Source organism: Xanthobacter nonsaccharivorans (assembly GCF_043194755.2).
In the GTDB taxonomy this organism is placed as follows: Bacteria; Pseudomonadota; Alphaproteobacteria; order Rhizobiales; family Xanthobacteraceae; genus Xanthobacter; species Xanthobacter autotrophicus_G.
In genome coordinates, this window is the sequence record NZ_CM195526.1 from 1,488,348 (window position 1) to 1,944,704 (window position 456,357).

General features: G+C 68.9%; 403 protein-coding genes, 3 tRNA genes and 2 pseudogenes (2 of these 408 running past the window's edge). 206 read left to right on the forward strand and 202 right to left on the reverse strand.

What is annotated here, in order from left to right; genetic code table 11:
- The 8 genes from hisD to V5F59_RS06860 all read left to right on the forward strand — a co-directional run.
- Positions 1-1,049 carry the 3' portion of a histidinol dehydrogenase gene (gene hisD / locus V5F59_RS06825; RefSeq protein WP_393982402.1) on the forward strand. It extends 256 nt beyond the left edge of the window, so only the last 1,049 of its 1,305 coding nucleotides appear in the window; its start codon lies beyond the left edge, outside the window; it ends in the stop codon at positions 1,047-1,049.
- 4 nt (positions 1,050-1,053) lie between these two features.
- The gene (locus V5F59_RS06830; protein ID WP_393982403.1) at positions 1,054-1,536 is read left to right on the forward strand and encodes a UPF0262 family protein; all 483 of its coding nucleotides are present in this window, start codon (positions 1,054-1,056) and stop codon (positions 1,534-1,536) included.
- Positions 1,537-1,542: 6 nt separating this feature from the next.
- Complete coding sequence (locus V5F59_RS06835; RefSeq protein WP_393982404.1) at positions 1,543-2,004, forward strand: arsenate-mycothiol transferase ArsC; 462 nt, start codon at positions 1,543-1,545, stop codon at positions 2,002-2,004.
- An 82-nt stretch (positions 2,005-2,086) separates the two neighbouring features.
- Entirely contained in the window at positions 2,087-3,259 is a 1,173-nt protein-coding gene (locus tag V5F59_RS06840; RefSeq protein WP_393982405.1) for an ABC transporter substrate-binding protein, read from the forward strand.
- Positions 3,260-3,546: 287 nt separating this feature from the next.
- Complete coding sequence (locus tag V5F59_RS06845; protein WP_393982406.1) at positions 3,547-4,467, forward strand: branched-chain amino acid ABC transporter permease; 921 nt, start codon at positions 3,547-3,549, stop codon at positions 4,465-4,467.
- Complete coding sequence (locus V5F59_RS06850) at positions 4,464-5,405, forward strand: branched-chain amino acid ABC transporter permease (protein WP_393982407.1); 942 nt, start codon at positions 4,464-4,466, stop codon at positions 5,403-5,405. The genes V5F59_RS06845 and V5F59_RS06850 overlap by 4 nt, the downstream gene beginning before the upstream one ends.
- On the forward strand, positions 5,398-6,147 hold the full coding sequence (locus V5F59_RS06855; RefSeq protein WP_393982408.1) for an ABC transporter ATP-binding protein: 750 nt from the start codon (positions 5,398-5,400) through the stop codon (positions 6,145-6,147). Before V5F59_RS06850 ends, V5F59_RS06855 begins: the two co-directional genes overlap by 8 nt.
- Positions 6,144-6,857, forward strand: a complete 714-nt coding sequence (locus V5F59_RS06860) for an ABC transporter ATP-binding protein (RefSeq protein ID WP_393982409.1) — start codon at positions 6,144-6,146, stop codon at positions 6,855-6,857. Before V5F59_RS06855 ends, V5F59_RS06860 begins: the two co-directional genes overlap by 4 nt.
- A 60-nt stretch (positions 6,858-6,917) precedes the next feature.
- Here the strand turns inward: V5F59_RS06860 and V5F59_RS06865 are convergent, their stop codons facing one another.
- The 6 genes from V5F59_RS06865 to V5F59_RS06890 all read right to left on the reverse strand — a co-directional run bounded on the left by V5F59_RS06865 (position 6,918) and on the right by V5F59_RS06890 (position 13,529).
- On the reverse strand, positions 6,918-7,391 hold the full coding sequence (locus V5F59_RS06865; RefSeq protein WP_393982410.1) for an SRPBCC family protein: 474 nt from the start codon (positions 7,389-7,391) through the stop codon (positions 6,918-6,920).
- Entirely contained in the window at positions 7,378-7,719 is a 342-nt protein-coding gene (locus V5F59_RS06870; protein WP_393982411.1) for an ArsR/SmtB family transcription factor, read from the reverse strand. The genes V5F59_RS06865 and V5F59_RS06870 overlap by 14 nt, the downstream gene beginning before the upstream one ends.
- A gap of 318 nt (positions 7,720-8,037) precedes the next feature.
- Positions 8,038-10,038, reverse strand: coding sequence for an RNA polymerase sigma factor RpoD (gene rpoD / locus V5F59_RS06875; RefSeq protein WP_393982412.1), 2,001 nt, complete (start codon positions 10,036-10,038; stop codon positions 8,038-8,040).
- A gap of 378 nt (positions 10,039-10,416) precedes the next feature.
- Positions 10,417-12,324: a DNA primase gene (dnaG, locus tag V5F59_RS06880; protein WP_393982413.1), complete on the reverse strand. Its 1,908-nt coding sequence runs from the start codon at positions 12,322-12,324 to the stop codon at positions 10,417-10,419.
- Between the two features lie 27 nt (positions 12,325-12,351).
- Complete coding sequence (locus V5F59_RS06885; RefSeq protein ID WP_393982414.1) at positions 12,352-12,969, reverse strand: GNAT family N-acetyltransferase; 618 nt, start codon at positions 12,967-12,969, stop codon at positions 12,352-12,354.
- A 98-nt stretch (positions 12,970-13,067) separates the two neighbouring features.
- Positions 13,068-13,529 (reverse strand): GatB/YqeY domain-containing protein, encoded by a 462-nt coding sequence (locus tag V5F59_RS06890; RefSeq protein WP_393982415.1) that lies wholly within the window; start codon positions 13,527-13,529, stop codon positions 13,068-13,070.
- Positions 13,530-13,808: 279 nt separating this feature from the next.
- Between V5F59_RS06890 and carA the strand changes: the two genes are divergently transcribed.
- On the forward strand, positions 13,809-15,044 hold the full coding sequence (gene carA, locus V5F59_RS06895) for a glutamine-hydrolyzing carbamoyl-phosphate synthase small subunit (protein WP_393982416.1): 1,236 nt from the start codon (positions 13,809-13,811) through the stop codon (positions 15,042-15,044).
- Between the two features lie 92 nt (positions 15,045-15,136).
- Here carA and V5F59_RS06900 read toward each other — a convergent pair whose 3' ends face one another.
- Positions 15,137-15,883 (reverse strand): FkbM family methyltransferase, encoded by a 747-nt coding sequence (locus tag V5F59_RS06900; RefSeq protein ID WP_393982417.1) that lies wholly within the window; start codon positions 15,881-15,883, stop codon positions 15,137-15,139.
- Between the two features lie 93 nt (positions 15,884-15,976).
- Positions 15,977-16,666 carry a GntR family transcriptional regulator gene (locus V5F59_RS06905; protein ID WP_393982418.1) on the reverse strand — a complete coding sequence of 230 codons (690 nt, stop codon included), beginning with the start codon at positions 16,664-16,666 and terminating at the stop codon, positions 15,977-15,979.
- A gap of 303 nt (positions 16,667-16,969) precedes the next feature.
- On the opposite strand from V5F59_RS06905, the gene V5F59_RS06910 reads away from it, so the two are divergent.
- The 4 genes from V5F59_RS06910 to oxlT (V5F59_RS06925) all read left to right on the forward strand — a co-directional run bounded on the left by V5F59_RS06910 (position 16,970) and on the right by oxlT (V5F59_RS06925) (position 22,194).
- Positions 16,970-17,440 carry a CBS domain-containing protein gene (locus V5F59_RS06910; RefSeq protein WP_393982419.1) on the forward strand — a complete coding sequence of 157 codons (471 nt, stop codon included), beginning with the start codon at positions 16,970-16,972 and terminating at the stop codon, positions 17,438-17,440.
- A 217-nt stretch (positions 17,441-17,657) separates the two neighbouring features.
- Complete coding sequence (gene frc / locus V5F59_RS06915) at positions 17,658-18,887, forward strand: formyl-CoA transferase (RefSeq protein ID WP_393982420.1); 1,230 nt, start codon at positions 17,658-17,660, stop codon at positions 18,885-18,887.
- 109 nt (positions 18,888-18,996) lie between these two features.
- Complete coding sequence (gene oxlT, locus V5F59_RS06920; protein ID WP_393982421.1) at positions 18,997-20,292, forward strand: oxalate/formate MFS antiporter; 1,296 nt, start codon at positions 18,997-18,999, stop codon at positions 20,290-20,292.
- Between the two features lie 588 nt (positions 20,293-20,880).
- On the forward strand, positions 20,881-22,194 hold the full coding sequence (oxlT, locus tag V5F59_RS06925) for an oxalate/formate MFS antiporter (RefSeq protein WP_393982422.1): 1,314 nt from the start codon (positions 20,881-20,883) through the stop codon (positions 22,192-22,194).
- A 93-nt stretch (positions 22,195-22,287) separates the two neighbouring features.
- On the opposite strand, the gene V5F59_RS06930 is transcribed toward oxlT (V5F59_RS06925), so the two are convergent.
- The 17 genes from V5F59_RS06930 to ypfJ form a co-directional block, all read right to left on the reverse strand.
- Positions 22,288-22,509, reverse strand: coding sequence for a hypothetical protein (locus V5F59_RS06930; RefSeq protein ID WP_393982423.1), 222 nt, complete (start codon positions 22,507-22,509; stop codon positions 22,288-22,290).
- 200 nt (positions 22,510-22,709) lie between these two features.
- Entirely contained in the window at positions 22,710-24,353 is a 1,644-nt protein-coding gene (gene pgi, locus V5F59_RS06935; protein ID WP_393982424.1) for a glucose-6-phosphate isomerase, read from the reverse strand.
- Between the two features lie 15 nt (positions 24,354-24,368).
- On the reverse strand, positions 24,369-25,094 hold the full coding sequence (pgl, locus tag V5F59_RS06940) for a 6-phosphogluconolactonase (RefSeq protein ID WP_393982425.1): 726 nt from the start codon (positions 25,092-25,094) through the stop codon (positions 24,369-24,371).
- Between the two features lie 10 nt (positions 25,095-25,104).
- Positions 25,105-26,580 (reverse strand): glucose-6-phosphate dehydrogenase, encoded by a 1,476-nt coding sequence (zwf, locus tag V5F59_RS06945; protein ID WP_393982426.1) that lies wholly within the window; start codon positions 26,578-26,580, stop codon positions 25,105-25,107.
- A gap of 531 nt (positions 26,581-27,111) precedes the next feature.
- A complete protein-coding gene (gene rpsU, locus V5F59_RS06950; RefSeq protein WP_012113273.1) occupies positions 27,112-27,342 on the reverse strand; it encodes a 30S ribosomal protein S21 in 231 nt (76 codons plus the stop codon).
- A gap of 214 nt (positions 27,343-27,556) precedes the next feature.
- On the reverse strand, positions 27,557-27,826 hold the full coding sequence (locus tag V5F59_RS06955) for a hypothetical protein (protein WP_393982427.1): 270 nt from the start codon (positions 27,824-27,826) through the stop codon (positions 27,557-27,559).
- A gap of 205 nt (positions 27,827-28,031) precedes the next feature.
- A complete protein-coding gene (locus V5F59_RS06960) occupies positions 28,032-29,141 on the reverse strand; it encodes a 5-(carboxyamino)imidazole ribonucleotide synthase (RefSeq protein ID WP_393982428.1) in 1,110 nt (369 codons plus the stop codon).
- 5 nt (positions 29,142-29,146) lie between these two features.
- Complete coding sequence (gene purE, locus V5F59_RS06965) at positions 29,147-29,629, reverse strand: 5-(carboxyamino)imidazole ribonucleotide mutase (RefSeq protein ID WP_393982429.1); 483 nt, start codon at positions 29,627-29,629, stop codon at positions 29,147-29,149.
- Positions 29,630-29,715: 86 nt separating this feature from the next.
- Entirely contained in the window at positions 29,716-30,651 is a 936-nt protein-coding gene (locus V5F59_RS06970; RefSeq protein ID WP_393982430.1) for a lipid A biosynthesis lauroyl acyltransferase, read from the reverse strand.
- 23 nt (positions 30,652-30,674) lie between these two features.
- The gene (locus tag V5F59_RS06975; RefSeq protein ID WP_393982431.1) at positions 30,675-31,697 is read right to left on the reverse strand and encodes a zinc-binding dehydrogenase; all 1,023 of its coding nucleotides are present in this window, start codon (positions 31,695-31,697) and stop codon (positions 30,675-30,677) included.
- A 22-nt stretch (positions 31,698-31,719) separates the two neighbouring features.
- The gene (locus tag V5F59_RS06980) at positions 31,720-32,481 is read right to left on the reverse strand and encodes an SDR family NAD(P)-dependent oxidoreductase (protein ID WP_393982432.1); all 762 of its coding nucleotides are present in this window, start codon (positions 32,479-32,481) and stop codon (positions 31,720-31,722) included.
- Between the two features lie 181 nt (positions 32,482-32,662).
- A complete protein-coding gene (locus tag V5F59_RS06985) occupies positions 32,663-33,946 on the reverse strand; it encodes a beta-ketoacyl-ACP synthase (RefSeq protein WP_393982433.1) in 1,284 nt (427 codons plus the stop codon).
- A gap of 205 nt (positions 33,947-34,151) precedes the next feature.
- Positions 34,152-35,351, reverse strand: a complete 1,200-nt coding sequence (locus tag V5F59_RS06990; RefSeq protein ID WP_393982434.1) for a beta-ketoacyl-ACP synthase — start codon at positions 35,349-35,351, stop codon at positions 34,152-34,154.
- On the reverse strand, positions 35,344-35,817 hold the full coding sequence (locus tag V5F59_RS06995; RefSeq protein ID WP_393982435.1) for a 3-hydroxyacyl-ACP dehydratase FabZ family protein: 474 nt from the start codon (positions 35,815-35,817) through the stop codon (positions 35,344-35,346). The genes V5F59_RS06990 and V5F59_RS06995 overlap by 8 nt, the downstream gene beginning before the upstream one ends.
- A gap of 11 nt (positions 35,818-35,828) precedes the next feature.
- Positions 35,829-36,110, reverse strand: a complete 282-nt coding sequence (locus V5F59_RS07000) for an acyl carrier protein (protein WP_012113283.1) — start codon at positions 36,108-36,110, stop codon at positions 35,829-35,831.
- 291 nt (positions 36,111-36,401) lie between these two features.
- Positions 36,402-38,036: an acyl-CoA dehydrogenase family protein gene (locus tag V5F59_RS07005; protein WP_393982436.1), complete on the reverse strand. Its 1,635-nt coding sequence runs from the start codon at positions 38,034-38,036 to the stop codon at positions 36,402-36,404.
- Positions 38,037-38,184: 148 nt separating this feature from the next.
- Entirely contained in the window at positions 38,185-39,093 is a 909-nt protein-coding gene (gene ypfJ / locus V5F59_RS07010; RefSeq protein WP_393982437.1) for a KPN_02809 family neutral zinc metallopeptidase, read from the reverse strand.
- A gap of 181 nt (positions 39,094-39,274) precedes the next feature.
- Here ypfJ and rnhB point away from each other — a divergent pair, with 181 nt between their 5' ends.
- Entirely contained in the window at positions 39,275-40,015 is a 741-nt protein-coding gene (gene rnhB / locus V5F59_RS07015) for a ribonuclease HII (protein WP_393982438.1), read from the forward strand.
- 35 nt (positions 40,016-40,050) lie between these two features.
- Here the strand turns inward: rnhB and cydB are convergent, their stop codons facing one another.
- Positions 40,051-41,055, reverse strand: coding sequence for a cytochrome d ubiquinol oxidase subunit II (gene cydB / locus V5F59_RS07020; protein ID WP_393982439.1), 1,005 nt, complete (start codon positions 41,053-41,055; stop codon positions 40,051-40,053).
- Between the two features lie 150 nt (positions 41,056-41,205).
- The gene (locus V5F59_RS07025; protein ID WP_393982440.1) at positions 41,206-42,600 is read right to left on the reverse strand and encodes a cytochrome ubiquinol oxidase subunit I; all 1,395 of its coding nucleotides are present in this window, start codon (positions 42,598-42,600) and stop codon (positions 41,206-41,208) included.
- A 286-nt stretch (positions 42,601-42,886) separates the two neighbouring features.
- Here V5F59_RS07025 and V5F59_RS07030 point away from each other — a divergent pair, with 286 nt between their 5' ends.
- The 4 genes from V5F59_RS07030 to V5F59_RS07045 all read left to right on the forward strand — a co-directional run bounded on the left by V5F59_RS07030 (position 42,887) and on the right by V5F59_RS07045 (position 47,317).
- Entirely contained in the window at positions 42,887-44,134 is a 1,248-nt protein-coding gene (locus tag V5F59_RS07030) for an Hsp70 family protein (protein ID WP_393982441.1), read from the forward strand.
- Positions 44,135-44,399: 265 nt separating this feature from the next.
- The gene (locus tag V5F59_RS07035) at positions 44,400-45,446 is read left to right on the forward strand and encodes an ABC transporter substrate-binding protein (RefSeq protein WP_393982442.1); all 1,047 of its coding nucleotides are present in this window, start codon (positions 44,400-44,402) and stop codon (positions 45,444-45,446) included.
- A 146-nt stretch (positions 45,447-45,592) separates the two neighbouring features.
- On the forward strand, positions 45,593-46,411 hold the full coding sequence (locus tag V5F59_RS07040; RefSeq protein WP_393982452.1) for an ABC transporter ATP-binding protein: 819 nt from the start codon (positions 45,593-45,595) through the stop codon (positions 46,409-46,411).
- Positions 46,412-46,435: 24 nt separating this feature from the next.
- The gene (locus V5F59_RS07045; protein WP_393982453.1) at positions 46,436-47,317 is read left to right on the forward strand and encodes an ABC transporter permease; all 882 of its coding nucleotides are present in this window, start codon (positions 46,436-46,438) and stop codon (positions 47,315-47,317) included.
- Positions 47,318-47,352: 35 nt separating this feature from the next.
- Here V5F59_RS07045 and V5F59_RS07050 read toward each other — a convergent pair whose 3' ends face one another.
- The 6 genes from V5F59_RS07050 to V5F59_RS07075 form a co-directional block, all read right to left on the reverse strand.
- On the reverse strand, positions 47,353-48,765 hold the full coding sequence (locus tag V5F59_RS07050; RefSeq protein WP_393982443.1) for a sensor histidine kinase: 1,413 nt from the start codon (positions 48,763-48,765) through the stop codon (positions 47,353-47,355).
- Positions 48,755-49,423 carry a response regulator gene (locus V5F59_RS07055; protein ID WP_393982444.1) on the reverse strand — a complete coding sequence of 223 codons (669 nt, stop codon included), beginning with the start codon at positions 49,421-49,423 and terminating at the stop codon, positions 48,755-48,757. Before V5F59_RS07055 ends, V5F59_RS07050 begins: the two co-directional genes overlap by 11 nt.
- 227 nt (positions 49,424-49,650) lie before the next feature.
- On the reverse strand, positions 49,651-51,699 hold the full coding sequence (locus tag V5F59_RS07060; protein ID WP_393982454.1) for a sensor histidine kinase: 2,049 nt from the start codon (positions 51,697-51,699) through the stop codon (positions 49,651-49,653).
- Between the two features lie 519 nt (positions 51,700-52,218).
- Positions 52,219-53,616, reverse strand: a complete 1,398-nt coding sequence (locus V5F59_RS07065) for a sigma-54-dependent transcriptional regulator (RefSeq protein WP_393982445.1) — start codon at positions 53,614-53,616, stop codon at positions 52,219-52,221.
- A gap of 370 nt (positions 53,617-53,986) precedes the next feature.
- Entirely contained in the window at positions 53,987-55,687 is a 1,701-nt protein-coding gene (locus tag V5F59_RS07070; protein ID WP_393982446.1) for an OFA family MFS transporter, read from the reverse strand.
- Positions 55,688-56,269: 582 nt separating this feature from the next.
- Positions 56,270-61,120 carry an NAD-glutamate dehydrogenase gene (locus tag V5F59_RS07075; RefSeq protein ID WP_393982447.1) on the reverse strand — a complete coding sequence of 1,617 codons (4,851 nt, stop codon included), beginning with the start codon at positions 61,118-61,120 and terminating at the stop codon, positions 56,270-56,272.
- Between the two features lie 296 nt (positions 61,121-61,416).
- Between V5F59_RS07075 and V5F59_RS07080 the strand changes: the two genes are divergently transcribed.
- The 7 genes from V5F59_RS07080 (at position 61,417) to V5F59_RS07110 (ending at position 67,732) form a co-directional block, all read left to right on the forward strand.
- The gene (locus V5F59_RS07080; protein ID WP_393982455.1) at positions 61,417-61,998 is read left to right on the forward strand and encodes a peroxidase-related enzyme; all 582 of its coding nucleotides are present in this window, start codon (positions 61,417-61,419) and stop codon (positions 61,996-61,998) included.
- 221 nt (positions 61,999-62,219) lie between these two features.
- Positions 62,220-62,753: a hypothetical protein gene (locus tag V5F59_RS07085; protein ID WP_393982448.1), complete on the forward strand. Its 534-nt coding sequence runs from the start codon at positions 62,220-62,222 to the stop codon at positions 62,751-62,753.
- A gap of 269 nt (positions 62,754-63,022) precedes the next feature.
- The gene (locus V5F59_RS07090; RefSeq protein WP_509211196.1) at positions 63,023-63,796 is read left to right on the forward strand and encodes an ATP-binding cassette domain-containing protein; all 774 of its coding nucleotides are present in this window, start codon (positions 63,023-63,025) and stop codon (positions 63,794-63,796) included.
- A gap of 2 nt (positions 63,797-63,798) precedes the next feature.
- A complete protein-coding gene (locus V5F59_RS07095) occupies positions 63,799-64,512 on the forward strand; it encodes an ABC transporter ATP-binding protein (protein WP_393981769.1) in 714 nt (237 codons plus the stop codon).
- 51 nt (positions 64,513-64,563) lie between these two features.
- Positions 64,564-65,769, forward strand: a complete 1,206-nt coding sequence (locus V5F59_RS07100) for an ABC transporter substrate-binding protein (RefSeq protein WP_509211197.1) — start codon at positions 64,564-64,566, stop codon at positions 65,767-65,769.
- Between the two features lie 67 nt (positions 65,770-65,836).
- The gene (locus V5F59_RS07105; RefSeq protein ID WP_509211198.1) at positions 65,837-66,718 is read left to right on the forward strand and encodes an ABC transporter permease subunit; all 882 of its coding nucleotides are present in this window, start codon (positions 65,837-65,839) and stop codon (positions 66,716-66,718) included.
- A 21-nt stretch (positions 66,719-66,739) separates the two neighbouring features.
- A complete protein-coding gene (locus tag V5F59_RS07110; RefSeq protein ID WP_509211199.1) occupies positions 66,740-67,732 on the forward strand; it encodes an ABC transporter permease subunit in 993 nt (330 codons plus the stop codon).
- A gap of 111 nt (positions 67,733-67,843) precedes the next feature.
- Here V5F59_RS07110 and V5F59_RS07115 read toward each other — a convergent pair whose 3' ends face one another.
- From V5F59_RS07115 to V5F59_RS07130, 4 genes are all read right to left on the reverse strand, one after another.
- Positions 67,844-68,989, reverse strand: coding sequence for a benzoate/H(+) symporter BenE family transporter (locus V5F59_RS07115; protein ID WP_393982457.1), 1,146 nt, complete (start codon positions 68,987-68,989; stop codon positions 67,844-67,846).
- Positions 68,990-69,511: 522 nt separating this feature from the next.
- Positions 69,512-70,414: a penicillin-binding transpeptidase domain-containing protein gene (locus tag V5F59_RS07120; protein ID WP_393982458.1), complete on the reverse strand. Its 903-nt coding sequence runs from the start codon at positions 70,412-70,414 to the stop codon at positions 69,512-69,514.
- Positions 70,414-71,256, reverse strand: a complete 843-nt coding sequence (gene panB / locus V5F59_RS07125) for a 3-methyl-2-oxobutanoate hydroxymethyltransferase (RefSeq protein WP_393982459.1) — start codon at positions 71,254-71,256, stop codon at positions 70,414-70,416. The genes V5F59_RS07120 and panB overlap by 1 nt, the downstream gene beginning before the upstream one ends.
- A 76-nt stretch (positions 71,257-71,332) precedes the next feature.
- A complete protein-coding gene (locus V5F59_RS07130) occupies positions 71,333-71,899 on the reverse strand; it encodes an NnrU family protein (protein ID WP_393982460.1) in 567 nt (188 codons plus the stop codon).
- 301 nt (positions 71,900-72,200) lie between these two features.
- On the opposite strand from V5F59_RS07130, the gene V5F59_RS07135 reads away from it, so the two are divergent.
- The 3 genes from V5F59_RS07135 (at position 72,201) to V5F59_RS07145 (ending at position 75,518) form a co-directional block, all read left to right on the forward strand.
- Complete coding sequence (locus tag V5F59_RS07135) at positions 72,201-72,746, forward strand: L,D-transpeptidase (protein ID WP_393982461.1); 546 nt, start codon at positions 72,201-72,203, stop codon at positions 72,744-72,746.
- A gap of 190 nt (positions 72,747-72,936) precedes the next feature.
- Positions 72,937-74,469 (forward strand): IMP dehydrogenase, encoded by a 1,533-nt coding sequence (gene guaB, locus V5F59_RS07140; protein ID WP_393982462.1) that lies wholly within the window; start codon positions 72,937-72,939, stop codon positions 74,467-74,469.
- A 182-nt stretch (positions 74,470-74,651) separates the two neighbouring features.
- Entirely contained in the window at positions 74,652-75,518 is an 867-nt protein-coding gene (locus V5F59_RS07145; RefSeq protein ID WP_393982463.1) for a sulfotransferase family protein, read from the forward strand.
- 135 nt (positions 75,519-75,653) lie between these two features.
- Here the strand turns inward: V5F59_RS07145 and V5F59_RS07150 are convergent, their stop codons facing one another.
- From V5F59_RS07150 to V5F59_RS07190, 9 genes are all read right to left on the reverse strand, one after another.
- Positions 75,654-76,103: an ion channel gene (locus tag V5F59_RS07150; protein ID WP_393982464.1), complete on the reverse strand. Its 450-nt coding sequence runs from the start codon at positions 76,101-76,103 to the stop codon at positions 75,654-75,656.
- A 173-nt stretch (positions 76,104-76,276) separates the two neighbouring features.
- Positions 76,277-76,591, reverse strand: a complete 315-nt coding sequence (locus tag V5F59_RS07155) for a hypothetical protein (protein ID WP_393982465.1) — start codon at positions 76,589-76,591, stop codon at positions 76,277-76,279.
- Positions 76,592-76,704: 113 nt separating this feature from the next.
- Entirely contained in the window at positions 76,705-78,177 is a 1,473-nt protein-coding gene (locus V5F59_RS07160; RefSeq protein ID WP_393982466.1) for a Ppx/GppA family phosphatase, read from the reverse strand.
- Between the two features lie 52 nt (positions 78,178-78,229).
- A complete protein-coding gene (locus tag V5F59_RS07165) occupies positions 78,230-80,416 on the reverse strand; it encodes an RNA degradosome polyphosphate kinase (protein ID WP_393982467.1) in 2,187 nt (728 codons plus the stop codon).
- 68 nt (positions 80,417-80,484) lie between these two features.
- A complete protein-coding gene (locus V5F59_RS07170) occupies positions 80,485-81,195 on the reverse strand; it encodes an HdaA/DnaA family protein (protein WP_393982468.1) in 711 nt (236 codons plus the stop codon).
- 2 nt (positions 81,196-81,197) lie between these two features.
- Positions 81,198-82,316: an AI-2E family transporter gene (locus V5F59_RS07175; protein ID WP_393982469.1), complete on the reverse strand. Its 1,119-nt coding sequence runs from the start codon at positions 82,314-82,316 to the stop codon at positions 81,198-81,200.
- 119 nt (positions 82,317-82,435) lie between these two features.
- Positions 82,436-82,966, reverse strand: a complete 531-nt coding sequence (locus V5F59_RS07180) for a CDP-alcohol phosphatidyltransferase family protein (protein WP_393982470.1) — start codon at positions 82,964-82,966, stop codon at positions 82,436-82,438.
- A gap of 232 nt (positions 82,967-83,198) precedes the next feature.
- Positions 83,199-84,488, reverse strand: coding sequence for a UDP-N-acetylglucosamine 1-carboxyvinyltransferase (murA, locus tag V5F59_RS07185; RefSeq protein ID WP_393982471.1), 1,290 nt, complete (start codon positions 84,486-84,488; stop codon positions 83,199-83,201).
- A gap of 67 nt (positions 84,489-84,555) precedes the next feature.
- Positions 84,556-84,768, reverse strand: coding sequence for a hypothetical protein (locus V5F59_RS07190; RefSeq protein ID WP_393982472.1), 213 nt, complete (start codon positions 84,766-84,768; stop codon positions 84,556-84,558).
- A 277-nt stretch (positions 84,769-85,045) separates the two neighbouring features.
- Between V5F59_RS07190 and V5F59_RS07195 the strand changes: the two genes are divergently transcribed.
- From V5F59_RS07195 to gmk, 5 genes are all read left to right on the forward strand, one after another.
- Positions 85,046-85,282, forward strand: coding sequence for an acyl carrier protein (locus V5F59_RS07195; protein WP_393982473.1), 237 nt, complete (start codon positions 85,046-85,048; stop codon positions 85,280-85,282).
- 124 nt (positions 85,283-85,406) lie between these two features.
- Positions 85,407-86,669, forward strand: coding sequence for a beta-ketoacyl-ACP synthase II (gene fabF, locus V5F59_RS07200; protein WP_393982474.1), 1,263 nt, complete (start codon positions 85,407-85,409; stop codon positions 86,667-86,669).
- Between the two features lie 235 nt (positions 86,670-86,904).
- Positions 86,905-88,215, forward strand: a complete 1,311-nt coding sequence (gene mltG / locus V5F59_RS07205; protein WP_393982475.1) for an endolytic transglycosylase MltG — start codon at positions 86,905-86,907, stop codon at positions 88,213-88,215.
- A 49-nt stretch (positions 88,216-88,264) separates the two neighbouring features.
- Positions 88,265-89,194, forward strand: coding sequence for a YicC/YloC family endoribonuclease (locus V5F59_RS07210; RefSeq protein WP_393982476.1), 930 nt, complete (start codon positions 88,265-88,267; stop codon positions 89,192-89,194).
- 11 nt (positions 89,195-89,205) lie between these two features.
- Positions 89,206-89,901 carry a guanylate kinase gene (gmk, locus tag V5F59_RS07215; protein ID WP_393982477.1) on the forward strand — a complete coding sequence of 232 codons (696 nt, stop codon included), beginning with the start codon at positions 89,206-89,208 and terminating at the stop codon, positions 89,899-89,901.
- Positions 89,902-89,970: 69 nt separating this feature from the next.
- Here gmk and V5F59_RS07220 read toward each other — a convergent pair whose 3' ends face one another.
- The 3 genes from V5F59_RS07220 to V5F59_RS07230 all read right to left on the reverse strand — a co-directional run bounded on the left by V5F59_RS07220 (position 89,971) and on the right by V5F59_RS07230 (position 94,235).
- Positions 89,971-90,354, reverse strand: a complete 384-nt coding sequence (locus V5F59_RS07220; protein WP_393982478.1) for a GFA family protein — start codon at positions 90,352-90,354, stop codon at positions 89,971-89,973.
- Between the two features lie 52 nt (positions 90,355-90,406).
- Positions 90,407-91,555, reverse strand: a complete 1,149-nt coding sequence (gene rnd / locus V5F59_RS07225; protein ID WP_393982479.1) for a ribonuclease D — start codon at positions 91,553-91,555, stop codon at positions 90,407-90,409.
- 376 nt (positions 91,556-91,931) lie between these two features.
- Positions 91,932-94,235, reverse strand: coding sequence for a bifunctional diguanylate cyclase/phosphodiesterase (locus tag V5F59_RS07230; protein WP_393982480.1), 2,304 nt, complete (start codon positions 94,233-94,235; stop codon positions 91,932-91,934).
- A gap of 454 nt (positions 94,236-94,689) precedes the next feature.
- On the opposite strand from V5F59_RS07230, the gene aspS reads away from it, so the two are divergent.
- From aspS to V5F59_RS07245, 3 genes are all read left to right on the forward strand, one after another.
- A complete protein-coding gene (aspS, locus tag V5F59_RS07235; RefSeq protein ID WP_393982481.1) occupies positions 94,690-96,462 on the forward strand; it encodes an aspartate--tRNA ligase in 1,773 nt (590 codons plus the stop codon).
- Positions 96,463-96,547: 85 nt separating this feature from the next.
- On the forward strand, positions 96,548-97,189 hold the full coding sequence (locus tag V5F59_RS07240; protein WP_393982482.1) for a COG3904 family protein: 642 nt from the start codon (positions 96,548-96,550) through the stop codon (positions 97,187-97,189).
- Positions 97,190-97,294: 105 nt separating this feature from the next.
- Entirely contained in the window at positions 97,295-97,726 is a 432-nt protein-coding gene (locus V5F59_RS07245) for a DUF2059 domain-containing protein (protein ID WP_393982483.1), read from the forward strand.
- 64 nt (positions 97,727-97,790) lie between these two features.
- Here V5F59_RS07245 and V5F59_RS07250 read toward each other — a convergent pair whose 3' ends face one another.
- Complete coding sequence (locus V5F59_RS07250) at positions 97,791-99,881, reverse strand: aq_1923 C-terminal domain (protein WP_393982484.1); 2,091 nt, start codon at positions 99,879-99,881, stop codon at positions 97,791-97,793.
- A 153-nt stretch (positions 99,882-100,034) separates the two neighbouring features.
- Between V5F59_RS07250 and V5F59_RS07255 the strand changes: the two genes are divergently transcribed.
- Positions 100,035-102,314, forward strand: a complete 2,280-nt coding sequence (locus V5F59_RS07255) for an NADP-dependent malic enzyme (protein WP_393982485.1) — start codon at positions 100,035-100,037, stop codon at positions 102,312-102,314.
- A 2,293-nt stretch (positions 102,315-104,607) separates the two neighbouring features.
- Here V5F59_RS07255 and V5F59_RS07260 read toward each other — a convergent pair.
- Positions 104,608-105,261 carry a hypothetical protein gene (locus tag V5F59_RS07260; protein WP_393982486.1) on the reverse strand — a complete coding sequence of 218 codons (654 nt, stop codon included), beginning with the start codon at positions 105,259-105,261 and terminating at the stop codon, positions 104,608-104,610.
- Between the two features lie 878 nt (positions 105,262-106,139).
- On the opposite strand from V5F59_RS07260, the gene V5F59_RS07265 reads away from it, so the two are divergent.
- The 3 genes from V5F59_RS07265 (at position 106,140) to V5F59_RS07275 (ending at position 109,157) form a co-directional block, all read left to right on the forward strand.
- Positions 106,140-107,078, forward strand: a complete 939-nt coding sequence (locus V5F59_RS07265) for a sensor domain-containing diguanylate cyclase (protein ID WP_393982487.1) — start codon at positions 106,140-106,142, stop codon at positions 107,076-107,078.
- 254 nt (positions 107,079-107,332) lie between these two features.
- Positions 107,333-107,884 (forward strand): terminase gpP N-terminus-related DNA-binding protein, encoded by a 552-nt coding sequence (locus tag V5F59_RS07270; protein ID WP_393982488.1) that lies wholly within the window; start codon positions 107,333-107,335, stop codon positions 107,882-107,884.
- On the forward strand, positions 107,808-109,157 hold the full coding sequence (locus V5F59_RS07275) for a DNA-packaging protein (protein WP_393982489.1): 1,350 nt from the start codon (positions 107,808-107,810) through the stop codon (positions 109,155-109,157). Before V5F59_RS07270 ends, V5F59_RS07275 begins: the two co-directional genes overlap by 77 nt.
- Positions 109,158-109,669: 512 nt before the next feature.
- On the opposite strand, the gene V5F59_RS07280 is transcribed toward V5F59_RS07275, so the two are convergent.
- Positions 109,670-109,948: a hypothetical protein gene (locus tag V5F59_RS07280; protein ID WP_393982490.1), complete on the reverse strand. Its 279-nt coding sequence runs from the start codon at positions 109,946-109,948 to the stop codon at positions 109,670-109,672.
- A gap of 309 nt (positions 109,949-110,257) precedes the next feature.
- Between V5F59_RS07280 and V5F59_RS07285 the strand changes: the two genes are divergently transcribed.
- The 7 genes from V5F59_RS07285 (at position 110,258) to V5F59_RS07315 (ending at position 114,955) form a co-directional block, all read left to right on the forward strand.
- Entirely contained in the window at positions 110,258-110,767 is a 510-nt protein-coding gene (locus V5F59_RS07285; RefSeq protein ID WP_393982491.1) for an HPP family protein, read from the forward strand.
- A gap of 217 nt (positions 110,768-110,984) precedes the next feature.
- Positions 110,985-112,169, forward strand: a complete 1,185-nt coding sequence (locus V5F59_RS07290; protein ID WP_393982492.1) for a phage portal protein — start codon at positions 110,985-110,987, stop codon at positions 112,167-112,169.
- 67 nt (positions 112,170-112,236) lie between these two features.
- Positions 112,237-112,629 (forward strand): VOC family protein, encoded by a 393-nt coding sequence (locus V5F59_RS07295; protein ID WP_393982592.1) that lies wholly within the window; start codon positions 112,237-112,239, stop codon positions 112,627-112,629.
- Positions 112,630-112,695: 66 nt separating this feature from the next.
- Positions 112,696-112,884, forward strand: a complete 189-nt coding sequence (locus V5F59_RS07300) for a hypothetical protein (RefSeq protein WP_393982493.1) — start codon at positions 112,696-112,698, stop codon at positions 112,882-112,884.
- 25 nt (positions 112,885-112,909) lie between these two features.
- The gene (locus tag V5F59_RS07305; protein WP_393982494.1) at positions 112,910-113,134 is read left to right on the forward strand and encodes a hypothetical protein; all 225 of its coding nucleotides are present in this window, start codon (positions 112,910-112,912) and stop codon (positions 113,132-113,134) included.
- A 4-nt stretch (positions 113,135-113,138) separates the two neighbouring features.
- Positions 113,139-113,630: an HK97 family phage prohead protease gene (locus tag V5F59_RS07310; protein ID WP_393982495.1), complete on the forward strand. Its 492-nt coding sequence runs from the start codon at positions 113,139-113,141 to the stop codon at positions 113,628-113,630.
- A 74-nt stretch (positions 113,631-113,704) separates the two neighbouring features.
- A complete protein-coding gene (locus tag V5F59_RS07315) occupies positions 113,705-114,955 on the forward strand; it encodes a phage major capsid protein (protein ID WP_393982593.1) in 1,251 nt (416 codons plus the stop codon).
- Between the two features lie 426 nt (positions 114,956-115,381).
- Here the strand turns inward: V5F59_RS07315 and V5F59_RS07320 are convergent, their stop codons facing one another.
- The gene (locus V5F59_RS07320; protein WP_393982496.1) at positions 115,382-116,245 is read right to left on the reverse strand and encodes a lytic transglycosylase domain-containing protein; all 864 of its coding nucleotides are present in this window, start codon (positions 116,243-116,245) and stop codon (positions 115,382-115,384) included.
- A gap of 65 nt (positions 116,246-116,310) precedes the next feature.
- Complete coding sequence (locus V5F59_RS07325; protein ID WP_393982497.1) at positions 116,311-117,063, reverse strand: S1 family peptidase; 753 nt, start codon at positions 117,061-117,063, stop codon at positions 116,311-116,313.
- A gap of 189 nt (positions 117,064-117,252) precedes the next feature.
- Here V5F59_RS07325 and V5F59_RS07330 point away from each other — a divergent pair, with 189 nt between their 5' ends.
- Genes V5F59_RS07330 through V5F59_RS07365 form a run of 8 tightly spaced genes read left to right on the forward strand, consistent with a single transcriptional unit; the run spans position 117,253 to position 120,469 of the window.
- Positions 117,253-117,816 carry a head-tail connector protein gene (locus V5F59_RS07330; protein WP_393982498.1) on the forward strand — a complete coding sequence of 188 codons (564 nt, stop codon included), beginning with the start codon at positions 117,253-117,255 and terminating at the stop codon, positions 117,814-117,816.
- On the forward strand, positions 117,813-118,136 hold the full coding sequence (locus tag V5F59_RS07335; RefSeq protein WP_393982499.1) for a head-tail adaptor protein: 324 nt from the start codon (positions 117,813-117,815) through the stop codon (positions 118,134-118,136). Before V5F59_RS07330 ends, V5F59_RS07335 begins: the two co-directional genes overlap by 4 nt.
- Positions 118,133-118,429 (forward strand): hypothetical protein, encoded by a 297-nt coding sequence (locus tag V5F59_RS07340; RefSeq protein WP_393982500.1) that lies wholly within the window; start codon positions 118,133-118,135, stop codon positions 118,427-118,429. Before V5F59_RS07335 ends, V5F59_RS07340 begins: the two co-directional genes overlap by 4 nt.
- On the forward strand, positions 118,426-118,845 hold the full coding sequence (locus V5F59_RS07345) for a DUF3168 domain-containing protein (RefSeq protein WP_393982501.1): 420 nt from the start codon (positions 118,426-118,428) through the stop codon (positions 118,843-118,845). Before V5F59_RS07340 ends, V5F59_RS07345 begins: the two co-directional genes overlap by 4 nt.
- A gap of 15 nt (positions 118,846-118,860) precedes the next feature.
- Positions 118,861-119,268 (forward strand): phage major tail protein, TP901-1 family, encoded by a 408-nt coding sequence (locus V5F59_RS07350; RefSeq protein ID WP_393982502.1) that lies wholly within the window; start codon positions 118,861-118,863, stop codon positions 119,266-119,268.
- Positions 119,269-119,317: 49 nt separating this feature from the next.
- On the forward strand, positions 119,318-119,674 hold the full coding sequence (locus V5F59_RS07355; RefSeq protein ID WP_393982503.1) for a gene transfer agent family protein: 357 nt from the start codon (positions 119,318-119,320) through the stop codon (positions 119,672-119,674).
- Positions 119,675-119,718: 44 nt separating this feature from the next.
- On the forward strand, positions 119,719-119,886 hold the full coding sequence (locus V5F59_RS07360) for a rcc01693 family protein (RefSeq protein WP_509211200.1): 168 nt from the start codon (positions 119,719-119,721) through the stop codon (positions 119,884-119,886).
- A 10-nt stretch (positions 119,887-119,896) separates the two neighbouring features.
- Positions 119,897-120,469 carry a phage tail tape measure protein gene (locus tag V5F59_RS07365; protein WP_393982504.1) on the forward strand — a complete coding sequence of 191 codons (573 nt, stop codon included), beginning with the start codon at positions 119,897-119,899 and terminating at the stop codon, positions 120,467-120,469.
- A 97-nt stretch (positions 120,470-120,566) separates the two neighbouring features.
- On the opposite strand, the gene V5F59_RS07370 is transcribed toward V5F59_RS07365, so the two are convergent.
- A complete protein-coding gene (locus V5F59_RS07370; RefSeq protein WP_393982505.1) occupies positions 120,567-120,872 on the reverse strand; it encodes a hypothetical protein in 306 nt (101 codons plus the stop codon).
- 853 nt (positions 120,873-121,725) lie between these two features.
- Positions 121,726-122,379 (reverse strand): hypothetical protein, encoded by a 654-nt coding sequence (locus V5F59_RS07375; protein WP_393982506.1) that lies wholly within the window; start codon positions 122,377-122,379, stop codon positions 121,726-121,728.
- A 109-nt stretch (positions 122,380-122,488) separates the two neighbouring features.
- On the opposite strand from V5F59_RS07375, the gene V5F59_RS07380 reads away from it, so the two are divergent.
- From V5F59_RS07380 to V5F59_RS07440, 13 genes are all read left to right on the forward strand, one after another.
- Entirely contained in the window at positions 122,489-123,130 is a 642-nt protein-coding gene (locus V5F59_RS07380; protein ID WP_393982507.1) for a phage distal tail protein, Rcc01695 family, read from the forward strand.
- Between the two features lie 4 nt (positions 123,131-123,134).
- Positions 123,135-124,025: a phage/gene transfer agent baseplate hub protein gene (locus tag V5F59_RS07385; RefSeq protein ID WP_393982508.1), complete on the forward strand. Its 891-nt coding sequence runs from the start codon at positions 123,135-123,137 to the stop codon at positions 124,023-124,025.
- Positions 124,022-124,507, forward strand: coding sequence for an NlpC/P60 family protein (locus tag V5F59_RS07390; protein WP_393982509.1), 486 nt, complete (start codon positions 124,022-124,024; stop codon positions 124,505-124,507). Before V5F59_RS07385 ends, V5F59_RS07390 begins: the two co-directional genes overlap by 4 nt.
- A gap of 3 nt (positions 124,508-124,510) precedes the next feature.
- Positions 124,511-128,422 (forward strand): baseplate multidomain protein megatron, encoded by a 3,912-nt coding sequence (locus tag V5F59_RS07395; protein WP_393982510.1) that lies wholly within the window; start codon positions 124,511-124,513, stop codon positions 128,420-128,422.
- A gap of 157 nt (positions 128,423-128,579) precedes the next feature.
- Positions 128,580-129,281 carry a DUF2793 domain-containing protein gene (locus V5F59_RS07400; protein WP_393982511.1) on the forward strand — a complete coding sequence of 234 codons (702 nt, stop codon included), beginning with the start codon at positions 128,580-128,582 and terminating at the stop codon, positions 129,279-129,281.
- A gap of 26 nt (positions 129,282-129,307) precedes the next feature.
- Positions 129,308-129,631, forward strand: a complete 324-nt coding sequence (locus V5F59_RS07405; RefSeq protein WP_393982512.1) for a spike base protein, RCAP_Rcc01079 family — start codon at positions 129,308-129,310, stop codon at positions 129,629-129,631.
- A gap of 111 nt (positions 129,632-129,742) precedes the next feature.
- The gene (locus V5F59_RS07410; RefSeq protein ID WP_393982513.1) at positions 129,743-129,898 is read left to right on the forward strand and encodes a hypothetical protein; all 156 of its coding nucleotides are present in this window, start codon (positions 129,743-129,745) and stop codon (positions 129,896-129,898) included.
- A 3-nt stretch (positions 129,899-129,901) separates the two neighbouring features.
- Entirely contained in the window at positions 129,902-131,599 is a 1,698-nt protein-coding gene (locus V5F59_RS07415; protein WP_393982514.1) for an SGNH/GDSL hydrolase family protein, read from the forward strand.
- Between the two features lie 150 nt (positions 131,600-131,749).
- The gene (locus V5F59_RS07420) at positions 131,750-132,634 is read left to right on the forward strand and encodes a glycoside hydrolase family 108 protein (RefSeq protein ID WP_393982515.1); all 885 of its coding nucleotides are present in this window, start codon (positions 131,750-131,752) and stop codon (positions 132,632-132,634) included.
- A gap of 3 nt (positions 132,635-132,637) precedes the next feature.
- Entirely contained in the window at positions 132,638-132,967 is a 330-nt protein-coding gene (locus V5F59_RS07425; protein ID WP_393982516.1) for a hypothetical protein, read from the forward strand.
- A 252-nt stretch (positions 132,968-133,219) separates the two neighbouring features.
- Positions 133,220-133,894, forward strand: a complete 675-nt coding sequence (locus V5F59_RS07430) for a response regulator transcription factor (RefSeq protein ID WP_393982517.1) — start codon at positions 133,220-133,222, stop codon at positions 133,892-133,894.
- 6 nt (positions 133,895-133,900) lie between these two features.
- Positions 133,901-135,337, forward strand: a complete 1,437-nt coding sequence (locus V5F59_RS07435) for an ATP-binding protein (protein WP_393982518.1) — start codon at positions 133,901-133,903, stop codon at positions 135,335-135,337.
- 170 nt (positions 135,338-135,507) lie between these two features.
- Positions 135,508-135,948, forward strand: coding sequence for an RT0821/Lpp0805 family surface protein (locus V5F59_RS07440; RefSeq protein WP_393982519.1), 441 nt, complete (start codon positions 135,508-135,510; stop codon positions 135,946-135,948).
- Positions 135,949-136,053: 105 nt separating this feature from the next.
- On the opposite strand, the gene V5F59_RS07445 is transcribed toward V5F59_RS07440, so the two are convergent.
- Positions 136,054-136,893 (reverse strand): universal stress protein, encoded by an 840-nt coding sequence (locus tag V5F59_RS07445; RefSeq protein WP_393982520.1) that lies wholly within the window; start codon positions 136,891-136,893, stop codon positions 136,054-136,056.
- A 161-nt stretch (positions 136,894-137,054) separates the two neighbouring features.
- Here V5F59_RS07445 and V5F59_RS07450 point away from each other — a divergent pair, with 161 nt between their 5' ends.
- Positions 137,055-137,690 carry a MarC family protein gene (locus V5F59_RS07450; protein ID WP_393982521.1) on the forward strand — a complete coding sequence of 212 codons (636 nt, stop codon included), beginning with the start codon at positions 137,055-137,057 and terminating at the stop codon, positions 137,688-137,690.
- Positions 137,691-137,842: 152 nt separating this feature from the next.
- On the opposite strand, the gene V5F59_RS07455 is transcribed toward V5F59_RS07450, so the two are convergent.
- From V5F59_RS07455 to V5F59_RS07485, 7 genes are all read right to left on the reverse strand, one after another.
- Positions 137,843-138,904: a heme-dependent oxidative N-demethylase family protein gene (locus V5F59_RS07455; RefSeq protein WP_393982522.1), complete on the reverse strand. Its 1,062-nt coding sequence runs from the start codon at positions 138,902-138,904 to the stop codon at positions 137,843-137,845.
- Positions 138,905-138,921: 17 nt separating this feature from the next.
- Positions 138,922-139,878 carry a PDR/VanB family oxidoreductase gene (locus V5F59_RS07460; RefSeq protein WP_393982523.1) on the reverse strand — a complete coding sequence of 319 codons (957 nt, stop codon included), beginning with the start codon at positions 139,876-139,878 and terminating at the stop codon, positions 138,922-138,924.
- Positions 139,875-140,462 (reverse strand): dimethylamine monooxygenase subunit DmmA family protein, encoded by a 588-nt coding sequence (locus V5F59_RS07465; RefSeq protein ID WP_393982524.1) that lies wholly within the window; start codon positions 140,460-140,462, stop codon positions 139,875-139,877. Before V5F59_RS07465 ends, V5F59_RS07460 begins: the two co-directional genes overlap by 4 nt.
- 11 nt (positions 140,463-140,473) lie before the next feature.
- A complete protein-coding gene (locus V5F59_RS07470) occupies positions 140,474-142,156 on the reverse strand; it encodes an APC family permease (protein ID WP_393982525.1) in 1,683 nt (560 codons plus the stop codon).
- A gap of 241 nt (positions 142,157-142,397) precedes the next feature.
- A complete protein-coding gene (locus tag V5F59_RS07475; protein WP_393982526.1) occupies positions 142,398-144,704 on the reverse strand; it encodes a trimethylamine N-oxide demethylase in 2,307 nt (768 codons plus the stop codon).
- A 12-nt stretch (positions 144,705-144,716) separates the two neighbouring features.
- On the reverse strand, positions 144,717-145,229 hold the full coding sequence (locus V5F59_RS07480; protein ID WP_393982527.1) for a flavin reductase family protein: 513 nt from the start codon (positions 145,227-145,229) through the stop codon (positions 144,717-144,719).
- A 152-nt stretch (positions 145,230-145,381) separates the two neighbouring features.
- Positions 145,382-146,785, reverse strand: a complete 1,404-nt coding sequence (locus tag V5F59_RS07485) for an acyl-CoA dehydrogenase family protein (protein ID WP_393982528.1) — start codon at positions 146,783-146,785, stop codon at positions 145,382-145,384.
- Between the two features lie 379 nt (positions 146,786-147,164).
- Between V5F59_RS07485 and V5F59_RS07490 the strand changes: the two genes are divergently transcribed.
- Entirely contained in the window at positions 147,165-148,295 is a 1,131-nt protein-coding gene (locus V5F59_RS07490; RefSeq protein ID WP_393982529.1) for an aminomethyl transferase family protein, read from the forward strand.
- Positions 148,296-148,382: 87 nt separating this feature from the next.
- On the opposite strand, the gene V5F59_RS07495 is transcribed toward V5F59_RS07490, so the two are convergent.
- Complete coding sequence (locus V5F59_RS07495; protein ID WP_393982530.1) at positions 148,383-149,324, reverse strand: ring-cleaving dioxygenase; 942 nt, start codon at positions 149,322-149,324, stop codon at positions 148,383-148,385.
- A 297-nt stretch (positions 149,325-149,621) separates the two neighbouring features.
- Here V5F59_RS07495 and V5F59_RS07500 point away from each other — a divergent pair, with 297 nt between their 5' ends.
- The 3 genes from V5F59_RS07500 to queD all read left to right on the forward strand — a co-directional run bounded on the left by V5F59_RS07500 (position 149,622) and on the right by queD (position 151,888).
- Positions 149,622-150,803, forward strand: coding sequence for an alpha/beta hydrolase (locus tag V5F59_RS07500; protein WP_393982531.1), 1,182 nt, complete (start codon positions 149,622-149,624; stop codon positions 150,801-150,803).
- 72 nt (positions 150,804-150,875) lie between these two features.
- Positions 150,876-151,511, forward strand: coding sequence for a 7-carboxy-7-deazaguanine synthase (queE, locus tag V5F59_RS07505; RefSeq protein WP_393982532.1), 636 nt, complete (start codon positions 150,876-150,878; stop codon positions 151,509-151,511).
- A gap of 20 nt (positions 151,512-151,531) precedes the next feature.
- Positions 151,532-151,888 (forward strand): 6-carboxytetrahydropterin synthase QueD, encoded by a 357-nt coding sequence (gene queD / locus V5F59_RS07510; RefSeq protein ID WP_393982595.1) that lies wholly within the window; start codon positions 151,532-151,534, stop codon positions 151,886-151,888.
- A 263-nt stretch (positions 151,889-152,151) separates the two neighbouring features.
- Here the strand turns inward: queD and V5F59_RS07515 are convergent, their stop codons facing one another.
- The 6 genes from V5F59_RS07515 to V5F59_RS07540 all read right to left on the reverse strand — a co-directional run bounded on the left by V5F59_RS07515 (position 152,152) and on the right by V5F59_RS07540 (position 159,134).
- On the reverse strand, positions 152,152-152,715 hold the full coding sequence (locus V5F59_RS07515; protein WP_393982533.1) for an NADPH-dependent FMN reductase: 564 nt from the start codon (positions 152,713-152,715) through the stop codon (positions 152,152-152,154).
- Between the two features lie 107 nt (positions 152,716-152,822).
- Entirely contained in the window at positions 152,823-153,968 is a 1,146-nt protein-coding gene (locus V5F59_RS07520) for a DUF1513 domain-containing protein (protein WP_393982534.1), read from the reverse strand.
- Positions 153,969-153,971: 3 nt separating this feature from the next.
- Positions 153,972-155,057, reverse strand: a complete 1,086-nt coding sequence (locus tag V5F59_RS07525; protein ID WP_393982535.1) for an imelysin family protein — start codon at positions 155,055-155,057, stop codon at positions 153,972-153,974.
- Positions 155,058-155,081: 24 nt separating this feature from the next.
- Positions 155,082-156,380: a di-heme oxidoredictase family protein gene (locus V5F59_RS07530; protein WP_393982536.1), complete on the reverse strand. Its 1,299-nt coding sequence runs from the start codon at positions 156,378-156,380 to the stop codon at positions 155,082-155,084.
- Complete coding sequence (locus V5F59_RS07535; RefSeq protein ID WP_393982537.1) at positions 156,380-157,849, reverse strand: multicopper oxidase family protein; 1,470 nt, start codon at positions 157,847-157,849, stop codon at positions 156,380-156,382. Before V5F59_RS07535 ends, V5F59_RS07530 begins: the two co-directional genes overlap by 1 nt.
- A 10-nt stretch (positions 157,850-157,859) precedes the next feature.
- Positions 157,860-159,134, reverse strand: coding sequence for an imelysin family protein (locus V5F59_RS07540; RefSeq protein ID WP_393982538.1), 1,275 nt, complete (start codon positions 159,132-159,134; stop codon positions 157,860-157,862).
- A gap of 550 nt (positions 159,135-159,684) precedes the next feature.
- On the opposite strand from V5F59_RS07540, the gene V5F59_RS07545 reads away from it, so the two are divergent.
- Together V5F59_RS07545 and V5F59_RS07550 are read left to right on the forward strand one after the other, a co-directional pair.
- Positions 159,685-160,548, forward strand: a complete 864-nt coding sequence (locus tag V5F59_RS07545; protein WP_393982539.1) for an FTR1 family iron permease — start codon at positions 159,685-159,687, stop codon at positions 160,546-160,548.
- 125 nt (positions 160,549-160,673) lie between these two features.
- Positions 160,674-161,123 carry a winged helix-turn-helix domain-containing protein gene (locus V5F59_RS07550; protein WP_393982540.1) on the forward strand — a complete coding sequence of 150 codons (450 nt, stop codon included), beginning with the start codon at positions 160,674-160,676 and terminating at the stop codon, positions 161,121-161,123.
- On the opposite strand, the gene modC is transcribed toward V5F59_RS07550, so the two are convergent.
- The 4 genes from modC to V5F59_RS07570 all read right to left on the reverse strand — a co-directional run bounded on the left by modC (position 161,026) and on the right by V5F59_RS07570 (position 164,703).
- Positions 161,026-162,231, reverse strand: a complete 1,206-nt coding sequence (gene modC / locus V5F59_RS07555) for a molybdenum ABC transporter ATP-binding protein (RefSeq protein ID WP_393982541.1) — start codon at positions 162,229-162,231, stop codon at positions 161,026-161,028. The genes V5F59_RS07550 and modC overlap by 98 nt on opposite strands.
- Positions 162,232-162,241: 10 nt before the next feature.
- Positions 162,242-162,931: a molybdate ABC transporter permease subunit gene (gene modB, locus V5F59_RS07560; RefSeq protein ID WP_393982542.1), complete on the reverse strand. Its 690-nt coding sequence runs from the start codon at positions 162,929-162,931 to the stop codon at positions 162,242-162,244.
- A gap of 249 nt (positions 162,932-163,180) precedes the next feature.
- The gene (gene modA / locus V5F59_RS07565) at positions 163,181-163,993 is read right to left on the reverse strand and encodes a molybdate ABC transporter substrate-binding protein (RefSeq protein ID WP_393982543.1); all 813 of its coding nucleotides are present in this window, start codon (positions 163,991-163,993) and stop codon (positions 163,181-163,183) included.
- Positions 163,994-164,178: 185 nt separating this feature from the next.
- Positions 164,179-164,703 carry a DedA family protein gene (locus tag V5F59_RS07570; protein WP_393982544.1) on the reverse strand — a complete coding sequence of 175 codons (525 nt, stop codon included), beginning with the start codon at positions 164,701-164,703 and terminating at the stop codon, positions 164,179-164,181.
- A 450-nt stretch (positions 164,704-165,153) separates the two neighbouring features.
- Between V5F59_RS07570 and V5F59_RS07575 the strand changes: the two genes are divergently transcribed.
- From V5F59_RS07575 to V5F59_RS07605, 7 genes are all read left to right on the forward strand, one after another.
- Positions 165,154-166,866, forward strand: a complete 1,713-nt coding sequence (locus V5F59_RS07575; protein WP_445329490.1) for a DEAD/DEAH box helicase — start codon at positions 165,154-165,156, stop codon at positions 166,864-166,866.
- 129 nt (positions 166,867-166,995) lie between these two features.
- Positions 166,996-167,271 carry a translation initiation factor IF-1 gene (gene infA, locus V5F59_RS07580; protein WP_012115181.1) on the forward strand — a complete coding sequence of 92 codons (276 nt, stop codon included), beginning with the start codon at positions 166,996-166,998 and terminating at the stop codon, positions 167,269-167,271.
- 117 nt (positions 167,272-167,388) lie between these two features.
- Positions 167,389-167,889 carry a DUF2165 family protein gene (locus V5F59_RS07585; RefSeq protein ID WP_393982546.1) on the forward strand — a complete coding sequence of 167 codons (501 nt, stop codon included), beginning with the start codon at positions 167,389-167,391 and terminating at the stop codon, positions 167,887-167,889.
- Between the two features lie 130 nt (positions 167,890-168,019).
- Positions 168,020-168,868 (forward strand): ABC transporter ATP-binding protein, encoded by an 849-nt coding sequence (locus tag V5F59_RS07590; protein WP_393982547.1) that lies wholly within the window; start codon positions 168,020-168,022, stop codon positions 168,866-168,868.
- Between the two features lie 3 nt (positions 168,869-168,871).
- Complete coding sequence (locus tag V5F59_RS07595; RefSeq protein WP_393982548.1) at positions 168,872-169,681, forward strand: ABC transporter permease; 810 nt, start codon at positions 168,872-168,874, stop codon at positions 169,679-169,681.
- A 25-nt stretch (positions 169,682-169,706) separates the two neighbouring features.
- Entirely contained in the window at positions 169,707-170,729 is a 1,023-nt protein-coding gene (locus V5F59_RS07600; protein ID WP_393982549.1) for an ABC transporter substrate-binding protein, read from the forward strand.
- A 427-nt stretch (positions 170,730-171,156) separates the two neighbouring features.
- Positions 171,157-171,363, forward strand: a complete 207-nt coding sequence (locus V5F59_RS07605; protein WP_393982550.1) for a cold-shock protein — start codon at positions 171,157-171,159, stop codon at positions 171,361-171,363.
- Between the two features lie 181 nt (positions 171,364-171,544).
- Here the strand turns inward: V5F59_RS07605 and V5F59_RS07610 are convergent, their stop codons facing one another.
- Both V5F59_RS07610 and V5F59_RS07615 read right to left on the reverse strand, forming a co-directional pair.
- Positions 171,545-172,138 carry a L,D-transpeptidase gene (locus V5F59_RS07610; RefSeq protein ID WP_393982551.1) on the reverse strand — a complete coding sequence of 198 codons (594 nt, stop codon included), beginning with the start codon at positions 172,136-172,138 and terminating at the stop codon, positions 171,545-171,547.
- 175 nt (positions 172,139-172,313) lie between these two features.
- Positions 172,314-173,159, reverse strand: a complete 846-nt coding sequence (locus V5F59_RS07615; protein WP_393982552.1) for an alpha/beta fold hydrolase — start codon at positions 173,157-173,159, stop codon at positions 172,314-172,316.
- Between the two features lie 211 nt (positions 173,160-173,370).
- Between V5F59_RS07615 and V5F59_RS07620 the strand changes: the two genes are divergently transcribed.
- A complete protein-coding gene (locus tag V5F59_RS07620; RefSeq protein ID WP_393982553.1) occupies positions 173,371-174,678 on the forward strand; it encodes a hypothetical protein in 1,308 nt (435 codons plus the stop codon).
- A gap of 469 nt (positions 174,679-175,147) precedes the next feature.
- Here the strand turns inward: V5F59_RS07620 and V5F59_RS07625 are convergent.
- Positions 175,148-175,222: transfer RNA gene (locus V5F59_RS07625), tRNA-Val, on the reverse strand.
- A gap of 96 nt (positions 175,223-175,318) precedes the next feature.
- Entirely contained in the window at positions 175,319-176,011 is a 693-nt protein-coding gene (gene gph / locus V5F59_RS07630; RefSeq protein WP_393982554.1) for a phosphoglycolate phosphatase, read from the reverse strand.
- A gap of 157 nt (positions 176,012-176,168) precedes the next feature.
- On the opposite strand from gph, the gene V5F59_RS07635 reads away from it, so the two are divergent.
- The 3 genes from V5F59_RS07635 (at position 176,169) to V5F59_RS07645 (ending at position 178,063) form a co-directional block, all read left to right on the forward strand.
- The gene (locus tag V5F59_RS07635) at positions 176,169-176,630 is read left to right on the forward strand and encodes a hypothetical protein (RefSeq protein WP_393982555.1); all 462 of its coding nucleotides are present in this window, start codon (positions 176,169-176,171) and stop codon (positions 176,628-176,630) included.
- Positions 176,631-176,771: 141 nt separating this feature from the next.
- Positions 176,772-177,476 (forward strand): ribose-5-phosphate isomerase RpiA, encoded by a 705-nt coding sequence (rpiA, locus tag V5F59_RS07640; protein WP_393982556.1) that lies wholly within the window; start codon positions 176,772-176,774, stop codon positions 177,474-177,476.
- A gap of 26 nt (positions 177,477-177,502) precedes the next feature.
- Positions 177,503-178,063: a DUF2059 domain-containing protein gene (locus V5F59_RS07645; protein ID WP_393982557.1), complete on the forward strand. Its 561-nt coding sequence runs from the start codon at positions 177,503-177,505 to the stop codon at positions 178,061-178,063.
- Positions 178,064-178,110: 47 nt separating this feature from the next.
- Here V5F59_RS07645 and V5F59_RS07650 read toward each other — a convergent pair whose 3' ends face one another.
- Complete coding sequence (locus tag V5F59_RS07650) at positions 178,111-180,231, reverse strand: glycosyltransferase family 2 protein (RefSeq protein ID WP_393982558.1); 2,121 nt, start codon at positions 180,229-180,231, stop codon at positions 178,111-178,113.
- Positions 180,232-180,427: 196 nt separating this feature from the next.
- Between V5F59_RS07650 and gor the strand changes: the two genes are divergently transcribed.
- Entirely contained in the window at positions 180,428-181,789 is a 1,362-nt protein-coding gene (gene gor / locus V5F59_RS07655) for a glutathione-disulfide reductase (protein WP_393982559.1), read from the forward strand.
- A 39-nt stretch (positions 181,790-181,828) separates the two neighbouring features.
- Here the strand turns inward: gor and V5F59_RS07660 are convergent, their stop codons facing one another.
- Complete coding sequence (locus V5F59_RS07660; protein ID WP_393982560.1) at positions 181,829-183,109, reverse strand: multidrug effflux MFS transporter; 1,281 nt, start codon at positions 183,107-183,109, stop codon at positions 181,829-181,831.
- 280 nt (positions 183,110-183,389) lie between these two features.
- The gene (locus V5F59_RS07665; RefSeq protein WP_393982561.1) at positions 183,390-184,721 is read right to left on the reverse strand and encodes a sensor domain-containing diguanylate cyclase; all 1,332 of its coding nucleotides are present in this window, start codon (positions 184,719-184,721) and stop codon (positions 183,390-183,392) included.
- A 333-nt stretch (positions 184,722-185,054) separates the two neighbouring features.
- Here V5F59_RS07665 and V5F59_RS07670 point away from each other — a divergent pair, with 333 nt between their 5' ends.
- Positions 185,055-186,491, forward strand: coding sequence for a class II 3-deoxy-7-phosphoheptulonate synthase (locus V5F59_RS07670; RefSeq protein WP_393982562.1), 1,437 nt, complete (start codon positions 185,055-185,057; stop codon positions 186,489-186,491).
- A 175-nt stretch (positions 186,492-186,666) separates the two neighbouring features.
- Here V5F59_RS07670 and V5F59_RS07675 read toward each other — a convergent pair whose 3' ends face one another.
- The gene (locus tag V5F59_RS07675; RefSeq protein WP_393982563.1) at positions 186,667-187,887 is read right to left on the reverse strand and encodes an ABC transporter substrate-binding protein; all 1,221 of its coding nucleotides are present in this window, start codon (positions 187,885-187,887) and stop codon (positions 186,667-186,669) included.
- A gap of 252 nt (positions 187,888-188,139) precedes the next feature.
- Between V5F59_RS07675 and V5F59_RS07680 the strand changes: the two genes are divergently transcribed.
- On the forward strand, positions 188,140-188,598 hold the full coding sequence (locus tag V5F59_RS07680) for a DUF6790 family protein (RefSeq protein ID WP_393982564.1): 459 nt from the start codon (positions 188,140-188,142) through the stop codon (positions 188,596-188,598).
- Here V5F59_RS07680 and V5F59_RS07685 read toward each other — a convergent pair.
- The 3 genes from V5F59_RS07685 to V5F59_RS07695 form a co-directional block, all read right to left on the reverse strand.
- Entirely contained in the window at positions 188,595-189,107 is a 513-nt protein-coding gene (locus V5F59_RS07685; protein ID WP_393982565.1) for a GNAT family N-acetyltransferase, read from the reverse strand. The genes V5F59_RS07680 and V5F59_RS07685 overlap by 4 nt on opposite strands.
- 262 nt (positions 189,108-189,369) lie before the next feature.
- A complete protein-coding gene (locus tag V5F59_RS07690; protein ID WP_393982566.1) occupies positions 189,370-190,557 on the reverse strand; it encodes an FAD-dependent monooxygenase in 1,188 nt (395 codons plus the stop codon).
- Positions 190,558-190,603: 46 nt separating this feature from the next.
- Positions 190,604-190,864, reverse strand: a complete 261-nt coding sequence (locus tag V5F59_RS07695; RefSeq protein ID WP_393982567.1) for a zinc-finger domain-containing protein — start codon at positions 190,862-190,864, stop codon at positions 190,604-190,606.
- A gap of 180 nt (positions 190,865-191,044) precedes the next feature.
- Here V5F59_RS07695 and V5F59_RS07700 point away from each other — a divergent pair, with 180 nt between their 5' ends.
- Both V5F59_RS07700 and V5F59_RS07705 read left to right on the forward strand, forming a co-directional pair.
- Complete coding sequence (locus V5F59_RS07700) at positions 191,045-191,173, forward strand: hypothetical protein (protein ID WP_393982568.1); 129 nt, start codon at positions 191,045-191,047, stop codon at positions 191,171-191,173.
- A 174-nt stretch (positions 191,174-191,347) separates the two neighbouring features.
- Entirely contained in the window at positions 191,348-193,159 is a 1,812-nt protein-coding gene (locus tag V5F59_RS07705; protein ID WP_393982569.1) for an ABC transporter ATP-binding protein, read from the forward strand.
- Positions 193,160-193,201: 42 nt separating this feature from the next.
- Here the strand turns inward: V5F59_RS07705 and V5F59_RS07710 are convergent, their stop codons facing one another.
- The 4 genes from V5F59_RS07710 to V5F59_RS07725 form a co-directional block, all read right to left on the reverse strand.
- Complete coding sequence (locus tag V5F59_RS07710) at positions 193,202-193,588, reverse strand: DUF3126 family protein (RefSeq protein ID WP_393982570.1); 387 nt, start codon at positions 193,586-193,588, stop codon at positions 193,202-193,204.
- A gap of 80 nt (positions 193,589-193,668) precedes the next feature.
- Entirely contained in the window at positions 193,669-194,553 is an 885-nt protein-coding gene (gene cysE / locus V5F59_RS07715; protein ID WP_393982571.1) for a serine O-acetyltransferase, read from the reverse strand.
- Between the two features lie 89 nt (positions 194,554-194,642).
- Positions 194,643-195,395, reverse strand: coding sequence for an alpha/beta fold hydrolase (locus tag V5F59_RS07720; protein WP_393982572.1), 753 nt, complete (start codon positions 195,393-195,395; stop codon positions 194,643-194,645).
- Positions 195,396-195,524: 129 nt separating this feature from the next.
- On the reverse strand, positions 195,525-196,955 hold the full coding sequence (locus V5F59_RS07725) for a hypothetical protein (RefSeq protein ID WP_393982573.1): 1,431 nt from the start codon (positions 196,953-196,955) through the stop codon (positions 195,525-195,527).
- Between the two features lie 621 nt (positions 196,956-197,576).
- On the opposite strand from V5F59_RS07725, the gene V5F59_RS07730 reads away from it, so the two are divergent.
- The 3 genes from V5F59_RS07730 to V5F59_RS07740 all read left to right on the forward strand — a co-directional run bounded on the left by V5F59_RS07730 (position 197,577) and on the right by V5F59_RS07740 (position 201,043).
- Entirely contained in the window at positions 197,577-198,413 is an 837-nt protein-coding gene (locus V5F59_RS07730) for a DUF2189 domain-containing protein (protein ID WP_393982574.1), read from the forward strand.
- Positions 198,414-199,151: 738 nt separating this feature from the next.
- Entirely contained in the window at positions 199,152-199,928 is a 777-nt protein-coding gene (gene pcaD / locus V5F59_RS07735; protein ID WP_393982575.1) for a 3-oxoadipate enol-lactonase, read from the forward strand.
- Positions 199,929-200,002: 74 nt separating this feature from the next.
- On the forward strand, positions 200,003-201,043 hold the full coding sequence (locus V5F59_RS07740; protein ID WP_393982576.1) for a cation diffusion facilitator family transporter: 1,041 nt from the start codon (positions 200,003-200,005) through the stop codon (positions 201,041-201,043).
- A gap of 15 nt (positions 201,044-201,058) precedes the next feature.
- Here V5F59_RS07740 and V5F59_RS07745 read toward each other — a convergent pair whose 3' ends face one another.
- From V5F59_RS07745 to V5F59_RS07770, 6 genes are all read right to left on the reverse strand, one after another.
- A complete protein-coding gene (locus V5F59_RS07745) occupies positions 201,059-201,289 on the reverse strand; it encodes a formate dehydrogenase subunit delta (RefSeq protein ID WP_393982577.1) in 231 nt (76 codons plus the stop codon).
- Entirely contained in the window at positions 201,279-202,166 is an 888-nt protein-coding gene (fdhD, locus tag V5F59_RS07750) for a formate dehydrogenase accessory sulfurtransferase FdhD (RefSeq protein ID WP_393982578.1), read from the reverse strand. The genes V5F59_RS07745 and fdhD overlap by 11 nt, the downstream gene beginning before the upstream one ends.
- A gap of 400 nt (positions 202,167-202,566) precedes the next feature.
- Entirely contained in the window at positions 202,567-205,407 is a 2,841-nt protein-coding gene (fdhF, locus tag V5F59_RS07755) for a formate dehydrogenase subunit alpha (protein ID WP_393982579.1), read from the reverse strand.
- A gap of 17 nt (positions 205,408-205,424) precedes the next feature.
- On the reverse strand, positions 205,425-206,987 hold the full coding sequence (locus V5F59_RS07760; protein ID WP_393982580.1) for a formate dehydrogenase beta subunit: 1,563 nt from the start codon (positions 206,985-206,987) through the stop codon (positions 205,425-205,427).
- Position 206,988: 1 nt separating this feature from the next.
- Positions 206,989-207,483, reverse strand: coding sequence for a formate dehydrogenase subunit gamma (locus V5F59_RS07765; RefSeq protein WP_393982581.1), 495 nt, complete (start codon positions 207,481-207,483; stop codon positions 206,989-206,991).
- Between the two features lie 283 nt (positions 207,484-207,766).
- Positions 207,767-208,696, reverse strand: a complete 930-nt coding sequence (locus tag V5F59_RS07770; RefSeq protein WP_393982582.1) for a LysR family transcriptional regulator — start codon at positions 208,694-208,696, stop codon at positions 207,767-207,769.
- A 136-nt stretch (positions 208,697-208,832) separates the two neighbouring features.
- On the opposite strand from V5F59_RS07770, the gene V5F59_RS07775 reads away from it, so the two are divergent.
- The 3 genes from V5F59_RS07775 to V5F59_RS07785 all read left to right on the forward strand — a co-directional run bounded on the left by V5F59_RS07775 (position 208,833) and on the right by V5F59_RS07785 (position 210,405).
- Positions 208,833-209,129 (forward strand): hypothetical protein, encoded by a 297-nt coding sequence (locus V5F59_RS07775; RefSeq protein WP_393982583.1) that lies wholly within the window; start codon positions 208,833-208,835, stop codon positions 209,127-209,129.
- Between the two features lie 155 nt (positions 209,130-209,284).
- Complete coding sequence (locus tag V5F59_RS07780) at positions 209,285-209,464, forward strand: hypothetical protein (protein ID WP_393982584.1); 180 nt, start codon at positions 209,285-209,287, stop codon at positions 209,462-209,464.
- A gap of 200 nt (positions 209,465-209,664) precedes the next feature.
- Positions 209,665-210,405 (forward strand): DUF2865 domain-containing protein, encoded by a 741-nt coding sequence (locus tag V5F59_RS07785; protein ID WP_393982585.1) that lies wholly within the window; start codon positions 209,665-209,667, stop codon positions 210,403-210,405.
- A gap of 49 nt (positions 210,406-210,454) precedes the next feature.
- Here the strand turns inward: V5F59_RS07785 and V5F59_RS07790 are convergent, their stop codons facing one another.
- The 3 genes from V5F59_RS07790 to cysQ all read right to left on the reverse strand — a co-directional run bounded on the left by V5F59_RS07790 (position 210,455) and on the right by cysQ (position 213,788).
- Complete coding sequence (locus V5F59_RS07790) at positions 210,455-211,843, reverse strand: coiled-coil domain-containing protein (protein ID WP_393982586.1); 1,389 nt, start codon at positions 211,841-211,843, stop codon at positions 210,455-210,457.
- 206 nt (positions 211,844-212,049) lie between these two features.
- On the reverse strand, positions 212,050-212,598 hold the full coding sequence (locus V5F59_RS07795) for a DUF1134 domain-containing protein (protein WP_393982596.1): 549 nt from the start codon (positions 212,596-212,598) through the stop codon (positions 212,050-212,052).
- 347 nt (positions 212,599-212,945) lie between these two features.
- Positions 212,946-213,788 carry a 3'(2'),5'-bisphosphate nucleotidase CysQ gene (gene cysQ / locus V5F59_RS07800; RefSeq protein WP_393982587.1) on the reverse strand — a complete coding sequence of 281 codons (843 nt, stop codon included), beginning with the start codon at positions 213,786-213,788 and terminating at the stop codon, positions 212,946-212,948.
- Between the two features lie 234 nt (positions 213,789-214,022).
- On the opposite strand from cysQ, the gene chpT reads away from it, so the two are divergent.
- A complete protein-coding gene (gene chpT, locus V5F59_RS07805; RefSeq protein WP_393982588.1) occupies positions 214,023-214,694 on the forward strand; it encodes a histidine phosphotransferase ChpT in 672 nt (223 codons plus the stop codon).
- A 123-nt stretch (positions 214,695-214,817) separates the two neighbouring features.
- On the opposite strand, the gene ctrA is transcribed toward chpT, so the two are convergent.
- Positions 214,818-215,519: a response regulator transcription factor CtrA gene (gene ctrA / locus V5F59_RS07810; protein ID WP_393982589.1), complete on the reverse strand. Its 702-nt coding sequence runs from the start codon at positions 215,517-215,519 to the stop codon at positions 214,818-214,820.
- A 501-nt stretch (positions 215,520-216,020) separates the two neighbouring features.
- Between ctrA and V5F59_RS07815 the strand changes: the two genes are divergently transcribed.
- The 3 genes from V5F59_RS07815 (at position 216,021) to V5F59_RS07825 (ending at position 219,942) form a co-directional block, all read left to right on the forward strand.
- Positions 216,021-216,416 (forward strand): flagellar export protein FliJ, encoded by a 396-nt coding sequence (locus tag V5F59_RS07815; protein ID WP_393982590.1) that lies wholly within the window; start codon positions 216,021-216,023, stop codon positions 216,414-216,416.
- 230 nt (positions 216,417-216,646) lie between these two features.
- Positions 216,647-217,186: a sigma factor-like helix-turn-helix DNA-binding protein gene (locus V5F59_RS07820; protein WP_393982591.1), complete on the forward strand. Its 540-nt coding sequence runs from the start codon at positions 216,647-216,649 to the stop codon at positions 217,184-217,186.
- A complete protein-coding gene (locus V5F59_RS07825) occupies positions 217,183-219,942 on the forward strand; it encodes a hypothetical protein (RefSeq protein WP_509211201.1) in 2,760 nt (919 codons plus the stop codon). The genes V5F59_RS07820 and V5F59_RS07825 overlap by 4 nt, the downstream gene beginning before the upstream one ends.
- Before the next feature lie 4 nt (positions 219,943-219,946).
- On the opposite strand, the gene V5F59_RS07830 is transcribed toward V5F59_RS07825, so the two are convergent.
- Positions 219,947-221,146: a GGDEF domain-containing protein gene (locus V5F59_RS07830; protein ID WP_393982118.1), complete on the reverse strand. Its 1,200-nt coding sequence runs from the start codon at positions 221,144-221,146 to the stop codon at positions 219,947-219,949.
- Positions 221,147-221,361: 215 nt separating this feature from the next.
- Here V5F59_RS07830 and speB point away from each other — a divergent pair, with 215 nt between their 5' ends.
- The 4 genes from speB to V5F59_RS07850 all read left to right on the forward strand — a co-directional run bounded on the left by speB (position 221,362) and on the right by V5F59_RS07850 (position 224,898).
- Positions 221,362-222,354, forward strand: coding sequence for an agmatinase (gene speB / locus V5F59_RS07835; protein ID WP_393982117.1), 993 nt, complete (start codon positions 221,362-221,364; stop codon positions 222,352-222,354).
- 107 nt (positions 222,355-222,461) lie between these two features.
- A complete protein-coding gene (locus tag V5F59_RS07840) occupies positions 222,462-223,562 on the forward strand; it encodes a calcium:cation antiporter (RefSeq protein ID WP_393982116.1) in 1,101 nt (366 codons plus the stop codon).
- An 83-nt stretch (positions 223,563-223,645) separates the two neighbouring features.
- A complete protein-coding gene (locus V5F59_RS07845; RefSeq protein WP_393982115.1) occupies positions 223,646-224,056 on the forward strand; it encodes an NADH:ubiquinone oxidoreductase subunit NDUFA12 in 411 nt (136 codons plus the stop codon).
- Between the two features lie 164 nt (positions 224,057-224,220).
- Positions 224,221-224,898, forward strand: coding sequence for a DUF2155 domain-containing protein (locus V5F59_RS07850; protein WP_393982114.1), 678 nt, complete (start codon positions 224,221-224,223; stop codon positions 224,896-224,898).
- On the opposite strand, the gene aat is transcribed toward V5F59_RS07850, so the two are convergent.
- Complete coding sequence (aat, locus tag V5F59_RS07855) at positions 224,829-225,506, reverse strand: leucyl/phenylalanyl-tRNA--protein transferase (RefSeq protein ID WP_393982113.1); 678 nt, start codon at positions 225,504-225,506, stop codon at positions 224,829-224,831. The two genes, V5F59_RS07850 and aat, sit on opposite strands and share 70 nt — an antisense overlap.
- Positions 225,507-225,669: 163 nt before the next feature.
- Positions 225,670-226,851 (reverse strand): pyridoxal phosphate-dependent aminotransferase, encoded by a 1,182-nt coding sequence (locus tag V5F59_RS07860; RefSeq protein WP_393982112.1) that lies wholly within the window; start codon positions 226,849-226,851, stop codon positions 225,670-225,672.
- A gap of 412 nt (positions 226,852-227,263) precedes the next feature.
- Between V5F59_RS07860 and V5F59_RS07865 the strand changes: the two genes are divergently transcribed.
- The 3 genes from V5F59_RS07865 (at position 227,264) to dxs (ending at position 231,998) form a co-directional block, all read left to right on the forward strand.
- Positions 227,264-228,724, forward strand: a complete 1,461-nt coding sequence (locus V5F59_RS07865) for a M48 family metalloprotease (RefSeq protein WP_393982129.1) — start codon at positions 227,264-227,266, stop codon at positions 228,722-228,724.
- Positions 228,725-228,779: 55 nt separating this feature from the next.
- On the forward strand, positions 228,780-229,592 hold the full coding sequence (locus V5F59_RS07870) for a DsbA family protein (RefSeq protein ID WP_393982111.1): 813 nt from the start codon (positions 228,780-228,782) through the stop codon (positions 229,590-229,592).
- Between the two features lie 474 nt (positions 229,593-230,066).
- Complete coding sequence (gene dxs / locus V5F59_RS07875; RefSeq protein WP_393982110.1) at positions 230,067-231,998, forward strand: 1-deoxy-D-xylulose-5-phosphate synthase; 1,932 nt, start codon at positions 230,067-230,069, stop codon at positions 231,996-231,998.
- 49 nt (positions 231,999-232,047) lie between these two features.
- On the opposite strand, the gene V5F59_RS07880 is transcribed toward dxs, so the two are convergent.
- From V5F59_RS07880 to V5F59_RS07930, 11 genes are all read right to left on the reverse strand, one after another.
- Positions 232,048-232,815, reverse strand: coding sequence for a DUF4253 domain-containing protein (locus V5F59_RS07880; RefSeq protein ID WP_393982109.1), 768 nt, complete (start codon positions 232,813-232,815; stop codon positions 232,048-232,050).
- Between the two features lie 305 nt (positions 232,816-233,120).
- A complete protein-coding gene (locus V5F59_RS07885; protein WP_393982108.1) occupies positions 233,121-233,888 on the reverse strand; it encodes a DUF4253 domain-containing protein in 768 nt (255 codons plus the stop codon).
- A gap of 162 nt (positions 233,889-234,050) precedes the next feature.
- Entirely contained in the window at positions 234,051-234,956 is a 906-nt protein-coding gene (locus V5F59_RS07890; RefSeq protein ID WP_393982107.1) for an MBL fold metallo-hydrolase, read from the reverse strand.
- Entirely contained in the window at positions 234,953-237,121 is a 2,169-nt protein-coding gene (gene scpA, locus V5F59_RS07895; protein ID WP_393982106.1) for a methylmalonyl-CoA mutase, read from the reverse strand. The genes V5F59_RS07890 and scpA overlap by 4 nt, the downstream gene beginning before the upstream one ends.
- Before the next feature lie 117 nt (positions 237,122-237,238).
- The gene (locus tag V5F59_RS07900) at positions 237,239-237,667 is read right to left on the reverse strand and encodes a hypothetical protein (protein WP_393982105.1); all 429 of its coding nucleotides are present in this window, start codon (positions 237,665-237,667) and stop codon (positions 237,239-237,241) included.
- Between the two features lie 23 nt (positions 237,668-237,690).
- Complete coding sequence (locus V5F59_RS07905; RefSeq protein ID WP_393982104.1) at positions 237,691-238,056, reverse strand: hypothetical protein; 366 nt, start codon at positions 238,054-238,056, stop codon at positions 237,691-237,693.
- Positions 238,057-238,091: 35 nt separating this feature from the next.
- Entirely contained in the window at positions 238,092-239,930 is a 1,839-nt protein-coding gene (locus tag V5F59_RS07910; RefSeq protein WP_393982103.1) for a methylmalonyl-CoA mutase subunit beta, read from the reverse strand.
- A 222-nt stretch (positions 239,931-240,152) separates the two neighbouring features.
- Complete coding sequence (locus V5F59_RS07915; RefSeq protein WP_393982102.1) at positions 240,153-241,382, reverse strand: class I SAM-dependent methyltransferase; 1,230 nt, start codon at positions 241,380-241,382, stop codon at positions 240,153-240,155.
- Between the two features lie 7 nt (positions 241,383-241,389).
- Positions 241,390-241,938, reverse strand: a complete 549-nt coding sequence (locus tag V5F59_RS07920) for a hypothetical protein (protein WP_393982101.1) — start codon at positions 241,936-241,938, stop codon at positions 241,390-241,392.
- 92 nt (positions 241,939-242,030) lie between these two features.
- Complete coding sequence (locus V5F59_RS07925) at positions 242,031-244,058, reverse strand: acetyl-CoA carboxylase biotin carboxylase subunit (protein ID WP_393982100.1); 2,028 nt, start codon at positions 244,056-244,058, stop codon at positions 242,031-242,033.
- A gap of 169 nt (positions 244,059-244,227) precedes the next feature.
- On the reverse strand, positions 244,228-245,760 hold the full coding sequence (locus V5F59_RS07930; RefSeq protein WP_393982099.1) for an acyl-CoA carboxylase subunit beta: 1,533 nt from the start codon (positions 245,758-245,760) through the stop codon (positions 244,228-244,230).
- A 351-nt stretch (positions 245,761-246,111) separates the two neighbouring features.
- On the opposite strand from V5F59_RS07930, the gene V5F59_RS07935 reads away from it, so the two are divergent.
- From V5F59_RS07935 to V5F59_RS07955, 5 genes and pseudogenes are all read left to right on the forward strand, one after another.
- Entirely contained in the window at positions 246,112-247,536 is a 1,425-nt protein-coding gene (locus V5F59_RS07935; RefSeq protein WP_393982098.1) for a helix-turn-helix domain-containing protein, read from the forward strand.
- Between the two features lie 165 nt (positions 247,537-247,701).
- A pseudogene (locus V5F59_RS07940) lies at positions 247,702-247,836 on the forward strand (SH3 domain-containing protein); the annotation flags it as partial.
- Positions 247,837-248,230: 394 nt separating this feature from the next.
- The gene (locus tag V5F59_RS07945; protein ID WP_393982131.1) at positions 248,231-248,857 is read left to right on the forward strand and encodes a hypothetical protein; all 627 of its coding nucleotides are present in this window, start codon (positions 248,231-248,233) and stop codon (positions 248,855-248,857) included.
- 23 nt (positions 248,858-248,880) lie between these two features.
- Entirely contained in the window at positions 248,881-249,327 is a 447-nt protein-coding gene (locus V5F59_RS07950) for a hypothetical protein (RefSeq protein WP_393982130.1), read from the forward strand.
- Positions 249,328-249,448: 121 nt separating this feature from the next.
- Entirely contained in the window at positions 249,449-250,810 is a 1,362-nt protein-coding gene (locus V5F59_RS07955; RefSeq protein WP_393982097.1) for a glutamate--tRNA ligase, read from the forward strand.
- A gap of 1,354 nt (positions 250,811-252,164) precedes the next feature.
- On the opposite strand, the gene V5F59_RS07960 is transcribed toward V5F59_RS07955, so the two are convergent.
- Positions 252,165-253,256: a DUF2778 domain-containing protein gene (locus V5F59_RS07960; protein ID WP_393982096.1), complete on the reverse strand. Its 1,092-nt coding sequence runs from the start codon at positions 253,254-253,256 to the stop codon at positions 252,165-252,167.
- Between the two features lie 499 nt (positions 253,257-253,755).
- On the reverse strand, positions 253,756-255,255 hold the full coding sequence (locus V5F59_RS07965; protein WP_393982095.1) for a CoA-acylating methylmalonate-semialdehyde dehydrogenase: 1,500 nt from the start codon (positions 255,253-255,255) through the stop codon (positions 253,756-253,758).
- On the opposite strand from V5F59_RS07965, the gene V5F59_RS07970 reads away from it, so the two are divergent.
- Both V5F59_RS07970 and V5F59_RS07975 read left to right on the forward strand, forming a co-directional pair.
- Positions 255,254-255,376, forward strand: coding sequence for a hypothetical protein (locus tag V5F59_RS07970; RefSeq protein ID WP_393982094.1), 123 nt, complete (start codon positions 255,254-255,256; stop codon positions 255,374-255,376). The genes V5F59_RS07965 and V5F59_RS07970 overlap by 2 nt on opposite strands.
- A gap of 36 nt (positions 255,377-255,412) precedes the next feature.
- The gene (locus tag V5F59_RS07975) at positions 255,413-256,297 is read left to right on the forward strand and encodes a LysR family transcriptional regulator (RefSeq protein ID WP_393982093.1); all 885 of its coding nucleotides are present in this window, start codon (positions 255,413-255,415) and stop codon (positions 256,295-256,297) included.
- A 3-nt stretch (positions 256,298-256,300) separates the two neighbouring features.
- Here the strand turns inward: V5F59_RS07975 and V5F59_RS07980 are convergent, their stop codons facing one another.
- Positions 256,301-256,927, reverse strand: a complete 627-nt coding sequence (locus V5F59_RS07980) for a TetR/AcrR family transcriptional regulator (protein ID WP_393982092.1) — start codon at positions 256,925-256,927, stop codon at positions 256,301-256,303.
- A 365-nt stretch (positions 256,928-257,292) separates the two neighbouring features.
- Here V5F59_RS07980 and V5F59_RS07985 point away from each other — a divergent pair, with 365 nt between their 5' ends.
- Genes V5F59_RS07985 through V5F59_RS08025 form a run of 9 tightly spaced genes read left to right on the forward strand, consistent with a single transcriptional unit; the run spans position 257,293 to position 266,257 of the window.
- On the forward strand, positions 257,293-258,153 hold the full coding sequence (locus tag V5F59_RS07985) for an FAD binding domain-containing protein (protein WP_393982091.1): 861 nt from the start codon (positions 257,293-257,295) through the stop codon (positions 258,151-258,153).
- Positions 258,150-258,650 carry a (2Fe-2S)-binding protein gene (locus tag V5F59_RS07990; RefSeq protein ID WP_393982090.1) on the forward strand — a complete coding sequence of 167 codons (501 nt, stop codon included), beginning with the start codon at positions 258,150-258,152 and terminating at the stop codon, positions 258,648-258,650. The genes V5F59_RS07985 and V5F59_RS07990 overlap by 4 nt, the downstream gene beginning before the upstream one ends.
- Positions 258,651-258,709: 59 nt before the next feature.
- Complete coding sequence (locus V5F59_RS07995; RefSeq protein ID WP_393982128.1) at positions 258,710-261,049, forward strand: xanthine dehydrogenase family protein molybdopterin-binding subunit; 2,340 nt, start codon at positions 258,710-258,712, stop codon at positions 261,047-261,049.
- A gap of 55 nt (positions 261,050-261,104) precedes the next feature.
- Complete coding sequence (locus V5F59_RS08000) at positions 261,105-262,349, forward strand: ABC transporter substrate-binding protein (protein WP_393982089.1); 1,245 nt, start codon at positions 261,105-261,107, stop codon at positions 262,347-262,349.
- A 39-nt stretch (positions 262,350-262,388) separates the two neighbouring features.
- Entirely contained in the window at positions 262,389-263,264 is an 876-nt protein-coding gene (locus V5F59_RS08005; protein WP_393982088.1) for a branched-chain amino acid ABC transporter permease, read from the forward strand.
- 31 nt (positions 263,265-263,295) lie between these two features.
- Positions 263,296-264,309: a branched-chain amino acid ABC transporter permease gene (locus tag V5F59_RS08010; RefSeq protein WP_393982087.1), complete on the forward strand. Its 1,014-nt coding sequence runs from the start codon at positions 263,296-263,298 to the stop codon at positions 264,307-264,309.
- The gene (locus V5F59_RS08015; RefSeq protein ID WP_393982086.1) at positions 264,306-265,058 is read left to right on the forward strand and encodes an ABC transporter ATP-binding protein; all 753 of its coding nucleotides are present in this window, start codon (positions 264,306-264,308) and stop codon (positions 265,056-265,058) included. The genes V5F59_RS08010 and V5F59_RS08015 overlap by 4 nt, the downstream gene beginning before the upstream one ends.
- Positions 265,051-265,752: an ABC transporter ATP-binding protein gene (locus V5F59_RS08020; RefSeq protein WP_393982085.1), complete on the forward strand. Its 702-nt coding sequence runs from the start codon at positions 265,051-265,053 to the stop codon at positions 265,750-265,752. Before V5F59_RS08015 ends, V5F59_RS08020 begins: the two co-directional genes overlap by 8 nt.
- Before the next feature lie 40 nt (positions 265,753-265,792).
- The gene (locus tag V5F59_RS08025; RefSeq protein ID WP_393982084.1) at positions 265,793-266,257 is read left to right on the forward strand and encodes an SRPBCC family protein; all 465 of its coding nucleotides are present in this window, start codon (positions 265,793-265,795) and stop codon (positions 266,255-266,257) included.
- A 129-nt stretch (positions 266,258-266,386) separates the two neighbouring features.
- Here the strand turns inward: V5F59_RS08025 and V5F59_RS08030 are convergent, their stop codons facing one another.
- Positions 266,387-266,734, reverse strand: a complete 348-nt coding sequence (locus tag V5F59_RS08030; protein ID WP_393982083.1) for an ArsC family reductase — start codon at positions 266,732-266,734, stop codon at positions 266,387-266,389.
- A 145-nt stretch (positions 266,735-266,879) separates the two neighbouring features.
- On the opposite strand from V5F59_RS08030, the gene V5F59_RS08035 reads away from it, so the two are divergent.
- Positions 266,880-267,176 carry a DUF6166 domain-containing protein gene (locus V5F59_RS08035; protein ID WP_393982082.1) on the forward strand — a complete coding sequence of 99 codons (297 nt, stop codon included), beginning with the start codon at positions 266,880-266,882 and terminating at the stop codon, positions 267,174-267,176.
- Positions 267,177-267,273: 97 nt separating this feature from the next.
- Positions 267,274-268,104 carry a GntR family transcriptional regulator gene (locus tag V5F59_RS08040; RefSeq protein WP_393982081.1) on the forward strand — a complete coding sequence of 277 codons (831 nt, stop codon included), beginning with the start codon at positions 267,274-267,276 and terminating at the stop codon, positions 268,102-268,104.
- A 46-nt stretch (positions 268,105-268,150) separates the two neighbouring features.
- Here V5F59_RS08040 and V5F59_RS08045 read toward each other — a convergent pair whose 3' ends face one another.
- The 7 genes from V5F59_RS08045 to V5F59_RS08075 all read right to left on the reverse strand — a co-directional run bounded on the left by V5F59_RS08045 (position 268,151) and on the right by V5F59_RS08075 (position 274,397).
- Positions 268,151-269,260, reverse strand: coding sequence for a Zn-dependent alcohol dehydrogenase (locus V5F59_RS08045; RefSeq protein ID WP_393982080.1), 1,110 nt, complete (start codon positions 269,258-269,260; stop codon positions 268,151-268,153).
- A 3-nt stretch (positions 269,261-269,263) separates the two neighbouring features.
- Positions 269,264-269,986, reverse strand: coding sequence for an ABC transporter ATP-binding protein (locus tag V5F59_RS08050; protein ID WP_393982079.1), 723 nt, complete (start codon positions 269,984-269,986; stop codon positions 269,264-269,266).
- Entirely contained in the window at positions 269,980-270,789 is an 810-nt protein-coding gene (locus V5F59_RS08055; protein WP_393982078.1) for an ABC transporter ATP-binding protein, read from the reverse strand. Before V5F59_RS08055 ends, V5F59_RS08050 begins: the two co-directional genes overlap by 7 nt.
- Positions 270,790-270,792: 3 nt before the next feature.
- A complete protein-coding gene (locus V5F59_RS08060) occupies positions 270,793-271,809 on the reverse strand; it encodes a branched-chain amino acid ABC transporter permease (RefSeq protein WP_393982077.1) in 1,017 nt (338 codons plus the stop codon).
- Entirely contained in the window at positions 271,806-272,687 is an 882-nt protein-coding gene (locus tag V5F59_RS08065; protein WP_393982076.1) for a branched-chain amino acid ABC transporter permease, read from the reverse strand. Before V5F59_RS08065 ends, V5F59_RS08060 begins: the two co-directional genes overlap by 4 nt.
- A 12-nt stretch (positions 272,688-272,699) precedes the next feature.
- The gene (locus V5F59_RS08070) at positions 272,700-273,974 is read right to left on the reverse strand and encodes an ABC transporter substrate-binding protein (RefSeq protein ID WP_393982075.1); all 1,275 of its coding nucleotides are present in this window, start codon (positions 273,972-273,974) and stop codon (positions 272,700-272,702) included.
- Between the two features lie 72 nt (positions 273,975-274,046).
- Positions 274,047-274,397: a hypothetical protein gene (locus V5F59_RS08075; protein ID WP_509211202.1), complete on the reverse strand. Its 351-nt coding sequence runs from the start codon at positions 274,395-274,397 to the stop codon at positions 274,047-274,049.
- A 51-nt stretch (positions 274,398-274,448) separates the two neighbouring features.
- On the opposite strand from V5F59_RS08075, the gene V5F59_RS08080 reads away from it, so the two are divergent.
- From V5F59_RS08080 to V5F59_RS08095, 4 genes are read left to right on the forward strand one after another with little or no spacing between them, the layout of a single operon-like run.
- On the forward strand, positions 274,449-275,246 hold the full coding sequence (locus V5F59_RS08080) for a sterol desaturase family protein (protein WP_393982074.1): 798 nt from the start codon (positions 274,449-274,451) through the stop codon (positions 275,244-275,246).
- 19 nt (positions 275,247-275,265) lie between these two features.
- Entirely contained in the window at positions 275,266-275,667 is a 402-nt protein-coding gene (locus V5F59_RS08085; protein ID WP_393982073.1) for a hypothetical protein, read from the forward strand.
- Between the two features lie 29 nt (positions 275,668-275,696).
- Positions 275,697-275,882, forward strand: a complete 186-nt coding sequence (locus V5F59_RS08090) for a hypothetical protein (protein WP_393982072.1) — start codon at positions 275,697-275,699, stop codon at positions 275,880-275,882.
- 30 nt (positions 275,883-275,912) lie between these two features.
- A complete protein-coding gene (locus tag V5F59_RS08095; RefSeq protein WP_393982071.1) occupies positions 275,913-276,281 on the forward strand; it encodes an antibiotic biosynthesis monooxygenase family protein in 369 nt (122 codons plus the stop codon).
- Positions 276,282-276,339: 58 nt separating this feature from the next.
- Here the strand turns inward: V5F59_RS08095 and V5F59_RS08100 are convergent, their stop codons facing one another.
- The 4 genes from V5F59_RS08100 to V5F59_RS08115 form a co-directional block, all read right to left on the reverse strand.
- Positions 276,340-277,491: a CaiB/BaiF CoA transferase family protein gene (locus tag V5F59_RS08100; RefSeq protein ID WP_393982070.1), complete on the reverse strand. Its 1,152-nt coding sequence runs from the start codon at positions 277,489-277,491 to the stop codon at positions 276,340-276,342.
- Between the two features lie 2 nt (positions 277,492-277,493).
- Positions 277,494-278,621, reverse strand: coding sequence for an acyl-CoA dehydrogenase family protein (locus V5F59_RS08105; RefSeq protein ID WP_393982069.1), 1,128 nt, complete (start codon positions 278,619-278,621; stop codon positions 277,494-277,496).
- A gap of 198 nt (positions 278,622-278,819) precedes the next feature.
- Positions 278,820-280,010: an acetyl-CoA C-acyltransferase gene (locus tag V5F59_RS08110; protein WP_393982068.1), complete on the reverse strand. Its 1,191-nt coding sequence runs from the start codon at positions 280,008-280,010 to the stop codon at positions 278,820-278,822.
- 21 nt (positions 280,011-280,031) lie between these two features.
- Entirely contained in the window at positions 280,032-280,799 is a 768-nt protein-coding gene (locus V5F59_RS08115) for a 3-hydroxyacyl-CoA dehydrogenase (protein ID WP_393982067.1), read from the reverse strand.
- Positions 280,800-280,953: 154 nt separating this feature from the next.
- Here V5F59_RS08115 and V5F59_RS08120 point away from each other — a divergent pair, with 154 nt between their 5' ends.
- The 11 genes from V5F59_RS08120 (at position 280,954) to V5F59_RS08170 (ending at position 292,331) form a co-directional block, all read left to right on the forward strand.
- A complete protein-coding gene (locus tag V5F59_RS08120; RefSeq protein ID WP_393982066.1) occupies positions 280,954-281,943 on the forward strand; it encodes an AraC family transcriptional regulator in 990 nt (329 codons plus the stop codon).
- 126 nt (positions 281,944-282,069) lie between these two features.
- Entirely contained in the window at positions 282,070-282,771 is a 702-nt protein-coding gene (locus V5F59_RS08125; protein WP_393982065.1) for a phosphatidylserine decarboxylase, read from the forward strand.
- Positions 282,771-283,607 carry a CDP-diacylglycerol--serine O-phosphatidyltransferase gene (gene pssA / locus V5F59_RS08130; protein ID WP_393982064.1) on the forward strand — a complete coding sequence of 279 codons (837 nt, stop codon included), beginning with the start codon at positions 282,771-282,773 and terminating at the stop codon, positions 283,605-283,607. Before V5F59_RS08125 ends, pssA begins: the two co-directional genes overlap by 1 nt.
- A gap of 223 nt (positions 283,608-283,830) precedes the next feature.
- The gene (locus V5F59_RS08135) at positions 283,831-285,453 is read left to right on the forward strand and encodes an ABC transporter substrate-binding protein (protein WP_393982063.1); all 1,623 of its coding nucleotides are present in this window, start codon (positions 283,831-283,833) and stop codon (positions 285,451-285,453) included.
- A 258-nt stretch (positions 285,454-285,711) separates the two neighbouring features.
- Positions 285,712-286,725 (forward strand): ABC transporter permease, encoded by a 1,014-nt coding sequence (locus tag V5F59_RS08140; protein WP_393982127.1) that lies wholly within the window; start codon positions 285,712-285,714, stop codon positions 286,723-286,725.
- A complete protein-coding gene (locus V5F59_RS08145) occupies positions 286,722-287,606 on the forward strand; it encodes an ABC transporter permease (protein WP_393982062.1) in 885 nt (294 codons plus the stop codon). The genes V5F59_RS08140 and V5F59_RS08145 overlap by 4 nt, the downstream gene beginning before the upstream one ends.
- 11 nt (positions 287,607-287,617) lie before the next feature.
- A complete protein-coding gene (locus V5F59_RS08150; RefSeq protein WP_393982061.1) occupies positions 287,618-289,399 on the forward strand; it encodes a dipeptide ABC transporter ATP-binding protein in 1,782 nt (593 codons plus the stop codon).
- Positions 289,400-289,407: 8 nt separating this feature from the next.
- The gene (locus V5F59_RS08155; RefSeq protein ID WP_393982060.1) at positions 289,408-289,629 is read left to right on the forward strand and encodes an AtzG-like protein; all 222 of its coding nucleotides are present in this window, start codon (positions 289,408-289,410) and stop codon (positions 289,627-289,629) included.
- A 10-nt stretch (positions 289,630-289,639) separates the two neighbouring features.
- Positions 289,640-291,070 carry an AtzE family amidohydrolase gene (locus tag V5F59_RS08160; protein ID WP_393982059.1) on the forward strand — a complete coding sequence of 477 codons (1,431 nt, stop codon included), beginning with the start codon at positions 289,640-289,642 and terminating at the stop codon, positions 291,068-291,070.
- A gap of 13 nt (positions 291,071-291,083) precedes the next feature.
- The gene (gene hpxZ / locus V5F59_RS08165) at positions 291,084-291,479 is read left to right on the forward strand and encodes an oxalurate catabolism protein HpxZ (protein WP_393982058.1); all 396 of its coding nucleotides are present in this window, start codon (positions 291,084-291,086) and stop codon (positions 291,477-291,479) included.
- A gap of 135 nt (positions 291,480-291,614) precedes the next feature.
- On the forward strand, positions 291,615-292,331 hold the full coding sequence (locus tag V5F59_RS08170) for a GntR family transcriptional regulator (protein WP_393982057.1): 717 nt from the start codon (positions 291,615-291,617) through the stop codon (positions 292,329-292,331).
- A 118-nt stretch (positions 292,332-292,449) separates the two neighbouring features.
- On the opposite strand, the gene V5F59_RS08175 is transcribed toward V5F59_RS08170, so the two are convergent.
- Positions 292,450-293,331, reverse strand: a complete 882-nt coding sequence (locus V5F59_RS08175; protein WP_393982056.1) for a LysR substrate-binding domain-containing protein — start codon at positions 293,329-293,331, stop codon at positions 292,450-292,452.
- A gap of 197 nt (positions 293,332-293,528) precedes the next feature.
- Between V5F59_RS08175 and V5F59_RS08180 the strand changes: the two genes are divergently transcribed.
- Positions 293,529-293,855 carry a DUF1127 domain-containing protein gene (locus V5F59_RS08180; protein ID WP_393982055.1) on the forward strand — a complete coding sequence of 109 codons (327 nt, stop codon included), beginning with the start codon at positions 293,529-293,531 and terminating at the stop codon, positions 293,853-293,855.
- A gap of 136 nt (positions 293,856-293,991) precedes the next feature.
- On the opposite strand, the gene V5F59_RS08185 is transcribed toward V5F59_RS08180, so the two are convergent.
- The 3 genes from V5F59_RS08185 to V5F59_RS08195 form a co-directional block, all read right to left on the reverse strand.
- Positions 293,992-295,002 carry a DUF937 domain-containing protein gene (locus V5F59_RS08185; protein ID WP_393982054.1) on the reverse strand — a complete coding sequence of 337 codons (1,011 nt, stop codon included), beginning with the start codon at positions 295,000-295,002 and terminating at the stop codon, positions 293,992-293,994.
- 224 nt (positions 295,003-295,226) lie between these two features.
- The gene (locus tag V5F59_RS08190) at positions 295,227-297,077 is read right to left on the reverse strand and encodes a monovalent cation:proton antiporter-2 (CPA2) family protein (protein ID WP_393982053.1); all 1,851 of its coding nucleotides are present in this window, start codon (positions 297,075-297,077) and stop codon (positions 295,227-295,229) included.
- A gap of 109 nt (positions 297,078-297,186) precedes the next feature.
- Complete coding sequence (locus V5F59_RS08195; protein WP_393982052.1) at positions 297,187-297,747, reverse strand: invasion associated locus B family protein; 561 nt, start codon at positions 297,745-297,747, stop codon at positions 297,187-297,189.
- Between the two features lie 532 nt (positions 297,748-298,279).
- On the opposite strand from V5F59_RS08195, the gene coxB reads away from it, so the two are divergent.
- The 9 genes from coxB to V5F59_RS08240 all read left to right on the forward strand — a co-directional run bounded on the left by coxB (position 298,280) and on the right by V5F59_RS08240 (position 306,305).
- The gene (gene coxB / locus V5F59_RS08200; protein WP_393982051.1) at positions 298,280-299,128 is read left to right on the forward strand and encodes a cytochrome c oxidase subunit II; all 849 of its coding nucleotides are present in this window, start codon (positions 298,280-298,282) and stop codon (positions 299,126-299,128) included.
- 120 nt (positions 299,129-299,248) lie between these two features.
- Entirely contained in the window at positions 299,249-300,871 is a 1,623-nt protein-coding gene (ctaD, locus tag V5F59_RS08205; RefSeq protein WP_393982050.1) for a cytochrome c oxidase subunit I, read from the forward strand.
- Positions 300,872-301,135: 264 nt separating this feature from the next.
- Entirely contained in the window at positions 301,136-302,083 is a 948-nt protein-coding gene (locus V5F59_RS08210; RefSeq protein WP_393982049.1) for a heme o synthase, read from the forward strand.
- Positions 302,080-302,265 carry a cytochrome c oxidase system small membrane protein gene (locus tag V5F59_RS08215; RefSeq protein ID WP_393982048.1) on the forward strand — a complete coding sequence of 62 codons (186 nt, stop codon included), beginning with the start codon at positions 302,080-302,082 and terminating at the stop codon, positions 302,263-302,265. Before V5F59_RS08210 ends, V5F59_RS08215 begins: the two co-directional genes overlap by 4 nt.
- A gap of 67 nt (positions 302,266-302,332) precedes the next feature.
- Positions 302,333-302,959, forward strand: coding sequence for a cytochrome c oxidase assembly protein (locus tag V5F59_RS08220; RefSeq protein WP_393982047.1), 627 nt, complete (start codon positions 302,333-302,335; stop codon positions 302,957-302,959).
- 153 nt (positions 302,960-303,112) lie between these two features.
- Complete coding sequence (locus tag V5F59_RS08225) at positions 303,113-303,946, forward strand: cytochrome c oxidase subunit 3 (protein WP_393982046.1); 834 nt, start codon at positions 303,113-303,115, stop codon at positions 303,944-303,946.
- A gap of 135 nt (positions 303,947-304,081) precedes the next feature.
- Entirely contained in the window at positions 304,082-304,462 is a 381-nt protein-coding gene (locus V5F59_RS08230) for a DUF983 domain-containing protein (protein WP_393982045.1), read from the forward strand.
- Positions 304,459-305,259: an SURF1 family protein gene (locus V5F59_RS08235; RefSeq protein ID WP_393982044.1), complete on the forward strand. Its 801-nt coding sequence runs from the start codon at positions 304,459-304,461 to the stop codon at positions 305,257-305,259. Before V5F59_RS08230 ends, V5F59_RS08235 begins: the two co-directional genes overlap by 4 nt.
- Positions 305,260-305,450: 191 nt before the next feature.
- A complete protein-coding gene (locus V5F59_RS08240; RefSeq protein WP_393982043.1) occupies positions 305,451-306,305 on the forward strand; it encodes a MipA/OmpV family protein in 855 nt (284 codons plus the stop codon).
- 539 nt (positions 306,306-306,844) lie between these two features.
- Here V5F59_RS08240 and V5F59_RS08245 read toward each other — a convergent pair.
- Entirely contained in the window at positions 306,845-307,690 is an 846-nt protein-coding gene (locus V5F59_RS08245; protein WP_393982042.1) for an AAA family ATPase, read from the reverse strand.
- Positions 307,691-308,113: 423 nt separating this feature from the next.
- On the opposite strand from V5F59_RS08245, the gene dksA reads away from it, so the two are divergent.
- Positions 308,114-308,530 (forward strand): RNA polymerase-binding protein DksA, encoded by a 417-nt coding sequence (dksA, locus tag V5F59_RS08250; RefSeq protein WP_393982041.1) that lies wholly within the window; start codon positions 308,114-308,116, stop codon positions 308,528-308,530.
- Between the two features lie 107 nt (positions 308,531-308,637).
- Here dksA and V5F59_RS08255 read toward each other — a convergent pair whose 3' ends face one another.
- Complete coding sequence (locus V5F59_RS08255) at positions 308,638-310,224, reverse strand: flagellar biosynthetic protein FliO (RefSeq protein WP_393982040.1); 1,587 nt, start codon at positions 310,222-310,224, stop codon at positions 308,638-308,640.
- A gap of 327 nt (positions 310,225-310,551) precedes the next feature.
- Between V5F59_RS08255 and V5F59_RS08260 the strand changes: the two genes are divergently transcribed.
- The 20 genes from V5F59_RS08260 to V5F59_RS08355 all read left to right on the forward strand — a co-directional run bounded on the left by V5F59_RS08260 (position 310,552) and on the right by V5F59_RS08355 (position 333,268).
- Positions 310,552-313,002, forward strand: a complete 2,451-nt coding sequence (locus V5F59_RS08260; RefSeq protein WP_393982039.1) for a hybrid sensor histidine kinase/response regulator — start codon at positions 310,552-310,554, stop codon at positions 313,000-313,002.
- Between the two features lie 153 nt (positions 313,003-313,155).
- Positions 313,156-314,502, forward strand: a complete 1,347-nt coding sequence (locus V5F59_RS08265; protein WP_393982038.1) for a DUF3300 domain-containing protein — start codon at positions 313,156-313,158, stop codon at positions 314,500-314,502.
- A gap of 501 nt (positions 314,503-315,003) precedes the next feature.
- Entirely contained in the window at positions 315,004-315,369 is a 366-nt protein-coding gene (locus tag V5F59_RS08270; RefSeq protein WP_393982037.1) for an NADH-quinone oxidoreductase subunit A, read from the forward strand.
- Positions 315,360-315,944, forward strand: coding sequence for a NuoB/complex I 20 kDa subunit family protein (locus tag V5F59_RS08275; RefSeq protein ID WP_170218789.1), 585 nt, complete (start codon positions 315,360-315,362; stop codon positions 315,942-315,944). Before V5F59_RS08270 ends, V5F59_RS08275 begins: the two co-directional genes overlap by 10 nt.
- 15 nt (positions 315,945-315,959) lie before the next feature.
- Complete coding sequence (locus tag V5F59_RS08280) at positions 315,960-316,589, forward strand: NADH-quinone oxidoreductase subunit C (protein WP_393982036.1); 630 nt, start codon at positions 315,960-315,962, stop codon at positions 316,587-316,589.
- 32 nt (positions 316,590-316,621) lie between these two features.
- Positions 316,622-317,809: an NADH-quinone oxidoreductase subunit D gene (locus V5F59_RS08285; RefSeq protein ID WP_393982126.1), complete on the forward strand. Its 1,188-nt coding sequence runs from the start codon at positions 316,622-316,624 to the stop codon at positions 317,807-317,809.
- A 74-nt stretch (positions 317,810-317,883) separates the two neighbouring features.
- On the forward strand, positions 317,884-318,567 hold the full coding sequence (nuoE, locus tag V5F59_RS08290) for an NADH-quinone oxidoreductase subunit NuoE (RefSeq protein ID WP_393982035.1): 684 nt from the start codon (positions 317,884-317,886) through the stop codon (positions 318,565-318,567).
- 3 nt (positions 318,568-318,570) lie between these two features.
- Positions 318,571-319,875 (forward strand): NADH-quinone oxidoreductase subunit NuoF, encoded by a 1,305-nt coding sequence (gene nuoF, locus V5F59_RS08295; protein WP_393982034.1) that lies wholly within the window; start codon positions 318,571-318,573, stop codon positions 319,873-319,875.
- A 119-nt stretch (positions 319,876-319,994) separates the two neighbouring features.
- Positions 319,995-322,073, forward strand: coding sequence for an NADH-quinone oxidoreductase subunit NuoG (nuoG, locus tag V5F59_RS08300; RefSeq protein WP_393982033.1), 2,079 nt, complete (start codon positions 319,995-319,997; stop codon positions 322,071-322,073).
- A 66-nt stretch (positions 322,074-322,139) separates the two neighbouring features.
- Positions 322,140-323,159, forward strand: a complete 1,020-nt coding sequence (nuoH, locus tag V5F59_RS08305) for an NADH-quinone oxidoreductase subunit NuoH (protein ID WP_393982032.1) — start codon at positions 322,140-322,142, stop codon at positions 323,157-323,159.
- Between the two features lie 43 nt (positions 323,160-323,202).
- Entirely contained in the window at positions 323,203-323,691 is a 489-nt protein-coding gene (nuoI, locus tag V5F59_RS08310; protein WP_203192867.1) for an NADH-quinone oxidoreductase subunit NuoI, read from the forward strand.
- 174 nt (positions 323,692-323,865) lie between these two features.
- Positions 323,866-324,480 carry an NADH-quinone oxidoreductase subunit J gene (locus V5F59_RS08315; RefSeq protein WP_393982031.1) on the forward strand — a complete coding sequence of 205 codons (615 nt, stop codon included), beginning with the start codon at positions 323,866-323,868 and terminating at the stop codon, positions 324,478-324,480.
- An 11-nt stretch (positions 324,481-324,491) separates the two neighbouring features.
- Positions 324,492-324,800: an NADH-quinone oxidoreductase subunit NuoK gene (gene nuoK, locus V5F59_RS08320; protein ID WP_282889075.1), complete on the forward strand. Its 309-nt coding sequence runs from the start codon at positions 324,492-324,494 to the stop codon at positions 324,798-324,800.
- Between the two features lie 4 nt (positions 324,801-324,804).
- The gene (nuoL, locus tag V5F59_RS08325; protein WP_393982030.1) at positions 324,805-326,730 is read left to right on the forward strand and encodes an NADH-quinone oxidoreductase subunit L; all 1,926 of its coding nucleotides are present in this window, start codon (positions 324,805-324,807) and stop codon (positions 326,728-326,730) included.
- Between the two features lie 2 nt (positions 326,731-326,732).
- Positions 326,733-328,244 (forward strand): NADH-quinone oxidoreductase subunit M, encoded by a 1,512-nt coding sequence (locus V5F59_RS08330; protein WP_393982029.1) that lies wholly within the window; start codon positions 326,733-326,735, stop codon positions 328,242-328,244.
- A gap of 15 nt (positions 328,245-328,259) precedes the next feature.
- Positions 328,260-329,690 (forward strand): NADH-quinone oxidoreductase subunit NuoN, encoded by a 1,431-nt coding sequence (gene nuoN, locus V5F59_RS08335; RefSeq protein ID WP_393982028.1) that lies wholly within the window; start codon positions 328,260-328,262, stop codon positions 329,688-329,690.
- Positions 329,691-329,693: 3 nt separating this feature from the next.
- On the forward strand, positions 329,694-330,461 hold the full coding sequence (locus tag V5F59_RS08340; protein WP_393982027.1) for a biotin--[acetyl-CoA-carboxylase] ligase: 768 nt from the start codon (positions 329,694-329,696) through the stop codon (positions 330,459-330,461).
- Positions 330,462-330,675: 214 nt separating this feature from the next.
- A complete protein-coding gene (locus V5F59_RS08345) occupies positions 330,676-332,346 on the forward strand; it encodes a ribonuclease J (RefSeq protein WP_393982026.1) in 1,671 nt (556 codons plus the stop codon).
- Positions 332,347-332,460: 114 nt separating this feature from the next.
- Entirely contained in the window at positions 332,461-332,865 is a 405-nt protein-coding gene (gene mce / locus V5F59_RS08350) for a methylmalonyl-CoA epimerase (RefSeq protein ID WP_393982025.1), read from the forward strand.
- A gap of 130 nt (positions 332,866-332,995) precedes the next feature.
- On the forward strand, positions 332,996-333,268 hold the full coding sequence (locus V5F59_RS08355) for a DUF1467 family protein (protein ID WP_393982024.1): 273 nt from the start codon (positions 332,996-332,998) through the stop codon (positions 333,266-333,268).
- 27 nt (positions 333,269-333,295) lie between these two features.
- Here the strand turns inward: V5F59_RS08355 and V5F59_RS08360 are convergent, their stop codons facing one another.
- Positions 333,296-336,991, reverse strand: coding sequence for a sensor domain-containing protein (locus V5F59_RS08360; RefSeq protein ID WP_393982023.1), 3,696 nt, complete (start codon positions 336,989-336,991; stop codon positions 333,296-333,298).
- A 284-nt stretch (positions 336,992-337,275) separates the two neighbouring features.
- On the opposite strand from V5F59_RS08360, the gene V5F59_RS08365 reads away from it, so the two are divergent.
- The 3 genes from V5F59_RS08365 (at position 337,276) to V5F59_RS08375 (ending at position 338,994) form a co-directional block, all read left to right on the forward strand.
- Positions 337,276-337,689: a HesB/IscA family protein gene (locus tag V5F59_RS08365; protein WP_393982022.1), complete on the forward strand. Its 414-nt coding sequence runs from the start codon at positions 337,276-337,278 to the stop codon at positions 337,687-337,689.
- Positions 337,690-337,821: 132 nt separating this feature from the next.
- Positions 337,822-338,247 (forward strand): DoxX family protein, encoded by a 426-nt coding sequence (locus V5F59_RS08370; protein WP_393982021.1) that lies wholly within the window; start codon positions 337,822-337,824, stop codon positions 338,245-338,247.
- Between the two features lie 618 nt (positions 338,248-338,865).
- Positions 338,866-338,994 (forward strand): hypothetical protein, encoded by a 129-nt coding sequence (locus tag V5F59_RS08375; protein ID WP_393982020.1) that lies wholly within the window; start codon positions 338,866-338,868, stop codon positions 338,992-338,994.
- A gap of 66 nt (positions 338,995-339,060) precedes the next feature.
- Here V5F59_RS08375 and V5F59_RS08380 read toward each other — a convergent pair whose 3' ends face one another.
- Positions 339,061-339,423, reverse strand: coding sequence for a hypothetical protein (locus V5F59_RS08380; RefSeq protein ID WP_393982019.1), 363 nt, complete (start codon positions 339,421-339,423; stop codon positions 339,061-339,063).
- A 501-nt stretch (positions 339,424-339,924) separates the two neighbouring features.
- Between V5F59_RS08380 and V5F59_RS08385 the strand changes: the two genes are divergently transcribed.
- Entirely contained in the window at positions 339,925-340,299 is a 375-nt protein-coding gene (locus V5F59_RS08385) for a hypothetical protein (RefSeq protein WP_393982018.1), read from the forward strand.
- A 61-nt stretch (positions 340,300-340,360) separates the two neighbouring features.
- Here V5F59_RS08385 and V5F59_RS08390 read toward each other — a convergent pair whose 3' ends face one another.
- From V5F59_RS08390 to V5F59_RS08405, 4 genes are all read right to left on the reverse strand, one after another.
- Complete coding sequence (locus V5F59_RS08390) at positions 340,361-341,863, reverse strand: amino acid permease (protein ID WP_393982017.1); 1,503 nt, start codon at positions 341,861-341,863, stop codon at positions 340,361-340,363.
- A gap of 98 nt (positions 341,864-341,961) precedes the next feature.
- Entirely contained in the window at positions 341,962-342,738 is a 777-nt protein-coding gene (gene eutC / locus V5F59_RS08395) for an ethanolamine ammonia-lyase subunit EutC (protein WP_393982016.1), read from the reverse strand.
- Entirely contained in the window at positions 342,735-344,123 is a 1,389-nt protein-coding gene (locus V5F59_RS08400) for an ethanolamine ammonia-lyase subunit EutB (protein WP_393982015.1), read from the reverse strand. The genes eutC and V5F59_RS08400 overlap by 4 nt, the downstream gene beginning before the upstream one ends.
- 81 nt (positions 344,124-344,204) lie before the next feature.
- Complete coding sequence (locus V5F59_RS08405; RefSeq protein WP_393982014.1) at positions 344,205-345,047, reverse strand: amino acid ABC transporter substrate-binding protein; 843 nt, start codon at positions 345,045-345,047, stop codon at positions 344,205-344,207.
- A gap of 551 nt (positions 345,048-345,598) precedes the next feature.
- On the opposite strand from V5F59_RS08405, the gene V5F59_RS08410 reads away from it, so the two are divergent.
- The 4 genes from V5F59_RS08410 (at position 345,599) to V5F59_RS08425 (ending at position 349,287) form a co-directional block, all read left to right on the forward strand.
- Complete coding sequence (locus V5F59_RS08410; protein WP_393982013.1) at positions 345,599-346,612, forward strand: ABC transporter substrate-binding protein; 1,014 nt, start codon at positions 345,599-345,601, stop codon at positions 346,610-346,612.
- Between the two features lie 8 nt (positions 346,613-346,620).
- Positions 346,621-347,406 (forward strand): ABC transporter permease, encoded by a 786-nt coding sequence (locus tag V5F59_RS08415; protein ID WP_393982012.1) that lies wholly within the window; start codon positions 346,621-346,623, stop codon positions 347,404-347,406.
- 3 nt (positions 347,407-347,409) lie between these two features.
- On the forward strand, positions 347,410-348,210 hold the full coding sequence (locus V5F59_RS08420) for an ABC transporter ATP-binding protein (RefSeq protein WP_393982011.1): 801 nt from the start codon (positions 347,410-347,412) through the stop codon (positions 348,208-348,210).
- Positions 348,211-348,570: 360 nt separating this feature from the next.
- Positions 348,571-349,287, forward strand: a complete 717-nt coding sequence (locus V5F59_RS08425; RefSeq protein ID WP_509211227.1) for a 3-deoxy-manno-octulosonate cytidylyltransferase — start codon at positions 348,571-348,573, stop codon at positions 349,285-349,287.
- Between the two features lie 26 nt (positions 349,288-349,313).
- Here the strand turns inward: V5F59_RS08425 and V5F59_RS08430 are convergent, their stop codons facing one another.
- From V5F59_RS08430 to V5F59_RS08440, 3 genes are all read right to left on the reverse strand, one after another.
- On the reverse strand, positions 349,314-350,339 hold the full coding sequence (locus tag V5F59_RS08430; RefSeq protein WP_393982009.1) for an NAD-dependent epimerase/dehydratase family protein: 1,026 nt from the start codon (positions 350,337-350,339) through the stop codon (positions 349,314-349,316).
- A gap of 5 nt (positions 350,340-350,344) precedes the next feature.
- Entirely contained in the window at positions 350,345-351,667 is a 1,323-nt protein-coding gene (locus tag V5F59_RS08435) for a UDP-glucose dehydrogenase family protein (protein ID WP_393982008.1), read from the reverse strand.
- Positions 351,668-351,990: 323 nt separating this feature from the next.
- Complete coding sequence (locus V5F59_RS08440; RefSeq protein WP_393982007.1) at positions 351,991-352,953, reverse strand: NAD(P)/FAD-dependent oxidoreductase; 963 nt, start codon at positions 352,951-352,953, stop codon at positions 351,991-351,993.
- Positions 352,954-353,305: 352 nt separating this feature from the next.
- Here V5F59_RS08440 and V5F59_RS08445 point away from each other — a divergent pair, with 352 nt between their 5' ends.
- Positions 353,306-353,701, forward strand: a complete 396-nt coding sequence (locus V5F59_RS08445; protein ID WP_393982006.1) for a hypothetical protein — start codon at positions 353,306-353,308, stop codon at positions 353,699-353,701.
- Positions 353,702-353,879: 178 nt separating this feature from the next.
- Here the strand turns inward: V5F59_RS08445 and V5F59_RS08450 are convergent.
- The 3 genes from V5F59_RS08450 to V5F59_RS08460 all read right to left on the reverse strand — a co-directional run bounded on the left by V5F59_RS08450 (position 353,880) and on the right by V5F59_RS08460 (position 355,361).
- A tRNA-His gene (locus V5F59_RS08450) sits at positions 353,880-353,956 on the reverse strand.
- 174 nt (positions 353,957-354,130) lie between these two features.
- Positions 354,131-354,331 (reverse strand): hypothetical protein, encoded by a 201-nt coding sequence (locus V5F59_RS08455; RefSeq protein ID WP_393982005.1) that lies wholly within the window; start codon positions 354,329-354,331, stop codon positions 354,131-354,133.
- A gap of 70 nt (positions 354,332-354,401) precedes the next feature.
- The gene (locus V5F59_RS08460; protein ID WP_393982004.1) at positions 354,402-355,361 is read right to left on the reverse strand and encodes a PDR/VanB family oxidoreductase; all 960 of its coding nucleotides are present in this window, start codon (positions 355,359-355,361) and stop codon (positions 354,402-354,404) included.
- A gap of 588 nt (positions 355,362-355,949) precedes the next feature.
- Here V5F59_RS08460 and V5F59_RS08465 point away from each other — a divergent pair.
- From V5F59_RS08465 to V5F59_RS08475, 3 genes are all read left to right on the forward strand, one after another.
- Complete coding sequence (locus V5F59_RS08465; RefSeq protein ID WP_509211203.1) at positions 355,950-358,193, forward strand: Wzz/FepE/Etk N-terminal domain-containing protein; 2,244 nt, start codon at positions 355,950-355,952, stop codon at positions 358,191-358,193.
- Positions 358,194-358,239: 46 nt separating this feature from the next.
- Positions 358,240-359,052, forward strand: coding sequence for a hypothetical protein (locus V5F59_RS08470; RefSeq protein ID WP_393982002.1), 813 nt, complete (start codon positions 358,240-358,242; stop codon positions 359,050-359,052).
- A gap of 67 nt (positions 359,053-359,119) precedes the next feature.
- Positions 359,120-360,571, forward strand: a complete 1,452-nt coding sequence (locus tag V5F59_RS08475) for an O-antigen ligase family protein (RefSeq protein ID WP_393982001.1) — start codon at positions 359,120-359,122, stop codon at positions 360,569-360,571.
- Between the two features lie 437 nt (positions 360,572-361,008).
- Here the strand turns inward: V5F59_RS08475 and V5F59_RS08480 are convergent, their stop codons facing one another.
- The 12 genes from V5F59_RS08480 to gmd form a co-directional block, all read right to left on the reverse strand.
- Complete coding sequence (locus tag V5F59_RS08480; RefSeq protein ID WP_393982000.1) at positions 361,009-362,160, reverse strand: acyltransferase family protein; 1,152 nt, start codon at positions 362,158-362,160, stop codon at positions 361,009-361,011.
- A gap of 25 nt (positions 362,161-362,185) precedes the next feature.
- Positions 362,186-363,631: an O-antigen ligase family protein gene (locus V5F59_RS08485; protein ID WP_393981999.1), complete on the reverse strand. Its 1,446-nt coding sequence runs from the start codon at positions 363,629-363,631 to the stop codon at positions 362,186-362,188.
- Between the two features lie 3 nt (positions 363,632-363,634).
- Positions 363,635-365,380, reverse strand: a complete 1,746-nt coding sequence (locus tag V5F59_RS08490) for a hypothetical protein (RefSeq protein WP_393981998.1) — start codon at positions 365,378-365,380, stop codon at positions 363,635-363,637.
- Between the two features lie 47 nt (positions 365,381-365,427).
- Complete coding sequence (locus V5F59_RS08495) at positions 365,428-366,375, reverse strand: nitroreductase family protein (RefSeq protein WP_393981997.1); 948 nt, start codon at positions 366,373-366,375, stop codon at positions 365,428-365,430.
- Positions 366,376-366,490: 115 nt separating this feature from the next.
- Positions 366,491-367,771: a hypothetical protein gene (locus V5F59_RS08500; RefSeq protein WP_393981996.1), complete on the reverse strand. Its 1,281-nt coding sequence runs from the start codon at positions 367,769-367,771 to the stop codon at positions 366,491-366,493.
- 85 nt (positions 367,772-367,856) lie between these two features.
- A complete protein-coding gene (locus V5F59_RS08505; protein ID WP_393981995.1) occupies positions 367,857-368,966 on the reverse strand; it encodes a glycosyltransferase in 1,110 nt (369 codons plus the stop codon).
- Positions 368,967-369,184: 218 nt separating this feature from the next.
- A complete protein-coding gene (locus V5F59_RS08510; RefSeq protein ID WP_393981994.1) occupies positions 369,185-370,201 on the reverse strand; it encodes a glycosyltransferase family 4 protein in 1,017 nt (338 codons plus the stop codon).
- Entirely contained in the window at positions 370,198-371,421 is a 1,224-nt protein-coding gene (locus V5F59_RS08515) for a polysaccharide pyruvyl transferase family protein (RefSeq protein ID WP_393981993.1), read from the reverse strand. Before V5F59_RS08515 ends, V5F59_RS08510 begins: the two co-directional genes overlap by 4 nt.
- Positions 371,422-371,494: 73 nt before the next feature.
- Entirely contained in the window at positions 371,495-372,115 is a 621-nt protein-coding gene (locus tag V5F59_RS08520) for a putative colanic acid biosynthesis acetyltransferase (RefSeq protein ID WP_393981992.1), read from the reverse strand.
- Between the two features lie 117 nt (positions 372,116-372,232).
- On the reverse strand, positions 372,233-373,486 hold the full coding sequence (locus V5F59_RS08525) for a WcaI family glycosyltransferase (protein ID WP_393981991.1): 1,254 nt from the start codon (positions 373,484-373,486) through the stop codon (positions 372,233-372,235).
- 10 nt (positions 373,487-373,496) lie between these two features.
- Entirely contained in the window at positions 373,497-374,450 is a 954-nt protein-coding gene (gene fcl, locus V5F59_RS08530) for a GDP-L-fucose synthase (RefSeq protein WP_393981990.1), read from the reverse strand.
- Between the two features lies 1 nt (position 374,451).
- The gene (gene gmd / locus V5F59_RS08535) at positions 374,452-375,534 is read right to left on the reverse strand and encodes a GDP-mannose 4,6-dehydratase (protein ID WP_393981989.1); all 1,083 of its coding nucleotides are present in this window, start codon (positions 375,532-375,534) and stop codon (positions 374,452-374,454) included.
- Between the two features lie 1,179 nt (positions 375,535-376,713).
- On the opposite strand from gmd, the gene V5F59_RS08540 reads away from it, so the two are divergent.
- Positions 376,714-378,126, forward strand: coding sequence for a mannose-1-phosphate guanylyltransferase/mannose-6-phosphate isomerase (locus V5F59_RS08540; protein ID WP_393981988.1), 1,413 nt, complete (start codon positions 376,714-376,716; stop codon positions 378,124-378,126).
- Between the two features lie 59 nt (positions 378,127-378,185).
- Here the strand turns inward: V5F59_RS08540 and V5F59_RS08545 are convergent, their stop codons facing one another.
- Positions 378,186-379,265 (reverse strand): AGE family epimerase/isomerase, encoded by a 1,080-nt coding sequence (locus V5F59_RS08545; protein WP_393981987.1) that lies wholly within the window; start codon positions 379,263-379,265, stop codon positions 378,186-378,188.
- Here V5F59_RS08545 and V5F59_RS08550 point away from each other — a divergent pair.
- On the forward strand, positions 379,264-379,419 hold the full coding sequence (locus tag V5F59_RS08550) for a hypothetical protein (protein ID WP_393981986.1): 156 nt from the start codon (positions 379,264-379,266) through the stop codon (positions 379,417-379,419). The genes V5F59_RS08545 and V5F59_RS08550 overlap by 2 nt on opposite strands.
- 194 nt (positions 379,420-379,613) lie before the next feature.
- Here V5F59_RS08550 and sseA read toward each other — a convergent pair whose 3' ends face one another.
- The 4 genes from sseA to V5F59_RS08570 all read right to left on the reverse strand — a co-directional run bounded on the left by sseA (position 379,614) and on the right by V5F59_RS08570 (position 384,593).
- Positions 379,614-380,471 carry a 3-mercaptopyruvate sulfurtransferase gene (gene sseA, locus V5F59_RS08555; RefSeq protein ID WP_393981985.1) on the reverse strand — a complete coding sequence of 286 codons (858 nt, stop codon included), beginning with the start codon at positions 380,469-380,471 and terminating at the stop codon, positions 379,614-379,616.
- A 123-nt stretch (positions 380,472-380,594) separates the two neighbouring features.
- Positions 380,595-381,623, reverse strand: coding sequence for a cysteine synthase A (locus V5F59_RS08560; RefSeq protein WP_393981984.1), 1,029 nt, complete (start codon positions 381,621-381,623; stop codon positions 380,595-380,597).
- Between the two features lie 72 nt (positions 381,624-381,695).
- Positions 381,696-383,141 (reverse strand): cryptochrome/photolyase family protein, encoded by a 1,446-nt coding sequence (locus V5F59_RS08565; protein ID WP_393981983.1) that lies wholly within the window; start codon positions 383,139-383,141, stop codon positions 381,696-381,698.
- Positions 383,142-383,237: 96 nt separating this feature from the next.
- Positions 383,238-384,593: an MFS transporter gene (locus V5F59_RS08570; RefSeq protein ID WP_393981982.1), complete on the reverse strand. Its 1,356-nt coding sequence runs from the start codon at positions 384,591-384,593 to the stop codon at positions 383,238-383,240.
- 642 nt (positions 384,594-385,235) lie between these two features.
- Between V5F59_RS08570 and V5F59_RS08575 the strand changes: the two genes are divergently transcribed.
- The gene (locus V5F59_RS08575; RefSeq protein ID WP_393981981.1) at positions 385,236-388,958 is read left to right on the forward strand and encodes a vitamin B12-dependent ribonucleotide reductase; all 3,723 of its coding nucleotides are present in this window, start codon (positions 385,236-385,238) and stop codon (positions 388,956-388,958) included.
- Positions 388,959-389,073: 115 nt separating this feature from the next.
- On the opposite strand, the gene V5F59_RS08580 is transcribed toward V5F59_RS08575, so the two are convergent.
- From V5F59_RS08580 to prfB, 3 genes are all read right to left on the reverse strand, one after another.
- On the reverse strand, positions 389,074-389,502 hold the full coding sequence (locus tag V5F59_RS08580; protein ID WP_393981980.1) for a Rieske (2Fe-2S) protein: 429 nt from the start codon (positions 389,500-389,502) through the stop codon (positions 389,074-389,076).
- A gap of 119 nt (positions 389,503-389,621) precedes the next feature.
- Positions 389,622-389,972, reverse strand: coding sequence for a hypothetical protein (locus V5F59_RS08585; protein WP_393981979.1), 351 nt, complete (start codon positions 389,970-389,972; stop codon positions 389,622-389,624).
- A gap of 382 nt (positions 389,973-390,354) precedes the next feature.
- Positions 390,355-391,485: a peptide chain release factor 2 gene (gene prfB, locus V5F59_RS08590; protein ID WP_393981978.1), complete on the reverse strand. Its 1,131-nt coding sequence runs from the start codon at positions 391,483-391,485 to the stop codon at positions 390,355-390,357.
- Between the two features lie 400 nt (positions 391,486-391,885).
- Here prfB and recA point away from each other — a divergent pair, with 400 nt between their 5' ends.
- The 4 genes from recA to V5F59_RS08610 all read left to right on the forward strand — a co-directional run bounded on the left by recA (position 391,886) and on the right by V5F59_RS08610 (position 399,298).
- Entirely contained in the window at positions 391,886-392,971 is a 1,086-nt protein-coding gene (recA, locus tag V5F59_RS08595; RefSeq protein WP_393981977.1) for a recombinase RecA, read from the forward strand.
- Positions 392,972-393,194: 223 nt separating this feature from the next.
- Entirely contained in the window at positions 393,195-395,849 is a 2,655-nt protein-coding gene (gene alaS, locus V5F59_RS08600) for an alanine--tRNA ligase (protein ID WP_393981976.1), read from the forward strand.
- 559 nt (positions 395,850-396,408) lie between these two features.
- On the forward strand, positions 396,409-398,148 hold the full coding sequence (locus V5F59_RS08605; RefSeq protein WP_393981975.1) for a cation:proton antiporter domain-containing protein: 1,740 nt from the start codon (positions 396,409-396,411) through the stop codon (positions 398,146-398,148).
- Positions 398,149-398,152: 4 nt separating this feature from the next.
- Positions 398,153-399,298 (forward strand): cyclic nucleotide-gated ion channel, encoded by a 1,146-nt coding sequence (locus V5F59_RS08610; protein WP_393981974.1) that lies wholly within the window; start codon positions 398,153-398,155, stop codon positions 399,296-399,298.
- 159 nt (positions 399,299-399,457) lie between these two features.
- Here V5F59_RS08610 and V5F59_RS08615 read toward each other — a convergent pair whose 3' ends face one another.
- Positions 399,458-400,672, reverse strand: a complete 1,215-nt coding sequence (locus V5F59_RS08615; protein WP_393981973.1) for an NADP-dependent isocitrate dehydrogenase — start codon at positions 400,670-400,672, stop codon at positions 399,458-399,460.
- Positions 400,673-400,894: 222 nt separating this feature from the next.
- Between V5F59_RS08615 and V5F59_RS08620 the strand changes: the two genes are divergently transcribed.
- Both V5F59_RS08620 and V5F59_RS08625 read left to right on the forward strand, forming a co-directional pair.
- Positions 400,895-401,761 (forward strand): RNA methyltransferase, encoded by an 867-nt coding sequence (locus tag V5F59_RS08620; RefSeq protein WP_393981972.1) that lies wholly within the window; start codon positions 400,895-400,897, stop codon positions 401,759-401,761.
- Positions 401,762-401,962: 201 nt separating this feature from the next.
- A tRNA-Met gene (locus V5F59_RS08625) sits at positions 401,963-402,039 on the forward strand.
- A 494-nt stretch (positions 402,040-402,533) separates the two neighbouring features.
- Here V5F59_RS08625 and V5F59_RS08630 read toward each other — a convergent pair.
- The 7 genes and pseudogenes from V5F59_RS08630 to V5F59_RS08660 all read right to left on the reverse strand — a co-directional run.
- Positions 402,534-402,911, reverse strand: a pseudogene (locus V5F59_RS08630) (NAD(P)/FAD-dependent oxidoreductase); the annotation flags it as partial.
- A gap of 124 nt (positions 402,912-403,035) precedes the next feature.
- Positions 403,036-404,601 (reverse strand): fatty acyl-CoA synthetase, encoded by a 1,566-nt coding sequence (locus V5F59_RS08635; protein ID WP_509211204.1) that lies wholly within the window; start codon positions 404,599-404,601, stop codon positions 403,036-403,038.
- 75 nt (positions 404,602-404,676) lie between these two features.
- Complete coding sequence (locus V5F59_RS08640; protein WP_509211205.1) at positions 404,677-405,816, reverse strand: acyl-CoA dehydrogenase family protein; 1,140 nt, start codon at positions 405,814-405,816, stop codon at positions 404,677-404,679.
- An 11-nt stretch (positions 405,817-405,827) separates the two neighbouring features.
- Positions 405,828-406,652, reverse strand: coding sequence for an SDR family NAD(P)-dependent oxidoreductase (locus V5F59_RS08645; protein WP_509211206.1), 825 nt, complete (start codon positions 406,650-406,652; stop codon positions 405,828-405,830).
- 14 nt (positions 406,653-406,666) lie between these two features.
- Entirely contained in the window at positions 406,667-407,086 is a 420-nt protein-coding gene (locus V5F59_RS08650) for a MaoC/PaaZ C-terminal domain-containing protein (RefSeq protein ID WP_509211207.1), read from the reverse strand.
- On the reverse strand, positions 407,083-407,541 hold the full coding sequence (locus V5F59_RS08655) for an FAS1-like dehydratase domain-containing protein (protein ID WP_509211208.1): 459 nt from the start codon (positions 407,539-407,541) through the stop codon (positions 407,083-407,085). The genes V5F59_RS08650 and V5F59_RS08655 overlap by 4 nt, the downstream gene beginning before the upstream one ends.
- A gap of 8 nt (positions 407,542-407,549) precedes the next feature.
- Positions 407,550-408,728 carry a thiolase C-terminal domain-containing protein gene (locus V5F59_RS08660; protein ID WP_509211209.1) on the reverse strand — a complete coding sequence of 393 codons (1,179 nt, stop codon included), beginning with the start codon at positions 408,726-408,728 and terminating at the stop codon, positions 407,550-407,552.
- Positions 408,729-409,015: 287 nt separating this feature from the next.
- On the opposite strand from V5F59_RS08660, the gene V5F59_RS08665 reads away from it, so the two are divergent.
- Positions 409,016-409,717, forward strand: coding sequence for a TetR-type transcription factor C-terminal domain-containing protein (locus V5F59_RS08665; protein WP_509211210.1), 702 nt, complete (start codon positions 409,016-409,018; stop codon positions 409,715-409,717).
- Between the two features lie 32 nt (positions 409,718-409,749).
- Here the strand turns inward: V5F59_RS08665 and V5F59_RS08670 are convergent, their stop codons facing one another.
- The 9 genes from V5F59_RS08670 to V5F59_RS08710 form a co-directional block, all read right to left on the reverse strand.
- Positions 409,750-410,736: a nitronate monooxygenase gene (locus V5F59_RS08670; protein ID WP_509211211.1), complete on the reverse strand. Its 987-nt coding sequence runs from the start codon at positions 410,734-410,736 to the stop codon at positions 409,750-409,752.
- A 24-nt stretch (positions 410,737-410,760) separates the two neighbouring features.
- Positions 410,761-411,555 (reverse strand): enoyl-CoA hydratase-related protein, encoded by a 795-nt coding sequence (locus V5F59_RS08675; protein ID WP_509211212.1) that lies wholly within the window; start codon positions 411,553-411,555, stop codon positions 410,761-410,763.
- 99 nt (positions 411,556-411,654) lie between these two features.
- Positions 411,655-412,860, reverse strand: a complete 1,206-nt coding sequence (gene pcaF / locus V5F59_RS08680; RefSeq protein WP_393981765.1) for a 3-oxoadipyl-CoA thiolase — start codon at positions 412,858-412,860, stop codon at positions 411,655-411,657.
- Between the two features lie 72 nt (positions 412,861-412,932).
- Positions 412,933-414,399, reverse strand: a complete 1,467-nt coding sequence (gene paaH, locus V5F59_RS08685; protein WP_509211180.1) for a 3-hydroxyacyl-CoA dehydrogenase PaaH — start codon at positions 414,397-414,399, stop codon at positions 412,933-412,935.
- 47 nt (positions 414,400-414,446) lie between these two features.
- Complete coding sequence (locus V5F59_RS08690; protein WP_393981761.1) at positions 414,447-415,406, reverse strand: NADPH:quinone oxidoreductase family protein; 960 nt, start codon at positions 415,404-415,406, stop codon at positions 414,447-414,449.
- A 76-nt stretch (positions 415,407-415,482) separates the two neighbouring features.
- Positions 415,483-416,253 carry an enoyl-CoA hydratase/isomerase family protein gene (locus V5F59_RS08695; RefSeq protein WP_393981759.1) on the reverse strand — a complete coding sequence of 257 codons (771 nt, stop codon included), beginning with the start codon at positions 416,251-416,253 and terminating at the stop codon, positions 415,483-415,485.
- 23 nt (positions 416,254-416,276) lie between these two features.
- Positions 416,277-417,425, reverse strand: coding sequence for an acyl-CoA dehydrogenase family protein (locus tag V5F59_RS08700; protein ID WP_393981757.1), 1,149 nt, complete (start codon positions 417,423-417,425; stop codon positions 416,277-416,279).
- 30 nt (positions 417,426-417,455) lie between these two features.
- A complete protein-coding gene (locus V5F59_RS08705; RefSeq protein WP_393981755.1) occupies positions 417,456-418,622 on the reverse strand; it encodes an acyl-CoA dehydrogenase family protein in 1,167 nt (388 codons plus the stop codon).
- Between the two features lie 70 nt (positions 418,623-418,692).
- Positions 418,693-419,889 (reverse strand): ABC transporter substrate-binding protein, encoded by a 1,197-nt coding sequence (locus V5F59_RS08710; RefSeq protein WP_393981753.1) that lies wholly within the window; start codon positions 419,887-419,889, stop codon positions 418,693-418,695.
- Between the two features lie 308 nt (positions 419,890-420,197).
- On the opposite strand from V5F59_RS08710, the gene V5F59_RS08715 reads away from it, so the two are divergent.
- The 5 genes from V5F59_RS08715 to V5F59_RS08735 all read left to right on the forward strand — a co-directional run bounded on the left by V5F59_RS08715 (position 420,198) and on the right by V5F59_RS08735 (position 426,725).
- Complete coding sequence (locus tag V5F59_RS08715) at positions 420,198-422,195, forward strand: oxidoreductase (RefSeq protein ID WP_393981751.1); 1,998 nt, start codon at positions 420,198-420,200, stop codon at positions 422,193-422,195.
- A 94-nt stretch (positions 422,196-422,289) separates the two neighbouring features.
- Positions 422,290-423,933: an AMP-binding protein gene (locus tag V5F59_RS08720; protein ID WP_393981783.1), complete on the forward strand. Its 1,644-nt coding sequence runs from the start codon at positions 422,290-422,292 to the stop codon at positions 423,931-423,933.
- Positions 423,934-423,948: 15 nt separating this feature from the next.
- On the forward strand, positions 423,949-424,854 hold the full coding sequence (locus tag V5F59_RS08725) for a glucose 1-dehydrogenase (RefSeq protein WP_393981749.1): 906 nt from the start codon (positions 423,949-423,951) through the stop codon (positions 424,852-424,854).
- A 9-nt stretch (positions 424,855-424,863) separates the two neighbouring features.
- The gene (locus V5F59_RS08730) at positions 424,864-425,634 is read left to right on the forward strand and encodes an enoyl-CoA hydratase-related protein (protein WP_393981747.1); all 771 of its coding nucleotides are present in this window, start codon (positions 424,864-424,866) and stop codon (positions 425,632-425,634) included.
- Positions 425,635-426,074: 440 nt separating this feature from the next.
- Entirely contained in the window at positions 426,075-426,725 is a 651-nt protein-coding gene (locus V5F59_RS08735) for a MarR family transcriptional regulator (RefSeq protein ID WP_393981745.1), read from the forward strand.
- A 488-nt stretch (positions 426,726-427,213) separates the two neighbouring features.
- Here V5F59_RS08735 and V5F59_RS08740 read toward each other — a convergent pair whose 3' ends face one another.
- On the reverse strand, positions 427,214-428,104 hold the full coding sequence (locus tag V5F59_RS08740) for an alpha/beta hydrolase family protein (protein WP_393981743.1): 891 nt from the start codon (positions 428,102-428,104) through the stop codon (positions 427,214-427,216).
- Between the two features lie 74 nt (positions 428,105-428,178).
- Between V5F59_RS08740 and V5F59_RS08745 the strand changes: the two genes are divergently transcribed.
- Positions 428,179-428,733: a TetR/AcrR family transcriptional regulator gene (locus V5F59_RS08745; RefSeq protein WP_393981741.1), complete on the forward strand. Its 555-nt coding sequence runs from the start codon at positions 428,179-428,181 to the stop codon at positions 428,731-428,733.
- Positions 428,734-428,970: 237 nt separating this feature from the next.
- The gene (locus V5F59_RS08750) at positions 428,971-430,242 is read left to right on the forward strand and encodes an alpha/beta fold hydrolase (protein WP_393981739.1); all 1,272 of its coding nucleotides are present in this window, start codon (positions 428,971-428,973) and stop codon (positions 430,240-430,242) included.
- 532 nt (positions 430,243-430,774) lie between these two features.
- On the opposite strand, the gene V5F59_RS08755 is transcribed toward V5F59_RS08750, so the two are convergent.
- The 10 genes from V5F59_RS08755 to ssuD all read right to left on the reverse strand — a co-directional run bounded on the left by V5F59_RS08755 (position 430,775) and on the right by ssuD (position 440,614).
- Positions 430,775-431,191, reverse strand: coding sequence for a DUF2703 domain-containing protein (locus tag V5F59_RS08755; RefSeq protein WP_393981737.1), 417 nt, complete (start codon positions 431,189-431,191; stop codon positions 430,775-430,777).
- A gap of 3 nt (positions 431,192-431,194) precedes the next feature.
- Positions 431,195-431,434 (reverse strand): hypothetical protein, encoded by a 240-nt coding sequence (locus tag V5F59_RS08760; protein WP_393981735.1) that lies wholly within the window; start codon positions 431,432-431,434, stop codon positions 431,195-431,197.
- 414 nt (positions 431,435-431,848) lie between these two features.
- Entirely contained in the window at positions 431,849-433,096 is a 1,248-nt protein-coding gene (locus V5F59_RS08765; protein ID WP_393981733.1) for an SfnB family sulfur acquisition oxidoreductase, read from the reverse strand.
- A 29-nt stretch (positions 433,097-433,125) separates the two neighbouring features.
- The gene (locus tag V5F59_RS08770; protein WP_393981731.1) at positions 433,126-433,890 is read right to left on the reverse strand and encodes an ABC transporter ATP-binding protein; all 765 of its coding nucleotides are present in this window, start codon (positions 433,888-433,890) and stop codon (positions 433,126-433,128) included.
- 72 nt (positions 433,891-433,962) lie between these two features.
- Positions 433,963-435,312: an ABC transporter substrate-binding protein gene (locus V5F59_RS08775; RefSeq protein WP_393981729.1), complete on the reverse strand. Its 1,350-nt coding sequence runs from the start codon at positions 435,310-435,312 to the stop codon at positions 433,963-433,965.
- A gap of 54 nt (positions 435,313-435,366) precedes the next feature.
- Positions 435,367-436,398, reverse strand: coding sequence for a branched-chain amino acid ABC transporter permease (locus V5F59_RS08780; protein ID WP_393981727.1), 1,032 nt, complete (start codon positions 436,396-436,398; stop codon positions 435,367-435,369).
- 3 nt (positions 436,399-436,401) lie between these two features.
- Entirely contained in the window at positions 436,402-437,298 is an 897-nt protein-coding gene (locus tag V5F59_RS08785; protein ID WP_393981725.1) for a branched-chain amino acid ABC transporter permease, read from the reverse strand.
- Entirely contained in the window at positions 437,298-438,203 is a 906-nt protein-coding gene (locus tag V5F59_RS08790; RefSeq protein WP_393981723.1) for an ABC transporter ATP-binding protein, read from the reverse strand. Before V5F59_RS08790 ends, V5F59_RS08785 begins: the two co-directional genes overlap by 1 nt.
- Positions 438,204-438,257: 54 nt before the next feature.
- The gene (gene sfnG / locus V5F59_RS08795; RefSeq protein ID WP_393981721.1) at positions 438,258-439,370 is read right to left on the reverse strand and encodes a dimethylsulfone monooxygenase SfnG; all 1,113 of its coding nucleotides are present in this window, start codon (positions 439,368-439,370) and stop codon (positions 438,258-438,260) included.
- A 122-nt stretch (positions 439,371-439,492) separates the two neighbouring features.
- Entirely contained in the window at positions 439,493-440,614 is a 1,122-nt protein-coding gene (gene ssuD, locus V5F59_RS08800; RefSeq protein WP_393981719.1) for an FMNH2-dependent alkanesulfonate monooxygenase, read from the reverse strand.
- A gap of 106 nt (positions 440,615-440,720) precedes the next feature.
- On the opposite strand from ssuD, the gene V5F59_RS08805 reads away from it, so the two are divergent.
- Positions 440,721-441,926, forward strand: coding sequence for an acyl-CoA dehydrogenase family protein (locus V5F59_RS08805; protein WP_393981717.1), 1,206 nt, complete (start codon positions 440,721-440,723; stop codon positions 441,924-441,926).
- Between the two features lie 28 nt (positions 441,927-441,954).
- On the opposite strand, the gene V5F59_RS08810 is transcribed toward V5F59_RS08805, so the two are convergent.
- Positions 441,955-443,976, reverse strand: a complete 2,022-nt coding sequence (locus tag V5F59_RS08810; RefSeq protein ID WP_393981715.1) for an aliphatic sulfonate ABC transporter substrate-binding protein — start codon at positions 443,974-443,976, stop codon at positions 441,955-441,957.
- Positions 443,977-444,410: 434 nt separating this feature from the next.
- Between V5F59_RS08810 and V5F59_RS08815 the strand changes: the two genes are divergently transcribed.
- Positions 444,411-445,265 carry an amidohydrolase family protein gene (locus V5F59_RS08815; protein WP_393981713.1) on the forward strand — a complete coding sequence of 285 codons (855 nt, stop codon included), beginning with the start codon at positions 444,411-444,413 and terminating at the stop codon, positions 445,263-445,265.
- Between the two features lie 150 nt (positions 445,266-445,415).
- On the opposite strand, the gene V5F59_RS08820 is transcribed toward V5F59_RS08815, so the two are convergent.
- On the reverse strand, positions 445,416-446,327 hold the full coding sequence (locus V5F59_RS08820) for a LysR family transcriptional regulator (protein ID WP_393981711.1): 912 nt from the start codon (positions 446,325-446,327) through the stop codon (positions 445,416-445,418).
- A gap of 90 nt (positions 446,328-446,417) precedes the next feature.
- Between V5F59_RS08820 and V5F59_RS08825 the strand changes: the two genes are divergently transcribed.
- Positions 446,418-447,209 carry an MBL fold metallo-hydrolase gene (locus V5F59_RS08825; protein ID WP_393981709.1) on the forward strand — a complete coding sequence of 264 codons (792 nt, stop codon included), beginning with the start codon at positions 446,418-446,420 and terminating at the stop codon, positions 447,207-447,209.
- A 6-nt stretch (positions 447,210-447,215) separates the two neighbouring features.
- Here V5F59_RS08825 and V5F59_RS08830 read toward each other — a convergent pair whose 3' ends face one another.
- From V5F59_RS08830 to V5F59_RS08840, 3 genes are all read right to left on the reverse strand, one after another.
- Complete coding sequence (locus V5F59_RS08830; RefSeq protein WP_393981707.1) at positions 447,216-448,163, reverse strand: sigma-70 family RNA polymerase sigma factor; 948 nt, start codon at positions 448,161-448,163, stop codon at positions 447,216-447,218.
- Entirely contained in the window at positions 448,147-448,611 is a 465-nt protein-coding gene (locus tag V5F59_RS08835) for a carboxymuconolactone decarboxylase family protein (protein WP_393981705.1), read from the reverse strand. The genes V5F59_RS08830 and V5F59_RS08835 overlap by 17 nt, the downstream gene beginning before the upstream one ends.
- A gap of 96 nt (positions 448,612-448,707) precedes the next feature.
- Positions 448,708-450,021, reverse strand: a complete 1,314-nt coding sequence (locus tag V5F59_RS08840; RefSeq protein ID WP_393981703.1) for an N-acetylmuramoyl-L-alanine amidase — start codon at positions 450,019-450,021, stop codon at positions 448,708-448,710.
- 712 nt (positions 450,022-450,733) lie between these two features.
- On the opposite strand from V5F59_RS08840, the gene V5F59_RS08845 reads away from it, so the two are divergent.
- Positions 450,734-453,892 carry an Rne/Rng family ribonuclease gene (locus V5F59_RS08845; RefSeq protein WP_393981701.1) on the forward strand — a complete coding sequence of 1,053 codons (3,159 nt, stop codon included), beginning with the start codon at positions 450,734-450,736 and terminating at the stop codon, positions 453,890-453,892.
- 159 nt (positions 453,893-454,051) lie between these two features.
- Here the strand turns inward: V5F59_RS08845 and V5F59_RS08850 are convergent, their stop codons facing one another.
- Positions 454,052-454,423 carry a winged helix-turn-helix transcriptional regulator gene (locus V5F59_RS08850; protein WP_393981699.1) on the reverse strand — a complete coding sequence of 124 codons (372 nt, stop codon included), beginning with the start codon at positions 454,421-454,423 and terminating at the stop codon, positions 454,052-454,054.
- A 100-nt stretch (positions 454,424-454,523) separates the two neighbouring features.
- Between V5F59_RS08850 and V5F59_RS08855 the strand changes: the two genes are divergently transcribed.
- Positions 454,524-455,540: a zinc-binding alcohol dehydrogenase family protein gene (locus V5F59_RS08855; RefSeq protein WP_393981697.1), complete on the forward strand. Its 1,017-nt coding sequence runs from the start codon at positions 454,524-454,526 to the stop codon at positions 455,538-455,540.
- 214 nt (positions 455,541-455,754) lie between these two features.
- Here the strand turns inward: V5F59_RS08855 and V5F59_RS08860 are convergent, their stop codons facing one another.
- Positions 455,755-456,357, reverse strand: partial view of a (5-formylfuran-3-yl)methyl phosphate synthase gene (locus V5F59_RS08860; protein WP_393981695.1) — the 3' portion only. 129 nt of this gene lie beyond the right edge of the window; only the last 603 of its 732 coding nucleotides appear in the window; the start codon falls outside the window, past its right edge — the gene reads right to left on this strand; it ends in the stop codon at positions 455,755-455,757.

Consider the following 456,357-nt stretch of genomic DNA (forward strand, 5'->3'; position numbering starts at 1 on the left):
CGGCCCTCGCCTTCGCCAAGGCGCGGATCGAGAGCCACCACGCCCGCCAGAAGCCGGTGGACGACCAATATGTCGACGCCGCCGGCGTCACCCTGGGCCACCGCTGGACCAGCGTGGACGCCGTGGGCCTCTATGTGCCCGGCGGCACCGCGGCCTATCCCTCGTCCGTGCTGATGAACGCCGTGCCGGCGCAGGTCGCGGGCGTGCCGCGCATCGTCATGGTGGTGCCGGCACCCGATGGCGAGATCGCGCCCCTGGTGCTGGCGGCGGCCCGGCTTGCCGGCGTGCATGAGGTCTATCGCGTGGGTGGCGCCCAGGCGGTGGCGGCCCTCGCCTACGGAACCGAGACCATCCGGCCGGTGGACAAGATCGTCGGTCCCGGCAACGCCTATGTGGCGGCGGCCAAGCGGCAGGTGTTCGGCAAGGTGGGCATCGACATGGTGGCCGGCCCGTCCGAGGTGCTGATCCTCGCCGATGGGGAGGCCAGCGCCGACTGGATCGCCGCCGACCTCCTCGCCCAGGCGGAGCACGACACCGCAGCGCAGTCCATCCTCATCACCGATTCCCCGGCGCTCGCCGCCGACGTGGAGCAGGCGGTGGAGGGCATGCTGGCGACCCTGCCGCGCGCGGCCATCGCCTCCGCCTCGTGGCGCGACCATGGCGCCATCATCCTGGTGAAGGACCTCGCCTCCGCCATCCCGCTGGTGGACCGCATCGCCCCCGAGCACCTGGAGATCCATGCGGCGGCGGCGGACGACCTCGCCGGCCGCGTGCGGCATGCCGGGGCCATCTTCGTCGGGGCCTTTACGCCGGAGGCGATCGGCGATTATGTGGGCGGCACCAACCACGTGCTGCCCACTGCCCGCTCGGCGCGCTTCTCCTCCGGCCTCTCGGTGCTCGATTTCATGAAGCGCACCTCCATCCTCAAGCTCGACGCGGATGCCCTGGAGAAGCTGGGCCCCGCGGCCGTGACGCTCGCGGCCGTGGAACGGCTCGACGCCCATGGCCGCTCCGTCTCCATCCGCACCAACGCACGGCCGGGAGCCTGACGGGATGAGTGAGAAGCCGGCCGCGCGCCTCTGTTCAGTGACCCTCGACGAGGCCTCCATCGGCCACGCGAGCGCCGATATCGAGCACGAGCGCGCGACCGCCATCTGGGACCTGATCGAGGAGAATTCCTTCTTCCCGATGGGCGACCCGGGGCAGGGGCCCTATACCCTGCACATCTCGCTGATGGACAACCGCCTGGTGCTCGACATCAAGCGCGAGGGCGGCGAGCAGGTGGTGCAGCACCACCTGTCCCTCACCCCTTTCCGCAAGGTGGTGAAGGATTATTTCCTGGTCTGCGAGAGCTATTACAACGCCATCCGCTCTGCTTCCCCGAGCCAGATCGAGGCCATCGACATGGGCCGGCGCGGCCTGCACAACGAGGGCTCGACCCTGCTGCAGGAGCGGCTCGGCGGCAAGGTGGACGTGGATTTCGACACCGCCCGGCGCCTCTTCACCCTCATCTGCGCCCTGCACTGGAAAGGCTGAGCGGCCATGGAGCCCCCTGCGGCGCCGAAGCGCTCAGCGCGGCCGCAATCGGTTCTTTTCATCTGCGGGCAGAACGTGGTGCGCTCCGTGATGGCGGCGGCGCTCGCGCGGCACCTGTTCGGCAAGTCCATCTATGTGGGCTCGGCCGGGGTGATTGCCGGCGATCCGGACCCCTTCGTCACCGCGGTGATGGAGGAGATCGGCCTCGACGTGAAGAAGCACCGGCCGCAGAGCGTGGAGGACCTGGAGGAATATGAAGGCCTCAGCTTCGACCTCGCCATCTCCCTGTCGCCGGACGCCCACCACCGCGCGCTGGAGCTGACCCGCACCAACGCCCTCGCCGTGGAATACTGGCCCACCCCCGATCCCACCGGGGAGGGGGGCAACCGCGAGCAGCGCCTCGAAGCCTACCGCGCCGTGCGCGACGAACTGGAACAGCGCATCCGGGCCCGCTTTCGCCAGCCCTGACCCCTTCTTCCACCTTGTGCGGAGCGAGGCGCTCTGCAAGGGTGCCGGCACGTAAATGCCAGCCAGTGGGGACCATTCCGCCATGCACCTCAAGGGACTTCTCGCCTCGACCGCGCTTCTCGGCACGCTCGCTTTGTCGGGGGTCGCCGCGGCTGATCCGGTGAAGGTGGGGCTCGTTTCCACCCTGTCCGGTCCCTCCGCCGTCCTCGGCCAGCACATGCGCGACGGCTTCCTGCTGGCGGTGAAGGAGCTTGGCGGAAAGCTCGGCGGGCAGGAGACCGAGGTGGTCGTGGTGGACGACGAGCTGAAGCCCGATATCGCCGTGCAGAAGGTGAAGGGCCTGCTGGAGCGCGACAAGGTGGACTTCGTGGCCGGCGTGGTCTTCTCCAACGTCATGGGCGCGGTGGCGAAACCGGTGACGGCGAACGAGACCTTCCTCATCTCCGGCAATGCCGGCCCCTCCACCATCGCCGGCGCGGGCTGCAGCCCCTATTTCTTCTCCGCCTCCTACCAGAACGACCAGAACCACGAAGTACTGGGCCAGTATGCCCAGCAGAAAGGCTTCAAGAAGGTCGTGCTGATGGCCCCCAACTACCAGGCGGGCAAGGATTCTCTGGCCGGCTTCAAGCGCTATTTCAAGGGCGAGGTGGCGGACGAGATCTATACCCAGCTCGGCCAGCTCGACTTCTCCGCGGAGCTGGCGAAGATCGCCGCCCTGAAGCCGGATGCGGTGTTCACCTTCATGCCCGGCGGCATGGGCGTGAACCTGGTGAAGCAGTATCGGCAGGCGGGCCTCGCCGAGACCACGCCCTTCCTCTCTGCCTTCACCGTGGACGAGACGACCCTGCCCGCCACCGGCGAGGCGGCGCTGGGCTTCTATTCCGGCGCGGCCTGGGCGCCGGACCTCGACGTGCCGGCCAACAAGGCGTTCGTCGCGGCCTTCGAGAAGGAATACGGCTACATCCCCGCCCTCTATGCGGCGCAGGGCTATGACGCGGCGAAGCTCATCGACAGCGCCCTGAAGGCCACCGGCGGCAAGACCTCCGACAAGGCGGCCGTGCGCGCCGCCCTGAAGAAGGCGGACTTCGCCAGCGTGCGCGGCGACTTCAAGTTCAACACCAACCAGTTCCCCATCCAGAACTTCTATCTGGTGAAGGTGGGCAAGCGCGCCGACGGCAAGGTGGAGACGCAGGTCGCGGAGAAGGTATTCTCCAATTATGGCGACGCTTATGCGGGCAAGTGCGAGATGAAGTGAGGGGCGACCAGCGCCTTCGACCTTCGCGGCGTCGCGTGCTCGCGCCCCGGCCGACGGGAACGGAGCGCAGTGCAAGAGGTCGCCGAAGGCGTTTCCATTTTCAGGCCTCCCAGGAGGGTGCCTGCTGCGCAGGAGTCTCGCGCCGGGCCCCGGCTCGGCGCTCCAGCTGCGCTGTTGCTGGGCCGGTGAACCGGCGGTAGCAAACATAAACTCGGCCCACGGGAGAAGGGCGCCGTGGCAACCTTCTCCGCGAACGTCCTGATCACCCCTGTCCATTCCAGCGCCCCATGAGCCTCACCCTTCTCCTCGTCCAGATCCTCAACGGGCTGCAGCTCGGCATCCTGCTGTTCCTCGTGGCGGCGGGGCTGACGCTGGTGTTCGGGGTGATGGATGTCATCAACCTCGCCCACGGCGTGCAATACATGCTGGGGGCCTATCTGATGGTCACGGCCACGGCGCTCACCGGCAGCTTCTGGCTGGGCCTTCCGCTGGCGCTGGCGGGGGCGCTGCTGGCGGGGCTGGTGCTGGAGCGGCTGGTCATCCGCCCGCTGTACGGGCGGGACCATCTGGAGCAGGTGCTGGCCACCTTCGGCGTCATCCTCTTCGTCAACGAGGGGGTGAAGATGCTGTGGGGCTCCGCGCCCCTCGCCATTCCCATGCCTCAGGCGCTCGCCGGCTCCGTGAAGCTCATGGATGGCCTGAATTATCCGCTCTACCGGCTGGTGCTGATCGGCGCCGGGCTGGCGGTGGCGGGGCTGCTCTATGTGCTGGTCACCCGCACCCGCTCGGGCATGCTGCTGCGGGCTGGGGCCACCCATGCGCCCATGGTTTCGGCGCTGGGGGTGGACATCGCCGCCCTGTTCGCCCGCGTCTTCGCCTTCGGCGCCATGCTCGCCGCTTTTGCCGGGGCGCTCGCCGGGCCGATCCTCTCGGTGGAGCCGGGCATGGGCGACGGGCTGCTCATCCTCGCCTTCGTGGTCATCGTCATCGGCGGCATCGGCTCCATTCGTGGGGCGTTCGTGGCGGCGCTGCTGGTGGGGCTCATCGACACGCTGGGCCGTTCCTTCCTCACCGACGGGCTGAAGCTGGTGATGTCCGCCTCCGCCGCCAGCGCGGCGGGACCGGCGCTGGCCTCCATGAGCGTCTACCTGCTGATGGCGCTCATCTTGTTCTTCCGCCCGCGCGGCCTGTTCCCGGCGCCGGCATGAACCGCCTCCTCTTCGTCCTCGTCTTCGGCGCGCTCGCGCTGGCGCCCCTGGCGGTCGATGCCTACACGCTGTCGCTGGTGGCGCGAGGCATGATCTTCGCGCTGGCGGCGGCGAGCCTCGGCTTCATCCTGTGGCAGGGGGCGCTGGTCTCCTTCGGCCATGCGGCGGTCATGGGCATCGGCGCCTATGCGGTGGGCATCCTGATGGAGGAGGGGGTGCGCGACGCGCTCGTCGCCTTCCCCGTGGCCATGGCGGCGGCGGGCGCATTCGCGCTCGTCACCGGCGCCGTCTCGCTGAAGACGCGGGGCGTCTACTTCATCATGATCACGCTGGCCTTCGGGCAGATGGCCTTCTTCGTGGCGCAGAGCCTGTCGGCCTATGGCGGCGACGACGGCCTCACGCTGGCCGCCCGCTCCACGGTGGCGGGGCAGAAGCTGCTGAAGGACCCGAAGACCTTCCATTACACCACGCTCGGCCTGCTGCTCTTGACCGTCCTCCTCATCCGCATGCTCGCGGCCTCGCCTTTCGGCCGGGTGCTCGCGGCGGGCAAGGAGAACGAGCGGCGGCTGCGGGCGCTGGGGGTGGACCCCTATCCCTATCGGCTGGTGGCCTTCGCCATCGCCGGGGCGCTGGCGGGCCTGTCCGGCGCGCTTTATGCCAACCTCACCGAGTTCGTGAGCCCGGCCTATCTCTCCTGGCACCGCTCCGCCGAGATCATCGTGATGGTGGTGGCGGGCGGCGCCTCGCCGCTGGGGCCGGTGCTGGGAGCGCTGGGCGTGGTGGGGGTGGAGGAGGGGCTCTCCCACCTGACCGAGCATTGGCGCATCCTCTTCGGCCCGCTGCTGGTGCTGTTGGTGCTCTGGCGCGGCGGCTTTGCCTCGCCAGCGAAGAGCAGGCGAGGCCTCAGGGGTTTCCTCGGAGGGCGGCGCCATGGCTGAGCCGCTGCTCGAGATCGCCGGCCTCGCCAAATCCTACGGGGCGCTGGCGGTGACGGCGGGGGTGGACCTTGCGGTGCTGCCCGGCGAGATCCACGCTCTCATCGGCCCCAACGGCGCGGGCAAGACCACGCTGGTGGGAGAGATCGCCGGCGAGGTGATGCCGGACGCGGGCCACATCCGCTTCGGCGGGGCGGACATCACGCGTCTGCCGGTGCACGCCCGCGCCTGTCTCGGCCTCGCCCGCGCCTTCCAGATCACCTCCGTGTTTCCGGGCTTCACGGCCGCGGAAAACGTGGCGCTGGCGGTGATGGCTGCGCGGCGGCGCACCTTCCGCCTCTTGCGTCCCGCCGCCGCCGACCGGTCGGCGCGGGAGGACGCGCTGGCGCTTCTTCGCGAGGTGGGCCTCGCCGCCCGCGCCGATACGCCCGCCTCGGGCATCAGCCATGGGGAGCGGAGGGCGCTGGAGCTGGCCATGGCGCTGGCCCTGCGCCCGCGCCTGCTGCTGCTGGACGAGCCCATGGCCGGCACCGGCCCCGCCGAATCCGCCGCCATGGTGGCGCTGCTGGAGCGGCTGAAGGGGCGCTATGCCATCCTTCTGGTGGAGCACGACATGGAGGCCGTGTTCCGCCTCGCCGACCGCATCAGCGTGCTGGTGGCGGGCCGCGTCATCGCCTGCGGCACGCCGGATGCCGTGCGCGCCGACGCGGCCGTGAAGGCGGCCTATCTGGGGGAGGAGGCATGACGGCGCCGCTCCTCTCCATCCGCGCCCTTGAGGCGGGCTATGGCGGCGCGCCGGTGCTGTTCGGCGTGGACCTTGACGTGCCGGCGGGCGGGGCGCTGGCGCTGATGGGCCGCAACGGCATGGGCAAGACCACCACCGTGCGCGCGATCATGGGCCTGCTGCCGGCGAGCGGCGGGCGCATCGTCTTCGACGGCGAGGAACTGACCGGCCTGCCGCCCCACCGCATCGCGCGCCGCGGCATCGGCCTCGTGCCCGAGGGGCGGCTGATCTTTCCCACCCTCACGGTGGAGGAGAACCTTGTCGCCACCTCGGCCCCGCCCCGGGCGGGCCGGCCGGCCTGGACGCTGGAGCGCGTCTACGGCCTGTTCCCGCGCCTGGCCGAGCGGCGCGGCCATTATGGCAACCGCATCTCCGGCGGCGAGCAGCAGATGCTGGCCATCGGCCGGGCGCTGATGACCAACCCGCGCCTCCTCATCCTCGACGAAGCCACGGAAGGCCTCGCGCCTTTGATCCGCGCGGAGATCTGGTCCGTCATCTCGGCCCTGAAGGGGGAGGGGCTCTCCCTCATCGTCATCGACAAGCACGTCTCGGCGCTGGCGGGGGTATGTGAAGCCGTGGCGGTGATGGAGAAGGGGCGCGTGGTGCACGCCGGCCCGGCAGCGGATTTCGCGGCGGACAAGGAGATGGCGGCGCGCTATCTCGGGGTTTGAGAGGGCCTCCCTGCAGGCCACTCTCCCCCTGCGGATTCCAAGCTTCGCCGAGGCCCAGGCTCAAGCCCGGAGTTCCGCGGCAAGCTCCTCCAATTGGGTCAGGCATGTGCCCCACCCCTGGAAGAATCCCATTTCTTCATGCTTCGCCCGATCCTGATCGCTCTTGTGGCGAACCAGGGCGCGATAGCGCGTCCCGCCTGTCACCGGCTCCATGGTGATTTCCGCGGTCATGAAGGACTCGGCGTTGGGCCGGAACCGCGGACCGAGCCCATCCGTCCAGACCAGGCGGCGTTCCGGCTCAACGACAAGAATGCACCCGGGCCTTTCCGGAAAAGCCTGTCCTTCCGGTGAGCACATGACGATGTTGAACTCGCCGCCCGGTACAAGCTCGATCGATGCCGTTGCCACGCCATACGGCTTCGGTGCGAACCATTGCTTGAGAAGATCAGGCTCCGTCCAGGCGCGCCAGAGCTGGGCCGGAGTGGCCTTTACCGTGCGTTCGAGGACGAGATCGAGCTGGTTATTTATGTCCACGTGCATTTTCCTTTGCAGCCAATGTTTCGACGAAGGAATCCAACTGGTTAAGACGGGCTTCCCAAACTTGGCGCTCCTGTTCGAGCCAGCCTTGTGCCGCCGTGAGCGCGTCAGGACGCAGCTCGCACATGCGGACACGCCCCGTCTTGCGGGAAATGACGATCTCGCTCTCTTCAAGCACGCGGATATGCTTCATGAAGCTGGGCAGCGCCATGTGATGGCGCCGCGCAAGGTCGCCAACGCTGGCAGGCCCGTTCGCAAGCTGCGCAATTACCGCTCGGCGCGTGCCATCTGACAGGGAGTGAAAGACGCGATCAAGGTAAGCCATATAGCTAACTAATCGCGCGTCCGCCCTCCTGTCAAGATACTAATCTATTCAGCTAAGTGTTGGCTGCGCGTGGCGCTCGTCGACTCGTGGCGATGGGTCTCCCCATCACGGGGCTTCCATGTGCTGAAAAAAGAAAAGGCAGCCCGCAGGCTGCCTTTCCGGCGCGGGCATGCTTCCCCGCGAAGACGGTTTGGAAAAAGCGAGCCTGGAAGCCGCGGACCGCGCGCAGCACCCCCGCCATAATGGCCCGGATTCTCACGGCTTCGGATCCGGCGGTGACGAGCCGAAGACGCTCCGCCGGACCTTGCAGGCAGCCCTTTAGTTATCCAGGAACGACCTGAGCTTGCGGCTCCGCGAGGGGTGCTTGAGCTTCCTGAGCGCCTTCGCCTCGATCTGGCGGATACGCTCGCGGGTCACCGAGAACTGCTGGCCCACTTCCTCGAGGGTGTGGTCCGTGTTCATGCCGATGCCGAAGCGCATGCGCAGCACTCTTTCTTCGCGCGGGGTCAACGACGCGAGAACGCGCGTCGTTGTTTCGCGAAGATTGCTCTGGATCGCGGCGTCGATGGGGAGCACCGCGTTCTTGTCCTCGATGAAGTCGCCGAGGTGCGAATCCTCCTCGTCGCCGATGGGCGTTTCGAGGGAGATGGGCTCCTTGGCGATCTTCAGCACCTTGCGGACCTTCTCCAGAGGCATGCCGAGCTTCTCGGCCAGCTCCTCCGGGGTGGGCTCGCGGCCGATCTCGTGCAGCATCTGGCGCGAGGTGCGGACGATCTTGTTGATCGTCTCGATCATGTGCACCGGGATGCGGATGGTGCGCGCCTGATCGGCGATGGAGCGGGTGATGGCCTGCCGGATCCACCAGGTGGCATAGGTGGAGAACTTGTAGCCGCGCCGGTACTCGAACTTGTCCACCGCCTTCATCAGGCCGATGTTGCCCTCCTGGATCAGGTCCAGGAACTGCAGGCCGCGGTTCGTGTACTTCTTGGCGATGGAGATGACGAGGCGCAGGTTCGCCTCCACCATTTCCTTCTTGGCCTGGCGGGCTTCCTTCTCGCCCTTCTGCACCATCTGCACGATCTTGCGGAACTCGGCGATCTCCAGCCCGGTCTCGGTGGCGAGGCCGTGGATGTCGCCGCGGATGTCGTGGATGGTGTCCTTCTCGTGGGCGACGAAGCCCTTCCAGCCCCTGGTGCCGAGCTTGGACACGCGCAGCACCCACTTGGGGTCCAGCTCCGCGCCCACGTAATTCTTCAGGAAGTCGTCCCGCGTCACGCCGTAGCTGTCGGCGAGGCGCAGCAGGCGGCCTTCCAGGCCCACGAGGCGCTTGTTGATCTCGTAGAGCTGCTCCACCAGGGCATCGATGCGCGCCTGGTTGAGCGACAGGCTCTTCACGTCGGCGACCAGCTCTTCCTTCAGCTTCTTCGCCTTGCGCTCCTGCGCCGGCGAGAGCGTCTCGTTCTTGAGCTTGGATTCGACGTTCTGGTCCTGCAGCCGCCGGAGCTTGGTATAGGACGAGGCGATCCGGTCGAAGGTCTCCACGACCTTCGGCTTGATCTCCGCCTCCATGGCGGCCAGCGACATGGAATTCTCCATGTCGTCCTCTTCGCCCTCGGGGCCGGCGCCGTCGCCGAGCAGGCCGTCCTCGCCCGCCTCGGGGGCAAGCGCGGCTTCCTCGCCGAGCGCTGCGGGCGGGTTCTTGCCCTCGGGGCCGGCATAGGTGGCCTCGAGGTCGATGATGTCGCGCAGCAGCACGCGGCCTTCGGTGAGCTCGTCGCGCCAGATGATGATGGCCTGGAACGTCAGCGGGCTCTCGCACAGGCCGGCGATCATGGCCTCGCGGCCCGCCTCGATGCGCTTGGCGATGGCGATCTCGCCCTCGCGGGACAGCAGCTCTACCGAGCCCATCTCGCGCAGGTACATGCGCACCGGATCGTCGGTGCGCTCGGCCGGCTCGGACTTGGTCTCGGAGCGCGCGACCGCGCGCGGGGCGGCTTCGGTCAGCTCGCCACCCTCGCTCTCTTCCGCCTCGTCGGTGTTCTCGGCTTCCTCGCTGCCTTCTTCGGCCTCGGCTTCCTCGGCCTCGATGACGTTGATGCCCATGTCATTGAGCATCGCCAGGGTGTCCTCGATCTGCTCGGAGGTGACTTCCTCGGAAGGCATCACCTCGTTGAGCTGCTCGTAGGTCACGTAGCCGCGCCGCTTGGCATTCTTGATCATCTTCCGGACGGCGGCATCGGAGAGGTCGAGCAACGGCCCATCGGGCGCGTCGGTCTCCTTCTCGGGAGCCTCGGTCGCTTCGGAAGACTGCTTCGCCATAGACTTCTCCTGCGGATCCTGCTGGGTGCCAACAGCAGAACGGCGGCGCGGCCCCTCGGCCTCACCACCTTTTGCCCTAGTGCCCGGGAGCGGCTTTTTTGACGCCATCCCGTTAAACCAGCCTGAACGCGCTTCCAACCCCGATGGTGGTTGCGGTAGGCTCCCCTTCATTCCATGTCGCCGCCGCAGCGATGGCCGGGCGCCTCTTCGGGCTGCCCCATGCCACCGCGCTTTGGCGGAATTGTGCCCGTCGTCGCAGCTCCCTGGAACGCGATCCGAGCAGATGGATATAATCTGCTCCCTGAATCGCCTTCCTACTCCCTAGAGCGGGAATGCGTTGTCCGATCCGCTTGCCCCGCAAGCTGATCGGCGCGTGCCCTAGACGGAGCGCGCCGAAGCGCGGCCCGAAGATGCGCCAAATCCTTCCACCAGAGCCTCGGTCCCGTCGAGTGCCGAAAGGCGCTCCCGCACGTCCCGAAGCCAGGCAAAATTCGCCTCGCTGGGGTCATCCCCCAGGCTGCGCTCGGCTTCCTTCAGCTCTCTAGATAGCGTGTGAGCCTTGCGATGCAAGGCCACGCGCTGATGCCACCAGAGTTTGACATCCGCCGGTGCGGTATCAGGATAAGATGGCCAGTCGTGCCGGGGGTTGGCGAGGGCCTTCACCCGGCGGGTCAGCGCGTCCACGTCCGCCTGTCCGAGACGGTCGGAAAGCGCCTGCGGATCCAGCCCCTCCATGTGCGCCTCGAGCAGGAGGCGGCGCAGCCGGTCGGCCTCCGGATTGGCCAGGGGAAGGCTCGCAAGCTCTTCGCACGCCTCATCCAGCAGGAAGGGATGGTTGATCAGGCAGAACAGCAGCAGGGCCTCGTTGCGGGGCAGGGCGGCCATGGGGCCGCGCGCCAGCGCGCTCTTGGCGATCTCCCGCGCCGCCAGCGGAGGCGGTCCGGCGGGGGCCCGGCGGCCCGGCTGCCAGCCCTCCGTCCAGCCCTGCCTGCGGCCCTGCGGACGGGTACGGTCCTGCGGGTTCACGAGCGCGTTGAAGCGGCCGAGAAGATCCTGTCGGTAGTGCTTGCGTACCGTTTCATCGGCGATGAGATTCGCCACCTCGGTGAGTCGGCCCTCCAGCGCCGCGCGGCGCTCGGGGGTGTCGAGGGAGGCGGCCTCGCTTTCCCGCGCCCACAGTTCGGCGGCCAGGGGCCGGGCCTGGGTCAGCACCTCCGCCATGGCGTCGGGGCCGGAGCGGCGGATGAGGTCGTCGGGGTCCTGACCCTCCGGAAGGGCGGCGAAGGCGAGGCTACGTCCCGCCTTCAGGTGTGGCAGGGCAAGGTCGATGGCGCGGTGGGCGGCGCGGCGGCCGGCCTTGTCGCCGTCGAACAGCAGCAAGGGCTCGTCCGACATGCGCCAGAGCAATTGCAGCTGCTCTTCGGTCAGTGCCGTGCCGAGCGGCGCGACGGTGGCGCCGAACCCGGCTTCCGACATGGCGATCACGTCCACATAGCCTTCCACCGCGATCACGCGCGCGCCCTTCTGGGCGGCCGCGCGAGCGGAAAAGCCGTTGTAGAGCAGGGAGCCCTTGTGGAAGAGCGTGGTCTCCGGCGAGTTCAGGTACTTGGCCGGAACATCCTTTTCCAGCGCCCGGCCGCCGAAGGCGACGATGCGGCCCTTCATGTCGGTGATGGGGAACATTACCCGGTCGCGGAAGCGGTCGAACGGCACGGGAATGTCTTCGCCGGCGATGAGGAGGCCGGCCTCCACCATGTCCTCGACGCTCACCCCCTGCTTGCCGAGGGCCTCCTTCAAATGGAACCGCTCGCCCGCCGCATAGCCAAGGCCGAATCGCTTCTGGGTGGCGGCGCCGAGCTCCCGGTCCGCCAGATACCCCCGGGCGCGGGCGCCGAGGCGGGACTGGAGCGTGTCCTCGAAATGCTTCGCCGCCAGCGCCATCACTTCGAACAGGGTGCGCCGGCGCTGCTCCTTGGCGGCTGCCTCGGGGGTCTCCTGCGGCAGGGGCAGGCCGGCCATGGCGGCGAGCCGCTCCACCGCCTCGCCGAACGAGGCGCCCTCCGTCTCCATCAGGAAGTCGAACACGTCGCCGTGCTTGCCGGAGGAGAAGCAGTGGTAGAAGCCCTTCTGGTCGTTGACGAAGAAGGAGGGCGTCTTCTCCGCGTTGAACGGCGAGAGGCCGGCGAACTCGCGCCCCTGCTTCTTCAGCTTGACGCGACGGCCCACCACCTCCGACACCGGGAGGCGCGCGCGAATCTCATCGAGGAAGGCGGGCGGAAAGCGCATTCGGCTCACAGTCTGGGTGGCAGCCTTTCAGTCTACGAAACCGCGGCGCGCCGCGATAGGCGGACGGTCGGTCGTTTGGGAGCGCCGGAGGGGGACGAAAGGAGCCGATGGACCGGCCTTCCCCTTGTCCACGCTATCCACAGGGGCCATTCCCGTCAGATTGCGGCGTGATTGCGGCACGGCCGTGATGGACGGTACCGGGGGCTTGCTCCTGCGGCCGGGCCAGAGGGCTATGTGTCCGTCGCCAGGAAGGCGGGGTGGTTGCAGGCCGCGCCGCGCGGCGGGCGCGCCCGCGAGGACGATGCGCTGAAGATGGCGCATCGGAATGTCGCCATGGGAGATCCGGCCGTCGCTCTCGAAGCCGAAGCGGCCGTAACACCCGGGATCGCCCAACACCCCGCAGCCCGAGGCGCCGAGGTTCCCGAGCCGCCCGAGTCCTTCGCGGACCAGGGCCGTCCCGATGTCCTCGCCTTGCCGGTCCGGCGCCACGGCAAGTGGCCCGAGGCCGCACCATGTGCCTGTCCCGTGCTCGATCGAAACCCGCGAGAAGGCCACATGCCCCGCGATTCGCCCGTCCGCCACGGGCGCCCGCGAAAGGCCGAACACGTCGGCCGCCTGGAATGCGGCTACGATGGCGGCTTCCATCCCCGCGCCGCGCGGGGCGCCTGCGAGGGCGGAGCACCCGAGGGCGCCGATGGCGTCGGCGTTCCCTGGCCGTTCGGTACGGATCGCGATGGTGCCGGTCAGCCGGCGGAGGTGAGGGCGTCCTTCACCCAGGCCGAGGCCTTGCCGAAGTCGACGGCGCCGGCGTGGCGCTCCTTCAGCAGGGCCATGGTGCGTCCCATGTCCTTGATGCCCTTGGCCTCGATCTCGGCGATCACGGCGGCGATGGCGGCGCGGGTGTCGGCCTCGGAGAGCTGCTGCGGCAGGAAGGCCTGGATGTAGACGATCTCCTCCCGCTCCTGCTCGGCGAGCTCGGGGCGGCCGGCATCGTCATAGATCTTCGCGCTCTCCTCGCGCTGCTTCACCATCTTGGCGAGCAGGGCGCGCAGCTCGTCGTCGTTCAGCGGGTCCTTGCCCTGGCCTCGCTGCTCGATGTCGCGATCCTTCAGCGCCGCGTTGATGAGGCGGAGCGTGGCGGTGCGGCGCTTGTCCTGGGCCTTGAGGGACTCCTTCAGGGCCGCATTGATGTCGTCACGAAGCACGGAACGTGTCCTTGGGTTGAAGTGCCGGATCTTGATCCGGAATTGCGGATGAGGCGCGCGGGGCGGGGAGGGCTGCCCTGCATTTTCGGCAGCGTCGCGGCGGACGGCCCCTGTGGGCAAGTCCGTTGCACGCGGCGGCAAACCGGCACCTCGCCAGCCTCCCCGATGCCGACAGACCCGTCGCGGATCCCGCTTTCCCGCGTTATCGCGCATCGCGGCGCACAAATTCGCGCGCGGGGCGCTGGAAACGCGACGCGCGAGCCTCTATCTAGGCGATCCATGACCAACGAACAAGACCACCTCCGTCCCGCCCCGGCCGAAGGCCGGTTCGAGGGCACCTCCGCCGAAGGCTGGAGCGAACAGAAGCCCACCGCCGTGCTCGTCCTCGCCGACGGCACCGTCCTTGAGGGATTCGGCATCGGCGCCGAGGCATCCCTCGCCGGCGAGGTGTGCTTCAACACCGCCATCACCGGCTATGAGGAGATCCTGACCGACCCGTCCTATGCCGGCCAGATCATCACCTTCACCTTCCCGCACATCGGCAACGTGGGCACCAACGAGGAGGACATCGAGACGGTGTCCATGGCCCAGGCCTCCGGCGTGCGCGGCGTGGTGCTGCGCACCGCGGTGACCGAGCCCTCCAACTACCGCGCTACGCGCCACCTCGACGACTGGCTGAAGGCCCGCGGCATTCCCGGCATCAGCGGCATCGATACCCGGGCGCTCACCGCCCTCATCCGCGAGGCGGGCATGCCCAATGCGGTCATCGCCCATTCCCGCGACGGCGTGTTCGACCTGGAGGCGCTGAAGGCCGAGGCACGCAAGTGGCCGGGCCTCGTGGGCATGGACCTCGTGCCCGGCGTCACCTCCGCCCAGCGCTTCTCCTGGGACGAGACCACCTGGGCGTGGCCCGACGGCTACGGCCGCCAGGAGGCGCCCCGCCACCATGTGGTGGCCGTGGACTACGGGGTGAAGCGCAACATCCTGCGCCTGCTGGCCCGCGCCGGCTGCAAGGTCACCGTGGTGCCCGCCACCGCCTCGGCCGAGGACATCCTGGCGCTCGCGCCGGACGGCGTGTTCCTCTCGAACGGCCCGGGCGACCCGGCGGCGACGGGGGAATATGCGGTGCCGGTCATCCGCGAAGTGATCAGCAAGGGCGTGCCCACCTTCGGCATCTGCCTGGGGCACCAGATGATCGGCCTCGCGGTGGGTGGCCGCACGGTGAAGATGCACCAGGGCCACCACGGGGCGAACCATCCCGTGAAGGACCTCACCACCGGCAAGGTGGAGATCACTTCCATGAACCACGGCTTCGCGGTGGACCGCGACAGCCTGCCGGACAATGCCGTGGAGACCCACGTCTCCCTGTTCGACGGCTCCAACGCCGGCATCGCGCTGGCTGACAAGCCGGTGTTCTCGGTGCAGTACCATCCGGAGGCGAGCCCCGGCCCGCAGGACAGCCACTATCTGTTCGACCGGTTCGTGGAGATGATCGAGAAGCACAAGGCAGCCTGAGCGGACGCGGTGCCGGGCAAAGGGCGGTCGCATCCCCCGAGAGAACAAAAAGCCGGCGTCATGCGACGCCGGCTTTTTTGCAGGGCGCGGGATCAGTCCTCGCGCCAGGCCCAGAGCAGGTCGTGCATGCCATCCTTGAGGCGGAACCCCTTGGCGACGAGGTGGGCCTTGAGGTCGGCGCGGGTGCGCGGCGACTGGCGCTGGTCGTGCACCTCGATCACCATCTGGCGGATGCGCCGGAGCACGTCGTCGGGCGCGCTGTAGAGAATGGAATATTCAGCGCCTTCGCAGTCCATCTTCAGGAAGGCGCAGCTGTCGATGCCGAACCTGTCGAATGTGTCCAACAGGGTGGTGGTCTTCACCGTCACCTTCTGCCCCTTGGTGCTGAGCAGGGAGCCGGAGGTGGAGACCCCGCCGTCGTTGCCGCGGTGGAAGGTCATCTCCCCCTCGGCCTCGGCGATGGCGGACGTGAGGGGCAGGAGGCGCCCCGCCGGGGCGAGGGCGGCATTGGCCGAGAGGTGGGCGAAGTTCACCGGGTCCGGCTCGAAGGCGATCACCCGGCCGGCGGCCAGCTTGTGGATGGCGAACATGCTGAAGGCGCCGATGTTCGCGCCGATGTCGATCACCGTGCCGCCCGGGGGCACCGGTAGCGGCATGCCGTTCAGATAGGCCTCGTCGAAGAAGACTTCCTTGAACTCGTGCAGGACCTCGCGCGGCACCTTCACGTCAATGCCCGAGCGCAGATGGAAATGCGCCACCGGGGCATTGGTCAGCTTGTACTTGAATGCAAAGTACGTGGGCCAGTTGGAAATATGCTTGACGAGGTTCGCATAACGCATCGGTTCAGTCGGCCGCCCTTCCCGGACCCACGCCGCATGGATCCTCGTGGCCCCGTGGGGGCGGCCCCTGTTTAGTCCGAAAACGCGAAAAGGTCAGTCCAGGAAATGGCCGTGCTCCGCCACGTGCCGCGCCAGCCCCATGGTGTGCTCGCGCACCAGGCGTTCCGCGAGGTCCGCGTCCCGCTTCTCGATGGCCTCGACGATGCGGGTGTGATCGATGATGGAACGCTGCGCCCGGTGGTCCTGGCCGATGGTCACCTTGCGCACGCCGCGCATGTGCGGAAACAGGCTCTCCGTCGTCTCGCCGATGAGGCGGCAGCCGGACATGCGGATGATGAGCTTGTGGAAGGCGAGGTTCGCCTCGGAATATTCCGAGACGAACTCTTCCGGGTTGCGGTTGGCGAAGGCGCGCACATTCTCCCGCAGCTGCCGGATCTCCGCCTCGCTGGCATGCTCGCAGGCAAGCCGGGCCGCCATGCTCTCCAGCGCGGCCCAGACGGTGATCATCTCGATGATCTCCCGCTTGGTCTTGCGCACCACGAAGATGCCGCGGCGCGGCACCGAGCGCACGTAGCCTTCCTGCTCCAGCAGGGTCATGGCCTCGCGGATGGGGGTGCGCGACACGCCGAGCTTCTCGGACAGCTGGCGCTCCTCCAGGCGGATCTCCTCGGGGTGGCTGTAGATGTCCATCTCCATGATGGCCGCCTTCAGCGCCTTGTAGGCCTTCATCCGGAAGCTCGATTCCGTCTCGATCGGCTTCACGTTGATATCCTGGTACGTCATCGCACCCCTTTGCCTTAGGCTCTTTGACGCGCTGCGGATCCGGTCCCGGCGCCTTCTGAAGCGGGCCGTCGCGTGATTCTTTGCGCTGCCGACCAAATACATCATATCAGATGGCTGTTTATGCGCCATTGCTGGCGATGCCGCACCATCCCCAATGAATTCGCTGCGACGCAGCAGAATAACTGCGGCATTCCCCCCGCGTTGCGCGTTGACAGAATGTATTCTGAATACCAGCATCATTCCCGACGGGTCGCCAGAACGGTCCGCGCAACGCGGCGGAACCATCGCCGAGGGAGGACGCCAATGATTACCGTGGACGATATCCTGCGGGAAAAGCGTGACACCCGCATCATCACCATGCGCCTGCACGAGACGGTGGCCGACGCCGTGCTCGTGATGAAGCGGGAGAACATTTCCTCGGTCATCGTGACCGACGTGTGCCGCACCGAGGGCTCGACCGTCATGGGCGTGTTCTCCGAGCGCGACGTGACCCGTGCCCTGCTGGAGCACGGGGCCACCACCCCGAAGGTGGTGCTCGCCACCCTGCTGCGCCGCGAGGTGATTTCCTGCCGGCTCGAAGACAGCATCATCACCGTGCTGCGCCTTATGGACGAGCATCAGGTCCGCCACCTGCCGGTGATGGAGGACTATTCCCTGGTGGGCGTCATCAGCGCCACCGACCTGATGCGGCATTACCTTAGGGAGTCCGAGATCCCGAACCTTCTCGACCCTGCGGCCAGCACGCTGCACGTGCAATTGTCGGCCCTGCGCTAAGGGCCCTGCGCAAGCCAGCCGGAGGCCTGCCGACGGGCAGGTCTTCAGCTTCGTCTCTAAAGCGATTGCAGAGAGCGAACGACGGTGTTAGCTTTCTGTATCTGGCATACGTAATTTCGTACACAAATATGCCGCGGGCATGGACCCTCAGGGACCAGTCCAAGCCGGCGCAGACCGGCATCCAGCAAGCAGGGCAGGAACTTCCGGGAGTGGGTGCATGGGCAAGGCGCTCGATGGCGTGCGCGTCCTGGATATGACGCACGTTCAGTCCGGCCCTTCGGCGACGCAGCTTCTTGCGTGGCTGGGCGCGGACGTCATCAAGGTTGAGATGCCCCGGCGGGGGGACATCACCCGCTCGCAGCTCAGGGACAAGTCCAATGTGGACAGTCTCTATTTCACCATGCTGAACGCCAACAAGCGCAGCGTGACGCTGAACATCAAGACGCCGCAGGGGCAGGAGGCGCTCGGCCGCCTCGTGGAGACCTGCGACGTGCTGGTCGAGAATTTCGGCCCGGGCGTGCTGGAGCGGCAGGGCTTCGGCTACGAGGCCATGCGCGAGCGCAACCCGCGTCTCATCTATGCTTCCATCCGCGGCTTCGCCGAGGGCTCCGGCATCGATGCCAAGGCGTATGAGACCATCGCCCAGGCCATGGGCGGGGCCATGAGCACCACCGGCTGGCGATCCGGTCCGCCGACGGCGTCGAGCGCCCAGGTGGGCGATACGGGCACCGGCATCCACTGTGTCACCGGCATCCTCGCGGCGCTCTACCAGCGCACGGTGACCGGCGAGGGCCAGCGGGTGGACGTGGCCATGCAGGACTGCGTGATGAACCTGCTGCGGGTGAAGCTGCGCGACCAGCAGCGCCTCGATGCGGGCCCGCTGACGGAATATCCCGGCGCGCCGGAAGGCGATTGCGTGCCGCGGGCCGGCAATTGCTCCGGTGGCGGCCAGCCGGGCGCGGCCCTGCGCTGCGCTCCGGGCGGCGAGAACGACTATTGCTATGTCATCATCCAGCCGCAGGGCTGGGCGCCGCTGATGCGGTTGGTGGGGCGCAAGGACCTCATCGAGGATGCCAAGTTCGCCTCCCACGAGGCCCGCGCCCAGCGCCTCGACCAGTGCTTCGAGATCATCGAGCGCTGGACGCAAAAGCGCACCAAGTTCGAGGTAATGGCGGCGCTGAAGGCCATCGATGTGCCCTGCGGACCGGTGCTTTCCACCCGGGACATCCTGGAGGACCGCGCGCTCTACGATCGCGGCTTCCTCGTGGAGGTGCCCCATCCAGAGCGCGGCACCTACGTGACGCTCGGCTCGCCCATCAAGATGTCGGCGAGCGAGGTGCCGGTGGAGCGGGCGCCGCTCCTGGGTGAACATACCGATGAGGTGCTGGCCGCTCTCGGCTTCACCACCGAAGAAATCGCCGGCATGCGTGCCGTCGGTGCTGTCTGACGGGAGAACAAAAAGATCCCCGTCCGGAATCCGCCGCCTCATGAGGGAAAAAAGAGGGTGGGGCGGTTACTGACATCAAAATAAAAAATGTCATAGGGGTAGGAATAACATGGTAGAGGCAGTTGGAAAGGCGCCGGCGACCAATCGCTGGCTCCAGTTGATCGCCGGCGTCGTCTGCATGGTCGCAGCCGCCAACATTCAATATTCCTGGACACTGTTCGTCCCTGAAATCGTCAGCGCCCACGGCTGGACGCGTGCGTCGGTCCAGGTGGCCTTCACGGTCTTCGTGGTGGTGCAGACCTGGCTTACGCCCATCGAGGGGTATTTCATCGACAAGTACGGCCCGCGGGTCATGGTGCTCGTCGGCGGCTTCTTCACCGGCCTCAGCTGGGTGATGAACTCCTACGCCACCTCCCTGACCGGCCTTTATGTGGCCGCGGCCATCGGTGGCATCGGCGTCGGCTGCGTCTACGCCACCTGCGTGAACGCGGCGCTGAAGTGGTTCCCGGACCGTCGCGGCTTGGCGGTGGGCCTCACCGCCGCCGGCTATGGCTCGGGCACGGTGCTGACCATCCTGCCCATCGCCGCCATGATCAAGTCGAGCGGCTATCAGGACACCTTCTTCACCTTCGGCCTGGTGCAGGGCGCGGTGATCATGCTGGCGGCCGGCTTCCTGCGGGCGCCGTCCAAGAGCGAGGTCACCTTCTCCGCCGCCGTGGCCCAGTCCCGCCGCGACTATACGCTCGGCGAGGCGCTGCGCACGCCGGTGTTCTACGTGATGCTCACCATGTTCATCCTCACCGTGTCCGGCGGCCTCATGGCCGTGGCGCAGCTGGGAGTGATCGCCGAGGACCTCGGCGTGAAGCACATCGACGTCAACCTCTACTTCTTCACCATGGCGGCGCTGCCCTTTGCGCTGATGCTCGACCGCATCCTCAACGGCTTCTCGCGCCCGTTCTTCGGCTGGGTGTCGGACCACATCGGCCGCGAGAAGACCATGTTCTTCGCCTTCGCCATGGAAGGTCTCGGCATCGTCGCGCTGGGCACGTTCGGCACCAATCCCTGGGCCTTCGTGATCCTGTCCGGCGTCGTCTTCCTCGCCTGGGGTGAAGTCTATTCGCTCTTCTCGGCGACGGCGGCGGATACCTTCGGTTCCAAGCACATCGGCAAGATCTACGGCATGCTGTACACGGCGAAGGGCTTCGCCGCTTTGCTCGTGCCGCTGGCGAACCTGCTGATGGAGGCGACCGGAAGCTGGACGGTGGTGCTCTATACGGTGGCGGCCATGGACCTGACCGCCGCCTTCTGCGCCCTGTTCGTGCTGCGTCCGCTGCTGGCGCGTCACCATCGGCTCAATGCCGAGGCGGCGGCCGCCCAGTCGGCGGCGCGTGAGGTGCCGGCCTGATCCCTTCCTGTCCATTCACCCGGCAGTTCTGCCGGGCGAATGGAAAATCGTGGTGTCAGAATAGTTGCGGCCTGTGCCCGGGTGCTGGCGCCCACGGCAGGCAAGGCATGAAGCAATCCAACAGTCCCTCCACCGTCAAACTGACGGTTCCTCAAGCCCCGGCTCCGCCGGGGCTTTTTTTGTCTCCAGTGGGTGATGCGGCAGGCTGGGCGCAGGCCTTCGGGGGCGCGGGGCGCTGGCGGGTCAAGTAGAGAATGGCGCTAGGCCAAACGGTCGCAATTGTCGGACGTCATTTAATGGTATATTTGATGTGCGAAGTAAGAAGTGGAATCGAAGCATCGATAGAATGGCGCGGCTGCGCCCCAGAAATTCGGCTCGATTATTCAGATCCATCCCTCCGCGACATGGCATATACGCTGAAAGTAGCAGTTACATAGCTGTTACATGCATTCTGTATACGTTATTTCGAGTACACCTTTCTCCGTGGTACGCGAGCGGGCAACGCCACCAATGAGGCCCGCAACAAGAATGGCGACCGTCACGGGCCGTTCATCGCTTTCGATGATCCCCAGTGAGAAAGGGAAGGAAATGTCTCAGAACCTCGCCACGCCGGCGCGCGGGCCCCTCGGTGGCCGCTGGCTGCAGCTGCTCATCGGCGTGATCTGCATGTCGATGATCGCCAACCTTCAATATGGCTGGACGCTCTTCGTCGAACCCATGAACGAGAAGCACCAGTGGGGTCGCGCCTCGATCCAGGTCGCCTTCACCATCTTCGTGCTGTTCGAGACCTGGCTGGTCCCGGTCGAGGGCTGGTTCGTGGACAAGTTCGGCCCGCGCATCGTCGTCTTCATCGGCGCGATTCTCTGCGGCCTGTCGTGGGTCATGAACTCGCGCGCCGACAGCCTGATGATGCTCTACATCTCCGCGGCCCTCGGCGGCACCGGTGCGGGCGCGGTCTACGGCACCTGCGTCGGCTCGGCGCTGAAGTGGTTCCCGGATCGTCGCGGTCTTGCCGCGGGCATCACCGCCGCCGGCTTCGGCGCGGGCTCGGCGCTCACGATCGTGCCCATCGCCGCCATGATCAAGTCGCAGGGCTATGAGCACACCTTCCTCTTCTTCGGCCTCATGCAGGGTGCCGTGGTGCTGGTGCTGTCCCTGTTCCTGCAGGCGCCCAAGGAAGGCCAGCTTCCCGTGGTGGCTGCGTCGAGCGTGGCCCAGAGCCGCCGCAACTACGGCCCGGGCGAGATGGTGAAGGCCCCGGTGTTCTGGGTCATGTACCTGATGTTCGTGCTGGTGGCGTCCGGTGGCCTGATGGCGACGGCCCAGCTCGGCTCCATCGCCAAGGACTTCAAGATCGCCGACGTGCCGGTGTCGCTCCTCGGCCTCACCATGCCGGCGCTGACCTTCGCGCTCTCCATCGACCGCGTGCTGAACGGCCTGACCCGTCCCTTCTTCGGCTGGGTGTCGGACAACATCGGCCGCGAGAACACCATGTTCATCGCCTTCGGGCTTGAGGCGATCGGCGTGCTGGCGCTGGCGCACTTCGGTTCCAACCCGGTGCTGTTCGTGCTGCTGACCGGCCTCGTCTTCTTCGCCTGGGGCGAGATCTACTCTTTGTTCCCGGCGACCTGCGGCGACACGTTCGGCGGCCGCTACGCCACCACCAACGCCGGCCTGCTGTACACCGCCAAGGGCACGGCCTCGCTGGTGGTGCCGGTGGCCTCAGTGGCCGTGGCGAGCCTCGGCAACTGGGACCTGGTGTTCATGATCACCGCCGCGGTCAACGCCATCGCCGCGCTCATGGCCCTGTTCGTCCTGAAGCCCATGCGCGCCCGCTTCGTGGCCGGCGCCACGGTGCAGGACGTGGCTCAGCCCGCCAGCAGCCCCAAGATCGCGGGCTGAGGCCGGACGCCTTCCAAGTTCCTTTGGCCCTCCTACCCCGGGCCTGCCTTGAGGGAGCGGCGTGTCCGCTCCCTCTTTTTTGCTGGAAGAGAGTCAGTTGCCGCTCGGAGCCATGATGACGGGTGCCGCGGCATCGCCCGAGGCATGCTTCACATAAGCGAAGCGCGGCTCCGGCTTGGCGGTGAGGACGTCTTCCACCGGAATGCCCATGCCGCCGGCGACGGTCATGTAGGGCCTCATATTGGTCATGCCGTTCGCGGCGAGGGTGAGGACGATCCCGAAAAGTCCATAGGCAGTCAATTCAAGCGCGTTCATGGTCATCTCTCCCGGCACCTCAAGTGCCGAAACCGGGCGCGACGCACCCTCGAGCTGAGCTCTTCCTAAAACAGAAGGGCCGCTTCGTGGTATACAAAATACGCAAAGGTGGCCCGCGATGTTGCATGGCAGCATTGCGGAAGCGCGGGCGCCGCAGCAAGGCGGCACACGGTCGCCCGGTCGCGCGGACGGGGTGGGGATCAGGCTGCGGTGATCGCCTCGAAATGGGCGAGCAGCCCCCGTGTGGAGGGCGAAGCCTGGGCGGGGACCTCTCCGGCGGCCACCGCCGGCAGGAAGGCCGTGGCGAGCTCCTTGCCCAGCTCCACGCCCCACTGGTCGAATGCGTTGATGTTCCACACCGCGGCTTCCACGAACACGCGGTGCTCATACAGCGCGATGATGCGCCCGAGCGTGAACGGGTCGAGCCGCGCATAGGCGAGGGTGACGGACGGCCTGTCCCCGGGGAAGACGCGATGCGGGGCGATGCGCTCCACCGCCTCTCCCGCAAGTCCCTTCGCCCGAAGCTGGTCGGCGGCCTCCTCCAGCGTGCGGCCGCGCATCAGTGCCTCTGACTGGGCGAGGCAATTGGCCACCAGCAGGTCCTGGTGGTTCTTCAACTGCGGCTCGTGGCCCTCAGCCGCCACCAGGAAGTCGACGGGAATGATGTCCGTGCCCTGGTGGAGCAACTGGAAGAAGGCATGCTGCGCATTGGTGCCCGGCTCGCCCCACACGATGGGGCCGGTGGGGCGTGTCACGGCCTTGCCGTCGCGTGTCACGCTCTTGCCGTTGCTCTCCATGTCCAGCTGCTGGAGATAGGCCGGCAGGCGGGCGAGCCGCTGGTCGTAGGGAATGACGGCGCGGCTCGGGAAACCGCAGACATTGCGGTGCCACAGTCCCACCAGGGCGAGCAGCACCGGCAGGTTCTGGTCGAGCGGCGCGGAGCAAAAGTGCGCATCCATGGCGGCAGCGCCCGCAAGCAGCTCGCCGAAGCGGTCCGGCCCGATGGCGATCATCACCGGCAGCCCGACCGCCGACCAGACGGAATAGCGTCCGCCCACCCAGTCCCAGAAGCCGAAGATCCGGTCCGGCGCGATGCCGAAGGCCGCGACCTTGTCGAGGGCGGTGGAGACGGCGGCGAAATGCGCGCTTACCGCATCCTCGCCCAGCGCATCGACGATGAAGGCGCGGGCGGTGGCCGCGTTGCACATGGTCTCCACCGTGGTGAAGGTCTTGGAGGCCACGATGAACAAGGTGGTGGCCGGGTTCAGCGTCTTCATGAGGTCGGCGATGTGCGCGCCGTCCACGTTGGAGACGAAGTGGCAGCGCGGGCCGTCGTGATAGGGCGCGAGGGCGCCCGTTACCATCACCGGGCCGAGGTCCGAGCCGCCGATGCCGATATTGACCACATCCGTGAAGGCGTGGCCTCGCGCCCCGGCGATGCGCCCCTCGCGCACAGCGGCGGCGAAGGCGCGGAGCCGGGCGAGGGTGTCCGCCACCGCCGGCTTCACATCGATGCCGTCTACCGGAAGGGGCTCATCGGCTGCGGCGCGCAGGGCGGTGTGCAGAACGGCGCGGTCTTCAGTCAGGTTGATGTGGTCGCCCGCGAACATGGCGTCCCGCAGCGTCTCCACCCGCGCGGCGGCGGCGAGATCGAGGAGCAGGCCCAGCGTTTCGGCGGTCAGGGCGGTCTTGGAGAAATCAAGCAGCAGATCGCCATAGGCGCGGGAGAAATCCTCGAACCGGCCGGGCGTGGAAAACAGGTCGACGATACGCCCCGTGCGGTTCTTCCAGGCGGTGGCGAGGGCCTCGAAGGCAGCGTCGACGGTCGGGCGCGCGGCGGTCATCGGCAAGGAACTCCTTCAGGGGCACCACATGACATCGAGTGGGGCGCGGACGGCATTGAGGACGGCGCGGATGGGAAGCTCGGCAGCGTCGGTGCCGGCGCAGGCGCGCTCCAGGACCGATCGCTTCGTCCTGCCCTCGATATGCAGGAACAGCCGGTCGGCGGCGATGAGGGACGGCAGGGTGAAGGTGATGCGCGGCTCGCCGGCCCCTTCCGCCCGCGCAATGGCGAGCGGAGCCGTGCCGGCCGGGTCGATGGCTGCCGCAAGCCCTTCCGCTCCGGGGAAGAAGGAGGCGGTGTGCCCGTCGTCCCCCATGCCCAGCACCACGGCGGCGAAGGGGGAGGGCAGGGATGCCACCGTCGCGGTGGCGGCGGCCAGGCCCTCTTCCGGGGTCGCGTCACCGGTGAAGAGGGGAACGAAGCGCGCGTCGGCGGCCGGGCCCCGCAGCAGGTGGCGGCGCACCAGGGCGGCGTTGGAGCGGGGTGAGGTTTCCGGCACCCAGCGCTCGTCCACCAGCGTCACCGCGATACGGCCCCAGTCGAGGGGCGCGCCGGAGAGGGTCTCGAGGAAGGCGACCGGCGTGCGCCCGCCGGACACCGCAAGGCTCGCCGCGCCGTCGCGGGCAAGGCGGGCGCGCAGCGCCTCCGCCACATGGGCGGCGAGCGCCCGGGCGAGGGCCGGGCCATCCGCATAGGCGGCGATGGCCGGGGGAAAGGCGATGGGGGAGGAATGTGTGCTCACCGGGCCGGCCTCAGGTGTCGTCGGTCCAGGTGCGCCCGTCCCGCTCGATGAGCGCGATGGCAGCGGAGGGCCCCCAGGTGCCCGACGTATAGGGCTTGGGCGGCTCGCGCGAGGCGCGCCAGGCCTCGAGGATCGGGTCGATCCAGCGCCAGGCGGCCTCCACCTCGTCGCGTCGCATGAACAGGGTCTGGTTGCCGCGCACCACATCCATGATGAGCCGCTCGTAGGCATCCGGATTGCGCGCGCCGAACACGCTGGCGAAGCTCATGTCGAGTGGCACATGCTGCAGGCGCATGCCGCCGGGGCCGGGATCCTTGATCATCAGCCAGAGCTTCACGCCCTCGTCGGGCTGGAGCCGGATGACGAGGCGGTTCGGAGCGATGGGACCGGCGTGGCCGTCGAAAACCGAATGGGGAATGGGCCGGAAGGCCACCACGATCTCGGAAACGCGGCTGGCCAGGCGCTTGCCGGTGCGCAGGTAGAAGGGCACGCCGGACCAGCGCCAGTTGCCGATCTCGGCCTTCAGCGCCACGAAAGTCTCGGTGCTGCTCTCGCCGGAGCCGAGCTCCTCCAGATAGCCGGGCACCGCTCCGCCGGCAGACGCTCCGGCGCGATACTGGCCGCGCACGGTCACCTGGGCGGCGTTGGCCTCGTTGATGGGCTCCAGCGCCTTCAGCACCTTGAGCTTCTCGTCGCGCACCGCATCGGCCTCCAGCGAGACGGGCGGCTCCATGGCGACGAGGCAGAGGAGCTGGAGAATGTGATTCTGCACCATGTCCCGGAGCGCGCCGGCGGTGTCGTAATATCCGGCCCGTCCCGCGGTGCCGATGCTCTCGGCGACCGTGATCTGGACATGGTCGATATGGGCGTTGTTCCACACCGGCTCGAACAGCGCATTGGCAAAGCGCAGCGCCATCAGGTTCTGGACCGTCTCCTTGCCCAGATAGTGATCGATGCGGAAAACGGCCTCCTCCCGGAAGACCTTGCCCACGGCGGCATTCACCTCGAGCGCGGACGCGAGATCCTTGCCCACGGGCTTTTCCACCACCACCCGCGTCCGCTCGGTGACGAGGCCGAAGGCGCCGATGCGCGAGCAGATGGGATCGAACAGGTCGGGGCCCACGGCGAGGTAGAAGACGCGCACGCGATCGCCCCCCGCTCCCAGCAGCCGGGCGAGATTCGCCCAGCCCTCGTCGGAAAGGGCGTCCACCGCCACATAGTCGAGGCGGTTCAGAAAGGCCGCGAGCCGCGACTGGTCCACATCCTCCACGCCATCCGACAGGCCCACGGCTTCGCGGGCGAAGGACTGGAAGGCCTCGCGCGGCATGGGGCGGCGGGAGACGCCGATGATGCGGGCATCGTCAGGGACCTGACCGGCGACGTCACGCTCGAACAAGGCGGGCAGGAGCTTGCGATGGGCCAGATCTCCGGTGGCGCCGAAGACCACGATATCGAACGGCTCCACCGTGACGACGCGTGCAACCATGTGGGCTTCCCCCTGAAGGAGGCGCGGCGTGCCCCCAACTCAACGTCCCGAAAGGCGGATGCGTCCACCTCGATCGTGCGGCGCGTTCGGTTCTTTGCGCAGCGCAGCAGCCGCACTTTAAAGCAGCTTCCCTTCAGATTGCATCGCAATCGGACCGGTAAAGCGTCCTCTTCGTGTCGCTGAAGGCGGATTCACGGAACAAGCTGAATCAACCGGTGCGGTTCCCGCCGCCATGGGCCGCCTCGTGAGGAAACTCCCAGGCCATGACAGGGATAAAACGCTTCGGCCCGAAGCGGCCAGGGGATGCGCAAGGGGCAGGGGAACAAGGGGATTGTGCGGGACGCGCAGGGGCAGGTGCCCTGGTCGTGGACGGCGCCCGGATCAGCAGGCGTGTGGCGCGGGAGGCCTTCGACCGAACGCGGAAACGCAAAATCCGCGCGAAGGGCTCGCGCGGATGAAAGGCTCGAAACTCAGCATGAAGTCCCTCGGAGCCGCCCCTGCAAGGCGACGGCCCGTCGGCAAACGCGCGCCTCAGCGAGTGGGGCGCGGCTTGGAAGGGATGAGGCCTTCGCGCTGGGCGCGCTTGCGGGCGAGCTTGCGGGCGCGGCGGATGGCCTCGGCCTCCTCGCGGGCGCGCTTCTCGGACGGCTTCTCGTAGTGGCCACGCAGCTTCATCTCGCGGAAGATCCCCTCGCGCTGCATCTTCTTCTTGAGCGCCTTGAGGGCCTGATCAACGTTGTTGTCGCGGACGAGAACTTGCACGTGTCTACCTCTTCGAGCTGTTGCGCCGAGCCGGGCCGAAACCTGATCTGAGATACCGAACCGGGGAAGATCAGGCGGTCCGCCTTGCCTTCAGCATGTCCGGAAGAGCCGCTCTCTTATCAGAACGGCAGTGGCGTGTCCACATCCTGCTTGCATCGGATGCGGTAGCCGCACGTTGCGCCGGCTCACTTTCCCGCGTGCAGCCGGCCGAAGCTCAGCCGGCGCGGGCCAGCTGACCGCCGAGGGGCTCGGTGGCCGCGGCGACCGAGAGGGCGAAGGACGTGCGTCCCTTGCGCCTCAAGGCCTCGCGGCACAAGGTATCGAGCTCGGCGCGGATCTCCGCGTCGCCGAAGCACTGGCCCGCTTCCGGAATGCCACGCATGAAGCGCAGTTCGATCTGGATGAGGCGCCAGCTGCAATAGCGGCCGGAGCGCGCCATCTGCCGCGCGAGTTCGCGCAGGCGGTCGAGATACAGGTCGTCCATCGGCATCCCCCGAAGCCGTATGGTAAGATGGTATGGAAGCATAGCGCACGCGGCGAATCGCTTCCATGCGCCTTTTGTCGCCGTGCAGTACCGTCATGTGGATGACGTGTGGACGTCGCTGTCTTGCGCGTGAAGGTATCTTGCTGCGTATGCATGACGCTTCCAAGACGGAGGCGTCAAAAATCAGCAGGCCGCCGCGCGGGCGTCAGCACCCTTCGTCGGAAACGTTCGTGCAGGCTTCCGGGTCCCGGCGCACGCGCACCACGTGACCCATCTTGCGGCCGGCACGGGCCTCGTCCTTGCCATAGAGATGCACATGGGTGCCGGGCTCCGCGAGCAGGGCATGCCAGTCGTGCACGTCGGCGCCGATGAGATTGGTCATCTCCGCCCGGCCGATGCGCGCGACCTCGCCCAAGGGCCAGCCGGCGATGGCGCGCACATGCTGCTCGAACTGCGAGGTGACGGCGCCGTCCTGCGTCCAGTGCCCGCTGTTGTGTACGCGCGGAGCGATCTCGTTGACGATCACGCGCTCGGTGGATCCGCTGCACACCACAAATAATTCCACCGCGAACACGCCTTCGTAGTCGAGGGCATCGCCGATGGTGCGAGCGATGGCGCGCGCCTGGACGGCGGCCGATGCGGTCAGCGTCGCGGGCACCGTGGAGGTGTGGAGGATGTGCTCGCGATGCACATTCTCGGTCACGTCGAAAGCGGAGAAGGCCCCGTCCGCGCGGCGCGCCGCGACCACGGAGACCTCCCGCTTGAACGACACGAAACCTTCGAGGATCGCGCTCTGGCGTCCCAGGGCGTGCCAGGCGGCGGTGAGGTCGTCGCCGGGGCGGATCATCACCTGCCCCTTGCCGTCATAGCCGAAGCGGCGGGTCTTCAACACGGCGGGAAGTCCGAGGGCGGCAACCGCCGTCTCCAGGCTGGCGAGATCATCCACGCCGGCGAAGGGCGCGGTCTCGATGTCCTGCTCCTGGACGAAGGTCTTTTCGAGCAGCCGGTCCTGGGTGATGGCGAGGGCCTTGGCGCCCGGCTTCAGCGGCACGCGGGCGGCGAGGAACTCGGCGGTCGCCAGCGGGACGTTCTCGAATTCGTAGGTCACCACGTCCACGCCCGCCGCGAACCGCTCCAGCGCCTCGAAGTCGTCATAGGCGGCGCAGATGTGGTGAGCGCAAACGTGGAAGGCCGGGCTGTCCTTGTCCGGGCAGAGAACATGGGCCTTCAGGCCCAGCTCCGCGGCCGCGAGGGCGATCATGCGGCCGAGCTGGCCGCCGCCGAGAATGCCGATGACGGATCCGGGAGTGAGCATGGGTCTCAGGACGGGCGATCGGCGACCGCTTCGGTGCGCGCGGTCCGCCAGGCTTCGAGCCTGTCGGCGAGGGCAGGGTCCGAAATGGCAAGCACGGCGGCAGCGAGCAGAGCGGCATTGGTGGCGCCCGCAACGCCGATGGCGAGGGTGCCGACGGGGATGCCGGCGGGCATCTGCACGATGGAATAGAGACTGTCGAGGCCCGAAAGCGCCTTCGATTGCACGGGCACCCCGAACACCGGAAGCGTGGTGAGCGCCGCCACCATGCCCGGGAGGTGGGCTGCTCCGCCCGCACCGGCGATGATCACCTTGAAGCCTTCCGCCTTCGCGCTCCTGGCAAAAGCGTACATGCGATCCGGCGTGCGATGGGCGGAAACGATGCGGGCGTCGTGCGTGATCTTCAGCGCCTCCAGCGTTTCAGCTGCATGACGCATGGTGTCCCAATCGGACTGGCTGCCCATGATGACGGCAACGTCAGCCGTGCCCATTCCTCAAGACCCCGCAAAACGGAAAGCGCGGCTTTATAGGATCAGGGCGGCCGGGGCAAGGGGCCTCATGCCGCGCGCCGCCCGCTTCACCGCCAGCGGCGGTGCAGCCAAAGCCATTGGTCGGGATACTCGCGCACCCAGCCTTCGATCACGCCGGTCACCGCCTGCATGGCGCCCACCACGTCGATCCTGCCCTCCGCATCGCGGGGGAGGGGGATCTCCTGCGTGATTTCCACCCGGAAGCGGGCGTTCGGCAGGCGAATGACCCGCATGCCGTGCACCGGGCAGTCGAACTGGCGGGCGAGGCGGGCAAGCGTCGGGTTGGTGGCGCAGCGGCGGCCGAAGAAGGTGACCTCCGGCCCGCCGGTCCAGTACTGGTCCACCAGCATGCCCAGGTGCTCGCCCTCCGCCAGCATGCGCGCCATCTGGCGGCCGGCATCGCGGCCGGCGCGGATCAGGCCGGGCATGGTGCCGGAGCGCATCTCCTCGATCATGGCCGCGGCCCGCCTGTTGTTCGGCGCGCGATAGAGCACGCCGCCCGGCACGTCGAACTTGGCGCCGGCGATGGCGCACATTTCCCAATTGCCGGTATGGGCGGTGAAGAACAAGGCGGGGCGGCCATCGTCGCGCAGCCGCTGGAAGATCTCCGCGCCCACCACTTCCACGCGGCCCTGGCCCGGATGGGCGGGATCATAGTCCCACAGGCGGTCCTGCTGGGCGAACTCGGCCGCGAGCCGGCCCATGTTCGCCCACACGCCGCGCATCAGTGCGTTGATTTCACTGGAGCTTTTTTCCGGGAAAGCGGCAGTGAGATTACGCCGGGCCACCTTGCTGACGGAGAAGAAGGGGCCGAGGGACCGCGCCCAGAAGGCCATGCCGCCGGCCGAGAGCCACAACGGCCACAGGCGCAGCCACCAGATGGATCCGCGCACATAGCCCGCCACCAGCACTTCCACCACCGGCAGCAGCTTCAGGCGCAGCCGGTGCAGGGCCTTGCGGGCGGGGAGGGGAAGCCGGGCCACGGTGAGGCGCGCCGTCCCCGCCTTCAGAACTTCACCACGATCTTGCCGAAGACCTTGCGGCTCTCCAGCCGCTCCAGGCCCTCGTTGAAGTTTTCCAGCGGCACCACGGTGTCGATCACCGGCTTGATGCCCCGGCCCATCTTCTGGAGGCCCTCGGAGACGTTCCGGATGGTGGCCCCGAAAGAGCCGAAAATCTTGTACTGCCGCTGGAACAGCTGCATCAGGTTCATCTGCACGCTGACGCCGGAAGTGGAACCGCAGGTGACGAGGCGGGCGCCGGGCTTCATGGAGAGGAGCGAGGCGTTCCAGGTGTCGGCGCCCACATGCTCGAACACCACGTCCACGCCGACCTTCTTGGTGATCTTGCGCACTTCGTGCTCGAAGCGGTCCTTGCGGTAGTTGATGACGTGGTCGGCGCCGAGCGCCAATGCCTTCGCCATCTTTTCATCGTCGCCCACGGTGGTGATGACGGTGGCGCCCACGTCCTTGGCGAGGCGGATGGCGGCGGAGCCGATGCCCGAGCCGCCCGCATGCACCAGCACGGTTTCGCCCTTCTCCAGCTTCGCATTGTCGAACAGCATGTGCTCGACCGTGGAGAAGGTGATGCCGGCGCAGGCGGCATCCTCGAAGGAGACGCCCTCGGGGGCGGGGATGACGAGGCGCTCGGGCATGTTGATCACGTCGCGGGCGAAGCCGTCGATGTGGAAGCCGAGCACGCCGCCGACGTTCTCGCAGAGGTTGTCGCGACCGGCGAGGCAGTTCTTGCAGTGGCCGCAGGTCATGGCGCCATACATGGCCACCGTCTGGCCCACCTTCAGGCCGCGCACGTCGGCGCCGAGCGCCACGATCTCGCCGGCGGCCTCCGCGCCCACCACGAGGGGCATCTTGCGCTTGGCGAAGGCCATGCCGCGCCAGCCCCACACGTCGATATGGTTGAGCGCCAGCCCCTTCACCCGGATCTGCACCTCGCCGGCGCCGGGGGCGTCGGGTTCGGGCAGGTCGACGAGTTCGAGCTTGCGGTCGGAGACGAGCTGGAGCGCGCGCATTGTTATTCTCGTGAAGCTGGTGTCAGCGGTGGGCGGCGAGCGAAGCGGAAAGCCCGCCATCCACCGGCAAGATGGCGCCGGTCATATAGCCCGCGCCGGGGGAGAAGAGAAAGGCCACCACCTGCGCCACATCATCGGGCGTCGCGAAGCGGCCGGCGGGAATCTGCGCCTCCATCTTCGCCCGGTAGTCGGCGAACTTCTCCAGCATGGCGGTATCGATGAAGCCGGGGGCGACATAATTGACGGTCACGCCGCGCCGCGCCGTCTCGATGGCGAGGCCGCGCACATGGGCGAGCAGCGCTGCCTTGGAGGCGGCATAGGCCGCGTTGCCCTGGTTCGCCTGCAAGGCCGCGACGGAGCCGATGGCGACGATGCGCCCGGCCTTTGCCCGTGTCATGGGCCGGACCAGCGCGCGGGAGAGGCGCACGAAGGCGAAGTGGTTCACCTGCATGACCGCTTCCGCCTTGTCCTGGTCGATCATGGCGGCGAGGGTGTCGTAGGAGGCTCCCGCGTTGTGGCAGAAGCCATGGAAGGTGTCCCCGGCCTCAAGCTCCTCAGCGAAGGTCTCCACCGCCGCGCGGTCGGCGAGGTCCAGCGCGCGGGCCGAGAGCTGCGCATCCGGATGGTCGGCGCGGATCGAGGCGATCAGAGCCTCCGCTTCCGCCCCGGCCGAGCGGTAGGTGAAGGCGACCGGATAGCCCGCCTCCACGAGCCGCCGCACAATGGCGGATCCCAGCCCCCGGCCGCCGCCGGTCACGAGAATGGGACGGGGCGTCGTGGTCATCAGGCGGCGTCCTTCGCAACGCGCGGCTCTGCGGATTTGCCCTGCCCGGACGTGGCCGCGCGCGTGCGACCGCGCCGCCAAGCCCGTGGCGCATCCTGTCGCGTGGCATCATCGTTGACCGGAGCGCGCCCGGCCATGGCCGGGATGGACAAGAGCCAGAAGACGACCGCCGATCCCGCCCTCACGCCGGCTCCCCCGCAAGTACCAGGCAGACATTCTGCCCGCCGAAGCCAAAGGAGTTGGAGATGACGCGCTTCACCGTGGCGTCACGCGCCACGTTGGGCACCACGTCCAGCGGGATGGCCGGATCGGGGATGTTGTAATTGATGGTCGGTGGAATGCGTCCGTTGGCGATGGTGAGCAGCGACACCGCCGCCTCGATGGCGCCGGCGGCCGTCAGCGTATGGCCGATCATGGACTTGTTGGAAGAGATGGGTGTCGCGGCGAGCTTCTCCTCTCCGAACACGCTCTTCATTCCCACATATTCCATGCGGTCGTTCTCGGGGGTCGAGGTGCCGTGGGCGTTGATATAGTCCACGTCCTCCGCCGTGATGCCGGCGTCCTCGAAGGCATTCTTCATGCAGCCGATGATCGGCCGGCCGTCGGGGCTGGAGCGGGTGCGGTGGAAGTTGTCGGCCATCTCGCCGCAGCCTTCCAGCACGCCCAGGATCTTGGCGCCGCGCGCCACGGCATGCTCATAGCTTTCCAGCACGAGGGCGGCCGCGCCCTCGGCCATCACGAAGCCGTCGCGGTTCTTGGCGAAGGGACGGGCCGCGCCTTCCGGATTGTCGTTCGCCGTGGTGAGCGCCGACAGCAGCGAGAAGCGGATCAGCGCCTCGGGGTGCACCGACCCGTCCGTGCCGAGGGAGAGGGCCACGTCCGTCTCGCCGCGGCGGATCGCCTCGACGCCCAGCTGGATGGCGGTGGCGCCGGAGGCGCACGCGGTGGACAGCGAGATCGGCTGGCCGCGGGTGCCGAACTTGTCGGCGAGCCGGTCCGCCACGGAGCCGAACAGGAAGCGCTCGTGCCAGGGGCGGAACTTGCCGGAGGCCGCCGCGCCCAGGAGGTCGTGATAGACGATCGGATACTTGCCCACGGCATCGGCGATCTGCCGGCGCTCGGGCCACTCCAGTTCCACCGGCGGCACGGCGGCGAACAGGGGGCCGGGGAAATCGCCGGCCGAGCCGATGCCGGATTCGGCGATCGCCTCCTCGGCCGCCAGCGTCGCGAGCTTCTCGGAAAGGTCGGGGGCAGGGACGCGGCCGTCGAACAGGAAATCCACCGTGCCGGCGATGGTGGTGCGCATGCCCTCGATGGGGAAGCGGGTGATGGTGTGGATGCCGCTCTCACCGGCGGTGAGGCGGCGCCAGTTGTCTTCCTTGCCCTGGCCAAGGGAGGTGACAACGCCAATGCCCGTGACCACCACGATGGGGCGTCCGAACTTGTCCAAATGCGCTTGCGACATCTCGCGGCTCCTGGTGTGAAGCGCGCCCGCCCCGGCGCTCACCTGATGTTCCCGCCGGCTCCGCGCAGGCCGCTGCGCGGACGTTCCGTTGCCGACAGGGTCGGAAAATAAGCTGAAGCCGGCGCCAAGGTAAATGCGCCGGCTTCGCGTGGCTTGATCCCGCTAGTGCGCAGGGATCGGGTGGGCGGGATAATTCCCGGTGGCCTCAGGCCTTCTCCACTACGCCCGCGCCTTCGCCGCGCCAATGGCCCACCTGGGTCACGACCGCGCGGGAGATGCCGTCGCCGGCCTTCTCCAGCAGGTCGCCGGCCAGCGGCGGGAACAGGGCCCCCTTCGACACGGCAAGTGCGGCGAGGGCTAGGCCGGCGATGAACTGCGCCTCGAAGCCGTGGCCGAGCCGGTTGGTCACCGCGCGCACCGGAACGCCGGTGTCGCCGAGCGCCTTGGCCTCTGCTTCCGTAGCGTCGCGGGCGCCGGTGGCGCCGGAGATGACAGCCGTGCCCACGCCGGTGCCGGCGGTGGCGAGAAGGTTCTTGATCTTCTGCTCCAGCGCGCCATCGACCGTGCGGCGGGCCCGCTCGGACCACACGCCGGAAATCCGGGCGATGGGCTTGGCTCCGCGGGCCGTGGCGTGCTCCGGCGATTCCAGCACCAGGAAGGCGCCCATGGAGCCGGAGGCGATGCCCGGGGCTCCGCCGCTGAAGACCGGGCGGAACTCACCCTTCAGGCAGAAATCGTCGAGATCGTTCAGGAGCAGCGTGTCCTCGCGCTCAGCGTTGTAGGCGCCGCCCACGAGAGCGATGTCGCTCTGGCCCGCGGCGATGCGCGAATAGGCCACCCGCACGGCATCCACGCCCGCGCTCTCCTCGCCCATGAAGGTGCGGGAGGAGCCGGTGACGCCATGGACGATGGAGATGTTGCCCGCCAGCAGGTTGGACAGCTGGGCCAGCGAGAGGGTCGGGCGCAGGTCCGACAGCAGCCGCTCGTTCAGCAGGCGACCGGCGTCGTTGGAGGCGGAGAGATCATTGAGGATCGCCGCGTCCACAGCGAAATCGCGCTCGCCGCCGCCGGCGGCCACGATCATGTCGGTCTTCGAGAGAATGTCGGTGTTCTTGGCGATGCCGGCATCGTCGAGCGCAAGGCCGGCCGCATAGGTGCCGATGCGCTGCCATGCCTCCATCTGCCGCTGATCGCCCTTCTTGGGGATCTGCGTGTCGAAGTTCACCTTGACGAGCGGGTGCACCACATAAGGCGCGAAGGTCGTCACGTCCGTCACCGGCGCGCTGCCCGAGGCCAGCGCCTGCCAATGAGCTTCGAGCCCCTCCCCAAGGGAAGAGACAAGACCGATGCCAGTGATCCAGACGTCGCGCTGGACCCGGCTCCGGCCACCTTTGGTGTCAGGCATCGGTAAATTCCGCGAGGGGGAAGGAGACGTGCTCGGCCACCTTCATCACCACCGGCTTCATCTTGCCTTCCGGCCAGGGAAGCACGCGGAAGGTGAGCTCCGCGCTGCAGATGGGCTTGCCTTCGAGGGTGGCGCTGGTCTTCGCCACCACGAAGCCGGAGCCCTCGTGCAGGATTTCCGAGTAGAGGTCGAGATTCTGACCCGGCACCACGAAGGTGCGCAGCTTCGCCTCCTTCACGGTGGCGAGGAAGGGCATCTTGTCGAAGCGGTTGCGCGCCAGCACCAGCCAGCCGGTGGTCTGCGCCATAGCCTCGATCAGCAGCACGCCGGGCATGATGGGATAGCCGGGAAAGTGCCCCTCGAAGATGGAGCTCTCTTCCGGCACAAGGCCCTGGCAGTGGATCTTTTGCAGCGACGGGTCGATAGCCACGACCCGGTCGATCATCTTGAAGACTTCAGGACGCATCTATCCCGGCCTCACGCGGCCTTCGCAGCGACCAACTCGTCGATGCGGGCGCAGAGGTTCTTGAGCACGAAATACTGCTCGGTGGTGGCCTTGCCGTCGTTCACTTCCTGCGTCCACTGCTCCAGCGGCAGCTTGATGCCGAACGCCTTGTCGATGGCGAAGGCGATGTCCAGGAAGTCCAGGCTGTCGATGCCGAGATCGTCGATGGCGTGGCTGTCCGGCGTGATGGTGTCACGCGGAATGTCGCAGGTTTCCGCGATGATGTTGGCCACCGTATCGAACGTCGAAGACATGGACTGACGCCTCTCGTGTACTCGGCCGGTCTGGTACGGCCGCCGCGGTCATCATGCCGTAGGCATCATGCAGGGCACCGGCCAAGGCCGAGGGTTGGCCGCATGGCCCCTTCGGAATGAGTTGTCGGCCCCTATAGCGAAGGCTGCAAGAGGTTTCAATGGCCGACGCCGAACGGTCCGCGCGGAAAGACTTCCCGCGGCGGCCCCGTGCGTTGCCCCGTCATTCGCACACCGTCCCGCGGCCGGCAAGGGCCGACGGGCGAAAGGGCGTGATTCCGGGTCGCCCGGCCTTCAGGCCGCAAGGGCACGTGCGATGAGCTGGTCGCGCACGCCGTCCACCGCATTCGTGCCGTACAGGGAGGCCGGCCGTCCGAGCCGGGTGGCTGCGAAGGCCTCCGCGATCGCGGGTGGGGCCGATTCGGCGAGCGCGGCGGCGGCGGCAAGGGTGGCAAGCCGCTCGGCGGCACGGCGGGCATGGGCCTCCCGGTCTCCGGCCCGGAGGCATTCCACCACCGTTTCGGCCGCCGCGACAGCGCCGGGCAGGTCGCCTGCGATGCGTAGGAGGTCGTCCAGCACCGCCGCCAGCGTGTCCGGCTCCCGCTTCGCCACCCGGGCGAGGTCGAGGGCCATCACATTGCCCGAGCCTTCCCAGATGGCGTTCACCGGCGCTTCCCGGTAGAGACGGGGCAGGGCGCTGTCCTCCACATAGCCGTTGCCGCCGAGCACCTCCATGGCCTCGCCGATGAAGCCGGGCGCCGCCTTGCACACGGCGAACTTCACCACCGGGGTGAGGACCCGCACCCGTGCCGCCTCCGCCTCATGGCCCGGCGCCGGGCTGGCCGCCCCATCCACGCTGCGGGCGAGCCGCAGGGAGAGCGCGGTATAGGCCTCCGCATCCAGCGCGAGATCCGCCAGCACCATGGCCATGGCGGGCTGGTCGATCAGCTTCTTCTGGAACACGGTGCGGTGGCGGGCATGGTGCAGGGCCCGCGACAGGGCCATGCGCATGAGCGCGGCCGAGGATACCGCGCAGTCCAGCCGCGTCATCTGCACCATTTCGATGATGGTCTGGATGCCTCGCCCCTCCTCGCCCACGCGCCAGGCGAAGGCGCGGTCGAATTCCACTTCGGAGGAGGCGTTGGAGCGGTTGCCGAGCTTGCGCTTCAGCCGGACGAGGCGCAGCGCGTTGACCCGCCCGTCCGGCCGGAAGCGGGGCATCAGGAAGCAGGTGAGGCCGGCTTTCGCCTGCGCCAGGACCAGCGCGGCGTCGCTCATGGGCGCCGAGAAGAACCATTTGGCGCCGGTAATTTCGTATTCCTCGCCCTGGATGCAGTCGGCGCGGGTGGTGTTGGCGCGCACATCGGTGCCGCCCTGGCGCTCCGTCATGCCCATGCCGATGGTCACGCCGGCTTTTTCCCAGAACGGCAGGAAGCGGCCGTCATAGACCCGCGAGCGGATGCGCGGCAGCCAGTCGCGCAGCAGCTGCGGGGCCGCCGCGAGGCTCGCCGGCGCGGCATGGGTCATGGTGAGGGGACAGACATGCCCGGCCTCCACCTGGCTCACCAGGTAGAGCCGGGCCGCGCGCGCCGCCTGCCGTGGCCGATCCGTCAGGTCCCAGCCGGAGCAATGGAGCCCGGCGGAGATGCTCTGCGCCGTCAGCGCGTGGTAGGCGGGGTGAAACTCCACCACGTCGCAGCGGCGTCCCTGCGGGTCGTGGCTGTGGAGTTCCGGCGGATTTTCGTTGGCGAGGCGGCCGAGCGCCAGCTGGTCGGCGCCGCCCCACTCCCGGCCGAAGGCGAGGATCTCGTCGGCGATGCCTGCCTGCGTGGCACTGGCCATCAGCGGGGCATCGAGCGCGGCGAGGTTCACATCGGCGAAGGGTGGAGGCTGGTTGCACACATCGTCCGGGTCGTGCGCGGCGTCCATGGCGTCTCCCCGCCGGCCGTTCGCTCCTCTGTCGGGCGCGCGTCGCCGGCAATGCTGGCCTTTGTCCAGTCGTGCGAGCATTCGCGCGGAATTGCAAGGCGGCCCCGCCGGGGCGCCGTCCGCCTTCGCCGGGGGCGGGCTCCGCCCGTCAGAGCGGCCCGGAGAACGTGTTGCACTGCTGCATGGAGCCGGTCTTCAGCCCGCGGGTGAACCAGTTCACGCGCTGCTGGGACGAGCCGTGGGTGAAGCTGTCCGGCACGGCGTAGCCCTGGGACTGTTTCTGCAGACGGTCGTCGCCGATGGCGCTGGCGGCATTGAGCGCCTCCTCCACGTCGCCCGGCTCGAGGATGCGGAAGCGCGAATTGGCGTGGTAAGCCCATACGCCGGCGAGGCAATCGGCCATCAGCTCCACGCGGACGGACAGGTTGTTGGCCTCGGCGCGGGAGGAGGCGCGCGCCTGGGCCTGCTGCACCTTGGGCAGGATGCCGATGAGGTTCTCCACATGATGACCCACCTCATGGGCGATCACGTAGGCGGCGGCGAAGTCGCCCGGGGCCCTGAAGCGGTTCTTCATCTCCTGGAAGAAGGAGAGGTCGAGATAGACCTTCTGGTCCAGCGGGCAATAAAAGGGGCCCATGGCCGATTGCGCGCCGCCACAGGCGGAGCGGGTGGCGCCGGAGAACAGCACCAGCTTGGGGTCCTGATAGGTCTTGCCTTCGGCGCGGAACAGCTCGGTCCACACATCCTCGGTTTGCGCAAGCACGGCGGCCGCGAAGCGGCCGAGATCGTCCTTGGGAGGGCCTTGCTGGGTCGTCTTCGGGGTGGCCTGCTGCTGCTGGTAGCCCGCGCCGCCGCCACTGCCGTTGATGGCTTCCAGGCCGCCGATGAGGATGGCGGGATTGATGCCCAGCGCCCAGCCGATGAGGCCGACGACGATGATGGTGCCGATGCCGAGGCCGCCCCTGCCGCCGGGCATCTGGAACCCGCCCCCGCCCCCGCCCCCGTCTCCGCGCCGGTCTTCCACATTGTCGCTGGAGCGGAAATCTTCCCACCGCATGGCACGCCTCCCGAACGGTTCCTGGCGGCCCCTGCCGCCGCCCGGTGTCCGAAACCCTTGGCCCGGAACATGGGCTTACACTGCCTGAGGAGCAAGGCCCAGCCCGCGGCGCGGGTTCCATGCTATCAACAGGCCATTGGGCGAATCGCCTTTCACCTTGATGCCATCATCCGAAAAGACCATGGCCCCCCGCGGCAAAGCTCCCATCTCCGATACGCCCGTGCGGCCCCGCGGCCGGCCGAAAAAGGTGCTGGTGCCCGCGGCTCCGGCCTGGGTGGGGCTCGATTTCGCCCGCGAGCGTGCGCTTCATGCGCAGGGCCTCGCCCCCGTCGCCGGAGCGGACGAGGTGGGGCGGGGGCCGCTGGCCGGGCCCGTGGTGGCGGCCGCTGTCGTGCTCGATCCGGAGCGGGTGCCCCAGGGCCTCGATGATTCCAAGAAGCTGACGAAAGCGAAGCGCGAGGCGCTGTACCTGGAAATCTGCGCCACCGCCGAGGTGGCCGTCTCCCTCGCCCCTCCGGCGCGGATCGACCGGGACAACATCCGGCAGGCCACCTTGTGGGCGCTCGCGAATGCGGTGAAGGGCCTGCCGTTTCGCCCGGCCTTCCTGCTGGTGGACGGCAACGATCCCCCGCCGGCCGATTGCCGGGTGGAGGCCATCGTGGGCGGGGACGGGCTTGTCGCCTCCATCGCCGCGGCTTCCATCGTGGCGAAGGTCGTCCGCGACCGGCTGATGGCCGGCCTGGGCGCGGCCTTTCCCGCCTACGGCTTCGAGCGGCACATGGGCTACGGCACGGCCGAGCACGGCGCCGCGCTCCGCCGGCATGGCCCCTGCCTCCACCACCGCCGCTCCTTCGCGCCGGTGCGGGAGCAGCAACTGGGGCTGTTTCCGGCCGAAGACCGCGATCTTGAGGAAATGCCCTGAACCAGGGTTGCGCGGCGTCACCTTCGGCCGCTTGCTCAGTGGTAGCCCTCGCCCTCCCGCACCTTGCCGCGGAAGATCCAGTAGACGAACACGATGTAGCCCAGCACCACGGGCAGCAGGAAGATCACGCCGAAGAGCATCAGGATCTGGCTGGGCGGTGCGGCGGCTGTCTGCCACACGGTGAGGCTCGGCGGCACGAGGTAGGGGAAGGTGGAGATGGCAAGGCCCAGGAAGCCGAGCACGAACAGCCCGATCGTGCCGAAGAAGGGCAGCATCTCCCGGCCCGTCCTCAGCCAGCGCCAGACCCCGTAGGCGAGCCCCGCGGTGACGATGGGCACCGGCATCAGGAAGAAGAGGTTGGGCAGGGAGAACCAGCGGGCGCCGATCCGCTCGAAGGCGAGCGGCGTCCACAGGCTGACGATGCCCATCAGCACCAGCACGGCGCCGAGCAGGGGCACCGCCTGCCGGCGTGCCCGCTCGGCCACCGCCCCCTCGGTCTTCAGGATGAGCCAGGTGGCGCCGAGCAGCGTGTATCCGGCCACCACGCCGACCCCGCAGAGGAAGGCGAAAGGCGTCGCCCAGTCCAGCGGGCCACCGGCGAAGGCGCCGTTCTTCACCGTGATGCCCTGCACCAGGCCGCCGAGGATGATCCCCTGGCTGAAGGCAGCCACCAGGGAACCACCGGCGAAGGCGGTGTTCCAGATGCGCCGGCTGGTCATGGCCACCCAGCGGAACTCGAAGGCCACCCCCCGGAACACCAGGGCCAGCAGCATGATGATCACCGGCAGATAGAGCGCCGGCATCACCACCGCATAGGCCTTGGGGAACGCCACCCACAGGCCGCCGCCGCCGAGGATCAGCCAGGTCTCGTTGCCGTCCCAGAAGGGGGCGACGGTGTTCATCATGGTGTCGCGCTCGCGCTCCTCCTTCGCGAAGGGAAAGAGGATGCCGATGCCGAGATCGAAGCCGTCGAGCACCACGTACATGATGACCGCGACCCCGATGATGAGGCCCCAGATGACGGGGAGATACCATTCCATGGCTTCAGCCTCTCACGCGTCGATGGGAGCGTTTTCAAGCGAATGGAATGCTGGCTCGCTTGAAAACGCGTGAACTCCTGGATCCTGGGCGTCTGCCGTGAGCCGGGGCGAACGGCAGACGTTCCAGATGGGGCATTCGGTGTGCCGGGCTCAGGTGCCCGGCGTCATCTGGCCCTCGCCATGGGCCGCGGCGAGGGGGCGGGTGGGGCGCTCCTTCGAGGGGGGCTCCACCAGCACGCCACCGGGGCCGCGCACGATCAGCCGGTTCATGAAATAGATGCCGGTGGCGAAGATGACGCCGTAGACGAGGAGGAACAGCACCAGCGTCAGCGCCACGGTCCATCCCGCGATGGGCGACATGGCATCCTCCGTGCGCAGGATGCCATCCACCACCCAGGGCTGGCGGCCCTGTTCCGTCACGATCCAGCCCGCGAGGATGGCGATGAAGCCGAGCGGCCAGGACCAGGACGTGACGACGAGGTACCAGCGCGTGGTGGTCTCCTGCCCCTTGAAGATGAGCCAGGCGCCGATCCAGCCCAGAAGGATCATCACCACCCCCACGCCCACCATGGCGCGGAAGCCGAAGAACGGCCCGATCACCGGCGGGCGGTCCTGCGGCGCGAAGTCCTTCAGGCCCGGGAACAGGCCGTCCAGCCTGTGGGTGATCATCAGCGAGGCGCCGTACGGGATGGAGATCTCGAACAGGTTCTTCTGCGCCTGCTCGTCCGGCCAGGCGAAGAGCACGAGGGGGGCCGGCTTGCTGCTGTCCCAATGGGCCTCCACCGCGGCGATCTTCGCCGGCTGGTAGTGGGCCGTGTTGAGGCCGTGGCTGTCACCCACGAAGGCCTGGATGGGGCCGATGATGGCGAGCATGCCGATGCCCATCACCATCATCACCTTCGATTCCTCCTGGAACTTGCCGGCGAGGAGATACCGCGCGCCCACCGAGAGGACGACGAGGGAGGTGGTGAGGTAAGCCGCCAGCAGCATGTGCGGCAGGCGCCAGTGGAAGCTGGGGTTGAAGATGATCTGCAGCCAGTCGAGCGGATAGGCCAGCCCGTCGCGCAGCTCGAAGCCCGCGGGCGTCTGCATCCAGCTGTTGGCGGAAAGGATCCAGAAGGCGGACATGAACGTGCCGCCCGCCACGACGCAGCACGAGAGCACGTGCAGCCACGGGGGCACGCGGTTCCACCCGAACAGCATGATGCCGAGGAAGGTCGCCTCCAGGAAGAAGGCGGTGAGCACCTCGAAGCCGATCAGCGGCGCCACCACCGAGCCGACCACCTCCGCATAGCGGCTCCAATTAGTGCCGAACTGGTAGGACAGCACGATGCCCGACACCACGCCCATGGCGAAGGAGACGGCGAAGATCTTGGTCCAGAACCGCGCGAGGCGATGGAACACATCCCGCCCCGTCTTCAGCCACACCAGCTCCAGCGTCGCGATGAAGGCCGACAGGCCGATGGTGAAGGCGGGGAAAATGACGTGGAAGGAAACCGTGAAGGCGAACTGGATGCGCGCGAGTGTGACCGGATCGAAATCCATTGGCCCGCTCCTGAAGTCGGTTGGTCGCGGGCCGGGCGCATCCACCGGAACGGTTGACGCACTCGGGGAGTGTTCCAATTCCACACGACACGGCGGAAGATACCCGCAACGCCACGGCGCGTCGATGACAACAAGCGTCGCGTGCGCCATTGCCGCATTGCACTGTGCACGAGGGGCAGGGAACGGGCAGCCGTGCCCACAGAAGCCTAGTCAGACCCGGCATGCGCCGGCGCCGGCTTGAATTGCGCCGCGAAGTCGATCAAGAAGCCGCGCTTTGGAGAATCGGATGAGCGCCTGCGGACTGGATTTCGGCACCTCGAACACCACGCTCGGCGTGACGGGGCGTGACGGGGCTGCCCTGTGCGACCTCGAAGGCCGCCACAAGACGGTGCCCAGCGCCATCTTCTTCGGCACCGACGGTGGCACCCGTATCGGCCGCGCCGCCATCGACGCCTATGTGGAGGGGGTGGACGGGCGCCTCATGCGTGCCCTGAAGTCCGTGCTCGGCAGCGCGCTCATCGACGAGGCGACGCGCATCGGCCGCGAGCGCGCGCCGTTCCGGGCCGTGATCGCACGCTTCCTCCAGGTGGTGAAGGCGCGGGCGGAGGCCGAGGTGGGGCGGGAGCTGACCGCGGTGGTGCACGGCCGCCCGGTGCACTTCGTCGACGGCGACCCGGAGGGGGACAGGAAGGCCGAGGCCACGCTGCGCCAGATTGCCGGCGAGATCGGCTTCAGGGATGTGCTGTTCCAGTACGAGCCCATCGCGGCGGCGCTGGATTATGAGCAGCACATCTCCAGCGAGGAGCTGGCGCTGATCGCCGACATCGGCGGCGGCACCTCGGACTTTTCCATCGTCCGCATCAGCCCCGCGCGGCGCCGGGCGGTGGAACGCGCAGACGACATCCTTGCCAATGATGGTGTGCGCATCGGCGGCACGGATTTCGACCGGGTGCTCAGCCTGCGCTCGCTGATGCCGCTCCTGGGCTTCCGGTCGGCCATGCGGCGCGACAATCTGGAAGTGCCGTCCGCCTATTTCCATGACCTCGCCAGCTGGCACTCCATCAACCGGGTCTATGAGCCCAAGGTGCTGCGCGAGCTTCGCGAGGTGCGCCGGGAGGCCGTGGAGCCGGAGCGGCTCGACCGGCTGGTGCAGGTCATCGAGGAGCGGCGCGGCCATGCCCTGGCCGGTGCGGTGGAGGCCGCGAAGATCGACCTTGCCGAGGATTCGAGCGCGCGCATCCCGCTCGGCTTCATGGGGGAGGGCCTCGACGTGTCCCTGTCGCGGGACGATCTGGCCGGCAACACCGCGGAACTCGCCGAGCGCATCGGCGCGCGCATCGACAAGGTGCTGGGCCAGGCGGGATTGAAGGCGGGCCAGCTTGACGCGCTCTTCCTCACCGGCGGCTCGACGCGGCTGGCCCATGTGCGTCACGCCATCACCGCAGCCGTGCCGGAGGCCAAGGTGGTGGAAGGCGACACCTTCGGTTCGGTGGGCATCGGCCTTACCATCGAGGCCGAGCGCCGGTTCGGCTGACGGCGTGCCGAGGGGGGCCACCGCGTCCGGGCGTGGGTCGCCCGTTCAAAACGTTTCGGCCTTCCTCTCGGGGATGAAAGCCGGCTGAAAGCTTGGCTCGCTTAAGAAGGGTGCAATCGGCGCCGAAGCGCGAGCTGGCCGGCCTCACTCCGATGGCCGGGCGACACGCGCCCCAAGGGCAAAGCCGCACCAGAAGAATGCCGGAAGGCATCGTCGCACCCCGAGGAAACGAGCGCGCACAGCGCCCTTCAAGGAAGGTTTCGTCATGCCCAACTTCTCCCCCTCCCGCCGGGCGGGCCTGCGCCTGCGTGCATTCGCCGGGGCCTTGACCATCGCCGCCGGCCTGCTGGCGTCCGGCGCCGCATCGGCGGAAAAGCTCGTCATCATCGTCGGCGGCATGGAGAAGCAGATCTACCTGCCGGCCGTGCTCACCCGCGAGCTCGGCTACTTCAAGGACGAGGGGCTGGACGTCGAGCTCATCAACACCCGGGCCGGCGTCGAGGCGGAGAACGAGCTGCTCGCCGGCGCCGTGCAAGGCGTGGTGGGCTTCTACGATCACACCATCGACCTCCAGGCCAAGGGCAAGTTCATCCAGTCCGTGGTGCAGTTCAGCCAGGCGCCCGGCGAGGTGCAGATGGTCGCCACCAAGTACGCGGACAGCATCAAGTCGCCGGCCGACTTCAAGGGCCACACCCTGGGCGTGACCGGCCTCGGCTCCTCCACCGACTTCTTGACCCGCTATCTCGCGGCCCGCGCCGGCCTCAAGCCCGGCGACTTCAGCCTGCTGCCGGTCGGCGCCGGCAATACCTTCATCGCCGCCATGAAGCAGGACCAGATCCAGTCCGGGATGACCACCGAGCCCACCATCGGCCAGCTGGTGAAGACCGGCGTCGCCAGGATCCTGGTGGACATGCGCACCCCCGACAAGACGGTGGAGGCCCTGGGCGGTCCCTACCCGGCAGCCTCCTTCTACGTGCAGAACGCGTGGGTGGACGGCCACAAGGACGAGATCCAGAAGCTCGCCAACGCCTTCGTCAAGACCATGCGCTTCATCTCCAGCCACAGCGCGGCGGAGATCGCCGACAAGATGCCGAAGGACTATTACGTCGGCGACAAGGACCTCTACATCCAGGGCCTCGCCGAGGGTAAGGCGCAGTTCACCCCCGACGGCCGCATGCCGAAGGACGGCCCGGAAACGGTGCTGAAGGTGCTCTCCGCCTTCTCGAAGAACGTGCAGGGCAAGCAGATCGACCTGTCGAAGACCTACACCACGGTGTTCGTCGACAACGCGGCGAAGACGCTCGGCAACTGAGCCCGCCGCCCGGCGCCGCGCCCTGCGGGGGGAGCGTGGCGCCGGCCCTTTCAAAGCTCCGATCAACCTGGGTTGCCGCGCGCTGCGCCGGCGACGGGAGGAAACTCATGTCTCTTCAAGCCGTGGCGGGAACGCGCCCGCCGGTGATGCCAGCGCCTTCCCTCGCGCCGGCCATCGAGCTCGACAACGTGACCCGCCGGTTCCTGACACCCGACGGCAAGTCCATGACAGCGCTGCGGGATTTCACCATGACGGTGGACCGCGGGGAGTTCGCCTGCGTGGTCGGCCCGACCGGCTGCGGCAAGTCCACCACGCTCAACCTCGTGACCGGCCTCGCCAGGCCCAGCGCCGGGGAGGTGCGGGTGATGGGAGAGCCGGTGGAAGGCATCCACAAGGACGTCGGCTTCGTCTTTCAGGCGGACGCGCTGTTTCCCTGGCGCTCCGTGCTCGACAACGTGGCTGCCGGGCCGCTCTATCGCGGCATCCCGAAGGAGAAGGCCTATGCCAAGGCGCGCGACTGGATCGCCCGCGTTGGTCTCGCCCGTTTCGAGAAGCACTATCCGCACCAGCTCTCCGGCGGCATGCGCAAGCGCGTGGCGCTCGCCCAGACCTTCATCAACGAGCCGAAGATCCTGCTGATGGACGAGCCCTTCTCCGCGCTCGACGTGCAGACCCGCACCAACATGCAGAATGAGCTGCTCGACCTGTGGTCGGGCTCCGGCGCCAGCGTGGTGTTCGTCACCCACGACCTGGAAGAGGCGGTGGCGCTCGCCGACAAGGTCTACGTGCTCACGGCCGGCCCCGCCACGGTGAAGAGCGTCTACCACATCGACCTGCCGCGGCCGCGGGTGATGGAGGAGATCCGCTACGACCCCGCCTTCGTGGAGAAGTGCAAGATCATCTGGGACGACCTGCGCGAGGAAGTGCAGATCGGCCAGCGGCGCGCCCTCGAAAACGGCCACTGAAAAGGCTGGGAGGAGAACATGACAATGCAGGCTCAGGCCCCTTCCGCGCCGTTCAAGACGGCCCCCCGCGCGCTCCCCACCGAAGCCGAGATCGAGGCCAAGGCCCGCGCCCGCCTCAAGGCCCGGCGCACCCTCGTGATCTCCCTGCGCATTGCCATCCTGGTGGCGGTGCTGGGCATCTGGGAGGTCGGCGCCGAGACAGGCTTCATCGATCCGTTCTTTTTCGCCAGCCCGTCCGGCATCGCCGAGCAGATCTGGATCTGGATGACCGAGGGCACCTCCCAGGGCTCGCTCTGGGTGCAGATCCTGGTGACGCTCGAGGAAACCGTGCTCGGCTTCTTCATCGGCGCCGCCGGTGGCATCGTCTGCGGCATCGTGCTCGGCCGCAACAAGCTGCTCGCCGACGTGTTCTCGATCTACATCAAGATCGCCAATTCCATTCCGCGCGTGGTGCTGGGGTCCATCTTCATCATCGCGCTGGGCCTCGGCATGGCGTCCAAGGTGGCGCTGGCGGTGGTGATGGTGTTCTTCGTGGTGTTCGCCAATGCCTTCCAGGGCGTGCGCGAGGCCGACCGCGCCATGATCGCCAACGCGCAGATCCTCGGCGCCTCGCCGTTCCAGATCACCACCTCGGTCATCATCCCCTCGGCCATGAGCTGGATCCTCGCCTCGCTCCACGTCTCCTTCGGCTTCGCGCTGGTGGGTGCCGTGGTGGGCGAGTTCCTGGGGGCGAAGCAGGGTGTGGGCCTGCTCATCGCCACGGCCCAGGGCGCGTTCAACGCCAATGGCGTGTTCGCCGCCATGATCATCCTCGCGGTGCTGGCGCTGGTGATGGAATTCCTCATCACGCTGGTGGAGAACCGGCTGGTGAAGTGGCGCCCCGTGCCCTTCAACGAGCAGAACTGAGCCTCCCGGCTCGCGCGCGGCCGGCTTATGCTTCTTCAGGCACCGCGCGCATTTTCCTCAGGCCTGCCGGCGGCGTCAGCTGCCGGCAGGCGCATCTCCACCCTCAGTCCGCCCCCCTCCGCACCTGGGCCGAGGGTGAGCGTGCCGCCCGCGCCGTCCACCACCTCCCGCACGATGGACAGGCCGATGCCGGAGCCTTCGCCCGGTGTGCCGGGGGTGCGGTAGAAGCGTTCCAGCACCTTCTCGCGCTCCTCGGGCGGAATGCCGGGCCCGGTGTCCTCCACCGTCAGGAGCGGCGTGCCGTCCTCATCCCGGACCGTGACCGTCACACTGCCGCCTGCGGGCGTGTAGCGCAGGGCGTTGTCCACGAGATTGACGATGGCCTCGCGCATCATGGCGCCGTCGCCGCGGGTGAGGACCGGGGCATCCGCCTCCAGGCCGAGGTCGATGCCGCGCTCCACCGCGAGGTCGGCAAGCCCTTCCAGCACCTGGCGCGCGGAGGCCGAAAGGTCGATGGCCTCGTCCCGCGGACGACGGCCGCCCGGCTCCGCGCGCGAAAGGGTGAGGAGCTGGCCGGCGAGGCGCGCCAGCCGGTGGGTGCTCTGCTCGACGGCGGCGAGGGCCTCGTCCCGCTCCGCGGCATCCGGCGTGCGGCGGGCGTAGACCACCTGCGTGCCCAGCAGCGCCAACGGCGTGCGCAACTGGTGGGCGGCATTGGCGACGAAGCGGCGTTGCGCCGCCATCTGCCCTTCCACCCGGCCCATGTAGGTGTTGAGGGCGGAAACGAGGGGGCGCAGCTCGCTCTGCACCGACTGGTCGGGGAGCGGGGCGAGGTCGTCGCGGCCCTTCTCCATCACCGCCTCGCGCAGGCGCATGAGGGGGGCGAGGCCCTGCCGCAGCCCCACGAGAACCAGCAATCCCGCGGCCGCCAGCAGCACCATCTGCTGCCCGAAGCCGCCCACCCACAATTCACGGACCATCGCCCGGTGGCCGACGAGCGTCACGCCTACCACCACCGTCACCCGCTCTCCGTCATGGGCGCCCACCACCGGATAGGTGAGGGCGGCGAGGCGCACGGGCTGGTCGCGATAAGTGCCTGCAAAGGTGAGTGGAATTCCCTCCCTCTGCGGATGGGGCGGCAGCGGCAGGTCCGGATAGCCGGTTAGGAGGCGCCCCTTCGGGCCGTCCACCCGGTAGTAGACGCGGTCGCGGTGGCCGGTGTCGAACATCTCCAGCGCCACCGGCGGGATGATGGCGTCCACCACGCCGCGGTCGTAGCGGGCGTTCTCGGCGATGGCGCGGGTGGAGGCTTCCAGCGTGCGGTCGGTGACGAGGTCGGCGGTGGCGCGGGCGGAGCGCCAGCTGGTCCAGACGTTCACCGCCACAAGACCGGCCAGAGGTAATAAAAGCCAGCACAAAAGCTGGAGGCGCAGGCTTTCAATTCGCATTTTGGAGCAGATAGCCGAGGCCGCGTAACGTTGTAATCTTCACGTTGCTGCCCTCCAGTTTCTTTCGCACGCGGTGGACGTAGATCTCGATGGCGCTCGGATCGGCGAGGTCGTCGAGGCTGAAGATGCTTTGCGACAGCTGGGTCTTGCTCACCGTCTGCCCCGCCTTCAGCAGCAGGATCTCCAGAACCGCATGCTCCCGCGGGGTCAGCGCCAGGGGGGCGCCCGCGAGCTGGAACAGGCGGGTGTTGGTGTCGAACGCCAGCGCCCCGCAGCTGATGACCGGGTCGGGCCGGTGGGCGGAGCGCCGCAGCTGTACCCGGATGCGGGCCTCAAGCTCAGCGATATCAAAGGGTTTCGCCAGGTAGTCGTCGGCCCCCTCGTCCAGCCCGGCCACCCGTCCGTCCAGGCTGGCGTTGGCGGTGAGGATGATGACGGGCACTGCGTCCTGCCGGCGGCGAATGCGGCGCAGGAGCTGCATGCCGTCCATCTTCGGCAGGGAAAGGTCAAGGATCACAAGGTCATAGGTGGTGACGGCCAGGGCATGGTCGGCCGCCTCGCCGTCGTGGAAGACGTCGATGACGAAATTGTCCCGCCGCAGGATCTTCGCCAGCCAGTCGGCGAGTTCCTTATTGTCTTCGACAAGTAGAAGCCGCATGGAGTGCCTTGCCCACCCTCCGCGCACACTAGAACATTCCACGGCCCCGGGGAATTGGCTTAAGCTTTTGCCGCGCCGCACTTTCCCGGCCTGCGACGGGATCGGCCGCCGGCGCCGCCGGCTTCGGGACGTCGGACACCATCAGCCCCCGGGACCGCCGAAGGCGCCGAAGCTTCGGCAGCTCCGCCCCGCCTCCGGCTGAATCCCCTCAGTCGCCGCGGATCTGTTCACGCCCCGCCGGCGGCGGCGGCGTCCCGGCCGGGGGCGTCCGCCTCCTCCGGGCCCGCCTCCGGCAGCCAGAAGGCGAAGGTGGCGCCCGCGCCCGGCGGGCTCTCCGCGCGCATGGTCCCGCCCGCGCGCTCCACCAGCGTGTAGCTGATGGAGAGGCCGAGGCCCGTGCCCCCCTCGGCGCCGCCCAGCGGCTTGGTGGTGAAGAAGGGATCGAACACCCGGCCGATCCGCTCGGGCGGGATGCCGGTGCCGGTGTCGCTCACCCGGAACAGCACGCCGGCCTGCCCGTTCTGGTCGGCGTCCGTGGTGGCCAGCGTCAGGGTGCCGCCCTTGGGCATGGCGTGGATGGCGTTGACCATGAGGTTGATGAGCACCTGCTGCACTTCCACCCGGTTCATCACCACCCGCCGGGCGGCAGTCACCTCCCGCACCACGGCGATCTCGCTGCGGGCGAGCAGGTGCTGCACCAGGAGCAGCGCATCGCCCACCACCTCGGCCGGGTCCACCGGGTCGAGGTGCCCGGCGAATTCCGCCGGCCGGGCGAACTGGAGCAGCTTGGAGACGATGACGGTGATGCGGTGCACCTGCTGGTCGATGAGGTTGAACTCGGTCTTCACCGGCCCCACCGCCGCGCCCAGCACGTCCCGCGCCACGTCGAGATTGCCCTGGATGACCGCCACCGGATTGTTGATCTCATGCGCCACCCCGGCGGTGATCTCGCCGATGGCGGCGAGCTTCTCGGACATGACGAGCTGGCGCTGGGTGGCGGCGAGCTCGGCGTTGGCGTCCTCCAGCTCCCGCGTGCGCGCGGCGACGCGCCGGTCCAGCTCATCCGTCCATCGCCTGAGCTCGGCGTCGCGCTCCTGGAGCAGGTCGAGCATGGCGTCGAGATGGTGCGCCACGCGGCCGATCTCGTCGGAGGTGGCGGGAACGCCCGTGCGGGCGGAGAGGGTGCCCGTCTCCACCTGCGCGATGGTGGCGTTCATCGCCTCCAGCGGGCGGAAGATGGCCGCCGCCCAGCGCAGCAGAACGGGAATGGCCACTACGGCCACCAGCAGGAAGCCCACGGCCACGGCCGCGAGGCTCGCCCGCTTCAACGCCAGGAAGGGCGCCTCCAGAAAGCCCACGTAGAGCATGCCGATGCGCTTGCCATGGCTGTCCACCACCGGCTCGTAGGCGGAGATGTACCAGTCGTTGACCACGAAGGCGCGGTCGAGCCACACGCGGCCCTCGCCCAGCACCGCGTTCCGCACCTCCTGCGACACGCGGGTGCCCAGCGCCCGCCGCCCTTCGAACAGGCGCACGTTGGTGGAGACGCGCACGTCCTCCACGAACAGGGTGGCGGTGCCGGCCGAGCCCTCCGGCAGGCTGCCGGGGCGGTAGACGAGATCGTTGATGGTGTCGATGAAGTCGAGGTTCTGGTTGAGGAGGATGCCGCCCACCAGCGCGGCGGAGCCCGTGCCCGGCATCTCCACCGGCGTGCCGGACTGCACCACCATGCCCCGGTCCTCCACCTCCCGCGTCGTGGGCACGGCGCCCGGGGTGGGCACGAGGGCGATGTGCGCGCGCTGCGCCAGCTCCGGCGAGAGGCGCTCCAGATCGGCGGGGCCAAACACGTCGATCTCGGTGGAGGCGTGGCCCTTCAGCGCCCGCTCCTCCACCGGCCAGAGGGGCGGCGCTCCGCCCGGTGCCCCGGTGCCCGAGGCGGCGGTGGGGGAGGTGGCGACCCGCCGGCCCGAGGCGTCGAGGAGGTAGAGGAAATCGAGCCCCATGGCCTTGCGGCGCTCATTGAGGAAGTCGGCCATGGCGGCGGCGTCCCCCGTGCCGGCCACGCGGGCGAAGGCCACCGAATCGCCCAGCGCATGCAGCGTCTCGTCGGAGCGCTCCATCAGCCGGTCGAGATACTGGCGGGCGATGGTGAGGTCGCCGTTGACCTTGGAGATGAGCAGGCGGTCGAACTGATTGGTCCACCACGTGACCACCAGCGCCAGCACCGCCGGCAGGATGATGAGGGTGGGCAGGAGCGCGATGGCCAGCAGCCGCATCCGCACCGACCGCAGGCGGGCGAACACCCCCTGCGGCGGGGGGACCCCGTCCGGGGCGGTGCTGGCGGCGGGGGGCAAAGCGCGGTTTCTCCTGTCCCTGTCTGCTGCTTACTGTTCCGCCACCCTGCGCCCCGGCGCAAGGGTGCGCGAAGGTGGTTTCGGCGCAGCGGGCGGCGGGTTCTACCGGCAGGCCGACCTTTCCCCCCGGGCCCCGAACCAGATCTCTTCTTGCGCCGCCGCTGGTCCGGGGCGCGATGCGGGGGGCCTTCACCGCCGTCCTCGCCCGGCTTGTCCGGGTGATCCACTCAGCGGCCGGGCTCGCTTCTGGTCTGGAAGCGCCGACACGGCGAAGGGAATGCCCCGGACCTCGGCTGTTGCCGAGTTCCGTTCCTGCGCGCAGACGTCGGCAACAGCCGACTTCCGCCAAGCCGGGGCATGACGCACCCTTAAGAAGCGCCCCCGCTTCGGCGGACAGAAGCGAAGAGCGGAGGGAGAGCGGGGCCCGGCAATCGGCAGGCCCTACCCATTCCAGGCCTTCAGCTTGCGGTCGAGGGTCTTGCGGGAGACGTCGAGGCGTCGGGCGGCCTCGGCGCGGTTGCCGCCGGCTTCGGCAAGCACCTTCAGCATGTGGGCCTTCTCCACCGTGCCGAGAGCCTCGGGGCCGGCGCCGGCGGGGGCGTCCTCTTCCTCCTCCGCATCCTCGGGCACCACGTCGCGCGGGAAGTCGCCGAGGATCAGGGAGCGCTCGATGACGTTGCGCAGCTCGCGCACGTTGCCGGGCCAGGGATAGCGCGCGAGCGCGGCCAGCACCGGGTCGGTGAGGTCGAGGGGCGCGACGCCGAGCTGGGCGGACAGCTCCGCCATGAACAGGCGCGCCAGCGGCGCCACGTCCGCCGGCCGCTCGCGCAGGGGCGACAGGTGCAAATTCACCACGTTGAGGCGGTAGTAGAGGTCCTGCCGGAAGCGGCCCGCGGCCACCTCCGCCGTGAGGTTGGCATTGGTGGCGGCGACGAGGCGCACGTCCACCGGGATCTCCCGCTCCGCGCCCACCGGGCGCACCTTCTTGTCCTCGATCACCCGCAGCAGCTTGGACTGCATGGCGGGGGGCAGCTCGCCCACCTCGTCGAGGAAGAGCGTGCCGCCCTGGGCGTAGAAGAACAGCCCCTCGCGGGAGGAGGCGGCCCCGGTGAACGCGCCCTTGAGATGCCCGAACAGCTCGCTTTCGATGATCTCCGGGGCGATGGCGGCGCAGTTCACCGGCACGAACGGTTTCGCCGCGCGGGGCGAGACGGCGTGGAGCGCGCGGGCGGTCACCTCCTTGCCGGTGCCGCTCTCCCCCGTGACGAGCACGGTGGTGGGCATGGGGCCCACGCGCTCGATCACCGCGCGCACGGTGCGGGTGGCGAGGCTCTCGCCCGCCATCAGCGGGGCGGCGGCGCCGGGAATGGCCTTCAGTTCGCGGCGCAGCACGAAATTCTCGCGCATCAGCCGCCCCCGGTCGAGGCAGCGGGCGATGGCGTTGAGGATCTGGTTGGAACGGAACGGCTTCAGCACGAAGTCCGCCGCCCCGGCGCGCAGGGCCTTGATGGCGGTTTCCAGGTCGGCGAAGGCGGTGATGAGGATCACGTCCCGGTAGAAGCCGGAGCCGCGCAGCTCCTCCAGCCATTCGAGGCCGGTGCGCCCGGCCATGATGTTGTCGAGGATGATGAGGTCGAACGGCGTCGCCTCAAGCAGCTTCGAGGCGGCCGCCACGTCCGCCGCCTCCGCCACGTGGCGGCAGCGGGAGGCGAGCATGCGCACGAGGAAGTTGCGCATGCCCGGCTCGTCGTCCACCACCAGGATGGAGGCGCCGGCCAGGTGCGGGCTGAAGGCGATGTCGGCCTGGGTCTCGGCCGGGGCGTCGGCGGTGGTGCTCATCTGGTCTCGGCCGTCGTTCTCGGACCCTCGCCGGCACGCGACAAAGGCCATCCGCGAAAGACGATGCCGTCTGGCGCTCGCGCGCCGGGCGTCTCGCCCTTCCTCCCCGATGCGGTGGACGCGTCTTCGGGCGCGTGATCTGCCGGCATCGGCGTCATCCATCGCGCATATTGCGGGAACGATCAAACAGGAAAGGGACGCGCCCCCGCCCGCATGGGCGGTGGCAGGGGGCGCGCGAGGTGAGAGCCGGGAGGGCTCATACGGGCCACCGGCAGGTGCGGCGCACGGGCATCCGGCCTTGTGGGCCGGCCAGCCGCGCTCCGCCGGGGCGGGACCGTTCGCCCCTGGCGGATGGCCGGGGGCGATGGGGTCAGTGGAACAGGATCACCGCCTTCTGCAGGGTGATCCACACGCCCCAGGCCAGCGGCACGCCCACCAGGACCCAGGCGGCCACCACCAGCGGCAGCGGCGTCGTGCCGGAGGCGACGGGGGTGGAGGAGCGCGCCGCGAGCGCCACGCCGCCGTCCTTCGCCTCTTCGTCGAAGTCCTCGAAGTCGGCGTGGGCCTCCTCCTTGGCGAGGGCGGCCTTGCTCATCTTCTTGAGCTCGGCATCCTTCATGTAGAGGTGCTCGGCCACGGGACGCACGAGCAGGTTGGCGACGAGGCCGGCGACCAGCAGGCCGGCGAGGATGTACATGGTCTGGTCGTAGGCCGCCTCACGGGGAATGCCCGAGGCGATCTGGTATTCGCGCAGGTAGTTCACCAGCACCGGGCCGAGCACGCCCGCGGTGGCCCAGGCGGTGAGCAGCCGGCCGTGGATGGCGCCCACCATGTGGGTGCCGAAGATGTCGGCCAGATACGCCGGGATGGTGGCGAAGCCGCCGCCGTACATGGACAGGATGATGCAGAAGGCGCCGACGAACAGCACCACCGAGCCCATGTGCGCCGTGGTCGGCACCAGCGCGTAGAGGCCGAAGCCCAGCACGAAGAAGATGGCGTAGGTCATCTTCCGCCCGAGCTTGTCGGAGAAGGAGGCCCACAGGAACCGCCCGCCGATGTTGCACAGGCTGAGCAGGCCGGTGAAGCCGGCGGCGATGGCGGCGATCTGCGCCTTCTGGCCGGCGTCGAGCTGGGAGAAGGTGAGGTCGAGGCCGATGAGCCGCCCGCCGAACACCTCCTGCAGCATGGGCGAGGCCATGCCGATGACGCCGATGCCGGCCGACACGTTGAGGCAGAGCACCGCCCACAGCAGCCAGAACTGGGGGGTCTTCCAGGCCACGTTCAGGTGCACGTGGCGGTGGGTGACCATGGCGTTGGCGGCGGGGGCGGGGGGCGTCCAGCCCTTGGGCGCCCAGCCTTCGCGCGGCACGCGATAGCCCAGCGCGCCGCCCACCATGAACACGAAGTAGATGGCCGCCATGGCCACGAAGGTCTGCCACACGCCCACCGAGGTCGGCGTCGCGAAATGCTGCATCAGCATGTTGGCCAGCGGCGCGCCGATCATGGCGCCGCCGCCGAAGCCCATGATGGCCATGCCGGTGGCCATGCCGCGCCGGTCCGGGAACCACTTGATGAGGGTGGACACCGGCGAGATGTAGCCGAGCCCGAGGCCGATGCCGCCGATGACGCCGGAGCCGAGCCACAGCATCCAGATCTGGTGCAGGTAGACACCCAGCGCCGAGATCACGAGGCCGCCGCACCAGCAGAAGGCGGAGACGAGGCCGGCCTTGCGCGGCCCCGCCGTCTCCAGCCAGCCGCCCCAGATGGCGGCGGAGGAGCCGAGCAGCACGAAGAACAGGGTGTACATCCACCCGAGCTGGGAGATCTGCCAGTCGCAGGAGGTGGCGAACAGGCCGGCGACGAAGCTCATGTCCGCCGGGCAGGCGACCGGCTTGGTGACGCCCACCGCGCGCGACAGGGGCAGCCAGAACACGCTGAAGCCGTAGGCCATGCCGATGCACAGATGGATGGCGAGGGCCGCCGGCGGCACGAGCCAGCGGTTGAAGCCGGCCGCGGCGATGGTGCGCTCGCGGCTCAGGAACGGCGGCGGCGCGAATGTGGTGACGGACATATCTCCTCCACGGGGTTTTATTGCTTTGGCGCGCGCTGCCGGAGCGACGCGCGGCGCCCGCCGCCTAGCAAGGCGGGGGCCAGCGGAGGGACATTGGATTTTTCAATGGGTTGATCGGCTTTCCGCCGCGCGATGTGGACATTTTGTCCATCCGGGCCTGCGGTGGGTCCGTGGCATGGGTCAAAATGACGAAGGGCCGGTTGCGCCATCCGCGACCGCGCAGCGGGACCGCCGGGCTGGGGGCGGCTCCATGGAGGAGCGTTATGCCCCGGCTTGCTGGATTTCGGCTGCTGCCGGCTTCCTCACGCCAGAACGGGACTCGGCAACAGCCAAGTTCCGGGGCATCCCCCTCGGCGCCGGTGCGCTTCAAAACCGGAGGCCAGCCCGGCCGCAGGGTGGATCGCCCGGACGCGCCGGGCGATGGCGGCGGTGCGGGAACCTGTTCTCGGCCCTTCCCCGCTCCCCGTCCCCACTTCCCGGACGCGCCGGGCGATGGCGGCGTGAACATGCGGGGCGGGACCAGGTGCCGGTGCGGAGTCCCGCTTTCGCGACCGTGGGCAGCGGGGCGCGCCCGCTGCCGTCTTACCGCGGGACCAGATCCCCGAGCAGGCTCGCGGCCAGCGTCAGCTTGGAGAGGCTGAGGCCGGACTGGGCGATGTCGCGGACCGTGCGGCGCATGCGCTCCACCTCGTCGCGGCGGGCGGAGACGAAGGCGTCCACGGCCGCCTCCCCGGCGAGGCCGTTGGCCAGCATGCGCTCCGTCACCCGGCGCAGGAAGGTCTCCAGCTGGGCGAGGGACCGGTCGAGGGCGAGGCGGTCGTAATAGTCCGGGGCCAGGATGGTGCGGGCCTGCACCATCAGGTCGTCGATGGCGAAGAAGCGCCCCGCCGCGAAGAAGGTGCTCGCCGCGCTGGGGATCGCCATGCCGGAGGTCTCGGCGATGAGGGCGATGTCGGAGGCCGCCGCCATCATGGGCATGAAGGCGATGGAGCGCGCCAGCTCCTCCGGCACGTTGTGCGCCTGGAGCTCGGCGGCGCGGGCCGCGCGGTCCTGGCGCCAGGCCGCGGGCAGGCTCTCCTCCAGCACGGCGGCCACCGCCGAAATGCCGCAGCGATAGCGCTCCACCACCCCGGCGATGCCGTCGCCGAAGGAGACGTTGCCGAGGAACCAGATGGTGCGCCCCACCATCAGGTCCTGCACCGCGCCGTAGAGGGACAGCTGCACCGCGCCCGGCACCCTGTTGTCGAGGGCGTCGATGGCGGCGTTGATCTCCGGCAGGCGGTAGCTGTCGCGCACCGCGGCGAAGGCGCGGGCGATGGTGGCGGAGTCGGCTCCCGTCTGGTCGGCGATGCGGGCCAGGGCCGAGGGGCCGCCCTGGTTGACGATGGCGTTGGAGAGGCCCGTGGCGATGATCTCGCGATGCAGCCGGTGGGTCTCGATGGCGTGGGGGAAGCGCTCCTTGATCTCCTTCGGGAAGTAGTTGACCAGCTCCCCGGCGAGATAGGCGTCGTCCGGCACGTTGGAGGCGACGAGGTCGGCGTTGAGCGCGAGCTTCGCATAGGCGAGCAGCACCGCCAGCTCCGGCCGGGTGAGATGCTCCCCGCGCGAGCGGCGGTCGGCGATCTCGGCGTCGGAGGGCAGGAACTCCACGGTCCGGTCGAGCTCGCCGCGGACCTCCAGCATCTGCATCAGGCGCTGCTGGAAGGCGAGGTCGTCCGCCCCCTTCGTCTCGGCCAGCGAGAGGGCAAGGGTCTGGAGATAGTTGTTGCGCAGCACGAGGTGGCCCACCTCGCCGGTCATCTGCTTCAGCAGCGCCACCCGGTCCGGCACGGACAGGTCGCCCATCTCCAGCGGGCGGGCGAGGGCGATCTTGATGTTCACCTCCACGTCGGAGGTGTTCACGCCGGCGGAATTGTCGATGGCGTCGGTGTTGAGGCGGATGCCGCGCCGCGCCGCCTCGATGCGGGAGCGCTGGGTCATGCCGAGGTTGGCGCCCTCGCCGATCACCCGGGCGTTCAGCTCGTTCGCGGCGATGCGCACCGCGTCGTTGGCGCGGTCGCCGGCGTCCGCGTCGGTCTCCGAGGAGGCGCGCACATAGGTGCCGATGCCGCCGAAGAAGAGGAGATCCACCGGCGCCTTCAGGATGGCGTTGATGAGCTCCGCCGGGGTGGCGCTGGCCTTGGGGAAGCGCAGCAGGGCCTGCACCTCCTCCGACAGGTCGAGGCTCTTGGCGCTGCGGGGGAAGACCCCGCCGCCCCTGGAGATGAGGCTCGCGTCATAGTCCGCCCAGGAGGAGCGGGGCAGGTCGAACAGGCGCTGGCGCTCGGCATGGGCGCGGGCCGGGTCCTGCGGGGCGGGATCGAGGAAGACGTGGCGGTGGTCGAAGGCCGCCACCAGCTTGATGGCGGGCGACAGCAGCATGCCGTTGCCGAACACGTCGCCCGACATGTCGCCGACGCCCGCCACCGTGACCGGGGTGGTCTGGATGTCGATGTCCATCTCGCGGAAGTGCCGCTTCACCGCCTCCCAGGCGCCGCGGGCGGTGATGCCCATGGCCTTGTGGTCGTAGCCCACCGAGCCGCCGGAGGCGAAGGCGTCGTCCAGCCAGAAGCCGTGGCGGGCGGAGATGGCGTTGGCGGTGTCGGAGAAGGTGGCCGTGCCCTTGTCCGCCGCCACCACGAGGTAGGGGTCGTCCCCGTCGAGGCGGTCGGTATGGGCGGGCGGCACCACGGCGCCGCCCTTGAGGTTGTCGGTGAGGTCGAGCAAGGCGGAGACGAACACCTCGTAGGCGGCCGTGCCCTCGGCCATCACCGCCTCGCGGGCGCCGCCCTGCGGCAGGCGCTTGGGCACGAAGCCGCCCTTGGCGCCCACCGGCACGATCACCGCGTTCTTCACCTGCTGCGCCTTCACGAGGCCGAGGATCTCGGTCCGGAAGTCCTGCGGCCGGTCGGACCACCGGAGGCCGCCGCGCGCCACCTTGCCGAACCGGAGGTGCACGCCCTCCACGCGGGGCGAATAGACGAACACCTCGTAGAGCGGCCGGGGCAGGGGCAGGCCTTCCACCTTCGCGCTCTCGAACTTGATGGCGATGGCGTCCCGCGGCGCGCCGTCCGGGCCGTTCTGGTAGAAGGTGGTGCGGATGGCCGCGTCCACGAGGTTCACGAAGCGCCGCAGGATGCGGTCCTCGTCGAGGGAGGAGACCGCCGCGAGCGCCTCCTGGATGGCGGCCCGCAAGGGCGCCTCGCGGCCCTCGCGCGCCTTCGGCGACGGATCCAGCGCCGGGTCGAAGCGGGCGTGGAACAGCTTCACGATATGGCCGGCGAGCGCCTGGTGGGCGTTCAGCGTCTGCCAGATGTAGTCCTGCGAGAAGGGGATGCCCGCCTGCCGCAGGTAGCGCCCCAGCGCGCGCACCAGCGCCGCCTCGCAGAAGGTGAGGCCGGCGTCGAGCACGAGCCCGTTGTAGCCGTCGTTTTCCGCCGTGCCGCGCAGCACGGCGTTGAGGCAGTCCTCCAGCCGCTCGTCCGAGCCCGAGAGGGCGATGGCGCCGCCGTCGGCGCGCTCCAGCGTCATGTCGTGGAGCCAGGAGCGCGCCTCCGTCCCGCTCTCCGGGACGTCCGGCGAGATGCGGTAGGTCCGCTCGTTGATGGCCTTCAGCCCCATGTTCTCCAGCACCGGCACGCGGGTGGAGAGGGGCAGCGGCGCGCCGTGGGAGAACAGGCGCAGCGAGATGCGCCCGTCCGTGTCCTCCGGGCGGCGGTAGAAGTCGAGGGCCACGGGCCGCGCCGGGGAGAGGCGCTCCAGGCGCTCGATGTCGGTGAGGGCGGTGGCCACGTCGTAGGCCGCCTCGTAGCCCGCGCCGAAGGCGGCGGCGTAGCGCCGCTTCAGCCGGGCCGCCGTCTCGCCGTCGATGCCGGGCGCGGCGGCGATGGCCGCGGACAGCCGGTCGCTCCAGGAGAGCATCGCCTCCGCGATCTCCTGCTCCAGGATCGCGCGGTCCACCTCGGGGATGCGGCCCTCGCTGCGGCCGATGTCGTAGTGCACGCGGATGAGCGGCAGGCCGGTGACGAATTCCTGCTCCACCGCGGAAACCGTGCCGCCATAGACGCGGGCGAGGATGGCGCCCGTCTTCTCCCGCAGCTCCGCGTCGAACCGCTCGCGCGGCAGGAACACGAGCACCGAGACGAAGCGGTCGAACCGGTCCGCGCGCGCCAGTACCTTGAGGCGCGGGCGATCGTAGAGGGAGAGGATCTCGCGGGCGTAGACCAGCAGCGTCTCGGTGCCGATCTGGAACAGGTCGTCACGCGGATAGGTCTCCAGCAGGGTCTGGAGGGCATGGGCGGAATGGCTGTCGGGCTCCAGGCCGATTTCCCGCACCACGGAGGCCGCCTTCAGCCGGAGATAGGGAATCTCCCGCACCGGCTGGGTGTAGGCGGTGGCGGTGAACAGGCCGATGATGCGCACCTCGCCCGTGACCTGGCCCATCTCGTCATGGGCCTTGACGCCCACATAGTCGATCACGTCCCGCCGGTGGACGCGCGAGCGCAGGCTGGCCTTGGTGAAGAGCAGGGGGGAGGGGCCCTCGAGGAAGGCGCGGATCTCCGGCGTCGTCACCACCGGCTTGTCGCCGAGGCGCAGCTCGTGCATGGACGGGTCGCGCAGGATGCCGAGGCCGGAATTCGGCTCCGCCCGCAGGCCGCCGTCTTCGGTGAGCTCGTAGTGCCGGAGGCCGAGGAACACGAAATTGTCCTCGGCCAGCCACTCCAGCACGTCCGCCGCCTCTTCCTGGGCGACCGCGTTGTAGGGGCGCTTCTCGCGGCGATAGCCCTTGCTGAGGCTCTTGACCTGCTTGCGCATGGCGAAGAAGTCGGCGTTGGAGGCGCGCACGTCCGCCAGCACCTGCTCGAGGACCGTCTTGAGCTCCGCCCGCTCCGCCTCGCCGATGGGCGCGACGTGGATGTGGATCAGGCTCTCGCGGTTCTCCTCGGAGCGCTCGCCCCTCGGGGAGGGCGGCTCCAGCCCGGTCACGCGGCCCTCGGCGTCGCGCTCCACGTGGAGGATGGGGTGGGCGGCGAGCTTGAGCTCCAGCCCGCGCTCGATCACCTCGCCCGCCACCGAGGTGTAGAGGAACGCCATGTCGTCGTTCACCGCCTCGATGACGGTGACCGTCCCGCCGTGCAGCTCCGGATTGAAGATGCGCACGGAGGTCTGCCCCTTGGGCCGGCCCGACAGGTGGGTCCATGCTTCGTTGAGCAGCAGGGCGACGCAGGACGGGGTGAGGGGGAGGAGGTCTTCAGGGGTCGCCGCCGCCAGGAAGGTGTCGACGAAGCCTGCCGGCAGGGCGGGCGCCTCCACGGCGATCCGTGCCTTCAGCTCGACCAGGCCGGTGGGATCCGCCCAATTGACCGCGCCGGCTTGAAATCCCATGACGTTCATGGCCTTTCCCCAGTGTGAGCTGCCGTGCGCGAGCGCATCTGCCCCATTTGCGGGCACAAGATACGTTCTGACGCAGCGCGGCGACGCGAGAATGACGAGGCGACGCTATGGCACCGAAGGTGAAGGCTGGGGTGGGCGCGGAAAAGGGCAAAAGCGCAACTGCCAAAAATAAGGGCACGCCTGCGAAGAAGGCGGAGGCCATCGCCGAACCCGCGGCGGCGAAGGCCGGGACCGGAAAGGCCGCGAAGGCCCCCAAGGTGTCGAAGGCTGCGCCGGCCGCCGCCCCTGCGCCCCGCGTGCGGGACGACGAGCCCGCCATCGCCCTGCCGCTTCCGCCCGCGGAGCTCGATGCGGCGAACCGCGCCTATTTCGACAAGTGCCTGGACAAGCTCGGCTTCATTCCGAACGTGCTGGCCGCCTATGCCTTCGATGTGGCGAAGCTCTCCGCCTTCGCCGCCATGTACAACGACCTGATGCTCGCGCCCTCCGGCCTCTCCAAGCTGGAGCGGGAGATGATCGCGGTGGCGGTGTCCAGCGTGAACCGCTGCTATTACTGCCTCACCGCCCACGGCGCGGCGGTGCGCCAGCTCTCGGGCGATCCCATCCTGGGCGAGCAGCTGGTGATGAACTATCGCGCCGCCCGGCTCGATGCCCGCCAGCGCGCCATGCTCGACTTCGCCGTGAAGCTCACCGAGCGCCCCCACGAGGTGGAGGAGGCCGACCGCGAGGCCCTCCGCCGCGTCGGCTTCTCCGAGCGGGATATCTGGGACGTGGCGGCGGTGACCGGCTTCTTCAACATGTCCAACCGCATCGCCGCGGCCACCGACATGCGCCCCAACGAGGCCTACCACAGCCAGGCGCGCACTCCGAAGGCGTGAGGGCGGGGGCCTCGGGCCCGCCGCGCGTGTCCCCACCCTCGCCTGCCGCCCTTCGCCGGCTTTTACCCGCGCCGGTCGAGGGGCGTTGCTGATCAGCGAATCAGTAAGCGGTGTCCGGACCCCCGGGCGCCGCCGCCTCCATCGCGATCCGGTCCGGTCCGGACTGGCAGGCGGGGGCCATAAGGTATATTAATCCAGATATACCATGAGGGGCCAGCCCCATGACATCATTGCGCTTATTCGCTTTTTCCGTCCTTGTCGCGCTGCTTGCGGCCCTGCCGGCGGTGACCTTGCCGGTCCCGGCGCGGGCGGCGGAGGGGGAGGATTGCGACCGCGCCGCCTGGCCCCTCGCCGCCGAGCGGGCGCAACTGGCGGCACCCGTGCGCACGCTGGAAAACGGCGCGCGCCTCGTGCTGCCCACGGATGGGGCGGTGGGGCTCGCGCTGGTGCCCGCCGCGGCGGGCTCCTTGCCCCATCCCCCCGGCCGGACGCCGGAGGAGGGCACCACCGCGGCGGCCGTGCTGCTGGATGTCCCCGGGCCGGAACGGGTGTGGCAGATCACCGTCTCGGCGGCCGCGTGGATCGACCTGTTCGCTGGAGAAAAGTCATTGACACCAATGGCTTTCACCGGCGTGCACGCCTGTCCGGGGGTGCGCAAGAGTCTGCGTTTCCGGCTCCCTCCGGGGGCGGTCACCCTGCAGGTGACGGGGGCGAGCGGCGCCCGCATCGCCCTCGTCGCCGCGCCGGTTCCCTGACCCTCCCCACCCCTTGCGGGAAGCGCGAGCGGGGCTGGGATTTCAACTCCGCCGCGCGGGCTGCGGGGCCTATGACGCTGCGGCATATTCACAGGCCAAGATCGAGCTAGACATTGGTCTTGAGAGCAGTCTATTGACGCTCCCACGGCGCTGCATGCTACGTTGCGCCGCAAGATCAAGCGCACCAGCAAAGGTGCCCGTTTCGGAGGAGACAGGTCGTTCGGGCGCGCGGCGCCCGAGGCCGGGAACAGCGAGGGCGTTTTACGATCATGGACACTGTCTCAGACGTGCCCTACATCGTTGAAGCATCGGGTCTTACGAAGGAATTCAAAGGATTTGCTGCGGTCAAGAACGTTGACCTCAGGATCCGGCGGCACACCATTCACGCCCTGATCGGGCCGAATGGTGCGGGCAAGACCACCTGCTTCAATCTCATCACCAAGTTTCTGGAGCCGACGCGCGGGACCATCCGCCTGAACGGCCGGGACATCACGCGCACGCCGCCGGCGGACGTGGCCCGGCTTGGCATGGTGCGCTCGTTCCAGATCTCCGCCACGTTCGGGCACCTCTCGGTGCTGGAGAACGTGCGTATCGCGCTGCAGCGCCCCATCGGCAATTCCTTCCACTTCTGGCAGTCGGAGAAGAGCCTGGATGCGCTCAACGACCGGGCCATGCAGCTGATCGCCGACGTGGACCTGACCCAGTACGCCCGGCACCTGGCGGTGGAGCTGCCCTACGGCCGCAAGCGCGCGCTGGAGATCGCCACCACCCTGGCGCTGGAGCCGGAGATGCTGCTGCTCGACGAGCCCACCTCCGGCATGGGCCGCGAGGACATCGCCCGCACGGCGGACCTCATCAAGCGCGTGTCGGACAACCGCACCATCCTGATGGTGGAGCACAACCTCTCCGTGGTGGCCAACCTCTCGGACCGCATCACCGTGCTGGCGCGCGGCGAGATCCTCACCGAGGGGCCCTATTCGGAAGTGTCGAAGAACCCGCAGGTCATCGAGGCCTACATGGGCACCGGGCACGGAGCGCACTGAAGATGGCCGCGAACGGAACGCCCCTGCTCCAGGTGAAGGACCTGCACGGCCACTATGGCGAAAGCCATGTGCTGCACGGCATGACCTTCGATGTCCACCCCGGCGAGGTGGTGACGCTGCTCGGCCGCAACGGCGCGGGCAAGACCACCACCATGCGGGCCATCATGGGGCTGTTGCGCAAGCGCGCCGGCTCCATCCGCTACCAGGGCACCGAGACGGTGGGCCTCGCGCCCAACAAGATCGCCCGCCTCGGCATCGCCATCTGCCCCGAGGAGCGCGGCATCTTCGCCTCCCTCTCGGTGCGCGAGAACCTGCTGCTGCCCCCCGTGGTGCTGCCCGGCGGCCTGACGGTGGACGAGGTGCACGAGCTGTTCCCGCGGCTGGAAGAGCGCCGCAACAGCCAGGGCACCAAGCTGTCGGGCGGCGAGCAGCAGATGCTGGCCATCGCCCGCATCCTGCGCACCGGCGCCAAGCTGCTGCTGCTCGACGAGCCGTCCGAGGGCCTCGCCCCGGTGATCGTCCAGCACATCGGCGAGATCATCAAGACGCTGAAGCAGCGCGGCTTCACCGTCCTTCTCGTGGAACAGAATTTCCACTTCGCCTCCACCATCGCCGATCGCCACTACGTGGTGGAGCACGGCCGGGTGGTGGACATGGTGGAAAATGACAAGATCGCGGAAAACGCGGCGCGTCTCGAAGCGTTCCTCGGCGTCTGAAGCCGGGTTCCTGACAGAAAAGCCGGCAAAAAGCCGGTGGGAGGAGAACAGATGCGTCTTGCAGCCATTTTCCTGGCGGCCAGCAGCCTCATGGGCGCGACCGCAGCTTATGCGCAGGTTCCGGTCAAGATCGGCGTGCTCAACGACCAGTCCGGCCTCTATGCCGACCTCGGCGGCCCCGGCTCCGTGTGGGCGGCCAAGAAGGCGGTCGAGGATTTCGGCGCCGCCGCCAAGGGTCTGAAGGTGGAGGTCGTCTCCGCCGACCACCAGAACAAGGCGGACGTGGGCACCTCCATCGCCCGCCAGTGGTACGACGTGGACGGCGTGGACGCGATCCTCGACGTGCCGAACTCCGGCGTTGCGCTGGCGGTCAGCGGCGTGACCAAGGAAAAGAACAAGGTCTTCATCAATTCCGGCGCGGCCACCTCCGACCTCACCGGCAAGGCCTGCACGCCCAACACCGTGCACTGGACCTACGACACCTGGGCGCTGGCCAACGGCACCGGCAAGGCGATCGTGAAGACCGGCGGCGACACCTGGTTCTTCCTCACCGCCGACTATGCCTTCGGCCACGCGCTGGAGCGCGACACCTCCAAGGTGGTGACGGACAACGGCGGCAAGGTGGTCGGCTCCGTGAAGGTGCCGCTCAACAACGCCGACTTCTCCTCCTTCCTGCTGCAGGCGCAGAGCTCCAAGGCGAAGATCGTCGGCCTCGCCAATGCCGGCGGCGACACCATCAACTCCATCAAGCAGGCGGCCGAATACGGCATCGTCGACGGCGGCCAGAAGCTCGCCGGCCTGCTCATCTTCCTCACCGACGTGCATTCGCTGGGCCTCAAGACCGCCCAGGGCCTGACGCTGACGGAAGCCTGGTACTGGGACCAGACCGACGCCAACCGCAAGTTCGCCGACGCGTTCGCCGCGGCCAACGGCGGCAAGCGTCCCACCATGGTGCAGGCGGGCGTCTATGCCGGCACGCTGCACTATCTGAAGGCGGTGGAGGCCCTGAAGTCGGCCAAGGACGGCAGCGCCGTGGTGGCCAAGATGAAGGAAATCCCCACCGACGACCCGCTGTTCGGCAAGGGCGAGGTGCGGGCCGACGGGCGCACGATCCATCCCATGTACCTCTACGAGGTGAAGAAGCCCTCCGAGTCCAAGGGCCCGTGGGACTACTACACCCTGAAGGCCACCATCCCGGCGAACGAGGCGTTCCGCCCGCTCTCCGAGAGCGATTGCCCCCTCGTCAAGAAGGGCTGATCGGGAACATTGCAGGCGGGCCGGCCTTCAGGGCCGGTCCGCTTCCTCCTGAAACATTGGATCATCGATGTTCGAGCTACTCGGCATTCCCCCGCAGGCCCTGTTCGGGCAATTGCTTCTGGGCCTGATCAACGGCGCCTTCTACGCCATGCTGAGCCTCGGGCTCGCGGTGATCTTCGGCCTGTTGAACGTGATCAACTTCACGCACGGCGCGCAATACATGATGGGCGCGTTCGGGGCGTGGATGCTGCTGAACTATGCCGGCATCCCCTTCTGGGGGGCGCTCGTGCTCTCGCCCATCGTCGTGGCGATCGTCGGCATGGTGATCGAGCGGACGCTGCTCAAACGGCTCTACCATCTCGATCATCTCTACGGCCTGCTGCTGACCTTCGGCCTCGCCCTCATCATCGAGGGCCTGTTCCGGCGGCAGTATGGCTCGTCGGGCCTGCCCTACAACAATCCCCTGCCGGGCGGCACCAACCTCGGCTTCATGTTCCTGCCCAACTACCGCGCCTTCGTGGTGGTGGCCTCCCTCGTGGTCTGCATCGCCACCTGGTACGTGATCGAGCGCACCAAGCTCGGCTCGTACCTGCGCGCCGCCACCGAGCGGCCGGACCTGGTGCAGGCCTTCGGCATCGACGTGCCGCGCATGATCACGCTCACCTACGGCTTCGGCGTCGGCCTCGCCGCGCTGGCCGGGGTGCTTGCGGCGCCCGCCTACCAGGTGAGCCCCACCATGGGCTCCAACCTCATCATCGTGGTGTTCGCGGTGGTGGTGATCGGAGGCATGGGCTCCATCATGGGCGCCATCGTCACCGGCTTCGGCCTCGGCGTGGTGGAGGGCCTCACCAAGGTGTTCTACCCGGAGGCCTCCTCCACCGTCATCTTCGTCATCATGGCCATCGTGCTCATGGTGAAGCCCGCCGGCCTGTTCGGCACGGCCAAGTGAGCCGAGAAGCGAGGCGCTGAGATGAGCTCCACCTCCACCCCCACCGCCGCCGCCCCGGCGCCGGCCGCGACCTCCTCCAGCTTCGGCATCGTCTTCGGCGTCATCGCCGTCGCCGCGTTGCTGGTGGCGCCGTTCGGCGTCTATCCCGTGTTCCTGATGAAGGTGATGTGCTTCGCGCTGTTCGCGTGCGCCTTCAACCTGCTGCTCGGCTACACCGGCCTGCTCTCGTTCGGCCACGCCATGTTCTTCGGCGGGTCGGCCTATGTGTGCGCCCACACCATCAAGGTGATGGGCTTCACGCCCGAGGTCGGGCTGCTGGCCGGCGTCGCCTTCTCGGTGGTGCTCGGCTTCCTCGCCGGCCTCCTCGCCATCCGCCGCCAGGGCATCTACTTCGCCATGGTGACGCTGGCGCTGGCGCAGATGTTCTTCTTCTTCTGCCTCCAGGCCAAGTTCACCGGCGGCGAGGACGGCCTGCAGGCGGTGCCGCGGCGCCCGCTGTTCGGGCTCATCGACATCTCCAAGGACATCAACCTGTATTACCTGGTGCTGGCCATCTTCCTGTTCGGCTTCCTGGTGATCTACCGGGCGGTGCACTCGCCCTTCGGCCAGGTGCTGAAGGCGATCCGCGAGAACGAGCCCCGCGCCATCTCGCTGGGCTACCGGGCCAACCAGTACAAGCTGCTGGCCTTCGTGCTCTCGGCGGCGCTGGCGGGGCTGGCCGGCTCCACCAAGGTGCTGGTGTTCCAGCTCGCCTCCCTCACGGACGTCGCCTGGCAGATGTCCGGCGAGGTGGTGCTGATGACCCTGGTGGGTGGCATGGGCACCATCCTTGGCCCGGTGGTGGGCGCGGCGGTGATCGTGACCATGCAGAACTATCTCGCCGGCCTCGGCGAGTGGGTGCTGGTGATCCAGGGCGTCATCTTCGTCCTAGCCGTCTCCCTGTTCCGCCGCGGCTTCGTCGGAGAGGTCATCGCCGTCATCCAGCAGATGAAGGCCAAAAAGGGCAACGGCTGAGGCCGGCCCCGGGCTTTTGCGGGATCGGGGCATCGTCCCCACCGCTTCCTCCCGCCCCGCGTGCGCCCGTCGCCCGCGGGGTTTTCTTTGGCGGCTCCCTAGAGGGGTCGTTCAGCGCCGCTTCGCCCGGTCCACGGCGATGATGGCGAGACCCGCCGCCAGCCCCCACACCGGCGCGCCGAGGCCCAGGGCGGAGATGCCGGAGGCGGTGGTGGCGAAGGTGGCCACCGCGGCGATGCGGTGCTTCTCCTCGTTCAGCGCCGCGGTGAGGGCGCCGGTGAGCGGCGACAGCAGGGCCAGCCCGGCGATGGTGGCGATGAGCGCCGGCGGCAGGGCCGCGAACACCGCCACCAGCGAGGCGCCGGCTGCCGCCAGCAGCACGTAGAAGCCCGCATAGACCGGCCCGGCCCGCCAGCGGCTCCTACGGTCGGGATCGGTGTCCGGCCCGGTGCAGAGCGCCGCCGTGATGGCCGCGAGGTTGGTGGCGTGGGCGCCGAAGGGGGCCGTCAGCATGGAGGCGAGGCCCGTCACCGCCAGGATGGAACGCACCGGCGGCTCGTAGCCGCTCGCCCGCAGCACCGCGAAGCCGGGCAGGTTCTGCGAGGCCATGGTGACGAGGAACAGCGGCAGGCCGAGGCCCACCAGCACGCTCACGTCGAGGCGTGGCGTGGTCCACACCAGCGCCGAGAGCTCCGGCGCCGGCATGGGGCCAACCCGGCCCAGCGCCAGCGCCCCGGCGATGCCCGCCGCCAGCGCCGCCGGTACCGCCCAGTTGGGCGCGAGGCGGCGGACCCCGAAGAACACCGCGATCACCGGCAGCACCAGAGCGGGGGTGGCCACCGCATGCTCCGCCAGCGCCATCACGAAGCGCGCCAGCACGCCCGCGAGCATGGCCGCCGCCACCGCCACGGGAATGCGCGAGACCAGCGTGCCGAGCGGCTTGATGGCAGCGCACAGCACCATGGCGAGCCCGGCCACGAGGAAGGCGCCGGTGGCGGCCTCCATGCCGAGGCCCGAGCCGAAGCCGGCGATGAGGGCCGCCCCCGGCGTGGACCAGGCGGTGATGATGGGCATGCGGTGGCGGATGGAGAGCACCGCGCTGGTGCCGGCCACCGCGAGGCAGATGGCGGCCACCCAGGAGGAGGCCTGGGCCGCGCTCGCGCCCACTGCCGCCGCCGCGGCGAGGATGAGGGCGAGCGTGCCGCCGAACCCCACGAGCGCCGCGACGAAAGCGGAGACGATGATGGAGACGGGCACGGTCTTGTCCTCGGATGGGCCCCGTCGGAGACGGAAGCGGAAGGAAGGGCGGCGCCGCCCCGGAAGGGATGGGCCGCGGGCGGAAGGCGATGCGCCGTGCGCGTGGGCCTGGCCCGCTGCGCCCAAGCATTTTCGAGCGCGGCGGGCCCCGGCTTGCGTGAGGAAAATACGACAAGACAAGGAGGTAGAGGATTTTTGCGATTCAGAGAAACGCGGAAATGCTCCAGCGCGTGGCCGGGGGACGCCCCGTCTCCCGGGTCCGGCCGAGGCTCCCGCCCGGAGCGTCGTCCGGCCTCCAGGGGAGGGGCCGCGACCGCGCGGCCGTTCCTCATGCCTTGGCAGGTCGGAACGGCCTGCGGCCGCCGCTCCGGCTCGTCGCTCCGGGCGGCTGCCGGGCCTTCGCCAGCGCCCGCCCGAATTCCTGGGGGCGTTTCCTGGCGCCGCCTCCTGGGGCCGCCTCCTGGGGCCGTTCCGGCACGAGGGCGCAGCGGCTTTGCGCCGCCATCGCCACCGGGCCAAGAGCTAGGGCGCCTGCGCCGCCAGCACCGGGGCGAGCGCCGCGAGGGCCTGCCGACGCGCCACCAGTCCCAGGTGCTCGGGCGCGGCCACGTCCAGGGCGGTGAAGCGCACGAACACCACCGTGCGCGTCCCCTTGCCGGGGCCGGGCAGGCGGGGCAGGGGGCCGTCCTGTCCCGCGCCGGGGAGCGGCCCGCTGGCCGGCGCCATGGCGAAGCCCACGAACCAGCCGAGCGGCCGCGCGCGGTCGATGCCGCCGTCCGGCAGGCGGCCGAAGCCGGAGCCGGTCTTGCCGAAGGTGAGCCAGCCGGTCGGCTGCTCGTCGATGGCCATGAGGCGCATGGTCTCGCGCACCGCACCGGCCGAGACGGGCAGTTCGCCCTTCAGCATCCGGCGCAGGAAGTCGATCTGCTCGCGCGGGGAAATGCGCAGGGACGAGGAGAGCCAGAAATGCGCCAGCGGCTCGCTCTCGCCCTTCAGGCCGCTCATGTTCTCGTTGCCGTAGGCGAAGCCCTTCAGGTAGCCGGCGATGCGTTCCGCCCCCAGCTCGCGGGCCAGCACCTGCGAGTACCAGACGACGGAATATTTCATCCAGCTCGCCGGGGTCTGCGGCCCGCGCGTCTGCTCCCGCTCCGTGTCTGCGCCGGGCGGCGGGGAGAAGACCGGCTCCTTCTCGCTCTTCAGGATGCCGGCGTCATAGCCCATGAGGGCGAGGACCACCTTGAAGGTGGACTGGGGGGGATGGCGCGTGGCGCACAGGCCCTGCTTCGCCAGCACCTTGCCCGTCTCGAGCTCGGTGGCGATGAAGCAGTCCTCCGCCGCCCGCCCCGGCGCGGCGGCCAGGAGCAGGCCGAGGGCGGCGAGGGCGGCGGCGGCGCGCCGGGCGCCCGCCGCCGTGCGCTGCGCCATCAGGAGGCTTTCGCCGGCTTGTCGACGAGCCGCGGCGCGTAGGTGTGCTCCTTGGCGGGGAAGGTGCGGGCGCGCACCTCCTCCGCATAGCTGGCCACCGCCTTCTCGATGTCCGGGCCGAGGTTGGCGTACTTCTTCACGAACTTGGGCACCCGGTCGCCGAGGCCCAGCATGTCCTCCAGCACCAGGATCTGCCCGTCGCAGGCCGGCGAGCCGCCGATGCCGATGGTGGGCGAGGCCACCTCCTCGGTGATGCGGCGGGCCAGCGGCTCGGCGATGGCCTCCAGCACGATGGAGAAGGCCCCGGCCTCGGCGATGGCGCGGGCGTCGTCGAGGATGAGGGAGGCTTCCGCGTCGTCCCGGCCGCGGGCCTTGAACGAGCCCAGCGTGTTGATGGCCTGGGGGGTGAGGCCCACATGGCCCATCACCGGCACGCCGCGATCCACCAGGAAGCGCACGGTCTCGGCCATGCGGCGGCCGCCCTCCAGCTTCACCGCGCCGGCGCCGGTCTCCTTCAGCACGCGGGCGGCGGTATGGAAGGCTTCGGTCGGGCTCGCCTCGTAGCTGCCGAAGGGCAGGTCCACGACGATGAGCGCGCGCTTCGTGCCGCGCACCACGGCGCGGCCATGCACGATCATCATCTCCACGGTCACGGGCACGGTGGTCTCCAGCCCGTGCATCACCATGCCCAGGCTGTCGCCCACGAGAATCACGTCCACGTGCCGGTCCAGCAGGCGCGCGGTGTGGGCGTGATAGGAGGTCAGCGACACGATGGGGTCCTTGCCCTTGCGGGCCTGGATCTCGGGTGCCGTGATGCGGCGGGCATCGGCCTGGGTGGACATGGCGTTCCTCTTCTCGGTTCTCGTCGCGTCTATCTCGTCGCGCCTCATCTGGTGGCGGGAGCGTCTCGCCCCCTGCTCACAGAACGGGCACGCCGATCACATATGGATGGAATAGGTAAGCGAGCGCGGCATAGACCACCAGCCCCCCGCCCACCGCGAGGGCATCGCCCGCGTAAGTTCCGGGCGCCACCGGCAGCGGCTCGCCCCGCCGCTTCACCGAGATGCGGTCGTACACCGCCCAGCCGAGGATGGAGCCGAACAGCACCATGCCGGCGATGTCGCCGTTGGCGAGCAGGTGGGCCAGCGCCCACACCTTCACCGCCACCAGAAGGGGATGCTTCAGCCACGCCTTGATGTGGCTCGGCACCTTGGAGGCCACCGCGGCGATGGAGGCGAGCAGCATCAGCAGCAGCGTCAGGTGCCGCAGCGCCACCGGCGGATGCCAGATGACCGCCGGGCCGGCCGCCCGCCACAGGGCGAAGCCGTAGGCGGTGAGCAGAAGGCCGCTGACCGCGAGCAGGGAGAAGAAGGCCTTGTAGGAGCCTTCCCCCACGCTCGCGATGAGCCTGGCGCGCAGCCCCCTGAGGCTTCCCACCACATGGATGCCGAGGAAGACGACCAGGCCGAACAGCATCATCACCATGGATTGATCTCCGCGCGCCGCACCCGCTGTCGGCGCCCCTGATGGAAGCATGTGCGCACCGCGCCGCGGCGGGCCGCCTCTGGGGGGCACCGGGCAACGCGTTTCGTGGCCTCGATTTGTCGGCATCGCCCGGGTCGCCCGAAAGGGGCGGCGCGCGGGCGGCGCCGGGGACGGGGCCGCGGCGGACAGTAGTGCGAGGCGGGGGCCCTTGTCATCCGCGACGGTCGGCAGGCCTTGTGCAGCCTTGCGTTGCAGCGGCGGCGTGGCAGTATCCTTTGCACCGGGGACGCAGGGGAACACGATGCGGGTGGCAGGCATCCGGGGCGCGGGCATCGATGAAGCGGGCCGCCTGTCGGCCAGCGGGGGGGAGGGACGTGGTCCGTCTCCCCGGGCCGGCGGGCTGGCGCGGCTGCGGCGGGCGCTCGCGGCTGTTCTTCTCGCATTCGCCTGCATGGCGGGCCTTGCCGCGCCGGCCGGCGCCGGAACGGCGACGGTGGTGGCGCGCATCGACATCTCCAGGCAGCGCATGACGGTGAGCGTCAATGGCATGCCGCAATATTCCTGGCCGGTCTCCACCGCCCGGCGCGGCTATATCACCCCCTCGGGGGTGTACCGGCCACAGCGTCTCTACCGGGAGTATTATTCCCGCAAGTATTACAACTCGCCCATGCCCTACTCGATCTTCTTCTCCGGCGGCTATGCCATCCATGGCAGCTACGAGGTGGGCCGCCTGGGCTCCCCGGCCTCCCATGGCTGCATCCGCCTGCATCCGGGCAATGCGGCGACGCTCTATTCGCTGGTGCGCTCCTACGGGCCGGGCAACACGGTGATCGTCATCTCCCGCTAGGCGGGGAGGGGGAGCGCGGGATGGGTTGTCCCCACGCATGGGAGCCCTGCGGCGAATGCCTCGCAACAGGTCTTCTATTCGTCGTTCACTCATGGTATCGGCCACTGCCAACTCGCAACGGGGGCTCACCGCCTCCCGTTCCGGCCCCGATCCAGCGGCCCGGACCCCGCGCCGCCTTAAGGAGTTGGCCATGACGACCCCCTCTTCGAACGCTCCGACCCCTGCGGAATTCGCCACCGGCCGCGCGCGGTTCCGCGAGGCGCTGACGTTCGACGACGTGCTGCTGACGCCCGGCGCCTCCGAGGTGATGCCGGGGCAGGTGGAAGTGTCCACCCAGCTCACCAAGACCATCACCCTCAACCTGCCGATCATCTCGGCGGCCATGGACACGGTGACCGAATCCCGCCTCGCCATCGCCATGGCCCAGGCCGGCGGCATCGGCGTCATCCACCGCAACCTTTCGCCCGAGCTCCAGGCCGAGCATGTGCGGCAGGTGAAGAAGTACGAATCGGGCATGGTGGTGAACCCCGTCACCATCCATCCCGACGAGACCCTGTCCGACGCGCTGGCGCTGATGAAGCGCTACGCCATCTCCGGCATCCCGGTGGTGGAGCGCGGCACCGGCAGCATCGCCGGCCGCCTGGTGGGCATCCTCACCAACCGCGACGTGCGCTTCGCCCACAATCCCAGCCAGCGCGTGGCCGAGCTGATGACCAAGGACCGGCTCATCACCGTGCGCGAGGGCCAGGTGAACCAGGAGGAGGCCAAGCGCCTCCTGCACCAGTACCGCATCGAGAAGCTGCTGGTGGTGGATGCGGACGACCGCTGCGTCGGCCTCATCACCGTGAAGGACATCGAGAAGGCGGTGGCCTATCCCAACGCGGCCAAGGACGAGCAGGGCCGCCTGCGCGTCGCCGCAGCCACCACGGTGGGCGAGGACGGCTTCGAGCGCACCGAGCGCCTCATCGACGCGGGCGTGGACCTGGTGGTGGTGGACACCGCCCACGGCCATTCCCGCAAGGTGCTGGACCAGGTGAGCCGCATCAAGCGCCTCTCCAACAAGACCCAGATCCTCGCCGGCAACATCGCCACCTCCGAGGGCGCCCGCGCGCTCATCGATGCCGGCGCCGACGCGGTGAAGGTGGGCATCGGCCCCGGCTCCATCTGCACCACCCGCATCGTCGCCGGCGTGGGCGTGCCCCAGCTCACCGCCGTGATGGACGCGGTGGAGGCGGCCTCCCGCACCGGCACCCCGGTGGTGGCGGACGGCGGCATCAAATATTCCGGCGACCTTGCCAAGGCGCTGGCGGCCGGCGCGTCCGCCGCCATGGTGGGCTCGCTGCTCGCCGGCACCGACGAAAGCCCGGGCGAGGTGTTCCTCTACCAGGGCCGCTCCTACAAGTCCTACCGCGGCATGGGCTCGGTGGGCGCCATGGCCCGCGGCTCGGCGGACCGCTACTTCCAGGCGGAAGTGCGCGACACCCTCAAGCTGGTGCCGGAAGGCATCGAGGGGCAGGTGGCCTACAAGGGCCCGGTGGGCGCGGTGCTGCATCAGCTCGCCGGCGGCCTGCGCGCCGCCATGGGCTATGTGGGCGGCAGCACCCTGAAGGAGTTCCGCGAGCGGGCGCAGTTCGTGCGCATCTCCTCCGCCGGCCTGCGCGAGAGCCATGTTCACGACGTGACCATCACCCGCGAAAGCCCCAACTACCCCACCAGCGTCTGACGCGGGGGCGTCCCACCCCGGTCGCGCGGGCGGGACGCCGGAAACGAGATGTAACACGACAGCAACGAAGTACCGCTTCCTTAACGGTATGACGTTGGGATAAGAAGTTGAGCCGAGGGCGGCTTCTGGAGGGTGCGGCACGTCGCCAGAGGCGATGGCCGGCCCGCAACCGGAAGGCTGCGATGGCTCGGTTCCCGGCGTTGTCTCCCGCGCTTTTCTCCACCTGGCTTCCGGCCCGGCGCCTGACGGCGCCGGCCGATCCGGTCCAGTTCGTGGTGGTCGGCGTGCAGAAGGGGGGCACCAGCGCCCTCTTCCATTTCCTTTCCCAGCACCCCGGAATCGACGCGCCGCGCCAAAAGGAGCTGCATTTCTTCGATGATGACCGGCGCCGCTGGGACCGTCCCGACTATTCAGACTACCACCGCCATTTCGGCCGGGTCCGTGGCGGGCTGAGGGGCGAGGCGACGCCCTCCTACATCTGGTGGCCGAACGCGCTGGAGGGCCTGGCCGCCTACAATCCTGACGTGCGCATCATCGCCATGTTCCGGGATCCGGTGACGCGCGCTCATGCCCACTGGCGCATGAACCGTGCGCGCGGCATCGAGCCGCTGGACTTCGCCAGGGCGGTCTGCGCCGGCGTGTGCCGTGGCGCGGCGGGCCTGCGCCCGGACCAGGCGCTGCGGTGCTTTTCCTATCTGGAGCGCGGCTTCTACGGGGCGCAGGTGGAGCGGCTGTTCCACCTCTTCCCGCGCGAGCAGATCCTGCTGATGCGGCAGGAAGACCTGGAGCGGGACCACCACGCCACGCTCGACCGCGTCTTCACCTTCCTCGGCCTGCCGCCCCATCCGGTTTGCGCCAGCCGGGTGTTCGAGGGGAAGGTGACGGCGCCCCTGCCGGAGGAGGACGCGGCCTATCTCGCCGCGGTCTATGCCTTGGACATGGCCCGCTTCGAGGCCCTTAGCGGCTGCGAGACGGGGACCTGGCGCAAGGCGGGCGGGCCGTGGGGCGCCCGCGGCGTCACCCCGTCACCGGGGGGAGCCTCCGTGTAAGGGGCGAGGTGCCGTCGGCCTCCGGGCCGGCAGCCCCCTGAGGGGGTGGAAGCGGCGCGGTTCGTGCCTCTCCTCCGCCGGCTCGCACGCGAGCGCCCATGTCGTCCCGCCAGCGTCCGGCGATGCCGGCGCGGATCATCCGGCTTGGCCGCGCATCCGCACCACGAACTCCACCAGGAAGGCCGTGGACCACGCCACCATCATGGGCCCGATGAGGGATTCGAAGCCGGCGACAACGCGAAACGTCGGGTTGATGAACACGCCGTCGGCCCCCACCGTGGTGTAGGTGGACATGGAGTAATAAAGAGCGTCCGGCAGGTTCGGGATGGCGTGGAGCCCTGCATAGGCGACCCCCCAGATCTGCATCTCCAGGAGATGGGCAAGGCTGAGGCTGAGCACCGTGGTGCTGATGATGACGGCCTCGCGAAAGACGTGGTCGTCATAGTCCTTGCCCCGGATGCGCCGGGAGAGGCGCCGCCGGATGATGGAAAGCGCAATGGCGTGCACCATCACCGTCAGCATTGCCAGCACGACGCATACAGACAGCAGCACCAGATAGGTGCCGGAACTCGCCCCTTCGTCCATGTCCCGAATCCAGCTTCACGCGTTCGGCGCGAGCCTATCGGGTCCAAACGGAGAGGAGTAGCCGGGAAGATCGGGACGGCGGACGGCCGGCGCGGCCGCGATCCGCCGTCGGATCGCGCTCTGCATGGGAAGACGGAGAATGCGTGATCCGATCCGATTGCGAAGCAATCAGGTCAGCGCCGATCCGATCCGGGCCGGCGCGGCTCCTTGGGCGGGGTGATGTCGATCATCTCGCCCTCGAAGCCCCCGCCGCCGAAGGGCTGGCCGGTGCGCAGGTCGAACACCCGCACGCTGGTGAAGCTGCCGCGCCGCATGAACGGCGGCCGGCCGGTGAGCAGCGTGTAGACGCCGCCGCCCAGCACCAGCGCGGCAATGACCACGCCGGCCACGATGAGGAGGCCGCCCACCAGGGTGAAGAGGGCGAAGCCCGCCAGCCCTGCAACCACAAGGCCCGCGACACCGCCGAACAGGTTCAGAAGCTGTTTCATGGGCGGAATCCTGCCGGCTGATTGGGGCGGACTTGCGACCGTTGCATCACCTAGGGAGATGTGGCGCCCCGCGGATCCGCCCGCGGAGCCGGTCGGGCGAGGCCGGAGCCGGGTCAGCCGGCCTGCTCGGTCACGGGCTCGCGGCCGATGAGCCGGGCGAGCTGGCGCAGGCGGTTCTGCACCCGGTCGTTGACGAGCGTCACGAGGTCGCGCGGCACGGTGAGCACCAATTGCTCGCCCCGCACCTGCAGGGGCATGCGCGGCAGCACGCCCGGCATGGCGGCGGAGAGCACATAGGCCACCCGCATGGCACCGCCGAGGATGCGCGCGCGATCCAGCATGCCGGTGGTCACCAGCTCCAGGATGCGCGTGTCGCTCTCGTCCGCGCCGAGCCCCACATGCCGGAAATAGACCGAGAGGGCCACATAGGCCCGGCCGGGATGGTCGATGCCCGCGAGCGCGGCATGGGCGATCATGTTGAGGCTCTGCTCGCCGCGATAGTCCGGATGCGCCCGCCAGCCCACGTCGGCCAGCAGGCAGGCGGCCCGGCGCAGGCGCGTCTCGTCCTCCGCCTCCTCCAGCACCGGGGCGGAGGCGAAGAAGGCATCCGTCCAGCTCACCAGCTCCTCCCCGTGGCGGGGCGAGCGGGAGCGCAGCACGTTCAGCTCGGCTGCGGCAAGCAGCAGGGGGTCGCGGGCGCGCTCCTCCCCCGTCAGCAGCGAATAGAGCAGGCCCTCGCGCACGCCGAGGGCCGAGATGACCACCTCCGACGGGCGGCCCTGCCGCACGATGTTTTCCAGCACCAGCGCGCCGTAGGCGAGCAGCGGGCGGCGCGCGTCGGAGATCACGTCGATATGGGCAAGGGTGTCCGCATCCGCCCGGTGGACGATGCGGGTGAAGTCCAGCGCCTCCCGGGCGGGGATGACATAGCCGTGCATCACATGCAGCGGATAGCCCTTCTGGAACATGTGCAGGCGTGCCAGCGCCCGCCACGTGCCGCCCACCGCATAGAAGGTGCGCCCGGCGAGGCCGTCGAGCACGCCGGCCTCGGGGATGGTGTCCTTGACGATCTTCTCCGCCTTGCGGGTGGAGCGCGAGGAGCGGTCCTGCAGGGCGAGGCCGCCCAAGGGCAGGGTGACGCCCGTGCCCACGCTGCCGCCCTTCACGTCCACCAGCTCCAGCGAGCCGCCGCCGAGGTCGCCGACGATGCCGTCCGGCGCATAGACGCCGGAGACGATGCCGCAGGCGGCCAGCTCCGCCTCGCGCTTGCCGGTCAGCAGCTCGATCCGGGTGCCGCAGATGGCCTCGCACTCGGCGATGAAGGCCGGGCCGTTCTCCGCGTCGCGCGCGGCGGCGGTGGCGAGGGCATGCACCTCGCCCACCTGCATGGCGTCGCACAGCGCCCGGAAGCGCCGCAGGGCCGCATGGGCGCGGTCCACCGCATCCTGCGGCAGGCGGCCGGTGGACAGCACCTCCCGGCCGAGGCCGCACAGGGCCTTCTCGTTGAAGATGGGGGAGAGCGCGCGGCTCAGGCCCTCATAGACGACGAGACGGACCGAGTTGGAGCCGATGTCGATGACCGCCACCGGTGCCCCGGTGGAGAGCCGGCTTGGGGCGCGATGCGGATCCTCGCCCGCCTCAACGGCGGACGAAGAGGCTGCGCGGCGAAGAATCTTTGAGAGACTTTCCACGTCCGGACAAGCTCGGGTTGGTCATGAAATACTGGTGGGCGTTGAACGGCTCCTCGCCCGGGGCGGGGACTATGCGTTCGGAGGAGCCGTCGGGCAACACCCGCCAGCTCTGTTGGTTGTCGATAAGGTTGGCGACCATGATCTGGTCGAGCACCTGCTCGTGCACCGTCGGGTTGGTGATGGGGCACAGGGTCTCGACCCGGCGGTCGAGGTTGCGCGTCATCAGGTCCGCCGAGGAGATGTAGACCACCGCGTGCGGGCTCGGCAGGCCATGGCCGGCGCCGAAGCAATAGATGCGGGAATGCTCCAGGAAGCGTCCGACGATGGACTTCACCCGGATGTTCTCCGACAGGCCGGGGATGCCGGGGCGCAGGCAGCAGATGCCGCGGATCACGCAATCCACCTGAACGCCGGCGGCGCTGGCGGCGTAGAGGGCGTCGATGATCTCCGGGTCCACCAGCGAGTTGCACTTCAGCCAGATGGCCGCCGGGCGGCCTGCCCGGGCGAACTCGATCTCGTCGGCGATGTGCTTCATCAGCCGCGGCTTCAGCGTGGAGGGCGACACCGCCATGGCGTTCAGCTCGCCGGGGGTCGCATAGCCGGTGATGAAGTTGAAGATGCGCGCCACGTCCTGCGCGATCACCGGGTCGGCGGTGAAGAACGACAGGTCGGTGTAGATGCGGGCGGTGATGGGGTGGTAGTTGCCGGTGCCCACATGCACATAGGTGGCGAGCTGGGCGCCCTCGCGGCGCACCGCCATGGACAGCTTGCCGTGGGTTTTCAGCTCGATGAAGCCGAACACCACCTGCACGCCCGCGCGCTCCAGGTCGCGGGCCCAGCGGATGTTGGCCTCCTCGTCGAAGCGGGCCTTCAATTCCACCAGCGCGGTGACGGACTTGCCCGCCTCGGCGGCTTCCGCCAGCGCCTTCACGATGGGGCTGTCGGAGGAGGTGCGGTAGAGGGTCTGCTTGATGGCGACGACGTTGGGGTCTCTTGCGGCCTGGCGGAGAAACTGAACCACCACGTCAAAGGATTCATAAGGGTGGTGAACCAGTATGTCCTTCTCGCGAATGGCCAGAAAGCAGTCGCCGCCGTGGTCGCGGATGCGTTCGGGAAATCGGGCATTGTAGGCCTGGAACTTCAGGTCCGGCCGGTCCACCGAGACGAGCTGGGAGAATTCGTTCAGCGCCAGCACGCCGTCCACCATGAAGATCTCGTCGTCCTTCACCCCGAGCTCGCGGGCGACGAAATTGCGCAGCTCGTCCGGCATGGCGGCGTCGGCCTCCATGCGGATGACCTCGCCGTAGCGGCGCTGCTTCAGCGCCGTCTCGAACAGGCGGACGAGATCCTCCGCCTCCTCCTCGATTTCCAGGTCGCTGTCGCGGACCACCCGGAACACGCCCTGGCCCTTCACCGCATAGCCCGGGAAGAGGCGGGAGATGAACAGGCTGATCATCTGCTCCAGGGTGATGAAGCGCATGGCGCCCGAGCCCATGTCGGGCAGGCGGATGAAGCGGTCCACCTTGGCCGGGATGCGGATGAGCGCGTTCATGCCCCGCCCGTCCGCCTGCCGCACCAGCTGCAGCGCCAGCGAGAAGCCGAGGTTGGGGATGAACGGGAAGGGGTGCGCCGGATCGATGGCCAGCGGGGTCAGGATCGGGAAGACGTGGTTGAGGAAGTGCCGCTCCAGCACCTCCATGTCCTCGGCGGTGGTCTCCAGGCCGTCCACCAGCACGATGCCGGCGCCGGCGAGGTCGCGCCTCAGCTCCCGCCAGCGGGCCTGCTGGTCGGAGATGAGCTGGGTGGCGCTCGCCTGGATGACCAGGAGCTGCTCGGACGGGGTGAGGCCGTCCGGGCTCGGGGTCTGCACGCCCTCGCGGAACTGCTCCTTCAGGCCGGCGACGCGGACCATGAAGAACTCGTCCAGATTGTTGGCCGAGATGGACAGGAAGCGCAGTTGCTCCAGCAGCGGATGGTTGCGGTTTTCCGCCTCCTCCAGCACGCGGCGGTTGAAGTGCAGCCAGGAAATCTCGCGGTTGATGAAACGCTGCGGCGATTGCGCCAGCGTGATTCCCTCTCCCTCGCCGGCTGGACGCTCGGCCTCGGCGAGTGCTGCGGCTTCATTCAGTCCCATGCTCGGTCCCCCCGGTCTGGCCGGACCATGGCCACCTTAGATGACTACTCTATGACGGGAACGCTGCCTCAGTCGTCCTCGTCGTGGATGGCGAGTCCGGGCGCGTCGCGCAGCACCTGGGCGGCGAGCGCGCGGGTCACCGGCCGCTGCGCGGCGAGCGCCGCGGCGTCGAGCGCCTCCACGATCCGCTTGGCCCCGGCCACCGTGCGCTGCATACGCAGGAGCAGGTATTGCACCGTCGCCTCGTCCACGGCGAGCTGGCGATCGGCGAACAGCTTCACCAGCACCGCCGCCAGCAGCGCCTCGTCCGCCGGGGCGATCTCGAACACCGGCACCGCGCGCAGCCGCGAGGCGAGGTCGGCGGTGGCGAGCTGGAACTGGGCCGGGGGCGTGCGCGCGGTCATCAGCAGGTAGGCCTGCTGCTCGCGGGCGAGGTTGAGCAGGTGGAACAGCGCCGCCTCGCTGAAGCGGCCCGGCTCCAGGTCCTCCAGCACCAGGGCGCCGGTGGAAAGGGCCGCCGGCACGTCCTCCCGCTCCAGGGCGGACGCCGGCACGGTGCGGGCCCCCGAGCGCCCGGCGAAGACGGCGGCGAGGTGGCTCTTGCCCGCGCCCTCCGGGCCGACGAGGCAGACCACCCGCGCCGGCCATTCCGGAAAGGCGTCGATGAGGGCGAGGGCCGCCGCATTTCCGGGCGCGGGGAGGAAATCCTCCCGCGTCATCGCCGGCAGGGCCTTCAGGTCGAGCGGCAGCTGGCGCGGGCGGGCGTCGCGGTCGGCCATGCTCAGGACTGCCCCGGCGGGGGGGCGTCGTCGGACGACCCGGTGTAGAGCTGGGACTGGAGGTAGCGGGCAATGGCAAAGCGCACCAGCACGCCACCCACGGCGGTCATCGGCACGGCCAGCAGCAGGCCGACGAAGCCGAACAGGTAGCCGAAGGCGAACAAGGCGAACATCAGCCACACCGGATGCACGCCGATCGAGTCGCCCACCAGCTTGGGCGAGAGCACGTAGCCCTCGATGGTCTGGCCGGCGAGGAAGATGGCGAGCACGGTGCCGATCATGCCCCAGTCGGGGAAGAACTGGACGATGGCCACGCCCATGGCCAGCACGAAGCCGGTCAGCGAGCCCACGTAGGGAATGAAGGTGATGACGCCGGAGACGATGCCGATCAGCAGGCCGAAGTTCAGCCCCACCATGGAGAGCGACACGGCGTAGAAGCCGCCGAGCAGCAGGCACACCATGGCCTGCCCGCGCACGAAGCCGGCCACCGCCATGTCCATGGCCTTGGCGAGGTCGCGCACCACCGGGCGGTGGGGCACCGGCACCAGGCGGTCCACCAGCGCGATCATGTTGTCCCAGTCGCACAGGATGTAGAACACAACCACCGGTGTCACCACCAGCAGGGCGAACAGGGAGATGACCGCCTGCCCGCCCGACCACACGGAGGAGAGCAGGCCCAGCAGGTGGCTCACCCCCTGGCTCATGAGATCGGAGATGGAGCGCTGCATGTCCGGCAGGCGATCGCCGACGATGCCGGAGAGCCATTCGCGATTCTCTTCCGTCAGCAGTCCCTGCAGGCGGGTGACGTAGGACGGCAGGCGCTGGATGAACTCGAACAGCTGCGAGGACAGGATCGGCAGGGCCAGCAGGAAGAAGACCAGCACCACCAGCAGCATCACGCCCACCACCAGCACCGACGAGATGGCGCGCGGCAGCCCGATGCGCTCCATCCGCACCACCACCGGATTCAGGAAGTAGGCGAGCACGATGCCGGCGACGAACGGCAGCAGGATGCCGCTGAGCAGCCACAGGACGATGGCCGTCAGCAGCAGCGCGCCCACCCAGAAGCGCATCTGGAAGCGCACCGGCAGCTCGTGTTGCGGCAAGTTCCGGTCAGGCATCGCTGGTCCTGGCGGCAAGGTTGCTCCGGGAATGGCTGCTCCGGGCGTGGCTCCGCCGGGGGCGGCCGGCGGGGTCTTGTCCCGTCCCGTCCGCCCGGCCTGCGGGCGCGGCCCGCCCTTCAGCTCGCCATATGGCGCGTCCATGCGGCGAGATAGGCAGCGGCCGAAAGGCACGTCAAGAGCCCCACCAGCACAAGCCCCAGCTGGAACAGCCCCGGCAGCGCCAGCCCGAAGCCCGAGGAGGCGAGCACGAAGGCGGCAAATGCGATCTGCAGGGCGGTGTTCACCTTGGAGACGAGAAGCGGGCTGATGGTGACCGGTTTCGCCATGACGAGGGAGAGCACGATGGCGCCGATGATCATCACGTCGCGCGAGACCACCGCGATGGCCACCCAGCGCGGGATGAGCCCCACCACCGCCAGCGTCACGTAGATGGAGACGAGCAGCGCCTTGTCCGCCACCGGGTCGAGATAGGCGCCGAGCTCCGTCTGCATGTGGAAGCGCTTGGCGATGAAGCCGTCGAGCCCGTCGGAGACGCCGGCGGCGAGGAACAGCCAGAACGCCAGCAGCATCTCGCCCGAGGTGATCGACCACACCACGGCCGGCACCAGCAGGATGCGGATGAGGGTGATGATGTTGGGAATGCTCACGGGGCGGGCTCCCGCACGTGGAGCGCCTGGACTTGTCCGGTCTTTCTGTGCCGACGTCTTCTCATGCCGACCGTCATGGCCCGGGTTGTCCGGGCCATCCGGCCCGGTCGTCTGCTCAAGGTTCGGGCGGCCGTGGGGCCGGCCGCGCCGGACGGTGACGCAGGTGCGGGATGCCGACGCACGCCGGCGGACGCACCTGCGGATTGCCGAAGGCCGTGCCGCGGCGCCGGCCTCAGCCGCTGATGCGCTCGATCTCGGCGCCGCAGCGGGAGAGCTTCTCCTCCAGCTTCTCGAAGCCGCGGTCCAGGTGGTAGACGCGCTGCACCATGGTTTCCCCTTCCGCCGCGAGGCCGGCGATGACCAGGGAGACCGAGGCGCGCAGGTCGGTGGCCATCACCGGCGCGCCGGTGAGGCGGTCCACGCCCTCCACCTCGGCGGTGTCGCCGTCGAGATGAATGCGCGCGCCGAGGCGGGCCAGCTCCTGCACGTGCATGAAGCGGTTCTCGAAGATGGTCTCGGTGATGCGCGAGCGGCCCTTCGCCTTGGTCATCAGCGCCATCAGCTGGGCCTGGAGGTCGGTGGGGAAACCGGGGTAGGGGGCCGTGGAGACCTCCACCGGCAGGATGCCCGCGCCGTTGCGCCGCACCCGAATGCCCTCGTTGGTGGCATCGATCTCGGCGCCGGCCTGGCGCAGGATGTCGAGCGCGCCCTCCAGCAGGTCCGGCCGGGCGCCGGCGAGCATCACGTCGCCGCCGGCCATGGCGGTGGCCATGGCGTAGGTGCCGGTCTCGATGCGGTCGGGCAGCACCGCGTGGCGTGCCGCCCTGAGGCGCGGCACGCCGTCCACATGGATGGTGGAGGTGCCGGCCCCCTCGATGCGCGCGCCCATCTTGATGAGGCAGTCGGCGAGGTCGACGATCTCCGGCTCGCGCGCCGCGTTCTCGATCACGCTCTCGCCCCGGGCGAGGACCGCGGCCATGAGCGCCGTGTGGGTGGCGCCCACCGAGACCTTGGGGAAGACGATGCGCGCGCCGGTGAGCCCGTTGGGCGCCTTCGCCACCACGTAGCCGGCGTCGATCTCGATGTCGGCGCCCAGCGCCTTCAGCGCGTCGAGGTGGAAATCCACAGGCCGCGTGCCGATGGCGCAGCCGCCCGGCAGGGAGACGCGCGCCTCGCCCATGCGCGCGATCAGCGGCCCCACAACCCAGAACGAGGCGCGCATGCGCGAGACCAGATCGTAGGGCGCGGTGGTATCGACGATCACCCGGGCGTCGATCTCCAGCGTCTGGCCGGCGAAGGGATCGTCGCCGTTGCGCTTGCCGTTGGTGGTGATGTCCACCCCGTGGTTGCCGAGGATGCGCTGGAGGAGGGCCACGTCGGCGAGGCGGGGGACGTTCTCGAGAATCAGCTTCTCCTCGGTGAGGAGGCTGGCGATCATCAGCGGCAGGGCTGCGTTCTTGGCACCGGAAATCGGGATGGTGCCCTTCAGCTCGTTGCCGCCGACGATGCGAATCTTATCCATGCGGATCGTGTCCCGGGCTTTGGCCGGCGCTTCGGACGCAGCCGACTTCATATTTAAGAGAGAAGCTCTAGCCCGGCTCGTCGTCCGGCACAATCGCCGGCTCGCGCAGCGGGGGCTTGACCGTACCAGCGCTGGCGGGGGTTTGCGGGGCATCGGCGCCGTCCGGCCCGGCGGCGCGGCGGCCGCGGGCCTGCGCCTTGCGGCGCGCCAGATTGGCCCGGAGCGCGGCGGCGAGCCGCTCGGCCTTCTGGTTGTCCTGGCTGTCCTTTTCGTGCGCCATGGGTTTCGAGTAGCCCTGCCGTGCGGCGGGCGCAAGACGCGGCTTTGCGCGGCTTGCTGGCCTTGCCGCGGGGAGTGTGCTAACGAGCCGCATTGCTGGGCCGGGCAAGGGCACATTCAAAAGGCTCCGCTCCCGTGCGCGGCGCGAGGATCGCCGGGCGGCATTTTTCGCGTGCCTGCACCCCTTGAGGGGGCTGGGCACGGCGGGAAAAAGGCATTATGCCCTCCTCCAGCCGCCGAACGGCAACGGGTTTATCCGAACAACGAGGGTTGCATCGATGAGTGACATCGCCGAGCGGGTGAAGAAGATCGTCGCGGAGCATCTGGGGGTCGAGGCCGAGAAGGTCACGGAAAGCGCTTCCTTCATCGACGATCTCGGCGCCGACAGCCTCGACACCGTGGAACTCGTGATGGCCTTCGAGGAGGCCTTCAACTGCGAGATCCCGGACGATGCCGCCGAAACCATCCTGACGGTCGGCGACGCGATCAAGTTCCTGGAAAAGAACGCGGCTTGATCCGAGCGTACCGTATTTCTGGGCGCCTTCATCCGACGGTCGCGCGGCGCCCTGCGCCCGCGGCCGTTGTCGCACCGGGCCGCGCGTCTGGCGCGCAAGGGGCCCGCCTCCCGGAGTTTTCCTCATGAGACGTGTTGTCGTCACCGGCCTCGGCATGGTGACGCCGCTCGGCTGCGGCGTCGAGCCGACCTGGCGGCGGCTGATCGCCGGCGAGAGTGGCGTGAAGCAGGTCGCGCACTTCGACGTGTCGGACCTCGCCTGCAGGATCGCCGCGAACATCCCCCGTGGCGACGGCTCCGACGGCACCTTCAATCCCGACCAGTGGATGGAGCCGAAAGAGCAGCGCAAGGTGGACGAGTTCATCGTCTTCGCCATGGCTGCGGCCACGCAGGCGCTCGACGACGCCGGCTGGCATCCCTCCACCTACGAGGACCAGATCACCTCCGGCGTGCTGATCGGCTCCGGCATCGGCGGCATCGAGGGCATCGCGGATGCGGCCCTGCTGCTGAAGGATCGCGGCCCGCGGCGCATCTCTCCCTTCTTCATTCCCGGCCGGCTCATCAACCTCGCCGGCGGCTACGTCTCCATCCAGCACGGGCTGAAGGGCCCGAACCATGCGGTGGTGACGGCCTGCTCCACCGGCGCCCATGCCATCGGTGACGCCGGGCGGCTCATCGCCCTCGGCGATGCGGACGTGATGGTGGCCGGCGGCACCGAATCGCCGGTGAACCGCCTTTCCATCGCCGGCTTCGCCGCCTGCAAGGCGCTCTGCACCGCCTTCAACGACGACCCGACCCGCGCGTCCCGTCCCTATGACAAGGACCGCGACGGCTTCGTCATGGGCGAGGGCGCCGGCGTGGTGGTGCTCGAGGAGCTGGAGCACGCCAAGGCGCGCGGCGCCAAGATCTACGCCGAGCTGGTGGGCTACGGCCTGTCGGGCGACGCCTTCCACATCACCGCCCCGTCCATGGACGGCGACGGCGCCTTCCGCTGCATGTCGGCGGCGCTGAAGCGGGCGGGGATGACGGCGGACGACATCGACTACATCAACGCCCACGGTACCTCCACCATGGCCGATGAGATCGAGCTCAAGGCCGTGGAGCGCCTCCTGGGCAATGCCGCGGCGAAGACGGCCATGTCGTCCACCAAGTCGTCCATCGGCCACCTGCTGGGTGCCGCCGGCGCGGTGGAAGCCATCTTCTCGGTGCTCGCCATCCGCGACCAGATGGCCCCGGCGACGCTGAACCTCGACCATCCGTCGGTGGAGACGCCCATCGATCTGGTGCCGCTGAAGCCTCAGCCGCGCAAGATCGACGCGGTGCTCTCCAATTCCTTCGGGTTCGGCGGCACCAACGCCTCCCTCGTGTTCCGCCGCTACGACGCGTGAGCGCGGACCCGTCCGGCCGGAGCCTCGCCCCGGCCGGACATTCAGTGATTCGGCCGCGCGGGCACGGCGCGGATGAGGCGTCGCCCGGCCGGCGGTGGACAGCCCGCTCCGGCGCGGCGACCCTGCGGAAATGTGCCGCCGTTGCGCCCGAATGTGCCGTTAGCAAGCCATCCATCAGGTGGCGTCAGGCTTGATGCGTCACCGCGTGCGTTCGCCGATGACAGGGGAGCCCGGTATGGCCCAGTCCAACGACGGATCACCGAAGGCCGGAGCGCCCGAGGGCGGGGATCCGCGCGCCGACCTGTCGCAGGCCGGGTCCGCGCCGGCCGCCCGCGCGCAGGAACAGGCGGCCTCCGCGCCGGCCGTCTCCGAGCCGGCCTTTTCCGAGGAAGCCTCGCCGCTCGCCGCCCCGGGCAAGCCCGGCCCGGCCAAGGCCGCGCGGCCGCCGGCCGGAAAGCGCCGCGTCCCGCCCAAGGCGGCGCCGCTCCCCAGGCCCTCCAAGAGCGCCCGCCACCCGGCGGTGACGATCCTGAGCGGGCTCTTCACCTTCCTGCTGTTTGTGGCCATCGGCGGCGGGCTTGGCATCTGGTATGCGGAGAAGGCCTTCTACGCCCCCGGCCCCCTGACCGCCGAGAAGGTGGTGCTCATCCCCCGCGGCGCGGGCGTGCGCGACATGGGCGAGATTCTCGAGCGCGAGGGCGTCATCAGCAACTGGCTGATGTTCGTGGTGGGCCAGCGGATGACCCGCGAGGACGCCAAGTTCAAGGCCGGCGAATATGTCTTCAGGCCGGGCCAGTCGGCGGCGAGCGTCATCGACACCCTGGCCTCGGGCAAGGTGGTGCAGCACCAGATCACCATTCCCGAGGGCCTGACCAGCCAGCAGATCGTCAAGCGGCTGATGGAGAACGAGCTGCTCACCGGCACGCCCGCCGTGCCGCAGGAAGGCACCTTGCTCCCCGAGACGTACCAGATCACCCGCGGCCAGTCGCGCGAGGACGTGCTCCAGCGCATGGCGGAGGAGCAGCGCAAGGTGCTGGCGGCCGTGTGGGCGAAGCGCGCGCCCGACCTGCCGGTCCGCTCGCCGCAGGAGCTGGTCACCCTTGCCTCCATCGTGGAGAAGGAGACAGGGCAGTCGGACGAGCGGGCGAAGGTGGCGGCGGTGTTCGTGAACCGCCTCGGCAAGAAGATGAAGCTCCAGTCCGATCCCACCATCATCTATGGCATCGTGGGCGGGAAGGGCTCCCTGGGGCGGCCCATCAGCAAGGCGGACATCGCGACGCCGACCGCATACAATACCTACGCCATCGACGGCCTGCCCCCGGGACCCATCTGCAATCCCGGCCGGGCGGCTTTGACGGCCGCCGCCAATCCGGCGAAGACCAGGGACCTGTATTTCGTCGCGGACGGCACGGGCGGCCACGCCTTTGCCGAGACGCTCAACGACCACAACAAGAACGTCGCCCGCTGGCGGGCCATCGAGCAGGGGCAGACGCCGCCGCCTGCTCCGGGCCAGCCGGCGACGCCCGCACCGGCCGCGGGCAATTGACGACGGGATGGGGCCGGCCGCCGACCTTTCGGCTGCTGCTGGGATGAACATGAAGCGCGCATCGGTCACCACTGCCGGCCGTCTCCCGGCCACCGCCCCCCTCGCGAGCATGACGGGCTTCGCCCGCGTCTCCGGCTCCCAGGGGCCATGGCGCTTCGGCTGGGAGGTGCGGGCGGTGAACGGCAAGGGCCTGGACCTGCGCCTGCGCCTGCCGCCCGGCTTCGAGGTGCTGGAGGCCGACGTGCGCACCCGCACCGGCCAGATCCTGAGCCGCGGCTCGGTTTCCGCCAACCTCACCGCCACCCGCGAGGGCGAGGCTTCCACCGTGCGGGTGAACCAGGGGGCGCTGGAGGCGCTCTACCGCTCCGTGTCCGAGAGCGCGGCGCGCCTCGGCGCCCCGGCGCCCACCCTCGACGCCTTGCTGGCGGTGAAGGGCATGGTGGAGATCGCCGAGGCGGACGAGAGCGAGGACGAGCGCCGCGCGCTCATGAGCGCCGTGCTCGCCGGCTTCGACCGCGCGCTTGCCGAGCTCGGCGCCATGCGGGCGCGGGAGGGGCGGGCGCTGAAGGAGGTGCTGAGCGAGCGGCTCGACGCCATCTCCACCCTCGTCAGCCGCGCCGAGCGGCTGCCCGAGCGCTCGGCGGAGCAGGTGAAGGCCCGTATCGCCGATCAGGTGCGGGTGCTGATGGAAGCCGCCAATCTCGACCCCGACCGGCTGCACCAGGAGGCGGTGCTGGCCGTCACCAAGGCCGACGTGCGCGAGGAGCTGGACCGCCTCGTCGCCCATCTCGCCGCGGCCCGCGACCTGCTGGCGAGCGGCGGCCCGGTGGGCCGGCGGCTCGATTTCCTGGCGCAGGAGTTCAACCGCGAGGCGAACACCCTGTGCTCAAAGTCCAATTCCGTGGCGCTGACGCAGATCGGGCTTGACCTGAAGCTGCTGGTGGACCAGTTCCGCGAGCAGATCCAGAACCTCGAGTGAAGCCCGCGCCCATGCCGCATTCCGCCTCGCCCTCCGTGTCGTCGCACTTCGCGCTGCCGGGCTGGAAGCCGGGCGCGGGCATGCTTGCCCGCAGGGGGCTGATGCTGGTGCTCTCCTCGCCGTCCGGCGCGGGCAAGACCACGCTCTCGCGCCGGCTGCTGGCGAGCGACGAGCGCATCACCATGTCGGTCTCCGTCACCACCCGCGCCCCGCGGCCGGGGGAGGAGCACGGCAAGGACTATTATTTCGTCGATCGCGAAAGCTTCCATCGCATGCGCGACGAGGGCGAACTGCTGGAGCATGCCAGCGTGTTCGAGAATCTCTACGGCACGCCGCGCGGGCCCGTGGAGGAGGCGCTCTCCGCCGGCCGGGACGTGCTGTTCGACATCGACTGGCAGGGCACCCAGCAGCTGGGGGAGAGTGCGCAGCAGGACCTGGTGAAGGTCTTCATCCTCCCGCCTTCGGCCGCGGACCTGGAGCAGCGCCTGCGCGCCCGCGCCCAGGATTCGGAGGAGGTGGTGCATCACCGCATGGCCAAGGCCTCGGACGAGATCAGCCACTATACCGAGTATGACTACATCATCATCAACCACGAGGTGGAGGACAGCCTCGCCAAGCTGGTGGCCATCCTCCAGGCGGAGCGGCTGAAGCGGCGCAGGCTGACCGGCCTGTCGAGCTTCGTGAAGGGCCTGCGCGACGCGCTCTGACTTTAAGGTGGAGAACGCGAAATCCGATCTGATTGCGATGCGATCAGATCGGCGCGTGCTCTCGTGCCGCTACCATTCCGGCTTCTGCGGCAGCCCGTCGGTGATCTCGTAATAGTCGGACTTCGACGCCACGAAGATATGCTCGGCGAGGCGAACCCCGGTCGGCTGGTCGAGGGTGCCGGCTGTGACGAAGATCTCCGCGTCGCCGGCGCGTTTCCAGAAGAGGTTGCCGCCGCAGCGCGTGCAGAACCCGCGCTCGGTGCCGGGCGACGAGGTGAACCAGGCGAGCGTGTCCGCCGTGGTGAGGACGAGATCCTCCCCCCGGCAGCTGGTCATGACGGCGAAGCTGCCGCTGGTGCGGGCGCATTGGGAGCAGTGGCAGGCCACCGCCGGTGTCACCTCACCCGGGATCTCGTACCGCACCCCGCCGCACAGGCAGCCGCCCCGACGCATTGTCCCGTCTCCCCGGAAATCCCCGCCGCGGCGCCTTTCGCGCGGCGGACGCCTATTTCTCGACTGCGATCACCCGGCCGCGCTCCACCGCCAGGGCGAGCCGGCCGGCCTTCAGGGCCAGCGCCCGCTCCCCGAACAGCTCGCGGCGCCAGCCCTTCATGGCGGACACGTCCGCTTCGTCGCTGACGGCGATGCGCTCCAGGTCCTCGGTGGTGGCGATCACCTTGGCGGCGACCGCGTGCTGCTCCGCCGTCATGCGCAGCAGCACCTTCAGGAGCTCGACGGTGGCGTTCGCGCCATTGGGCAGGGGCTTGTCGCGCTCGATGCGGGGCAGGGTCTTGGGATCGCGGGCGAGGCCACGTTTCACCGCCTCCAGCACCGCTTCGCCATAGCGCGAGCGCTCGAAGCCGCGGGGCACGGAGCGCAGCTCCGCGAGCTTTTCCGGCGTCTGGGGCTGCTGCAGGGCGATCTCGCCGATCACGTCGTCCTTGATGACGCGGCCGCGCGGCAGGTCGCGGGCCTGCGCCTCCCGCTCGCGCCAGGCTGCCAGCTCCACCAGAACGGCGAGCTCCCGCGGCTTGCGCACGCGGGATTTCAGCCGCTCCCAGGCGCTGTCGGGATCCTGCTCGTAGGTGTTGGGAGAGGTGAGGACGTGCATCTCCTCGCCCACCCATTCGCCGCGGCCACGGACGTCGAGGTCGCCGGTGAGCTTCACATAGATGTCCCGAAGATGGGTCACGTCCGCGACGGCATAGACGATCTGCGCCTGGCTGAGCGGCCGGCGCGACCAGTCCGTGAAGCGCGAGGACTTGTCCAGGCTGTGGCCGGTGGTCCGCTGCACCAGCTGATCGTAGGAGATGCTGTCGCCGTAGCCAAGCACCATCGCCGCCACCTGCGTGTCGAACACGGGGTGAGGGATGAGCCGCGCCTGGTGCCAGATGATTTCGATGTCCTGCCGTCCGGCATGGAACACCTTCATCACCCGTTCGTTGCCCATGAGGCGGTAGAAGGGTGCGAGGTCGAGCCCGTCGGCGAGGGCGTCGATGAGCACGGCCTCTTCCGGCGAGGCGAGCTGCACCACGCACAGCTTCGGCCAGAAGGTGGTTTCCCTGAGGAATTCCGTGTCGACTGTCACGAACGGGTGGCGGGCGAGGCGCTCGCAGGCCGCAGCCAGCGCCTCGGTCGAGGTGATCGGGTCCATCTGTCGACCATACTCAGACGACGCCGTGTCGAAAAGACAATGTGGCGCGAATTTGTCGGGCGTCGGCGGCTCAGCCCGTCGCAAGGCGTGATCCGTCGGTCCCGCATGGCCGGGCAGGAAGCCCTGGAAATGGGTACCGCCCTTGCGTTCCAGCATGCGGGCCTGCACCGCCGTTTCCAGGGACCGCGTGCGGGCCAGATCGGGCGTGGGGCGGACAATTGCCTGCTGGAGGGTGTCGAAGATGCCGGCGGCAAAGCTGCGGTTCAGCTTGAAGCCGGGTTGATTCGGCGATCTCCGGTCCGAGCCGGCAGCCCGGTGGGCTCTCCAGGGCGCCGCACCGGCGCGATGGCCAGGGAGCGCGGTACTCCAGGAATCGTCACACCACGTCGGCCAACGCCAGTCGCAGGGCATCCTCGGCGGTGCCCGGGCGGCCGAGCAGGAAGCCCTGCAGGTGCGAGCAGCCCTCCGCCAGCATGATCTGCCGCTGGGCCTCCGTCTCGATCCCCTCCGCGGTGCACATGAGCGACAGGGCCTGCGCCAGGCTGGTGATGGCGTGCACGATGGCGCGGGTCTCGGAGGAATGTTCGACCTCCGCCACGAAGCTGCGGTCCACCTTGATGCGGCCGATACGCAGGGTCTGCAGGTATTTAAGGGAGGAGTAGCCGGTGCCGAAATCGTCGAGGCTGATGGTGATGCCCTCCTCGCGGAACTGGTCCAGGGTCGCGCGCACCGCCGGGCCTTCGTGGAGGAGGGTGGATTCGGTGATCTCGATCTCCAGCCGATCGGGGGAGAGGCCGCTGGCATCGAGGGCGGCGCGCACCTGGTGGAAGGCCTGGGTGCCGCGGAACTGCACGGCCGAGAGGTTCACCGACACGAACAGGTGCGAGGGCCAGTACGCAGCCGTGTGGCAGGCCTCCATCAGCGCCCAGGCGCCGATCGGCAGGATGAGGCCGGTCTCCTCGGCCACGGGAATGAAGACATCCGGCGGGATGTTGCCCCGTTGCGGGTGCTTCCAGCGTGCCAACGCCTCGAATCCGGCCAGCGTTCCGCTCGTCGCCTCGAAGATGGGCTGGTAGACGAGGTAGAGCTGGCGGTCGCGCCAGGCGGCGTGCAGCTCCAGCTCCAGTTGCCGCCGCTCGCGGGCGCTGCGCTCCATTTCCTCCTGGAACACGCGGGCGATGCCCCGCCCATCGGTCTTCGAGCGGTAGAGGGCCAGGTCCGCATTCTTCAGGAGGCTCGCCAGGTCCTCGCCGTCCCGCGGGAACAGGGCGATCCCGACGCTGCAGCCGCCGGCGATGCGGTGGGCGCCGATGGCGTAGGGCTCCTGCAGCAGGCGGATGACCTGCTCGGCGAAATCGATGGCTCGGGCGTCGTCCGCCATGTTCTCGTGGACGATGGCGAACTCGTCTCCGCCGAGCCGCGCCACGCTCACGTCGGGACCGAGCCGCCGGCTGATGCGATCAGCCACGCGGGTCAGCATGGAGTCGCCGATGTCGTGGCCCAGCGTGTCGTTGACCGATTTGAAGTAATCGAGGTCGAGGAAGAACAACGCGAAGGGCGCCGGGGCCGGCGGGGCGGCGATGAGCATTTCCATCCGCTCGCCGAAGGCCAGGCGGTTGGGCAGGCCGGTCAGGGGGTCCTTGCGGGCGGCGGCGTGCTGGGCATCGGCGAAGGCGCGCTCGCCCAGGATGTGCCTCGCCACGCTGTAGCTGACCAGGGCGATGGTGAGGCACAGCAGTCCGGCGGCGATGGCGATGGGCATCAGCCGGCCCCAAATGATGGTGCCGATGGACCGGGTGCTGTCGCTCACCACCACGGCGAGCGGGAGATCGCCGATCTGGTGCACCGCCGCGATGCGGGCCTCGGCGTCGAGCGTGCCGGCCGCCACCCGGCCTTTGAAGGCGCGGCCGAACAGGGCCCCCGCCACCTGATGGCGTGCCGCTGCCCCGCGCGGCGCGACGCCGGCGCTCTCCGGGGAGCGGGCCAGCAGCGCCCCGTCGCTCCGCACCAAGGCGATCAGGCCATCGGCGCCCAGGTTGATGGTGCTATAGAACCGCTCAAAGTAGGATTGCTCCATGGCCCCCAGGACCAGGCCGAGGAAGTGCCCGTCCGGCGCGGTGAAGCGATGGGCGAGGTAGATGGTGAGCGTCCCGGTGCCGCGGTTGGGCACCGGCTCGCTGATGAACATGGGGGGCCCCTTGAGGGTGCTGAGGCTCTTGAAATAGTCGCGGTCCGAGACGATCACCGCCGGGATGGGCCAGTAGCGGGAGAAATTGATGAGCCGCCCGGTCTGGTCGATGAGGGTGATGGCATCGAGATAGGGCAGGCCGGAGATCTTCTCCCGCATCATCTGGTGCACGCTCTGCGTGCCCATGCTGGTGGCGAGCTCGGCGGCGGTGTCGATCTTCAGCGTCTCGATCTGGTCGATGATGTCGCCCTGGATGATCACCAGGCTCTGGATGGCGCGGGCGGTCTGCTCCGCCAGGGTCAGGGCGAGGTTTTCGAGCTCGCGCTGGCGCTCCTTCACGCCGTCGGCGTTGAGGGAGCGCAGCAGGACAAAGGTCGCGACGATAACCGCGGCGATCAGCAGCGCGGCGAGCATGGCGAGGCGCCAGATGCCCGACGCCCGATGCGCATGATGCCCGGCAGGCGGCCGTCCCGGTTTGTCCTGCGTCGTCATTCCGGCCTCGCGGTCGCTACTTCACCTGTGGTTCCGGCGCGCGGCGCAGATGCGCCAGCCCTATTCCCCGGCGACGCAGCTTGGCAATGCTAGCATGCTGTAAATTCGCGTCAAAAGCGCATCGGCTTGACAAGGGCGGGTGCGCATGCACCTTCCCCCCGCCTTACACGCGGACTTTCGTGCCGTGGCGCGCGACGGAGCACGCGCCGGCCAGCCTGCACCGCAGGCCGGCCGGACAACGCGTTCTCCCTTGGATCTCGGGGGCGGAGCATCAGCCGGATTGGTTCAATCGGGCAGGTTCCGGCACTGGTTCCGGCGCAGCGCCCGGCGCGGGATCGCCGCCGCAGGCGTTCCCGGCGTGGCGCCTGATGCGCGACGTTTGCGCGCGGGGGCGCCGGACGACGGGCTTTGCGGCCCCGCGTGCCAACCATTTCAGCCTTGAAAGGGCGACCCAATGCACCGCTACCGCTCCCATACTTGCGGCGCGCTTTCGACCGCCGAGGTGGGCGAGATCGTGCGTCTCTCCGGCTGGTGCCACCGCATCCGCGACCATGGCGGCGTGCTGTTCATCGACCTGCGCGACCATTACGGCCTCACCCAGGTGGTGGTGGACCCCGACAGCGCCGCCTTCAAGGATGCCGAGAAGGTGCGCTCCGAGTGGGTCATCCGCATCGACGGCAAGGTGCGCCTGCGCCCCGAGGGCACTGAGAATCCGGACCTCACCACCGGCGCGGTGGAGGTCTATGCCGCCGAGCTGGAAGTGCTCGGCCCGGCCGCGGAATTGCCGCTGCCGGTGTTCGGCGACGTGGAATATCCGGAGGAGACGCGGCTCAAGTACCGCTTCCTCGACCTGCGCCGCGAGAAGCTCCACCGCAACATCATGACCCGCGGCGCCATCATCGACGCCATGCGCCGCCGCATGAAGGACCAGGGCTTCTTCGAGTTCCAGACGCCCATCCTCACCGCCTCCTCGCCGGAGGGCGCGCGCGACTTCCTGGTGCCGTCCCGCCTGCACCCGGGCACGTTCTATGCGCTGCCGCAGGCCCCGCAGCAGTACAAGCAGCTGATCATGATGAGCGGCTTCGACCGCTACTTCCAGATCGCCCCCTGCTTCCGCGACGAGGACCCGCGCGCCGACCGCCTGCCGGGCGAGTTCTACCAGCTCGACCTGGAGATGAGCTTCGTCGAGCAGGAAGACGTGTTCGCCGCCATGGAGCCGGTGATCACCGGCGTGTTCGAGGAGTTTTCCGGCGGCAAGCCGGTGACGCAGAAGTGGCCGCGCATCCCCTATGCCGAGGCGCTGCGCAAGTACGGCACCGACAAGCCGGACCTGCGCAACCCGCTCGTCATGCAGGGCGTTTCCGAGCACTTCCGCGGCTCGGGCTTCAAGGTGTTCGCCCGCATGCTGGAGGTGGAGAAGAACGAGGTGTGGGCCATCCCCGCCCCCGGCGGCGGCTCCCGCGCCTTCTGCGACCGCATGAACTCCTGGGCGCAGGGCGAGGGCCAGCCGGGCCTCGGCTACATCATGTGGCGTGAAGGGGGGGAGGGCGCCGGCCCGCTCGCCAACAACATCGGCCCCGAGCGCACCGAGGCGATCCGCGCCCAGCTCGACCTCAAGGCCGGCGACGCCGCCTTCTTCGTGGCGGGCGATCCGGAGAAGTTCGTCAAGTTCGCCGGCCTTGCCCGCACCAGGGTCGGCGAGGAGCTGAACCTGATCGACAAGGATCGGTTCGAGCTCGCCTGGATCGTCGACTTCCCGTTCTACGAATGGTCTGAGGACGAGAAGAAGGTCGACTTCTCCCACAATCCCTTCTCCATGCCCCAGGGCGGGCTGGAGGCGCTGAAGACGCAGGATCCGCTCACCATCAAGGCGTTCCAGTACGACATCGCCTGCAACGGCTACGAGATCGCCTCCGGCGGCATCCGCAACCATCGTCCCGAGGCCATGGTGAAGGCGTTCGAGCTCGCCGGCTACGACGAGGCGACGGTGGTGGAGCGGTTCGGCGGCATGTACCGCGCGTTCCAGTACGGCGCCCCGCCCCATGGCGGCATGGCGGCGGGCGTGGACCGCATCGTCATGCTCCTGTGCGGCACCACCAATTTGCGCGAGATCTCCATCTTCCCCATGAACCAGCAGGCCCTCGACCTGCTCATGGGCGCCCCCAACGAGGCGAGCCCCAAGCAGCTGCGCGAGCTGCACATCCGCCCGGTGTCGCCGCAGAAGTGAGGAAGGGGCGGGGCGGCCGGTCGGTTGTCATCCTGCCCCGCTACACCTATCAACCTCTCCCGGACGATGTCGGGGGGAGGGGGCGATGAAGAGGCTGGCGCTCGCGCTTGTGGCGATGGTCTCATGGGTGCCGCCCGCGGGCGCGCTCGACTTCTCGCGGCACGAGAATGACAGCGCATCCCTCCTCGCGGTGCTCGCGACGGGCCCGGTCAAGGCCGGGGACGCCGATCGTTTCCGGGCCTACCTCGCCCGCGCGCCACGCAAGCCGCGTATGGCGATCTACCTCAGCTCCCCGGGTGGCAATCTCTATGAAGGCATGAAGCTCGGGCTCGCCTTCCATCAGCTCGGCGTGCGGACGGTCATCGAGGGCAATGGCGCCATGTGTGTCAGCGCCTGTGCAATCGCTTTTCTCGGTGGCCGCGACAGCGATGGAAAGCCCTGGCGGGCCAAGTCGTCATCAAGCGAGCTCGGCTTCCATGCCTGGAAAAGCCAGTTCCAGCCGACGCGCACATACACCGCGGATGACATGTACACGCTGGAGCAGGAAACCCAGCGTACAGTGCTCGATGTCGCAGACTACCTGCGTTCCGTCGGGACCGACCTTGATTTTCTGCGCATCATGTTTCGCGCCTCCGCCTCGGACATGAACTACGTCTCGGACAGCGAGGCCCTTCGCATCGGCATCAAGGTCTGGGACGAGAAGAGCAATCGTTTTCTCGTCCCTTGACCGGCTTTCCCCTCCGCTGCCGCTCCGAGTGAAATGCGTATAGGCTGCCCCCCGGGGCAGGCCACCGCGGATGGGACGGCCCGGCTGACCCCGGGGAGGTTGCCCATGCGGTTCATGTTCAAGATGGTCGTCGTCGCGGCCTTGCTGGCTCCGGCCGCCGCGGTGGCGGACGAGGCGTCCGACAAGGCCGCGCTGGCGCGGCAGGTGGTGGAGCTGTCGGTGGCGCCCGGCCTCGACGGGCGGATTGCCCGCATGGTCGGCGAGGCGGCGGCGAAGCAGCCTGCCGACAAGCAGGCCCAGGCCCGAACCGACTTCGCGAAGGCGGCCACCGGCCCGCGCGAGGAGCTGATCAAGGTGTTCAGCACCTATTATGCCGGCGCCTTTTCCGTCGCCGAGCTGAAGGATCTCGTCGCCTTCTACACCAGCCCCCTCGGCCGCAAGGCGGTGAAGGTGGAGAACGAAAAGCCGGCCGAGGTGAATGCCGCCATCCAGCAGCAGATCATGAAGATCGTCGGGGCGTTGGGCGCGGGACGCTGACGCCCGCCGAGCCTGGGCCCGGCGGGCAGGTTTCCCGCCCGCCGGCGCATCCGCGCGCGGAACCTCACGGCGCCGTGGCGGATGCCTTGAAGCTGAAGGCGCCGAGCACCTGGAGGGGCTCGGTGGCCATGGTCAGCGCCATCAGGGGCAGGTGGTCCCGCGGGGTGGCGGTGACGGTCAGCGTGCCGGGATTGCGCAGGAAGGCGACCACGGCCGCGCCGACCTCCGCCACGTCCGGCTCGCTCTCGGCGAGCTCCGCCGCGAACGCCTCCGCCAGCTCCACCACCTGTGCCTTGTAGTCCTCCACGCTCTCTCCCGCCGCGGCGGCGAACTGGGCGTACATGAGCTTGCCGAGGCCGAGGTCGGTCAGCGTCACCGTCACCGGGCCGGCGGAGACGTCGGGCGCGGCGGAGAGCAGGCCCGTCAGCTCCGAGAAGGCGGTGGGCGGCACGTCGCCGAGGGTGCTCTCCACATTCACCCGGAAGGCGTCCTTCACCTCCGAGGACATCGGGGCGAGGGTGAGGGTGCGCTTGTCCGGATCGTAGGCGGCCTTGAGGGCCAGCGAGATCGTGGCGCGGGTGAGGCCCGCCTTGACGAGGTAGGTGAAGGGCTCCCCATCCTCGGCGCGGATGGGGCCGGAGACGTCCGAAAGGCGGAAGTCCAGCCAGGTGGGCAGCACGCCCTGCGGGGCGCCGGGCGCCGTGCCCCAGGAGAGGGCGAAGTCGCCGATCTTCACCGGCTCGGCCTTGGCGTCGCCCCCGTCATACGGCACCTCGAGGCCGGAGACCTCGATGCCGGAGAGCAGGCGGAACAGCACCAGCGACGACAGCGGCGAGGGCGCGCTCGCCTCCGCGGCGAGGCGCGACAGCTGGCTGAGGTCGAGCCGGCGCACGGCGATGCGGCCCACCTTGCCGGCGCCGCCGGTGCCGCTCTGGCCCTCGATCCCCTCGAAGGAGATGGAATCGATGATGCTGGCGGCGAGCCCGTCCACCCGCATGCTGGCGATGCGGCCCTTCTCGCCCGCCTCCTCGGTCTCCACATTGGTGAGGGCGAAGGTGCGGAAGGCGATGCCGTCGATGAGGTCGCGGGAGAGCTCCAGCATCTGGCGGCTCTCCTCCGCGGTGGGATCGGCGGCGCGCAGGGTGAGCGCATCGAGGGCGGCCAGGCGCTTGGGATCGAACGCCGACGGCTTGATGCCCACGTGCTCCAGCAGAACCGAGGCGGCCCGCAGGCGCGGGCCGTTCTCCTGGGCGAGGGTGTAGGGGCCGGTGACCACCTTGCCGTAGATCATGGCGTAGTCGTCCAGGCGGACGGTCGTGGGCGCGCCGGGCGGCTTGGTCATGGCCAGCAGCGGGGCGGTGTCGATGCGCGCGGCGACGAGGCCGTCCACCCGCCCCGTGATCCTCCCGGGGGCCTTGTCCGCCGGTGTCTTGTCGGCCTGTCCCTTGTCCGTCGGGGCCTTGTCCGTCTGGGCCTTGTCGGCCGGTGGCGGGGCGGCGGGGGTGAAGGCGAAGGTGGTGCGGTCGATGATGAGGCTGCGGATGGTCCCCGCGTTCACCCCTTCGGCGGCGATGTTGGTGTAGGCGGCCTCCACCGGCGGCGCGCCCGGGGGCTCGATGCGGCCGCGCATCTCGGGAATGGTGACCTTGGCGGCGGTGGTGGCGGCGAGCTGCCGCAGCGCCACGCGCAGCCCGCCAAAGGGCCCGCTGCCCTCGCCGGCGGCGATCAGCGTCATGGGGCCGGTGTAGCGGTCGATCATCACCTTGGGCAGCGTATAGGTTGCAGGGCTTCCCCCCGCGCTCTCGCCCGAGAGGGAGATCTCCAGCCCATCGAGGTCGAGGGCGTCGAGGGCGACCCGGCCGTCGTGCGGGCGCTCTCCGCCGGAGGCGAGGAGGCGGGCGATCTTCACGCTGGCGCCGCCGTCTGCCGAGACGATGGAGATGCCGGACACGGTGATCTCGCGCCTGGCGGCATCGAAGGTGGCATCGGCGAAGGCGGCCTTGGCGCCTTTCTGCCGCAGGCCATCGAACGCCCGCTCCACCTCGGCGCGCACCTTGGCGCCGGTCCATGCGGCAAAGCCGTACCAGCCGGCGATGGCCAGTCCCGCCAGAATCACGGCCGCCCCCGCAATCCGAAGGACGCTCTTGCTGTTCATTCCCATGCCTTTCCGTCGCCGGCCGACCGCAGATCCGTCATGCATGAGCAACATAACCCAATTTGTGCGGGCGCCCGTGACATAAGCGTGCGCGGCGGCTAGTTTGCGCGCCGCCGCACGCGTCCGTTCGCATCGATCAGGGGGAGCAAGGGTATGGCGTCGAATATTTCCGAGGAACTGCGTTCGGGCGCGCTCTACTATCATCGCACCCCGAAGCCGGGGAAGCTGGAGATCCAGGCCACCAAGCCGCTCGGCAACCAGCGCGACCTTGCCCACGCTTATTCCCCGGGTGTCGCCGCCGCCTGCGAGGCCATCGCCGCCGATCCGCTCCAGGCCGCCGAGCTGACCATCCGGGCGAATCTCGTCGCCGTGGTGTCCAACGGCACGGCGGTGCTCGGCCTCGGCAACATCGGCCCGCTCGCCGGCAAGCCGGTGATGGAGGGCAAGGCGGTCCTCTTCAAGAAGTTCGCCGGCATCGACGTGTTCGACATCGAGATCGACGCCAACACGGTCGAGCGCATGGTGGACGTGGTGAGCGCCCTGGAGCCCACCTTCGGCGGCATCAACCTCGAGGACATCAAGGCCCCCGAGTGCTTCGAGGTGGAAGCGCAGCTGCGGGCGCGGATGAAGATCCCGGTCTTCCACGACGACCAGCACGGCACGGCCATCATCGTCGGCGCGGCGGTGCGCAATGCGATGGAAGTGGGCAACCGCAGGATCGGCGACCTGAAGATCGTCACCTCGGGCGCCGGCGCGGCCGCGCTCGCCTGCCTCAACCTCCTGGTGACGCTCGGCGCAAAGAGGGAGAACATCTGGGTCACCGACATCGAGGGCGTGGTCTATGACGGCCGCAACACCCTTATGGATCCCTACAAGGAGATCTATGCCCAGAAGACCGACAAGCGCACCCTCGACGAGGTGATCGAGGGCGCGCACATCTTCCTCGGCCTCTCCGCCGGCGGCGTGCTGAAGCCGGAGATGGTGAAGAAGATGGCGGACCATCCGCTCATCCTGGCGCTGGCCAACCCCACCCCCGAGATCATGCCCGAGGAGGCCCGCGCCGCGCGGCCCGACGCCATGATCTGCACCGGCCGATCGGACTTCCCGAACCAGGTCAACAACGTCCTGTGCTTCCCCTACATCTTCCGCGGGGCGCTGGACGTGGGGGCGACCGACATCAACGCCGAGATGAAGATGGCCGCGGTGGAGGCCATCGCCGCCCTTGCCCGCGAGACCCCGTCCGACGTGGTGGCCCGCGCCTATGGCGGCGAGACCCGCTCCTTCGGTGCCGAATCGCTCATTCCCTCGCCGTTCGACCCGCGCCTCATCCTGCGCATCGCGCCGGCGGTGGCGAAGGCGGCCATGGACACCGGCGTCGCCACCCGCCCGATCGCGGACATGGACGCCTACATCGAGCGGCTCGACCACTTCGTGTTCCGCTCCGGCTTCATCATGCGGCCGCTGTTCGCCAAGGCGAAACAGAACATCAAGCGCGTGATCTACGCCGAGGGCGAGGACGAGCGGGTGCTGCGCGCCGTTCAGGCGGTGGTGGAGGAGGGCATCGCCCGGCCGATCATCGTCGCCCGCCCGAGCGTGGTGGAAACCCGCCTGAAGCGCTTCGGCCTCTCCATCCGCGCCGGGCACGATTTCGACCTCATCAATCCCGAGGACGATCCGCGCTACCGCGACTACGTGCGCGACTATGTGGAGCGCGCCGGCCGCCGCGGCGTGACGCCGGATGCCGCCCGTACCCTGGTGCGCACCCACCCCACCGTGATCGCGGCGCTCGCCGTGCACCGCGGCGAGGCGGATGCCATGCTCTGCGGCATCGAGGGCCGCTTCGTCCGCCACCTGCGGCAGGTGCGCGACATCATCGGCCTCGCGCCGGGGGTGAACGAGCTGGCCGCCCTCTCGCTGCTCATCACCTCCAAGGGCAACTACTTCATCTGCGACACGCAGATCCAGACCGAGCCCTCGGCCGCGGACCTTGCCGAGATGACGGTGCTGGCCGCCGCCCACGTGCGCCGCTTCGGCCTTGAGCCGCGGGTGGCGCTGCTGTCGCACTCCAACTTCGGCAGCCACGAGACGCTTTCGGCGAAGCGGGTGCGCTCCGCCCTCTCCATCATCCGCGAGCGCGAGCCGAACCTGGTGGTGGACGGCGAGATGCAGGCGGATGCGGCGCTGCTGGAGGACATCCGCCGCCGCTCCTTCCCGCACTCGACGCTCACCGGCGTCGCCAACGTGCTGGTGATGCCCGACCTCGACGCCGCCGACATCGCCTTCAACATGCTGAAGGTGCTGGGCGATGCGCTGCCCGTCGGCCCCATCCTGATGGGCACGGCCAAGCCCGCCCACATCCTCGGCCCGTCGGTCACCACCCGCGGCGTGGTGAACATGACTGCCGTCGCCGTGGCCGAGGCGCAGACCGCCTGAGGCCGGGGCTTCAGGACCTGAGGAAAAGGGCGCCCCGGGGCGCCCTTTTTCGTTCGGAGGCTCCCGCGTGCCCCAGGCTCGACGCTCCGCCTGCGCCGTCGTTGGTCCGGGGAGCGGGGCGGGGGGCTTTCCCCACTGTCATCGCCCGGCTGGTCCGCGCTCCACGCGGCGGCCGGGCTGGTGGTCGGATGTGAAGCGCTCCGGGCGGGGCGGGTGGATGCCCCGGACGCCAGGGCATGACGCCGACCAGATGGCCGGCGGCGCCATTGCTGGTCCGAGAGGGGCGGGGGTCCTTCTCACCACCGTCATCGCCCGGCTGGTCCGGGCGATCCACTCCGCGGCCAGGCTGGTGCCCGAGGTCGGCGCGCGCTGGCACGGACGGGGGGATGCTCCCGACGTGCCGGGGCATGACGCAAACTCAATTTCCGGTGGCCCTGCCACCGGGCGGTCAATGGGCGGATTGCCTCCACCGCCGTCATCGCCCGGCTGGTCCAGGCATTCCACTCCGCGGCGGGGCCGGTGGCCGGATTTGACGCGCTCCGGCGGGGATGGGTGGATGCCCCAGACGCGCCGGGGCATGACGTCTGTTTGATTGCTGGTGCCTGATTGTCCGCTGCGCCGACGGCCCCGTGGCCCCCTGCTCGGCGCTGCAGCCGCCCGGTCATTGGCGCGAGGCATGGACTTCCACCGCCGTCATCGCCCGGCTGGTCCGGGCGCTCCACGCGGCGGCCGGGCGGCGGTCGGATGTGAGGCGCATCGGCGCGGGCGGGCGGATGCCAGCGACAAGCCGGGGCATGACGCCGACCGGATGGCTGGCGGCGCTATCGCTGGTCCGGGGAAAGGGGCGTGGGTTCTTTCCCTTTCGTCATCGCCCGGCTGGTCCGGGTGATCTACGCGGCGGCGGCGCTGGTGGTTGGATGTGACGCGTGCCGCGCGGATGGGTGGGTGTCCCGGACGAGCCGGGCATGACGTCTGTTTGATTGCTGGTGCCTGATTGTTTGCTGCGCCGATTGCCCCGTGGCCTCCTGCTCGGCGCAGTGGCGCCCGGTCACTGGCGCGAGGAATGTGGACTTCCAGCGCCGTCATCGCCCGGCTGGTCCGGGCGCACCACGCGGCGGCCGGGCTGGTGGTCGGATGTGAAGCGCACCGGCGCGGGCGGGCGGATGCCAGCGACAAGCCGGGGCATGACGCCGGCCGGATGGCTGGCGGCGCTATCGCTGGTTCGGCGAACGGAGCGTGGGTTATTTCCCTATCGTCATCGCTACGGCTGGTCCGGGCGTTCCATGCGGCGGCCGGGCTGGCGCTCGGATGTGAAGCCCACCGGCGCGGATGGGTGGATGCTCCGGACAAGCCGGGGCATGACGTCTGTTTGATTGCTGGCGCCTGATTGTCCGCTGCGCCGACTGCCCCGTGGCTGCCTGTTGGGCGCAGCGGCGCCCGGTCACTGGCGCGAGGCATAGACTTCCACCGCCGTCATCGCCCGGCTGATCCGCGCACTCCACGCGGCGGTGGGGCTGGCGGTCCGGCGGATGTGAGGCGCACCGGCGCGGGCGGGCGGATGCCAGCGACAAGCCGGGGCATGACACCGACCGGATGGCTGGCGGCGCTATCGCTGGTCCGGGGAAAGGGGCGTGGGTTCTTTCCCTAACGTCATCACCCGGCTGGTCCGGGCGTTCCATGCGGCGGCCGGGCTGGCGCTCGGATGTGAAGCCCACCGGCGCGGGCGGGTGGATGCCCCGGACAAGCCGGGGCATGACGTCTGTTTGATTGCTGGTGCCTGATTGTCTGCTGCGCCGATTGCCCCGTGGCCTCCTACTCGGCGCAGTGGCGCCCGGTCACTGGCGCGAGGCCGGTCACTGGCGCGAGGAATGTGGACTTCCACCGCCGTCATCGCCCGGCTGGTCCGGGCGATCTACGCGGCGGCGGGGCTGGCGCTCGGATGTGAAGCCCACCGGCACGGACGGGTGGATGCCCCGGACGCGCCGGGGCATGACGTCTGTTTGATTGCTGGTGCCTGATTGTCCGCTGCGCCGACTGCCCCGTGGCTTCCTGTTGGGCGCAGCGGCGCCCGGTCACTGGCGCGAGGCATGGACTTCCACCGCCGTCATCGCCCCGGCTGGTCCGGGCGCTCCACGCGGCGGCCGGGCTGGTGGCCGGATGTGACGCGCACCGGCGCGGGCGGGCGGATGCCGGCGACAAGCCGGGGCGTGACGGGCCCTCATGGGCCCTCCCCGTGCCCGGCTTCGGAACGCGCCAGGGCACCGCGGAGGGGATCTCCGCTGGCGGCTCCCTCTCAGTGCGGCGGGGCGGGGAGGACGGCGGCGGTGTAGCGTTCGATCAGGGCGCTGAAGGGGATGCCGTCGGGCAGGGTCAGCACCGCGCGATGGGTCAGCACGAAGGCCGGGAAGGCCAGCGTGCCGTCCGCGGCGGCGGGGGCGTCCGCGCTCCACAGCACGCGGGAATCCAGGGTGCTGCGGCCGAAGCCCAGCGGGCGCACCACCTTGCCGAAGGGGGTGTCGGTGCTGTCCAGAACCTGGTTCATCTGCGGCGTGAGGCGCTCCGGCAGATAGTAATTGTCGGCCTCGGACAGCACGGTGGCGCCGCAGCGCAGGCGCACCCGGCGGTGCCGGACCGGGGTGGACGCGTCGGCGCCGAGCAGGGCCCGCACCTCCGCCGGCGCCTCGCCCTCCGCCTCGCGCACCCGCTCGGCCCGGATCTCGGACGGGGCGGCGATGCCGTGGGCGGCGCACCAGCGTTCCAGCGTGGCGGTGGCGCTGGGATGGGTGAGCAACTCGGTGTTCAGCGCCGCCAGCATCTCCTGCGCCGCGCGGCGGGCGGCGGGCGTGTCCGGCCAGCGGGCCGGCCCCTGCTCCAGCGCGCGGGCGGGCGCGAGCAGGCAGGCCAGGAAGACCACGGGCAACAGGACCGGCAGGCCGAACAGGAACATTCAGGGGCACGCCTTGCTGGAGCACGCTCCGGCGCGGATCGTGCCCGTTTCTCAAGCTTTCGGCCGGTCTCACCGCCCGGATCACGCCGTCCGGGCAGCTCCGGCGGCGCCGGCAAGCCATCCTCCTCCATAGCGCAGGCGACCGCGCGCCGCCACGCCCCAAGATCGCGCCCCAAGATCGCGCCCCAAGATCGCGCCCGAAGATCGCGCCCCAAGATCGCGCCCCAAGACGGCGCACCGGTTCGGCGCACCAAGACCGCGCGCCCGCCCCGCCGGAATCCGGAATGATCCGCCGGTTGTCACTTCAGCGCCGGATATGCTGCATTACAGTCCTTGGAGCCGTGATGGATCTGCTCGATCAGCCGCGCCCTTTCCCTGAGGCCGCCCCGGTCCTCATGGCCGCGCGCGACGCGCCTGAGCGCCTGCGCCAAACCAATGCCGCCGTGTCGCCGGCCGGGCCGCGGGAAGCGCGCCTCGCCACCGGCCCCGGTGCGCGCGGCGCATTGCGCGCATGCTGGCGCTCAGGGGCGTCGCCCGCCGCCGGACCGGCCGGACCTTGCCAACATCTTCGCCAACATCTTCTCCACCGGCCCCGCCGAGACGCGGCGGGGAGGAGCGTTGGCCAATCCGGCCGCGCGGACCCGGCCCTTCATGCCGCCGGGCCGGGGAGCGCAATCGCATCCACCTGGACGACAGCCGCGCGACTCCGGGCAGGATCGCGCATGACCGGCGAGGGCCGGCCGCACCGCTCCCCCGCCCGCGCCGCCGGCCCGCGGCGGCCCCCGGCGCGGCCCCTGCCGGCGGGGGCGCGAATTCCCGCCGCATCGGCTCAGATCCCATCTGTCGCGGCGCGGGATTGGGTTATAGTGCGCTAAATCATGCATGACCTGCTCGATCAGCTACGCCTCCTTCATGACACGACGCCCGTGCTCGTGGCCGCGTATGATCGTTTCGATCGGCTGCGCTACGCCAACGCCGCCTTCCGCACCGCCTTCTTCATCGACGTCGACGACGCGCCCACCTGGGCGGAGATCATGCGCCGCAACCATGCGCTGAAGCGCGGCACGGTCCTCACCGCGGCGGATTTCGAGGACTGGCTGCTCTCCACCCAGTCGCGCCGCGGCAAGATCCCCTATCGCGCCTTCGAGACCGACCTGCATGACGGCCGCTGGCTGCTGATGACGGAGACCGTCTCCCCCGCCGGCTGGATGCTCTGCGTCGCCAGCGACATCACCGCCTTCCGCGCCGACGAGCGCAGCGTGCGGCAGGACCGCGACCGCGCGCTGAAGGCGGCGCAGACGGACGACCTCACCGGCGTCGCCAACCGGCGCTTCATCACCGCCCGGGTGGAGGACATGCTGGCGCCGGGCGGGCCGGGCGGGGCGCTGTGCGTGCTCGACCTCGACAATTTCAAGTACATCAACGACCTGCGCGGGCATCTGGCGGGGGATGCGGTGCTGCGGGACTTCGCCGCGCGCATCCATGGCCAGCTGCGGCGGGCGGACTGCTTCGGCCGCATCGGCGGCGAGGAGTTCGTGCTGGTGCTGCCGGCCACCTCCGTGGAGGAGGCCGCCCTCATCATCGAGCGGATGCTGGCGGTGGTGCGCCAGTCGCGGCCGCTGCCGCAATGGCCGGACTTCGCCTACACCTTCTCCGCCGGCATCGCGTCGGCAGGGCCGGGCCACACCTTCAGCGACGTGTACGACCGCGCCGACCGCGCCCTCTATGCCGCCAAGATGGCCGGCCGCAACCGCATCCATGTCGACGGCATGCCCGACCCCGCGAACGCCCCGCCGCCGGCCGCCAGGATGGGGTGACGGCGCGGGGAGGAGCGGAGGGATGATGTGGATTTTTTCCTGAAATAGGAATTTATCCATTGACAGCGTGACGCTGCCTCGATAGGTTTTCCTCATGTTCGAGACGTGTGCCTGACGGGCGGCCCCGCCGCCCCGGCGCGTCTCCCCGGGCTTGGAGGGCGCCCCTCGGGGCCGCCTTCCGGATGTCGCCGGCCTTGCCCGGTGGCGCCTTCGCCCGGGCTTTCGCCCTTCCGCTTCTTCTTCCGGACATGCCCATGCGCAAACCGTCGCCGCCGCGAAAGGCGCCGCCGCGGGCGGCGCTCGCGCGCCAGCTCTATCAGGACGGCCTGCCGCTGGCCGAGATCGGCCGGCGCACCGGCCTCAAGCCCGCCAGCGTCTATTACTGGATCGACCGCGAGGTGGCGCCCGACGGCTCCGTCACGCTCAACCCGGTCTGCCGGCGGCTCACCCTCGCCGCCGGCGTGCGCGATGCCCAGCCGGCGCGGGGGCATCTGCTGGCCCGGCTGTGGCGCGCCGCCGAGCGCCAGCTCGACGAGATCGAGCAGCGGCTGGAGCGCGCGCCCTTCGGGGACGGCGCCGCGCCGGCCCGCCCGTCCGGCGATGCCGAGAAGGACGCCCGTGCCCTCGCCGTGCTGGCGCGCACCCTGCGCGAGCTCTCTGCCCTGGAGGCGGAGGCGCACAAGTCCCGCCTGAAGGCAAAGGCCGAACATGACACCGTCCGAGACCTCGATGCCTTCCGCCGCGAGCTTGCGCGCCGCCTTGATCGCCTGCGCGCGGGCGGGGACGGCGCAGAGCCTGCTGCGTGACCTGCCCGAGGACGAGGCCGCCCTTCTGCTCGCCGACTGGGAGCTGTGGGCCCGGCCCGACCAATTGCCTCCCGAGGCGGCGGCGAGCGGCGCGCCCTGGTCCACCTGGCTGGTGCTGGGCGGGCGCGGCGCGGGCAAGACGCGCGCCGGCGCCGAATGGGTGCGCGGCCTCGCCCTCGGCCGTCCGCCCTTCGCCGGACGCCCGGTGGGGCGCATCGCGCTGGTGGCCGAGACCATGGCCGATGTGCGCGAGGTGATGGTGGAGGGCGTCTCGGGCCTTCTCGCCGTGCATCCGGCGGACGAGCGGCCCCGCTGGGAGCCCACCCGCCGCCGCCTGGAATGGCCCAACGGCGCGGTGGCGCAGGGCTTCTCGGCGGAGGACCCGGAAAGCCTGCGCGGCCCGCAGTTCGCCGCCGCCTGGCTGGACGAGCTCGCCAAGTGGAAGCGCGCCGAGGCTACCTTCGACATGCTGCAGTTCGGCCTGAGGCTGGGCGAGCAGCCGCGCCAGATGGTGACCACCACGCCGCGGCCGACCGCGCTGCTGCGCCGCCTCATGGCCGATCCGGCCACGGCGGTGACGCGGGCGAAGACCGCGGACAATGCCTTTCACCTCGCTCCCCAGTTCCTCGGCCAGGTGCTGGCCCGCTATGGCGGCACGCGGCTCGGCCGGCAGGAGCTGGACGGCGAGCTGATCGAGGACCGGCCCGACGCCTTGTTCTCCCGCCCCGCCATCGAGGCGCTGCGGGAAGAGGCGGCGCCGCCGCTCGCCCGCATCTGCGTGGCGGTGGACCCTCCGGCCTCCTCCCGCGCCGGTGCGGATGCCTGCGGCCTGGTGGTGGCGGGCATCGACGGGGCAGGGGTGGTGCACGTGCTGGCCGACGCCAGCGAGCAGGGCCTGCGCCCGGCCCAATGGGCGGCGAAGGCGGTGGCGCTCTGGCGCCGGTTCGAGGCGGATCTCATCGTCGCCGAGGTGAACCAGGGCGGCGAGATGGTGCGCGCCGTGATCGCCGAGGTGGACCCCGCCGTGCCGGTGGCGCAGGTGCGGGCGACGCGCGGCAAGTTCCTGCGCGCCGAGCCGGTGGCCGCCCTCTACGAGCAGGGCCGGGTGCGTCACGCCGGCGCCTTCCCGGCGCTGGAGGACGAGATGTGTGACTTCGGCACGGACGGCCTCTCCTCCGGCCGCTCGCCGGACCGGCTCGACGCCCTGGTCTGGGCGGTCACCGCCTTGGCGCTGGGCGAGAAGCCCGGCGCGCCGCGGGTGCGGGGGCTGTGAGGGCGGGATGCGATGGAGGAAACCGCGCGCCCCGCCCGACCGGAGCGGCGGGGCGGGGCCATTTCACGGCCCTCATCCGCCGGCCCGTCCGGGGGATCCGCTCAGAGGCCAGGCTGGTGCCCGGACATCCGGCGCACCGGCACGGACACGTGGACGCCCGGGACGTCGGCCGTTGCTCTCTCCCCGTGGGGGGAGGGGCGCGCGGCGGCATCCCCGTGCGGCCGTTCCTCGCCATCTTCTCCCCGGGGCGCAGCGGAGCGCTCGTCGATCATGCGCCCGGCCCCTCGCGCCAAGGCCGAGGGCGGCAGGACCCGACGTCCGGCAAACGAAATCCGGCACGCCGGCCATGACGTCCTTTCCTGAAACCACGACCGCAACCGCAACCGCAAGCCCGCCGGGCCTCCGGTCAGTCACGCCCTGTGGCGCGGCGTGTCGATCCGCGATGGCACGCCGCCGGCCCGGCGGACACCCGGCACGGGGCCAAGAGTGACGCCGGTCCTGCGCGCCGCCGCTCAGCTGCCGCCCTGAAAGTCCGCGCCCGCCGGGATCTCCACCTGCACGCACAGGCCGGTGACGCTCTGGCCGGGGGCGAAGTCGGGCCAGTTCTGGTTGCGTTTCAGGCTCGCGCCGAGGCATCCGCGCTCCGTGCGGTAGTAGCCGATGATCTCCTGCGAGGTCTGGGTGGTGACGACGCCCGTCATCGAATAGGCGCCAGGCGCGTAGCCCAGGGCGATGCCGGCCGCCGGCTGAACCGTGGTGGTGGTGACGATGAGGACCAGGGCATAGAGCATCGCGCCCTCCCGTTTCCCCCAGATGTTGCGTCCCCCAACCCTTGCGCCCCCCGGCACCGTCACCGGAGCCATGCGCGACTTTAGTGTACGCCTGTTCGCGGGGGGACGCATCCTCGTTCGCCACGGACGGCGCGGCTGCGGGCGCCCTGCCGGGCCCGTTTCGATATGCTCGATTGGATATAAGAATTTCGCGCCGCCCATTGCGCGTATCCTGAATACATGCATGATGCTGCCCACAAATGAGGCTGCATGACAACGAAGTGTGCAGACATTTGCTCCCCATTGGCCCCGTCTGCCCCGCTTGGAGCCATGCGACAGCATTTCAGAACCTTTTTCGCGCGCCATGAGCCGCATTGCGGCTCCGTCCTTGTCGGCCTCAAGTCCGGTGCCGGCGGCATGCTGGGCATGGGGCTGGTCGGCGCGGCCGCGGCCTTCACCCACCTGCCGTTCCTCATCGCCCCCTTCGGCGCGAGCGCGGTGCTGCTGTTCGGCCATCCGTCGACGCCGCTGGCCCAGCCGGCCAACGTGATCGGCGGCTATGCGCTCTCCGCCTCGGTGGGGCTGCTGCTGGCCGTGGTGTTTCCCGGCGCCTGGTGGGCGGCGGCGCTGGGCGTGGGCATCGCCATCCTCGCCATGCTGCTGCTGCGCGTGTCGCATCCGCCGGCCGGGGCGGTGCCCATCCTGCTGGTGGTTTCGCCCACCGATCCGTTCCTGCTGGTGGGCATCGTGTTCGCCGGAAGCGTCGCCCTGGTGGCGCTGGCGAGCCTGTACCACCGCCTGCCGCCGCGCCATCACGACTATCCGCGCCGCATCGTCTGAAGGCGCAGCGCCTCTTCGCGGGGCGCCGCCGCGGGCTTCGCGGGTGCGGCCCGGTTTTCACCGCGCCGGTCGAACCGTCTCGGCCCTTCGACAGGCGCGGCTTCGAGCCGGCACGCCGTTTCGGCCGCCCCCCGAGGGGCGGCCTTTTTCGTGTCCGAACGCGTCGCCCCACCCGGCCGCCCCTTCAAGGGCGGCCTTTTTGTTTCCGGAGCCCCCCATGCTGGCTGCGCTTCTCGCCCCGTTCAAACGCACCCCGCCAGAGGCGAAGGCGAGTCGCACGGCGGGGCTCGTCGCCCTGTTCTCCGCCGGCCGGCCGCGCTGGACGCCGCGCGACTACGCCTCCCTCGCCCGCGAGGGCTTCACCAGGAACGCCATCGCCTATCGCGCGGTGCGGCTGATCGGCGAATCGGCGGCGGCGGTGCCGCTGGTGCTGATGGCCGGCCCGCAGGAGATGGAGACCCATCCGCTCCTCGATCTGTTGCGCCGGCCCAATCCGCGCCTTGCCGGCGCCGCCCTCATGGACGCCATCTGCTGCCACCTGCTGGTGGCCGGCAACGCTTACGTGGAAGCGGTGGCGGTGGAAGGCGGCCTGCGCGAGCTGCACCTGCTGCGCCCCGACCGGGTGCGGGTGGTGCCGGGGCCGGATGGCTGGCCCGAGGCCTTCGACTACACGCTGGGCGCGCGCACGGTGCGCATCCCCCAGGACACCCTCGTCCCCGGCGTGGACGTGCCGCCCATCCTGCACCTGTCGTCCTTCAATCCGCTGGACGACCATTACGGCTTCGCCCCGCTGGAGGCGGCCGCCCAGGCCCTCGACCTGCACAATGCCGCCAGCGCCTGGAACAAGGCGCTGATCGACAATGCCGCGCGCCCCTCCGGCGCCCTGGTCTACGGCGGCTCCGGCGCGCTCTCCGACGAGCAGTTCGAGCGGCTGAAGGGGGAGCTGGAGGCCTCCTTCCAGGGCGCGGTGAACGCCGGCCGCCCGCTGCTGCTGGAAGGCGGGCTCGACTGGCGCCCGCTCTCCTTGTCGCCGAAGGACATGGACTTCGAGGCCGCGCGCAATTCCGCCGCCCGCGAGATCGCCCTGGCGGTGGGCGTGCCGCCCCTGCTGCTGGGCATCCCCGGCGACAACACCTACGCCAATTACGCCGAGGCCAACCGCGCCTTGTGGCGCCAGAGCGTGGTGCCGCTGGTGCGCCGGGTGTGCGAGGCCCTCTCCACCTGGCTCGGGGCGGCCTATGGCGGCGGCCTTTCGCTGGTGCCGGACCTCGACCAGGTGGACGCCCTCGCCACCGAGCGCACCGAGCTGTGGAGCCGCATCGGCGCCGCCGACTTCCTCACCGACGCGGAAAAGCGGGCGGCGGTGGGCTATGGGGAGGCGGGGCGGCTGCGGCGGGGGTGAGGGAGCCCCCGGCTTTCCGCGCGGCCGCTTCCGTGGGATGGAGGAGATTGCCACCACGGGCTCCGCCATGCTCTCCCACATCCATATCGGCACCAACGATCACGCCCGCGCCCATGCCTTCTACGCCGCCGTGTTGCCGGCGCTGGGCTGGGTGCTGAAGTTCATGGAGCCGGAGCGCCCGTGGTCCGGCTGGAAGCCGGTTGAGGCCGAGCGGCCGCTGCTGCTGGTCGGCCGTCCGTTCGACGGCGCTCCCGCGTCTGCGGGCAACGGCCAGATGGTGGCGCTGTTGGCACCGTCGCGCGCGGCGGTGGGAGCCTTCCATGCGGCGGCCCTGGCCCATGGCGGCACCTGCGAGGGGGCGCCCGGCCCGCGGCCCGAATACCATCCGCACTATTACGGGGCCTATGTGCGCGACCCGGACGGCAACAAGCTGTGCGCCTGCTGCCACGCGCCTGAATAGGACCGGCCCCCGCCGGCTCCGCGCGTCCGCCGCCGGGGCGTGAGCGCGCCCTTCCGAAGGACCGACATGGACATCCTCATCCGCACCTTCGCGGAGCGGGGGGATCTCGCGCATCTCGCGCTGCTGCTGTGGGCGCTCGCCGCGTCCGCGGGGCTGTGGCGCGCGTTCGGCGAGGTCTCCCGCGCCAGCGCCCGCATGGACGATTTCGTGCGCGAGCTCGCCCGCTTCAACGCCCGTTACGACGAGCTTTCCTGAACCTCTCGACGATCCGGAGACCCCCATGCGCTCACCCTTCCACAAGGGGCCGGGGCCGCGCATCCGCGCGCTCACCGGCGCCCCCTCCCGCGCCAGGGCGCCGGCGCCCGTGGCCGCCCCGCAGGCGGCCGGCACCGTGTTCCGCGAGTTCGTGGCGACGCTGGAGCGGCTGGAGAAGAGCCGGCGCCGCAAGAAACCTTCTTCCCAGCCCGCGTCCCAGCCGGGCACGCCTCCCGCCAAGGGGGCGTGAGGCGATGGCGGACCTTGTCACCTCCGGCTTTCCCATCGAGGGCTACGCCTGCCTCTTCAACGTGGCCGACCTCGGCCGCGACCTGGTGCAGCCCGGCGCCTTCGCGGCGAGCCTCGCCCGGCAGGGCGCCGCCGGCGTGCGGCTGCTCTACCAGCACGATCCCGCCGAGCCCATCGGCGTGTGGAGCGAGGCGTTCGAGGATACGCGCGGCCTCTACGTGCGCGGGCGGCTCTCACCCGACGTGGCCCGCGCCCGCGAATGCGCCGCCCTCATCCGCGAGGGAGCGCTGGACGGCCTCTCCATCGGCTTCAAGGCGGTGGAGGCCCGCACCGATCCCCGGACGCGGGTGCGCCGCCTCTCCCGCATCGACCTGTGGGAGGTGTCCATCGTCACCTTCCCCATGCAGCCGGGCGCGCGGATCGTCCGCGATCCGGCCTCGCCCTCAGCGCTCCTCGCCGCCGCGGCCGCCCGCCTGCGCGCCGCTGCCGGCGCCTGATGTTCCCCATTTCCAGCGAGGTTGATCCCATGTTCCACGCAGACAGCACCCGTCACGCCGCGGCCGCGCCCGAGATGAAGTCCGCCTCCGCCGCCGGTGCGCCCGAGACCAAGGTGGCGGGCGCCGAGGGCCGCATCGCGGTGGCCGATTTCCTCTCCGCCTTCGAGGCCTACAAGCAGGTGAACGACGCCCGCCTCGCCGAGGTGGAGCGCCGCAGCGCCGATGGCCTCACCACCGAGCAGCTCTCCCGCATCGACGCCGCCCTCGACGCCCACCAGGCGCGGCTCGACGCGCTGGCCACCAAGGCCCGCCGCCCGGCCCTGGGCGCCGCGCCCGAGCGCAGCGTGGAGGCGCACGCACACGGCGCGGCCTTCGACACCTACGTGCGCCATGGCGAGGCCGGCGGCCTGAAGGCGCTGGAGGCCAAGGCCCTGTCCGCCGGCTCCGGCGCCGATGGCGGCTATCTGGTGCCCTCCGAGACCGAGAGCGAGATCGGCCGCCGCCTCGCCGCCCTCTCCCCCATCCGCGCCATCTCCGCCGTGCGGGTGATCGGCGCCGGCACCTATCGCAAGCCCTTCATGACCTCCGGCCCGGTCTCCGGCTGGGCCGCCGAGACCGCCGCCCGGCCGCAGACCGACAGCCCGGTGCTGGCCGAGCTCGCCTTCCCGGCCATGGAGCTCTACGCCATGCCCGCCGCCACCCAGGCCCTGCTCGAGGATGCCCAGGTGAACGTGGAGGAATGGCTGGCGCAGGAGGTGGACGCCGCCTTCGCCGAGCAGGAGGGTGTCGCCTTCGTCTCCGGCGACGGCGTGGCCAAGCCCAAGGGCTTCCTCGCCTATGCCAAGGTGGCCGAGAGCGCCTGGGCGTGGGACAAGGTGGGCTACGTGGCCACCGGCGCCGCCGGCGGCTTTCCCGCCGCCACGCCCGCCGATCCGCTCATCGATCTGGTCTATGCGCTGAAGGCCGGCTACCGCCAGAACGCCGGCTTCGTCATGAACCGCAAGACCCAGGCGGCGGTGCGCAAGCTGAAGGACGAGAACGGCAATTACCTGTGGGCGCCGCCCGCCGCGGTGGGGCAGGCGGCGAGCCTCATGGGCTTCCCCATCGCCGAGAGCGAGGCCATGCCGGATATCGCCGCAGATGCCTACGCCATCGCCTTCGGCGACTTCCGCCGCTTCTACCTGGTGGTGGACCGCGCCGGCGTGCGGGTGCTGCGCGATCCCTATTCCGCCAAGCCCTACGTGCTGTTCTACACCACCAAGCGTGTGGGCGGCGGCGTGCAGGACTTCGACGCGGCCAAGCTCCTGAAGTTCGCCACGAGCTGAGGCGCGCACGCCGCCCTGCCTCGGCCGACGGTGTCGCTCGTCCGGGGAACAGGGTGTTGTTCCTTCTCTGCCGTCATCGCCGGGCTTATCCGGGCGATCCGCCCGGGGGCCTGGCCGGCACTCAGACATCGGGCGCGCCGACACGGAAAGGTGGATGCCCCAACCGAGCCGGGGCATGACGCCTGTTCGTGAAGCCACCCTCATGCCCCGGCCGGCTGGAGCGATCAGCGGAAGGAAAGCCGGGGCCCGGCGCAGGACGCGTCGAAGGCGGCTTGAGCGAAGACGGCGGTAGATGCGGCCGGCTTCGCCCGACTTTCCCCTGGGCCCCGGATCGGCGCTCCACCTTCGGTGTCGCTTGTCCGGGGGAACAGGGGGCCCTTCACCGCCAACCCACGGCTTCTCCGGGGAAATGGCGGCTGTTTCCCCTCAGTTCGGCAGCACCAGGCAGGCGCCGCCGGCCTTGCGCAGGCGGTCGCACATCTTCATGCCTTCGGCCTTGGTCTGGGCCGGCAGGCGCACGCGGTAGAAGGTGCTTGGCCCGCGCCCGCCCACCCTTGTCGCGATGATCACCGGCGTCAGCTCGGCGAACAGCTGGGGCGCCCGTTGCGCCTCCCGCCGGTAGGAGGCCAGCGCGATGTCACGCGAATAATTGCCGGAGATCTGCACCCCCCAGGGCGCGAACAGCGGGTTCGCCGGTACCCCGGCGGCCGGGGGCGGCGCGCCCTTGCGCAGGGATGCCACCGTGGCGAGGCAGGGATCGGCCGGGAAGGCCGGCGCCTCGCCGCCGGTGTCGCCGCCCTTGCGCCTCAGCGCCGCCCAGTCCTCCGCCGTCCGGCCGGTGATGCGGACCACATAGGCGCGGGTCTCCCCCGGCAGGCCGCCGCCGGAGAGGAAGCCGGTGACGCGCCCCGGCCCCGCATTGTAGGCGGCGGCCGCGAGGCCGAGGTTGCCGAACCGCCGGTTGAGATCCGCCAGCAGCGCCGCCGAGGCGGGGATCGCCGCCTGCGGATCGAACGGATTGTCGAGCCCCCGTTCCTTCGCCGTGCCGGGCATGAACTGGGCGATGCCCTGGGCTCCCGCGCGGCTCACCACATCGGAGCGGAAGGAGCTTTCCTGCCAGATGAGGCGGGTGAGGAAGGCGGCGGGCAGGCCCTCCCGCGCCGCCGCCGTATCGATGAGGCGGCAGATGGCCTGGTCCACGGTCTCGCTTTTCGCCGGAGGGGGCGCATCGTCCGCCGGCTGCGCCGATAGGGGCACGGCCCGCATCGCCAACACCGTCGACAGGATCATCGCCGCGGGCATCGCGGGAAGCCGGCCGGCGCGCCACCCAGGGGCTGCTGCGGCCGGCTTCATCCTCATTCCCCCAGCGGGCTGCCGAGGCTGCGCGCCGTGGCCGTGATCCAGTCGCGGTGGAGCGACACCAGGGTCACGCCGGTGACGCCGCCGCAGCCGCGGGTGCCGCCCGGCCCGGTGGCCCAGCCCATGACCCCCGCCACCACCCCGTCGCGGAAGGCGGGCCCGCCGGAATCCCCGGTGCAGGCGCCGGCCTCTCCTTCCTCCGGCGAGAGGCGCACCATGATCCCCCCGGTGGTGCCGATGGCGGGCAGGGTGAGGGTGCGCAGGGTGCCCGCGGTCTTCTCCGCGCCGGGCGCGGTGGTGCCGTAGCCGGCGAGCAGGAAGCGCGCGCCCTTCTCCGGCAGCCCTTCGGCGGTGGCGAGGCGCGCCGGGTGGAAGCGCGCGGGCAGGGGCTCGGCGAGCTTGATCACGGCGAGGTCCGGCGTCGGCCGGCGGGTCTGGAACTGGTCGGCGTCGAAGCGCGGATGCACCGCGATGCGCGCCGCCGGCACCAGCTTCGGCGCTCCGCTGCCGACGATGGCCACCGCATAGTCAGCCTTTGGCGCCACGCAATGCGCGGCGGTGAGCACCAGGTCCGGCGCCAGCACCGTGCCGGTGCACGAGGCGCCCCGGGTCGAGACGATGAGCACCGCGTGCGCCGCCACCTCCCCGGAGGCGGGCGCGCCGCCGACGAGGGCCCGCGCACCGCCGTTCGACAGAAGTGCGGCGGCGAAGGCGGCGGCGGCGAGGCCGAGGTGGCGGAGCGCGTTCATGCCCCGTTTCTGCCGCCCGTCGCGATGAGCGTCAATGGCGCGGCCGCCGCTCCGCTACCCGACAACCGCCCCCGGCGGCCATCCCCGGCAATGCCCCCGCGGAGCGCTGGGCCGAATGGCCCTCCCAAGACCACGCCGCGCCCACCGTGCGGGCCGCCCAACCCTGCCGTCCAACCTCCGGAGCCCCCTATGGCTGAGCTTCTTTCCGGCCCCGCCGCCGAGCCGCTGACGCGCGCCGAGGCGAAGGCCTATTTGCGCATCGACGGCGAGGCCGAGGACGCGCTCCTCGATGCCCTCGTTCCCGCCGCCCGCCGCCTGGTGGAGGTGGAAACCGGGCGCGCCCTGATGGACCAGACCTGGCGCTTCTCCCTCGACCGGTGGCCGCTGCGGGGCGTCATTCCCGCGCCGGTGGCTCCGGTGCGGCAGATCCTCTCCGCCACGGTGGAGGCCCTCGACGGCAGCACCGCGCCGGTGCTCTCCGGAGCGCTCACCCTGGTCTCCGACCGCGCCCCCGCGCTGATCCGGGTGGACGGCACCCGGGTTGCCGCCCCGGCCCGTGCCCATGGCGGCATCGTCATCACCCTGATCGCCGGCTATGGCCCGGAGGCGACGGACGTGCCGGCCGACCTCATCCAGGCGGTGCGGCTCGTGGTGGCGCATTTCTACGAGCACCGCGACGGCCCCGGCGACGCCACGGCGCTGCCCGCCGCCGCCCTGGCGCTGATGGCGCCCTACCGCGTGGTGCGGCTGTGAGCGGGATCGGCGCCCTGCGCCATCGCCTCGCCCACCACACGCCGGTGGACCTGCCGGACGGGGCCGGTGGCATCACCCGCACCTTCGTCGTGGTGGACCTGCTGTGGGGCGCCATCGAGAGCGTCTCCGCCGACTTCGGTCTCGCCGAGGACCGGCCGCGCGCGAGCGGGCTGTTCCGCATCACCGTGCGTGCGCCGAACACGGTCTCGACCGGCGACCGGCTGGTCCATGCGGGCCGCATCTTCCATGTGGAGCAGGTGAGCGACCCGGACGGGCGCGGCCGCCTCTCCCGCATCCGCTGCCGGGAGGAACAGGGATGAACGCACGCATCGCTGCGCGCGGCCTCGACGGGCTCGCCGCCCGGCTTGTCGCCCGCGCCCTGCCGCCGGCGCAGCAGGCGGCTGCCAACCGGGCGGCGTCCGCGCTGGCCGGTGAGATCTCCACCGAGACGGGGGCCCCCGCGGCGGTGGCCGGCACCCCCGCCCGGCCGCTGGTGCGGGTGTCCCAGCCGGGGCTGCTCGACCGCATCCGCGGCCGCTTCGACCGTCCCGGTGATCCGGTGCTCGATCGCATCCGCCTAGCCTTCCAGCGGGCCCGCGGGAGGCGCTCGTGAGCGTGCCCCTCGACAGCCCCGCGCTGGCGCTGCGGGCCGCCATCCATGCCGCGCTCGTGGCCGATGTGGCGCTCACCGGCCTCCTCGGCGGCCCGCGCATCCATGACGTGCCGCCGGCCGATGCGGCCTTTCCGTTCGTGACGCTCGGCGAGGCGGTGGTGGCCGACTGGTCCACCGCCACCGAGGGCGGCAGCGAGCATGCGCTGACGCTCCACGCTTTCTCCCGCTCCGGCGGGCGGGCGGAGGCCTTCGCCATCGCCGCTGCCCTGCAGGAGGCGCTGCACGACGCGCCGTTGGCGCTCGCCGGCCATCGGCTCGCCAATCTGCGCGCCACCACCGCCGAGGTCCGCCGCGAGAGCGACGGGCTCACCTTCCATGCTCTGGTGCGGTTCCGTGCCGTCACCGAGCCCAGCTGATCTCCGGAGATCCCCATGGCCGCGCAGAAGGGCAAGGACCTGCTTCTGAAGATGCACGACGGCACCCAGCTCGTGACCGTTGCGGGCCTCAGGTCTCGCACGCTCGCCTTCAACGCCCAGAGCGTGGACGTGACCCATGCCGACAGCGCCGGCCGCTGGCGCGAGCTGCTCGACGGGGCGGGGGTAAAGCGCGCCTCCGTCTCCGGCTCCGGCGTGTTCAAGGATGCCGTCTCCGACGCGCTGGTGCGGCAGGCGTTCTTCTCCGGCGCGCTGGCCGAGTGCCAGGTGGTGATCCCGGATTTCGGCACCGTCACCGGCCTCTTCCAGATCACTGCGCTGGAGATCGCCGCCGACCACGACCGGGAGGTGACCTTCGACCTCACCCTGGAGAGCGCCGGCGAGATCGCCTTCGCCGCGCTGTGAGCACGCGCCGCCCGTCTGTTTCCCTCCGATGCCCTGATGGAGCGATCCCATGCCCAATGCCCGACGCGGCGAGATCGAGGCCGTGCTCGACGGCCGGCCGCGCGTCCTCGTGCTGACCCTCGGCGCCCTCGCGGAGCTGGAGGCGGCCTTCGGCGCCGACGACCTCATGGCGCTCGCCGAGCGCTTCGGGCGGGGCCGCCTCTCCGCCCGCGACGCGGCGCGCATCATCGCCGCCGGCCTCCATGGCGCGGGCGAGGAGGTGACGCTGGACGAGGTGGAGCGCATGCGAACCGAGGGGGGCGCGGCGGGGTTCGCGCGCATCGTCGCGCAACTGCTCGCCGCCACCTTCGGCCTGGAGGGGGAGGGCGCCGTTTCGCCGTCCCCTCCGCCGCCGCAGCAGGCCTGAGGCCCGCGCCCGCATCGCCGCGTCCGTTCCCCTGGGATGCGGCCATGGGCGCCGGCTTCGGCCTGCTGCGGCTTTCTTCCGACGCCTTCTGGCGCATGACGCCACGCGAGCTCGCGGCGGCCATGTCGGCGCTCCTTCCGCCCCCGCCGGACCGCCTGGCGCGGGGGGACCTGGAGGCGCTGATGGCCCGCTTCCCCGACCTCTCCCCCTGAGGAGTGCCCCATGACCGAGACCGTCGACATCGCCATCGAGGTGGACACGCAGAAGGCCAAGGCGGCGCTGGGCGAGGTGGAGGTTTCCGCCCGCGGCTTCGCCTCGGCGCTGGCCTCCGCCTTCTCCGGCCTCACGGTGCAGGGCAAGGACCTCGGCAGCGTGCTGGAGCAGCTCGCCACCCGCCTCGCCAACCTGGCGCTCACCGCGGCCCTGAAGCCGCTGGAGAGCGGCCTCACCTCGCTCCTCTCCGGCGCCGCCGGCGGGCTCGCCTTCGCCAGGGGCGGGGTCGTCTCCGAGGGGCGGGTGATGCCGTTCGCGCGCGGCGGCGTGGTGGCCGCGCCCACCTATTTCCCGCTCGGCGGGTCGTCCCTCGGCCTGATGGGGGAGAAGGGGGCGGAAGCCATCCTGCCGCTCAGCCGCGGAGCGGACGGCCGGCTCGGTGTGCGCACGGCGGAGGGGGGCGGGCGCGCCAGCGTGACGGTGAATATCTCCACCCCCGACATCTCCGGCTTCCGCCGGTCGGATGCCTATGTCTCGGGCCTGGTGGCGCGGGCGGTGGCCCGCGGACAACGCGGGGCCTGAACCTCAGGAAGGAGAACGCGCTTGCCCGGCAGCTGCCGGCATCCTCTTCGCATGAGGACGTTTTGGCGCGCGATCCGGACAGATGGGGCCTCGGGCCTCAGCGCGCGGCCTTCCAGGGATCGACGGACGTGTCCGACGACGTGCCGAGGTTGGTGGAGCCCATGGTGTTCTGCGCCGGCGTGGAGGAGACGGACCGGCCGGCGATGCCATCGGCCTGCACCCCGGCGCGGGTGCGCACGCAGGAGTCCGAGCCCGGCATCTTCTGGAAGCCGGGGCCGTATTGCGCGCAGGACTTGTCATCGCGGCTGCCGGAGGACTGGGCTGCGGCGCCGGCGGCCGAGGCCACCAGCAGGGCCACGGCAGCAATGCCCGCAGCGAGCGATCGCGCGGCGCGAACAGACATCGCGCGAGCTGGCTTGGCGCGAGCTGACTGGACACGAGCTGACTGGACACGAGCTGACTTGGCGCGAGCTGGCTTGGCTTCGGTCATCGGCGGCATCCCGGGCGGCTTCTGGCGACGGCTCCCGGAGCAGACTTCCCGCAGGGGCCGGGGCCGGCGCGCGCACCTCGTGCATGACGCCGCCCGGCGGGACCATAGCGTGTTGGGAAGCGGCACGAAATCCCCGCCCGCGCCCTGCCGCTACGTCCGCGACGGCGTGTCTCCCGCGCGGGAGAAGAGGACGCGCGGGAGAGGACAGGGATGTGGCCACGCCCCTCACGGGTGGCGGCCTTTGCGAAGCGGCGTCTGTCGGCTGCGGCCGACGCGATGTGCCCCAACGGGACGCTGCGCACGTGCCCCCGACACGCGGTGCGTCACGTGGTGCTGTCCCGTGGGGAACGGCCGCCGCTTCGCGCAATTCCATCTTGCGCGAGCCTGTCTCGCCCGCTCCTGTTCCGCAGCAGATGCGGGGGCGGGGATAAGACGGCCTTCCACGCCTTTGCCCGCAGCATGCTTGTGGCACGCTCCGGCGCTCCGGCTCGCGGATATCTCTTCGCGGATCTCCCGCGAAAGCAGGTCCCGTCCCGACCTCAGGAGGCGCCACACGCGCTCCATCCGGAGGCGGCGGGCCCGGCCAGGGGGATCGGGCGGAACTTGAATGACCACCGGCACATCGCAATGCCGGCTCGCAGGCTTGCATCACCTCTTCGGGCCACACCCGCCGCCCACGAACTGTGTGGAGATGGGCGGCGCAGGGTTGGCTCCAATGGCGGCGTCGCGGTCCTGCGACCACGCGCGCGCCATCGGGGAGCGAAGATCACTTCTTCGCGGCGGCCTTGGGAGCCTTGGGGGCGGCAGCCTTCGGAGCCGCAGCCTTGGGGGCGGCAGCCTTCTTGGCGGCGGGCTTCGCAGCGGCCTTCGGGGCGGCAGCCTTGGCTTCCGGCGCGGGCTCGACCTTCGGGGCGGGCGCCTTCGCAGCCTTGGGAGCGGCAGCCTTCGGAGCCGCGGCCTTGGGCGCAGCAGCCTTCTTGGCAGCAGGCTTCGCAGCAGCCTTGGGGGCCGCTTCCTTCACCGCAGGAGCCTTCGCCTCGGCGGGCTTCTTGGCGGCCTTGGCGGCGGGCTTCTTCTCGACGGCCTTCACCTCGGCGGCGGGCTTCGCAGCAGCGGGCTTCGCGGCGGCCTTGGGTGCCGCGGCCTTCTTGGCGGCGGGGGCCTTGGCGGCAGCAGCGGGCTTCGCAGCGGCAGCAGGCTTTGCGGCGGGCTTCGCGGCCGCCTTCGGCGCAGCAGCCTTGGGGGCAGCCGCCTTGGGCGCGGCGGCCTTCTTGGCGGCGGGGGCAGCGGCCTTGGCTTCCGCCTTCGGAGCGGCCTTCGCCGCAGCCTTGGGAGCGGGTGCCGCCTTGGCGGCGGGGGCCTTCTTCTCGGCAGGTTTCTCGACGGCAGCTGCCGGCTTCTTCGCGGGTTTGGTGGCCATGCTTTCGCTCCATGCTCAACGGGGCAAAGTAAAGTCAAAGCGTCGCTTACAACTATGTCAAGGCCGTCTCTACTGTTTTCGCCGTAGAATTGGGGTGGAGGGGCATCATATGGCCGCCTTTCATGAGATTTTGTTCCCGTTGGAGGTGGCCCTGGGCGCTTCCGGCGGTCCCGAGCGCCTCACCGAGGTGGTCACCACCGCCTCCGGACGCGAGGAACGCAACAGCCGCCTGTCTGATTCGCGTCGCCGCTGGGACGCGGGATACGGAGTGAAAACCCTGGCCGCGCTCGCCGAGGTGGTGGCCTTTTTCGAGGAGCGCCGGGGGCGCCTCTACGGCTTCCGCTGGCGCGATCGCCTCGACCATTCCTCCGCTCCTCCGGGCATGGAGGCGAGCCCCTTCGACCAGGTGATCGGGACCGGAGACGGCACGCGCGCCGCCTACCGCCTGAGGAAGGCCTACGGCGCCCTCCACGCCCCCTATGCGCGGGCCATCACCAAGCCCGTCGCGGGCAGCGCGCGGGTCGCGGTGGATGGCCTCGAAAGGATTGAGGGGACACACTTTTCCGTCGATGCGACAACAGGGGAAATCACCTTCTCCGCCGCCGCGATCCCGCCCGCCGCGGCGGTGGTGACGGCGGGCTTCTCCTTCGATGTCCCGGTGCGCTTCGACACCGATTTCCTCGAGGTGAATCTTTCCGCTTTTGCGGCCGGCGACATCCCCCGCATCCCCGTCATCGAGATCCGCGAGTAAGGCCATGCGCACCCTCGATCCCGCGCTCGCCGCGCACCTTGCATCGGGCGCGACGACGCTCTGCCACGCCTGGCGCGTGACCCGCCGCGACGGCGTCGTCCTGGGCTTCACCGACCATGACCGCGACCTGGTGGTGGATGGGCTCGCGCTGAAGGCCGCCTCCGGCATCGCGGGCTCGGAGAGCACCTGCGCGGCGGGGCTCGCCGTCACCGGCGCGGAGCTCTCCGGGGCCCTCTCGGCCGATGCGCTCGACCCGCAGGACCTTGCCGCCGGCCTCTACGACGGGGCGGGCGTGGACCTCCTTCTGGTGAACTGGCAGGAGCCGTCGCAGCATCTCCTCCTGAGGCGCGGAACCATCGGCGAGGTGCGTTGCGAGGACGGGGTCTTCACCGCCGAGATCCGGGCCCTGTCCGATGCCCTCAACCAGGCCCGGGGGCGCCTCCTCTCCGCCGCCTGCGATGCCGATCTCGGCGACGCGCGCTGCGGCGTGGACCTCGCCGGTCCGGCCCATTGCGCCACCGCTGTCGTGGCCGCGGTGGAGGGCGCGCTGCGCCTGCGTGTCACCGGCCTGTCCGCCTTTGCGGCGGGGGCGTTCGCACGGGGCCGGGCACGCATTTCCACGGGCGCGAACGCGGGCTTCGTCACCGAGGTGAAGGCCCATCTGGTGGATGCGGAAGGCGTGGTGCTGCGCCTTTGGCAGCGGCCTCCGTCTGCGATGGCGGCGGGCGACGCCATCGCGCTCACCGTGGGCTGCGACAAGCACTTTTCCACCTGCCGCGACCGCTTCGCGAACGCCCTCAATTTCCGTGGCTTCCCGCACATGCCGGGCAACGATTTCATCATCACCGTCGCCATCCCCGGCGAGGGCGGATACGACGGGACCCTCCGCGGATGAGCGCGCCCGAACACCCCGTTCTCACCCGCGTCGCGATCCTCTCCGAGGCGCGATCCTGGATCGGCACGCCCTACCTCCACCGCGCCTCCCTGAAGGGGCACGGAGCGGATTGCCTCGGCCTCGTGCGCGGGGTGTGGCGCGCTCTCGTCGGGCCCGAGCCCGAGCCGCTGCCGGCCTATGCGCCCGACTGGGCGGAGGCCGGGCGCCGCGAGACCCTGGCGGACACCGCGCGGCGCTGCCTCGCCGCCGTTCCCGTCGACGCGGCGCAGCCCGGCGACGTGCTGCTGTTCCGCTTCCGCGCGCACCTGCCGGCGAAGCACGCGGCGATCCTTTCGGACGGCATGCGCATGATCCACGCCTATGACGGCGCGAGCGTGTGCGAGACCGCGCTCTCGCCCTGGTGGCGTCGACGCCTCGCCTTCGCCTTCGCCTTCCCCGGCGTGGAGCAGGCGCCGGCCCCAGCCCCTATTTCGAGGACCTGACCAATGGCGACCCTGCTTCTCGGCGCGGCCGGCGGCCTCATCGGCGGCGCGCTGTTCGGACCCATCGGCGCGGTGGCCGGGCGCGCGCTCGGCGCCATCGGGGGCTCGGTCATCGATGGCGCGCTCCTCGGCGGCAACCGCTCGCGCAATGCGGAGGGGCCGCGCCTCGCCGACCTCGACGTGATGGCCTCCACCGAGGGCGCGCCGCTGCCGCGCCTCTACGGCCGCGCGCGGCTCGCCGGGCAGGTCATCTGGGCGACGAAGCTGAAGGAGGTGAAGAAGGAGGAGACCCAGTCCGTGGGCGGCAAGGGCGGCAGCCTCTCCCCCAAGGTGAAGACCACCACCTACACCTATTACGGCAACTTTGCCGTGGCCCTGTGCGAGGGCCCGATCTCCCGCATCGGCCGCATCTGGGCGGATGGCAAGCTGCTCGACACGCGGCGGCTGCACCTTGCCTTCCATCTCGGCGGCGAGGACGAGGCGGCCGACCCGTGGATCTCGGCGAAGCAGGGCAGCCTCGGCACGCCGGCCTATCGCGGCGTCGCCTATCTGGTGTTCCAGAACCTGGAGCTCACCGACTACGGCAATCGCCTTCCCCAGATCACCGTGGAGGTGGAGCGCGCGGTGGGCACGCTGGAGCGCCAGGTGAAGGCCGTGACCATGATCCCCGGCGCCACCGAGTTCGGCTACGACATCCGCAACATCCGCCAGGTCTATGGGGAGGCCAGCTACGGGGCGGAGAACCGCCATGTCACCACCTTCTTCAGCGATTTCGACGCCTCGCTGGACCAGCTCCTCGGCACCTGCCCGAACCTTCAGCGCGTCTCCCTCGTGGTCTCCTGGTTCGGCGACGATCTGCGCGCGGGAGCGTGCACGGTGCGCCCCAAATGCGAGCGCACCGTCAAGTTCACCGCTCCCGCGCAATGGAGCGTGGGCGGGCTGACCCGGCTCACGGCGCAGGCCGTGTCCCAGTATGACGGCCGCGCCGCCTATGGCGGCTCGCCCTCGGACGACAGCGTGGTGAAGGCCATCGCCGCCATGCGCGGGGCCGGGCTGAAGGTGACGCTCAATCCCTTCCTCATGATGGACATTCCGGCCGGCAACACGCGGGCCGATCCGTGGACCGGGGCCGCCACCCAGCCCGCCCATCCCTGGCGCGGGCGCATCGTGTGCGATCCGGCGCCGGGGCGGACGGGATCGGCGGACGGCACCGCTGCCTGCCGGGCGCAGGTGGCGGCCCTGTTCGGTGCCGCGCAGCCGCATCACTTCACCCGCATCGGCACCACCGTGCTCTATCACGGCCCCGCCGAATGGAGCCTGCGCCGCATGGTGCTGCATTATGCGCATCTGGCGGTGGCGGCGGGGGGCGTGGAGGCGATCCTGATCGGCTCCGAGCTGGCCGCGCTCACCCGCCTCACCGACGACACCGGCGCCTTCCCCGCGGCCGAGGCGCTGGCCGTGCTTGCGGCCGACGTGAAGGACGTGGTGGGGGCGGGAACCCTCGTTTCCTACGCTGCCGACTGGACCGAATACGGCGCCCAGGTGCTGGCCGGCGGCGACGTGCGTTTCCCCCTCGATGCGGTGTGGGGCGCGGCGGCGGTGGACTTCGTGGGCATCGACTTCTACCCGCCGCTCGCCGACTGGCGCGACGGCTCCGCCCATCTCGACGTGACGCTCGCGCCGGACATCCACGACCGCGCCTATCTCAAGGCCAACCTCAGGTCGGGCGAGGCGTTCGACTGGTACTATGCCGACGATGCCGCCCGCGCCGCGCAGGCGCGCTCCCCCATCACCGATGGCGCCTTCGGCGAGCCGTGGGTCTACCGGCAGAAGGACCTCTGGTCGTGGTGGGCGAGCGCCCACCACGAGCGCATCGGCGGCGTGCGCTCCGCCACGCCCACCGCCTTCGTTCCGGGTGCCAAGCCCATCCGCCTGATGGAGACCGGCTGCCCAGCCGTGGACAAGGGCGCCAACCGCCCCAGCGCCTTCCCCGATGCCAAGTCCTCCGCCACCGCCCTGCCGCCCTTCTCCACCGGAATGCGGGACGACCTGATCCAGCGCCGGATGCTGGAGGCGGTGCTCGGCACCTTCGATCCGGACGCCGGCGCGAGCGAGGCCGACAACCCGCCCGCTGCCCTCTATGACGGCCGCATGGTGGAGGAGGGATGCGTCTTCCTCTGGACCTGGGACGCGCGGCCCTACCCGCAATTCCCCGTCGCCTCCGACGTGTGGGCGGACGGAGCCAACTGGGCCACCGGCCACTGGCTCACGGGACGCCTCGGCGGCGCGCCGCTGGATGGTCTGGTGGCCACGCTCTGCTGTGATTTCGGCGTCGCGGACGTGGCGAGCGACACCCTCGCCGGCGCGGTGGAGGGCTATGTGGTGGAGCAGCCCATGTCCGCCCGCTCCGCCATCGAGCCGCTGGCCCGCGCCTTCGCCTTCGATGCGGGCGAGGAGGAGGGGCGCATCGTCTTCCGTCCGCGTGGCGCCGGCACGCCGACCGTGCTCGGCTCCGACGATCTGGTGCGCACGGACGACGGCCCCCTCGTCGCCATCGCCCGCGCCCAGGAGACGGAGCTGCCGCTCGAGGTCAGCGTCGGCTATGTGGACGGGCTGAAGGACTATCGCCGCGCCACCGTCTCCTCCCGCCGCCTCGCCGGCGCCAGCCGCCACGTGACCGCTGCGACCCTCGCCGTGGTCGCCTCCGATGCGGTGATGGTGCGCGCCGCCGATGTCTGGCTTCAGGACCTGTGGGCGGGGCGGGAGACGGTCTCCTTCTCCCTCCCGCCGTCCCGCCGGGCGCTCTCGCCGGGGGACCTGGTGCGCCTCGCCTTCGACGGGCGCACGCGGCTCCTGGAGATCATCCGCGTGGAGGAAGCGGAGGCGCTCGCCGTCACCGCCCGCACGGTGGAGCCGGAGGTGTTCGACACCGCGCTGCCCGAAGCCTCGGCCGGCAGCGTCGTCTTGCCCGTCGCATCGGGGCCGCCCGCGGTGGCGGTGCTCGACCTGCCCACGCTCACGGAAGAAGAGCCGGTGCCGCTGCAATATCTCGCGGCGGCCGCCGTGCCGTGGCCGGGCACGCTCGCCATCTGGCGCTCCACCGATGGCGCGAGCTTCGAGGCGGTGGCCCCCATCACCGCCTCGGCCACCTTCGGCGCCCTGCTCACCGAGCTGACGCCGGGACCGGTCTGGCGCTTCGACCGGACCGCCGCGCTGGAGGTGACGCTGCAATCCTCGCTCCTCGTCTCGGCGAGCGAGGCGGAGGTGCGCGCCGGTGCCAACGCGCTGGTGCTGTACGCGGAGGGCCGCGCGCCGGAGATCATCGCCTTCACCGAGGCGGTGCTCATCGACGCCGACACCTACCGCCTCTCCGGACTGCTGCGCGGCCTTGCCGGCACCGAGGCGGCGGGCGCCGAGGCCTGGCCCGCCGGCACCCGGATGGTGCGTCTCGACGGCACGCTGGTGGCGGTGGCGAGCGGCATCTCGGCGCTGGGCCGCGCCTATGTCTACCGCGTCGGCTCGGCCAGGGACGACCAGGGCGCGGAGGACGTCACCGAGGTCGCCGCCACCGTGGGCGGACGGGCGCTGACGCCCCTTTCGCCGGTGCACCTGAGGGCGCGGCGCACCGGGGAGGGGATCGCGCTCTCCTTCATCCGTCGCACCCGTGCCGGCGGCGACGGATGGGAGGCGCTGGAGGTGCCCCTCGCCGAGGCGGGGGAGGCCTACCGCGTCGAGATCCTCTCCGGCCCCGATGTGGTGCGCACCCTGGAGACGAGCGCGCCTCAGGCGCTCTATGCCGCGGCCGACGAGCTCGCCGATTTCGGCACGACGCAGACGGTGTTGACCGTGCGCGTGGCGCAGCTCTCCGCCACCGTCGGGGCAGGCACGGCGACGACGGCCGTCCTCGCCGTGTGACGGCTCCAACGGGGTGGCTGTCCGCCGCGCGCGGCCCGACCGCCGCCCGGCCTCTCCTCCCATCCTCCTCCATCCCCCAGCCGCCGCTGCCGCAGGCCTGCCGCGCGGGCGGCGGCTGCGTGCGCAATCCCCTCCCATTCCATCCCCGAGGCCAGAGATGTCCGACCAGTCGGCCAACCTCGCGCTGCCCTACATCGCGGCGGCGCAGGCGCAGAAGCACGTCACCCATAACGAGGCGATCCGCCGGCTCGATGCCTTCGTGCAGCTGGTGCTGGAGAGCGTCACCGCCGCGGAGCCGCCCTCCTCTCCCGCGGAAGGGGCGCGCTGGCATGTGCCGGTGGGCGCGACCGGCGCCTTCGCGGGGCATGCCGGCACCCTCGCGGCCTACGAGGCGGGGACGTTCGATTTCCTGCCCGTGGCGGCGGGCTTCCTCGCCTTCATCCGCGACGAGGGGCGGCTTGCCGTGTTCGACGGCGGCGCCTGGGTGTCGCCGCTCGCCTCGAGCCCGCATCGCGCCGCCATCGCGGCCACCGTGCTGGAAGAGGATCTGGCGCTCTCCGGCGCCTATGTGGAGACGAGCCTCGCCTTTCCCGATCGCGCCATCGTGCTCGGCGTCTCCACCCGTACCCTCGCGGCGGTGACGGGCGCCTCCTCCTACGACTGCGGCATCGCCGGCGAGCCCGCCAAGTTCGGCGGCAGCCTCGGCGTCGCCGCTGGCTCGACTAACGCCGGGGTCATCGGCCCCACCGCCGTCTATGCGGCAACGCCCGTCCGCCTCACCGCCAACGGCGGAAGCTTCACCGGCGGCAACGTCCGCGTCGCCCTTCATTTCCTCGCCTGCGCCATCCCCGGCGCCTGAGCCCGTTCCCGAGCGGAGATCCCTCCATGCCTTACGATGCCACGCGCGACCCGCTGGCCGCGCTCGCTTCCTCCCTGTCCTCGCCGGCTCGCCGGCTGCGCGCGGTCACGCCATCGGACACGGAGGACCTCAGCCCCTATGCCAAGGCCCTGTGGATCTACGTGGCCGCCAGCGTTTCCGGCGGCGTCGCCTCGATCCGCATCACCACCGTGGGCGCGCCGGACGGGGAGAGCGTGACCCTTTCGGCGACACCCGGGCTGCAGCCGCTGCCGCCCTGTCAGGTGCGCCGCGTCTGGGCCACCGGCACCACTGCCGCGGGCCTCACCATCTTCGCGCTCGCCGACCGCTGAACGCGGCGCCTGCGCTTTCCCGATCGCACCACGGCCGTCGTCCGCCCGCCGCCTGCGCGGCGGGGCGCGGCCGCGCGTGCGGTGATCCCCAGCAACGAAGAGGTGTTCCCCATGGACCTGTCCCTGGGCGTTTCCCTGACCTCCGTCCCGACCTGCTGCTGCGGCAGCGGCAGCGACCTTCCGCCGTCCGGCTTCGTGTTCGTCACCGACGACGATGAAGCCCGCCTGCAGGACGACGACGGCAACTTTCTCATCGAGGAGATCTGAACCATGTCCAACCGGATACTGCGCGCCGCCTCCGGCATCCTCTCCCCGCTCGGCAAGCCGATCTACCGCTACATCCACCTGGGCGACAGCCTGACCCAGGGCAGCACCGCCGCCTTCTCCGCCAACTTCGGCGGATGGGACCTGACGTGGCAGGTCTCCATGGCCTCCAACGGCGCGCTCCTGCCGGTGCGCAACGCCGGCGTCGCCGGCCAGGCCTCGCCCCGCATCACCGCCCGCGTCGCGCGCGACGTGCTGAAGTGGGCGCCGGACGTGGTCGGCGTCACCATGGGCACCAACGACGTGATCGGCCTCAACTCCTCGGCCAACATCGCCGGGAACCTCGCGGCCGTCCACGCGGTGCTGAAATCCGCCGGGGTGTTCTTCTACTTCACCACCATTCCGCCCTATGCGGCCCGCGCCGCCCTGGTGGACACGGTGAACGGCATCATCCGCGACTTCTGCACCACCAACGGCGTGCCGCTGGTGGACTTCTATGCGGAGGTCAACGATCCCGCGAACCCCGGCAACTGGCTCGCCAACTATTCGTCGGATGGCATCCATCCGCTGGCGCGTGTCTCCTGGCTCTGGGCGCAGGCGGCGTGGACGACGCTCTCGCCCTCGCTCACCTCCACGCGCAAGCACCAGCGTCCCCGCGTCCTCGACGCGTCGAACCTGCTGTTCCCGAGCGGCGGCGTGAACGCGCAGGGCCTGCCCAACACCGCCACCAACATCGACGGTCTCTTCAACAATTACCGGACCTATGCCGCAGGCGGATACAGCCTGCCGCTGCCCTACCTCTGGAACAACGTCTACACCTCTTCCGGCACCGCTCCCACGGCGTCCGGCGCCATCAGCCAGGTGGCGGACGTGGCTGGCAACCTGCATACCCTGACGGCCGCGCCGAACGGGGCCGGCGCTGTCACCGCCACGGCCATCCTCTCCGGCCTGGGGCACTATCAGGGCCGGCGCATGCGCCTGTCGTGGCTGATGGGCCTCGCCGGCTTCGACGCGCAGAACACCAACGCGGCGCTTGCCGCCGGCGGGTCGCTGCGGGCCTATGTGGGCCTCAAGGCGACCTGCCGGGACAACAACAGCGCGGCCATCGGCTCCATCACCTATACGGATCCCGTCGACCCCGGCGCGTCGCTCTGGGATGGGGCGAGCCTTGCCCTCTCCACCAACTGGAGCGCCAACGTCGATCTGCTCTCCTACGATCTCTCGCGCCGGCCGATGAACTTCGAGTTCAACGTGGCTCCCGGCACCGAGAGCATCTACATCGAGCTGACCGTCACCTTCTCGGCGGCCGCATCCGGGTCCGTGACCATCGAGCACGGCGAATATGCCCTGGTGGATGTCGGCCCGGCCCAGTTCCCCATGCTGGTGGCGGAAGCCTCCGACTTCACCTGCTACCGGACCTTCTCCGCTGCCGCGGCGATGACGGGCGGGACGGCGATCAAGACCCGCTACTTCCGCTGCAACGCCACCTCCGCCGCGTTCACCGTGACGCTGCCGGCGGCCAATTTGTGCCGGGGGGTCATGCTCCAGTTCAAGAAGGTGGACGGCACCGCAAACGCCGTGACCATCGCCGCGAATGGGGCGGAGACCATCGACGGCGCGGGCACCTATGGGCTCGCGACCCAGTACAAGCACGTGCGGCTCATGTCGAACGGCGTCAGCTGGGACATTCTCGCCGCCGGCTGAGCCCCCGCGCGGCCCTACCCCTTCCTCTCGTGAGGCCTCTTCCGCCCGACCGCCGCCCCCGGCGGCCGGGCGAGGGAATGTGGCGCCGCCGCAAGCCCGGCACGTCCCGCGGGGCGTGCCGCTCCTCTTCCGATTTCCTTCGAGGTGAACATGGCCAAGGACAGCTTCTCGACGGCGCTCGCCGCCGTGCTGGTGCACGAGGGCGGCTATTCCAACCATCCCGACGATCCCGGTGGCCCGACCATGAAGGGCATCATCCAGCGGGTCTATGACGGCTACCGCCGCTCGAAGGGGCTTCCCACGCGCAGCGTCCGCGCGCTGGAGGACGCGGAGCTGAAGGACATCTACCGCCGCCAGTATTGGGACGCGGTGCGCGCCGACGAGCTGCCGCCGGGCATCGACTACGTGGTGTTCGACGGGGCGGTGAATTCCGGCCCCGCCCAGTCGGCCAAATGGCTCCAGAGAGCCCTCGGCCTGCCGGCGGACGGGGCGGTGGGCGTGGTGACGCTGGATGCGGCCCGCGCGGCGGCGGCGGCCGATCCCGAGCGGCTGGTGGACGACATCTGCGACCGCCGCCTCGCCATGCTGAAGGCGCTCTCCACCTGGCCGGTGTTCGGCCGTGGCTGGGGCCGACGGGTCGCCGACGTGCGGCGCGCCGGGAAGGCCTGGCTGCGCGAGGGCCGACCGGTGGCCCGTGTCCCGGTGGCGGACGTCGCCGCGGCGGCCGGGGAGGGGGCCAAGGCCTCGGTCTCGAGCGCGCGCCCCGCGCCGCAGGCGACGGGCGGCGCCGGCGCGGTGGCCGGTGGCCTTGCCACCTCCGCCGTGGCCGAGGCGGCGCGGCAGATCGCGCCGCTGGCGGCCGGGTCGCCGTCGCTGGCCACGGTCTTCACCGGGCTGACGCTGCTCGGCCTCGCCCTGACGCTGGGTGGCCTTGGCCTTGTGTGGTGGAGCGCCCGGGCCGGGGCACGGCGCGCCAACGTGCTGGACCTCCTGCCCGAGGCCCCAGCCGTGCCCAAAGCCGACCGGATGGCCTGAGCCATGACGGTTGCGGACTGGCTCATCTACGGAACCGGCTGGCGGGCACAGGCGCTCGGCGGCCTCGTGGTGCTGGCGGGGCTCGGCTTCCTCCTCGCCCGCCTTGTCGGGCCGGCGCGGGCGCTGCGGACCATGGCCATCGCGCTCGGCGCCTTCGCCGCCCTGGTCTACGGCCGCCGCGAACGGCAGGCCGGATGGAATGATGCCCATGTGAAAGGAGAGCGCGATGCGGATGCCGCGATCGATCAGGCGGGGCGTGCCCGCGCTGATGCTGTTCGGCGCGATGCCGATTCTCGCCGCCTGCGCGACGACGACGGGTACCGCCGCGACTAAGGTCTATTGCGGCGCCGCATCACCCATCCGCTGGTCCTCGGCCGACACGGACGAGACCATCCGCCAGACCAAGGCCCACAACGCGGTGGGCCGTCGCCTGTGCGGCTGGCGCTGAGCTGGCTGCCGGCGTGCGTCAGCGCGGGGCTGAGTTCGCGGTTCATTTGCGTCGGCGCGGGCGCTGACATGGCTGCCTGCCTCTGTCATTCTGCGCGCTGCTCCCTTAAGAGGACGTCTGCAAGCCGGAGGGAACCCGTGCGCCTTTTGGTGGTCGAGGATGATCCCGATCTCAACCGTCAGCTCGTCGCCGCGCTGGGCGATGCGGGCTATGCGGTGGACCGCGCCTTCGACGGCGAGGAAGGCCACTACCTCGGCGAGAACGAGCCCTACGACGCCATCGTGCTCGACATCGGCCTGCCGAAGATGGACGGCATCTCCGTGCTGGAGAAATGGCGGCGCGCCGGCAAGGTGATGCCGGTGCTGATCCTCACCGCCCGCGACCGGTGGAGCGACAAGGTGCAGGGCTTCGACGCCGGCGCCGACGATTATGTCGCCAAGCCCTTCCACATGGAGGAGGTGCTGGCGCGCCTGCGGGCCCTGCTGCGCCGCGCCACCGGCCATGCCTCCAGCGAATTCTCCTGCGGGCCGGTGCGGCTCGATACCCGTTCGGGCCGCGTCTCGGTGAACGGCAACCCGGTCAAGCTCACCTCGCACGAATACCGGCTGCTGGCCTATCTCATGCACCATGCCGGCCGCGTGGTGTCCCGCGCCGAGCTGGTGGAGCATCTCTACGACCAGGATTTCGATCGGGATTCCAATACGATCGAGGTGTTCGTGGGGCGCCTGCGCAAGAAGCTCGATTGCGATGTGATCCAAACCGTGCGCGGCCTCGGCTACCTTCTGGCCGCGCCGGAAGCGCCGCAGCGCTGATCCGTCATGACCGATCCCAATGCCGCGCCGCGGCCGGCGGAATACACTCCCGGATCGCTCGCCTTTCGCCTGTTCCTCTCCGCCATGGTCATCACGCTGGTGGTGCTCGCCATGGCGGGCTTCGTGCTCTCCTCTCTCTACCGTAGTGCCGCCGAACGGTCCTTCGACCGGCGGCTCGACGTTTATCTGAAGACCATCGTCGCCGAGGTGGCGAACGCCAGCGACGCCACGCTGCCCGATCCGATGGCGCTGGGCGACCCGCTCTTCTCCTTCCCCCGTTCCGGCTGGTACTGGCAGGTGACCTTCTCCGCCGGTGGCCAGGTGCGGCACCAGGCCTCGCGCTCGCTGGTGGATGTGCGCCTGCCCCTGTTGTCGGAGCTGGGCATCAATGCCCGTCCGGGGCTCATGCGCGAAGGCTATGCGGCAGGTCCCGACGGCGAGGTGCTGCGCGTGGTGGAGCGCGACGTCGACCTCGGGGGAGACGCGCGCTACGTGGTCTCGGTGGCCGCGGTCGCCGCGGAGCTGGAGGAGGAGATCGCCGCCTTCAACCTCGCCCTCGTCGGTACGTTGGTGGTGCTGGCCGCGGCGTTCCTGCTGGTGGTGATCGTACAGGTGCGCTTTGGGCTGAAGCCGCTCTCGCGCATTTCCGATTCCCTCGCCGACGTGCGCTCGGGCAAGGCGGAGCGGCTGGACGGCGCCTATCCCACCGAGATCGTGCCCCTGGTGCGCGAGGTCAACGCCCTCATCGACGCCAACCGGGAGATCGTCGAGCGCGCGCGCACCCATGTGGGCAACCTCGCCCATGCGCTCAAAACCCCCCTCTCCGTGCTGATGAATGAGGCCGGCACCCGCGACGACCCTCTCGCGGAGAAGGTGCGCGACCAGGCCGGCGTGATGCGCGACCAGGTGGCCCATTATCTGGAGCGCGCCCGCATGGCCGCGCGCGTCACCGTGGTGGCGAGCGTGTGCGATGTGACGCCGGTGGTCACCTCGCTGGCCCGCACCATGGAGAAGATCCACCGCACCAAGGACCTCACCATCGACGTCCGCATCGCCGACGACGTGCATTTCCGCGGCGAGCAGCAGGACCTCGAGGAGATGGTGGGCAACCTGGTGGACAATGCCTGCAAGTGGGCCACCTCCCGGGTCGAGGTGGAGGTGGTGATCGGGCGGCCGAAATCCCCGGGCGACCGGGTCTTCTACCACATCATCATCGACGACGACGGCCCGGGCCTCGATCCCGGCCGCCGCATGGATGTGGGCCGGCGCGGGCGCCGGCTGGACGAATCCAAGCCCGGCTCCGGCCTCGGCCTGTCCATCGTCCACGAGCTGGCGGTGCTCTATGGCGGCCGCTTCGAGCTCTCCTCCGCGCCCATCGGCGGCCTGCGCACGGAGCTCGTGCTTCCTGCCGCAGCGGCGCCTCCTCCCCCCTCCGCTCCGTGAACCTGCCCGTGCGGCTCCCCCGCGCGTTGTGGACTCGATGCCACAGGGGGTGGGAAAGTCACTTCCCTCCCGTGCTGCGACTGCTTATGAGGGATGCAGGGCCACCTTCCTGCCCCAATCTGACGTCCGATTCTCGCCGTATTGGTATCGTCCGCGGGAGACCTGTACCGATGTCCGTGCGTTTGGTGTCCACCCGGCTGCCCGCCGTGTTTCTCGTCGCTGCCGGGCTTTCGGGATGTGCCAGCGATTCCGGCTCGGGCGGGCGCTCGCTCACGGCCTCGGCGGCGTTGCCTACGGCACCCGTCATGACCGGGACCGTCTCCGGCGGCCTCATCAGCGGCGGCATCGGCAACGGGCTCGACGAAGCGGATCGCAAGCGCGCCTACGACGCGGAAGTGACCGCGCTGGAAACGGGCGGGCCGGGCTATCCGGTGGGCTGGAAGGGCGATGCCGGCACGCATGGCACCGTGGTGGCAGGGCCGCCCTACAATCGCGCGGGCTACCAGAGCTGCCGAGATTATTCCCACACCATCTATATCGACAACCGGCCGCAGATCGCGCGTGGCGCCGCCTGCCGCACACAGGATGGCCGCTGGCAGCCGGTGACCTGACGCCCCCGGCCTGAGGCATCGGGGTGCGTCGTCCACCATCATCAGCGCGGGCGAGGGGAAGTGTGAGCAGGCCCGCCGCCTGAGGCGTTGCGGGCGTTCACGCCGTCAGTAGGACATGAACAGGGGCACCTTGCTGTCGGCCAGCAGGGATTCGGTGACACCGCCCAGCACCCATTCCCTGAGGCGGGAGTGGTTGAACGCGCCCATGACGATGAGGTCCGCTCCGATCAGCGACGCCTGTTCCCGCAGCGTACCGGCAATGCCGTCCACGCCCACGGTCAGGTTCTTCACGCTCACGTTCACGCCGTGGCGGGCGAGATGGGGAGCGAGCTCGGCGCCGGGCACCTCGTCCTTGAGCTCCTTCTCGGTGCCGATGGCGAGCAGCTCGACGGCGGCGGCGGCCTTCAGGATGTCCATGGCGTCGTTCACCGCCCGCGCGGCGCGCGCGCTCGCATCCCACGCCACCAGCACGCGGTGATGCTTGAAGGTGTCGCAGCCCGGGGGCACCACGATGAGCGGGCGCCCGCTCTCGAAGAGCAGGGCCTCGATGAGCCCACGGTCGGCGTTCACGGTCGCGGTCTCGGCGTCGAGCAGGGAGATGTCATGCACCCGGGCCTGGGCGACGAAGGTTTCCACCATTTGCCCATAGCTGAGCTGCGGCGTATCCACCGAGGCCGAGACGCCCGCGGCTGCGGCATCGCCGAACGCCCGTTCCGCCACCGCGGCGGCCAGCTGGCGCAGGCGCCGGTTGTGGGCCGCCACCAGGCCCGACGCAACAGTGCCGACGAAGGTGTTGCCCATGACCACCTTCAGCGACGCTGCCTGGATCGTGGCATGCGCGCCGGACTGCTGCGCCATCGACAGGCCATACGCCAAAGCGGACGAGGGCTCGTCGATACCTTCCTCGGTCATGCCGATGAGCACGTTCTTTATATTTTGAAGCATTAGCCGTTCCTCCACAGGACACCGCAACCTAGATAGCACGTCTTCAGATTTCGTTGCGTCATGTCAACGAGGGGGCGTGCGCCGCGCATGGCGTCCGAAAGCACGGTCAAGCTGGTTTCCCGGAGGTCGCCGAGGAGGGTACAAGGGGGGAGGGGGAGCCGATGATCGAAGATCTCAATCTGTTTGCCAGCCAGCTCGTCACGCTGTGGGTCATCCTGGAACCCATCAGCCACCTGAGCATGTTCCTGAGCGCCACCTCGCATCTCGACCCGCAGCAGAGGCACAAGGTGGCGGCGCTTTCACTGTGCTTCGCCTTCCTCATTCTGCTGGTGTTCACGCTGCTGGGCCGGATGCTGCTGCAGGCGATGGGCATCTCCATCCTCGCCTTCCAGATCTCGGGCGGCATCATCCTGTTCTTCTTCGCCATGACGCTGATCTTCGTGGAGCGGCCCCACCGGCCCATCAGCGTGAACCCGGACCGCAGCCTCGCAACGCTCGCGGTCTATCCGGTGGCGACCCCGATCCTCGCCGGGCCGGGCGCGATCCTCGCCATGGTGCTGTTCTCCGACAACAACCGCGGCGCGCCGTTGTCCCAGCATCTCCTCACGCTGGGCGTGCTGATGCTGATGATGAGCGTGCTGTTCGTGGTGTTCTGGCTGGGCGACTACATCGCCAAGGCGATCGGAGAGAGCGGGGCGAGCCTGCTGAAGCGCGTCATGGGCATCCTGCTCGCGGCGCTGTCGGTCAACCTGGTGCTCAACGCCTTCCAGAAATGGCTCGGGCTGCCGGAGATCTGACGCCCCGAGGTCCCCGCCGGTCTGTTGACGGAAGCTTGGGGTGAGGGCCGGCGCGGCTCCCGCGAACGTGCCCCGTTGGTGGGGACGCCTTCCCTCACCCCGATCCCCTGCCGGCGTGCCGGCAGGGGGAAATGGGCCGCCGAGGCGCCCTGTCAGGCCTCGATCTTGTCCATATCCGGCGCGATGCCCTTGGAGGTCGGGCTGCCGTCGTCCAGCGGGGCGAGATAGTCCAGAACCGTCTGCTGGTAACGCGGAATGCCCTTGTAGGCGGCGATGTCCGGATGCAGGTCGCGCAGCACGCGGTGCAGGCGGCGGCGCCACTTCGGCACCTTGGCGATGTCGGCGAGGCTGGTGAGATAGCAGCGGATGCCGAACAGGATCGCCCCCGAGCGCGGCAGCCGGTAGAGGGTCTGCAGCTCCACGCGCAGATGCACCTTCTCGGCCACGTTCTCGGACGTGACCGTCGCCTTGTCCGGCCCCCACACCGGATAATTCTCCGGCGAGGTGTCGAGGCGCGGGTTGATGGTCATGGTCCAGTTGAGCCGCCGCACCGGCTGGCCGTACTGGAGGCGAAGCAGGTATTTCAGCGCCCGGTCGAACACGCCCTTCTCGTGCGCCAGCGGCACCGGTCCGTGCCATTCCTGGAACGACATGCCGATGTCGAACTCCAGCGACCAGTCGGCCTGGGTGGTCACCATGCCGCCGTCCACGAAGAGATTGTCCTCGCGTTGGTCCTGCAACGTGAAGTCGCCCTGCGCCTGGCGGGTGATGTACTCGAACGGGGCGCAGGGCAGGGTCTCCGCCTTGCCGAAGGTGAAGGTCTGGTGGATGCCCAGAGGACGGTTCACCCAGGTCCACACATCCCCGTCCTTGGTCAGGGTGAAGTGGGCGGGATAGTCGGCCGCGAGGTTCTCCATGATCATCTCGAGCGTGTCCCACTGAGCCGCCATCATGTGGGGCAGCACCTGGCACCGCTTGGGATCCTCCTTGAGGACGCGCTCGCGCTCCCTGCACTCGGCGACATAGTGCTCGTCGATGTCGAACTGGGCCTGGAAAGCCGCCGTCGGGCCGCCGCGCACGTGCGGCTCGATGTTCACCGAGTACATGTACTCGTCCTCGGGGAACGGGAAGGGGAAGCGCAGGATGTCCTCCGGCGACTTCCTGTAGGTGAAGGTGTCGCGGAAGGTTTCTGCGGGCTTGAACTGGACGGTCATCTTCTTCCTCCCACGGCTCAGAGGTCGAGCACGAGGCGGGGCCCGCGGGCGCGGGACACGCAGATCATGACGAGCTTGCCGGCCGCCTTGTCCTCCGCCGACAGGAAGTCGTCGCGGTGGTCGACCTCGCCTTCGGCGACGGCCGTGGCGCACTCGCCGCAGGCGCCGCCGCGGCACAGGCAGGGGGGCGAGACGCCTGCGGCCTCGATGGCCTCCAGCAGGGTCTGGTTCTCGCCCACTTCCACTTCGATGCCGGACTTCTTCAGGATGGCGCGGAACGGCAGGCCGCCGGTGTCACCGCCGAAGCTCTCCTTGTGCACCTTGCCCTTGGGCCAGCCCAAGGCGAGGGCGGTGCCCGTCACCGCATCCATCAGGCTGTGGGGACCGCACACATAGACGTGCGTTCCGAGCGGCTGGCGCGCGAGCAGGGCGGCGACGTCGAACGACGAGCGTCCGCCGCTATGCACGCGGATCTCCTCGCCTGCCGCATAGGGGGCGAGCAGGCGCTCGAACACCGGCGCCTCCTCCCCGGTGGCAAGCTGGTGCAGCTCGAAGCGCGCGCCGCGCGCCTTCAGTTCCGGCAGGAAGGACAGGAGCGGCGTGATGCCGATGCCGCCGCCGATCAGGAGGTGCTTCTTCGCCGTGGAGGCGAGCGAGAAAAGGCTGATGGGGGGCGCCATCTCCAGCACGTCACCGGGCGTCACGTTCCGGTGCAGGAAGGCCGAGCCGCCCCGCGACTGGGCCACCAGCCGGACGATGATGTCGTAGCGCGACCGCTCCGCCGGCGGCGACACCAGCGAATAGGCGTTCTTCATCACCCGTGCGCCATCGCGGAGGGTCAGCATCACATGGCCGCCGGCCGGCGGGGTGGGGAAGGTGCCGCCGTGCGCCGGCTCGAAGGAGAAGCGCTTGAGGCTCGGCGCGAGCTGGACCACCTCGCGGACGCGCACGCTCATGGGTTCGCCGGCAGTCATTGATAGAGCTCCTCGGCCGCGGGCACCTCGCCCGGAACTTCGGCGTCGACCTGGACGCCCATGAAGGCGGCGAGCCGCCGCGAGAAATGATCGCGCACGAACAGCGGCGCGCCGCAGCCCGAGCAGGTGACGATGGAGGTGGTGACGCCCTCCATCACCTCGCGGCAGTGGACGCAGAAGATGCGCCGCGCCTTCGCGCCCACATGGGCGAACTGCATCTCCTGCCGGCTGAGGCCGGCCTTCTCGCCGAGACCGGCGGCATCCCACAGGAACGGCTCGGTCCCGGCCGCGTAGAGGCGGAGGCCCATGGTCTCGCGGGCGAGCCGCTCCTCCAGCGCCGAGAAGAGGTGGGCGGCGGAACGGAACGGGCGCACGGCGCCGGCTGCTTCCTCCATGGCCGGGGAGGCGGGCACGGCGCTCTTGCGCGCCACGGTCCACACCTCGAAGGCGGAGGGGGTGACCCCCTCCGCCAAGGCTTCACCGGGGACTTCGGCGCCGTCCACCACCATCAGGTGATGCCGGCCGGCCGGGTCCGGTTGGATCGCCTGGTATCTGGGACGGCTCTTGATGCCTTGGTCGCTCATCTCGTCTCCGCTCAGTAGACTGCCAGAGAATGGGCCACGATGATCACCACCGCGCCAAGGGCGAGCGCGGCGTAGGGCAGCACGCCCGCCCGGGTGCCGGCCCCCGGCTCCGCCCTCAGGTGCATGTCCTCCATCATCGCCGCCGGGAACTGGCCCTTGTCGGTCACATAATGGCGGAACAGGAAGACCGGGATGATGAAGGCCGAGCAGATGAGGCCCGTCACCAGCGTTCCCGCGCCCCAGATGTCCGCGCCCATGCCGAGCAGGGCCAGGTTCACGTAGGCCAGCACCGTGCCCATGCCGAGCAGCCAGGTGGGCGCCTTGAACGGACGCTCCCAGGCCGGCCGGTCGATGCGGTGCATCCAGGCGGCGTTGAGGTTGAGGAAGTTGAACAGGATGTAGCAGACGTTCGAGATCGCGAGCACGAACACGTAGTCCGACATCATCAGCAGCACGAGGTTGAAGCAGAGGTCGGTCCACATGGCCCGGGTGGGCGCGCCGTTCTCGTTCACGTGGCTGAGGTACTTGGGCAGCCAGCCGTCCACGGACGCCTGGTAGAGGGTGCGCGAGGAGCCCGCCATGGAGGTGACGATGGCGAGCATGAGCGCCAGGATCAGCATCACCACGATGATGTTGTGCACCACCGGGCCGCCCTTGATCATGCCGGCCATGGCGCTCGCGACGCCCATGCCGGAATAGATGTCGGCGGAGAGGATGCCGTCATAGACCGCCGGCGTGGTCACGGTGCCGGAGGCATCCACCACCGCCGGGGTCACCAGCTGGCCGAGGCCGAGCACGCCCTGGAACGAGATGGGCACGATGGTGAACACGAAGATGCACAGCAGGCCGGAATAGAGGATGGCCTTGAAGGTGTCCGTCTTCGGATCCTTGAACTCGCGCGTGTAGCACACGGCCGTCTCGAAGCCGTAGGTGGACCAGGCGGCGATGAAGAGGCCGCCGGCCATCAGCGTGATGCCGGCCATGTTCCACTCGCCGGCGATTATCTTGCCGGCCTCGTCCTTCGCGAGCGGGGCGAACGGGCCGAGGTTGGAGGCGAGCACGTCGCCGGTGAACAGCGGCACGAGGCCGATGAGGATCAGCGGCAGCAGCGCCACCACGCCGAGAATCACCTGCACCTTGGCGGTCTGGCTGATGCCGCGGTGCTGGATGGCGAAGGCGATGAGCAGCAGCGCCGCGCCGAGGATGAAGGTGGCGTTGATGCGCAGCGCCAGGCCCGCCTTCAGCCAGCCGAGGTCCACCAGCGTGAGCTGCCAGGTGTTGATGGCCGCATCCGGCGCGAACAGGATGGAGAGCACGTAGCCCGCCGCCAGGCCGGAGCCGATGGACAGCACCGGTGACCAGGCCAGCCAGTTGCACCAGACTGAGAAGGGCGCGAGCAGCTTGCCGTAGCGCACCCACGCAATGGCGCCATACACCGAGGCGCCGCCGGACTTGTGCGGGAAAAGGCCGGCGATTTCCGCATAGGAAAATGCCTGGATGAAACCGAAGAGGATGGACAGGATCCAGATGAACCAGGCCGGAGCGCCCACGGTGGCGCCGATGGCGCCCACGGAGAAGAGCACGAGCGCGGGAACCCCGCTCGCGATCCAGAATGCTCCAGTCCAGCTGATTTTTCGATGAAGCGTGCCGGCCTCTGGCCCGGCGACGACTTCGTTGGTCGCGGCAATGCTCATGGTGTTACCCCTCATTTTTATGCGGGGGAGTTTCTCCATGCGAAAAAAAATTGTCAATCAAGATATTCATCTGACGCAACGTTCAGCAAGGTGTTTTTCGGTCCAGGCGGTAATCGGGCCGGAGCTTCCTTCAGGAAAGCAAACACCATTGACGCCGGAATTGCGATATCCCGGCGTTCATTCTTGCTCAGACACATCATGGCGTGTCGGGATCTTGCCGATCCGACACGAAGACTTTTTGTCAGGCGCGCACGCGCGTCTTTTGCGGGTCGAAATGGGGGAAGGGCACGATCTCGGCGCCGATGCGCTTCTTCAGCCCGTCCAGCTTGCCGATCTCCAGCCGGGTGCCCACGTCCGCATGGGCCACATCGATGCGCGCCAGGGCGATCTGGCCTTTCAGGATCGGCGACGAGGTGGCGCTGGTGACGACGCCCACCTGCGCGCGGCCCACATGGAGCGGGTCGCCATGGCCCACGGCGTCATTCCCCTCCACCTTCAGCCCCACCAGCTTCCTGGCCGGATTGGCCTTCCGGCGGGCCAGGGCCTCCTTCCCCACGAAATCCTCGTCCTTGTCCGCCACGGCAAAGCCGATGCCGGCCTCGTAAGGGTCCGTCTGGTCGCAGAAGTCGTAGCCGGCGAACACCAGTCCCGCCTCGATGCGCAGCATGTCCAGGGCGGAAAGGCCCAGCGGCTTCATGCCCTTCGGTTCGCCGGCGGCCCAGACGGCGTCGAACAGCGCCCCCGCATCCTTCGGATGGCACCAGATCTCATACCCCAGTTCCCCGGTGTAGCCGGTGCGCGAGACCACCAGCGCCGGCCCCTGCGGTCCGCCGAGGCGGCCCACCGCGAAGCGGAACCATTTCAGCTCGCCGATCGTGGGCTGGGTGCCCCCCGTCCAGATCACCTCCGATAGGATCTCTCGGGAGAGGGGACCCTGCACGGCGATGTTGTGCAGCTGGTCGGTGGACGAGCGCACGAAGGCCTTCAGGCCCCATTCCGCCGCCTTGTCGCGTAGCCAGGTGCCGGTGAACTCCTCCCCGCACACCACCCGGAAGTTGGCGGGCGCGAGGCGGAAGACGGTGGCGTCGTCGATCATGCCGCCGTGGTCGTAGCAGAGCGCCGTATAGACCACCTGGCCCACGGACAGCTTGCGCATGTCGCGCGTCACCGTCCGCTGGAGAAGCAACTCGGCGTCCGGGCCCGTCACCTCGAACTTGCGCAGCGGCGACAGGTCCATGATCGCCGCTTTCTCGCGGCAGGCCCAGTATTCCGCGATCGGCCCTTCGCCGGTGAAGCAGGTGGGCAGCCAGAAGCCGCGATATTCCACGAAGCTGCGGGTCATGCCCGACAGGCGCGGATGGAAGGCGCTCTCGCGTGTCAGGCGCGGCTCGGCTTCGGCGTTCATGCGGAAGGCTATTCCTTTGGAGAAGTTTTCCGCGGCGTCGTAGACGCGCACATGGATGTCGGTCGGCTCCCAGCCGTTGGCCGGGTCGATGTCGTCGGCGCAGGAGGAGGAGGCGCAGACGAGGTCGGTCAGCGCCTTCAGCAGCACATAGTCGCCCGGCCGCGACCAGGGCTCGTCCATGGTCAGCGCGTTGGTGTGGTCCACGGCAGTGTTGTAGAAGAAGTTGATGGCTGGCCAGCCCGCCTTTTCCTTGATGCCGAGGGGCTTGAGCACGGCGTTGAAATTGTCCGTGCAATTGGCGTGGCCGGGATAGCCCATGTCCTCGTAATACTTGGCCGAGCAGGCGAGCGCGAAGGTGTCGTGCCGGCCCACCGTGTCGCGCACCACCTCGATGAGCGGGATCTGCCGCTCGTCATAATATTTGGAGTGCAGCCCCGGTCCGGGATAGGCCGCGCCCATCAGCGTGCGGGTGGTGGTGGCGTCGAGGCCGTATTCGGCGCCCTTCTCCAGCGCCGCCGCGTCGAAGGCGAGGAAGTCCGTGCACTGCCGGCCCGACACGTCGATGATCTGGATGTAGTCGCCCGCCTTCACGCGGTAGGCGCGGGCCTCCGCCGCCGGCACGCGCAGGTCGAGCTTCGGCTCGGCGAGCGGGGCGGGCAGTGGCGGCTCGTTCCCCGCCGCGCGATGGATGAAGACGGCGATGTCGGTCGCCGTATCCTGGGCATCCGGCGCCATGGGGCCGCCGGGAGCGGCGACGATCACGTGCACGCCGCCCTTGGCCAGGAGCGCGATGCGGCGCCCGGCCTCCTGTTCTCCCGCCAGAACCACGTGGCCACCCAGGGCCTCCGGCGCTATCCCGCGCGCCGCCAGCGCGCGCGCCACATCCGCGCTTCCCTCTCCCCCCTTTTCCAGCACCGCAGCAAGGCCCACGGTGGCCGGCCCTTCCAGGCCGAGCACCGCCGGGTCCGCATCCACGGCGACGATGAGGACCTGCTGCAGGCCCTCCGCGTCGTGGATCTCGATGCCGTCCCCGGCCGAGAGCGCCACAAGGGCGCAGCCACCCCCGCGCACCACCACGCGTTCACGCGGGAGCGGGGGGATGGCCCCGGCAGACAGCCCGGGTGGAAAAAGGGAGATGTTCATCTGGCCCTCTCGCTAGCCTTCCTGGATGAGGGTCGCCAGCAGCCGGTAGCTGCCGCGGTAATAGAGCAGCGGATCTTCCTCGCCCTCGGTGCGCATGTGCACCACGCGGCCGACGAAGATCACATGGTCGCCGCCGTCATAGTGCGCATAGGGAACGCATTCGAACGTGGCGTGAGCCGATGCCAGGCAGGGCTCGCCGAGGGAGCCGTCGATGCAGGGCGTGTCCGTGAACTTGTCGGCGCCGGCCCGGGCGAAGCGGTTGGAGATTTCCTTCTGGGTGCCGTGGAGGATGTTGACCGAATAGGCGGTCGCCTTTTCCAGCCGCGCCAGCGAATTGAGCGAGCGCGCCATGCAGAACAGGACAAGCGGGGGATCGAGCGAGACGGAGGAGAAGGAGTTCACCGTCACGCCCATGGGGCCTTCCTCGTCCTTGGCCATCACCACGGCAATGCCGGTGGCGAAGCGCCCGAGGGCGTTGCGCAGCTCGCGCGGATCGAGGCGGGCGTCGAGATCAATGGTGGTCATGGAAAGAAGCTCACTGAAATTCTGGTCTATGCGGGCATCATAGACCCACTCGCCCGCGCATGCGCGCGGCGGGACGGAAGGGATGCCTCCGTCCCGCCTCGTCAGGTCCGCCTCGCCCCGGCAGGGCCGGGGCGGGCTCTCGCCAGGGTGGATCACGCCACCTTCGCCGGCTTGATCTCAGCGAGCAGCTTCTCGGCCAGCGCGCGCTTCTCGGCGTCGTCCATCTTCTTGATCTCGTTGCTCAGCACCCGCTCGTTGATGGATTTGTTCCAGTAGTCCAGGGAACCGAAGCCCAGCAGCGAGGCCTTGCCGACGAACTGGCGCAGCACCTCGTTGGTGGGGCCCATCACCCAGCCGGCCTTGCCGTCGCGCAGGTAGCGCTCGATCTGCAGCGCCGGCCGATAGCCGGTGCCGCCGCAGGTGTGGAGCATCTTGTCCACCACATGGGCGACGTTCTTGGCGGCCTCGAACTTCACCTGCCACAGCCAGTGCAGCAGCGCCGAGCGGGGCAGGGCGTCCTTGTCCTTGTGGATGGACCAGTCGCAATTGTTGGTCACGCCGTCGAGCGCCTGCGCCATCTGGAAGTCCAGCGCGCGGGAGGCGTTGGTGTCCATGATCGCCTCGCCCACATAGTCCTGGATGGTGGGGTAGTCGGCGACGCGCATGCCCACGTCATTGTGGGTCTTGCGGGTGGTGTGGCGCTTGGCGATGTCGATCACCGCCAGCGAGATGCCGTTCCAGCAGGCCGAGGACAGGGTGAGGAAGAACGGGTCCACCACCTCGTCGTTGGACTTGGCGCCGTCGCCGATGGGGCCGACGAGGGCGTCCTTCGGCAGGATGGCGTTCTCCACCATGATGGGGCCGGACTGGTTGCCGCGCAGCCCGAGGCCGTCCCATTCGGAGGGGTTGGACTTCACCTCGTCCTTGGTGACGAGGAAGCAGGACAGGTCGGAATAGTCGCCGGCGAAGCCCGGGCTCGTAGTCTGGACGATGTACCAGTCGGCGAAGCCGCCGGAGGTGGTCCAGGATGCCTTCTTCGTCACCTTCCAGCCGTCGCCATGGGCCTCGGCCCTGGAGGAGATGGGATACCAGAAGTGCGAGCCGGTCTCCGGGTCGGAATAGGAGAGCGTGCCGATGAGCACGTCCTTGTCCAGCCGCTTCAGGATGTCGGTGAGGATGGGGTTGTCGTGGTGCCGCAGCAGAGCGGCGGCCGTGGCGCCGAGGTGCATGGTGTAGCACATGGCGGTGGAGGGGCAGCCGTAGCGGGCGATGGTTTCCACCACCATGGCGGCGCAGACGTGGTTCTCGCCGAGGCCGCCGAGCTCCTTCGGCACGTTGAGGGCGAGCAGGCCGAGGGTGGCCAGCGCTTCGAAATTCTTGCGCGGGTAGATGTAGTTCGCGTCGCTCTCCACCGCATTGGCGCGCAGGGTGGATTCGCACAGGGCGATGAGCTTCGACTGCAACGCCTTCTGGGCGGGGGTCAGCAGCCACTGGGGATCCCACTCGAAGCCGAGCCCCCAGAACTCTTCCTGGCCCCACATCTTCACATCGGACATGACTTAAGCTCCGCCTGGGCCGCGCCTCCTGGTGGGGCGACCCGCAGTTGCGATCCTGGCTTTCGGCGGCCACACTGTTCCCCGCAGTGAATTTTTTTGACGCCGTAGAAACACTTTGCCATTGACTGTCCGGTGTGCAAGCCCATTGATTGGGCGAGCTTTCCCCCAAATTTGATCAAGCCCTAAGCATGTTGCGGCGCGGCAATGCTTTTGTGTGCCTCATTCCTGACCACTAGACGAAAGAATTTTCGTCTTAGGAAAAGTAATTGACACTTGAGCGGGGTGGCAAGCAGGATGTGCCCGTCGCGGCGGAGGCCGGCCCGGTGCTGCCCGGCCGCAACGCATTTTCCAGACAGGCAAGAACCGGAAGAGGGACAGGATGACGAGCGCAACCATCTGGCGCCAATCGATCCTCAACGAGCGCCACAGGGAACTGGGATCGAAGCTTGAGGAATCGTGGAATGACATGGCGATTCCCCAGCACTACGTCACCGATCCCTATCTGGAGACGGAGGCGGTGCGGAATCGCGCCGGCCTCATCGACGTCTCCGCACTCAAGATCATCAATGTGTCCGGCAAGGATTCGCTCGCCTTCCTCAATGCGCTGCTGACCGCCGACATCGCCAAGATCCCGGCCGGCCGCTCGATGATCTCCTCGGTGGTGGATGATGCCGGCGGCCTCATCGACGATGTGCTCATCTATGTGGACGGCGACGGCGCCTTCCGCCTCTCCCATGGCGGCGGCGCGCTGGAAGAGGCGTTGCCGGTGGTGGCCGAGGGCTTCGACGTCGCGTTCACCCGTGACAACGACATCCATATCCTGTCGCTGCAGGGCCCGAAGGCCCTCGACATTCTCTCGCCCCACACTCCCATGGTGTTGAAGGACCTGCCCTATTTCGGGCATGGCAAGACCACCCTGTTCGGCATCCCGGTGTCGCTCGCCCGCGGCGGCTATTCCGCCGAGCGCGGCTACGAGGTGTTCTGCGCCGCCAAGGACGCGGTGTTCCTGTGGGACAAGATCCTGGAGGCGGGCGCCCCGTTCGGCGCCATGCCGGTGTCCTGGGACTGCCTCGACATCGTGCGCGTGGAGGGGGCGCTGCTGTTCTTCCCCTTTGACATGCCCCACAAGGACACCACGCCCTTCGAGGTGCTGATGGACTGGTCGGTGGACCTCTCCAAGCCGGACTTCCGCGGCAAGGCGGCCCTCATCGCCCGCAAGGGCACCGAGCGCACCCACCAGGCCGGCCTCGAGGTGCTGGCGCCGCGGGCCATCACGCCCGGCGCGAAGATCTTCAAGGATGGCGCCGAGGTGGGCGTGGTGAACTCCACCACCTACAGCCAGCACCTCATGAAGTCGGTCGCCCTCGTGTCGCTGAAGCCGGAATTCACCGCGCTGGGCACCGCGCTCACGGTGACGGACGGCGCCGAGAGCTTCGAGGCCAACGTGGTCCGCACCCCCTTCTACGACCCCATGCGCCTGCGGACCCATCCGCTGGAAGAGCGGGCCTGACATCGTCGCATAACGGCGCACAAACAAAGGGCGGCCGGACGGGATCTTCCCCGTCCGGCCGCCCTTTTTTTGCGTTTTTGGGCCCGTTCAGAGCGCCTTCAGGCCGGCCTCGATCTCACCCCGCCGGCCTTCCAGGAACGGCGGCAAGGCGAGCCGCTCGCCCAGGTGCTCCGCGTCCTCGTCGGCGGCGAAGCCCGGCCCGTCGGTGGCCAGCTCGAACAGGATGCCGTTGGGCTCGCGGAAATAGAGCGAGCGGAAGTAGAAGCGGTCCACCTTGCCGGAGTTGGGAATGCGCAGCTCCTTCAGCCGCCGCGCCCATTCCTCGTACTCGTCGAAGGAGGTCACGCGGAACGCCACGTGATGCACCGCGCCGGCGCCCTGCACGGCGGGATCGAGGCAGGGCTCCACCCGCACATGCACCTCGGCGGCGGGGCCGCCTTCGCCCATCTCGAACACGTGGACGGCGCGGCCTTCCTCGGTGGCATAGGTGCGCACCTCCTTCATGCCCATCACGTGGAGGAGTACGGCGGCGGTGGGCGCGAGCTCCGGCACCGACAGGACGATGGGGCCGAGGCCGCGGATCTGGAAGTCCGCCGGCACCGGGCTCTTCGCCCATGGCACGCCGGGGCCGCGCCCCTCGTCCACCACGAGGGCGAGGCGCTGGCCCTCGCGATCCTCGAAGGGCAGGATGTTGCGCCCGTCGCGGGTCTCGATGCCGCCATGGACGATGCCCGCGTCCGAGAGCCGGCCGGCCCAGTATTCGAGGGCTGCCTCGTCCCGCACGCGCAGGCCGGTGCGCACGACAGAATGGGTGCCGCGCCGCTCGCGCGGGACCGGCCAGTCGAAGAAGGTGAGGTCCGTGCCGGGGTTTGCCTCGCCGTCCGCATAGAAGAGGTGGTAGGCGGAGGTGTCGTCCTGGTTCACGGTCTTCTTCACCAGGCGCATGCCCAGCGTCTGGGTGTAGAAGCGATGGTTGTAGGGCGCGTCGGCCGTGACCGCGGTCACGTGATGAAGGCCGGTGAGCTGCATGGCGGGTACTCCGGGGAGGGGTGTCCTCCGTGTCTGTGTCGCTCATCGAGATAAGCTTGCAGCCGTCGCGGGGCGAGAGTCACAGCCGCAAATTGGATTTGCCGAGCTGCAAGCGATGTTCTTTCTGTTCTCTTCGGGATTGCCTTCTCGCATGCGCAGGACGGCGTCGCGCACCCTTTTGGAGGTAATATAGTATAAAACAAGGTTCCATCGGGTCCGCCGTCAGCATTCCCAGGGAAAGTACGTTCCATTCCCGCCCCTTTGTGCCATGAAGGCCCGAACGGGCGGGCGGGATCGATGGCATTTTCTTTCGGCACCATGGGATCGGCAATGGCAGTGCGGGCGCTGGCGGTGGCCGTGGCGGCGACGCTGGTGACCGGCTGTTCCTCCCGTCCGGGCGTCGATGCGCTGACGCCCACCGCCGCCACCGCCCCCGGCGCGCGGGAGCATGTGATCCTCGTCGCCTCCACCCGCGAGCGCGACGCGCGCCCGGGCATTTTCTTCAATGGCGAGCGCTCCACGGCCCTGTCGTTCGCCAAGGTGGACCTGTCCGTGCCCCCGGCCCACAAGGCGGGCGAGATCGAATGGCCCAAGCAGGGCGCCGGCGATCCCGCCACGGACATGGTGGTGCGCGAGGCGGTCTATCGGGATACCGAGCAGCAGTTCCTCGCCGACATGAAGGACGAGCTGGCGCGCCGCCCGAAGGGGCAGCGCAAGGTGTTCCTGTTCGTCCACGGCTACAACACCATGTTCTCCGAGGCGCTCTACCGCCTCGCGCAGATGGCGGATGATGCCGACGCTCCCGCCGTGCCGGTGCTCTTCACCTGGGCGTCCCGCGCCCAGACGGAGGGCTACGTCTATGACAACAACAGCGCCACCGCCGCCCGCGACCGGCTGGAGGAGACCATTCGCCTTTCCTTCGCCAGCGGCGCGGAGGAGGTGAACATCCTCGCCCACTCCATGGGCAATTGGGTGACGGTCGAGGCGCTGCGGCAGATCCGCATGTCCGGCAAGCCGGTCCCGCTCAACCGGGTGGGCAACATCATCCTCGCCGCCCCGGACATCGACGTGGACGTGTTCAAGAGCCAGCTGAAGCGCTTCGGCAAGCTGGAGAAGCCGTTCGTGGTGATCGTCTCGCGGGATGACAAGGCCCTCGGCTTCTCCGATTTCCTCGCCGGCAAGAAGGCGCGGCTCGGCGAATATTCCAACGACCAGGAACTGGTGGAGCTGGGTGCCGTCGTGGTGGACATGACGGATGTGAAGGCCCTCGACAGCTTCAACCACGGCAAGTTCGCCCAGCTGGCGGAGATCGCTCCGCAGGTGCGCGGCGCCGTTGCCGCGGCCTCTGCCAAGGAGGCGGGGTCGGCACCGGATACCGTGGCCTTCCAGGGCCTGCGCATCTCCGGCCTCAACCGGGCCCGGGCTGCGGGCCAGGCGGAGACCGCCACCGCCGCCGGCGGAGCGCCCGCCGCGCAATAGGGGCCGCATTCAGGCCAGCCATGCCGCGGCGCCCTTCCTTCCCGGGCGCCTTCGGTCTAAAGGCATCGGCCCATGGCCTATTCTGTGAAGGAAATGTTCCTCACCCTCCAGGGGGAGGGCGCCCAGGCGGGGCGTGCGGCGGTCTTCTGCCGGTTCTCGGGCTGCAATCTGTGGTCCGGGCGGGAGGAGGATCGCGCCGCCGCCCAGTGCCGGTTCTGCGACACCGATTTCGTCGGCATGGACGGGGAGGGCGGCGGCCGCTTCCCGGACGCTCAGGCGCTGGCCGCGACCATCGCCGCCACCTGGGGCGAGGCCGGTGCTGCCCGCCGCTTCGTGGTCTTCACCGGCGGGGAGCCGCTGCTCCAGTTGGATGCGCCGCTGATTGCGGCGGTGCATGCCCATGGCTTCGAGATCGCGGTGGAGACCAACGGCACCGTGGCCGCGCCCGAGGGGCTCGACTGGATCTGCGTGAGCCCCAAGGCCGGCACCGTGCTGAAGCAGATGCGCGGGCACGAGCTGAAGCTTGTCTACCCGCAGGCCGACCTGTCGCCCGATGCCTTGGCGGCGCTCGATTTCACCCACTTTTTCCTGCAGCCCATGGACGGGCCGGAGCGCCTGCGCAATACGGAAGCGGCGGTGGCCTATTGCCTCGCCCACCCGCGCTGGCGGCTCTCCCTCCAGACCCACAAGATGATCGGCATTCCATGAGTTCGAGTGCGCCCCGCCGTGTGCGGATCACCCAGGGCTTCACCTTCGAGGCCGCCCATTTCCTGCCCAACGTGCCGGAAACCCACCGCTGCCGGCGCATGCACGGCCACTCCTACCGGGTGGACCTGACGCTGGAGGGGCCGGTGGACCCGGTGACCGGCTTCGTGGTGGACTTCTTCGACGTGGAGAACGCCTTCGGCCCGCTGCTGAAGCAGCTGGACCATTATTGCCTCAACGACATACCGGGCCTCGAGAATCCGACGGCGGAGATCATCGCCGCCTGGATCTGGGAGCGGGTGCGCCCCCTCCTGCCGCAGCTCGCCACCGTGCGGGTCTACGAGACGCCCATGTCGTTCGCGGAATATTCGGGCGACTGAGCGCACCGGGGCCCGGCCGCAGGCGGTCATCCCCCGGCGGGGTCCCCTGAGGCCGGGCTGGTGTCCGGCTTTCCCATGCAGGACGAGCAGGCCCCATGCCCCGCATCCGCTGGGGCATGGCGCTGGGCGCAGGCGCGAGATTCCGGCACCTGGAGCGCGAACCGAGCAAACCGAATCCATTCGCCCGGCGAAGCGTCGCCTCACGGGCAGATGGAGAACGCGTTCACCGGCCAGCTTGCGATGCAAGCTGGCCGGCGCGTGCTCTACGCCTCCGCCGCCTCTCCCGCCTTGGCCTTGCGCACGAACGCATGGAAGGCGGCGAGCTGGCCGGCGACGAAATCCCTGGTGCCCTGGTCGGTGAGGGTGCCGTCGGCGATCTTGGTGTGCGCCTGCGCCACCATCACCTCGGGCACGTTCATCACATCGGCGTCGACCGCCACCAGCACCTGCCGCAGGTGATACTGCGACCGGGCGCCGCCCATGGTGCTGGGCGAGGCGGACATGATGAGGGTGGGCTTGCCCTTCAGGGGCTGGGGCTTCAGCCGCGACAGCCAGTCGATCGCGTTCTTGAGGCCGCCGGGGACCGAGTAGTTGTATTCCGGGGTGACGATGACCAGCGCATCCGCCGCCCTCACCTTGTCGCCGACCGAGGAGACCTGGCCGGGAATGCCGGCGGCCTCGATGTCCCCGTCATAGATGGGCATCTCCGCGACCGAGGGGAGGATCTCGATGCTCACCCCGTCGGGCGAGAGCGGTTCGAGCGCGCGGGCGAGCGCCGCGTTGAAGGAGCCGCTGCGCACGCTTCCCACCAGAACAACCCATTTCATGGCGATGCCTCTTCCTGCCAGTCCCCGTCGCGCGGAATCGAAGCCCGCGTCGAAGCATGAGCATAACGGCACAGCCCCCGCTCGGGTTGCGCGGGCGCGAAAAAAGATCAGCCGATCCGCACCATGTGATTGTCGTAGCGCGGCCCGCCGGTGCGGCGCGCGGCGATGCCCACGCCCTCCGGCCCGGCAGAGACGAGGATGACCTCGCCATAGCCCGAGGCCGCGACGAAGGTGCCGGCCTCCCGGCCCGCGGCGAGGCCGCAGCCGTCCATGAGCGGCACGGCGCCGAGATAGCGCCCGTCGGCCTGCCACACCGCCACCCGGTTGCCGCGCGGCGAGGCGCAGGCCACGAGCCGGCCCGAGGGGTCATAGGCCACCGAGCCCACATAGCCCCGCAGCGCCCGCCAGTCCGCGTCCGGCGCCTCGAAGGCGGAAAGCGCTCCGTCCGGCCCGATGCGGAACAGGAGGGGGCGCGCCTCCCCGTCCTTCAGCAGGTCCTGCGCGGCGACCACCGTGCCGCCCTTGCCGTCACGGGCGAGGTGGCGCAGGGACAGGCTGGCGAGGTCGGGCGAAAGCCGCCCCTCGCCCCGCACGGCGCCGGTCGCCGGATCCACCAGGGCGATGCCGGAGCCCGTCACCTCTGCGTCCCGCGCCTCGGGCGTGTTGGGCTCGATGCCGCCGTTGGCGATCACCAGGGCGGGGCCGGACTGCATGAGGTCGTGCGGGCCGTCGCCGCCGCTCGGCCATTCGCCGCGGATGGCGAAGCCCCCCGCCACCTCGCGCACGGCCACCACGCCCCGGCCCATCACCCTGGCGTCCGGGTCCGGCCGCTCGATCTCGTTGGTCAGGAAGAGTGCGCCGTCCGCGGTGAAGCGGCCGTGGCCGGAAAAGACCCGGCCCTCTCCCGGGCCGAAGGTGGCGACCGCGCCGCCCTTCTCCCGGTCGAACACGATGGCGATGCGCCCCGGCCGGCGGCCCACCGCCACCGCCAGCGGCCCCCGCGGGCTCGCCTCGATGCCGTGCAGCCGCGTCGCCGATTCCGCCCGCTCCGCCGGCGCGAAGGCGGTGTCGAGCCCGAAGGCGCCGAAGCCCTCGCCCACGCCCGCCGTCGCCAGCCAGCCGCCGTCGACACCGGCCGCAGGCGTGCCGGAGCTTTCCGCCCGCGCCGGGCCGGCCGCCAGCAGCGCGGCCCCCGCGCCCATGAGGAAGCCCCGCCGGCTGAGGCCGGGATGATCGAGCATCAGGCGCCGCATGGGTCAGTCTCCATCCAGCGCGTTGAAGCCCAGGGATATGCCGAAATAGGCGGCGATGGGCTTGTAGACGGCGAGCTGCGCCGCCTTGAACGCCTTGATGGAGGTCTGGATGGTGCTGACGCCCTGCGCCGTGGCCACCGCGGCCCCGAGGTCCGGCGGCAGCTTTTCGGCGGCGGCGTCGGCCGTGGTGGCGGCCTTGGTGACCACATATTGCGGGCGGCTCGGCATCTGCGCCGCCACCGCGGTCAACAGCGCATCGGCGCTGCGGACCATGTTGGCGGCGATGCGCGAGGAGCGGCCGGAGCGCCAGCTGTCCGCGAGCGTGGGCTTGGCATCCGCCGGGCTGCTGCCCATGACGGGCATCAGCTTGGTGTCGGTCACCCGCTGGAAGGCTCCGGACAGGTCGGTGAGGATCATGCCCGGAAGCGCGCCGAGGTCCGGGAACAGGGCCGGATCGCCCTTGCCCGAGACGATGGCGCCCAGCACGCCGGCGCCGCGATCGCCCCACTGGGTGCGGACCTCAGCGGTGATGGTGGCAAGGTTCCTGGCGATGGCGGTGCCCAGCGCACAGCGTCGCGCCGCCTCGGGGCCGGAGACCAGGGCCTCGGCCGCGCCTTCCTCATAGAGCAGGCGCTCCAGCGCCGGTAGGCCCTGCACCGCCGCGCTCGCCTGGGAGAAGCGCTCCGGCTCGAGGCGGGCGGCGTCCGTGTCGGCGAGGATCTCGGCAAGGCCCCGGGAGATGGCGTTGCGCCGGTCCGGGAAGAAGGAGATGCGATCCGCCCTGAGCGACAGGCTGATGGGGCCGAAGGTGATGAACTCCACCGCGTTCCAGGCGTCCGCGGTCTTGCCGTAGGCGTCCTTCAGCGCCGGGACGCCTGCCGCCGCCGGCTTGGCGCAGAAGCCGGTCCAGGCGCCGGACTGGGCGGCGGCGGCGGCGGACAGGGCCTCGTAGCGCGGCAGCAGCCAGCCCTCGATCAGCGGAATGGGATCAAGGGACGGACTCGCCGCCAGGGCCGGCGCGCTGGCCCCGAAGGCGAGGGTGGCGGTGAGGAGGAGACGTGTCGCGGTGGCTGAAAGGGAGGAGAACATGGCGTCCCGCGCAAGGCTGATGAATTAGAGAGAGGAAACGTATTGTAACAGAGCCGCCCGCTCCGGGGCGGAAAGCGTGCTGAAGCGCCGCGCCGCGGCGGCGGCTTCCCCGCCGTGCCAGGCGATCGCCTCCGTCACGCTGCGGGCGCGGCCGTCGTGCAGCAGGCCGGTGTCGAGGGCGATGGCCTCGGAGATGCCGGCGAGCGGCGCGGTGCGCCATTCGGATACGCCGGCGCCGGGCTCCGGCATGGTGTCGGCGAGGCCGGGGCCCATGTCGTGCAGCAGCAGGTCCGTGAACATGCGCGCCGTGCCGCCGTCCTTGGTCGGCAGGGCGGGGCGGTGGCAGGCGGCGCAGCCGGTGGCGGCAAACAGGCGCTTGCCGGCCTTGAGATCCTTCTCCGCCAGCGCGTTGGGCTCGGGCGGCGGAAGCGAGGCCACATAGGCCACCACCCGGTCGAGCAGCGGGCGGCCGATTTCCAGCGCGTCGTCGGCGGTGCCCTCGGTGCGGTTGGCGGTGCCGTGGGGGGCGGCGCGGCAGGCGGCCTGCGTTACGGTGCAGTCGCCCCAGGGCTCGGGGTGGTAGAGATTGGACAGGCCAAGGTCGAGGAAAAAGGCCTCGGCCGACTGGCTGGCGAGGGTGGGCTGGGCGGCCTTCCAGCCGAACCGGCCGAGCTCCACCGTTCCGTCCGGCCGCACGATGCGCCGGGCCCGGCCGGAGACGCCGTCCTTGCCTGTGGCCTGTTCCTGCTCGATGGCGAGCAGCGCCGAATCCGGCACCCGGGCCAGCGCCCCGCGACCCTTCAGGTCCGGCGCCACGCGCAGCGACAGGCCGCTTGCGGGATCGAGCGGGCCGTAGCCCAGCGCCTCGGGATGGGGCTTGCGGGCGATGCGACCGTCCGGCAGCGGCGTGTCGGTGATGCCGATGATGCCCTCCGGGGGGATGCCCGGCACCGCATCGATCTGGAAGCGCTTGCCATAGACGGGGTCGCCGCTGCCGTCCGGCCGGGCGATGACCAGCACGAAGCCGCGGCCGGCGGTGCCGTTTTCCACGCGCGCGGGCGCCCGGCCGTCGCGGGGGTGGCAGGAGGCGCAGGAGCGGGCGTCGAACAGGGGGCCGAGGCCGTCGTCGCCGCGGGTCGAGGCCGGGGCCGGCACCCAGGGGCGCTTGAACAGCGCCTTGCCGATGGCGAGGTCCAGCTGGTCCAGCTTCTCCGGCGGCGCCTCTTCCCCGGCGCGCGCCGTCGCCGGCAGGGCGAGAAGCAGGAGGGCAAGGGCCATCCGGCCGGCGACCCGGCGGGTGAGGCGGCCGGCGCGGGCGGCCATCACGCCACCCGGAACCAGCCCATCAGGCCGGAATCCATATGTTCGAGAATGTGGCAGTGGAAGACCCAATTGCCGCTGTTGGCCCGGAAGGCGATGTCCACGCTCTCGTTGGGCTCGACCAGCACCGTGTCCGCCAGATAGGGCGGGATGCCCGGCTTCTTCGACGAGGAGAGCACCCGGAACACATGCCCGTGCAGATGCATGGGGTGGACATGCTTGGTGACGTTGGAGATGGAGAGGATGTAGCTCTCCTGATCCTTCAGCACCTGCAGCGGCGGCGGCAGGCGCAGGTCCGCCCCCGCGCCCCAGGAGGTGCGGTTGATGGCCCAGAAGGTCTTGCTGCCGACGCAGGCGGAATCGATGAGCGCCTTCGCCAGGGGATCATCCGCGGGCAGGGGCGGGGCGATGGCGGTGGCGCCGGCGGAGGTCTGCACCAGGAAGTCGAGCTTCGTCGCCCGCTTCACGTCCGGCAGCGGCACCTTCGCGGCGGGCAGGGCCTTGGGCCTGAAGGGGGTCTTCTTCTTCCCCTTGTCGACGGCGACGAGGGTGGTCAGCAGATAGGGCTCGGCGGTGCGGTAATCATAGACCTTCACCTCCTCGCCCGGGCCGGGCATGCGCACATGCACATCGGCGCGCATGGCGGCGCCCATGCGCCAGATCTCGTCCGGCAGCCGGGACAGGGGGAGGGGGGTGAGCGCCTGCCCGTCCACCGCGATGAGCGCGGCCTCCTCGGTCTCGCAGCCGAGGTCGATGGTGCGGGTGGAATCGGCGACGATGACGCGCAGCCGCACGTCGCCATGAGCGGGGGCCTCCACCCGCGGCGGCGTGACCGAGCCGTTGGTGGCGCGCACCGTGCCGAAGGTGCCGGCGGTGGAGGCGCCCTCGTCGGTGAACGCGGGCAGCCAGCGGCCCTGGTCGTCGAGCCGCCAGTCCTTGACGACGATGATGTGCTCCAGGTCGAAGCCGAGCCTGGCGTCGGCCGGGTCGTCCACGATCAGCAGCGCGAACAGGCCGCGGCCCACCTGGCCGGTCTCGTCACAATGGGGATGGAAGAAATAGAGGCCCGGATCAGGCAGGGGCACGTCGTAGGAGAAACGCCCGCCGGTGGGCACCGGCGCCTGGGTGATGGGCGACACCCCGTCCGACAGATAGGGCACGCGGATGCCGTGCCAGTGGACGGTGGTGGGGCTCGGCAGGCGGTTCTCGAAATCCACCAGCAGGCGCGTTCCCATCGGCGCGCGGACGCTGAGGAAAGGTGTGCCGTTATAGGCGCAGAAGCCCTGCGTCTTCGGCCTGTCGGGACCGAGGAGCGCCACCTCCATCTCCGCGGCGGAGAGGGAGAGGTGGCGCACCGGCGCGCTCTTCGGGAGCGTGTCGCGGGAGACAGGCATCCTGCCGAGCGCGGAGGGGGCGAAACCGGCCACCCCCGCCGCTGCGCTGCCCAGCAGCATGGCCCGCCGCGATATCATCAGCAATGCCTCACTTCTTCTTCACGGCCTTCGGGTCGTCCAGGCTCTTGGAGCCTTCCATCTTGATCTGCAGCTTCAGGGCCGCGACGCCGCGCTCGATGGCATGGGCCTGGGCGACGAGGGCGTCCACGCCGTCCTGGATGAGCCGGGCGCCCTTCTCGTTCCCTTCCACCAGCATCTGGTCGTAATAGATCTCGCCGGCATCGGCGGTGTCCTTGATCTTCTTCAAGGCGGCCAGCGCCGCGTCCGACTTGGCGTCGATCTCGTCGGCGATCTTGGGGTCCGCCGCGCGCACCAGGTCCGCCACCGCGGGGCCGGTGACGGTGGCGCCGTCCGGCTTGGTGAAGCGGCCGTAATAGACGTCGCGGATGCCCACCTCGTCATAATAGTGCGCGTTCTGGGTGTTGTTGGAGAAGCAGTCGTGCGCCTCCTCCGGGTCGTGGAGGATGAGGCCGAGCTTCATGCGCTCGCCGGCGAGCTCGCCGTAGGAGAGGGAGCCGAGGCCGGTGAAGATGACGCCGAGGCCGGCCTTGTCGTTCTTCTTCAGGAGCGTGGTGCGCGCGGCGCCCTTGGTGGCCCACAGGCCGGCCATGGCGTCGAGGTCGGCCACCAGCGTCTCGGTGGCCACCTTGAGATACTGGGCGCGGCGGTCGCAATTGCCGTTGGTGCAGGCCTTCTGGTCGTAGTCGGTATAGGGCCGGGTGCCGGAATGGGCCGTCGCGGTGTGCAGGTTCTGGCCCCACAGCAGGAATTCGATGGCGTGCCAGCCGGAGCCGACGTTGGCCTCCACGCCGCCCGCCGTGTTGAGGCTGCGCAGCAACGCCGGCGTGATCTTGGTGGTGTCGATGGTCTTCTTGCCGATGCGGATCGACTTCGACGCGATGACATTGGCGGTGTAGAGCGGATTCTCGTCCGAGGTCTCGCCGTAGCTCTTCTTGTCCACGTAGTCGATGAGGCCCTCGTCGAGCGGCCAGGCGTTCACGCCGCCCTCGATCTCGTCCACCGCCTTGTTGCCGAAGCGGAAGGCCTCGGTCTGCTGGTAGAAGGTGCGGGCCGACTTCCAGGCGTCGCGCGCCTTGGCCAAGGCGTCGGCGCTCGGGGCGTCGAGGAAGGCGTTGATGGACGTCTGCATCTCGCGGGCGGTGGCGGCGGAAGCGCCATACATGGCCTGGGCGAGGTCGGCGTAATGGACAAGCACATCGCGCGGCTTCGGCGCATCGGCGAAGGCCGGGCTCGCGAAGACTGACACCGCGGCGACGACTGCGCCAAGAATATGCGCGCGCATCGACCTGTTCTCCTCACATTGCATATGCGGTCGGCTGTCGGGCTGGAAAGCAATATCGAAGCCGGGCGGGAGCTTAGGTGTGCCCTCGGCGGGCGGCAAGGGCGCGGCGAGAGGATGGAATTGTTCCATTGTGTTGATCTTGCCGGGCGCCCTGCTTGCCCGAAGACAAAACGACGCATGTAGTAGTGAAGTTACGTAACGAAACGCTGGAATCGATGTAAACTGGAGATTTAAACTGGCGTGCTGCCGTGGATACTTGGATGGCGGAATTCCGTCGCTTTCGGCGGGGCGCGGGCGCGGCGCCTGCGACTTTGGTCCACCCGCGTTTCCTTTTATTTGAATAATTCAAAACAATAGCTGCTTGGATGACACTCCGACGACGTTGGTGGTACCTTTCTTTTCGGCTGGCCCGTGGGGCTGCCATTTCAGATCCGCCTTGCCGTGTCCGTATCGCATTTGCCCGTGTCGCCTTTTGTTTCCCTGTCCGGCTGTTCGGCCGGGCTTCCGCGGCCTTCGGCGCGCGGGAGGTGCGTGTAGAGGAAGTCCGCCCATGATCGCCGCCCTGCTGATCGTCTTTCGCGAGGTCCTCGAGGCGGGGATCGTCATCGGCGTGGTGCTCGCCGCGTCCGAGGGCATCCGCCACCGGGGCAAGTGGATCACCCTCGGCGTCGCCGGCGGGCTTGCCGGATCGGGGATCCTCGCCTTGTTCGCCGACCAGATCGCGGGCACCTTCGAGGGCTCCGGCCAGGACATCCTGAACGCCGGCATCCTCGCTGTCGCGGTGGTGATGCTGGTGTGGACCGTCGTGTGGATGGCGACCCACGGCCGCAAGAAGGCGGCGGAGATGAAGGAGCTCAGCCGCCGGGTGCAGGAGGGCGAGCATTCCCTTCCCGCGCTCGCGGTGGTGGTCGGCATGGCGGTCCTGCGCGAAGGGGTCGAGGTGGTGCTGTTCCTGTTCGGCTTCGTCAGCACGGGGGCGGAGACCGCGGGCAGCGTGGCTTTGGGCGGCCTCCTGGGGCTCGCCGGCGGGGCGGCGGTGTCCCTGGTGCTCTACCTCGGTCTCGTCACCATTCCGCTGCGGCACCTGTTCAAGGTCACCGCCGTGCTCATGACGCTGCTTGCGGCCGGCCTTGCGGCGCAGGTGGTGGGCATCCTGCAGGATGCGGGCTTCATCCAGTCGCTGGCGGATCCGGTGTGGAATTCCAGCTGGCTGCTGGCGGACGACGGTGCCGTCGGCCGCGTGCTGCGCACCCTGGTCGGCTATCGCGCCCAGCCCACGGGCATGCAGCTTGCCGCCTATCTGGGCACGGTGGCCTTCATCGTGGTCTGCACCCGGCTGGCGAACGGGCGCCCCTCCGCGCACCGTCCCTCGGCGCGCGCGCCCCGCACGGCGGCCGAGGGCCGACCGGCCTGAGGCGTTCCGCCGGGGTACTTTTCCGGCGCGGTGCTGTATCCGGCAGCGGCATGTTTCGCTATGCTTCCCGGGAGAAATCTCCGGCGCCAGCTCGCCTGACGAGGGCCGGGGAAGGAGGGAGCGCCGTGACCAGCCATTCCCCGACCAGCCGCGCCGGCAAGGACGGCACCCGGCTGTTCCTGCGCGTGGATTTTCCCGATGGCCGCCGGCTCGGGCCCGGCAAGATCATGCTGCTGGAGGCGATCCGCGAGCATCGCTCCATCCTGTCCGCCGCCAAGGCCATCGGCATGAGCTATCGGCGCGCCTGGCTGCTGGTGGACGAGCTGGACCGCATGTTCGAGCAGCGGGTGATCGTCACCTTCCCCGGCCGCCGCGGCGCCGGCACGGAGGTGACCGCCTTCGGCGAGCGCATCATCGCCCTCTACCGCGCCATGGAGCGGCAGGCCGCCAAGGCGACCCACACCGCGCTCGGCGAGCTCACCCAGGCCCTTGCGGCCGAGTACCAGCCGAAACCACACGCAGAGCCGGATGAGCCGGAGGGCGCCCCGGCGCCGGGTGCGAAGGCGGCGGGTTGAGAATCTCCGCCCCCGGCGAGGAGAAGCCCGGGGGCCGGCTGTCCACGGTGACGGCCTTGATCATGGCCCACACCGTCATGCCCGGCTCGAGGCCGAGGCGCAGCACGCTCTCCTGCGTCACCAGCGAATGCAGCTTGCCGTGGGCAAGGCTCACCTCCACGTCGGAGAAGGGCCCCTCCGCGCGGGTGATGCCGGAAATGGTGCCGCAGATGCGGTTCGTCACCGATACGTCGATGGGCCGCGACAGGGAGAGCGACACGTCGCGGGAGCGGATGCGCGCCCGCGCCGGGGCACCCACGGGGCGGCCCACCAGCGGCACGCGCAGATCCCCGTCGGCGAAGGAGACGGTGGACAGGCCCATCTCCTCGTCATGCCCGGTGACCGTGCAGTCGAAGATGGTGCCGAGGTCGAAGCGGCCGATGATGGGCAGCAGCTCGGGCCGGGAGAGCACGTCGGCGAGGGCGCCGCAGGCCAGCACCTTGCCGTCGCTGAGCGCCGCCACGGCGTCGGACAGGCGCAGCACCTCCTCGATGGAATGGCTCACATAGAGGATGGGCAGCTTCAGCTCGTCCCGCAGCAGCTCCAGATAGGGCAGGATCTCGCCCTTGCGCATCTCGTCGAGGGAGGCGAGGGGCTCGTCCATCAACAGCAGGCGGGGCTGGGAGAGCAGGGCGCGGCCGATGGCGACGCGCTGCTTCTCGCCGCCGGAGAGGGTATGCGGCTGGCGCTTCAGCAGGTGGCCGATGCCCAGCATCGCCACCACCGTGTCGAACTTGATGGTGCGCGCCCGCCGGGTGCGGCGCTCGCCGTAGCGCAGGTTGCTTTCCACGCTCATGTGCGGGAACAGGCGGGCGTCCTGGAACACGTAGCCGACGCCGCGCTGCTCCATGGGCAGGTTGATGCCCTGCTGCGAATCCCAGAACACCACGTCGCCCACGGCGATGCGCCCGCGATCCGGCGTGAGCGATCCGGCGACCAGCTGGATGATGGTGGTCTTGCCGCAGCCCGAGCGGCCGAACAGGGCGGTGATGCCCATGTCCGGCGCCATGAGGTTGGCTTCCAGGCAGAACCCGCTGGAGCGGGCGAGGGTGACGTCGATCTCGATCATGGCCGCCCCCTCAGACCTGCCCGAGGGCGAATTTGATGCGGCGGTCGGCCATCTCCGCGAGGATCAGGGAGCCCAGCGCCAGGATCACCGACACCACGGTGAGGCGCAGCGCCATGGCGTCGCCGTCGGGCATGTGGGTGGCGCTGTAGATGGCGAGCGGGATGGTCCGCGTCTGCCCCTCCACGTTGGAGACGAAGGTGATGGTGGCACCGAACTCGCCCAGCGCCGAGGCCAGCGAGATGAGGCAGCCGGAGAGCACGCCCGGCATCATCAGCGGCAGCGTCACCGTGAAGAAGGCGTCGAGCCGGCTGGCGCCCAGGGTGCGGGCGGCGGTCTCGATGCCCTTGTCGATGCCGCCGATGGCGAGGCGGATGGCGTTCACGGTCAAGGGGAAGCTCACCACCGCGGCGGCCACCGTGGCGCCGGCGGTGGAGAAGATGAGGGAGATGCCGAACCACTCGTGCAGGTACTGGCCGAGATAGCCGCGATTGCCCAGCGTGATGAGCAGCAGATAGCCAACCACCACCTTGGGCAGCACCAGGGGCAGGTGCACCACGCCGTCGAAGATGCCCTTGCCGGGAAAGTCGAAGCGCGCGAGCACCCAGCCCACCAGGATGGCCGGGGGCAGGCTCCAGATGGTGGCCCAGAAGGCGACCTGAAGGCTGAGCCTTACGGCGATCCATTCCTCGGGAGTGAGCATCAGCAAGGTCCGCAATGACGCCGCCGGCGTGCGCGCCGAAGGCCCGCGGCGGAAGATTAGGCCAGGAGAGAGCGCCGAACAGCCTCTATCGCAAAGGATGGTGCGCGGCGTTCCCCGCTCTTCGGGTCCGGAAACGGAGAACCCGACCCGGCGGGCAATCCGGCCGGACCGGGTCCAGGTCCTGAAATTTACCAAGCAAAAGCCGTTCCGTTCCCCGCAGGGAGGCGGAACGGCGGGCAGGTCACGGCCTCACTTCACCGAGAAGCCGTACTTCTGGTAGATCGCCTTCGCCTCCGGGCCCTGCAGGAAGGCGAAGAAGGACTTGGCGGCGGGGGTGTCCTGGCCCTTGACCAGGGCGAAGGGGTATTCCACCGGCGGGTAGCTGTCCGCCGGGAAGCTCGCCACCACCTTCACATTCTTGGCGATGGCCGCGTCGGTGGCATAGACGACGCCGTAGGGCACCTCGCCGCGTTCCACCAGCGCGAGCGCGGCGCGCACGCTCTCGGCGCCGACGATGCGGGGGCCGACCTTGTCCCACAGGCCAAGGTTGGTGAAGGCGGTCTTGGCGTAGACGCCCACCGGCACGCTGTCGGTGAGGCCCGTGGCGATGCGGCCGTTGGGACCGAGCAGGGCCTCGATGTCCATGCCCTTGGCGATGGTGACCGGCTTCGCCTTGTCGGCGGGGGCCACCAGCACCAGCTCGTTGCCGAGCAGCTTCACGCGGGTGGCGGGCAGGGTCAGGTCCTTGCCGTCGGTATAGTCCATCCACTTCAGGTCGGCCGAGGCGAAGATGTTGGCCGGGGCGCCGGCCTCCATCTGCTTGGCGAGCGACGAGGAGGCGGCGAAGGAGAATTTGACGGGCGTCTTCTCGCCCTTGGCCTCATAGGCCTTGGCAATGTCCTGGAGGGCGTTGGTGAGGCTCGCCGCGGCGAACACCGTCACCGTGGTGTCGGCGCTGGCGGCGGTCACCTTGGCGGCATCCTCGGCCCGGACGGGAGCAAAGCCTGCGGCGGCAAGGATGAGGCCCGCAACAAGGCCGCGGCGCAGAAGGAACGTCGACATGGCAAAAGTCCCCTTTGGCAATGGTTCGCCGATGGTATGTTCATTCATATACAGCATGCCGCAGGGAAACAACAGCTTCGCCGTGGCAATGCAATCCGCCACCGGCGTGAAGCTTGGCAATGAAACGATTATGCTGCGGTGCGGCACGCGGCCGCGCCGGGCACGTCAACGGCCCGGCTCAAACGCTACCAGCCCATCAGCTTGAAGGCGGCGGCACCCGGGGCGAGCATGGCGAAGGCCCACACCGCCGCGCTCGCCACGTTCGCCACCTGGAAGGTGACCTGCCGCATGGCCAGTACGCCGGCGATCAGCGGCACCACCGCGCGCACCGGCCCGAAGAAGCGGCCCACGGCCACGCCCCACACGCCGAAGCGGTGGAAGAAGTCCTCCGCCCGGGCGACCAGGTCTGGTCGGCGGGAGAGGGGCCACAGCGTCTTCGCCCGCTCCTTGTAGTGGAAGCCGAGCCAGTAGGAGATGGCGTCCCCCAGCGCCGCGCCGGTGGCGGCCGCGAGCCAGATGGGGAAGAAATGCAGCCCGCTGGCCTCGATCAGCGCGCCGATGGCGAGCAGCAGCACCGTGGCGGGGATGAAAAAGGAAACGAGGGCGAGCGATTCGCCGAAGGCGAGGCCGAACACCACCGCGGGGGCGAGCGCATGGTTCTCCTGCACGAAGGCCGTGGTCGCCGTGACGATGGACTGGACGTCGATCATGTCTTCTCCTGCCGGCAACATCGGTGCGCCGGCCGCATCGCGCACGGGGCTGGTTGAGTCCGCGCGCGGGCGCTGCGGCCTCCGGCTTCTCCCTTCCTGCCGGAGGAGTGCGGCGCGAAAAAGGTGCGGCCGCGCTTCGCGCCCGCGGGGCGCATCATTCGCGGGCCGGGCGTGGCCGCGGGGCGGGATATGACGGCGCCGGCGCCGGAAAACGCCCTGCTTTCCCGTTGCCGCCTTGAAATTGTCATGGGGATGCGTCATATCCGCTGTCGTAGCGCCCCGGGGGAAGTCCATTTCCTCACTGTCGCGCGCTCGGGCCGCGTAGCGGAGACCGCCGCAGCTTCCTTTGCGAGAAGCATGACGAGCGGCTTTGCCCGACTTCATCTTTTGCCCTTGGACACCCCAGGCCACGCGGGATGTCGAATATCCCCGCGATCCGCGCTGCGCCGCATGCGTGCGCCGGTGCCGTTCGCATATGAAAGTCAGAGCTTGACCTCTTTTTCGACCCTCGGCCTCGCCGAGCCCATCGTTCGCGCCTTGACCGAAGCGCAGCACGTCACTCCCACCCCCATCCAGGCCGAAGCCATCCCGCAGGTTCTCGCGGGCCGCGACCTCATCGGCATCGCCCAGACCGGCACCGGCAAGACCGCCGCCTTCGCCCTTCCCATCCTCGACCGCATCGTCCGCCATCCCCGCCGCCCGGAGCCCAAGAGCGTCCGCGCGCTGGTGCTGTCTCCCACCCGCGAGCTCTCCGGCCAGATCGTCGACAGCTTCGAGAAGTTCGGCCGCCATGCCAACGTCTCGGTGGCGCTCGCCATCGGCGGCGTGCCCATGGGCCGGCAGATCCGCACCCTCGCCCGCGGCGTCGACGTGCTGGTCGCCACCCCCGGCCGGCTCATCGACCTCGTGGAGAACCACGCGGTGAAGCTCGACCAGGTGGAGGTGCTCGTCCTCGACGAGGCCGACCAGATGCTGGACATGGGCTTCGTCCACGCCATCCGCGCCATCGTGCGCCGGCTGCCGCACAAGCGGCACTCGCTGTTCTTCTCCGCCACCATGCCGCCGGCCATTTCCGAGCTGGCGGGGTCCATGCTGCGCGATCCGGCGCGGGTCTCCGTGACCCCGGTGGCCAAGACCGCCGACCGGGTGGAGCAGCGGGTGATCCACGTGGACAAGCCCAACAAGGCCCATCTGCTGGCCGAGGTGCTCTCCACCGAGGACATCGACCGCGCCCTCGTGTTCGCCCGCACCAAGCACGGCGCGGACAAGGTGGTGCGCGTGCTCGCCAAGTGCGGCATCGCCGCCGAGGCCATCCACGGCAACAAGTCGCAGAACCAGCGCGACCGCGTGCTGCTCGCCTTCCGCGAGGGCAAGATCCGCACCCTCATCGCCACCGACATCGCCGCCCGCGGCATCGACGTGACGGGTGTCAGCCACGTCATCAACTACGACCTGCCCAACGTGCCCGAGAGCTACGTGCACCGCATCGGCCGCACCGCGCGCGCCGGCCGCGAGGGCATCGCCATCTCCTTCTGCGATCATGAGGAGAGGGCGTTCCTCAAGTCCATCGAGCGGCTCATCAAGATGCAGATCCCGGCGAGCGACCGCCGCGGCGCCGGCGCCCGGTTCCAGGTGCCGGATGCCGAGCCGATCCTCCTCGAGGATCGCGACGAGACCGCCGAGCGCAACGACTACGTCGGCCGTCCCGGCGGCCGGCAGAACCACCGCGGCCAGCGCCCCCGCAACGGCGAGCGCCCGGAAGGCCGGTCGTCCGGAGAGGGTCGGGCCCGCAACGGCCGCGGCGAGCAGTCGCGCGCCGAAGGTGCGCGGGCCGAGGGCCAGTCCCGCGGCGAGCAGGCGCGTCCCCAGGGCGCCCGTCCCCAGAAGCCGCGCGGCGAAGGCCGTCCCGGCGAGCGCGAGCGGCGCCCGGAGGGCGCGGGCAACGCGCATCAGGGCGGCCACCGCACGGGCGGCGGCGCCCAGCCGGCGCGTGGCGAAGCCCGCGCCGAGGGCCGGGGCGAGGCGCGCAGCCCGCGTGCCGAGCGCGGCGGTCAGCGGCAGAGCAACGAGATGGGGGGCATCGGCTTCATGAAGGCCGTGCCGAACCGGGCCGATGCGCGTCCGTCCGCTGGCACGGGACCGGTCAAGCGCCCGGTGCGCTGAATCCCAAGGGCGCGCGGGCGGCGCAAAAAGCACGCCGGCGCGCATCTCTCCTATGGGCTATCGAACGATTTCGTGAGATAAGCCCGGCCAATTCCGCCCCCTGGAAGCGGGGCAACCGGAGACGACTATATGGCGAAGGAAGAACTGCTGGAGTTCGAGGGTACGGTGACCGAGGTGCTCCCCGACGGCAATTTCCGGGTGCGCCTCGACAATGATCATCAGATCCTGGCCTATGCCGCCGGCAAGATGAAGAAGAACCGCATCCGCACCATCGAGGGGGACCGCGTGGTGGTGGAGATGTCGCCCTACGATCTCGATCGCGGCCGCATCAACTTCCGCCACAAGGCCGAGGGCAACGCCCCGCCGCCCGGCGCCCGTCGCCAGCAGAACTTCCGTCGCCGCTGAGTTCCGTGCGCCCGGCTTCGGCCGGGCCGGACGTCCACCGCACGGCGGGGATCGCCGCGCGGGCACCGTGAGCCGCGTGGATGCGGCAACAGGGGTGCGCATCAACATGGGGTGTGCATGGAGCTGCGGCTGACAAAGGCGGTGGTCGTGGCGGCGCTGGCAGCCTTCTGCCTGCTGGTCGCCTATGGCAACCTGAGCGACTACGGCTCCAACTACCAGTTCGTGAGCCATGTGATGAGCATGGACACGACCTTCCCCGGCAACGCGCTGATGTCCCGCGCCGTGACCGATCCGGCGGCATGGCGCGTCGCCTATGCCCTCATCATCGCCTGCGAGGCGGTCAGCGGCCTGCTCCTCGCCGTGGGCGCCGTGGCCATGCTGGCGCGCCTGAGGGCGCCTGCGGCCAGCTTCGAGCGGGCGAAGGGCTTCGTTTATCTCGGCGCCGCGCTCGCCTTCCTCACCTGGTTCTTCGGCTTCATGGTGGTGGCGGGCGAATATTTCGCCATGTGGCAGTCCCATGAATGGAACGGGCAGGAAGCCGCCTTCCGCTTCTACATGGCGGTGCTCGGCGTGCTCCTCCTCGTCGCCCTTCCCGAACGTGAGCCCGGCGCGTCGTAGAACAGGCGATCCTTCGTTCCGCCGCGCCCCCTTCCCGCAACCCTTGCCTCTTTTGCCGCCGCGGCTACCTTGCCCCGAACCGGGCCAACCGGACGCGCGCTCCCGGGCGCGATGAGGATGGGAGGAGTGGGTGCCGCCACCGTTCACCGTGGTTCGCGGGGGGCTTGAGGCCGAGGCCTCGGCCGTGGCCCTGCGCGGCGTGCGCATCGCCTTCCCGTCGGCCGCGCGCGACCAGAACCCCTTCATCGCCGTGGACGGCGTGCATCTCGACGTGGCGGATGGCGAGTTCGTCGCCATCGTCGGTCCCACCGGCTGCGGCAAGTCCACGCTGCTCAACGCCACCGCGGGGTTGCTCCAGCCGGCGGCGGGCACCGTCTCCATCTTCGATGCGCCGCTTCACGGCCTGAACCGCAAGGCCGGCTACCTGTTCCAGGCCGAAGCCCTGTTCCCCTGGAAGACCGCGGTGGAGAACGTGGCCATCGGCCTGGAGGTCGCCGGCACGCCCCGGGGCGAGGCGCGCGAGGCGGCCCGCGGATGGCTCGCCCGCGTCGGCCTGTCCGCCTTCGCCGAGCGTTATCCGCACATGCTCTCCGGCGGCCAGAGGAAGCGCGTCGGTCTTGCCCAGGTGCTGATCCGCGATCCCAAGATCCTGCTCATGGACGAGCCGTTCGGCCCGCTCGACGCCCAGACCCGGCAGATCATGGGCAATCTGCTGCTGGACCTGTGGAGCCAGGACCGCAAGGCCGTGCTGTTCGTGACCCACGACCTGGAGGAAGCCATCTCGCTCGCCGACCGCGTGGTCATCATGGGGGCCGGCCCGGCCTCCCGCATCATCGGCGAATGGCGCGTGCCCATCCCGCGCCCGCGCGGCATCGACGTGCGCCTGGAGCCCGCCTTCCACCAGCTGCACCGGGAGATCTGGTCCGCCCTCAGGGACGAGGTGGTGAAGGGCTATCGCCAGTCGGAGGCTGTGGGCTGAACCATGCGCTCGCGTCTCTCCCTGCTGTTCCTTCAGCTCCTTGTCGCCGTCGTCCTCATCGCCGCCTGGCATTTCGGCTCGACGGTGAAGGTGAACATGCCGGCCCTCGCGCCGAAGCCCTTCTATCCGCTCGATCCCTTCTTCTTCTCGACACCGCTCGCGGTGTTCGAGCGCACGTGGAAGGATTTCTACACCGGGGTCATCTGGTATCACCTCGGCATCACCTTGCTGGAGACCGCGCTCGCCTTCGTCATCGGCGCGGCGGGCGGGGTGCTCATCGGCTTCTGGTTCGCGCGCAAGGCGGTGCTGGCCGCGGTGTTCGACCCTTATGTGAAGATGGCCAATGCGCTGCCCCGCGTGGTGCTGGCGCCCATCTTCGCCCTGTGGCTGGGCCTCGGCATCTGGTCGAAGGTGGCGCTGGGGGTGACGCTGGTGTTCTTCATCGTCTTCTTCAACGTCTACCAGGGCGTGAAGGAGGTGAGCCCGACGCTGCTCTCCAATGCCCGCATGCTGGGCATGAGCGAGCGCCAGCTCATGCGCCACGTGTTCTGGCCTTCCGCCCTCACCTGGATGTTCTCCTCGCTGCACACGGCGGTGGGCTTCGCGCTGGTGGGCGCGGTGGTGGGCGAGTATCTCGGCTCCGCCGCGGGCCTTGGCTATCGCATCCACCAGGCGGAGGGCGTGTTCGACGTGACGGGCGTCTTCTCCGGCATGCTGGTGCTGGCGATCTTCGTCATCATCATCGACACGGCGGTAAGCGCCGTCGAGAACCGCCTCCTCGTCTGGCGCCCGGCGCCGGCCGGGCAGGGCTGACAACAAGACACGGGAGGATAAGAGGATGCGGATGTTCAAGTTCGCCGCGGCGCTGGCCGTCGGCCTAGCCGGCGCGGCCTTCGCCGGGCCCGCCTCGGCGCAGCAGGCCGAGAAGCCGAAGCTGACGCTGGGGGTGGGCGGCAAGCCGCTGCTCTATTACCTGCCGCTGACCATCGCCGAGCGGAAGGGCTTCTTCAAGGACGAGGGGCTCGACGTCTCCATCAATGACTTCGGCGGCGGCGCCAAGTCGCTCCAGGCCCTCATCGGCGGCTCCATCGACGTGGTGACGGGCGCCTACGAGCACACCATCCGCATGCAGGCCAAGGGGCAGGACATCGTCGCGGTGATCGAGCTCGGCCGCTTCCCGGGCATCGTGCTGGTGGCCCGCAAGGACCGGCCGATCAAGAGCGTGAAGGACTTGAAGGGCGCCAAGATCGGCGTCACCGCGCCGGGCTCCTCCACCAATTTCTTCGTGGACTTCCTGCTTTCCAGGGAGGGCCTGAAGCCGGAGGACGTGGCCTTCATCGGGGTCGGCGGCGGCGCCTCGGCGGTGGCGCAGATGAAGCGCGGCGAGATCGACGCCATGTCGAACCTCGACCCGGTCATCACCAAGCTGGAGGACGACGGCGACGTCACCATCCTCGCCGACAGCCGCACCGAGGCGGGCAACCAGAAGATCTTCGGCGGCGAGAACCCGGCGGCCGTGCTCTATCTGAAGCGCGATTTCGTGGAGCAGAACCCCGTCACCACCCAGAAGCTGGTGAACGCCTTCTACCGAGCCCTGGTGTGGCTGAAGACGGCGACCCCCGAGGACGTGGCCGCCGTGGTGCCGGAGGAGTACCTGCTCGGCGACAGGGCGCTCTACCTCAATGCGGTGAAGAACTCGCTTCCGGTGTATTCACGTACCGGCTTCATCCCCGAGGCGGGGATGAAGAACGCCCTTGGCATGCTGGTGGCCTTCGATCCTGAACTGAAGGCGGCGAACATCGACCTGAACAAGACCTTCGATGGCAGCTTCGTGGCAAAGGCGGAGAAACTCTCGAAGTGAGTCAGGGCCAATTGCGGAGAAATTGCGTGCGGAAAAAGGCGCGGACGGCGGTGGAAAATCGTTGCCGCCGCCCTTGAATGGCCGCAGTCAGCCGCTATCTATGCATCAACCCAAGCCGCCGGATGTGGTGCGCCCTACGGCGCCAACATTTGCGGGAGACGGACGGATGTACTCCGATCCTGCCGCGGCAAAGGGTGTTCGTTCCTCCGCTTTCCATTGTCATGGATGTGCGGAGGGGCGAGCCGAGCGGACAGTTCTTCGTCGGCCTCTTCTTCGTTTCCTTCGGGCCGCGACGCGAAAGCCTTACACATCGAACTCGTCCTGAACCGCGCCCCCCGCAGCGCTGCGACCTGTGTCGCCGTGCGCCGCAGGGGCGATCGGCGTTTCGCGCGCACACCCGCCGCGACGCCGCGCACAGGAGGCCTCCATGGCCACGGGTACCGTCAAGTTTTTCAATTCCCAGAAGGGTTTCGGCTTCATCCAGCAGGATGAGGGCGGCCCCGATGTGTTCGTCCACATCTCCGACGTGGAGCGTTCCGGCATGTACAGCCTGAACGACGGGCAGAAGGTGTCCTTCGACATCGTCCCCGACAACCGCGGCAAGAGCAAAGCGGCGAACCTCGCGGCCCTCTGAGGCCTCGGGCACCGGTGCCGGAGCCCGCGCCGATCCGCTTGCGTCACAAGCCGATCGGCGGGCTCCCGGGCTGGTGAGCAGGGCGCCCCGGCCGTCGGCCTGAGCTGCGCCAGAAAACAAAAGCCCCGGCCATCCTCCTGGATGGCCGGGGCTTTTTGCGTTGAGGGCGCAGGCGCCGGGATCAGCGCAGCACGTAGACCGTCGCGCCCACATGGACGCGGTTGTAGAGGTCCACCACATCGTCATTGGTCATGCGGAAGCAGCCCGAGGAGACCGCCTGGCCGATGGTTTCCGGCTCGTTGGAGCCGTGGATGCGGTAGAGGCTGGAGCCGAGATACATGGCCCGCGCACCGAGCGGATTGTCGATGCCGCCGGGCATGTAGCGGGGCAGGTCCGGGCGGCGGCGCAGCATCTGCGACGGCGGGGTCCAGGACGGCCATTCCTTCTTGGCGCTCACCGTCTTGACGCCCGACCACTGGAATCCGTCGCGCCCGACGCCGATGCCATAGCGGATCGCCTGCCCGCGCGCGGTCACGTAATAGAGCCGCCGCTCGGAGGTGCGGATGATGATGGTGCCGGGCGCATATTTCGGATCGACGGAAGCCATCTGCCGGCCGATGGGCGAGGAGCTGCCCACATAGCCCATGCCGGCCGGAGGGCTGCCGAACAGCTTGCCGAAGTTGAAGATCTCGTAGCGGTCGTCGGCCCGCGCCGGCCCCGCCGCCAGGATCGCAGCCGCGGCAGCGGCAAGCGCAAGCGATTTGAAGTGCGTCATGGTACGTCTCGGCTGAAGAACGAAGGTGAACACACGTCTTGGAGCGTGGCCGCTCGGTCAGGTCACATGTTGTCGCCGCAAATCGGACAAGACTGCAACCGCTTTGTGGCAACCCGGTTCCGCCCGCACAGGAGTGTGATCACCTTTTCCCCCGCCTGCGTCCCCGCGGCAACGTTCAAGCCTTGCCGGCTACCTCCCGCGTGAAGGCGGCGAGGGTGGAATTGAAGCGCTCCGCGGCCTCGATGAAGGGGGCGTGGCCGACCCCATCATACAGGTCGAGGCGGGCGCCGGGGACAATGCGGGCGATATGCTCCGCCATGGCGGGGGAGACCACCTCATCGCGCGCGCCGTGCGCCACCAGCACAGGCCGGTCCAGGGTCCTGAGCAGTTCGTCATAGTCGCAGGCGCGGTCGAACAGGTTGGCGCGGACCGGCGGCGGCACCATCATGTTCACGCCGAACAGCTGGTCGAACAGCGGCTGCGGGATGGGCGCCGCGAAGCAGTGGCGTAGGAAGGTGCGGGTGGCAGCGACGTTCTCGGCGACGTCGGTGCTGCACATCTGCCGCATCAGGCGGTTGCAGCGCCCGTAGAACCGCCGTTCGTTAGCCGTCGCCGCATCCACGAAGACGATCCCGCCGATGCCCGCGGTACCGTGCGCGGCCACATAATCGCAGATGATCCGCCCGGCGTAGGACCAGCCCACCAGCACCGGCCGCACCAGATCGCAGGCGGCGATGACGGCCGCCACCTCGTCGGCCCAGCGGGCGGGCTCCCTGTAGAATTCCGGCGTGGCGGGGCGATCGGACGCACCGTGGCCGCGGAAATCGTAGGTGGCCATTCGGAAGCTCGAGAGGGTGGGGCTCGCCGTCTGGCGGCTCCAGCACAGTCCCGCCTGGGAGAAGCCGTGGATGAAGAGGAGCGAGGGACCCTCCTGCGCCCCGAACAGCTCGGCGGCGATGCCGACTCCATCGGGGGTGGTTACCCGCAGGGGGCGTCGGGCGGGGGAGGAAGGCGTGCTCATGCTTCGTGTCCGGTAAGGTGAGACGGTCTGTGTAGAGCATTTTCGCGGGCGACGGACACCGTCCCACGCAAGGAAAATGGCGCCTGGACAAAAGTGCGCTTCGCGGGATCGGCATGCGTCGCGCCTCCGGCTTTTGCCGGAGCTTTGGCCACGGTTGGGCGAATGGTATAGAGCAGGCCGATCGCGGCAGTCCGAAAACGAGGCGGCGCACATGCAGATGAAGATGGCAATCCGGTCCCGGCTCTCGCGCGCCCTGACGGCGGTGGGGGCCCTCGGGCTCGTCGTGGCCGCGGGCCACGCAGCTTCGGCGACGGAGCGCTACATGGCCACCGGCCTGCCGTTCTTCGACCCCTATCGGATCGCCATTGCAAGCCTCGACATCGACGGCGGCAAGGTGTCCGGCACGCTGGCTCCCCCCGCTGGCGACCCGCGCGCCGCCTTGCCGGTGTCCGGAACGATTGCGGACGGGGTGTTGCACCTCACCATCGGCTCGGGCGCAGAGGCCTACACCCTTGCCTTCACGCAGAACGAACGCGGCCTGCATCGCATCTGGGAAGAGACGGCCGTGGTTCCCGGCATCGATGCGGTCTCCCTCTTCCGTCCGGCGGCTGGCTTCTCCGAGCCGGCGTTGGCGCTCCAGCACGATGCCGATAATTGGTGCGGCGGCCTCTATGGCGGCCTCAACGTGAGCCTGCGCGCCGGGGACCTTGTCGCCCAACAGGCCGCGCCGGCGGGCCTTGCCGATCTGGACGTGATCGTCGAGCCGCAGCAGGGCGGCAGCGCGAAGGTGAAGCTGAAGGACCTGTGGGGCCGCCTGCGCCTTGCAGCCCGGTCCGGGGATGACGTGACGGTGGACATCGCCGTGCCCCCGGGCACCGAGGCGAAGATGGCGCAGGACATCCGCCGTGTGCCGCAGGTGGTCGCCGTGGACCTGCCGGGTGTGTGCGGGGAGACCGCCCTCGCCGTGGTTCCGCGGGCCAAGGTTGCTGATGGCGGCAAGGTTTCGGATGCCAAGCTCAAGGCCTATGCGGACACGGTTCTCGCGCGGCTGCTGTCCGGCGCGGCGCCGGAAGGGACGGCCCCGGGGGCGCGCAAGTTCAAGATCCAGTCGTCCTCTGTCGCTCCCGGTGATGGCGGGCAGCTGGTCTACCGGGCCAACGTCACCGGCGAGGCGGAGGCGACACGCCTCGGGAAGGGAAGCTGGGACCAGTACACGCTGACCCTGACGCCCCTCGTCACCGCGACTGATGCGGCCGACACCATCTCCTTCCTCCCGCAGGTCTCCGACCTGAAGGCCGCGAAGAAGGCCGGGCCGCAGGCGCCGGCGGATTCCGCCTTCAAGCCCGTGGATGATTCCGAGATGGTGGCGGGCATCACCCAGCGCCTCGTCTCCTGGCTCGCGGCGACTGAGGGCACCCGCTGCGTCTTCCTCACCCGCGTGCCGTTCGACGAGCCGGAAGGCAGCCTTTCCTGCGCCAACATCGCCATCGATGAGGCGCAGCTCCCGGACGAAAATTGAGGTTCAAGCTGAAGGTCTGGGCTCGCGCGGCATGGCGACTATTGGATGTGGGGCGTCATGAGTCCCAGCGCGTGCCGATCGGTGGATCTTCGGGGTCCATATCTACTTTAAAATAAAAGACCACGCTCCGGTTATGGGCTGGAGCGTGGTCTTTTCGTCTGAAGAGACATTGGAGCACTCCTCCTTTCCTCCCGTCACGGCGCCGACCGCAAACGAGGAGGCGATTGATGACCAATCGACAGCAGGACGGTTCCGGCAACCTCGCCGATGATCGCAAGCGGTTCGGCCGCAACGACTGCGCCACGCTGCTGCACCACCATCTGATCGGATAACGCGTTCTGTCCGTTCGAGATTGGAGCGCGATCGGGAAAGGGGCCGCATCCCGGCCCTCGCCTTCATCAGGTGACGTCTTTTCATGCGGGCGCAGGCGTCGGATGATGCGCTGCCGATGTCATGGGGAGGGAGGAAATGGTGGGCGATGCAGGGATTGAACCTGCGACCCCTCCCGTGTGAAGGGAGTGCTCTCCCGCTGAGCTAATCGCCCTCGCCATTTGCGAGGAGCGCGGTTTAGGGCCCCGCGCCCCTTCCTGTCAAGAGCCCCTTGTCGAGGGGCTGGGGATGACGCCGAAAATGCCCGCGTTTACGCGATGTTGCGGGCGAGCAGCGCGTCTACGGCCTGCTCCAGCTCGGCGAAATGGTGAATCAGCGCGTCGGCGCCGAGCTCGTGGGGGGGCGTCTCCGTATAGCCGAAGGAGACGGCCACCACGGGCACGCCGGTGGCGCGCGCCGTCAGCACATCGGTGATGCTGTCGCCCACCATGATGGTCTGGGCCGCCGAGCCGCCGGCCGCCGCGATGGTGGAGAGGAGCGGCAGCGGGTCCGGCTTGGAGCGGGCGTAGGTGTCGGCGCCGGTGATGACGGCGAAGCGCGGGGTCAGCTCCAGGGCATCCAGCAGCAGCCGGGCGAGATGCTCCAACTTGTTGGTGCAGACCGCGAGGCGCGCGCCCCTTGCCTCCAGCCGGTCGAGGGCCTCGATCAGCCCAGGGAAGGGGCGGGAGCCGACGGCGATGTTGTCGGCATAATGGGCGATGAACCGCCGGGTCATCGCCTCCACCTCCTCGTCCGGCAGGCTGACGCCTTCGGATTGCAGGGCGCGCACGATGAGAAGGCGCGCCCCGCCGCCGATCATGTTGCGGGCGGCGGCGCGGTCCACGGGCGGGATCTTGTGGCCGGACAGAACCATGTCGAGCGCGTCCAGCAGATCGGGCGCTGTGTCGACAAGGGTGCCGTCGAGATCGAAGGCAACGACGGGAGGCGAGAGGGGGGCAGTCATGTGTGGGCGTCCTTCCTCGGGGACAGTCAAGGTATTTGGGGGCGCCGACCCCACCCTGCCTTAAATCCTGCCGCTTTTTCGCGCGAGCGTCCCGTCGCTCCCGCAGGCTGCGGCCGCATGGCGCAGCCTGTCCGAGGTGACCCAACAGGAGGCGTGAATGCAGGAGATCCATCCCCGGCCGGCTCGGGCATATGGTGTCGCGCGGGTTGCGATCGCCGCCCTTGTCGCGGCAGGGATCGGCGCCGGTGCGGGCGCAGGCGCCGCGGCCGCGCAGGGATCGGCGCCGGGGGCGGCCGGCTATGATTTCGCCGCGCCGCCCTCTGCCCAGGCGAACCGGGTCTTCGGCGTGAACCGCCAGACAGGCGAAGTGAATGCCTGCCAGTTCGAGCGTCCGGAAGGCAGCGTGGCCGGCATCACCCGTTGCTTCGCGCAGGGGCAGGGGGCCGGTCCGCAGCAGGCGGGCGATTATGCGCTCATGTCCACCCACTACGAGGGGGAGACGGGTGTCTTCCGCATCAATCGCGCGACGGGCGAGATGAGCATCTGCTACGTGCGGGAAGCTGCGGGGGTGAAGGGCGCGGTGGATTCCATGCTGGTGTGTACGGCCCCCGCAAGGTGAGGCGTCAGCGCCGCTTGTCGGCGGGGCGGATCGAGGCTAGAGGCGGAGGCGGGCGGCGCGGCCGTCCCTTGCAACGATGAGCCTTCCCGGACGCCTCGGTCCACCGACCGCGCGCCAGGGGCGGCCGGAACGGAAATTCCCATGCCCGCCGAAGACCTCAAGCGCCGCGCTGCCGCCCACGCCCTCACTTATGTGACCGACGGCATGCGCCTCGGCCTCGGCACGGGTTCCACCGCCCGCCACTTCGTGGACCTGCTGGCCGAGAAGGTGCACCAGGGCCTCAACGTGCTGGGCGTGCCCACCTCCGAGCAGACGCTCGCGCAGGCGGTGTCCCTCGGCGTGCCGATTGCCACGCTGGACGAGGCGGGGCCGCTGGACCTGTGCATCGACGGCGCCGACGAGGTGGGGCCGGGCCTCGCCCTCATCAAGGGCGGCGGCGGGGCCCTGCTGCGCGAGAAGATCGTCGCCAGCGCCGCCCGCGAGATGGTGGTGATCGCCGATGCCACCAAGAAGGTGGAGACGCTCGGCCGCTTCCCGCTGCCCATCGAGATCGTGGACTTCGGTGTCGCGTCCATCCAGCGCCATCTGGCGGAGGCGGTGCGCGCCGCCGGCTGCGAAGGGCCGCTCACGATCCGCCGCGACGGGGATGGCCATCCTTTCGTCACCGATCAAGGGCACCTGATCATCGACGCCCATCTCGGGCGGATTCCCGATCCCGCGCGCCTGGCGCGGGCCGTTGAGGAGGTCGCGGGCGTGGTGGAGCACGGGCTTTTCCTCGGCCTCGCGCGCCGCGCGGTCCTCGCCGGGGCGGAGGGGATCACCGTGCTGGAGCACGGCAGCTTCTGAGTTTTACTGCATTTCCGGAGAGATCCATGCGCGTTTCCAAGCCGGGCGCTAACCAGCGTGCCCATTTCGCCTCGCGGCTGGTCCTCGCCGCTGCGCTTTCGCTCGCCGGCACCGCCGCGCTCGGGGTCGTCCCGGCCACGGCGCAGCAGGCCGCTCCCGCCGCCAAGGCCACGGCGGCGCATCTGCAGCTCGCCCGCGACCTCGTCATGGCGAACGGCGAGGGTCGTGCCTTCGACGGCATCATCCCCAACATCGTCGAGGGCGCCGAGCGCCGCTACCTCCAGACCAACCCCGACCTTGCGCAGAAGCTGCGCGAGTCGGCGGTGGAGGTCGCCAAGGAGCTCGACAAGCGCAAGAGCGAGATCGTCGACCTGCTCGCCATGTCCTATGCCTCCCATTTCTCCGAGGCCGAGCTGAAAGAGGCCATCGCCTTCTTCCGCAGCCCCACCGGCACCAAGCTGGTGCAGGATCGCCCGGTCATCGTCCAGGAGGCGGTGCAGGGCATCCAGGCCTGGGGCGCGCAGCTCAATGCCCAGGCGAGCGAGCTGATCCGCGCCGAGATGAAGAAGCGCGGCGTCGATCTCTGAGCCGGTGACGCTGGCCCGGCCGCGCAGGCCGGGTCACGCCTCTTGGGTCAAATGCCGTCGGTCCGCGCCGTGCGCGGGCCTTCCGGCGCGGCGGCGAGAGCGGCGAACAGGCTCTTGCGGTCGAGGTTGGGATTGTAGTGGGGGTCGACGAAGGTGGCGTTGTGCCAGATGGCCTCCATCCGTGCCCGCTGCGCCTTCAGACGTTCCCGATGGGCCTTGGAGCGCTTCTTTCCGCGGGACGCGGATTCATGGTGGAGCAGCAGAGCGAAGGGCGAGAACACCACGTCATAGCCCGCCCGCCGCGCCCTCAGGCACAGGTCGATGTCGTTGCAATCCTCGGCGAAGCGCTCGGCATCGAGCGGGCCGATGATGTCCCAGACGTCCCGGCGGATGAGCAGGCAGGCGGCGGTAACGGCGGAGAGATTCTGGCGCACCAGCAGCCGGTCCTCGTAGCCCGGCGCATCCGCGGCGCTGTGGGCGAACCAATGGTCGGCATAGCGGAACAGGCCGACGATGGCGCCGGCATGCTGGACCGTATGGTCGGGGAACAGCAGCTTGGCGCCGACCACCCCGGCGCCGGGCAGGCAGGCCAGCGCCACCATTTCCGACAGCCAGCCCGGCTCCACCACCTCGATGTCATTGTTGAGGAGGAGGATGAGGTCGCCGCGCGCCGCGTCCACGCCGAGGTTGCAGATGCGCGGGAAATTGAAGCCGCCGTCGTCGCGCACCACGATGGTGGCGGGCCAGAGGGCCTTGATCTCCTCGAACAGGGCGAAGGTCTCCGGCTCCACCGAGCCGTTGTCGACGATGATGATCTCGAATGCCCTGTAGTTCGTGCCGGCGATGAGCGAGCGCAGGGCCATGCCGAGCAGCTTCGCCCGGTCGCGCGTCGGCACCACGATGGAGACGAGGGGAGGGGGCTCCGGCACCGCGAACAACGGCCGCAGATGCCGCCCCGATCCGACGATTTCCACTGGCACGCCCGTCTCGCGGGACAGGGCGTCGGCGGCCGGGCCGATCGCCTCGGCCGGGAAGCCCGGCGGATGCCCCTCGATGCCGAAGCCGACGCGGGGGATGTGGAGGATGCGCGTGCGGTCCAGCGTCGAGGCGTGGCGCAACAACAGGTCGTAGAGGGCCGCCGGGCCCGTTTCCGCCCGGATGCCGAGGCGCAGGGCGTCGGCGCGGGGCAGGGCCGCGAGGCCGGAAAGGTATCCCGACGCCTGCATCAGGTGCAGGTTGAAGGCGGGGTGGAAAACGCCGTGGAGCGGCGTCCCGTCGGCATCAAGCCGTTCCTCGTCCAGATAGGCGAGGGCGCAGTCGGCATGCTCGGCGAAGGTGGCGCGCAGCATGGCGACCGCATCACGGGTCGGCCGCCCCGCCGGGTCGAGGACGGCGACGAGCCCTCCTTGCGCGGACTGGAGCGCCGCCGCGAGGCCGGCGGCGACATCTGCGGATGGTGCCTCCACCACCCTGGCGCCGGCTGCAGCGAGCATCTGCCCGTCCGTGGCTACGCGCTCGGCCGGCAGGGCCACGATCCATTCCAATGACTGGTCTGTCTGGGCCTGCACCGCCTTTGCGCAGCGGCTGAGGCGTTCGAGGGGCGTCGTGCCGGCGGCGGAGAGCAGGGAGAGGCGCGGCGCGGCATCCGGCACCGGCACCTCGCGAAAATCCTCCACGAAGCGGGCGCGATAGGCGCGGTAGCGCGCCGCCTCGGCGCGCCGCCGGGCGGGCGAGGCGGAGATGCGGGCATGGAGCGCGCCGCGCAACGTGCGGGCGGCGATCCCGGCGGCCTTCCAGCGCCGGCCGAGAGACACGTCCTCGAAGCGCCCGTTGGCGAAGGCGTGGAGCTTCAGGGCCACCTTGTGGACCGGAAAATAGCCGAGGCGCAGGCCTGCCGATGCCCCCTCGGTGGACAGGATGGCGGCCCCCTTCGGCAGGAACACCACGCAGGGACCGCCTGCCGGCACTCCCTCCCGGGAGAGGGGGCGCCCGGCCCGGTCGTGGATCACGATGTCGAGGGGGGCGTCCGCCCCCTCCGCCTCGATTACCAGGAGGAGGCCGTCGCGGGCGGCGCGCAGGCGGAGCACCGCGGGCAGCCGGAAGCGGCGCGCGTCCGTGCGCGCCGGCTCGGCGCGCAGCCACAGCGGGGGAATCTCGGTCTCAGCCATTCACCTGTCCAAGCTCTCGGCCGCGCGCGTTGAAGCACCGATGGGTGCGTGCGGCAAGCGCATGGCAGCTCTGGGCTCGCTTGACGGCGGAGCGGGGCTGCTCCAAGTGAGCCTCACGAACTGAGCCGCAGGTTACGGTCTCACCCTCACCATCGAGGCGCGGCGGCGCACGGCCGCGGGCGCCGGGGAGCACGGCATGTCGCAGAAAGAGGTGGACCTGTTTGTCATCGGCGGCGGGTCGGGCGGGGTGCGCGCGGGGCGCATCGCGGCCCAGCACGGCGCGAAAGTGATGATGGCGGAAGAGTACCGCATGGGCGGCACCTGCGTCATCCGCGGCTGCGTGCCCAAGAAGCTGTTCGTCTATGCCGGCCGCTTCGCCCATGATCTTGAGGATATGAAGGGCTTCGGCTGGCAGGTGGGCGAGGCCGAGTTCGACTGGCTGACGCTGATCGCCAACAAGGACAAGGAAATCGCCCGCCTGGAAGGCATCTACAGCCGCAATGCCGAGGCGGCCGGCGTGGAGATCGTCGCCTCCCGCGCCGTGGTCACCGGGCCGAACACGGTGCGCATCCTGTCCACCGGCGAGGAGGTGAAGGCGCGCTACATCCTGGTCGCCACCGGCGCCCATCCGGCGCTCGGGCCGCAGATCCCCGGCTGCGAGCTCGCCATCACTTCCAACGAGGCGTTCAACCTCACCCGCTTCCCCAATCGCATCCTCATCCAGGGGGCGGGCTATATCGCGGTGGAGTTCGCCGGCCTGTTCCGCGCCCTCGGGGCGGACGTGACGCTGGTCTATCGCGGCGACAAGGTGCTGCGCGGCTTCGACGGCGAGATCCGCGACCATCTGGAAACCGAGATGGCGCGTGCGGGCATTCATATGGCGCGCGGGCTCACCCTGTCCTCCATCGAGGCGATCCCCGGCGGCAAGCGCGTCACCCTTTCGGACGGCGCCACGGTGGAGGTGGACGAGGTGATGCTCGCCATCGGCCGCGTGCCCAACACGCGCGGCCTCGGGCTGGAGGGGGCCGGTGTCGCCCTCGACGAGGTGGGCGCGGTGAAGGTGGATGCGCAGGGCGCCACCGGCGTGCCCTCCATCTATGCGGTAGGCGATGTGACCAACCGCGTCAACCTCACGCCCGTCGCCATCCGCGAGGGGCATGCCTTCGCCGACACCCTGTTCGGCAACAAGCCGTGGACGGTGGACCATTCCCTCATCGCCACCGCGGTGTTCTCCGAGCCGGAGATCGGCACCGTGGGCCTTACCGAGGAGGCGGCGCGCGCTGACGGACGGCCGGTGGACATCTACAAGACCACTTTCCGCCCGCTGAAGGCGACGCTCTCCGGCCGCGAGACGCGCACTTTCATGAAGCTGGTGGTGGATGGCGAGACCGACCGGGTGCTCGGCTGCCACATCATGGGGGATGCGGCCTCCGAGATGATCCAGCTCGCCGCCGTGGCGCTGGGTCTGAAGGCGACCAAGGCGGATTTCGACCGCACCGTCGCCGTGCATCCCACCTCCGCCGAGGAACTGGTAACGCTCCGCACCAAGGCGTCCTGACCCTTCGGGCCCCGGCTTCCGGCCGGGGCCTTTCGCGCGTTAGAGCTGGTGCCCGAACAGCCGGCCCTTCTCCGCCCACAGGACGAAGACAAGCGCGATCGCTCCGAGCACCAGATAGCCCATGCTCAGCGGCAGCACCGTGCCATTGAACGCGCGGCCCACCAGGAAGCCCAGCACGGCGGCCATGAGCGTGGTGAAGCCGCCGATGAAGGACGAGGCGGTGCCCGCCACGGCGCCCAGCGGTTCCATGGCCATGGAGTTGAAGTTCGGCACCGTGAGCGCGAACAGGAACTGAGCCGCCGCCACCAGGCCGCAGAACAGCACCAGCGGCGGCTTGCCGTCGAAGGCGAGGCTGGACGCGACCATCACCGCGCCGGTGGCGATGAAGCCCAGGATGCCGGCGTGGGACAGGCGCCGCATGCCGATGCGGCGCACCAGCGAAGCATTGATGAAGGAGGCGACGGCCATGATGCCCGCCACCACCGCGAAGACCACCGGGAACAGGTTCCCGAGCTGGTAGATGTCGGTCTGGAACACCTGCGAGGCCGAGCCCACGTAGGCCATCAGCGAGCCCATCATCAGGCCGATCGCCACCGCATAGCCGACGGTACGGCGCGTGGTCAGCGTCAGCTTCACCCCTTTGCCGATCGCCCTGAGCGATAAGGCCATGCGGTATTCGGGATGGAGCGTCTCCGGCATGCGCAGGCCGAACCACACCCACAGCAGCAAGGCGAGGGCAAGCATGGCCACGAAGATCAGATGCCAGGAGCCGAAGGCCAGGATGGCGCTGCCCATGGCCGGGGCGACGATGGGGACGGTGAGGAACACCATCATGCTGAGCGACATGATGCGCGCCATTTCCCGCCCCTCGAAGCGGTCGCGCACGATGGCGATGGCGAGCACGCGGCCGGCCGCCGCCCCCAGCCCCTGGACCAGGCGGGCGATGATCAGCACGTCGAAGTCACGGGTGAAGAGGGCGGCGAGGCTGCCCGCGGCATAGATGGCAAGGCCCGCGAACAGGATGGGCCGTCGACCGAGCACGTCCGAGAGGGGCCCGTAGAAGAACTGCGCCGCGCCGATGCCGAGCAGGTAGGCATAGACCATCACCTGAACGTGATTGGGGTCCGGTAAGGCGAAGTCCTCGCGGATCGCGCCGAAGGCGGGCAGCAAATTGTCGATGGAGAAGGCCGTCATCCCCATGAGGAGGGCGATGAGCGCGACGAACTCGGCGAAGCCCGGCCGGGTCGGCTGGCCTGTCCGGCCCGCGTGCGGGTCCGGCGGGGCGGAGCGGGCCGGTGATGTCATCTGGGGCTGGGACATGAGACGATCTGGTCTTCCAAAGTGTCCCGCAACAGACACGGTTCGCGCTCCGAGCGGTGCGGCCGCCCGCGCAAGGCGGGCCGGCGCGCCCGAGGAAGACGCGTCATGGGAGGGGAATGAAGCACTTGCCCGTTCCGGGTGGAAACGCGCGCCTGCCTCCGGCGGCCGAAACTCGCCGGGCCGCAACACATAGGGGATGGCTCGGCGCGAGAGAAGACGATCGTCGGGGAAAAATGCCGTCCCCGGGGCGCGTCTCGGCCGGCGGCGGTGCCGCCGCGGCTCAGTCGGCGCTCGGCCGGTCCTGCGCCGGAGCGGCGATGCAGATTCTGTTGCGGCCAGTGCGCTTGGCGTCATAGAGCGCCCCGTCGGCCCGCCGCAGAAGCGCATCCGCCGTTTCGCCCGGCTCCAGCGTGGCGAGGCCGATGCTCACGGTCAGCCGCCCAAACGGACTGCCCCCGTGCGGCTCGGCGAGCTGGCCGACCGCTGCCATGATGCGGTCGGCCACCGCCTCCGCCCCCTCGCAGCCGACGTTCGCGAGCAGCACGGCAAACTCCTCCCCGCCGTAGCGGCACGCCAGCGCGTCAGGCCCCGCCGCGCCGGCCATGGCATCGGCGACGCGGCGCAGGCAGTCGTCGCCAGCCACGTGGCCCATCAGGTCGTTGAACTGCTTGAAATAGTCCACGTCCACCATCAGCAGCGAGACGGCCGCCCGTTGCGCGCCGGCCTCGGCCACGCAGCGCGGCCACTCCTGCTCGAAGGCGCGGCGGTTGGCGAGCCCGGTGAGGCCGTCGTGCTCGGAAAGCTGCGCCAGCTGGGCGTTGAGCTCGGCGAGCTGCCGGCTGATCTCGGCGCTCTCGGCCATGGCTCCGGTGAGCCGGGCTTCGATTTCCTTCTGTCGGTTCACATCAATGGTGGTGGCGAGCACCCGCACCGGATGCCCGTCCCTGCCGCGAGCCGCGATGCGCCCTCGGCTCATGAACCAGCGCCAGCCCCCGTTGCGGTGGCGCAGGCGATAGGTGGCCTCGAAGCGCTCCGTCTCGCCGGCGATCATCCGGTCCACCGCGCTTGCGGCTGCCGCCCGGTCCTCCGGATGGACGATGGCCCAAGGTTGGCTGTCGTCCACGAACTCGGCTTCGGCATAGCCCAGCACGCGCTGCCAGTTGGGCGAGCGCCAGACCGTGCCGGCGAGAAGATCCCATTCCCAGACCCATTGCCCCGCGCACTCGAGAGCAAAGCTCGCCCGCTGTTCCTGCTCGGCCAGCTCGGCGGCAGGGGAGGGCACCACGAGGATCGCGAGCCCCGAGAGGGCTCCATCCTGGTTCCGAACGGCCGAGAGGATTGCCTCGCGGCCCGAGAGGATGCCGATGCCCGGCGCGCGGTCGGCACCGAGGGGCTGGTGCCTCTCCAGCGCTTCCATCGCGGACCGAAGCGTGCCGGGCGCCAGAAGGTCGAGGCCGGTTACGGCCTGTCCGGCCATCTCCGCGGGGGTGAGGCCGGCGAGCGCGGCGAAGGCGACATTCACCTCTGTGACGCGGCCTTTGAGGTCGCACAGGCACAACGGCAGGGGAATGGCACCGGCCGTCAGGAGCAGTCTTGGTGTGTCGTTGGCCATGCGGCGAGGTCTGTCAGTGGTGCTTGCGGCCGGCCCGGCGTGGCTTCGCAAACGATTCTACCCGCAGAAATTATGGCAAAGGGCGCACCGGGCAACCTCTCCGGAGGCAAAAAAGCTGAATGCGCCCTTAAGTTGCCTTATCCCCGAGGCGCGCCGCCGGGCGAAGGCACGGCCATTTCCGTCCGGAGCGGCGAATCCGCCTTTTGCGCCTCGTCCTTCCTGTGGCGCGTGGCTTCGTGTATAAGCCCGCCTTCCGGTCCCGCGAACACAAGAGGAACGCGGTGGCCGGGCCGGCACGGAGGAGCCGGCCGGCATCTGCAACAGGAGAGTGAAATGGTGACCCGCCCGCAATCCGCACCTGTCCCTGGCGCCGAGGTGTCTCGCCGCGCCGAAGGCTGGCGTCCGGATAGCTGGCGATTTTATCCCGGCCTGCAGATGCCCAATTATCCGGATGCGGCCGCCCTCTCCGAGGTGGAGCAGAAGCTTGCCTCCTATCCGCCGCTGGTTTTTGCAGGGGAGGCCCGCCGCCTGAAGGCAGAAATTGCCAAGGTGGCCAAGGGCGAGGCCTTCCTGCTGCAGGGCGGCGACTGCGCCGAGAGCTTCGACGAGCACTCGGCCGACAACATCCGCGATTTCTTCCGCGTCTTCCTGCAGATGGCGGTGGTGCTCACGTTCGCCGGCGGCTCGCCGGTGGTGAAGGTGGGCCGCATCGCCGGCCAGTTCGCCAAGCCCCGGTCCTCCGACATGGAGACGGAGAATGGCGTGACGCTGCCGAGCTACCGCGGCGACATCATCAATGACATCGCCTTCACGCCGGAAGCCCGCGTGCCGGATCCGCGTCGGCAGATCGAGGCGTACCGCCAGTCGGCGGCGACGCTGAACCTGCTGCGTGCCTTCGCCACCGGTGGCTATGCGAACCTCGAGAACGCCCACCAGTGGATGCTAGGCTTCGTGAAGGACAGCCCCCAGTCCTCGCGCTACCAGGAACTGGCGAACCGCATCACCGAGGCGCTCGACTTCATGCGCGCCTGCGGGATCAATCCCCAGTTCCATCCGGAGATGCGGACGACGGATTTCTTCACCAGCCATGAGGCGCTGCTGCTCGGCTACGAGCAGGCGCTGACGCGGGTGGATTCCACCTCCGGCGACTGGTATGCGACCTCCGGTCACCTGCTGTGGATCGGCGACCGCACCCGCCAGCCGGACCATGCGCATGTCGAGTATTTCCGCGGCATCCGCAATCCGATCGGCATCAAGTGCGGCCCCTCGCTCTCGGGCGAGGGCCTCATCCGCCTGCTGGACATCCTGCAGCCGGACAACGAGGCCGGGCGCATCACCCTCATCTGCCGCTTCGGCGCGGACAAGATCGGCGATCACCTGCCGAACCTGATCCGCACGGTGGAGAAGGAAGGCCGCACCGTGGCGTGGTCGTGCGATCCCATGCACGGCAACACCATCAAGGCCGCCTCCGGCTACAAGACGCGCCCGTTCGAGCGTATCCAGTCGGAGATCCGTTCCTTCTTCGACATTCATGCGGCCGAGGGCACCTATGCCGGCGGCGTGCACCTGGAAATGACGGGCAAGAACGTCACCGAGTGCACGGGCGGCGCCCGTGCCATCTCGGACGAGGACCTGCGTGCCCGGTACCACTCCTTCTGCGATCCGCGCCTCAACGCGGAGCAGGCGATCGAGACCGCCTTCCTGGTGGCCGAGCTGCTGAAGCGCGAGCGCCTTGCCCGTGGCCGTCCGCAGGTTGTCGCCGCAGAGTGATCCTCAGGCGCTGACCTGACAGGCGCTTAAAACCGAACACCCCGGGACGTTCGTCCCGGGGTGTTTTCGTTTGGGGGATGAAGAAGCGGGGGCTGCAAAACAAAAGGCCCGCCCCGATGGGGCGGGCCGAACCTGCGCCGGGCCGTCGGAAGCGGCCCGGCCTATGCGCCTTGCTTCACTTCACCAGCGGGCAGCCGCCGTCCTTGAGCGGGCGGAAGGCTTCGTTGGCGGGGATGGTGGCGACCAGCTCGTAGAGGTCCCACGGGCCCTTGGAATCGGCTGGCTTCTTCACCTTGAAGAGATACATGGGATGGGTGGCGCGGCCGTCGATGCGCACCTCGCCCTTGCCGAACAGCGGATCGTCGATGGGGGTGGCGCGCATCTGCTCCATCACCTTGAGCGAATCCTTGGTCTTCGCGTCCTTGATGGCGTTCAGATAGTGCAGCGCGCTGGAATAGACGCCCGCCTGGGTCGAGGTGGGCATCTTGCCGTTGAACTTGTCGGCGAACCGCTTGGAGAAAGCGCGGGTCTGGTCGTTCAGATCCCAGTAGAAGGCCTCGGTGAGGAGCAGGCCCTGCGCGGCCTGAAGGCCCAGCGCCTTCACGTCGGACGAGAAGATGAGCAGGCCGGCCATGGACTGGCCACCCTGGGTGATGCCGAACTCGGAGGCCTGCTTGATGGCGGTGATCAGGTCGCCGCCAGCGTTCGCGAGGCCGATGACCTTGGCACCGGAGGCCTGCGCCTGCAGCAGGAAGGAGGAGAAGTCGGTGGCGCTGAGCGGGTGCTTCACGCTGCCCGCGACCTTGCCGCCGGCGTTCTTCACCGCCGCGGCCGCGTCACGTTCCAGCGCCGCGCCGAAGGCGTAATCGGCGGTGATGAAGAACCAGGGCGAGCCGCCCTGCTTGGTGATGGCGGACCCGGTGCCGTTGGCGAGCGCCCAGGTGTCGTAGGTCCAGTGCACCGTGTTGGGCGAGCACTTGGCGCCGGTGATGTCGGAGCTGCCGCCGCCGGACACGAGGAAGATCTTGTTCTTCTCGCGCGTCACATCATTGACCGCGAGGGCCACCGAGGAGGTGGTCACGTCCATGATGGCGTCCACGCCATCCTGGTCGTACCACTTGCGGGCGATGGAGGAGCCGACATCCGGCTTGTTCTGGTGATCGGCGCCGACCACTTCCACCTTGAAGCCCGGATTCTTGGCCATGAAGTCCTGCGCCGCCATCTGCGCCGCGGCCACTGAGCCGGGACCGGAGATGTCCGCATAGACGCCGGACATGTCGTTGAGCACGCCGAGTTTGACGGTTGTATCCTCAGCGCGGGCGAGGCCCGTGGTAAGGCCGCAGAGTGCGGCGGCGAGCAGCAGCGCGCGTGTCTGCCGCAGGGTGCGAGACTTCATGATGATCGCTCCTCCCAATCCATCGGAACGCATGCCGCGGGACACGTGCCTGGACCTTCCCGGCTTGTGGATCCCGCCGGTTTTCGTTCCTGCCTTAGGGATAGAAGCTCCGGGCGTTGCTGAACAGTACCTCATTTAGGCGAATGCCTCCCGCGAGGGGCGGTTGCGCCGCCTTTGTGATGCCCCGGCTGGCTGTTTCAAGGCGGCGTGGCGAGGCCGTAGGATGACCGTGTATCTGCGTTGGGGTCGCTCATGTATCTCGCCGCCATCCTCCTCCTGATGCTGGTGCTGCCGCTGGTCTCCATTGGCGTGGAAATGGCGGCAGCCGGCGGGGCGCCGGCTGCGCTCGCCTTCAGGTGGTTCGTGTTCTGGGCCGTGGGCGTGCGGCTCGCCTTCGCCGGGGTGAAGCAGGTGGCGCAGCCGGCATACACGGCGGGCACCATCTTCGGGATCGAGGATCCGCGGTTGCACGTGATCGTGCAGGAGCTCGGCTTCGCCAACCTCGCCTTCGGACTGCTGGGGCTGCTCTCCTTGCCGTTTCCGGCTTTCCGCCTGGCCGCCGCCGTCGCGGGCGGGACCTTTTACTTGCTTGCGGGCCTGAAGCACCTGATGCGCGGCGAGCGCAACCGCATGGAGACCGTCGCGATGGCCTCCGATCTTGCCATCGCGTTCCTGCTCTTCGTGTTGCTGGCCTGGCGGAGCGGGCCCTAGGTCGCCTTTTCGCCAGCACCGCTGACCATGCCCGCCACGCCGGCGAACGCGCCGTCGGCCAACTCCGCCACCAGCAGGCGCGCGGGATCCACGGGCCCAGGCAGGGTGACCACGCCGAACGGGATGCGGCTGAAGCCAAAGCGGGCGTAATAGGGCGCGTCGCCCACCAACACCACCAGCCGGTGCCCGGCCTGCCGCGCGGCGCCGAGGGCGACCTCCATCAGCCGCGCGCCAATGCCGACCGACTGGAACGGGGGCTCCACCGTCAGGGGGCCGAGCAGCAATGCGGGGGTGGTGCCGATCCGCACCTGCGTGAGCCGCACCGAGCCCACCAGCATGTTGCCCACCCGCGCGGTGAAGGAGAGCGCACGCTCGTGCCCAGTCTGCTCGCGGATGCGGAAGGCCGTGCGGGCGAACCGGCCGGGGCCGAAGGTCCGCTCGTGCAGCTTGTCGATGTCTTGGTCGTCGGCCGGGGTTTCGAGGGCGATGGAAAGGGGCAGCTCGGTCATGTTCCGGTTCTTGCGGCGAGGGGTGAGGACCCGCATGGCCGCAGGAGCGGAGGGCTCGGGCGGCGGGTCAGTCGTGCAGGTTCGGCCGCGCGCGGTGGCGCGCCTTGTCCTGTCGTCGTCGCTCGAGCCTGATGATGGGCACGGCCGGCCTTCTCCTCATTTCGCCGGCTTCCGGCGCGGCGCGGGCGATAGCACGCCCGCTGCGGCCGGTCCAGCGGCAAACCTGCGCCAGCACGCTCTGAAGCTCTGGAACAGCCGCCGTTCAGGCGCCGTAGATCCAGCCGTAGCGGTCGAGGAGGCCGGCGCCGGTGCTGCGCAGCACCAGGTCGCGGGCGATCCGCGGTGGACCGGAGAGGTGATAGACGATGCCGTTGCGCCGGGCTTCGCTCTGGATGCGCGCCGTGCGCCCGCGCCGTTCCGTCTCATAGGCCTTGAGTGCGGAGGCGGCGTCGGTTTGCGTCTCGATGCTGCGCGCAAGGCAGGCCGCATCCTCGATGGCCTGCGCTGCGCCCTGGGCGAGGAACGGCAGCATGGCGTGGGCGGCATCGCCCAGCAGCGCGACCCGGCCCGAACTCCAGCGGGGCAGGGGATCGATGTCGTAGAGGCCCCAGCACAGAAAATGGGAGGCGCTCTGGAGCAGCTTGCGCACCTCCGGCGCCCAGGACGCGAAGGCGGCATGCACCGCCGCGCTGTCGCCCGGCGCGCTCCAGCGGGCGACAGGCTCCGTCTGCTTCACGATGGCGACGAGGTTGAGCATCTGCCCCCCCTTCACCGGATAGACCACCAGATGGGCGTCGCGGCCAAGATAGAGCCGCACGTCCGGCGGATGGCGGTCCGGCACCGGGACGGTGGCGCGGAAGGCGAGGCGGCGGGCGAACACCGGCGGGTCCTTGACGCCGAGGTGCGCGCGCACCGCCGAGCGCACGCCATCGGCCCCGACAAGAATGTCGGCGCCATGGGCCAGCAGGTTCTCCCCCTGCTTCACCACCGCGCGCACACCGCCGAAGGAGGGCTCCACCGCCGTGAGGTCGGAGCCCAGGGTGAGGATGGCGCCTTCCGCCCGGGCCGCGTCGGCGAGCAGGTTCTGGAGATCCGCGCGGTGGACCACGAGGAACGGCGCCCCGTATCGCGTCACTGCCGGGCCGTAATGGGCGCGGGTGATGGTCGCGCCGCTGCGCCCGTCGCGCACGTCGAGGGAGCGGGGGGCCACCGCCACCTGCTCCAGGCGTGCCAGCAGTCCGAAGTCGCGCAGGATGCGCGTTGCGTTGGGGGTGAGCTGGAGGCCGGCGCCCACTTCCTTCAGCTTGCGCGCCTGCTCCACCACCTGAACGGTGAGGCCGGCGCGCCGCAGGGCGATGGCGCAGGCGAGCCCGCCGATGCCCGCGCCGACGATGACGGCGCTGCGGGCCGCGCGCCTGGGGCGCGGGCGGAAAGGGATGGGCTCAGCCATGGTGCGATCCGGCTCCCGGGGGGAGCCGGCCGATAGGGGCTCCGGTTCAGGCGGCGCTAAGGGCCGAGGCCTCGTCATGCCACACGCACTCCTCCGGCTTGGCCTCGCCCGCCGCGAGGGCCGGGTTGTAGCGATACAGCGTGGAGCAATAGGGGCAGACGTGCTCGGTATCGTCACCGAGGTCGATGAAGATGTGCGGATGGTCGAAGGGCGGCTTCGCGCCGATGCACATGAACTCCTTGCTGCCCACCTCGATGAGGGTGACGCCGAGATCATTGCAGAAGTGGGGAATGCCGGTGTCCGCCATGGTTCCGCCCGTGCGCGTTCAAAAAAGCGCCGCGACCTTAGCGTCTGATGCGCCTTGGTGAAAGGCCTCGCACCGCGGCAGATGCGCCGCAGCCATGAACATGAGCGCGGGCGCGGGCTCGACGGATCCTTCCGTCGGAGGTAACTTAACGGAAGCGTGGAGAGAGGGAGGGTCGAGTCCATGAATCACGTGATGATCGGCCGGCCGTTCCCCGTCCGTGGCGGCGTGTTCGAGCGCACGCACTTCACGGACGTCGTTCCCAAGGCCTTCCCGGCCAAGGCTGTCCCAGGCCGCAACTCCGGCTGCTAGCCGGCAGCTTTCCACAGGCACGCGCTGCCGTCCCCGCCTTTACCGGGGCAATGGCGCCTGTCCGCTGATCCAGCCCACCAGATGCGGCGCTGCGCGCGCCGCCTTCCCCCTTGTCCGAACCAGGGACCGGCCCGTGCGCCATGGAGGGCGCACCGCGCGTGGCCGGGATGTGTCATGTCGCTGTTCCAGACCCACAAGCGCGAGATATCGCCCCGCGCGGTCTTTGCCTTCCTGTTCGCTCACTGGCGCCGCCGCCGTGGCGTGATCGCCGCGACGCTCGCCGCCGTGCTTGTGGCGACGCTGGCGGAGGTTTTCGTGCCGCTCTTCGCCGGGCGGCTCATCGACGCCTTGTCCCTCGCCGACCGGGAGGCGGCCTGGCGGGGCGCGACAGCGGCGTTCCTCGCCATCGTCGCGCTGGGCTTCGTCATGGTGTCGGCGCGCCACGCCACCTACGTCATCATCGTGCGGCTGACGCTGCGGATGATGTCGGACGTGGCGGCGGATGCCTTCGCCCGCGTTCAGCGCTTCTCGGCGGACTGGCATGCCTCCACCTTCGCCGGCTCCACCGTGCGCAAGATCTCGCGGGGCATGTGGTCCCTCGACGTGCTGCACGACACGCTGCTGGTGGCGCTGTTTCCTTCCGTGGTGGCGCTCGCCGGCTCGGCGCTGCTGCTCGGCTGGCACTGGCCGGTGATGGGCCTCGTGGTGGCCATCGGGGCGGTTGCCTTCGTGGCGCTGACCCTCGTGCTGTCCGTGACCTACGTGGCGCCGGCGGCTCGGCTCTCCAATGCGTGGGATACCCGCGTCGGCGGCGTGCTGGCGGATGCGGTGGGCTGCAACGCCGTGGTGAAGGCCTATGGCGCCGAGGAGCGGGAGGAGGAGCGTCTCACCCGCGTGCTCGCCAAGTGGAACGCCCGCACGATGCGCACGTGGATGGCCGGCACCTGGGCCGGCACCGCCCAGCTCCTGGCCCTGGTGGTGCTCCAGGCCTCCATCATCGGCACGGCGCTGGTGTTGTGGCACAAGGGCGAGGCGGGGGCGGGCGACATCGCCTACGTGCTCACCACCTATCTCGTCGTGCACTCCTACCTGCGCGACATCGGCATGCACGTGCACAATCTCCAGCGCTCGGTGAACGAGCTGGAGGAGCTGGTGGGCATCCATCATCAGGCCGTCGCCATCGCCGATGCCAAGGACGCCGTGCCGGCGAAGGTGGAGGAGGGCCGCATCGCCTTCGAGGGCGTGACGTTCCACTACGGCGGCCATCGCACGCCGTTGTACGAGAACCTCTCGGTGACCATTGATGCGGGCGAGCGCGTCGGCCTTGTCGGCCCCTCGGGCTCCGGCAAGACCACGTTCGTGAAGCTGATCCAGCGGCTGCACGACGTCTCGTCCGGGCGGGTCACGGTGGACGGGCAGGACGTGCGCGTTGTCACCCAGGGGTCGCTGCGCCGTGCCGTCGCCATGGTGCAGCAGGAGCCGGTGCTGTTCCATCGCTCCCTGATGGAGAACATCGCCTACGGCCGGCCCGACGCCTCCTTCGCGGACATCCGCCGGGCGGCGGAGCTCGCCAACGCGGCGTCCTTCATCGAGGGCCTGCCGCGGGGCTACGGCACGCTGGTGGGCGAGCGCGGGGTGAAGCTCTCCGGCGGCGAGCGCCAGCGCATCGCCATCGCCCGCGCCTTCCTGGCGGATGCGCCCATCCTGATCCTGGACGAGGCCACCTCGGCCCTCGATTCGGAATCGGAGGCGGCCATCCAGCAGGCCATGGAACGGCTGATGGTGGGGCGCACGACCCTGGTCATCGCCCACCGCCTGTCCACGGTGCGCGCCCTTGACCGGCTCTTGGTGTTCGACAAGGGGCGGATCGCGGAAGAAGGCGATCACGACGCCCTGGTGCGCCGCGAGGGCGGCATCTACCGCCGCCTGTTCGAGCGCCAGGCCATGGAGCTGGCCAAGGGGCTGGGCAGCGGGCTGGCGGCGTGACCCCGAAGATGAAGCCGCGCGGCGCTGCCGCGCGGTTTTCGCTCACTCCAGATCGGTATCGAAGATGGCCATGCGGAAGTTCTGGGACAGCTTGCCGCCTTCCTCGTCCTTGGTCAGCGTGCCGATGGATTCCTCGCCGAGGTACACTTCCGACGTGTCCTTGGACTTGGGGAAGGCCACCACCTTGAACTGCGGATTGCCGAACTTGGTTCGCAGATAGCCCGGCGCGTCAGTGTCGCGCACGGTCATGCGGAAATGGTAGGACAGCTCGCCGTCCTCCTCGTCCCGGTCCAGGGTGGCGATGAATTCCTCGCCCAGAAACACCTCGGCCACGTCCTTCGTCTTTGCGCGGGCAGCGATCTTGATCTGCGGATTGTTGAACAGGGTCCGCAAATAGCGCTGCACGCGCTCAAGCTCGGTCTTGTCCAAGAGTGATCCTCCTCGGGAACCAAAGGCCGCCTTATGGCGAGCCGCGCCGGCGGGTTCAAGCCGCCGCACGCCATGACGCGTCAGATATCCGCACCGGCGAAGATGTTGTCCTCGAACATCTGGTCCATGGAACGGGACGGCTCGGCGCAGCCGGCCTCTCCCACCACCTTGGCGGGAATGCCGGCGACGGTGGAATTGCGCGGCACCGCCTTCAGCACGACGGAACCGGCGGCGACGCGGGCGCAGCGGCCCACCTCGATATTGCCCAGCACCTTGGCGCCAGCGCCGATGAGCACGCCGCGGCGGATCTTGGGATGCCGGTCGCCGCTCTCCTTGCCGGTGCCGCCCAGCGTCACGCCCTGCAGGATCGAGACGTCGTCCTCGATCACCGCCGTGGCGCCGACGACGATGCCGGTGGCATGGTCGAAGAAGATGCCACGGCCCATGGGCACCTGCGGGTGGATGTCCACCGCGAACACCGAGGACACGCGGCTCTGCAGGTAGAGCGCGAAGTCCTTCTGCCCGTTCTCCCACAGCCAGTGCGCGAGACGATGTGTCTGGATGGCATGGAAGCCCTTGAAATACAAAACAGGTTCCAGCGTGCGGGTGGCCGCCGGATCGCGGTCCACCACGGCCATGATGTCGGCGCGCAGGGCCTGGGAGATGGACTTGTCGCGGGTCGTCGCCTCGAGCCAGGCGGCGCGGATGGCGGCGCCCGGGATGTCCTGATGGTCGAGGCGGGCGGCGATGCGCTCGCCGATCACGGCCTCAAGGCTCGGCTGCCCCAGCACCGCGCCGGTAAGGAAGCCGGCCAGCATCGGCTCGCGCTCGGCTGCCTCCTCCGCCTCGTTGCGCAGGCGTGCCCACACAGGGTCCACCACATCGTGCCACCGCTCCGTGCCCGCCTTGGTGAGCCTTGGCGCAAACCCTTCGGAAACCTGCACGGGCATTGGATTCTGCGGCATTCCTGCCTCCTGGAGAGAAAGACTGGCCCCTCTGACTTGCCCTCTTTCTAGCACAAGCGGCGCCAAGGGGAGAGGTTCCGCGCTCCGCCTCAGGGGCGGGCCTTGAGGAAGTCGAGGGCGCCGGCCTTGAACACCTTGTCGCCCACCGCCGGATTGTGGTCCCGGTTCGGGATGTCCAGGCGGGTGCCGTCGGGCAGGAGGTCCACCAGCGGCTGGATGGGCCCGGCCACCGCGTCGCGCGTGCCGATGGCCACCAGCACCGGCTGGTAGATGCGCTGGACCTCTTCCCGCGTCAGGGTTTGCCGCGATCCGCGGATGCAGGCGGCGAGCGCCTTCAGGTCCGCCTTGTTGGCATCCGCGAAGGCCCGGAACATGCGGCCCATGGGGTCGGAGACGGCCTCGAGGCTCGGCGCTTCCAGGGCGTCGGCGACCGTCTGGGGCAGGCCGACGCCGTCCACCAGATGGTAGCCGAGGCCGCCCATGATGAGCGACCGGACGGCCTGGGGGAAGTGCAGGGCCATCTGCGCCCCCACCCGCGCGCCCATGGAATAGCCCACCACATCCGCCCGCTCGATGCCCAGGTGGTCGAGCAGCCTTTTGGCATCCTCGGCCATCCGGAGCGTATGATAACGCTCTGGGTCGTATAGCTTTTCCGATTCCCCGTGGCCCCGGTGATCAAAACCGATGGCGCGGTATCCCGCCTCCGTCAGGGTCCTGGTCCAGGAGGGGCCGACCCAGTTGATCTCCTTGGTGGAGGCGAAGCCGTGGATCAGCAGGACCGGATCGCCGGCACCGATGTCGAAATAGGCGATATCGACGCCTTCGGAATCGAAATGGGACATGGAGAACCTTCGGCCGGCACCACGATCGGGGGTGCCTTCGGAGCGCCGGGGAAACTAGAGCCCCGCTCCCCGCCTGCCAAGCCGGCGGGGGACATGGCTGCCGCGCCGGCTTCGATGCCTTCGCCGATGTCAGCGACCTGCTTCGTCGAACCGCCGTCCGTGGCCGGATGTGGACCCTCCATCCCCGCTCCATCCCCGGCGAGGGAGCGGGCCGCCTCCGCCGCCGCGCGGAAGCGGGCGTGGGCGGTCTCCGTGGCATCCGCGCCGGTGGCAAGGGGCGGGGGGGCCGGCCGACGGGGCGGGGGCTCCGGCCCGGTCGGGCAAGGGCCGCCGGGAGGCGGGAGCCATGCGGCCCGGCTTGCCCTTCAGCCACCGCAGCAGGGGGCGCCCGGTGCGGCCGCCGTCGCGGCCCTTCCGCGGGCGATTGCTCCTCCATGTCCGCCGGGCGCAGGCGACGCAGAAGGAATTGAAGGACGACACCAGCGCGAAGGTGTAGGCCGCCGCGGCGAACGCCCACCAGATGAGGTGGAACAGGGCCGAGGTGAGGACGATGGCCCCGCGCCCCAGCGTCTTCAGGATGGCCAGCGTCTGCGGCCCCTTGGCCTCGGCGAGCCGGGCCACGCGGGAGAGGTCGCGTCCGCCGTCGGCCACCTTCAGGCCCTCCATGGCGGCGCGGGTGCCGGCCTTGGCCTGGATGCGGGCGGCATCGTCCAGCATGCGCGTGAGGGTGGAGAGGCGGTCCGCCCGCACCACGCCCTTCAGCGCCGCGCCGTCCACGGTGGCGGGACTCGACGCCAGGCGGCGCAGGGCGGCGAAATCCACGCTCTCGCGCACCGCGCGGGTGAGGCTGCGGGCGAGAGCGGCCGAAAGCTGGCCCGTGCGCTTCGCCACCTTCACGAGGGTGATGCCGACCCGCACCGGCAGGCTCGCGCCCACGGTGGCGTAGGTGCCGGCGGTCACGGCGATGCCCACGGCCGAGAGGCCCAGGATCAGCTCGTCCGCCTCCTCGCCGCGGGCAAGCTTCAGCCCCTCGCGGCCGGCGTCGCGGATGTCCCCCCACACCATCATGTCGCTTACCGCCGCCCCGGCGAGACCTGGGAGGTCATGGGGCTCGCCGGTGACGAAGCCGAGCCCGAACGCGGTGGCCGAGCGCAGCGACTGGGCCGATGTGCCGTTGGCGGCCTCCACCTTCGCCCGCAGCTCCGGCGGCAGGGCGAGCCCGCGCGCATCGGCGAGGGCCACGTAGGAGGCGGCGAGCTCGCCATCGTCCTCGGCGAGGGCGGCGGCGATCGCCTTCTCCGCGTCGGCGCCCGTGAAGCCGGAAAGGCCAAGGTCGGCGAGCCGTGCCGGGTCGTCCCGCGCGGCGATGAGCTTCACGCTCTCCTTCGCGATGGGCATGAGCCAGGGCGCGCAGCCGAGCAGCGCGGCGAGGAGGGTGAGAAGGGCAAGGATGCGGGCCATGGCGTCGAGGCAGAAGCTAAGCACGGCTTTGCGGCGCGCAATAGCCGCCGGGGCTGCCGTGATCTCCGGGCAGGCGAGGGAGCAGCCGCGGGACGCCATGGGCGGTGTCCGGTCCCGGCCCATCCGGGGGGCATCCGCTTTGCGGCGCGCAATAGCCGCCGGGGCTTCCGCGATCTCCGGACAGGCGAGGAAACAGCCGCGGGACGCCATGGGCGACGTCCGGTCCCGGCCCATCCGGGGGGCATCCGCTTTGCGGCGCGCAATAGCCGCCGGGGCTGCCGTGATCTCCGGGCAGGCGAGGGAGCAGCCGCGGGATGCCATGGGCGGCGTCCGGTCCGGGCGCGTCCGGGGCATCCGCTTCGCGGCGCGATGAGCGACCGCAAGTCCCCCCGGCCCGGCCGCAGGGGGCCGCTCGGTGCAGCCTTCTGCCGCCTCAAGCCCCCAAGCCCGGGTCTTCAAGGCCAGGTCCTAAAGGCCAGGTCTTCAGGGCCTGGTCCCGGATCTCCGGTCTTTAGGCCCGGGTCCCCAAGTCCGGGTCCCCAAGTCCGGGTCCCCAAATCCGGGTCCCGAAGCCGCCCCAAGTCCCGAAATCGTGTTCCTGTCGCAGGCGCGCGGCGTGGCCTTCGGCGCTAGGATGGCGCCAACGCCGCAGCATGCGGCCCGGGCAAGGCGGATGCCTTCCTGCCGGGGCATCGGCCGCCCGGAAGCGGGAGGTATGCCATGTCGTCTGTCCAGCCCTCTGCCCAGTCATCCCCGCCGGTGGGGCCGTCCGGCGCCTTCATGCCCATTGATCGGGCCTCCTCCGGCGCGGCGCTGCGGGTGCGCCGCATCGGCCCTGCCGACCTGTGGGCGGCGCTGAAGGCCGGCGCCGAGGATTTCCGGGAGCACCCGAGCCAGCTCTTCTTCCTCATGCTCATCTATCCGCTGGTGGGGCTGTTCCTGGGGCGCCTCGCCCTGGGCTACGAGGTGCTGCCGCTGCTCTATCCGCTGGCGGCGGGCTTCGCGCTGCTGGGACCCATCACGGCGGTCGGCCTCTACGAGGTGAGCCGGCGTCGGGAGATGGGCATGCCCCACGGCCTCGTCTATGCCCTCGACGTGCGGCGCGCCCCCACCTTCGGCGCGATCCTGATGATCGCCCTGGTGCTGACGGTGACGTTCGTCATCTGGCTGGTGGCGGCCATGGGCCTCTACTGGTGGATCTTCGGCAGCTACGTGCCGCGCTCTATCTCCGCCTTCGCCTCGGACCTGTTCACCACCGGCCGGGGGCTGAAGCTGATCGTCGCCGGCAATGCCCTGGGCTTCCTGTTCGCCTTGTTCGCCATGAGCTTCTCGGTGGTGTCCCTGCCGCTGCTGGTGGACCGGCCGGTGGATCTCGCCTGCGCCATCCGCACCTCGTTCCGGGCGGTGGGCGAGAATTTCGGCACCCTGCTGCTGTGGGGCTTCATCGTCGCGCTGGCGCTGGCGCTGGGCAGCCTGCCGTTCTTCATCGGCCTCGCCGTGGTGCTGCCGGTGCTGGGCCACGCCACCTGGCACCTCTACCGCCGGCTGGTGGTGTAGGCGCCGGCATGAGCTGCCGGCTGCCGTGAAGAGCCCCCGGCCGGCTGCTGCGTGAGCGGAAGGAGAGCCGGGTACCGGCGCAGGAAGGCCCCGAGCGTTCTGGCTATGGGCCGTCGATGGTCAGGGGAGCGGGTCCCCTCACTGCGGTCATCTCGCGGCTCGGCATGGAGCGCCTCACCCCCTCATCCCCCGGCGCGTCCGGGGAAGCCTCTGTGCGGCGGGGCTGGGTGTCCGGGTTTACGGCGTGCCGGCATGGAGGAGTGGATGCCCCGGACGAGCCGGGGCACGGCGTCCAAAACTGCGCGAGGGGGCCCGGCCCGGCGCTCCGGCTTTGCCGTCGGTGGTCCGGGGAGCGGAGGCGCTCTTTTCTCACCTCCCTCATCCCCCGGCGCGTCCGGGGAAGCCACTGTGCGGCGGGGCTGGTGTCCGGGTTTGCGACGTGCCGGCATGGGGGAGTGGATGTCCCGGACGAGCCGGGGCACGACGTCCGAAACTGCGCTACAGGCCGCGGCTTGGCGCTCCGGCTTTGCCGTCGATGGTCCGGGGAAGGGAAGGCGGGCTTTTCTCACCCCCTTCACCCCCCGGCTTGTCCGGGGAATCCAATTTGCGACGGGGCCGAGTGTCCGGGTTTGCGGCGTGCCGGCACGCAGGAGTGGGAACCGCCTCCCGCCGGCTCTTGCGCCCGCTCGCCAACGCGCTACACCTCATCTGGCATAATGAATCCAGAAGAGGTGCGCGGTGACGCTCATCGATGTCTCGGGAGAGCGCTTCCATGTGGAGACGGCGGGGCCGGAGGGCGCGCCGCCGCTGATCCTTGCCCATTCGCTGGGCTGCACGCTTCACATGTGGGACGAGGTGGTGCCGCTGTTCGCGCGGGAGCGGCGGGTCATCCGCTACGACGCCCGCGGCCATGGGCAGAGCGCGGCGCCGGATCAGGTCTACGCCATGGGCGACCTCGGCCGCGACGTGCTCGCCATCATGGACCGGCTGGGCCTTGACCGGGCCGATTTCTGCGGCCTGTCGCTGGGCGGCATGGTGGGCCAGTGGCTGGCGCTGAACGCGCCGCAGCGGCTCACCCGGCTGGTGCTCTCCAACACCACCGCCCACGCCGGCCCGGCCCGCTTCTGGGACCAGCGCATCAGGGCGGTGCGGCGGGACGGGGTGGAGCCCATCACCGATTCCGTCATCGACAGCTGGTTCACGCCCGAGTTCCGCGCCGCCGCGCCCGGGCGCGTGGCCGAGGTGCGGGCCATGGTGGCGGGCACAAAGCCCGCGGGCTACATGGGCACCAGCGCCGCCATGCGCGACATGGATTTCCGCGGGGACCTCCCGTCCATCCGCACCGGGACGCTGGTGATCGTCTCCGAGGCCGACCGTTCCACGCCCCCGGCCTGGGGCGAGGCCATCGCCGCCGCCGTCCCCGGCGCGCGGCTGGAGCGCCTGGCCGGCGGCCACCTCTCGGCCATCGAGCAGCCGCAGGCCTTCGCGAAGATCGTCTCCGCCTTCCTCGGCTGAGGCAGCGACACGCAGGTGACACGTGCGCGCCCTTATGGAACATGCGGGGCGGATCACGCGCTTCGGGGGCGGGCATGGCGTCTGACGGACACGGCACGGCGGGCGGGCACGAGGGGGCGGGCCATCCCCACGACCATGAGGATGATCACCCGCCGCACGATCACGATGGCCATGACCACCCCGATCATGACCACCCCGATCATGACCACGCCGGTCACGGCCATGCCGGCCATTCCCATGCGGTGCCCGATTCCCTGCGTGCCTTCGCCATCGGCGCGGGGCTGAACTTCGGCTTCGTCTTGGTGGAGGTGGCGTTCGGCCTCTATGCCGGCTCCCTCGCCCTGCTGGCGGATGCCGGCCACAACCTCTCCGACGTGCTGGGCCTGGTGCTGGCCTGGGCGGCAGCCTGGCTGTCGCGCCGCGCGCCGACGCGGCTGCGCACCTATGGCTACGGCCGCTCCTCCATCCTCGCCGCGCTCGCCAACGCCATGATCCTGCTCATCGGCACCGGCGGCATCATCGTCGAGGCCCTCTCGCGCCTCTCCAGCCCCGAGCCGGTCGAGACCGGCATCGTGATGGTGGTGGCGCTGGTAGGCGTGGGGGTGAACATGGGCACGGCGCTGCTGTTCATGGCCGGGCGCAAGGGCGATCTCAACGTGCGCGGCGCCTTCCTGCACATGGTGGCGGATGCGGCCATCTCGCTGGGCGTGGTGGTGGCGGCGGCGGTGATCTCGGCAACCGGCTGGCTGTGGCTCGATCCGGCGGTGTCGCTCGGCATCGCGGTGGCCATCGTCGCCGGAACCTGGGGGCTGCTGCGCGACAGTTTCAACCTCTCCATGGACACGGTGCCCGCCGGCATCGATCCGGAGGTGGTGGAGCATTGGCTCGCGGCGCGCCCCGGCGTCAGCGAGGTGCACGACCTCCACATCTGGGGCCTCAGCACCACCTCCATCGCCCTCTCCGCGCATCTGGTGCGGCCGGGGGCGGGGCTCGACGACGACTTCCTCACCGAGACCTGCGCCGGGCTGAAGGCGCGCTTCGGCATCATCCATCCGGTGCTGCAGGTGGAGCAGGGGCGGATGGCCTGCGCCTTCGCCCCGAGGGATGTGGTGTGAGCGGACGCCGTCCGGTCAGGCGGCCTTCGGCGCCTTGAGTCCTGCGAGGGCCTCGCGGGCGATGGGGGAAAGCCCCTCGCCGCCGTGGGCGATGTGCTCGGCGATCTTGGCCCGCATGCGCGGGTCCCAGAACTTCTCGATATGGACGCGGGTGGAAGCCACCGCCGCCTCGTGCTTCTGCGTGGCGAAGGCGGTGGCGATCTGGTTCGCCATGTAGACGAGCTTTTCGGCGGTGCTATGCGACATGGTTCTGCCGTTCCGGTGAAGCGAGCTCGATGCGCTCGGGATGGGTGAAGATCTCGAAGCCGTCCGCCCGCACGATGGCGCAGAGCGTGATGCCCGCCGCCTCCGCCGTGCGGATGGCGAGCGAGGTGGGCGCCGACACCGCGGCGATGACGCCGACGCCCAGCACGGCCGCCTTCTGCACCATCTCGATGGAGACGCGGCTCGTCAGCAGCAGCAGGCCGCGGGCGGTGTCGAAGCCGGCGTCCGCCGCCTTGCCCACCAGCTTGTCGAGGGCATTGTGGCGGCCCACGTCCTCGGCGGTGGCGAGGATGCCGCGGCCGGGCTCGAAATAAGCGGCGGCATGCACCGCGCGCGTCTCGTGGTTCAGGGACTGGAGGGGGCCGAGGGCCTCCATGGCGCCGAGGAGGGCGGCGGGGGTGAAGCGCGCGGCGGCGGCCACGTGGGCGGCCGGCTTCACCGCCTCCACCAGGCTCTCCACGCCGCACAGGCCGCAGCCGGTGGGGCCGGCGAGCGCGCGGCGCCGGGCGGAGAGATGCTTCATCTTCTCCTCGGGAATCCACATGCGCGCCTCGATGCCCTCCTCCAGCACGATCACCTCGCGGGAGAGGATCTCCGCGGGGGAGGCGACGATGCCTTCCGTCAGCGCGAAGCCGAGGGCGAAATCGGCGATGTCCGTGGGGCTCGCCATCATCACGGCGTGGGTGGTGCCGTTGAAGGTGAGGGCCACGGGCACCTCCTCCGGCACCGCGCGCGCGCCTTCGGACACCTTGCCGTCGCGCACCTGCACGCGCGTCACCCGCCGCGCCGGAGGGGGCGGGGGGAGGGCGGCATCCTGCGGCAGGGGGCAGGATGCGGGCTGGTCGGGCGTGTCGGTCATCTCAACCGTTCAGTCTCATCCCTTCAGGTGGGTACAAAGCGACGAGATCGCAAAAGGATAAACCCTTTCGCGCCGGCGGGGGAGGGCCGGGTGGACGCGGGTCCCTTCGCTGGTCCGGCCGGGAGAATGGCGTCGCCGGCTTCCCCCTCCCTCCGTAGAGAGCGGAGAGAGAGAGCAGGCCGTGACGCCGGTTCTCCGTCGCCGCATCCCGGATGCGTGACGGCGGCAGCCGGAGCGCGGGTCCGGGACCCAGGAAGGGCTTTTCCGAAGCGGCCCCGTGTCCGGCCCTGCCGCGGAAGGTGGCGCCTGCCGCGGGGGCTTGCGTCGCTCCCCGCTCCCCTTCCGCTGTCGCGCCAGCCGGCCGGGGCGCATGCCCTCCCGTCGGGGAGGGCACCGTCCTTCACTCCGCCGCTTCGGCCGCGATCCGGCGGGAGGTGCGCGAGAGGTTCTCGTACTCCTCCTGCCACGGGGTCGGCCCGTTGGAGGGCGAGACCTGCACGGCGGTCACCTTGTACTCCGGGCAGTTGGTGGCCCAGTCGGAATAGTCGGTGGTCACCACGTTGGCCTGGGTCACCGGGTGGTGGAAGGTGGTGTAGACCACCCCGGGCGACATCCGGTCGGAGATGACCGCGCGCAGCGAGGTGGAGCCGGCGCGGCTGTCCAGCTTCACGAAGTCGCCGTCGCGGATGCCGCGGTTCTCGGCGTCGTGGGCGTGGATCTCCAGCACGTCCTCCGGATGCCAGGCCACGTTCTCGGTGCGCCGGGTCTGGGCGCCCACGTTGTACTGGGAGAGGATGCGGCCGGTGGTGAGCAGCAGCGGGAAGCGCGGGCCGGTCTTCTCGTCGGTGGGCACGTACTCGGTGAGGACGAACTTGCCCTTGCCGCGCACGAAGCCGCCGATGTGCATGATGGGGGTGCCCGCCGGCGCCTTCTCGTTGCACGGCCACTGCACCGAGCCCATCTCGTCCAGCAGCGTGTAGTTCACGCCCGCGAACGAGGGGGTGAGGGCGGCGATCTCGTCCATGATCTGCGAGGGGTGCTCGTAGGTCATGGGGAAGCCCAGCGCGTTGGAGAGGAGCTGGGTCACCTCCCAGTCCGCATAGCCGTTCTTCGGGGCCATCACCTTGCGCACGCGCTGGATGCGGCGCTCGGCATTGGTGAAGGTGCCGTCCTTCTCCAGGAAGGAGCTGCCCGGCAGGAAGACGTGGGCGTAGTTGGCCGTCTCGTTCAGGAACAGGTCCTGCACCACCAGGCATTCCAGCGCGGCGAGGCCGGCGGAGACATGCTTGGTGTCGGGGTCGGACTGGAGGATGTCCTCGCCCTGCACGTACATGCCCTTGTAGGTGCCTTCCACCGCGGCATCGAACATGTTGGGGATGCGCAGGCCCGGCTCGTCGTCGAGATGCACGCCCCACAGGGCCTCGAACGAGGCGCGGGTGGCGTCGTCGGAGATGTGGCGGTAGCCCGGCAGCTCGTGCGGGAAGGAGCCCATGTCGCACGAGCCCTGCACGTTGTTCTGCCCGCGCAGGGGGTTCACGCCCACACCGTTGCGGCCGATGTTGCCGGTGGCCATGGCGAGGTTGGCGATGGCCATCACCGTGGTGGAGCCCTGCGAGTGCTCGGTGACGCCGAGGCCGTAATAGATGGCCCCGTTGCCGCCGGTGGCATAGAGCCGGGCCGCGCCGCGCACGTCGGCCGCCGGCACGCCGGTGTAGCGTTCCACCGCCTCGGGGCTGTGGCGCTCGTCGGCCACGAAGGCGGCCCATTCCTGGAACTCGTCCCAGTCGCAGCGCTCGCGCACGAAGGCTTCGTTCACCAGGCCCTCGGTGACGATCACATGGGCCAGCGCGGTGACGATGGCGACGTTGGTGCCCGGGCGCAGCGGCAGGTGGTAGGCCGCCTCGATGTGGGGCGAGCGCACGATGTCGGTGCGGCGCGGGTCGACCACGATCAGCTTGGCGCCCTGGCGCAGCCGCTTCTTGAGGCGGGAGCCGAACACCGGGTGGCCGTCCGTGGGGTTGGCGCCGATGATGAGCACCACGTCGGACTCTTCCACGCTGTCGAAGTCCTGGGTGCCGGCCGAGGTGCCGTAGGTCTGCGACAGGCCGTAGCCGGTGGGGGAGTGGCAGACGCGGGCGCAGGTGTCCACGTTGTTGTTGCCGAAGCCGCCGCGGATCAGCTTCTGGACCAGATAGGTCTCTTCATTGGTGCAGCGGGAGGAGGTGATGCCGCCCACCGCGCGCCGGCCGTACTTCTCCTGGATGCGCTTGAACTCGGAGGCGGCGTAGGCGATCGCCTCCTCGTAGCTCACTTCCTTCCACGGCTCGTGGATGGAGGAGCGGATCATGGGCTTCAGGATGCGGTCCTTGTGGGTGGCGTAGCCATAGGCGAAGCGGCCCTTCACGCAGCTGTGGCCGCGGTTCGCCTTGCCGTCCTTGTAGGGCACCATGCGCACCAGCTCGTCGCCGCGCATCTCGGCCTTGAAGGTGCAGCCCACGCCGCAGTAGGCGCAGGTCGTCACCACCGAATGCTCGGGGGTGCCGATGTTGTACATGGCCTTCTCGTTCAGCGTCGCGGTGGGGCAGGCCTGCACGCAGGCGCCGCAGGAGACGCATTCCGAGGAGAGGAAGGGCTCGTCCATGCCCGGCGACACGCGGCTGTCGAAGCCGCGGCCGGAGATGGTCAGCGCGAACGTGCCCTGCACTTCCTCGCAGGCGCGGACGCAGCGGTTGCAGACGATGCACTTCGACTTTTCATAGGTGAAGTAGGGGTTGGACTCGTCCTTCCCCATCTTGATGTGGTTCTCGCCCTCGTAGCCGTAGCGCACCTCGCGCAGGCCCACGACGCCGGCCATGTCCTGCAATTCGCAGTCGCCGTTGGCGGAGCAGGTCAGGCAGTCGAGGGGGTGGTCGGAGATGTAGAGCTCCATCACCCCCTTGCGGATCTGCTTCAGCCGCTCGGTCTGGGTCTTCACCACGATGCCATTCATCACCGGCGTGGTGCAGGAGGCCGGCGTGCCGTTGCGGCCCTCGATCTCCACGAGGCACAGGCGGCAGGAGCCGAAGGCCTCGATCATGTCGGTGGCGCAGAGCTTGGGGATCTGGTTCCCCAGCTCCATGGCGGCGCGCATGATGGAGGTGCCTTCCGGCACGGTGACGGACATGCCGTCGATGGTCAGCGTGACCTGCTTCTGCGACTTGGAAGCCGGCGTGCCGTAGTCGATTTCATGGACGAGCGACATGGGGGCGTTCCTCAGGATTATTCGGCGGCGACCGGCAGCTTCGGCGCGGCGCCGAAGTCTTCCGGGAAATGGGTGAGCGCGCTCATGACCGGGTAGGGCGTGAAGCCGCCGAGCGCGCAGAGCGAGCCGAGCTTCATGGTGTGGCAGAGGTCCGTGAGGATCTCGAGGTTGGCCTCGCGCCGCTCGCCGGCGATCACCTTCTCCAGGGTCTCGACGCCGCGGGTGGAGCCGATGCGGCAGGGCGTGCACTTGCCGCAGCTCTCGTGGGAGCAGAACTCCATGGCGAACTTGGCCATGTGGGCCATGTCCACCGTGTCGTCGAACACCACGATGCCGCCGTGGCCGATGAGGGCATCCTTGGCCGCGAAGGCCTCGTAGTCGAACGGCGTGTCGAACTGGTGCACCGGCAGGTACGCGCCGAGGGGCCCGCCCGCCTGCACCGCGCGCACCGGGCGGCCGGAGGCCGTGCCGCCGCCGATGTCGTTGACCAGCTCGCCCAGCGGAATGCCGAAGGCGGTCTCGAACAGGCCGCCATACTTGATGTTGCCGGCGAGCTGGATGGGCATGGTCCCGCGCGAGCGGCCCATGCCGAAGTCGCGGTAATACTTGCCGCCCTTGTCCAGGATCACCGGCACGGTGGCCAGCGACACCAGGTTGTTGATGACGGTGGGCTTGCCGAACAGGCCCACATGGGCCGGCAGCGGGGGCTTGGCGCGCACCAGGCCGCGCTTGCCCTCCAGGCTCTCCAGCAGCGAGGTCTCCTCGCCGCACACATAGGCGCCGGCGCCCATGCGCATCTCCATGTCGAAGGAGAGGCCCGAGCCCAGCACGTTGGCGCCGAGCAGGCCGGCTTCCCGCGCCTTCTCGATGGCCTTCTCCATCACCACGAAGGCGAGGGGATATTCCGAGCGGCAGTAGACATAGCCCCGGGTGGCGCCCACCGCGAGGCCGGCGATGGTCATGCCCTCGATGAGGCAGAAGGGGTCCGCCTCCATGATCAGGCGGTCGGCGAAGGTGCCGCTGTCGCCCTCGTCGGCGTTGCAGACGATGTAGCGCTGGTCGGCCGGGGCGGCGGCCACCGTGCGCCACTTGATGCCGGTGGGAAAGCCCGCGCCGCCGCGGCCGCGCAGGCCGCTGTCCACCACCTCCTCCACGGTGGCCGACGGGCCGAGCGCGATGGCGCGCTCGAGGCCGCGATAGCCCCCGTGGGCCTTGTAGTCGGTCAGCGAGAGGGGATCGATGATGCCGATGCGGGCGAAGGTGAGGCGGGTCTGCCGCTTGAGATAGGGGATCTCCTCCACCAGGCCCACGCACAAAGGATGGTCGGCGCCGTGCAGGAAGCCGCCGTGCAGCAGCTCCTCGATGTCGGAGGGCGTCACCGGGCCGTAGCCCACGCGGCCGCGCTCGGTCTCCACCTCCACCAGCGGCTCCAGCCAGAACAGGCCGCGCGAGCCGTTGCGGGTGATGTCGGCGGTGATGCCGCGGGCAAGCAGCCCGGCTTCCAGCTTGCGGGCGATGCGGTCGGCGCCGCAGGCCACCGCCGTGGCGTCGTTCGGGACGAAGATGCGGGGGGATTTCATCTCAGACGTCTCCGAAGCTCTTGCCGTTGGCGACGCAGCCGGCGATCTCGTCGATGGTGTCGCGGTCGAGGCGCCCCACCAGGTGGCCGTCCACCAGCGCCGAGGGGGCGCAGGCGCACAGGCCGAGGCAGTAGATGGGCTCCAGCGTCACGCGGCCGTCGGCGGAGGTGGCGCCCATCTCGACGCCCAGCTTCTCCTCGGCATAGTCGGCGAGCGCCTTGCCGCCCATGGACTGGCAGGCCTCGGCGGCGCAGAGCTTCACCACGTGGCGGCCGGCCGGCTCGCGGCGGAAGTCGTGGTAGAAGGTGAGCACGCCATAGACCTCGGCGCGCGAGAGGTTGAGCGTCTCGGCGATCATGGGAACCGCCGGGTCGGGCACGAAGCCGAAGGTCTCCTGCAAAGCGTGCAGGATGGGCATGGTGGCCCCTTCGAGATGCCTCAACTCCGAGATCACCTGCGCTGCGCGCTCGGTGCTCCAATCCTCGTAGACCGCCATGGACGTCTCGCTTTCCCGAAAGGCTTGCAGGCGCGTTGCCGCCGCTTCGTCTTGCTTGCGGGAAAGTGTGTCACACACGGGGGGGTGATCAAGGCAGCTGTGGGATGTTGCAATAGAACATCTCTATCAACGGCGGCCGGTCCGGATCGGCGCATCACCTGAAAGACAGGGTCCTGCCTGCGGCAAACGCGCCAGTCTGGGACTGTTCTTGGTATATTGATCGCATTTTTCTATGCGACGGCCTCCGGAAGGGGCCCCCGGAGGCCCCTTCGCGGGCGGGTGTTTATTGCATTGCAGCAATGGCCGGGTCGGCCAATGCGCCCTGTTCCAGCTTCGGGGCGATGCGCCGCGCCTCCGCCACGAGGGCGGCGGTGATGGGCGTGGTGGGCTCGCGATGGGGCACCACGAGGCCGATGGAGTGGGAAATGTCCGGCTCGACGATGGGAATGGAGCGCACCACCGAGGTCAGCCCGAGGGAATCCGCCAGCATGGCCGGCATCACGCTCGCCCACAGGCCGGTGCGCACATGGGTGAAGAGCACGATCATGGAATTGGATTCGAGCGTGGGCTTGGCGCTGGCGCCGGCGGCGGCGAGCAGGCTGTCCACGATGCGCCGGTTCTGCATGTCCGGGGTGAGGAGGGCGAGCTGGAGCTCCGCCACCTCGGACCATGTCACCGTATCCCGGTCGCCGTACTTGGCGTCGGGCGAGGTGACGAGGCGGTAGCGCTCGCGATAGAGCGGCACCGTGTTCACCCGGCCCAGCGGCTCGTTGTCGAGATAGGTGAGGCCGGCGTCGATCTCCAGGTTTTCGAGATGGTTCAGGATCTCGATGGAGGTGCGGGAGATCACCGTGAACCGCACGTCCGGATGGCGCGCGCGGAACGGCGTGGTCAGCGCCGCCACCATGGGCAGCGCGGTGGGGATGGCGGCGATGCGCAGGGGGCCGGCGAGGCCGCGCTTCAGGGCGTCGATGTCCTGCCGCATGGCGCGCGAATCGGCCACGATCCGCCGCGCCCATTCCAGCGTGCGCTCCCCCTCCGGCGTGAAGCCCATGAAGCGCGAGCCCCGCTGCACCAGCAGCACCCCCAGCGTGTCCTCCAGCTGCTTGATGCCGGCGGACAGGGTCGGCTGGGTGACGCCGCAGGCCTCGGCGGCGCGGCCGAAATGGCGCTCGCGGGCAAGGGCTATCAGATATTCGAGTTTGTCGATCATGGCGTCATATCAAGGTTGAGGCCCGGCCAGCGCAAGGCTCAATCCATGCGGCATCGCAGCAGCCGCCACGGCGCTTGAGGCGCGCCCGGCTTGCCGATATGTGCAGCGCTCGGGTCCAGGCAGGCGGAGGTCGGTGGTGAGAGACAGGCTCATGGTCCTCGTGATCTGCGGCGCCGCGGCCCTCGGCCTGGCCGGCCCCGCATCCGCCGGCCCGGCGAACCCCGGCCTGGCCGGTGCGACCCTGCCGCAGGCCGTCGCGCCGCAGGGCGTGCGCTGGGTGTGCGACGACGGCCGTTGCGTGTGGCGGCCCCATTCCCGGGTCCGTGTCCCGGTCTACGCCCAGAGCTGGGGCCCGCCGCCGCGCCCGAGCTGCTCCTACGTGCTGCGCCGCGGCCCGCAGGGGCAGGCGCTCTGGGAGCAGGTGTGCAGGTAGCGCTACGGTACGTGCATCCGGCATGGGTGCAACCGTAGTCGCGGAAGCGTGATCGGGAGCGTTGGAACCCGATCCGCACCCTTAACCTTTTCTTCACGCTCTGCATCGGTGCGGCGGACCGGTGACGGGGTGACATGGGGAGAAGGAGTCCCGCCATGCCCGGCTTGGCTCATGGTTCCGTTCTGATTTCGCTGGTGGCCATGTTGTTCGCGGCGCTGCTCGTAGCGACGCCGACGCTCGCGGTGCTGACCTATCCGCACGAGCGACCCGCCGAGGCTCCCGCAAGCGCGCCGACCCCCAAGGTGCCCGGCTTCTCCCCCTCCGCCCTCGCCTGATGCTCCGTTGCGGAGCGTGCCGGCGTGCCGGTTGCGCCGCAGCCGACATGGTTCGCTCACGAGTGCGTGATCCCTTGACCTTGGCCATTTGCCGGTTGCGCGCGGAACGTATTCCGTAACCATATCGGGCGAACGGGCGCGGGGAAGGCGGTCGCCTGAGCCGGCGTTGAACCGGCCAACGGCAATCCGGGGAGGGGGCCGTGACAGCAGGGCTTTTTCGAGGGCGGCGCGATGGCGTGCGCGCCGCGCTTCTTGCGGCGCTCCTCGCCTGCGGCTGCGCGGGCGAGGCTGCCGCGCAGGGGGCGCGCGGCTCCTTCTTCGCGGCCCCTTCCGCGTCGCCGTTGCAGGATTTCTTCTCCGCCATCTTCGGCGGGGGCAGCCGCCGCAGCTTCGGGTCGCGCGGCGGCTTCGACCGGCCGCAGATCGAGCTGGTGCCCGGAACCTCCGGCGGGCTGCCGGGCGGAGTGGCCATTGGCTATTGCGTGCGCACCTGCGACGGGCGCTATTTCCCGCTCCAGGGCCGGCCGGCCGGGGCGGGGGATCCAAATGCGCTGGCCCAGTGCAACGCCTTCTGCCCGGCCGCCAAGATGGCGGTCTACACCGCCTATGACAGCGCCAAGGGCATCGACGTGGCCATTTCCAAGGATGGCAAGGCCTATTCGGATCTGCCGAACGCTTATGTCTACCGGCAGCATCTGGTGGACGGCTGCACCTGCACCGCCAGCGGCCGCACCGGCGGCCTCGCCCGCATCGAGGTGCTGCGCGACCCGACCCTCAAGCGCGGCGACGTGGTGATGACGCAGGAGGGCAGCCGCGTCTTCGGCGGCGCCAAGTCCGGCCCGCCCTTCCAGCAGGCGGATTTCGTGAGCCCCTCGCGCTTTCCCGAGCTGCCGCGCGACATGCGCGCCCGCCTCAACGAGCTGACCGTCGCCACGCGCTGACACGCGCGCCACCTTTTGAAGCTTGGGGCCGTCGCGGGGCTTCGGCCGGTCAGCCGGCAGCGGCGCGGGAGCGCGCCTTGCGGGCCGCAGCCGCCTTCCTGGGCGGACTTTCCGAGTTCTCGCTGGCCACGTCTTCGGCAGGCAGGCCCTCGGCGTCGCCAGCGGGGAACGCCTCGTCCTGATCACCGTCCAGATCGCTGACGTGATCGCTGACCTGATCGCTACCTTGGGCGTTGCCGTCGGGCGCGGCGTCCAGCAGGGCGCGGATGCGGCCGGCGAGGCCGTCGGCCTGCGCGCCGTCCACCAGCGTCCGGAGGGGAGAGGCGGGCCCTTCGAGCCGGGCCGTGAGGGCGACCAGCCGCGCGGCCACGTCGCTGATGCTGTCGCGCAGGGCGGCCGCGCCTTCGGGAGCAAGGGTCGGCCCTGCGGCCGGGGAAGCCGCGGCCCCGTCGCGGCCGGTGCGGCGCACGTTCTCTTCCATCAGCGCATGGTCGGCGCGCAGCATGTGCAGCGTGTCGGTAAGGCGGCGGTTCTCGGCCTCGGCGGCAGCGAACTCGGTGGCCCGCCGCTGCTCGAAGGCGTGCACCACGGAGCGGCTCGCCTCCAGGTCCTGCTCCGCCGTGGCGAGGGTGGCGGCAAGGCGGTCGCGCTCGGCTTCCAGCGCGGTGATGGCGCCGGCGCGCGTCTCGCTCTCCCCGCTCCTTCGGGTGAGGGCGGACTGGGTCTCGGCAAGGTCGGCGGTGAGGCGGGTGGCGGTCTCGGCGGCGAGGATGCGCCCCTCGGCGGCGGCCTTCTGCTCCGCCTCCAGCGCGGCGGCGGTCTCCTCCAGGCGGCGGGTCGTCGCCTCCAGCCGGGCGGCGAGGGAGGCCGCCTGCGCCTCCAGCCCGGCGATGCGCTCGCGCTCGGTCACGAGGGTCGCCTCCCGGGTCTTCAGCATGGCGGCGAGCTCATGAGCCTGCCCGTCGAGGATGCGGTGGGCCTCCTCCAGCGCCGTCAGGGCGGCGACGCGGGCGGCCAGCTCCTCCTCGGTGCGGGCGAGGGCGGCGGTGCGGTCGGAGAGCTGGTCCTGCGTCTCGCCCAGGAGCACGTCCCGCTCCGCCCCGGTGGCGGTGGCGAAGGCGTGGCGGTCCTGAAGCTCCTTCAGCGCGCCTTCCAGCTCGAAGACCTTCTGCCGCTGGGTCTCGATGGTGGCGGCATGGGCGACGATGGTGTCGCGCATGGCGTCACCCTGCAGCTCCAGCCGGCGCTGGTTGAGGGCGAAGAAGGCCCGCTGCTGGTCCTTGTCGGCCTGCACCTCGAAGATGGAGATGGGCACCGCCGCCTCCACCCTCTTGGTGGTGAGGCGCACCGCGCGGTGCCACACGGCGGGCAGCACGAGCAGGGCGACGAGCGTCGCGATCAGCACGCCCAATGTGAAATACATGATCTGCTCGATCACGCGCGCACCCGTCCTTCGTCCGCAGGCGGCCCGGCGGGCCGCTGCTCATGTCTCGTCGCTCGCCGCCGCGATGTCATTCCCCATTCATGCCATGGCCGGCCCACGGGGGCCAGCGGCGGCATGCAGACCGCGCCGCCGGACGGCACCGGCACCGCTCAGGCTGGTAGCGTGGTCCCGTTCCGGCCGGCGACGAACCCGCTCAGGCCTCAGAAGGGGTTCCAGGTGGGGTTGGGCGTGAACTTCAGGTAGCCGAGGTTGGCGCCGAGCCGCACGCCCACGCCCGAGCGGATGGGCACCACCACGATGCCGTCCGCCCCCAGCGCCGTCATGCCGAAGCCGGCCACCAGATAGGCGGAGCCGGAGATGCCGGCGAAGCGGCGGAAGATGTCGTCCACGCTGCGCAGGCTGTAGACGAGGATCATGGTGCGGGCGCCGTCGCCGCCGAAGTCCCAGCCGACCGAGGGGCCCTGCCAGTAGACCTTCAGGTCGCCGGCATTGCGGGTATAGAGCACGCCCTCGCCGTAGCGCAGGCCGCCGATGAAGGCGCCCGCGCCCTCCTGGCCGAGGATGTAGCCGTTGGGCTGGCCCCACTGGCTCACCGCCTTCTCGATGGACAAGGCGAGCCCGCGCGAGACGCTGCCGAAGAAGGAGTGGCCTTTGCTGACCAGCTCGTTGGTGGAGTAGCTCTGCGGCGCCGGGCCCTGGCCCTGGGGGGCGCCCTGCGCCCGGGCCGGCGCGGCGGCGAGCGCGGCCATGGCGCCGAAGGCGAGGGCGGCGAGGCCAAGCGCCAGGTGCCGGCGCATCACGGGCAGGGACATTTGCCGCAGGACGGCGGAGAAGCGCGACGCGGTGGGGAAGCTCGAAAAGGTGCGCATGCAGGATCTCGCGATGGGCTTCGACGGCGGAGGCTTCGGTGGGCTCGGGCGCAACGACGCCCGAATCGCTCCAATTATGGCGATCAGTATGACGCGGGGAAGGCGCGCGGCAGCGAGTGCGCCCGCGTTGCGCGACAATCACCATCATGGTTGCGGCATTATTGACGCCGCCGGTCCGCTGCCGTGGATACGGGCGCCGGCGGCCTCAGGCGCGCGGGGCGCTGCTTCTACACGCTCGCGGGCGCATCCGCGCCCCAGGCGATGAAGCCGTGCACCTTGTAGCCCGCCGTCGCATGCCCGTAGGTGAGGGGAGAGCCATCCGGCCTGGTGACGCTGCCGCCCGCCGCCACGACCAGGGCGTGGCCGGCGGCGCTGTCCCATTCCATCACCGTGCCGAGGCGGGGATAGAGGTCCACCTTGCCCTCGGCGAGCAGGCCGAACTTCAGCGCCGAGCCGGCGGGGATGCGCTCGGCCACCTGGTAGCGGGCGATGAGCGCATCGGTGGCCGGATCGCCGTGGGAGCGGCTCGCCGCCACCACGATGGGCCCCTGCGGCACCGGCCGGCAGGCGATGGGGGTCCAGTCCTGCGCATCCACCGCGGCGCCGGGGGCGCGGAGGGCGCGGAAGGCGGCGCCGGGCCGGCCTGCGAACAGCAGGCCCTTGGCCGGGGCATAGACCACGCCCAGCACCGGCGTTCCGTCCTCCACGAGGGCGATGTTCACCGTGTACTCGCCGTTGCCGGAGATGAACTCCCGCGTGCCGTCCAGCGGATCGACCAAAACGAAGCGGTTGCCGCATTCCACCTGCGTGCCGGCGGCCATGGCCTCCTCGGCCACCACCGGCACGCCCGGCAGGAGGGCGGCGAGGCGGGTGCAGATGATGGCCTCGGCGGCGTGGTCGGCCTCCGTCACCGGGCTCGCGTCGGCCTTGTGGCTGGCGCTGACGCCCTCGGCCTCGATGCGGCGGATGGCGACGCCCGCCGCGAGGGCGGCCTCCGCCAGCCCGGCGAGGAACGCGGCATCCGTGGGCGCCGGGGCGCGGGGGAAGGCCGGGGGGGCGGAGGCGGTCATGGCGCTCTCTCTGGTTCGCGGGCGGGGCGGACGATCGGGCGCCTTCTATAGCGGTTTCGCGGGCAAAGGGGACCTCCCGGCGGGGAAAAGCCGGCTGGCCCGCCCTTCGCCGGCGTCCTTCGGCTCCGCGCCGGCTTGTGAGGGCGGCGGGGGGCGGTGTATCTGGACCGCTCTTTCATCGAGACGGTTGAGGGCGCCCGCCAGGGACGCCGCCGTCGCCGACCGGGATCGCCCATGTCTGAAGCCACTCCGCCCGCCGATGCCGGGAACACGGTGTCCGTAGCGGTGTCCGCCCTCGATCTCGGCGCGCTCCTGTGCTCGCGCGTGTGCCACGACGTGATCAGCCCGGTGGGCGCCATCGTGAACGGCATCGAGGTGCTGGAGGACGAAGGCGCCGCCGACATGCGCGAGGTCGCCCTCGACCTCATCGCCAAGAGCGCGCGGCAGGCCTCCGCCCGGTTGCAGTTCACCCGCCTCGCCTTCGGCGCGGCCGGCTCGGCCGGCGCCCGGCTCGACCTGGGCGATGCCGAGCAGGTGGTGCGCCAGGTGCTGGAGGACGACCGCACGAAGATCGAATGGAGCCTGCCGCGCGAGCTCCTGCCGAAGAACCGGGTGAAGCTGCTGCTGAACCTTGTGCTGCTGGCTGGCACCACGATCCCGCGCGGCGGCGTCATCCGCGTCGCCGGCGTGGGCGAGGGCGACGGCATGGGCTTCGTGCTCACCTCCACCGGCACCAACGCGCGCATCCCCGCCGGCATCGAGGCGCTGGCCGGCGGCGCCGTGCCGCAGGGCGGGCTCGATGCCCATTCGGTGCAGCCTTTCTACGCCGGCATGCTGGCCCGCGACTGCGGCCTGCCCCTCCGTTTCGCCCTCGACGGCGACACGGCCACCCTGACGGCCGCCTGAGGGCCGGGCGCTCCCCGCCCCGCCAGGGCGCGCCCGGAGCGCCTCTTCCCCACGCGCCGGCCCCAAAACGAAAAAGCCCCGCTCCGGCGGGGCTTTTCATGCGGCGAGGAAGGAAAGGCGGGATCAGACGGCGATGCGTTCGGCGCCCGGCACCGGCTCGCGCAGCACGTAGCCGCGGCCCCAGACGGTTTCGATGTAGTTCTTGCCCGCGGAGGCATTCGCCAGCTTCTTGCGCAGCTTGCAGATGAAGACGTCGATGATCTTCAGCTCGGGCTCGTCCATGCCGCCGTAGAGATGGTTGAGGAACATCTCCTTGGTGAGGGTGGTGCCCTTGCGGAGCGAGAGCAGCTCCAGCATCTGATATTCCTTGCCGGTCAGATGCACCCGGGCGCCCTCCACCTCCACCGTCTTGGTGTCGAGGTTGACGATGAGGTCGCCGGTCTGGATCACCGACTGGGCGTGGCCCTTGGAGCGGCGCACGATGGCGTGGATGCGCGCCACCATCTCGTCCTTGTGGAAGGGCTTGGTGAGGTAGTCGTCGGCGCCGAAGCCGAAGCCCTTCACCTTGTCTTCCGTATTGGCAAGGCCGGAGAGGATGAGGATGGGCGTCTTCACCTTGGCGAGGCGAAGAGAGCGCAGGACCTCGAACCCGGACATATCCGGCAAGTTCAGGTCGAGCAGGATAATGTCGTATTCGTAGACCTTGCCGAGGTCTACGCCTTCCTCACCGAGGTTGGTGGTGTAGACGTTGAAGCTCTCGGTCTTCAGCATCAGCTCGATGCCTCGGGCCGTAGCACTGTCGTCCTCGATGAGCAAGACGCGCATGGCTATCCCTTTCCTCGCAACTTACCCGAAAGGCGGCGATGCCGACTTTCGTTGCTCGGCCCGTTGGGGTGATTCGCGATACGTGTGTAGAATCGTTAACAGATGCCGATTCTCATCCACAAGAGGTCTCGCAAAAATCTTTGTGCACAGGAGTCAAGACTGACTCTGCATCAGGCACTTAAGGTTTTTTGCGCGGCCCGCCGCATCCCTTTCCCCACCCCACGTCCGAGCGATCGGGTGGCGCCCTTGCAAGCGCCCTGATCTTGAAGGTCCATCGGGACAGGCGCGGAACCGCGCCCCACCCGAACCGTAGCGCCATCATTAACGAAGGCGGTAAACGATTGGTTGCCGAAGGGCAGGTCGGTGCGATTTTCCTCAACCAAGCGCCCGGAGGTAAGGAAAGGGCAACCCTCGCCGGACATTCTCTCCCCCGAAGGCTCCGCCGCCGCTTGGGAGGGCGCGCGGGGCGCACCCGCCCGTGCGTATCCGGAGTAGACGGCGATGAAGTCGCGTGACCCCCTCATCCGTGCCAAGAGGTTCCAGATCGAGGACGCGCGCCGACGCCTCCTCCAGATCGAGACCATGATCGCCGAGTTCGAGCGCATGGCCGGCGACCTCGACCGCGACATCGCCACCGAGGAGGAGCGCACCGGCATCTCCGATCCCCGGCACTTCGCCTATCCGCCGCTGGCGCTCGCCGCCCGCAACCGGCGCGACAACCTGCGCCGCTCCGCCGACGATCTGAAGAGCCAGAAGGATGACGCCCGCTCCGTCCTGGCCGGGGCCGAGGCCGACCTCGCGCTGGTGGAGGCCGCAGGCGAGATGGAGCGGGGCGGACGGGTGGAAAATCCGCCGCGCCGCGCGCCCTTGCGTCCCACGGAACCCTTCCGCCACTGATCCCGCCAAAGGCGCGCGCCGATCGGCCCGCCCCGCAATCTGACCGGATCACCCGTCCTCCCGTCCAGGGGGAGGGCGATCCGGCTCCGGAGGCGGTAGACTGTTACAACCTTTTGCAGTGCAATGTAATTTTTTGCACGTGAGGATGGCGCGGAAGGCGCCTTCAGGCTTCCAATACCGGCCGCCGCACCGTTAGCTTTTGTCCGGTCCATCCCGAGCAAGAGCGCGCCGTGACGCCTGTGCGAAAGGTCCATGCCCTCATCGATGCGGTCGCCACCGGCGATCCGCGGGCGTTCGAGGAATTGTACCGCCTCACCAGCGCGAAGCTTTATGGCGTCGTGGTCCGCCTGCTGAGGCGGCCGGAGCTGGCCGCCGAGGCCCTGCGCCGGGCCTATGCCCGCATCCATGCCGAGGCGCACACCCTCAAGGCGCAGGAGGACCCGGTCTGCTGGATGGTGTCCATCGCCCGGTCCTGCGCCCTCGACATCGCCTGGCGGCGGCCGCCGGGTGACGCCTTCGAGCCGTTCGACATGGCCCAGCGCGGCGAGGACCCCCTGGCCGCCGAGCGGCGCAGCCCGGCGCTGGCCCGGCTGCTCGGCTGCCTCGGCAAGCTGCCGGAGGAGCGGCGGCGCCTGGTGCTCCTCGCCTTCTACGACGGCTGGAGCCGGGACGCCCTCTCCGTCTATTTCGATGCGCCGGTGGCGGTGGTGCGGGCGTGGATCACCCGCAGCGTGGTGCAGCTTTCCGGCTGCCTGGGGCGGCGGCCGTGAAACCCATCGACGCCCCGCCGCTCACCGACGCCGACCGCACGCTGGCGGCCGAATATGTGCTCGGCACCCTCGATCGCGAAGAGCGCCGCGCCGCGAAGCAGCGCCTCGTCGCGGACCCGCGCTTCGCCAGCCTCGTGCGCCAGTGGGAGCGCCGGCTCGCGCCGCTGCACGAGCTCGCCGTGCCGGTGGCCCCGCCCGCGCGGCTGTGGCGCATGATCCTCGATGATCTCGCCGCCGCCCGCGCATCCTCCGAGGCGCGCCCGCGCCGCGCGGCCGCCCCGAGCGAGGAGGCGCGCCCCGTCGCGCCGGTGGAGAAGACGCCCCCGCCGGCGGGGGCGCCCGGGCTTCTGGGGCGGGTGGGTCGCCTGCTCGGCGGGCGCCTGCGCAAGCCCGCGGCGCCCGCTCCGGCCGATCGCGGGGAGGGGCGCCGGCGTGCCGCATCCAGCCGGCCGGTGGCGCCGCGGGTCGCCGAGCCGACCCTGGGCGGCACCATCCATGCGGCGGTGGCGGCGGGGCTTCTCGCGCCGCCGCCCCGTCCGCCCGCGCCCGCCGAGGCCACCCCCGTCGCCCGCGCCGTCGAGCCGCCCCCGCCGCCCCGTCCGCGTCCGCCCCCCGAGCCGCTGAAGCCGCCTCCGGCCTTCATGTTCCTGGAGCCCGAGCCCCCGCCGGAGGCGCCTCCTGCCGAGGAACCGGGCGGGCCGGAGATTGCGGCCGCCGCAGCGGCCACCGCGTCGCCGCCCGGTGCCGGGTCCGAGGCCGGGGGGCCGGCGGTGTCCGCCGCAGCCGATGCGGCACCTTTCGTTCTTCTCGCGCCCGCGCCTGCCCCGGGCCACGCACCATCGGCCGAAGCGCCGCCGGCTGGCGCCGAAGCAGCACACGTGGGGGAGGGAGCCGCCGCTGGGGAACTGGCAACGGGTGCGGGGGCGGTTGCGGCCACTGGCGGCCCGCCCGTCACTCCCGCCGCGCCCGAACCCGCGCGGCCGGCGGTGTCCGCCGCGGCCGATGCGGTGCCTTTCGTTCTCCTCGCGCCCGTGCCTGCCCCAGGCCACGCACCATCGGCCGAAATGCCGCCGGCTGGCGCCGAAGCGGCGCACGTGGGGGAGGGAGCGGCGGCCGGGGAACCGGCGCCGGGGGCGGCTGCGGCCATCGCCGGCCCGCCCGCCACTCCCGCCGCGCCCGAACCCGCGCGGCCGGCGGTGTCCGCCGGGGCGGATGCGGCACCTTTCGTTCTCCTCGCGCCCGTACCTGCCCCAGGCCACGCACCATCGGCCGAAGCGCCGCCGGCTGGCGCCGAGGCGGCGCACGTGGGGGAAGGAGCGGCGGCCGAGGAACCGGCGCCGGGGGCGGCTGCGGCCATCGCCGGCCCGCCGGCCACTCCCGCCGCGCCCGAAGCCGCGCGGCCGGCGGTGTCCGCCGCGGCCGATGCGGCGCCTTTCATTCTTCTCGCGCCGGCGCCTGCCCCGGGCCACGCACCATCGGCCGAAATGCCGCCGGCTGGCGGGGCGGGCCGCGCGTCCGGTCCGCCGGCCGCTCCCGATGTTGCGACGACATCCGGAGCGGGAGACGGGGGGCCTGCGCAAGCCTCATCCCCGGCCGGCACCGATGACGCGGGTCCTCTCGACGGCGCTGCCTCCGCCGCAGGAAACGCCACGGCGGAGCGGCTGGCGGGGGAGCCGGCGGCGGGCGGTGCTCCGGCCGGCCTTGCCGGCCCTGCCGTCGCGCCTGCCGACGGTGTCCCCGGCGCCTCCGGCCCGGCGGACGATCCCGCCCGCGCCGCAGCCGGGGCACAGCCTTCGGCCGGCGAGGGGGTGGCCGAAGGTGCTGTCGCACACCTCGCCGCCTTCCATGACGTGGCGGACGCGGGCGCTTCCGCCGCGGGCGTGGAAGCCTTCGCGCCGGCCTCGGATGCGATCGGTGGCGAAGCGGCCTCACCCTCGCGGGAAGGGGAGCCGGGCGGAGCGGCGACAGCCCCGGCGGCGTTTGGGGAAGCCGCGCCTCTGATGGAGGCGCCGGCGGCATTCCGTCCTTGGGAAACGGCAACCGCCGGGGCGGCCGCGTCGCCTGAAACCGAGGCGCAAGATACGATCCACCTTGCGATCCACGACGCGGCCGGGGACCTGCCGGCCGACATGGTGGGCGAGGCGCAGCCTTTGCCGTCCTGGGCCGAGGCGGTGGCCTCCGGCGCCGTCTCGGCGATCCCCGAGCTGGATAAAGACCTCGCGGCGGCGAAGGCCGCGGCGGCCGATCTCGCCGAGGCGGAGCTGGCCGCCGCGCGGCCGGGGGTGGCGGTGGCGCCCGGCCTCGCGGCCCTGCGCAGGACCGCGTTCTGGCGCGCGGCGGCGCTGGTGCTGGCGGGTGCCGGCCTCGGCCTCGGCGGCTTCCTCGCCTATCGCGAATGGATCGCGCCGCCCGCCGGGGAATGGGTCGCCGTGCTGCAGGCCGAGCCGCAGCCGGCCATCACGGTGCGCATCGATCCGGCGCGCGGGATGCTGCACGTCCGCGCCTTCACGCCCCTCGTCACCGCCGGGGAGGTGTACCGCCTGTGGCTGGTGCCGCGCGGGCAGCAGGCCATGCTGCTGGGCAGCTTCGCCGCACGCTTCGCGGGCCGGGCGCCGGCCCTCGCGCGGCTCGGCGTCGGCGGGCTCGGCACCAGCGAGGTGCTGGTGACACGGGAGAAGGATACGCGGCCAGATCCCGCGGCCGCCGGGCCGGACGCGGCGGATGTGGTCTATCGCGGGCGGCTCTACCCGGAATAGGGGGTCAGGCCGCGGGGCCGGCGGCGATCTGCGGCAAGGGCTGCGGGCCGGCGCCGTGCGCCGTCACCCGGCTCGCGGCGAACACCCGGTTGCGCCCGGCGGCCTTCGCCGCATAGAGGGCCTTGTCCGCCGCGGCGATCAGCTCCGGGATGGTGGAGAGCTCGGGTGAGCCGGGGGAGAAGGTGGCGGTGCCGACCGAGAGGGTGACGGCGGTGTTCAGGCCGTCCACCCGGGCGAGGTTGGCCTCGGCCAGCAGGCGCAGCCGCTCGGCGATGAGCTGGGCGTTCTTTTCGTCCGCCCCCGGCAGCGCGATGCAGAATTCCTCGCCTCCGTGGCGCCCCACCACGTCCGAGGGGCGGACCGCGCCGGGCATGACGGCGGCGAAGCGGCGGAGCACGGTGTCGCCCACGTCGTGGCCGAAGCGGTCGTTGACCAGCTTGAAGTGGTCGAGGTCGGCGAGGAGGAGGGAGAGGGGCAGGCGCCGGCTCTTGGCCGCCTTCAGACAGGAGGCCGCCTGCTGGAGCGTGGCGCGGCGGTTCAGGAGGCCGGTGAGGTCGTCCACCGAGGCGAGCCGCTCCAGCACCATGAACAGGCTGCCGAAGCTCCACGCCACGGCGAGGCCGATGGCGAAGAGCAGCCACCCCAGCTCCACCGGCGAGTCGAAGGGCTGGAGGCCGATGGCCCCGAGCTGGGCGGTCAGGCCGCGGATCGCCAGGAACAGCGCAACCGCCAGCAGCAGGACGCCCGAGGCGAAGCGCGACAGCAGCGGGCCGGAACCGGGTGTCTCCAGCAGCGCCACCGCCGACAGGGCGGCCCAGATGGACAGCACCAGCGACACGATGGTCACGCGGTCGGGCATGTTGTCGCCGAACGCGAGGGAGATGGCGAGGGCGAGAACGCCGCCGATCGCGGTCAGCAGGGCCTCGGCGAGCAGGGGCGGGCGGCCGTCGAAGGCGCGGATGCCGCTGAACAGCAGGCCCATGGCCACGAACAGCAGCCCGTTTCCCACCAGCACGCTCGCATGCAGGCCAAGGGTCGGGCGGGCGGCGATGAACAGGCTGCCGGCCGAAAGGCAGATGTTGCACAGGCCCCAATAGGCGAGCGGGCTCGTCCTGAGGCGCCAGCCGGCCAGAAACTGCACGGCCGCGAGCATCACGCCCACCATCGCAGCGATCGCAAGCGTGGTCTGAGCGTGAAAATGCATGGGACCCCAACCCATTTTTCTAATGCACGTTTTATGAATTGACCCGCAACTCGTTACACCTATCGCGTGTGTGCAACAAGCGGCATTAACCTGTCTTTGCAGCGCATTCCAGCGTAATTTTGTAACTGTACGAATGCGGGCTGCGGTGGATTGGCGCAAGGGGGCCGCCCGGCCCGAAAGGTAACATGCCGCTGCCCTTCGCCAAAGGAGAACCCATGGCCGGTCCGTCGTCCGATCCGCTGTTCCCGCGTCCCGTGGACCGCGCGCTCGATCCCCAGTTCCGCCACGGCCAGTCCACCGAGCCGAACTATTCGGGCGTCACCTCCTTCCTGCGCCGGCGCTATGCCCGGGATGGCGCGGGCGCCGAGGTCGTGGTGTGGGGCGTGCCGCTGGACGTGGCCGTCTCCAACCGCCCCGGCACCCGCTTCGGGCCGCGGGCCATCCGCGCCGCATCCGCCATCCTCGACGGCGATCCCTTCTACCCGTTCCATCTCGACCCGTTCGAGGCGCTGGACGTGGCGGATGCGGGGGACTGCGTGTTCGACTACGGCCTGCCGGCGGGCATTCCCGCCGCCATCGCCGGGCAGGCGGCGGCGCACTACGGGCGCGACGCGCATCTCGTCACCCTCGGCGGCGACCACTTCCTCACCTATCCGGTGCTGCGCGCGCTGACGGAGCGCCTCGGCCAGCCGGTCGCCCTGGTCCAGTTCGATGCCCACCAGGACACGTGGGACGACAATGGGGACCGGGTGGACCACGGCACCATGATCACCCGCGCGGTGAAGGACGGGCTGATCCGCACCGACCGCTCCATCCAGGTGGGCATCCGCACCCATGCGCCCAACACCTTCGGCATCGAGATCGTGGACGGGGAGACCGCCGGCGAGCTGGGCCCGGCGGCGGTGGCGACCCGCATCGCCGAGCGGGTGGGGGATGCGCCGGTCTATCTCTCCTTCGACATCGACGCCCTCGACCCCGCCTTCGCCCCCGGCACCGGCACGCCCGTCTGCGGCGGGCTCTCCACGCGGGAGGTCATCTCCATCCTGCGGCGGCTCGGCGGTCTCGACCTCAAGGGCTTCGACGTGGTGGAGGTTTCCCCGCCCTATGACCACGCCGAGGTGACGGCGCTCGCCGGGGCGACGCTGGCCTCGGTGTATCTGTGCCTGCTGGCGCAGCGGAAGGCGAAGGGGCTGCCCATCGCCCCGTGACGGCGCGCGTCGCCGCGGCCTCCCCCGCCGCGGCGGTCCTGCCGGCATGCCTTGCCGCGGAGCGGCGGATGTGGGACAGGCGCGGGGATGAACGAGAGGACGCTGGCGTGAGGGGAACACGGCCGGGAGCCGCAGCCTACATCCTGCCCATGGCCGCCCTCGGGCTGGCGGGCGCCCTGGCCCTCCTGCCGGGGCTCGATCCCGACGCGGAGGGCCTGCTGCCGCAGTTCGTCGGCCCCCTTGCCGCGATCCTGCTGTGCACCGCCGCCTTCTCCACCGTCGCCCATGCGGACGTGGTGGCGGCCCGGCTCGGACAGCCCTACGGCACGCTGGTGCTCACCTTGTCGGTGACGGTGATCGAGGTCTCCGTCATCGCCTCCATGATGCTGCACAAGGACAACAATCCCACGCTCGCGCGGGAATCGGTGCTGTCGGTGCTGATGATCGTGTGCACGGGCATCATCGGCCTGTGCCTCCTGCTCGGCAGCCTGAAGCACCGGGAGCAGACCATCCAGCAGCAGGGGACCTCCGGCTATCTGTCGGTGCTGATCGCCCTCGGGGTGATGCTGCTGATCCTGCCCAACGACACCCGCGCCGGCACCCACGGCGCCTTCTCCACCGTGCAGCTGGTGTACATGGCGTTCATCGCCGTCGCCCTCTACGGCGCCTTCCTCTACGTGCAGACGGTGCGCCACCGCGATCATTTCGAGAGCCAGCCCGAGGGCCATGTGGAGGCCCCGCCCACCCCTCGGGCCTTCTGGATCGCGCTCGGCATGCTGCTCCTGAGCCTCGTGGCGGTGGTCTCGCTCTCCCATCCCGTCGCGGCGGGCGTGGAGAATTTCCTCGGCCAGTTCCCGCTGGAGGACCCCGACGCGGTGACCGGCGCGCTGGTCGCCCTCCTGCTGCTGCTGCCGGAGGGCATCACCGCGGTGCGGGCGGCGGCGCGCAACCACCTGCAGCATTCGCTCAACATCGCCCTCGGCTCGGCGCTCGCCACCGTGGCGCTGACCATTCCGGTGATGGCGTTCATCAGCGTCCTCATCGAGCGGCCCATGGTGCTCGGCCTCGACACCGACGACCGCACCATGCTGCTGCTCACCTTCGTGCTGTCCATCCTCTCGTTCGGCACCGGCAAGACCAATGCGCTGAACGGCGTGGTGCACCTCATCGTCTTCTGCGTCTATGTGATGCTGCTGTTCCTGCCATAAAGGCGCGGCGCGGCCCGGCGGGGAGGTGGACAGCGGACAGCCCGGGTGGCATGTTCCGCCCGACTTTGAACGAGGCGCGGGCCGTGAAGAACCTTCTGCTCTACATCTTCACCTGGTGGAACAAGCAGACCGTCGGCACCATGTGGTGGACCAAGCGGTTCGGCGAGTTCGTGGGCACGGACGAGTTCGGCAACCACTACTATCGCACCAAGGGCGGCGCGGTGGACCCGACGCTCGGCTTCGAGCGCCGCTGGGTCATCTATCCCGGCTATGCGGAGGCCTCCACCATTCCCCCGGGCTGGTGGGGCTGGATGCACCATCGCGTGGACACCCCGCCGGTGGACGAGAACTACACCCCCTTCGACTGGCAGAAGCCCCATCGCCGCAACATGACCGGCACGCCCGGCGCCTACCGCCCCAAGGGCTCGGTGCTGGCGGGCGGCGTGCGTCCGCGCGTCACCGGCGACTACAAGGCCTGGACCCCCGGGGAGTGAAGCGCGGCCGGCGAATAATTCCCGGCGCTCGCCACCTGCCTTGCCGTCGCCCGATTCGGGCGCTCTGAAGGGCCGGTGTTTCCGCAAGGCGCGCCGCTCGCGCTGCGCGCTTCCTTGCTGCCAGCCTGTCCCGCCGGCTGCCTTCCTCGCAGGTTGATGTGTTGATGCGCCTGATCCGCACTGTCCCGCTTCTCGCCGTGGCCCTTCTCGCCGGCTGGGCATCGCAGGCGATCGCGCAGGGGCAGCGGCCGCCGGGCCTGATCGAATCGTCGCCTCTGCCGCCCCCGCCCGGTGCCGTCGGCGTGCCGCGCCAGGTGCCGGGCCCGACGCAGGGGCAGGTGCCCCCGGCGGGAACCGCCCAGCAGCGGCCGCCGCCCGGCGCCGCCCGTCCGCCGGGCACGGGAACGCCGCCGGCGCAGCCGGTCCCCAATCCGCCTCCCGCCGCCGCGGCTCCCCCGCCGGATGCGAATGGCGACGTGCTGGTGGTGGAGCCGCCGGCGCAGAAGATCCCCAACCCCCTCGCGTCCTTCGCCGGGCTCGACAAGATCACCGGCCGCACCACCACTTTCGACGTGGCCATCGGCGAGACCGCGCAGTTCGGCGCGCTGCAGGTGACGCCGCGCGCCTGCTACACCCGGCCGGCCACCGAGACGCAGAACACCACCGCCTTCGCCGAGGTGAACGAGGTGACGTTGCAGGGGCAGGCCAAGCGCATCTTCACCGGCTGGATGTTCGCCTCCAGCCCCGGCCTCCACGCGGTGGAGCACCCCATCTACGACGTGTGGCTGATCGGCTGCAAAGCCTCCGCCCCCGGCACCGGCCGGCCCGCCGGCCAGCAGTAGAAGTCGCCTTCCACCTGAAGGGCATGGTCGAGCAGGCGGTGGTACTGCCGCCGTGAGACCTCGTGCGCGCCGAAGGTGGACAGGTGGCTGGTGACGAACTGGGTATCCAGCAGCCGGAAGCCCCCGGCGATCAGCCGCCCCACCAGATGCACCAGCGCCACCTTGGAGGCGTCCCGCTCGCGGTGGAACATGCTCTCGCCGAAGAAGGCGGCGCCGAGCCGCACCCCGTAGAGCCCGCCCACCAGCCTGCCGTCGCGCCAGGCTTCCACCGTGTGGCAGCGGCCGCGGGCGAACAGCTCGCCATACAACTTGCGGATGCGTTCGTTGATCCAGGTCTTCTCGCGGCCGTCCTGCGGCTCGGCGCAGCCGTCGATGACGCCGTTGAAGTCGTGATCCACCCGGATCTCGAACGTGTCGGAGCGCACCGTGCGGGCAAGGCGCGAGGAAACGTGGAAGCCGTCCAGCGGAATGATGCCGCGCCGCTCGGGCTCGATCCAGTAGAGCCCCGGGTCGTCGGCGCTCTCGGCCATGGGGAAGATGCCGCAGGCATAGGCCTTCAGCAGCACCTCGGGGGTGATCTCGACGATCTGGTCGCTCAACCGGCTCATGCCAGTAAGACTAGCAGCAAATCGAGCGGCCGTGTGGCGCGCCGTCGCTGCGCCGCGGTAGGGCTGCCGCCGGCGGCGCCTTCGGATGTCCCATGCCATCGGCGCCGGTTTTCACGCCTGCCGAAGGGCCTCGCCGGCTCGCGCGCCTTACCGGCCTGCGGTGTCAGCCGCGCTTCAGGAAAGCGCCGATGCGCTCCACCGCCTCCGCCATCTGGGCCGTGGCCCCGGCATAGGAGATGCGCAGGAACGTGCGGCCGTGGAACGGATCGAAATCCACCCCCGGCGTCGCCGCCACGTGCACCGCGTCCAGCATGCGGCGGGCGAAGTCGTGGGAATCCGCGGTGAAGTCGGAGACGTCGGCATAGAGGTAGAAGGCGCCGTCCGCCGGCAGGAAGCGGCCGAGGCCCACCTTCGGCAATCCCTGCGTGAGGATGCGCCGGTTCTCCACGTAGCTCGCCTTCACCAGGTCCATCTCCGCCCGTCCGTCGAAGGCGGCGTCGGCGGCGATCTGCGAGAGGGTGGGCACGGAGATGGAAAGGTTCTGCTGCAGCCGCTCCATGGTGCGCGAGACGCCGGGCGGCACCACCATCCAGCCCACGCGCCAGCCGGTCATGCAGAAGTATTTGGAGAAGGAATTGATGACGGTCACGTCATCGCCGATCTCCGCCGCGCTCACGGCGGGGAAGGCGTAGTCGAGGCCGTGGTAGATCTCGTCGGAGATGAAGGCGAGGCCAAGGTCGCGGGCGCAGGCGTGGAGCGCGGTCAGCGCCGGCCGGTCCATCATGGTGCCGGTGGGGTTGGCGGGGCTCGCCACCAGCACGCCCTTGAGCGGGGCCTGGCGGTGGGCCTCCAGCAGGCGCTCTGGGGTCAGCGCGTGGCGGTCCTCCGCGCGGGTCTCGATCAGCACCGGCTCGCAGCCCAGCGCGTGCAGCACATGCCGGTAGGGCGGATAGCCCGGCGCGGCGATGGCCACCCGGTCGCCCGGCTCGAACAGGGCGAGGAAGGCCAGCACGAAGCCGCCGGAGGAGCCGTGCGTCACGACGATGCGCTCGGGATCGACGCTGATCCCGTGGATCTCCTCATAATGCCGGGCGATGCGCGCCCGCAGCGCGGGGATGCCGAGCGCCGCCGTATAGCCCACCTGGCCGGCGGCAAGGGCGGTCGCCGCCGCCTGCCGCGCCACGGTGGGGGCGGGGGCGGCGGGCTGGCCGACCTCCAGATGGATCACCTGTCCGCCGGCCGCCTCGATGCGGGCGGCATGCTCCATCACGTCCATGACGATGAAGGGATCCACGGCGCTGCGCCGGGAAAGGGCGACTTCGATCTGGGCTCGACTGGCGGTCATGAGACGCTGACTTTCCGCTTCGTCCGGGCGGCAGCGGGTCGGACCGCCGTGTTGCCGCCGCATTCTGACTGTCCCTGAGGCTGTTCGCCCCAACGTGAAGGCTGGCGCATTGACCGCGGGGCGGGCGGACGCCAGTGTCCGTGCGTCTCGTAGCCTGCGTCGGCCCGGCCGCCAAGAGCAGCGGGCACGGGTATGCGGGCACGGGCCACGGGGGCGGAGACGCACCGGCGGGGCCCGGTGGATGTGGTTCCTGCAGCGGACAACCGCTCGATGCGGTAGGGTGCAGGGTGCGAGCCGAGGGCTTGCTTGGGTTGCGGCAGACTGGCGGGCGCTCGGCGCCCCGGGCAAGGCCGTTGAGGGCGGAAACGGACCCTTCGGGGCCAGAACGGAGCGAAGCCGAGCAGCGATGCCGATGCCTCTCCAGATGTTCAACCAGGAGTTCCACGGCAAGGTCCGCCGCCTCGCCGGCCGGCTGGGCCGCGGCTTCTGCGTGGCCGCGGCGCTGAGCCTTCCCCTGCATCTGACGGTGCCGATGGCATCCGCCCAGGAGCAGTCCCCGCAGAAGCGCCCCTCCATCATCCGCGACACGGAGATCGAGGCGCTGCTGCGCGACTACACCCGCCCGATCCTGAAGACGGCCGGGCTGGCGCAGCAGAATGTGGAGGTGGTGCTGATCTCGGAGCGCTCGTTCAACGCCTTCGTGGCGGACGGCAAGCGCATCTTCGTCAACACCGGCGCCCTCATCGATTCGACCACGCCCAACCAGATCATCGGCGTGCTGGCGCACGAGACCGGCCACATCGCCGGCGGCCACCTCGCCCGCATGCGCGAGCAGCTGGCCGGGGCGCAGACCATGGCCATCGTTGCCATGATGCTGGCGGCCGGCGGCATCGCGGCCGGCGCGGCGAGCGGCATGAACGGCCGCGACGTGGGCAACGTGGGTGCGGCCGCCATGTCCGCCCCGCAGGAAGCCATCCGCCGCTCGCTGCTGTCCTACCAGCGCGGCGAGGAGCAGGCGGCCGATCGCTCCGCGGTGAAGTATCTTGATGCCACCGGCCAGTCCTCCAAAGGCATGCTGGAGACCTTCGAGCGCTTCCAGAGCGACCAGCTTTTCATCAGCCAGCGGATCGATCCCTATCTGCTGAGCCACCCCATGGCGCGCGAGCGCGTCGCGGCGCTGGAGCAGCTGGCCAAGGCCAGCCCCTATTACAATGTGAAGGATCCGCCCGCCCTGCAGGCCCGGCACGACATGATGCGGGCAAAGCTCATCGCCTTCATGGAGCGGCCGGACACGGTGGCGCGGCGCTATCCGGCCTCCGACGGGTCGATGGCGGCGCAATATGCGCGGGCGATCTCGGCGTATCGTTTCGGCAACGTCCAGAACGCGGTGGCGCAGATCGACGCGCTCATCGCCAAGGAGCCGAACAACCCCTATTTCTACGAGCTGAAGGGCCAGGCCCTGCTGGAGAGCGGCCGGGCGGCCGAGGCGGTGCCGCCGCTGCGCAAGGCGGTGGCCATGACCGGCGGCGCGCCGCTCATCCGCTCCATGCTGGGGCAGGCGCTGGTGCAGTCGGGCAGCCCCTCCACCAACCAGGAAGCGCTGCGCGAGCTGATCCAGGCCACCCAGCGCGATCCCAATTCCCCCTCCGCCTGGCGCTCGCTCGCCATGGCCTACGGCCGGGCGGGGGATACCGCCAATGCGGACCTCGCCGCCGCCCAGGGCTATTTCGCCTCGGGCGAGTTCAAGACCGGCCGGGAGCTCGCGGCGCGGGCGCGCCAGAGCTTCCCGCAGGGCTCGCCCGGCTGGCTGAAGGCCGACGACCTCGTGAGCTTCAAGCCGCCGCAGAATGCAGCGGCGAACCGGGGGCAGTAGCCCCCACCCACAGGAACCGGGGGCCGGAGCCCCCGCGCACCAGACGGAGATCTTGATGTCCCGCCTTGCTGGCCGCCCCCAGGGCTCGGCCCGATTCGGTTTCCGCGGCCTCGGCGCCCGCCTCTCCTCGGTGGCGCTGGCCGCCCTGCCGGCCGTGCTCCTCGCCGCCAGCCCCGCCGCCGCCTTCACCGACGAGGAGAAGAAGGAGCTTCACGGGATCATCCGCGAGTACATCATCCAGAATCCGGAGGTGCTGCAGGAAGCCATCTCCGTGTTGGAGTCCCGCCAGATGGTGGCCGATGCGGCCCAGCGCTCCAAGGGCGTGGCCCAGATGAAGGAGCTGCTGGTGTCGAGCCCCCGCGGCGTGGTGGTCGGCAATCCCAAGGGCGACGTCACGCTGGTGGAGTTCTTCGACTACAACTGCGGCTACTGCAAGAAGGCGCTCTCCGACCTCCAGGACCTCGTGAAGCAGGACCCCAACCTGCGCGTGGTGCTGAAGGAATTCCCGGTGCTTGGCCCGGGCTCGGTGGAAGCCGCGCAGGTGGCCGTGGCGGTGCGCATGGTGGCGCCCGAGAAGTACATGGCCTTCCATCAGGCGCTGCTCGGCGCCCGCGGCCAGGCCGACCGGGCCAAGGCGCTGGCCGCCGCCAAGGAGGTGGGCATCGACACCGCCCTCCTGCAGAAGCAGGCGACCTCGCCGGAGCTCAACGCCACCCTCGACGAAAGCATGAAGATCGCCGAGGCGCTGAACCTCAACGGCACCCCCTCCTATGTGGTGGGCGAGCAGGTGGTGGTGGGCGCCGTGGGCTTCGACAAGCTGAAGTCGGCCATCGCCGACGCCCGCAAGGCGAACACGCAGGCCAAGTGAGCCCGCAGGGCGAACATCCAAGGCCAGAGGTGAGCCCGCAGGGCGAACATCTAAGCCGGAGGTGAGCCCGCAGGGCGAACATCTAAGCCGGAGGTGAGCCCGCAGGGCGAACATCCAAGCCGGAGGTGAGCCCGCAGGGCGAACATCCAAGCCGGAGGTGAGCCCGCAGGGCGAACATCTAGGCCAGAGATGAGCCCGCAGGGCGAACGTCCAAGCCGGAGGTGAGTCCGCAGGGCGAACATCCAGGGCCAGTCCCTGAAAATCCGGCGCATTCCGCGCCGGCTTCTCATCCGCAGGCGCGGCGCCACGCGTATCAAGGGCGTCGCGCCGCTTTCTTTCGGGCCTTGCACCGCCGGTGCGACTGCCGCGTGACAGGGGCGCGTGCCATGCGGCAGGCGCGACCTTTGTACGTTGCATGCCAGCGTTCCCGTGTGTAAGGCTCGATTTCCCGGTTCGTTCCGGACGGAGTGGTCCGTGACCTCGTTGAAGACCCCGCTGCTCGATACCATCAAGGATGCTGCCGACGTGCGGCGCCTGCCGCAGGAGAAGCTCGCCCAGCTTGCCGCGGAACTGCGCGCCGAGACCATCGACGCCGTATCCGTCACCGGCGGGCATCTGGGCGCCGGCCTGGGCGTGGTGGAGCTGACGGTGGCCCTGCACCACGTCTTCAACACCCCCCACGACCGCCTGATCTGGGACGTGGGCCACCAGTGCTATCCGCACAAGATCCTCACCGGCCGGCGCGACCGCATCCGCACCCTGCGCATGGGCGGCGGCCTCTCGGGTTTCACCAAGCGCTCGGAGAGCGAATACGACCCCTTCGGCGCGGCCCATTCCTCCACCTCCATCTCGGCGGGGCTGGGCATGGCGGTGGCGCGGGACCTCTCGGGCATCGAGCGCAACGTGGTCGCCGTCATCGGCGACGGCGCCATGTCGGCGGGCATGGCCTATGAGGCCATGAACAACGCCGGCGCCATGGATTCGCGCCTCATCGTCATCCTCAACGACAACGACATGTCCATCGCCCCGCCCACGGGCGCCATGTCGGCCTACCTGGCGCGGCTCATCTCCGGCCAGACCTACCGCTCGCTCCGGGAGATCGGCAAGCAGATCGCCGGGCACCTGCCCAAGTTCGTGGAGCGCGGCGCCCAGCGGGCGGAGGAGTTCGCCCGCGGCTTCTGGACCGGCGGCACCCTGTTCGAGGAGCTGGGCTTCTATTATGTGGGGCCCATCGACGGGCACAATCTCGACCACCTGCTGCCCGTGCTGAAGAACGTGCGCGACGCCAAGACGGGGCCGATCCTCGTCCATGTGGTGACGCAGAAGGGCAAGGGCTACGCCCCCGCCGAGGCGAGCGCGGACAAGTACCACGGCGTGGTGAAGTTCGACGTGGTGACCGGCGCGCAGGTGAAGGCCAAGTCCAACGCCCCGTCCTATACCCGCGTGTTCGCCGAGAGCCTCATCGCCGAGGCGCGGCGCGACAGCAAGGTCGTCGCCATTACCGCCGCCATGCCCTCCGGCACCGGGCTCGATTTGTTCGGGCAGGTGCATCCCGAGCGCACCTTCGACGTGGGCATCGCCGAGCAGCATGCGGTGACGTTCGCCGCCGGCCTCGCCACCGAGGGCTTCAAGCCCTTCTGCGCGCTCTACTCCACCTTCCTCCAGCGCGGCTACGACCAGGTGGTGCACGACGTGGCGCTGCAGGGCCTGCCGGTGCGCTTCGTCATCGACCGGGCCGGGCTCGTGGGGGCGGACGGGGCGACCCATGCGGGCGCCTACGACATCGCCTTCCTCGCCTGCCTGCCCGGCATGGTGCTGATGGCGCCCGCCGACGAGGCGGAACTGACGCACATGATGGCCACCATGGTGGCCTATGACGACGGCCCTTCCGCCGTGCGCTTCCCGCGCGGCGAGGGGGTGGGCATCGAGCGGCCGGATCGCGGCGAAGTGCTGCCCATCGGCAAGGGCCGCATCGTGCGCGGCACGGGGGAGGGCGATGTCGCCATCCTTTCGCTCGGCACCCGTCTCGCCGCCGCCACCGACGCGGCCGAGCGGCTGGAGGCGGCCGGCTTCGCCGTCACGGTAGCCGACGCGCGCTTCGCCAAGCCCATCGACCGGGACCTGGTGCTGAAGCTGGCCGGCGGCCACGGGGCGCTGGTGACGGTGGAGGAAGGGTCCGTCGGCGGCTTCGGCAGCCAGGTGCTCCAGCTCCTCACCGACGAGGGCGTGCTCGACCGGGGCGCCGTGAAGGTGCGCTCCATGGTGCTGCCGGACATCTATATCGACCACGACACCCAAGCCCGCCAGCTCGCCGAGGCCGGGCTCGACGCCTCCGCCATCGTGGCGAAGGCGGAGGGCCTCGTGGGCAAGGCCAAGGCCGGCCGGAGCCTGCACAAGGCGGGGTGAGGCCGTCAGCCGGTGAGGCCGTGGTGCAGGGGAGGGGCGGGGCCGCCCCTCAGTCCCACCAGAAGAACCAGCTGCGTGCGGTGCGCAGGCTCGCCACATAGTCGTCCATGTCGCCGAGATCCTCCTGGCAGAACAGGGTGTGCTCGAACGCAAGGCGCTTGGCGTCCTCGAAGCTCGACGGCGGCCGCTCCACCGCGAACTCCAGGGAATCTTCGCTGATGCAGGCGATTTCCGCTCCGTAGAGCGCCTTCCAGCGCCGGGCGAAAGCCGCCATCTCCGCCGGCTCGGGAGCGGCGTTCCATCCGCCGAAGTCGAGGATGAGCGGGATCTGCCAGCTCTCGGAGACGGGAATGCGGGCGATGGCCGCCTGCGGAAAGGCGCGGCTGCGGCCCAGGGGCAGGGAGAGGGAGGCCAGCTCCAGCCGGGGCGGCGCTTCCGGTGCAGGCCGTTCCGCGATCTCCCCGAGGGGAGGCGGCAAGGCGCTGTCGGCGTCGTGCCCCGCCTTCTCGGCCAGGATCTGGACGATCTCGTCCGGCTCGGGAATATCGATCCGCGCGATTGCGGCGGCTTCCTTCACCGCGCCGAGGTCCGGCGTCCTCACGGTGAGGATGAGCGGGCAGCTGCCGGCTGCCGTGCCGGCTGCCCGGGCCTCCAGCCATGCCGCGGCGGCCTGCGCCGCCGGAACCTGGGCGAGCGGGAAGGGGCAGGTGTCGAGCAGGCGCTGCCAGGCGGCCTCCTGGCGGAGCCGCGCGTCCGTCCTGTGATCCGGGGTTGGGGTCTCCTTCGGCTTGCCGAAGAGGAAGTTCAGCCAGCTCATTGCCACGCGTCTCCGACGCCACAGACCTGGAGGCGGATCCGATCGGATTGAAGCGCCCGCGGCGTTTCAATGAGAGCGGGGGATCCGTCTCACTCCAAAAGCGAGAGGCAATTCATCCGCCGGAGGGAAGCGGATTCCTCCGCGCCGGATCGCGCTCTCGTAAATTCGTAGCATGGCGCGGATTACGCGTCAGGGATGTGTCAGCCGGCGGCCAGAACGGCCTGAACATCGCGCCGGTGCACAGCCTCATTGGGGGGCGGATGGCGCCGGGCCGGGAGCAGTCCCCGGCGGGTGAGGCCCGCCCTTCAGTCCCACCAGAAGTACCAGCGGCGCATGGAGCGCAGGGCGGCGATATAGTCGCTCATATCCATGTCGCCCAATTCGATGCCGGCGATGTAGTGTTCCTTCGCAAGGCGGGTCGCTTCCTCGAAGGTGGCCGGCGGCCGCTCCACCACGAATTCCAGCGTGTCCTGCGTCACCGCAGCGATGTCCGCGCCATGAAGCAGCTTCCAGCGCCGCGCGAAGGCCGCCAGCATCGCGGGTTCGGGACAGGCGTTCCAGCCTCCGAAGCCGAGGAGCAGAGGCGCCCGCCAGCTGTCCGGCGGGGGCAGGCGGGTGATGGCCACCTGGGGAAAAGGCCCCTTGAGCGGGAGCGAGGTTATGGCCCCGAACGGCTTCGCTTGGGGTTGCGCTTCGGGCGGGTCGGGCGGCAATTCCCTTATGTCCGCAAAAGCGGGTTCATCGTAAGCATAGGCGCCACCCCGCTGATATTCTTCGGATGCGGCCAGGGCGGCGGCCACGTCTTCCGGATCGGGCTCGCCAAAGAGGAGAGCGGGCTTCTGATTGGCCCAATCCTGGAAGATCAGCTTGCGGACATAGGTGTCCACGATGCTGTCCGGGGAAGGGATGTCCGCTCCGGCGACGTCGGATTCGTCTGCCCCAATCTCTGCCGTTTCCGGCGTGATGAGGATCGGCGAGAACCCCTCGCGCGCGCCAATGGCCGCCTCTTCGTACCACGCCGCCGTCGCCTCCGTGCCAGGCACGAGGCGCAGCGGATAGGGCCATTCGGCCATGAGGCGCTGCCAGTCTGCCTCTTCCCTAAGGGCCCGCTCGGCCGCCAAATTCCGCTTGGCGCGGTGCCCTCCGAATAGGCCCCTGATCCAGGACCACATGGCGACTCGCCCCGCATCCGTTTTGGCAGGAGAACATAAATGCCGCTGCACGTCAGGGCTGTATCAGCCTGCGGCTAGCACCGCCTCCACATTGCGCCGGTGCACGGTCTCGTAGGGCTCGAAATACGCGATCGCCCCCGTCGCGAAAGCCTCGGCGGCGAAGGTCCGCAGATCGAGCCCAGCCAGCGCCGGTTCGGCCGTCAGGCGCAAGAGCTTCTCCACATAGAGCCGCGTCGCCTCGATGAGCCCCGGCTCGTAGCCGCCGGCGGCGATGATCTCTGGCGCGCTATGGTTGGGCAGGATGCGCGTCGCGCCCAGCGCCGCGAGGCGCTTGAGCCCCCCGAGGTGGATCGCGAGGCGGTCCGGCTCGTCCACATAGGTGATGGGGTCTTCCAGCGTGTCGCCGGCCAGAAGCACGCCGCCGGGCAGCAGCGCCACGGTGCCGTCGCGGCTGTGGATGTCCATGTGGATCAGCTCAACCGGCACGGAACCCACCTTCAGCGACAGCCGCTCGTCGAACAACACGTTCGGCAGCACCAGCGGGCGGATGGGCGGGTCGGCCGCCTCCAGCCGGGCGCGGTTGGCGCGCAGCAAAGCGTCGGTCTCGCGGTTGGCGATGATCACGCAATCGGCGAACACGTCGTTGCCGGCCACGTGGTCGTCGTGCCAGTGGCTCAGCACCACGCGGATGCGCCGGGCGCCCCTCTCCTCCAGCGTGCGGCGGATGATGCGGGCGTGGGTGAGGGAGACGTGGGTGTCGTAGACCAGCGCGTCTTCGCCATCGATCACCGCGTAGGACGCGATGCCCAGCGCATAGGCGCCGTCGTCCAGCCAGTTCTCCTCCGGCCCGTGCAGGCGCACGCCCGGCACCCGCCCGTCATAGAAGGCGAGCACGTGGCGCGCGGGCTCCAGCACCCGGAGGGTGGAGCCGGGCGGCGCGAGGTGCGCGCCGCTGGCCGTCACCTTCACTCCGCCGCTTCGAGATTGTGCCCGAGGCGGTGGGAGAGGGTGTGCAGCAGTTCACTCGCCGCGTCGGCGATGACGGTGCCGGGCGGGAAGATGGCCTCGGCGCCCGCGGCCTTCAGCGCGTCATAGTCCTGCGGCGGCACCACGCCGCCCACCACCACCATGATGTCGCCCCGGCCTTCCGCTTCCAGCGCCGCCTTCAGTGCCGGCACCAGGGTGAGATGGCCGGCGGCGAGCGAGGAGATGCCGACCACGTGCACGTCGTTCTCCACCGCCTGGCGGGCGGCTTCCTCGGGGGTGGCGAAGAGGGGGCCGATGTCCACGTCGAAGCCGAGGTCGGCGAAGGCGGAGGCGATCACCTTCTGGCCGCGGTCATGGCCGTCCTGGCCCACCTTGGCGACCAGGATGCGCGGGCGCCGGCCTTCGGCGTGCTCGAACGCCTCCACCAGTTTCTGAACCTTGCCCACCTTGTCCGTCATGGCGGAAGCCTCCCGCTTGTAGACGCCGGAGATGGCGCGGATCTCCGCGCGGTGGCGGCCGAACACCTTCTCCAGCGCGTCGGAGATCTCGCCCACCGTGGCCTTGGCCCGCGCCGCGTCGATGGCGAGGGAGAGCAGGTTGCCGTTGCCGGCGGCGCCGTTGGTGAGGGCCTCCAGCCGGCCGTCCACCTCATGCTGGTCGCGCTCGCCCCTGAGGCGATTGAGCTTCTCGATCTGGGCGGCACGCACGGTCGCGTTCTCCACCTTGAGCACATCGATCAGCCGGTCACGCTCGGGCTTGAACTTGTTCACGCCCACCACGGTCTGCGCCCCGCCGTCGATGCGGGCCTGGGTGGTGGCGGCGGCCTCCTCGATGCGCAGCTTGGGAATGCCCGCCTCGATGGCCTTGGCCATGCCGCCCAGCGCCTCCACCTCCTGGATGTGCGCCCAGGCCTTGGCGGCGAGGTCGGCGGTGAGCTTCTCCACGAAATAGGAGCCGCCCCACAAATCGATCTGCCGCGTGGTGCCGCTCTCCTGCTGCAGCAGGATCTGGGTGTTGCGGGCGATGCGGGCCGAGAAGTCGGTGGGCAGGGCCAGCGCCTCGTCCAGCGCGTTGGTGTGCAGCGACTGGGTCTGGCCCTGCGTCGCCGCCATGGCCTCGATGGCGGTGCGCATGACGTTGTTGAACACGTCCTGCGCGGTGAGCGACCAGCCCGAGGTCTGCGAATGGGTGCGCAGGGGGAGCGACTTGGGGTTCTTCGCCCCGAGGTCGGTCATCAGGCGCGTCCACAGGAGGCGGGCGGCGCGCAGCTTCGCCACCTCCATGTAGAAGTTCATGCCGATGGCCCAGAAGAAGGAGAGGCGCGGCGCGAACACGTCGATGGGCAGGCCCGCCTTCGAGCCGGCGCGGCCGTATTCCACGCCGTCGGCGAGCGTATAGGCCAGCTCCAGGTCCTGCGTCGCGCCGGCTTCCTGCATGTGGTAGCCGGAAATGGAGATGGAGTTGAAGCGCGGCATCTCCTTCGAGGTGTAGGCGAAGATGTCCGAGATGATGCGCATGGAGGGTGCGGGCGGATAGATGTAGGTGTTCCGCACCATGAATTCTTTGAGGATGTCGTTCTGGATGGTGCCGGAGAGCTTGGCCGGCGCCACGCCCTGCTCCTCCGCCGCCACCACATAGAGCGCGAGGACCGGGAGCACCGCGCCGTTCATGGTCATGGACACGCTCATCTGGTCCAGCGGGATGCCGGAGAACAGGGTGCGCATGTCGTAGATGCTGTCGATGGCCACCCCGGCCATGCCCACGTCGCCCGCGACGCGGGGGTGATCCGAGTCATAGCCGCGATGGGTGGCGAGGTCGAAGGCCACCGACAGGCCCTTCTGGCCGGCGGCGAGGTTGCGCCGGTAGAAGGCGTTGGAATCCTCCGCCGTGGAGAAGCCGGCATATTGCCGGATGGTCCAGGGCTGGGTGGCGTACATGGGCGCGTAGGGCCCGCGCAGGAAGGGCGCGATGCCGGGATAAGTGTCGATGTAGGAGAGCCCCTCGATGTCCGCCGGGCCGTAGAGCGGCTTCACCGGAATGCCCTCGGGCGTCTGCCAGATGGCGGCCTCGGGCCCCCCTGCGATGGCGGGGGCGCCGGGCGTGGGAGCGCGCCAGTCGATGTCGGCGAAGTTGGGGATCCGGCTCATCTCATCAATCCTCGAATTCGGCGCGTTCCTCGGCGGTTTCAGGCGAAGGGGTCTGCTTCGCATCCCGAAAACGCGTCGGCGAAAGTCCCGCGACAGGGCGCCCGCCCGATCGTCCGCTCAGATCCGCTTCGCGAACCAGGAGCCGTTGCATTTCAAATCGGGCGAGGTCCAGTCGCCCGAGGCCTGATCCCCCTCCGCGAGACCGGTCGCGGCCACCTTCTGGTGGCCGTGGGCCAGCGACATCCGCACCACGCCGAGCTTGCTGATGCCACCGGTGGCCTTCACCGGCCAGAAGCCCGCATAGGCGACTTTGCCACCCTTCACCGAGAGCTTGAAGTCATAATTGGTCTTGCAGCGCCCGTCCTCGGCCGAGGTCTTCACGCTCCACATGCCGTCGAAGCGCCTGGCGTTGTCGGCATGGGCGGGAGGGATGGCGGCGCCGAGGAGGAGGAGCGCAGCGGCGAAGCCCCATCGCTTGGCCCGGAAAGGCGCCGGCGCATGGGCCCCGGCGTGCGGCTTCCGGGGGTGTGGCACAGGATCTCGCATCGCTTTCGCTTCCCCTTTCCCCATCACGTTCCTCGCCTGCCGCGCCCGCCGGCGCGGCCCTGCACTTCGTCCTGGATGTCCTGCAGCTCGCACAGGATCAGATGCAGCCGCATGCCCGGGGCATGCGCCAGCACATCCGTCAGGGCCATGTTCGCCGCGAAGGCGGAGACCAGAACATCGAGCTCCCGGATGCCGCTGATCCCGCACATGGCCCAGAACACGTAGGCGCGGGGATGACGTATTGGTCCCCGCCAGCGCGTCATGCTCTGCACCGGCCCCTGGATCTTCTCCAGCTGATGCAGCTCGCCCCGCAACACGCCGTACCGCTGCTTCAGTTGCGTATCCGTCAGCCGGGCCAGATCGACCCGAAGGTTCAATGAGAATGCCATTTTGCCCTCCCCCAAGGGAACGCAGATCGTAGGCATTACTCCAGGCCGGATGCAACCTGCGCACGAGAGAGCACCTCCAGCACGTCGCACCCGGCGAAAATCAGATCGCCCACCCCGGCCGCCGTCAGCGCGTCCATGTCCGCCGGCTTGCCGGCCAGCCAGACGGCGGTGGCGCCGGCCGTCTTCAACGCCCCGGCCGCCGCCGCGCCCTCGGTGCCGTAGATCTCGTCCGACGAGACGAGGCAGGCGAAGGGCGTGCCGGATGCCTTGAAGGCGGAGATGAGCGCGTCGAGGTCGGCGAAGCCATCGGGCACGGCGGCTGTGATGCCGCCGGCCTCGAAGAAATTCTTGGCGAACGTCGCCCGCGCCGTGAAGGCCGCCACTGGGCCGAGCGCGGCGAGGAACACGGCCGGCGCCTTCCGCGCCGCCTCGGCCTTGTCGCGCAGGGCCTCGAAGGTTTCCGAGATGCGGTAGGGCGCCAGCGCGCCGTCCGCCACCGGGGCGGCCTCGGCGGCGAGGGGGCTGAGCACCTCCGGCGCCTCCTGCACCAGGATGGGGAATTCCGAGGTGCCGGTGATGGGGGCCTTGCGGGTGGCGACATCCTTGTCGCGCTTCGCCTTCACCTCGGCGATCTCGGCCTTCAGCCAGCGGTCCTCCAGCACGTCGGCCATGCCGCCGCGCGTCTCGATGGTGCGGAACAGGTCCCAGGCCTTCGCGGCGAGGCCGTCCGTGTGCGCCTCCACGGCGCCGGCGCCGGCGCCGGGATCGGCCACGCGGTGGACGTTGCTCTCCTCCAGCAGCATCACCTGCGTGTTGCGGGCGAGGCGGCGGGCGAAGGCGTCCGGCAGGCCCAGCGCCTGGGTGAAGGGCAGCACGGTGACGCTGTCCGCCCCGCCGACGCCGGCCGCGAAGGCGGCCACCGTATTGCGCAGCAGGTTCACATAAGGGTCGCGGCGGGTGAGCGAGCGCCAGGCGGTGGTGGCGTGCACCTTCAGCGCGGTCTCGGGCAGGCCGCACTCGCGCTGCACCGCGCCCCACAGGAGGCGGATGGCGCGGAACTTGGCGATGGTGGCGGTCTGGTTCACGTCCGCCACCAGCGCCGCCTCGATGCGGCCCGCCGCCTCGGCGAGGGGGATGCCCGCCTCCGCATAGGCCTTGAGGTAGGCGACCATGGTGGCGAGCACCGCCGCCAGCTCCTGCGCGTCCGAGGCGCCGGCGGCATGGAACACCGCCCCGTCCGCCCGCGCGAAGGGGCCGGCGAAGCCGCGCGCGGCGAGGATGGCCGAGGTCTCGGCGAAGCGCTTGGCCAGCAGCGGCCAGGCCATGGGCAGGGTGCCATGGGCGGCGAAGTCGCCCAGCGGGTTGAGGCCGAAGGAGGCGGCAATCCCCTTGGGATCGAAGCCCCGCGCCTCCACATGGTCGGCGAAGGCGAGGACATCCTCGCGCCCCTGGAAGTTGCCGCTCTCGATGCGCGTCTCGATGAGGTCGAGGAGCACGTCCTTCAGCACCACGCCGAGATCGGCGCCGTCCGGCAGGCCGAAGCCGTAGGCCGAGGGGGCGGAGGCATAGACGAGGGCGAGGCCCGAAGCGCCGCCGTCCAGGTCCTCCAGCGCCTGGGCATGGGCGGCGGCAAGGTCGCCCTGGTCCACCCGCATGCTGATGACCCAAGGCGCCCCCGCCGGCCGGCCGGCCACGAGGGGGGCATGCGCCTTGCGCTCGGGCAGGGCGTCGAGGGCAAGGCCCTCATAGGTGCGGGTCACGAGCTTCTTGTCGTAGGGCGCGCCCTTCAGCACGCTTTCCACCAGCTTCAGCCAGTCGGCGCGGGTGACGGGGGGGAGGCCAGTGGCGAAGGGCAGGGCGGTTGCGTCGGTCATGTCAGGACCTCCGAAGGGAAAAGGGGGCTCGCGTCCCGGCCGACCGGAGCGGAGCAAAGCGGAGCGGAGAGCCGGGATCCTGCGCACAAATGCGCCGAAGGCGGCTCAATCCGCGCGGGCGGAACGAGAGTGTCCGCTGCGCGGGAGTCTTGCGCTGGGCCCCGGATCGGCGCTCCGGCTGCGCCGTCGCTTGTCTGGGGCACGCAGTGGCGGCGTTTGTCATCACCGCCCCTCCCGTGCCGCCAGCGCGCGCTCGGCGTCGAGCATGTAGTCGCGCAGCACCGGCACGTCGTCGCGCTTCTCGGAAAGGAGCAGCTGGAACACCATGTTGGAGCCGTGCAGGAAGCCCAGCTCCACGGCGGCGAGATAGAATTCCCACATGCGGCCGAAGCGCTCGCCCATCATGGCGTCCACTTCCGCGCGGCGGGCCATGAAGTTCCGCCGCCAGGCGCGGATGGTCCAGTAATAGTGCAGGCGCAGCACCTCGCAGTCGTCCACCCACAGGTGCGTGCGCTCGGTGGAGGCGAACACCTCGGAGAGCGCCGGCACGTAGCCGCCGGGGAAGATGTACTTGCGGATGAAGGGCGCCGTGGTGCCGGGCGGCGACATGCGGCCGATGGCATGCACCAGCGCGAAGCCGCCCTCGTCCAGCAAATTGCGGACGGTGGTGAAGTAATCGTCGAAGTGGGAGACGCCCACATGCTCCATCATGCCGATGGAGACCACGCGGTCGAACTTGCCCTGAAGGTGGCGGTAGTCCACCTCCTTGAAGTCGATGCGGTCGATCACGCCGGCCGCCTCGGCAAGACGCCGGCTCTCGGCCAGCTGCTCGGGCGAGACGTTGATGGCGGTGACCTGCGCGCCGCATTCCTTCGCCATGTAGATGGCGAGCCCGCCCCAGCCGGAGCCGATCTCCGCCACCCGCATGCCGGGGGTGATCTTCAGCTTGGCGGCGATGTGGCGGAACTTGTTGCGTTGGGCGTCGGCGAGCGGCTCGTCGGGATGGGTGAAATAGGCGCAGGAATACGCCATCGTCTCGTCCAGCCACAGCCGGTAGAAGGCGGCCGGATGGTCGTAGTGGGAGGAGACGTTCTCCTTCGCCTTGTTGACCGGGTTCGCCTGCTGGAACCGCCGCACCGAGCGCCACGCCTTGCGCAGCGCCTGCTGCACCGGGTGGGAGCCGAGGCCCTTGCGATTCACCGAGAAGAGGTTGAGCAGCTCGAACGCGCCGGCCCCGTCCTCGAAGGAGAGGCGGCCGTCCATATAGGCCTCCGCCGCCACCAGCTCCGGATTGAAGAACAGGTCGCGCTCCAGCTTCTTGTCATGCATGCGCACGGTGACGGACGGCCCGTCCTTGCCGGAGCCGAAGACGTGGCGCTGCCCGTCGACGGTGAGGACCGTGAGCTGGCCCTTCTCCACGAAGCGGCTCAGGAGGTGGGAGAGGAGGCGCATGCGGAGCTCACGGTTCGTTTGAGGTATCGACCCAAAGACGTCGACCGCCCTCGGTGTCAACCCATGTGGGCCCTTCCCGCCGCTTCGGAGCCTTCGTGGCGGGACGCGACGTGGGATGGAGCTGCGGGGGCGTGCTGCGAAATTTCAAGCAGAATATCGCGATGGCGGCTTGAATGATGAGGAAAAGCGGGAAGGCTAGCAGTATGGCAAAGACGGCGATTGTGTCCCGTGGATCGCGAGCCGAGCTAAATACGGCCGCGAAGCCGATAAGGCCAATCGGTAAGGCGAAATTGATCGCCACAAGCGAGACAAGGCTGCGTCCGAATCTGAAGCCTGCATCTGCGAGGCGTGCCGCTGAGAAGAAGAGATAAAAAAATGGGCCGTAAAGTAAAACAGGCTCCCAATATGCAAAGTATTGTGGCGTAGGGCCCGGTGCTACAGATATCAGCGGCACGATCCCCAACAGTGCGGCGAACAACGGCGCAGTCAACGCGATCCCATACGCCACGACGAACACGCCGTACGCCCTGCGCCCCATCCTGAGCCCGCGAGCCATCGCCCCGTCCCCGGCCGCGCGAAATGCGGCGCGGCTTCCGCCCCCTCTAGGTAGCCCCTCAAGGCCAAAGGGAACAGCCCGCGCCGCACTCATCACGCGAATTCCAGGATCACCGCATCCACGGCGAGGCTGTCGCCGGCCTTGGCGTGGACCGCCTTGATCATGCCGTCGCGCTCGGCGCGCAGCACGTTCTCCATCTTCATGGCTTCCACGATGGCGAGGATCTCGCCGTTCTTCACCTCCTGGCCGGGCACCACCGCGATGGAGACCACCAGCCCCGGCATGGGGCACAGCAGCTCCTTGCCGCCGCCGGCGTTCTCCTTCTTCGGCATCAGCGCCGCCAGCGAGGCGGACAGCTCGGTGTAGACCCGCGCCCGGGTGGAGATGCCGCGGTGGGCCAGCACATAGCCGTTGGGGATGGTGCGCACCTGCACCGCCACCTGGTCGGCATCGATGGTGCCGGACCACACCACGTCGCCGGGCTTCCATGAGGAGCGCAGCAGATGGGTGTGGCCGGGCGTGCCGTCGGTGCCGAAGATCTGCACCTTGAAGCCGCCGTCCACCGCTTCCACCTCGCAGGGGGTGGAGAGCGTCTCCTCGGCGGCGGAGAGCTGCACGATGCGGCGCTTGGCGATGTTCCAGGTGACGCCCGAGGTCTGGCCGGAGATCTGCCGCTTGCGGGTGTTCTGGATGTGGTCGATCACCGCCGCCACGGCGGAGAGATAGTGCACCAGCTCGCCCTCGGGGGCGCGGGCGTGGAAGCCGTCCGGATATTCCTCGGCGATGAAGCCGGTGGAGAGGTTGCCCGACTGCCAGCGCTTGTGCGCCATGAGGGCGGACAGGAAGGGGATGTTGTGGCCGATGCCGTCGATGGCGAAGGCGTCCAGCGCATCCGCCTGGGCCTCGATGGCCATGGCGCGGGTGGGGGCGTGGGTCACCAGCTTGGCGATCATGGGATCGTAGAAGATGGAGATCTCGCCGCCCTCATAGACGCCGGTGTCGTTGCGCACGGTGATGGGGCCGTCCTTGCCTTCCGCCGGCGGGCGGTAGCGCACCAGGCGGCCGGTGGAGGGCAGGAAGTTGCGGTAGGGGTCTTCCGCATAGATGCGGCTTTCCACCGCCCAGCCGGTGAGCTTCACGTCCTCCTGGGTGATGGAGAGGGGCTCGCCGGCGGCGACGCGGATCATCTGCTCCACCAGGTCGATGCCGGTGATGAGCTCGGTGACCGGATGCTCCACCTGGAGGCGGGTGTTCATCTCCAGGAAGTAGAAGCTCTTGTCCTGGCCGGCGACGAACTCCACCGTGCCGGCGCTGTCGTAGCCCACCGCCTTGGCGAGGGCGACGGCCTGCTCGCCCATCTTCTTGCGGGTGGCCTCGTCCAGCAGCGGGGAGGGGGCCTCCTCGACGACCTTCTGGTTGCGGCGCTGGATGGAGCACTCGCGCTCGCCGAGGTAGATGACGTTGCCGTGCTTGTCGCCCAGCACCTGGATCTCGATGTGGCGCGGGTCGACGATGAACTTCTCCACGAACACGCGGTCATCGCCGAAGGAGGACTTGGCCTCGCTCTTGGCGCGGTCGAAGCCGTCCTGCACCTCGTCGCGGGAATAGGCGATGCGCATGCCCTTGCCGCCGCCGCCGGCGGAGGCCTTGATCATCACCGGATAGCCGATCTCGTCGGCGATCTTCGCGGCTTCCGTCCCGTTCTCCAGCACGCCGAGATAGCCGGGCACGGTGGAGACCTTGGCGGCGGCGGCCGCCTTCTTGGATTCGATCTTGTCGCCCATGGCCTCGATGGCATGGGGGTTCGGACCGATGAAGACGATGCCGTGCTCGGCGAGCAGCTTGGGGAAGGAGGCGCGCTCGGACAGGAAGCCGTAGCCGGGATGCACCGCCTCGGCGCCGGTCAGCTTGCAGGCCTCCACGATCTTCTCGGCGATGAGGTAGGACTGGGCGGCGGCCGGCGGGCCGATATGCACCGCCTCGTCCGCCATCTCCACGTGGAGGGCGTCCTTGTCGGCGTCCGAATAGACGGCGACGGTCTTGATGCCCATCTTGCGCGCCGTCTTGATGACGCGGCAGGCGATCTCACCCCGGTTCGCGATCAGGATCTTGGTGAACATGGTGTTCGTTCCTTTGCGCCAGCGGCGCGAATAATCTCGGATCGGATCCTTGCGCGATGCGCCCTCGGGCCTTTTGCGCCGTCATGCCCCGGCTCGTCCGGGACATGACGGCGGTTCAAAGGTGGGCAGCAGCTTTCGGGACCCAGGCGGCCTTCCCTTTGCCCCAGCCTCACACCGGCATGTTGTCGTGCTTGCGCGGGGGCTGCTCCAGCTTCTTGGTGCGCAGCATGGCGAGCGCGCGGGCGAGGCGCCGGCGGGTGGAGTGGGGCATGATCACCTCGTCCACATAGCCGCGCTCCGCCGCCACGAAGGGCGAGAGGAAGCGCTTCTCGTAATTCTGGGTCTGGGCGGCGATCTTGTCCGGGTCGCCCATGTCGGCGCGGAAGATGATCTCCACCGCGCCCTTGGCGCCCATCACCGCGATCTGCGCGGTGGGCCAGGCGTAGTTCACGTCGGCGCCCACGTGCTTGGAGGCCATCACGTCATAGGCGCCGCCGAACGCCTTGCGGGTGATGACGGTGACCAGAGGCACGGTGGCCTGCGAATAGGCGAACAGCAGCTTGGCGCCGTGCTTGATGAGGCCGCCGTATTCCTGCGCGGTGCCGGGCAGGAAGCCGGGCACGTCCACGAAGGTCACGATGGGGATCTCGAAGGCGTCGCAGAAGCGCACGAAGCGGGCCGCCTTGCGGGAGGCGTCGCTGTCGAGCACGCCGGCCAGCACCATGGGCTGGTTGGCGACGAAGCCCACCGTGCGCCCCTCGATGCGGCCGAAGCCGGTGACCATGTTCTTGGCGTAGGCCGCCTGGATCTCGAAGAAGTCGCCCTCGTCCACGACCTTCAGGATCAGCTCCTTGATGTCGTAGGGCTTGTTCGGGTTGTCCGGGACCAGCGTGTCGAGGCTCTCGTCGATCCGCGCGGGATCGTCGAAGGAGGGCCACTCGGGCACGCCCTCCTGGTTGTTGGCGGGCAGGAAGTCGATGAGGCGCCGCGTCTCCAGCAGCATCTCCACGTCGTTCTCATAGGAGCCGTCGGCCACCGAGGACTTGGAGGTGTGCACCTTGGCGCCGCCCAGCTCCTCGGCGGTGACGGTCTCGTTCGTGACCGTCTTCACCACGTCGGGGCCGGTAACGAACATGTAGGAGGTATCCCGTACCATGAAGATGAAATCCGTCATGGCAGGGGAGTAGACGTCGCCGCCGGCGCACGGCCCCATGATCAGCGAGATCTGCGGAATGACGCCCGAGGCGATGACATTCCGCTTGAAGACCTCGCCGTAACCACCCAGCGCCGCGACACCTTCCTGGATTCGCGCGCCGCCGGCGTCGAACAGGCCGATGATGGGCGCGCGGGTCTTCAGCGCCATGTCCTGGATCTTGGTGATCTTGCGCGCGTGCTCCTCGGAGAGGGAGCCGCCGAACACCGTGAAGTCCTTGGCGAAGACGAACACCTTGCGGCCGTTCACCGTGCCCCAGCCGGTCACCACGCCGTCGCCGGGCACCTTCTGCTCGGCCATGCCGAAGTCCACGCAGCGGTGCTGCACGAAGGTGTCGTATTCCTCGAACGTGCCGCGGTCGAGCAGCAGCTCGATGCGCTCGCGGGCGGTGAGCTTGCCGCGGGCATGCTGTGCCGCGATGCGCTTCTCGCCGCCGCCGAGGCGGGCGACGTTGCGCCGGCTCTCGAGCTCTTCGAGGATGTCCTTCATGCGGTGCGCCCCTCTGTTCGGGTATCTGTTGCAAGGCAGTGTAACGGCCGGTGGCGCGAAGGAAAGCGCGCCGACCGCGCTTCCCTTCGCCGTGCCGGCCCGGGGCCGATACGCCGGAGCGCGGTGGGCTGCCCTCCAGCCCCGGGATGGAGAACGCGGTGTCCGCGCCGCTTGCGATGCAGGCGGCGCGGCGCGCGCTCCAGTGCCCTGACCGGATGTGCCGGTCTGCTCGCTAGCAGGGCGAGGGCGGCATTTGAATATGTAAAAGTTCTGTGTTGTAATTTGTGAATTCTTCACAATCGCGAAGTCGCCGCTCCGGCGCGGCGGTGGCGGTACGGGGGCGGGGCGATCATGCGCCAGAAGGTCTATGCCGGCCACGCGGTGCGGCGGCTGCGGGAGAAGCTGGGGCTGAAGCAGAGCGAACTGGCGCAGCGCCTGTCGGTCTCGCCGTCCTACATCAACCAGATCGAGAGCAACCAGCGCCCGCTCACCGCCTCCATCCTCATCGCCATCTCCCGCACCTTCGCGGTGGACATCACCTCCTTCGGCGCGGAGGACCTCGACCGGCTGGTGGCGGACCTGCGGGAGGTGGCGGCGGACCCCTTCTTCGGCGACCTGGAGCTGGGCCTGCAGGATGCCAAGGCCATCGCCAACCTCTCGCCGGCCTTCGCCCATGCCTTCCTGCGCATGCATGTCGCGCTGCAACGCAACACGGAATGGCGCGCCTCCCTCGACGACATGCTCACCGCCGGCGTGGCGCCGGGTGCGGACGAGGCGAAGCTGATCCCCTACGAGGAGGTGCGCGACTTCTTCCACTACATTGACAATTACGTGGATAGCCTTGATCACGCAGCGGAAACCGCTGCGGCGTCACTCGGCATCCTGGACGACGCGGATCCGGTGGCGGCGCTGGCGGCCCATTTGTCGCGACGCCACAACGTGCAGGTGGAGGTGGGCCGGCCGGACCCGGACGCTCCCCTCTCCCGCTTCGATCCGCGGACGCGGCGCCTCGTGCTCTCGGGGGTGCTGCCGGCGCCGACGCGGGCCTTCCGCATCGCCGCCACCATCGCCCAGCTGGAGCATGCGGACCTGGTGGAGGAGACGGTGGCCGCCGGCGCCTTCCGCAGCCGGACGGCGGCGGAGATCTGCCGCCTCGCCTTGCAGAATTATTTCGCCGGGGCCCTGCTCCTGCCCTACCGGCGGTTCCTCGACCTCGCCCGCAAGCTGCGGCACGACATCGACCGGCTGGTGCTGGAGACGGGGGCGAGCCTGGAGCAGGTGTGCCACCGCCTCTCCACCTTGCAGCGGCCGGGGGCGAAGGGGGTGCCCTTCTATTTCGCCAAGGTGGACCGGGCCGGCAACATCACCAAGCGGCATTCGGCCACGCGCTTCCAGTTCGCCCGCCACGGCGGCGCCTGCGCCGCCTGGAACGTGCACGAGGCGTTCGAGATGGGCGGGCGCACCCTGGTGCAGGTGGGCGAGATGCCGGACGGGGTGCGCTACATCTGCCTGGCGCGCGCGGTCATCACCCCCAGCCTGCGCCACGGCCAGCCGGCGCGGGCGTTTGCCTTCGGCCTCGGCTGCGAGGTCTCCTTCGCCCACGACATCGTCTATGCGGACGGGCTGGACCTGAAGGCGGCGCCGGTGGCCAAGCTCGGCGTGTCCTGCCGCATCTGCCCCCGCCGCGACTGCGACCTGCGCGCCTTCCCGCCGCTGGACCGGGAAATTCGCATCGACGGGAACGTTCGGGACATTCAGCCGTTCACCATCACTTGACGCAATGTTGCCGCGCCTGCGCTGTCGAAACGCCGCGCCTTGGCACATGAAACGCCACGACGCGGGGAGTAGAGTGCGGCATCGACTCGGCGTCGAGTCGAATGGGAGTGATCCATGAGGGTACTCAGACTGGGCGGCTGGGTTGCCGGCCTGGTGATGGCGGGAATGGTCTCCGCGCAGGCGGCGCCCGGCTACTCCACGGCGAATGTGAATATCCGGACCGGTCCGGATACGGAATTTCCGAGCTTGGGCGTCATCCCGGATGGCTCGCCCCTGGATATCCAGGGCTGCCTCCAGGACGAGTCCTGGTGCGATGTGATCTGGCAGGACTATCGCGGCTGGGTCTACAGCGAATATCTCGGCTTCGAGCAGCAGGGCCGCACCGCGGTGATCCCGGATTGGGGTCTGGCGGCGGTGGGCGTGCCGGTGGTGGCCTTCGCCGCCTCGCAATACTGGAACACGTATTACGTGAACCGGCCATTTTATGTGAACCAGCCGTGGTATGCCGATCGCTACCGCTGGGAAGCCTACCAGCCGCGGCCGCGTCCCGGCTGGTATCCGCCCCCGCCCGGCCCGCGTCAGCCCGGCTGGTGGCGCAGCGGCTACGTGTCCCCTCCCGGGATGCAGCCGCCGCCCCCCGCGCCGCCGCCCCCGCCTCCCGGCTGGGGCCGGCCCGGCTATCCCGGATATAACGGTGGCGGCCAGCCCGGCTATCCTGGCGGCCCCGGCCGTCCCGGTTATCCCGGCGGTCCCGGTCAGCCTGGTCAGCCCGGCTATCCCGGTGGTCCCGGCCAACCTGGTCAGCCCGGCTACCCCGGTGGTCCCGGCCAGCCTGGTCAGCCCGGCTATCCCGGTGGTCCCGGTCAGCCTGGTCAGCCCGGCTACCCCGGCGGTCCCGGCCAGCCTGGTCAGCCTGGTTATCCCGGCGGTCCGGGTCAGCCTGGTCAGCCTGGTTATCCCGGTGGTCCCGGTCAGCCCGGCGGTCCTGGTCAGCCTGGCGGTCCGGGTCGTCCTGGCCAGCCCGGCACGGTTCCGGGTCAGCCCGGGGTTCCTCCCGGCCAGCCCGGTCAGCCCGGTGGTCCGGGTCGTCCCGGTCAGCCCGGCACGGTTCCGGGGCAGCCTGGGGTTCCTCCCGGCCAGCCCGGTCAGCCCGGTGGTCCGGGTCGCCCTGGCCAGCCCGGCACGGTTCCGGGTCAGCCCGGGGTTCCTCCCGGCCAGCCGGGTCAGCCCGGCGGTCCGGGTCGTCCCGGCCAGCCCGGCACGGTTCCGGGTCAGCCCGGGGTTCCTCCCGGTCAACCGGGTCAGCCCGGCGGTCGCCTGACGCCGCAGGAGCGGCAGCAGCAGTTGCTTCAGCAGCGCCAGCAGCAGCTGCAGCAGCGGGAGCAGCAGTTCCAGCAGCGTCAGCAGAACCAGATGCAGCAGCAACAGCAGCGCCAGCAGGAGATCCAGCAACAGCGCCAGCAGCAGATGCAGCAGAACCAGCAGCGTCAGCAGGAGCAGCGTCAGCAGCAACAGCAGCGCCAGCAGGAGCTTCAGCAACAGCGTCAGCAGCAGCAGCAACAGTTGCAGCAGCAGCGCCAGCAGCAGCAACAGCGCCAGCAGGAGATGCGGCAACAGCAGCAGCAGCGTCAGCAGCAACAGCTGGAGAACCGCCAGCAACAGCAGCAGCAACGCCAGCAGCAGTTGCAGCAGCAGCGCCAGCAGCCGCAGGGGCAGCAGCAGCAACAGCGCCCGCAGCAGGGTGGTGGCCGCAACTGCAACGGGCAGGAGTGCCCGCCGCCGCAGCGCTGAGAAACCGGAGCCCGGCCCCTGTGGCCGGGCTCCTTCTTTTGCCTGCCGTCCTCCGTCTCGGGAGGCCGGCGACGGCACCCGGCCATCGACGGAACGGCCGCGCCGGGCTATGGGCAGGCGCATGTCTCGTCCCGCTCTCCCCCGCCCCGTGTTCCGCTTCGCCCCCTCGCCCACGGGGCTGATCCACGTGGGCAATGCCCGCACCGCGCTCCTCAATGCGCTTCTCGCCCGGCGGGCCGGCGGCAGCTTCATCCTGCGCTTCGACGATACGGACGCCGCCCGCTCCCGCACCGAATATGCCGATGCCATCGCCGCGGACCTCGCGTGGCTCGGCATCCCGCCCGACCTCACCGTCCGCCAGTCCGACCGCCTCGCCGACTACGGGGCGGCGGCCGAGCGGCTGAAGGCGGCGGGTCGCCTCTATCCCGCCTACGAGACCGAGGAGGAGCTGGAGCTGAAGCGCCGGCTGCAGCGCGCCCGCGGCCTGCCGCCGGTCTATGATCGCGCCGCGCTCGCCCTGACCGATGCCGACCGCGCCCGCCTTGAGGCCGAGGGCCGGGCTCCTCACTGGCGCTTCCGCCTCGCCCACCGCATCGTGACCTGGGACGACGGGGTGCGCGGGCCGCAGCACGTGGACACGGCGAACCTTTCCGATCCCGTGCTGGTGCGCGCCGACGGCAGCTACCTCTACACCCTGCCCTCGGTGGTGGATGACATCGCTCTCGGCGTGACCGACGTGGTGCGCGGCGAGGACCACGTGACCAACACCGCCGTGCAGATCGAGCTGTTCGAGGCGCTGGGCGGGCCGGTGCCGCGCTTCGCCCACCACAATCTCATCATCCTGCCGAGCGGCGAGGGGCTCTCGAAGCGCCTCGGCCATCTCTCCGTCTCCGCCCTGCGGGAGGCCGGGGAGGAGCCGCTGGCGGTGGCCGCCGCCGCCGTGCTGGTGGGCACCTCCCATGCGGTGGAGGCGGTGGAAAGCCTCGAGGCGCTCATGGAGAAGGTGGCGCTTCCGGCCATCTCCCGCGCGCCGGCGCGGTTCGATCCGGAGGACCTGTCCCTCCTCACCGCGCGCACGCTGCACATGATGCCCTATGCCGCCGCCGCCCCGCGGCTCGAAGCCCTGGGCATCGGTGGCGGGGCGGCGTTCTGGAGCGCCGTGCGCGGCAACCTCTCGCGCTTCGCCGAGGCGCAGGAATGGTGGCAGGTGGCGGCGACACCCCGCGCCGGGCTGCTCGCCGAGGAGGACCGCGCCTTCCTCGCCGAAGCCGCCACCCTGCTGCCGGCCGAGCCATGGGACGGCGCGACCTATCCGGCCTGGATCAAGGCAGTGAAGGCGGCCAGCGGGCGGGCGGGCAAGGCCCTGTTCCACCCCCTGCGCCGCGCCCTCACGGGCCGCGACACGGGCCCGGAGCTGGCAGCCCTGCTGCGGCTGATGGGTCGGGCGCGGGTGGCCGGGCGGCTCGGCGGCGCCGAGGCCTGAGGGGGACGGCAGGCGCTTTCCGCGCGTCATCCCCCCGCGCCGTCCTCCGGGACGGGGGAGGCTTTGCTGCCCTGCGCGCCTCGGCGACGGGCGCAGCGGCTATTGCCGGCTTCGCCGCTTTTCCCCCGGACCCTAGCCCTGCGCTCCGGCGGCGCCGCCGTTCGTCCGTGGAACGGGGAGGGGCTCTTTCCCCCTGTTTGCCTTGGCGAGCGGCGAGCCGGGGGCTCAGCGCTCAAGTGCGCCTGAAGCGCCTCTCGCAGAGCGCGTGGCCGGACCTCGCCGGCTTCGCTGATTTTCCCGCACCCGGCCCTGCGCTCCGGCTGCGCCGCTGTTTGTCCGGGGAACGGGGAGGGGTTCTCTCCCCCACCGTCTTGCCCCGGCGATTGGCGAGCCGGGGCTCAGCGCTCAAGTGCGCCCAAGGTGGCTCTCGCGGAGCGCCTGGCCGGAGATCGCCGGTTTCGCCACTTTTCTCCCGTTCCCCGGCTCTGAGTCCCGGCTGCGCCGCCGCTTGTCCGAGAACGGGGAGGGGTTCTCTCCCCCACCGTCTTGCCCCGGCGGCTGGAGAGCCGGGACTCGGCGCTCAAGTTCACCTGAGGCGCCTCTCGCGGAGCGCGTGGCCGGACCTCGCCGGCTTCGCTGATTTTCCCCCGGACCCCGCGGCCCTGCGCTCCGGCTATGCCGCCGCTTGTCCGAGAACGGGGAGGAGTTCTCTCCCGCACCGTCTTGTCCCGGCGATTGGCGAGCCGGGACTCGGCGCTCAAGTTCGCCCAAGGCGACTCTCGCGGAGCGCGTGGCCAGGCCTCGCCGGCTTCGTGGATTTCCCTCGCACCCCGGCCCTGCGCTCCGGCTGCGCCGCTGTTTGTCCGGGGGAACGGGGGCTCGCCGCCGTTCGCCCCGGGCCTGTTCGGAAGTCGGCTGGTGCCGGCCCCCGCCAGAGGAAACGAAGCGCGGCGACAGCCGGAGTGTCGGGGACCCACCCTGCGGCCGGGCCGGCGCGTGGTCGTCCCGCGCACCGGCAGGTTGGCGTGGAGGCCCCGGACCCGCCGGGGCGACGGCCCCGCCCGGCCCCACACCTGCGTTTCCCGGCCGACCGAGGCGACCAGCGAAAGGCGAGCCGGGGGCCAGTGCAAGATGTGGCCGGACAAGATGTCGCCGCAGGTGGCCGTGTCCGGGAGGGAGGGGACCTCCTCCGCCGCGCAGGCCTCGGCAAGGAGCGCCCCCCGGATATGCCGGCTTCGCCGGTTTTCTCCGGGGCCCCGGCTTGTTTTCCCCGGCGCCACGCCCGCGGGACCAGCCCCGAAATGAAAAAGGGGGCCTTCCGGCCCCCTTGATCCTCACATCCTGTCGGAGGTGCTTATTGCGGCTTCAGCCAGGAGAAGAGCGAAGATGGCTCCTTCGGCGCGTTCTGCAGCTGCGCGACCACGACCATCTTCTTGATCTCGCCCCGCTTGAAGGCGGTCAGGAACTTCTCGTAGTCCTTGAACGAGACGCAGCCGTTGGAATCGCCGCGCGGGCCCAGCATGTAGGTGTGGGCGAGGATGCCCGCCCGGCCGTACATCTTGCCCGGGCCGACCGGATTCATGCGGATGGCTTCCACGCCGTGGAACAAGGCCTCGCGCATGGTGAGCGAATAGACGTTCGGCGGGGTGGGGCCGATCATCCGGCGGTGCACCTGCTTGGGGTCGTCGAACATCTCGCCATAGCCGGAGTGGGCCTCCAGCTTCGAGCCGTCGGGCATGTAAACCATCTTGCCCTTGATGTCGTAGAGCGCATAGCCGCTGCCCGGGGTGGGCAGGGCCACCTCTTCCGGGTCAGTCGTCGGGCCGGGGCCGGCGGGGGCGGGCGTGTCGGCCAGCGGATTGGTCGGGTCGGGCAGGGCGGCGTAGGACAGGCGCTGCTCGCGCGACAGCGGATTGCGCTGGGGCAGGGGCGCGCCGCCCTGGTCGGCATCGGCCAGGGCCTTCAGGCTGTCGACGCCGTTCTGGCCGCGGCCGGCGAACAGCGGATTGGCCTGCGGCAGGGGCACGCTGCGGGCGATCTTCACGGTGGCCGCCGCATCGGCGGGCCCGGGCACCACGGTAGCGCTCGCGAGCGACACGCCGCTGATGCCCTCGCTGGTGAGGAAGATGCGGTAGATGCTGATTTCGAGCGCGCCGGAAGGGGCGACGCGGGCGGTCTCGGTCACGTCCATGCCGGCGGAAGCCAGCGCGAGGGGACGCGGCGCGGGGGAGGAGGCGACGGCCTGCGGCGCGCTGACGCCGAACGCGAAGGAGCCCTTCGCAGCCCAGAGGGCGCCGGCTGCCAGCAGCAGGCCCACGCCGATGCCGGCGCCGATGCCGAGGAGGGCGCTGTGGTGCGACACGCGCGAACGGCCCTCCGGATCCATCGAGCCGAAGGGGGCGTCGTCGTACACCTCCTCTTCAGTAATCCGGTGCGTGTGATCCATGGTCCCCGCTATTCGATCCGCCGGTCGTATCCGGCCTCGCTCATGCATTGCAGGGCCCTCGTCCAATGGGCCAAACGATTCACGAGGTGCGGCAACCACCGCGCCCGAACCGCCGGCCATTTGATCGCTGAGCCCGCGCGAAGGTGTCCCGAAAGGACGCCGCACGTGCCCGCCAGCCCCACAAACCTGCCGAAACCTGGTAACTTTTCCCTTTACGTCCGACGCTTGAGCCACCGGCCCGAACCGCGGCCAAACCGCCCGTCCGGGATGGCGAACCCCTTACTCCGGCCTTCTGCCAGGCCCTTCGGCCGCGCTTGCGCACCCGCCTTGAGGGTCCTTAGGCCAGATCACAACGGCGAGAAAATGGCCGTCACGACTCTGCGAGGTTAGCAGCCCGATACTGTCTTGGCGAGCCCTTGGCTTGACGCTGCGGAAATGAAAAGGCCGCGCCGCAGCGGAGCACGCTGCGGCGCGGCATGTGTTTCAGCTGATTGAAGGATCAGCGCAGGACGGGCATCACGAACTCGGCGCCGGTGCGCACGCCCTGGGGCCAGCGGGCGGTGGTGGTCTTCAGGCGCGTATAGAAACCAACGCCCTCCAGCCCGTACACGTTCCGGTCCCCGAAGATGGACCGCTTCCACCCGCCGAACGAGTGGTAGGCGATCGGAACCGGGATCGGCACGTTGATGCCCACCATGCCGGCCACCACGCCATAGTCGAAGGCGCGGGCGGCGGCGCCGTCCTGGGTGAAGATGGCGGCGCCGTTGCCATACTCGTGGTCGTTCACCAGCTTCAGGGCCTCGTCGAACGTGTCGGTGCGCAGCACGGAGAGGACGGGTCCGAAGATCTCCTCCTTGTAGATGCGCATGTCCGGCGTCACGTGGTCGAACAGGCAGCCGCCGATGAAATAGCCGTTCTCATGGCCCTGGAGCTTCAGGCCGCGGCCGTCCACCACCAGCTTCGCGCCTTCCTCGACGCCGAGGTCCACATAGCCGGAGACCTTGGCCAGGTGCTCGCGGGTGACGAGGGGGCCCATCTCGCTGTCCGGGTCGTTGCCGGGGCCGACGCGCAGCGCCTGCACCCGCGGCACCAGCTTCTCCATCAGCGCGTCGCCGACGCCGCCCACCGCCACCGCCACCGAGACCGCCATGCAGCGCTCGCCGGCGGAGCCGTAGCCGGCGCCCATCAGGGCGTCCACGGTCTTGTCGAGGTCGGCGTCGGGCATGACCACGAGGTGATTCTTGGCGCCGCACAGGGCCTGGGCGCGCTTCCCGTGGGCGGCGGCCGTCCGGTAGATGTACTCGCCCACCGCCGTGGAGCCGACGAAGCTCACCGCCGCCACCTTCGGATGGGTGAGGAGGGCGTCCACCGCCGGCTTGCCGCCCTGCACCACGTTGAACACGCCGGCGGGCAGGCCCGCCTCGGCCAGAAGGTCGGCGAGGCGCAGGGAGGCGGAGGGGTCCTTCTCCGAAGGCTTGAGCACGAAGGTGTTGCCGGTGGCGAGCGCCATAGGGATCATCCACAGCGGCACCATGGCCGGGAAGTTGAACGGCGTGATGCCCACGCACACGCCCACCGGATGGCGCATGGAGAAGGTGTCGATGCCCCGGCCCACCTGGTCGGAGAACTCGCCCTTCAAAAGGTGCGGGATGCCGCAGGCGAACTCCACCACCTCGATGCCGCGGACGATCTCGCCCTTGGCGTCCTCCACCGTCTTGCCGTGCTCGCTGGTGATGAGGGCCGCGAGCTGATCGAGGTTCCGCTCGAGCAGGTCCTTGAACTTGAACATCACCCGCGCCCGCGCCGGGGCGGGGGTGGCGGCCCAGGCCGGCAAGGCGGCGGCCGCGGCGGCCACCGCCTCGTCCACCCGGCTGCCGTCGGCGAGAATCACGCGGCCGGATTCCTCCCCGGTGGCGGGGTTGAACACCGGGGCTGAGGTCTCCGCGGCTGATGCCGTCGAAAGATGCCGGCCGGCGATGTAGTGGCCGATGCTTGTCATGGCTGCCTCCCAGGGTCGGGCGGGCGGGGGCATCGTGCTGATGCCGAAGCTGGACCGAGCCGCGCCGAACGTATCGAACGTCGCGAAAGAAGCTCTGGAAGATGCGCGGATCAATGCCTAAGAAAGCGTACTTGTTCTGCGTAAAAAGGCATCTGGCATGAATTGGGACCACGCCCGCATTTTCCTCGCCGTGGCGCGCGCCGGGCAGATGCTCGCGGCCGCCCGGAACCTCGGGCTCGACCATGCCACCGTCACCCGCCGCCTCACCGCGCTGGAGGAGGACCTGGGGGCGAAAGTCTTTGCCCGCCGGCCTTCCGGCTGCACCCTGACGGCGGTGGGGGAGCTGTTCCTGCCCATCGCCGAGCGCATGGAAAGCGAGATGCTGCGCGCCCAGACCCTGCTCAAGGACGCCGACCTGCGCCTCGAGGGCACCGTGCGCATCGGCGCGCCGGATGCCTTCGGCACCTATTTCCTCGCCCCGCGCCTGCCGTACCTGGCCGAGCGGCATCCGGGCCTTGTTTTTCAACTGGTTCCGCTGCCCCGCACCTTCTCCCTGTCGAAGCGGGAGGCGGACCTGGCGGTGATCCTCGACCGGCCGCAGGAGGGGCGGCTCTTCTCCCGCAAGCTCACCGACTATGCCCTGGGCGTCTACGCCTCCCGCGATTATCTGGCCCGGACCGGACCGGTGGAGACGACCGCCGACCTCGCCGACCGCACCCTCGTGACCTATGTGCAGGACCTCGCCTACTCCGCCGGCCTCGACTACATGGAAGCCCTTGCGGAGCATGCCGGCCGGCGCTTTGAATGCGCCAGCGCGGTGGGCCAGCTGGAGGCGGTGCGGGCCGGCGGCGGGGTCGGTATCCTGCACGAATACGCGGCCGCGCAGCAGCCGGAACTGGTGCGCATCCTCCCCGACATTCGGTTCCAGCGCACCTATTGGCTGGTGGTGCATGCGGACATGCGGGACCTGCGGCGCATCGCCGAGACCGAGCGCTTCATCGTGGACGAGGTGAAGGCCGCCCGCGCCAGCTTCAACGGGTGAGCGTCAGCCGGCCGCGCCGGCGACGATGTCCTTCACCACCGGCGCCACCCCCGCCCGGAATGAGCGCACCGCGTCGCGCACGATGGGGCCGAGGTCTTCCGGCGTCGCGGTGCCGTACACGTAGCGGCGGATGGCGAGGTAGAAGATGCGTCCGTGCAGGCCCCAGAACAGCTCGGCTTCCCGCTCGCTCACCGGCACCGTCTCGGGCGGCGGCAGCTTCAGCTCGGCACGCAGCTCGGCGCAGGCGGGAAGGATGATCTCGTCGCGGACGATGGCGAGGTAGCGGCTGGTGATGTCGAACGACTTGAGGCCGGAGAAGGCGAAGATCCGGACCCAGTGATAGTCGAACACCCGCTCCACATATTCCAAATAAAATTGGGTCAGCCGCTCTTCCAGCGGCCGTGAGCGGTCGGTGACGAGCGGGGCCCAGCTCGCCTGCCAGCGGCTGAGATAGACGTGCTCGTACACGCGCTCGATGAGCGCTTCCTTGCTCGGGATGTAGCGGTAGATGGCGGAATGGGTGATTCCCATGCGCTTCGCCAGCTCGCGCGTCTGCCCCTCGAAGCCGTGCTCGGCGAAGAAGCGCACCGCCTCCTCGATGATGGCCTGCTCGCGGTCGGCCGCGCGCATGTGGCGCCGGCGCGGCCGGGCGGCCGGATCGCCGGCGGTCGGTTCGGTCGGCGCGGCCGCATCCGGTTGTGTCGGGGCCCTGGAGCGCGTCGTCTGCATCCCGCCTGCGATAGCGCAACCCGCCTTCCGGACCAAGGCCCGCGTGCGCCCGGGCGGGGCCGGGAGCGGGCAAGTGCCGGCAAGAAGAAAAGCTATATATGATCGTATATATCGATAGAGAATGCTGCAAAACCAGCCTCTTCCGGCGATGCAGCAAGATCTTTGGCAGATTTGCGCGCAATAGCCGTTGACAGGCGGGATCCTCCTGGATCATGTTGTGACCAAGTGGTCACAAATATGAAGCCACGCTCACCGGGAGGATCCACGTGAAAGCCCGCGCTTTCGCCTATGCCCGTCCGCGCACGCTGCAAGAGGCCCATGCCGCCTTTGCCGACGCGGAAGGGGATGCGAGCTACATTTCCGGGGGGCAAAGCCTCGTGCCGGCGCTGGCCATGCGCCTGCAGGCGCCGCAGGTGCTCATCGATCTCGGCGGCATCGCGGAGCTGCGCGGCGTGGGCCTTGAGGGCGGGGTGCTGCGCATCGGCGCGCTGACCCGCCATGCCGAGACGCTGACCGATCCGCTGATCCGCGCCCACGCCCCGCTGCTCACCGCGGCCGCGCCCTTCGTGGCGCATCCTGCCATCCGCAATCGCGGTACGGTGGGGGGAAGTGTCGCGCTGGCGGATCCGGCCTCCGAATTTCCCGCCATGATGCTGGCCATGGGCGCGGAGATGGAAATCTCCGGTCCCGAAGGTCTGCGCCGCGTTCCGGCGGATGAATACTTCCAGGATCTTTACCAGACCGCCATCGAGCCGGGCGAGATCCTTGTGGCGCTTCATGTGCCCGCCGCCGGACCGAACCATGTCTGCGCCTTCGAGGAGATGGCCCGCCGCCGCGGCGACTATGCCATGGTGGGCGGCGGCATCCTCGCTGAGCGGGCGGGCGACGCTCTTGTCTCCATCCGCATTGCCCTCTTCTCGGTCGGCCCGACCCCCGTTCGCGCCCGAAGCGCCGAGGCCGCGCTGATCGGGCAGGTCCTCGATGCGGGCACCATCGCCGCGGCACAGGGCGCCCTTGAGGCCGACATCGACCCCCTCGACGACGAGGAGGTGCCTGCCGCCATGCGCCGCCACCTCGCCCGCGTGCTGCTGGGCCGCCTGCTGCGCAAGCTGGAGATCGCCGGATGAACATGATGGCCCACGGCGCGGTGCCGCTCTCCCTCACCGTCAATGGCGCCGCGGTCAGCCGCATGGTGGCGCCGCGCCTGACGCTCGCCGATTTCCTGCGCACCGAGTTGGAGCTGACCGCCACCCATCTGGGCTGCGAGATGGGCGCGTGTGGCGCCTGCCTCGTGCTGCTGGACGGCGTGCCGGTGCATTCCTGCCTCGTGTTCGCCGTGCAGGTGGAAGGCCAGGCGGTGGAGACCGTGGAGGGCCTCGTGGCGCGGGGGGCGCTGACCCGGCTTCAGGAGGCGTTCCATGGGCGCAACGCCCTCCAGTGCGGCTTCTGCACCCCCGGCATGCTGGTGAATGCGCACGCGCTGATCGAACGGGGCGGCGTGCCGGACCGGGAGGAGATCCGCGACGCCATCTCCGGCAACTACTGCCGCTGCACCGGCTATGAGGCCATCGTGGATGCCATCGCGCTGGCGGCGCGCGCGGCGAACGGGGAGGCGGCCAAGTGAACGCGCCTTTCGATCTTCCCCAGGATCGCAGCCACGACGCGTCCCATCCGGCGCCCGGTGTGCATGTGGGCCGGCCCCTGCCGCGGCCCAATGCCAAGCGCCTGCTTGCCGGGCGGGGCAATTACGTCACGGACATGACGTTGCCGCGCATGCTGCATGCGGCCTTCGTGCGCGCCCCGTTCGCCCATGCGCGCATCGTCCGCATGGACGTGGAGGCGGCCCGCACGGCGCCCGGCGTCGCCCTGGTGGCGACCGGGGCGGACCTGGCGAAGCTGTGCACACCCTGGGTCGGCACGCTCGACCATTTCAAGGGCATGAAGTCCGAGCCGCAGCTGCCGCTGCCGCTGGAGCGCGTCACCTGGTGCGGGCAGGCGGTGGTGGCCATCGTCGCCGAGAGCCGGGCCGCCGCCGAGGATGCATGCGAGCTGGTGGAGGTGGAGTATGAGGAGCTCCCCGTCCTCGCCGATCTGGACACGGCGCTGGCCGCCGACGCGCCCCGCCTCGTGCCGGGCTTTACCGACAATATCTGCTTCCGCAGCACGCTGGAGAGCGGCGCGGTGGATGACCTGTTCGCCTCTGCTGCCCATGTGGTGGAGGCGGAGCTGGCCTTCGGCCGCCATACGGGGGTGACGCTGGAGCCGCGCGCCCTCATCGCCGATTACGACGCGAGCGAGCGCAGCCTCACCGTCCACCACGGCACGCAGACTCCCTTCCAGTTCCAGGATCTCTACGCGCGCCACTATGGGATTCCCGAAGCCCGGGTGCGGGTGGCGGCGCCGGACGTGGGCGGCTCCTTCGGGGTGAAGCTGCACGTCTATCATGAGGACATGGCCGTCATCGGCCTCGCCATGCTCGCCGGCCGGCCGGTGAAATATGTGGCTGACCGGCTGGAGGCCTTCGTCTCCGACATCCACGCCCGCGACCATCGCGTGAAGGCCAGGGCCGCGGTGGATGGGGAGGGGCGGATCACCGCGATCGCAGTGGAGGACGAGACCGCCATCGGTTCCTTCTCCACCTATCCCCGCACCAGCGCGGTGGAGGGCAACCAGGTCATCCGCCTCATCGGCGCGCCCTATCGTCTCACGGGCTATCGCGCCGACCTGAAGGTGGTGTTCCAGAACAAGACGCAGACCAGCCAGTATCGCGCCGTGGGCCACCCCATCGCCTGCGCCGTCACCGAGCATCTGATGGACCGCGCGGCCACCCTCGTGGGGCTCGATCCCTTCGCCATCCGCGCCCGGAACCTCATCCCGGACGATGCCTATCCCTGCGCCTCGCTCACCGGCTACAGGTTCGAGAAGCTCTCGCACGAGGCCTGCCTGGGCAAGCTCAAGACCCTGATGGACTACGAGCGCCTGCGCGCCGAACAGGAGGCGCTGCGCCAGCGCGGCATCCTGCGTGGCATCGGCATCGCCGCGTTCGTGGAGATCACCAATCCGACGCCCGCCTTCTACGGCATCGGCGGGGCGCGCATCTCCGCCCAGGACGGGGCGGTGCTCAAGATCACCCCCTCGGGCGAGGTGCGCTGCCTGATCTCCGTGACCGAGCAGGGGCAGGGCACCGAGACCATCATCGGCCAGGTCGTCGCCGATTATCTCGGGGTTTCGCGGGACATCGTGAAGGTCATCACCGGCGATACGGAAGTGACCCCCCATGGCGGCGCCACCTGGGCCTGCCGGGGCGCCGGCATCGGCGGGGAGACGGCGCTGCAGGCGGCGAAGAGGCTCAAGGCCAATGTGCTGGCGCTGGCCGCCGCCATCCTCCAGGCGAAGCCCGGCGACCTCGACCTGGTCGACGGGCAGGTGGTGGAGCAGGCGAGCGGGGCCGTGCGCCTGCCCCTGTCGGAGGTGGCGCGCATCGCCTATTTCCGCTCGGATACCCTGCCGCCGGGCACCGAGGCGCAGCTCACCGTCGCCCATCATTATGCGCCCTCGGGCTATCCCTTCGCCTTCACCAACGGCGTGCACGGCTGCCATGTGGAGGTGGATGCGCAGACCGGGCTCGTGAAGATCCTCAGGCACTTCGTGGTGGAGGATTGCGGCCGCATCCTCAATCCGCTGCTGGTGGAGGAGCAGGTGCGCGGCGGCGTGGTGCAGGGGCTGGGCGCGGCCTTCTTCGAGGAATGCCGCTACAGCGACACCGGCCAGCTCACCAACGGCTCGCTCGCCGATTATCTCGTGCCCATGTCGTGCGAGATGCCGGACATCGTCATCGCCCATGTGGAGACGCCGACCAAAGACACGGAACTGGGCGCCAAGGGGTGCGGCGAGGCCGGCACCGCCGCCTCTTCCGCCGCCGCGCTCAATGCGGTGAACGACGCCCTCGGCCCGCTGGGCGCCATGCTCACCCAGATCCCCATGACCCCCGCGCGCATCCTGAAGGCGCTCGGCACCTTCTGACATCCGCTTCGACGCCAAACGACGACCAACGAAAAAGACCATTCGGGAGGACACCATGACCGGACAGAACGAGCGTCCCTTTCCAGGCGTATCCCGCCGCGCCGTGCTCGCGGGGCTGGGCGCGGGCGTCGGCCTCATGGCCGCGCCGGCCATCGTGCGGGCGCAGGCGGAAACCATCCGCATCGGCTTCCCCACCCCGCTCACCGGCCCCTTCGGCGCCGAGGCGAAGGACCAGGTGAAGAGCGCTGAGCTCGCCGTGAAGCAGTTCAACGACAAAGGCGGCATCGCCGGCCGGAAGATCGAGCTTCTGGTGCGCGACGACAAGCTGAATGCCGGCGAGGCGGCCACCCGCACCCTGGAGCTGATCGAGAAGGACAAGGTGCATGCGGTGGTCGGCGCGCTCTCCAGCGCCGTCCAGCTCGCCGTGAACGAGGTGACGCGCGCCCGCGGCGTCATCTACGTGTCCATCAGCCAGTCCGACACCATCAACGAGGTGAAGGACTTCTCCAAATACACCTTCCATGAGGCGCTGAACCCGCACATGACCACGGCCGCGGTGGCGCGGGCGACCTTCAAGAAGGGCTCGAAGGTGGCCTTCCTGGTGGCGGACTACGCCTACGGCCACGAGATGCTGCGCGGCTTCAAGCGCGCGGCAGCGGAGATCGGCGCCGAGGTGGTGGGCGAGATCCTGCACCCGTTCGGCGCGGCGGACTATTCCACCCTCATGCCGCGCATCCGCGCCATGAAGCCGGACATCCTCGCCATCTGCAACTTCGGTCGGGACCAGGCCAACTCCATCAAGCAGGCCAACGACTTCGGCATGAAGAAGCAGATGCAGATCGTGGTGCCGGTGCTGCTCCACAACCAGCGCATCGCGGTGGCTCCGGAGGTGTTCGAGGGCATCATCGGCGGCGCCAATTACTATTGGCAGATGGAGGACACCGTCGCCTCCGCCAAGGCCTTCAACGCCGCCTACAAGGCCGAGTACGGCAGCCTGCCGACCGACTACGGCGCCTATGGCTACACCGGCGTCTCGGCCTTGCTGCTCGCCATCCAGAAGGCGGCGGGCACCGACACGGACAAGGTGATCGCGGCCCTGCAGGACCTCAAGTACGACGTGGCCAAGGGCCCGCAATACTTCCGCACCTGCGACCACCAGTCGGTGCAGTCGGTCCTCGTGCTCAGGTCGAAGGCCAAGGCCGAGATGAAGGGCGATCAGGACCTGTTCGAGATCGTCCAGAACGTGCCCGGCTCCGAGCAGATGCTGCGCTCCTGCGCCGAGCTCGGCTTCCCGACCTGATCGCCGCGCGGCCGGAGAAACGTCCCGGAGACTTGCCCCATGGACCTCGAACTCATCCTCATGCAGCTGTTCTCCGGCCTGGCGCTGGGGGCGATCCTCATCATGGTCGCCCTCGGCCTCACCATCGTGTTCGGCATGCTGGGCATCGTGAACTTCGCCCATGGCGCCCTCTTCATGGTGGGCGCCTACGCAGGGCTCTGGATCGCCGCGCAGACCGGCAGCTTCTGGTGGGCGCTGGTGGTGGCGCCCATCGCCATCGGCGTGCTGGGCATGCTCATCGAGCGCTTCCTCATCCGCCCGCTCTACGGGCGCACGCCGGACGACCCGCTGCTGCTCACCTTCGGCCTCGGCTACGTGCTGGTGGAGAGCGTGCGGATCACCTTCGGCACCGACGGCATCCCCTTCTCGGCGCCGGAATCGCTGCAGGGCGTGGTGGACCTCGGGGTGGGCTATTTCCCGCTCTACCGCCTGTTCGTGATGGGGGTGGTGGCCGCGGTGCTCTTCGGGCTGTGGCTGGCGCTGGAGAAGACGCGCTACGGCCTCATCGTGCGGGCCGGCGCCCGCGACCCGCTCATCATGAAGGTGCTGGGGGTGGACGTGAGCCGCCTGTGGCTCGTGGTGTTCGGCCTGGGTGTCGGGCTCACGGCGCTGGGCGGCGTGCTCGCCGCGCCCATGCGCAACGTGAGCCCGGAGATGGGCACGCTGGTGTTGGCCGAGGCCTTCGTGGTCACGGTCATCGGCGGCATGGGCTCGCTGCTCGGCGCGGTGGTGGCCGGCCTGCTGGTGGGCGTGGCGGTGAGCATGACGGCGCTGTTCGCGCCGGAGATGGCGACCATCGTCATGTTCGCCTTGATGGCCTTCATCCTCCTGGTGCGTCCGCAGGGGCTGTTCGGCCGGCCCGGCCTTGGCGCGTGAGGGGAACCGGCGCGTGAACGGAGACGACGAAATGACCTCCACCGACCTTGCCGCGCCGGCGTCCCTCGCCGGGCGCGGGCGCCTCTCCGCGGGCGCGCTGCTCGACCGCTGGCGGGTGCCGCTGTCCATCGGCGTGCTCGCCGTGCTGCCCTTCGTGCTGCCGTCGCAGGCGCTGGCGGTGAACGTGCTGATCTACGGGCTGTTCACCGTGGGCTTCAATCTGTTGTTCGGCTACACGGGCCTGCTCTCCTTCGGCCATGCCGCCTTCTTTGGCGCAGGCGCCTATCTCACCGGCATGGCCATCGCCTATTTCGGCCTCGGCTGGTTTCCGGCCATGCTCGTCGGCATCCTGGGCGCCAGCCTGCTCGCGGCGGTGATCGGAACGCTGTCGATCCGCACCCGCGGCATCTACTTCTGCATGGTGACGCTCGCGCTGGCCCAGCTCGTCTACTACATCGCCCTCCAGGCCTCGGGCTGGACCGGCGGCGAGAATGGCCTCAGGGGCTTCACGGTGGCGAAGGCCGAGCTGGTCGGCGGCTTCTCCGTGAACCTGCTCAATCCGCTGGCGAAATACTATTTCATCATGTTCTTCGCCGCGCTGGCCCTGTGGTTCGTGTCGCGGGTGCTGAACTCGCCCTTCGGCGCCGCCATCGAGGCAGTGCGGGAGAACGAGACCCGGGCGCGGGCCTGCGGCTTCGACGTGGAGCGCACCAAGCTCCTCTCCTTCATCCTCTCCGGCGCCCTGTGCGGCCTCGCCGGCACGCTCTCCGCTCTGCACCTGTCCATCGTGCCGCTGGATGCGCTGGGCGTGCACACCTCGAGCATCGTGGTGATGATGACCATGCTGGGCGGGGCGGGCTCCTTCTTCGGGCCGTTCGTGGGCGCGCTGGTGTTCCTGCTGATCGAGGACGTGGCTTCCCTGTGGACGTCCCACTGGCAGCTCATCGTCGGCGTGGTCTTCATCCTGTTCGTGCTGTTCCTGCCGAAGGGCATCTGGGGCAGCCTCATCGAGCTCGCGCGCCGCGAGGGGAGGGGAGCGCGATGACCGCCCTCATGAGCGTTGAGAACGTGGGCCGCTCCTTCGGCGGGTTCGTGGCCCTGGCCGGGATCTCCGCGGCTTTCGAGCGCAACAAGGTGACGGCGGTGATCGGCCCCAACGGCGCCGGCAAGAGCACCTTCTTCAACGTGCTCTCGGGGGTGCTCGCGCCCTCCACCGGGTCCATCCGGTTCAAGGGGCAGGAACTCAAGGGCCTGAAGCAGCATCGCTTCGCGCATCTCGGCATCGCCCGCTCCTACCAGATCACCAACCTCTTTCCGCATCTGTCGGTGGAGGAGAACGTGCGGGTGGCCGCGCAGGCGCTGAAGACGCGCTACGATGTGTTCAGCCACCGCAACCGCTATCCCGAGCTCGGCGAGAAGGCCGAGGCGGCCCTCGCCCAGGTGGGGCTGCTCGGCCGGCGCGGCCGGCGGGCACGCGACCTTGCCCATGGCGAGCAGCGGGCGCTGGAGATCGCCATCGCCCTGGTGGCGGACCCCGAGCTTCTGCTGCTGGACGAGCCCACTGCCGGCATGGGGCCGGAGGAGACCAAGGAGATGGTGGCGCTCATCGAGCGCCTGGCGGCGGATCGCACCATTCTCCTCGTCGAGCACAAGATGAAGATGATCCTCGGTCTCTCCGACCGCATCCTGGTGCTGCACCACGGCCGCCTCATCGCCGACGGCACGCCCGTCGCGGTCCAGGCGGATCCGGAAGTGCGCCGTGTCTATCTGGGGCAGAACGATGGCTATGCTTGAGGTTCGGCAGCTCAATGCCTGGTACGGGCCGAGCCATGTGGTCCACGATCTTTCCTTCGCGGTGGAGGAGGGCGAGATCGTCGCCCTCGTGGGCCGCAACGGCGCAGGCAAGACCTCCACGCTGCGGGCCATCATGGGCCTGATGCCCCGCGCGGAAGGGCAGGTGAGGTTCAATGGAAAGGACCTTCTGCCGCTGGGCGCCCATGCCCGCTTCCGCCTCGGCCTCGCCTATGTGCCGGAAGAGCGGCGCATCGTGTCGGGCCTCACGGTGCGGGAGAATCTGGAGCTGGGCCTCGTCGCCGCCGAGCGAACCGACATCCGCGCCGCCATCGACGAGATCGCGAAGAGCTTCCCGCGGCTGAAGGAGCGGCTGGAGCAGCAGGGCACCACCATGTCCGGCGGCGAGCAGCAGATGCTGGCCATTGCCCGCGCCATCATCGCGAAGCCGAAGATGGTGCTGCTGGACGAGCCCTCCGAGGGCATCATGCCGGTGCTGGTGGAGGAGATGGGCGCCCTGTTCCGCCGCCTGCGCGACCAGGGCACCACCCTGCTGCTGGTGGAGCAGAACGTGGAGTGGGCGCTCAACCTCGCCAGCCGCGCCATCATCATCGACCAGGGCGAGAAGGTGCACGAATCCAGCGCCGCCGCGCTGCTGGCCGACAAGGACATCCAGGACCGCTATTGCGCGGTGTGAGCGCCGTGGCGCGCGAAGACGGACAAGGGAGAAACGCCCCATGGAACTGACAGGCGAATACCGTATCAGCGCCCCGCGCGAGGCCGTGTGGCGGGCCATCCTCGATCCGGAGATGCTCCGTCGCTGCATCCCCGGCTGCAAGGAGCTGGAGCAGACCGGGGACAATGCCTACGCGGCCAAGGTGCAGGTGAAGGTGGGGCCGGTCTCGGCCACCTTCTCCGGCTCCGTGGAACTGACCGACATGGAGGCGCCGGCCGGCTGCCGCATCGTCGGGCAGGGCAACGGCGGCATCGCCGGCTTCGCCAAGGGCGAGGCGAAGGTGACGCTGGCCGAGGACGGCGCCGACACCATCCTCACCTACGTGGCCGACGCGCAGATCGGCGGCAAGCTCGCCTCCCTCGGGGGCCGGCTGGTGCAGGCGACGGCGAAGAAGCTGTCCGACCAGTTCTTCACCGCCTTCGCCGATGCGCTGAATGCGCCTTCGGAGGCGGCCGAGGCCTCCTGATACCAAGGAGGGGCCCCCTCCTTGATCGATGCCGGGAGGGCGGCGCTCAGGCGTCGCGCCGGCTGATGCCGGCGGCCCATGAGCCAAGCTCGTCCGCCGCAGGCACAAGGCGAGCGGCGAGGGCCGCCCTCACCCCAGCTTCGCCTCGTATTCCTCCGGCTTGAAACCCACGAGCAGATCGTCGCCCCGCGCCAGCACGGGGCGCTTGATCATGGACGGCTGCGCCAGCATGAGGGCGATGGCCTTCGCCGCGTCCAGCCTGTCCTTGTCGGCGTCCGGCAGCTTGCGGAAGGTGGTGCCGGAGCGGTTCAGCAGCTTCTCCCAGCCCACCTGCCTCACCCAGCCTTCCAGGGTCGCCCGGTCGATGCCCACGGCCTTGTAGTCGTGGAAGGCATAAGCGACGGCATGCGCGTCCAGCCAGGTGCGCGCCTTCTTCATCGTGTCGCAGGCCTTGATGCCGTAGATCGTCGTCGCCATTCGCCGTCCCCGATGCGGAAAGCGGCAACGCTACACCACCCGCCGCGCCCGCGCCTTCCCCCTCCGCGTCGCAGGGGGCGGGGCGTTGAACTGCATCTAATGATCATGTAACATATCAGTGCAATCCAGTTGAACGGGCAGAAGAATGAAGACCTATCGGGGAGATCGCACCATCGACGGCATTTCCGTCACCGTGGACGGCAAGCCGTTGCCGCCGCGCACCGACATCGCCGCGCTCAGCCGCGACGGATTCGAGTGGAGCTATGAGGGACTCGCCCCGGCGCAGCTCGCCCTTGCGCTCCTGGCCGATCATATGGGGGACGGCCGCCGTGCCCTGGCGGCCCATGAGGGCTTCATGCGGGATGTGGTGGCCAATTTCGCCAATGAATGGGAGATGACCTCCGACGACATCGAGGCCGCCCTGCACAAGGCCGCCGCCTGACCCCGCGACCGCACTCAGAGTCCCCCACCCGGACGGGAGCCCTTGACGGGTGGGGGAGAATCCATGGTCAAACGGGGCATCGGGCAGGGAGCGGACCATGGCCAAGATTCCGGCGGGCAGGATTCCGGCGGGCAAGACCCCGGTGAAGCGGCAGAAGCGGCAGGTGGCCTTCGCGAGCGCGGGCGACGATCTGGACCTGCTCCTCGCCGAAGGGCGGGTCCGCGCCGGCGCCGAGGCGCGCAAGCCTCCCGTCCGCCGGACCCGCAAGGCGGAAACGCCGGAAGTGGCCGAGGATGCGAGCCTGACCGACCGCGCCTACCGCATCCTGGAGGAGCTGATCGCCACGCTGCAGCTGCCGCCGGGGGCCGTGCTCTCCGAGCTCGCCTTGTCCGACCGGCTGAAGATCGGCCGCACGCCCATCCGCGAGGCGCTCCAGCGGCTGGCGCGCGATGGCCTGGTGGTGGTGCTGCCGCGGCGCGGCGTGCTGGTCTCCGAGATCAACCTTCGGACCCAGCTGCGGCTGCTGGAGGTGCGGCGGGTCATCGAGACGCTCATGGCGGGCCTTGCCGCCGAGCGCGCCACCGCCGAGGAGCGGGAGGGCTTCGCCGAGGTCGCCTCCGCCATGCGGCAGGCGGCCGAGGTGGAGGACGACCTCGCCTTCATGCGCCTCGACCGCCGCTTTAACCTGCTGATGGCCCAGGCCTCGCGCAACGAGTTCGCGGTGCGCTCCATGGGCCTGATGAACGCCTTGTCGCGCCGCTTCTGGTACCAGCACTACCGGGAGGTGGCGGACCTGCCGCTGGCCGCCCGCCTCCATGCCGAGGTGGCGGAGGCGGTGGCGCGCCGCGATCCCCGTGGGGCGGAGGCGGCGGCCATGCGCCTCGTTGACTATATCGAGGACTTCGCCCGAAAGACGCTGGACGCCTGAGCCGCTCCGGCCGCCGGAAAATCCAGCGCCGGCGCGGCTTTTCAGGTCAGAACACCACCACGCTGCGGATGGTCTCGCCTGACTTGAGGGCGTCGAAGCCCGCGTTGATATCGTCGAGGGTGATGCGCCGCGAGATGAGGCCTTCCAGGTCCAGCCGGCCCGCGAGGGCGGCGCGGGCGAGGACGGGGAAGTCCCGCGCCGGCCGCGCCCCCCCATAGGACGAGCGGCGGATGCGCTTCTCCCCCATCAGCGAGCCCCACCGGAAGGCCACGTCCTTCGTCACGTCGATCTTGCCCAGCCAGATCACCTCGCCCCCGGGCCGCACCGCTTCCAGGGTGGCGCGGAAGGCGATGGGGCTGCCGGCGGATTCCAGCACCACGTCGGCGCCGCGGCCGCTGGTGAGGGTCCGCGCGGCCTCCGCCACGTCGCTGGTGCGGGCGTTCACCGTATGGGTGGCGCCCATGCGCCGGGCCAGGGCGAGCTTGGCGTCGTCGAGGTCGGCGGCAAGGATGGTCTCCGCCCCAGCCAGCTGCGCCCCCTGCACGGCGGCGAGCCCGACCGCGCCGCAGCCGATGACGAGCACGGTGTCGCCGGGGGCGATGCGCGCCACGTTCAGCGCCGCGCCCACGCCCGTCATGATCCCGCAGCCGATCAGGCAGGCCTGATCGAAGGGCAGCTCCCGCGGCACCGGCACCGCCTGCTGATCGGAGACGATGCAGTAGTCCCCGAACGCCCCAAGGAACATGAGGTTGCCCAGCTCCCGTCCGTCGGCCAGGCGGGCCTTGGCGGCGCCGTCGAAGGCGCGCGCCTTCGGCCCTTCGGCAAGATAGCCCTCGCAGAGGATGGGCAGCGCGCGGTCACAATAGAAGCAGTGGCCGCAATGGGGATTCCAGGAGAGCACCACATGGTCGCCCTTGCCCACCCCCTTCGCCGCGGGGCCCACCTCCTCGACGATGCCCGCCGCCTCATGGCCGAGGACGATGGGCATGGGATAGACGAGCCCGCCCTCGATCACCTCCAGGTCGGTGTGGCAGAGGCCGGCCGCCTTGATGCGCACCAGCACGTCGGAGGGCCCGAGCGGGGCGGCCTCCACGGTTTCGACGACGAGCGGCGTCTGCGGCGCGTGGAGCACCGCGGCACGATAGGTGAGGGGCATGGATCAGGCGTGCTCCAGCTCGACCTCGCCGGCGATGACACGCATCACCGCCCTGTCGCGATGGGCCTCGGCGAGGGTGCCGGAGAAGATCATCTCGCCGCGCTCCAGCACGTAGAGGCGATCCACATAGTCCGGCAGGTGGTGGACGTTGGATTCCGCCATCAGCACCGCCTGGCCCATGGCGCGGATGGAGGCGATGCCCTCCGAGATGATGGGGATGATGGCCGGAGAGAGGCCCTCGAACGGCTCGTCGAGCAGCAGCAGGCTCGGATCGAGGGCGAGGGCGCGCGCCACCGACACCATCTTGCGTTCGCCGCCGGACAGCTGCGCCCCGCCCCGGTGGAGATACTGGCGCAGCTTGGGGAAGACGGTGAGCGAGCGCTCGACGCGGTCCGCCTCGGACATGGTCGAGCGGCGCGTCCAGGTGGGAAGGGCGATGTTCTCGGCCACCGTGAGGTCGGCGAAGCATTCGGATTCCTCTGGCGAGAAGCCGACGCCGCGCTGCGCGATCTCGTGGGTGGTCCTGCCCACAAGCTCCTGCCCCTTGAAGCGGATGGAGCCTGCCACGGGCTTGCGATAGCCCATGATGGAACGGAAGGTGGTGGTCTTGCCCGCACCGTTCCGCCCGATGAGGCAGACGAGCTCGCCGGGCTCCACGGCGAGATCGATGCCGTTGAGGATGCGACTGCCGGCAATGTCCACCTTGAGGCCGGAAATGCTCAGCATGGGTGGGTCTCCTGAATGGCGGGGCCCTTCACGGGCATCTTCGGCGGCCGCGTGCCCACCACGGCGGCGATGAGGGCGGGGTCCTTGAAGAAGGTCTCGGGCCGCTCGTCCGCCAGCACGCTTCCCGCCTGGAGCGCGACGATGCGGTCCGAGTAGCGGGCCACGAGGTCCATGTCGTGCTCCACCTGGATGATGCCGCGCACCCCCGCCTTGCGGGCGGCGGCCACCAGCAGCTCCATGATGGCGTGCTTGTCGCCGGTGGAGACGCCGGAGGTGGGCTCGTCGATGAGGATGAGCTCCGGCTTGAGGGCGAAGGCGCTCGCCACGTCGAGCAGCTTCTTCTCGCCCTGGGAGAGGGCGCTCGCCTGCTGGTCGAGCCGGTGGCGCAGGTTGAAGATGTCCGCCACCTCCTCCACCGCCGTGCGGACCTCGCGATCGCCGCCGAGGCTGCGGAACGGGTTGGCGCTGCGCTTGAGGCGCGAGGCGGCGGCCACCCCCAGGGTCTCCCGCACGGTGAGGGCGGGGAAGATGTTCACCAACTGGAAGCCCCGCGCCATGCCCCGCCGTGACAGCTCCACCGGCCCGATGCCGGCAATGTCCTGGCCACGGAAATGAACGTGGCCGGTGGTGGGCTTCAGAAGACCGGTGAGCACGTTGACGAGGGTGCTCTTGCCCGCCCCGTTGGGACCGACGATGGAGATGAACTCACCGTCGGCCACCGAGACCGAGACATTGCGGAGCGCGTGGAAGTCGCCATAGCTCTTGGAGACGGCATGGGCGGAAAGCAGCATTGCGCTGGCCATGGTTCAGCTCCCTCGCTTGAAGCGCGCGAGCACGTCGCCGAACAGGCCGGCGATGCCCCGCGGGAAGAAGATGACGAGGAGCACCAGAACCGCTCCCATCACGAAGCGCCAGTATTGGGTGGCCGACATCACCGTGTCCTGCAGCAGCACGAAGGCGAGCCCGCCCACCACCGGCCCCGCAAAGGCGCCCGAGCCGCCCAGCACCGCCATGAAGACAAGGTTGCCGGACTGGGTCCAATAGACGATCTCCGGGTCCGCGAGGCCGATGGTGACGGCGAGGATGACCCCGCCGATGGCGCCGTAGACGCCGGAGATGACGAAGGCGGCGAGCCGCATGCGCGGCACGGTGACCCCGAGATAGGCCGCCTTCTGCGGGTTTTCGCGGATCGCCGTGAGGTGCAGGCCGAAGGGGGAGCGCACGATACGCCACATGGCGAAGCCGAGCACGGTGAGCAGGCCCAGCGCATAGTAATAGAACGGGCCGGTGATGAAGGCGGTCTTGCCGCCCTCGAACTCCATGCCGAACAGCAGGGGGCGCATCACCCGCATGCCCTGGTCGCCGCCGGTGAGGCCGTAGAATTTGAACAGGATGGAGTGGAACAGCATGCCGAACGCCAGTGTCAGCATGCCGAAGAAGATGCGCGTGTAGCGCACGCACAGGAAGCCCACCGGGATGGAGATGAGCGCCGCCGCGGCGATGGCGGCAAGCAGGACCAGCTCGATGGAGCGCACGCCGAGCTTCGATGTCATCACCGCCGCCGCATAGGCGCCGATGCCGAGGAACATGGCGTGGCCGAAGGAGAGCAGGCCCGTGTAGCCGAACAGCAGGTTGAAGCCGAGCAAGGCGATGGCGAAGCCGAAGAAGGGCACCATCAGGGTGAGCATGTAGGTGGAGGCGAAGGCCGGCAGGACCGCCATCGCCGCCACGATCACCAGGAAGGCTGCAAGGCCGGAGGGGCGCCAGAGGGCGGCCGGCGCGGCCGGGGCCACCGTGACGCGCGCTGAGGTGGGGATGCTCATGCCATCGCCTTTCCGAACAGGCCGGCCGGACGCAGGATGAGCACCGCGATGACGACCAGGTAGATGGAGAGAATTTCGGCTTCCGGCAGGACCATGATGGCCGCCGCGCGGATGAGGCCGACGATGAGGGCGCCGGCGAGCGCGCCGCGCATGGAGCCGAGGCCGCCGATGACCACCACGGCGAAGGCTTCCACCACCAGCTCCACCGCCATGTCGAGGGAGGAGGCGGAGGCCGGCACCACCAGCGCGCCGCCTACCGTGCCGAGCATGCAGCCGACCGTGAACACGGCGGCGAAGACGCGGGAGGAATTGACGCCGAGGCCTTCGCTCATGTCCCGGTTCTCGGCGGTGGCGCGGATGATGCGGCCGGTCCGCGTCTTCTGCAGGAAGGCGCCGAGGATCGCGGCGATGGAGATGGCGGCGGCCACCACGAGCAGGTTGTAGGTGGGCACGCGCACGCCGAGGAACTCCGCCGTGCCGTAGGCAAGATAGGCGTTGTCCAGCGTCCGGGGCGTAGCGCCCCAGAAGAAGCGGAACACGTCCTGGAACATCAGGAGCAGGCCGAAGGTGAGGAGAAGCTGGTAGCTCTCGTCCCGCCGGTAGACCGTGCGCAGGATGCGCTCCACGGGCAGCCCGACGAGGCCGATGAGGAGCCCCGCGAGCACGAGCACCGGCAGCACCAGCCACGCCGGCATCCCCGCCGCGCTCGCGAGCCCCACCGCGGTGATGCCGAAATAGGCCCCGAGCGCATAGAAGGAGCCGCAGGCGAGGTTGACGATCTTCTGGACGCCGAACACCAGCTGGAGCCCGGCGGCCACGAGGAAGAGGATGGCGGCGTGGAACACGCCGCCCAGAAGCATGTCGATGAAGACGGTCACGCGCTTGCCTCCTCAGACCGGCAGCTTGGAGGTCTTCAGCCACTCCCAGAAATCCACGCCCGGCGGCTTCTGGAGCTGGTCGGCGGTGTAGCTGTCCACCGTCTTCAGGGTGGGGAAGTCATAGGAGTTCTGGTTGGTGGACAGGCCCTGGTAGAAGGTCTGCTCGGCGATCTTGTCGGCGCGGAACTGGCCCGGCCCGCCGAGGCTCTCGATCTTCTGCCTGGGGATCGAATCGATGATCTCGTCGAGTTTCGGCCAGCGGCCCGTTGCCTTGGCCGCCGCCTCGACGCCGGCCTTGTAGGCGGCGAGCGCGAAGTAGGCGCGGTCGGCCTCCCAATGCGGGGCCTCCTTGTAGCGGTCCATGTAGTCCTGGACGAAGGCCTTCTGGAGCGCGGAAGCACTCGGCAGAGCGAAGTAGAGGGTGTTGTGCCCGAACACGATGTTCTCGGGCATGAACTCCTTCTTCAGCTGGTTGATCTGCCAGCCGGCGGCGGGCAGCGCCAGGTTCACGCCCTCGAACAGGCCGGCGGCCGAGCCCTGCTTCATGAACACCGGCAGGTCGGCGAACAGCATGGAGGAGAAGATGAAGTCGGGCTTGGCCGCCTTCAGCGCGGCGACGTGGGAGGTGAGGTCCATGGTGCCCACCTTCGGCCACTGCTCGGCCACCACCTCCACTTCGACGCCGGCGCGGGCGAGGATCTGCCGGAAGGCCTCCCAGTTGTTGCGGCCGTAGGAATAGTCCGGATTGATGCCGGCGATGCGCTTGATCTTGCCCTTGAAGTATTTGATGGCGAGCAAGGAGGCCATCACCGCCTCGCACTCGTTGTCGGTGGAGCGGAAGACGTAGCGCGACTTGGGCATCGCTTCCTTCACGCCGTCCTGCGTGGTGCCGTCCCACATCATGAGGAGCGCCTGCTCCTCCTCCGCCACCGGCGCGACGCCGAGCGACACGCCGGTGGAGATGAGGCCCTGCACGCAGTCCACCTTCTCCTGCAGGGCAAGGCGCCGGAAGCGCTCGATGGTGTCCTTGGGCGAGGTCTCCTCCTCGAACACGAGTTCGAGGGGCCGGCCGGCGATGCCGCCATTCTTGTTGATGCGCTCCGCCGCCCATTGCACCGCGCGGACACCGCATTCGCCCACCGTGCCCATGGCGCCCGACCGGGGCGCAAGGATGCCGATGCGCACGGGCTTCGACTGGGCGATGGCCGGTGAAAAGACACCGGGAACGGCAGCGGCGAGACCGGCAGCGCCGATCCCCCGCACCAGTGTGCGGCGAGAGATAGTCATTGGCGTCCTCCCTAGAGCCCGCAGCGGTCCGGCCTGCGGCGCAGGCCAGCCGGGCGATGCATTCTTGTTTGCTCACGGGGCGCAGGCGGATTTGCCGATCACGCCGGCAGAGGCTGACCGGATCCGGCAACGCACGGGTCTGATGCCCGTTCCGAAAACTGACATATCATAGATATGCCAAAAGAATGTCTGCAAGCCTGATTTTTGATCTGGATCATTTCGCAAATGAGAAATGAAGGTCAGTTCCTTTTGTTTCAATGGTTTGCATTTTAAATTCCGGAGCGGATGCTCGCGTCCGGGGCGCATTTTCGCGCCCATCGGAGCGTCTTGCGCATGATGTGTAACTGACATATTAGATGTGTGCACGGCCGCTGCCGCCCCCTTCTCGCCTTCATGGCATCCGGCGGCGCGCCCGAGAATCACGACGGGGCCGCCTGCGGGTGGCGCCCGCCCAAGTGGTCCAGGGAGAGAGCGATGGAACTGACCTCCAGCCCCATGTCAGAGCGGCAGCGCAAGTATCGCGCGACCTACCGAGAGCGCGTCACCGGATGGTACAACGGGTGGCTTCACATCCTGATCATCTACACGATCGGCTTCACCGCCCTGTATGTGTACCTCTCCAACATGCACCAGATCCGTTGGTGGGAGTGGCTCACCATTCCGGTGGTGTTCTTGTTCTGCAATTTCTTCGAATGGTGGCTGCATCGCTATGTGATGCACCGCCCGTCGAGCTTCCCGCTGTTCCGCGCGGTGTATAACCGCCACACCCTCATGCATCACCAGTTCTTCACGGAAGAGGAGATGCGATTTGCCGGTCACCATGACTGGCGCGTTACCTTCTTCCCGCCCTATGCGCTGGTGACATTCACGCTCATGTCCATTCCCGGCGCCATCGTGCTGGGCTGGCTCATCTCGCCGAACGTGGGCTGGCTGTTCATCACCACCACCACGTCCGTGTATCTGCTCTACGAGTTCATGCACTTCACCACGCACATCGACGAGAACTGGTTCGTGCGGACCATGCCCTTCATCAACACCAACCGCCGTCACCACACCGCGCACCACAACCAGTCGCTGATGATGGAGCGGAACATGAACCTCACCTTCCCCATCATGGACTGGGCCTTCGGCACCTCCGACCTCGATCGCGGGCTCATCGGCCATCTGTTCAACGGCTACGACACGCGCCACGTGAAGACCGACATGCGCCGCACCGCCCGTACCCCCCGCGGCCGGAGCGAGGGGCGCACGCACGTGGCCGCGGCCGAGTGAGCCGGGCGGCAGCCGCATCATGGATGCCATTGAGCCCAACATCGCCGGCCTTGCCGTCTTCACCGCGCTGTGGACGGCAGCCTGCCTCGGCTTCCTCGTGCTCTCGGGCATGTTTCCCGTGCGGCCCGTGGGCGCGCGCAAGGCAGGGGGAGGCACCCTCGTCGCCTTGAACAGCCTGTTGTGGCTCACCCTCGCCGCGGGGGCGCTGGCCTATGGTTACGAGCACCTGCGGTTGACGACGCTGGTGGTGGTGAGTGGCCTGGTGCTGCTCTTCGCTCCAGCGCCGTTCGAACTCCTGCCGCCGTCCTTTCGCGACGGCCGCCGGGGCCTCGCCACCCTCGTCGTGCTCCAGGGCGCGGCGCTCGCCGTCTGGCTTGCGGTGCCGGGCGGCGGCGCTGGTCTCCTGCAACTGATCGTCTGAGCGGCCATCGCGCTGCGGAGGAAAACACCATGCCCAACCACATCAAGCTCATGCTCTCTCTCGTCGTCCTCGCGGTCGCCGCGGCAGGCTATGTTTTCCAGTCCAGCCTCGGGCAGGTGGGCCCGAAATACGCGGTTGCCTTCCTCGGCGCCTTCATGGTGGTCGCCATGTGGGTCTTCCCGGAGGTGCAGCGCCGGCCCGGCGACAAGGTGTAGGCTGGCCCCGGCCTCGAGGGAGAATGCGCCATGATCGCCGTTATTTTCGAGGTCTGGCCGGCGGAGGGCCAGAAGGATGTCTATCTCGACCTCGCCACGCGGCTGCGCAGCGAGCTGGAGGCCATGGATGGCTTCATCTCGGTGGAACGGTTCCAGAGCATCACCGACCCCGGCAAGATGCTCTCCCTCTCCATCTGGCGGGACGAGGAGGCGGTGAAGGGGTGGCGGAACCTGACCTCCCACCGCAGGACGCAGGCGGCCGGCCGGGCCGGCGTGTTCCGCGACTATCGCCTGCGGGTCGCCGCCGTGGTGCGCGACTACGGCATGTTCGAGCGGGACGAAGCGCCGGAAGACAGCCGCGCCTCGCACAAGGCGAAGCTGTCCGATCCCGCCATCTGAACCCCGCGTCCGTTCGCAAAGCGCGTTGATGCCCGGTCGAGTGCCGGGCATCTGCATTTCAACGTAGTTCCGGGGGCCAGGCGAGACCGGAGCGGCCTTCGCCTTCGTCCTGCGCCGCGGCGGCCCGTGCCTCTCGCTCGGAAAGGCCGATTTCGGCCAACACCTCGGCGGTCTGGTCGGCGAGGTCCAGGGGGCGGGCCTCGGCCGGCGTGCGGGAGAGGCGTGGCACCGCCGGGACCTGCCGCGGCCCGCTGCCGGGATGGCGGGCGGACACGTGCGGGTCGCTCCACACCTCATCGGGCGCCAGGACGGGGGCGACGCAGGCGTCCGTGCCGTCGAACAGGGCGGTCCAGTGGTCACGTGGCGCGCCCGCGAACGTCTCGGCCAGGGTCCGCTCGATGCTAGGCCACAGGGCGCGGTTCATATGGTCGGGCACCTCGCCCAGGCAGAGGGTGCGCCAGAGGGTCTCGAAGAAGCCGCGCTCCAGCGCGCCGACGGCGACGTAGCCTCCATCCGCGCAGGCATAGGTGCGGTAGAACGGGGCGCCGCCGCCCAACAGCCCGTCGCCACGCTCCGGCCAGTGGGGCGTCCGCCACAGGGGCCAGTGCATGGCCATGAGGGAGAGGGCGCCGTCCATCATGGCGGCGTCGATGAACTGCCCCTTGCCGGAGGACTTCGCCTCGATCACCGCCGCCAGGATGCCGATGGCGGCGATCAGGCTGCCGCCGGCGAAATCCGCGACGAGGTTCAGCGGCACCTCCGGCGGCGCGCCCTTCGGGCCGAGGCCGCCCAGCACGCCGGAGAGAGCGAGGTAGGTGATGTCGTGTCCGGCTTCCTTCGCCCGCGGCCCGTCCTGCCCGAAGCCCGTGAGGGCGCAATAGACGAGGCGCGGGTTGAGGGCGGACAATTCGGCGTAGCCCGCGCCGATGCGGTCGGCGACGCCGGGGCGGAAGCCTTCCACCAGCACGTCGGCGGTCTTCACCAGCGCATGCAGCGCCGCGCGGCCTTCCGGCGCCTTCAGATTCAGGGCGATGTGTCGCTTGCCGCGGGAAAATTCCGGGATGGCGACCCCCGCGCGCCCGCCGCCCACCACGATCACCTCCGCGCCGAGGTCGGCGAGCAACATGGTGCAGTAGGGCCCCGGCGCAAGGCGGGAGAGATCGACGACGCGGATGCCGGCGAGCGGGCCACGAGGGGAGGGGCCGGCCACGCTCACAGGCTCCGGGCGATGACGATGCGCTGCACGTCGCTGGTGCCTTCGTAGATCTGGCAGACGCGCACGTCGCGATAGATGCGTTCCACCGGGAAGTCGGCGAGATAGCCGTAGCCGCCGTGGACCTGGATGGCGGCTGAGCACACCGCTTCCGCGGCTTCCGAGGCGAAGAGCTTCGCCATCGACGCCTCGGTGAGGCAGGGCAGGCCCGCCTCGCGCAGGGCGGCCGCATGCAGCACCATCTGCCGGGCGGCTTCGATGCGCGTCGCCATGTCGGCGAGGCGGAAGGCAACCGCCTGATGCTCGATGATGGGCTTGCCGAAGGTCACGCGCTCTTTCGCATAGGCGCGCGCCGCCTCGAACGCCGCCCGGGCCATGCCGACGCACTGGGAGGCGATGCCGATGCGCCCGCCCTCCAGGTTGGACAGGGCGATCTTCAGTCCCTCGCCCTCGGCGCCGAGGCGCAGGTCGGCGGGCAGGCGCATGTCGTTGAAGGCGAGCTGGCAGGTGTCGGAGGAATGCTGGCCGAGCTTGTCCTCCACCCGCACCACCTCGTAGCCGGGGGTATCGGTGGGCACGATGAAGGCGGAGATGCCCTTCTTGCCGGCATCGGGATCGGTCACCGCGAAGACGATGACGACATCGCCATTCTTCCCCGAGGTGATGAATTGCTTGGCGCCCGAGATCACGTAGCCGTCGCCGTCGCGCCGGGCGCGGGTCTTCAGGTTCGCGGCATCCGAGCCGGCCTGCGGCTCGGTGAGGGCGAAGCCGCCGATCCATTCACCGGAAGCGAGCTTTGGCAGGAAGCGCTGCTTCTGCTCCTCCGTGCCGAACTTCACGATGGGCATGCAGCCCACCGAGGAATGCACGCTGACGATGGTGGAGCACGCCCCGTCCGCGGCCGCGATTTCCTCCAGCGCCAGAGCGTAGGAGACGGGATCCGTCTGTGTGCCGCCATAGGCCTCCGGCACCAGCATGCCGAGGAAGCCGAGGGTGCCCATCTCGCCGAGCTCCTCCTTCGGGAAGCGATGCTCCCGGTCGCGCGCCGCGGCGCCCGGTGCGAGGCTCAGGTGGGCGTAGGCGCGCACCGCCTCGCGGATGTCCTTCTGGGTATCGGTGAGGAGCATGGGCGGTTTCCTTGGAGCGTGTTCCTGTTGCCTGGGCGTCGGTTTCTCGCACTCCCCCGCAAGCAGGGAAGGGCCGGGAAGGGGGCGAAAGGCCGGGGTTGGCGGATCAACGTCCGAAGACGTACCGCGTCCCGTTCTCCTCCCAACCTTCCCCCGCAGGCGGGAGAGGGCTTGGCCTTGCGTCCGCGGAGAGGTGTCTCACCCCAGCCGCTCGATGGCGACGGCCGTTGCCTCTCCGCCGCCGATGCACAGCGAGGCGATGCCGCGCTTGAGATTGTAGCGTTCCAGCGCGGCGAGCAATGTCACCATCACTCGTGCGCCCGACGCCCCGATGGGGTGGCCGAGGGCGCAGGCGCTGCCATGGACATTCACCTTCTCTTCCGGCAGGCCGAGGTCGCGCATGGCGGCCATGGGCACCACGGCGAAGGCTTCGTTGATCTCGAAGAGGTCCACGTCCTTGAGGTCCCACCCCGTCTTCTCGGCGAGCGTCTTCACCGCGCCGATGGGGGCTGTGGTGAAAAGATTTGGCGCCTGGGCGTGGGTGGAATGGCCGACGATGGCCGCGAGCGGGGTGAGGCCGCGCTTCTCCGCCTCCGATCGCCGCATGAGCACGAGCGCCGCCGCGCCATCCGAGATGGAGGAGGAGTTGGCTGCGGTCACGGTGCCACCGTCGCGGAAGGCGGGCTTGAGGGTGGGAATCTTGTCGAGCTTTGCCTTGGGCGGCTGCTCGTCCGCCGAGACGATGCGTTCGGCCTTGCCGGCCTTGACCGTCACGGGAACGATCTCCTTGTCGAAGGCGCCGCCCACCATGGCTTTCTGCGCCTTGGTGAGAGAGCCGATGGCGAAGGCGTCCTGCGCCTCGCGGGTGAATTGGTAGGCCTCGGCGCACTCCTCGGCGAAGGTGCCCATCAGGCGGCCCTTGTCGTAGGCGTCCTCCAGCCCGTCGAAGAACATGTGGTCGATGACCTTGCCGTGGCCCATGCGGTAGCCGCCGCGGGCGCGGTCGAGCAAATAGGGCGCGTTGCTCATGCTCTCCATGCCGCCCGCCACCGCCACGTCGGCGGAGCCGGCAACAAGGAGGTCGTGGGCGAACATGGCAGCTTTCATCCCCGAGCCGCACATCTTGTTGACGGTGGTGGCACCGGTGGAAAGCGGGAGGCCCGCGCCGAGGGCCGCCTGCCGCGCGGGCGCCTGGCCGAGACCGGCTGGCAGAACGCAGCCGAACACCACCTCGTCCACCTGGTCGGGGGCGAGGCCGGCGCGGGCAAGGGCTGCGCCGATGGCGGCCGCGCCGAGCGCCGGGGCGGCGACATCCTTGAGGTCGCCCTGGAAGCCGCCCATGGGGGTGCGGGCAGAGCCGACGATGACGATGGGATCGGAAGCCGACATGTCAGTGTCTCCGGGCAAGTCTCAGCGGGGGGGCATGCGCAGGGCGCCGTCGAGGCGGATCACCTCGCCGTTGAGCATGGTGTTCTCGCAGATGTGCTTGACGAGCGCGGCATATTCCGGCGGACGGCCGAGCCGGGGCGGGAACGGCACGCTCTTGCCCAGTGCGTCCTGCACTTCCTGCGGCATGCCGGTCATCATGGGGGTCTCGAAGATGCCGGGCGCGATGGTGACCACCCGCACGCCAAATCGCGCCAGCTCCCGCGCCACCGGCAGGGTCAGGGCGGCCACGCCGCCCTTGGAGGCCGCATAGGCCGCCTGGCCGATCTGCCCGTCGTAGGCGGCGATGGAGGCGGTGTTGATGATGACGCCGCGCTCGCCGTTTTCGTCGGGAGCTTCCTTCACGATGGCATCGGCCGCGAGGCGCAGCATGTTGAAGGTGCCGATGAGGTTGATGCTCACGGCACGGGCGAAGCTCTCCAGCCGATGCGGGCCTTCCCGGCCCACGACCTTCTCGCCGGGGGCGACGCCGGCGCAGTTCACGAGGCCGTGGAGGTGGCCGAAGGTGTCAAGCGCGAGCTTCACGGCGGCCACGCCGTCGTCTGCGCTGGTCACGTCCGCGCGGATGGCGCGGGCCGCGTCTCCCAGCGCCGCCGCGGTGGCGGCCCCGGCCTCTCCATTCACGTCGACGACGATCACCCGGCTGCCGTTCTCCACCAGCATCCGCGCCACCGCCGCGCCGAGGCCGGAGCCCGCGCCGGTAACGAGGAAGACGCGCCCGTCGATCTTCATGGAAAGCCTCCCGTTGGCCTTGCAGCTGGTTTTTCTGTCGATCTTGGCCCGCCGCAGCCGGACGGTCGCTCTCCCTCTAGCGAAAAGCCAAGTGGCATTCGATGACGGAAGTGATCTAATTTTCCGGTTGGTTTTGCCACTATGGGGGAGGAGCATGGAGCGGCGCATGATCTCCGCCTATTTCGTGGCGGATGCGCTCGACTGTCTCAAGGCGCAGGGTGTCGATCCTGTTCCCGTTCTGACGCGTGCCGGGATCACGCAGCCAGTGGCGGGTTCGGTTTCCGCCGAGCAGTACGGGGCCCTGTGGCTCGCCATGGCCGAGGCGCTCGACGATGAATTCTTCGGTCTCGGCGCCCGCCCCATGCGGTTCGGCAGCTTCACCCTCCTGTGCCACGCCCTGATGGGCGCCGAGACGTTGGAGCAGGCGCTGCGACGTGCGCTGCGCTTCCTGCGGGTGGTGCTGGACGATCCCGTGGGCACGCTGGAGGTTAAGAGCGGGCTCGCCGCCGTGGTGCTGCGGGATGCGGACGGGACGCGCTCGGCCTTCGCCTACCGCACCTATTGGATCCTCGTGCATGGCATCGCCTGCTGGCTTGTGGGCCGGCGCATCCCGCTGCGGCAGGTGGACTTCCGTTGCGGGCCGCCGGACCACGGGGCCGACTACCGCCTTTTCTTCGGAGCACCGGTGCGCTTCAACCAGGATGTGAGCCGGCTTGCATTCGATGCCGCCTTCCTGAGGTTGCCGGCCAGCCGATCCCAGCGCGCGCTCAAGGATTTCCTGCGGGGAGCGCCGGCCAACATCCTGGTACGATACCGGCACGATGCCGGGCTCGCCGCGCGGGTGCGCGCCAAGCTCAGGGATATGCCCGCCGCCGATTGGCCATCGTTCGAGGAGCTGGCCCGGCAGATGCGGATGCCGGCATCCACCCTGCGCCGCCGCCTCGCCGACGAGGGGCAGGCCTATCGCGACATCAAGGACGAGCTGCGTCGCCTCCTGGCGGAGACCCTACTGAAGGAAAGCGGGCGGCCGGTGGGGGAGATCGCGGCCGAACTGGGCTTCTCCGAGCCGAGCGCCTTCCACCGGGCGTTCCGCAAGTGGACCGCCCAGAGCCCCGGCGCCTTCCGGCGGGCGAGGGCGGGCTGAGAGCCGGGGCAGCGGTGCCCTTCGGCACCCGCGACGTTGCGGCGCGCGGCGGCATTTGACGCGTGGGCGCGCCCTCACTACCTGTTGCCCAGTTTCGGCGCCGGAAGGGCGCCCCGGAGGCTCCTGTTGTCGATCGTCACATCCATCCGCAAGGCGCTCGTCCCCATCCACAGGGAGGGCTATCCCTTCATCGCCATCGCTGCGGTGATCGCGCTCGGCCTCCTGTCGGTCTCCACCTTCCTCGGCATGATCGCGGTGGGCCTCACCCTGTGGACCGCCCTGTTCTTCCGCGATCCGCCGCGGGTGACGCCGGTGCGCGAAGGGCTGGTGATCGCCCCGGCGGATGGGCGCATCTCCCAGGTGGGCCTCGCCAGACCGCCGCGGGAGCTGGACCTCTCCGACGACCCGCTGCTGCGCATCTCCATTTTCATGAACGTTTTCAACGTGCATGTGAACCGCGCGCCGGTGACCGGGCGGATCGAGCGCCTCGCCTACAAGCCCGGCCTGTTCCTCAATGCCGACCTCGACAAGGCGAGCGAGGATAACGAGCGCAACGGCCTCGTCATCTCCACGCCGCACTGCCGGGTGGGCGTGGTGCAGATCGCCGGGCTCATCGCCCGGCGCATCGTCTCCTTCGTGCGGGAGGGCGAATCGATCGGCACCGGCGAGCGGTTCGGGCTCATCCGCTTCGGCTCGCGGGTGGACGTGTACCTGCCGGTGGGCACGAAGGTGCAGGTCTCCGAGGGCCAGCTGACGGTGGCGGGCGAAACCATCCTGTGCGATCTCACGGCCCAGCAGCCGCGCGAGACCGCCTACCGGGTGAGCTGATGGAAACCCCCTTTCCCCCGTTCGATCCGGAAGGCCGGCCGCGGCCGCGCTTCGGCCGCTTCGGCCGCATTCCCTTCCGGGTGCTCCTGCCCAATCTGGTGACGCTGCTCGCCTTGTGCTCCGGGCTGACGGCGGTGCGCCTTGCCATCGAGGAGCGGATCGAGCTGGCTCTGGCGGCCATCGTGTTCGCCGCGCTGCTTGACGGCATCGACGGCCGCCTCGCCCGGGCGCTCAAGGGCACATCGCGCTTCGGGGCGGAGCTGGACAGCCTCGCCGACTTCGTGAACTTCGGCTGCGTGCCGGCGCTGATGCTGTATTTCTGGGGGCTTAACGAGGCCGGGTCCTTCGGCTGGATCGCCGCGCTGGCCTACGCCATCTGCGCGGCGCTGCGCCTCGCCCGCTTCAACGTGATGCTGGACGACCCGCACAAGCCGCCGTTCGCCGGGGACTTCTTTACCGGCATTCCTGCGCCGGCCGGCGCCATCACGGTGCTTCTGCCCATCTATCTGGAGCTGATCGGCGTGCCGCATGGCGGGGTCAGCGCGCCCATCGCCCTCATCTACACCCTGGCCATCGCCTTCCTGATGATCTCCACGGTGCCGGCCTGGTCCGGCAAGACCCTGGGGCGGCGGGTGCGGCGGGATATGGTGCTGCCGCTTCTGGTGGCGGTCGCCATCTTCTTCGCCCTCCTGGCGAGCTATCCTTGGATCGTCCTGTCGGTCTGCTCGATGATCTACTTGGCGCTGCTGCCGGTCTCGACCCTGCGTTTCCGCCGCCTCTCGGCCGCCTGGAAGGCGGAGCATCCGGCCGTGGGTCCCGACGTCCCCGCCGCTTGAACAGGCAGGCGGGGCGTCCGGCATGCCGGATTCTGGCGCATCGAATTGCATGCAATGTGCATGCAATTGGCTATAAATTAGACATTACCCATCGGTGGCGTGGGCTCCGTCGGTGCTTCCTGATATCTAGATATTTGAGACCTTTGGTAAATTCGATTTTTGCATGCAATTGGCACGCGGCTTGAATGGATGGGGCGACTGTCACCATCTGGGATGTCGCCCAATGAACCGCCGCGAATTCATGAAGTCCGCGTCCGCCACAGCCGTCGCCACGGGAACGGGCGTCGCCGCCCCTGCGGTCTTCTCTCCGGCCAAGGCGCAGGCGCGCAACGAAACCCTTCTGATCGTTTCGGAAAGCGGCCCCAACAACCTCGACATCCACGGCGTCGGCACCAACGTGCCGGGCTATGAGGCAAGCTGGAACACCTACGACCGCCTCATCACCCACGAGATGACCGAGAAGGACGGCGTGCCTTATTACGACCGCGACAAGCTGCGCGGCGAATTGGCCGAGGACATGAATATCGGCGACATGTCCGTCACCTTCAAACTGAAGAAGAACGCCACCTTCCAGGATGGCACCCCGGTAACGGCGAAGGACGTGAAGTGGTCCCTCGACCGGGCCGTGTCCGTCGGCGGCTTCCCCACCTTCCAGATGAAGGCCGGCTCGCTGGAGAAGCCGGAGCAGTTCGTGGTGGTGGACGATCACACCGTGCGCGTCGACTTCCTGCGCAAGGACCGCCTCACCATCCCGGATCTCGCGGTGATCGTGCCCTGCGTCATCAACTCGGAGCTGGTGAAGAAGAACGCCACCGAGAAGGACCCCTGGGGCCTCGAGTACACCAAGCAGAACACGGCGGGCTCCGGCGCCTACCGCGTCACCAAGTGGACGCCCGGCACCGAGGTCATCTTCGAGCGCTTCGATGACTGGAAGGGCGGCCCGCTGCCCAAGATCAAGCGCGTCATCTGGCGCATGGTGCCCTCCGCCGGCAACCGCCGGGCGCTGCTGGAGCGCGGCGACGCCGACATTTCCTACGACCTGCCCAACAAGGACTTCATGGAGCTGAAGCAGGCCGGCAAGCTCACCATCACGTCCGTGCCCTATTCCAACGGCGTGCAGTACATCGGCATGAACGTGAAGAACCCGCCCTTCGACAATCCGAAGGTGCGCGAGGCGGTGGCCTATGCCATCCCCTATGAGAAGATCATGGAGGCGGTGCTCTACGGGCTCGGCAAGCCCATGTTCGGCGCCCCCGCCGACGCCGCGACCAAGGTGGCCTGGCCGCAGCCCACCAAGTTCACCACGGACCTCGCCAAGGCCAAGCAGCTCCTCGCCGAGGCGGGCTATGCCGGCGGCATCGACACCACGCTCTCGTTCGACCTGGGCTTTGCCGGCGTGAACGAGCCCGTCTGCGTGCTGCTGCAGGAGAACCTGGCGCAGATCGGCATCAAGACCACCATCAACAAGATCCCCGGCGCCAACTGGCGCACCGAGCTCAACAAGAAGGTGCTGCCGCTCTACACCAACGTGTTCTCGGGCTGGCTCGACTATCCGGAATACTTCTTCTTCTGGTGCTATCACGGCTCGAATTCGGTCTTCAACACCATGAGCTACCAGTCGGCGGCCATGGACACCTTCATCGACGGCGCGCGCGCAGCGGCGGCGACCGGCGACAAGGCGGCCTACGATACCGACGTGAAGGGCATGGTGGACCTCGCCTTCGCCGACGTGCCGCGCATTCCGCTCTACCAGCCCTATGTGAACGTCGCGATGCAGAAGAACGTGACCGGCTACGAATACTGGTTCCATCGCCGGCTCGACTATCGCGCCTTCCAGAAGGGCTGACGGCGGCGGCTTCTCCTGCATGAGCGGGAGAGGCTGGCGGGAGGGAGCGCGCCGGGGGTGGTGCCGGAGTTCTGCCGGCGCGGTGCGCTCCCTCTCTCCGGCCTCGCCGGCCGGATGGCGCCGGCGCGGCGGATGGCCCCGGAACCCGGGTGGTCCGCAGTTCCGCTTCCCGGAAGGATGCCGGCGGATGACGGCGTGAACGGAACCGCGGCGGAGCAGGCGCCCCGCCGGACCTTTCGCAACCACGAGGAAAGCACCATGCTGAAGCTCCTGGCGAGCCGTCTCGCCACCGCCGTGCCGAGCCTCATCGGCGTGGTGATCGTCACCTTCCTGCTTACGCGCGTGCTGCCGGGCGATACGGCGTCCTACTTCGCCGGCCCCGCGGCGACGCCCCAGGCCATTGCGGAGATCCGCGCCAAGCTCGGCCTCGACAAGCCGCTGCCGGTGCAGTTCGCGGACTATGTGTCGGCGCTGGCGAAGGGCGACCTCGGCACCTCGCTCTCCACCGGCCAGCCGGTGGCGACGGAGATCGCCTCGCGCCTGCCGGCCTCGGCCGAGCTGACCCTCGCCGGCCTCGTGCTGGCGCTGCTCATCGCGGTGCCGTTCGGCATCGTGGCGGCCGTGAGGCAGGGCTCGTGGATCGACCACGCCTGCCGCATCATCACCACGGCCGGCGTGTCGCTGCCGGTGTTCTTCACCGGCCTGCTCCTCGTCTACGTGTTCTACTTCAAGCTGGGCTGGGCGCCGGCGCCGCTCGGGCGGCTGGATGTGTTCTATTCGGCGCCGGACACGGTGACCGGCTTCTACCTCATCGACAGCCTTCTCGCGCGGGACCTCGACACCTTCCGGGCCGCCGCGGCGCAGCTCGCGGTGCCGGCCATCACCCTCGCCATCTTCGCGCTGGCGCCCATTGCCCGCATGACGCGCGCCTCCATGCTGGCTGTGCTCTCCTCCGAGTTCGTGCGCACGGCGCGGGCGGCGGGGCTCACCGACTACACGGTCATCATCACCTACGCCTTCCGGAATGCCATGCTGCCGGTGGTGACGACGCTGGGCATGGTCTTCTCCTTCCTGCTGGGCGCCAACGTGCTGGTGGAGAAGGTGTTCGCCTGGCCGGGCATCGGCTCCTACGCGGTCGAGGCGCTGATCACCTCGGACTATGCGCCGGTGCAGGGCTTCGTGCTCGCCATGGCCATCCTCTACGTGGCCCTCAACCTCCTCATCGACCTTGCCTACGGCATCATCGACCCCCGCGCGCGGAGCGAAGCATGACCCTCGCCACGGCCGACACCCACGCCCCCAAGGGCCTTGCCGCGACGCTGGCGCACGCGCGCTACGTCATCTCCGACAATCCGGTCACCGGCATCGCCTTCGGCATGTTCCTGGTGCTGGTGGTCTGCGCCAGCGTAGGGCCGTTCATCGTCCCCTATGACCCGCTGGCCAGCAACACGGCGGCAGCGCTGCAGGCGCCCTCCGCCGCCCACTGGTTCGGCACCGACAATCTGGGACGCGACATCTTCTCCCGGGTGATCGTGGCGACCCGGCTCGACATGGCCATCGCCATCTTCTCGGTGGCCCTGGTGTTCGCGGCGGGCGGCATCGCCGGCATCGCCTCCGGCTTCTTCGGCGGGTGGACCGACCGCATCATCGGCCGCATCTCCGACACCATCATGGCCTTCCCGCTGTTCGTGCTGGCCATGGGCATCGTGGCGGCGCTGGGCAACACGGTGACCAACATCGTCATCGCCACCGCCATCATCAACTTCCCGCTCTATGTCCGCGTCGCCCGCGCGGAGGCCGCCATCCGCCGGCAGGCGGGCTATGTGCAGGCGGCGCGCCTCACCGGCAATTCGGAATGGCGCATCCTGCTCACGACCATCCTGCCCAATATCCTGCCCATCATGATGGTGCAGATGTCGCTCACCATGGGCTACGCCATCCTGAATGCGGCGGGCCTCAGCTTCATCGGCCTTGGCGTGCGCCCGCCCACCCCGGAATGGGGGATCATGGTGGCGGAAGGCGCCGCCTACATCGTCTCCGGCGAATGGTGGATCGCCCTGTTCCCCGGCCTCGCGCTCATGTTCGCGGTGTTCTGCTTCAACCTCCTGGGCGACGGTCTGCGCGACATCGTCGATCCCCAGCGCCGCACCTGATGGAGGCTGCCATGCATGGCGTCGTGGACGTGACGGCACATCCGCCGAAGGCCGAGACCGCGGGCGGCCCGCTGCTCGAGGTCAGGGACCTCACCGTGGAGTTCACCACCCGCCGGGGCATCGTCACCGCGGTGAGCCAGGTGAACCTCACCCTCGCCAAGGGCGAGACCCTCGGCATCGTGGGCGAGAGCGGCTCGGGCAAGTCGGTCACCTCCTACACGGTGATGCGCATCCTCGACCGGGCGGGGCGCATCGCGGAAGGCTCCATCACCTTCTCCGGCATGGACGTCGCCCACGCGCCGGAAAGCGCCATGCGCGACCTGCGCGGGCGCGAGATGTCCATGATCTTCCAGAACCCGCGCGCCGCGCTGAACCCGATCCGCACGGTCGGCGCGCAGATCGGCGACGTGCTGCTCCAGCACGTGCAGGCGGACCCGCGCAATGTGAAGGAGAAGGTGATCGACATCCTCAAGCAGGTGCGCATCGCCCGGCCGGAGGACCGCTACCACGCCTATCCGTTCGAATTGTCGGGCGGCATGTGCCAGCGCATCGTCATCGCGCTGGCGCTCGCCTGCCGGCCGCAGCTGATGATCGCCGACGAGCCCACCACCGGCCTCGACGTGACGACGCAGAAGGCGGTGATGGACCTCGTGACCGAGCTCACCCGCGAGCGCGGCATGTCCACCATCCTCATCACCCACGACCTCGGCCTCGCCGCCACCTATTGCGACACGGTGATGGTGATGGAGAAAGGCAAGGTGGTGGAGACCGCGCCCGCCGAGCGCATCTTCCGCGACCCGCAGCATCCCTACACCAGGAAGCTCATGCGGGCGACGCCGCGCCCGGGCATCACCCTGAAGGACCTCCTGCCGGACGGCGAGGGGCCGGGCGTCCCGGCCGCCCTTCCGGCCATGGCGGGGCCGGTCGCCGTGCCCGTGCCCGCCGCCTCGGCTGTTGCGGGGACACCGCTCCTCACGGTCGAGAATCTCATCAAGGAATATCCCCGGCAGGGCGCCCCCTCCGCTTTCCTCGCGAAGCTCAAGGGCAAGGCGCTGACGCGCGAGGAGACCATCTTCCGGGCGGTGGACGGCATCTCCTTCGAGGTGAAGAAAGGCGAGAGCGTCGGCCTGGTGGGCGAGAGCGGCTGCGGCAAGTCCACCACCTCCACCATCGTCATGCGTCTCGTCGATCCGACGTCGGGCAGGATCACCTTTGCGGGGCAGGATCTCTCCGCCATCCCGGCGAAGGACTTCGCCCACCATCCCATGCGGCGGCGCATCCAGATGGTGTTCCAGGATCCTACCGAGAGCCTCAACCCCCGCTACACCGCCGAGCGCGCCATCGCCGATCCGCTGCTCAGAATGGGGGGCTATTCGCGCGGCGCGAAGCTCACCGCCCGCGTGGCGGAGCTGGCCGACATGGTGGGCCTGCCGCAGAACCTGCTGGAGCGCTTCCCCCACCAGCTCTCGGGCGGCCAGAAGGCGCGCATCGGCATCGCCCGCGCCATCGCCCTCGATCCGGACCTGGTGATCCTCGACGAACCCACCGCGGCCCTCGACGTGTCGGTGCAGGCGGTGGTGCTGAATCTGCTGGAAGAGCTGAAGCAGCGGCTCGGCATGAGCTATCTTTTCGTCTCCCACGACCTCCACGTGGTGAACCTGCTGTGCGACCGCGTCATCGTCATGCGACAGGGGCGGATCGTGGAGGAGGGGACCTCCAGCCAGGTGCTGGAGGCGCCGAAGGATGCCTATACCCGCGAGCTCATCGCTGCCATTCCCCATCCCCCCGTGTGAGGCGCCCCGTGACCTGCTCTTTGCCGACCGAAACCCCGCTTCCGCCCGTGCCGGACACGGCGCTGGAACTGCTCCTCGACGGCGCGCTCAGCGCCTATGGCATCGTGCCGCGGCCGGAATGGCGCGCCGAGGCGCTCGTGCAGCTGCGCACCATCGCCAATGCGGCGACCCTGGTGCGCAGCCTCGACCTCGGCGATGCCGAGGAGCCCGCGCCCGTCTATCGCCCGTGAGGACCGGCGCATGACCGTACCCTTTCCGCCCGACGACGCCATGGCCCTCGCCACCGCCCCCGCATCCGAGATCGCCGCCGCGGTGGCGGCCGGCACCGTCTCCGCCCGCGACGTGGTGGAGGCGACACTCGCCCGCATCACCGCCCTCGACCCGGTGGTGAACGCCTTCACCGATGTCACCGCCGAGCGCGCCCGCGCGACCGCCGACCGCATCGACGCCGCCCGCGCCGAGGGCGCCCCGCTGGGGCCGCTCGCGGGGGTGCCCTTCGCGGTGAAGAACCTGTTCGACGTGGCGGGACTTCCCACCCGCGCCGGCTCGAAGATCAACCGCGACCTGCCCCCCGCCGCGCGCGACGCCACCCTCATCGAGAAGCTGGAGGCGGCGGGCGCGGTGCTCGTGGGGGCGCTGAACATGGGCGAATATGCCTATGACTTCACCGGCGAGAACGTGCACGACGGTTCCTCGCGCAATCCGCATGACCTCTCGCGCATGACCGGCGGCTCCTCCGGCGGCTCGGGCGCGGCGGTGGCGGCGGGGCTCGTGCCCATCGCGCTGGGCTCGGATACCAACGGCTCCATCCGCGTGCCGTCCTCCCTGTGCGGCATCTTCGGGCTGAAGCCCACCTACGGGCGGCTGTCGCGCGGCGGCAGCTTTCCGTTCGTGACGGCGCTTGATCATCTCGGGCCGATGGCCCGCTCGGCGGCGGACCTCGCCCTCTCCTATGACGCCATGCAGGGCGAGGACCAGCGCGACCCGGGCCAGACGCACCGGCCCTACGAGCCGGTGAGCGAGCAGATGGGCAGCGGCATCGAGGGGCTCGACATCGCCATCGCCGGCGGCTGGTTCCGCAGCCGCACCATGCCGGAGGCGCTGGCGGCGGTGGACAAGGTGGCCAAAGCCCTCGGCGTGACGCAGGTGGTGGACGTGCCGGACGCGGCCCGTGCCCGTGCCGCCGCCTATATCATCACCGCGGCGGAGGGGGCGAGCCTCCACGCCCGGCGGCTTGCCGCGCGGCCGGAGGACTTCGACCCGGCGGTGCGCGACCGCCTGCTGGCGGGCCTGGCCATTCCCGCCGCCTGGGTGGATGCGGCCCAGCGCTTCCGCCGTCATTTCCGCGGCGAGATGCTGAAACTGCTCGCGCGCCACGACGTGCTGCTCGCCCCCGCTACGCCCTGCCGGGCCCCCAGGCTCGGCCAGAAGACCTTCGTGCTCGACGGCGAGGAACTGGCGGTGCGGCCGAACCTCGGCCTGTTCACCCAGCCCATCTCCTTCATCGGCCTGCCGGTGGTGGCGGTGCCCGTCCATGTGGAGGTGGGCGACCAGCCGGAATTGCCCATCGCCGTCCAGGTCATCGCTGCGCCCTGGCGCGAGGACGTGGCGCTGCGCGTCGCCGCGGTGCTGGAGCGCGAGGGCATCGCCGCTGCCGTGGTGGCGAACTGAGGGAGGGGACATCTTGGAGATCGACATTCCTGAGGTGAAGGCGGACGTGGAGGCGGCGTTCGCCCGCTACGAGGCGGCCCTCGTCGGCAACGACGTGGCGACGCTGGAAGCGCTGTTCCACGACGACGGCCGCACCATCCGCTACGGCGGCGGGGAAAATCTCTACGGCATGGAGGCGATCCGCGCCTTCCGCCGCGCCCGCTCCCCGGCGGGGCTGGCGCGGACGCTGGCGCAGACCGTCATCACCACCTACGGCCGCGACTTCGCGGTCGCCTCCACGCTGTTCCATCGGGACAATGCGCCCGGCCTCGTCGGCCGCCAGCAGCAGAGCTGGGCACGCTTTCCCGAGGGCTGGCGGGTGGTGGCGGCACACGTCTCCACCATTCCGGAGGAGAAGGAGGGGGCATGAGCGGCGCCTGTCGTCGTCCCCGGCGGAAGAAGGCGCCGGGGCGCGACCGGCTCGGCTCTTGCTTCCCTCCGCAAGGCATCCGTCCGGTTTCCACCGGATCTTTCGTCCCTGTCGAAACCGCGTAGATTTTCAACCATGACGCTCCTTTCGCCGCCTCCTGTCGCTGCCGCCCCGGCCCCCGCGCGCGCCAGAAAGCGCCGTGCCCGCGGGCGCGCGGTGACGCGCACGAAGGAATTGCGGCTGCAGATCGCCGACGACATCGTGCGTGGCCGCCTTGCCCCCGGCACGCCGCTGGAAGAGGTGGAGATCGCCAAGCGCTACGGCGTCTCCCGCACGCCGGTGCGCGAAGCGTTGCGCGACCTGGCCGCGTCCGGCCTGGTGGAGGCGCGGCCCCACCGCAGCGCCCTGGTGGCCCAGCCTTCGCTGGACCGGCTGCGCGGCATGTTCGACGTGATGGCGGAACTGGAGGCCCTGTGCGCCGGGCTGTGCGCGGTGAACATGACGGCGGCGGAGCGCTCCGGCCTCGCCTCCATCCATGCGGAGCTCGCCGATCTCACCCGGCGCGGCGACGAGAGCGGATACACCGTGCTGAATGAGCGCTTCCACACCACGCTCTACGCCGGTGCCCACAACGATTATCTCTCCGAGCTGACGCTCGCCACCCGCGCGCGGCTCCAGCCCTTCCGACGAGCCCAGTTCCGCACGCTGGGCCGTCTCGCCCGCTCCTATGAGGAGCACGACCGGGTCGTCACCGCCATCCTGCGCGGCGACAAGGCCGAGGCCGCGACCGCCATGCGCGCGCACATCCTCACCGTCGAGGACGCCTACGAGCGCTACGCCGAGACCCTGTAGGGCCGCGGCCCCGCGGCGAGAGCGTCTTGGCGCGATGTGGATCCCGGTTCGCGTGAAGAACGTGCGATAAAACAAAGAGGTGGAGCAATCTCGCGATTCGGGGAAACGCGAGATTGCCCTATTGGGCGGCGTCCAGCTCGCTCAGATTGTCGAGCCCCTGGAGGATGTGCTGGGCCAGCGCATCGGCCAGCACCGACGGCTCGTGCCGGTTGCGCAGCAGGCCGATGTCGCAGGGAGGCAAGGGGGGATAGCCGTCCGCGGCGCCCAGCACGCGCATGCCGGTGCGCAGCGCCGATTCCGGCAGCACCGACACCGCAAGGCCCGCCAGCACCGCCGCCGCCACCGCGCCGCTGTTGGGGCTGGTGTAGAGCACCCGATGGCCCCGTCCCGCCCCGGCGAGGCGCGACACGGCGATGTCGCGCCACTGGCAGGTGGGCCGCCCCAGCGCCAGCGGCACCGGCGCTTCCAGATGCACTGCATGACGCGCCGAGGACACCCACAGCAGCCGCTCGCGGCGGATGACATGGGCGTTGCGGGCGGTGATCTCGGTGGCGGTGATGATGGCGAGGTCGATGGTGCCCGCCGCAATGTGCTGCACCAGCTCGGTGGAGGGCTCGCAGATCACCGTCAGCTCCACCGAGGGGTGGGTGCGGGAAAAGCGCGCCATGATGTCCGGCAGATAGCGGTCGGCATAGTCGTCCGGCACGCCGAGGCAGACCCGGCCCGACAAGGCCGCATCGGCGAAGCTGGAGACCGCCTCCATGTTCAGCTTCACGATGCGCCGGGCGAAATCCAAAAGGCGCTCGCCGTCCTCGGTGAGGCGGGAGGCGCGCCCGTCGCGCACGAACACGGGGCGGCCGACCCGCTCCTCCAGGCGCTTCATCTGCATGGAGACGGCAGACTGGGTCTTGTGCACCACCTCCGCCGCGCGGGTGAAACTGCCCGTCTCCGCAATGGCGACGAAGGTCCGCAACTGGTCGGGATCGAGCATGACGGTCATGCACACGGCTCCGCCTTATTCATCACATAGAATGATACGAGAGATGAAAAACATTCGCTAGCGTGATTTATCGCAAGCGCGCAAAACCAACACGCCGAAACGATGCGCCGCGAAACCGGGTGGTTCCCAGAACCGCGCGGACCGAGAAGGGGCCAGGAAAGGGGCCGCGCGGAAGGTGTCCGGCAATGGAGATGAAAATGAGCTTTCAAGGTGAAACCCGCAGGATCGTCGTCGCCCCCGTGGGCGAGATGGTAGCCGCCTTCTGCCTCGCCCTGGTGCGCGGGGCGTCGAATGGCGTGAAAATCGCGGGCACCATGGCTCGCCGTTTCGAGAACCGCCGCGTGCTCGGGGAGCTGGCCGGCCTCGACGACCGCATGCTGAGGGACATCGGCCTGACCCGCGCCGATCTGCGCGATGCATCGGCTGCGCCCTTCGTGGGCGACCCCACCCGCGTGCTGGTGCTGCGCGCCACCGAGCGGCGCGCCGCCGCGCGCCTGCTGGCCCGCGCCCCGCGGGAGAACTGAGCGTCCGGAGATCTGAAGATCCGGCGGGAGCGCCCCTCGATTCCGCCGTGACTTGACCCGCGCCGTCCGCAAACGGCGCGGGTCGCTTTCTTTTGCGGGTCTGGAGGGCCGGGGAGCGGAGCGCGCTCCCCGCGCGTCAGCGGCCGGAGGCGGGCTTGCCGTTGGTCGGCTTCGCCTCGCCCTTGCTCTCCGCCTGCGGCTTGACGAGGCGGGGCTTCTCCGGCGGCAGGGTCTCCGCCTCCTGCACGTCCCTGGGGGAGGCGGTCTTCATCATGTCCATCCAGAATTCGGGGATGGAGTAGGGGGCGCGCACCCCCTCCGCGCCGGGGAACGCCGGCGGGAAGCCCTGCGCGAACAGCTGCGCGAAAAAGTGCTGGAAAGGCATCAGTGGCGGGGGCGGTGGCTCCGGCGCCTGGGTCTTGATGGGCGGCACGCCGGCCTGGGCCATGGTCTTGGCCATGGCATTCACCACGTCCTGCCATGCCGCGGCCGGGTTGCGCTCGGGCGCGGGGGCGGGGGCAGCCCGCTGGAACATCATCTGCGCATAGGCGTCCGCCCACGGATTGCCGGTGGAGGGCGGCTTGGGCGTCGTCTCCACCGCGGTGCTGGTGAAGGCGAGGAACGCGTCGATCCACGGATTGCCGCTGGAGACGGGGGCGGCGCGCAGCGCCGGCGTCTGACCGGGCATGCGGCTCAGCATGGCAGCGAGCATCTGCTGCAACGCACCGGAGGCGGCAAGCGACTTGGCAAGCCCACCCACCACCAAAGTGGCGAGGCTCGGCAGCGTCTGGCGGACGAGCGCCACGCCGAGGCCGGTGGAGGCCGCCGCATGCGCGGCGATGGCCCGGCTCACGTCGGAGGAGCCGAACACCGCATCGAGGGCCTCGGTGCCGGCGCGGGTCAGGTCCGCCGGCGGCACCGCGGGCTGGGTGTAGAAGGCGCCATATGGCCCGCTCGACATGAGCGCCATGAGGGAGGCGAGGGCCTCCGGCGACTGGGAGGCCTGCTTGAACGCCTCGGCGAAGGCCGGCATCACCGCCTCGGTCAGCATCTGCGCCTGCTGGGCGGACAGCCCGTACATGCGGGCGATGTTCTCGATTGCCTGGCCGCCCTGCGCCGCGCGCAGCATTTCGACGAACTGATCCATCCGCGCACTCCACCCCGACCCGATCAGATCGTGCAATCTGGCCGCTTGCCCCACCCGTTCCGGTGCCTCGTGCTCCGGATCCGGGAAGGCTTGCGCAGGACGTTACGCCATCGTCCTGCCGAAATCACGAAAATGGAAGCTTATTGGTGAAGACGCCGGCCGCGGCCGCCCCGAGCCGTTGCGGCGGAGCGGGTCCCGGAGGGGAGGGCGCGCGGGCCGCCCGCTCAGCCGGAGAACTCGGTCTCGTGGGTGAGGATGTCCTGCGCCTCGGGATTGAGCGGACGGGCCGGCTTCTCGGGGGTGGTGAGGGGCTCCGGCTCCACCTTGCGGCCGCTCCAGGCGTCGGGACCCGAGCCGGCGAAGATGCCTTCCTCCAGCTGGCGCTCCAGGCGTGCCCGGTCGCGGGCGCGCACGTCGGCGATCTCCGCGGCCGCCGTGTCGGTGGCAACGCCAAGGGCCTCCAGCGTCCGGGCCCCGAAGGCGAGAGCGGATTCCAGCGTCTCGCGCAGCTCGAAGTCCACGCCAAGGCGCATCAGCTCCATGGAATGGACGCGGTCGAAGCTGCGCACGAACAGCCGCGCCCCGGGCATGGAGCTCCTGACGATCTCGACGATGCGGTTGGCGTCCTCCTTGTTGTCGACGCACACGCAGATGACCTCCGCGCTCTCCGCTCCCGCCGCGCGCAGCACCTCCAGCCGGGTGCCGTCGCCATAATAGATGTGCACGCCGAACCGGCCGGCGCTCTGGATCATCTCCACGTCCTTGTCGATGATCGTGACGCTCACGTCCTGCGCCAGCAGGCACTGGGAGACGATCTGCCCGAAGCGGCCGAAGCCGATCACCAGGACGGAGCCGTCCGCATCCGTGAAATCGTCCGCCGGCGGCTCCTCCACCGGGTGGGCGAAGCGGGGCAGAAGGCGCGAGAGGGCGGCGAACAGCAGCGGCCCGAGAATCATCGTCAGCGCCGCGAGCGCGATCAGCAGGTCGGCCTGCTCCCGGTGCAGGATGCCGGTGCCGAGGCCGAGGGGGAACAGCACGAAGGCGAATTCGCCGGCGGACATGAGCGCCACCGCGGCGCGCAGCGAATCCGCCACCTGGATGTTGTCGGCCCGGAACACGAGGTAGACCACCACGCACTTCACCACCGCCACCGCCAGCGCGCCCACCAGCAGCGGCGGCAGGTGGCTCAGCACCACGTCGATGTTGAGCGACATGCCGATCGACATGAAGAACACCGCGAGCAGCAGGCCGCGGAAGGCGTCCACATTGGCCTCGAGCTCGTGGCGGAAGGTGCTTTCCGACAGCAGCAGGCCGGCAAGGAACGCCCCGAGCGCGGCCGACATCCCCGCCGCCTCCATGAGGCCGGCGGCGCCCATCACCACCAGGAGCGCGGCCGCCGTCATGGCCTCGCGCGCGCCGGACCGGGCGAGCACCCGGAACAGGGGATTGAGCAGGTAGCGCCCCGATACGACGATGACGGCGATGGCCGCCACCGCGACGCCGGCCTCCAGCAGCGTGGCCTTGGGGTCATGCGGGAGCCCGCTCTCGCCCCCCGGCGCCATCAGCGGAACGAGGGCAAGCAGCGGAACCACCGAGATGTCCTGGAACAGCAGGATGGAGAAGGTGCGCTGGCCGTAGGGGCTGGCGAGGTCGCCGCGCTCGCCGAGCAGCTGGAGCGCGATGGCCGTGCCGGACACGGAAAGGGCAAGGCCGCTTACCACCGCCGCCGCCACATTGAAGCCCAGGCCGAAATAGGCGAGCAGCGCGAAGGCGAGCGAGGTGAGCATGAGCTGTGCCGTGCCCAGCCCGAAGATGTAGTGCCCCATGGAGAGCAGGTGCGAGGGCTTCAGCTCCAGGCCGACGAGGAAGAGGAGCATGACCACGCCGAGCTCGGCGACGGTGGAGACCACCGCCGGGTCGGCCACGTTGAAGCCCACCGGGCCGATGGCGATGCCCACCAGCAGGTAGCCCACCACGGGCGAGAAGCCGAGGCGCTTGGCGATGGGAACGGAGATGACGGCGGCGGCGAGGAAGGCGAGGGCGGCCCCGAACAGTGCGTACTCTTCCCCGTGCATCCCGCCTCTCCCTGCCCCGACCCGCGCGCTCGAGCTTCGCCTTTTGGGCACCAAGCATGACCAAACCGTGCCGTCCCCGGGGCATGCCGGGGGAATTCGGACGGACAGGTCAGCGCAGCGAATCGAATCCCGGGGCAAAGCCTTCGAGGCTGAGCGGAACGCCGATTCCCTCCTCCTCGGTCTCGAAGAAGATGAACACCGCGCTCTTGCCTGTCTTCAGGCGATTGAGCATGGCATCCGTGATTTCCTGCTCGGCGATGCAGCCGTTGGGCAGGCAGCGCACGAACGGCGCCGGGGGCCCGCTCAGCTCCTGCCCGTCCACCACCAGGCGCAGCCCCTTGGGCAGGATCACGCCGAGCGGGGCGAGCACGCGCAGCAGGCGGCTCTTCTGGTCCGCGGTCTTCAGCACGATGACGGTGAGGCCGACGTTGGGGCGGTCCTCCGCGCGCACGGACTGGAGCAGGACGCATTGCTCGCTCTGGGCGCCGGGAGGGGTATCGCAGCGAATCTGCCATTCCCCGTGCACCGACTTCACCACCCCCTGGGCCGAGGCGGGCGCGGCGAGAAGCGCCGCCATCACCCCGCCGAGCAAAAGCGGAAGCGCCCTGAGCGCGGCCGAGATGGGCCAGCGGCGCGGGGACGGGCGGCGATCTGGGTACGACACGACCATCGGCAACTCCGGCATCGGCCCGGTGCGCCGGGCGGTTCTGCCTTATCTGATTTTGTGAACCAATGCCTTAATGCCCAAGCCTTCCTGTCAACAATGGGGCGGCGGCGCCCGGCTGTGCGTTTCGTGCCGGCTCCCGCCGCCGGCCTGGGGACAGGTGGGAGCAGGTGCGCGGTATTTTGTCTCTTGCGCGGTAATCCGGTGGGGCAAGAATCGACGGCAAAGCGACGCGTCGCCAAGGTAAATAGCAAATCCGCACAAAGACTTCCGTTGCCCGGGCGCGGGCCGCTACCCCCCGTGCTCGGGCAGGTTGGACTTTTTGTCCAATTGGGGGCGAACCCGGGCGATTGCAAGGCGCGACCAATTGTGTTTGATGAATTCTAGGGAAAATGGCTGCCGAAAAACGGCGAGGCCTGAAGACCATGCGTAAAGCGGCGTCCTGCCCTTGCGTTCATTGGCTTGGGACACTCGCCGACACGTCGGCCGGTACAAAGTTCGGCAGTCTAGCGGCCGGACCAGGGGAGAGTCCAAGACGATGAAATCGCTCATTCGCGCCGCAGCCTTCTTCATCGGCACCCTGGCCGCCGCGCTGCTCCCGGGCGTGGCCGCCCAGGCGGGCACCGGCCAGCCGAGCCCCTGGCAGATCAACCTGCAGGGCGCCGCCACGCCGGTGATGGAGAAGATCCACGACTTCAACTACCTGCTGCTCGGGATCATCACGGCCATCGTGCTGTTCGTGCTGGTGCTGCTCGTCATCGTGGTGGTGCGGTTCAACGAGCGCAGCAATCCGGTGCCGTCCAAGACCAGCCACAACACCATGATCGAGGTGGCGTGGACCGTCGTCCCGGTGATGATCCTGGTGCTCATCGCCATCCCGTCCTTCCGGCTGCTGCATCTCGAGCTGAATATCCCGAAGCCGGACATCACGGTGAAGGTGACCGGCCACCAGTGGTACTGGTCCTACGAGTATGTGGACAACGGCGGCTTCGGCTTCGATTCCTACCTTGTTCCCGAGAAGGACCTGAAAGCCGGCCAGCCGCGCCTGCTCACCGTCGACAACGAGGTGGTCGTGCCGGTGAACAAGACGATCCGCATCCAGGTCACGTCGGCGGACGTGATCCACTCCTTCGCGGTGCCCTCTTTCGGCGTGAAGATCGACGCCAACCCCGGCCGCCTCAACGAGAGCTGGTTCAAGGTAACCCGTGAGGGTGTCTACTACGGCCAGTGCTCCGAGCTTTGCGGCCGCGACCATGCCTTCATGCCCATCGCCGTGCGCGCCGTGAGCGAGGCGGACTTCGAGAAGTGGGTGGCCCAGGCCAAGGGCAAGTTCTCCGCCGCCGAGGCGCCGGAGCTCAAGATGGCAGACGCCAGCGCCGCCCGCTGAGCCGGACACGAGATCGCGCCGCCCCGCTTCGCGCGGGACGGTGCCAAAGCGACAAGACGGGACACGGAAAACGTCGATGCCGGGCCGTAGCGCCTGCGTCGGGAGACAAGGAAGCCGGGAATGGCCACTGAGGCAGTCACCCACAGCCACGATTCGCACGCCCACGACGACGACCACATCCCCACCGGGTGGCGGCGCTGGGTCTTCTCCACCAATCACAAGGACATCGGCATCATGTACCTGATCTTCGCCATCGTGGCGGGGATCGTGGGCGGCGCCCTGTCCATCGCGATCCGCATGGAGCTGCAGCAGCCCGGCCTGCAGATCTTCAAGGATCCGCAGACCTTCAACGTGTTCACCACCGGCCACGGCCTCATCATGATCTTCTTCATGGTGATGCCCGCGCTCATCGGCGGCTACGGCAACTATTTCGCCCCGCTGATGATCGGCGCGCCGGACACGGCCTTCCCGCGCATCAACAACATCGCCTTCTGGCTGCTGCCGCCCTCCTTCATCCTGGCGCTCTCGTCGCTGTTCGTGGAAGGCGCGCCCGGCACCAACGGCTTCGGTGGCGGCTGGACCATCTATCCCCCGCTCTCGTCCAAGCTCGGCCATCCCGGCCCGGCCATGGACCTTCTGATCTTCTCGCTGCACCTCGCGGGCGTGTCCTCGCTGCTCGGCGCGATCAACCTCATCACCACCATTTTCAACATGCGCGCTCCGGGCATGACGCTGCACAAGATGCCGCTGTTCGCCTGGGCGCAGCTCATCACCGGCTTCCTGCTGCTGCTGTCGCTGCCTGTGCTGGCAGGCGCCATCACCATGCTGCTCACGGACCGCAACTTCGGCACCACCTTCTTCGACCCGGCCGGCGGCGGTGATCCGATCCTGTTCCAGCACCTGTTCTGGTTCTTCGGCCACCCCGAGGTTTACATCCTCATCCTGCCCGGCTTCGGCCTCATCTCCCACATCGTGTCGACCTTCTCCCGCAAGCCGGTGTTCGGCTATCTGGGCATGGCCTACGCGATGGTCGCCATCGGCGTGGTGGGCTTCGTGGTGTGGGCGCACCACATGTACACGGTGGGCCTGTCCACCGGCACGCAGTCCTACTTCGTGGCCGCGACCATGATCATCGCCGTCCCCACGGGCGTGAAGATCTTCTCGTGGATCGCCACCATGTGGGGCGGCTCCATCCAGTTCCGCACGCCCATGCTGTGGGCGATCGGCTTCATCTTCCTGTTCACCGTGGGCGGCGTGACGGGCGTGGTGCTCTCCAACGCCGGCATCGACCGCTCGCTGCACGACACCTATTACGTGGTGGCCCACTTCCACTACGTGCTGTCGCTGGGCGCGGTGTTCGCCATCTTCGCCGGCTGGTACTACTGGTTCCCGAAGATGAGCGGCTACATGATCCCGGAGTTCTGGGGCAAGCTGCACTTCTGGGTCACCTTCGTCGGCGTGAACCTGGTGTTCTTTCCGCAGCACTTCCTGGGCCTCGCCGGCATGCCCCGCCGCTATGCCGACTATCCGGATGCGTTCGCGCCGTGGAACTTCGTGTCCTCGGTCGGCTCCTACATCTCCGGCGTCGCGGTGCTGATCTTCCTCACCGGCACCGCCCTCGCCTTCATCCGCAAGGAAAAGGCCGGCGACAATCCGTGGGGTCCGGGTGCGACCACCCTCGAGTGGACGCTCTCCTCGCCCCCGCCCTTCCATCAGTTCGAGGTGCTGCCCCGCATCAAGTGATGCCGGGGCAGGGGTCTCCGGCCCGGTCGGCTGGGATGGACATGGAGCCGTGGGGTCCCACGGCTCCCGGGTGACCGGGGAGAAGCGGGGTCCGCCCCTCTCTCCTCGGATGAAGAACGAAAGGCCTGCGGAAAGCGCGACGCCTGCCGCGGGCCGCAGAAGAGCGTCCAGAAGGGCGCATCGGGTTTCTTCCGTACCCTGCGGAGGCGGCGCGCCCCGGACACCGGGGGGCCCGATGGGTATCGGATACGGAGAGTTGCTGGAATGAACGACGATCGGGCAGCCCTGACGACTTCTGAGCCGTATGCCCTCGCGGCGGCCGGCGAGGGGCTTGCCTCGCCGCGCGACTATTTCGAGCTGCTCAAGCCGCGCGTGATGTCGCTTGTCATCTTCACCGCCCTGGTGGGCCTGATGCGGGCGCCCGGCGACGTGCACCCCGTCATCGCCGCCACCGCGCTGCTGTGCATAGCCGTGGGCGCGGGGGCCGCCGGCGCGCTCAACATGTGGTGGGATGCGGATATCGACGCGGTGATGTCCCGCACCCGTGGCCGCCCCATTCCCTCCGGCCGGGTCACGCCCGAGGAGGCGCTGGCCTTCGGCCTGACGCTCTCCGCCTTCTCGGTGGTGGTGCTGGGCCTTCTGGTGAACGCGTTGTCCGGCGCGCTGCTGGCTTTCACCATCTTCTTCTACGTGGTCATCTATTCCATGTGGCTGAAGCGCTCGACGCCGCAGAACATCGTCATCGGCGGCGCGGCCGGGGCCTTCCCCCCGCTGGTGGCCTGGGCCGCCGCTTCCGGCCATGTGTCGCTGGAGCCTCTGCTGCTGGTGGCCATCATCTTCTTCTGGACGCCCCCGCATTTCTGGGCGCTCGCCTTGTTCCGCGCCGACGACTACGCCCGCGCCGGCGTGCCCATGCTGCCGGTGACGGCCGGGCCGGACGAGACGCGGCTCCAGATCCTGCTCTACACCCTCTTCCTCGTGCCGCTCGCGGCAAGCCCGGCCTTCCTTGGCTATGCGAGCCCGGTTTATGGCGCGGTGGCGCTGATCGCCGGCGCCGGCATGCTGACGATGGCCTGGCGGGTCTTCCGGCGGCGCGAGGGGGAGCCCGCGGTGAAGGCGGCGAAGAGCCTGTTCGGCTTCTCCATCCTTTACCTGTTCCTGCTGTTTGCAACGCTCCTCGGTGAGGCGCTGGTGGGCGGCCTGATGCGATGAGCGACAAGATGCCCGAGACCCCGCCGCCCGAGGAGGAGGGCGTGGTCCTCACACCGGAACAGAGCCGGCGCCGGCGCGCGCGCAACATCGCGATCGCCTCCCTGCTCGGGTTTCTCGCGGTGCTGTTCTATGTGGTGACGATCGTGAAGCTCGGTCCGAACGTGCTGCACCGGCCGCTCTAGGGCGGCGGGTGGAGAAAGACCAGGGCAAGCTGGGGTGGGGCCTACATCAGGTGTCGAGGAAGAGGCCATGACGCAGACCAACGAGGGCCCGGCGCCAGCCGCGCCGCGCAGCATGGGGCGCCGCCACGCGGTGGTCGCCGGCGCGTGTGCCGCCTTCATCGCGGCCATGGCGGGCGTCACCTATGCGTCGGTCCCGCTCTACGCCATGTTCTGCTCGCTCACCGGCTTCGGCGGGTCCACCCGGGTGGGGCAGGTCGCACCGGCGGCGGCGAGCGGACGCGAGATCTCCATCAGCTTCGATGCCAATGTGGCGCCAGGCCTCACGTGGGCCTTCTCGCCAGACCAGCGGGAGATGGCGGTGAAGGTGGGGGCCACCAGCATGGCCCATTACACCGCGGTCAACCGCTCCAGCTTGGAGACCCGCGCGAACGCCACCTACAACGTCTCCCCGCCCCAGGCGGGCGCCTATTTCGTGAAGCTCCAGTGCTTCTGCTTCAGCGAGCAGACGCTGGCGGGCAACGAGAAGATGGACATGCCGGTGGTGTTCTACGTGGATCCGGCCATCGAGAACGACCCGGACCTGAAGAACCTCTCCACCATCACCTTGTCCTACACCTTCTTCCCCGCGAAGACGGCGGACAAGCCGGAGGTGCGGGCCAGCGCCCCGGGCGGTTCGGACGGCAAGCCGCTCTAGGGCGGGATTGAGCCGCCGCAAGGCGGGCGAATGCAACGGCCGTGTGATTGGCGGCCGGATCAAGACAAGGCGGCGGAAGCGTCGCCGATGAACCGGGGCGGCCTCCTCCAAGGGGCCGTTTCAGGCGAGACAGGGGAAGGGAGGCCGTTCGAGATGGCCGAGGCACACGTCAAGAACCACGATTATCACGTCGTCGATCCGAGCCCCTGGCCGATCATCGGCTCGGTCTCGGCGCTCATCCTCACAGCGGGTGCCGTGGTGTGGATGCACGGCGGCTCCGCCTTGCCCATGTCGCTGGGCTTCCTCGGCGTCCTCTACACCATGTTCGGCTGGTGGCGGGACATGGTCCTGGAGAGCCGCGCCGGCTTCCACACCCGGGTGGTGGTGCTGGGCCTGCGCTACGGCATGATCCTGTTCATTGCCTCCGAGGTGATGTTCTTCGTCGCCTGGTTCTGGGCCTTCTTCGATGCCTCCTTGTTCGTGGGCGAGGCCATCAACTACCAGCGCATGGATTTCACCGGCGGCGTGTGGCCGCCCAAGGGCATCGAGTCGCTCGATCCCTGGCACCTGCCGTTGCTCAACACGCTGATCCTGCTCACCTCCGGCACCACCGTCACCTGGGCGCACCATGCCCTGGTGCATGGCGACCGGCAGGGCTTGAAGTGGGGCCTGTGGTGCACGGTGATCCTCGGCGTCCTGTTCTCCATCACCCAGGGCTACGAGTATCTGCACGCGCACTTCGCCTTCGCGGGCAACATCTACGGCGCGACCTTCTTCATGGCGACCGGCTTCCACGGCTTCCACGTGATCGTCGGCACCTTGTTCCTCGCCGTCTGCCTGCTGCGCACCTACATGGGCGACTTCACGCCGCAGAAGCACTTCGGGTTCGAGGCCGCCGCCTGGTACTGGCACTTCGTGGACGTGGTGTGGCTGTTCCTGTTCACCTTCGTCTATGTGTGGGCGTCGGGCGGCCACGGCGGTCACTGACACCAGGATTCGGAACGGGCGGAGCGCAGGCGTGCTCCGCCCGTTCCTTCTTCGGAAAATCGCGACCTGCGAGGGGCCAGGCTCCGGAACGCCCTGCGGAGCACCGAACGGGCCGGCTGAAGGAAGCCTCGGCAGATGGAACACCATTACGCACCCATTTCGCCCTTCTCGGCGGGCCTGGCCTGCCGTTGCCCCCGCTGCGGGCAGGGGCCGCTCTACAAGGGCTTCCTCGACCTCGCCCCCTCATGCACCTCCTGCGGCCTCGACTATGGCTTTGCGGATTCGGGCGACGGGCCTGCGGTGTTCGTCATCCTGTTCGCCGGCTTCATCGTGGTGGCACTCGCCTTCTGGGTGGAGGTGAGTTTCGAGCCGCCGCTCTGGGTGCATGCGCTCTTGTGGATCCCCGCCATCCTCGTCGTCACCCTCGGCCTGCTGCGCCCTTTCAAGGGGGTGATGGTGGCGCTGCAGTATCGCAACAAGGCTGCCGAAGGGCGGCTTGACCAGCACACCCCGTGAGCGAGAGTCGCGAGCGCGAGGGCCTGGCCTTGAAGGCCACGGATACCGGGACGCAGCCGAGCCGGCGGTCCCTGCTCGTTCCGGCGCTGCTGGCGACCGGTGCCTTCCTGGTCCTGGTCGGCCTCGGCACCTGGCAGATGGAGCGCCTCGCCTGGAAGGAGGCGCTGCTCGCCCGGGTGGAGGCGCGGATCCACGCCCCGCCGTCGCCCCTGCCGCCGGCAGAAAGCTGGGCGACGCTGACCCGCGAGGGCGACGAATACAAGCGCGTGCGCGTGCGCGGCACCTTCGACCATGCCCGCGAGACCCTTGTGTTCACGGTGCGCGGGGATGATGCGTCGGGGGCCTACAAGGGACAGGGTTATCTCGTGGTGACGCCGTTGCTGCGGCCCGACGGTCCGGCGGTGCTCGTCAATCGCGGCTTCGTGCCGGTCGACCGGCGCGATCCGGCGACACGGGCCGAAGGGCAGGTGGCGGGCGAGGTGGAGGTGACCGGCCTCCTGCGCCTGCCGGAGGAGGCAAGCTGGTTCGTGCCGGCGAACGATCCGTCCCGCAATGCCTTCTACCGCATGGATCCGGCGGGCATCGCCGCGGCGCGGGAGGTGAAGGGCGCGGGCCCCTTCCTCATCGATGCGGATGCGACCCCGGTGCCCGGCGGGCTGCCCGAGGGGGGCGGCACTCGGGTTTCCTTCCCCAACCGGCACCTGGAATATGCGCTGACTTGGTATGGGCTCGCGGCCGCTCTGGCGGGGGTGTGCGGGGCGCTGTTGTGGGCCCGGCGCAGGGCCGGCCAGCGTTGAGACAGGGCGCCGGCGAGCGTGGCCCATTTGCAACGCTTGCCGGCTCATCGCTCCGATGGCCTTGACGCATCAGTTCTTTAACCCTCTCCTGAGGTATGGCTGAAGGGGGCTTCGCCGGGGCGAAACCTTCGCAATTTGCAAACCGCTCGGGCCCAGAATGGCCTCGGGTTTCTGCTGAGGGTTTTCTGATCATGGTCCGGTCGCGGAAGTTGCGTGTCGCCTTGCTCGCTGCGGTGTTCTCCACCGGCGGCCTGACCCTCGCCCACGCGGCCGACCTGTTCTCCCCGCCGCCCGCGCAGCCAGTGGCGCCTTCGGCGAACGAGGACTGGTACATGACCATCGGCGCCTCGGGCCAGGTGGAGCCCACCTATCCCGGCGCCGACGGCTACTCGATCCGGCCCAGCCTCATCTTCTCCGTCCGCAAGGCGAGCCAGCTCAACGTCTTCCGCAGCGTGGACGACAATCCGTCCTTCGCCATCTTCGACACCGGCGTGTTCCGCTTCGGCGCCGTGGGCCGGCTGGACTGGGGCCGCAATGCGGACGATGACTGGCGCCTGACCGGCACCGGCGACATCGGCGTCGCGGTGGAAGGGGGCGCCTTCGCCGAATGGTATCCGGTGGAGTGGCTGCGCACCCGCGCCGAACTGCGCTACGGCGTCGGCGGCTTCGAGGGCGTCCGCGGCCTGCTGGGTGCGGACGTGATCATTCCCTATGGTCAGTGGCGCTTCGCCGTCGGCCCGCGCCTCACCTATGGCGGCTCCGGTTATATGGAGAGCTACTTCGGCGTGAATGCGCAGCAGTCGCTCACCGCCAACCTGCTGGGCAATCCGCTGCCGGTCTACCAGGCGAGCTCGGGCTTCGATCTGGTGGGGGCCACCGCCCAGCTGACCTATAATTTCCGCAACGGCTTCGAGGCGGGCGTGTTCGGCTCTTATGGCGCGCTGCTGGGCAGCGCGGCCTCATCGCCGCTCACCACCGACACCAACCAGTTCATGGCCGGTGTGTCGCTCAGCTACACCTTCAACATCGGCAAGGCCTGGTGGTGATCCGAGGCGCAGGCGCCCCGATCCGGGTCGCCTGGTCCTGGCGAGGGGCCGACCAGCCTGTCGTGCTGGCCGCAGGGTCGCCGCTCTAGAGATCCCCACCCCCGCCGCCGCCGTCACCATCTCCGCTTCCGGCGCTCCCCGAGCCGCCGCCGGGCGTGTCCGGGTGCGCCTGGGGCGATTCGCCTCCTCCTTCGGACGCATGATGGCGCGCGGCGCCTACGGCGAGGATGAAGGCGCCGCCTGCAGCGGCGGCCGCCGCGCCCGTGGTGGCTGCGGAGGAGGTCTCGGGCTCCGTAGCCCGGGCTGGTTCCGACGACGATTCGCGGGCCATTCCGAAATCGCTGGGGGGCGCCACGTGGCGGTCCTGGCGCTGGGCCGGGTCCGGTCTGGCACCCCGCGATGCCTTCCGCCGCAGGGACAGGAACAGGGCCAGCGGCGCACCGATCACCAGCAGTGTCACGAGGAGGGTCGCGTGGTCCAAGCGTGTTCCTTCCGTCTGTCGTTCAACTCTGCCGGCCGCGGAGCACGACGCCGATGTCTCAGCGCTGCTCGCGCCGGGCAAGGAAGGCCAGGCGCTCGAACAGGTGCACGTCCTGCTCGTTCTTCAGCAGGGCGCCGGCCAGCGGCGGAATGGTCTTGCGCACGTCCTTCTCGCGCAGGGTCTCGACCTCCACGTCCTCGGCCAGGAGCAGCTTCAGCCAGTCGATCAGCTCCGAGGTGGAGGGCTTCTTCTTCAGCCCCGGCACTTCGCGCAGATCGTAGAAGAGGCGCAGCGCCTCGGACACCAGCCTCTGCTTGATGCCGGGGAAATGCACCTCGACGATGGCGCGCATGGTGTCCGGGTCCGGAAAGCGGATGTAGTGGAAGAAACAGCGGCGCAGGAAGGCGTCCGGCAGCTCCTTCTCGTTGTTGGAGGTGATGATGACGAGCGGGCGCCGGGCCGCCTTCACCTGCTCCCCCGTCTCGTAGACGTGGAACTCCATGCGGTCGAGCTCCTGCAACAGGTCGTTGGGGAACTCGATGTCCGCCTTGTCCACCTCGTCGATGAGCAGCACCGGCCGCACGTCGGAGGCAAAGGCCTGCCAGAGCTTGCCGCGGCGGATGTAATTGGCGATGTCGTGCACCTTGGGGTCGCCGAGCTGGCTGTCGCGCAGGCGCGCCACCGCGTCATACTCATAGAGGCCCTGCTGCGCCTTGGTGGTGGACTTGACGTGCCATTCCAAGAGCGGCGCCCCGAGGGCGGATGCGATCTCCTGCGCCAGCACGGTCTTGCCGGTGCCGGGCTCGCCTTTCACCAGGAGCGGGCGTTCAAGGACGATGGCGGCGTTGACGGCCACCTTCAGGTCATCGGTGGCGACATAGCTCTGCGTGCCCTCGAACCGCATGGATCTCCATCCCTCCCGCGCGGCGATTTTCGCCGCACCGCAGCGTCCGCACCGGGGCGCCCCGCGTCAAGTCCCGCAGCGCGGGATCACGCGAGGCGCTTCACAACCAGTGATGGCGGTTGTCGAGGGCCTGCGGCGTGGATATAAGCGCGGCGACCTGGGAGCTTCATCCCTGCCGGGAGCCGGCGCGCCGGCCTTCCGATGGGAACCGCTCTCGTTCGTTGACGGGGCAGGGCTCGCCCCGGCCGCGGTCATCGCGAGATGAGGGGCCTGGCGACCCTGCGCGGGAACAGGCCCGCCCGTCCGGCGCGACGGGGCGGGCTCAGTTCCGGCAATTGAAACCGGAGCGTTGTCCGACAGGGTGGCGAACCTTGTCGGAGAGCGGTCCGGGGGTGCAGCGACCGCTTATTGAGGACCTTGCTGATGTCGATCCATATCGACGAGGACTATCGGCCCCGCGAGGACGAGCCCTTCATGAACGACAGGCAGCGCGAATATTTCCGCGTGAAGCTGTTGCGCTGGAAGGACGACATCCTGAAGGAGGCCCGCGAGACCCTGCAGCACCTTCAGGACGAGAACCAGAACCATCCGGACCTCGCGGATCGGGCCTCGTCCGAGACCGACCGGTCCATCGAGCTGCGCGCCCGGGACCGCCAGCGCAAGCTGATCGCCAAGATCGACGCCGCGCTCCAGCGCATCGAGGACGGTACCTACGGCTATTGTGAGGACACGGGCGAGCCCATCTCCTTGAAGCGGCTGGAGGCTCGTCCCATCGCCACCCTCTCGGTGGAGGCGCAGGAGCGGCACGAGAGGCGTGAACGCGTCTATCGCGACGATTGATTCCGGCGCCGCGCCCGTTCCGACGGGTCCGGGCCAGCGGTTCCGCAGAAACAGAAAAGGGCCGGCGACGGATGCGTCGCCGGCCCTTTCATTTCAAGCACGCGGGCTCAGCGGCTGCGGGCGGTGTTGCGGCCGAGCAGGTTCGCCATTTCGGCATCGAAGTCATCCAGCGGGTCCACGGCCGGCTCGGGCGTGGCAGTCACCGCCGGGGCGGCGGGCGGGCTCGCGGGTGCCTCCCCCGCCCGGGGGGCCGCAAGGCGCGGCTCGATGGCAGGCGCTTCCAGGCTCGGACGCACATCGGCGGCGGGTTCCGGCGCCTTGCGGGATTCGGTCTCGACCTCCGGCGCCTTCACTTCCAGCGCGCGGATGGCGGGCTCCCGCACTATCCCTTCGCGCGCGGCTCCCTCGCGTAGGAACGAGAACTCGCGGCGCGGCGCTTCCTCGCGGGTGGCCGGCTCCGTGCCCTGGCGGAAGGTGAATTCGCGCGGGCGCAGCGCGGGTTCGGGGCGGGCAGGCCTCTCGGCGGGCTCCGCCGCCTGGCGCTCGGAGCGCGGCAGCGGGTCAGGCCGCACACGCGGCTCGCCGCCGATGCGCGGGCTCTCGCTGCGGGGGCGGGACTGGAACACGAAGCGGGCGGGGGCCCGCTCGGCCGGCGGTTCGGCGGCAGCCTCGGGCTCCAGCTTCAGGCTCGGCGCAGGCGCGGGGACGGGCTCCTCCTTCGCGGCGGCCTCAGCCTCTGGGCTGTCGCCGAGGAGGTCCGACAGGCTGAGCTGCGGCGGCGTCCCCGGCGAATCCTTGAGGGCGGCGTCGAGGCGCTGGGCCATGGCGTCGAGGCGGCTGGACGGGGTCGCCGCCACCGGCTCGGGAGCCGTCTCGGCGCGGGCTGCGCTCTCTGCGGCCGGCTCCACCTTAGGCTCGACCTTCTGCTCCCCCCTGGGCTCGGTGGAGAACAGGCGGCGCGCCGGCTCAGCCTCCCGCGGCTGCGGGGCAGGGGCTTCGCGTACCGGCGCCTCGCGCACGGGCGCTTCGGTGGCGCCGACGACCGGGCGAGTCGGCTGGCGGGGGGTGGACATGGTGCCATCGCCGCGCAGCAGCGGCTTGCGGCCGAGGAACGGCCGGCGCTCCTCGTGCGGGGCCGGCTCGGGGGAGGGCGCAGCGATGGTCGGGGCGGGCGCGGCGGGGGAAACGGGTGCCGGCTCGGCCTTGGCGGACTCTTCCGGAATGGAGGGCAGGGCGGCCGGCTCGGACGGGGCCTCGGGGAGGGCAGCCAGTGCCGTAGGCGTGGCGGCGGAGAGGCGCTGGCGGCTGGAGGGCCGCTGCAGGGCCGGGGCTTCCCGGCCCGAGCTTTGGGCCACCGCCCCGAAATTCACCGGCGGAGAGACCGCGGCCGGCGGTGCCTCGTCTCGCGCGGTGATCTGCGGCTCGACCACGAGGTCGCTGTTGCCGCCGATGAGCAGCAGGTGCTCCACCTCGTCCCGGCGGACCAGGACGAGCTTGCGGCGCTGGTCGACCGCGACGGTGTCGAGCACCGCGAGGCGGGGGCCGGACCGGCCACGGCCGGCGTTCGCCCGTCCGCGCGCCGCAAGGCGACGCATCACCACGACCGTCACGCCGAGCAACGCGGCGATCACCGCCAGCGCGACGGCGACCCGGATGGGGAACGCGAGTTCCGTACCGAACAATTGCTGTAGCATCCTGCCTCCGCTTTCTGCCTCGGGTCCATGAGGCGATCGTCGCGCCGTACCGGCCGCGGATCGAATGCCACTCTCTACCCGAAAACCTTCCGACCGGCGCTGCCGGGACCCAACGCGCCGACCCGACCCAGAGCTACCCTGGCTGTCCGCTGCTGAGGCGGCACGCAGGATGTCACGAACCTAGGTCACAGGACCTAAGGTTTTGTTGATAATCATGGCAGGATTTAAGTCGGTGGCGAATCTGCCCAAGAAAGCGCTTGTCCGGCGTGGGCGGGACCGGCAGGGGAGGCTAGGCTGGGTCTCATGAGTGATCGCAGGAGCGGGCGCATGTCGACAGGTCGGGCGAAGCGGGGCAGCAGGCGCCGCCTTCCCCTCGCAAGGGTTGCGCAGCTCATCGCGGCACTGGCGGGCGGCTTCGCTGCCTCGGCGATCTTTGCGGACAGCTCCTCCACCGTGCTTTCGGCCCTGGTGGCCGCGCTCGCCGTGGTGGGGGCCTTCGAGTTGGCGATGGCGCTGCGTCGTGCCATCTCGGGCGGCGAGGCCAAGGACACGCTCGGCGTGGCGGCGCTTGAGGCGTCGGGCGACGCCATGGTGGTGGTGGAGGATGGCGAGCGCGTCGCCGAGGCCAATACCGCCTATCTGCGCATGAGCCGCAGCGCGCCCGCTGAGGCCCCGACCCCCGAGCGTTTCCTCGCCCGCGTGCCGGGCAGCCAGGGCCTCGTGGGGGAGATGCTGGACGCGGTGGCGCGGGGTGTCGTCCACAACCGCTCCATTTCCTTCGCCACCGGCCAGCGTGGCCGGCAGCTCGAGGTGTCCGTGCATCCGCTGGAGACGCCGCGCCGCGTCCTGTGGACGCTGCGCCTCGCCGAGGAGCCTGCGCCGCCCCAGCCGGCACCCGCTCCCGCCCCCCAGGATGAGGCGGGCAGCGAGCTGGTCGCCTTGTGGGAGCACGCGCCGGTGGGCATCGTCCGCCTCGCCGCGGATCGGGTGCTGGTGCCCAACGCGAGCTTCTGCCGGATGCTGGGCTATGCCCTGGCGGACATCGGCCCGGACGGCCTGGATGTGCGCGAGGTGGTGGCCCCGGAAGATCTGTCCCGTCTCGCGACGGCCCGTGCCGATCGCCGCGGGCGCGGCGCCCTTGTGCTGACGTTGACGCGCAAGGACGGGACGGCGTTGCCGGTGCTGATGCGGCTGCACCTGCCGCAGGAGGGCGCGGGTGTCCAGTCCGTGACCGCGGCCGTGCTGCCGCTCGATGCCGTGCGCGATCTCCTGCCGGCGGCGGAGCCCGCGGCCCGGATCGATGCCGACAGCGACCTCTTCTTCCAGAGGGCGCCGCTCGCCATGGCGCTCATGGACGCCTCCGGGCGCGTGCGCGCCGCCAACGCCGCCTTTACCCGGCTGTTCGGGCGGGAGGCGGCCGGGCGTCCGCTGTCCGCCCTGGTCTCCGAGAGCGCCGCCGCCGAGGCGCTGCTCGCCGGCGCCCCCGCGGCCGGCGCGCCGGCGGAGCCCTGCGACGTGACCGTGGCCGGCGGGGGCCATTCCGCCCGCCTCTATGCCGCGCCGCTGGGGTCGGCCCCCGGAAGCGAGATCGCCCTGTGCGCCATCGACACCACCGAGCAGAAGCAGCTGGAGGCGCAATTCACCGAATCCCAGAAGCTGCAGGCGGTGGGGCACCTCGCCGGTGGCGTGGCGCACGATTTCAACAACATGCTCACCGCCATCCTGGGCTATTGCGACCTGCTGCTGGCCAAGCACCGGCCGAGCGATCCCTCCTTCCCGGATCTCATGCAGATCAAGCAGAACGCCAACCGCGCCGCCGGCATGGTGGGGCAATTGCTTGCCTTCTCCCGCCGCCAGACCCTGCGCCCCAAGGTGATCGAGCTGACGGACGTGATCTCGGATGCCGCAGCCCTGCTGCGCCGGCTCATCGGCGAGCGGATCACGCTGGAGGTGCAGCACGCCCGCGAGCTGTGGCCGGTGAAGGTCGACAAGAACCAGTTCGAGCAGGTGATCATCAACCTGGCGGTGAACGCCCGCGACGCCATGCCGGACGGCGGCGTGCTCACCCTGCGCACCGAGAACGTGCCGGCTGGCGCCTGCGCGGCCTATGGCCAGCGCCTGCCTGCCGCCGACTATGTGCTGGTGGAGGTTTCGGACACCGGCACCGGCATTCCGCCCGAGATCATGGACAAGATCTTCGAGCCCTTCTTCTCCACCAAGGAGGTGGGCAAGGGCACGGGGCTCGGCCTCTCCACGGTCTACGGCATCGTGCAGCAGACCGGGGGCACCATCCTCGCCGAGAGCGAGCTGGGGCGCGGCACCACCTTCCGGGTGTTCCTGCCGCGCCACGAGGGCGCGGCGGAAGAGGCGCCCCGCTCGACGGAACCGGAGACGAAGATCGCCGATCTCAGCGGGCATGGGCGCGTCCTGCTGGTGGAGGATGAGGATGCGGTGCGCGCCTTCGCCAGCCGGGCGCTGGCCAATCGCGGCTATGAGGTGCTCTCGGCGTCCAGCGGCGTCGAGGCGCTGGAGGTGATTGCGAAGGCCGGCAAGGTGGACCTCGTCGTCTCCGACGTGGTGATGCCCGAGATGGACGGCCCCACCCTGCTGCGCGAGCTGCGCGCGCGCGATCCCGGCCTCAAGGTCATCTTCATCTCCGGCTATGCGGAGGAGGCGTTCGCGCGCAACCTTCCCCCCACCGAGCATTTCTCCTTCTTGCCCAAGCCTTTCTCCCTCAAGCAGCTGGTCGCGACAGTGGCCGAGACGCTTCGCGCTTAAGTCAGGTGGACGGCGCCTGGGAGATTGCGCATTGTCTAGCCTGAGCGTTCCGGTGCGACGGGTTGAGAGGCCTTGAAGGATCGGCGCGGAGGAGCCTCGAAGACCTTGAGGGCGCCGGCCCGGCTGCCGCCCGCACAAGAAGGGGAGGGCGTCATGACACTGCAACGACGACGCCGCGAGCTGGCGGGATGGTCCCGTCTGGCCGTGGCGCTGGCATTCGGATGGACCACGAGCGTCTATCCGGCGCTGGCGCAGACGCCACCGGCCCCGGACCCAGGCCCGCAGCCGACCGCCGTGGCGCCGCCGGCCGATGCGCCCCTCCCGGCCCCCGCTGTTGCGCCGCCGCCACCCGCGCAGGCGGGCGACGCCCAGCGCTACACCCTGGCGGAGCTTGAGCCCCTTCTGGCGCCCTATGCGCTCTATCCGGACACGCTGCTGGCACAGATGCTGCCGGCCACCGTCTATCCGCTGGAGCTGGTGCAGGCCCAGCGCTGGATCGAGCGCAATCCAGCGGCCGTGAAGAAGGGCAATTTCGACAGCGCCGATTCCCAGAAGTGGGATCCCTCGGTCAAGGCGCTGGTGCGCTTTCCCACCGTCGTCGCGAAGCTGAACGAGGATCTCGATGCCACCTCCATGATCGGCGCGGCGTTCCTGGCGCAGCCCGAGGACGTTTCGGTGGCGATCCAGACCCTGCGCGCCAAGGCCGAGGCGGCGGGCACGCTGAAAAGCAACGACAAGCAGGTGGTGACCACCCGGCAGGAGGGTGGCCGCAATGTCGTCTACATCACGTCCGCCGATCCGAACGTGATCTATGTGCCCCAGTACGACCCCTACAATATCTACACGGCGGCGGGTGTCGGCCTGCTCGCCTTCGGGGCTGGCGTGCTGGTGGGCAATGCCTGGAACAATTCATGGAACTGGGGCCGTGGCTGGGTCTACCCGCCGCCGTGGCCCGGCTATCCCGGCTGGCGTCCGCCGCCGCCGCGCCCCCCAGGTCCCGGGCCGGGTCCAGGCCCCTGGCCCGGCCCTGGGCCGGGCGGCGGCAACCCGTGGAAGCCCAATCCCGGCAAGCCTCTACCGGGCCAGCCCGGCGGTCCCGGTTGGCCGGGCAAGCCCGGTGGTCCGGGAGGCCCAGGCGGGCCAGCAGGTCCGGGAGGCATCGGCGGTCCCGGCAAGCCGGGAGGTCCGGGTGGCCCTGGCGGCATTGGCGGACCCGGCAAGCCTGGCGGCCCCGGTAGCCCCGGCGGCATCGGTGGCCCGGGTAAGCCCGGCGGCGCTGGCTCCAAGCCGGGCGGCGGGGCAGGGGCGAGCGGCGTCAAGAAGGGGGGCGGTGCTCAGCAGCTCAAGAAGGGCGGCGGTGGCAAGTCCGGAGGGGCGAAGCCGCAGCAATTCCGCGGCGGTGGCGGCGCCAAGATGCGTGGTGGCAGCGTCCACGTGCGCAGCGGGGGCGGCGGTGCCAAGGTCGGAGGTGGCCGCGGCGGGGCGCGTCCGCGTCGCTGACCGAGTCCAGGCTCGGGCGTTTCCAGGAGCCCGGCCGGCGCGACTCGCTCGCGCCGGCCTTTTTGCAGCAGGGCACCTGCCGTTCCCGGCGCCGTGCACAATTGCCTGCGGGCTGGCGCACACGGCATTGTGTCGCACGGCAAAGGCGGCGCTTGGGGGCGCCCTGACAGCCACGGGCAGGACCACCGCGGGCCGGCGCATGCCGGATTGTGGCGGTTCAAGGGCACTTGATGCGTTGCCATCCGATGGCGCGGCGGCAGCGGTGTGCGGCGCACCCGCGAACCGCCTCGCGCGTCACGGCCTTGTCTGCCGGACCGGCATCGCACCTTCGCCGAAGCGCGCACTTGCCTCCCATCTGGCGCTGCGATAAGGCTGCGGCGTCGTTTCGAATTCCTCTAGCCGAACGGCGCGGTAACGCTTCAAGCGCATCGCCCGGATTGTCACACTCCGACAATTTGCGCCGCTTCAAGCTTCGATCCAGCGCCCCGAGGTGCGAGCAAAATGAACGCGTTGCTCATGGATTATCTGCCGGTGGTGATCTTCATCGGCGTCTCTCTGGTGATCGGGCTCGCGCTGCTCGTGTCGCCGTTCCTCGTGGCCTATCAGAATCCGGATCCGGAAAAGCTGTCGGCCTACGAATGCGGCTTCAACGCGTTCGACGATGCGCGCATGACCTTCGATGCCCGCTTCTATCTGGTGGCCATCCTCTTCATCATCTTCGACCTGGAAGTGGCCTTCCTGTTCCCGTGGGCCGTCACGTTCGGCGGCCTCGGCGATCTCGGCTTCTGGTCCATGATGCTGTTCCTCGGCGTGCTCACCGTCGGCTTCATCTATGAATGGCGCAAGGGAGCTCTGGAATGGGATTGACCCCTTCGGCCACCAAGCCCGAGATCGCCCCCGCCCCCAAGGGCATCGTCGATCCCTCCACCGGCCGCCCCGTGGGCGCGGATGATCCCTTCTTCAAGGAGATCAACGCCGAACTGGCGGACAAGGGCTTCATCCTGACCACCGCGGACGACCTCATCACCTGGGCGCGCACCGGCTCGCTCATGTGGATGACCTTCGGCCTCGCCTGCTGCGCCGTGGAGATGATGCAGGTCTCCATGCCGCGCTACGACGTGGAGCGCTTCGGCTTCGCCCCGCGCGCCTCTCCGCGCCAGTCGGACGTGATGATCGTCGCCGGCACGCTGACCAACAAGATGGCCCCCGCGCTGCGCAAGGTCTACGACCAGATGCCGGAGCCGCGCTACGTCATCTCCATGGGCTCCTGCGCCAACGGCGGCGGCTACTATCACTTCTCCTACGCTGTGGTGCGCGGCTGCGACCGCATCGTGCCGGTGGACATCTATGTCCCGGGCTGTCCGCCCACGGCCGAGGCGCTGCTCTACGGCGTGCTGCTGCTGCAGAAGAAGATCCGCCGCATCGGCACCATCGAGCGCTGAGCCGGGAGCTTTCACATGGACGAGACCCTGAAAGACCTCGCCGCGCACGTATCGGCGGCCCTGCCCGGCGCCATCCTCGATACCAGGCTGGCCTTCGGCGAGCTGACGCTCGTGATCGAGCCGTCGCAGATCGTGAAGACCGTGACCTTCCTGCGCGATGACCCCGCCTGCCTGTTCACCTGCATCATCGACGTGTGCGGCGTGGACTATCCGGCGCGCGAGAAGCGTTTCGACGTGGTCTACCACCTTCTGTCCGCGAAGCAGAACCTGCGCATCCGCCTGAAGGTGGAGACGGGCGAGGACACGCCGGTGGCATCCATCACCCCCGTGTTCCCGGGCGCCAACTGGTTCGAGCGGGAAGCCTACGACATGTATGGCATCCTGTTCACCGGCCATCCCGAGCTGCGCCGCCTGCTCACCGACTACGGCTTCGACGGGCATCCCCTGCGCAAGGACTTCCCGACCACGGGCTTCGTGGAGGTGCGCTACGACGACGAGCTGAAGCGCGTCGTCTACGAGCCGGTGCGCCTGCCGCAGGAGTTCCGCAACTTCGACTTCCTCTCCCCGTGGGAGGGCGTGGAATACGTCCTTCCCGGTGACGAGAAGGCCTCGGGCCAGCCGCCCGCCCCCCCCAAGGCCGGCTGAGGGAGCGCCCCATGGTTGACATCGCCGACGAGATGAAGCCGGCGGACAAGGTCCGCAACTTCCAGATCAATTTCGGCCCGCAGCACCCGGCTGCGCACGGCGTGCTGCGCCTCGTGCTGGAACTGGACGGCGAGGTTGTCGAGCGGGTGGACCCGCATATCGGCCTCCTCCACCGCGGCACGGAAAAGCTGATCGAGGCGAAGACCTATCTTCAGGCCGTGCCCTATTTCGACCGGCTCGACTATTGCGCGCCGATGAACCAGGAGCATGCCTACTGCCTCGCGATCGAGAGGCTGCTGGGCATCGAGGTGCCGAAGCGCGGCCAGGTGATCCGCGTTCTCTACTCCGAGATCGGGCGCCTGCTCTCCCACCTCCTCAACGTGACCACGTTCGCCATGGACGTGGGCGCGCTGACCCCGCCGCTGTGGGGCTTCGAGGAGCGCGAGAAGCTCATGATCTTCTATGAGCGCGCCTCCGGCAGCCGCATGCACGCAGCCTACTTCCGGCCCGGCGGCGTGCACCAGGACCTGCCCCGCGCGCTGGTGGAGGACATCGGCGCCTTCTGCGACCCGTTCCTGAAGCTGGTTGCCGACCTCGATGCCCTCGTCACCGAGAACCGCATCTTCAAGCAGCGCACCGTGGATATCGGCGTGGTTTCGCTCGAGGATGCGCTGGCCTGGGGCTTCTCCGGCCCCGTGCTGCGCGGTTCCGGCGCCGCCTGGGACCTGCGCCGCGCCCAGCCCTACGAGTGCTATTCCGAGCTCGACTTCGACATTCCGGTGGGCCGTCACGGCGACTGCTATGACCGCTACGTGGTGCGCATGGAAGAGATGCGCCAGTCCACCAAGATCATGAAGCAGTGCGTGGAGCGCCTGCTGAAGGAGCCGGGCCCCGTCTCCACCACGGATTGCAAGGTCTCCCCCCCCAGCCGTGGTGAGATGAAGCGCTCCATGGAAGCGCTCATCCACCACTTCAAGCTCTATACCGAGGGCTTTCACGTGCCCGCCGGCGAGGTCTATGCCGCCGTCGAGGCGCCCAAGGGCGAGTTCGGCGTCTATCTCGTCTCCGACGGCAGCAACAAGCCATACCGCTGCAAGATCCGCGCTCCGGGCTTCGCCCATCTGCAGGCGATGGATTTTCTCAATCGTGGCCACATGCTCGCCGACGTATCGGCGGTGCTGGGCTCGCTCGATATCGTGTTCGGGGAGGTCGACCGCTGATGGCCCGCCTTCTCCTCTCCCTTCGCCCGATGCCGGCGTGCGCTCCGCGCGCGGCTCGTTCCGGGATCTGAGCCATGTCCGTCCGCCGCCTCGCCGCAGAGCAGCCCGAGAGCTTCGCCTTCACGCCGGAGCTTGAGGCCATCGCGCAGAAGCTGATCGCGAAATATCCGGAGGGCCGCCAGGCCAGCGCCGTGGTGCCGCTGCTCTGGGAAACGCAGAAGGCTGCCGGAGGCTGGCTGCCCGAGCCGGCGCTGCGCGCCGTGGCGGATCGCCTCGGCATGGCGCACATCCGCGTGCTGGAGGTCGCCACCTTCTACACCATGTTCAACCTTGAGCCGGTGGGGAAGTATTTCGTGCAGCTGTGCGGCACCACGCCCTGCATGCTGCGCGGCGCGGAGGAAATCCGCGAGGTCTGCAAGAGGAAGATCGGCCACGAGCGGCATGTGTCCGCCGACGGCACCTTCTCCTGGCTTGAGGTGGAGTGCCTGGGCGCCTGCACCAACGCGCCCATGGTGCAGATCAACGACGATTATTACGAAGACCTGACGCCCGAGAATTTCGAGAAGCTGCTCGACGATCTCGCGGCTGGCCGTCCCGTGAAGGTCGGTCCGCAGAATTCCCGCAAGGGCTCCGAGCCCGAGGGTGGTCCCCGCGTGCTGCTGGATCCCGCGCTCTACACGCGCGGCCCGGGCGCGCCGGCGACCGCCGAGGCGCCCGCTGCCGCCGACGCCGGCAAGCCCTCCGGTGGGGAGGAGTGAGACATGCTCGCCGATAAGGACCGCATCTTCACCAACCTCTACGGTTTCCACGACTTCGGCCTTCAGGGCGCGCTCAAGCGCGGGAATTGGGATGGCACCAAGGCCATCCTGGAGAAGGGCCGGGACTGGATCATCAACGAGATGAAGGCGTCCGGCCTGCGCGGTCGCGGCGGCGCCGGCTTCTCCACGGGCATGAAGTGGTCCTTCATGCCCAAGCAGTCCGACGGCCGGCCCCATTATCTGGTGGTGAACGCCGACGAATCCGAGCCCGGCACCTGCAAGGACCGGGAGATCATGCGCAACGATCCGCATACGCTGATCGAAGGCTGCCTGATCGCCTCCTTCGCCATGGGGGCGCATGCCGCCTACATCTATGTGCGCGGCGAGTACATCTACGAGCGCGAACGCCTGCAGGCCGCCGTGGACCAGGCCTATGAGGCGCGCCTCATCGGCAAGGACAACGTCCACGACTATCCCTTCGATCTCTACGTGCACCACGGTGCCGGCGCCTATATCTGCGGCGAGGAGACGGCCCTCCTGGAGAGCCTCGAGGGCAAGAAGGGCATGCCGCGCCTGAAGCCCCCGTTCCCGGCGAACATGGGCCTCTACGGCTGCCCCACCACGGTGAACAACGTGGAGAGCATTGCGGTCGCCCCCACCATCCTGCGGCGCGGCGCGGCGTGGTTCTCCTCCATCGGTCGCCCCAACAATGTGGGCACCAAGCTGTTCAGCCTCGCCGGCCACGTGAACACGCCCTGCGTGGTGGAAGAGGCCATGAGCATCCCGTTCAAGGAGCTCGTGGACAAGCACGGCGGCGGCGTGCGCGGCGGCTGGGACAACCTGCTGGCCATCATCCCCGGCGGCGCATCCTGCCCGGTGATCCCGGCGGAGCAGTGCGAAGACCTGATCATGGACTTCGACGGCACCCGCGCCGCGAAGTCCTCCTTCGGCACGGCCGGCGTGCTGGTGATGGACAAGTCCACGGACATCATCAAGGCCATCGCCCGCATCTCCGCCTTCTTCAAGCACGAGAGCTGCGGCCAGTGCACGCCCTGCCGCGAAGGCACGGGCTGGATGTGGCGCGTGGTCAACCGCATGGCCGAGGGCCGTGCCCAGAAGCGCGAGATCGACCTGCTGCTGGAGGTGACGACCCAGATCGAGGGCCACACCATCTGCGCGCTGGGCGATGCCGCGGCGTGGCCGGTGCAGGGGCTGATCCGGCACTATCGTCATGTGATCGAGGCCCGCATCGACCAGTATGCGGCCAACCCGCATCCGGACCCGGTGGTCCCGGTCGCGGCGGAGTGAGAACGTCCCGCGTGGCGCGCAACGTCGCGACAGGTGGGAAGAGGACTGACACGGAAGGCCTGGCGCCCTGCGCCGCGTCTCCCGCCGTGCGCAGCGCGGCATAAGGCGAGGTGGAAGTGATGGCGAAGATCGTCGTCGACGGCACAGAAGTCGATGTCCCGGCCGAATACACGCTGCTCCAGGCGTGCGAGGCGGCCGGCGTCGAGATTCCGCGCTTCTGCTTCCACGAGCGGCTGTCCATCGCCGGCAACTGCCGCATGTGCCTCGTCGAGGTGAAGGGCGGCCCGCCCAAGCCCACCGCCTCCTGCGCCATGGCGGTGAAGGACCTGCGCCCCGGCCCCAACGGCGAGCCGCCGGTGGTGCTCACCAAGAGCCCCATGGTGAAGAAGGCCCGCGAAGGGGTGATGGAGTTCCTGCTCGTCAACCATCCGCTGGACTGTCCCATCTGCGACCAGGGCGGCGAGTGCGACCTGCAGGACCAGGCCATGGCCTACGGCGCGGATACCTCGCGCTTCGCCGAGAACAAGCGGGCGGTCGAAGACAAGTACATCGGCCCGCTGGTGCGCACCTCCATGAACCGGTGCATCCACTGCACCCGCTGCGTGCGCTTTTCCACGGAAGTTGCTGGCGTGCCGGACCTCGGCGCCATCGGCCGCGGCGAGGACATGGAGATCACCACCTATCTCGAGCACGCCATGCGCTCGGAGATGCAGGGCAACGTGGCGGACCTGTGCCCGGTGGGCGCCCTCACCCACAAGCCCTATCAGTTCCATGCCCGGCCGTGGGAACTGATCAAGACCGAATCCATCGACCTCATGGATGCGGTGGGCTCCAACATCCGCATCGACACTCGCGGCCGCGAGGTCATGCGCATCCTGCCGCGCAACAATGACCTCGTGAACGAGGAGTGGATCTCCGACAAGTCGCGCTATGTGTGGGACGGCCTGAAGGTCCAGCGCCTCGACCGCCCCTATGTCCGCAAGGACGGCCGGCTCGTGCCCGCTTCCTGGAGCGAGGCCTTCGCCACCATCGCCGCGAAGGTGAAGGCGGCCGCACCCGCGAAGGTCGGCGCCTTCGTCGGTGACCTTGCGAGCGTCGAGGAGGTGTTCGCCCTCAAGACGCTGTTGGGCAAGCTCGGCTCCGCCAATGTGGATTGCCGGCAGGACGGGGCCGCGCTCGACCCGAGCCTGGGCCGCGCCACCTATGTGTTCAATCCGGGCATCGCCGGCATCGAGCAGGCGGACGCCATCCTGCTGGTGGGCACGGATCCGCGCCACGAGGCCTCCGTCATCAACGCGCGTATCCGCAAGCGCTGGCGGCAGGGCGGCCTCAAGGTGGGCCTTATCGGTCCCAAGGTGGATCTCACCTACGCTTACGACTATCTCGGCGCCGGTCCCGACAGCCTTGCCGCTCTCGCCGGCTCCTCCGGTTTCGGCGAGGTACTCCGCAAGGCGGAGCGGCCGCTGGTCATCATCGGCCAGGGCGCGCTGGCGCGGCCCGATGGCGCGGCCGTTCTCTCGCTCGCGGCCCGCGTCGCGGTGTCGGTCGGGGCGGTGAAGGACGGCTGGAACGGCTTTGCGGTGCTGCACACCGCCGCTGCCCGCGTGGGTGCGCTCGACGTGGGCGCGGTGCCGGGCGATGGTGGGCTGGACGTCAACGCCATGGCAGCCCCCGGCGGGCTGGAGGTGGCCTTCCTGCTGGGTGCGGACGAGGTGGACGTGGCGCCCGGCGCCTTCGTGGTCTATCTCGGCACCCATGGGGACAAGGGCGCCCATCGGGCGGACGTGATCCTGCCCGGGGCCGCTTATCCGGAGAAGTCCGGCCTCTATGTGAACACGGAGGGCCGGGTGCAGTTCGCGAACCGCGCCGCCTTCCCGCCTGGCGAGGCCCGGGAGGATTGGGCGATCCTGCGCGCCCTCTCGGAAGTGCTGGGGCAGACGCTGCCCTTCGACAGCCTGTTCGCCTTGCGCGCGCAGCTGGTGGCGGCCCACCCGCACCTTGGTCATGTGGACGAGGTGGCCGCGGCCGATGCCGGCGCCGTCGCGGCGCTTGCCCAGAAGGGCGGGGACGTGGACAAGACGGCGTTCGCGCCGGTGATCGAGGATTTCTTCCTCACCAATCCCATCGCCCGCGCCTCCGCGGTGATGGCCGAATGCTCCGCGCTGCGGCTCGCCGCGGCGGCTCAGGCGGCGGAGTGACGGCATGGGCATCGGTGCGAATGGCGAAGCTGGGAACGGCACGGGCCTTGGTATGGGGTTTGGGACATGAGCTGGCAGGATACCCTTATCCATGTGCTGATCATCCTCGGGCAGAGCTTGGCTCTGCTCGTGGCGCTGCTGATCTTCATCGCCTTCATCCTGCTCGCTGACCGCAAGATCTGGGCGGCGGTCCAGCTGCGGCGCGGCCCGAACGTGGTGGGCCCCTTCGGCCTGCTGCAGTCCTTCGCGGACCTGTTGAAGTTCGTGCTGAAGGAGCCGACTATTCCGGCGGGCTCCAACAAGGCGATCTTCCTTCTGGCGCCGCTGGTGACCTGTGTGCTCGCGCTCGCCGCCTGGGCGGTGGTGCCGGTCGCCAATGGCTGGGTCATCGCCGACCTGAACGTGGGCGTGCTCTACATCTTCGCCATCTCGTCGCTCGGCGTGTACGGCATCATCATGGGCGGCTGGGCGTCGAACTCGAAGTATCCCTTCCTCGCCTCCCTGCGCTCGGCGGCGCAGATGGTGTCCTACGAGGTGTCCATCGGCTTCGTGATCATCACGGTGCTGATGTGCGCGGGCTCACTGAACCTCTCGCAGATCGTCGAGGCGCAGAACGGCCGGCTGGGCTTCCTGAACTGGTACTTCCTGCCGCTCCTGCCCATGTTCGTCATCTTCTTCATCTCGGCGCTGGCCGAGACGAACCGCCCGCCCTTCGACCTCGTGGAAGCGGAGTCGGAGCTGGTGGCGGGCTTCATGACCGAATACGGCTCCACCCCCTACCTGCTGTTCATGCTCGGCGAGTATGTGGCCATCATGACCATGTGCGCCATGGCGACGATCCTGTTCCTCGGCGGCTGGCTGTCGCCGCTGCCGTTCCCGCCCTTCACCTGGGTGCCGGGGCTGGTGTGGTTCGTCATCAAGCTGTGCTTCATGTTCTTCCTGTTCGCGATGGCGAAGGCCATGGTGCCCCGCTATCGCTACGACCAACTCATGCGGCTTGGCTGGAAGGTGTTCCTGCCCATCTCGCTTGTGGCCGTGGTGGTGGTCGCCATGTTCCTGCACTTCACCGGGACGGCGCCGCGATGAGCCGTCTCAGCCTTAATCCGCACCGCCTTCCGGGAGAGCGCAAATGAAGCTCGATCAGGCCGCGCGCGCCCTTTTCCTCACGGAGCTCGTCTCGGGCTTCTTCCTTGCCATGCGCTATTTCTTCAAGCCCAAGGCGACGCTGAACTACCCGTTCGAGAAGGGGCCGCTCTCCCCGCGCTTCCGCGGCGAGCATGCGCTGCGCCGCTATCCCAACGGGGAAGAGCGCTGCATCGCCTGCAAGCTGTGCGAGGCCATCTGCCCGGCGCAGGCCATCACCATCGAGGCTGGGCCGCGCCGCAATGACGGCACGCGCCGCACCACCCGTTATGACATCGACATGGTGAAGTGCATCTATTGCGGCTTCTGCCAGGAAGCATGCCCGGTGGACGCCATCGTCGAGGGCCCGAACTTCGAGTTCGCCACCGAGACGCGTGAAGAACTTTATTACGACAAGGAAAAGCTGCTCGCGAACGGCGACCGGTGGGAGCGCGAGATCGCGCGGTCCATCGCGCTCGATGCGCCGTACCGCTGAGCGCGGATCGAGTGCCGGCGCAGGCCGGCACGAAGGAATGAGGCTGCGGCGCGCGTTCTGCGCGGCGTCACGACAGTGGACTTTTGGGATGCGTCAAGGCAATCGACAGGCCGGCCGCCATACGGGGCCGGACATGACCGGCGCGGGCGCGCCGCGGGGAGGGGGGCTTCGCGCATGAGCGTCGCGGCAGCGTTTTTCTATCTCTTCGCCTTCGTGCTGGTGGCGTCCGCCTTCATGGTGATCTCGTCGCGCAATCCGGTACAGTCGGTGCTCTTCCTCATCCTCGCCTTCGTGAACGCGGCGGGCCTCTTCATCCTGATCGGCGCGGAGTTTCTCGCGCTGATCCTGGTGGTGGTCTACGTGGGCGCGGTGGCGGTGCTCTTCCTCTTCGTCGTGATGATGCTCGACGTGGACTTCGTCGAGCTGCGGCAGGGCTTCCTGCAATACCTGCCGGTGGGCGTGGTGGTGGGGCTCATCTTCCTGGCCGAGCTGGTGATGGTGGTCGGAGCGTGGGCCACGGGGCCTGGCGTCGCCTCCGCCGTGAAGTCCGCGCCGCCGTCCGCGGGCGACGTGAGCAACGTGGCGGCCATCGGCCGGGTACTCTACACGGATTACGTCTACTTCTTCGAGGCGGCGGGCTTCGTGCTGCTGGTCGCCATGCTCGGCGCCATCGTGCTGACGCTTCGCCACAAGGCGAACGTGAAGCGCCAGAACATCTCGGCCCAGGTTGCCCGCACCGCCAAGACCGCTATGGACGTGGTCAAGGTGCGCCCTGGCCAGGGCCTTTGAGGGGGATGGGCATGGACATCGGTCTCTCCCACTATCTCACGGTTGCCGCGATCCTGTTCACGCTCGGAACGCTCGGCATCTTCCTCAACCGGAAGAACGTGATCGTCATCCTCATGTCGGTGGAGCTGATCCTGCTCGCCGTGAACATCAACCTCGTCTCCTTCTCCGCCTTCCTGGGGAACCTGACAGGGCAGATCTTCGCGCTGCTCGTCCTCACCGTCGCGGCGGCCGAAGCAGCCATCGGCCTCGCCATCCTCGTGGTGTTCTACCGCAACCGCGGTTCGATCGCCGTCGAGGACATCAACGCCATGAAGGGCTGAGGCCATGTATCAGGCGATCGTCTTCCTCCCCCTCGTCGGCTTCCTCATCGCCGGCCTGTTCGGCCACAAGATCGGCGCGCGGGCGAGCGAGGTGGTGACCACCTCCCTGCTCTTCATCGCCTGCATCCTCGCCTGGATCGCGTTCTTCGCCGTCGGCTTCGGCGACCATGACACGCGCGTCCAGGTCATGAAGTGGATCTACGTGGGTGACCTCAAGGTCGATTGGGCGTTCCGGATCGACACCATGACCGTGATCATGCTGATCGTGGTCACGACCGTGTCGTCGCTGGTGCACCTCTACTCCATCGGCTACATGCACGAGGACCCGAGCCGGCCCCGCTTCTTCGCCTATCTCTCGCTCTTCACCTTCGCCATGCTGATGCTGGTGACGGCGGACAACCTGCTCCAGCTGTTCTTCGGCTGGGAAGGCGTGGGCCTCGCGTCCTATCTGCTCATCGGCTTCTGGTACGAGAAGCCCTCGGCGAACGCGGCGGCCATGAAGGCCTTCGTGGTGAACCGGGTGGGCGACTTCGGCTTCATGCTGGGTATCTTCGCCATCTTCGTGATGACGAACTCGGTCACCTTCGAGCAGGTGTTCGCCGCCGCCCCGGGCCTCGCCGGCAAGACCATTCCCTTCCTCGGCCATCACTGGGATGCGCCGACGGTGATCGCGCTGCTGCTGTTCGTGGGCGCTTGCGGCAAGTCGGCCCAGTTCCTGCTGCACACCTGGCTGCCGGATGCGATGGAGGGCCCGACCCCGGTGTCCGCCCTCATCCACGCCGCCACCATGGTGACGGCCGGCGTGTTCATGGTGGCGCGCATGTCGCCCATCTTCGAATTGTCGCAGACGGCCCTCAACGTGGTGATGCTGGTGGGGGCGACCACCGCCTTCTTCGCCGCCACGGTTGGCCTGGTGCAGAACGACATCAAGAAGGTGATCGCCTATTCCACCTGCTCCCAGCTTGGCTACATGTTCGTGGCCATGGGGGCGGGGGCGTATTCCATCGGCATGTTCCATCTGCTCACGCATGCCTTCTTCAAGGCGCTGCTGTTCCTCGGTGCCGGCTCGGTCATCCACGCCATGCACCACGAGCAGGACATGCGGCACATGGGCGGCCTGCGGAAGAAGATCCCCTACACCTACTGGGTGATGGTGATCGGCACCCTTGCCATCACGGGCTTCCCAGGGCTTGCAGGCTATTTCTCGAAGGACGCCATCATCGAGTCGGCCTATGCGAGCCACAACTATTTCCATGTCTACGGTTACTGGATGACCGTGATCGCCGCGGCGCTTACGGCCTTCTATTCCTGGCGGCTCATCTTTCTCACCTTCTGGGGCCATCCCCACGACGCGCACCATTACGAGCATGCCCACGAGAGCCCGCTGGTGATGACCATCCCGCTTGGAGTGCTCTCCCTGGGCGCGATCTTTGCCGGATGGGCGTTCTACGGCGTCTTCGTGGGTGAGGGCGTGCACGACTTCTTCCGTCAGTCCATCTTCATGGGGGCGGAGAACCACATCCTCCATGCCATGCATGAGATCCCCGGCTGGGCGGCCTACATGCCGACCCTCATGATGGTGATCGGCTCTCTGATCGCGGTCTGGTTCTACCTCGTGAACCCGGCGGTGCCGGTGGCCCTCGCCAAGTCCCAGGATGCGCTCTACCAGTTCCTGCTGAACAAGTGGTACTTCGACGAGCTCTACAATTTCATCTTCATTCGGCCTGCCTTGTGGATCGGCCGGGTGCTGTGGAAGCGCGGCGACGGCACCATCATCGACGGCTTCGGGCCTGACGGGGTTTCCGCCCGGGTGCTCGACGTGACCGGCCGGGTGGTGCGGCTGCAGACCGGCTACCTCTACCATTACGCCTTCGTGATGCTCATTGGCGTCGCGGCCCTCATCACCTGGTTCATGTTCGCCGGAGTGTGACGATGACCGACTGGCCCATCCTCTCCGTCGTAACCTTCCTGCCGCTCGTCGGCGCGCTCTTCATCCTTGTGGTGCGGGGCGATGATGAGGTGTCCGCCCGCAATGCCCGATGGGTGGCGCTGTGGACCACGCTCGTTACCTTCGTGGTGTCGCTGCTTCTGCTGCCGGGCTTCGACGCGGCCGCACCGGGCTTCCAGTTCGTGGAGAAGAAGGCCTGGCTGGGCGAGATCGCCTCCTACCACATGGGCGTGGATGGCATCTCGCTGCCCTTCGTCATCCTCACCACCTTCCTCATGCCCTTCTGCATCCTCGCCTCCTGGGAGAGCGTGCATAAGCGCGTGAAGGAATACATGATCGCGTTCCTGGTGCTCGAGACCATGATGCTCGGCACCTTCACGGCGCTTGACCTCGTCCTCTTCTATTTCTTCTTCGAGGGCGGCCTCATCCCGATGTTCCTCATCATCGGCGTGTGGGGTGGGCCTCGGCGCATCTACGCGGCCTTCAAGTTCTTTCTCTACACCCTGGCCGGCTCGGTGCTCATGATGCTCGCCATCATGGCCATGTACTGGAAGGCCGGCACCACCGACATCCCGGCCCTGCTGACCTTCGGCTTCCCGTCCGGCATGCAGGTCTGGCTATGGCTGGCCTTCTTCGCTTCCTTCGCTGTGAAGATGCCCATGTGGCCGGTGCACACCTGGCTGCCGGACGCCCACGTGGAGGCGCCCACCGCCGGCTCGGTGATCCTGGCGGGCGTGCTGCTGAAGATGGGTGGCTACGGCTTCCTGCGCTTCTCGCTGCCCATGTTCCCGGAGGCGAGCCACTATTTCGCGCCGCTGGTGTTCACCCTCTCCGTCGTCGCCATCATCTACACCTCGCTGGTGGCGCTGGTGCAGGAGGACATCAAGAAGCTCATCGCCTATTCGTCCATCGCCCACATGGGCTTCGTGACCATGGGCATTTTCGCCATGAACGAGCAGGGCCTTCAGGGGGCCATGTTCCTCATGATCTCCCACGGCTTCGTCTCCGGCGCGTTGTTCCTGTGCGTGGGCGTCATCTACGATCGCCTGCACACCCGCGAGATCGCGGCCTATGGCGGCCTTGTCCACCGCATGCCGCTCTACGCCACCGTGTTCATGGTGTTCACCATGGCGAACGTGGGCCTGCCGGGCACCTCCGGCTTCATCGGCGAGTTCCTCACCATGCTCGCCGCCTTCGAGCGCAACACCTGGATCGCCTTCTTCGCGGCGACCGGCGTGATCCTCTCGGCGGGCTATGCTCTCTACCTCTATCTCCGCGTCATCTTCGGGCCGCTGGAGAAGGAGAAGCTGAAGTCCATGATGGATCTCTCCCCGCGGGAGATTGGCATCATGGTGCCGCTGGTGATCATCACCGTGCTCTTCGGCGTGTGGCCCGCGCCGATCCTCAACATGACTTCCCATGCGGTGAACGCGGTCGTCGCGCGCACCGACCAGGTGGCCGGCGCGGTGAAGACCGCCCTGCTGCTGAGCTTCTGATTTCGAGGTCGCCTCATGTCGCAGCTCCTGCCTCCCGTCGGCGCGGTCCTGCCCGAACTGCTGCTCGCCGTTTCGGCGATCGTGCTGATCCTCATCGGCGCGTTCCGCGGCGAGGGGTCGGCCAATTTCGTCACCGGTCTCGCCATCGCGGTGCTGGCTGCCGCCGGCGTGCTGGTGCTGCTGCAGCCGTCGGGTGAGGTGACCGCGTTCAACGGCTCCCTCGTGATTGACGCCTTCGGCCGCTACATGAAGCTGCTGTCGTCCATCGGCGCCGCCGTGTCGCTCATCATGTCGGTGGAGTGGCAGGCGCGGGAGAAGCAGGCGAAGTTCGAATATGCCGTGCTGGTCATCCTCGCGACGCTTGGCATGTTCATGCTGGTGTCCGCGGGCGACCTGATCGCGCTCTATCTCGGCCTCGAGCTCATGAGCCTGTCGCTCTACGTGGTCGCCGCCATCAACCGGGATTCGGTGCGCTCCACCGAGGCGGGCCTCAAGTACTTCGTCCTCGGCGCGCTCTCCTCCGGCATGCTGCTCTATGGCGCCTCGCTGATCTATGGCTTCACCGGCTCGGTGAATTTCCTGCAGATCGCGGCGGTGGCGAAGGAGCCGTCCATCGGCCTCATCTTCGGCATCGTGTTCCTGCTGGCGGGTCTTTGCTTCAAGGTGTCCGCGGTGCCGTTCCACATGTGGACGCCGGACGTGTACGAGGGGGCGCCGACCCCGGTGACCGCCTTCTTCGCCACGGCACCGAAGGTGGCCGCCATGGCCATCTTCGTGCGCGTGGTCATCGAGGCGTTCCCGCATGTCGCGCACCAGTGGCAGCAGATCGTCGCCTTCGTTTCGCTCGCCTCCATGGTGCTCGGCGCCTTCGCCGCCATCGGCCAGCGCAACATCAAGCGGCTGCTCGCCTATTCCTCCATCGGCCATATGGGTTTCGCGCTGGTCGGCCTCGCCGCCGGCACGACGGAGGGTGTGCGCGGCGTTCTGGTCTACATGGCCATCTACGTGATGATGACGATCGGCTCGTTCGCCTGCGTCCTCACCATGCGCCGCAAGGGGCAGGCGGTGGAGACCATCGAGGACCTCGCCGGTCTCTCCCGCCGCAACCCGCTGATGGCGCTGATGCTCGCCGCGCTCATGTTCTCGCTGGCAGGCATTCCGCCGCTCGCGGGCTTCCTCGCCAAATACTACGTCTTCGTCGCGGCCATCCAGGCGGGTCTCTACAGTCTTTCCGTGGTGGGCGTGCTCGCTTCGGTTGTGGGTGCGTTCTACTACCTGCGCGTCGTCAAGATCATGTATTTCGACGAGCCGGCAGAGGCGTTCGATCCCATGCCGACCGAGCTGAAGGCGGTCCTGGCGGTGAGCGGGCTTTTCACGATCTTCTATTTCGTCTATCCCGCTCCTCTTATTGAGGCGGCGGGTGCCGCTGCCCGTTCGCTCTTCTGATCGATGGCTCATTACGAATTCCAGGGTTCCACGGTTCCCATCGTCCGTTTCACCCAGATCGGCTCCACCAACGCCGAGGGGCTCGCGCGCCTGCAGCGGGGAGAGACGGTGCCGGTGTGGCTCGTCGCCGACATTCAGACGGCGGGTCGCGGGCGGAGGGGCCGGCTCTGGACGTCTGAGCTCGGCAATCTGTTCGCGACGCTGGTTCTGCCCAATCCGGGCCCGGCGGCGAATTTGCCCCAGCTGTGTTTCGTGGCGGGCCTCGCCCTGCGTGACGCGGTGCTGTCCGCCGCCCCACAGCTCGCCAGCGAGACGCTGAAGCTGAAGTGGCCCAACGATCTGCTGCTGGATGGCGGCAAGGTGGCGGGCATCCTGGTGGAGGGCGGCTCGGATGCCGCCGGCAAGCCCGCCGTCGTGATCGGGTTCGGCGTCAATTGCCTGCACCATCCCGAAGACCTGCCCTACAAGGCCACCAGCCTGGAAGCCAACGGCGCCCCCACTGCGCCGGACCGGCTTCTGGAGGCGCTCGATCTCGCCATGGCGGTCCGCCTCAATCAGTGGAATGCCGGCGCGGGGTTCCAGGGCATCCGCTCCGACTGGATGCGCCATGCCCTCGGGATGGGCGACCAGGTGAGCGTGAAGATCGGCACCCGCGAGGTGGTGGGCCGGTTCGAGAACATCGATGCGCGCGGCGCCATGATGCTCCGGCGGCGCGACGGGGTGGCGGAGATCATCACTGCCGGCGACGTGTCGCTGCATCTCCCGGAGTGAAGCGCCGGCACGCTGTTAAACGGGCCGGGCGCGCCGGAATTACCGGCGGCGGGCTTGCAATGCGCCTGCGAGGTCGCATCATGCGCGGGACTGCGCCTTTTCGCCTTGTGGCCTGCGCGTGGATCGCCGGTCACAAGACATCTCCCATATTCCTCCTGCCGGCCCGCTGCCATCGTGAGCGCGGGTCGGCCCCGTTCCTGGAAGTGATCCCTTGATGGCAATAACCGAAGAACTGGTCTTCGCACCCCTCGGCGGGGTGGGTGAGATCGGCATGAACCTGGGCCTTTATGGCTTCGGGCCGAAGAAGGCCCGCACCTGGCTGGTGGTCGACCTCGGCATGAGTTTCGCTGGCGACGAGGCCCCCGGCGTCGACCTCGTGCTCCCCGACATCCGCTTCCTGGAGGCGGAGAAGAAGAATATCGCCGGGCTGGTGCTGACCCATGGCCATGAGGACCATGTGGGGGCGGTGCTCGACCTGTGGCCGCGCCTCAAGTGCCCGATCTACACGACCGGCTTCACCGCGGGCCTCCTGGAGGCCAAGCGGGCCGGCGAGCCGGGGGCCCCTTCGTCCTTGCCGGTGACGGTGGTGCGCTCGCGCCAGCCGCTGGAGATCGGTCCGTTCACGGTGGAATTCATCCCCGTGGCCCATTCCATCCCGGACAGCCACGCCATTGCCATCCGCACGGCGGCGGGGCTGGTGCTGCATACGGGAGACTGGAAGCTCGATCCCACTCCCCTCGTGGGAGAGCCGACGGACGTGGGACGCCTCAAGGCGCTTGGCGACGAGGGCGTGCGGGCCATCATCTGCGATTCCACCAACGCCATCCGCGACGGCATCTCTCCCTCCGAGGCTGATGTCTGCGCGTCCCTGAAGGAGATCGTCGGCAAGGCGCGGCAGCGCGTCGCCTTCACGACCTTTTCCTCGAACGTCGCGCGCATCCGCGGCATCGCCGAGGCGGCGCATGCCAACGGCCGCGAGGTGGTGGTGGTGGGCCGGGCGCTGGAGCGGGTCATCGGTGTTGCCCGCGAGCAGGGGCTGCTGGACGGCATCCCGGCCTTTCGCTCCGCCGAGGCTTATGGCTTCCTGCCGCGCGACAAGGTGGTGGCGATCCTTACCGGCAGCCAGGGCGAGCCTCGGGCCGCGCTCCGCCGGATCGCCGACGACGATCATCCCGAAATCGCCCTCTCGCCGGGCGATCTCGTGGTGTTTTCCTCGCGCACCATTCCCGGCAACGAGAAGGTGGTGAACCATATCATCAACGCCCTCATCAAGCGGGGCGTCGAGGTGCTCACCGACCGCACGGCGCTGGTTCATGTCTCCGGCCACCCCCGGCGCGGAGAGCTGGAGCAGATGTATCGGCTGGTGCGGCCGCAGGTGGCCGTGCCGGTGCATGGCGAGGCGCTGCATCTCCACGAGCATGCCAGGCTCGCCAGGGACCTCGGCGTTCCGGAAGTGGTCAATTGCTATGACGGCCACGTCATCCGCCTCGCGCCGGGCCCGGCCGAACGGGTGGACGATCTGCCGTTCGGGCGCCTCTACAAGGACGGCCGGCTGCTGCTGGCGGATGGCGGGCGTACCCTGCCGGAGCGGCGCAAGCTCTCCTATGTCGGTGTCGTCTCGGTGGCCATCGCGGTCGACCGGCAGGGCGGGCTCGCGGGCGATCCCTCGGTGGAAATCACCGGCATCCCGGAGCGGGGGGAGGGTGGGGTCGACATGCTCGACCACGTCCTCGACACGGTGGTCGCGACCCTCGACGGCCTGCCCAAGGCGCGCCGGAGGGATCCGGACGCTCTGGCGGAGACGGTGGAGCGGGCGGTCCGCTCCGCGGTCAATGCCATCTGGGGCAAGAAGCCGGTGTGCCACGTGCACGTCCTGGACGTGTGAGCCGACTGGAAGCGTGTCCTGTCCTAGGCTGAAGGTGTGAGGTGTGCCGCGGTTTCGGCCGGTTCCGCGCCGCGGCCGCTTGGGCTATGGATCAGGATCGAAATGGAGGGGATCATGATCGGACGGCTGAACCACGTGGCCATCGCGGTGCGCGACATTTCCGCAGCGGCCGCGCTCTATCGCGACACGCTGGGCGCGGATGTGTCCGCCGCCGTGCCGCAGCAGGAGCACGGGGTGACCACGGTGTTCGTCACCCTGCCCAACACCAAGATCGAGTTCCTGGAACCGCTCGGCGAGAATTCCCCCATCGCCAAGTTCCTGGAGCGCAACCCGGACGGCGGCATCCACCACATCTGCTATGAGGTGGACGACATCATCGTCGCCCGGGACCAGCTCAAGGCCAAGGGCGCGCGGGTCCTCGGCACCGGCGAGCCGAAGACCGGTGCCCACGGCAAGCCTGTGCTGTTCCTTCACCCGAAGGATTTCAACGGCACCCTTGTGGAGCTGGAGCAGGCCTGAGGTCCCGGCGGCTGCCGGGGACGCCGGCTCGCCACGGGTGCATGAGGGTATTCCTGCCCCGCGCGCAGGCGGCCGGTTCGCCTGCGCCAGTGTTGAAAAGAAGCAGTGAAAGCACGTGAGGAACGCCCCCGTGTCCATCGGTGCCATCGTCGCCATCTATTTCATCGTCTGGTGGACCAGCCTGTTCGCGGTCCTGCCCTGGGGCGTGCGCTCGCAGGCCGAGAGCGCGGACATCACGCCGGGGACGGATCCCGGCGCGCCGGTGCGCCCGCTGCTGCTGAAGAAGGTGCTGGCGACCACCGTGCTCGCGGCCGTGGTCACCGCCGCCGTGGTCTATCTGATGACCTCGGGCATCGTCTCGCTGGAAGACCTGCCCATGCCATTCGACACCAAGGCCGACTGAAGCGGGCTCCCGCCGCCAGCTGCATAGCTAGTGCAACACCGCTCCGCTGTGGGTGTCCATGCCCGTGGGCAGGAGCGAGCCCTGGAGGACGAGGCGCTCGAAGCGCTCGCTCGTGACCGGCCGGCTGAACAGGTGGCCCTGGCCGTAGTCGCACCCGCGATCACGTAGGAAATCGCACTGCTCCGGATGCTCGATGCCTTCGGCCACCACCTCGAGGCCCAGCGCGCGGGCGATGGAGATGATGGCGGTGGCGATCTCGCCATCGGCGGTGCGGGGCAGGTCGCGCACGAAGCTGCGGTCGATCTTCAGCTTGGTGATGGGGAACCGCTTGAGATAGGCGAGGGAGGAATAGCCCGTGCCGAAGTCGTCGAGGGCGATCCGCACGCCCCGTTCCCTCAGCTGGCGCAGCTTGCGCTCGGCCGCGGAGCGGACCTCGAACAGCACGTTCTCGGTGATCTCCACCTCGAGCCGTTCGGCTGGCAGGCCGGTGCGCCTCAGCACGTCCTCCACATGCTCGCAAAGCGAGTCCCGCTGGAACTGACGGGGCGAGAGATTGACGGCAATGAAATCAAGGCTCGCGCCCTTGGAGAGCCACTCGGCCATCTGCCCGCAGGCTTCCTCCAGCACCCAGGTGCCGAGCGGATCGATCAGGCCCGTTTCCTCCGCAAGCGGGATGAAGCGGTTGGGGGTGACAAGGCCATGCACCGGGCTGTGCCAGCGCACGAGCGCCTCGGCGCCGTGGATGCGGCCGGTCACGAGGTTCACCACCGGCTGGAAATTCAGCTGGAACTCGTTGCGTGCGAGGCCGCGGCGCAGGTCCGCCTCCATCTCCATGCGGACGCGCGCGCTGCGGGTGAGGGCCTGGGTGTAGAAGGCATAGCTGCCGCGGCCGTGGGACTTGGCCTCGGCAAGGGCGGAGTCGGCGTGCTGGAGCAGCCGCTGGGCGCTGTCCGCGTCGTCGGGATAGAGGCTGATGCCGGCGCTTGCCCCCAGATACACGTCCCGGCCGTTGGCGAGGACGAAAGGCGAGGCGAGCTCGTGGATGAGCCGCGTGGCGATGGCGGCCGCATCGTCCGGCCCGTCCAGCTCCTCGACGATGACCACGAACTCGTCCGCCCCGTAGCGTCCCACCGTGGCCCTGCCGTCCAGCGCCGCCTTCACGCGCGCGGCGGCCACCTGCAGCACCTGGTCGCCGATCAGGTGACCGAGGCTGTCGTTGACAGTCTTGAAGCGGTCGAGATCAAGGAAGATCACTGCGCAGGACGTGTCCGGCCGGCTCAGCGCGTGGTCGATGAGGGAGGCGAGCAGGGTGCGGTTCGGCAGGTCGGTGAGCGGATCGTAATGGGCGATGCGGTCCAGCTCGAACTCGGAATGCTTGATCTGCGTGATATCCTGGAATGCACCCACGTAGTTCTGCGGCACGCCTGCGGAATCGTAGACCGTGTTGATGGTGAGCTGCTGGAGGAAGACCTCGCCATTCCGGCGCCGGTTCCAGATCTCGCCCTGCCAGGAGCCGTTCGCAAGCAGGGCCCTCCACAGGTCCCGGTAGAACTCGCGGTCATGCCGGCCGGAATGCATGATCCGCATGTTCTTGCCGATCGCGTCCTCCGATGTGTAGCCGGTGATGCGGGTGAACGCGGGGTTGACCGCCGAGATCACGGCGTCGAGGTCGGTCACCACCAGCCCCTCGAACGAGCTTGCGAACACGGCGGCGGACAGGCGCAGCCGGCGCTCGGTCTGCTTGCGGTCGGTGATGTCGGCCACCATGCCGACGATGCGGGTCACGACCCCCCATTCGTCCCGCGCGGCGAGGCCGTGGGACTGGAAGTCGTGGTAGCTGCCGTCCGGCATGCGCAGGCGCACCTCGCAATCGAAGCTCTGCGCCCCTTGCCGCACGAGGCTCGACCAGGCCTTGGCCACCTTGCGCCGGTCCGCGCTGTGCAGCACCCGGTGCCAGATGCGCTTCAGATCGGTGGGATCCTGCGGGCTGATGCCGAGCATCTCCCGCGTGCGGGGCGAGAGATAGAGGCTGCCCGAGCGCACGTTCACGTCGAACACCCCTTGGTCGGAGCCCTTCACCGCCAGGTCGAAGCGCTCTTCGCTCTCGCGCAGGGCTGCCTCGGTGGCGTGGCGCGCGGAGACGTCCTGCGCCACCAGGAGCAGGTGGTCGCTCACGCCCTCCGGATCCCGCACGAGAGAAAAGGTGCAGGCCAGCCAGATGGGCGTTCCGTCCTTGCGCAGGTAGCGCTCCTCCGCCTGCACCAGGGGGACGGCTCCGGAGGCGAGGCCGCGTAGCGTGTTCTCGTCGGTCCCGGCCACGGACGGATCCCGCAGGCTGGCGAGGCTGCGGCCCATCAGCTCTTCGCCACTGCGCTGGAGCATCTCGCAGGCCGTGCGGTTGGCGCGGGAAATGGTCCCGTCGAGGGCGAGGTTCGCCATGCCCGCCGCAGCCTGCTCGAACGCTGCGCGGAAGCGGGCCTCGGCGGCGTTCACCGCGCGTGTCGCCTTGATCTCCCGGGCCGCTTCCCGCAGGCGGTTCTTCTGCCAGAGGCCCCGGCCAACCGCGAGGGCCAGAAGAAGGAGCATCAGCGCCAGCGCCGCCGACAAGAAGGCGGATGTGCGAGCCCCGCTGACGATCTCGTCCCTGTCGATCTTCACCACCAGCGCCGAGTTGCTGCCGGGAATGTCCGAGCGGACGGCCAGCACCTCGCGGCCGTCGTGGTCGTGGCCGAGCCCCGAGGCGCCCCCACGGTCCGTCGCGGCGGCGAAGAGGTAGGGGTCGGTGGGAGCGCCAAGCGACGGCTCGGCCTCCAGCTTTCCAAGCCCGCCGCCGATGACCACTCCGCCGCGGTCGTCGGGCCGCAGGATGAACGCCTCTGCCGTATGGGTGCTGCGGAAGATGGCGGCCAGCATGGGGTGCGCTTCCGGCCGCCGCGCCGAGTACAGGTACAGCACGCAGCAGGCTTCTCCCGCCGCATCCCGCAGCGGCATGTTCACGAGGAAGCCGGTGGTGCCGGCCTGTGGTCCCTCGCGCGGTGGAACCACAGTCGTCAGCTGACCATTGGCCGCGACCTGCCTGACGAGCGCGTCGAGATCCAGCCGTCGCGGGGAGCGCTCGGCACCGATCACGAAGCCGCCGGAGGTGGCGAAGAGGTCCGCTCCGTCGAAGCCGAACGTGCGCGCCGATTCGGCGAGCAGCACGCGCAGCCGGTCCTGCGCGGCATCGGAGCCGTCGGCGCGCCATTGTGCGAAGTCTCCCGTCAGGACACGACTCGACCCCATGGCCAGGGCCCCGGCCTCAAGCCGGATCCGGTCCTGCGCGAGGCTTCGTGCCTGCACCTCGGCCAGCGAGGACAGGAGCTGCCGGGTGTTGGCCACCAGTGCCTGCACGCTGGTCTGGTAGACGATGACGGTTACCACCAACAGCAGGGCGCCGAGGGCAAAGAGGGCACTCACCGCACGTATCGGTGTTTTCGCCGTGGGGCCGGCGGCAGCATCGGGACGTCGGCCGAACAGGCGCATGGCGAGGTAGACCACGGCCCCCACGGCTGTGGCACAGGCAAGGGCGAGGGCGGTTGCGCGCAGGGTCGGGGCCGCACCGAGGCCCAGCGATCCGGCCACCGGGGCCGCCGCCGCGGTGCTCACCATCGCCCCCGTAACAACCACGGCCCCGGCCACGTGGCGGGCGATCCGGTAAAGGGCGGCTCGGCGAGGGCGTTTCATGGCCGTGGTCTTGTGTCCCTTGCCGTTACCGAAATGCCGTGGTCGGCCTGCGCGACCAGGGGAGCGCCCAAGATTTGCGCATTGTTGAGGTTCCGACTGAAAAACAAAAGCGCGGATAAACCCTTAGCCCCCATTTCGGGTATCGGGCCGCAGGTCCTTGCCCGCATATCAGACTCATTCCAGGGTCGGAGGTAATGCTAGAGGCTTGTGAGAGAAAGTGTCATCCCCCATTTATGGTATCGACAGCCCGCCGTCCTTGAACCGGCAGGGTTGGGAGATGTGTCATGACCCTTTCCGATCCCCCTTCCAGCCGTGCCCCGCGCCGGAGCCTTCCCCCGGTCATCCGCATCACCGATGCCGCAGCCGAACGTCTGCGCGAGATTCTCGCCTCCGCCGAGGAGCCGGGGATGGCGGTGCGTGTGGGTGTGGAGAACGGCGGCTGCGCCGGCATGTCCTACAAATTGGACTACACGACGGATGTCGGCCCGCTCGATGCGGTGGTGGAGGACAAGGGCGTGAAGGTGGTAGTGGATTCCAAGGCCGTCCTGTTCCTCATCGGTACGGAGATGGACTTCAAGACCGACAAGGTCGCCTCCCAGTTCGTCTTCAACAATCCCAACCAGACGTCGGCCTGCGGGTGCGGCGAATCCGTTGCCATCACGCCGGTGACGGCGGAGACGCTCGACGCGCGCGGCTGAACCTGTTCGGCTGTACCGGTTCAGCCTGCGTTCATGTGCGAGAGGTGATGACGGCGCCGTTGCGGCGCTTTCCTGTGGTGGTCATGCGGGGCGGTGCCGCGACATCCTGCGACACAGCCCAAAGGTGACATCTTGACTCCATCTCCTCTCGCCGCGCTCCTGGCGAGCCCCGTGTTCACCGTATTCGCCCGGGTGGTCCTCACCTTTATTTTCTGGGGCGCCGCCATCGGCAAGATCGTCGATTATCCGGGGACGCTCGCCGAATTCGCCCATTTCGGCGTCGAGCCGGCCACGGCGCTGGCTCCCCTTGCGATCGCGGTGCTGCTCATCGGCTCGGTGCTGGTGATCCTCAATCGCGCGGCGTGGCTCGGCTTCGGCATGTTGGCGACCTTCACGGCCTTGACGATCCCCATCGCCCATCCGTTCTGGAGCGCGCAGGGCGAGCAGGCGGTGATGGAGTTCCACGTGTTCGTCGAGCACGTCAGCCTCATCGGCGGGCTCATGGTCGGCGCCATCCTGTGCTGGCGGCTGGAGCGGGAGCGCACCACCCGGGCATGAGGCGTGGGGCCGTCGGACCCGTGCCGGCGGCCGTCCTCGGAGGAGCCGATCGCGTGGAGCCCCCGACGCGACGCGGCCTTGCGCTGGAGGGCGGGATCCGGCCGACAGGTAAACGCCTGCCGGCAGGCCAGCAACTTTTGACGGGACGAGCGCGCCTGCCCGCCTTGGCGCTGCACCGGGCGGCGGATATAACCGGGTTGCGTCGCGGGCGTGGCGAAATCGGTAGACGCAACGGACTTGAACGTTTGAGTGCACCCAGGGAAACCTGGGCTGTAGAACTGCCCAAATTCGGGGAACCCTTCGCTGGCAATCCCGAGCCAAGCCCCGGCGGGGGAAGGTGTAGAGACTAGACGGGCAGCACCTAAGGCCTTCGCGCTAGGGTGAAGGGATAGTCCAGACCACAAACGCCTCCAGGCTGCCTTGTCAGCGCGGAGACGGCGGCGAAAGCCGTAGCTGGTAAGAAAATCCGTAGGGCTTCGGCCTGTGGGGGTTCGATTCCCCCCGCCCGCACCATTTCAGAAGTCGCATGGTTGCAACATATCAAGCGCGGCGCGAACCCGACTGGAATCATTCCCAGCCAGGCGTCATGGCCAAGCTCGGGGCCAAAGCCGAGGGTGCGTGCTGCACGCCGATACGGATATCGGCCCGATGAAAGCGGCCAAGAAATTAGGCGAAGCGCGCCGACGCGCCTTTGAAAGACGGGTCAGCGGCTCGCGCTTCCACTTCGACCTGACGATCAAATCGTAGCGGGGAGGACGGAGACTTGCCCCGTCCTTTCCGTCTCGCTGCGCCCTGTGCGGTCTTGATGCCCGTTCAGGCTGCGCGCGCGAAGGGCGGCTGTGGCTCCGCGGTGGGCTCGATCTGGGTGGCGTTCAGCACCCGGCTCTGCACCAGCTCGGCCACCTCAAGCATCTCGTTGCTCCAGGCGAGCGCGGATTGCTGCAGGAAGGCCGCTTCGCGCTGGACGGCGGCGGCCGGGTTCTGCTCCCGCGAGAGGTCGCCCAGCAGTTGCACCTGCTCCTGCATCTGGCGGCCGACGAACTGCTGCATGTGGGATGCGACCGCCATGGGGCAATCGAAGAAGCAGTTCTTCCAAATGGCGAACGGCCATGTCATGGGCGGAGTGCCCGTGCTGAAGGCGCGAGCGAGGCCTTGGAAGATGGCGGAATCGTTCATGATTTTCTCTCCCGTCGGTCGTTGGCCCCCAAAGCCCTCGAATGGGAACGGGCTCCTTAACCAGTGATCAGCATTTATGGTTTTGCCGGCTTCGGGCCTTGCGCGAAGTCAAATGCCTGGCAAACGTGACGCGCCAAAATCAATTTGCTTTCCCGTATGCGTCACGCAGGGCGGGTGGATATTCGCACGCATCCGGGGCCTCGCATAGCGCTGGGTCGCGACTGCCACGCTGGCCGGACGGCGGCTCCGGCGCTAAACGAGTGGAGCCATCGTCGGGAATCGCTTTGGAGCCGGATCCGCTGATCCATTGCCTCGCCCGGGGCAATTCAATGGTCAGCAATGAATCTGCCGCTGTTCAAAATGGTGGAGGGCGGTCACCCATCAGCTGAAAGCAGAAATTGCTTCCAGCAGATCGGAGCGGCCATTAGGTCAACAAATCGTGACTTTCCCGCTCCGGGAGAGCACACGACGTTCAGCCCGCAAGCTCGGGGAGAGAGACGCATGTCCCAGTTGCCGCACGGCTTTCACCAGATCCGCATGGAGCTCGCCCGCGAGAAAGGGCACCCGGAGGGCGCGCGCAATCACGGCTACAGCTTTGTGGCCCCGCTCAATGCGGACGGCCGCATCGATCCGGCCGCGTGGGCAAAGCATCGGGAGGCCTGCCGGGTGGTCAAGTTCCGCCCCGACGAGGCGGACGAGGTGGGCCATCTGGTGCGCCGCCCCGGTGGAAGCTGGGCTTTTCGCTATGACATTTCCGGCACGGACGACGACGAGGCCGGCTACCGCTTCGGCGACGAGCGCTTCCAGGTGGGCGAATACGTTTCCGTCCACGAGGAGGACGAACTGCACACCTTCCGCGTCACCTCGGTGATCTGAGCGGCGCGATCTCGATCAGAAGGCCTGCGGCCCGTCCCGGGAGGGACGGGCCGCAATGCGTTCAGTAGCTCTTGTATTCCGCCGTGCCCTTGGAGAGCGCAAACTCCTCCTCGGGCGACAGCACCAGCTTGTGGCGGCCGAACAGCGCGAAATAGGCAATGCCGGCGGCGAACCAGATGGCGACCCCGATCACACCGCTGCGGTAGATGGGATCGGAGAGCTGGAAGTAGATGGTGATGAAGGCGATCACGATCGTCAGCACCGCGCCGGGAATGCCGAACGGGCTCTTATAGGGCCGCTGGATATGCGGCATGTTCCTGCGCAGCAGGATGAAGGAGATCGCCTGCATGACGTAGGAGAGCATGGCGCCGAACACCGCCATGTTCAGCAGCGTGCCGCCGATGGCCGCCGCGCCCGCCTCCGCGCCGAGCGCGAACCAGATGGCCAGCATGATCGCGAGGCCCACCACCGCGCCGGCGATCATCGCCACGTGCGGCGTCTTGCGCCCGCCGTGGGTGACGGAAAGGCCGCGCGGGAAGTAGCCGGCGCGCGAGAGCGAGTAGATCTGCCGCCCCTGCGCATAGATGATGGTGTGGAAGGAGGCGATGAGGCCGATGACGGCCACCGCCGCGAGCAGCTTCGCCAGCCCGTCGCCATAGATGGCCTTGAAGCCGTCCAGCAGCGGCTCGAGCGAGGTGGACAGCCCGAAGGAGCCGTTGGCCACCGACGCATTCAGCCAGAGGATCATGAAGGCGGAGACGATGAGCGTCGCCATGCCGGCCATGATGCCCTTGGGCATGTCGGTCTTCGGGTCCACCGATTCCTCCGCTGCCAGCGGCAGCTGCTCGATGGCGAGGAAGAGCCACACGGCGAAGGGCAGGGCGGCGAGCGCGCCGCCGATGCCGAAGGGCAGGAAGGGGCCGCCGCCGTTGGGCAGCTCCACCGCCGCGCCATCCGGCCCGACGCCGATGTTGAGGGCCCAGCGCGAGAAATGCGCCACCGGCAGCGCGCTCACCCAGAACGCGACGAGGCAGGCGAGCGCCGCCAGCGTCACCACCAGCGTTACCTTGAAGGAGAGCTCCACGCCGGCGATGTTGAGGCCCACGAACAGGATGTAGCCGAAGATCCAGTAGACCGGCTGGAACTCCGTCGGCGTGCCGAAGATGGAGCCCATGTAGGAGCCGATGAAGGACACCACCACCGCCGGGGTGATGACGTATTCCACGTTCTCGCACAGGCCGGTGACGAAGCCGCCCCAGGGCCCCATGGTGGTGCGGGCGAAGGAATAGGCTGCGCCCGTGTGGGGCAGGGCCGGCGACATCTCGGCGATGGAGAAGGTCAGGCCGAGATACATGATGGCGATGATGACGGCGGCGATGAACATGCCGCCCCAGCCGCCGGAGGCAATGCCCAGGTTCCAGCCCGAGAAGTGTCCCGAGATGACGGCGCCGACGCCGAGCGCCCATAGCGACCACACCCGCGCGTGCCGCTTCAGGGCGCGCTGCTCGAAATAGGCGACGTCCACCGTGGTGTAGGTCACACCCGCCTTCTTGCTCTCCGCCATGGGATCCAGCCTCCTCGCGTTACGGGCATGACGCCCGTGGCCCCCTGACCTGAAGGCAACTTTGTTGCCACTCACGCAAGTTGCCTTGAGGAATTTACCTAAGCGGAGCCGAGGCCGAGGGGCACGCGCCCGTTGACCAGCAGCAGGTCGCTTTCGTCCTTCAACTCCACGCCCGTTTCCAGGCGGCGGAGTGCCTGCCGAATGTGCCAGGCGAGCTTGAAGGCGGCCAGATCGTAGGCAAGTCCATCCGGCCGCACGTTGGAGATGCAGTTGCGCTCCGCATCGCTGCGGCCGACCTTTGGGTCGTAGGTGAGATAGAGGCCGAGGCTGTCCGGCGAGGAGAGGCCCGGCCGCTCGCCCACCAGCACCACGAGGGCGCGGGCCTTGAGCAATTCGCCCACCTCGTCCCCCAGCGCCACCCGCGCCTGCGAGGCGATGACCACGGGCCCAAGGCTCCAGCCCTCGCGCGCGATCCACGGCTTGAAGGCGGCGAGGAAGGGTTTGGTCTGGGCATGGATGGCCGCGGAGGAGAGGCCGTCCGCCACCACGAGGACGAGGTCCACGGCCGCGCCTGCCGCAGCCGCGACGCGGGCGCGGCTGTCGTCCGACAGGCGCCGGCCGAGGTCGGGCCGGCGCAGGTAGACGTCGCGGGCGGGCGCCGCGCTGGCGACCTGCAGTGTCGAGAAGCCAAGCTGCTGCACCTCCTCGTCCACGCGCGCAGCCTCGAAGGGCGTGTGCACGGCGTCCCGCGCCTGGGCGTGGGCGAGGGCGAAGCGCAGCACCTCCGCGGTGGGCAGGCTGGCCCCGGTGCGGCCGAGAGCGATGCGCGCCGGCGTGTGGCGGGCGAAGCCGAGCCAGGGGTCGCGCTCGATCATGCCGCCTGCTCCGCCACGAATCCCAGCAGGGGGTGTCGCGCGTCAGAGGGCAGCAGGCGGCCGTCCGGGCCGGTGATGTCCATCTTCTCCAGCCATGCCTCGAACTCGGGCGCGCGCTTCAGGCCCAGTACCTCGCGGATGTAGAGGGAATCGTGGAAGGACGTGGACTGGTAGTTCAGCATCACGTCGTCGGCGCCGGGAATGCCCATCACATAGGTCACGCCCGCCGCGCCGAGCAGCGTGAGCAGGGTGTCCATGTCATCCTGGTCGGCCTCGGCATGGTTGGTGTAGCAAACGTCGACCCCCAGCGGCACGCCGAGCAGCTTGCCGCAGAAGTGGTCCTCCAGTCCGGCGCGGATGATCTGCTTGCCGTCATAGAGATATTCCGGTCCGATGAAGCCCACCACGGTGTTCACCAGCAGGGGATCGAAGGCGCGGGCGACCGCATAGGCGCGCGCTTCCAGCGTCTGCTGGTCCACCCCGTGGTGCGCGCCGGCGGAGAGCGCCGAGCCCTGTCCGGTCTCGAAATACATGGCGTTCTGCCCCACCGTGCCGCGCTTGAGGGCGCGGGCGGCGTCGGCACCCTCGGCGAGCACCTTCAGGTCGACGCCGAAAGAGCGGTTCGCCCCCTCGGTTCCGGCGATGGACTGGAACACCAGGTCCACCGGCGCGCCGCGCTCCATCAAGGCGATGGAGGTGGTGACGTGGGTGAGGACGCAGCTCTGGGTCGGGATCTCGAAGCGGGAGATGATCTCGTCCATCAGCTTGAGCAGACGGTCGATCACCGGGACGCTGTCGGAGGCCGGGTTGATGCCGATTACCGCGTCGCCGCAGCCGTAGAGCAGCCCGTCGAGGATGGCGGCGGAGACGCCGGCGGCATCGTCGGTGGGATGGTTGGGCTGGAGGCGCACCGCCATGGTGCCCGGCAGGCCGATGGTGTTGCGGAAGCGGGTGACCACCCGGCACTTCCGCGCGGCCAGGATAAGGTCTTGATTGCGCATGATCTTCGACACGGCCGCCGCCATCTCGGGCGTGAGGCCCGGGGCGAGGCGGGAGAGGACCTCCGGCGTTGTCTTGTCCGAAAGCAGGACGTCGCGGAAGTCGCCGACCGTCAGGCCGGAGACGGGGGCGAAGGCGGGTTCGTCGTGGCTGTCGAGGATGAGCCGCGTCACCTCGTCTTCTTCATAGGGAACAAGGGCTTCGCTGAGGAACGCCTTGAGCGGCACCTCGGCGAGGCACATGCGGGCGGCGACGTTCTCCTCGGCGGAGGCGGCGGCGATGCCGGCGAGCATGTCGCCGGAGCGGGGCGGAGTCGCCTTCGCCATCAGTTCCTTCAAGTCCGCGAAGACAAAGGACTTCGCGCCGATGCGGTGGACATAAGCCATGGGGGCTCCGCGGGCTCGGGACGGGCGGTTCTTCTCCTGCCTAGCAACTATTATGCCTGAAGGGAAAGCCTTGCGGGGGGACTATTTGGGGACGCCGTTGATGATAAAGAGTGCGTTCAGGAACTGGTCCGGCGGGAACTTGCCGAAGCTTTTCGCATAGATGTCGCGGATGCGGTCGGTGCGGTAGAGGTCGGCCAGGGTGGTGTCCACCATGAGGCGGAACGCCTGGTCGCCGCGGGGCAAGGCGAGGGCGTAGGTCTCGAAGGTGAAATACTGGTCGGAGAGGGAAAGCCCCCGGCCGTAGGGACTGTTTCCGATCAGATAGTTAAGGATGCCGCGGTCGCCGAAATAGGCGTCGAGCTGGCCTTCCGAGAGCTGGCGCAGGCCGTCGGGATGATCGGTGACGGTGACGATGTTCGCGGCGATGCGCATCTGGCCGAGGGTGGAGCGCAGCGTCTCCTCGGTGGTGGTGCCCTTGAGGACGCCCACCTTCTTCCCCTTCAGATCCTCCAGTCCCTTCACGGGTGATCCCCGGGTGACCACGCCCGCGCCGTCGATGAAGGTGGGCAGGGAGAAGTCCACCAGCGCCCGCCGCGACATGGTCATGGAGGTTGGCTCGCACAGGATGTCGATGCGCCCATCCTTGACGGCATCAAATCGATCTTCGGCGCTAACCTTGACATATTCCACGGACAGGTTCGGCACCTTCACCTGACGCTTCAGCCCTTCCGCGACCTCGCGGCACAGGTCGACGATGTATCCTGCCGGCTGGCCGTTGGCGGAGGCATAGGAGTAGGGTGGAGCGAAGTAGCGGTAGCCGATGCGGAACGGCTCCCCGCGGGACAGCCGGTCGAGGGTCTGCGCCTGGGTCGGTCCCGACAGCAGGCCCATGGCGGTGAGGAGGGCGAGGAGGGCGCCGACCAATCCCCGTCCCCAAGAGCGGCGCGCGGGCGCCGCGTCCGCTTGCTGCGTCGCAGCCCAGGCCACGGGGCCGCCCCGGGTCATCTCGCGCGGGGTTGCCTTGCACCGGGTTTTGCCGCCCATCCTCATTGCCCCCTCCATCGCGCGGGGGTGCCCTGCGGCCGCCGCGTCCGGTGCGATCTTGCCACTGCCACGGTGGGTCGGCCAAGGGGTGAGAAGGTAAGGCGCCGGTGAGGCCGGGGGGATGGTGGCGGCGCCGGCGCAAATGCCACCGGCCCTCCGGACCAGCGACGGTGGGGCCGGCGGTAATCCGGCCTTGAGGAAAATCCAGCGCAGCCTGCGGGTTCCCGCACCGCTCCCGATGAAGCCACCATCGGCGCCCTCTCGCGCGCTCGCGCGGCCTTCCATGGGCCGAGATGACGCAGCGTGCCTGCGCCCCCTCGCAATGATCCGGGCGTTGTTATCTATATTCAAATGGATATAGGAATGGAGCCGTTGAGATCTGCCGGGCCCCGGTCCTCCGGGGGTTGGCCCCATTGTTCCGGGGGATTGTGATGACCGTATTGCTCACGCGCCGCCAGTTTGCCGGCGCCCTCGCCCTTTCCGCCGGTGGCGCGCTTTCGGGCCTTGCCTGCCCGGCCATCATCCGCCCTGCGCTGGCGAAGCCGGCCGAGGGGCTGGAGATCCTCGGCGCGCCGAACGGCTCCACCATCGTGCTGCTGCGGCTGCTCCAGTCCGGCGCGCTCGATGCGGCGGCGCCGGGCGCCTCCTTCCGCCTGTGGCGGGACACGGACGAGCTGCGCGCCGCCATCGTTTCCGGCCGCACCAGCCTGTTCACCACCCCCACCCACGTGCCGGCGAACCTCGCCAACCGCGGCTTGCCGCTGAAGCTGTTCGCCATCCTTTCCATGGGCCACCTGTTCGTGGTCTCCGGCGACGAGAGCATCAAGTCGTTCAAGGACCTGGCGGGCAAGGAGCTGGTCGGCTTCTTCAAGAACGACATGCCCGACCTCGTCTTCCGCTCCATCGCCAAGGGCTATGGCATGGATCCGGACAAGGACATGACCATCACCTATGTGCGCACCCCCATGGAGGCGGCGCAGATGCTTGCCTCCGGACGCGCCACCACGGCCATCCTCTCCGAGCCGCCGGCCACCGCCTCCATCATGATGGCGAAGAAGGAGGGGCGCACCCTCTACCGGTCCATCAGCCTGCAGGAGGACTGGAAGAAGCAGCACAACGGCCTCGGCCTGCCCATGGCCGGCATCGCCATCCATGAGCGCCTTCTGGACGAGAACCCGGAGCTCATCGCCGCCATGAGGGCGGGCCTGCCCGGCGCCCGCGACTGGGTGATGGCCAACAAGGCCGAGGCGGGCCAGCTCGCGGAAGCGAAGATGGACGTGAAGGCCCACATGTTCGCCAATGCCCTCGACCACTTCAACGTGGTGGCTGAAGGCGCGGCGAGCCTGAAGCCGGGCCTCGTCGCTTTCTACGAGACGCTGCTCGCGTTCCAGCCCGATGCGCTGGCCGGCAAGCTGCCGCCGGACAGCTTCTACCTGAACATGTGAGGCACGGCATGCGCGCCGGTCGTCCTCTCGCCGTCGCCTTCTGGACCTTTGCGGGCCTTGCCGCCCTGGCGGCGGCCTGGCAGTGGGGGGCGGTGGCGTTCGGCCCCTTCGTGCTGCCGACGTTGCCCGAGACGGGGCGCGCCATGGTGGCGCTCGTCGCCTCGGGCAAGGCGGGGCCGGCGCTGCTGGCCACCATCCTCCACGCGCTGGGCGGCTGCGTGGCCGGCGGGGTCGTGGGGCTCGTGGTGGGCATTGCCGGCGGGCTGGCCCTGCCCGTGGGCGCCATGTCGCGACCGGTGTTCACGGCGCTGCTCGGCACTCCTCCCATCGCCTGGGTGGTGCTGTCCCTGCTGTGGTTCGGGCCCGGCGGCATGGCCGCGGGCGTCACCGTGGCCGTCACCGCCGCGCCCATCGTCTTCCTCGCCGCGCTCCAGGGCGTGCGCAGCCGGGATGCGGCGCTCATGGAGATGGCGCGGCTCTATCGCGCGCCGCCGCTTCAGCGGCTCACCGACCTGGTGCTGCCGACTCTGGCCGATTTCCTCGTGCCGGCCATCGCCACGGCGCTCGCCTTCTCCTTCAAGGTGGCGGTGATGGCCGAGGTGCTGAGCGGCGCGGACGGGGTGGGTGGCGGCATCGCCACCGCGCGCTCGCACTTCGACCTGCCGGAGACCATGGCGTGGATCGTCCTCGCGGTGGCGGTGCTGCTGGTGGCGGACGGGCTGCTGCTCGCGCCCCTGCGCGGCTGGCGCGCGGCACGGGAAGGGCGGGCGCTCCCCGTCGCCGCGGGGGGCTGAGGCATGCTGGTGCTCGACGGCTTGTCCCTCTCCTTCGGCGGCGCGCCGGTGCTGGCGGGGATCGACCTTGCAGTGCGGCCCGGCGAGCTGGTGGTGATCCTCGGCCGCTCGGGCTGCGGCAAGACCAGCCTGCTGCGCCTCGCCGCGGGCATGGTGGGGGCGGACGCCGGGCGCGTCGCCAACGGCTTCTCCCGCACCGCCATGGTGTTCCAGGAGCCGCGGCTCCTGCCCTGGGCGGATGCGCGGGACAACGCCGCCTTTGCCCTGAAGGCCCAGGGGGTGCGGCGCGGCGCGCGGCGCGCGGCGGCAGAGGCGATCCTGCGGCGGCTGGGCTTTGCCGATGGCGACCTGTCCAAGCGCCCCGCCGCGCTTTCGGGCGGCATGCAGCAGCGCGTCGCCATCGCCCGCGCCTTCGCGCTGAAGCCGGACCTCGTCCTCATGGACGAGCCTTTCTCCGCCCTCGACGTGGGGCTGCGGCACGATCTCCAGTCCCTGCTCCGGGCCGAGGTGGTGGGGGCGGGGGCGGCGGCCCTGTTCGTGACCCATGACGTGACCGAGGCCGTGCGCATCGCGGACCGCATCGTTGTGCTCTCGCCCCGCCCGGCGCGGGTGGTGGCGGACCTGCCGCAGGTGCCGTTGGCGGGGGCATCCGATCCTGCCGCCGCCTATGAGGCCGCGGCGGCCCTCCTGCGCCATCCCGAGGTGGAGCGGGCGCTGGGTGCGCCGTCGGCGCCGTCTGCCCCTGCGCGGCAGGCGACGGAAGCCTTGCCTTTGGCCCGCGTGGCGCCCGCGCCGGGCCGCTAGGAACACAGGCCTTCCGGAGCACAGACCTTCCGGACGTGCGAGCGCGTGGCTTCCCGCCCTTGGCTGCGGTTCCCCGGCTTGTCGGGGGGATCCACGCCGCGGCCTGGGCGGTGCAGGGGCCGAGGCGCGCCGGTCCGATGCGTAGCCCGCTTGGCGCGTACCCGGGTGAGGGGCGCCGCCGACGTGGAGGCCCCATCTGCCTCTTGCCCGCGGCGCGATCGCGATTGACAGGATCGCGCGCAGCTTTGAGAAGGTGGGCCTCTTTCTGAACGCGGGCCAGGCAGCCGGCATGCATTCCGGTGCTGCCGCCGGCCCCGGGGAGTTCGCGTGTCCCAGGCTCTGGTTCTCATTCCCGCGCGCATGGCCTCCACCCGCCTGCCGGGCAAGCCTCTGGCCGACGTGGGCGGCCGGCCCATGATCGTGGAGGTGGCGCGGCGGGCGCTGGCGGCCGGGGTCGGCCCGGTCATCGTCGCCACCGATTCCACCGAGGTGGCCGAGGCGGTCACCGCCGCCGGCCATCGGGCGGTGATGACCTCGCCGGACCACGCCTCCGGTTCCGACCGCATCTTCGAGGCGCTCAATGTCAGCGGCCATGGCGGCACCGCGCGGGTGGTGGTGAACGTGCAGGGCGACCTGCCCACCATCGACCCCGCGCAGATCCGCCAGGCGGTGGACCTGCTCGACGACGCGGCGGTGGACATCGGCACGCTGGCCGCCGAGATCCATCTGGAAGCCGAGCGCACCAGCCCCAACGTGGTGAAGGTGGTGGGCTCCCCGCTCTCGCCCACGCGGCTGCGCGCGCTCTATTTCACGCGGGCGACCGCGCCGTGGGGGGAGGGGCCGCTCTACCACCACATCGGCCTCTACGCCTATCGCCGCGAGGCGCTGGAGCGCTTCGTCGCCGCCCCGCCCTCGGCGCTGGAGAGCCGCGAGCGGCTGGAGCAACTGCGGGCGCTGGAGATGGGCATGCGGATCGACGTGGAGATCGTCGGCGGCGTGCCGCTCGGCGTGGACGTGCCCGAGGACCTGGAGCGCGCCCGCGCCATGCTGGCCCGCGAGGCGGCCGGCCAGCCCTGAGGCCGCCGGCCGGGGATTTGCTGCCGCTACGCCGCCGCGGTCCCGGCCTCATAGGCGTCGTACCAGTCCACGAAGGCCTTCACCCCTGCGTCCACGGGCGTCGCCGGGCGATAGCCGGTGAGGGCCTCCAGCAGGCGGGGGTTGGCGAAGGTCTCGCGCACGTCGCCGGGCTGCATGGGCAGCATGATCTTCTGCGCCGGCCGGCCCATGGCGGCCTCGATGGCCTCCACGAATTCCAGCAGGCCCACCGGGGCGCCGCCGGCGATGTTCACCACCCGGTGCGGCGCCACAGGGGAGAGGGAATCCGCCGCCCCATCCGCCGCCACGGGCTGGCCCTTCACCGGCGCGCAGGGGATGAGGCGCATCACCCCTTCCACCAGGTCGTCGATATAGGTGAAGTCGCGCTTCATGGCGCCTTCGCCATAGATCTCGATGGGCCGGTTCTCGCGCATGGCGCAGACGAACTTGAACAGGGCCATGTCCGGCCGGCCCCACGGCCCGTAGACGGTGAAGAAGCGGAAGCAGGTGGTGGGCAGGTCCCACAGGTGCGCATAGGAATGCGCCATCGCCTCCATGGCCTTCTTGGTGGCGGCGTAGAGGGTGATGGGGAAATCCGCCCGGTCGGTCTCGGCGAACGGCATCTCTTCGTTGCCGCCATAGACCGAGCTGGTGGAGGCCAGCAGCAGATGGCGCGGCTTCACGCGCTTGGCCGCCTCCAGCAGGTTGAAGGCGCCCACCAGATTGGCGTCGAGGTAGGCGCGCGGGTTCTCGATGGAATAGCGCACCCCCGCCTGGGCGGCGAGGTGGATGATCACGTCCGGCTGGGCGAGGTCGGCCGCCGCATCCAGCGCCGCCATGTCCTCGAGGCGCGCGATCACCGGGGTGAACAGGTTGCTGCCGCGGGCGAGGAGGGCGTGGCGCGCCTCCTTCAGGCGCAGGTCGTAATATTCGGTCATGGCATCGTAGCCGACGACCACGTGGCCTTCCGCCAGCAGGCGCCGGCAGATGTGGAAGCCGATGAAGCCGGCCGAGCCCGTCACCAGGAAGCGCATGGGGATCACACCGCGCCCGTGCCGAGGCCGCGGCCGATGCTGGTGTAGGCGAAGCCGTGCCGCGTCACCTCCTCCGCCTGGTAGATGTTGCGCAGGTCCACCAGCACCGGCTCGGCCATGACGTCCTTCAGGCGGGCGAGGTCGAGGGCGCGGAACTGGTCCCATTCGGTGACGATGGCGATGGCGCTGGCGCCCTCGGCCGCCTCATAGGGGCTGCGGCAGAAGGTGACGCCCTCCAGCAGCGGGCGCGCCTGCTCGGTGCCCTCGGGATCGTAGGCCCGCACCTTGGCGCCGGCATCCACGAGCCCCTGGATGATGGAGAGGGAGGGCGCCTCGCGCATGTCGTCGGTGTTCGGCTTGAAGGTGAGGCCCAGCACCGCGATGGTCCTGCCGTGGATGTCGCCGCCGGCCGCGCGCACGATCTTGCGGGCCATGGCGCGCTTGCGCTGGTCGTTGATGGCCACCGTGGTCTCGATGAGGCGCATGGGGCTGTCGTGGTCCTGCGCCGTCTTCACCAGCGCCAGCGTGTCCTTGGGGAAGCAGGAGCCGCCATAGCCCGGGCCGGCATGCAGGAACTTCGCGCCGATGCGGTTGTCCGCGCCGATGCCGCGCGCCACCTGCTGCACGTCCGCCCCCAGCTTCTCGCACAGGTCGGCCACCTCGTTGATGAAGGTGATCTTCATGGCGAGGAAGGCGTTGGCGGCGTACTTGATCAGCTCCGCCGTGCGCCGGTCGGTGAAGATCATGGGCGAGGTGTTGAGGAAGAGCGGGCGGTAGATCTCGTTCATCACCGCGCGGGCCCGCTCATCGGTGGTGCCCACCACGATGCGGTCCGGCCGCTTGAAATCGGAGATGGCCGCGCCCTCGCGCAGGAACTCGGGGTTGGAGCAGACGGACACGTCGGCGCCCGGGTTCTCCTCGCGGATGATGCGCTCCACCTCGTCGCCGGTGCCCACCGGCACGGTGGACTTGTCCACCACCACGGTGAAGCCTTCCACCGCATGGGCGATCTCACGGGCGGCGGCATAGACGTAGGAGAGGTCCGCATGGCCGTCGCCGCGTCGGGACGGGGTGCCGACGGCGATGAACACCGCGTCCGCCGCCTTCACCGGGCCGGCGAGGTCGGTGGTGAAGGAGAGGCGGCCGTCGCGCGCGTTCTTGGCCACGAGGTCCTGGAGACCCGGCTCGTAGATGGGGATGCGCCCGGCCTTGAGGGCGGCGATCTTCGATTCGTCCTTGTCGACGCAGGTCACCTGGTGCCCGAAATCGGCGAAGCAGACGCCGGAAACGAGGCCCACGTAGCCCGAACCGATCATCACGATGTTCACGTGTCTGTCCCTTGGGTGCGAATGCGGACGTGCTGGCGCGTGGTCTAGCCGAACCGGAGCATCCTGTCAGGCTGCCCAAAGGTCCGGCGCGACCGGCGCCGCGCGGCCAGGACGTCCCGAACCACACCAGGGAACCGGCCGGCGACGGCGGAGGGAGCCGCCCGGCTGGCCGCCGGCCCCTGGCAAGGCCAGCATTTGCGAGGGGGGTAGCCGACCGGCGCCCATGTCCTGTCGCGTCCCGGCATGACGGCCGGATGACAGGTCGCGGCCGGCCTGTTTTACGCGATCATCCCGGGATATGCCGCAGCGGCACGGATTTGCCCTCAGCGGCCGGGAAACGGCGCCGTCGCCCCGCGGACGGGATCGCGCCGCACGGGCTCGTGGCGCGCCTCCGCCTGCCGCACGCGCTCGGCGAAGCGGGCGACGGCGTCCTGTTCCAGGGTGCGCTGGATGGCCTTGGCCGCCACCACCCCGTCCGCCATGGAGGTGACGCAGCACGGATGCATGCGCTGGGCGATCTCGCCGATGGCGTAGAGGTTGGGCAGGGAGGTCTCGCAATCCGCGCTCGTTTCCACGAAGCCGCGGGGGCTCATGGCGAGGTTGAGGTGCCGGGCGTAGGGCAGGTACGGCTCCCAGCCGTAGAGGACCACCACGCGGTCGAAGGCGAGGCCGGCCACTTCCGGGATCTCCGGCGCGATCGGGTAGGGGCCGATGCGCACGTCCGCCGGCGGCACCTTCTCGAGGAACTCGCGGCGGGCGCGGATGGTGCGGGCGAAGAGGGTGACGCCGGCGGCCCCGCGCTTGCGCACGAAGATGTAGTTCTCGAAGGCATTGTCGCCGCCGCCGAGGATGGCCACCGACTGGCCCTCGAAATCCGCGTTGAACATGGTGCGGCCGGGGCCGATGATCACCTGCTCCGAGGCGGCGAACCCGCCCTTCACCGGCCGCACGCCCGAGGCGAGCACCGCCGCGCGGCCGAGGATGACCTGCCCGCCCGAGGTGGTGACGCGGAAGCCGCCCTCCACCACCTCCAGCTCGGTCACCGCCTCGCCGAAGCGGCAGACGATGTCGTGCTCCAGCACGTGGCGGTGCATGTCGGCCGCCACCTCGAAGCCGGTCTTGTGCAGGACCGGGGCGATCCACTGGTTGGGGTAGGGGTTGTCGTTCTGCAGCCCGCCCAGGGCGCAGCGCCGCTCGATGATGCAGGGGCGGAAGCCGAGCATCTTCAGCCAGAGCGCGCACGACGCCCCGGCCGGTCCTCCACCGATGATCACCGCGTCGAACATGGATCGTTCCATCCCCGTTGCGCGCCCCTTCCATCAGCTTATGCGAGGCTTGCCCCTGCGGCTATACTGTCGGGCTGCCACGGCGGATCAGTCGGCGGCAATCGTTGCCGGTGAAGCCGGGCCGGCATGAGCCTCCGCGGAAGGGGCTCCGGGACATGGAATTGGACGACGAAAGGACGTGGAAGCGGCGGGAGATGCGCGTCGCGGGCCTCGCGGTGGCGAACTTCGTGTCCTTCTTCCTCGCATCCACGTCAGCCTCTGGCTCGGCAGTGATGCGTTGAATGGAGGGGGCCCCGGCGCCCACTCTTTTCCCTTCACCACCCACCATGCTGACAGCGAAGGCAGCCGCCCCGTGTTCGTCTACAGCGAAGTCCATGGGCTGAGCCTGTTCCTGACCCCGCTGCTGTTCATGTTCGTCGCCAGCCGTGCCCATACGCGGCGCATCTGGTCCTGGTTTCTCATCCCCTCCATGCCGCAGGCGGTGGGCTCGACGCTCGCCGTGCTGGACCGGGACTTCGCCTCCGTGAAGGTGCGGGCGCGCCAGCGCTTCCTCGGCTGCGCCCTCGGCGCCGGGCTGGGGCTCGACGCCCTGCCGGTCTACGCCACGGTGCTGTTCGCCGGCATCTTCTTCTCCCGCCTGCACAATGGCGGCGGCCCGCAGAGCTATATCGGCACGCAGGGTGGCATCGCCTTCATCACGGCCATGGTCACGGGGGCGGGGCCGCCATCTTCATCGGCGTCACGCTGATGGTCGGCGTGTCGTTCGTCCTCGCGGCGCTGGACCGGCGGGCGCGGCCGACCCCGGCCTGAGCGGTGGGGCGCGGGGCGTCCGCTTCCGGTCGGAGCCGGGCCTGAAACGCGCGGTGCGACGAGCGGACGCACATCGGCGCTGCCGGTCAATGGTCTGATATGATTGAATGACATCATGGTACAGGTGGGTGGGCTCGAACCACCGACCTCCGGTTCCACAGACCGGCGCTCTAACCAACTGAGCTACACCTGCACGGATCGGGCACCCTGGGGGCGCCGCCGAGAGCGCGGAACCTACGCGCGGCTTTTCGCAATTTCAAGGGGCCCGTGCGCGCCGCGTGCATCTGCGGCCATACGTCCACAGGCGATGCCGTGCTCCCACCCCTCCGCCGTCCACGCCGGCACCACGCGCGGCTCGGCGGCGGCCTCAGCTGGGGCGCGCGAGGCCGGAGGGCTCGGCGGTCAGCGTCTCCACCTTGGTCATGATGGAGACCCACACCCGGTGCTCCTCCATCTTGCCGCCGATCTCGAAGCTCTCCGCCATGCGCGCAGCGAAGGCGACGCCTTCCGGGCCGTACTGCTCGGCGATGATGAACGCGGTGCGCCAGAAGTCCTCTTCGGAAACCATGTCATGCCTCCGTTCCGATGCGTCCGTGGGGAGCGGCGTCAAACCCGCGCCGCTCCCAACCGAAGGCGTGTCACAAATCCAACACGAGGAGGTCGCCTTTGGCACGCGAGACGCAGGCGAGGAACCAGCCGGCGTCCTTCTCCTCCGGCTTCAGGCGCTTGTCGCGGTGGTCCACCTCGCCCTCGAGCACCTTCACCTTGCAGGTGCCGCAGGCGCCCTGCTCGCAGGAGGTGGGAACCTTCACCCCCGCCTCCTCCAGCGCCGTGGTGACGGAGCGGTCGCCGGGGATCTTCACCACCTTGCCGGTGGAGGCGATCTTCACCTCGAACACCTTGTCCAGCAGGGGCGGGGGCGGCTTGGCGGTGAAGCGCTCCACATGGATGCGGTTGACGCCGTAGCCCTTCTGCTGCGCGTTGGCGATGAGGGGATCGAGCCACCAGTCCACCCCGCACAGGAAGAGGTGGGTGTCGTCCGGCCGGTCGGCGAGCAGCGGCAGCGCGTTGAGGCGGGGCTCGCTCGCCTCGAAGTAGAAGGTGGTGTTCTCGGCATAAGGCGAGGCTTCGATCGTCGAGCGGAACGAGCCCGGGGAGCCGCCGGCGAACAGATAATGGAACTCGAAGGGAATGCCCTTCGCCTTCAGGTGGTCGGCGATGGACAGGATCGGCGTCGCGCCGATGCCGCGGGCGAACAGCAGCGCCCGCTTCACGTCGCGCGGCACGGCGAATCGGTTGCGGGGCTCGCCCACCTTGAGGATGTCGCCCTCGTTCACCGACTGGAACAGCGTCTTGGAGCCGCCGCGGCTGTTGGCATCCCGCCACACGCCGATGATGTAGCGATGCCGCTCGCTGGCGCTGTTCAGCAGCGAATACTGGCGGACCATGCCGGTGGGCAGGGTCACGTCCACATGGGATCCGGCGGTGAAGGCGGGCAGCTCATCCCCCTCCGCGGGGATCAACTCGAAGGAAACCATGTTCTCGGCTTCCACCGATTTCCGGGCAACCTTCACCGGGTGCAGGGCTTCGTCCGACATGCCGATCTCTCCAACGGGTAGCGAGTGCCTACGCAGGAGGTCCAAGCAATATCGGGGCCGCGGCGGTGGAGGCTGGCGCTCGAAGAGGCGGATGGTTCTGCAGCACCGCCTCGACACACGTCTCGGCTACATCTGTCGCTCAGGAGACCGCGTGTCGGCGGCATGGTGCCTGAGGTATAATAATGACTTTGAGGTGTTATTGCATCGCCCAAGCTCGCAATCGCGCTCGGGCACGTTGTGTTGCGGTGCGGGACGGCGTGTGCTACACGATAAAAATATCTCCCGTCTGGTCTATAATCCGAAGAATATGTTGATGCTACAAGTGTGTAGCGTCTTCTTTCGAGAAGTTTACTTCGCGATGCCTGTGGCTTTCCGCAGGGCTCGGAACGAAGCTGGGGGAGGGCTTGCCCGCTGTGCCGCTTCGGTGTGGGCATGTCTCGCGGTTTTGTTCGTGATGCGCGGGTGCGTTCCAAATGCGAGAGGGTTGATGGCGAGCTGATTATTTGTGTGCGTCAAGATCTGACGTCTCGGCAAATGTGTATGCAGTCAGGCCTGTGCTGAAGCGAGGACTCGCCAAGTATGTTGCAAATGGACAACTCCCCATCGGGTGCCCGTGTGCATCTCCAGGACGATACGGAATTCAATCTTTCGTATGTTCTTCGGATCTTTAGGCAGCACCGGTGGCTTATCGGCGGGGCGGTGGGCGTCGTGGCCGGTCTGGCGGCGCTCTATTGCGCCGTGGCGACCCCGCAGTTTACGTCCGATGCCCAGCTGCTGATCGATTCAGACCAGGCCCGCGGCCTCGAGGTGTTGCCTCAGCTGACCGGCGTCATGGATTCGGCGACGGTGGACAGCCAGGTGCAGATCCTCCTCTCGGAGAGCATCGCCAAGGCGACCATCAAGGAACTGAAGCTGGTCGATCGCGTGAAGGCCGAGATGTCCCGGCGTGAATCGTCCGTGGTGTCCACCATCCTGAAGCCGATCCTGCCGTTTCTCTTCCGTTCCGCGCCGCTCAGCGACTACGAGCTTGAGCGGATGCAGGTGGCCGACTTCGCCGAGCGCCTGAAGGTGCAGCGGATCGGCGCGTCCTACGTCATCTCGATTGCCTTCAGGTCGGCTGATTCGAAGCTCAGCGCCGACGCGGCGAACCAGGTTGCCGAGTCCTACATCGTCGACCAGCTCGAGGCGAAGTATCAGGCGACGCGGCGCGCGAGCGTCTGGCTGCAGGACCGCATCTCGGAATTGCGTGACCAGGCCCTTGCCGCCGACCGCGCGGTGCAGGACTTCAAGGGCAAGAACAACATCGTCGACACCTCGCGGGGCCTGGTCTCCGACCAGCAGCTCGCGGAGCTCAACACCCAGCTCATCACCGCCCGCGCCGCGGTGGCCGAGGCGCAGGCGCGTTACGAGCGCGTCGCCACCATCATCAAGCAGGGCGGGTTGACCGGCAGCAGCGACGAGGCCGTGTCGGACGTGCTGAACAACGAGGTGATCAGCCGGCTGCGGACCCAGTATCTGGATGCCGTGAAGCGCGAGGCCGAGTGGTCGAAGAGGTATGGCCCAGACCATATCGCCGTGGTGAACCTGGGATCGGAGATCAAGGGTCTCCAGCGCGCGCTCTTCACGGAGCTTTCGCGGATCGCCGAGACCTACAAATCGGACCTGGAGATCTCGAAGGCCCGTGCCGCCAGCCTCGAAGGCAGCATGGAAGCGCTGGTCGCGCAGGCCAAGCTGACCGGCCAGGCCCAGGTGGAGCTGCGCGAGCTGGAGAGCACGGCCCAGTCCTATCGCGCGCTCTACGACAATTTCCTCCAGCGGTTCATGCAGGCGACCCAGCAGCAGTCGTTCCCGATCACCGAGGCGCGGCTCATCACCAGCGCGTCGCCGCCGCTGAAGCCGTCCCAGCCGAGAACCGTGCTGATCGTTGCCGGCGGGGCGGTGCTGGGCCTCATGTTCGGCATCGGCATGGCGATGTGGCGGGACCGGATGGATCGTTCCTTCCGCGTGCCGGCGGATGTGGAGCGCTACCTGGGCCTCGATTGCCTGGGCGTCATCCCCATGATCTCCACGGCCGCCAGCCCTCAGGTCAAGGATGGCCAGAGCGGTTTCGACTTTTCGTCCGGCGTGATGCGGCAGGTGGTTGCGGATCCCTTCTCGCGCTTCGCGGAGACCATTCGATCCGTGAAGGTGTCCGCGGACGTGTCGATCATGGATCGGCCGGTGAAGGTCCTCGGCGTCATATCCACCTTGCCGAAGGAAGGTAAGTCGACCATCTCCGCGAACTTCGCCCAGCTGATCGCGCACAGCGGGCAGCGCTGCATCCTGCTGGACTGCGACCTGCGCAATCCCTCGCTGACGCGCCGTCTCGCCCCGGGCCGCAAGGTTGGTCTCCTGGAGCTCCTGCTTGGGAAGGCGACGTTCGAGGAAGTCAGCATCGTCGACCCGGTCACCAAGCTCACGTTCATTCCCGCCGCCGTGCCCACCGAAATGTTGCACACCAACGAAATTCTCGCCTCGGAGCGGATGGCCGCCCTGATCGAGAAGCTGAAGCAGCAGGCGGACTACATCATCATCGACTTCCCGCCCATGGCGCCGGTGGTGGATGTGTCGGCATCCACCCACCTGATCGATGGCTATGTCTATGTGCTGGAATGGGGTGGTTCGCACCGCGATCTCGTCGTGAACACCCTCCAGAACGCGCCGCGTGTTTACGAGAAGGTTCTCGGTTGCCTGTTGAACAAGGCGGATGTCGCTGCCCTGAGGCACCTGGAGAACTACGGCGACAAGTATTACTACCACAACTATTACGCTCGTTATGGCCGGGACAACTGAGGAGGGCCGGGCGCTGGGCGCCGGTCCGGTGAAGGAGGGGGCGGATATGCCCGCCTCCGACGACGGGCGCCCCGCGAAGGCCCGGTCGAGTGTCTGGTCGCAGCGCGCCTCCGGTCTGGCGCGTCTTGCAACCCTCTCGATCGTGTGCATGGCCGCGGCCTGGCTGTACGTCGTCGCTCCGAAGGCCGGCGATTCCGACGTGGAAATTCTCAGCTACGTGGGGCAGGAGCTGATGGAAGGCGGCGGCTATTCGGCTGACACGCTCCGGCAGGTGAATGAGGAGACTGCGGGCGTCCTGCACAGCGGCTGGTGTGCCGCGCGCGCAATCGAAGATCTCACGATCGTCAGGACCGCCCTTGTCGAGGCGGCCTTCGTCGAGAACGACGCGGACGCAGCCGAGAAGTTCCTGGTTCAGGCCGATGAGGCGGCGCACATGGGCCTCACCTGCAATCCGAATTCGTCCGCGCTCTGGGCGGTGCTGGCCTGGAACGAGTTCATCAAGAACGACGACACCCCCCGGCTTCATGCCTTGCTCGACATGTCCTACCGCACCGGCCCCTATGACGGCTGGGCCTTGATACGGCGCGTGGATATGCAGCTGCGGTTTCTGCCCAATATCAGCGACGTGGAGCGGGCGCGGCTCGTCGACCAGATCGACTGGCTCATCCTCTCGGATCTGCTGCCTCTGGTCGCCGCGCGGTTCGTCGAGGGCGGTGAGCCGCAGAAGGCCCTGATCAAGGAAATTCTCAGCCGGACCGACGAGCAGGACCAGAAGAAGGCGGCGACCATGATCCGGCAACAGGGCGGCGATATAGAATTGCCGTTCGTCGAGCCTCTCGGGGCCCGGCCCTGGCGATGATGTTGCGCACTGCACCTTCCCGGCGCAGAGGGGCCGCGGCCTCTCCGTCATGCGGAGACGGGCCACGATGACACAGGCATTCTCCCCCCCGGCGCTCGATGCGCCCGCGCCCGCCGTCCCTGGGGATGCGCCCGCCGCCGAAGAGGGGCGCAATGAACGGCGTGGCATTCTGGACCGCGTCGCCTTCTGGATCTTCTGCGCCATGGTGGCGCTGGCGCCGGTGCCCGAAGGCTCGGTCGGCCTCCTGTGGGTGACGGTGTGGACCGGCGTCGCCGCCCTTGTGGTGCTGTGCGCGAGCTATGGGGAGGTGCGGCGCGGCAGCGCGCTGATCATCGGCGGCAGCGTCGTCGTTCTTCTCGCTTATGGCCTGCTGGCCTGGCTTCAGTCCGTCTCTCCGGGGCCGAGCCCGCTCGCGATCTGGTCGGAGGCGTCCCAGCTGCTGCAGAAGGAGATCGCGCCGCTGTCGGGCTCAGTGCGGGATGCGCCGCTGCTGTTCCTGGGGCGGCCGCTGCTTGCGTGCCTCGTCCTCGCCGCCGGCATCGTGATGGGATCGGATACGCGCCGGACCAAGGTGCTGAGCGCCATCATCATTGGCGCGGCCTGCCTCTATGGCGTGATAGGCTTGGTCGCCTTGCTGCTCTCCCTCGTGTCGCTGCGCCCCTTTGACCAGCAGGGGGCCCTCACCGCCTTCTTCATCAACCGAAACACCACGGCCACCTACCTCGGCTCGGCCTTCCTGATCGTCTTCGCCTGGCTGCAGGTGAGCTTCCGCGGGGAAGGAGGGGAGAGCCGGGCGACCTCGCTGCTGGCCACCGGGAACAGGGCGACGGTCGCGCTCGCGGCCAGCGGGCTCCTTCTGCTGGTGCTGCTGCCGCTCACCCAGTCCCGTGCGGGCTTCATGCTCACCATCGGCGTCGCGGCGATCGGCTTCGGATTGCGGTTTCGAAGCCTGCTGCGTCATCGCACGCTGATCATCGTCGGCTTCTTCGCCCTGTTCGCTTTCGTCTACGTCGTTTCCGGCGACATCTGGCGCGCGCGCCAGGCCCGCCTCGGCTTGAACTCGCTGGGTCGGCTGGATGTTTACGTGGCCATGCTTCAAGCCGCCATGGACCATCCCTGGCTCGGGCTGGGGCTTGGCAGCTTCGCCGAGAGCTTCCAGGCGTTCCGGCCACGGGATCTCGGGCAGCCGGGGCTCTTCAACATCGGCCACAGCACGCCCATCGAGCTGATCTTCGAGGCCGGTTTCCCGCTCGCGGCGCTCGTGGGCCTGTTTGCGCTGGTGTGCCTGGCTGCCCTTGTGCGCGGCACGATCCGGCGCCCGCAGGATCCCTTCATCCTGGCCGCGTTCATGGTGGCCCTTCTGGGGGCGCTGCACTCGAGCATCGATTTCTCGCTGCAGATCCCCGGCTACCTCATCATCTATCTGGCGATCGTGGGCATGGGCATCGGGCGTTCCTTCCTGCCGGAGCGCGTCGTCGTGCGTCGCAAGCGGCGCAGCAGTTCCGGCGAAACGGCCTGAGCCTCTCGCCCCTTCTTCTCCTGCCGGAGGGGAGGGGCTGGGCGCGGGGGCCCATTGCGTTGCCCCTTTGGCCTCGATCCATCGTGAAGGTCGTCCTGGCCCGGCTTGAGGGACCGGACAGAAGCCACAGTCTTGTCAAAAGAGTCGGCGCCCTCTGCCTCGTCTCCAGCTTCAGGCTCGAACGAAGGCAACCCTCCCCGCACCTTCGCGTTGAGCGCGGTCCAAGCAAGTTGAAGCAATTTGCTTGGTGAAACGGTCTCTAAACTCAAGAAAAAGAGCACACGCCGATCAGCTTGGGATGCGAGCTGATCGGCGTGTGCTCTGGCCTCTTCCTCTGCAGCGCGGCCTTGCACCGAGCAAGGGCTCCTTGCAAGGCCGCGTCCTTTCCCGGTGCGAGCCGGTCGTCCCCAACTCTCGCGACGGGCAGCGTCCCGGCCTCAGGAGTTGGGGCTCCCGGCATAGCCGTGGCGGCTGCGCGTCTCCGACATGCGCTTCGCGAGCTGCCGGCCGAAGCCGTTGAAGGGCTTCTCCACCAACATGAAGGTGCACCACGACACAAGCAGGACGAGCGGCAGGCTGAGCAGGACCAGCACGACCGCGAGCGCCTGCGAGACGGCCGGCAGCATCAGGGTGGCGCCGCCGACGACGATCGAGAAGACCGGGATGTGAATAAGGTAGGTGGAGTAGGACCAGGTGCCGACGCGCGCCACGAGCGGATTGAACACGAACACGTTCGCGAGCTTTTCAAGGGCCCCGGTCTGCAGCCGCAGGACGCCCATCTCCATCATCGTGAACGCGAGGAAGACGATCCAGATCAGCGCTTCGAGAGGCCCGGCGAGCAGCGCGATCAGGGCCGCGAGGACGATGAGGGGTTCCGCGACAAGGCCCTGCTGCCGCAGTCGTCCCAGGCATTGGCGGGACAGGATGCCGATGAGGAAATACTGGATCGAGATGGGCAGGAACGAGGGATAGGCCCAGGTGCCGAGCTTGCCCGTGTGCACGATCGCAAACACGATGAGCGACACGCCTACGGTGGCGAGCATGACGATGCTCGAACGAGAAAGCAGGAAGATCAGGACCGGTGCGACCAAGTAGAACTGCCACTCCAGCGAGAGGCTCCACGCCGGCGCCAGGAAGGTCGACGATGCGAACGGGAGGAAGGTGTCGGGAAGAATGCCGTGGAGCAGCGTCAGATGAAGGCCGAGATGCGTGAAGAAGTTGGACGATTCCTCCAGCGCGCGGGCCTGCCGCATGTCGACGCCCACCACCCAGGTGTGGAAATAGGCGGCCTGGTAGAGGTCGGTTATGGCGATCGCCAGGATCAGGCAAAAAAGATAGACGGGGAAGATGCGAAAGAACCGTCGCGTCAGGTACGGGGCATAGTTTTCCTTCTTTGAAGCCAGAAGGTGCGTGATCACGAAGCCGCTGATGATGATGAAGACATTTACCGCAATGTCTCCGCGCTCGATGAGGCGCACCACGGGCTGCGGCAGAAAATCCGCCGCGCGCGTAAGATGCGAGGCGTGTCCCAGCACGACCCACCAAGCCATGTAGGCCCGCAAACTTTCAATCGACACGAAATTCTGCATTGGAAAATGCCCTTGATTGAAGCGGTCACACGCGGGACGAACTGTTGCCTGGCCTGTTTGACAGAGAGCGGTTCCCCAGGGTCTTGGCCCTGTCGAGGCGGTTTGCGGGCCGCCCCTCGTCCGCTGAATAGCGCGTCTCGTCGGAGATGCTTTTCGCCATTTGGGTGATCGCCAGGATGAGAAAGAAAAACGTGATGTAGCGTGGAGAGTAGAAGGCTGACGCTGTGGCGCTGAGGAGAATGAAGAGGGCCCACGTCTGCCATTTGAGCTTGCCTATTAGGCTTCGCGCATAGAAGTACAGGAATCCGAGATAGAACATGGTGCCCAGGGCGCCCAGATAGATCAGCAGCGCGGACGGCAGGTTCTGGATCTGGAACCGCCATTCATGGAGCACGGAGGACGCAGGAATGCCGAGGGACAGGTAGGTCTGCGTGAGCGGGCGGAAGGCTGCGTTGATGGAGCCTATGCCGATGCCGAAGAAGGGCGATTCAGACAGCACGGCAAGGGCCGCGTACACCGAGCCATAGGTTCGGTACGTCGAGCTGTAGTCCGCGCCCGAGCTCACCTGCTGAATGCGCGCCTGGAACAGTTCGGAGAGAACGACATAGGCCACGGTGGCAACCGGAATGGCGATGACGACGCCGAGCAGCAGCCGGTCCAGGTTGGCGCCGCGCCCCTTGGGGCCGTCGCCAAGGACGATGGTGGCGCTGACGAAGGCGAAGGCGAAAACGAGGATCGGGCTGCGTGTGACGACCAGGGCCACAATGGAATACCCCAGAGCCCGCGTGAGGCTGCCCTTGCGCACCGACAACGATGCATAGGTGCAGATGAGAAAGCTCAGCGCCATCGCGAAATAGGACGTCTCCGACGAAAAGAACTTGGGCCTGCGCAGGCCAAGGCCGATGGCCGCGTCGCGGTTCTGGATGATCTGGGTATATTCGTCGAGGCCGAAAAGCGGGTTCATCACGTTGTCAAGCACGGACGAGAGGGCGGTGAAGATCTCGATGACGCCGCCGGCCAGGAGGACGATGATGGCGATCTCCGAAAAGCGGGCGGCCTGGGCGGGGGAGAAGGACAGAACCGTCCAGTAAAGGGTCAGGCCGATGGCGATGCTGTAGATGTACTGGCCGAAGGCGAGGCTGCGCGGAACGAAATATGTCGTGAGGTCGGGGGCCAGGAGCGAGATGCCGTAGATCCCCAAGCCGAGGAGGAGCGCTCCGCGCGCTTCCGCGGAAAAGACCTTGGGCAGGAACATCAGGCCGGCAATGAGCGCGAACGGAAAGGCGCTGATCATCGGCACGCCGTCGCGTGAGGTGGGAATGTTCACGTAGACGGCAATGATGAAAAGGATGGCGAAGAGCGGCGGCACCGCGCGCGCCCTCGTCTGCTGCAAGGCATCGCTGCCCTCGCCGGGAAGGGCCTGTCTCAGACGAGACCGGGGAAATCCCCGGTGAGATGCATTCAACGCCAAGCCTCAGCCTCCAGTTGCTGTGACCGAAAACAAAACCATCGTTTTGGCAGCCGCTGCCACCGTTCGTGGCAGGACGAGCGTGAGCAGATCCGCCGGCATCAAGATCAATCTTTGCTCATCGCCTCTCAGGGCATTCGGAAGAACAACCTGCTGACGCCCTGACTGCTTGGATGTCAAATCCGAGGATGCATTGAGAATGGGCTCCCCATTCCGCAGGAGCTGCAACCCTCGAAGATTATCTTCGTTGACTCCCTCCGTATATAGCGAAACGGCAACGATCGAGCCGCGCTGGCGCACCAGTTGCGGGAGGAATGTGAGTTCCCCCGCCCCCTGGAACGCGAAGCAATAGCTTTCCGCGTCCCGGAAGCTGAGCTGTCCGGCTGTGGATTGGCGCGTCAGAATGAAGGAGGGGTCGACGAGGGGGGATATGGCACCGGCCACCGCGGTTCCGCGCCTGATGTCGAGAACGGCCACGCTGCGGCGCATGCCGAGGTCGCGCTTTGCCAGGGGGGAGCGCCAGGGCATGTCCGTGAAGCCATCCAGGTTCAGCCGGGCGCCGTTCGACACCCGCACGAGCGATGCCTGTGACATGGCCTCGGGCTGGGGAGCAACGAGCTTCACGGACTGGACGGACAGCCCGCTCAGGCGAACATTCGTTTGTCCGCCGGATATGCTTACGAAGGCATCCCCGGCACCAAGCTCCACTTCCTCGAAGCGAGTGCCCTCGACGATAATGTTCGAGCTGTTTTCGATAAACAGCTGGCATCCCCGTCCACGGTTGAACTCCACCGAAGTGAGCACCGCCGTGTCCGACGACTCGATCACCAGGGCCGGCTCCTTCATGGCATCGCAGCGGCCGTAGAAATGCTCGATCCGGTTGTTCGGCTGGCCCGTGCGCCCCCATGTGCGCAGGAAGATGGCCGAGCCCGAATGCAGCATGCTGGTCCGGATGAGGCGAAAGGTGGCGCCCCAGACCGGGCATTTATACTTTTGATTCCCGTCGTCGCTCTGGCCGAAGCCGCGGAAGCCGTTGACGACGATGCAGTTGCTGATTTCGAAATTGAAGTGGCCGGCCCCGCCGGGACGGTTTGATTCAAAGCGGACCGCGTAGGAGCGCCGGTGCGTGGCGTTCTGGTTGCGGAGCCAGGCGAAGCGCAGGCCGGAGATGGCCCACTGGCTGGTGTTCTCGCCGCCGAAAAGAAAGATGCTCGTGTCGTCGAGCAGCTGCATCAGGGTGGTGAAGCTGGCGCCCACGAAGCTGAAGCGGTAGACGTCCCCCGGGATTTCGATTTCCCCGGCCAGGGAATAGCGCGGCTTGGTGAACTCCACCCTGCGCGAGGTCTGCACCGCGACGGTGACGGCCTGCTGGATGGCGCGATGGTCGTCCGCGTCGCCGCCCTGCGCGCCGAACATCTCCGGCCGCAGCACCCCTTCGTCGATCTCGAAGAAAGCGCCTTTGGCGTCAGTGATATAGCCGCCGTGGACCGGAGCCGCGTCCACCCGGCGCCAGAGCGCCCCGCCGCCGTCACCGGGAAAGGCAAATCCCCTGGTCGCCACGCGGAGGGTCCCGGCGGGCACCTCGGTCTGCATCAGCGCCCTGGTGGTCGCGGTTTCGATGGCCGCGGCTTCCGCCTCGGCGGCCGCGGGAGCCGGGGAAAGGGCCAGAAGGCCAGCCGCCAGCGCCGCGCGGCGGCTCAAAGCCCCGGGCTCATCGATCCGGCCGTTTCCATCCGGGATGCTGGCGGACATTCCCACTCCTTCGGCTGACGGCGGCAGGCTCCGCCGCGACTGCGACTTCAATTCACGAAGACCATGGGCTCCAGGCGCTTGGACATGGCGACGCGGCAGTCCTCGGCCACGTAGCCGCACGCGATCATCATAATCGGGAACAGGCCGGGCCGAAGATCGAGCGCAGCGGCAAGCTCCATCACCTTGTGGTGTGAGGAGCACAGGTTGAGGCAGCACGAGCCGATATTGCGGGCGTTGAGCGCATTGACGAGGGCGTTGGAGAACAGCCCGCCGTCCACGAATGGCTCGAACATCTCATACTCGTCGAGGAAGCCCTGCACATTGGCGTGCACCACCAGCACATTGCCGATGGTGTCGTTGAAGCCCCTGTTGCCGTTCTGGAGGCCGAGGACGGTCCGCACCTTCGCGGGGTCCTGGACAATGGACACCGCCCAGGATTGCCGGTTGCACACGGAGGGGCTGTAGTTGGCGACGCGAATGGCCTCGTGCAGCAGCTCCAGCGGAACCGGATCGGTGCGGAAGTTGCGGACCGACCGCCGCTCCCTGACCATCGCGTCGTAAGCCGCGGTCTGCTCCGGCGTATAGTCCCGGCGATAGGGCACGGTGCCGCCGGCGCCGCCACCCGCATTGAAGCGGGCCACCACCTGCTCAAGCTCGGCGATGTCGCTGCCGTCCTGTCCGCTCGCGCGGTGCCAGCCGACATAGGCGTCGAGCACGCTGGCGCCGACGGTGCAGGCCGCCGCGTTGTCGCCGGCGGTCTTGCTGAGGTGCATCTCCTCAAGCAGGTGCGCGCGCTTGTCCGCTCCGAAGTGGGGCCGGATCTGGCCGAACGACAGTCCCTTCTCGATGGTGTGGGCCTGCTTCATGATCTTGGCGTGGCTGTGGGGCGCCACATAGTGGTTCGACAGGGTCGCCGAATACCTGAGATAGTAGGTCAGCCACTTCGCTGCGCGAATGATCGCAAGGACCATCCGGGTCGCGCGTAAGTCTCTCACGAACTGCTTCATGGTCTTCTTTCCCTAGAGAGATAGAGTTGCGCCTTCGGCATTCACACAGTCCCGGCCCGGCAGTCGCGGCCGCCCATCCGGGAACACGCCGCTGCCAGGCGCATCAGAACGCAAAGGAAAGGATCGCGCATGACAGCACCCCGCGCGCGATCCAGAGCCCCGGGCGCGGACGCCCGGTGCTGAGTTCAATGTATAGCGGTATAATTATACACCCGCGCAGCCACGTCAAAATGGAAGTCAACCAGATAATGGCCGTAAGGGAGAAATAAGGGTTGAGAAATATCGTCGCAGTGAGGCAGGAAAACGCAAGAACAAGTTGGGATCCGCTGAGAAAACCCGTGCGTCCCTGCGCGATCATCCGGACCGAATAGATCTGCTGTATGGCGGATCCGAGAACACCCAGCATCAGGGGTGCGACGAACTTCCCCGCCCCCTCGTAGCTCGGGAAGGCGTGGGTGAAGAGGGGCGGCAGCACGAGGACGGCCAGGATGAGGCCGGTATAGAGGATGAATTCGATGGCGATCGGCCGCGGCACGTTGCCGAACCAGCGCAGTCCGAGCTTGCCGTTGTAATTGTGCTCGTGTTCCAGCGGCTGGATTGCCGTTACGATCACCTGCCGGATCACGGCCGACGCGGAGAAGGCCAGGGCATAGCTTGCAATGTCCGCGTGATCATATTCGGTATAGTTGTAGAGTGCGAATTCGACACCCTGGTAGACGATGACCGAGCCGACCGAGATGAGCGAGAGGCTGGCATAGCGGCGAAAGCTGAACAGCAGGCGCCACTGGCTCCATTGCATCGCGCGGATGGCCGCGCCGGACAGGCCAAGGCCGATCACCGTGACGAGGACCGCATTGGCGATGTTGAGCGCCGAGATCCATGCGAACAGCCCGCTTCCGGAAAAGGCGACGAAGGCCAGGAACACGGCCACGTAGGGCAGGGCGACGCCCATGTTGTTGAGCGTGATGGAGGCCGTGTAGTTCCCGCGGAACTCCAGCACGCCGGTCACCAGCGTCCGCAGCAGCACGAGCAGGAGCGCGGCCACGAAGGCGGCCAGGTTCAGGGGGGAAACGCTCGTTCCCGACGTCTCCAGCGCCACCACGATCAATGCGACCAGGAGGCCGCTGGTCACCAGCTGGACCAGCGCCAGGGACGCGATCTGCCGGTGCGCCAGCTCGGGTGTGGCCGAGGAGAAGAGGATCGACCGCAGATAGTTCTGGTTGGCCGGGGCGAGCGCCGTGAAGATGGCAAACGGCACGAAATAATGCTGACGCACGAAGGCCGTCTGATCCGGCGTCAGAAAATGGAAGATGGCGATGGACAGCGCGGCGATCCCGAGCGACGCGCTCGTCTGCAGGATGGCCGAAACGATATTTTGCCGCATCTGGAACAACTCGTCCTGGGCTGCGCGGCCAAGTGCGCGCCGCTGGAGTATGGGAAACCGGCCCTCCGGGGCCGGTCATTCTCGTTCAGGACGGCAGCATCCCCGCTTCCTCGGTCGGAGAGGCGGGGTGTCCGTCGGGGGCGCGAAGGCCCAGCATCCGTTCGATGGCCTTGCGATAGTGGCCCGCGAGATAGGCCGTGGCCGGCGGCGGCATCTCCCGCGCCAGCGCGCCATAGCGCGCCCTGCCATCCGCCATCAGGTCGCCGATGAGGGCGCAGATGGCCTCCGCCTCGAGCAGGCAGGTGGCGCCGATGCGGCGCTCCTGCACCACCTCGCCGCAATAGGTGTCCGAATTGGCCAGCACCGGCCGGGAAAAGGCCACCCCGTTGTAGATCCGGTTGGTCAGCAGCCAGCGCTCGTTGTCGTTCGCATCGGGATCGACGAAGCCCCAGCTCAAATGCGCTCCGGCAAAGAAGCCGGGCAGGTCCTCCGGCTTGAAGCGGCCGTGGAACTGCACCGCCTCGCAACCGGTGACCGCCGCCTCGAACGCGTCGGACGGGAAGTTGCGGTCGGGGTATCCGTGGAGATGGAACTCGACCTGCCCCTTCATCCTCTCCGCCACCTGCCGCACGACGTGGAGCACGGCGGGCGCCCGGAAGATGCCCGAATAGACGATCACGCACGGCCCCTCTTCGGGGGGCGGGGGGAAGGACGCCGGGGCCGATCCGGGGAGGAGATTTTCGATCACCACCACCTTGTCCCGCGGAATGTGCCCTTCGTAATAGTGGGCGTAGAAGGCCGGCGAGGACAGGAACAGCAAATCGGCGCGCCGCAGCAGCAGATTTTCCACCGCCCGCAGGATGCGCGCCTTCCAGCCCCCCGCCAGCAGGCGGGGATTGATGTCGGTGATGTCCCAGATGAGCTTCGTGCCGGGCCGCAGCATGGCCGCGAGGGAGGCGATGAAGCAGACGTCGAGCCCCCATGCCCAGAACACGTCCGCATCGGAGCGCAGCAGCGCCATGAACAGGCGCGGGATTCGTGAGAAGATGCGCGTGACGACCGTCTCGTGCACCTTGTTCGCGTCCGTCTCGTAGACCTCGAGATCGAAGGCGCTCCCGGCGCAGTCGCGCACCCGGTTGACGCCCGAGGAATGATCGGGCGCGAACGAGATGAGCAGGACCTTGGGCCTCACCATCGGATCATGTCCTCTTGAAACGCGACGCAGGCGTGCGGTGGCGCCAGGCGCCCACGCCCCGTGGCGCCGGGGCGAAGGTGGGCGCCGGGCAGCATTCCGCGCCGGCCGGGACGATAGCGTTCCCCCGTTTCGTGGAAGCGAGGAAGCGCTCCAAGTCTTTGGCATGACGCATATTCTTCACGCGAAGCGGTATCCGCGTCGCTCGAAGATGCTCTCGGTCAGCGCAGCATGTCGGCATAGCAGGCCTCGAGCTTGCGACCACTGCCCAGCTTGGAAAACTCCCGCTCCACGTGCCGGTGGACCTCGAGATTGGGCAAAGGCAGATCGAGCGCCCGCCGGATCGCGTCGCCCAGGCCGGCCCGGTCGTGCGGGTCGATATAGAAGGCATGTTCGCCGAGATAGTCGCGCGTTCCGCCCGCGGTGCTCACCACCAGGTTGGCGCCGCAATAGCCCGCGTCCAGCGCCACCAGTCCCACGCCTTCATAAAGGCTCGGCAGGCAGAAGACGGAGCAGGCCAGCATCTCCTCCAGCATGCGCGCGTCGGAAATGCGCCCGAGGTAGGTGATGTTCGGGTGGGAGGCCTCGACCTGCTTCAGCCAGGAGGCGAATGCGGGGTCCGACAGCGAGCCGGCGAGCCGCAGCGGAAAGCCCTTTTCCATCGCGACCTCGATCAGCAGGCGCGCGTTCTTCCGCGGCTGGGCGAGATGGCTCACATGCAGCACCGCACCGTTCCGCGGCGCGGCGGTGATGGTGGCCTCGTCGAGCGCCCAATCCTTGCTCATGCTGATGGGCGCGTTGACGATCTTGCCCGGCGGCACGCCCACCGCCTCCAGCGATTGCCGTTCCAGGGTCGAGCGGCTGAGGATGCGCGTGCAGCTGCCGCCATACTTGCGCAGCAGGCGCTGGTTCTGCTGCAGGCGCAGCCGCTCGAAGGGAATGCGGGAGACCAGCGCCGCGACACGGCCGTAGGGACGGGGCGGGTCGATGATGGGCGACAGGACCGTCGGCACGCCCAGGGCCGCGAGGTCGTCCAGCAGGCTGTCGCACCAGGAGCCGTGCTGGAACAGATGCACCACGTCGAACGATTTCCAGTCGATGGGCGACATGGCGCTCACCAGGCACACCTCGTGCCCGAGCGCCTGCAGCGCCTCCATCCAGCACCGCGCCTGCACCACCACGCCGCTGAATACGTTGGTGTAATAGCAATAGGGGCTGAGGATGTAGGCGATCCTCATAGCGCCACCTTGGCCATGATGCCCCAGATGGGAGAGGTGGCGAACTGGGGGTCGAGGTCCACGGCGATGCCGTCCGGGTGACGCGTGCCGAGATCCTCGACGCGGGCGATGAGCTCCTGGACGCCGGCGAGGGTGAGCGTGTCCGCCGGAACGGTGGCGTAGGCGTCCCGCGCCGCCGAATAGGGCGTCTCGCTGGTCGCCCAGTCGAGCATGGCCTTCGCCTTGACGCTGTACTCCAGGAAGTAGACCGCCTTGCCGAGGGTCAGCGCGTTCAGGCAGCAGTGCATGCGGGCCGCGATCACCAGATCCACCTCGGACAGGGCCGCGCTGACCTTGTTGAAGCCCAGCGCGTCGTCGCGGAGCCGGATCGACCCGTGCAGCGCCGGATCGACCTTCCGGTAGATGTCATGCAGCACGAAACGGTCGTCGAGGCCCTTGTCCCCGTCCGTCGAATAGACATGGGGGATGAAGTCGAAGCTGTAGCCGGCCTTGATCAGCTCGCTCACCAGCTTCGCATAGGTGTCGACGATGCCCGGGCCGAACTTCTCCACCGCCAGGGGCGACAGGTTGAGGCCGATCCGCCGGATCTTGCCCGGGCGGACGACGGTGCTCGGCCGCAGGGAGAAGACCGGATCGGGATAGACCACGGTCGGGGCCTTCACCGCATGCGCGGCGAGATAATCCTCGGTCTTGCGGTCGCGCACGGCGAGCAGGCGGAAACGGTCGAGATGGGCGACGAGGAGAGCGCGGTCGGCGGGGGAAAGGACCTCGAACTTCTCCATGTTCGCGCCGAACATGATGCTGGGAATGCGGTGCCGCGTGGCGAACGCCTCGTAGCCCATCCAGTCGTCCGGGAGGCGACCGTCGAAGATGGTGTAGATGTCGCCGCCCACGGAAACGAACAGGTTCGACCGGGCGAACGCCCTGGAGCTGAAGCGCGGCGACCAGAACCGGTCGAAGCGCTTGGTCTGGCGCAGGATGGCCCGCAGGTATCGCTTCCACGAGAGCATGGGGATCACCTCCACGTGGGGGAGGTCGGCCATGATCTCGCTGTCCCGCTCCGGCGCGTAGCTCGAAACGACGAAGCGCAGGTCGTACTGGGGCAGCGCCCGCTCGAGAAACCGGATGGTGCCGCGGATGATGATCTCGCAGCCCACGTTGGAGAGCTGCAGGTAGGAGAAGAGGACGGTCTTGATCGGCTTGCCGCTTGCGGTGGTCATCGGGGCTTTCCTGGATGGATCGTGCCGCGGAGCGTTCCGCTGGTGCCGATCACGCAGTCTCGGGCGGAAGAGGTCATGGGCGGGCCGCGCCGGCCAGCCCCCGCGTCGGCCGTTCGCGCATCTTGCGGACGGTGGCGGGAGTCCCGGCGGCGACGGTTCCGGGTGGAATGTCGGTCCGCACCGTGCTGCGCGCGGCGACGATCGCGCCCCGTCCCACGGTCACGCCTGGGGCGAGGAAGCAGTCAGTGGCGATCCACGCCTCATCCTCGACCACCACGGGGGGATTGGTGAGCGGGAAGGTCATGTCGGACGGGTCGTGCGATCCCGCGCACAGATAGGATTTCTGCGAGACGACCGCATTGTTGCCGATCGTGATGGGCCCGAGGCTGTAGAGCTCGGTGTGGTCGCCGATCCAGCAATGGTTGCCGAGCTTCACCTTCCAGGGATAGGTGACACGGGCCGTGGGCCGGATCACCACGCCCGTCCCCACCTCGGCGCCGAACAGGCGGAGCAGGAACCGCCGCCAGCCATAGGCGGGCTGGGGCGACCACGCGAAGAGCGTGTCCTGCACGATTTGCCACGCCAGCACGACGAGCCCCGAACGGCCGCGGAAGCCCGGCTCCACCCGGAAGCGGGAGAGGTCTTGAAAAATGGGCTCGTGATCGGCCGGGGTGTCCTTGGCAAGCTCGTTCACGTCCGTAATTCTCCAGGGCGTCCTGTCCACGGGTCCTTGCCGGATGATCCGGCGGGCTTCCTTTTCGTCCTCGCTCGCACGCCGTCGGCTTCGGCCGGCGACGACCGGTCGGAGCCGTCAGCGCTGTGGCACCACGTCGCCGCCCGCCGCTCCGGTGACCGGGCTCAGGAAGGCGGCTTCGAGCTCGTTCATCGCGTCGGGGCGGGACAGCTTCCGGGCCAGCGCGGCGGTGCGCGCCTGAGCCTCCGGGCCAAAGCCGGCCGCGAGGCATTCCAGGATCCCGTCCGCGAGCGCCTGCGGCTGCTCGGGAGCGACGATGGTCGCGGCGCCGTCGAGAAACACCGCAAGCTCGGTTCCTGCTTCCGCGCCGACGATGATCGGACGGCCGCTGGCCAGCATTCCGCCGAGCTTGGACGGCAGGACCAGATCGCCCGCGCTCGCAAGCTGCGGCAGCACGTGGAGGTCGCACGTGCCGAGGAAGGCCGGCAGCCGCTCATAGGGCTGGAACGGCAGGAAGCGGACGTTGGGCAGCCCTTCCGCCCGCGTGACCAGCTCGGCCTTCGACGGCCCCTCGCCGGCGATGGCGAAGAAGATGCGCCCGTCATCCTTCAGGATGCGCGCCGCCTCCACCACCACGTCGAGCCCCTGCTTGGGACCGATGTTGCCCGAATAGAGCACGACATAGGCGTCCTGCGGCAGGCCCAGCTCGGTCCGGTAGTCGGTCTGGCGCGGCAGCGGACGGATATGGTCGAGATCCACCCAGTTGCGGATCACCACCATCTTGTCCTGCGAAAGCCCCTTCTCCCGAAGGCGCTCCGCCATCCGGTTGGAAATGGTGACGATCCGGTCGAAGCCCGCAAGGCACGCCCGCTCGAACGCGAATGCCAGCCGCTTCAGCAGCCCCGCCGATCCGAGGTGGCCGACCGCGAAGGCCGCGTCCACCTCCAGATCCTGCACGTGAAGCACCGACCTCGCCCCGGCCGCCTTCGCGGCCAGCAGCGCGACGGGCGCGCAGAACAGGGTCGGCTCCACCACCAGCACCACCTCCGGGCGCCAGGCGAGCGCCCGCCACAGGGTCTTCGGCGCCGAGGTGAGGGCGAACGAAACCGGGGCGATGAGCCGCCAGATGCCGCCCATCTTCTGGCGCAGGAGAACAGGGCAGCGGTGGATCGTGGCGCCCTTGAATTGCTCGGTGCTGTAGCGGTTCCGGTACGGGGCCTTCACCTGCCAGCCCGGATAGTGGGGCGGGGCGGTGACAACCTCCACCTCATGCCCCTTCTCGCGCATGGCCGCCCCAAGGTCCCCCGTATACTGGCCGCAGCCGGTGAGTTCCGGCGTATAGTTCATGGCGACGATGAGGATCTTGGCCATCTTGGAGCCCTCACTGCCTCTCGGCCGCGAGGGCGTTGTCCAGGAACCACGCGAAGGTCGAGCGGATCCCGTCCTCGAGCGAGATGGACGGCGACCAGCCCAGCCCGCGGATCTTGTCCGCGCTCATCAGCTTGCGCGGCGTGCCGTCCGGCTTGGTGAGGTCGTGGACGATCCGGCCCTTGAAGCCCACCACGTCACACACCAGCTGCGTGAGCTCCAGGATGGTCACGTCGTCGCCCGAGCCCACGTTGACGTGGATGTCGTCCGAATAGACCTTCATGAGATGCACGCAGGCGTCTGCGCAGTCCTCCACATGGAGGAACTCCCGCCGCGGCGTGCCGGTGCCCCACATGACGATCTCGCTGTCGCCGCGCCGCTGGGCCTCATGCGCCTTGCGGAGGAGGGCCGGCATCACGTGGCTCGACGTGAGGTCGAAATTGTCACCCGGCCCGTAAAGGTTGGTGGGCATGGCGGAGATGAAGTCGCAGCCGTGCTGCCGGCGATAGGCCTGCGCCAGCTTGATGCCTGCGATCTTGGCGATGGCGTACCATTCGTTGGTCGGCTCGAGCGGACCGGTCAGCAGCGATTCCTCGACGATCGGCTGCTCGGCGAACTTCGGATAGATGCAGGAGGAGCCGAGGAACAGCAGCTTCTCCACGCCCGCCCGGTAGGACGCCTCGATGATGTTGGCCTCGATCATCAGGTTGTCGTACAGGAAGTCCGCCGGATAGGTGTCGTTGGCGAGGATGCCGCCCACCTTGGCCGCCGCCAGGAACACCGCCTGGGGCCTGGTCTTCTCCACCCAGGCGGAGACCTGGGCCTGGTTCTTCAGGTCCACCTCGCCGCGGGAGACGGTGACCACCTCGCAGCCCTCGCGCGCCAGCCGGCGCACGATGGCGGAGCCGACCATCCCGCGATGGCCGGCCACCCACACCTTCTTGCCCGCGAGAGAATAGGCGGCCATCTCAGGCCTCCTTCATGATGATCGACGTTTCCATGATGCGCAGGTCCTCGCGCACCATCTCGCGGGCGAGCTCGCGCACTGGCGTCTCGTGCGTCCAGCCGAGCTTGGCATGCGCCTTGGCGGGGTTGCCGATGAGCAGGTCCACCTCGGTGGGGCGGAAATAGCGCGGGTCCACCTCCACCAGCACCTTGCCGGTGGCCTTGCAGATGCCCTTCTCGTCGATGCCCTCGCCCTTCCATTCGAGCTGGATGCCCACGTCCTCGAACGCCCATTCCACGAAGGTCCGCACCGGGGTGGTCTCGCCGGTGGCGAGCACATAGTCGTCGGCCTCGTCCTGCTGCAGCATCAGCCACATGCCGCGCACATATTCGCGGGCGTGGCCCCAGTCGCGCTTGGCGTCGAGGTTGCCGAGGTAGAGCTTCTGCTGGCGGCCGAGCTTGATGGCGGCCGCCGCGCGCGTGATCTTGCGGGTGACGAAGGTCTCGCCGCGCAGCGGGCTCTCGTGATTGAAGAGAATGCCGTTGGAGGCGTGCAGGCCGTAGGCTTCGCGATAGTTCACCACGATCCAGTAGGCATAGAGCTTGGCCGCGGCATAAGGCGAGCGCGGGTAGAAGGGGGTCTTCTCCGACTGCGGCACTTCCTGCACCAGCCCGTAGAGCTCGGACGTGGAGGCCTGGTAGAAACGCGTCTTCTTCTCCAGCCCGAGGATGCGGATCGCCTCCAGCAGGCGCAGCGCGCCCACCGCGTCGGCATTGGCCGTGTATTCCGGGGTCTCGAACGACACCTGCACATGGCTCTGGGCGGCGAGGTTGTAGATCTCGTCGGGCTGGCACTGCTGGACGACGCGGATGAGGTTCGTCGAATCCGTCATGTCGCCGTAGTGCAGGATGAAGCGCGGATCAGGATCGTGCGGGTCCTGGTAGATGTGCTCGATGCGCCCCGTGTTGAACGAAGAGGAGCGCCGCTTGATGCCGTGGACGGTATAGCCCTTCCCGAGCAGCAGGTCCGCGAGATAAGCGCCATCCTGGCCGGTAACGCCGGTGAGCAGAGCGACCTTGCCGTTGGACGGGACCTTGGAGTTCATGTCTTCCTCGCCGATGGTCTAATAACAGAAGAAAATCGAGCACCCTCGGCTTCATGAAACCGGGGTGCGGCCTCTACCTCAGGTGGGCGATATCTTGCCGACGAACCCGGTGCCGCGTCTGCGGAGGCGCTGGACCGGTCCGGGCGCTGCTCCGGGGGCGACAGTGCGGCCGGGCAGGGCAGGCCGCTGCTCGGCGCATCTTCCAGTGGTGATGGGAAAGAACCGGCGGGCCTCTCCCGCCGCAAGAGAAGAGGCGGCACGCGGCGTTGCCGCGCGCTCCGTTGCTCGGGATGCGGGCGGCAGGCGCGTCGTGCCGCCGGCAGAGGCTTCGCGCGCGGCGCGGGAGCCTTCATCGAAAGAGCGGACGCTGCGACGCGCGGTGAAAGGGGCAGATGTCTCAGGGGCGGACGTATGGATGGAGACGACCTGCGGAGGCATGACCCCAAAGCTCCCGCTTCGGGGGCGCGGCTGGACCGCAACCCGGATCTGGTCTGTTCCAATCTCCGACAAAAGCTGCCCCTTCGCTCAAGCCTCGGCGGTCAGGCCTCCGCACTGCTCTCGCAGCAGAGGGCTCGGCGCCATCCGGTCGGATCCCTCAGTCGCGGATGCCGCCAGCCTCAGTGGTGAAAACCAACTGGATATGAGTTTAAGAGTGTTGAATGCGTGTAAAAGGCGAACATTTTGCCGGATTTAAAACTTGGATACTTGCAACTTTAACTGCGCAATCTGGCGGCCTTGCAATCGATGGAATATCCCTGAGGGCGGTCGAGTCGCGCAAGTAAAGCCCAATAAGCGGTCCCTGAAGAAAAGATAAAGGCCCGTCAAAATCCAGTGGATTTCGTTGAGGTACATAAGTAGGTCCCGCAATGTCGGGGCAACTCTACCTTGGCCCGCAACGAACCTCCTTACGAACCGCAACATGGCCACGCTCCGGCCTCCGTGGCGACCGCATTTGGTCATTTATCCGTCTTTGGTCATAGGCCAAGACGTGTTCTGCTGCAATGCAAAAATTTATATCATTCGGTTGTGGCGGGCCAAAAATTCAGGGCCGGTGCCTGTCCGCCGAGGGGGCTAAAGGTCGCAGGGTGCCCGACGCTGGACGGCCTAGGTGCAGTGTGTCAATTGTAGCTTTGCCCGCGATGTCCCGGGCCTGCAAAGTGTTCTCTTGCGAGGATTGAGATGAAAATCGTCCCCGTCGTTCTCGCTGGTGGCACGGGAACCCGCCTGTGGCCGCTCTCGCGCAATGCGCTGCCCAAGCAATTTATCGCTTTGACTTCAGAGTTTACGCTGTTTCAGGACACGCTCCTCAGAACTCCTCCGGGCGCAGACTTTCATGAGCCTGTGATTGTCACCAACGATGACTATCGCTTCTATGCTCAGCGTCAGGCGGCGCGGCTGGGCCTGAAGCCCACCATCATTCTCGAGCCTGCGCGCAGGGACAGCGCGCCGGCGCTGGTCGCCGCCGCGGCCTACGTCGCGCGCCGCTACGGGCCGGACACGCCCGTGCTCGCCTTGGCCTCGGACCATGTGGTTCTCGAGCCCGAGAAGTTCCGCGAGGCGGTGGCCGTCGCTGCGGATGCTGCCGCGCTTGGGTACATCGTCACCTTCGGTATTGCGCCCGATTCGCCCCGCACCAGCTACGGCTACATCAAGCTGGGCGAGCCGCTGGGCGTCGCGGGGGCGTATGCCGTCGATTCCTTCGTCGAGAAGCCCAATGCGGAGGCGGCGCAGCGCTACCTTGACCTGGGCTACCTGTGGAACTCGGGCAATTTCCTGTTTCCGGCGGGGCTGCTCATGTCGGAAGCGGCGGCCTTCGAGCCGGAGATCGCGGCCAACGCCGCGGCTGCGGTGGAACTCGCCAGCGAGGACATCGGGTTCATCCGTCTCGACGCGGCGGCGTTCCAGGCGGCGCCTGCTAAATCCATCGACTTTGCCGTTCTGGAGCACACCGAGAAGGCGGCGGTGGTCCGGGGGGAATTCACCTGGTCCGACGTGGGCTCGTGGGACGCGGTGCAGGAGATCGGCGCGACCGACGGGAACGGCAATGTGGTGAAGGGGGCCGTGGTCCTCCAGGACTGCAAGGACGCTCATGTGCGCTCAGATGGCCCGCTCGTCGCCTGCATCGGCCTTGAGGGCGTGTCCGTGGTTGCGACGGATGACGCCGTGCTCGTGATGCCTTCGGATCGCAGCCAGGACGTGAAGGGCCTCGTCTCCGCGCTCAAGAAGTCCAATCGTCCCGAGGCCGACGAGCACCTCACGGTGCATCGCCCGTGGGGCACCTACGAGACGGTCTGTCGCGGCGACCGGTTCCAGGTGAAGAAGATCGTGGTCGAGCCCGCGGGCGTCCTGTCCCTGCAGAGGCACCATCATCGCGCCGAGCACTGGATCGTAGTGCGCGGAACGGCCGAGGTGACCCTGCCGGAACGCCAGTTCACGGTCCACGAGAACGAGTCGATCTACATTCCCATGGGCCAGGTCCATCGCCTCGCCAACCCCGGACGCATTCCGCTGGAGCTGATTGAAGTACAGACCGGCTCCTACCTCGGCGAGGACGACATCGTGCGCCTGGAAGACGCCTATCATCGCGTGTGACGGACGAAGGGCGTGGGGCCCCGATACGGGTCCCCCGCGCCCTTGCTGCGAGTGGCGCCTCAGGCCTGTCGCAAGACGACGCTGAAGGCGGAAACGATGTGGTAGAAGGAGGAGGCCGGCGCGGCTTCCTCCACGAAGCTGCCGTCGGGGAGCAGCCGGTCGCGCCAGGTGCCGGGCACCTTCATTTCAAGATAACGCGCGACGGCCTCGGCACTTTCCGCAAGATCCGTGGCCCAGCGCCCACCATCGGGCCCGCCGAGCACCAGCGCCGAGCGCAGGCGCTCCGTCTGCGCCCACAGGCGCGCAGTCGGGTCGGTTACCGCGCCGTCCGCGTCCAGCGCGAACACCGCGACCTTGCTGGCATGGTCGATGCCGTGGGCGGAGCCGAACGCCATGAGACGCTCTGATGCATCGCCGATGTCCCGGCCGAGGACGCGGGCGGAGAGATCCAGCAGGTAGGCCCACTCGAACTGGTGCCCCGGCTCGCGGACGAGGCCTTCGAGACCGGGCGCAAAGCGCCAGTCGCCATCGTAATATTCGCCGATGGCGCCGGTCCTCGGGTCGATCAGGCAGGTCAGGGCGAGGGTGACGATGGCGTTGGCCACCTCGGCGAACGGCGTCGGGCCGCCGAAGCCCACCCACGCGAGCGTCGCTTCCAGCATGTGCATGTGCGGGTTGGACCGCAGGGGCAGGACGCGTGGCTGCGCCTCCTCGAAGCCGCCGGCGGGATGGCCGCGTGTTTCCCTGAGCCGCGCAAGCAGGGTCACCGCCGCGTCCCGCAGGGCGGCGGGGCGGCCCTGGACGTCGTAGGCCTGCGCCAGGGCAAAGAGCACGAACGCCTGATCGTAGAGGTCCACGGACTCGTCCAGCGCCGTCCCGTCGGGAGCCACCAGCGTGCGGAACAAGCCATCGGGCCTCAGATAGGCGCGGAGCAGGAAATCGACACCGTGGCGGACAGCGTCCTGCCACGGCCCATCCCAGCCGAGCCGGCCGGCTTCCGCGTAAACATAGATCTGCCGGGCCTGGACCCTCAGGCGGCGGGGCGCTGGAACCGGAGCACCATTGAGGTCCAGTTTCTCGTGGAATCCACCTTTCGGATCCGCGCCCGCGGTCCACCAAAGCGGGAAGGCGTGATCCATGAGCCAGGATCGCGCCCATTTCGGCGACAAGCCTTCAACAAGCATCTTCGCTTTGCCCCCCACCCGTTGGTGGAAGCATGGCAGAAAATCGCGTGGCTTGCTCTCAATTTTTGTGCGCTGCGACAATGGTATTTTGTGCATTGCATTGTCGTGACAGGCGATTTTCCGCAGCTCGTCCTGCGCCCGCAGGCTTCGCCACGCTCGGTTGCCGGAAGCCTCCGACAAACCGGACGATGGCGCCGGGCGCAGATGAGCACATTTCATCGCACCGCGCGCGAGGCCGCGGGGACAGTCCCAGAAGCTCCGGGGCCCCGCGTCCAGGCATGCGACCGGCCGTCGGGAGCGCGGTCAGCCGACGGCGATGTCCTTGCCGCTCGCGCCCCACTCGGTCCACGAGCCGTCATAGAGCGCCTGGGGCGTCTTGCCGATCAGCTCCAGCCCCACCCAAAGGATCGCCGCCGAGACGCCCGAGCCGCATGAGGTGATGACCGGGCGGGAGAGGTCCAGCCCCGTGTCCGCCACCACCTTGCGGATCTCGTCCGGGGAGACGAGGCGGCCATCCTTCACCAGCCGGCCGTGGGGCAGGTTGAAGGCGCCGGGCATGTGGCCGGAGGGCAGGCCCTCCCGCGGCTCGGCCATCTCGCCCTTGAAGCGGCCTTCCTGGCGGGCATCCAGCACCTGTGCGCTGCCGCTCTTGAGCGCGCGGTCCACCTGCTCGATGTCCGCCACCCGCGAATGGTCGAGGCGCGGGCTGAAGACGGCGGGCCGGCGGGTCACCGGCCCGTCCTCCACCGGGCGGTCCTCGGCCAGCCACTTGGGCAGGCCACCGTCCAGCAGCTTCACGTCCTTCGCGCCGAAGGCCCGGAAGGTCCACCACACGCGGGGCGCCGAGAACAGGCCGGTGGAATCGTAGACCACCACGCGCAGCCCATCGCCGATGCCGAGCGCCCCCACCGCCACCGCGAAGCTGTGCGCATCGGGCAGCATGTGGGGCAAATCGGTGGAATGGTCGGCGATGGTGTCGATGTCGAAATGCACGGCGCCGGGGATGTGCCGCTCCAGATATTCCTTCGCGCCGCTGCGCCCGGTGGCGGGCATGTGCCAGGAGGCGTCCACCACCACGAGGTCCGGCGCGCCGAGATTGGCCGCAAGCCATTCGGTGGAGACAAAGGGGCTGTCGGGCGTATCGACGGGGAATGCGCTCATGGGGCCTCTCTCGGAGTGTTGCTCTTGGCCGGCCGAATTCAGGTCCCATCGGGCCGGGGCGCGCACGTCTCTGCCGGATGGGCGCGGCCGTCAAGCCTCCCCCGTCAATCCTGCTCCCAAGGCTCAGACGAAGACGTTGGGCACCTCGACCGTGCGCTCCAGCCACTCCGGCACCGGCAGGCTCTTGGAGCGCAGGAACTCGGGGTTGAAGAGCTTGGACTGATAGCGGGTGCCGTAGTCGGCAAGGATGGTCACGATGGTGTGGCCCGGTCCCATCTCTTTCGCGAGGCGGACGGCGCCCGCCACGTTCACGCCGGAGGAGCCGCCGAGGCACAGGCCTTCATGCTGGAGCAGGTCGAACACCACCGGCACCGATTCCTCGTCCGGGATCAGGAAGGCGGTGTCGATGGGCGCGCCCTCGAGATTCGCGGTGATGCGCCCCTGGCCGATGCCCTCGGTGATGGAGGAGCCCTCCGCCTTCAGCTCGCCGGTGGTGTAATAGGAATAGAGCGCCGCGCCGGGCGGATCGGCGAGGCCGATCTGGATCGCCTTGTTGCGCTCCTTCAGGGCGATGGCGATGCCCGCGAGCGTGCCGCCCGTGCCCACGGCGCAGATGAAGCCGTCCACCTTGCCATCGGTCTGCTCGAAGATCTCGGGGCCGGTGGTCTCGATATGGGCCTGGCGATTGGCGACGTTGTCGAACTGGTTGGCCCAGATGGCGCCGTTCGGCTCGGTCTTGGCCATGGCCTCGGCGAGGCGGCCGGAGAGCTTCACGTAATTGTTGGGGTTGGAATAGGGCACGGCCGGAACCTCCACCAGCGTGGCGCCGGCGAGCTTCAGCATGTCCTTCTTCTCCTGGGACTGGGTCTCCGGAATGACGATCACCGTCCGGAAGCCGAGCGGCGCCGCGACGAGGGCGAGGCCGATGCCGGTGTTGCCAGCCGTTCCCTCGACGATGACGCCGCCGGGCTTCAGCGCGCCACGGGCCACCGCGTCCTTGATGATGCCGAGCGCCGCGCGGTCCTTCACCGACTGGCCGGGATTGAGAAACTCGGCCTTGCCGAGAATCTCGCAGCCGGTCTCCTCGGAGGCGCGCTTCAGACGAATGAGAGGGGTATTGCCGATGGAGTCCACAAGGCCGTTACGGATCATGGGGGGATCAAGCCTTCAATGAATGTGAAGGCACCCTACTCAACAGCCTTCGTTGCATCAATATGAGAAACCTCAGGTTTTCTTTGTGGATTCGAAGGCGCGCAGGGCTCGCGCCCGCGCCGCCGCATGATCCACGATGGGACGCGGATAGGTGGCACCGAGCCGCACGCCTGCGGCCGCGAGGGTGGCGGCGTCCGCCGTCCACGGACTGTGGATGACGCGCGCGGGAAGCTTGGCGAGCTCGGGGACATAGGTGCGCACATAGGCCCCCTCGGGGTCGAACTTCTCGCCCTGGGTCACCGGATTGAAGATGCGGAAATAGGGCGCGGCATCGAGCCCCGAGCCAGCCACCCACTGCCAGGAGGCGGGGTTGCTGGCCGGGTCCGCGTCCACCAGCGTGTCCCAGAACCACGCCTCGCCCTCCCGCCAGTCGATGAGCAGGTGCTTGGTGAGGAAGGAGGCCACCGCCATGCGCACCCGGTTGTGCATCCATCCCGTCTGCCACAGCTGGCGCAGGCCGGCATCGATGAGGGGATAGCCGGTGCGGCCCTTTTGCCAGGCCTTCAGCTCCCCCGGGCACTCGCGCCAGGGAAAGGTGTCGAACGACGGCTGGATGTTGCGGCTGGCAATCTGCGGATCCTCGGCGAGGAGGTGGTAGGAGAATTCGCGCCAGGTGAGCTCGGCCTCGAACTTCTCCGCATCGGCCTCGGGAATCTCGCCCGCGTCCGCCGCGTGGCGGATGGCGGCGCGCGCCTGCCGGGGCGAGATTCCGCCGAAGCGCAGATAGGGCGAAAGGCGGGAGACGTGGTTTTCCGCTGGCAGGTCCCGCCCGTCGCGGTAGCCGGCAAGGCCGTCGGCGATGAAGGCGGACAGCCGCGAGAGCGCCGCGTCCTCCCCGGCATCCCAGGTGGTGCGCAGGCCGCCGGCCCAGTCGGGGCGGATGGGCTCCAGCTCCCAGTCCTTCAGCGTGTCGCCCGGTGGCGGGTGGGTGGCACCCGAGAGGGTTGCCGGCACGGGGAGGGGAGGGGCGAGGTCGCGCCCCTTCAGCGCCGCCCGCTGGAAGGCGGAGAAGGTGCGTGGCATGCGCCCGCTCGCGCCCTTCACGCTGCCCGGCGGGTAGAGCAGATGGGCGCAGAAGCGCAACACCCGACGCTGTTCCGCCGCGAGGCGGGCGGCGACGCCGTGGTCCACCTTGCCTTCCGCCTCGCCGGCGCGGTCGTTGAAGGCGATGGTCGCGGCGCCGAGTGCAGCCGCGACATCCGGCACCACGCGGGTTGCCGGCCCCCGCCGCAGGATCAGCGGAATGCGACGGCGGGAGAGGGCGGCCTCGAGTGCGCGCAACGATTGGGCGAGCCACCATCGCGCCGCGCCGCCGAGAGGACGCACCCCGGGGCTGTCCTCGTCGAGTACATAGAGGCCGGCGATGGGCGCTCCGGCCTCGGCGAGGGCGGTGAATGCCGGATTATCCGCGAGGCGCAGGTCGTCGCGGAACCAGAGCAGGGAAGGGGATGTCGTCATGACCGACCTCCTACGCGGCCGAGCCGCTGGAGGTTCACTCCCCTTCGGTGGGTTTGGCAAGCCCGTCCGGCATCGGGGGCCGGACGGGCGGTGGCATCAGTGGTTGATGTCCACGTCCCGCGTCTCCTTGCCGAGGATCAGCGCGATCAGCGTGAGCACGGACATGACGGAGAGGTAGACGCCCACCCAGAACGGGCTGCCGGCGCCATAGCTCCACAGGGCGACGGCGATGAAGGGCGCCACCGCCGCGCCGAGGATCGACGACACGTTGTAGGAGATGCCCGAGCCCGTGTAGCGCACGTTGGCCGGGAACAGCTCCGGCAGCAGCGCGCCCATGGGGCCGAAGGTGAGGCCCATCAGCGAGAAGCCGATGATGAGCCAGGCCATCACGCCCGCAGGGCCGGCGGAGAGGATGGGCACCCACAGGAGGCCGAACACGGCGATCGCGGTGGTGATGGCGATGAGCGTGCGCCGGCGGCCCCAGCGGTCGGCCCAGGGGCCGGACGCCATGGTGAAGATGCCGAAGAACACCACGCCCACGATCATCATCAGCACGAAGGTGCGGTAATCATAGCCGAGGCCGGGCACGGCGGCGGTGGCGGGGGCGCGGCCGTAGCTCAGGGAGAAGGTGGTCATCAGGTAGAAGAGCACGTAGGTGGCGAGCATGTAGAAGGTGCCGAGGACCAGCTCGCGCCAGTGGCTCCTGAAGGCCGCCGCCAGTGGCAGCTTCTGCACCTTGCCGCTCTTCACCGTCTTCGCGAAGGCGGCGCTCTCCACGAGGTTGAGCCGCACCCACAGGCCGACGATCACCATGACCGCCGAGAACAGGAACGGCAGGCGCCAGCCCCAGGCCAGGAAGGCATCCGAGGGGCGGGACGGGTCGGCGGAAGGCATCAGCGCGGCGATGATCAGGAACAGGCCGTTGGCGATGATGAAGCCGATGGGCGCGCCGAGCTGCGGGAAGGTCCCGTAGACGGCCCGCTTGCCGTGGGGCGCGTTCTCGGTGGCCACGAGCGCCGCGCCGCTCCACTCGCCGCCGAGCGCGAAGCCCTGGGCGAGCCGCAGCACCACCAGCAGGAAGGGCGCGAGCCAGCCGGCGGTCTGGAAGGTGGGCAGCGCGCCGATGAGGAAGGTGGCGATGCCCATGGTGAGCAGCGCGCCCACCAGGGTGATCTTGCGGCCCTTCTTGTCGCCGAGGTGGCCGAAGAAGATGGCGCCGAGCGGCCGGGCCACCATGGCCGCGCCGAACACCGCGAAGGAGGCGAGGAGCGCGGTGGTGTCGTTGCCAACCGGGAAGAACAGGTGCGGGAACACCAGCACCGCCGCGGTGGCGTAGACGTAGAAATCGTAGAACTCGATGGTGGTGCCCACGAGGCTCGCGAGGATGACGCGTGAGCGCGGATTGATGGCGGCTGGGGCGTCGGCGGAGCCGACGACTGTGGTGGACGACATACCCTGGACTTTCAGTCGTGGAATGCCCCGCTTTGAGAACCGGGCAAGCCAGGAGGAAAGGCTTCAGGGATGCTCCGGAAATATTCTATCGCGTCGGAGCGGGGCAGTAGGGTCCGGCGCGCCAGAAGGCTGGTCGACGGGATAGAATATTGCGCCGCCGTTGGCCAGCGTGTGCGCCGCAGCATCGCGCAAGGGGGCCATGTGCTGCATGCATGCCCCTTCCGGCCGGGCCGTCCCTGGGGGGATGCCATCCTGTGGATGATGGTGAAGACCTACCAATAGTGCCCGCGCTCATCCGGGCTTGTCACGAAGCCGCGAAAATCGAGCGCGGCCAAGGCTCGTTAGGGAATTGTTAACGTCGCGGCTGCCACCATATATAGTATGAAGGTGGGGCGGAGCCCCCCAAATGGTGGCAAAATCAGGTTTGACCCATGGGCCAGACTCGCTCTAGCGTTCCGGACCTGAGCGACGGGCGTCTCCACATGTTGGGGGTCGGCAGATGCCGGTCGCGCTTCCTGAATAGCCGCTTACGAACCGCCGGGGCGCGGCGCGCTGTGCCGTGCCTGCCGGGCCGTCACGACTTTCGTTTTATCTGCTAAACTGATCGGCCCAGGCGGGGCCGAGCCCGAAGGAGCACCGGTCATGCGCGTCGAACGCCGCTACACGCAAGAGGGTCGTTCCCCTTACGCGGACATTCCGTTCCGCGAGACCGTGAGCGAGATCAGGAACCCGGACGGCTCGGTGGTCTTCCGCCAGGAGGGCATCCAGGTTCCCGCGCAGTTCTCGCAGGTGGCGAGCGACATCCTTGCGCAGAAGTACTTCCGCAAGGCCGGCGTGCCCGCGCGCCTGAAGAAGGTGGAGGAGCATTCCGTTCCCTCCTTCCTGTGGCGCTCGGTGGCGGACGAGGCGGCCCTGGCCGACCTGCCGGCGAAGGAGCGCCATGTGGGCGAGACCACCGCCCAGCAGGTGTTCGACCGTCTCGCCGGCACCTGGACCTATTGGGGCTGGAAGGGCGGCTATTTCGACAGCGAGGCCGACGCCCAGGCCTTCTATGACGAGCATCGCTACATGCTCGCCATGCAGATGGCCGCGCCCAATTCGCCCCAGTGGTTCAACACCGGCCTGTTCTGGGCCTATGGCATCGATGGACCGGGGCAGGGCCACTTCTACGTGGACTACCAGACCGGCGAGCTCATGGCCTCCACCTCGGCTTACGAGCATCCCCAGCCGCATGCCTGCTTCATCCAGTCCGTGGGCGACGACCTCGTGAACGAGGGCGGCATCATGGACCTGTGGGTGCGCGAGGCGCGCCTGTTCAAGTACGGCTCGGGCACCGGCTCCAACTTCTCCGCGCTGCGCGGCGAGGGCGAGCGCCTGTCGGGCGGCGGCCGCTCCTCCGGCCTCATGAGCTTCCTCAAGATCGGCGACCGGGCCGCGGGCGCCATCAAGTCCGGCGGCACCACGCGCCGCGCCGCCAAGATGGTGGTGGTCGACGCGGACCATCCGGACATCGAGGCCTATGTGGACTGGAAGGTGATCGAGGAGCAGAAGGTCTCCTCCCTCGTCACCGGCTCCAAGCTCAACGCCAAGCACCTCAAGGCCATTCTCAAGGCCTGCGTGAATTGCGAGGGCAATGGCGACGACTGCTTCGACCCGGAGAAGAATCCGGCGCTGAAGCGCGAGATCAAGGCCGCCCGCAAGGCCGCCATCGCCGATGCCGCCATCCGCCGGGTGATCCAGTATGCCCGCCAGGGCTACAAGGACATCGACGTCGCCATCTACGACACGGACTGGGACGGCGAGGCCTACATCACGGTCGCCGGCCAGAACTCCAACAATTCCGTGCGCGTCACCGATGACTTCCTGCGCGCGGTGGAGGCGGACGAGGACTGGGACCTTATCCGCCGCACCGACGGCAAGGTGGCCAAGACGGTGAAGGCCCGCGAGCTGTGGGAGAAGATCGGCTCCGCCGCCTGGCACTGCGCCGACCCCGGCATCCAGTTCCACACCACGGTGAACGACTGGCACACCTGCCCGGCGGGCGGCGAGATCCGGGCGTCCAACCCGTGCTCGGAATACATGTTCCTCGACGACACGGCCTGCAATCTCGCCTCGCTGAACCTCCTCCAGTTCCGCGACGCCGAGAAGCGCTTCGACGTGGAGAGCTACGAGCACGCCGTGCGGCTGTGGACCGTGGTGCTGGAAATCTCCGTGCTGATGGCGCAGTTCCCCTCGCGCCGCATTGCCGAGCTGTCCTACGAGTACCGCACGCTGGGCCTCGGCTATGCGAACATCGGCGGCCTGCTCATGTCGAGCGGCATCTCCTATGACTCGCCCCAGGGCCGCGCCATCTGCGGCGCGCTCTCGGCCATCATGACCGGCGTGTGCTACGCCACCTCCGCCGAGATGGCGAAGGAGCTCGGCACCTTCCCGGCCTATGGCGCCAACGCCCAGTCCATGCTGCGGGTGATCCGCAACCATCGCCGCGCCGCCCATGGCCTCGCCGATGGCTATGAGGACCTGTCGGTGGCTCCCGTTCCGCTCGACCACGTGTCGTGCCCCGACATGCGCCTCATCGCTCACGCCACCGCCGCCTGGGACAAGGCGCTGGCGCTCGGCGAGCAGCACGGCTACCGCAACGCCCAGGTCTCGGTGATCGCCCCCACCGGCACCATCGGCCTGGTGATGGACTGCGACACCACCGGCATCGAGCCCGACTTCGCGCTGGTGAAGTTCAAGAAGCTCGCCGGTGGCGGCTACTTCAAGATCATCAACCGCGCCGTGCCCGAGGCGCTGCGCGCACTCGGCTATGGCGAGGCGGAGATTGCCGAGATCGAGGCCTATGCGGTGGGCCACGGCTCCCTCGCCCAGGCCCCGGCCATCAACCACTCGACGCTCCGCGCCAAGGGCTTCGACGATGCCGCCATCGCCAAGGCCGAGGCGGCGGTGAAGACGGCGTTCGACATCAAGTTTGCCTTCAACCGCTGGACGTTCGGCGAGGAGTTCCTGGCCAGCGCGCTGAAGGTTCCCGCGGCCCAGCTCGCCGATCCGAAATTCGACCTGCTCTCCTTCCTCGGCTTCTCGAAGGCCGACATCGAGGCGGCGAACGTCCATGTTTGTGGCGCCATGACGCTGGAAGGTGCTCCGCACCTGAAGGACAAGCACCTGCCCGTGTTCGACTGCGCCTCCCCGTGCGGCCGGCTCGGCAAGCGCTACCTCTCGGTGGAGAGCCACATCCGCATGATGGCGGCGGCCCAGCCCTTCATCTCGGGCGCCATCTCCAAGACCATCAACATGCCCAACGAGGCGAGCGTCGAGGATTGCAAGGCGGCGTACCTGCTCTCCTGGCGCCTCGCGCTGAAGGCCAATGCCCTCTATCGCGACGGCTCCAAGCTCTCCCAGCCCCTCAACGCCCAGCTGGTGGCGGACGACGAGGAAGAGGACGACGCGGTGGAGGCCCTGGTCGCCCAGCCGAACGCGGCCCGCACCGCCACCGTGACCGAGAAGATCGTCGAGCGGGTGGTGGAGCGCATCGTCGAGCACCGGGTGCGCGAGCGGGAGAAGATGCCCGACCGCCGCAAGGGCTACACCCAGAAGGCGGTGGTGGGTGGCCACAAGGTGTATCTGCGCACCGGCGAATATGATGACGGCCGCCTCGGCGAGATCTTCATCGACATGCACAAGGAGGGCGCGGCGCTCCGCTCGCTCCTCAACAACTTCGCCATCGCCATCTCGCTCGGCCTGCAGTACGGCGTGCCGCTCGAGGAGTATGTGGACGCCTTCACCTTCACCCGCTTCGAGCCAGCGGGCCCGGTGCAGGGCAACGACACCATCAAGTACGCCACCTCCATGCTGGACTATGTGTTCCGCGAGCTGGCGGTGAGCTATCTCGGCCGCAGCGACCTCGGCCATGTGGACCCCCACGACACCGGCTTCGACGCGCTCGGCAAGGGCGTGGACGAGGGCAAGGCGCCGAACCCGGCCAACCGCGTCGTCTCCAAGGGTCTGGTGCGCGGCAAGACGGTGAACCTCCTGGCGCCGCAGCCGGTGCCGACCGAGCCCCGCGCCGCCACCGACAACGTGACGGTGCTGCGCGCCTCCACATTCGGCGCCACCGCGCTGAAGACCGAGGTGGAACTGCCGGAGGCAACGCCCGAGGTGGAGCAGCTGGAAGCGGCGGTGGAAAGCCTGATGGAGAAGTCGCTGCCCTGGTCCGCCACCGCCCGCAAGGCGGAAGCCCGGGCCGAGGCCCGCGCCAAGGGCTACGAGGGCGAGGCCTGCCCCGAGTGCATGAACTTCACTTTGGTGCGCAACGGCACCTGCCTGAAGTGCGACACCTGCGGCGGCACGACGGGCTGCAGCTGAGACGGCAGCGCACGCCACAGCTTACCATTCGATCATGGATGCCCGGGCTTGGCCCGGGCATTTGCATTTCTAGCACCCGATCTGGCCGCCTTTCGTTGGGGCTGAGCGGCGCGCCTCAATCCCCCGTGATCAGCACTTCCGGCATCTCGTTGGGGTCCTCCACGTCGAGCCCGTCCTCCTCGGCGAGCGGGACGTCGAGGAGGCAGACGTCGCCGTCGTCAATGACGATCTGGATGGGGGTGAGCGCCTTGCCCTTGCAGGGGCCGATGAAGCAGGCGCCGGTGTCGGGATCGAACTTCGCCCCGTGCCGGCCGCAGGTGAGGAAGTTGCCCTCTTTGTCGAAAAACTCCCCCGGATAGGTGTCGAGCCGGGCGCCTTCGTGCGGGCAGGCGTTCTCGAAGCCGTGGAAATTGTTGGCTTGGCGCGTGATCAGGATCGGCCACGGCTTCTTGTTGCCATCGTCATCCAGCCGGGCGAGCACGAAGCCGCGGGCATCGCCGTCGTCGATCTCATAGGTGGCACAGATGGCGAAAAGCTCGGTCATGGGACGACACCTCCCCGACCCGAACGGGGGTCGTGTGCCTTCCCAAGCAAATTGCGCGCCAGTTTCGCGCGAAAACCGGACGGAACTGATGCCGTGCCGGCGTGGTACGGTCGCGGGCCTCAGAATGCCGGCGCCGGTGCGAACAGGCAAAGCGTCCGTCCCTCGCGCCTGCCGCCCAAAGAACAGCGGTGGAACTTGCCGTCCGGGCTCTCCGGCACAGTGTCGCGTGGGAAATATTCGCCCGTCGCCTTGATGAAATAGCCTTGGCCGATGAACTCCACGTCCTCCTGCGTGATCTCGTAGCAATCCTGCCCGGAGCAGCAATAGGCCGGATACCACTCGTGGGTGCTGGCGACGCGGGGCAGGAGCAGCGCGACGGCGAGGCCGGCCAGGAGGCCGAGGCCGAACTTCAGTGCGCGAGCGGCCCCCACAAGCCGAGGGCGTGGCGAGGACAATCCGGTATGCGTCATGCGACGGCTCCGTTTTGCCCGAGGCCGGGGTCGGCCGCCTCGGGACAGTCCGGGCCGTTCAGGATGACGCAAACTGCTGCCGGCTCAAAGATATTTCGTGCCCGGGAAGGTGCCGGAAGGGCACGGGGGACGGGTTGAAGGCCTCGGGGAGTTCCGGCGGGAAGCCGGCCAATTGCTTCGGCGCGGTCTCGTCCCGATGGGGGCGGAGGCCATCTTCAATCCCTACGGCGAGCGGCATCCGGCACCTTGGGACCAATGGCCCCGCTCCCCCCGGCCCGGATTCCGGGCGCGGCCCCGTGAAGTCCCCCCGGATGCGGCGCGGACGGGAGCGATGACCACGCGGGTCCCCAAGGTTTTGGACACCGATGATGGCGCCCATCCCTCAGTCCACGTCCTCCACGCTGTCCGGCCCGCCGCCATAGGCGCGCTGGGCCAGCGCCGCCTGCATGAAGGGGTCGAGGTCGCCGTCCAGCACTTCCTGCGGCGTGCCGGAGGTAACGCCGGTGCGCAGGTCCTTCACCAGCTGGTAGGGCTGGAGCACGTAGGAGCGGATCTGGTGCCCCCAGCCGATGTCGGTCTTGGCGGCCTGCTCGGCCATGGCTTCCGCCTCGCGCTTCTTCAGCTCCAGGTCGTAGAGCTTGGCGCGCAGCATGTTCCAGGCGGTGGCGCGGTTCTTGTGCTGCGAGCGGTCGCCCTCGCTCACCACGGCGATGCCGGTGGGAATGTGGGTGAGGCGCACCGCCGATTCCGTCTTGTTCACGTGCTGGCCGCCGGCGCCGCCCGAGCGCATGGTGTCCACCCGCACGTCGGCTTCCTTGATGTCCACCACGATGCGGTCGTCCACCACCGGATAGACGTCGACCGAGGCGAACGAGGTCTGCCGCCGGGCATTGGAATCGAACGGGGAGATGCGCACGAGACGATGCACCCCCGCCTCCGTCTTCAGCCAGCCATAGGCGTTGTGACCCTTCACCTGGATGGTGGCGGACTTGAGCCCGGCCTGCTCCCCCTGGGATTCGTCCATCAGCTCCACCTTGAAGCCGTGCCGCTCGCACCAGCGGCGATACATGCGCAGCAGCATCTCCGCCCAGTCCTGGCTGTCGGTGCCGCCGGCCCCGGCGTGGACCTCGAGATAGCTGTCGTTGGAATCGGCTTCACCGGACAGCAGCGCCTCCAGCTCGCGCCGCGCCAGCTCCGCCTTAAGTCCGTCCAGGGAGGCCGCGGCTTCTGCGATCACGCCTTCATCGCCTTCGCCCTCGCCGAGCTCGATCAGCTCGACATTGTCGGCGAGGTCCTGTTCCACCCGGTCGATGGCACCGAGGCTGTCTTCCAGCGTTGTGCGCTCCTGCATGATCTTCTGCGCGCGCTCGGGCTCGTCCCAGAGGGTCGGGTCCTCCACGATCGCGTTGAGCTCCGCCAGACGCCGCCGCGCGCGGCCCACGTCGAGGTGGGACCGCAGGAGGTCCAGGGACTGTCTGATCTCGTCGACCTTCGCGGCGAGTTCCGCGCGCATGGCTCATACTTCTCCGGCTGAGGGCCGCGGAAAATAGCGGCGGAGCGCATGGGTGTAAACGGAGGGTCGGCCCACCGGCCCCTTCTTTCCCGAGATCCGCCTGGGCACAGGGGCTTGCAGGGCCCTTCAGCCTCGCCCCCCCCCGTGTCGAACATCCCTTCCGACGCGGAAAACCAGAGGCCCGTTTCCATAAACATGTGCATGGAAAACGAGCAGCCTACCCCCGTTCTGCCGCCTGCAGCGTGCCGGAAAACCGCCTTGCGGCGAACGTGCTCCCATTCTGCTCTTCCGACTTTGGGCGCCTTGGGAGGGCGTCTTGAGAACATATTGCGAACATGGAACAAAAAGAGTACATAGTCAACGCACTCATTTCCCCTTGCGCCAGCACCGGAGCGCGGCGATGACTCAGGCGACACTCCGACTCGTCGAAGGTTCTTCCATGGACAAGACCAAGGCGCTCGACGCCGCGCTCGCCCAGATCGAGCGGCATTTCGGCAAGGGCTCGATCATGCGGCTCGGCAAGGGCGGCAAGGCCTTGGAGATCGAGAGCATTCCCACTGGCTCCCTCGGGCTCGACATTGCGCTCGGCATCGGGGGGTTGCCAAAGGGGCGTGTGGTCGAGATCTACGGCCCCGAATCCTCTGGCAAGACCACGCTGGCGCTCCACACGGTGGCCGAATCGCAGAAGCGTGGAGGCACCTGTGCCTTCATCGACGCGGAGCATGCGCTCGACCCGGTCTACGCCCGCAAGCTCGGCGTTAACCTGGATGACCTGCTCATCTCCCAGCCCGACGCGGGCGAGCAGGCGCTGGAAATCGCCGATACGCTCGTGCGCTCCGGTGCCATCGACGTGCTGGTGGTCGATTCGGTGGCGGCGCTCACGCCACGCGCCGAGCTCGATGGCGAGATGGGCGATAACCAGCCCGGCCTGCAGGCGCGCCTCATGAGCCAGGCGCTGCGCAAGCTCACGGCGTCCATCTCCAAGTCCAACACCATGGTGATCTTCATCAACCAGATCCGCATGAAGATCGGTGTGATGTATGGCTCGCCGGAGACCACCACGGGCGGCAACGCTCTGAAATTCTACGCCTCGGTCCGCCTCGACATCCGTCGTATCGGCGCGATCAAGGAACGTGACGAGGTGGTGGGCAACCAGACCCGCGTCAAGGTGGTGAAGAACAAGCTCGCGCCGCCTTTCAAGCAGGTGGAGTTCGACATCATGTATGGCGAGGGCGTGTCCAAGACGGGCGAGCTGCTCGATCTCGGCGTGCGGGCCGGGGTTGTGGAGAAATCCGGCGCCTGGTTCTCCCACGACAGCCAGCGCCTCGGCCAAGGGCGCGAGAATGCCAAGACCTTCCTGAAGCAGAACCAGGAGGTTGCCAACCGGATCGAGGCGGCCATTCGCCAGAACGCGGGGCTCATCGCCGAGCAGATCCTCGCCGGTACGCCGGAAGAAGATGCGGAGGGCAGCGAGGCGGACGCCTGAGATCCGTCGCGGCCTGCATTCTGGGCGACATGTTCAACGCTCCCATCGCAAGGCGTTTCTGGACAAGCGTGGGGCCCCTCGCTAAACGAACCCGGTTCCGGTTGGAGGCAATGGCCTCTACCGGAACCGCGGGGGCGCGCCCTTAAGGGATCGCGTCGGCGTGGGGTGATCACCAGAGCCGGTTCCCGCATCCGGGCCGGCGTCGAGGGATAGTGGCCGGCACATGAGCGGCGTCAACGAGATCCGGTCGAGCTTCATCGACTACTTCGTCAAGGAAGGCCACGAGGCGGTCGCCTCTTCGCCCCTGGTGCCGCACAACGACCCCACGCTCATGTTCACCAACGCGGGCATGGTGCAGTTCAAGAACGTCTTCACCGGCGTCGAGAAGCGGCCCTATTCGCGTGCGGTGACGTCTCAGAAGTGCGTGCGCGCCGGCGGCAAGCACAACGATCTCGACAATGTGGGCTACACCGCGCGGCACCACACGTTTTTCGAGATGCTGGGGAACTTCTCCTTCGGCGACTATTTCAAGGACCGGGCCATCGAGCTCGCCTGGAACCTCGTCACCCGCACCTTCGACCTGCCGCGCGATCGCCTGGTCGTCACCGTCTACAGCGAGGACGACGAAGCCTACGGCCTGTGGAAGAAGATCGCCGGCCTTTCCGACGACAAGATCATCCGCATTCCCACCTCCGACAATTTCTGGTCCATGGGCGATACCGGCCCTTGCGGTCCCTGCTCAGAAATCTTCTTTGACCATGGCCCGAACGTCGCCGGCGGTCCTCCGGGCTCCCCCGATGCCGACGGCGATCGCTTCATTGAGATCTGGAACCTCGTCTTCATGCAGTTCGAGCAACTGCCGGGCGGCGAGCGGGTGGGGCTTCCCCGCCCCTCCATCGATACGGGCATGGGCCTTGAGCGCGTGTCCGCGGTGCTGCAGGGCGTGCACAACAATTATGACACCGACCTGATGCGCGCCCTCATCGCCGAGGTGGCCGAACTCACCTCGGTGGATCCGGACGGCCCGCAGATGGCAAGCCATCGCGTCATCGCCGACCATTTGCGCGCGTCGGTGTTCCTCACCGCGGACGGTGTGCTGCCGTCCAACGAAGGTCGTGGCTATGTGCTGCGCCGCATCATGCGCCGCGCCATGCGCCATGCCCAATTGCTCGGCTCGAAGGATCCGCTGATGCACCGCCTCGTGCCGGTGCTGGTGCGGGAGATGGGCCGCGCCTATCCGGAAATCGTGCGCGCCGAGGCTCTTGCAGAAGAGACGCTGCTGCTTGAGGAGACGCGCTTCCGCCGCACGCTGGAGCGTGGCCTGTCCATCCTCGAGGAAGAGAGCGCGGAGCTGACTTCCGGCGCGCAATTCTCCGGCGAAGTAGCCTTCAAGCTCTACGACACCTTCGGTTTTCCGCTCGACCTGACCCAGGACGCCTTGCGGGCCCGTGGCATCACCGTGGACACCTCGGCCTTCGAGGTCGCCATGGCGCGGCAGAAGGCTGAGGCCCGGGCCAACTGGGCGGGATCCGGTGAGGCGGCGACCGATGCGCTCTGGTTCTCCCTGCGCGACAGGGTCGGGGCCACCGACTTCCTCGGTTACGACGCGGAAAAGGCGGAAGGCGTCGTGACCGCCTTGGTGCGCGACGGCGCCGAAGTGGACGTCCTTACCGCCGGCGAGACGGGGCTCGTACTGCTGAACCAGACGCCGTTCTATGGTGAGTCGGGTGGTCAGGTGGGCGATACCGGTCGGCTCGTCGGAGAAGGCGGCATCGTGGTGGAGGTGCGCGCGACGCAGAAGAAGCTTGGCGACCTCTTCATCCACGACGTGAAGGTCGAGGCGGGCACCTTGAAGCCTGGCACGGCTCTGGTGCTTGAGGTGGACCACGCACGGCGGGCCGCGGTGCGTGCCAATCATTCCGCGACCCATCTGCTGCACGAGGCGCTGCGGCGCGTGCTTGGGGACCACGTGGCCCAGAAGGGGTCTCTGGTGGCTCCCGACCGGCTGCGGTTCGACTTCTCCCATCCGAAGCCTCTCAGCCACGCTGAAGTCGTCGCGGTGGAGGAGATCGCCAACCGCTTCGTGCTGCGCAACGAGCCCGTCGAGACGCGGATCATGGCGGTGGACGATGCCATCTCCTCCGGTGCGCGCGCGCTGTTCGGCGAGAAGTATGGCGAGGAGGTGCGCGTCGTCTCCATGGGTATGGACGATGGGAATGGCGCGCCTTACTCCGTGGAGCTCTGTGGCGGTACCCATGTGAAGCGCACCGGCGATATCGGCATTATTTCGGTGGTGTCCGAGGGGGCGGTCGCCTCCGGCGTGAGGCGTATCGAGGCGTTGACGGCCAACGCCGCCCGGCATCACCTGAATACGGCCTCGGCCGCGCTTGCCGCCTCCGCCGCGACGCTGAAGACTTCGGTGAGCGAGGTCGAGGCGCGGGTCGCCGCGTTGGTGGAGGAGCGGCGGAAGCTCGAGCGCGAGCTCGCCGACGCGCGCAAGAAGCTCGCCATGGGCGGCGGCAGCCAGGGCGGCGTGGATGCGGTGCGCTCGGTTGGTGACGTGAAACTGCTCGCCCGTCAGGTGGAGGGCATCGAGATCAAGGATCTCAAGGCGCTGGTGGACGAGGGCAAAAAGCAGATCGGCTCCGGCGTGGTGGCGATCGTCGGCGTGACGCCAGACGGCAAGGCGGGCATCGTGGTGGGCGTCACGGCCGATCTCACCCCGCGGTTCGATGCGGTGGCGCTGGTGCGTCGCGGTGCCGAGGCCCTGGGCGGCAAAGGCGGCGGCGGCCGTCCGGACATGGCCCAGGCGGGTGGTCCGGATGGGGACAAGGCAGAGGCGGCGCTGGCGGCAGTCGAGGCCGGGCTCGCAGGCTGAGGCGCGCTGGTGGTTCGTCCGGTCGGATAAGGAGACACGGGGCGAAGGACGGTGCCGCGGAGGCTTTGGCGAACTGGCGCGGGCAGGGCTCCGACCGGTCTGCCGAATGCACCGAAGCGACGCGGGGACCTCCGGTGCCAACCGTCGATGCCAGCGTCGGCATGAGGTTTTCGTCAGCTCTCCGGGGAGCAACGCGCGCCCGTCGGAAAGGTCCGGATGGGGTGTGCGCGGTCGGACCGATTTCCCGAGACTGGCCTTTCGGCGGCATTCTTGTCGTTGCCTTTATCTGCCGGCTGCGGCCGGTGATTCAAAGGGCCAGTCTGGCGAGGCAGATATCATGTTCGCGCTTGGGGTGGCTTTCGCCAGGACGTTGTTTTCCATGGGACGTGTCGTTCGTTCATTTTCGTCGCCATGAATGCGCCGGGCGGGGAGCTTTGACTCATGATGTCCGCGTATGCCCTGGCATGTGGCGGTCCGCGCCGCGGCAGGCGAGACGGATGCGCCGGGCAGGTGCTGCGATGCGGCGGGAGAATACGGTGAGCGAGAGGGGGAGCGAGGAGTGACCGACACCGTCCTCAAGGATGGGTTCGTCTATCTCCTCGCGGCCGGGGTGCTCGTGCCGCTGTTCCATCGCGCGCGCATCGGCGCGGTTGTGGGGTTCATTGTCATCGGCGCGCTGCTCGGGCCCCATGGCTTGGGCCAATTGGCGGAACGCGTGCCCGCCATTCGCTTCGTCACCATCTCGAGTCCCGAGCGCGCGGCGCCCTTCGGCGAGCTTGGCGTGGTGTTCCTGCTGTTCCTGCTGGGGCTGGAGTTCTCCGCTTTGCGCCTGTGGGCGCTCCGGCGGGAGGTGTTCGGGGTCGGCTGCCTGCAGGTGCTGCTCTGCGGCGCGGTCCTGGCCCTCGCCGCGACGATGGCGACCAGTTATGCGGCGGGCCTCGCCCTGGTCATTGGCTTCTCGCTGGCGCTGTCATCCACGGCCGTGGTGAGCCAGCTTCTGGTGGATGAGCGCCGCTCTTTGAGCTCCTTCGGCCAGTTGGTCATCGCCGTCCTTCTGTTTCAGGACCTCATGGTGGCCCCCATTCTGCTGGCGGCGGAGCTGCTTGCGGGGGAGGGCGGCAATGTGGCGCTGCTGGCACTCACCGCGCTCGGAAAGGCGGCGGGTGCGGTCGTGGCGATCCTCGTGGCCGGACGCTTCGTGCTGGCCCCGCTGGTGGCGGCAGCGGCGTCCACGCGCTCGCGCGAGCTCATCATGGCCATCACGCTGGTGGTGGTGGTGGGCTCCTCGGCCCTGACCCATGCCGCTGGGCTCTCCGCGGCGCTCGGCGCCTTTCTTTCGGGCATGATGCTGTCGGAGACGGCCTACCGCCATCAGATCGAGGTGGATCTCGAGCCCTTCAAGGGCCTGCTCATCGGCGTGTTCTTCGTCACCGTTGGCATGGGCGTTGATTTCTCCTCCCTCCTGGCGCGGCTGCCGCTGGTGCTGGGGGCGACGGTGCTTCTGATCGTGCTGAAGACTGCCTTCTCCTTTCTTGCGGCGCGGCTCATGGGCGTTGGCAAGCCGGCGGCGGCGGAAATGGCCATCCTTCTGGCCCAGACGGGCGAGTTCGCCTTCGTGGTGCTGGGCCTGCTTTCGGGCCGCGGCGTGCTGACGGCGGCAGATGCGGGAGCGCTCGTGGCGGTGGTGGGCCTGAGCCTCGCGGCGACGCCGCTGCTCGCGCGGCTGGGGTTGGCCGTCGGCCGCCGGCTGGACGAGAGGGACCATGGGGAGCTCGCCGCCGCGGGAGGGCTGGCGGCGGAAGGCCATGTGGTCATCGGCGGCTTCGGCCGCGTGGGGCGCATGGTGGCCCATGTGCTGGAAGAGGAAGGCGTGCCGTTCGTCGCGGTGGACAACGATCCGCGCCGTGTGGCGCAGGAGCGGGCCGCCGGACGGCCCGTGTATTTCGGCGATGCCGGGCGCGCGGAGATTTTGGAGCGGCTGGGTGCGGAGGGCGCGCGGGCTTTCGTGGTGACGCTCGATGCCCCGAGCGCAGCGGAGCGGATGGTTGCCGCGGTGCGCCTGCATTGGGAGGGAACCGTCGTCATCGCCCGAGCCAAGGATGCGGAGCATGCCCGCCGCCTTTCCGCCCTGGGCGTGGTGGGAGCCATTCCGGAGGCGACGGAGGCGAGCCTCCAGCTGGCTGCCCAGCTTCTCGGCATGCTGGGGCTGCCGGAGGAGACGGTGGCGCGCCGCGTTGCTCTCGCGCGGGAGCGGGTGCGGCAGGAGATCGAGCGCGGTCGCGCGGAGGAGGGGGGATGAGGTCGTGACGCTTCTCAAGGCCAGGCGCCGGGCCTTCGACATCCTGGAGCGGGACCTGCCCGGCGACCAAGTGGCGGACGCTGTCCATTACTTCCTCATCGCCACCATCCTCCTCTCGGTGATCGGGGCGGTGCTGGCCACCGTCCAGTCGCTGGAGATCCGCGACCAATGGTGGTTCACGGTCGGGGAGCACATCGCGCTCGGCATCTTCATCGTGGAGTACGTGGCGCGCCTGTGGGTTGCTCCGGAGCATCCGCTGCGCCGGGGGCTCTCGGCGGGGGCTGCGCGGCTGCGCTATGCGGTAACTCCGGGCGCGATCATCGACTTCCTCGCCATCCTGCCGCTTTTCTTTGCCCTCGTGCACGAGCACGACTTCCATGCGGTGATGGTGCTGCGCCTGCTGCGCTTCCTGAAGCTGGCGCGTTATTCCTCGGGCTTCAACGCGCTGTATCTGGCGGTGAAGCGCGAGCGCTATGCGCTTGTCTCCTGCTTCCTCATCCTGTGCGCCGGGGTACTGATGGCGGCGACGGCCATGTATCTCGCGGAACGGGCGGCGCAGCCGGTGAGCTTCGGCTCCATCCCGGCCTCCATGTGGTGGGCCATGGCCACGCTGACCACTGTGGGGTACGGCGACGTGGTGCCGATCACCACCGTCGGCCGCATCATCGGGGCGGTCACCATGGTCTCGGGCCTGGTCATGCTGGCGCTGCCCATCGCCATCATCTCCAGCTCCTTCTCGGAGGTGATCTCGAAGCACAATTTCGTCGTCACCTTCTCCATGCTCTCACGCCTGCGGCCCTTCTCCGAGCTGGGCGCACCGGAACTGGGGGACCTGTTGCCCCTGCTCAACTCGAGGAGCTTTGATCGGGGCCACCAGGTGGTGCGGCGGGGGGCCGTGGCGGAACACCTGTTCGTGGTGCTGGAGGGGCGTGTGGAGACGGAGACGCCGGACGGCCCGGTGGTGCTGGGGCCGGGCGATGTCTTCGGCCTCGTCCCGGGGGCGGAGGGCGCCCTGGCGGCGCCGGTGCGTGCCCTGGCGAAGACGAAGATCCTCGCCATCGAGGAGAACGAGCTGCACATGCTCACCGCCCGCCATCCCGGCGTGGTGCGGCGGCTCGTGGCGGCGGCCCGTCGGAACGAGGAAGGCTGAGCCTTCCCTCTACGGTCATCGCGCCTGAAGCACCGGCCTCGGGTCGAGCCCGCCCCGGCGTAGGCCGGAAACCGAGGCCCATGGCGGTAAAGGCGGCACCCATGAAAAAGGGGCCGCGCAGGCGGCCCCTTTCCTTTTCGCATCCAGCGGCCGGTCGCCTCAGGCGGCGATGGCCTTGCTGAGGTTCTCGGAGACCTTGTCGAGGAAGCCGGTGGTGGAGAGCCACTTCTGGTCGGCACCCACGAGCAGGGCGAGGTCCTTGGTCATGTCGCCGGCCTCGACCGTGTCCACGCACACCTTCTCCAGGGTCGCGGCGAACTTGGCGAGTTCCTCGTTGCCATCGAGCTTGGCGCGGTGGGACAGGCCGCGGGTCCAGGCGAAGATGGAGGCGATGGAGTTGGTGGAGGTCTCCTTGCCCTTCTGGTGCTCGCGATAGTGGCGGGTCACGGTGCCGTGGGCGGCTTCCGCTTCCACCGTCTTGCCATCGGGCGTCATCAGCACGGAGGTCATCAGGCCGAGCGAGCCGAAGCCCTGGGCCACGATGTCGGACTGCACGTCGCCGTCATAGTTCTTGCAGGCCCAGACATAGCCGCCGGACCACTTGAGCGCCGAGGCGACCATGTCGTCGATGAGGCGGTGCTCGTAGGTGAGGCCGCGCTTGTCGAACTCGGCCTTGAACTCGGCCTCGTACACCTCCTGGAAGATGTCCTTGAAGCGGCCGTCATAGGCCTTCAGGATCGTGTTCTTCGTGGAGAGATAGACCGGGTAGTTGCGCAGCAGGCCGTAGTTGAGCGAGGCCCGGGCGAACTCGCGGATCGACTCATCAAGGTTGTACATGGCGAGCGCGACGCCGGCGCCCGGGAACTTGTACACTTCCTTCTCGATCTTGGTGCCGTCCTCGCCGACGAAGGAGATGGTCAGCGTGCCCTTGCCCGGCACCTTGAAGTCGGTGGCGCGATACTGGTCGCCGAAGGCGTGGCGGCCGACCACGATGGGCTGGGTCCAGCCCGGCACCAGGCGCGGCACGTTCTTGCAGATGATCGGCTCGCGGAAGATCACGCCGCCGAGGATGTTGCGGATGGTGCCGTTGGGCGACTTCCACATTTCCTTGAGGTTGAATTCCTTCACGCGGGCCTCGTCCGGCGTGATGGTGGCGCATTTCACGCCCACGCCGTGCTTCTTGATGGCTTCCGCGGCGGCGATGGTGACCTGATCGTTGGTGGCGTCCCGGTTCTCGACGGAGAGGTCGTAATATTCGAGGTCGATGTCGAGATAAGGATGGATCAGCTTGTCCTTGATGTACTGCCAGATGATCCGGGTCATCTCGTCGCCGTCGAGCTCGACGACCGGATTTGCCACCTTGATCTTCGCCATGGAACGGCCTTTCGGGACTGCTCTGAGAGCCTTGTGGAATGAGATGAAGGCTCCGCCGCGCGCGGCGCGCACCGGAGCCTCGACACCGCCGCTATAGCACCGGGGCCATGCGCTGCAAAAGCCGCAACCTTCGTCGAAGCCGTGAGATCGTTTCTCAAAAGCAGCCGGCTCTCGACTTGTCGCAGCCACTCGTGCGAGACAGCCCCTGAAACGGGAGAAACCATGCCGGGTTCGGGTACCGACAGCACGAAGCCTTGGGCGGCCGGCGGGCCGCTCGTCATCCTGGTGGAGCCGCAGCTCGGCGAGAATATCGGCTCGGCCGCGCGCGCCATGGGCAATTTCGGCCTTTCGCGGCTGCGCATCGTCAATCCGCGCGAGGGCTGGCCCAATGAGAAGGCGCGCGTGTTCAGCGCCGGGGCCGACCGCATCCTCGCCGATGCCACGCTTTATCCGGATCTGCGCTCCGCCCTGGCGGGCGTCAACTTCGCCTTCGCCGCCACCGCCCGCGAGCGCGGCATGGCCAAGCCCGTGGTGGGCGCGGACGGCGCGGCGGCCGAGGCGCGCTCCCGCCTTGCGCAAGGGGAGGAGGTGGCCCTCGTCTTCGGCCGCGAGCGCACGGGGCTTTATACGGAGGAGGTTTCGCTCTGCGACGCCATCCTTACCCTGCCGGTGAACCCGGCCTTCGCTTCCCTCAACCTCGGCACCTGCGTGGCGGTGAGCGCCTATGAGTGGTTCAAGGCGGAAAGCGAGGGGGCGCTTCCCTTCGCGCCGCCGGATCGCTCGCCGCTGGCCGACAAGGGGGATCTCTTCGCGTTCTTCGACCATCTGGAGACGGCGCTGGACGTGTCCGGCTTTTTCCGGTCGCCGGAGAAGGCGCCGTCCACCATCCGCAACCTGCGCAATATCTTCCACCGTCTCGGCCTGACCCGCCAGGACCTTGCGACGCTCCACGGCGCCATCACCGCCCTGGAGGAGGGGCGGGCGGGCCGGGAGGCGCGCAAGCTGGAGAACAACGCCCGCGCGGCCGCCCGGAAGACCGTCGGGGCGGAAAAAAATACCGCAAAGCCGGACGATGCCGCCTCCGGCTGACATGCGGGGGGCAGGGCTGCGCCGGGCGCGGAGGCTCTTTCGGCGTTGCCGCGCAAGGGTTTCGGGCGAGCGTCGGGTGGCTTCGTCCACAGGCGGAAGCGGCGGGAGACTTTTTTCTGGCCACGCCCTTTCAATCACCGGCGGGGGTTGCTACATACGCCTCGCCGACGGCCACTTTGCTGGCTCAACGTTTGGCTCTGACGCGGGGTGGAGCAGCCCGGTAGCTCGTCAGGCTCATAACCTGAAGGTCGTAGGTTCAAATCCTACCCCCGCAACCAAAATGCCCTTGAACTTCAGGGGTCTCGAAAGGGTCGCCGCAAGGCGGCCCTTTTGTGTTCTGGGGCTGAGCCGCCGCCGAATCGCCACGGCGGAAAGTCGCCACCGTTTGCGATCGGAGTCGTCGGCTCATCCGAAGGGGCGCCCCTTGGGGATCGCCCTGCCGTAACGAGAAGGTGGATGCCAACGAGGTGGCGTACCGGCGCAGCGACGCACTAAAGAAGCGGTGCGGGCTGATGGAGGCTTGGGCGTGTTCGTCGGGCGAGAGGGGCTGTGCGCCGCGCCTAGGAAGGGCGCCCGTGTCAGTTGCCGCTGGCGAAGCTGGCGAGCCGGTCAAGCACGACGCGCTGGAGGTCCTCCATCGGCGCCAGCTGCTCCTGGGGCGAGATGTACGCGCCGCGGAACTCGGCGAAATCGATGAGCTGGCTGCGGTCAAGGGGCTTGCCGTGATGACCGGGGCCGCGACCGCGGGGTTCTGTTCTGTTCTGTTCCGCTCCAGCGCCTCGGCCTTCTGCGCCAGGAAGCGGCAGACGTTGCCGAGCGAGCCGACGAAATTGCCGTGGTTGTTCATCAGCGGCGGCATGGCGAAATTGGGCAGGCGGAAGCCGCCGGCGGGGCCGAGCAGATAGAAGGCGCCGTCGGTGACCTGAACGGAGAGGGGGGTATCTGCCTCCTCCCGCAGGCCGGGCACGCGGGCGTCGAGGCCGACCGGATCGATGACGGCGCCGGAGAGGATGTGGGCCCCGACTTCCGAGCCCTTCTCCACCACCACCACGGAGACGTCGGAGCCGCGCTCCGCCGCCTGCTGCTTCAGGCGGATGGCGGTGGCAAGCCCGGCAGGCCCGGCGCCAACCACCACAACGTCATAATCCATCCCCTCGCGCTCACAGAGCTGAATGGCCCCAAGCTATCTAAGCCAACACTCAGCATAGCCTCCAGGCTAATAACTCAGCGGTCGTCGTAGCACCGTGCGTAGCTAAAAATCTCAAATATACATGTTATAATACATTGTATGTATCTCTCAATTTTCTTTTCAATAATTTGCCAGCGGTATTTCTCGGCAAATCAGATCGGAAAATAATTCTTTTTGGAAGCTTGAATGGGGCGAGTAAAGTGCGGGCATGTCTCAGAAGTTCTGCCTCGTCAATTTGCTCGCCGTCGCGAAGTACGACCACGGCGGTAACGGCTTCGATCCATTTGGGGTCGGGCAACCCGATCACCGCGACCTCAAAAACGGCCGGGTGCGTGAACAGCGCTTCTTCCACCTCACGACTGGCCACCATCGTGCCACCGGTCTTGATGACATCCTTGATGCGGTCGACGATGGTGATGAAGCCCTCCTCGTCGTAAACGCCGACATCTCCGGAGTGAAACCAGCCGCCGGCGAAGGCCTCTCGGGTCTCCTCCGGCTTGCCCCAGTAGCCAATCATCAGCTGAGGCGAGCGATGGACGATCTCGCCCTGGACGCCGGGCGGCACATCGCGCATCTGGGCATCCACAATGCGGGTCGCCACATTGAACACAGGCCGTCCGATTGAGGCGGGCCGCCCTTCGCTGTCCTCGGGCCTCAGCACCGAGGCGAGGGGGCCGATCTCGCTCTGGCCGTAGCAATTATAGGAGCGCATGCCCGGCAGACGAGCGCGCAGCTCCTGTAGCACCGGAACCGGCATGATCGAGGCGCCATAATAGACATTCCTGAGTGAGGAGAGATCCCGCTTGCCGAAGTCCGGGGAGCGCAGCAGCGAGATCCAGACGGTCGGCGGCGCGAAAAAGGACGTGATCCCGCGCTCCTCGATCAGCTGGAGGCAGAGCTCTGGCGCAGGAGCTTCAATCAGGACCGTCATCGCGCCGAACAGGAGCTGCGGCATGGTGAAGGCGTGCATCTGGGCGGAATGGTAGAGCGGCAGTGCGGCCAGCGCGCGATCGTCGCGGGAGAAGTCGAGCTCGACGATCGAACTCACATACTCCGCCATGAGGCCGGCGTGGGTCAGCATGGCGCCCTTCGGCGAAGCCGTCGTGCCCGAGGTGTAGAGCAGCTGGGCCACCTCGTCGGCGGAGCTTGGACCTTCCACGGGCAAGATCTCGCTCTGCTGCGTGGCCAGCGTGAGGACATCAAACCCGGTCCCGCCGGCAAAGGTTCCGAGCAGGGTAAAGGGGAGGGGCCCGGCCATGGCCTCCCGCACCTTGGCATCGAGCTCCGGATCGACGATCAGCGCGCTGGCCCCCGATTGCTCCACGATGTAGCGCAACTCGCGGTCGACCAGCGCGTAGTTGATCGGGACGTGGACCAAGCCGGCGCGCGCGCAGGCGAGCCATAGCAACATATAGGCGTCCGAGTTGCGGCCGTAGGCCCCGACCCGGTCGCCGTGGCGCAGACCGGCGGCGATCAGGCAGCCCGCCAGGCGATCCACCGCGGCGTCGAGCTCGGCGAAGGTCCAGTCCCGGTCGGCGAAGCTGAGGGCGATCCGGCCCGGGCTCCGGCGGGCGGTGCGGTGGAAGGCGTCGGCGATGGTGTTGCCGCGAGCGGCAGCAGCCATTGCCGCCAGGGTCGTCTCCTCGGACATGGGTTCCTCCTGATGGGTCAGCCCTCTGCTTGCCGCAGATTGTGGGACACTGAAGTTTGAAAACGAGAACAGGGGCTAGAGGCTGCGGGAGATCAATTCCTTCATGATCTCATTGGTGCCGCCGTAGATCTTCTGGACCCGGCTGTCCGCCCACAGGCGGGCGATTGGATATTCGAGCATGTAGCCGTAACCACCGAATATCTGCAGGCAGGCATCAACGATCTCGCATTGCTTCTCGGTGGCCCACCATTTCGCCATCGCGACGGTCGGCACGTCGAGCTGTCCTGCGGCGAACCTTGCCACGCAATCCTCGACGAAAACCCTGCCGATCCGCGCCTCCGTCGCCACCTCCGCAAGGCGGAATGCGGTGTTCTGGAAGCTGATGATCGGCTTGCCGAAGGCGGTGCGCTCCTTGGCGTAGGCTCGGGCTAGGTCCACTGCGCGGTCGATGAAGCCGATGGCGCCGAGGGCGATCATCAGTCGCTCATAGGGAAGCTGCTCCATCAGCTGCGCAAAGCCCTGCCCCTCTTCGGCTCCGATGAGGTTGGCAACCGGAATGCGGGCGTCATCGAAGAACAGCTCGGCCGTATCCTGGGCTTTCTGCCCGACCTTCTCCAGGTTGCGCCCGCGCCGGAACCCTGCGAGATCGGACGTCTCGGCGCCGATCAGCGAGACGCCCTTCGCCCCCGTGCCGCCGGTGTTGGTCACCATCACCACGAAGTCGGCGTTGATGCCGTTGGAGATGAAGATCTTGGAGCCGGTGAGCCTGTAGTGGTCGCCGTCGCGCACGGCGCGGGTGCGTACCGCCTTCAGGTCGGAGCCGGTGCCCGGCTCCGTCATGCCGATCGCGCCGATGAAGGTTCCGCTGGCGAGCTTCGGCAGCCAGCGTGCCTTCTGCTCCTTGCTGCCAAAGGCGAGCACATAGTGCGCCGCGATCAAGTGCACGTGGAGGCCGAAGCCGGTGATCCCCAGCCGGCCGAGCACGTCGAACACCACCGCGTCATGCTCGATGCCCCCGCCGCTCCCGCCATAGGCTTCCGGGAGGGAGACGCCGAGGATCCCCGCCTCGCCGGCCTTCCGCCAGAAATCGCGGGGCACCGCCCGGGCCTTCTCCCATTCCGCCTCGTGGGGCAGGTATTCGGCTTCGAAGAAGCGGGTCACGCTCTCCTCCAGGATGGAGAGCTCCTCGTTCCACCAAATGGGCCGGTTGCGCATGTTCTAACCCCTCAGAACGACATGCCGCCGCCGACGATCACCACCTGACCGCTGACATAGTTGGATTCCGGGATGCACAAGAGATAGATGCCGTCGGCGGCATCCTCGGGCGTGCCGGCGCGACCGAGTGGAATCATGCCCTTGAAAGCCTGGGCGACGTTGGCGGGGACGCCAACGGCCACGTCGTGTCCCTCCACCGAGATGGTCTTCTTGGTGTCGCCCGCTTCGGTGAGGCGCGTCTCGATATAGCCGAAGGCGACGCAGTTCACGTTGACGTTGAACCGCCCCCATTCCTTGGAGAGCGCCTTGGTGAGGCCGATCACACCGGACTTCGCTGAAGAATAGTTCGCCTGCCCGATATTGCCGCCGGTCCCCGCCACCGAGGAGACATTGACCACCTTGCGGTACACCGTCCGGCCCTCCGCCACCTCTCGCGCCACTCGGGTGCGGATGGGCTCGGCGGCGGCGCGCAGGATGCGGAACGGCGCCTTAAGGTGAACGTCGATCATGGCATCGAACTGGGCATCGGACATCTTGGCGATAAGGGAGTCCCAAGTATAGCCGGCGTTGTTGACCAGGATGTCGATGTCGCCGAACGCGTCGAGGCCCGCCTGGATGAACCGTTCGGCGAACCCTTCCTCGGTGACCGAGCCGACTACCGCAACGGCCTCGCCCCCGAGGGCACGGATCTCCTCCACCACCATCGCGGCCGGTTCGGCGTCGAGGTCGTTGACCACTACTCGTGCGCCCTCGCGGGCAAGCTTGAGGGCGGTGGCGCGGCCGATACCGCGGCCGGACCCCGTGACGTAGGCGGCCTTGCCTGAAAGCTTGGTCATATCTTGCGTGACCTTCAAATGTAGGGGAGAGCGACGATGGCGTTGCCGGCGAGCTTCACCTCGCCGTTCTGGTCGGTCACGGAAAGGTCGAGGCGTGCACGGCGTTCGCCGTTTACCTCCTCGATCCAAGCGACGATGGCGCGGCAGGTGAGCTGGTCGTGAACGCGGGTGATGGCCACGAACCGGGTGGAAAACGATCGCAAGGCCCCCGCGGGGACGCTTGCCGTCAGAAGCCGGCCCAGTTGCGCCATCACCAGCATGCCCTGGGCGAACACGTCGGGATGACCTGCTGCGTGGGCGAAGTCGATGTCGAGGTGGATCGGGTTATGATCGCCCGATGCACCGGCGAAGAGGGCGAGGTGGGTGCGGGTGACCGGCGCCAGCTCGAGCGGCGCGAGCGCGTCGCCGGGATGGAGGTCGCGGAGCGGGTTCATGGCGCAACCTTCCCGCTGGCGGGCACGATCAGGACCGTGTCGAGATCGGCGACAGGCGCGCCCGCGGCGTCCGTCACCGCTGTTTTCCGCACCACGAAGGTCAGCGCGCCGCCCTTCTTCTCGAAGATGTCGGCGACGCGGGCGCGGAAGGTCAGCGGCTCCCCCGCATGGGCCACGCGATGATAGGAGAAGCCCTGCTCGCCGTGCAGCAGCCGGGCGAAGTCGAGCCCGAGCCGCTCGAAGAAGGCGAAGGGCCGTGGCCCGTCCAGCTCCATGGAGAAGAGGAAGGTGGGCGGCAGGGGCAAGGCAGGATGTCCCGCCGCCCGTGCCGCGGCATCGTCGGTATAGACGGGGTCGGTCTCGCCGATGGTCCGCGCGAAGAAGCGCAGACGTCCCGGCTCCGCCACCACCGTGAAGGGCTCCATCTGGAGCCCGATCAAGGTGCGATCAATCATCAGGGGGCTCAGCCGGCGGCGTAGAGGGTGACGACGCAGGCTCCGCCGACGCCGATATTGTGCTGGAGGGCCACGCGGGCGCCCTCCACCTGCCGCGGGCCCATGGTCCCCCGCAGTTGTCCGGTCAGTTCGAAGCACTGGGCGAGGCCGGTGGCTCCGAGCGGATGTCCCTTGGACAGGAGCCCGCCGGACGGATTGGTCACCACCTTGCCGCCGTAGGTGTTATCGCCGTCGACGATGAACTTCTCGGCCCTGCCGGGCGGGCAGAAGCCAAGCCCCTCGTAGCTGATCAGCTCGTTGGCCGTAAAACAGTCGTGCAGCTCGGCGACGTCCACATCGCCCGGCCCGATCCCGGCCTCCGCGTAGACGGCGGCTGCGGCCTCCGCGGTCATGTCGTAGCCGACCACCTTCATCATGTCCCGGTCGGCGAAAGTGGAGGGGCGATCGGTGGTCATCGCCTGGGCGATAATGGCGACCCGGTCGTCAATGCCGTGGCGCCGCGCGAACTCCGGCGAAACCAGGATCGCGGCTGCCGCGCCGCAGGTGGGTGGGCAGCACTGCAGGCGGGTCAGCAGGCTCGTCACCTGCGGAGACGCCAGCACTTCCTCGACGCTCACCTCCTTGCGGAAGATGGCCCGGTCGTTGGCGACGGCATGGCGACTGGCCTTGGCGCGGACCATGGCGAAGGTTTCGTTGCGTGTGCCGTACCGACGCTGGTGCTCGATGCCGGCTCCGCCGAACATCTTCGGCGCCATGGGCACGTCGCCGTCATAGCCGATCTCGTCGGTGAGGCGGTTGAATAGCTCCAGCGCCCCGGGCCGGTCGGTCCAGTGCTCCACCAGCGCGCCCGGCCGCATCTGCTCGAACCCAAAGGCAAGGGCGCAGTCCACGCGGCCGGACGCTACGGCGTTGCGGGCGAGCCAGAGGGCGGTGGAGCCGGTGGCGCAATTGTTGTTCACGTTGACCACGGGGATGCCGGCCATGCCGACGCCGTAGAGGGCACGCTGCCCGCTGGTGGAATCACCGTAGACGTAGCCGGCATAGGCCTCGCGCACCGCGTCGAGGCTGAGCCCCGCTTGCGCGAGGGCGGCCGAGATCGCCTCCACGGCCATGTCTGTGTAGGCCGGACTCTCGGTGGGCTTGACGAAACGGGTCATCCCGACCCCGGCAACGACGACCTTGCCCATCTTGCAACGCTTCTCCTTTGACGACGAGGAAGGCGGGGCATCTCCCCGGCGCAGCCCGACGCGATGAAGCGTCGGTCCGGCTTGGAGCTGCCGCGTCTTGCGCCCGCCAGCGGCGAGCAGCCGCCTCCCGTTTCGGCCGTCTTCGCCTTGGCGGGCCAGGATGCCCCGACCGACAGTGGCTGCAGCCTCTTGCATTAATGTATCCCACTGGTGGGTTACATTGTCAATTGCGTGAAATCGGGTAGTTTTCGGCCTCGTTGTTGGACACAGGTGAGGGACTCGACGGGATGGTCGATTGGAAGGGACATCGCGGTGCTGAAAGGCGACGCGAAGCCGGCGGCGCGATCACGGAAGACAGGCGCGAAGACACCCGGCGCGCCAAGCGCATGTCGGTCCTGCTGACGGGTGCCCGCCTGTTCAATGAGCGCGGCTACGACCAGACCAAGTTGGAAGACATCGCCGCAGAGCTCAACGTATCGAAGCGAACGCTTTATTATTACATCAAGAACAAGGACGACATCCTGGCCCAGTGCAACACGATGGCCTATGAATCGCTCCTGCCGACATTGGCCATCTGCGCCGACCATGCCGTCCCACCCATCGAGCGCATTCGCCTCCTCATGCTGGCCTATGCGCGCGTGCTGACGCACGACTACGGGGCATGCCTCGTCCTGACGCGCGAAAACACAGTCGGCAGCGAGAGTTTTGCCGCCCTTCGCGAGATCCGCCGCCGGCTCGACCGGGTGCTGCGCGATCTGGTGGAGGAGGGGATAGCGGACGGCACCATCGCATCATGTGAGCCGAGCTACGCATCGGCTGCCCTGTTTGGTGCGTTCAACTGGTTGCCGCACTGGCGCGCGGCCTCGAAGAAGCCCTCCTATGAGGAGATCGGCATCATGTTTCTGCGACTGTTCTTCGACGGAATGCGCTTGCCGTCGGCTGGCACGCAGATTCTGCCCCCGCCAGCCGCAGGTGGGGAGCCGGGCTGAGCAGCAGGCGCCAGCCGGGCATCGGCTCTGTTTCAGCCGTTCGCCGTGACCATCCGCGCCATGCGCGCGGTGATCGTGGTCTCCGCGTCGGCGACGATCCGCTCCACGAGATCGCGACAGGTGGGGACGTCGCGAATGAGGCCCTGGACCTGTCCGGCCCAGATCAGTCCTGCATCAAGGTTGCCGGTCTCCAACGCCTCCCGACCTCGCGCGCCGGAAACCAGCGGCCGGATGTCTTCGAACACGCTCTCCAGCGCCTGGGACATCTCGACGACCCGCTCCGAGACACTGTTGCGCGCCACGCGCCCGGTGTTCTTGAATTTGCGGAAAATGAGATTGGTCGCCCGCTCGTCGTTCGCGACGAGGAAGTCCTTCACGTTCTGATGGATCGGCGCCTCGACCGTCGCGCAGAAGCGGGTGCCCATGTTGATGCCATCAGCGCCGAGCGCGAGCGCTGCTGGGAGGCCCCGGCCATCGCCGAACCCCCCGCTCCCGATGACCGGGATAGATACCGCATCCACAGCTGCGGGAATGAGGACGAGGCCGGGGACGTCGTCCTCACCCGGGTGGCCGGCGCATTCGAAGCCGTCAATGGAGATGGCGTCCACCCCCATCCGCTGCGCGGCCACCGCGTGGCGGACCGCGGTGCATTTGTGAATGACCGTGATGCCGTGCGCCTTGAACTCCTCCACGTGCTCCTGCGGCTTGTGGCCCGCGGTCTCGACGATCCTCACCCCACTGTCGATGATGGCCCTGTGGTAGTCCCGATAGGGAGGCGGGTTCACCGATGGCAGGATGGTCAGGTTCACGCCGAACGGCGCATCGGTCATGGTCCGGCAGCGGTCGATCTCCCTGCGAAGGTCGTCCGGTGTCGGCTGGGTCAGAGCGGTCAGGACGCCCAGACCGCCGGCATTGGAGACTGCGCTGGCCATTTCCGCGCGACCGACCCACATCATTCCGCCCTGCATGACGGGATGACGGATCCCGGTCAGCTCCGTAAAGCGCGTTCGTAATGACATCACGATGCCTCCAATGCCAATGCGTCAGCCGTTCCGCGCGCCCGCGAAGTCGGGCTTCCGCTTGTCAAGAAAGGCCTGGATCCCTTCGCGGCACTCACTCGACTTGGAGGCCGTCACCACCGACCGCGCTTCCCGCTCCAACTGCTGTTCAAGGGGAGAATTGAAGCTTTCCACCAGCAGCCCGCGGGTGAGGCCGATCGCGCCGGTGGGCGCCTCGATCAGCGTCCGCACGTAACGCTCGCGCTCGGCATCGAGCTCGGCGTCTTCCACCGCGCGCGTGATGAGCCCGATGGCCTCCGCTTCCGCCGCCGGCACTCGGCGGTTGGTGAGCAGCATCTCCTGGGCGCGGCGCACGCCGATGAGGCGGGGCAGGTGCCAGGAGGTGCCGACGTCCGGGCTCAGGCCGATGTTCACATAGCCGGCAGAAAAATGCGCGGACTTCGCGGCGATGACGATATCGCCGGCGGATGCCAGGCTTAGGCCGGCCCCAGCCGCCGGGCCGTTGACCACCACGAGCAGGGGCTTGGGCATCCTCATGAAGCGGGTGACCGACATGTGGAGGACGCCGGCGACCTCGCTGAAGAAGGCGGAGATGGAATCGCCCGAGCCGATGAAGGCATCGATGTCGCCGCCGGCACAGAACAGGCGCCCCGCGCCGGTGAGCACGACGCAGCGGATGGTCTCGTCCTGGTCACAGCGGATGGCCGCCTCGAGCAGCTCCCGCGCGAGCGGCATGTCGAGTGCATTGCCCGAAGCGGGGCGGTTCAGCGTGAGGGTGGCGACACCACCCTCGACGGACACCAGCAGCGGCTTGGTCATGGGGTTTCCTCCTTTATAGATGCTGAGCCCGGCGGCAGTGCTTTGCCGCGGCCGGTCATCTGGTTTTCGCGAACGGGAGCGGGAAACTTGCCGGCCGGCTCACACGCGTTGGATGATTGTGGCGATGCCCTGTCCGACACCGATGCACATGGTGGCGAGGGCGTAACGGCCGCCGGTCTGTTCGAGCTGATGGAGCGCGGTGGTGACGAGGCGGGCGCCGGACATGCCGAGCGGATGGCCGAGCGCGATCGCTCCGCCGTTGGGGTTCACGTGGTCGGCATCATCAGGCAGGCCGAGCTCGCGCAGCACGGCGACCCCCTGCGAGGCGAATGCCTCGTTGAGCTCGATCACGTCCATGTTGGCGAGGGTGAGGCCGGCGAGGGCCAGCACCTTGCGGGTGGCGGGCGCCGGGCCCATGCCCATGATGCGCGGCGGCACGCCGGCCGTGGCCATGGCGACGATCCGGGCCCGTGGCGTGAGACCATGAGAGCGGGCGGCGGCCTCGGAGGCGAGGATGAGGGCACAGGCGCCGTCGTTGACGCCCGAGGCGTTGCCTGCGGTCACCGAGCCGTCCGGCCGCACCACGCCCTTCAGCTTGGCGAGCTGCTCCAGGGTGGTGTCGGGACGGGGGTGCTCGTCCGCATCGACGATCTTCGGATCGCCCTTCTTCTGCGGGATCGACACCGGCACGATCTCGCGGGCGAAGCGACCGGCGGCCTGGGCCCGGCCGGCGCGTTGCTGGCTGCGCAGGGCGAAGGCGTCCTGGTCGGCACGCGAGACCTGGAAGTCGTCAGCCACGTTCTCCGCCGTCTCCGGCATGGAATCGACGCCGTGCATCGCCTTCATGACGGCGTTCACGAACCGCCAGCCGATGGTGGTGTCCTCGATCTTCGCGGCGCGGGAGAAGGGGCTGTCGGCCTTGCCCATGACGAAGGGCGCGCGGCTCATGCTTTCCACCCCGCCGGCGATCATCAGCGCGGTCTCGCCCGCCTTGATGGCGCGGGCGGCGGTGCCGATGGCATCCATGCCCGAGCCGCACAGCCGGTTGACGGTGGAGCCCGGCACCTCCACCGGCAGCCTGGCGAGCAGCGCCGCCATGCGGGCGACGTTGCGATTGTCCTCGCCGGCCTGGTTGGCACAGCCGAGGATCACGTCGTCGATGGCGCCCCAGTCCACCGAGGGGTTGCGCGCCATCAGGGCCGTGATTGGCACGGCGGCGAGGTCGTCCGCTCGGACAGAGGACAAGGCGCCGCCATAGCGCCCGACGGGCGTGCGGACGGCGGCGCAGATGAAGGCTTCGGTCATGGCATCAGGCCGCGCGCGGCCCCTCCTCGACGGCCTTGCGGGCCGATGGTGGCATGGTCTCAAGCTTCAGCCTCAGCCGGCGAGCGGCCTTCTTGAGGCGACGCGGCGGCGCAGGAACTGGGAGGGCCGGTAGCGATCATCGCCATAGGCCGCCTGCACCGCCTCCAGCACGGCGAGGATGCGCTCCGGCCCCACCGCGTCGGCCCAGGCGAGGGGACCGCGGGGATAGTTCACGCCGAAGGTCATGGCCCGGTCGATGTCGGCGGGGGACGCCACGCCAACCAGCGCCGCTTCCGCAGCCTCGTTGGCCAGCATCGCCACGGTGCGCATCACCACGAGGCCGGGCACGTCGTCGACCGCAGACACCGTCTTGCCAAGGGCCTGGAACAGCCCGGCAGCGGCTTCCGCCGCTCCGGCCGGCGCCTGGTCGGCTTTTGCGATGGCGATGCGACGTGCGCTCGCGTAGTCGAGCGCGAGGTCGAACAGCACGAGATCTGCCGGCGCGCCGGCGGCGACGCGCCCGGTCGCCATGCTCCCGTCGGTCAGGGCAAGGCTCGCACCGTCGATCCGGACAAGGCCCGGACCGTCGGTGCGGGTGACGGCGATGCCGGCCTCGGCGAAGAGGTCGGCAAGAGGCTCTGCGGGTCCAAGATCCCCCTCGATGGTCACCACACCGGGCGCCGGCTGGGGAGCCACCGTGGCGGGCTCGGAAAGCGCGGCCCCTGTCGTGTAGTCGTAGAAGCCGCGCCCGGACTTGCGCCCCAGCCAGCCGGCCGCCACCAGTTCCTGCTGGGTCAGGGACGGCCGGTAGCGCGGATCGCAGAAATAGGACTGGAACACCGAGCTCGTCACGGCGAAGTTCACGTCGTGGCCGATGAGGTCCATGAGCTCGAACGGCCCCATGCGGAAGCCGCCGGCCTCGCGCATCACGGCATCGAGGGTGGCGACGTCCGCCGCGCTCTCTTCCAGGAGGCGCAGGCCCTCGGCATAGAACGGCCGCGCCACGCGGTTGACGATGAAGCCGGGAGTCGAGGTGGCGTGCACCGGCACCTTGCCCCAGGCTTCGGCGGTCGCGAACAGGGTGTCGAGCACGGCGCGATCCGAGGCGAGGCCGGCGACGATCTCCACCAGCTTCATGACCGGCGCCGGATTGAAGAAATGCAGCCCGGCGACCCGCTCCGGATGCTTCAGCCCCGCGGCGATGGCGGTGATGGAGAGCGAGGAGGTGTTGGAGGCCAGGATCGAGTCGGGCGTCACGATCTGCTCCAGCGCCGCGAACACCTGCCGCTTCACCTCCAGCCGCTCGACGATGGCCTCCACCACCAGCCCCGCGCCCGCGAGGGCGTCGAGGGACGGAGCGACCGTGATCCGCGCCGCCAGGGCGTCGCGCTCCTGCGCCGGCAGCTTGCCCTTCGCGACCAGCTTGTCGAGGCCGGCGAGGATGCCGGACCGCCCCTTCTCCGCCGCCCCCTCCATCGCGTCGTAGAGCAGCACCCCATGCCCCGCCTGCGCCGCCACCTGCGCAATCCCAGAACCCATCGCACCTGCGCCAATCACGGCAACGATCCCAGTTTTCGGCAAACCGCTCATGCTGCCTCGCTTCCGATATGGATGATCGCTCGGCCGCTGCTGCGACCGTTCGCGACGAATTTCACAGCATCCGGCACCTGCTCGAACGAAAAGTGGTGGGCGATGCGCGGTTTCAGAAAACCCCGGCGCCAAAGGTCGAATAGTTCTCCCTGCACGCGCCCCAGCAGGTCGGGGGTCCGCGACCGGTACTGGCTCAGATCGAGGCCGACGATGGAGATGTTCTTCAGCAAGAGATAGTTGACCTTCACGGTGGGGATCTCGCCCGCGGCAAATCCGATCACCACCAGTCGCCCGCACCATGCGGTGGCCCTGAGGGCGGCTGGCAGGAAATCCCCGCCGATCGGGTCGATCACCACGTCGGCGCCCCGGCCGTCGGTGGCGGCGGAGACCTGGGCCCGAACCGCGTCGTGGAGGCTCGATCCGGAAAGGTCGATCACCGCGTCCGCGCCCGCCTCGATGACGGCGTCCCTGTCGGCGGCCGAACGGACACCCGCTAGCACCCGGGCGCCGAGCGCTTTTGCGATCTGGACGGCAGCGAGCCCCACCGCGCCACCAGCACCGCCGATCAGCACCGCTTCCCCGGGCTGAAGCCGGCCGCGCGCGACCAGCGCAAAATGCGCCGTCAAATAGGCGCCGCAGAGCAGCGCAGCCTGATCGAGAGGCACGTCCTCGGGCACAGGATAGAAGGAGCCAACGGGAGCCACCGCCTGCTCGGCGAAGGCGCCGTTGAGAACATAGGCCGCTACGCGGTCGCCGACCCGCACCCCCGAGACATCCGCGCCGACGGCCCGGACCCGTCCGGCGAATTCCATGCCCGGTGTAAAGGGACAGGCGGGAATGTTCTGATACCGGCCTGAGACCACGAGGGTATCCACGAAGCCGACGCCGGCTGCCACGACGTCCACAGCAACCTCTCCCGATCCAGGCGACAGGTCGGGAAGCGCGTCGATGGTCATGCTCTCTGGGTCACCGGGGACGTGGATACGATAGCTGCGCATCAGGTGTGGCCTTCCGCTCGTTCTCCCAGGGGCGTCATGCGTCGGTGAATTTCGCGGGCCGCTTCTCGATGAAGGCAGCAATACCCTCCTGGGCATCCTTCGACTGGAAGGCGAGCGTGGAAAGGTCGGCCTCGGTCTTCAGTCCCTCGTGCAGCGGCTGGGCGAGCGCGCGCTGGATCGCCGCACGGGCATGAGTGAGGGCCACACGGCTGTAGCTGGAGAATTCGCGCGCGAAGGCGAAGGCGTCGGCGAGCCGGTCCTGCGTGCCGACGATCCTGTTCACGAGGCCGATCGACAGGGCTTCCTCGGCGCGCACGGTCCGACCGGTCAGGATCATCTCCAGCGCCCGTGCCTCGCCCACTACGCGCGGCAGGCGCTGGGTCCCACCATAGCCAGGCATCAGGCCAAGCTTGATTTCGGGGAGCGCCACTGCCGCGTTGGGGGTCGCGAGGCGGAAGGTGGCGGCGAGTGCCAGCTCCAGCCCGCCGCCGAACGCATAGCCATTAATGAGGGCGACCGATGGAATGGACAGCGTGTCGAGCCTGGCGAAAGTGGATTGCCCGAGCTCCGCCTTGCGCCGCTTCGCGATCAGGTCGATCCCTACCATCTCCTTTACATCGGCACCGGCGCAGAATGCCTTCTCGCCCGCGCCGGTGATGATCAGGGCCCGCGCATCCATCCGGCCCGCCTCGTCGATCGCAGAGCCGATCTCCTCGATCGTCTGTGCGTTGAGGGCGTTGAGGGCCTCGGGGCGGTTGAGGGTGAGCACGACGAACGCGTCGTGCCGGGTCAGTTCGACGGCCATGGAATCCTCGCGCTATGTAGGGGCTAGGCGATTGCCTTGAGCAGCTCGCGGGCGATGACGAGTTGCTGGATCTGCGTCGTGCCTTCGAAGATGCGAAACAGCCGGACGTCGCGGTAGAAGCGCTCGACCGGATACTCTGCCATGTAGCCGGCACCGCCGAAGATCTGGACGGCACGATCCGCCACCCGCCCGACCATCTCGGAAGCGAACATCTTGGCGCAGGCGGCCTGGCGCGTGGTGTTCTCGCCGCGGTCGCGGCGGGCGGCAGCATCGAGGATCATGCAGCGCGCGGCATAGGTCTCCGCCTCGCTGTCCGCGAGCATCGCCTGTACCAGCTGGAATTCGGCGATGGGCTGCCCGAACTGCTTGCGGTCCTTCGCATAGAGCACCGCCTCCCGGATCAGGCGGTCAGCGATGCCGACGCAGAGCGCGGCGATGTGCAAGCGCCCCTTGTCGAGCACCTTCATGGAGGTGCGGAAGCCGTTGCCCTCCTGCTCGCCGAGCAAAGCGGATACCGGCACGCGGCAATCCTCGAAGACGACGTCGCTGGTCAGCGCGCCGCGTTGGCCCATCTTCTTGTCCGGCTTGCCGAGGCGAATGCCCGGGGTTCCGGCTTCCACCAGGAAGCAGGAAATGGAATCCGCCTTCCGCTCGGGCGCGGTACGCGCCATCACGGAGAAGAGGCCGGCCGTAGGTGCATTGGTGATGTAGCGCTTCGTGCCGTTCAGGACGTACTGGTCGCCATCCCGCCGCGCCGTGGTGCGCAGCGCCATGGCGTCCGAGCCGGCGTCCGGCTCGGTCAGGGCGAACGAACCGATGAGGGATCCCGACGCCAGGGCCGGGAGATACTTCGCCTTCTGCTCCGGTGTCCCGGCGAAGACGATGGCCTGGGAGCCGATGCCGATATTGGTGCCCACCACGGACCGGAACGCTGGGGAGGTGCGCCCCAGCTCGAAGACGACGCGCACCTCCTCCTCCATGGACAGGCCGAGCCCGCCGAACTCCTCCGCGATGGACAGCCCGAAGAGGCCGAGATCTCCCATCTCCGCGACGATGTCCGCCGGAATGGCATCGGTCTCGACGACTTCCGTCTCCCGCGGGATCAGCCGCTCGGAGACGAACCGGTTCACGGTTTCGAGGAGCAAACTGAACGTTTCTGAATCCAAAGCCACGGCCTGCAATCCTTCCCGAAACGATGTCACTCAGCGCACAATGAGATCGCGACTGATCACCTGGCGCTGGATCTGGTTTGTCCCTTCCCAGATCTGGGTGATCTTGGCCTCGCGCATCAGCCGCTCGACGCGATGGCCCCGCACGTAGCCGTGCCCGCCGAACACCTGCACGGCGTCGGTCGTCAGCCGCATGGCGAGGTCCGACGCCTTCACCTTGAGCATGGAGGCCTCCACGCTGATGTCCTTCACGCCGTCGTCCACCAGTTGTCCGACATGGTCCATCAACGTGCGCGCGGCCAGGAGCTCGATGGCGAGGTCGGCGATCATGAAGGCGATCGCCTGGTGCTCGATGATCCGCTTGCCGCCCTGCCGGCGCTCGTTGGCGTAGGCAACCATGTCGCCCAAGGCCGCGGAAGCGATCCCGAGCGCCTGGGCCGCCACGCTCGGCCGCGACTTGTTGAGGACCGACATCATGATCTTCATGCCGTCGCCCGGCTGCCCCAGGAGATTGGCGCGCGGCACCCGGCATTCCGTGAAGGCGAGCTCCGCGGTGGAGGAGGCATGGGTACCCATCTTCGTCTCGAGGCGAACCACCTCGAAGCCGGGCGTGCCCTTTTCCAGGATGACGGCGGATACCGCCTTGGGCGAGTTCTCGATCTCCGTCCACTTGCCGAAGAGCAGGACCAGATCAGCGACGTCGCCGGTCGTGATGAAGATCTTTCCGCCGTTGATGACGATGTCATCGCCGTCCGGGCGGAACCTGGTCTGGATGTTGCCGCCGTCCGATCCGGCATGAGGCTCCGTGATCGCGAGGGCGCCGAGCCCGCCGTCGGCGATGCGCGGCAGGAAGCGGCTCTTCTGCTCCTCGGTGCCGAATTCGACGATCGGCTTCACGGTTGCGCTATTCGTGCCGAAGATGATGCCCGTGGCCGCGCAGGCCTGGGAGATGATGCGAACCACCTCGAGGAAGCAACGATAGGAGATCGGGGAGCCGCCGTATTCCTCGGGAACGAAGATGCCGTTCAGCCCGATCTCCTTGAAGGCCTGGATGTTGGCCCAGGGAAACGCCTTCTCCTCGTCAAGTTGCCCGGCGCGGGGCGCGATGACCTCGGCTGCCAGCCGGGAGACCTGATCGATGACAAGAGCCTCCTCGGTGGACCAGCGCCGCGACTGCTCAAAATGGGCAAAGGACTTCATGATGCGATCCGTTGAACTTCAGGGGCCATTGGGGCCGGATCGCCGGTCCTGTCCGGCGATCCGGGCGGCTTCAACGCGCCAGGGGGCATTCACTTTCGGAGAGGGGGCGAAAGGCCTCGTCTGCCGGGATGACCGCGAGCTGCTTGTAGAGGTCCCACTCGCCGGACGATTCCGACGGCTTCTTGACCTCGAAGAGATGCATGTCGTGCAGCTTGCGCCCATCCTTGCGGATCACGCCGGCGCCGAAGGCCTCGTCGGAGGTGGGGAGTTCCTTCATCTTGTTCACGACAGCCGCGCCGTCCTTCGAGCCGAGCGCGGCGAGTGCCTTGAGGTAATGCAGGGTTGCCGAATAGGCGCCCGCATGAACCTGGCTCGGCATGCGTCCTCCGGCGCGGGCGGCGAACCGCTTCGAGAAGGCGCGGGTGCTGTCGTTCAGGTCCCAGTAGAACGCTTCCGTGACCACCAGTCCCTGGGCGACCTTGGCGCCGAGGCTGTGGACGTCCGTGATGAAGACGAGGAGGCCCGCCAGCTTCGTTCCCTGGCTGGTGAGGCCGAATTCGGCGGCCTGCTTGACCGAATTGATGGTGTCAGCGCCGGCATTGGCGAGGCCGACCACATTCGCCCCGGAAGCCTGTGCCTGAAGCAGGAAGGACGAGAAGTCGGCCGTATTGATGGGCGCGCGTACCCGCCCGAGCACCTTGCCACCCGCAGCCTCCACGAAGCGTGATGTGTCCCGCTCCATGGCCTGCCCGAAGGCGTAGTCAGCGGTGATGAAGAACCACTTGTCGCCGCCGGCCCGCGTCAGCGCGCCGCCGGTGCCCTTGCTCAGGGCATAGGTGTCATAGGTCCACTGGATCGTATTCGGCGAGCACGCCTTACCGGTGATGTCGGAGCTGGCGGGGCCGGACGCCAGGAACACCTTGTCGCGCTCCTGCACGATCTTGCTGACCGCCAGCGCGACGGCCGAGCTCGCCACGTCCACGACGGCATCGACCCCATCCTGGTCGAACCACTTTCGGGCGATGCTTGAGCCGACGTCCGGCTTGTTCTGGTGATCGGCGGAAATGACCTCCACCGTGAACTCGGGATGCAGCTTGCGGAAGTCCTCCACGGCCATCTCGGTCGCGATCACCGAGCCACGGCCGGACAGATCCGCGTACGGCCCGCTCAGGTCGGTGAGCACGCCGATCCTGGCGGCGCCCCCGGCCGAGGCGGCTCCGCTGAACACGATCAGCGCAGCTGACAGCATGAGATGTCCCAGCTTCATGCGCGTTGTCCTCCCCTTTTTGTTGGCGCCCTTGCTCGAGCGTTGGGGGAACCTAAGGGGCGTCGCCATATTGTGTCAACATACTGAATTATTATCTGATGGAGTCGTTCAGGTGCCAAGGCATGGAATGCGTGATGCGTTTGCATAAAAGTATGATATATATAGATATATTTTAAATTTGCGAACAATGAGAATGTTGTGACGCGCCATTTTATGTAGTGATATTGACATATATTCGGAGAGGCAGTAGCCCTTGCGAGCAAGAGATGCACGCAAGCAGGCAAGATGCATCGACGGAGGACAAGCTCATGAGTGCGGGACACGCGGCCCTTCTCCAGCCGCTGCGTATCGGTGCCATCCTGCTGCCCAATCGCGTGGTCATGGGCTCCATGCACACGGGGCTCGAATGCCATCCGGAGCGCTTCGACGAGCTAGGCCGATTCTATGCCGAGCGGGCGAAGGGCGGAGTGGGGCTGATCGTGACGGGCGGGTTCGCCCCCAACTTCGCCGGGCGCATGAAGAATGAGCCTGGAACCTTCGAGCGCCGGGATCAGGTGGGCGACCACCGCAGGATCACCGAGGCGGTCCACGCCGCCGGTGGGCGGATCCTGCTGCAGATCCTCCATTCCGGCCGCTATGGCTACCATCCGGCGATCGTCGCCCCGTCCGCGATCCAGTCCCCCATCAACAGGGACGCGCCGAAGGCCCTCACCTCGGCCGAGATCGAGGAGACCATTGCCGCCTACGCCAACACGGCGAGCCTTGCCATGGAGGCAGGCTACGACGGCGTGGAGGTGATGGGCTCCGAGGGCTATCTGATCAGCCAGTTCCTGGCGACGCGCACCAATCTGCGCGAGGACGAATGGGGCGGCAGCCTTGAAAACCGGGCCCGCTTTCCTCTCCGTGTGGTCGCAGCGGTGCGCTCGGTGCTCGGTACTGGGCCGATCCTGTCTTATCGCATCTCAGCGCTTGAGCTGATCGAGGGCGGGCTCGACGAGGACGAGACCATCTGGCTGGCGCGGGAGGTTGAGAAGGCCGGCGCCGATTGCCTGTCCACGGGCATCGGCTGGCACGAGTCCAAGGTGCCGACCATCGCGGGAACCGTGCCGCATGGAGCGTTCTCGGAGGCGACGCGCCGCATCAAGGAGGCGGTCTCCATCCCCGTCACGGCCAGCAACCGCATCAACCTTCCCGAGGATGCGGAACGACTGGTGGCCGACGGCTCGGCGGACCTGATCTCAATGGCGCGGCCGTTCCTGGCCGATCCAGCCTTCGTCAACAAGATGAAGGATGGCGAAGCCGGTCTCATCAACATCTGCATCGCCTGCAATCAGGCCTGTCTGGATCACTACTTCACGGACCAAGTGATCAGCTGCCTCGTCAACCCGCGGGCGGCGCGCGAAGGCGAGTTCGATGAGGCTCCCGCGCCGGAGCCGAAGCGCATCGCCGTGATGGGCGCCGGCGTCGCCGGCATCGCGGCGGCGCTGGAAGCCGGCCGCCGCGGCCATTACGTGACCCTGTACGAGGCGGCCCCGGATATCGGCGGGCAATTCACCCTCGCGGCCCAGGTGCCCGGCAAGGAGGACTATGGCCTTGCCATCGAGGGCTTCAGGCGCCAGCTCGCGGCGTTGGGTATACAGGTCCGCACCGGGCATCGCATCGGCAGCGAGGCTCTCGGGCGCGAGAATTATGACGACGTCATCATCTCCACCGGCGTCGAGCCGCGGCTGATCGATATTCCCGGCGCGGACGATCCTCGCGTCGTCGGCTACTCGACCATTCTCGATGGTTCGGTCACCGCGGGAGAGCGGGTGGTGGTCATCGGGGCCGGTGGCATCGGCCACGACGTGGCCCTCTTTCTCGCCCTCGGCGAGGATGGCGAGCGCCAGACCGTTTCCGAGTTCGAGGAACGGTGGGGGGTGCGGGGCGCGCCTAGGCTGCACCCGGCGCGCCGGTCCGTCACCATGGTCAAGCGCTCTCCCGGCTCGTTCGGCCGGACGCTGGGCAAGAGCACCGGGTGGATCCTGCGGCAGGAGCTGAAGGATCTGGGCGTGCGCCAGATCGCGGACGTGACCTACCTGAAGATCGACGCCGAAGGGCTCCACATTTCCATCAAGGACCGTGTCGAAGTCCTGCCTGCAGATACCATCGTTGTCTGCGCGGGCCAGGTTTCGGTCTCCCGCCTCGCCGAGGAGTTGCAGGCCCGCGGGCAGAACGTCCACGTCATTGGTGGTGCCAAGCTTGCCGGCGAGCTCGACGCCAAGCGCGCGATCTACGAAGGCGCCGTCCTCGGCAACCGGATCTGACAGCCCGGCGGCACCAGAGCCGTACTGCCGGCCTTTCCCGCATCAAGAAGAACACGCTCGCCAGCGCGAGCCCGGCTCCATAAAGGAGGAAAAGGTGACGCTCAACCTCGACGCAGATTTTCTCCAGAGGCGGCCGGCCAATCACCGGCCGCTCACCCCGCTGAATTTTCTTCTGCGTGCAGCCGATGTCTTCCCGGACCGCGTCGCCATCATCCACGGCCAGGAGCGCCGGACCTGGCGGCAGTATGCCCACCGCTGCCGGCAGCTCGCCTCTGCCCTCATGCGTAGCGGCATCAGGCGCGGCGAGGCAGTTGCGATCCTCGCGCCCAACACGCCGGCGATGCTGGAGGCGCATTTCGGTGTCCCCATGGCGGGCGCCCTCCTCAACACGCTGAACATCCGGCTGGATGCGGCTGCCATTGCGTTCATCCTCACGCATTGCGAGGCCAAGGTCTTCCTCGTGGACAAGGAGTTCAGCGGTGTTGCCCGCGCCGCCCTGGCCCAGATGGAAACCAAGCCTCTGGTGATCGACATCGAGGATGCGCTCGGCGAAGGGGGAGAGCGGATCGGCCAATACACCTACGAAGAGTTTATCCAGCAGGGACGCACCGAGGATCCGATCTACTGGCCGGAGGACGAGTTTGAGGCCATCACGCTGAACTACACCTCGGGAACGACGGGAAATCCGAAGGGCGTCCTCTATCATCATCGCGGCGCCTACCTGATCGCGCTCGGCCAGCTGCTCCACCACAAGATGGACGCGGACTCCGTCTATCTCTGGACGCTGCCCATGTTCCACTGCAACGGCTGGTGCTTTTCCTGGGCGGTCGCGGCCGTGGGCGGCACCCACGTCTGTCTTCGCAAGGTGGTGGCAGACCAGATCTTCGAGGCGATCGAGACCCACGGCGTGACGCATCTGTGCGGTGCACCCACGGTGCTCGGCATGCTGATCGACAGCGCGGCCGGCGCCGGCCGCACGCTCACGCGGCCGGTCGCAGTGATGACAGCGGGAGCGGCGCCGCCGGCGGCTGTTCTCAAGGAGACCGAGGCGCTCGGCTTCCGGGTTCGCCATGTCTACGGCTCAACCGAGCTGCACAGCGTCACCACCCTGTGCGACTGGCATCGCGAATGGGACCATCTCCCTCCCGACGAACGCTCCAGAAAGATGGCGCGGCAGGGCGTGCGGACGGCGGTGACGGACGCGATGATCGTCGCCGATCCCATCACCCTCGAGCCCGTTCCCCACAATGGCGCCGCCATCGGCGAGGTCATGTTCCGCGGCAGCATCGGGATGAAAGGTTACCTGAAGAATCCCGCTGCCACCGAGGAAGCGTTCGCAGGCGGCTGGTATCACACCGGCGATCTCGCCGTCGTTCACGAGGACGGCTACATTGAGATCAAGGACCGCTCGAAGGATATCATCATCTCCGGCGGCGAGAACATCTCCTCCATCGAGATCGAGGACGTCCTCTTCAAGCATCCCGCGGTCTCCTACGCTGCGGTGATCGCCATGAAGAACGAGCGCTGGGGTGAGCGACCCTGCGCGTTCGTGGAACTGAAGCCCGGCTTCGCCGGCGGGGTCACCGAGAAGGAGCTGCTCGAGTTCTGCCGGGCGGCGCTGGCCAAGTTCAAGGTGCCGGACCGCGTCATCCTGGGGCCCATCGAACGCACGGCCACCGGGAAGGTGCAGAAGTTCAAGCTGCGCCAGCTCGTCCAGGACAGCGAGCAGAATACCTGAGAGCGCCGCTCCCGCGTGCATGTCCAAGGTGCTCAGGAGCGGCCAGACCATCTGAACCCGGAAATTGGAAGGGCGGTCGCTGATCCCGCCGACAGGCCTTCGCGGCCCGGGGAGATCGGACCGGGCTTCCGCAGCGATAAGTGGAGTGGATACATGAGAGGATTGAAGGATCGTGTCGCCATCGTCACCGGAGCCGCAGGCGGCATCGGTCAGGCGATCTGCGCCCGCTTCATCGACGAAGGTGTGAAGCTGGTGGCGGCCGACGTCAATGCAGCGGCCTTGCGGGAGGTTGCTGAAACCCTGCAGGCCCGCGGCGGAAACGTCCTCCCGCTGGCGTTCGACATCACCAGCGCCGCCGACGTGGCCGAAGCCGTCGCAAAGGCCGCCGCGCATTTCGGGCACATCGACGTGCTCGTCAACAATGCGGGATGGGATATCGCCAAGCCGTTTCTCGAGACCGATCCCGAACTCTGGGACAAGATCATCGCCATCAACCTGCGCGGGCCGCTCAATCTCCACAAGGCCGTCCTGCCGCGCATGATCGAGGGCGGCGGCGGCAAGGTCATCAATATCGCCTCGGATGCCGGGCGAGTCGGGTCCTCGGGCGAGTCCGTCTATGCGGCATGCAAGGGCGGGTTGATCTCCTTCTCCAAGACGGTGGCCCGCGAATACGCGCGCAACAATGTGCGGGTGAACGTCGTCTGCCCCGGCCCCACCGACACGGCCCTGCTGCGGTCGTTCGTGGGGGAAGGCGAATATGGCCAGAAGATCTACGACAAGCTGCAGAAGTCCATTCCCCTCAAGCGTCTGGGGCAGCCGGACGACATTCCCGGCATGGTGGCCTTCTTTGCCAGCAGCGATGCCGACTTCATGACTGGGCAGGTGATCAGCGTGTCCGGTGGCCTCACGATGCACGGATAGGGATGAAAGATGGACTATCGGGATATTACCTACGAGGTGCGCGGGGCCGCCGCCTGGATCACCATCAACCGGCCAGAGAAGTACAACGCCTTCCGAGGCGTGACCTGCGAGGAGCTGATCCACGCCATCGGCAAGGCCGGATGGGACAAGGCGATCGCCGCCATCGTCCTCACCGGCGCCGGCGCGAAGGCTTTCTGCACGGGTGGCGATCAGTCCGCCCATGATGGCGCCTATGATGGGCGCGGCACCATCGGGCTGCCGGTGGAGGAACTGCAGAGCCTCATCCGGGATGTGCCGAAGCCGGTGATCGCCCGCGTCAATGGCTTTGCCATCGGTGGCGGAAACGTCCTCGTCACCTGCTGCGACCTCGCGATCGCCTCCTCGAACGCCGTTTTCGGGCAGGTTGGCCCCAAGGTGGGCTCGGTCGATCCCGGCTTCGGAACGGCCCTGCTCGCCCGCGGGGTCGGGGAGAAGAAGGCCCGCGAGATCTGGATGCTGTGCCGGCGCTATTCGGCCGAGCAGGCGCTGCAGATGGGCCTCGTCAATGCGGTCGTCCCGCCGGAGGAGCTGGACGCCGAGGTCGAGCGCTGGTGCGCCGAGATTGCGGCGCTGAGCCCCACGGCTATCGCCATCGCGAAGAAATCGTTCAATCTCGACAGCGAATCGATCCGCGGGATTTCCGGCATGGGGATGCAGGCGCTCAGCCTCTTTTACCAGACCGAGGAGTCCAAGGAAGGTGTGAAGGCCTTTCTGGAAAAGCGCCCGCCGAAGTTCCGGTAGGCCGGGTCGGGACGATTTGTCGGAGGGGCGGCATCGCTTGCGGCGCGATGCGGTAACGGAGCCGCCCCCAGCACGGTGAAAAGGCCTGGCGGGCCCTCCGACAACCGGCGCATCCAGCTCTCGTCGGGCTTTCGGAGCGAGACGACGAGGGAAGGGGCGGCGAGCCTGCCCGGGCATTCCCGGGCTTTACGGAACTCTATGGCATCTTGACGCACACTGGCTTCATCGCATGGCGTCGCTCCCGGTCCTGCATCCCCGCATCCCTTCAGGCAAAGGCTGCAGCCTCACGTGACGGTAAAAGAGGTCGTACTCCGGTTGACTGGGGATTTTCGGATGGCGCAAAAGATCCATCATGCGGCAGAAGGTGGGAGAGGCTTTTCACGGGTCGGCTAAGGTCCGAGGCTTGCTCCGGTGCCGAACCTATGGATGAGCGAGTCCGGATGACGACCGATCAGAAGCCCGCCCGTGCCACGCGTGGACGCACATCGCGGCCGGCCGAAAGCGCGCCGCGACCTCCTACCGCCAAGCGCGCGGCGCGGCGGGAGCCGGCCCCAGCTTCCCCGAACAGCAATGAACCGACGCAGCTGCCCGCGGCCGCAGATCCGGCGCAGCGGAATGTCGGACACGATCATCTCAACAACCGGATTTTCTTCCGCCTCTTCCAGCTCGGCAACCAGCTGCAGCAGCAGGCTGTCCAACAGCTCGGCATCACAACCGTGCAGTGGGCCGTTCTCGGAGCCCTTTCGCAAGACAAGTTTGCCTCCGGGATCCCCTTGGCCCAGCTCGGCGAGTATCTCGTCGTCACGCGGCAGAGCCTCGATGGCGTCTTGAAGCGCCTCGAGCGTGATGGTCTCGTCCAGCGCGTTGCCGGCGCCGAGGACCGCCGAGCCAGAGTGGTGCAGATGACACCTCGCGGACGGGCATTCTGGACTGAGGTGCGTGCGCGAATCTACCAGTTCTATGATCAGGCATGCGCACGTTTTTCGTTCGATGAGCGGGTTGCCATCGTTCATTACCTGAATGAACTTCAAAAAGACCTGGGTCAGGTCAATTTACCGAGGATCGGTTTCCCTAAAAGAAATCAAAACTGAAAGCGAAACGCGCATATTTTACGATGCAATATTTTTATCTCTCTGATGTTGACGTTTGTGCCCGGCCCCTGCGAATACGCCGTGCGAATGGAACTCTTGGTTTCGCTAAATTGGCTCCCTCCAGGACCTGATTCGCGGCCAGGTAGGACTGGGCCTTATGGCTGGTGCTTCGTTGACCTCTGCCCTATTTCTGCTGCCGTCCAGAAAAGGATGGGGGCGATATGATCCGCTGCCATTCGTTGGGCCGTCGGAAGTTAGTGCATTCGGCTGACGGCAGCGGACTAGGTACGTCGCCCGAGCTTTTCAACATAATTGGAGGCCGTTGGACCACTTGCCCATGCGGCCGATCCACCTTGTCATTACAATGTTGGTGGTAAACTCGTTTTGGCCCCGGCGTCTGTAGACCGGCCGCCATGGCATCCGTCGGCGACCGTCACGGCGTTCTAGATCGGTGTGATGGCCACTCGTTTGGAGCCCAAACGGATCCGTCAGTTTGGCCCCGGTTCTTCCGCGAATGCGTCCGGCAGTCCAAGAAGAGCCGGCCAGGCGGCGGTGGCACGCTTGGAGAAGACCTCGATGTGCCGCAAGGATGGTAGGCCGAACTCTGCCGGCGTCAGCACGCGATACTCCATCCGTCCTTGTGGGAACGCATCGGCATAGCGCTGGACAGCAACCGGCGGGACGACGACATCGTCCTCCATCGTGAGCATGCGCAAGGCCGGTCCATCCATCCGGAAGTCCGGCTCGGGCAGGCTCAGGCCGATATCGCTGCGAAAGAAGTCGCGCCGCGTGCACCATCTGCGCCACTGCCAGTAGACGCCCGCGGGCAGGTCCTCCCCCAGAAGCAGTCGCTTGCCGGGCAAGTAGCCGGCGAGCACCGTGCCGACGGGGCCCACCGCATACCAGAAGGCCAGCGCGAGGGGGCGGTAGCTCCAGGGATGGTCGCTGACATGCCCGAACCCCGCACCGACGGTGGTGATCCGCTCGACCCGGACATCATGCCTGCGGAATGCGAAGGCAAGTCCGCCCAGGGAGTGGCCCAGCACCCACAATGGGCCTTCCGGCGCGAGCTCGGCCAAGGCACGTTCCGCCGCGCCCTGATCGAGGATCGCCCAATCGGCGAATGTCGCGTGGCTTTCCCGCATCGGGCGATGCTGTGATGCGCCGAAGTCGCGATAATCATAGGTGAGGACGCCGATCCCGCGCGCCGCCGCCCAACTCGCGAAGGCTGAATAATAGCGTTGCGGCACACCCGTGGCGCCATGCAGCACCACGTTCGCGTGCAAGGCGCCGATGGGGGCGTAGTAGCAGGCCGCAAGCCGTGCTCCCTCGGCCTCGATGGTCAGGCTCCGCCGTTCCGCGCCGTGCTCCTGCAGCATGCTCGCTCCTCCATTAGACCGAATGGTCTAATGGAGGCATAGACCATTCGGTCTAATCTTTGTGGTGGTCGGCCATGTCGGAACCCTCCAATCGAGACGTCCTTCTGCGCACGGCCTCCGGCCTCTTCCGGCGGAAGGGGTATGACGGAGTGGGCCTGAAGGAGATTCTTTCCGCTTCCGGGCTGCCGAAGGGGTCGCTCTACTACCACTTCCCGGGCGGCAAGCGCGAGTTGGCCGAGGCGGCGACGCTCTGGGCGGGGCAAGTCGTCGAACGGCAGGTCGACCGGATCCTATCGGATGCGACGGATTTCGCCGGCGGCGCTGCCGCGGTCTCCCGTGCAATTGCCGATACGGTGAAGCAGAAAGGGCAGGTCCTGGCCTGCCCCGTCGCGAGCATCCTGCAAGCCGGGGCGCAGGACGAACGGTTGCGCCTCGCGGCTCGGCAGGTCCTGTCGGACTGGACGTCCTGCGTCGCCCGACACGCGGCCCGGCTCGGCCACGCCGACCCCAAGGGTGCTGCGGAATCCCTGATCACCCAGCTGGAGGGCGCCTGGCTGCTGGCTCTCGCCGAGCAGAACGGCGACCCGCTCGAACGCCTGGCGCGCCGGCTGCTGGAGCGCGAGGGTTAGTGCCGCGCCTCGTTTTCGCTACGCTCGTTTGAGGGGCGGCGCGGAGGGCCGCTGACAATGGTCGCGGAACACCGTATCTGCTCTCCGATCGGTACCCTCTGCCGTGACCGCGGAAGGTCGCAGCCGGGCGGGCATTCACTGCATGGGTCAAGCCGGTGCGGCATCCAAGCGTGCCGCTTCCGAAGGTCGGAAATGGCAAGATGATGATCGAGTTGACGAGCAGGCGAGCAGCATCAGATGCGGAATCGGATCGAATGGCTTCGGGCGCTTATCGGACGGGCAGTGCGGCGGGCCGAGCAGGTCTCTGGCAAGGGTTTCGCCGGCCGTGTCATAAGGTGCCGGCCGAGCCGGGCGGCGGCCGCCGTCGGAATGGCGCTGGCACTTGGCTGCGCCGGGCCTGTCCTCGCCCAGACGGCATTCTATGACGTCCACGGCGATGCGGAGCTGAACGGCGCGGACGGGACGGTCATCCGGCAGGAGCCGATGTCCGGCGCACCCCATGGCGCGACCGCCTATCGGGTTCTCTATCGATCGACGGGGCTCGACGGCAAGCGGATTGCCGTTTCCGGTGTGGTGATCCTTCCGCAGGGCTCCCCCCCGCCGGGGGGCCGCCCGATTGTCGCCTGGGCGCATCCAACCACGGGCGTGATCGCACGTTGCGCGCCATCTCTCACGGGCACGTTCTTCCAGAATGTCCAGGGTCTTAATCTGATGCTGGAGCGCGGCTATATCGTCGTGGCGACCGATTATCCGGGCCTCGGCACCGCTGGACCGCATCCATTCCTGGTCGGCAATAGCGAAGGGCGGGCCGTGCTTGATTCCGTGCGGGCCGCGCGCGCAATAGCCCAAGGCGGCGCGTCCAACCGCTTTGCCGTCTGGGGTCACTCCCAGGGCGGCCAGGCCGCGCTCTTTACCGGCCTTCTCGCGAAGCGCTATGCGCCGGAGCTGGACCTCGTCGGCATCGCCGCCGCCGCGCCGGCGACGGAACTCGCGGCGCTGCTGAATGACGATCTCGGCACGGTTGCCGGCAAGAACCTGACCTCCATGGCGCTGTGGTCCTGGTCGAAGATATATGACGCGCCGCTGGCGCGTGCGCTCGATGCCGCCGCTATTCCGGTCGTCGACCGGCTTGCGGGCGAATGCGTCGAATCCTTGCTGGATCTGCTGGAGCGCAGCGAGACCGAGCGCCCGCTGCAGAAGGATTTTCTGCGGGTCGCAAACCTGAGCGACATCGAACCGTGGCATACGCTGCTGCAGGAAAATACGCCCGGCCCATTGCCGTCGCAGCTGCCCGTGTTCCTGGCGCAAGGCACATCGGATCCAATTGTCCGCCCCGCTGCGACGCAGGACTATATGGCACGGTTGTGCGAGGCGGGCGCCAAGGTGCGGATGCTTCTGATGCCCGGCGTCGGGCACATGGCCGCGGCGCACAGGAGCGCCGAGGCTGCCGTCGCGTGGATCAGCGATCGCTTCGCTGGGATCGCGCCGCCCACCGATTGCAGGGGTTGAACGGGCCTGAAAAAGCACATCCGGTTCGGTTGGCTACGTCCGTATTCAGGACATGGCCAAGCGGATTTCCGCGCTGGCCTTGCCGTCGTGGGTCCGAGTTGCGTGGAGCCCGTGATGTCATGGCGTACATGGTTCGAGGCTTGCCGCCTCTCTTGCCCTCATAACGCTCGCGGCCTGGCTCGGATCGTGGGCCATCTCGGCCGGGATGGGGGCTATCAACCCGACTTTCATGGCCGCTCTATGCACGCGACCAATGTGCGGTTAAGCGGTTAAGCGACAATCCAAAACAGTCCGCTTTCTGACGTCGCGGCTAAATCCGTGAGAATGCTGTAAAGTCTTGCGGAAAAACGCAATTTGAGATGGTTGCGCGCCCCCGCAACCAAAATGCCCTTGAATTTCAGGGGTCTCGAAAGGGTCGCCGCAAGGCGGCCCTTTTGCGTTCTGGGGCTTGGCCCGCACCAAGATGGGTCGAAACACAGTAAGCCAATCGGAGGGCGGCGCTCCCGCGCACGGCAACCACAAGGGCCGGCGCCTAGTCACCCTTGGCGGACGGTTCCAGCATGTGAGCCGCGGCTATCAGCGCGGCGCGAAGTAGGAGCCCCTCTGGGATCGTCTCAAATGTGGAGTTTTCCACCTCAACGGTCCTGCATTCAGAGTCGCCACAAACGGAACAGCACTGACTGCTGCCCACTTCAGCGCCCAACCACTCCTCCAATGGCTTTCCGCCGATCCAGATGCGGTTCGACTCGGAGGGGGCTAACCTGAAGGCGGCCTCGTCGATTTCCCGCACTTCGAGCTTGGGCTCGATCCCCAGCGGGCGCAGGGCCGACGCCAGCTTTGAAACCGCCGCCATCACTTCGCGGTGCGTGCTCCCGCAGCGATCACAGGTCAGACCGTCGCGATTGACCAGCCGCTGCCAGACGATTTCAAGCGTCTTCATTCCGGCCATGGCTCACTCCTCGTCTCCGGCCGTCGCGCGCTGGGAAATGGCCAGAGCGTGGAGTTGATACGCCTTGGTGGTGTCCGCCCCGGCCGCATCAATCATCATCGCGAGGGCGGCGCGGGTGATCTCCTTGCGCTTCGCCTGGGGGTGTCGCGCTTTCACGGCGTTGAATAACTGCTTCGCCGTAAGGCCGGGCCCTGCCAGCTCCAGCAGGGTGCGGCCGATATTCTGAAGCTCGGTAGATGCCATTGCCCCACCCCCGCGCGGTTTCCCATGGTCGCGAACTCATAGCATCGGGAGCGCATCAAACCTACCAGCGGAGCTGGTCCTGACTGAGCGCAAGCCATCACGTGTCCGCGCTGTGGTATTAGGCGACTTCCAGCGCGCCGGCCACTTGGGGCCGAGCGGGTTGCCGTCATGGGGCCGATCTGCGCGCCAGCGGCCAGGAGCTAACCTCCATCCTCGGCGGGAAGTGGCACTGAGCCGCATCGCTCCTGCCGTCGCCAGATGTTCAGTTCCGCCAGCGCTCGGGCATGAGGGGCCGCGCGGACACGAGCGAGCCCGAGGGGGTGGTGCCTCGTGCGAAGCCTGGCTCCGGCACGCGCGCGCCGGAACCAGAAACCCGGAAGAGGCCATTCCTCGCGCCGGAGGCCGGCGTTCCGGTCAGCTCCAGGCGTGCAGCGGGGGCTTCACGTCGTTGAGGGCATAATTGCCGAGAATGGCGTATTTCCAGCGGACTGGATCGTGAAGCGTGTGGACGCGGGCGTTGCGCCAGTGCCGGTCGAGATTGTGCTCGGCCAGCGTCGAGCGCGTGCCGGCGAGCTCGAACAGCTTGTTGGTGGCCTCGATGGCGATCTCGGTGGAGAGGATCTTTGCCTCCGCCGTCACGATCTGGGCATGGGCCACCGTCTCCGGCGTCGGGTTGGCCACGGCCGCATCCACGGCGAGGCCCGCCTTCTCCTGCAGGGCCTCGGCGGCATGGAGGCGCAGCGTCAGGGCACCCACCGCCTGGATGGTGTAGGGGTCCTCCCAGGCATGGTCGAGGCCGCTGTCCACCCAGGGGCGGGTCCTGGTCCGGACGAAGCGCACCGTCTCCTCGATGGCCGCCTTGGCGATGCCGTTGTCAACGCCCACCTGAATGATCTGGAAGATGGCGCCGTCGGCGGAGGGCGTCTCGTAGCCCTTGTAGCCGGGCACGAGATGGGTCTTCGGCACCTTCACGTCGTCGAGGATCACGGTGCCCGAGAGGGTCGTGCGCTGGCCGAAGGAGCTCCAGTCGTCGATCACGGTGAGACCCGGGGCGTTGCGGTCGGCGATGGCGTACCAGGCGCGGCCCTCCTCATCCAGGGCGACGATCGGCACCTTGTGGGCGAGGAGAGCGCCGGTGGCGTAGAACTTCCGGCCCTTCACGATCACATGGTCGCCGGCATCGACGAAGCGCGTCTCGAAATCGACGGCGCGCTTCGAGCCGAACTCGGAGAAGGCGTTGCCATAGCGCGTGCCGGCCAGCACCTCGGCGAACAGGCGCGCCTTCTGCGCCTCGTCGGAGACGGTGCGGATGGCGGCGACCACGCCGAGATGGTTCTGGGAAATCTGGCCCACGGAGGAATCCGCCGCCGAGATAATCTCCACCACGCGCACCAGCGTGGCATAGGACACCTCGGGGCCGCCGAAGGCCTTCGGCACGTTGATGGACCACAGCCCGCTCTGGGAGAAGGCGTCCAGCTCCGCGAGGGGCCAGATCCGGTCGCGGTCACGCGCGGCCGCGCCCGCGGCGATGCCGGGGGCGAGCGCCTCGGCGACGGCGATCGCCTCCGCATCGTCCTTCAGCACGCGCGCCGGCGCGCCGGGACGCGGCACGGCGGGCACCGCCTTGGCCGCGGTGCTGGTATCGACTTTCGGGATCGTCATGTGCGTCCTCCTTCATGGAACATCGGGTGTCACACGGCGTGGGGCGCTCCCTCGCCGAGATAGAAGGCCTTGATGTCCTCGCGATTGCGCAGCTCCGCCGCCGTCCCTTCCAGCACCACCACGCCGTTCTCCAGCACGGTGGCGGTGTCGGCATAGGTGAGGGCGACGGTGGAGTTCTGCTCGGCGACGAGGATCGAGAGCTGCTCTTGCGTGTTCAGCTGCTTCAGCGTGCGGAAGATGTCCCGGACCACGAGGGGGGCGAGGCCCATGGATGGCTCATCGAGGACGATGAGGCGCGGTCGCGCCATCAGGGCCCGGCCGATGGCGAGCATCTGCTGCTCGCCGCCGGAGGTGAGCCCGGCGGGGGCGCGGCGCTTCTCGGCGAGGCGCGGAAACCAGCCATAGACGCGGTCGAGGTCGCGGGCGATGTCGGCGCGTCCCGATCCCCGGCCGATGGCGCCGGTGACGAGATTGTCCTCCACCGTCAGCGAACGGAAGACGTGGCGGCCCTCCAGCACCTGGACGAGGCCGAGCCGGACGAGATCGCCCGTGGAGGTGGCCCGCACGTTGTGTCCCTCGAACCGGATGGCTCCTGCCGTCACCCGCCCGCGCTCGGCCGGGAGCAGGTTTGCCACGGCCTTGAGGGTGGTGGACTTGCCGGCGCCGTTCGATCCGAGCAGGGCCCGGATCTCGCCACGGCGGACGGTGAAGGAGACGCCGTGGAGGGCCACGACGGCCTGGTTGTAATCGGCCTCGATCGCCTCGACGACGAGCTGGATTTCCTCGTGCGGCATGTCGCTTCTCCCGGCCGGCGGAGGCCTCGCCCCGCCGCCGCCCGCGCCTCGGCCTTCCTCACGCGGCAGGGCTCACTTGACCGCCGCTACCTGGTCCGCATCGCCGGAGGTGCGCAGGGTGATGCCCTTCTCCTTGGCGTAGGCTTCGGCCGACTTCTCGATGATGGGGCGCAGGAGCTTCCAGTCCGGCGCGATCCAGTCGGAGACGACCTTCCACTTCTTGCCGTCCCACTGCTGGAAGGTGACGTAGCCGTCGCCCTCGTGATTGTCCCAGGTGACGTTGATCGAGTGGAACAGGTCCTTCGCGCCGAGCTGCTCGATGCGGGCGGCGTCGAGCTTCAGATGCTCGAAGCCCCAGCGCACCTCGTCGCCGGTGAGCGTGCGCTTGCCGAAGCGCTCCTGGGCGATGCGCACGGCTTCCACGTTCAGGATGCCGTTGACGATGCCGAGGTTGTGGTAGACGGAACCGATGCGGTTCTTGTCCTCAAGGTTGCCCTTGCCGGCGCCGTAGACCGTCTTCACGATCTCCTGGATGATGGGATAGGTGCTGCCGGAGGCCTGGGTGGTGATGGCGGTGTAGCCGATGGCGGCATCCCCGGCCGGGATCACGTCCTCCTCCGAATTGGACCAGACGTTGCCGACGATGTGGTCCACCGGAAAGCCGACCTTGACGGCGGTCTTCAGCGCCACCGGGTTCATCACCCCCCAGCCGCGCAGCACCACGAAATCGGGCTTGGTGCGGCGGATGGTGAGCCACTGGGCCTGCTGCTCGTTGCCGGGATGGGGCACCTCGATCTGCTGCACCTCGAAGCCGTATTTCTTCGCCAGCAGGTCGTAGATCGGGATCGTCTCCTTGCCATAGGGCGAGCCGTGGTAGAGCACGGCGAGCTTCTTGCCCTTCAGCCCTTCCGGACCGCCGACCTTGGCGGCGATGTAGTTCACGATGCCGGAGGTCTCGCTGTAGGGATTGAGCAGCAGCGGGAAGACATACGGGAATACCCGGCCGTCGGTGGAATCCGTGCGGCCGTGGTTGATGGTGATGAGGGGCACCTTGTCCTGGGTGATGCGGTCAATCATGGCGTAGGCGATGCCAACCGAGAGGGGGTTCCAGGCGGCGACGCCCGGGTGGTTTTTCAGCCGCTCGTAGACCTCCACGCCGCGCTCGACCTCATACTGGGTCTCGCCTTCCGACCAGGTGAGCTTGACGCCGTTGACGCCGCCGTCGCGGCTGTTGATGAGGTTGAGGTAATCGATGAACCCGCCGAAGAAGCCGGTGCCGCCGGCCGCATAGGGCCCGACGCGATAGCTCTGCAGCGGGAAATACTGCTCGTCCGCCGCCGCCGGGCGCAGGGGCGCGACGGACAGCCCGAGGGTGAGGGCCGTGGCGAGGGCCGCGGCCCTGAAGGTCAGGTGAAGGGACATCTGGGCACACTCCGCGTGTGGGTGGATCAGGTTCGGGTTTGCTCGCGCGCCGGTTCAGGCGGACGGCACGAGCCGGGCCTTCAGGCGATCCCAGAGGGCGACGAGGCCGTCGGGCTCGGCGATCAGGAAGGTGACGATGAGGGCGCCGAGCACGATGCGCTGGCTCATGTCGAGGACGCCTGAATCGAACGTGTCGCCGAGAAGGAAGACGCCGATCCGGGACAGGAGCAGGGGGAAGGCCACGATCAGCGCCGCGCCGAAGAAGGCTCCGCGGATGGTGGCCAGCCCGCCGATGATGATGATGAAGAGGATCTGGAACGACCGGTCGAGGTTGAAGCCCGCCGGCTCCACCGTGCGCAGATAGGCGAACGCCCACAGCACGCCGGCGACGCCGATGTAGAAGGAGGAGATGGCGAAGACCGTGAGCTTGGTCCTGAGCACCGGCACGCCGATGATGCGGGCCGCGGTCTCGTTGTCGCGCACCGCCACGAAATTCCGCCCGGTCTGCGACAGCACGAGGCGTCGGGCCCCCCAGGTGAGGAGCGCCACCAGCGTGAGGGCGAAGACATAGCGCCCGTTCGCGCCCTCGAACGACAGGCCGAACAGCTTGAGCGGCGGCGCATCGATCACGCCGGAATTGCTGCCGTTGGAGAACCAGGAGAATTTGGTCAGCACCCACTGCACGAAGAACTGCGCCGCGAGGGTGGACACCGCCAGATAGAAGCCGCGCAGCCGGAGGCTCGGCAGGCCGAAGACGATGCCGACCAGCGCCGCCGCGCCGCCCGAGAGCACGATGGTGAGCAGCAGCGGGAGGCCGGGAATGCGCAGGTTCAGGTTATAGGCGGCATAGGCGCCCACCGCGAGAAAGGCGGCCGAGCCGAGCGAGACTTGCCCGGCATAGCCGGTCAGCAGGTTGAGCCCGACGCCCGCCAGCGCGAGGGCCAGGAAGGGCAGGAGGATGGCCTCGATGAGATAGTTGGAGCCGACCAGCGGCACCGCCCCATAGGCGAGCGCCAGCAGCGCGATCGGCGCGACGCAGCGGGGCAGGCGCGGGCGGGTCTCGACGTCGACGGCGACGCTGGACATGGCTCACACCCTTTCCACGAGCTTCTGGCCGAACAGGCCAGTGGGGCGCACCAGGAGGAAGGCGAGGGCGGCCACATAGGCGAACCAGCCTTCGATGCCGCCGCCGATGAACGGTCCGAGATAGACTTCCGCCAGCTTCTCGGTGGCGCCGATGAGGAGGCCGCCGACGATCGCGCCGAGGATGGAATCGAAGCCGCCGAGCACGAGCACCGGCAGCGCCTTGAGCACCACCAGCGACAAGGAGAATTGGACCCCGAGCCGCGCCCCCCACAAAAGCCCCGCCACCAGCGCCACGAGGCCCGCGGTGGTCCACACCGTCGCCCAGATGCGCGGCAGGCGCAGCCCGACGGCGAGGGCCGCGATCTGGTCGTCCGCCACCGCGCGGAAGGACAGGCCGACCCGGGTCCAGCGGAAGAAGGCGCTGAGCGCCGCCACCATGGCCGCCGCCACCGCCGCGGCGAACAGGTCGAAGGTGGAGATGAGCACGCCGCCCACCTCGAACGGCGTGTCGTCGATGCCCAGATCCAGCCCGTGCACCTGCGTGCCCCAGAGCAGCTGAGCCGCGCCCTCGATGATGTAGGAAAGGCCCAGGGTCGCCATGAACAGGGTGATCGGCGGCTTGTTGACGAGCGGCCGCAGCATCGTGCGCTCCACCGCGATGGCGAGCAGCATCATGGCGAGGGCGGTGAGGGCAAGGGCCACGACGAAGGGCAGGCCCTTCTCGGTCAGGCTGACGAAGGTGAGTGCCGCGAACAGGACCAGCGAGCCCTGGGCGAAGTTGAGCACGCCGGAGGTCTTGTAGATCAGCACGAAGCCGATGGCGACGAGCGAGTACATCACCCCGGAGAGGAGCCCACCCACCAGGACCTCGATGAAGAAGGGGAAGTTGAAATCACCCATCAGATGCCGCCTCCGGCCTCGATGTCGTGGGGAATGCCGAGATAGGCGTCGATGACCACCGGGTCGGTGCGCACCTCGGCCGGTGGGCCGTCGGCGATCTTGCGGCCGTAGTCGAACACGGCGACCTGGTCCGAGAGCCCCATGACGAGGCCGATGTCATGCTCGATGAGGATGATGGTGGTGCCCCAGCGCTCGCGCGCCGCGCGGATGAAGCCCGCCATCTCCTGCTTCTCGGTGGCGGTCATGCCCGCCAGCGGCTCGTCGAGCAGCAGGATCCGCGGCCGCGCGACGAGGGCGCGCGCCAATTCCACGCGCTTCTGCAGGCCGTAGGGCAGGGTGCCGGCGCGGCGGTCACGCACCGCTTCCAGGCGCAACGTCGCGATCACCTCGTCCGCCGCCGCCCGCGCCTCGCGGGTCTCCCGCGCGGCCCGGCCGATGCCGAGCACCTGCTCCACAAGGGTGGAGCGCGCCCGGTAGGCGAGGCCGGAGACGATGTTGTCCACCACGTCGAGGCCGCGGAACAGCGCCAGATTCTGGAAGGTGCGCGCGACGCCGAGCTGCGCGAGGCGGTGGGCGGGGACCTGGGAGAAGCTCTCCTCGCCGATCCACACGCGCCCCGCATCCGGCCGGTAGGCGCCGGAGACGATGTTGACCAGCGAGCTCTTGCCGGCGCCGTTGGGGCCGATGATGGCGCGGATCTCTCCCGCACGCACGGCAAGGCTGATCCCGGCGAGGGCGGTGACGCCACCGAACGACAAGGTGATGTCCTCGAGCGCGAGCACCGGCCCGCCGTGCGCGGGGAGCCGCAGGCTCCGCCGCGCGCCGGCCTCGGCCTCGCGGTGGCCCGCCCGTTCCAAAGCGGGCGCAAGCGCTCTTTCGAGCGTTCCGCCGAGAACGCCGGTCATGGGGTCTCTCCGGAAGGAAGGGAAAGCGGCGGAGGCTGGCTCCGCCGCGGAAGGTCATTCCGCCGCGATGTCGGCGACGGCCTCGCGGGCTTCCAGCTCGCGGACCAGCGGGATGACGTGCTTGCCGAAATATTCGACCTCTTCCTGGAAATGCAGGAAGCCGAGGAGGATCAGGTCGGCGCCGGCGTGCTTCAGCTCGATGATGCGCTCGGCCACCTGCCGTGGCGTGCCGATGAGGTTGGAGCGGAAACCGTCATTATATTGGACGAGATCCTGGAACGTGGACTTTGCCCAGTTGCCCTCGCGCTCCGGTGAAGCATTCCCGGCGTTCTGCACTTCATCGTGGAAGCCGCGCACGGCGTCCGGGATCGCCTTGTCGAGGATCTCCTGGAGCGTGTCCTTCGCCTCCTGCTCGGTCTCGCGCACGATGCCGAAGGCGTTGATGCCGATCTTCGTCGGGAAGGTCTTGCCGAAACCGGCTTCCTTGCCACGGATGTCGTCCACCTGCACCTTGAGGCCGGCCGGCGTGTTGCCGTTGGTGAAGTACCAGTCGGACACCCGCGCCGCCATGTCCCGCGCCGCGCGCGAGGAACCGCCCTGGAAGATCTGCGGCAGCGGCTCCAAGGGCTTCGGCTTCACCGAATAGTCCTTGAAGCGGTAGAAATCGCCGCGATAGGTGAAGCTGTCCTCGTTCCAGATGCCGCGCAGGGTCTCGATGAATTCCTCGGAGCGGCGATAGCGCTCGTCATGGTCGAGCCACGGCTCGCCGATGGCGGCGAACTCGCCGCGGAACCAGCCCGAGACGATGTTGACGTGGACGCGGGCGTCGGTGAGGTGGCTGATGGTGGCGATCTGCTTGGCGAGCAGGGCCGGATGCCACGGGCCGGGCAGGATCGCCGCGATCACGTTCAGCTTCTCGGTGGCCGCCAGCAAGGCGTGGGAGAAGGTGACGGATTCATGCTGCTTGTCGGCGCCATAGCCGGCGGTGAAGCGGATCTGCGTCAGCGCGAACTCGAAGCCCGCGGCCTCGGCGATCTGCGCGAGCTTGCGGTTGTAGTCGATGGTCCAGCTGGTGCGCTGCTCGATGCTGGAGATGACAAGCCCCCCAGAGACGTTGGGCACCCAATAAGCGAACCTGACCGGCGCGCGTGCGGCTTTGGTCGACATGGATCTGGTCCTTCATTCAGAGGTCGGCACAAGTGCCCGTTGGAGAGCCTGCCGGCCGATCCTGTCGGCCGGGTTTGCGGTGTGGCGTCCAGCTTTCCGCCTGGCGCCGGGCCCGTGGGCCATCAGTTGCGCGCCGGCAGCTCGCCGAACGGGCTGACGAAGTTGACGATCGGCCCGACGGCCTCCGGCTCGTCCGGCCGTTCCACCGGCAGCAGCGGAAACAGCGTCTCGGCGACGCGATAGGCCTCTTCCAGGTGCGGGTATCCGGAGAGCACGAAGGATTCGATGCCCAGGTCGCGATATTCCTCGATCCGGTCGGCCACCTGCTGCGGCGTGCCGACCAGGGCTGTCCCGGCGCCGCCGCGCACCAGCCCGATGCCGGCCCAGAGGTTGGGGGCGATCACCAGGTTCCCGCTTCGGGCGAGACGGGTCATCCGGCGCTGGCCCTCGGAATCGAACCGGTCGAACTGGCGGTGCGCCGCATCGATGGCGCTGCGGTCCACATGCTTGATGATGTCGTTTGCCGCATCCCAGGCCTCGGCCTCGGTCTTGCGCACGATCACATGCACCCGGAGGCCGTAGCTGAGCGTGCGGCCGAAGCGGTCGGCCCGGGCGCGCACGTCGGAGATCTTCTCCCGCACGGCGTCGAGCGGCTCGGCCCAGCTCAGGTAGGTGTCGAAGTGTTCGGCGGCCACCGCATGGCCGGTCGGCGAGGAGCCACCGAAGAAGAGCCTGGGATAGGGCCGCTGGGCCGGCGGCAGGAGATGCTCGGCCCCGCGCACGGTCACGTGCTCGCCCGAGAAGTCCACCTTCTGCCCGGCCAGCACCCCCTTCCACACCTGGAAAAATTCGGCCGCCTGGGCGTAGCGTGCATCATGGTCGAGGAACACGCCGTCGCCGGCCAGCTCCTGGGCATCGCCGCCCACCACCACGTTCAGGTAGAAGCGCCCGCCGGACAGCCGGTCGAGGCTGGAAGCAAGGCGCGCGGCGAAGGTGGGCGACATGGAGGAGGGCTTGGTCGCGACGAGGAAGCGCAGCCGGCGCGTCGCGTCCGCCAGGGCGGCGGAGACCACATAGGCCTCCTCGCAGGTCTTGCCGCAGGGGACGAGGACGCCGTGGTAGCCAAGATCGTCGGCCGCCTGCGCGATCTGGCGCAGGTAGGCCGGTGTCGCCGGCCGCGCACCCTCCAGGGAGCCGATGTGAGGCCCATCGCCGAAGGTGGGCAAAAACCAGAAAACCTGCATCTCGACCACTCCAGAAACTCTAAATATAGCAGATAATGTCTATAGAATTACATTGTCAATGAAGAAAAACATGATGTAAAACCACATCGGAAAAGGGAGAAATTGGATGAATATTTGGAACGACAACAGCAATCGGCAGCCAATCCCGCAGGATGTGCTGGATTTGCAGCAGATCGTGCGGGAGGTGCAGCAGGCGCTGGCCGCAACGGCGGTGGAGCGGGATCGCATCGGCGGAACGGCCAAGGCGGAGCGCGACCTTCTGCGCCGTTCCGGTCTCCTCACCCTGGCCGTGCCGAAGGCCCATGGCGGCCATGGCGCCGGCTGGCCGGTGGTGCTCGCCAGCGTGCGCGAGCTGGCGAAGGTCGATTCCTCGCTCGCCCATCTTTATGCCTTCCAGCATCTGATGGTGGCGTCCGTGATCTTCTACGGGGCCCCCGTCCAGCAGCGCCGGTTCCTGGAGGAGACGGTGGCCGGGACCCTGTTCTGGGGCAATGCGCTCAATCCCCTCGACCAGCGCACGTCGCTTCGGCCGGATGGCGATGGCTTCCGCCTCGACGGAGCCAAGAGCTTCTGCTCGGGGGCGAGCGATTCCGACCGGCTGCTGGTCTCCGCCCACGATGGCGAGGGCAAGCTGCGCATCCTCGTGGTGCCCACCCGGCGCGACGGCATCGCCATCCTCGACGACTGGGACAACATGGGCCAGCGCCAGACCGACAGCGGCGGCGTCACCTTCTCCCATGTGCGGGTGGAGGCGGACGAGATCCTCGGGCCCCCCGGCCCGTTCGGCGACGTCTTCTCGGGGCTGCGGCCACTGCTCGCCCAGAGCATTCTCGCCACCATCTACCTCGGCATCGCGGAAGGCGCGTTCGCGCAGGCGCTCGCCTTCTCCCGCGGGCCGGGGCGGCCGTGGATCTTCTCCGGCGTGGAGCGGGCGGTGGACGACCCTTTTCTCCAGCATCACTATGGCGAGCTGTGGGTGGCGCTCGAAGGCGTGGACGCGCTCGCCGCGCGCGCCTGGGCGCGTTTCCAGGAGGCCTGGGAGAAGGGGCGTGCGCTGGATGCGGACACGCGCGGCCGCACGGCGGTGGCCATCGCCGCCTTCAAGGCCATGGCGGCGCGCGTCGGCCTCGATGTGACTGCCCGCGTGTTCGACCTCACCGGCGCCAAGGCGACCGCCGCGCGCCATGGGCTGGACCGCCATTGGCGCAACCTGCGGACCCACACGCTGCACGATCCGGTCGACTACAAGCTGAAGGAGCTGGGGGCGTGGGTGCTCACCGACCTCTGGCCGCAGCCGAGCTTCTATTCCTGACGGGAGGGCCTCTCCCGCCGGCCCCGCCTCATCCCATCCAGACCGCGCGGCCGACCTCGACGGCCGCCGGCAGGATGCCCGCATGGAAGAAGGCGTCGGCGATTTCCTGCTGCTGGCGGACCACGTCGTGATCGAGCGGGCGGGCGCCATAGGTGAGCCGGCCGTAGGCGACCTCCAGCGAGGCGGAGGAGATGCCGATCTCCGGCGCCATCCGCCGCGCCACCTGCGGCACGTGGGTGGCGGTGTATTTGCCGACGTTGCCCAGCTCCCCCAGGAGCAGGCCGATGACCTCCGGATTGGCCCGCACGAAGGCGTCGTTGCCCAGGTAGAACTGGTGGTTCGGCACGATCCCGCGCCCGTCGACAAGCTGGCGGGCGCGGCCTCGCAGCTCGGCCGCCGTCAGCAGCGGATCCCAGATGGCCCAGGCGTCGATTTCGCCCCGTGTCAGCCGGTCGAGCCCCTCGCCCGGAGGCGTCGCCACGAGGCGGATGTCGGAGAGGCCGAGACCGGTCGCCTCCAGGGCACGGAGCACGAAGTAGTGGCAGTTCGAGTGCAGCACGAGGCCGATGGTCCTGCCCTTCAGCTGCCGCACCGTCTCCAGCGGGCTGTCGGGCCGGACCATGAGCGCTTCGCTCAGTGGCGCCGGCGATTCATAGCCCACATAGCGCACCGGCGCGCCGGTGGACTGGGCGAAGACGGGTGGCGCCTCGCCGGTGGAGCCGAAGTCCACCCGGCCCCGGGCCAGCGCATCGAGCAGCTGCGGCCCGGCGGGGTATTCGTCCCACTGCACCTTGAAGCCGAGAGCCGCGAGATCGTCGGCGACGCGGCCGACCACCTTCAGGATCGAGGAGGTTCCGTATTTCTGGAAGCCGATCCGCAGCTCGCGAAAGGCCGACCGCTCCTCGCCGGAGGTGGTCGCCTGCGTCCGCTGGCGCCGCGGCAGGATGGCGCCCACATGGGCAAGCTGGGTGCGAAACGCATTGCGGCTGAGGCCGAGCCCCTCGGCGGCCCGCACCTGGTTGCCGTCGGCGAAATCATAGGCGGCGCGGACCATGGCGCGCGTCACCCGGTCGAAGATGGAGGGCTCGGCATCGAGGACCGCCCGCCCGATGAGGCTGCGCACCTTGCCTTCGAGATCGGCCGGCTCGCTCTCCTTCACGCGCGGCGACCGCGTCAGGCGCAGGTCGCCGCTCTCCACCACCGGGCCGCGGGCGAGAAGCACGGCATTGTGCACGACATTTTCTAGCTCGCGGATGTTGCCCGGCCAGTCGTGGCGCCGCAGGGCGCGCAGCGCCGGATTGGAGAAGGCGAGGTCGGGCCGGCCGAGACGCGTGCGGTAGACCGCGAGGAAATGCTGGGCGAGGGGCTCCACGTCGCCGAGCCGCTCACGCAGCGGAGGCAGATGGACCTGCGCGACGTTGAGGCGGAAATAGAGGTCTTCGCGGAAGCGGCGGGCCTCAATGGCCGCGTCGAGGTCCACGTTGGTGGCCGCGACCACGCGGATGTCCACAGTGACGGCGCGTCGGCTGCCGAGGCGCACCACCTCGCGCTCCTGCAGCACGCGCAGCAGCTTCACCTGCAGCGGCAGCGGCAGGTCTCCGATCTCGTCGAGGAAGAGCGTGCCGCCGTTGGCGCTCTCGAACCAGCCCGCCTGGGTGCGGTCGGCGCCGGTGAACGCGCCCCTCTCCCAGCCGAACAACTCGGCTTCGGCCAGCGTGTCGGCGAGGGCGCCGCAATTGACCGCCACGAAGGGGCCGTCGCGGCGCGCGCTCGCCGCATGGATGTAGCGGGCGACGAGCTCCTTGCCGGTGCCGGTTTCTCCCACCACGAGAACCGTCGCCTCGCTGGGCGACACGCGGTCGAGATCGCGCCGCAGGGCGAGGGAGAGGGGATCGCAGAACACCATGGCGCTTGCCCGCCCCGAAGGCTCGCTCACGCCCCTGCGACCGCCGCCGAAGGAAACCAGGCCGACCGCCCCGGCGGGCGCCCCGGCAATCCGGATCCCGGCATTCTCCACCGGGGAGAGGCTTGCGGGGGGACGATCGGTCATGGCAGCTGTGTCCAGGTTGCGCATGTGAAGACCATTTAATTAATTTTGTAGATAGATTTTGTCAATAAATAAGCTGCCGAACCTTCGCGCGATGAACCGCCGCCAGACCTGCGGTGATCAAGCCGCATCGGCGAAGGGCCGGCTTCCAGCTGATGCCAATCCACCACCTGATCGTTCAAAGTGCGTCGGATGCAGCAGGCGCCATGCAGCCCCAAAGGCGCATCTGGCTGAGGACATGGTGTTTTTCTCTTGGCACCGGATCTGCTTGGGGGCCGGCCGGGCGGGTCCGTGACCCGCTGCGCGGCGCAGGTCGTGCGTCTTCCCCATCGGCCCCGCCATCGCATCCCCAGCGGGCGCGGGCCTCTCCTCGCATCTCGCGTGCTCGCGCAGCTCCGCCTGCGCACGATGCGTCTCTCCCTGCCACGGATGTCCTTATGCCGCGCAAGATCATCGACATTCGCAATCGTCCCGCCTTCCTCCATGATTTCTATGGGGCCCGCCGGGACACCCCCGAATTTGAAGTGGCGCGCTGGCTGAACCGCCGCACCGGCTCCCGCGATCCGGAGCATTTCGTCCGCTCCCAGACCGAAGACGGGTGGATCGCCGAGATCCGCGCGGCGGATCTCGAGGCCGCGGTGGTCATCGGCCGCGACACGCCGGCGATCCGCAACGACAATGACCAGATCGCGGCGCTGGCCGCAGCTCATCCGGAGGTGCTGGGCGTGGGCTCCGTCGATCCCCAGCGCCTCGGCACGCAGGGCGCCGTCGCCGAGGCCGAGCGCGCGGTGCGGACCCTCGGGCTCAAGGCCATCAATCTGGAGCCGACCTTCGGCGCTCCCGCCCGCGCGTTCGACGATCCGCTGCTGTGGCCGGTCTATGACGCGCTGGAGGATTGGGGCGTGCCCGTCTTTCTGATGACCGGGCCGACCACGCCGGACCCCGCGCTCAACGATCCCGATGCCATCGGCCGGGTGGCGGGCGCCTTTCCGCAGCTGAAGATCGTTGTCCACCACGGCGCGTGGCCGAAGGTGGCCGACATCATCGGCATCGCCTTTCGGTGGGAAAATGTGACGCTGGTTCCCGACATGTACATCTTCCAGCCGGGCACCGAGCTTTATGTGAGCGCGGCCAATGGCGCACTGGGTGACCAGTTCGCCTTCGGCTCGTCCTACCCCTTCCGCGCCCTCGCCCAGTCCATCGAGGACTATGCTCGCCTCGGCTTCCGCGACGCGGTGCTGGAGAAGGTCTTCCATGCCAACGCCAGGCGGCTGCTCGGGCTCGGGGGCTGAAGCCTTCGCCGAGCGGCGGAGCGCCCGGGTCGAGGCTGCCGGCCGGGACGGTGACGGCTGAAGGCGGGGCGCGGGCAGGGGCGCAGCACGCGGGGACGGCCCGGCGCGCACCCGCCAGCCGCGCGCCGGGTGTTCTCGGGAGCGGAGCGGTCAGGCCTCCGGCGGGGTGAAGAGGGGGGCGTCGGCGGTGAAGCGCTCCACCAGGACATCGCGCACGGCGCGCACCGCGCCGTCATCGGGGGCGAGGCGGTTGGTGAGGAGGAAGAGATCCCGCGGTGGCGCATCGCGGCCGAGGTCGAGGCGCACCAGCTCCGGCATCCCGGTGGCGATGAAATGGGGCACGACGGCGATGGCGAGCCCGGCCTTGGCCGCAAGGGCCTGGGTCGTCTGGGTATTGGCGCGCAGCACCAGCCGCGCGCCGGGAAAGTGCCGCTTCAGCCATGTCGCCTCGGGCAGATGCGCATTGGCCTCGTCGAAGGTGGCGAAGGCCGGCGCGGCACCCGCCGCCAGCCGCGCCCGCCACTCGGGGCGGGCGTAGAAGCCGAAGCCCACGGTGACGAGGCGCCGTGCGACGGCCTCCCCATCCTTCGGAGCCCCGAGCCGCAGGGCGATGTCCACCTCGCGCCGCGACAGGCTGGCGAGCCGCCGGTCGGCGGCGATCTCGATGTCGATGCCCGGATGGCGTTCCGCCAGCGCGGCAAGCCGTGGCACCAAATAGGAATCGGCGAGGCTCGGCGTCGCGCCGATGCGGACGAGGCCGGAAAGGGCATGGCCCTCGTGCCGACGAAACAGGCGCCGGGCCGCCTTCTCCATGGCGTCCGCCGCCTCCAGCGCATGGTGGCCGGCCTGCGTGAGCCCGTAGCCGTCCGGCCGGCGCTCGAACAGCCGCGCGCCCAGCGCCTGTTCCATGCCGGCGATGCGACGGGCGACGGTGGCGTGGTTCACCCCGAGCGCGCGGGCGGTGGCGGAGAGGCTGCCGTGGCGGGCGAGGGCGACGAAGAAGCGCGCATCCTCCCAGTCGAGGGCCAGACGCGCGGGGCCTGTGCGATTTTGATCAGCCATTGGGAGAGAATAGCGAATTTTCGCAAAGCCCGCGCGGGGTCATCCTCCGGCCCGAAACCTTTCCCGGCACGCTTTGGCGAGGACCATTTCATGAGCGGCGACATTCCGGCGGGCGAAACGGCCCGCATCACCTTCATCGGCGGCCCCACGGTGCTGATCGAGATCGGCGGCTTCCGCCTCGTCACCGATCCCACCTTCGATCCGCCGGGCCTCTACACCACCGCGCCGGTGCGCTTCGAGAAGACGCGCGGGCCGGCGATCCCGGTGGAGGACATCGGCGAGATCGATGCCGTGCTCCTCTCCCACGACCAGCATCTCGACAATCTCGACCATGCCGGCCGCGCCCTGCTGCCGAGGGCGCGGGCGGTCTACACCACGAAGGTCGGCGCCACGCGCCTCGGCGGCAACGCCATTGGCCTCGCCCCGTTCGAGACGGCCACGCTGGAGGTGCCCGGCAAAGGGCGCCTCCTCATCACCGCCGCACCCGCGCGCCACGGGCCGGTGGGCATCGAGCCCATCACCGGCGAGGTGGTGGGGCTCCTGGTCGGCCGCGATGCGCCGGGGGATGCGCTCTACGTCACCGGCGATACCGTCTGGTACGAGGGCGTGGCGGAGGTGGCCCGGCGCTTCGCGCCCAAGGTGGTGCTGGCCTTCGCCGGCTCGGCGGAGCCGCGCGGCACCTTCCACCTGACCATGGACAGCAACGACGTGATCGAGGTCGCCCACGCCTTCCCGCAGGCGCGGATCGTCGGCATCCACAACGACGGCTGGATCCATTTCAAGGAAAGCGCCGCCGACCTGGAGAAGAGCCTCGCGGCGCTGGGCCTCGCCGATCGCCTCGTGCCGCTGCCGCCCGGCACGCCGGTGCCGTTCGCTGTGTGAGGCGGGTCAGTTGAGCCCCGCGCGGTCGGACGGCCCCACGGGCAGGCGGCCGAGCTTGTCCGGGTTGCGGACGATGTAGATGCCGACGATGCGCCCGGCCTCGATCCGCAGCGCCGTCGCCTGGGGCACGCCGTCGCTCTCCATGGTCACGAAGCCGGGCAGGCCGCTGACCAGCCCGCGATGGACCACTTGCGGCCGGACGAATCCGGCCTTGCGGGCGAGGCCGAGGAACAGGCGCTCGATCCGTGCGCGACCGAAGACGGGGTTGAGGGCCGCCGGGCGCTTGCCTCCGCCGTCGGAGTAGAAGACCGCCTCGGCGGCAAGGAGCCGGCGCAGGCCCTCCGCATCGCCGAGGCGCGAGGCTTCGAGGAAGGCGTCGGCGATGCGCAGGCCCTCGTCGGGCTCCACCGGAAAGCGCGGCCGCGCTTCCCGCACATGGCGGCGGGCGCGGGCCGCGAGCTGGCGGCAGGCGGTTTCCTCGCGTCCCAGCGTGCCGGCGATCTCGGTGAAGGAGAGACCGAACACGTCGTGCAGCAGGAAGGCCGCCCGCTCCAGCGGCGAGAGACGCTCCAGCGCCAGCATGAGGACCAGGGAGATGTCCTCCGCCTCGGCGTCGGGGGCTTCCACCAAAGGCTCGGGCAGCCAGGGACCCACATAAATCTCCCGCTTCACCCGCGCCGATTTCAGATGGTCGAGGCACAGGCGGGTGACGACGCGGGCGAGATAGGCGGTGGGCTCCGCCACTGCGGCGCGGTCCGTCCGGTGCCAGCGCAGGAAGGCGTCCTGCACCACGTCCTCGGCATCCGCCATGGAGCCGAGCATGCGGTAGGCGATGGCGATGAGCCGCCGCCGGACCGGGCGGAAGGAGGCAGCTGCATCGGCGGCATCGGCCGCATCTCCCTCCTCCGGCGGAGGAAGGGCAGCCGGGGCCGCGCCGTCACTGCGCGGCGGCATGCGCCTCTCCCACGGGGTGGATCGACCGGAAGCCGATGGCGATGCGGTTCCAGGCGTTGATGGTGGTGATGAGCAGCGTCAGCTTCACCTGCTCCTCCGGCGAGAAGGCGGCGGCGAGCACCGCGTAGTCGGCATCGGGGGCGTGGGTCTGCGACACCAGCGTCAAGGCCTCCGTCCAGGCGAGGGCCGCCCGCTCCCGGTCAGTATAGAGCGGGGATTCGCGCCAGGCATCCAGGAGATAGAGGCGCTCCTCGCTCTCCCCGGCGGCCCGTGCGTCGCGCGTGTGCATGTGGATGCAGAAGGCGCAGCCGTTGATCTGCGAGGCGCGGGTCTTCACCAGCTCGATCAGGCTGAGCTCCAGCCCGCCGTCCTTCATGCGGGCTTCCAGGTCCAGCATGGCCTGCATGGTCTTGGGGGCGGTCTTGTAGGGATTGAGGCGCGGCTTCATCTCGGGTCTCCGGAGGGGTTCCGCGATGAAGACGAGGCGCCGGCCGGCGATGTGACATGGCCGGCGCGTGGGGGAGAGAATATTCGGGGCGGGGCTTCAGCGCTCGCCGGGGCGGGTGTCGGCGGCGAGGGCGGGTCCCGCGCCGCGCTCGGCGAAGAAGCGGGCGATGGCCTGCGTCATGGCCTCCGCCACCCGTTCGCGCCACGCCTCGGAGGTGAGGTCCCGGCGGTCGTCGGCGCTGGACAGATAGCCCAGCTCCACCAGCACCGACGGCACGTCATACGCCTTCAGCACACGGAATCCGGCGGATTTCAGCGGGGTGCGGTGGAGCCGCACGGCGCCCTTCATGCTGCCCACCAGCTCGCGGGCGACGCGGCCGGAGAAGCTGCGCGTCTCGCGCTGGGCGAGGTCCACGAGGATGCCCGCCACGTCATCCGGCTCGTCGGAAAGGTCGGCGCCGGCGATCAGGTCGGCCTTGTTCTCGCTGTCGGCGAGGCTTGCCGCCTCCGCGTCGCTGGCGGTGTCGGAGAGGGTGTAGACGCTGGCGCCGCGCGCCTGTCCCTCGCCGCGGGCAAGGGCGTCCGCATGCAGGGAGATGAACAGGGCGGCGCGGTTGACGCGGGCGATCTTCACGCGCTCGGTCAAGGGAATGAAGGTGTCCGTGGAGCGGGTAAGCACCACGCGCGCCACGCCGGCCTTCTCCAGGCGGTCCTTCAGGGCGAGGGCCGTTTCCAGCACGATGGTCTTCTCGGTGAAGGCACTGTAGCCCGTGGTGCCCGAATCGAGCCCGCCGTGGCCGGGGTCGATGACCACCACGGGCCGGTCGTCGCCGGTGGCGGGAACCGCCGGGGCCGGGGAGGGCGCCGCGGTGGCGCGCTGATCGCCCGCGGCGGCGGCCTTGAGGGCGAAGCTGGCCGCATCGGTCTTCACGAGATCGACCACGAGGCGCGCGGGCTGGTCGTCCACGGCGTCGAGCACGAAGGCCTTGTCCACGGCGACGGGGCCCGTGGCCTCCAGCACCATGCGCGCCTTGCCCGGCGCGAAGGCGCCGAATCGCCCGGTGGCCACCAGGCCGCGGCTCAGCTGGGTATCCTCCGGCTTCAGAGCGAACTGCACATCGGGCAGGTCGAGGATGACGCGGTAGGGATTGGCCAGGGTGAAGACACGGAATTCCGCGGCGCGGTCGAGATCGACCACGAGGCGGGTGCGCTTCGCATCCCCCGCGAGCCGCGCCTCCCGCGCGATAGCGGGGCCGGTGGCGGCGGCGTCCTGCGCCGTGGCCGGCATTGCCCACAGGAGGACGGCTATTGACGCAAGGGCATGGAGCGGGCCGCGATGGCTGCGGCGAGGTGTCCCGGTGCTGTGGGCGCCGGGGGGCGGGGGAGGCCCGCCATCGGGGCGTCGGTCCATGGGCATCCCACCTTCACGCGGTCTCGCCAGATCGAGCCTTGTAAGAAAATACCGATATGACGGGCTGCGTTAACCGAAGGTTGACGGCGTTATAGCCGCCAGGTGACAGCACGATAACGCATAAACCTTGCCAAGCAGGAAGTCGGGCGGGTAAGAAAGAGGACGTACACAGTTCGCGTTCCGGAACAGGCTCTTCGGCCCCGGCACTGCGGCTGCCGCAGGTGTGTTTCTTCGATCCCGGGCGGGCCGCTTCGCGCGCCGAACGCCGGGGATGCGGAAGCCCGCCAGTTCACCGCGCGCCGTTCCCCCATTGAGGTGTGGAGCCCCGCGGAAAGCGCTTAAGAAGCGCGTGAAAGCGGCACGTCGCCTGGCCATCTGCGCCGAAGGTCCGCGAGGGACGATTTGGGGAATCGCCGCGGATGTGTACCGTGGCCGGAACGAGGCGCCCGCTTCGCCACCCGGTCGGAACCCTTCATCGAGGAACGGGTAGCCGAGGGCATGGATTTTTTTCCGCACGACAGGCGCGTTCCGCGCGCCCCCGTGTGCCCCGACGCCGAGGGTCGCAGCGACACGCCCCGGTGCATCCGTTTCTCCCGTTCTTCCTCACGTCATCACATCCGGCGCCAGAGCGCCGTTCCTGCGCTGCCCATGCGGAATGCGCCGGAACGGCCGTCGTGGACGATTGCCCGCGGCGCCGTGAAGAGAGAATTCCATGGCCAACAAAATGCTTATCGATGCGACCCATCCGGAGGAGACCCGGGTGGTGGTCGTGCGCGGGAACCGGGTCGAAGAGTTCGACTATGAGTCCGCGTCCCGCAAGCAGTTGCGGGGCAACATCTACCTCGCCAAGGTGACGCGCGTTGAGCCGTCCCTGCAGGCGGCCTTCATCGAGTATGGCGGCAACCGCCATGGCTTCCTGGCCTTCAGCGAGATCCATCCCGACTATTACCAGATCCCCGTCGCCGACCGCCTCGCCCTGATCGAGGAGGAGGAGCGCGCCGCCCGCCTCGCGGACGACGAGGCGGACCTCAAGGAGCGCCGCCGCGAGCGCGGCCGCGCCCGCCGCTCCAACCACGAGCAGAGCGTGAGCGAAGCCGTGGAAGAGGCCGAGGTGGTCCCGCCGTCGCAGGACGAGGGCACGGCTGCCGCCGCGTCCGAGGCCGGCGAGGACCTCTCTTCCTCTCCCGTCGAGGCGATCGCGGCTGACGAGGGCCGGGAAGAGGCCATCTCTGCCGAGCCCGGTTCCGAGCCTGCCTCCGCGCCCGCGGACGCGCAGCCGGAGGCCACCCCCGTGGAGGTGGAGCCGGCGCGGGCCGAGCCGGCCCCGTCCTTCTCCGAGATGCTTGCCCCCGCGCAGGAGGCCGAGGCCGCCGAGGCGCTGGTGGAGAAGGTGGTGGAGGCCGAGATGGGCGGCGCGCTGCCCGCCCCGGCCGTTCAGCACGTGGCTGCCGGCGAGGCCGAGCGCCGCGAGGAGGCCCCCCACGGCGAGGAGCAGCCCGCCCCGATCCTGCCCGAGGATGAGGATGAGGAGGCTCCCGCCGAAGCCCGCCCCGCCGCCCGTGACGACGGGGACGAGGAGGAAGACGAGGACGACGGCGACGTCGACCAGATCGACGAGGAAGAGGAGATCGAGAATCTCGGCGCCGACGAGGACGCCCTGGAGGAGGTGCCCGAGCGCGCGCCCCAGCGCCGCGCCCGTTCCTACAAGATCCAGGAGGTCATCCGCCGCCGCCAGGTGATGCTGGTGCAGGTGGTCAAGGAGGAGCGCGGCAACAAGGGCGCGGCCCTCACCACCTATCTCTCCCTCGCCGGCCGTTATTCCGTGCTGATGCCGAACACCGCCCGTGGCGGCGGCATCTCCCGCAAGATCACCAACGCGGTGGACCGCAAGCGCCTGAAGGAAGTTGTGCAGGACCTGGAGGTGCCGGAGGGGATGGGCATCATCCTGCGCACCGCCGGCGCCAACCGCACCAAGGTCGAGATCAAGCGCGACTTCGAATATCTCCTGCGCCTGTGGGAGACCGTGCGCGAACTGACGCTCGGCTCCGCCGCGCCGAGCCTCGTCTATGAGGAGGGCTCGCTTATCAAGCGGGCGATCCGCGATCTCTACAGCAAGGAGATCGACGAGATTCACGTGGCCGGCGAGGAGGGCTACCGCGAGGCCAAGGACTTCATGCGCATGCTCATGCCGAGCCATGCCAAGTCCGTGCTGCCCTACCGCGAGGTCCAGCCCATCTTCGCGCGCTACGGCGTGGAGCAGCAGCTCGACGCCATGTTCTCGCCCGTGGTGCAGCTGAAGAGCGGCGGCTACATCGTCATCAACCCCACCGAGGCCCTCGTCTCCATCGACGTGAACTCCGGGCGCGCCACCCGCGAGCATCATATCGAGGACACCGCGCTCAAGACGAATCTCGAAGCCTCCGAGGAGATCGCGCGCCAGCTGCGCCTGCGCGACCTCGCCGGCCTCATCGTCATCGACTTCATCGACATGGAGGAGAAGCGCAACAACCGGGCGGTGGAGCGCAAGCTCAAGGATTGCCTGAAGAACGACCGGGCGCGCATCCAGATCGGCCGCATCTCCCATTTCGGCCTCCTGGAGATGTCGCGCCAGCGCATCCGCACCGGCGTGCTGGAAAGCTCCATCGAGGTGTGCCCGCATTGCGGTGGCACGGGGCACGTGCGCTCGGCGGCGTCCGTGTCGCTCCAGCTGCTGCGCGCGCTGGAGGAGCAGCTGCTGCGCTCGCAGACGCACAACCTCATCGCCCGCACCCGCACCGAGGTGGCGCTCTATGTGCTGAACCAGAAGCGCGCCCACCTGCACGAGTTGGAGGATCGCTTCAACGTCACCCTCGCCATCTCCGCGGACGAGAGCGTGACCGGGCACCAGCCGTTCATCATCGAAAAGGGCGACATCGCCGCCCCGCCGCCGGCCGCGCCGAAGCCGTCCAGCGTCGTCCATCCGGACTCCATCCTCCCCGAGGAGGATTATCTCGAGGAGGAGGACGAGGAGGTCGTCGAGGACGCCGAAGCCGAGGCTGAGGCCGAGGCGGGCGAGGGTTCCGGCGAGCGCGCCGACGAAGGCGGCCGCCGCCGTCGCCGCCGTCGCCGCCGGCGGCGTGGCGACCGGGAGGAGGGCCGCGAGGCCTCCGCCGAGGGCGACGAGGATGAAACGTCCGCCGAGGGCGCCGATGCCGAGGACGGCGAAGGCGACGACGAGGACCGCTCCGAGGACGAGCGCGCCGATGGCGAGCGCGGCGACGAGGACAGCAACGAGCGCCGCCGCCGCCGCCGTGGCCGTCGCGGTGGCCGCCGCAACCGCCGCGAGCGGGAGGAGGGTGGCGAGGCCACGGCCTCCGGCGATGGCGAAGAGGGTGACGAGGAGGGCGAGGCGGATGCCGTCGCCGCGGCGCCTGCCGAAGGACCGTCGACCGAAGCTGCACCGACCGAGCCCCTCGCCGGCGTGGCGACCGAGCCGGTCGCGGCCGCTCCCGCGGAGGCGCCCGTGCCGCCCGTGAGCGTGCCGGAGGTTTCCGCGGCCCCTGCTCCGGAAACGAAGCCCGCCGAGGTCGAGAGCACCGAGGCCAAGCCGCCCCGCCGCCGCTCCACGGTGCGCGAGAAGGCGCCGGTGGTCCTGTCGTCCGACAGCGCCCCCGTGCGGACCCCGGCGGAGGAAGCCCCGGCCGTGTCGGCGGTGGAAACGCCGGTGGCGGAAGCCCCCGTGGCCGAGACCCCCGCGGAAGCCCCTGCCGCCGAGGTGGCCCCGGCCCCCGAGGCCCCGGCGGACGCCCCTGCGGCTGCGGTGGAGACCCCCGCGGAGCCCCCGGCCAAGCCCCGCTCCGGCTGGTGGCAGCGCAAGCTCTTCGGCGGCTGAGCCGGGTCCGGCCGGACAATCGAAAACGCCTCCCGGAGAGATCCGGGAGGCGTTTTTCATTTCAGGGCCGGGATGGGCGGCCTCAGGCGCCTCCGGTCCACCCGCTGCGTGCTTCAGGGCCGGGGCTGAACACCTGGGCCCACCGGACCAGACACGCCGTCAGGCGGCTTCGTCCGAGGCGGCCGTCTTGTCCCCGGGCAGCTGGACATTGGCCTGCCCCCACGCCCGCAGGGCATGGATGACCGGCGCCAGGCTGCGCCCGCGCTCGGTGAGGCTGTATTCCACCTTCGGCGGCACCACCGGATAGACGGTGCGGATGATGAAGCCGTCCGCCTCCAGCTCGCGCAGCTGGTTGGTGAGCATGCGCTGGGTCAGGTTGGGCAGGCGCCGCCGCATCTCGTTGAAGCGCATGGTGCCTTCCAGCAGATGCCACAGCAGCACGCCCTTCCACTTGCCGCCGATGAGGGCGAGGGTCGCCTCCACCGGGCAGCCGGGGCTGCAATCGTGCATGTTGTGTCGGGTGCGCGGCATCTCACGGTATCCTTTTCGACACTATATGCAGAAAATGTGCGTTCTTGCGAGAACGCCTCTTTGGCGCCACTTCCTTCCCGACACCAACCGGGAGACCGCCATGCGCGCCGTCGGCTATCGTTCCTCGCTTCCCATCACCGAAGCCCAGTCCCTTGTGGACATCGACCTGTCCCGCCCGGTGCCCGCCGGCCGCGACCTGCTGGTGGAGGTCCGCGCCGTCTCGGTCAATCCGGTGGACACCAAGGTGCGGCGCAACGTGGCCCCGGAGGGCGGGGCCTGGAAGGTGCTCGGCTGGGATGCCGCCGGCGTGGTGGTGGAGACGGGGCCCGAGGCCAGCCTGTTCAAGCCGGGGGATGCGGTGTTCTACGCCGGCGCCATCGATCGGCCGGGCACCGATGCCGAGTTCCATCTGGTGGACGAGCGCATCGTCGGCGCCAAGCCCGTGACCCTCGGCTGGGCGGAGGCCGCCGCGCTGCCGCTCACCGCCATTACCGCCTGGGAGACGCTGTTCGACCGGCTCGAGGTGAAGGGCCGTGGCGTGCCCGGTGCCGCGCCGGCGCTGCTCATCGTCGGCGGGGCGGGGGGCGTGGGTTCCATCGCCATCCAGCTTGCGCGCACGCTCACGGACCTCACCGTCATCGCCACCGCGTCCCGGCCGGAGACGCAAGCCTGGGCGAAGGCGCTGGGCGCCCATCATGTGGTGGACCATTCCCGTCCGCTGGCGGGGGAGATCGCGGCCCTCGGCATCGGCGCGCCGGCCTTCGTCTTCTCCACCACCAACACGCAGGATCATCTGGCCCAGATCGCGGAGCTGATCGCCCCCCAGGGTCGCTTCGCGCTCATCGATGATCCCAAGAGCCTCGACATCATGCCCCTCAAGCGCAAGAGCGTCTCGATCCACTGGGAGGCCATGTTCACCCGCTCCCTGTTCGGCACGGCGGACATGGCGCAGCAGGGCGTGCTGCTGAACGAGGTGTCCCGCCTCGTCGATGCGGGCGCGCTGCGCACCACCCTGGCCGAGCGGTTCGGCGCCATCACGGCCGAGAACCTGCGCCGCGCCCATGCGCTGATCGAGAGCGGGCGTTCCAGGGGCAAGATCGTGCTGGAAGGCTTCTGAGGGCCCGCCGGGGCAGAAGCCGGGCCCCGTTGCCTCAGGATCGACGCTCCGGGCGAGTCCTTGCTTCTCCGGAGGAATGTGGTCCGACGCCGGGCCTTGCGGCGGGGGAGGGGGAATGCCCCGGACGCGCCGGGGCATGTCGCACGATCATGCCGCAACCCACACGCCCCGGGTCAACGCTTCGGCGGTGCCGTCGCTCCGCGGGGGCGCGTCGTCAGGCGGCGGCGCGGTGGCTGAGGGCGGCCCGCACGCCGGTGAGGCGGGCGGGGTCCAGGGCGCTCGTGCGGCCGGTGGCGCACAGGGCGCCGCGAAAGCCGAGATAGTCGGGCCCGAGGGGCGCGAGCGCCGGGATGTCCGCGAGCTTCAGCGAGCCGGCCAGCCCCGTGAGCAGCCGCTGCGCCCGCGCCGCGGCGACGAAGCGGGCGAGCGCCTCCACGGGAAGATGGGCGAGGAGGCCACCGGCCGCCTTGTCCGCCGTATCCAGCATCACCCCATGGAAGCCCGCGCCGGCGAACAGCGGCACGGTGGCAAGGTCCGGCGCCTGGTCCGCGAACAGCACGGCGACGAGCCGCGTCTCGCGGGCCAGCGGGGCGAGGGCGTCCAGCACGGGCGTGAGGCGGGCGGCCGCGCGCGACGCCGGCAAGGGAAAGCCGATCTTCACCAGCGGCACGCCGGCCGCAGCGGTGCGCACGGCGGCGGCGTGCAGCACCGCGGCGTCGAGGGCATGGTCGCCCACCGTGGCGCTGAGGTCGGCGCCGCGCGGATCGGCGCGCCAGCGGGCGACGGCGGCGCGCAGCGCGGTCTCGTCCCAGGCGCC

Coding starts and splice junctions, on each gene's coding strand:
- V5F59_RS06830 (WP_393982403.1), top strand. CDS start 1,054: ATGAGTGAGAAGCCGGCCGCGCGCCTCTGTTCAGTGACCCTCGACGAG.
- V5F59_RS06835 (WP_393982404.1), top strand. CDS start 1,543: ATGGAGCCCCCTGCGGCGCCGAAGCGCTCAGCGCGGCCGCAATCGGTT.
- V5F59_RS06840 (WP_393982405.1), top strand. CDS start 2,087: ATGCACCTCAAGGGACTTCTCGCCTCGACCGCGCTTCTCGGCACGCTC.
- V5F59_RS06845 (WP_393982406.1), top strand. CDS start 3,547: ATGAGCCTCACCCTTCTCCTCGTCCAGATCCTCAACGGGCTGCAGCTC.
- V5F59_RS06850 (WP_393982407.1), top strand. CDS start 4,464: ATGAACCGCCTCCTCTTCGTCCTCGTCTTCGGCGCGCTCGCGCTGGCG.
- V5F59_RS06855 (WP_393982408.1), top strand. CDS start 5,398: ATGGCTGAGCCGCTGCTCGAGATCGCCGGCCTCGCCAAATCCTACGGG.
- V5F59_RS06860 (WP_393982409.1), top strand. CDS start 6,144: ATGACGGCGCCGCTCCTCTCCATCCGCGCCCTTGAGGCGGGCTATGGC.
- V5F59_RS06870 (WP_393982411.1), bottom strand. CDS start 7,719: ATGGCTTACCTTGATCGCGTCTTTCACTCCCTGTCAGATGGCACGCGC.
- rpoD (WP_393982412.1), bottom strand. CDS start 10,038: ATGGCGAAGCAGTCTTCCGAAGCGACCGAGGCTCCCGAGAAGGAGACC.
- dnaG (WP_393982413.1), bottom strand. CDS start 12,324: ATGCGCTTTCCGCCCGCCTTCCTCGATGAGATTCGCGCGCGCCTCCCG.
- V5F59_RS06885 (WP_393982414.1), bottom strand. CDS start 12,969: ATGGAAGCCGCCATCGTAGCCGCATTCCAGGCGGCCGACGTGTTCGGC.
- carA (WP_393982416.1), top strand. CDS start 13,809: ATGACCAACGAACAAGACCACCTCCGTCCCGCCCCGGCCGAAGGCCGG.
- V5F59_RS06900 (WP_393982417.1), bottom strand. CDS start 15,883: ATGCGTTATGCGAACCTCGTCAAGCATATTTCCAACTGGCCCACGTAC.
- V5F59_RS06905 (WP_393982418.1), bottom strand. CDS start 16,666: ATGACGTACCAGGATATCAACGTGAAGCCGATCGAGACGGAATCGAGC.
- V5F59_RS06910 (WP_393982419.1), top strand. CDS start 16,970: ATGATTACCGTGGACGATATCCTGCGGGAAAAGCGTGACACCCGCATC.
- frc (WP_393982420.1), top strand. CDS start 17,658: ATGGGCAAGGCGCTCGATGGCGTGCGCGTCCTGGATATGACGCACGTT.
- oxlT (WP_393982421.1), top strand. CDS start 18,997: ATGGTAGAGGCAGTTGGAAAGGCGCCGGCGACCAATCGCTGGCTCCAG.
- oxlT (WP_393982422.1), top strand. CDS start 20,881: ATGTCTCAGAACCTCGCCACGCCGGCGCGCGGGCCCCTCGGTGGCCGC.
- V5F59_RS06930 (WP_393982423.1), bottom strand. CDS start 22,509: ATGAACGCGCTTGAATTGACTGCCTATGGACTTTTCGGGATCGTCCTC.
- pgi (WP_393982424.1), bottom strand. CDS start 24,353: ATGACCGCCGCGCGCCCGACCGTCGACGCTGCCTTCGAGGCCCTCGCC.
- zwf (WP_393982426.1), bottom strand. CDS start 26,580: ATGGTTGCACGCGTCGTCACGGTGGAGCCGTTCGATATCGTGGTCTTC.
- V5F59_RS06955 (WP_393982427.1), bottom strand. CDS start 27,826: ATGGACGACCTGTATCTCGACCGCCTGCGCGAACTCGCGCGGCAGATG.
- V5F59_RS06960 (WP_393982428.1), bottom strand. CDS start 29,141: ATGCTCACTCCCGGATCCGTCATCGGCATTCTCGGCGGCGGCCAGCTC.
- purE (WP_393982429.1), bottom strand. CDS start 29,629: ATGGGCACGGCTGACGTTGCCGTCATCATGGGCAGCCAGTCCGATTGG.
- V5F59_RS06975 (WP_393982431.1), bottom strand. CDS start 31,697: ATGCGCGCGCTCCAGCTCGTCTCCGACCGCAAGCTCGAACTCGTCGAC.
- V5F59_RS06980 (WP_393982432.1), bottom strand. CDS start 32,481: ATGACCACGACGCCCCGTCCCATTCTCGTGACCGGCGGCGGCCGGGGG.
- V5F59_RS06985 (WP_393982433.1), bottom strand. CDS start 33,946: ATGTCGCAAGCGCATTTGGACAAGTTCGGACGCCCCATCGTGGTGGTC.
- V5F59_RS06990 (WP_393982434.1), bottom strand. CDS start 35,351: ATGCCTGACACCAAAGGTGGCCGGAGCCGGGTCCAGCGCGACGTCTGG.
- V5F59_RS06995 (WP_393982435.1), bottom strand. CDS start 35,817: ATGCGTCCTGAAGTCTTCAAGATGATCGACCGGGTCGTGGCTATCGAC.
- V5F59_RS07000 (WP_012113283.1), bottom strand. CDS start 36,110: ATGTCTTCGACGTTCGATACGGTGGCCAACATCATCGCGGAAACCTGC.
- V5F59_RS07005 (WP_393982436.1), bottom strand. CDS start 38,036: ATGGACGCCGCGCACGACCCGGACGATGTGTGCAACCAGCCTCCACCC.
- ypfJ (WP_393982437.1), bottom strand. CDS start 39,093: ATGCGGTGGGAAGATTTCCGCTCCAGCGACAATGTGGAAGACCGGCGC.
- rnhB (WP_393982438.1), top strand. CDS start 39,275: ATGGCCCCCCGCGGCAAAGCTCCCATCTCCGATACGCCCGTGCGGCCC.
- cydB (WP_393982439.1), bottom strand. CDS start 41,055: ATGGAATGGTATCTCCCCGTCATCTGGGGCCTCATCATCGGGGTCGCG.
- V5F59_RS07025 (WP_393982440.1), bottom strand. CDS start 42,600: ATGGATTTCGATCCGGTCACACTCGCGCGCATCCAGTTCGCCTTCACG.
- V5F59_RS07030 (WP_393982441.1), top strand. CDS start 42,887: ATGAGCGCCTGCGGACTGGATTTCGGCACCTCGAACACCACGCTCGGC.
- V5F59_RS07035 (WP_393982442.1), top strand. CDS start 44,400: ATGCCCAACTTCTCCCCCTCCCGCCGGGCGGGCCTGCGCCTGCGTGCA.
- V5F59_RS07040 (WP_393982452.1), top strand. CDS start 45,593: ATGCCAGCGCCTTCCCTCGCGCCGGCCATCGAGCTCGACAACGTGACC.
- V5F59_RS07045 (WP_393982453.1), top strand. CDS start 46,436: ATGCAGGCTCAGGCCCCTTCCGCGCCGTTCAAGACGGCCCCCCGCGCG.
- V5F59_RS07050 (WP_393982443.1), bottom strand. CDS start 48,765: ATGCGAATTGAAAGCCTGCGCCTCCAGCTTTTGTGCTGGCTTTTATTA.
- V5F59_RS07055 (WP_393982444.1), bottom strand. CDS start 49,423: ATGCGGCTTCTACTTGTCGAAGACAATAAGGAACTCGCCGACTGGCTG.
- V5F59_RS07060 (WP_393982454.1), bottom strand. CDS start 51,699: ATGCGGCTGCTGGCCATCGCGCTCCTGCCCACCCTCATCATCCTGCCG.
- V5F59_RS07065 (WP_393982445.1), bottom strand. CDS start 53,616: ATGAGCACCACCGCCGACGCCCCGGCCGAGACCCAGGCCGACATCGCC.
- V5F59_RS07070 (WP_393982446.1), bottom strand. CDS start 55,687: ATGTCCGTCACCACATTCGCGCCGCCGCCGTTCCTGAGCCGCGAGCGC.
- V5F59_RS07075 (WP_393982447.1), bottom strand. CDS start 61,120: ATGAACGTCATGGGATTTCAAGCCGGCGCGGTCAATTGGGCGGATCCC.
- V5F59_RS07085 (WP_393982448.1), top strand. CDS start 62,220: ATGACATCATTGCGCTTATTCGCTTTTTCCGTCCTTGTCGCGCTGCTT.
- V5F59_RS07090 (WP_509211196.1), top strand. CDS start 63,023: ATGGACACTGTCTCAGACGTGCCCTACATCGTTGAAGCATCGGGTCTT.
- V5F59_RS07095 (WP_393981769.1), top strand. CDS start 63,799: ATGGCCGCGAACGGAACGCCCCTGCTCCAGGTGAAGGACCTGCACGGC.
- V5F59_RS07100 (WP_509211197.1), top strand. CDS start 64,564: ATGCGTCTTGCAGCCATTTTCCTGGCGGCCAGCAGCCTCATGGGCGCG.
- V5F59_RS07105 (WP_509211198.1), top strand. CDS start 65,837: ATGTTCGAGCTACTCGGCATTCCCCCGCAGGCCCTGTTCGGGCAATTG.
- V5F59_RS07110 (WP_509211199.1), top strand. CDS start 66,740: ATGAGCTCCACCTCCACCCCCACCGCCGCCGCCCCGGCGCCGGCCGCG.
- V5F59_RS07120 (WP_393982458.1), bottom strand. CDS start 70,414: ATGGCGCAGCGCACGGCGGCGGGCGCCCGGCGCGCCGCCGCCGCCCTC.
- panB (WP_393982459.1), bottom strand. CDS start 71,256: ATGTCCACCCAGGCCGATGCCCGCCGCATCACGGCACCCGAGATCCAG.
- V5F59_RS07130 (WP_393982460.1), bottom strand. CDS start 71,899: ATGGTGATGATGCTGTTCGGCCTGGTCGTCTTCCTCGGCATCCATGTG.
- V5F59_RS07135 (WP_393982461.1), top strand. CDS start 72,201: ATGCGGGTGGCAGGCATCCGGGGCGCGGGCATCGATGAAGCGGGCCGC.
- guaB (WP_393982462.1), top strand. CDS start 72,937: ATGACGACCCCCTCTTCGAACGCTCCGACCCCTGCGGAATTCGCCACC.
- V5F59_RS07145 (WP_393982463.1), top strand. CDS start 74,652: ATGGCTCGGTTCCCGGCGTTGTCTCCCGCGCTTTTCTCCACCTGGCTT.
- V5F59_RS07150 (WP_393982464.1), bottom strand. CDS start 76,103: ATGGACGAAGGGGCGAGTTCCGGCACCTATCTGGTGCTGCTGTCTGTA.
- V5F59_RS07155 (WP_393982465.1), bottom strand. CDS start 76,591: ATGAAACAGCTTCTGAACCTGTTCGGCGGTGTCGCGGGCCTTGTGGTT.
- V5F59_RS07165 (WP_393982467.1), bottom strand. CDS start 80,416: ATGGGACTGAATGAAGCCGCAGCACTCGCCGAGGCCGAGCGTCCAGCC.
- V5F59_RS07170 (WP_393982468.1), bottom strand. CDS start 81,195: ATGGCCGACCGCGACGCCCGCCCGCGCCAGCTGCCGCTCGACCTGAAG.
- V5F59_RS07175 (WP_393982469.1), bottom strand. CDS start 82,316: ATGCCTGACCGGAACTTGCCGCAACACGAGCTGCCGGTGCGCTTCCAG.
- murA (WP_393982471.1), bottom strand. CDS start 84,488: ATGGATAAGATTCGCATCGTCGGCGGCAACGAGCTGAAGGGCACCATC.
- V5F59_RS07190 (WP_393982472.1), bottom strand. CDS start 84,768: ATGGCGCACGAAAAGGACAGCCAGGACAACCAGAAGGCCGAGCGGCTC.
- V5F59_RS07195 (WP_393982473.1), top strand. CDS start 85,046: ATGAGTGACATCGCCGAGCGGGTGAAGAAGATCGTCGCGGAGCATCTG.
- fabF (WP_393982474.1), top strand. CDS start 85,407: ATGAGACGTGTTGTCGTCACCGGCCTCGGCATGGTGACGCCGCTCGGC.
- mltG (WP_393982475.1), top strand. CDS start 86,905: ATGGCCCAGTCCAACGACGGATCACCGAAGGCCGGAGCGCCCGAGGGC.
- V5F59_RS07210 (WP_393982476.1), top strand. CDS start 88,265: ATGAAGCGCGCATCGGTCACCACTGCCGGCCGTCTCCCGGCCACCGCC.
- gmk (WP_393982477.1), top strand. CDS start 89,206: ATGCCGCATTCCGCCTCGCCCTCCGTGTCGTCGCACTTCGCGCTGCCG.
- V5F59_RS07220 (WP_393982478.1), bottom strand. CDS start 90,354: ATGCGTCGGGGCGGCTGCCTGTGCGGCGGGGTGCGGTACGAGATCCCG.
- rnd (WP_393982479.1), bottom strand. CDS start 91,555: ATGGACCCGATCACCTCGACCGAGGCGCTGGCTGCGGCCTGCGAGCGC.
- V5F59_RS07230 (WP_393982480.1), bottom strand. CDS start 94,235: ATGACGACGCAGGACAAACCGGGACGGCCGCCTGCCGGGCATCATGCG.
- aspS (WP_393982481.1), top strand. CDS start 94,690: ATGCACCGCTACCGCTCCCATACTTGCGGCGCGCTTTCGACCGCCGAG.
- V5F59_RS07240 (WP_393982482.1), top strand. CDS start 96,548: ATGAAGAGGCTGGCGCTCGCGCTTGTGGCGATGGTCTCATGGGTGCCG.
- V5F59_RS07245 (WP_393982483.1), top strand. CDS start 97,295: ATGCGGTTCATGTTCAAGATGGTCGTCGTCGCGGCCTTGCTGGCTCCG.
- V5F59_RS07250 (WP_393982484.1), bottom strand. CDS start 99,881: ATGAACAGCAAGAGCGTCCTTCGGATTGCGGGGGCGGCCGTGATTCTG.
- V5F59_RS07255 (WP_393982485.1), top strand. CDS start 100,035: ATGGCGTCGAATATTTCCGAGGAACTGCGTTCGGGCGCGCTCTACTAT.
- V5F59_RS07260 (WP_393982486.1), bottom strand. CDS start 105,261: ATGTTCCTGTTCGGCCTGCCGGTCCTGTTGCCCGTGGTCTTCCTGGCC.
- V5F59_RS07265 (WP_393982487.1), top strand. CDS start 106,140: ATGCATGACCTGCTCGATCAGCTACGCCTCCTTCATGACACGACGCCC.
- V5F59_RS07270 (WP_393982488.1), top strand. CDS start 107,333: ATGCGCAAACCGTCGCCGCCGCGAAAGGCGCCGCCGCGGGCGGCGCTC.
- V5F59_RS07275 (WP_393982489.1), top strand. CDS start 107,808: ATGCCTTCCGCCGCGAGCTTGCGCGCCGCCTTGATCGCCTGCGCGCGG.
- V5F59_RS07280 (WP_393982490.1), bottom strand. CDS start 109,948: ATGCTCTATGCCCTGGTCCTCATCGTCACCACCACCACGGTTCAGCCG.
- V5F59_RS07285 (WP_393982491.1), top strand. CDS start 110,258: ATGCGACAGCATTTCAGAACCTTTTTCGCGCGCCATGAGCCGCATTGC.
- V5F59_RS07290 (WP_393982492.1), top strand. CDS start 110,985: ATGCTGGCTGCGCTTCTCGCCCCGTTCAAACGCACCCCGCCAGAGGCG.
- V5F59_RS07295 (WP_393982592.1), top strand. CDS start 112,237: ATGCTCTCCCACATCCATATCGGCACCAACGATCACGCCCGCGCCCAT.
- V5F59_RS07300 (WP_393982493.1), top strand. CDS start 112,696: ATGGACATCCTCATCCGCACCTTCGCGGAGCGGGGGGATCTCGCGCAT.
- V5F59_RS07305 (WP_393982494.1), top strand. CDS start 112,910: ATGCGCTCACCCTTCCACAAGGGGCCGGGGCCGCGCATCCGCGCGCTC.
- V5F59_RS07310 (WP_393982495.1), top strand. CDS start 113,139: ATGGCGGACCTTGTCACCTCCGGCTTTCCCATCGAGGGCTACGCCTGC.
- V5F59_RS07315 (WP_393982593.1), top strand. CDS start 113,705: ATGAAGTCCGCCTCCGCCGCCGGTGCGCCCGAGACCAAGGTGGCGGGC.
- V5F59_RS07320 (WP_393982496.1), bottom strand. CDS start 116,245: ATGATCCTGTCGACGGTGTTGGCGATGCGGGCCGTGCCCCTATCGGCG.
- V5F59_RS07325 (WP_393982497.1), bottom strand. CDS start 117,063: ATGAACGCGCTCCGCCACCTCGGCCTCGCCGCCGCCGCCTTCGCCGCC.
- V5F59_RS07330 (WP_393982498.1), top strand. CDS start 117,253: ATGGCTGAGCTTCTTTCCGGCCCCGCCGCCGAGCCGCTGACGCGCGCC.
- V5F59_RS07340 (WP_393982500.1), top strand. CDS start 118,133: ATGAACGCACGCATCGCTGCGCGCGGCCTCGACGGGCTCGCCGCCCGG.
- V5F59_RS07350 (WP_393982502.1), top strand. CDS start 118,861: ATGGCCGCGCAGAAGGGCAAGGACCTGCTTCTGAAGATGCACGACGGC.
- V5F59_RS07355 (WP_393982503.1), top strand. CDS start 119,318: ATGCCCAATGCCCGACGCGGCGAGATCGAGGCCGTGCTCGACGGCCGG.
- V5F59_RS07360 (WP_509211200.1), top strand. CDS start 119,719: ATGGGCGCCGGCTTCGGCCTGCTGCGGCTTTCTTCCGACGCCTTCTGG.
- V5F59_RS07365 (WP_393982504.1), top strand. CDS start 119,897: ATGACCGAGACCGTCGACATCGCCATCGAGGTGGACACGCAGAAGGCC.
- V5F59_RS07370 (WP_393982505.1), bottom strand. CDS start 120,872: ATGTCTGTTCGCGCCGCGCGATCGCTCGCTGCGGGCATTGCTGCCGTG.
- V5F59_RS07375 (WP_393982506.1), bottom strand. CDS start 122,379: ATGGCCACCAAACCCGCGAAGAAGCCGGCAGCTGCCGTCGAGAAACCT.
- V5F59_RS07380 (WP_393982507.1), top strand. CDS start 122,489: ATGGCCGCCTTTCATGAGATTTTGTTCCCGTTGGAGGTGGCCCTGGGC.
- V5F59_RS07385 (WP_393982508.1), top strand. CDS start 123,135: ATGCGCACCCTCGATCCCGCGCTCGCCGCGCACCTTGCATCGGGCGCG.
- V5F59_RS07390 (WP_393982509.1), top strand. CDS start 124,022: ATGAGCGCGCCCGAACACCCCGTTCTCACCCGCGTCGCGATCCTCTCC.
- V5F59_RS07395 (WP_393982510.1), top strand. CDS start 124,511: ATGGCGACCCTGCTTCTCGGCGCGGCCGGCGGCCTCATCGGCGGCGCG.
- V5F59_RS07400 (WP_393982511.1), top strand. CDS start 128,580: ATGTCCGACCAGTCGGCCAACCTCGCGCTGCCCTACATCGCGGCGGCG.
- V5F59_RS07405 (WP_393982512.1), top strand. CDS start 129,308: ATGCCTTACGATGCCACGCGCGACCCGCTGGCCGCGCTCGCTTCCTCC.
- V5F59_RS07410 (WP_393982513.1), top strand. CDS start 129,743: ATGGACCTGTCCCTGGGCGTTTCCCTGACCTCCGTCCCGACCTGCTGC.
- V5F59_RS07415 (WP_393982514.1), top strand. CDS start 129,902: ATGTCCAACCGGATACTGCGCGCCGCCTCCGGCATCCTCTCCCCGCTC.
- V5F59_RS07420 (WP_393982515.1), top strand. CDS start 131,750: ATGGCCAAGGACAGCTTCTCGACGGCGCTCGCCGCCGTGCTGGTGCAC.
- V5F59_RS07425 (WP_393982516.1), top strand. CDS start 132,638: ATGACGGTTGCGGACTGGCTCATCTACGGAACCGGCTGGCGGGCACAG.
- V5F59_RS07435 (WP_393982518.1), top strand. CDS start 133,901: ATGACCGATCCCAATGCCGCGCCGCGGCCGGCGGAATACACTCCCGGA.
- V5F59_RS07440 (WP_393982519.1), top strand. CDS start 135,508: ATGTCCGTGCGTTTGGTGTCCACCCGGCTGCCCGCCGTGTTTCTCGTC.
- V5F59_RS07445 (WP_393982520.1), bottom strand. CDS start 136,893: ATGCTTCAAAATATAAAGAACGTGCTCATCGGCATGACCGAGGAAGGT.
- V5F59_RS07450 (WP_393982521.1), top strand. CDS start 137,055: ATGATCGAAGATCTCAATCTGTTTGCCAGCCAGCTCGTCACGCTGTGG.
- V5F59_RS07455 (WP_393982522.1), bottom strand. CDS start 138,904: ATGACCGTCCAGTTCAAGCCCGCAGAAACCTTCCGCGACACCTTCACC.
- V5F59_RS07460 (WP_393982523.1), bottom strand. CDS start 139,878: ATGACTGCCGGCGAACCCATGAGCGTGCGCGTCCGCGAGGTGGTCCAG.
- V5F59_RS07465 (WP_393982524.1), bottom strand. CDS start 140,462: ATGAGCGACCAAGGCATCAAGAGCCGTCCCAGATACCAGGCGATCCAA.
- V5F59_RS07470 (WP_393982525.1), bottom strand. CDS start 142,156: ATGAGCATTGCCGCGACCAACGAAGTCGTCGCCGGGCCAGAGGCCGGC.
- V5F59_RS07475 (WP_393982526.1), bottom strand. CDS start 144,704: ATGAACATCTCCCTTTTTCCACCCGGGCTGTCTGCCGGGGCCATCCCC.
- V5F59_RS07480 (WP_393982527.1), bottom strand. CDS start 145,229: ATGACCACCATTGATCTCGACGCCCGCCTCGATCCGCGCGAGCTGCGC.
- V5F59_RS07485 (WP_393982528.1), bottom strand. CDS start 146,785: ATGTCCGATGTGAAGATGTGGGGCCAGGAAGAGTTCTGGGGGCTCGGC.
- V5F59_RS07490 (WP_393982529.1), top strand. CDS start 147,165: ATGACGAGCGCAACCATCTGGCGCCAATCGATCCTCAACGAGCGCCAC.
- V5F59_RS07495 (WP_393982530.1), bottom strand. CDS start 149,324: ATGCAGCTCACCGGCCTTCATCACGTGACCGCGGTCACGGCCGACGCG.
- V5F59_RS07500 (WP_393982531.1), top strand. CDS start 149,622: ATGGCATTTTCTTTCGGCACCATGGGATCGGCAATGGCAGTGCGGGCG.
- queE (WP_393982532.1), top strand. CDS start 150,876: ATGGCCTATTCTGTGAAGGAAATGTTCCTCACCCTCCAGGGGGAGGGC.
- V5F59_RS07515 (WP_393982533.1), bottom strand. CDS start 152,715: ATGAAATGGGTTGTTCTGGTGGGAAGCGTGCGCAGCGGCTCCTTCAAC.
- V5F59_RS07520 (WP_393982534.1), bottom strand. CDS start 153,968: ATGCGGCGCCTGATGCTCGATCATCCCGGCCTCAGCCGGCGGGGCTTC.
- V5F59_RS07525 (WP_393982535.1), bottom strand. CDS start 155,057: ATGTTCTCCTCCCTTTCAGCCACCGCGACACGTCTCCTCCTCACCGCC.
- V5F59_RS07530 (WP_393982536.1), bottom strand. CDS start 156,380: ATGGCCGCCCGCGCCGGCCGCCTCACCCGCCGGGTCGCCGGCCGGATG.
- V5F59_RS07535 (WP_393982537.1), bottom strand. CDS start 157,849: ATGATATCGCGGCGGGCCATGCTGCTGGGCAGCGCAGCGGCGGGGGTG.
- V5F59_RS07540 (WP_393982538.1), bottom strand. CDS start 159,134: ATGCGCGCGCATATTCTTGGCGCAGTCGTCGCCGCGGTGTCAGTCTTC.
- V5F59_RS07545 (WP_393982539.1), top strand. CDS start 159,685: ATGATCGCCGCCCTGCTGATCGTCTTTCGCGAGGTCCTCGAGGCGGGG.
- modC (WP_393982541.1), bottom strand. CDS start 162,231: ATGATCGAGATCGACGTCACCCTCGCCCGCTCCAGCGGGTTCTGCCTG.
- modB (WP_393982542.1), bottom strand. CDS start 162,931: ATGCTCACTCCCGAGGAATGGATCGCCGTAAGGCTCAGCCTTCAGGTC.
- modA (WP_393982543.1), bottom strand. CDS start 163,993: ATGTCGACGTTCCTTCTGCGCCGCGGCCTTGTTGCGGGCCTCATCCTT.
- V5F59_RS07570 (WP_393982544.1), bottom strand. CDS start 164,703: ATGATCGACGTCCAGTCCATCGTCACGGCGACCACGGCCTTCGTGCAG.
- V5F59_RS07575 (WP_445329490.1), top strand. CDS start 165,154: ATGCGTGCGCCGGTGCCGTTCGCATATGAAAGTCAGAGCTTGACCTCT.
- infA (WP_012115181.1), top strand. CDS start 166,996: ATGGCGAAGGAAGAACTGCTGGAGTTCGAGGGTACGGTGACCGAGGTG.
- V5F59_RS07585 (WP_393982546.1), top strand. CDS start 167,389: ATGGAGCTGCGGCTGACAAAGGCGGTGGTCGTGGCGGCGCTGGCAGCC.
- V5F59_RS07595 (WP_393982548.1), top strand. CDS start 168,872: ATGCGCTCGCGTCTCTCCCTGCTGTTCCTTCAGCTCCTTGTCGCCGTC.
- V5F59_RS07600 (WP_393982549.1), top strand. CDS start 169,707: ATGCGGATGTTCAAGTTCGCCGCGGCGCTGGCCGTCGGCCTAGCCGGC.
- V5F59_RS07605 (WP_393982550.1), top strand. CDS start 171,157: ATGGCCACGGGTACCGTCAAGTTTTTCAATTCCCAGAAGGGTTTCGGC.
- V5F59_RS07610 (WP_393982551.1), bottom strand. CDS start 172,138: ATGACGCACTTCAAATCGCTTGCGCTTGCCGCTGCCGCGGCTGCGATC.
- V5F59_RS07615 (WP_393982552.1), bottom strand. CDS start 173,159: ATGAGCACGCCTTCCTCCCCCGCCCGACGCCCCCTGCGGGTAACCACC.
- V5F59_RS07620 (WP_393982553.1), top strand. CDS start 173,371: ATGCAGATGAAGATGGCAATCCGGTCCCGGCTCTCGCGCGCCCTGACG.
- gph (WP_393982554.1), bottom strand. CDS start 176,011: ATGACTGCCCCCCTCTCGCCTCCCGTCGTTGCCTTCGATCTCGACGGC.
- V5F59_RS07635 (WP_393982555.1), top strand. CDS start 176,169: ATGCAGGAGATCCATCCCCGGCCGGCTCGGGCATATGGTGTCGCGCGG.
- rpiA (WP_393982556.1), top strand. CDS start 176,772: ATGCCCGCCGAAGACCTCAAGCGCCGCGCTGCCGCCCACGCCCTCACT.
- V5F59_RS07645 (WP_393982557.1), top strand. CDS start 177,503: ATGCGCGTTTCCAAGCCGGGCGCTAACCAGCGTGCCCATTTCGCCTCG.
- V5F59_RS07650 (WP_393982558.1), bottom strand. CDS start 180,231: ATGGCTGAGACCGAGATTCCCCCGCTGTGGCTGCGCGCCGAGCCGGCG.
- gor (WP_393982559.1), top strand. CDS start 180,428: ATGTCGCAGAAAGAGGTGGACCTGTTTGTCATCGGCGGCGGGTCGGGC.
- V5F59_RS07660 (WP_393982560.1), bottom strand. CDS start 183,109: ATGTCCCAGCCCCAGATGACATCACCGGCCCGCTCCGCCCCGCCGGAC.
- V5F59_RS07665 (WP_393982561.1), bottom strand. CDS start 184,721: ATGGCCAACGACACACCAAGACTGCTCCTGACGGCCGGTGCCATTCCC.
- V5F59_RS07670 (WP_393982562.1), top strand. CDS start 185,055: ATGGTGACCCGCCCGCAATCCGCACCTGTCCCTGGCGCCGAGGTGTCT.
- V5F59_RS07675 (WP_393982563.1), bottom strand. CDS start 187,887: ATGAAGTCTCGCACCCTGCGGCAGACACGCGCGCTGCTGCTCGCCGCC.
- V5F59_RS07680 (WP_393982564.1), top strand. CDS start 188,140: ATGTATCTCGCCGCCATCCTCCTCCTGATGCTGGTGCTGCCGCTGGTC.
- V5F59_RS07685 (WP_393982565.1), bottom strand. CDS start 189,107: ATGACCGAGCTGCCCCTTTCCATCGCCCTCGAAACCCCGGCCGACGAC.
- V5F59_RS07690 (WP_393982566.1), bottom strand. CDS start 190,557: ATGGCTGAGCCCATCCCTTTCCGCCCGCGCCCCAGGCGCGCGGCCCGC.
- V5F59_RS07695 (WP_393982567.1), bottom strand. CDS start 190,864: ATGGCGGACACCGGCATTCCCCACTTCTGCAATGATCTCGGCGTCACC.
- V5F59_RS07700 (WP_393982568.1), top strand. CDS start 191,045: ATGAATCACGTGATGATCGGCCGGCCGTTCCCCGTCCGTGGCGGCGTG.
- V5F59_RS07705 (WP_393982569.1), top strand. CDS start 191,348: ATGTCGCTGTTCCAGACCCACAAGCGCGAGATATCGCCCCGCGCGGTC.
- cysE (WP_393982571.1), bottom strand. CDS start 194,553: ATGCCGCAGAATCCAATGCCCGTGCAGGTTTCCGAAGGGTTTGCGCCA.
- V5F59_RS07720 (WP_393982572.1), bottom strand. CDS start 195,395: ATGTCCCATTTCGATTCCGAAGGCGTCGATATCGCCTATTTCGACATC.
- V5F59_RS07725 (WP_393982573.1), bottom strand. CDS start 196,955: ATGGCGTCCCGCGGCTGCTCCCTCGCCTGCCCGGAGATCACGGCAGCC.
- V5F59_RS07730 (WP_393982574.1), top strand. CDS start 197,577: ATGTCGTCTGTCCAGCCCTCTGCCCAGTCATCCCCGCCGGTGGGGCCG.
- V5F59_RS07740 (WP_393982576.1), top strand. CDS start 200,003: ATGGCGTCTGACGGACACGGCACGGCGGGCGGGCACGAGGGGGCGGGC.
- V5F59_RS07745 (WP_393982577.1), bottom strand. CDS start 201,289: ATGTCGCATAGCACCGCCGAAAAGCTCGTCTACATGGCGAACCAGATC.
- fdhD (WP_393982578.1), bottom strand. CDS start 202,166: ATGACCGACACGCCCGACCAGCCCGCATCCTGCCCCCTGCCGCAGGAT.
- fdhF (WP_393982579.1), bottom strand. CDS start 205,407: ATGTCGCTCGTCCATGAAATCGACTACGGCACGCCGGCTTCCAAGTCG.
- V5F59_RS07760 (WP_393982580.1), bottom strand. CDS start 206,987: ATGAAATCCCCCCGCATCTTCGTCCCGAACGACGCCACGGCGGTGGCC.
- V5F59_RS07765 (WP_393982581.1), bottom strand. CDS start 207,483: ATGGCGGTCTACGAGGATTGGAGCACCGAGCGCGCAGCGCAGGTGATC.
- V5F59_RS07770 (WP_393982582.1), bottom strand. CDS start 208,696: ATGATCGACAAACTCGAATATCTGATAGCCCTTGCCCGCGAGCGCCAT.
- V5F59_RS07780 (WP_393982584.1), top strand. CDS start 209,285: ATGCCCGGCTTGGCTCATGGTTCCGTTCTGATTTCGCTGGTGGCCATG.
- V5F59_RS07795 (WP_393982596.1), bottom strand. CDS start 212,598: ATGGCCGCGCTCGCCGCCGCGCCGGCCCGGGCGCAGGGCGCCCCCCAG.
- cysQ (WP_393982587.1), bottom strand. CDS start 213,788: ATGACCGCCTCCGCCCCCCCGGCCTTCCCCCGCGCCCCGGCGCCCACG.
- chpT (WP_393982588.1), top strand. CDS start 214,023: ATGTCTGAAGCCACTCCGCCCGCCGATGCCGGGAACACGGTGTCCGTA.
- ctrA (WP_393982589.1), bottom strand. CDS start 215,519: ATGCGCGTCTTGCTCATCGAGGACGACAGTGCTACGGCCCGAGGCATC.
- V5F59_RS07815 (WP_393982590.1), top strand. CDS start 216,021: ATGAAGTCGCGTGACCCCCTCATCCGTGCCAAGAGGTTCCAGATCGAG.
- V5F59_RS07830 (WP_393982118.1), bottom strand. CDS start 221,146: ATGCATTTTCACGCTCAGACCACGCTTGCGATCGCTGCGATGGTGGGC.
- speB (WP_393982117.1), top strand. CDS start 221,362: ATGGCCGGTCCGTCGTCCGATCCGCTGTTCCCGCGTCCCGTGGACCGC.
- V5F59_RS07850 (WP_393982114.1), top strand. CDS start 224,221: ATGCGCCTGATCCGCACTGTCCCGCTTCTCGCCGTGGCCCTTCTCGCC.
- aat (WP_393982113.1), bottom strand. CDS start 225,506: ATGAGCCGGTTGAGCGACCAGATCGTCGAGATCACCCCCGAGGTGCTG.
- V5F59_RS07860 (WP_393982112.1), bottom strand. CDS start 226,851: ATGACCGCCAGTCGAGCCCAGATCGAAGTCGCCCTTTCCCGGCGCAGC.
- V5F59_RS07865 (WP_393982129.1), top strand. CDS start 227,264: ATGCCTCTCCAGATGTTCAACCAGGAGTTCCACGGCAAGGTCCGCCGC.
- V5F59_RS07870 (WP_393982111.1), top strand. CDS start 228,780: ATGTCCCGCCTTGCTGGCCGCCCCCAGGGCTCGGCCCGATTCGGTTTC.
- V5F59_RS07880 (WP_393982109.1), bottom strand. CDS start 232,815: ATGAGCTGGCTGAACTTCCTCTTCGGCAAGCCGAAGGAGACCCCAACC.
- V5F59_RS07885 (WP_393982108.1), bottom strand. CDS start 233,888: ATGGCCGAATGGCCCTATCCGCTGCGCCTCGTGCCTGGCACGGAGGCG.
- scpA (WP_393982106.1), bottom strand. CDS start 237,121: ATGAGCCGGATCCCCAACTTCGCCGACATCGACTGGCGCGCTCCCACG.
- V5F59_RS07900 (WP_393982105.1), bottom strand. CDS start 237,667: ATGCGAGATCCTGTGCCACACCCCCGGAAGCCGCACGCCGGGGCCCAT.
- V5F59_RS07905 (WP_393982104.1), bottom strand. CDS start 238,056: ATGGCATTCTCATTGAACCTTCGGGTCGATCTGGCCCGGCTGACGGAT.
- V5F59_RS07910 (WP_393982103.1), bottom strand. CDS start 239,930: ATGACCGACGCAACCGCCCTGCCCTTCGCCACTGGCCTCCCCCCCGTC.
- V5F59_RS07915 (WP_393982102.1), bottom strand. CDS start 241,382: ATGCGCCTCCTCTCCCACCTCCTGAGCCGCTTCGTGGAGAAGGGCCAG.
- V5F59_RS07920 (WP_393982101.1), bottom strand. CDS start 241,938: ATGGCTCGCGGGCTCAGGATGGGGCGCAGGGCGTACGGCGTGTTCGTC.
- V5F59_RS07925 (WP_393982100.1), bottom strand. CDS start 244,058: ATGTTCACCAAGATCCTGATCGCGAACCGGGGTGAGATCGCCTGCCGC.
- V5F59_RS07930 (WP_393982099.1), bottom strand. CDS start 245,760: ATGAAGGACATCCTCGAAGAGCTCGAGAGCCGGCGCAACGTCGCCCGC.
- V5F59_RS07935 (WP_393982098.1), top strand. CDS start 246,112: ATGCGCCAGAAGGTCTATGCCGGCCACGCGGTGCGGCGGCTGCGGGAG.
- V5F59_RS07955 (WP_393982097.1), top strand. CDS start 249,449: ATGTCTCGTCCCGCTCTCCCCCGCCCCGTGTTCCGCTTCGCCCCCTCG.
- V5F59_RS07960 (WP_393982096.1), bottom strand. CDS start 253,256: ATGGATCACACGCACCGGATTACTGAAGAGGAGGTGTACGACGACGCC.
- V5F59_RS07970 (WP_393982094.1), top strand. CDS start 255,254: ATGGCTGCCTCCCAGGGTCGGGCGGGCGGGGGCATCGTGCTGATGCCG.
- V5F59_RS07965 (WP_393982095.1), bottom strand. CDS start 255,255: ATGACAAGCATCGGCCACTACATCGCCGGCCGGCATCTTTCGACGGCA.
- V5F59_RS07975 (WP_393982093.1), top strand. CDS start 255,413: ATGAATTGGGACCACGCCCGCATTTTCCTCGCCGTGGCGCGCGCCGGG.
- V5F59_RS07980 (WP_393982092.1), bottom strand. CDS start 256,927: ATGCGCGCGGCCGACCGCGAGCAGGCCATCATCGAGGAGGCGGTGCGC.
- V5F59_RS07990 (WP_393982090.1), top strand. CDS start 258,150: ATGAACATGATGGCCCACGGCGCGGTGCCGCTCTCCCTCACCGTCAAT.
- V5F59_RS08000 (WP_393982089.1), top strand. CDS start 261,105: ATGACCGGACAGAACGAGCGTCCCTTTCCAGGCGTATCCCGCCGCGCC.
- V5F59_RS08005 (WP_393982088.1), top strand. CDS start 262,389: ATGGACCTCGAACTCATCCTCATGCAGCTGTTCTCCGGCCTGGCGCTG.
- V5F59_RS08010 (WP_393982087.1), top strand. CDS start 263,296: ATGACCTCCACCGACCTTGCCGCGCCGGCGTCCCTCGCCGGGCGCGGG.
- V5F59_RS08015 (WP_393982086.1), top strand. CDS start 264,306: ATGACCGCCCTCATGAGCGTTGAGAACGTGGGCCGCTCCTTCGGCGGG.
- V5F59_RS08020 (WP_393982085.1), top strand. CDS start 265,051: ATGCTTGAGGTTCGGCAGCTCAATGCCTGGTACGGGCCGAGCCATGTG.
- V5F59_RS08025 (WP_393982084.1), top strand. CDS start 265,793: ATGGAACTGACAGGCGAATACCGTATCAGCGCCCCGCGCGAGGCCGTG.
- V5F59_RS08030 (WP_393982083.1), bottom strand. CDS start 266,734: ATGGCGACGACGATCTACGGCATCAAGGCCTGCGACACGATGAAGAAG.
- V5F59_RS08035 (WP_393982082.1), top strand. CDS start 266,880: ATGAAGACCTATCGGGGAGATCGCACCATCGACGGCATTTCCGTCACC.
- V5F59_RS08040 (WP_393982081.1), top strand. CDS start 267,274: ATGGCCAAGATTCCGGCGGGCAGGATTCCGGCGGGCAAGACCCCGGTG.
- V5F59_RS08045 (WP_393982080.1), bottom strand. CDS start 269,260: ATGCCCCTCACCTATCGTGCCGCGGTGCTCCACGCGCCGCAGACGCCG.
- V5F59_RS08050 (WP_393982079.1), bottom strand. CDS start 269,986: ATGCTGAGCATTTCCGGCCTCAAGGTGGACATTGCCGGCAGTCGCATC.
- V5F59_RS08055 (WP_393982078.1), bottom strand. CDS start 270,789: ATGGCCAGCGCAATGCTGCTTTCCGCCCATGCCGTCTCCAAGAGCTAT.
- V5F59_RS08060 (WP_393982077.1), bottom strand. CDS start 271,809: ATGAGCATCCCCACCTCAGCGCGCGTCACGGTGGCCCCGGCCGCGCCG.
- V5F59_RS08070 (WP_393982075.1), bottom strand. CDS start 273,974: ATGACTATCTCTCGCCGCACACTGGTGCGGGGGATCGGCGCTGCCGGT.
- V5F59_RS08080 (WP_393982074.1), top strand. CDS start 274,449: ATGGAACTGACCTCCAGCCCCATGTCAGAGCGGCAGCGCAAGTATCGC.
- V5F59_RS08085 (WP_393982073.1), top strand. CDS start 275,266: ATGGATGCCATTGAGCCCAACATCGCCGGCCTTGCCGTCTTCACCGCG.
- V5F59_RS08090 (WP_393982072.1), top strand. CDS start 275,697: ATGCCCAACCACATCAAGCTCATGCTCTCTCTCGTCGTCCTCGCGGTC.
- V5F59_RS08095 (WP_393982071.1), top strand. CDS start 275,913: ATGATCGCCGTTATTTTCGAGGTCTGGCCGGCGGAGGGCCAGAAGGAT.
- V5F59_RS08105 (WP_393982069.1), bottom strand. CDS start 278,621: ATGCTCCTCACCGATACCCAGAAGGACATCCGCGAGGCGGTGCGCGCC.
- V5F59_RS08110 (WP_393982068.1), bottom strand. CDS start 280,010: ATGTCGGCTTCCGATCCCATCGTCATCGTCGGCTCTGCCCGCACCCCC.
- V5F59_RS08115 (WP_393982067.1), bottom strand. CDS start 280,799: ATGAAGATCGACGGGCGCGTCTTCCTCGTTACCGGCGCGGGCTCCGGC.
- V5F59_RS08120 (WP_393982066.1), top strand. CDS start 280,954: ATGGAGCGGCGCATGATCTCCGCCTATTTCGTGGCGGATGCGCTCGAC.
- pssA (WP_393982064.1), top strand. CDS start 282,771: ATGGAAACCCCCTTTCCCCCGTTCGATCCGGAAGGCCGGCCGCGGCCG.
- V5F59_RS08135 (WP_393982063.1), top strand. CDS start 283,831: ATGAACCGCCGCGAATTCATGAAGTCCGCGTCCGCCACAGCCGTCGCC.
- V5F59_RS08140 (WP_393982127.1), top strand. CDS start 285,712: ATGCTGAAGCTCCTGGCGAGCCGTCTCGCCACCGCCGTGCCGAGCCTC.
- V5F59_RS08145 (WP_393982062.1), top strand. CDS start 286,722: ATGACCCTCGCCACGGCCGACACCCACGCCCCCAAGGGCCTTGCCGCG.
- V5F59_RS08150 (WP_393982061.1), top strand. CDS start 287,618: ATGCATGGCGTCGTGGACGTGACGGCACATCCGCCGAAGGCCGAGACC.
- V5F59_RS08160 (WP_393982059.1), top strand. CDS start 289,640: ATGACCGTACCCTTTCCGCCCGACGACGCCATGGCCCTCGCCACCGCC.
- V5F59_RS08170 (WP_393982057.1), top strand. CDS start 291,615: ATGACGCTCCTTTCGCCGCCTCCTGTCGCTGCCGCCCCGGCCCCCGCG.
- V5F59_RS08175 (WP_393982056.1), bottom strand. CDS start 293,331: ATGACCGTCATGCTCGATCCCGACCAGTTGCGGACCTTCGTCGCCATT.
- V5F59_RS08180 (WP_393982055.1), top strand. CDS start 293,529: ATGAGCTTTCAAGGTGAAACCCGCAGGATCGTCGTCGCCCCCGTGGGC.
- V5F59_RS08185 (WP_393982054.1), bottom strand. CDS start 295,002: ATGGATCAGTTCGTCGAAATGCTGCGCGCGGCGCAGGGCGGCCAGGCA.
- V5F59_RS08190 (WP_393982053.1), bottom strand. CDS start 297,077: ATGCACGGGGAAGAGTACGCACTGTTCGGGGCCGCCCTCGCCTTCCTC.
- V5F59_RS08195 (WP_393982052.1), bottom strand. CDS start 297,747: ATGGTCGTGTCGTACCCAGATCGCCGCCCGTCCCCGCGCCGCTGGCCC.
- coxB (WP_393982051.1), top strand. CDS start 298,280: ATGAAATCGCTCATTCGCGCCGCAGCCTTCTTCATCGGCACCCTGGCC.
- ctaD (WP_393982050.1), top strand. CDS start 299,249: ATGGCCACTGAGGCAGTCACCCACAGCCACGATTCGCACGCCCACGAC.
- V5F59_RS08210 (WP_393982049.1), top strand. CDS start 301,136: ATGAACGACGATCGGGCAGCCCTGACGACTTCTGAGCCGTATGCCCTC.
- V5F59_RS08215 (WP_393982048.1), top strand. CDS start 302,080: ATGAGCGACAAGATGCCCGAGACCCCGCCGCCCGAGGAGGAGGGCGTG.
- V5F59_RS08220 (WP_393982047.1), top strand. CDS start 302,333: ATGACGCAGACCAACGAGGGCCCGGCGCCAGCCGCGCCGCGCAGCATG.
- V5F59_RS08225 (WP_393982046.1), top strand. CDS start 303,113: ATGGCCGAGGCACACGTCAAGAACCACGATTATCACGTCGTCGATCCG.
- V5F59_RS08230 (WP_393982045.1), top strand. CDS start 304,082: ATGGAACACCATTACGCACCCATTTCGCCCTTCTCGGCGGGCCTGGCC.
- V5F59_RS08240 (WP_393982043.1), top strand. CDS start 305,451: ATGGTCCGGTCGCGGAAGTTGCGTGTCGCCTTGCTCGCTGCGGTGTTC.
- V5F59_RS08245 (WP_393982042.1), bottom strand. CDS start 307,690: ATGCGGTTCGAGGGCACGCAGAGCTATGTCGCCACCGATGACCTGAAG.
- dksA (WP_393982041.1), top strand. CDS start 308,114: ATGTCGATCCATATCGACGAGGACTATCGGCCCCGCGAGGACGAGCCC.
- V5F59_RS08255 (WP_393982040.1), bottom strand. CDS start 310,224: ATGCTACAGCAATTGTTCGGTACGGAACTCGCGTTCCCCATCCGGGTC.
- V5F59_RS08260 (WP_393982039.1), top strand. CDS start 310,552: ATGTCGACAGGTCGGGCGAAGCGGGGCAGCAGGCGCCGCCTTCCCCTC.
- V5F59_RS08265 (WP_393982038.1), top strand. CDS start 313,156: ATGACACTGCAACGACGACGCCGCGAGCTGGCGGGATGGTCCCGTCTG.
- V5F59_RS08270 (WP_393982037.1), top strand. CDS start 315,004: ATGAACGCGTTGCTCATGGATTATCTGCCGGTGGTGATCTTCATCGGC.
- V5F59_RS08275 (WP_170218789.1), top strand. CDS start 315,360: ATGGGATTGACCCCTTCGGCCACCAAGCCCGAGATCGCCCCCGCCCCC.
- V5F59_RS08280 (WP_393982036.1), top strand. CDS start 315,960: ATGGACGAGACCCTGAAAGACCTCGCCGCGCACGTATCGGCGGCCCTG.
- V5F59_RS08285 (WP_393982126.1), top strand. CDS start 316,622: ATGAAGCCGGCGGACAAGGTCCGCAACTTCCAGATCAATTTCGGCCCG.
- nuoE (WP_393982035.1), top strand. CDS start 317,884: ATGTCCGTCCGCCGCCTCGCCGCAGAGCAGCCCGAGAGCTTCGCCTTC.
- nuoF (WP_393982034.1), top strand. CDS start 318,571: ATGCTCGCCGATAAGGACCGCATCTTCACCAACCTCTACGGTTTCCAC.
- nuoG (WP_393982033.1), top strand. CDS start 319,995: ATGGCGAAGATCGTCGTCGACGGCACAGAAGTCGATGTCCCGGCCGAA.
- nuoH (WP_393982032.1), top strand. CDS start 322,140: ATGAGCTGGCAGGATACCCTTATCCATGTGCTGATCATCCTCGGGCAG.
- nuoI (WP_203192867.1), top strand. CDS start 323,203: ATGAAGCTCGATCAGGCCGCGCGCGCCCTTTTCCTCACGGAGCTCGTC.
- V5F59_RS08315 (WP_393982031.1), top strand. CDS start 323,866: ATGAGCGTCGCGGCAGCGTTTTTCTATCTCTTCGCCTTCGTGCTGGTG.
- nuoK (WP_282889075.1), top strand. CDS start 324,492: ATGGACATCGGTCTCTCCCACTATCTCACGGTTGCCGCGATCCTGTTC.
- nuoL (WP_393982030.1), top strand. CDS start 324,805: ATGTATCAGGCGATCGTCTTCCTCCCCCTCGTCGGCTTCCTCATCGCC.
- V5F59_RS08330 (WP_393982029.1), top strand. CDS start 326,733: ATGACCGACTGGCCCATCCTCTCCGTCGTAACCTTCCTGCCGCTCGTC.
- nuoN (WP_393982028.1), top strand. CDS start 328,260: ATGTCGCAGCTCCTGCCTCCCGTCGGCGCGGTCCTGCCCGAACTGCTG.
- V5F59_RS08340 (WP_393982027.1), top strand. CDS start 329,694: ATGGCTCATTACGAATTCCAGGGTTCCACGGTTCCCATCGTCCGTTTC.
- V5F59_RS08345 (WP_393982026.1), top strand. CDS start 330,676: ATGGCAATAACCGAAGAACTGGTCTTCGCACCCCTCGGCGGGGTGGGT.
- mce (WP_393982025.1), top strand. CDS start 332,461: ATGATCGGACGGCTGAACCACGTGGCCATCGCGGTGCGCGACATTTCC.
- V5F59_RS08360 (WP_393982023.1), bottom strand. CDS start 336,991: ATGAAACGCCCTCGCCGAGCCGCCCTTTACCGGATCGCCCGCCACGTG.
- V5F59_RS08365 (WP_393982022.1), top strand. CDS start 337,276: ATGACCCTTTCCGATCCCCCTTCCAGCCGTGCCCCGCGCCGGAGCCTT.
- V5F59_RS08380 (WP_393982019.1), bottom strand. CDS start 339,423: ATGAACGATTCCGCCATCTTCCAAGGCCTCGCTCGCGCCTTCAGCACG.
- V5F59_RS08385 (WP_393982018.1), top strand. CDS start 339,925: ATGTCCCAGTTGCCGCACGGCTTTCACCAGATCCGCATGGAGCTCGCC.
- V5F59_RS08390 (WP_393982017.1), bottom strand. CDS start 341,863: ATGGCGGAGAGCAAGAAGGCGGGTGTGACCTACACCACGGTGGACGTC.
- eutC (WP_393982016.1), bottom strand. CDS start 342,738: ATGATCGAGCGCGACCCCTGGCTCGGCTTCGCCCGCCACACGCCGGCG.
- V5F59_RS08400 (WP_393982015.1), bottom strand. CDS start 344,123: ATGGCTTATGTCCACCGCATCGGCGCGAAGTCCTTTGTCTTCGCGGAC.
- V5F59_RS08410 (WP_393982013.1), top strand. CDS start 345,599: ATGACCGTATTGCTCACGCGCCGCCAGTTTGCCGGCGCCCTCGCCCTT.
- V5F59_RS08415 (WP_393982012.1), top strand. CDS start 346,621: ATGCGCGCCGGTCGTCCTCTCGCCGTCGCCTTCTGGACCTTTGCGGGC.
- V5F59_RS08420 (WP_393982011.1), top strand. CDS start 347,410: ATGCTGGTGCTCGACGGCTTGTCCCTCTCCTTCGGCGGCGCGCCGGTG.
- V5F59_RS08425 (WP_509211227.1), top strand. CDS start 348,571: ATGGCCTCCACCCGCCTGCCGGGCAAGCCTCTGGCCGACGTGGGCGGC.
- V5F59_RS08430 (WP_393982009.1), bottom strand. CDS start 350,339: ATGCGCTTCCTGGTGACGGGCTCGGCCGGCTTCATCGGCTTCCACATC.
- V5F59_RS08440 (WP_393982007.1), bottom strand. CDS start 352,953: ATGTTCGACGCGGTGATCATCGGTGGAGGACCGGCCGGGGCGTCGTGC.
- V5F59_RS08455 (WP_393982005.1), bottom strand. CDS start 354,331: ATGGTTTCCGAAGAGGACTTCTGGCGCACCGCGTTCATCATCGCCGAG.
- V5F59_RS08460 (WP_393982004.1), bottom strand. CDS start 355,361: ATGTCGGACGAAGCCCTGCACCCGGTGAAGGTTGCCCGGAAATCGGTG.
- V5F59_RS08465 (WP_509211203.1), top strand. CDS start 355,950: ATGGACAACTCCCCATCGGGTGCCCGTGTGCATCTCCAGGACGATACG.
- V5F59_RS08470 (WP_393982002.1), top strand. CDS start 358,240: ATGCCCGCCTCCGACGACGGGCGCCCCGCGAAGGCCCGGTCGAGTGTC.
- V5F59_RS08475 (WP_393982001.1), top strand. CDS start 359,120: ATGACACAGGCATTCTCCCCCCCGGCGCTCGATGCGCCCGCGCCCGCC.
- V5F59_RS08480 (WP_393982000.1), bottom strand. CDS start 362,160: ATGCAGAATTTCGTGTCGATTGAAAGTTTGCGGGCCTACATGGCTTGG.
- V5F59_RS08490 (WP_393981998.1), bottom strand. CDS start 365,380: ATGTCCGCCAGCATCCCGGATGGAAACGGCCGGATCGATGAGCCCGGG.
- V5F59_RS08500 (WP_393981996.1), bottom strand. CDS start 367,771: ATGCGGCAAAATATCGTTTCGGCCATCCTGCAGACGAGCGCGTCGCTC.
- V5F59_RS08505 (WP_393981995.1), bottom strand. CDS start 368,966: ATGGTGAGGCCCAAGGTCCTGCTCATCTCGTTCGCGCCCGATCATTCC.
- V5F59_RS08510 (WP_393981994.1), bottom strand. CDS start 370,201: ATGAGGATCGCCTACATCCTCAGCCCCTATTGCTATTACACCAACGTA.
- V5F59_RS08515 (WP_393981993.1), bottom strand. CDS start 371,421: ATGACCACCGCAAGCGGCAAGCCGATCAAGACCGTCCTCTTCTCCTAC.
- V5F59_RS08525 (WP_393981991.1), bottom strand. CDS start 373,486: ATGGCCAAGATCCTCATCGTCGCCATGAACTATACGCCGGAACTCACC.
- fcl (WP_393981990.1), bottom strand. CDS start 374,450: ATGGCCGCCTATTCTCTCGCGGGCAAGAAGGTGTGGGTGGCCGGCCAT.
- gmd (WP_393981989.1), bottom strand. CDS start 375,534: ATGAACTCCAAGGTCCCGTCCAACGGCAAGGTCGCTCTGCTCACCGGC.
- V5F59_RS08540 (WP_393981988.1), top strand. CDS start 376,714: ATGAAAATCGTCCCCGTCGTTCTCGCTGGTGGCACGGGAACCCGCCTG.
- V5F59_RS08550 (WP_393981986.1), top strand. CDS start 379,264: ATGAGCCAGGATCGCGCCCATTTCGGCGACAAGCCTTCAACAAGCATC.
- V5F59_RS08545 (WP_393981987.1), bottom strand. CDS start 379,265: ATGGATCACGCCTTCCCGCTTTGGTGGACCGCGGGCGCGGATCCGAAA.
- sseA (WP_393981985.1), bottom strand. CDS start 380,471: ATGAGCGCATTCCCCGTCGATACGCCCGACAGCCCCTTTGTCTCCACC.
- V5F59_RS08560 (WP_393981984.1), bottom strand. CDS start 381,623: ATGATCCGTAACGGCCTTGTGGACTCCATCGGCAATACCCCTCTCATT.
- V5F59_RS08565 (WP_393981983.1), bottom strand. CDS start 383,141: ATGACGACATCCCCTTCCCTGCTCTGGTTCCGCGACGACCTGCGCCTC.
- V5F59_RS08570 (WP_393981982.1), bottom strand. CDS start 384,593: ATGTCGTCCACCACAGTCGTCGGCTCCGCCGACGCCCCAGCCGCCATC.
- V5F59_RS08575 (WP_393981981.1), top strand. CDS start 385,236: ATGCGCGTCGAACGCCGCTACACGCAAGAGGGTCGTTCCCCTTACGCG.
- V5F59_RS08580 (WP_393981980.1), bottom strand. CDS start 389,502: ATGACCGAGCTTTTCGCCATCTGTGCCACCTATGAGATCGACGACGGC.
- V5F59_RS08585 (WP_393981979.1), bottom strand. CDS start 389,972: ATGACGCATACCGGATTGTCCTCGCCACGCCCTCGGCTTGTGGGGGCC.
- prfB (WP_393981978.1), bottom strand. CDS start 391,485: ATGCGCGCGGAACTCGCCGCGAAGGTCGACGAGATCAGACAGTCCCTG.
- recA (WP_393981977.1), top strand. CDS start 391,886: ATGACTCAGGCGACACTCCGACTCGTCGAAGGTTCTTCCATGGACAAG.
- alaS (WP_393981976.1), top strand. CDS start 393,195: ATGAGCGGCGTCAACGAGATCCGGTCGAGCTTCATCGACTACTTCGTC.
- V5F59_RS08615 (WP_393981973.1), bottom strand. CDS start 400,672: ATGGCGAAGATCAAGGTGGCAAATCCGGTCGTCGAGCTCGACGGCGAC.
- V5F59_RS08620 (WP_393981972.1), top strand. CDS start 400,895: ATGCCGGGTTCGGGTACCGACAGCACGAAGCCTTGGGCGGCCGGCGGG.
- V5F59_RS08635 (WP_509211204.1), bottom strand. CDS start 404,601: ATGTCCGAGGAGACGACCCTGGCGGCAATGGCTGCTGCCGCTCGCGGC.
- V5F59_RS08640 (WP_509211205.1), bottom strand. CDS start 405,816: ATGCGCAACCGGCCCATTTGGTGGAACGAGGAGCTCTCCATCCTGGAG.
- V5F59_RS08645 (WP_509211206.1), bottom strand. CDS start 406,652: ATGACCAAGCTTTCAGGCAAGGCCGCCTACGTCACGGGGTCCGGCCGC.
- V5F59_RS08650 (WP_509211207.1), bottom strand. CDS start 407,086: ATGAACCCGCTCCGCGACCTCCATCCCGGCGACGCGCTCGCGCCGCTC.
- V5F59_RS08655 (WP_509211208.1), bottom strand. CDS start 407,541: ATGATTGATCGCACCTTGATCGGGCTCCAGATGGAGCCCTTCACGGTG.
- V5F59_RS08660 (WP_509211209.1), bottom strand. CDS start 408,728: ATGGGCAAGGTCGTCGTTGCCGGGGTCGGGATGACCCGTTTCGTCAAG.
- V5F59_RS08665 (WP_509211210.1), top strand. CDS start 409,016: ATGGTCGATTGGAAGGGACATCGCGGTGCTGAAAGGCGACGCGAAGCC.
- V5F59_RS08670 (WP_509211211.1), bottom strand. CDS start 410,736: ATGTCATTACGAACGCGCTTTACGGAGCTGACCGGGATCCGTCATCCC.
- V5F59_RS08675 (WP_509211212.1), bottom strand. CDS start 411,555: ATGACCAAGCCGCTGCTGGTGTCCGTCGAGGGTGGTGTCGCCACCCTC.
- pcaF (WP_393981765.1), bottom strand. CDS start 412,860: ATGACCGAAGCCTTCATCTGCGCCGCCGTCCGCACGCCCGTCGGGCGC.
- paaH (WP_509211180.1), bottom strand. CDS start 414,399: ATGGGTTCTGGGATTGCGCAGGTGGCGGCGCAGGCGGGGCATGGGGTG.
- V5F59_RS08690 (WP_393981761.1), bottom strand. CDS start 415,406: ATGACCATCGACGCGCTTCCCGACCTGTCGCCTGGATCGGGAGAGGTT.
- V5F59_RS08695 (WP_393981759.1), bottom strand. CDS start 416,253: ATGGCCGTCGAACTGACCCGGCACGACGCGTTCGTCGTGCTCACCCTC.
- V5F59_RS08705 (WP_393981755.1), bottom strand. CDS start 418,622: ATGAAGTCCTTTGCCCATTTTGAGCAGTCGCGGCGCTGGTCCACCGAG.
- V5F59_RS08710 (WP_393981753.1), bottom strand. CDS start 419,889: ATGAAGCTGGGACATCTCATGCTGTCAGCTGCGCTGATCGTGTTCAGC.
- V5F59_RS08715 (WP_393981751.1), top strand. CDS start 420,198: ATGAGTGCGGGACACGCGGCCCTTCTCCAGCCGCTGCGTATCGGTGCC.
- V5F59_RS08730 (WP_393981747.1), top strand. CDS start 424,864: ATGGACTATCGGGATATTACCTACGAGGTGCGCGGGGCCGCCGCCTGG.
- V5F59_RS08735 (WP_393981745.1), top strand. CDS start 426,075: ATGACGACCGATCAGAAGCCCGCCCGTGCCACGCGTGGACGCACATCG.
- V5F59_RS08740 (WP_393981743.1), bottom strand. CDS start 428,104: ATGCTGCAGGAGCACGGCGCGGAACGGCGGAGCCTGACCATCGAGGCC.
- V5F59_RS08745 (WP_393981741.1), top strand. CDS start 428,179: ATGTCGGAACCCTCCAATCGAGACGTCCTTCTGCGCACGGCCTCCGGC.
- V5F59_RS08750 (WP_393981739.1), top strand. CDS start 428,971: ATGCGGAATCGGATCGAATGGCTTCGGGCGCTTATCGGACGGGCAGTG.
- V5F59_RS08755 (WP_393981737.1), bottom strand. CDS start 431,191: ATGGCCGGAATGAAGACGCTTGAAATCGTCTGGCAGCGGCTGGTCAAT.
- V5F59_RS08760 (WP_393981735.1), bottom strand. CDS start 431,434: ATGGCATCTACCGAGCTTCAGAATATCGGCCGCACCCTGCTGGAGCTG.
- V5F59_RS08765 (WP_393981733.1), bottom strand. CDS start 433,096: ATGACGATCCCGAAAGTCGATACCAGCACCGCGGCCAAGGCGGTGCCC.
- V5F59_RS08770 (WP_393981731.1), bottom strand. CDS start 433,890: ATGCCGCACGAGGAAATCCAGCTCGTCGTCGAGGCGATCGAGGCCGAT.
- V5F59_RS08775 (WP_393981729.1), bottom strand. CDS start 435,312: ATGTCCCTTCACCTGACCTTCAGGGCCGCGGCCCTCGCCACGGCCCTC.
- V5F59_RS08780 (WP_393981727.1), bottom strand. CDS start 436,398: ATGTCCAGCGTCGCCGTCGACGTCGAGACCCGCCCGCGCCTGCCCCGC.
- V5F59_RS08785 (WP_393981725.1), bottom strand. CDS start 437,298: ATGGGTGATTTCAACTTCCCCTTCTTCATCGAGGTCCTGGTGGGTGGG.
- V5F59_RS08790 (WP_393981723.1), bottom strand. CDS start 438,203: ATGACCGGCGTTCTCGGCGGAACGCTCGAAAGAGCGCTTGCGCCCGCT.
- sfnG (WP_393981721.1), bottom strand. CDS start 439,370: ATGTCGACCAAAGCCGCACGCGCGCCGGTCAGGTTCGCTTATTGGGTG.
- ssuD (WP_393981719.1), bottom strand. CDS start 440,614: ATGCAGGTTTTCTGGTTTTTGCCCACCTTCGGCGATGGGCCTCACATC.
- V5F59_RS08805 (WP_393981717.1), top strand. CDS start 440,721: ATGAATATTTGGAACGACAACAGCAATCGGCAGCCAATCCCGCAGGAT.
- V5F59_RS08810 (WP_393981715.1), bottom strand. CDS start 443,976: ATGACCGATCGTCCCCCCGCAAGCCTCTCCCCGGTGGAGAATGCCGGG.
- V5F59_RS08815 (WP_393981713.1), top strand. CDS start 444,411: ATGCCGCGCAAGATCATCGACATTCGCAATCGTCCCGCCTTCCTCCAT.
- V5F59_RS08820 (WP_393981711.1), bottom strand. CDS start 446,327: ATGGCTGATCAAAATCGCACAGGCCCCGCGCGTCTGGCCCTCGACTGG.
- V5F59_RS08825 (WP_393981709.1), top strand. CDS start 446,418: ATGAGCGGCGACATTCCGGCGGGCGAAACGGCCCGCATCACCTTCATC.
- V5F59_RS08830 (WP_393981707.1), bottom strand. CDS start 448,163: ATGCCGCCGCGCAGTGACGGCGCGGCCCCGGCTGCCCTTCCTCCGCCG.
- V5F59_RS08835 (WP_393981705.1), bottom strand. CDS start 448,611: ATGAAGCCGCGCCTCAATCCCTACAAGACCGCCCCCAAGACCATGCAG.
- V5F59_RS08840 (WP_393981703.1), bottom strand. CDS start 450,021: ATGGACCGACGCCCCGATGGCGGGCCTCCCCCGCCCCCCGGCGCCCAC.
- V5F59_RS08845 (WP_393981701.1), top strand. CDS start 450,734: ATGGCCAACAAAATGCTTATCGATGCGACCCATCCGGAGGAGACCCGG.
- V5F59_RS08850 (WP_393981699.1), bottom strand. CDS start 454,423: ATGCCGCGCACCCGACACAACATGCACGATTGCAGCCCCGGCTGCCCG.
- V5F59_RS08855 (WP_393981697.1), top strand. CDS start 454,524: ATGCGCGCCGTCGGCTATCGTTCCTCGCTTCCCATCACCGAAGCCCAG.